At 56.1% G+C, this 452,885-nt stretch carries 446 protein-coding genes, 9 tRNA genes, 2 rRNA genes, 2 other RNA genes, 4 pseudogenes and 1 riboswitch (1 of these 464 running past the window's edge); of the genes and pseudogenes, 201 read left to right on the top strand and 262 right to left on the bottom strand.

Annotated elements, in window-relative coordinates:
* The 4 genes from rlmM to P346_RS09535 all read right to left on the bottom strand — a co-directional run.
* Positions 1–523, bottom strand: the 5' end (the start) of a protein-coding gene (rlmM, locus tag P346_RS09520; protein WP_023309030.1) for a 23S rRNA (cytidine(2498)-2'-O)-methyltransferase RlmM. The gene continues 578 nt to the left of window position 1, outside the view; the window shows 523 of its 1,101 coding nt (coding positions 1–523); it begins with the start codon at positions 521–523; its stop codon lies off the left edge, out of view.
* Complete coding sequence (locus P346_RS09525; protein WP_023309031.1) at positions 516–911, bottom strand: DUF423 domain-containing protein; 396 nt, start codon at positions 909–911, stop codon at positions 516–518. Before P346_RS09525 ends, rlmM begins: the two co-directional genes overlap by 8 nt.
* Before the next feature lie 39 nt (positions 912–950).
* Complete coding sequence (gcvA, locus tag P346_RS09530) at positions 951–1,868, bottom strand: glycine cleavage system transcriptional regulator GcvA (RefSeq protein ID WP_023309032.1); 918 nt, start codon at positions 1,866–1,868, stop codon at positions 951–953.
* Between the two features lie 349 nt (positions 1,869–2,217).
* Entirely contained in the window at positions 2,218–2,445 is a 228-nt protein-coding gene (locus tag P346_RS09535) for a YgdI/YgdR family lipoprotein (RefSeq protein ID WP_008499648.1), read from the bottom strand.
* Positions 2,446–2,637: 192 nt separating this feature from the next.
* Between P346_RS09535 and csdA the strand changes: the two genes are divergently transcribed.
* Both csdA and csdE read left to right on the top strand, forming a co-directional pair.
* Positions 2,638–3,843 carry a cysteine desulfurase CsdA gene (csdA, locus tag P346_RS09540; protein WP_032660245.1) on the top strand — a complete coding sequence of 402 codons (1,206 nt, stop codon included), beginning with the start codon at positions 2,638–2,640 and terminating at the stop codon, positions 3,841–3,843.
* Positions 3,843–4,289: a cysteine desulfurase sulfur acceptor subunit CsdE gene (gene csdE / locus P346_RS09545; protein ID WP_023333259.1), complete on the top strand. Its 447-nt coding sequence runs from the start codon at positions 3,843–3,845 to the stop codon at positions 4,287–4,289. Before csdA ends, csdE begins: the two co-directional genes overlap by 1 nt.
* Here csdE and tcdA read toward each other — a convergent pair.
* Positions 4,280–5,086, bottom strand: a complete 807-nt coding sequence (tcdA, locus tag P346_RS09550; RefSeq protein ID WP_032660244.1) for a tRNA cyclic N6-threonylcarbamoyladenosine(37) synthase TcdA — start codon at positions 5,084–5,086, stop codon at positions 4,280–4,282. The genes csdE and tcdA overlap by 10 nt on opposite strands.
* Before the next feature lie 75 nt (positions 5,087–5,161).
* Positions 5,162–6,259 carry a murein transglycosylase A gene (mltA, locus tag P346_RS09555; RefSeq protein WP_023309035.1) on the bottom strand — a complete coding sequence of 366 codons (1,098 nt, stop codon included), beginning with the start codon at positions 6,257–6,259 and terminating at the stop codon, positions 5,162–5,164.
* A 208-nt stretch (positions 6,260–6,467) separates the two neighbouring features.
* Here mltA and P346_RS09560 point away from each other — a divergent pair.
* The 3 genes from P346_RS09560 (at position 6,468) to P346_RS09570 (ending at position 6,786) form a co-directional block, all read left to right on the top strand.
* A tRNA-Met gene (locus P346_RS09560) sits at positions 6,468–6,544 on the top strand.
* Positions 6,545–6,588: 44 nt separating this feature from the next.
* Positions 6,589–6,665 (top strand) — tRNA-Met (locus tag P346_RS09565).
* Between the two features lie 44 nt (positions 6,666–6,709).
* Positions 6,710–6,786, top strand: a tRNA-Met gene (locus tag P346_RS09570).
* A gap of 88 nt (positions 6,787–6,874) precedes the next feature.
* Here the strand turns inward: P346_RS09570 and amiC are convergent.
* Positions 6,875–8,128 carry an N-acetylmuramoyl-L-alanine amidase AmiC gene (gene amiC, locus P346_RS09575; protein WP_029740496.1) on the bottom strand — a complete coding sequence of 418 codons (1,254 nt, stop codon included), beginning with the start codon at positions 8,126–8,128 and terminating at the stop codon, positions 6,875–6,877.
* A 227-nt stretch (positions 8,129–8,355) separates the two neighbouring features.
* Between amiC and argA the strand changes: the two genes are divergently transcribed.
* A complete protein-coding gene (argA, locus tag P346_RS09580) occupies positions 8,356–9,687 on the top strand; it encodes an amino-acid N-acetyltransferase (protein ID WP_032660243.1) in 1,332 nt (443 codons plus the stop codon).
* A 54-nt stretch (positions 9,688–9,741) separates the two neighbouring features.
* Here argA and recD read toward each other — a convergent pair whose 3' ends face one another.
* From recD to rppH, 12 genes are all read right to left on the bottom strand, one after another.
* The gene (gene recD / locus P346_RS09585; protein ID WP_032660241.1) at positions 9,742–11,562 is read right to left on the bottom strand and encodes an exodeoxyribonuclease V subunit alpha; all 1,821 of its coding nucleotides are present in this window, start codon (positions 11,560–11,562) and stop codon (positions 9,742–9,744) included.
* The gene (gene recB / locus P346_RS09590; protein WP_032660239.1) at positions 11,559–15,101 is read right to left on the bottom strand and encodes an exodeoxyribonuclease V subunit beta; all 3,543 of its coding nucleotides are present in this window, start codon (positions 15,099–15,101) and stop codon (positions 11,559–11,561) included. Before recB ends, recD begins: the two co-directional genes overlap by 4 nt.
* A complete protein-coding gene (gene ptrA / locus P346_RS09595) occupies positions 15,098–17,965 on the bottom strand; it encodes a pitrilysin (protein ID WP_032660238.1) in 2,868 nt (955 codons plus the stop codon). The genes recB and ptrA overlap by 4 nt, the downstream gene beginning before the upstream one ends.
* A 140-nt stretch (positions 17,966–18,105) precedes the next feature.
* Positions 18,106–21,480, bottom strand: coding sequence for an exodeoxyribonuclease V subunit gamma (recC, locus tag P346_RS09600; protein WP_032660235.1), 3,375 nt, complete (start codon positions 21,478–21,480; stop codon positions 18,106–18,108).
* A gap of 12 nt (positions 21,481–21,492) precedes the next feature.
* Positions 21,493–21,816, bottom strand: coding sequence for a prepilin-type N-terminal cleavage/methylation domain-containing protein (locus tag P346_RS09605; RefSeq protein WP_032660232.1), 324 nt, complete (start codon positions 21,814–21,816; stop codon positions 21,493–21,495).
* Entirely contained in the window at positions 21,801–22,202 is a 402-nt protein-coding gene (locus tag P346_RS09610; protein WP_032660230.1) for a DUF2509 family protein, read from the bottom strand. Before P346_RS09610 ends, P346_RS09605 begins: the two co-directional genes overlap by 16 nt.
* Entirely contained in the window at positions 22,199–22,759 is a 561-nt protein-coding gene (locus tag P346_RS09615) for a prepilin peptidase-dependent protein (protein ID WP_032660229.1), read from the bottom strand. Before P346_RS09615 ends, P346_RS09610 begins: the two co-directional genes overlap by 4 nt.
* Entirely contained in the window at positions 22,750–23,214 is a 465-nt protein-coding gene (locus tag P346_RS09620; protein WP_032660227.1) for a prepilin peptidase-dependent protein, read from the bottom strand. Before P346_RS09620 ends, P346_RS09615 begins: the two co-directional genes overlap by 10 nt.
* A gap of 184 nt (positions 23,215–23,398) precedes the next feature.
* Complete coding sequence (gene thyA / locus P346_RS09625) at positions 23,399–24,193, bottom strand: thymidylate synthase (RefSeq protein WP_014885081.1); 795 nt, start codon at positions 24,191–24,193, stop codon at positions 23,399–23,401.
* 6 nt (positions 24,194–24,199) lie between these two features.
* Positions 24,200–25,075 (bottom strand): prolipoprotein diacylglyceryl transferase, encoded by an 876-nt coding sequence (gene lgt / locus P346_RS09630; protein WP_023309046.1) that lies wholly within the window; start codon positions 25,073–25,075, stop codon positions 24,200–24,202.
* Positions 25,076–25,281: 206 nt separating this feature from the next.
* Positions 25,282–27,528, bottom strand: a complete 2,247-nt coding sequence (gene ptsP, locus P346_RS09635; RefSeq protein WP_032660224.1) for a phosphoenolpyruvate--protein phosphotransferase — start codon at positions 27,526–27,528, stop codon at positions 25,282–25,284.
* A gap of 12 nt (positions 27,529–27,540) precedes the next feature.
* Positions 27,541–28,071 (bottom strand): RNA pyrophosphohydrolase, encoded by a 531-nt coding sequence (gene rppH, locus P346_RS09640; RefSeq protein WP_013098553.1) that lies wholly within the window; start codon positions 28,069–28,071, stop codon positions 27,541–27,543.
* 683 nt (positions 28,072–28,754) lie between these two features.
* Here rppH and mutH point away from each other — a divergent pair.
* From mutH to P346_RS09655, 3 genes are all read left to right on the top strand, one after another.
* A complete protein-coding gene (gene mutH, locus P346_RS09645; RefSeq protein ID WP_032660221.1) occupies positions 28,755–29,447 on the top strand; it encodes a DNA mismatch repair endonuclease MutH in 693 nt (230 codons plus the stop codon).
* A 128-nt stretch (positions 29,448–29,575) separates the two neighbouring features.
* Positions 29,576–29,794, top strand: a complete 219-nt coding sequence (locus P346_RS09650; RefSeq protein WP_008499668.1) for a YgdI/YgdR family lipoprotein — start codon at positions 29,576–29,578, stop codon at positions 29,792–29,794.
* 129 nt (positions 29,795–29,923) lie between these two features.
* On the top strand, positions 29,924–30,964 hold the full coding sequence (locus P346_RS09655) for an NADP(H)-dependent aldo-keto reductase (RefSeq protein WP_032660218.1): 1,041 nt from the start codon (positions 29,924–29,926) through the stop codon (positions 30,962–30,964).
* Between the two features lie 92 nt (positions 30,965–31,056).
* Here P346_RS09655 and lplT read toward each other — a convergent pair whose 3' ends face one another.
* Positions 31,057–32,250 (bottom strand): lysophospholipid transporter LplT, encoded by a 1,194-nt coding sequence (lplT, locus tag P346_RS09660; protein ID WP_045888656.1) that lies wholly within the window; start codon positions 32,248–32,250, stop codon positions 31,057–31,059.
* Complete coding sequence (aas, locus tag P346_RS09665) at positions 32,243–34,402, bottom strand: bifunctional acyl-ACP--phospholipid O-acyltransferase/long-chain-fatty-acid--ACP ligase (protein ID WP_032660213.1); 2,160 nt, start codon at positions 34,400–34,402, stop codon at positions 32,243–32,245. The genes lplT and aas overlap by 8 nt, the downstream gene beginning before the upstream one ends.
* 622 nt (positions 34,403–35,024) lie before the next feature.
* Between aas and galR the strand changes: the two genes are divergently transcribed.
* Positions 35,025–36,041, top strand: coding sequence for an HTH-type transcriptional regulator GalR (galR, locus tag P346_RS09670; RefSeq protein WP_023309052.1), 1,017 nt, complete (start codon positions 35,025–35,027; stop codon positions 36,039–36,041).
* On the opposite strand, the gene P346_RS09675 is transcribed toward galR, so the two are convergent.
* Positions 36,002–36,487, bottom strand: coding sequence for a GNAT family N-acetyltransferase (locus P346_RS09675; protein WP_032660210.1), 486 nt, complete (start codon positions 36,485–36,487; stop codon positions 36,002–36,004). The two genes, galR and P346_RS09675, sit on opposite strands and share 40 nt — an antisense overlap.
* Positions 36,488–36,706: 219 nt before the next feature.
* Here P346_RS09675 and P346_RS09680 point away from each other — a divergent pair, with 219 nt between their 5' ends.
* Positions 36,707–37,744, top strand: a complete 1,038-nt coding sequence (locus P346_RS09680) for a LacI family DNA-binding transcriptional regulator (RefSeq protein ID WP_032660209.1) — start codon at positions 36,707–36,709, stop codon at positions 37,742–37,744.
* Here the strand turns inward: P346_RS09680 and lysA are convergent.
* Entirely contained in the window at positions 37,714–38,976 is a 1,263-nt protein-coding gene (gene lysA, locus P346_RS09685; protein ID WP_032660519.1) for a diaminopimelate decarboxylase, read from the bottom strand. The two genes, P346_RS09680 and lysA, sit on opposite strands and share 31 nt — an antisense overlap.
* Positions 38,977–39,096: 120 nt before the next feature.
* Here lysA and P346_RS09690 point away from each other — a divergent pair, with 120 nt between their 5' ends.
* Positions 39,097–40,023, top strand: coding sequence for a LysR family transcriptional regulator (locus P346_RS09690; protein ID WP_032660207.1), 927 nt, complete (start codon positions 39,097–39,099; stop codon positions 40,021–40,023).
* Here P346_RS09690 and P346_RS09695 read toward each other — a convergent pair.
* The 7 genes from P346_RS09695 to P346_RS09725 form a co-directional block, all read right to left on the bottom strand.
* Positions 40,018–40,710 carry an aspartate/glutamate racemase gene (locus P346_RS09695; protein WP_032660204.1) on the bottom strand — a complete coding sequence of 231 codons (693 nt, stop codon included), beginning with the start codon at positions 40,708–40,710 and terminating at the stop codon, positions 40,018–40,020. The two genes, P346_RS09690 and P346_RS09695, sit on opposite strands and share 6 nt — an antisense overlap.
* A 90-nt stretch (positions 40,711–40,800) precedes the next feature.
* The gene (wzz(fepE), locus tag P346_RS09700) at positions 40,801–41,925 is read right to left on the bottom strand and encodes an LPS O-antigen length regulator Wzz(fepE) (RefSeq protein WP_032660202.1); all 1,125 of its coding nucleotides are present in this window, start codon (positions 41,923–41,925) and stop codon (positions 40,801–40,803) included.
* 209 nt (positions 41,926–42,134) lie between these two features.
* The gene (araE, locus tag P346_RS09705; protein WP_032660200.1) at positions 42,135–43,550 is read right to left on the bottom strand and encodes an arabinose-proton symporter AraE; all 1,416 of its coding nucleotides are present in this window, start codon (positions 43,548–43,550) and stop codon (positions 42,135–42,137) included.
* Between the two features lie 312 nt (positions 43,551–43,862).
* Complete coding sequence (gene kduD / locus P346_RS09710) at positions 43,863–44,624, bottom strand: 2-dehydro-3-deoxy-D-gluconate 5-dehydrogenase KduD (RefSeq protein ID WP_032660198.1); 762 nt, start codon at positions 44,622–44,624, stop codon at positions 43,863–43,865.
* A gap of 63 nt (positions 44,625–44,687) precedes the next feature.
* The gene (gene kduI / locus P346_RS09715; RefSeq protein WP_032660196.1) at positions 44,688–45,524 is read right to left on the bottom strand and encodes a 5-dehydro-4-deoxy-D-glucuronate isomerase; all 837 of its coding nucleotides are present in this window, start codon (positions 45,522–45,524) and stop codon (positions 44,688–44,690) included.
* 235 nt (positions 45,525–45,759) lie between these two features.
* Entirely contained in the window at positions 45,760–46,938 is a 1,179-nt protein-coding gene (locus tag P346_RS09720) for an acetyl-CoA C-acetyltransferase (RefSeq protein ID WP_032660193.1), read from the bottom strand.
* Between the two features lie 93 nt (positions 46,939–47,031).
* Complete coding sequence (locus P346_RS09725; protein ID WP_032660191.1) at positions 47,032–47,898, bottom strand: LysR family transcriptional regulator; 867 nt, start codon at positions 47,896–47,898, stop codon at positions 47,032–47,034.
* A gap of 105 nt (positions 47,899–48,003) precedes the next feature.
* Here P346_RS09725 and P346_RS09730 point away from each other — a divergent pair, with 105 nt between their 5' ends.
* Together P346_RS09730 and P346_RS09735 are read left to right on the top strand one after the other, a co-directional pair.
* Positions 48,004–48,465 (top strand): multidrug/biocide efflux PACE transporter, encoded by a 462-nt coding sequence (locus P346_RS09730; RefSeq protein WP_032660189.1) that lies wholly within the window; start codon positions 48,004–48,006, stop codon positions 48,463–48,465.
* Positions 48,466–48,584: 119 nt separating this feature from the next.
* Positions 48,585–49,814: an amino acid permease gene (locus P346_RS09735; protein ID WP_032660186.1), complete on the top strand. Its 1,230-nt coding sequence runs from the start codon at positions 48,585–48,587 to the stop codon at positions 49,812–49,814.
* 55 nt (positions 49,815–49,869) lie between these two features.
* On the opposite strand, the gene P346_RS09740 is transcribed toward P346_RS09735, so the two are convergent.
* Positions 49,870–50,322 carry an Lrp/AsnC family transcriptional regulator gene (locus P346_RS09740; protein ID WP_029742214.1) on the bottom strand — a complete coding sequence of 151 codons (453 nt, stop codon included), beginning with the start codon at positions 50,320–50,322 and terminating at the stop codon, positions 49,870–49,872.
* Between the two features lie 115 nt (positions 50,323–50,437).
* Between P346_RS09740 and P346_RS09745 the strand changes: the two genes are divergently transcribed.
* Positions 50,438–51,049 (top strand): LysE family translocator, encoded by a 612-nt coding sequence (locus P346_RS09745; RefSeq protein WP_032660184.1) that lies wholly within the window; start codon positions 50,438–50,440, stop codon positions 51,047–51,049.
* Between the two features lie 27 nt (positions 51,050–51,076).
* On the opposite strand, the gene P346_RS09750 is transcribed toward P346_RS09745, so the two are convergent.
* Complete coding sequence (locus P346_RS09750) at positions 51,077–51,349, bottom strand: GNAT family N-acetyltransferase (RefSeq protein WP_008499687.1); 273 nt, start codon at positions 51,347–51,349, stop codon at positions 51,077–51,079.
* A gap of 10 nt (positions 51,350–51,359) precedes the next feature.
* A complete protein-coding gene (gene yjdI / locus P346_RS09755; RefSeq protein ID WP_032660181.1) occupies positions 51,360–51,590 on the bottom strand; it encodes a 4Fe-4S mono-cluster protein YjdI in 231 nt (76 codons plus the stop codon).
* Between the two features lie 303 nt (positions 51,591–51,893).
* Here yjdI and P346_RS09760 point away from each other — a divergent pair, with 303 nt between their 5' ends.
* From P346_RS09760 to P346_RS23750, 6 genes and pseudogenes are all read left to right on the top strand, one after another.
* Complete coding sequence (locus P346_RS09760) at positions 51,894–53,531, top strand: ATP-binding protein (protein ID WP_032660178.1); 1,638 nt, start codon at positions 51,894–51,896, stop codon at positions 53,529–53,531.
* A 3-nt stretch (positions 53,532–53,534) separates the two neighbouring features.
* Positions 53,535–54,236: a response regulator gene (locus tag P346_RS09765; RefSeq protein WP_032660176.1), complete on the top strand. Its 702-nt coding sequence runs from the start codon at positions 53,535–53,537 to the stop codon at positions 54,234–54,236.
* A 168-nt stretch (positions 54,237–54,404) separates the two neighbouring features.
* Positions 54,405–55,493, top strand: coding sequence for an ABC transporter substrate-binding protein (locus P346_RS09770; RefSeq protein WP_032660173.1), 1,089 nt, complete (start codon positions 54,405–54,407; stop codon positions 55,491–55,493).
* A gap of 80 nt (positions 55,494–55,573) precedes the next feature.
* Positions 55,574–57,343, top strand: coding sequence for an ABC transporter permease (locus P346_RS09775; protein WP_023309073.1), 1,770 nt, complete (start codon positions 55,574–55,576; stop codon positions 57,341–57,343).
* Positions 57,336–58,406 (top strand): ABC transporter ATP-binding protein, encoded by a 1,071-nt coding sequence (locus P346_RS09780; RefSeq protein ID WP_032660170.1) that lies wholly within the window; start codon positions 57,336–57,338, stop codon positions 58,404–58,406. The genes P346_RS09775 and P346_RS09780 overlap by 8 nt, the downstream gene beginning before the upstream one ends.
* A gap of 307 nt (positions 58,407–58,713) precedes the next feature.
* Positions 58,714–58,803: pseudogene (locus P346_RS23750) on the top strand (DUF2913 family protein); the annotation flags it as partial.
* 20 nt (positions 58,804–58,823) lie between these two features.
* Here the strand turns inward: P346_RS23750 and P346_RS22580 are convergent.
* From P346_RS22580 to P346_RS23745, 3 genes and pseudogenes are all read right to left on the bottom strand, one after another.
* Positions 58,824–59,263 (bottom strand): annotated as a pseudogene (locus P346_RS22580) (Rpn family recombination-promoting nuclease/putative transposase); the annotation flags it as partial.
* Positions 59,264–59,342: 79 nt separating this feature from the next.
* Positions 59,343–60,302: a hypothetical protein gene (locus P346_RS09785; protein WP_152537862.1), complete on the bottom strand. Its 960-nt coding sequence runs from the start codon at positions 60,300–60,302 to the stop codon at positions 59,343–59,345.
* A 27-nt stretch (positions 60,303–60,329) separates the two neighbouring features.
* Positions 60,330–60,455 (bottom strand): Hha/YmoA family nucleoid-associated regulatory protein, encoded by a 126-nt coding sequence (locus tag P346_RS23745; RefSeq protein WP_368741388.1) that lies wholly within the window; start codon positions 60,453–60,455, stop codon positions 60,330–60,332.
* A gap of 408 nt (positions 60,456–60,863) precedes the next feature.
* Here P346_RS23745 and P346_RS09790 point away from each other — a divergent pair, with 408 nt between their 5' ends.
* A complete protein-coding gene (locus P346_RS09790) occupies positions 60,864–62,093 on the top strand; it encodes a tyrosine-type recombinase/integrase (RefSeq protein WP_032660163.1) in 1,230 nt (409 codons plus the stop codon).
* Between the two features lie 19 nt (positions 62,094–62,112).
* Here the strand turns inward: P346_RS09790 and P346_RS09795 are convergent, their stop codons facing one another.
* The 17 genes from P346_RS09795 to P346_RS09870 form a co-directional block, all read right to left on the bottom strand.
* Positions 62,113–62,391, bottom strand: a complete 279-nt coding sequence (locus tag P346_RS09795; protein WP_032660160.1) for a hypothetical protein — start codon at positions 62,389–62,391, stop codon at positions 62,113–62,115.
* Between the two features lie 55 nt (positions 62,392–62,446).
* Positions 62,447–62,626: a DUF3606 domain-containing protein gene (locus tag P346_RS09800; protein WP_032660157.1), complete on the bottom strand. Its 180-nt coding sequence runs from the start codon at positions 62,624–62,626 to the stop codon at positions 62,447–62,449.
* A 124-nt stretch (positions 62,627–62,750) separates the two neighbouring features.
* Complete coding sequence (locus tag P346_RS0121755; protein ID WP_443112211.1) at positions 62,751–63,176, bottom strand: endonuclease domain-containing protein; 426 nt, start codon at positions 63,174–63,176, stop codon at positions 62,751–62,753.
* Complete coding sequence (locus P346_RS09805) at positions 63,163–63,471, bottom strand: hypothetical protein (protein WP_032660156.1); 309 nt, start codon at positions 63,469–63,471, stop codon at positions 63,163–63,165. Before P346_RS09805 ends, P346_RS0121755 begins: the two co-directional genes overlap by 14 nt.
* Positions 63,455–63,880 carry a hypothetical protein gene (locus P346_RS09810; RefSeq protein WP_032660153.1) on the bottom strand — a complete coding sequence of 142 codons (426 nt, stop codon included), beginning with the start codon at positions 63,878–63,880 and terminating at the stop codon, positions 63,455–63,457. The genes P346_RS09805 and P346_RS09810 overlap by 17 nt, the downstream gene beginning before the upstream one ends.
* An 18-nt stretch (positions 63,881–63,898) precedes the next feature.
* A complete protein-coding gene (locus tag P346_RS09815; protein WP_032660150.1) occupies positions 63,899–64,426 on the bottom strand; it encodes an HNH endonuclease signature motif containing protein in 528 nt (175 codons plus the stop codon).
* 16 nt (positions 64,427–64,442) lie between these two features.
* Entirely contained in the window at positions 64,443–65,438 is a 996-nt protein-coding gene (locus P346_RS09820; RefSeq protein WP_032660148.1) for a phage capsid protein, read from the bottom strand.
* A gap of 68 nt (positions 65,439–65,506) precedes the next feature.
* Positions 65,507–65,854 carry a hypothetical protein gene (locus tag P346_RS09825; RefSeq protein WP_032660145.1) on the bottom strand — a complete coding sequence of 116 codons (348 nt, stop codon included), beginning with the start codon at positions 65,852–65,854 and terminating at the stop codon, positions 65,507–65,509.
* A 159-nt stretch (positions 65,855–66,013) separates the two neighbouring features.
* Positions 66,014–66,694, bottom strand: a complete 681-nt coding sequence (locus P346_RS09830; RefSeq protein ID WP_032660143.1) for a hypothetical protein — start codon at positions 66,692–66,694, stop codon at positions 66,014–66,016.
* Positions 66,695–66,696: 2 nt separating this feature from the next.
* Positions 66,697–66,936 (bottom strand): hypothetical protein, encoded by a 240-nt coding sequence (locus tag P346_RS09835; RefSeq protein ID WP_032660140.1) that lies wholly within the window; start codon positions 66,934–66,936, stop codon positions 66,697–66,699.
* 14 nt (positions 66,937–66,950) lie between these two features.
* Positions 66,951–67,184 (bottom strand): hypothetical protein, encoded by a 234-nt coding sequence (locus tag P346_RS09840; RefSeq protein ID WP_032660138.1) that lies wholly within the window; start codon positions 67,182–67,184, stop codon positions 66,951–66,953.
* Complete coding sequence (locus P346_RS09845; RefSeq protein ID WP_032660135.1) at positions 67,184–67,762, bottom strand: hypothetical protein; 579 nt, start codon at positions 67,760–67,762, stop codon at positions 67,184–67,186. Before P346_RS09845 ends, P346_RS09840 begins: the two co-directional genes overlap by 1 nt.
* Positions 67,746–67,937: a hypothetical protein gene (locus tag P346_RS09850; RefSeq protein WP_032660134.1), complete on the bottom strand. Its 192-nt coding sequence runs from the start codon at positions 67,935–67,937 to the stop codon at positions 67,746–67,748. Before P346_RS09850 ends, P346_RS09845 begins: the two co-directional genes overlap by 17 nt.
* Positions 67,934–68,143: a hypothetical protein gene (locus P346_RS09855; protein ID WP_032660131.1), complete on the bottom strand. Its 210-nt coding sequence runs from the start codon at positions 68,141–68,143 to the stop codon at positions 67,934–67,936. The genes P346_RS09850 and P346_RS09855 overlap by 4 nt, the downstream gene beginning before the upstream one ends.
* Positions 68,143–68,577 carry a hypothetical protein gene (locus tag P346_RS09860; protein ID WP_032660129.1) on the bottom strand — a complete coding sequence of 145 codons (435 nt, stop codon included), beginning with the start codon at positions 68,575–68,577 and terminating at the stop codon, positions 68,143–68,145. The genes P346_RS09855 and P346_RS09860 overlap by 1 nt, the downstream gene beginning before the upstream one ends.
* A gap of 37 nt (positions 68,578–68,614) precedes the next feature.
* Positions 68,615–70,459: a DEAD/DEAH box helicase gene (locus tag P346_RS09865; protein ID WP_032660127.1), complete on the bottom strand. Its 1,845-nt coding sequence runs from the start codon at positions 70,457–70,459 to the stop codon at positions 68,615–68,617.
* Positions 70,460–71,475: 1,016 nt separating this feature from the next.
* Entirely contained in the window at positions 71,476–72,051 is a 576-nt protein-coding gene (locus tag P346_RS09870; RefSeq protein WP_032660125.1) for a recombinase family protein, read from the bottom strand.
* A gap of 556 nt (positions 72,052–72,607) precedes the next feature.
* On the opposite strand from P346_RS09870, the gene P346_RS09875 reads away from it, so the two are divergent.
* Positions 72,608–73,429: a hypothetical protein gene (locus P346_RS09875; protein WP_032660123.1), complete on the top strand. Its 822-nt coding sequence runs from the start codon at positions 72,608–72,610 to the stop codon at positions 73,427–73,429.
* Between the two features lie 52 nt (positions 73,430–73,481).
* Here P346_RS09875 and P346_RS09880 read toward each other — a convergent pair whose 3' ends face one another.
* The 4 genes from P346_RS09880 to actS form a co-directional block, all read right to left on the bottom strand.
* A complete protein-coding gene (locus tag P346_RS09880) occupies positions 73,482–74,132 on the bottom strand; it encodes a hypothetical protein (protein WP_032660122.1) in 651 nt (216 codons plus the stop codon).
* Positions 74,133–74,211: 79 nt separating this feature from the next.
* Positions 74,212–74,526, bottom strand: coding sequence for a hypothetical protein (locus P346_RS23265; RefSeq protein WP_152537861.1), 315 nt, complete (start codon positions 74,524–74,526; stop codon positions 74,212–74,214).
* Positions 74,527–75,032: 506 nt separating this feature from the next.
* Positions 75,033–75,106, bottom strand: a tRNA-Gly gene (locus P346_RS09885).
* An 80-nt stretch (positions 75,107–75,186) separates the two neighbouring features.
* Entirely contained in the window at positions 75,187–75,912 is a 726-nt protein-coding gene (gene actS / locus P346_RS09890; RefSeq protein ID WP_152537859.1) for an amidase activator ActS, read from the bottom strand.
* 181 nt (positions 75,913–76,093) lie between these two features.
* On the opposite strand from actS, the gene idi reads away from it, so the two are divergent.
* Entirely contained in the window at positions 76,094–76,636 is a 543-nt protein-coding gene (gene idi / locus P346_RS09895) for an isopentenyl-diphosphate Delta-isomerase (RefSeq protein WP_032660114.1), read from the top strand.
* Between the two features lie 37 nt (positions 76,637–76,673).
* On the opposite strand, the gene lysS is transcribed toward idi, so the two are convergent.
* The 5 genes from lysS to xerD all read right to left on the bottom strand — a co-directional run bounded on the left by lysS (position 76,674) and on the right by xerD (position 82,767).
* Entirely contained in the window at positions 76,674–78,191 is a 1,518-nt protein-coding gene (lysS, locus tag P346_RS09900; RefSeq protein WP_029740338.1) for a lysine--tRNA ligase, read from the bottom strand.
* Between the two features lie 9 nt (positions 78,192–78,200).
* Positions 78,201–79,299 (bottom strand): peptide chain release factor 2 gene (gene prfB, locus P346_RS09905; RefSeq protein ID WP_096151315.1). Its coding sequence is split into 2 segments (ribosomal slippage): positions 78,201–79,223 and positions 79,225–79,299, totalling 1,098 coding nucleotides; the frame shifts between segments, so codons are not numbered across the junction.
* A gap of 90 nt (positions 79,300–79,389) precedes the next feature.
* Positions 79,390–81,123 (bottom strand): single-stranded-DNA-specific exonuclease RecJ, encoded by a 1,734-nt coding sequence (recJ, locus tag P346_RS09910; protein ID WP_032660111.1) that lies wholly within the window; start codon positions 81,121–81,123, stop codon positions 79,390–79,392.
* A gap of 5 nt (positions 81,124–81,128) precedes the next feature.
* Positions 81,129–81,842 carry a bifunctional protein-disulfide isomerase/oxidoreductase DsbC gene (gene dsbC / locus P346_RS09915; RefSeq protein ID WP_032660108.1) on the bottom strand — a complete coding sequence of 238 codons (714 nt, stop codon included), beginning with the start codon at positions 81,840–81,842 and terminating at the stop codon, positions 81,129–81,131.
* 28 nt (positions 81,843–81,870) lie between these two features.
* Positions 81,871–82,767 (bottom strand): site-specific tyrosine recombinase XerD, encoded by an 897-nt coding sequence (gene xerD / locus P346_RS09920; RefSeq protein ID WP_023309098.1) that lies wholly within the window; start codon positions 82,765–82,767, stop codon positions 81,871–81,873.
* A 101-nt stretch (positions 82,768–82,868) separates the two neighbouring features.
* Between xerD and fldB the strand changes: the two genes are divergently transcribed.
* Positions 82,869–83,390, top strand: a complete 522-nt coding sequence (gene fldB / locus P346_RS09925) for a flavodoxin FldB (RefSeq protein WP_032660106.1) — start codon at positions 82,869–82,871, stop codon at positions 83,388–83,390.
* A 6-nt stretch (positions 83,391–83,396) separates the two neighbouring features.
* Here fldB and P346_RS09930 read toward each other — a convergent pair whose 3' ends face one another.
* The gene (locus P346_RS09930) at positions 83,397–83,807 is read right to left on the bottom strand and encodes a protein YgfX (protein ID WP_021242050.1); all 411 of its coding nucleotides are present in this window, start codon (positions 83,805–83,807) and stop codon (positions 83,397–83,399) included.
* A complete protein-coding gene (sdhE, locus tag P346_RS09935; RefSeq protein ID WP_010435322.1) occupies positions 83,788–84,054 on the bottom strand; it encodes an FAD assembly factor SdhE in 267 nt (88 codons plus the stop codon). The genes P346_RS09930 and sdhE overlap by 20 nt, the downstream gene beginning before the upstream one ends.
* A gap of 294 nt (positions 84,055–84,348) precedes the next feature.
* Here sdhE and ygfZ point away from each other — a divergent pair, with 294 nt between their 5' ends.
* Entirely contained in the window at positions 84,349–85,329 is a 981-nt protein-coding gene (gene ygfZ, locus P346_RS09940) for a tRNA-modifying protein YgfZ (protein WP_032660104.1), read from the top strand.
* A gap of 74 nt (positions 85,330–85,403) precedes the next feature.
* Here ygfZ and trhA read toward each other — a convergent pair whose 3' ends face one another.
* On the bottom strand, positions 85,404–86,063 hold the full coding sequence (gene trhA / locus P346_RS09945) for a PAQR family membrane homeostasis protein TrhA (RefSeq protein WP_023309101.1): 660 nt from the start codon (positions 86,061–86,063) through the stop codon (positions 85,404–85,406).
* Between the two features lie 165 nt (positions 86,064–86,228).
* Positions 86,229–86,540: a N(4)-acetylcytidine aminohydrolase gene (gene yqfB / locus P346_RS09950; protein WP_032660103.1), complete on the bottom strand. Its 312-nt coding sequence runs from the start codon at positions 86,538–86,540 to the stop codon at positions 86,229–86,231.
* 51 nt (positions 86,541–86,591) lie between these two features.
* On the opposite strand from yqfB, the gene P346_RS09955 reads away from it, so the two are divergent.
* Together P346_RS09955 and bglA are read left to right on the top strand one after the other, a co-directional pair.
* Entirely contained in the window at positions 86,592–87,323 is a 732-nt protein-coding gene (locus P346_RS09955; protein WP_032660101.1) for a MurR/RpiR family transcriptional regulator, read from the top strand.
* Between the two features lie 116 nt (positions 87,324–87,439).
* The gene (bglA, locus tag P346_RS09960; protein ID WP_032660100.1) at positions 87,440–88,873 is read left to right on the top strand and encodes a 6-phospho-beta-glucosidase BglA; all 1,434 of its coding nucleotides are present in this window, start codon (positions 87,440–87,442) and stop codon (positions 88,871–88,873) included.
* 74 nt (positions 88,874–88,947) lie between these two features.
* Here the strand turns inward: bglA and P346_RS09965 are convergent, their stop codons facing one another.
* The 8 genes from P346_RS09965 to P346_RS10000 all read right to left on the bottom strand — a co-directional run bounded on the left by P346_RS09965 (position 88,948) and on the right by P346_RS10000 (position 98,978).
* On the bottom strand, positions 88,948–89,691 hold the full coding sequence (locus tag P346_RS09965) for an SDR family oxidoreductase (RefSeq protein WP_032660097.1): 744 nt from the start codon (positions 89,689–89,691) through the stop codon (positions 88,948–88,950).
* A gap of 70 nt (positions 89,692–89,761) precedes the next feature.
* A complete protein-coding gene (gene gcvP, locus P346_RS09970) occupies positions 89,762–92,635 on the bottom strand; it encodes an aminomethyl-transferring glycine dehydrogenase (RefSeq protein ID WP_032660094.1) in 2,874 nt (957 codons plus the stop codon).
* 124 nt (positions 92,636–92,759) lie between these two features.
* Positions 92,760–93,149, bottom strand: coding sequence for a glycine cleavage system protein GcvH (gcvH, locus tag P346_RS09975; protein ID WP_008499718.1), 390 nt, complete (start codon positions 93,147–93,149; stop codon positions 92,760–92,762).
* 23 nt (positions 93,150–93,172) lie between these two features.
* Positions 93,173–94,267: a glycine cleavage system aminomethyltransferase GcvT gene (gene gcvT / locus P346_RS09980; protein ID WP_029739208.1), complete on the bottom strand. Its 1,095-nt coding sequence runs from the start codon at positions 94,265–94,267 to the stop codon at positions 93,173–93,175.
* A 397-nt stretch (positions 94,268–94,664) separates the two neighbouring features.
* Positions 94,665–95,867, bottom strand: coding sequence for an FAD-dependent 2-octaprenylphenol hydroxylase (ubiI, locus tag P346_RS09985; RefSeq protein ID WP_032660092.1), 1,203 nt, complete (start codon positions 95,865–95,867; stop codon positions 94,665–94,667).
* Between the two features lie 12 nt (positions 95,868–95,879).
* Positions 95,880–97,058, bottom strand: coding sequence for a 2-octaprenyl-6-methoxyphenyl hydroxylase (gene ubiH / locus P346_RS09990; protein ID WP_032660090.1), 1,179 nt, complete (start codon positions 97,056–97,058; stop codon positions 95,880–95,882).
* The gene (gene pepP, locus P346_RS09995; protein WP_029739211.1) at positions 97,055–98,368 is read right to left on the bottom strand and encodes a Xaa-Pro aminopeptidase; all 1,314 of its coding nucleotides are present in this window, start codon (positions 98,366–98,368) and stop codon (positions 97,055–97,057) included. The genes ubiH and pepP overlap by 4 nt, the downstream gene beginning before the upstream one ends.
* Positions 98,369–98,399: 31 nt before the next feature.
* A complete protein-coding gene (locus P346_RS10000; protein WP_029739212.1) occupies positions 98,400–98,978 on the bottom strand; it encodes a YecA/YgfB family protein in 579 nt (192 codons plus the stop codon).
* Positions 98,979–99,146: 168 nt separating this feature from the next.
* Here P346_RS10000 and zapA point away from each other — a divergent pair, with 168 nt between their 5' ends.
* From zapA to P346_RS10010, 3 genes are all read left to right on the top strand, one after another.
* Entirely contained in the window at positions 99,147–99,476 is a 330-nt protein-coding gene (gene zapA / locus P346_RS10005) for a cell division protein ZapA (protein ID WP_006811891.1), read from the top strand.
* 41 nt (positions 99,477–99,517) lie between these two features.
* A non-coding RNA gene (gene ssrS, locus P346_RS22560) (6S RNA) lies at positions 99,518–99,701 on the top strand.
* 24 nt (positions 99,702–99,725) lie between these two features.
* Complete coding sequence (locus tag P346_RS10010) at positions 99,726–100,322, top strand: 5-formyltetrahydrofolate cyclo-ligase (RefSeq protein ID WP_032660084.1); 597 nt, start codon at positions 99,726–99,728, stop codon at positions 100,320–100,322.
* A 107-nt stretch (positions 100,323–100,429) separates the two neighbouring features.
* On the opposite strand, the gene serA is transcribed toward P346_RS10010, so the two are convergent.
* On the bottom strand, positions 100,430–101,662 hold the full coding sequence (serA, locus tag P346_RS10015; protein ID WP_032660082.1) for a phosphoglycerate dehydrogenase: 1,233 nt from the start codon (positions 101,660–101,662) through the stop codon (positions 100,430–100,432).
* Between the two features lie 266 nt (positions 101,663–101,928).
* The gene (gene rpiA / locus P346_RS10020) at positions 101,929–102,588 is read right to left on the bottom strand and encodes a ribose-5-phosphate isomerase RpiA (RefSeq protein WP_032660078.1); all 660 of its coding nucleotides are present in this window, start codon (positions 102,586–102,588) and stop codon (positions 101,929–101,931) included.
* A 127-nt stretch (positions 102,589–102,715) separates the two neighbouring features.
* Here rpiA and argP point away from each other — a divergent pair, with 127 nt between their 5' ends.
* Entirely contained in the window at positions 102,716–103,609 is an 894-nt protein-coding gene (gene argP / locus P346_RS10025; RefSeq protein ID WP_008499727.1) for a DNA-binding transcriptional regulator ArgP, read from the top strand.
* Between the two features lie 43 nt (positions 103,610–103,652).
* Here argP and P346_RS10030 read toward each other — a convergent pair whose 3' ends face one another.
* The 7 genes from P346_RS10030 to tkt form a co-directional block, all read right to left on the bottom strand.
* On the bottom strand, positions 103,653–104,384 hold the full coding sequence (locus P346_RS10030; protein ID WP_008499728.1) for an oxidative stress defense protein: 732 nt from the start codon (positions 104,382–104,384) through the stop codon (positions 103,653–103,655).
* A 91-nt stretch (positions 104,385–104,475) separates the two neighbouring features.
* Positions 104,476–105,111, bottom strand: coding sequence for an arginine exporter ArgO (argO, locus tag P346_RS10035; RefSeq protein ID WP_029739215.1), 636 nt, complete (start codon positions 105,109–105,111; stop codon positions 104,476–104,478).
* 145 nt (positions 105,112–105,256) lie between these two features.
* Positions 105,257–106,111 (bottom strand): small-conductance mechanosensitive channel MscS, encoded by an 855-nt coding sequence (mscS, locus tag P346_RS10040; protein WP_024906566.1) that lies wholly within the window; start codon positions 106,109–106,111, stop codon positions 105,257–105,259.
* A gap of 186 nt (positions 106,112–106,297) precedes the next feature.
* Positions 106,298–107,377 carry a class II fructose-bisphosphate aldolase gene (gene fbaA / locus P346_RS10045; protein ID WP_032660076.1) on the bottom strand — a complete coding sequence of 360 codons (1,080 nt, stop codon included), beginning with the start codon at positions 107,375–107,377 and terminating at the stop codon, positions 106,298–106,300.
* Positions 107,378–107,469: 92 nt separating this feature from the next.
* On the bottom strand, positions 107,470–108,633 hold the full coding sequence (gene pgk / locus P346_RS10050; RefSeq protein ID WP_032660073.1) for a phosphoglycerate kinase: 1,164 nt from the start codon (positions 108,631–108,633) through the stop codon (positions 107,470–107,472).
* A 49-nt stretch (positions 108,634–108,682) separates the two neighbouring features.
* Positions 108,683–109,702 (bottom strand): erythrose-4-phosphate dehydrogenase, encoded by a 1,020-nt coding sequence (gene epd / locus P346_RS10055; protein ID WP_032660071.1) that lies wholly within the window; start codon positions 109,700–109,702, stop codon positions 108,683–108,685.
* 328 nt (positions 109,703–110,030) lie between these two features.
* Positions 110,031–112,022, bottom strand: a complete 1,992-nt coding sequence (gene tkt, locus P346_RS10060) for a transketolase (RefSeq protein ID WP_032660068.1) — start codon at positions 112,020–112,022, stop codon at positions 110,031–110,033.
* A 272-nt stretch (positions 112,023–112,294) separates the two neighbouring features.
* Between tkt and P346_RS10065 the strand changes: the two genes are divergently transcribed.
* Positions 112,295–113,053, top strand: coding sequence for a M48 family metallopeptidase (locus P346_RS10065; RefSeq protein ID WP_021242066.1), 759 nt, complete (start codon positions 112,295–112,297; stop codon positions 113,051–113,053).
* Between the two features lie 209 nt (positions 113,054–113,262).
* A complete protein-coding gene (locus P346_RS10070; RefSeq protein WP_032660067.1) occupies positions 113,263–114,531 on the top strand; it encodes an OprD family outer membrane porin in 1,269 nt (422 codons plus the stop codon).
* A 51-nt stretch (positions 114,532–114,582) separates the two neighbouring features.
* On the opposite strand, the gene speB is transcribed toward P346_RS10070, so the two are convergent.
* The 4 genes from speB to P346_RS23740 form a co-directional block, all read right to left on the bottom strand.
* A complete protein-coding gene (gene speB / locus P346_RS10075; RefSeq protein ID WP_032660064.1) occupies positions 114,583–115,503 on the bottom strand; it encodes an agmatinase in 921 nt (306 codons plus the stop codon).
* A gap of 230 nt (positions 115,504–115,733) precedes the next feature.
* Positions 115,734–117,710 carry a biosynthetic arginine decarboxylase gene (speA, locus tag P346_RS10080; protein ID WP_023309121.1) on the bottom strand — a complete coding sequence of 659 codons (1,977 nt, stop codon included), beginning with the start codon at positions 117,708–117,710 and terminating at the stop codon, positions 115,734–115,736.
* Positions 117,711–117,718: 8 nt separating this feature from the next.
* Complete coding sequence (yqgB, locus tag P346_RS22550; RefSeq protein ID WP_127341063.1) at positions 117,719–117,850, bottom strand: acid stress response protein YqgB; 132 nt, start codon at positions 117,848–117,850, stop codon at positions 117,719–117,721.
* A 94-nt stretch (positions 117,851–117,944) separates the two neighbouring features.
* On the bottom strand, positions 117,945–118,088 hold the full coding sequence (locus P346_RS23740; RefSeq protein ID WP_419095317.1) for a hypothetical protein: 144 nt from the start codon (positions 118,086–118,088) through the stop codon (positions 117,945–117,947).
* Between the two features lie 425 nt (positions 118,089–118,513).
* On the opposite strand from P346_RS23740, the gene metK reads away from it, so the two are divergent.
* From metK to ruvX, 8 genes are all read left to right on the top strand, one after another.
* A complete protein-coding gene (metK, locus tag P346_RS10085; protein WP_010435443.1) occupies positions 118,514–119,668 on the top strand; it encodes a methionine adenosyltransferase in 1,155 nt (384 codons plus the stop codon).
* Positions 119,669–120,102: 434 nt separating this feature from the next.
* The gene (galP, locus tag P346_RS10090) at positions 120,103–121,500 is read left to right on the top strand and encodes a galactose/proton symporter (RefSeq protein ID WP_023309123.1); all 1,398 of its coding nucleotides are present in this window, start codon (positions 120,103–120,105) and stop codon (positions 121,498–121,500) included.
* 58 nt (positions 121,501–121,558) lie between these two features.
* On the top strand, positions 121,559–122,056 hold the full coding sequence (locus tag P346_RS10095) for a SprT family zinc-dependent metalloprotease (protein ID WP_029739221.1): 498 nt from the start codon (positions 121,559–121,561) through the stop codon (positions 122,054–122,056).
* Positions 122,057–122,150: 94 nt separating this feature from the next.
* The gene (gene endA / locus P346_RS10100; RefSeq protein WP_023333343.1) at positions 122,151–122,858 is read left to right on the top strand and encodes a deoxyribonuclease I; all 708 of its coding nucleotides are present in this window, start codon (positions 122,151–122,153) and stop codon (positions 122,856–122,858) included.
* 51 nt (positions 122,859–122,909) lie between these two features.
* A complete protein-coding gene (gene rsmE, locus P346_RS10105; RefSeq protein WP_010435451.1) occupies positions 122,910–123,641 on the top strand; it encodes a 16S rRNA (uracil(1498)-N(3))-methyltransferase in 732 nt (243 codons plus the stop codon).
* 19 nt (positions 123,642–123,660) lie between these two features.
* The gene (gshB, locus tag P346_RS10110; protein WP_032660059.1) at positions 123,661–124,608 is read left to right on the top strand and encodes a glutathione synthase; all 948 of its coding nucleotides are present in this window, start codon (positions 123,661–123,663) and stop codon (positions 124,606–124,608) included.
* Positions 124,609–124,695: 87 nt separating this feature from the next.
* Positions 124,696–125,256, top strand: a complete 561-nt coding sequence (locus P346_RS10115; protein WP_032660056.1) for a YqgE/AlgH family protein — start codon at positions 124,696–124,698, stop codon at positions 125,254–125,256.
* Complete coding sequence (gene ruvX / locus P346_RS10120; protein WP_029739223.1) at positions 125,256–125,672, top strand: Holliday junction resolvase RuvX; 417 nt, start codon at positions 125,256–125,258, stop codon at positions 125,670–125,672. The genes P346_RS10115 and ruvX overlap by 1 nt, the downstream gene beginning before the upstream one ends.
* Before the next feature lie 10 nt (positions 125,673–125,682).
* Here ruvX and P346_RS10125 read toward each other — a convergent pair whose 3' ends face one another.
* A complete protein-coding gene (locus P346_RS10125) occupies positions 125,683–126,663 on the bottom strand; it encodes a type IV pilus twitching motility protein PilT (RefSeq protein WP_032660053.1) in 981 nt (326 codons plus the stop codon).
* A gap of 17 nt (positions 126,664–126,680) precedes the next feature.
* Here P346_RS10125 and P346_RS10130 point away from each other — a divergent pair, with 17 nt between their 5' ends.
* The 6 genes from P346_RS10130 to P346_RS10155 all read left to right on the top strand — a co-directional run bounded on the left by P346_RS10130 (position 126,681) and on the right by P346_RS10155 (position 130,397).
* Complete coding sequence (locus P346_RS10130; RefSeq protein WP_032660051.1) at positions 126,681–127,382, top strand: YggS family pyridoxal phosphate-dependent enzyme; 702 nt, start codon at positions 126,681–126,683, stop codon at positions 127,380–127,382.
* A gap of 21 nt (positions 127,383–127,403) precedes the next feature.
* Positions 127,404–127,970 carry a YggT family protein gene (locus P346_RS10135; protein ID WP_024906554.1) on the top strand — a complete coding sequence of 189 codons (567 nt, stop codon included), beginning with the start codon at positions 127,404–127,406 and terminating at the stop codon, positions 127,968–127,970.
* On the top strand, positions 127,967–128,263 hold the full coding sequence (gene yggU / locus P346_RS23250) for a DUF167 family protein YggU (RefSeq protein ID WP_023333349.1): 297 nt from the start codon (positions 127,967–127,969) through the stop codon (positions 128,261–128,263). The genes P346_RS10135 and yggU overlap by 4 nt, the downstream gene beginning before the upstream one ends.
* A 3-nt stretch (positions 128,264–128,266) precedes the next feature.
* Positions 128,267–128,860: an XTP/dITP diphosphatase gene (locus tag P346_RS10145; RefSeq protein ID WP_032660047.1), complete on the top strand. Its 594-nt coding sequence runs from the start codon at positions 128,267–128,269 to the stop codon at positions 128,858–128,860.
* A complete protein-coding gene (gene hemW, locus P346_RS10150) occupies positions 128,853–129,995 on the top strand; it encodes a radical SAM family heme chaperone HemW (protein WP_032660044.1) in 1,143 nt (380 codons plus the stop codon). Before P346_RS10145 ends, hemW begins: the two co-directional genes overlap by 8 nt.
* A 63-nt stretch (positions 129,996–130,058) precedes the next feature.
* Positions 130,059–130,397 carry an endonuclease domain-containing protein gene (locus P346_RS10155; RefSeq protein ID WP_032660042.1) on the top strand — a complete coding sequence of 113 codons (339 nt, stop codon included), beginning with the start codon at positions 130,059–130,061 and terminating at the stop codon, positions 130,395–130,397.
* Positions 130,398–130,479: 82 nt separating this feature from the next.
* Here P346_RS10155 and P346_RS10160 read toward each other — a convergent pair whose 3' ends face one another.
* From P346_RS10160 to trmB, 3 genes are read right to left on the bottom strand one after another with little or no spacing between them, the layout of a single operon-like run.
* The gene (locus tag P346_RS10160; protein WP_023309135.1) at positions 130,480–131,196 is read right to left on the bottom strand and encodes a DUF2884 domain-containing protein; all 717 of its coding nucleotides are present in this window, start codon (positions 131,194–131,196) and stop codon (positions 130,480–130,482) included.
* Between the two features lie 56 nt (positions 131,197–131,252).
* A complete protein-coding gene (locus P346_RS10165; RefSeq protein WP_014885198.1) occupies positions 131,253–131,579 on the bottom strand; it encodes a YggL family protein in 327 nt (108 codons plus the stop codon).
* Positions 131,579–132,298: a tRNA (guanosine(46)-N7)-methyltransferase TrmB gene (gene trmB / locus P346_RS10170; protein ID WP_029739764.1), complete on the bottom strand. Its 720-nt coding sequence runs from the start codon at positions 132,296–132,298 to the stop codon at positions 131,579–131,581. Before trmB ends, P346_RS10165 begins: the two co-directional genes overlap by 1 nt.
* A gap of 144 nt (positions 132,299–132,442) precedes the next feature.
* On the opposite strand from trmB, the gene mutY reads away from it, so the two are divergent.
* From mutY to P346_RS10190, 4 genes are all read left to right on the top strand, one after another.
* A complete protein-coding gene (gene mutY, locus P346_RS10175; RefSeq protein WP_193743814.1) occupies positions 132,443–133,495 on the top strand; it encodes an A/G-specific adenine glycosylase in 1,053 nt (350 codons plus the stop codon).
* Between the two features lie 26 nt (positions 133,496–133,521).
* Positions 133,522–133,794 carry an oxidative damage protection protein gene (locus P346_RS10180; RefSeq protein ID WP_023309138.1) on the top strand — a complete coding sequence of 91 codons (273 nt, stop codon included), beginning with the start codon at positions 133,522–133,524 and terminating at the stop codon, positions 133,792–133,794.
* Between the two features lie 124 nt (positions 133,795–133,918).
* Positions 133,919–134,995, top strand: coding sequence for a membrane-bound lytic murein transglycosylase MltC (gene mltC / locus P346_RS10185; protein ID WP_032660036.1), 1,077 nt, complete (start codon positions 133,919–133,921; stop codon positions 134,993–134,995).
* A gap of 250 nt (positions 134,996–135,245) precedes the next feature.
* Positions 135,246–136,502 (top strand): nucleoside permease, encoded by a 1,257-nt coding sequence (locus P346_RS10190; protein ID WP_032660034.1) that lies wholly within the window; start codon positions 135,246–135,248, stop codon positions 136,500–136,502.
* 90 nt (positions 136,503–136,592) lie between these two features.
* Here P346_RS10190 and citG read toward each other — a convergent pair whose 3' ends face one another.
* From citG to P346_RS10230, 8 genes are read right to left on the bottom strand one after another with little or no spacing between them, the layout of a single operon-like run.
* The gene (citG, locus tag P346_RS10195) at positions 136,593–137,396 is read right to left on the bottom strand and encodes a triphosphoribosyl-dephospho-CoA synthase CitG (RefSeq protein WP_032660031.1); all 804 of its coding nucleotides are present in this window, start codon (positions 137,394–137,396) and stop codon (positions 136,593–136,595) included.
* Positions 137,374–137,913 (bottom strand): citrate lyase holo-[acyl-carrier protein] synthase, encoded by a 540-nt coding sequence (citX, locus tag P346_RS10200; protein WP_032660029.1) that lies wholly within the window; start codon positions 137,911–137,913, stop codon positions 137,374–137,376. The genes citG and citX overlap by 23 nt, the downstream gene beginning before the upstream one ends.
* 2 nt (positions 137,914–137,915) lie before the next feature.
* Positions 137,916–139,433, bottom strand: a complete 1,518-nt coding sequence (gene citF, locus P346_RS10205; RefSeq protein WP_032660026.1) for a citrate lyase subunit alpha — start codon at positions 139,431–139,433, stop codon at positions 137,916–137,918.
* Between the two features lie 10 nt (positions 139,434–139,443).
* Complete coding sequence (gene citE, locus P346_RS10210; protein WP_032660024.1) at positions 139,444–140,319, bottom strand: citrate (pro-3S)-lyase subunit beta; 876 nt, start codon at positions 140,317–140,319, stop codon at positions 139,444–139,446.
* A complete protein-coding gene (gene citD, locus P346_RS10215) occupies positions 140,316–140,609 on the bottom strand; it encodes a citrate lyase acyl carrier protein (protein ID WP_008499773.1) in 294 nt (97 codons plus the stop codon). Before citD ends, citE begins: the two co-directional genes overlap by 4 nt.
* A gap of 16 nt (positions 140,610–140,625) precedes the next feature.
* Positions 140,626–141,648: a [citrate (pro-3S)-lyase] ligase gene (citC, locus tag P346_RS10220; RefSeq protein WP_032660022.1), complete on the bottom strand. Its 1,023-nt coding sequence runs from the start codon at positions 141,646–141,648 to the stop codon at positions 140,626–140,628.
* A 10-nt stretch (positions 141,649–141,658) separates the two neighbouring features.
* Positions 141,659–142,522, bottom strand: coding sequence for a fumarylacetoacetate hydrolase family protein (locus P346_RS10225; RefSeq protein ID WP_032660021.1), 864 nt, complete (start codon positions 142,520–142,522; stop codon positions 141,659–141,661).
* A gap of 17 nt (positions 142,523–142,539) precedes the next feature.
* Complete coding sequence (locus P346_RS10230; RefSeq protein WP_032660020.1) at positions 142,540–143,901, bottom strand: 2-hydroxycarboxylate transporter family protein; 1,362 nt, start codon at positions 143,899–143,901, stop codon at positions 142,540–142,542.
* Positions 143,902–144,246: 345 nt separating this feature from the next.
* On the opposite strand from P346_RS10230, the gene P346_RS10235 reads away from it, so the two are divergent.
* Complete coding sequence (locus P346_RS10235; RefSeq protein ID WP_032660018.1) at positions 144,247–145,872, top strand: ATP-binding protein; 1,626 nt, start codon at positions 144,247–144,249, stop codon at positions 145,870–145,872.
* A complete protein-coding gene (locus P346_RS10240) occupies positions 145,862–146,554 on the top strand; it encodes a response regulator (protein WP_032660015.1) in 693 nt (230 codons plus the stop codon). Before P346_RS10235 ends, P346_RS10240 begins: the two co-directional genes overlap by 11 nt.
* Before the next feature lie 88 nt (positions 146,555–146,642).
* Here the strand turns inward: P346_RS10240 and P346_RS10245 are convergent, their stop codons facing one another.
* Positions 146,643–148,778 (bottom strand): ornithine decarboxylase, encoded by a 2,136-nt coding sequence (locus tag P346_RS10245; protein ID WP_032660013.1) that lies wholly within the window; start codon positions 148,776–148,778, stop codon positions 146,643–146,645.
* Positions 148,779–148,959: 181 nt separating this feature from the next.
* On the opposite strand from P346_RS10245, the gene P346_RS10250 reads away from it, so the two are divergent.
* The gene (locus tag P346_RS10250) at positions 148,960–149,676 is read left to right on the top strand and encodes a DUF554 domain-containing protein (protein ID WP_032660011.1); all 717 of its coding nucleotides are present in this window, start codon (positions 148,960–148,962) and stop codon (positions 149,674–149,676) included.
* Between the two features lie 95 nt (positions 149,677–149,771).
* A tRNA-Phe gene (locus P346_RS10255) sits at positions 149,772–149,847 on the top strand.
* A gap of 140 nt (positions 149,848–149,987) precedes the next feature.
* On the opposite strand, the gene P346_RS10260 is transcribed toward P346_RS10255, so the two are convergent.
* Positions 149,988–150,410, bottom strand: a complete 423-nt coding sequence (locus P346_RS10260; RefSeq protein ID WP_238555285.1) for a hemolysin XhlA family protein — start codon at positions 150,408–150,410, stop codon at positions 149,988–149,990.
* Positions 150,411–150,729: 319 nt separating this feature from the next.
* Here P346_RS10260 and P346_RS23590 point away from each other — a divergent pair.
* Positions 150,730–150,985: pseudogene (locus P346_RS23590) on the top strand (Hcp family type VI secretion system effector); the annotation flags it as partial.
* 265 nt (positions 150,986–151,250) lie between these two features.
* On the opposite strand, the gene P346_RS10265 reads toward P346_RS23590, so the two are convergent.
* Positions 151,251–151,778, bottom strand: coding sequence for a helix-turn-helix domain-containing protein (locus P346_RS10265; RefSeq protein WP_045403948.1), 528 nt, complete (start codon positions 151,776–151,778; stop codon positions 151,251–151,253).
* Positions 151,779–152,450: 672 nt separating this feature from the next.
* Here P346_RS10265 and pgaA point away from each other — a divergent pair.
* The 4 genes from pgaA to pgaD are packed head-to-tail and all read left to right on the top strand — an operon-like array spanning position 152,451 to position 158,590.
* Positions 152,451–154,889, top strand: coding sequence for a poly-beta-1,6 N-acetyl-D-glucosamine export porin PgaA (pgaA, locus tag P346_RS10270; protein WP_032660002.1), 2,439 nt, complete (start codon positions 152,451–152,453; stop codon positions 154,887–154,889).
* A gap of 8 nt (positions 154,890–154,897) precedes the next feature.
* On the top strand, positions 154,898–156,835 hold the full coding sequence (pgaB, locus tag P346_RS10275) for a poly-beta-1,6-N-acetyl-D-glucosamine N-deacetylase PgaB (protein WP_032660000.1): 1,938 nt from the start codon (positions 154,898–154,900) through the stop codon (positions 156,833–156,835).
* A complete protein-coding gene (pgaC, locus tag P346_RS10280) occupies positions 156,828–158,156 on the top strand; it encodes a poly-beta-1,6-N-acetyl-D-glucosamine synthase (RefSeq protein ID WP_032659998.1) in 1,329 nt (442 codons plus the stop codon). Before pgaB ends, pgaC begins: the two co-directional genes overlap by 8 nt.
* A complete protein-coding gene (gene pgaD, locus P346_RS10285) occupies positions 158,156–158,590 on the top strand; it encodes a poly-beta-1,6-N-acetyl-D-glucosamine biosynthesis protein PgaD (RefSeq protein WP_032659996.1) in 435 nt (144 codons plus the stop codon). Before pgaC ends, pgaD begins: the two co-directional genes overlap by 1 nt.
* Positions 158,591–158,767: 177 nt before the next feature.
* Here the strand turns inward: pgaD and gss are convergent, their stop codons facing one another.
* The 6 genes from gss to P346_RS10315 form a co-directional block, all read right to left on the bottom strand.
* On the bottom strand, positions 158,768–160,633 hold the full coding sequence (gene gss / locus P346_RS10290) for a bifunctional glutathionylspermidine amidase/synthase (RefSeq protein WP_032659992.1): 1,866 nt from the start codon (positions 160,631–160,633) through the stop codon (positions 158,768–158,770).
* A gap of 274 nt (positions 160,634–160,907) precedes the next feature.
* A complete protein-coding gene (locus P346_RS10295; protein ID WP_032659991.1) occupies positions 160,908–161,885 on the bottom strand; it encodes an ABC transporter ATP-binding protein in 978 nt (325 codons plus the stop codon).
* Positions 161,882–162,859 carry an ABC transporter ATP-binding protein gene (locus tag P346_RS10300; protein WP_032659990.1) on the bottom strand — a complete coding sequence of 326 codons (978 nt, stop codon included), beginning with the start codon at positions 162,857–162,859 and terminating at the stop codon, positions 161,882–161,884. Before P346_RS10300 ends, P346_RS10295 begins: the two co-directional genes overlap by 4 nt.
* A complete protein-coding gene (locus P346_RS10305; RefSeq protein WP_032659988.1) occupies positions 162,852–163,697 on the bottom strand; it encodes an ABC transporter permease in 846 nt (281 codons plus the stop codon). The genes P346_RS10300 and P346_RS10305 overlap by 8 nt, the downstream gene beginning before the upstream one ends.
* A gap of 5 nt (positions 163,698–163,702) precedes the next feature.
* Positions 163,703–164,656, bottom strand: a complete 954-nt coding sequence (locus P346_RS10310; RefSeq protein ID WP_010435561.1) for an ABC transporter permease — start codon at positions 164,654–164,656, stop codon at positions 163,703–163,705.
* A gap of 45 nt (positions 164,657–164,701) precedes the next feature.
* Positions 164,702–166,291 carry an ABC transporter substrate-binding protein gene (locus P346_RS10315; protein WP_032659986.1) on the bottom strand — a complete coding sequence of 530 codons (1,590 nt, stop codon included), beginning with the start codon at positions 166,289–166,291 and terminating at the stop codon, positions 164,702–164,704.
* 245 nt (positions 166,292–166,536) lie between these two features.
* On the opposite strand from P346_RS10315, the gene yghU reads away from it, so the two are divergent.
* From yghU to P346_RS10335, 4 genes are all read left to right on the top strand, one after another.
* Positions 166,537–167,403 carry a glutathione-dependent disulfide-bond oxidoreductase gene (gene yghU, locus P346_RS10320; protein ID WP_032659984.1) on the top strand — a complete coding sequence of 289 codons (867 nt, stop codon included), beginning with the start codon at positions 166,537–166,539 and terminating at the stop codon, positions 167,401–167,403.
* Positions 167,404–167,563: 160 nt separating this feature from the next.
* Positions 167,564–167,896 carry a glycine zipper domain-containing protein gene (locus P346_RS10325; RefSeq protein WP_008499797.1) on the top strand — a complete coding sequence of 111 codons (333 nt, stop codon included), beginning with the start codon at positions 167,564–167,566 and terminating at the stop codon, positions 167,894–167,896.
* A gap of 193 nt (positions 167,897–168,089) precedes the next feature.
* A complete protein-coding gene (locus P346_RS10330; protein WP_032659979.1) occupies positions 168,090–168,422 on the top strand; it encodes a type II toxin-antitoxin system RelE/ParE family toxin in 333 nt (110 codons plus the stop codon).
* 12 nt (positions 168,423–168,434) lie between these two features.
* The gene (locus tag P346_RS10335; RefSeq protein WP_032640599.1) at positions 168,435–168,761 is read left to right on the top strand and encodes a helix-turn-helix domain-containing transcriptional regulator; all 327 of its coding nucleotides are present in this window, start codon (positions 168,435–168,437) and stop codon (positions 168,759–168,761) included.
* Positions 168,762–168,883: 122 nt separating this feature from the next.
* On the opposite strand, the gene P346_RS10340 is transcribed toward P346_RS10335, so the two are convergent.
* Positions 168,884–169,138: a hypothetical protein gene (locus tag P346_RS10340; protein WP_029740719.1), complete on the bottom strand. Its 255-nt coding sequence runs from the start codon at positions 169,136–169,138 to the stop codon at positions 168,884–168,886.
* A 127-nt stretch (positions 169,139–169,265) separates the two neighbouring features.
* Positions 169,266–170,813: a methyl-accepting chemotaxis protein gene (locus P346_RS10345; protein WP_032659976.1), complete on the bottom strand. Its 1,548-nt coding sequence runs from the start codon at positions 170,811–170,813 to the stop codon at positions 169,266–169,268.
* A gap of 231 nt (positions 170,814–171,044) precedes the next feature.
* On the opposite strand from P346_RS10345, the gene P346_RS10350 reads away from it, so the two are divergent.
* The gene (locus P346_RS10350; RefSeq protein ID WP_032659975.1) at positions 171,045–172,085 is read left to right on the top strand and encodes an aldo/keto reductase; all 1,041 of its coding nucleotides are present in this window, start codon (positions 171,045–171,047) and stop codon (positions 172,083–172,085) included.
* A gap of 93 nt (positions 172,086–172,178) precedes the next feature.
* Here P346_RS10350 and P346_RS10355 read toward each other — a convergent pair whose 3' ends face one another.
* Positions 172,179–172,667 (bottom strand): TIGR00645 family protein, encoded by a 489-nt coding sequence (locus tag P346_RS10355; RefSeq protein WP_023309169.1) that lies wholly within the window; start codon positions 172,665–172,667, stop codon positions 172,179–172,181.
* Positions 172,668–172,748: 81 nt separating this feature from the next.
* Complete coding sequence (locus tag P346_RS10360) at positions 172,749–173,252, bottom strand: ESA_00282 family adhesion-associated protein (protein ID WP_023309170.1); 504 nt, start codon at positions 173,250–173,252, stop codon at positions 172,749–172,751.
* Between the two features lie 103 nt (positions 173,253–173,355).
* Here P346_RS10360 and P346_RS10365 point away from each other — a divergent pair, with 103 nt between their 5' ends.
* Both P346_RS10365 and P346_RS10370 read left to right on the top strand, forming a co-directional pair.
* Entirely contained in the window at positions 173,356–173,760 is a 405-nt protein-coding gene (locus tag P346_RS10365; RefSeq protein ID WP_032659974.1) for a hypothetical protein, read from the top strand.
* Between the two features lies 1 nt (position 173,761).
* Positions 173,762–174,211, top strand: a complete 450-nt coding sequence (locus P346_RS10370; protein WP_032659963.1) for a hypothetical protein — start codon at positions 173,762–173,764, stop codon at positions 174,209–174,211.
* 42 nt (positions 174,212–174,253) lie between these two features.
* Here P346_RS10370 and exbD read toward each other — a convergent pair whose 3' ends face one another.
* Positions 174,254–174,679, bottom strand: a complete 426-nt coding sequence (gene exbD / locus P346_RS10375) for a TonB system transport protein ExbD (protein WP_023309173.1) — start codon at positions 174,677–174,679, stop codon at positions 174,254–174,256.
* A 4-nt stretch (positions 174,680–174,683) separates the two neighbouring features.
* Positions 174,684–175,415: a tol-pal system-associated acyl-CoA thioesterase gene (gene exbB, locus P346_RS10380; protein ID WP_023309174.1), complete on the bottom strand. Its 732-nt coding sequence runs from the start codon at positions 175,413–175,415 to the stop codon at positions 174,684–174,686.
* 251 nt (positions 175,416–175,666) lie between these two features.
* Here exbB and metC point away from each other — a divergent pair, with 251 nt between their 5' ends.
* Both metC and yghB read left to right on the top strand, forming a co-directional pair.
* Entirely contained in the window at positions 175,667–176,854 is a 1,188-nt protein-coding gene (metC, locus tag P346_RS10385) for a cystathionine beta-lyase (protein ID WP_032659960.1), read from the top strand.
* Positions 176,855–176,997: 143 nt separating this feature from the next.
* On the top strand, positions 176,998–177,657 hold the full coding sequence (yghB, locus tag P346_RS10390) for a DedA family general envelope maintenance protein YghB (protein ID WP_029740714.1): 660 nt from the start codon (positions 176,998–177,000) through the stop codon (positions 177,655–177,657).
* Between the two features lie 49 nt (positions 177,658–177,706).
* On the opposite strand, the gene P346_RS10395 is transcribed toward yghB, so the two are convergent.
* A complete protein-coding gene (locus tag P346_RS10395) occupies positions 177,707–178,606 on the bottom strand; it encodes an AraC family transcriptional regulator (protein WP_032659957.1) in 900 nt (299 codons plus the stop codon).
* A 195-nt stretch (positions 178,607–178,801) separates the two neighbouring features.
* Here P346_RS10395 and yqhD point away from each other — a divergent pair, with 195 nt between their 5' ends.
* Together yqhD and dkgA are read left to right on the top strand one after the other, a co-directional pair.
* Positions 178,802–179,965, top strand: coding sequence for an alcohol dehydrogenase (gene yqhD / locus P346_RS10400; RefSeq protein ID WP_032659955.1), 1,164 nt, complete (start codon positions 178,802–178,804; stop codon positions 179,963–179,965).
* A gap of 105 nt (positions 179,966–180,070) precedes the next feature.
* A complete protein-coding gene (gene dkgA / locus P346_RS10405; protein WP_032659953.1) occupies positions 180,071–180,898 on the top strand; it encodes a 2,5-didehydrogluconate reductase DkgA in 828 nt (275 codons plus the stop codon).
* Positions 180,899–180,982: 84 nt separating this feature from the next.
* On the opposite strand, the gene P346_RS10410 is transcribed toward dkgA, so the two are convergent.
* The 5 genes from P346_RS10410 to P346_RS10430 all read right to left on the bottom strand — a co-directional run bounded on the left by P346_RS10410 (position 180,983) and on the right by P346_RS10430 (position 188,436).
* Positions 180,983–183,154, bottom strand: a complete 2,172-nt coding sequence (locus P346_RS10410) for a YgiQ family radical SAM protein (RefSeq protein ID WP_032659950.1) — start codon at positions 183,152–183,154, stop codon at positions 180,983–180,985.
* A gap of 131 nt (positions 183,155–183,285) precedes the next feature.
* Positions 183,286–184,698: a cell division protein FtsP gene (gene ftsP, locus P346_RS10415; protein WP_032659948.1), complete on the bottom strand. Its 1,413-nt coding sequence runs from the start codon at positions 184,696–184,698 to the stop codon at positions 183,286–183,288.
* Between the two features lie 58 nt (positions 184,699–184,756).
* Positions 184,757–185,494, bottom strand: a complete 738-nt coding sequence (plsC, locus tag P346_RS10420; protein ID WP_032659945.1) for a 1-acylglycerol-3-phosphate O-acyltransferase — start codon at positions 185,492–185,494, stop codon at positions 184,757–184,759.
* A 163-nt stretch (positions 185,495–185,657) separates the two neighbouring features.
* Entirely contained in the window at positions 185,658–187,916 is a 2,259-nt protein-coding gene (parC, locus tag P346_RS10425; RefSeq protein WP_032659942.1) for a DNA topoisomerase IV subunit A, read from the bottom strand.
* A 118-nt stretch (positions 187,917–188,034) separates the two neighbouring features.
* A complete protein-coding gene (locus tag P346_RS10430; protein ID WP_032659940.1) occupies positions 188,035–188,436 on the bottom strand; it encodes a YgiW/YdeI family stress tolerance OB fold protein in 402 nt (133 codons plus the stop codon).
* Between the two features lie 138 nt (positions 188,437–188,574).
* Here P346_RS10430 and qseB point away from each other — a divergent pair, with 138 nt between their 5' ends.
* From qseB to P346_RS10450, 4 genes are all read left to right on the top strand, one after another.
* Positions 188,575–189,234, top strand: a complete 660-nt coding sequence (qseB, locus tag P346_RS10435) for a quorum sensing response regulator transcription factor QseB (RefSeq protein ID WP_032659937.1) — start codon at positions 188,575–188,577, stop codon at positions 189,232–189,234.
* Positions 189,231–190,580: a quorum sensing histidine kinase QseC gene (gene qseC / locus P346_RS10440; protein ID WP_032659934.1), complete on the top strand. Its 1,350-nt coding sequence runs from the start codon at positions 189,231–189,233 to the stop codon at positions 190,578–190,580. The genes qseB and qseC overlap by 4 nt, the downstream gene beginning before the upstream one ends.
* Positions 190,581–190,684: 104 nt before the next feature.
* On the top strand, positions 190,685–191,266 hold the full coding sequence (locus P346_RS10445; RefSeq protein ID WP_032659932.1) for an NAD(P)H-dependent oxidoreductase: 582 nt from the start codon (positions 190,685–190,687) through the stop codon (positions 191,264–191,266).
* A 31-nt stretch (positions 191,267–191,297) separates the two neighbouring features.
* Complete coding sequence (locus P346_RS10450) at positions 191,298–191,612, top strand: putative quinol monooxygenase (protein ID WP_008502984.1); 315 nt, start codon at positions 191,298–191,300, stop codon at positions 191,610–191,612.
* 84 nt (positions 191,613–191,696) lie between these two features.
* Here the strand turns inward: P346_RS10450 and P346_RS10455 are convergent, their stop codons facing one another.
* The 5 genes from P346_RS10455 to P346_RS10475 are packed head-to-tail and all read right to left on the bottom strand — an operon-like array spanning position 191,697 to position 196,370.
* Positions 191,697–192,584 carry a MurR/RpiR family transcriptional regulator gene (locus tag P346_RS10455; protein ID WP_032659930.1) on the bottom strand — a complete coding sequence of 296 codons (888 nt, stop codon included), beginning with the start codon at positions 192,582–192,584 and terminating at the stop codon, positions 191,697–191,699.
* Positions 192,581–193,531 carry an iron-siderophore ABC transporter substrate-binding protein gene (locus tag P346_RS10460; RefSeq protein ID WP_032659911.1) on the bottom strand — a complete coding sequence of 317 codons (951 nt, stop codon included), beginning with the start codon at positions 193,529–193,531 and terminating at the stop codon, positions 192,581–192,583. The genes P346_RS10455 and P346_RS10460 overlap by 4 nt, the downstream gene beginning before the upstream one ends.
* Positions 193,532–193,540: 9 nt before the next feature.
* Complete coding sequence (locus P346_RS10465) at positions 193,541–194,581, bottom strand: FecCD family ABC transporter permease (RefSeq protein WP_032659910.1); 1,041 nt, start codon at positions 194,579–194,581, stop codon at positions 193,541–193,543.
* Entirely contained in the window at positions 194,578–195,561 is a 984-nt protein-coding gene (locus P346_RS10470) for a FecCD family ABC transporter permease (RefSeq protein WP_032659909.1), read from the bottom strand. Before P346_RS10470 ends, P346_RS10465 begins: the two co-directional genes overlap by 4 nt.
* Positions 195,558–196,370 carry an ABC transporter ATP-binding protein gene (locus tag P346_RS10475; protein ID WP_032659908.1) on the bottom strand — a complete coding sequence of 271 codons (813 nt, stop codon included), beginning with the start codon at positions 196,368–196,370 and terminating at the stop codon, positions 195,558–195,560. Before P346_RS10475 ends, P346_RS10470 begins: the two co-directional genes overlap by 4 nt.
* A gap of 386 nt (positions 196,371–196,756) precedes the next feature.
* On the opposite strand from P346_RS10475, the gene P346_RS10480 reads away from it, so the two are divergent.
* A complete protein-coding gene (locus P346_RS10480; protein ID WP_032659907.1) occupies positions 196,757–198,898 on the top strand; it encodes a TonB-dependent siderophore receptor in 2,142 nt (713 codons plus the stop codon).
* 126 nt (positions 198,899–199,024) lie between these two features.
* On the opposite strand, the gene parE is transcribed toward P346_RS10480, so the two are convergent.
* The 5 genes from parE to nudF are packed head-to-tail and all read right to left on the bottom strand — an operon-like array spanning position 199,025 to position 203,433.
* On the bottom strand, positions 199,025–200,917 hold the full coding sequence (gene parE, locus P346_RS10485; RefSeq protein WP_029740698.1) for a DNA topoisomerase IV subunit B: 1,893 nt from the start codon (positions 200,915–200,917) through the stop codon (positions 199,025–199,027).
* 28 nt (positions 200,918–200,945) lie between these two features.
* Positions 200,946–201,527 carry an esterase YqiA gene (yqiA, locus tag P346_RS10490; protein WP_008502976.1) on the bottom strand — a complete coding sequence of 194 codons (582 nt, stop codon included), beginning with the start codon at positions 201,525–201,527 and terminating at the stop codon, positions 200,946–200,948.
* Positions 201,527–202,354 carry a 3',5'-cyclic-AMP phosphodiesterase gene (gene cpdA, locus P346_RS10495; RefSeq protein WP_024906493.1) on the bottom strand — a complete coding sequence of 276 codons (828 nt, stop codon included), beginning with the start codon at positions 202,352–202,354 and terminating at the stop codon, positions 201,527–201,529. The genes yqiA and cpdA overlap by 1 nt, the downstream gene beginning before the upstream one ends.
* 27 nt (positions 202,355–202,381) lie before the next feature.
* Complete coding sequence (locus P346_RS10500) at positions 202,382–202,804, bottom strand: DUF1249 family protein (RefSeq protein WP_003862516.1); 423 nt, start codon at positions 202,802–202,804, stop codon at positions 202,382–202,384.
* The gene (gene nudF, locus P346_RS10505; protein ID WP_008502974.1) at positions 202,801–203,433 is read right to left on the bottom strand and encodes an ADP-ribose diphosphatase; all 633 of its coding nucleotides are present in this window, start codon (positions 203,431–203,433) and stop codon (positions 202,801–202,803) included. Before nudF ends, P346_RS10500 begins: the two co-directional genes overlap by 4 nt.
* Before the next feature lie 204 nt (positions 203,434–203,637).
* On the opposite strand from nudF, the gene tolC reads away from it, so the two are divergent.
* From tolC to P346_RS10520, 3 genes are all read left to right on the top strand, one after another.
* Complete coding sequence (gene tolC / locus P346_RS10510; protein ID WP_032659905.1) at positions 203,638–205,116, top strand: outer membrane channel protein TolC; 1,479 nt, start codon at positions 203,638–203,640, stop codon at positions 205,114–205,116.
* A 190-nt stretch (positions 205,117–205,306) separates the two neighbouring features.
* The gene (locus P346_RS10515) at positions 205,307–205,975 is read left to right on the top strand and encodes a DUF1190 family protein (RefSeq protein WP_023309204.1); all 669 of its coding nucleotides are present in this window, start codon (positions 205,307–205,309) and stop codon (positions 205,973–205,975) included.
* 2 nt (positions 205,976–205,977) lie between these two features.
* Entirely contained in the window at positions 205,978–207,138 is a 1,161-nt protein-coding gene (locus P346_RS10520) for a glutathionylspermidine synthase family protein (protein WP_032659903.1), read from the top strand.
* 80 nt (positions 207,139–207,218) lie between these two features.
* On the opposite strand, the gene ygiD is transcribed toward P346_RS10520, so the two are convergent.
* Entirely contained in the window at positions 207,219–208,007 is a 789-nt protein-coding gene (gene ygiD / locus P346_RS10525; RefSeq protein WP_032659902.1) for a 4,5-DOPA dioxygenase extradiol, read from the bottom strand.
* A 196-nt stretch (positions 208,008–208,203) separates the two neighbouring features.
* Between ygiD and zupT the strand changes: the two genes are divergently transcribed.
* Positions 208,204–208,977, top strand: coding sequence for a zinc transporter ZupT (gene zupT / locus P346_RS10530; protein ID WP_032659900.1), 774 nt, complete (start codon positions 208,204–208,206; stop codon positions 208,975–208,977).
* Positions 208,978–209,009: 32 nt separating this feature from the next.
* On the opposite strand, the gene ribB is transcribed toward zupT, so the two are convergent.
* Complete coding sequence (gene ribB, locus P346_RS10535) at positions 209,010–209,663, bottom strand: 3,4-dihydroxy-2-butanone-4-phosphate synthase (protein ID WP_023309208.1); 654 nt, start codon at positions 209,661–209,663, stop codon at positions 209,010–209,012.
* A gap of 106 nt (positions 209,664–209,769) precedes the next feature.
* Positions 209,770–209,920: riboswitch (FMN riboswitch) on the bottom strand.
* Positions 209,921–210,039: 119 nt separating this feature from the next.
* On the opposite strand from ribB, the gene ubiK reads away from it, so the two are divergent.
* A complete protein-coding gene (gene ubiK, locus P346_RS10540) occupies positions 210,040–210,336 on the top strand; it encodes a ubiquinone biosynthesis accessory factor UbiK (protein WP_014071796.1) in 297 nt (98 codons plus the stop codon).
* 113 nt (positions 210,337–210,449) lie between these two features.
* On the opposite strand, the gene hldE is transcribed toward ubiK, so the two are convergent.
* The 3 genes from hldE to P346_RS10555 are packed head-to-tail and all read right to left on the bottom strand — an operon-like array spanning position 210,450 to position 216,099.
* Positions 210,450–211,880, bottom strand: coding sequence for a bifunctional D-glycero-beta-D-manno-heptose-7-phosphate kinase/D-glycero-beta-D-manno-heptose 1-phosphate adenylyltransferase HldE (gene hldE / locus P346_RS10545; RefSeq protein ID WP_032659899.1), 1,431 nt, complete (start codon positions 211,878–211,880; stop codon positions 210,450–210,452).
* A 40-nt stretch (positions 211,881–211,920) separates the two neighbouring features.
* The gene (gene glnE / locus P346_RS10550) at positions 211,921–214,776 is read right to left on the bottom strand and encodes a bifunctional [glutamate--ammonia ligase]-adenylyl-L-tyrosine phosphorylase/[glutamate--ammonia-ligase] adenylyltransferase (RefSeq protein ID WP_032659898.1); all 2,856 of its coding nucleotides are present in this window, start codon (positions 214,774–214,776) and stop codon (positions 211,921–211,923) included.
* A 21-nt stretch (positions 214,777–214,797) separates the two neighbouring features.
* Complete coding sequence (locus P346_RS10555) at positions 214,798–216,099, bottom strand: CYTH domain-containing protein (protein ID WP_032659897.1); 1,302 nt, start codon at positions 216,097–216,099, stop codon at positions 214,798–214,800.
* A 229-nt stretch (positions 216,100–216,328) separates the two neighbouring features.
* Between P346_RS10555 and P346_RS10560 the strand changes: the two genes are divergently transcribed.
* Both P346_RS10560 and P346_RS10565 read left to right on the top strand, forming a co-directional pair.
* The gene (locus P346_RS10560) at positions 216,329–216,949 is read left to right on the top strand and encodes a TIGR04211 family SH3 domain-containing protein (RefSeq protein ID WP_024906484.1); all 621 of its coding nucleotides are present in this window, start codon (positions 216,329–216,331) and stop codon (positions 216,947–216,949) included.
* Positions 216,950–217,009: 60 nt separating this feature from the next.
* Positions 217,010–218,251, top strand: a complete 1,242-nt coding sequence (locus P346_RS10565) for a multifunctional CCA addition/repair protein (RefSeq protein ID WP_023309213.1) — start codon at positions 217,010–217,012, stop codon at positions 218,249–218,251.
* Positions 218,252–218,261: 10 nt separating this feature from the next.
* Here the strand turns inward: P346_RS10565 and bacA are convergent, their stop codons facing one another.
* Positions 218,262–219,083 carry an undecaprenyl-diphosphate phosphatase gene (gene bacA / locus P346_RS10570; protein ID WP_032659896.1) on the bottom strand — a complete coding sequence of 274 codons (822 nt, stop codon included), beginning with the start codon at positions 219,081–219,083 and terminating at the stop codon, positions 218,262–218,264.
* A gap of 106 nt (positions 219,084–219,189) precedes the next feature.
* Positions 219,190–219,558, bottom strand: coding sequence for a bifunctional dihydroneopterin aldolase/7,8-dihydroneopterin epimerase (folB, locus tag P346_RS10575; protein ID WP_023309215.1), 369 nt, complete (start codon positions 219,556–219,558; stop codon positions 219,190–219,192).
* Positions 219,559–219,665: 107 nt separating this feature from the next.
* Here folB and plsY point away from each other — a divergent pair, with 107 nt between their 5' ends.
* The 10 genes from plsY to ureG all read left to right on the top strand — a co-directional run bounded on the left by plsY (position 219,666) and on the right by ureG (position 227,512).
* A complete protein-coding gene (plsY, locus tag P346_RS10580; protein ID WP_032659895.1) occupies positions 219,666–220,286 on the top strand; it encodes a glycerol-3-phosphate 1-O-acyltransferase PlsY in 621 nt (206 codons plus the stop codon).
* An 84-nt stretch (positions 220,287–220,370) separates the two neighbouring features.
* The gene (locus P346_RS10585; RefSeq protein ID WP_032659893.1) at positions 220,371–221,837 is read left to right on the top strand and encodes an MFS transporter; all 1,467 of its coding nucleotides are present in this window, start codon (positions 220,371–220,373) and stop codon (positions 221,835–221,837) included.
* A gap of 189 nt (positions 221,838–222,026) precedes the next feature.
* Positions 222,027–222,854: an urease accessory protein UreD gene (locus P346_RS10590; RefSeq protein ID WP_032659892.1), complete on the top strand. Its 828-nt coding sequence runs from the start codon at positions 222,027–222,029 to the stop codon at positions 222,852–222,854.
* A gap of 10 nt (positions 222,855–222,864) precedes the next feature.
* Positions 222,865–223,167, top strand: a complete 303-nt coding sequence (locus P346_RS10595) for an urease subunit gamma (RefSeq protein WP_006811999.1) — start codon at positions 222,865–222,867, stop codon at positions 223,165–223,167.
* Positions 223,168–223,177: 10 nt separating this feature from the next.
* Entirely contained in the window at positions 223,178–223,492 is a 315-nt protein-coding gene (locus tag P346_RS10600; protein ID WP_032659891.1) for an urease subunit beta, read from the top strand.
* Positions 223,485–225,188 carry an urease subunit alpha gene (ureC, locus tag P346_RS10605; protein WP_032659890.1) on the top strand — a complete coding sequence of 568 codons (1,704 nt, stop codon included), beginning with the start codon at positions 223,485–223,487 and terminating at the stop codon, positions 225,186–225,188. The genes P346_RS10600 and ureC overlap by 8 nt, the downstream gene beginning before the upstream one ends.
* 9 nt (positions 225,189–225,197) lie before the next feature.
* Entirely contained in the window at positions 225,198–225,662 is a 465-nt protein-coding gene (ureE, locus tag P346_RS10610) for an urease accessory protein UreE (RefSeq protein ID WP_032659888.1), read from the top strand.
* Positions 225,663–225,671: 9 nt separating this feature from the next.
* Complete coding sequence (locus P346_RS10615; protein ID WP_032659887.1) at positions 225,672–226,211, top strand: HupE/UreJ family protein; 540 nt, start codon at positions 225,672–225,674, stop codon at positions 226,209–226,211.
* Positions 226,211–226,885, top strand: a complete 675-nt coding sequence (locus tag P346_RS10620; protein WP_032659884.1) for an urease accessory protein UreF — start codon at positions 226,211–226,213, stop codon at positions 226,883–226,885. Before P346_RS10615 ends, P346_RS10620 begins: the two co-directional genes overlap by 1 nt.
* A 9-nt stretch (positions 226,886–226,894) precedes the next feature.
* A complete protein-coding gene (gene ureG, locus P346_RS10625) occupies positions 226,895–227,512 on the top strand; it encodes an urease accessory protein UreG (RefSeq protein ID WP_023333456.1) in 618 nt (205 codons plus the stop codon).
* Positions 227,513–227,598: 86 nt separating this feature from the next.
* Here ureG and tsaD read toward each other — a convergent pair whose 3' ends face one another.
* Positions 227,599–228,612 (bottom strand): tRNA (adenosine(37)-N6)-threonylcarbamoyltransferase complex transferase subunit TsaD, encoded by a 1,014-nt coding sequence (gene tsaD, locus P346_RS10630; protein ID WP_032659882.1) that lies wholly within the window; start codon positions 228,610–228,612, stop codon positions 227,599–227,601.
* 236 nt (positions 228,613–228,848) lie between these two features.
* Here tsaD and rpsU point away from each other — a divergent pair, with 236 nt between their 5' ends.
* The 3 genes from rpsU (at position 228,849) to rpoD (ending at position 232,920) form a co-directional block, all read left to right on the top strand.
* On the top strand, positions 228,849–229,064 hold the full coding sequence (gene rpsU / locus P346_RS10635) for a 30S ribosomal protein S21 (RefSeq protein ID WP_001144069.1): 216 nt from the start codon (positions 228,849–228,851) through the stop codon (positions 229,062–229,064).
* Positions 229,065–229,179: 115 nt separating this feature from the next.
* The gene (gene dnaG / locus P346_RS10640; RefSeq protein ID WP_032659879.1) at positions 229,180–230,922 is read left to right on the top strand and encodes a DNA primase; all 1,743 of its coding nucleotides are present in this window, start codon (positions 229,180–229,182) and stop codon (positions 230,920–230,922) included.
* 150 nt (positions 230,923–231,072) lie between these two features.
* Positions 231,073–232,920 carry an RNA polymerase sigma factor RpoD gene (rpoD, locus tag P346_RS10645; protein ID WP_023309228.1) on the top strand — a complete coding sequence of 616 codons (1,848 nt, stop codon included), beginning with the start codon at positions 231,073–231,075 and terminating at the stop codon, positions 232,918–232,920.
* A gap of 102 nt (positions 232,921–233,022) precedes the next feature.
* Here the strand turns inward: rpoD and mug are convergent, their stop codons facing one another.
* Positions 233,023–233,529 carry a G/U mismatch-specific DNA glycosylase gene (gene mug / locus P346_RS10650; RefSeq protein WP_029741755.1) on the bottom strand — a complete coding sequence of 169 codons (507 nt, stop codon included), beginning with the start codon at positions 233,527–233,529 and terminating at the stop codon, positions 233,023–233,025.
* A gap of 125 nt (positions 233,530–233,654) precedes the next feature.
* Here mug and P346_RS10655 point away from each other — a divergent pair.
* Positions 233,655–233,730: transfer RNA gene (locus P346_RS10655), tRNA-Ile, on the top strand.
* 617 nt (positions 233,731–234,347) lie between these two features.
* Here P346_RS10655 and P346_RS0121730 read toward each other — a convergent pair.
* From P346_RS0121730 to P346_RS10715, 13 genes are all read right to left on the bottom strand, one after another.
* Positions 234,348–234,671: a hypothetical protein gene (locus tag P346_RS0121730; RefSeq protein WP_233456537.1), complete on the bottom strand. Its 324-nt coding sequence runs from the start codon at positions 234,669–234,671 to the stop codon at positions 234,348–234,350.
* Positions 234,672–234,940: 269 nt separating this feature from the next.
* Positions 234,941–235,213 carry a hypothetical protein gene (locus P346_RS10665; RefSeq protein WP_032659875.1) on the bottom strand — a complete coding sequence of 91 codons (273 nt, stop codon included), beginning with the start codon at positions 235,211–235,213 and terminating at the stop codon, positions 234,941–234,943.
* Entirely contained in the window at positions 235,197–235,745 is a 549-nt protein-coding gene (locus P346_RS10670) for a DUF2778 domain-containing protein (RefSeq protein WP_032659873.1), read from the bottom strand. The genes P346_RS10665 and P346_RS10670 overlap by 17 nt, the downstream gene beginning before the upstream one ends.
* Positions 235,745–236,236 (bottom strand): Hcp family type VI secretion system effector, encoded by a 492-nt coding sequence (locus tag P346_RS10675; RefSeq protein ID WP_032659870.1) that lies wholly within the window; start codon positions 236,234–236,236, stop codon positions 235,745–235,747. The genes P346_RS10670 and P346_RS10675 overlap by 1 nt, the downstream gene beginning before the upstream one ends.
* A 689-nt stretch (positions 236,237–236,925) precedes the next feature.
* Complete coding sequence (locus tag P346_RS10680) at positions 236,926–237,126, bottom strand: ogr/Delta-like zinc finger family protein (protein ID WP_032659865.1); 201 nt, start codon at positions 237,124–237,126, stop codon at positions 236,926–236,928.
* Positions 237,127–237,193: 67 nt separating this feature from the next.
* On the bottom strand, positions 237,194–238,348 hold the full coding sequence (locus P346_RS10685; RefSeq protein WP_032659862.1) for a phage late control D family protein: 1,155 nt from the start codon (positions 238,346–238,348) through the stop codon (positions 237,194–237,196).
* A complete protein-coding gene (locus tag P346_RS10690; RefSeq protein WP_032659860.1) occupies positions 238,345–238,809 on the bottom strand; it encodes a phage tail protein in 465 nt (154 codons plus the stop codon). Before P346_RS10690 ends, P346_RS10685 begins: the two co-directional genes overlap by 4 nt.
* Before the next feature lie 11 nt (positions 238,810–238,820).
* Entirely contained in the window at positions 238,821–241,100 is a 2,280-nt protein-coding gene (locus tag P346_RS10695) for a phage tail tape measure protein (protein ID WP_032659858.1), read from the bottom strand.
* Positions 241,093–241,212 carry a GpE family phage tail protein gene (locus P346_RS0121720; RefSeq protein WP_023616176.1) on the bottom strand — a complete coding sequence of 40 codons (120 nt, stop codon included), beginning with the start codon at positions 241,210–241,212 and terminating at the stop codon, positions 241,093–241,095. The genes P346_RS10695 and P346_RS0121720 overlap by 8 nt, the downstream gene beginning before the upstream one ends.
* Positions 241,213–241,244: 32 nt before the next feature.
* Positions 241,245–241,553, bottom strand: a complete 309-nt coding sequence (locus P346_RS10700) for a phage tail assembly protein (RefSeq protein ID WP_023309234.1) — start codon at positions 241,551–241,553, stop codon at positions 241,245–241,247.
* Positions 241,554–241,609: 56 nt separating this feature from the next.
* Complete coding sequence (locus P346_RS10705; protein WP_023309235.1) at positions 241,610–242,128, bottom strand: phage major tail tube protein; 519 nt, start codon at positions 242,126–242,128, stop codon at positions 241,610–241,612.
* An 11-nt stretch (positions 242,129–242,139) separates the two neighbouring features.
* Positions 242,140–243,327 (bottom strand): phage tail sheath protein, encoded by a 1,188-nt coding sequence (locus tag P346_RS10710; RefSeq protein ID WP_032659856.1) that lies wholly within the window; start codon positions 243,325–243,327, stop codon positions 242,140–242,142.
* 58 nt (positions 243,328–243,385) lie between these two features.
* Positions 243,386–243,979 carry a recombinase family protein gene (locus P346_RS10715; protein ID WP_032659854.1) on the bottom strand — a complete coding sequence of 198 codons (594 nt, stop codon included), beginning with the start codon at positions 243,977–243,979 and terminating at the stop codon, positions 243,386–243,388.
* Between the two features lie 71 nt (positions 243,980–244,050).
* On the opposite strand from P346_RS10715, the gene P346_RS22525 reads away from it, so the two are divergent.
* Positions 244,051–244,524: a phage tail protein gene (locus P346_RS22525; RefSeq protein ID WP_032659852.1), complete on the top strand. Its 474-nt coding sequence runs from the start codon at positions 244,051–244,053 to the stop codon at positions 244,522–244,524.
* Positions 244,524–245,120 carry a tail fiber assembly protein gene (locus P346_RS10720; protein WP_032659850.1) on the top strand — a complete coding sequence of 199 codons (597 nt, stop codon included), beginning with the start codon at positions 244,524–244,526 and terminating at the stop codon, positions 245,118–245,120. The genes P346_RS22525 and P346_RS10720 overlap by 1 nt, the downstream gene beginning before the upstream one ends.
* Here P346_RS10720 and P346_RS10725 read toward each other — a convergent pair.
* From P346_RS10725 to P346_RS10790, 17 genes are all read right to left on the bottom strand, one after another.
* Entirely contained in the window at positions 245,104–245,499 is a 396-nt protein-coding gene (locus P346_RS10725) for a tail fiber assembly protein (RefSeq protein ID WP_029742197.1), read from the bottom strand. The two genes, P346_RS10720 and P346_RS10725, sit on opposite strands and share 17 nt — an antisense overlap.
* An 8-nt stretch (positions 245,500–245,507) precedes the next feature.
* Positions 245,508–246,482 carry a phage tail protein gene (locus tag P346_RS0121710; protein ID WP_071995972.1) on the bottom strand — a complete coding sequence of 325 codons (975 nt, stop codon included), beginning with the start codon at positions 246,480–246,482 and terminating at the stop codon, positions 245,508–245,510.
* The gene (locus P346_RS10730) at positions 246,479–247,087 is read right to left on the bottom strand and encodes a phage tail protein I (RefSeq protein ID WP_032659848.1); all 609 of its coding nucleotides are present in this window, start codon (positions 247,085–247,087) and stop codon (positions 246,479–246,481) included. The genes P346_RS0121710 and P346_RS10730 overlap by 4 nt, the downstream gene beginning before the upstream one ends.
* Positions 247,080–247,988: a baseplate assembly protein gene (locus P346_RS10735; RefSeq protein ID WP_032659845.1), complete on the bottom strand. Its 909-nt coding sequence runs from the start codon at positions 247,986–247,988 to the stop codon at positions 247,080–247,082. Before P346_RS10735 ends, P346_RS10730 begins: the two co-directional genes overlap by 8 nt.
* 5 nt (positions 247,989–247,993) lie before the next feature.
* Complete coding sequence (locus P346_RS10740; RefSeq protein WP_032635513.1) at positions 247,994–248,344, bottom strand: GPW/gp25 family protein; 351 nt, start codon at positions 248,342–248,344, stop codon at positions 247,994–247,996.
* Positions 248,341–248,982, bottom strand: a complete 642-nt coding sequence (locus P346_RS10745; protein WP_032659844.1) for a phage baseplate assembly protein V — start codon at positions 248,980–248,982, stop codon at positions 248,341–248,343. The genes P346_RS10740 and P346_RS10745 overlap by 4 nt, the downstream gene beginning before the upstream one ends.
* A 112-nt stretch (positions 248,983–249,094) precedes the next feature.
* A complete protein-coding gene (locus P346_RS10750; protein ID WP_032659842.1) occupies positions 249,095–249,562 on the bottom strand; it encodes a phage tail protein in 468 nt (155 codons plus the stop codon).
* Complete coding sequence (gene lysC / locus P346_RS23585; protein WP_229226321.1) at positions 249,525–249,770, bottom strand: Rz1-like lysis system protein LysC; 246 nt, start codon at positions 249,768–249,770, stop codon at positions 249,525–249,527. The genes P346_RS10750 and lysC overlap by 38 nt, the downstream gene beginning before the upstream one ends.
* Positions 249,658–250,071, bottom strand: a complete 414-nt coding sequence (gene lysB, locus P346_RS10755; protein WP_233456542.1) for an Rz-like lysis system protein LysB — start codon at positions 250,069–250,071, stop codon at positions 249,658–249,660. Before lysB ends, lysC begins: the two co-directional genes overlap by 113 nt.
* An 8-nt stretch (positions 250,072–250,079) precedes the next feature.
* The gene (locus P346_RS10760; protein ID WP_032659839.1) at positions 250,080–250,589 is read right to left on the bottom strand and encodes a lysozyme; all 510 of its coding nucleotides are present in this window, start codon (positions 250,587–250,589) and stop codon (positions 250,080–250,082) included.
* Positions 250,573–250,794: an HP1 family phage holin gene (locus tag P346_RS10765; protein WP_023309247.1), complete on the bottom strand. Its 222-nt coding sequence runs from the start codon at positions 250,792–250,794 to the stop codon at positions 250,573–250,575. Before P346_RS10765 ends, P346_RS10760 begins: the two co-directional genes overlap by 17 nt.
* On the bottom strand, positions 250,785–250,988 hold the full coding sequence (locus tag P346_RS10770; protein WP_023309248.1) for a tail protein X: 204 nt from the start codon (positions 250,986–250,988) through the stop codon (positions 250,785–250,787). Before P346_RS10770 ends, P346_RS10765 begins: the two co-directional genes overlap by 10 nt.
* A gap of 179 nt (positions 250,989–251,167) precedes the next feature.
* Entirely contained in the window at positions 251,168–251,608 is a 441-nt protein-coding gene (locus P346_RS22955) for a DinI-like family protein (RefSeq protein ID WP_029741403.1), read from the bottom strand.
* A 109-nt stretch (positions 251,609–251,717) separates the two neighbouring features.
* Positions 251,718–253,907 carry a replication endonuclease gene (locus P346_RS10775; protein WP_032659837.1) on the bottom strand — a complete coding sequence of 730 codons (2,190 nt, stop codon included), beginning with the start codon at positions 253,905–253,907 and terminating at the stop codon, positions 251,718–251,720.
* 1 nt (position 253,908) lies between these two features.
* Entirely contained in the window at positions 253,909–254,130 is a 222-nt protein-coding gene (locus P346_RS10780; protein ID WP_032659835.1) for a TraR/DksA family transcriptional regulator, read from the bottom strand.
* Positions 254,130–254,357 (bottom strand): DUF2732 family protein, encoded by a 228-nt coding sequence (locus P346_RS10785; protein ID WP_029741400.1) that lies wholly within the window; start codon positions 254,355–254,357, stop codon positions 254,130–254,132. The genes P346_RS10780 and P346_RS10785 overlap by 1 nt, the downstream gene beginning before the upstream one ends.
* 68 nt (positions 254,358–254,425) lie before the next feature.
* Positions 254,426–254,764, bottom strand: coding sequence for a DUF5347 domain-containing protein (locus P346_RS10790; RefSeq protein WP_032659832.1), 339 nt, complete (start codon positions 254,762–254,764; stop codon positions 254,426–254,428).
* 227 nt (positions 254,765–254,991) lie between these two features.
* Here P346_RS10790 and P346_RS10795 point away from each other — a divergent pair, with 227 nt between their 5' ends.
* Complete coding sequence (locus P346_RS10795) at positions 254,992–255,567, top strand: phage repressor protein CI (RefSeq protein ID WP_032659830.1); 576 nt, start codon at positions 254,992–254,994, stop codon at positions 255,565–255,567.
* A gap of 52 nt (positions 255,568–255,619) precedes the next feature.
* On the opposite strand, the gene P346_RS10800 is transcribed toward P346_RS10795, so the two are convergent.
* Positions 255,620–255,967 (bottom strand): hypothetical protein, encoded by a 348-nt coding sequence (locus P346_RS10800; protein ID WP_054830236.1) that lies wholly within the window; start codon positions 255,965–255,967, stop codon positions 255,620–255,622.
* Positions 255,964–256,467, bottom strand: a complete 504-nt coding sequence (locus P346_RS0121700; RefSeq protein ID WP_084492154.1) for a hypothetical protein — start codon at positions 256,465–256,467, stop codon at positions 255,964–255,966. The genes P346_RS10800 and P346_RS0121700 overlap by 4 nt, the downstream gene beginning before the upstream one ends.
* Positions 256,468–256,899: 432 nt before the next feature.
* Between P346_RS0121700 and P346_RS10805 the strand changes: the two genes are divergently transcribed.
* Positions 256,900–258,069: a DNA repair protein gene (locus P346_RS10805; RefSeq protein WP_032659827.1), complete on the top strand. Its 1,170-nt coding sequence runs from the start codon at positions 256,900–256,902 to the stop codon at positions 258,067–258,069.
* Here P346_RS10805 and P346_RS10810 read toward each other — a convergent pair whose 3' ends face one another.
* Positions 258,070–258,834, bottom strand: coding sequence for a siderophore-interacting protein (locus P346_RS10810; protein ID WP_032659826.1), 765 nt, complete (start codon positions 258,832–258,834; stop codon positions 258,070–258,072).
* Positions 258,835–258,981: 147 nt separating this feature from the next.
* Here P346_RS10810 and P346_RS10815 point away from each other — a divergent pair, with 147 nt between their 5' ends.
* On the top strand, positions 258,982–259,476 hold the full coding sequence (locus P346_RS10815; RefSeq protein WP_032659823.1) for a PadR family transcriptional regulator: 495 nt from the start codon (positions 258,982–258,984) through the stop codon (positions 259,474–259,476).
* Here P346_RS10815 and P346_RS10820 read toward each other — a convergent pair.
* Positions 259,473–261,032, bottom strand: coding sequence for a methyl-accepting chemotaxis protein (locus P346_RS10820; RefSeq protein WP_032659820.1), 1,560 nt, complete (start codon positions 261,030–261,032; stop codon positions 259,473–259,475). The genes P346_RS10815 and P346_RS10820 overlap by 4 nt on opposite strands.
* 336 nt (positions 261,033–261,368) lie before the next feature.
* The gene (locus P346_RS10825) at positions 261,369–262,889 is read right to left on the bottom strand and encodes a methyl-accepting chemotaxis protein (protein ID WP_032659819.1); all 1,521 of its coding nucleotides are present in this window, start codon (positions 262,887–262,889) and stop codon (positions 261,369–261,371) included.
* A 435-nt stretch (positions 262,890–263,324) separates the two neighbouring features.
* Here P346_RS10825 and ygjG point away from each other — a divergent pair, with 435 nt between their 5' ends.
* Entirely contained in the window at positions 263,325–264,704 is a 1,380-nt protein-coding gene (gene ygjG, locus P346_RS10830) for a putrescine aminotransferase (RefSeq protein WP_032659817.1), read from the top strand.
* Positions 264,705–264,740: 36 nt separating this feature from the next.
* Here ygjG and P346_RS10835 read toward each other — a convergent pair whose 3' ends face one another.
* Positions 264,741–265,343: a helix-turn-helix domain-containing protein gene (locus P346_RS10835; RefSeq protein ID WP_032659813.1), complete on the bottom strand. Its 603-nt coding sequence runs from the start codon at positions 265,341–265,343 to the stop codon at positions 264,741–264,743.
* 42 nt (positions 265,344–265,385) lie between these two features.
* Here P346_RS10835 and P346_RS10840 point away from each other — a divergent pair, with 42 nt between their 5' ends.
* Together P346_RS10840 and P346_RS10845 are read left to right on the top strand one after the other, a co-directional pair.
* Positions 265,386–266,072 carry a B3/B4 domain-containing protein gene (locus P346_RS10840; protein ID WP_032659810.1) on the top strand — a complete coding sequence of 229 codons (687 nt, stop codon included), beginning with the start codon at positions 265,386–265,388 and terminating at the stop codon, positions 266,070–266,072.
* A 12-nt stretch (positions 266,073–266,084) separates the two neighbouring features.
* Entirely contained in the window at positions 266,085–266,933 is an 849-nt protein-coding gene (locus tag P346_RS10845; protein WP_032659808.1) for a dihydrodipicolinate synthase family protein, read from the top strand.
* A 258-nt stretch (positions 266,934–267,191) separates the two neighbouring features.
* On the opposite strand, the gene lsrG is transcribed toward P346_RS10845, so the two are convergent.
* Genes lsrG through lsrA form a run of 6 tightly spaced genes read right to left on the bottom strand, consistent with a single transcriptional unit; the run spans position 267,192 to position 272,877 of the window.
* Positions 267,192–267,485, bottom strand: coding sequence for a (4S)-4-hydroxy-5-phosphonooxypentane-2,3-dione isomerase (lsrG, locus tag P346_RS10850; RefSeq protein ID WP_008503162.1), 294 nt, complete (start codon positions 267,483–267,485; stop codon positions 267,192–267,194).
* A complete protein-coding gene (gene lsrF, locus P346_RS10855) occupies positions 267,482–268,369 on the bottom strand; it encodes a 3-hydroxy-5-phosphonooxypentane-2,4-dione thiolase (RefSeq protein ID WP_029741387.1) in 888 nt (295 codons plus the stop codon). Before lsrF ends, lsrG begins: the two co-directional genes overlap by 4 nt.
* Before the next feature lie 11 nt (positions 268,370–268,380).
* The gene (lsrB, locus tag P346_RS10860) at positions 268,381–269,382 is read right to left on the bottom strand and encodes an autoinducer 2 ABC transporter substrate-binding protein LsrB (RefSeq protein ID WP_023333523.1); all 1,002 of its coding nucleotides are present in this window, start codon (positions 269,380–269,382) and stop codon (positions 268,381–268,383) included.
* Between the two features lies 1 nt (position 269,383).
* Positions 269,384–270,361, bottom strand: coding sequence for an autoinducer 2 ABC transporter permease LsrD (gene lsrD / locus P346_RS10865; RefSeq protein WP_032659805.1), 978 nt, complete (start codon positions 270,359–270,361; stop codon positions 269,384–269,386).
* Complete coding sequence (lsrC, locus tag P346_RS10870) at positions 270,362–271,393, bottom strand: autoinducer 2 ABC transporter permease LsrC (RefSeq protein WP_032659803.1); 1,032 nt, start codon at positions 271,391–271,393, stop codon at positions 270,362–270,364.
* Positions 271,390–272,877 carry an autoinducer 2 ABC transporter ATP-binding protein LsrA gene (gene lsrA, locus P346_RS10875; protein WP_032659800.1) on the bottom strand — a complete coding sequence of 496 codons (1,488 nt, stop codon included), beginning with the start codon at positions 272,875–272,877 and terminating at the stop codon, positions 271,390–271,392. Before lsrA ends, lsrC begins: the two co-directional genes overlap by 4 nt.
* 215 nt (positions 272,878–273,092) lie before the next feature.
* On the opposite strand from lsrA, the gene lsrR reads away from it, so the two are divergent.
* The 3 genes from lsrR (at position 273,093) to P346_RS10890 (ending at position 277,891) form a co-directional block, all read left to right on the top strand.
* Positions 273,093–274,061: a transcriptional regulator LsrR gene (gene lsrR, locus P346_RS10880; protein WP_010435856.1), complete on the top strand. Its 969-nt coding sequence runs from the start codon at positions 273,093–273,095 to the stop codon at positions 274,059–274,061.
* Positions 274,062–274,095: 34 nt separating this feature from the next.
* A complete protein-coding gene (gene lsrK / locus P346_RS10885) occupies positions 274,096–275,691 on the top strand; it encodes an autoinducer-2 kinase (protein ID WP_032659797.1) in 1,596 nt (531 codons plus the stop codon).
* A 178-nt stretch (positions 275,692–275,869) separates the two neighbouring features.
* Positions 275,870–277,891 carry an NADPH-dependent 2,4-dienoyl-CoA reductase gene (locus P346_RS10890; protein ID WP_032659795.1) on the top strand — a complete coding sequence of 674 codons (2,022 nt, stop codon included), beginning with the start codon at positions 275,870–275,872 and terminating at the stop codon, positions 277,889–277,891.
* 104 nt (positions 277,892–277,995) lie between these two features.
* On the opposite strand, the gene rlmG is transcribed toward P346_RS10890, so the two are convergent.
* Positions 277,996–279,132: a 23S rRNA (guanine(1835)-N(2))-methyltransferase RlmG gene (gene rlmG / locus P346_RS10895; protein WP_032659793.1), complete on the bottom strand. Its 1,137-nt coding sequence runs from the start codon at positions 279,130–279,132 to the stop codon at positions 277,996–277,998.
* An 83-nt stretch (positions 279,133–279,215) separates the two neighbouring features.
* On the opposite strand from rlmG, the gene P346_RS10900 reads away from it, so the two are divergent.
* The 4 genes from P346_RS10900 (at position 279,216) to sstT (ending at position 283,520) form a co-directional block, all read left to right on the top strand.
* Positions 279,216–279,719, top strand: coding sequence for a YgjP-like metallopeptidase domain-containing protein (locus P346_RS10900; protein WP_023333531.1), 504 nt, complete (start codon positions 279,216–279,218; stop codon positions 279,717–279,719).
* 70 nt (positions 279,720–279,789) lie between these two features.
* Positions 279,790–280,788 carry a Gfo/Idh/MocA family protein gene (locus tag P346_RS10905; RefSeq protein WP_032659792.1) on the top strand — a complete coding sequence of 333 codons (999 nt, stop codon included), beginning with the start codon at positions 279,790–279,792 and terminating at the stop codon, positions 280,786–280,788.
* A gap of 250 nt (positions 280,789–281,038) precedes the next feature.
* Positions 281,039–282,007, top strand: coding sequence for a TerC family protein (locus P346_RS10910; RefSeq protein WP_032659789.1), 969 nt, complete (start codon positions 281,039–281,041; stop codon positions 282,005–282,007).
* Positions 282,008–282,278: 271 nt separating this feature from the next.
* Positions 282,279–283,520: a serine/threonine transporter SstT gene (gene sstT, locus P346_RS10915; RefSeq protein ID WP_032659787.1), complete on the top strand. Its 1,242-nt coding sequence runs from the start codon at positions 282,279–282,281 to the stop codon at positions 283,518–283,520.
* A gap of 139 nt (positions 283,521–283,659) precedes the next feature.
* Here sstT and P346_RS10920 read toward each other — a convergent pair whose 3' ends face one another.
* The gene (locus P346_RS10920; protein WP_032659784.1) at positions 283,660–285,147 is read right to left on the bottom strand and encodes a UxaA family hydrolase; all 1,488 of its coding nucleotides are present in this window, start codon (positions 285,145–285,147) and stop codon (positions 283,660–283,662) included.
* Between the two features lie 17 nt (positions 285,148–285,164).
* Complete coding sequence (uxaC, locus tag P346_RS10925; protein ID WP_032659782.1) at positions 285,165–286,577, bottom strand: glucuronate isomerase; 1,413 nt, start codon at positions 286,575–286,577, stop codon at positions 285,165–285,167.
* A gap of 475 nt (positions 286,578–287,052) precedes the next feature.
* Here uxaC and P346_RS10930 point away from each other — a divergent pair, with 475 nt between their 5' ends.
* From P346_RS10930 to P346_RS10980, 11 genes are all read left to right on the top strand, one after another.
* The gene (locus P346_RS10930) at positions 287,053–288,351 is read left to right on the top strand and encodes an MFS transporter (RefSeq protein WP_023309287.1); all 1,299 of its coding nucleotides are present in this window, start codon (positions 287,053–287,055) and stop codon (positions 288,349–288,351) included.
* Between the two features lie 190 nt (positions 288,352–288,541).
* Positions 288,542–289,318, top strand: a complete 777-nt coding sequence (gene exuR / locus P346_RS10935) for a transcriptional regulator ExuR (RefSeq protein ID WP_023309288.1) — start codon at positions 288,542–288,544, stop codon at positions 289,316–289,318.
* A gap of 344 nt (positions 289,319–289,662) precedes the next feature.
* Positions 289,663–290,325, top strand: coding sequence for a DedA family general envelope maintenance protein YqjA (yqjA, locus tag P346_RS10940; protein WP_024906405.1), 663 nt, complete (start codon positions 289,663–289,665; stop codon positions 290,323–290,325).
* A gap of 2 nt (positions 290,326–290,327) precedes the next feature.
* Complete coding sequence (gene mzrA, locus P346_RS10945; RefSeq protein ID WP_032659779.1) at positions 290,328–290,711, top strand: EnvZ/OmpR regulon moderator MzrA; 384 nt, start codon at positions 290,328–290,330, stop codon at positions 290,709–290,711.
* 142 nt (positions 290,712–290,853) lie between these two features.
* Positions 290,854–291,222, top strand: coding sequence for a DUF1090 domain-containing protein (locus P346_RS10950; protein WP_032659776.1), 369 nt, complete (start codon positions 290,854–290,856; stop codon positions 291,220–291,222).
* 31 nt (positions 291,223–291,253) lie between these two features.
* On the top strand, positions 291,254–291,559 hold the full coding sequence (locus tag P346_RS10955; RefSeq protein WP_008503141.1) for a DUF883 family protein: 306 nt from the start codon (positions 291,254–291,256) through the stop codon (positions 291,557–291,559).
* A gap of 1 nt (position 291,560) precedes the next feature.
* Entirely contained in the window at positions 291,561–291,953 is a 393-nt protein-coding gene (locus tag P346_RS10960) for a phage holin family protein (protein WP_023333540.1), read from the top strand.
* Between the two features lie 2 nt (positions 291,954–291,955).
* Entirely contained in the window at positions 291,956–292,252 is a 297-nt protein-coding gene (locus P346_RS10965; protein WP_032659774.1) for a YqjK-like family protein, read from the top strand.
* Positions 292,253–292,506: 254 nt separating this feature from the next.
* Entirely contained in the window at positions 292,507–292,899 is a 393-nt protein-coding gene (locus tag P346_RS10970; protein ID WP_023309292.1) for a DoxX family protein, read from the top strand.
* 71 nt (positions 292,900–292,970) lie between these two features.
* Complete coding sequence (locus tag P346_RS10975; protein ID WP_032659772.1) at positions 292,971–293,957, top strand: glutathione S-transferase family protein; 987 nt, start codon at positions 292,971–292,973, stop codon at positions 293,955–293,957.
* A gap of 231 nt (positions 293,958–294,188) precedes the next feature.
* Entirely contained in the window at positions 294,189–294,554 is a 366-nt protein-coding gene (locus P346_RS10980) for a DUF805 domain-containing protein (RefSeq protein ID WP_029739660.1), read from the top strand.
* Positions 294,555–294,600: 46 nt separating this feature from the next.
* Here P346_RS10980 and P346_RS10985 read toward each other — a convergent pair whose 3' ends face one another.
* Positions 294,601–295,503 carry a LysR family transcriptional regulator gene (locus P346_RS10985; protein ID WP_029739659.1) on the bottom strand — a complete coding sequence of 301 codons (903 nt, stop codon included), beginning with the start codon at positions 295,501–295,503 and terminating at the stop codon, positions 294,601–294,603.
* A 104-nt stretch (positions 295,504–295,607) separates the two neighbouring features.
* On the opposite strand from P346_RS10985, the gene P346_RS10990 reads away from it, so the two are divergent.
* Positions 295,608–296,309, top strand: a complete 702-nt coding sequence (locus P346_RS10990) for a pirin family protein (protein WP_023309295.1) — start codon at positions 295,608–295,610, stop codon at positions 296,307–296,309.
* An 81-nt stretch (positions 296,310–296,390) separates the two neighbouring features.
* Here the strand turns inward: P346_RS10990 and P346_RS0121695 are convergent.
* A pseudogene (locus P346_RS0121695) lies at positions 296,391–296,537 on the bottom strand (serine dehydratase subunit alpha family protein); the annotation flags it as partial.
* Between the two features lie 219 nt (positions 296,538–296,756).
* Here P346_RS0121695 and P346_RS0121690 point away from each other — a divergent pair.
* From P346_RS0121690 to P346_RS11000, 3 genes are read left to right on the top strand one after another with little or no spacing between them, the layout of a single operon-like run.
* Positions 296,757–297,206: an STM2901 family protein gene (locus P346_RS0121690; RefSeq protein WP_032659769.1), complete on the top strand. Its 450-nt coding sequence runs from the start codon at positions 296,757–296,759 to the stop codon at positions 297,204–297,206.
* 2 nt (positions 297,207–297,208) lie between these two features.
* The gene (locus P346_RS10995) at positions 297,209–297,526 is read left to right on the top strand and encodes a DUF1493 family protein (protein WP_032659767.1); all 318 of its coding nucleotides are present in this window, start codon (positions 297,209–297,211) and stop codon (positions 297,524–297,526) included.
* A gap of 21 nt (positions 297,527–297,547) precedes the next feature.
* Complete coding sequence (locus P346_RS11000; RefSeq protein WP_032659764.1) at positions 297,548–298,033, top strand: Hcp family type VI secretion system effector; 486 nt, start codon at positions 297,548–297,550, stop codon at positions 298,031–298,033.
* 75 nt (positions 298,034–298,108) lie between these two features.
* On the opposite strand, the gene P346_RS11005 is transcribed toward P346_RS11000, so the two are convergent.
* The 9 genes from P346_RS11005 to garL all read right to left on the bottom strand — a co-directional run bounded on the left by P346_RS11005 (position 298,109) and on the right by garL (position 308,365).
* Entirely contained in the window at positions 298,109–298,519 is a 411-nt protein-coding gene (locus tag P346_RS11005; RefSeq protein WP_032659762.1) for a Spy/CpxP family protein refolding chaperone, read from the bottom strand.
* A gap of 149 nt (positions 298,520–298,668) precedes the next feature.
* Positions 298,669–300,963, bottom strand: a complete 2,295-nt coding sequence (gene pflB, locus P346_RS11010; RefSeq protein ID WP_032659759.1) for a formate C-acetyltransferase — start codon at positions 300,961–300,963, stop codon at positions 298,669–298,671.
* A 15-nt stretch (positions 300,964–300,978) separates the two neighbouring features.
* Positions 300,979–302,187 (bottom strand): propionate kinase, encoded by a 1,209-nt coding sequence (tdcD, locus tag P346_RS11015; RefSeq protein WP_032660494.1) that lies wholly within the window; start codon positions 302,185–302,187, stop codon positions 300,979–300,981.
* A 30-nt stretch (positions 302,188–302,217) separates the two neighbouring features.
* Positions 302,218–303,549 carry a threonine/serine transporter TdcC gene (gene tdcC, locus P346_RS11020; protein ID WP_023333551.1) on the bottom strand — a complete coding sequence of 444 codons (1,332 nt, stop codon included), beginning with the start codon at positions 303,547–303,549 and terminating at the stop codon, positions 302,218–302,220.
* Between the two features lie 9 nt (positions 303,550–303,558).
* Entirely contained in the window at positions 303,559–304,548 is a 990-nt protein-coding gene (tdcB, locus tag P346_RS11025; protein ID WP_032640996.1) for a bifunctional threonine ammonia-lyase/L-serine ammonia-lyase TdcB, read from the bottom strand.
* A 100-nt stretch (positions 304,549–304,648) separates the two neighbouring features.
* Entirely contained in the window at positions 304,649–305,569 is a 921-nt protein-coding gene (gene tdcA, locus P346_RS11030; RefSeq protein ID WP_008501504.1) for a transcriptional regulator TdcA, read from the bottom strand.
* Positions 305,570–306,246: 677 nt separating this feature from the next.
* An RNA gene (gene rnpB / locus P346_RS22185) (RNase P RNA component class A) lies at positions 306,247–306,623 on the bottom strand.
* Positions 306,624–306,682: 59 nt separating this feature from the next.
* Positions 306,683–307,573 (bottom strand): 2-hydroxy-3-oxopropionate reductase, encoded by an 891-nt coding sequence (gene garR, locus P346_RS11035; RefSeq protein ID WP_032659757.1) that lies wholly within the window; start codon positions 307,571–307,573, stop codon positions 306,683–306,685.
* Between the two features lie 21 nt (positions 307,574–307,594).
* The gene (gene garL, locus P346_RS11040) at positions 307,595–308,365 is read right to left on the bottom strand and encodes a 2-dehydro-3-deoxyglucarate aldolase (RefSeq protein ID WP_032659754.1); all 771 of its coding nucleotides are present in this window, start codon (positions 308,363–308,365) and stop codon (positions 307,595–307,597) included.
* 374 nt (positions 308,366–308,739) lie between these two features.
* Here garL and garD point away from each other — a divergent pair, with 374 nt between their 5' ends.
* On the top strand, positions 308,740–310,311 hold the full coding sequence (garD, locus tag P346_RS11045) for a galactarate dehydratase (protein WP_032659751.1): 1,572 nt from the start codon (positions 308,740–308,742) through the stop codon (positions 310,309–310,311).
* Positions 310,312–310,804: 493 nt separating this feature from the next.
* Here the strand turns inward: garD and P346_RS11050 are convergent, their stop codons facing one another.
* Complete coding sequence (locus tag P346_RS11050) at positions 310,805–311,608, bottom strand: DeoR family transcriptional regulator (RefSeq protein ID WP_023309305.1); 804 nt, start codon at positions 311,606–311,608, stop codon at positions 310,805–310,807.
* A 239-nt stretch (positions 311,609–311,847) separates the two neighbouring features.
* On the opposite strand from P346_RS11050, the gene kbaZ reads away from it, so the two are divergent.
* The 9 genes from kbaZ (at position 311,848) to P346_RS11095 (ending at position 321,078) form a co-directional block, all read left to right on the top strand.
* The gene (kbaZ, locus tag P346_RS11055; RefSeq protein ID WP_032659749.1) at positions 311,848–313,155 is read left to right on the top strand and encodes a tagatose-bisphosphate aldolase subunit KbaZ; all 1,308 of its coding nucleotides are present in this window, start codon (positions 311,848–311,850) and stop codon (positions 313,153–313,155) included.
* A 20-nt stretch (positions 313,156–313,175) separates the two neighbouring features.
* Positions 313,176–313,649, top strand: coding sequence for a PTS N-acetylgalactosamine transporter subunit IIB (gene agaV / locus P346_RS11060; RefSeq protein WP_023333561.1), 474 nt, complete (start codon positions 313,176–313,178; stop codon positions 313,647–313,649).
* A 10-nt stretch (positions 313,650–313,659) separates the two neighbouring features.
* The gene (gene agaW / locus P346_RS11065) at positions 313,660–314,439 is read left to right on the top strand and encodes a PTS N-acetylgalactosamine transporter subunit IIC (protein ID WP_023309308.1); all 780 of its coding nucleotides are present in this window, start codon (positions 313,660–313,662) and stop codon (positions 314,437–314,439) included.
* Positions 314,429–315,307, top strand: a complete 879-nt coding sequence (gene agaE, locus P346_RS11070) for a PTS N-acetylgalactosamine transporter subunit IID (protein ID WP_032659747.1) — start codon at positions 314,429–314,431, stop codon at positions 315,305–315,307. Before agaW ends, agaE begins: the two co-directional genes overlap by 11 nt.
* A 16-nt stretch (positions 315,308–315,323) precedes the next feature.
* The gene (gene agaF / locus P346_RS11075) at positions 315,324–315,758 is read left to right on the top strand and encodes a PTS galactosamine/N-acetylgalactosamine transporter subunit IIA (protein ID WP_023333563.1); all 435 of its coding nucleotides are present in this window, start codon (positions 315,324–315,326) and stop codon (positions 315,756–315,758) included.
* Positions 315,755–316,888, top strand: coding sequence for an N-acetylglucosamine-6-phosphate deacetylase (gene nagA, locus P346_RS11080; protein WP_032659744.1), 1,134 nt, complete (start codon positions 315,755–315,757; stop codon positions 316,886–316,888). The genes agaF and nagA overlap by 4 nt, the downstream gene beginning before the upstream one ends.
* 246 nt (positions 316,889–317,134) lie before the next feature.
* On the top strand, positions 317,135–318,283 hold the full coding sequence (locus P346_RS11085; RefSeq protein WP_032659743.1) for an SIS domain-containing protein: 1,149 nt from the start codon (positions 317,135–317,137) through the stop codon (positions 318,281–318,283).
* 12 nt (positions 318,284–318,295) lie between these two features.
* The gene (gene kbaY / locus P346_RS11090) at positions 318,296–319,168 is read left to right on the top strand and encodes a tagatose-bisphosphate aldolase subunit KbaY (RefSeq protein ID WP_023309313.1); all 873 of its coding nucleotides are present in this window, start codon (positions 318,296–318,298) and stop codon (positions 319,166–319,168) included.
* A 20-nt stretch (positions 319,169–319,188) separates the two neighbouring features.
* Entirely contained in the window at positions 319,189–321,078 is a 1,890-nt protein-coding gene (locus P346_RS11095; RefSeq protein WP_032659742.1) for an enterotoxin, read from the top strand.
* Positions 321,079–321,143: 65 nt separating this feature from the next.
* Here the strand turns inward: P346_RS11095 and rsmI are convergent, their stop codons facing one another.
* A complete protein-coding gene (rsmI, locus tag P346_RS11100) occupies positions 321,144–322,007 on the bottom strand; it encodes a 16S rRNA (cytidine(1402)-2'-O)-methyltransferase (RefSeq protein ID WP_023309315.1) in 864 nt (287 codons plus the stop codon).
* Between the two features lie 62 nt (positions 322,008–322,069).
* On the opposite strand from rsmI, the gene P346_RS11105 reads away from it, so the two are divergent.
* Genes P346_RS11105 through dolP form a run of 4 tightly spaced genes read left to right on the top strand, consistent with a single transcriptional unit; the run spans position 322,070 to position 325,797 of the window.
* Positions 322,070–324,247, top strand: coding sequence for a penicillin-binding protein activator (locus P346_RS11105; protein ID WP_032659740.1), 2,178 nt, complete (start codon positions 322,070–322,072; stop codon positions 324,245–324,247).
* Positions 324,205–324,600 (top strand): YraN family protein, encoded by a 396-nt coding sequence (locus tag P346_RS23240; RefSeq protein ID WP_032659737.1) that lies wholly within the window; start codon positions 324,205–324,207, stop codon positions 324,598–324,600. The genes P346_RS11105 and P346_RS23240 overlap by 43 nt, the downstream gene beginning before the upstream one ends.
* A 21-nt stretch (positions 324,601–324,621) precedes the next feature.
* Positions 324,622–325,212, top strand: a complete 591-nt coding sequence (diaA, locus tag P346_RS23235; protein ID WP_003861754.1) for a DnaA initiator-associating protein DiaA — start codon at positions 324,622–324,624, stop codon at positions 325,210–325,212.
* A gap of 9 nt (positions 325,213–325,221) precedes the next feature.
* On the top strand, positions 325,222–325,797 hold the full coding sequence (gene dolP / locus P346_RS11120; protein WP_029739641.1) for a division/outer membrane stress-associated lipid-binding lipoprotein: 576 nt from the start codon (positions 325,222–325,224) through the stop codon (positions 325,795–325,797).
* Between the two features lie 67 nt (positions 325,798–325,864).
* Here dolP and P346_RS11125 read toward each other — a convergent pair whose 3' ends face one another.
* Together P346_RS11125 and P346_RS11130 are read right to left on the bottom strand one after the other, a co-directional pair.
* The gene (locus tag P346_RS11125) at positions 325,865–326,902 is read right to left on the bottom strand and encodes a permease (protein ID WP_032659735.1); all 1,038 of its coding nucleotides are present in this window, start codon (positions 326,900–326,902) and stop codon (positions 325,865–325,867) included.
* A 40-nt stretch (positions 326,903–326,942) separates the two neighbouring features.
* Positions 326,943–327,587 carry an NAD(P)H-binding protein gene (locus P346_RS11130; protein WP_032659733.1) on the bottom strand — a complete coding sequence of 215 codons (645 nt, stop codon included), beginning with the start codon at positions 327,585–327,587 and terminating at the stop codon, positions 326,943–326,945.
* Between the two features lie 128 nt (positions 327,588–327,715).
* Between P346_RS11130 and P346_RS11135 the strand changes: the two genes are divergently transcribed.
* Entirely contained in the window at positions 327,716–328,234 is a 519-nt protein-coding gene (locus P346_RS11135) for a type 1 glutamine amidotransferase domain-containing protein (RefSeq protein WP_023333577.1), read from the top strand.
* On the opposite strand, the gene P346_RS11140 is transcribed toward P346_RS11135, so the two are convergent.
* Positions 328,214–328,648 carry a YhbP family protein gene (locus P346_RS11140; RefSeq protein ID WP_032659732.1) on the bottom strand — a complete coding sequence of 145 codons (435 nt, stop codon included), beginning with the start codon at positions 328,646–328,648 and terminating at the stop codon, positions 328,214–328,216. The genes P346_RS11135 and P346_RS11140 overlap by 21 nt on opposite strands.
* Before the next feature lie 14 nt (positions 328,649–328,662).
* Here P346_RS11140 and P346_RS11145 point away from each other — a divergent pair, with 14 nt between their 5' ends.
* Positions 328,663–328,992, top strand: a complete 330-nt coding sequence (locus tag P346_RS11145; protein WP_023309323.1) for a GIY-YIG nuclease family protein — start codon at positions 328,663–328,665, stop codon at positions 328,990–328,992.
* On the opposite strand, the gene P346_RS11150 is transcribed toward P346_RS11145, so the two are convergent.
* Together P346_RS11150 and ubiT are read right to left on the bottom strand one after the other, a co-directional pair.
* Entirely contained in the window at positions 328,979–329,482 is a 504-nt protein-coding gene (locus P346_RS11150; RefSeq protein ID WP_023309324.1) for a GNAT family N-acetyltransferase, read from the bottom strand. The genes P346_RS11145 and P346_RS11150 overlap by 14 nt on opposite strands.
* On the bottom strand, positions 329,476–330,000 hold the full coding sequence (gene ubiT, locus P346_RS11155; protein WP_032659729.1) for a ubiquinone anaerobic biosynthesis accessory factor UbiT: 525 nt from the start codon (positions 329,998–330,000) through the stop codon (positions 329,476–329,478). Before ubiT ends, P346_RS11150 begins: the two co-directional genes overlap by 7 nt.
* Before the next feature lie 211 nt (positions 330,001–330,211).
* Here ubiT and ubiU point away from each other — a divergent pair, with 211 nt between their 5' ends.
* The 3 genes from ubiU to P346_RS11170 all read left to right on the top strand — a co-directional run bounded on the left by ubiU (position 330,212) and on the right by P346_RS11170 (position 333,179).
* The gene (ubiU, locus tag P346_RS11160) at positions 330,212–331,207 is read left to right on the top strand and encodes a ubiquinone anaerobic biosynthesis protein UbiU (protein WP_023309326.1); all 996 of its coding nucleotides are present in this window, start codon (positions 330,212–330,214) and stop codon (positions 331,205–331,207) included.
* A gap of 7 nt (positions 331,208–331,214) precedes the next feature.
* On the top strand, positions 331,215–332,093 hold the full coding sequence (locus P346_RS11165; RefSeq protein ID WP_032660488.1) for a U32 family peptidase: 879 nt from the start codon (positions 331,215–331,217) through the stop codon (positions 332,091–332,093).
* 78 nt (positions 332,094–332,171) lie between these two features.
* Positions 332,172–333,179, top strand: coding sequence for a luciferase-like monooxygenase (locus P346_RS11170; RefSeq protein WP_032659727.1), 1,008 nt, complete (start codon positions 332,172–332,174; stop codon positions 333,177–333,179).
* 69 nt (positions 333,180–333,248) lie between these two features.
* Here the strand turns inward: P346_RS11170 and mtr are convergent, their stop codons facing one another.
* The 12 genes from mtr to P346_RS11225 all read right to left on the bottom strand — a co-directional run bounded on the left by mtr (position 333,249) and on the right by P346_RS11225 (position 346,932).
* Positions 333,249–334,493, bottom strand: coding sequence for a tryptophan permease (gene mtr / locus P346_RS11175; RefSeq protein ID WP_032660485.1), 1,245 nt, complete (start codon positions 334,491–334,493; stop codon positions 333,249–333,251).
* Between the two features lie 141 nt (positions 334,494–334,634).
* Positions 334,635–336,530 (bottom strand): DEAD/DEAH family ATP-dependent RNA helicase, encoded by a 1,896-nt coding sequence (locus tag P346_RS11180; protein ID WP_029739632.1) that lies wholly within the window; start codon positions 336,528–336,530, stop codon positions 334,635–334,637.
* On the bottom strand, positions 336,523–336,603 hold the full coding sequence (gene yrbN / locus P346_RS23230) for a protein YrbN (RefSeq protein WP_097397692.1): 81 nt from the start codon (positions 336,601–336,603) through the stop codon (positions 336,523–336,525). The genes P346_RS11180 and yrbN overlap by 8 nt, the downstream gene beginning before the upstream one ends.
* A gap of 107 nt (positions 336,604–336,710) precedes the next feature.
* A complete protein-coding gene (gene nlpI / locus P346_RS11185) occupies positions 336,711–337,595 on the bottom strand; it encodes a lipoprotein NlpI (protein ID WP_023309331.1) in 885 nt (294 codons plus the stop codon).
* A gap of 108 nt (positions 337,596–337,703) precedes the next feature.
* Positions 337,704–339,842 carry a polyribonucleotide nucleotidyltransferase gene (gene pnp, locus P346_RS11190; protein ID WP_023309332.1) on the bottom strand — a complete coding sequence of 713 codons (2,139 nt, stop codon included), beginning with the start codon at positions 339,840–339,842 and terminating at the stop codon, positions 337,704–337,706.
* A gap of 242 nt (positions 339,843–340,084) precedes the next feature.
* Entirely contained in the window at positions 340,085–340,354 is a 270-nt protein-coding gene (gene rpsO, locus P346_RS11195) for a 30S ribosomal protein S15 (protein WP_003861789.1), read from the bottom strand.
* A 154-nt stretch (positions 340,355–340,508) separates the two neighbouring features.
* Positions 340,509–341,459, bottom strand: coding sequence for a tRNA pseudouridine(55) synthase TruB (gene truB, locus P346_RS11200; protein ID WP_029739630.1), 951 nt, complete (start codon positions 341,457–341,459; stop codon positions 340,509–340,511).
* The gene (rbfA, locus tag P346_RS11205) at positions 341,459–341,863 is read right to left on the bottom strand and encodes a 30S ribosome-binding factor RbfA (RefSeq protein WP_003024988.1); all 405 of its coding nucleotides are present in this window, start codon (positions 341,861–341,863) and stop codon (positions 341,459–341,461) included. Before rbfA ends, truB begins: the two co-directional genes overlap by 1 nt.
* An 89-nt stretch (positions 341,864–341,952) precedes the next feature.
* Positions 341,953–344,640 carry a translation initiation factor IF-2 gene (gene infB / locus P346_RS11210; protein ID WP_029739629.1) on the bottom strand — a complete coding sequence of 896 codons (2,688 nt, stop codon included), beginning with the start codon at positions 344,638–344,640 and terminating at the stop codon, positions 341,953–341,955.
* Positions 344,641–344,664: 24 nt separating this feature from the next.
* On the bottom strand, positions 344,665–346,167 hold the full coding sequence (gene nusA / locus P346_RS11215) for a transcription termination factor NusA (protein ID WP_029739628.1): 1,503 nt from the start codon (positions 346,165–346,167) through the stop codon (positions 344,665–344,667).
* A gap of 28 nt (positions 346,168–346,195) precedes the next feature.
* The gene (gene rimP, locus P346_RS11220; protein ID WP_014833432.1) at positions 346,196–346,648 is read right to left on the bottom strand and encodes a ribosome maturation factor RimP; all 453 of its coding nucleotides are present in this window, start codon (positions 346,646–346,648) and stop codon (positions 346,196–346,198) included.
* A gap of 207 nt (positions 346,649–346,855) precedes the next feature.
* Positions 346,856–346,932: transfer RNA gene (locus P346_RS11225), tRNA-Met, on the bottom strand.
* A 287-nt stretch (positions 346,933–347,219) separates the two neighbouring features.
* Here P346_RS11225 and argG point away from each other — a divergent pair.
* Positions 347,220–348,566 (top strand): argininosuccinate synthase, encoded by a 1,347-nt coding sequence (gene argG, locus P346_RS11230; protein ID WP_023309336.1) that lies wholly within the window; start codon positions 347,220–347,222, stop codon positions 348,564–348,566.
* A gap of 191 nt (positions 348,567–348,757) precedes the next feature.
* Here the strand turns inward: argG and P346_RS11235 are convergent.
* From P346_RS11235 to rlmE, 6 genes are all read right to left on the bottom strand, one after another.
* A tRNA-Leu gene (locus P346_RS11235) sits at positions 348,758–348,844 on the bottom strand.
* A gap of 9 nt (positions 348,845–348,853) precedes the next feature.
* The gene (secG, locus tag P346_RS11240; RefSeq protein WP_032659724.1) at positions 348,854–349,186 is read right to left on the bottom strand and encodes a preprotein translocase subunit SecG; all 333 of its coding nucleotides are present in this window, start codon (positions 349,184–349,186) and stop codon (positions 348,854–348,856) included.
* A gap of 223 nt (positions 349,187–349,409) precedes the next feature.
* A complete protein-coding gene (gene glmM / locus P346_RS11245) occupies positions 349,410–350,747 on the bottom strand; it encodes a phosphoglucosamine mutase (protein WP_023309339.1) in 1,338 nt (445 codons plus the stop codon).
* The gene (folP, locus tag P346_RS11250; protein ID WP_032659721.1) at positions 350,740–351,588 is read right to left on the bottom strand and encodes a dihydropteroate synthase; all 849 of its coding nucleotides are present in this window, start codon (positions 351,586–351,588) and stop codon (positions 350,740–350,742) included. Before folP ends, glmM begins: the two co-directional genes overlap by 8 nt.
* A gap of 98 nt (positions 351,589–351,686) precedes the next feature.
* Positions 351,687–353,621 (bottom strand): ATP-dependent zinc metalloprotease FtsH, encoded by a 1,935-nt coding sequence (ftsH, locus tag P346_RS11255; RefSeq protein WP_029739626.1) that lies wholly within the window; start codon positions 353,619–353,621, stop codon positions 351,687–351,689.
* A gap of 102 nt (positions 353,622–353,723) precedes the next feature.
* On the bottom strand, positions 353,724–354,350 hold the full coding sequence (gene rlmE / locus P346_RS11260; protein ID WP_010436004.1) for a 23S rRNA (uridine(2552)-2'-O)-methyltransferase RlmE: 627 nt from the start codon (positions 354,348–354,350) through the stop codon (positions 353,724–353,726).
* A gap of 127 nt (positions 354,351–354,477) precedes the next feature.
* On the opposite strand from rlmE, the gene yhbY reads away from it, so the two are divergent.
* Positions 354,478–354,771 (top strand): ribosome assembly RNA-binding protein YhbY, encoded by a 294-nt coding sequence (yhbY, locus tag P346_RS11265; protein ID WP_003861814.1) that lies wholly within the window; start codon positions 354,478–354,480, stop codon positions 354,769–354,771.
* Between the two features lie 151 nt (positions 354,772–354,922).
* Here yhbY and greA read toward each other — a convergent pair whose 3' ends face one another.
* Positions 354,923–355,399: a transcription elongation factor GreA gene (gene greA / locus P346_RS11270; RefSeq protein ID WP_014171793.1), complete on the bottom strand. Its 477-nt coding sequence runs from the start codon at positions 355,397–355,399 to the stop codon at positions 354,923–354,925.
* A gap of 228 nt (positions 355,400–355,627) precedes the next feature.
* Between greA and dacB the strand changes: the two genes are divergently transcribed.
* From dacB to pmrB, 3 genes are read left to right on the top strand one after another with little or no spacing between them, the layout of a single operon-like run.
* On the top strand, positions 355,628–357,061 hold the full coding sequence (dacB, locus tag P346_RS11275) for a serine-type D-Ala-D-Ala carboxypeptidase (protein ID WP_032659718.1): 1,434 nt from the start codon (positions 355,628–355,630) through the stop codon (positions 357,059–357,061).
* A 2-nt stretch (positions 357,062–357,063) separates the two neighbouring features.
* Positions 357,064–357,726: a two-component system response regulator PmrA gene (gene pmrA / locus P346_RS11280; protein WP_032659715.1), complete on the top strand. Its 663-nt coding sequence runs from the start codon at positions 357,064–357,066 to the stop codon at positions 357,724–357,726.
* Entirely contained in the window at positions 357,723–358,766 is a 1,044-nt protein-coding gene (gene pmrB, locus P346_RS11285) for a two-component system sensor histidine kinase PmrB (protein ID WP_032659713.1), read from the top strand. The genes pmrA and pmrB overlap by 4 nt, the downstream gene beginning before the upstream one ends.
* Positions 358,767–358,800: 34 nt before the next feature.
* On the opposite strand, the gene cgtA is transcribed toward pmrB, so the two are convergent.
* From cgtA to rplU, 4 genes are all read right to left on the bottom strand, one after another.
* Positions 358,801–359,976, bottom strand: a complete 1,176-nt coding sequence (gene cgtA, locus P346_RS11290; RefSeq protein WP_023333597.1) for an Obg family GTPase CgtA — start codon at positions 359,974–359,976, stop codon at positions 358,801–358,803.
* A gap of 15 nt (positions 359,977–359,991) precedes the next feature.
* Positions 359,992–360,957, bottom strand: a complete 966-nt coding sequence (locus P346_RS11295) for a DMT family transporter (RefSeq protein ID WP_023309346.1) — start codon at positions 360,955–360,957, stop codon at positions 359,992–359,994.
* Between the two features lie 96 nt (positions 360,958–361,053).
* Positions 361,054–361,311 (bottom strand): 50S ribosomal protein L27, encoded by a 258-nt coding sequence (gene rpmA / locus P346_RS11300; protein WP_004385076.1) that lies wholly within the window; start codon positions 361,309–361,311, stop codon positions 361,054–361,056.
* A 19-nt stretch (positions 361,312–361,330) separates the two neighbouring features.
* Complete coding sequence (gene rplU / locus P346_RS11305) at positions 361,331–361,642, bottom strand: 50S ribosomal protein L21 (protein ID WP_003025032.1); 312 nt, start codon at positions 361,640–361,642, stop codon at positions 361,331–361,333.
* A 257-nt stretch (positions 361,643–361,899) separates the two neighbouring features.
* On the opposite strand from rplU, the gene ispB reads away from it, so the two are divergent.
* Together ispB and sfsB are read left to right on the top strand one after the other, a co-directional pair.
* On the top strand, positions 361,900–362,871 hold the full coding sequence (ispB, locus tag P346_RS11310; RefSeq protein ID WP_024906360.1) for an octaprenyl diphosphate synthase: 972 nt from the start codon (positions 361,900–361,902) through the stop codon (positions 362,869–362,871).
* Positions 362,872–363,100: 229 nt separating this feature from the next.
* Positions 363,101–363,388 carry a DNA-binding transcriptional regulator SfsB gene (sfsB, locus tag P346_RS11315; protein ID WP_023309348.1) on the top strand — a complete coding sequence of 96 codons (288 nt, stop codon included), beginning with the start codon at positions 363,101–363,103 and terminating at the stop codon, positions 363,386–363,388.
* A gap of 60 nt (positions 363,389–363,448) precedes the next feature.
* Here sfsB and murA read toward each other — a convergent pair whose 3' ends face one another.
* From murA to mlaF, 7 genes are all read right to left on the bottom strand, one after another.
* A complete protein-coding gene (gene murA, locus P346_RS11320) occupies positions 363,449–364,708 on the bottom strand; it encodes a UDP-N-acetylglucosamine 1-carboxyvinyltransferase (protein WP_023309349.1) in 1,260 nt (419 codons plus the stop codon).
* Between the two features lie 50 nt (positions 364,709–364,758).
* The gene (gene ibaG, locus P346_RS11325; protein ID WP_008501458.1) at positions 364,759–365,013 is read right to left on the bottom strand and encodes a BolA family iron metabolism protein IbaG; all 255 of its coding nucleotides are present in this window, start codon (positions 365,011–365,013) and stop codon (positions 364,759–364,761) included.
* A gap of 126 nt (positions 365,014–365,139) precedes the next feature.
* Positions 365,140–365,433, bottom strand: a complete 294-nt coding sequence (gene mlaB / locus P346_RS11330) for a lipid asymmetry maintenance protein MlaB (RefSeq protein ID WP_032659710.1) — start codon at positions 365,431–365,433, stop codon at positions 365,140–365,142.
* Positions 365,433–366,068, bottom strand: coding sequence for a phospholipid-binding protein MlaC (gene mlaC, locus P346_RS11335; RefSeq protein ID WP_032659707.1), 636 nt, complete (start codon positions 366,066–366,068; stop codon positions 365,433–365,435). Before mlaC ends, mlaB begins: the two co-directional genes overlap by 1 nt.
* A gap of 18 nt (positions 366,069–366,086) precedes the next feature.
* Complete coding sequence (mlaD, locus tag P346_RS11340) at positions 366,087–366,635, bottom strand: outer membrane lipid asymmetry maintenance protein MlaD (RefSeq protein ID WP_023309352.1); 549 nt, start codon at positions 366,633–366,635, stop codon at positions 366,087–366,089.
* 4 nt (positions 366,636–366,639) lie between these two features.
* Positions 366,640–367,422: a lipid asymmetry maintenance ABC transporter permease subunit MlaE gene (gene mlaE, locus P346_RS11345; RefSeq protein WP_023333605.1), complete on the bottom strand. Its 783-nt coding sequence runs from the start codon at positions 367,420–367,422 to the stop codon at positions 366,640–366,642.
* Between the two features lie 7 nt (positions 367,423–367,429).
* Entirely contained in the window at positions 367,430–368,242 is an 813-nt protein-coding gene (mlaF, locus tag P346_RS11350) for a phospholipid ABC transporter ATP-binding protein MlaF (protein WP_023309353.1), read from the bottom strand.
* A gap of 227 nt (positions 368,243–368,469) precedes the next feature.
* On the opposite strand from mlaF, the gene P346_RS11355 reads away from it, so the two are divergent.
* The 11 genes from P346_RS11355 (at position 368,470) to npr (ending at position 376,389) form a co-directional block, all read left to right on the top strand.
* Positions 368,470–369,447, top strand: a complete 978-nt coding sequence (locus tag P346_RS11355) for a calcium/sodium antiporter (RefSeq protein WP_023309354.1) — start codon at positions 368,470–368,472, stop codon at positions 369,445–369,447.
* A gap of 13 nt (positions 369,448–369,460) precedes the next feature.
* A complete protein-coding gene (gene kdsD, locus P346_RS11360; RefSeq protein ID WP_032659705.1) occupies positions 369,461–370,447 on the top strand; it encodes an arabinose-5-phosphate isomerase KdsD in 987 nt (328 codons plus the stop codon).
* A gap of 14 nt (positions 370,448–370,461) precedes the next feature.
* Positions 370,462–371,028 (top strand): 3-deoxy-manno-octulosonate-8-phosphatase KdsC, encoded by a 567-nt coding sequence (gene kdsC, locus P346_RS11365; protein ID WP_032659704.1) that lies wholly within the window; start codon positions 370,462–370,464, stop codon positions 371,026–371,028.
* Positions 371,025–371,600, top strand: coding sequence for an LPS export ABC transporter periplasmic protein LptC (gene lptC, locus P346_RS11370; protein ID WP_023309357.1), 576 nt, complete (start codon positions 371,025–371,027; stop codon positions 371,598–371,600). The genes kdsC and lptC overlap by 4 nt, the downstream gene beginning before the upstream one ends.
* Positions 371,569–372,123 carry a lipopolysaccharide ABC transporter substrate-binding protein LptA gene (gene lptA / locus P346_RS11375; protein ID WP_023309358.1) on the top strand — a complete coding sequence of 185 codons (555 nt, stop codon included), beginning with the start codon at positions 371,569–371,571 and terminating at the stop codon, positions 372,121–372,123. The genes lptC and lptA overlap by 32 nt, the downstream gene beginning before the upstream one ends.
* Before the next feature lie 6 nt (positions 372,124–372,129).
* Positions 372,130–372,855, top strand: coding sequence for an LPS export ABC transporter ATP-binding protein (lptB, locus tag P346_RS11380; protein WP_023309359.1), 726 nt, complete (start codon positions 372,130–372,132; stop codon positions 372,853–372,855).
* Between the two features lie 47 nt (positions 372,856–372,902).
* Positions 372,903–374,336 carry an RNA polymerase factor sigma-54 gene (rpoN, locus tag P346_RS11385; protein WP_032659700.1) on the top strand — a complete coding sequence of 478 codons (1,434 nt, stop codon included), beginning with the start codon at positions 372,903–372,905 and terminating at the stop codon, positions 374,334–374,336.
* 22 nt (positions 374,337–374,358) lie between these two features.
* Complete coding sequence (hpf, locus tag P346_RS11390; RefSeq protein ID WP_008501444.1) at positions 374,359–374,646, top strand: ribosome hibernation promoting factor; 288 nt, start codon at positions 374,359–374,361, stop codon at positions 374,644–374,646.
* 82 nt (positions 374,647–374,728) lie between these two features.
* Positions 374,729–375,220: a PTS IIA-like nitrogen regulatory protein PtsN gene (ptsN, locus tag P346_RS11395; RefSeq protein ID WP_008501443.1), complete on the top strand. Its 492-nt coding sequence runs from the start codon at positions 374,729–374,731 to the stop codon at positions 375,218–375,220.
* 45 nt (positions 375,221–375,265) lie between these two features.
* Positions 375,266–376,120 (top strand): RNase adapter RapZ, encoded by an 855-nt coding sequence (rapZ, locus tag P346_RS11400; RefSeq protein WP_014885397.1) that lies wholly within the window; start codon positions 375,266–375,268, stop codon positions 376,118–376,120.
* Positions 376,117–376,389 (top strand): PTS phosphocarrier protein NPr, encoded by a 273-nt coding sequence (gene npr / locus P346_RS11405; RefSeq protein ID WP_003861872.1) that lies wholly within the window; start codon positions 376,117–376,119, stop codon positions 376,387–376,389. Before rapZ ends, npr begins: the two co-directional genes overlap by 4 nt.
* Positions 376,390–376,428: 39 nt before the next feature.
* Here the strand turns inward: npr and mtgA are convergent, their stop codons facing one another.
* From mtgA to lptF, 5 genes are all read right to left on the bottom strand, one after another.
* Positions 376,429–377,154: a monofunctional biosynthetic peptidoglycan transglycosylase gene (mtgA, locus tag P346_RS11410; RefSeq protein ID WP_029739613.1), complete on the bottom strand. Its 726-nt coding sequence runs from the start codon at positions 377,152–377,154 to the stop codon at positions 376,429–376,431.
* Complete coding sequence (gene elbB / locus P346_RS11415; protein ID WP_032660483.1) at positions 377,151–377,804, bottom strand: isoprenoid biosynthesis glyoxalase ElbB; 654 nt, start codon at positions 377,802–377,804, stop codon at positions 377,151–377,153. The genes mtgA and elbB overlap by 4 nt, the downstream gene beginning before the upstream one ends.
* A 232-nt stretch (positions 377,805–378,036) precedes the next feature.
* Positions 378,037–380,370 carry an aerobic respiration two-component sensor histidine kinase ArcB gene (gene arcB / locus P346_RS11420; RefSeq protein WP_032659699.1) on the bottom strand — a complete coding sequence of 778 codons (2,334 nt, stop codon included), beginning with the start codon at positions 380,368–380,370 and terminating at the stop codon, positions 378,037–378,039.
* A gap of 135 nt (positions 380,371–380,505) precedes the next feature.
* On the bottom strand, positions 380,506–381,588 hold the full coding sequence (gene lptG / locus P346_RS11425) for an LPS export ABC transporter permease LptG (protein WP_032659696.1): 1,083 nt from the start codon (positions 381,586–381,588) through the stop codon (positions 380,506–380,508).
* Entirely contained in the window at positions 381,588–382,688 is a 1,101-nt protein-coding gene (lptF, locus tag P346_RS11430) for an LPS export ABC transporter permease LptF (protein ID WP_024906345.1), read from the bottom strand. Before lptF ends, lptG begins: the two co-directional genes overlap by 1 nt.
* A 266-nt stretch (positions 382,689–382,954) precedes the next feature.
* Here lptF and pepA point away from each other — a divergent pair, with 266 nt between their 5' ends.
* From pepA to ahr, 5 genes are all read left to right on the top strand, one after another.
* Entirely contained in the window at positions 382,955–384,466 is a 1,512-nt protein-coding gene (gene pepA, locus P346_RS11435; RefSeq protein WP_023309366.1) for a leucyl aminopeptidase, read from the top strand.
* 118 nt (positions 384,467–384,584) lie between these two features.
* Positions 384,585–385,028 (top strand): DNA polymerase III subunit chi, encoded by a 444-nt coding sequence (gene holC, locus P346_RS11440; RefSeq protein WP_008502815.1) that lies wholly within the window; start codon positions 384,585–384,587, stop codon positions 385,026–385,028.
* Positions 385,028–387,883, top strand: a complete 2,856-nt coding sequence (locus P346_RS11445; RefSeq protein WP_032659695.1) for a valine--tRNA ligase — start codon at positions 385,028–385,030, stop codon at positions 387,881–387,883. The genes holC and P346_RS11445 overlap by 1 nt, the downstream gene beginning before the upstream one ends.
* A 123-nt stretch (positions 387,884–388,006) precedes the next feature.
* Positions 388,007–388,510, top strand: coding sequence for a GNAT family N-acetyltransferase (locus tag P346_RS11450; protein WP_032659692.1), 504 nt, complete (start codon positions 388,007–388,009; stop codon positions 388,508–388,510).
* An 83-nt stretch (positions 388,511–388,593) separates the two neighbouring features.
* A complete protein-coding gene (gene ahr, locus P346_RS11455) occupies positions 388,594–389,613 on the top strand; it encodes an NADPH-dependent aldehyde reductase Ahr (RefSeq protein ID WP_032659690.1) in 1,020 nt (339 codons plus the stop codon).
* 89 nt (positions 389,614–389,702) lie between these two features.
* Here the strand turns inward: ahr and P346_RS11460 are convergent, their stop codons facing one another.
* Positions 389,703–391,340 (bottom strand): dihydroxyacetone kinase subunit DhaK, encoded by a 1,638-nt coding sequence (locus P346_RS11460; RefSeq protein ID WP_032659687.1) that lies wholly within the window; start codon positions 391,338–391,340, stop codon positions 389,703–389,705.
* Between the two features lie 137 nt (positions 391,341–391,477).
* Here P346_RS11460 and P346_RS11465 point away from each other — a divergent pair, with 137 nt between their 5' ends.
* Complete coding sequence (locus P346_RS11465; RefSeq protein WP_032659685.1) at positions 391,478–392,980, top strand: helicase HerA-like C-terminal domain-containing protein; 1,503 nt, start codon at positions 391,478–391,480, stop codon at positions 392,978–392,980.
* On the opposite strand, the gene P346_RS11470 is transcribed toward P346_RS11465, so the two are convergent.
* Positions 392,960–393,901: a TIGR01212 family radical SAM protein gene (locus P346_RS11470; RefSeq protein WP_152537858.1), complete on the bottom strand. Its 942-nt coding sequence runs from the start codon at positions 393,899–393,901 to the stop codon at positions 392,960–392,962. The genes P346_RS11465 and P346_RS11470 overlap by 21 nt on opposite strands.
* A 687-nt stretch (positions 393,902–394,588) precedes the next feature.
* Between P346_RS11470 and gltB the strand changes: the two genes are divergently transcribed.
* Both gltB and gltD read left to right on the top strand, forming a co-directional pair.
* Complete coding sequence (gene gltB / locus P346_RS11475) at positions 394,589–399,049, top strand: glutamate synthase large subunit (protein ID WP_032659681.1); 4,461 nt, start codon at positions 394,589–394,591, stop codon at positions 399,047–399,049.
* A 9-nt stretch (positions 399,050–399,058) separates the two neighbouring features.
* On the top strand, positions 399,059–400,477 hold the full coding sequence (gene gltD / locus P346_RS11480) for a glutamate synthase subunit GltD (protein WP_023309377.1): 1,419 nt from the start codon (positions 399,059–399,061) through the stop codon (positions 400,475–400,477).
* A 27-nt stretch (positions 400,478–400,504) separates the two neighbouring features.
* Here the strand turns inward: gltD and sspB are convergent, their stop codons facing one another.
* From sspB to zapE, 5 genes are all read right to left on the bottom strand, one after another.
* On the bottom strand, positions 400,505–401,002 hold the full coding sequence (gene sspB / locus P346_RS11485; protein WP_029740078.1) for a ClpXP protease specificity-enhancing factor: 498 nt from the start codon (positions 401,000–401,002) through the stop codon (positions 400,505–400,507).
* A gap of 5 nt (positions 401,003–401,007) precedes the next feature.
* Positions 401,008–401,646, bottom strand: a complete 639-nt coding sequence (sspA, locus tag P346_RS11490) for a stringent starvation protein SspA (RefSeq protein WP_023333624.1) — start codon at positions 401,644–401,646, stop codon at positions 401,008–401,010.
* A gap of 308 nt (positions 401,647–401,954) precedes the next feature.
* Positions 401,955–402,347: a 30S ribosomal protein S9 gene (gene rpsI / locus P346_RS11495; protein ID WP_003860436.1), complete on the bottom strand. Its 393-nt coding sequence runs from the start codon at positions 402,345–402,347 to the stop codon at positions 401,955–401,957.
* 15 nt (positions 402,348–402,362) lie between these two features.
* Positions 402,363–402,791, bottom strand: coding sequence for a 50S ribosomal protein L13 (gene rplM / locus P346_RS11500; protein ID WP_006178824.1), 429 nt, complete (start codon positions 402,789–402,791; stop codon positions 402,363–402,365).
* Positions 402,792–403,083: 292 nt separating this feature from the next.
* Positions 403,084–404,208, bottom strand: a complete 1,125-nt coding sequence (gene zapE / locus P346_RS11505; RefSeq protein WP_032659678.1) for a cell division protein ZapE — start codon at positions 404,206–404,208, stop codon at positions 403,084–403,086.
* A gap of 189 nt (positions 404,209–404,397) precedes the next feature.
* On the opposite strand from zapE, the gene zapG reads away from it, so the two are divergent.
* The 3 genes from zapG (at position 404,398) to degS (ending at position 407,494) form a co-directional block, all read left to right on the top strand.
* Positions 404,398–404,796: a Z-ring associated protein ZapG gene (gene zapG, locus P346_RS11510; protein ID WP_008502832.1), complete on the top strand. Its 399-nt coding sequence runs from the start codon at positions 404,398–404,400 to the stop codon at positions 404,794–404,796.
* A 171-nt stretch (positions 404,797–404,967) separates the two neighbouring features.
* Positions 404,968–406,335, top strand: a complete 1,368-nt coding sequence (degQ, locus tag P346_RS11515) for a serine endoprotease DegQ (RefSeq protein WP_032659676.1) — start codon at positions 404,968–404,970, stop codon at positions 406,333–406,335.
* A gap of 91 nt (positions 406,336–406,426) precedes the next feature.
* Positions 406,427–407,494: an outer membrane-stress sensor serine endopeptidase DegS gene (gene degS, locus P346_RS11520; protein WP_032659674.1), complete on the top strand. Its 1,068-nt coding sequence runs from the start codon at positions 406,427–406,429 to the stop codon at positions 407,492–407,494.
* A gap of 57 nt (positions 407,495–407,551) precedes the next feature.
* On the opposite strand, the gene mdh is transcribed toward degS, so the two are convergent.
* The gene (gene mdh, locus P346_RS11525; RefSeq protein WP_023309387.1) at positions 407,552–408,490 is read right to left on the bottom strand and encodes a malate dehydrogenase; all 939 of its coding nucleotides are present in this window, start codon (positions 408,488–408,490) and stop codon (positions 407,552–407,554) included.
* 397 nt (positions 408,491–408,887) lie between these two features.
* Here mdh and argR point away from each other — a divergent pair, with 397 nt between their 5' ends.
* The 3 genes from argR (at position 408,888) to yhcN (P346_RS11540) (ending at position 410,375) form a co-directional block, all read left to right on the top strand.
* The gene (gene argR / locus P346_RS11530) at positions 408,888–409,358 is read left to right on the top strand and encodes a transcriptional regulator ArgR (RefSeq protein WP_023309388.1); all 471 of its coding nucleotides are present in this window, start codon (positions 408,888–408,890) and stop codon (positions 409,356–409,358) included.
* Between the two features lie 375 nt (positions 409,359–409,733).
* Complete coding sequence (yhcN, locus tag P346_RS11535) at positions 409,734–409,997, top strand: peroxide/acid stress response protein YhcN (protein ID WP_023333629.1); 264 nt, start codon at positions 409,734–409,736, stop codon at positions 409,995–409,997.
* A gap of 111 nt (positions 409,998–410,108) precedes the next feature.
* Positions 410,109–410,375 carry a peroxide/acid stress response protein YhcN gene (yhcN, locus tag P346_RS11540; RefSeq protein WP_032659672.1) on the top strand — a complete coding sequence of 89 codons (267 nt, stop codon included), beginning with the start codon at positions 410,109–410,111 and terminating at the stop codon, positions 410,373–410,375.
* A gap of 63 nt (positions 410,376–410,438) precedes the next feature.
* Here yhcN (P346_RS11540) and P346_RS11545 read toward each other — a convergent pair whose 3' ends face one another.
* The 5 genes from P346_RS11545 to aaeX all read right to left on the bottom strand — a co-directional run bounded on the left by P346_RS11545 (position 410,439) and on the right by aaeX (position 415,418).
* Complete coding sequence (locus P346_RS11545) at positions 410,439–410,711, bottom strand: barstar family protein (protein WP_023309391.1); 273 nt, start codon at positions 410,709–410,711, stop codon at positions 410,439–410,441.
* A gap of 45 nt (positions 410,712–410,756) precedes the next feature.
* Positions 410,757–412,211 (bottom strand): NAD-dependent succinate-semialdehyde dehydrogenase, encoded by a 1,455-nt coding sequence (locus P346_RS11550; protein ID WP_032659670.1) that lies wholly within the window; start codon positions 412,209–412,211, stop codon positions 410,757–410,759.
* A 90-nt stretch (positions 412,212–412,301) separates the two neighbouring features.
* The gene (gene aaeB / locus P346_RS11555) at positions 412,302–414,269 is read right to left on the bottom strand and encodes a p-hydroxybenzoic acid efflux pump subunit AaeB (RefSeq protein WP_032659669.1); all 1,968 of its coding nucleotides are present in this window, start codon (positions 414,267–414,269) and stop codon (positions 412,302–412,304) included.
* Positions 414,270–414,274: 5 nt separating this feature from the next.
* Positions 414,275–415,207: a p-hydroxybenzoic acid efflux pump subunit AaeA gene (gene aaeA, locus P346_RS11560; RefSeq protein WP_032659667.1), complete on the bottom strand. Its 933-nt coding sequence runs from the start codon at positions 415,205–415,207 to the stop codon at positions 414,275–414,277.
* A gap of 7 nt (positions 415,208–415,214) precedes the next feature.
* The gene (aaeX, locus tag P346_RS11565) at positions 415,215–415,418 is read right to left on the bottom strand and encodes a p-hydroxybenzoic acid efflux pump operon protein AaeX (RefSeq protein WP_003860416.1); all 204 of its coding nucleotides are present in this window, start codon (positions 415,416–415,418) and stop codon (positions 415,215–415,217) included.
* A gap of 179 nt (positions 415,419–415,597) precedes the next feature.
* Here aaeX and aaeR point away from each other — a divergent pair, with 179 nt between their 5' ends.
* Positions 415,598–416,524, top strand: coding sequence for an HTH-type transcriptional activator AaeR (gene aaeR / locus P346_RS11570; RefSeq protein ID WP_032659664.1), 927 nt, complete (start codon positions 415,598–415,600; stop codon positions 416,522–416,524).
* Positions 416,525–416,601: 77 nt separating this feature from the next.
* On the opposite strand, the gene tldD is transcribed toward aaeR, so the two are convergent.
* The 8 genes from tldD to csrD all read right to left on the bottom strand — a co-directional run bounded on the left by tldD (position 416,602) and on the right by csrD (position 428,873).
* Positions 416,602–418,047 (bottom strand): metalloprotease TldD, encoded by a 1,446-nt coding sequence (gene tldD, locus P346_RS11575; RefSeq protein ID WP_032659663.1) that lies wholly within the window; start codon positions 418,045–418,047, stop codon positions 416,602–416,604.
* Between the two features lie 84 nt (positions 418,048–418,131).
* Complete coding sequence (gene yhdP, locus P346_RS11580) at positions 418,132–421,935, bottom strand: AsmA2 domain-containing protein YhdP (protein WP_032659661.1); 3,804 nt, start codon at positions 421,933–421,935, stop codon at positions 418,132–418,134.
* A 42-nt stretch (positions 421,936–421,977) separates the two neighbouring features.
* Complete coding sequence (rng, locus tag P346_RS11585) at positions 421,978–423,447, bottom strand: ribonuclease G (RefSeq protein WP_010436156.1); 1,470 nt, start codon at positions 423,445–423,447, stop codon at positions 421,978–421,980.
* A complete protein-coding gene (locus P346_RS11590; protein ID WP_023309398.1) occupies positions 423,437–424,030 on the bottom strand; it encodes a Maf family protein in 594 nt (197 codons plus the stop codon). The genes rng and P346_RS11590 overlap by 11 nt, the downstream gene beginning before the upstream one ends.
* A gap of 9 nt (positions 424,031–424,039) precedes the next feature.
* Positions 424,040–424,528 (bottom strand): rod shape-determining protein MreD, encoded by a 489-nt coding sequence (mreD, locus tag P346_RS11595; protein WP_023309399.1) that lies wholly within the window; start codon positions 424,526–424,528, stop codon positions 424,040–424,042.
* Complete coding sequence (gene mreC, locus P346_RS11600) at positions 424,528–425,544, bottom strand: rod shape-determining protein MreC (protein ID WP_023309400.1); 1,017 nt, start codon at positions 425,542–425,544, stop codon at positions 424,528–424,530. Before mreC ends, mreD begins: the two co-directional genes overlap by 1 nt.
* 62 nt (positions 425,545–425,606) lie before the next feature.
* Entirely contained in the window at positions 425,607–426,650 is a 1,044-nt protein-coding gene (mreB, locus tag P346_RS11605; protein ID WP_000913396.1) for a rod shape-determining protein MreB, read from the bottom strand.
* Between the two features lie 282 nt (positions 426,651–426,932).
* Positions 426,933–428,873 (bottom strand): RNase E specificity factor CsrD, encoded by a 1,941-nt coding sequence (gene csrD, locus P346_RS11610; protein ID WP_032659660.1) that lies wholly within the window; start codon positions 428,871–428,873, stop codon positions 426,933–426,935.
* Between the two features lie 182 nt (positions 428,874–429,055).
* On the opposite strand from csrD, the gene acuI reads away from it, so the two are divergent.
* From acuI to P346_RS11680, 14 genes are all read left to right on the top strand, one after another.
* Complete coding sequence (gene acuI / locus P346_RS11615; RefSeq protein WP_032659658.1) at positions 429,056–430,030, top strand: acrylyl-CoA reductase (NADPH); 975 nt, start codon at positions 429,056–429,058, stop codon at positions 430,028–430,030.
* A gap of 77 nt (positions 430,031–430,107) precedes the next feature.
* Complete coding sequence (gene msrP, locus P346_RS11620) at positions 430,108–431,109, top strand: protein-methionine-sulfoxide reductase catalytic subunit MsrP (RefSeq protein WP_032659657.1); 1,002 nt, start codon at positions 430,108–430,110, stop codon at positions 431,107–431,109.
* Entirely contained in the window at positions 431,110–431,709 is a 600-nt protein-coding gene (gene msrQ, locus P346_RS11625) for a protein-methionine-sulfoxide reductase heme-binding subunit MsrQ (RefSeq protein WP_032659655.1), read from the top strand.
* 234 nt (positions 431,710–431,943) lie between these two features.
* Entirely contained in the window at positions 431,944–432,396 is a 453-nt protein-coding gene (gene aroQ / locus P346_RS11630) for a type II 3-dehydroquinate dehydratase (protein WP_023309405.1), read from the top strand.
* 21 nt (positions 432,397–432,417) lie between these two features.
* Complete coding sequence (gene accB, locus P346_RS11635) at positions 432,418–432,879, top strand: acetyl-CoA carboxylase biotin carboxyl carrier protein (protein WP_010436174.1); 462 nt, start codon at positions 432,418–432,420, stop codon at positions 432,877–432,879.
* A gap of 10 nt (positions 432,880–432,889) precedes the next feature.
* Positions 432,890–434,239 carry an acetyl-CoA carboxylase biotin carboxylase subunit gene (gene accC / locus P346_RS11640; RefSeq protein WP_023333644.1) on the top strand — a complete coding sequence of 450 codons (1,350 nt, stop codon included), beginning with the start codon at positions 432,890–432,892 and terminating at the stop codon, positions 434,237–434,239.
* 108 nt (positions 434,240–434,347) lie between these two features.
* Positions 434,348–434,590, top strand: coding sequence for a YhdT family protein (locus tag P346_RS11645; RefSeq protein ID WP_032659654.1), 243 nt, complete (start codon positions 434,348–434,350; stop codon positions 434,588–434,590).
* Complete coding sequence (gene panF / locus P346_RS11650) at positions 434,580–436,031, top strand: sodium/pantothenate symporter (RefSeq protein WP_032659652.1); 1,452 nt, start codon at positions 434,580–434,582, stop codon at positions 436,029–436,031. Before P346_RS11645 ends, panF begins: the two co-directional genes overlap by 11 nt.
* An 11-nt stretch (positions 436,032–436,042) precedes the next feature.
* Positions 436,043–436,924, top strand: coding sequence for a 50S ribosomal protein L11 methyltransferase (gene prmA / locus P346_RS11655; RefSeq protein ID WP_032659651.1), 882 nt, complete (start codon positions 436,043–436,045; stop codon positions 436,922–436,924).
* 129 nt (positions 436,925–437,053) lie between these two features.
* Positions 437,054–437,794 (top strand): carbonic anhydrase, encoded by a 741-nt coding sequence (locus tag P346_RS11660; RefSeq protein WP_032659649.1) that lies wholly within the window; start codon positions 437,054–437,056, stop codon positions 437,792–437,794.
* Positions 437,795–438,124: 330 nt separating this feature from the next.
* Positions 438,125–439,090: a tRNA dihydrouridine synthase DusB gene (dusB, locus tag P346_RS11665; protein WP_023309409.1), complete on the top strand. Its 966-nt coding sequence runs from the start codon at positions 438,125–438,127 to the stop codon at positions 439,088–439,090.
* Positions 439,091–439,113: 23 nt separating this feature from the next.
* Positions 439,114–439,410 carry a DNA-binding transcriptional regulator Fis gene (gene fis / locus P346_RS11670; RefSeq protein WP_000462905.1) on the top strand — a complete coding sequence of 99 codons (297 nt, stop codon included), beginning with the start codon at positions 439,114–439,116 and terminating at the stop codon, positions 439,408–439,410.
* Positions 439,411–439,587: 177 nt separating this feature from the next.
* Entirely contained in the window at positions 439,588–439,752 is a 165-nt protein-coding gene (locus P346_RS11675) for a DUF2556 family protein (protein WP_023309432.1), read from the top strand.
* A 139-nt stretch (positions 439,753–439,891) separates the two neighbouring features.
* Entirely contained in the window at positions 439,892–441,973 is a 2,082-nt protein-coding gene (locus P346_RS11680) for a putative bifunctional diguanylate cyclase/phosphodiesterase (RefSeq protein ID WP_032659648.1), read from the top strand.
* Here P346_RS11680 and envR read toward each other — a convergent pair.
* Positions 441,889–442,608: an acrEF/envCD operon transcriptional regulator gene (envR, locus tag P346_RS11685; RefSeq protein WP_032659645.1), complete on the bottom strand. Its 720-nt coding sequence runs from the start codon at positions 442,606–442,608 to the stop codon at positions 441,889–441,891. The two genes, P346_RS11680 and envR, sit on opposite strands and share 85 nt — an antisense overlap.
* 388 nt (positions 442,609–442,996) lie before the next feature.
* On the opposite strand from envR, the gene P346_RS11690 reads away from it, so the two are divergent.
* From P346_RS11690 to P346_RS11720, 7 genes are all read left to right on the top strand, one after another.
* The gene (locus P346_RS11690; protein ID WP_032659643.1) at positions 442,997–444,136 is read left to right on the top strand and encodes an efflux RND transporter periplasmic adaptor subunit; all 1,140 of its coding nucleotides are present in this window, start codon (positions 442,997–442,999) and stop codon (positions 444,134–444,136) included.
* Positions 444,137–444,147: 11 nt separating this feature from the next.
* A complete protein-coding gene (locus P346_RS11695; protein WP_032659640.1) occupies positions 444,148–447,261 on the top strand; it encodes an efflux RND transporter permease subunit in 3,114 nt (1,037 codons plus the stop codon).
* A gap of 301 nt (positions 447,262–447,562) precedes the next feature.
* Complete coding sequence (locus P346_RS11700; RefSeq protein WP_008502867.1) at positions 447,563–447,784, top strand: lipoprotein; 222 nt, start codon at positions 447,563–447,565, stop codon at positions 447,782–447,784.
* Between the two features lie 473 nt (positions 447,785–448,257).
* Positions 448,258–449,283: an amino acid ABC transporter substrate-binding protein gene (locus P346_RS11705; RefSeq protein WP_024906309.1), complete on the top strand. Its 1,026-nt coding sequence runs from the start codon at positions 448,258–448,260 to the stop codon at positions 449,281–449,283.
* A gap of 67 nt (positions 449,284–449,350) precedes the next feature.
* Positions 449,351–450,532 carry an amino acid ABC transporter permease gene (locus P346_RS11710; RefSeq protein WP_032659638.1) on the top strand — a complete coding sequence of 394 codons (1,182 nt, stop codon included), beginning with the start codon at positions 449,351–449,353 and terminating at the stop codon, positions 450,530–450,532.
* A gap of 9 nt (positions 450,533–450,541) precedes the next feature.
* Positions 450,542–451,645 (top strand): amino acid ABC transporter permease, encoded by a 1,104-nt coding sequence (locus tag P346_RS11715; protein ID WP_032659636.1) that lies wholly within the window; start codon positions 450,542–450,544, stop codon positions 451,643–451,645.
* A gap of 7 nt (positions 451,646–451,652) precedes the next feature.
* Positions 451,653–452,411, top strand: coding sequence for an amino acid ABC transporter ATP-binding protein (locus P346_RS11720; RefSeq protein WP_014171880.1), 759 nt, complete (start codon positions 451,653–451,655; stop codon positions 452,409–452,411).
* Between the two features lie 106 nt (positions 452,412–452,517).
* On the opposite strand, the gene rrf (P346_RS11725) is transcribed toward P346_RS11720, so the two are convergent.
* The 3 genes from rrf (P346_RS11725) to rrf (P346_RS11735) form a co-directional block, all read right to left on the bottom strand.
* Positions 452,518–452,633, bottom strand: a 5S ribosomal RNA gene (gene rrf / locus P346_RS11725).
* A gap of 43 nt (positions 452,634–452,676) precedes the next feature.
* A tRNA-Thr gene (locus P346_RS11730) sits at positions 452,677–452,752 on the bottom strand.
* Positions 452,753–452,766: 14 nt separating this feature from the next.
* A 5S ribosomal RNA gene (rrf, locus tag P346_RS11735) occupies positions 452,767–452,882 on the bottom strand.
* Positions 452,883–452,885 lie beyond the last annotated feature (3 nt).

Here is a 452,885-nt window from a genome sequence, read left to right as displayed (position 1 = left end):
TACCCATAAAGAAGGGAGAGTTGTTGGTGGTGTACGAATAGCCTGTATAGCAGCAGCCCGGTGCGATAAAGAAGATATGCACCACCGGACGCTTCGGCGTTTCGTAGTTCGTCAGCACGCCCGCATCACGCAGCGCCGCACGCAGCGGCACGGTGAACTTACGGCAGAACTTCATCAGCTCTTTACTTTCGTTGGTATCCGCCACTTCAACGCGCAGATCGCCGCCCTTCTCCACCACGCCCTGCAGCATGCCGACAATAGGCGTGATGCGGTCTTCCGGCGGAAGATCCTTCAGCAGCTCACCCGCGACAAACATCTGGCGAGCGAAGATCAGCGAGCTGAACGGCAGCTCGCGCGCCAGCTTGTCTGCGTCTTCAGGCTGATAGCACTCGAATACGACATAACCCGCGTTTTCTTTTACACGGGCAAAGCCGAAGACTTCGCGCTTCGCCGCTTTATCGGTAATTTCCGCGGCGCACTCTTTCTCAAACCCCGGGCGACAATATAAAACAACCTTATTCATGAACAACGCCCTTGCGTTTCAGACGGATAGCTCCGATAAACATTAATACCCAACCCGCCAGGAAGCTGAAGCCGCCGACAGGTGTAACGAACGCCCACAGGCGCAGATGTGAGAGCGCAAGGCAGTACAGGCTACCGCTGAACAACACGGTACCCAGCGCCATAAACACGCTGCTCCAGTAAAACCAGATACTGATACGACGCTGCATCGCCACCGCCAGCCCAAAAATCGCCAGCGTGTGGAACGCCTGATATTCAAGGCCGGTCTGGATCCAGCCCATCTCTACTGCGCCCAAAGACTTGCTTAATACATGTGCGCCAAAGGCGCCCAGTGCAACAAAAATAAAGCCACTCACCGCGGCAAAAATCAGCATGAATCGGCTGGTCATGTTTAAGTCCTGAGTTGATGCGTGCCCGGCACACAAACGTTATTGCTCATACCTGAAGCGGAATTTTTCTTGCTCGGTTGCCGCTTTCGCCAGTATCCACTGCCGGAAGGCGGCTATTTTACCCAGTTCTGCCTGACTGTCATGACAAACCAGATAAAACGCATTCTTGCTGACCAGTACATCATTAAAAGGGCAAACCAGGCGGCCTGCCTCAATTTCGGACTGCGCCATGACGTTGTTCGCCAACGCCACGCCCTGCCCGTGAATGGCAGCCTGTAACACCATCGCACTGTGGCTAAAAATGGGTCCCTGCTGCACGTTAATATGTGTAAGACCTAATTGACGGGTATAAGTTTGCCAGTCGCGGCGAGAGGCATCATGCAAAAGCGTATGCTGAGCCAGGTCAGCGGGTGACTTCAGCGCCTTCTCACCTGTTAACAGCAGAGGAGAACAGACCGGCAGGAGATATTCTGCGTATAATTTTTCAACGCGCAAGCCCGGCCAGTTACCGCGACCATAAAAAATGGCGACATCCACGTCATCGGCCAGCTTGTCCTCCTGACGATCCACCGCCTGGATTCGAACGTCGATCCCCGGATAAGCTGAGTTAAAGCTTGAGAGTCTCGGCACCAGCCAATGAATGGCAAAACTGGGCAATAAACTGACGGTCAGGGCACCTTTTGCACTGCGAGCCTGCAGCTTACGCGTGGCTTCCGTAAGCTGGGAAAAAATCTCTTTAATATCCTGAAAATAGCTCTGCCCCTCTTCGGTCAACAGCAACGAACGGTTGCGTCGACGAAACAGCTTAAGGCCCAGAAAATCCTCAAGAGACTTGATTTGGTGACTTACTGCGGCCTGTGTCACAAAAAGCTCATCTGCCGCGCGGGTGAAGCTCAGGTGACGTGCTGCTGCATCAAAAACACGTAATGCATTAAGGGGTGGCAATCGCTTTGACATGGTTATCTGGCTTAGATGTTAACGGATTTTAACAAATAGGAAACAACGTTTAACCTATTAGTTTTTTTTATCTGAGCCATTATAATTTGTCCGTTGAGGAACTACCAGCAAATACCTATAGTGGCGGCACTTCCTGAGCCGGAACGAAGAGCTTTTTTCGGAATGCGTGTTCTGAAGGGCTTTTGGCTTACGGTTGTGATGTTGTGTTGTTGTGTTTGCAATTGGTCTGCGATTCAGACCACGGTAGCAACGCTACCAATTTTTCACTTCCTGTACATTTACCCTGTCTGTCCATAGTGATTAATGTAGCACCGCCAATTTGCGGTGCTTTTTTTTCGCCTGCGATCTGTTAATGCTCGATCTCTTTCATCTCTTTAACGTCCGTGCGGTTGATCTGCTGCTTGTTCCCGTTAGCATCTTTGTACGAAATCATCCCGGTATCATTATCGGTAGTCGGTTTCCCTTCCGAAACGATAGAACGACCATCGTTGGTGTGCATCACGTAGTTGTTACCAGAACAGGCGCTCAGGGCAAAAGTAAACGCACAGGCAGAAATGATTGCAGCTGTCTTATTCATGATTATTCTCCTTTAGCAATTAATGCTATTCAAACCTCGATTTATAACAGGCTAAAACATCCGCCTAACACTATTTAGCATAACCTGCTTTTTTGAGGTCGTAAGGATAAGCAGACAATTCTGATAGATATCAACCTCCTTGCCCTGCCGCTGAAATTGCGCGACGATCGCTATATTGAAATGAGGAATCCCATGAACGCTTTCAGTCCTGCGCAGTTCCGCGCACAGTTTCCGGCCCTGGCCGATGCCGGTATTTACCTGGATAGCGCCGCCACCGCCCTTAAGCCACAGGCGGTGATTGAGGCCACGCAGCAGTTCTACAGCCTGAGCGCCGGGAACGTGCATCGCAGCCAGTTTGCCGAAGCGCAGCGATTAACCGCGCGCTACGAAGCCGCACGCGATCAGGTCGCGCGCCTGATCAATGCCGAAAGCGGGAAAAACATCGTCTGGACGCGCGGCACGACCGAAGCCATCAATATGGTGGCCCAGTGCTACGCGCGCCCGCTGCTTCAGCCGGGCGACGAGATCGTCGTCAGCGAGGCGGAACATCACGCCAACCTGGTGCCATGGCTGATGGTGGCCGAGCAAACGGGTGCGCGCGTGGTGAAGCTTCCACTGGGTGCAGACCTTCTGCCCGACGTAGCCCGTCTCCCCGAGCTGATTACATCCCGCAGCCGCATTCTGGCGCTCGGACAGATGTCGAACGTCACGGGAGGTTGCCCGGACCTGGCTCAGGCCATTCGCATCGCCCATGCCAGCGGGATGGTGGTGATGGTCGACGGCGCTCAGGGCGTGGTGCACTTCCCCGCTGATGTGCAGGCGCTTGATATCGATTTCTATGCCTTCTCAGGACATAAGCTCTACGGGCCAACCGGTATTGGGGCGCTGTACGGCAAGCCAGAACTGCTGGCAAAAATGACGCCGTGGCTCGGTGGCGGCAAAATGATCGCCGAAGTGTCGTTCGATGGCTTCAAAACTCAGGATGTTCCCTATCGCCTGGAGGCCGGTACGCCGAACGTGGCGGGGGTGATTGGCTTAAGCGCGGCGCTGGAGTGGCTGGCTGAAACCGACATTGTTCAGGCTGAAAGCTGGAGCCGGGGGCTGGCGACGCTGGCAGAGGAAGAGCTCAAAAAGCGCCCGGGATTCCGCTCGTTCCGCGTTCAGGACTCCAGCCTGCTCGCCTTTGATTTTGCGGGCGTTCACCATAGCGACATGGTGACGCTGCTGGCCGGATACGGCATTGCCCTGCGTGCCGGACAGCACTGCGCCCAGCCGCTGCTGGCAGCGCTCGGCGTTAACGGTACGCTGCGCGCCTCGTTTGCGCCGTATAATACCCAAAGCGACGTCGACGCGCTGGTTGCCGCCGTTGACCGCGCCCTTGAAATACTGGTGGATTAATGACAAGCGCTGCTTTAGCCGGACATCCGTTTGGCACCGTAATCACAGAAGAGACCTTAAAACAGACCTTCGCCCCGCTCCAGCAGTGGGAAGATAAATATCGACAGCTGATCCTGCTGGGTAAACAGCTCCCTGCGCTTTCAGACGATCTTAAGGCGCAGGCGAAAGAGATTGCCGGCTGTGAAAACCGCGTCTGGCTGGGCGTGAGCGTCTCCGGCGAAAAGCTGCACTTCTTTGGCGACAGCGAAGGCCGCATCGTCCGGGGCCTGCTGGCCGTATTGCTGACCGCTGTGGAAGGGAAAAGCGCGGCGGAACTGCTGGCACATTCGCCGCTGGCGCTATTTGATGAGCTTGGGCTGCGCGCGCAGCTCAGCGCTTCGCGCGGCCAGGGGTTGATCGCGCTCAGCGACGCGGTACTGGATGCCGCACGTCAGGCTCAGGCCTGACGTTCCGCCTTCGCCATCATTTTCTTGAGGGCGTGAGACACCGCCACAAAGCCGAAGGAGGCGGTCACCATGGTGGCCGCACCAAAACCTGAGGCGCAATCCATTCGTTTTGGCCCTTCCGCCGTGCTTTTCATCGCGCAGACTGAGCCATCCGCCTGCGGGTAGACCAGCGCTTCGGTCGAGAACACGCAGTCGACGCCGAGCTTGCCTTTGCTGTTCTTCACCACGTTAAAATCGCTCTTCAGGCGTTCGCGCAGCTTGGCAGCCAGCGGATCCTGAATGGTTTTCGCCAGATCTGCCACCTGGATCTGCGTCGGATCGATTTGCCCGCCCGCACCGCCCGTCGTGACCAGCGGCACCTTGTAGCGACGGCAGTATGCGATCAGCGCCGCTTTTGGCCGCACGCTGTCGATGGCGTCAATCACATAGCTGTAGCCTTTGCTCATGTACTCCGCGACGTTATCTGCCGTCACAAAGTCGTCGATCACCGTCACGCGGCACTCCGGGTTGATGAGACGAATACGCTCCGCCATCACCTCAGATTTTGCCCGGCCGACGCTATCGCGCAGGGCGTGGATTTGACGGTTGGTGTTGGTGACGCAAACGTCATCCATGTCAATCAGCGTGATTGCGCCAATACCGGTTCTCGCCAGCGCTTCTGCCGCCCACGACCCCACACCACCAATGCCCACGACGCAGACGTGCGCATCCGCAAACAGCTGTAGGGCTTTTTCACCATATAAACGTGCCGTCCCGCCAAAACGCTGGCGCCAGGCGTCGCTGATTACCACAGACATAAAACCTCAGATGTAAAAAGGGTGAGGTTTTCCTCACCCTGAACAGTAATCCGTATTGTGCTCAGAATACCACAATCAGCCGCTGAATACGTTTCCAGCACCCGGCGCCGCCTTCAGTACCCACACGCGTCCGTAGTGGTTATACCAGCCCGCGCGATGGCCTGCGTCAGGGCCAATACCCTGATAGATGTCGAAGTGCTGGCCTTTAATTGCCCCGCCAACGTCCAGCGCCACCATCAGACGCAGCTCATACTGGCCGTTGAACTTGCCGTTATTGTCCAGCAGAGGGACTTCAGCCAGCAGCGTGGTGCCTGCAGGAATAATAGAACGATCCGATGCTACCGACGCGCGGCCAATTAGCGGAACGGCACTCGCCCCTTTCACCGGCGCGAAGTTTTGCGGTTTGAAGAAGACGAACGACGGGTTCTGCTCCAGCAGCTCGCGCACCTCGGCTTCGCTGTGTTTCTCGCCCCACTCGCGGATCGCCTGCATCGACATATCTTCTTTCTTCACTTCGCCGCGGTCGATCAGCACCTTACCGATACTGCGATAGGCGTGGCCGTTTTTACCGGAATAGCTGAAGAAGTTAAGCGGCGACCCGTCGCCAAAATCAATGTAGCCGCTGCCCTGAACGTCCATGATGAAGTTATCCATCAGGGAGTTGCTGTAGGCCAGAACGTAGTTCTCGCTCAGCGCACCGGCGTAGATCTCAGCGCGAGACGGCAGACGACCGCGTTTTGGCGGCATACGGTAGATAGGATACTGGAACTCGCCCTGACGGGAGTGTCGTGCCTGGATAACCGGGGTGTAGTAGCCGGTAAACTGGACGTTGCCGTAATTATCGGCCCCTTCCATCTGCCAGGCGTCGATACCAAACTGGCGCATGTTGCGCGTATCGCCGCCTGCTTTAAGCCAGTCCTGGACCGCGTTATACACGCTACTCTGGGTGCCATACAGACGCGGCGACGCGTTGCGGATCTGGTAGACCTGCTCGGAGAAATCACCGGCATTAATCGGTGCGCCGACGGCATCAGGCTGATTAACTAAAGAGAAAGGCTGGGATAACTTCCCGTCTTTATACTGTTGACCGCGATCGGTCGGTTTGGAAGAACAGGCCGCAAGAATCGCTACCATTGCGCCCGCCATCAGATACTTCGCCCAACGTCCTTTCATTATATCTCGTCTTTAAGTTGCCCATTTCCGCGTGATGAAGATAACAAACCGCCAGGGCTAATGAAATGCGATCGCATGCCCTTTGGCAAATTTTGCGCAAAAAATAGTCCAAACAGAGCCATGTCGTTCAATTTGCATACAAAATCATGATTTATGTGAAAAAGGGGTTGCATCACAAACCTATCCGAGTATAGTGCGCATCCACGGACGCGGGGTGGAGCAGCCTGGTAGCTCGTCGGGCTCATAACCCGAAGGTCGTCGGTTCAAATCCGGCCCCCGCAACCAATTAAAATTTGATGAAGTATCTTCTACGACTGTAGAAAGACGGACGCGGGGTGGAGCAGCCTGGTAGCTCGTCGGGCTCATAACCCGAAGGTCGTCGGTTCAAATCCGGCCCCCGCAACCAATCAAATTTGAAGAAGTAAGTTTCTACACGAGTAGAAAGACGGACGCGGGGTGGAGCAGCCTGGTAGCTCGTCGGGCTCATAACCCGAAGGTCGTCGGTTCAAATCCGGCCCCCGCAACCAACACTTCTGAAAACAATAAACACCCTTAAGGGTGTTTTTTTGTATCTGTCGTTTGTGAATTTGCCGGGCGTTTACCCGGCTGAAAGATTTACCCGCGTCGCGCCAGCGTCGCCCCGTCTGAGAAATACGCCCGTATCCCCGCCAGAATCGACTCCGCAACCTCCTGCTGGAATTTTGCCGTCTTGAGCTTGCGCTCTTCTTCAACGTTACTGATAAACGCGGTTTCTACCAGAATGGACGGGATATCCGGTGCCTTGAGTACCGCAAACCCGGCCTGTTCAACGCTGTTTTTATGCAGCTTATTGATGTTGCCCAGCTTGCCCAGCACCGCTTTACCAAACTTCAGGCTGTCGTTAATGGTCAGCGACTGCACCATATCGAACATAGTGTGGTCGACGTAGCGGTCGCCGCTTTTGCTCACGCCACCGATCAGGTCAGAGGCGTTCTGGGAGTCCGCCAGGAATCTTGCTGCGGTACTGGTCGCGCCTTTGGTTGAGAGCGCGAACACCGACGAGCCGCTTGGCTGGCGGCTGGTAAACGCATCCGCATGGATCGACACGAACAAATCGGCGCGCTGCTTCTGCGCTTTCGCCACCCGGACCTTCAGCGGAATAAAGATATCTTCATTGCGCGTCATATAGGCGCGCATATTGCCTTCTTTATCAATCAACGCCTTCAGGCGGCGTGCAATTTGCAGCACCACGTCTTTTTCACGCGTGCGGTATTTCCCCACGGCGCCAGAGTCTTCGCCGCCGTGGCCGGGATCGAGCATGATCACAATCGGACGATCGCGCCCTGCTTTCCCCGGCTGCGGGCCGCTTTGCGCAGGCGGCACCTGACGCTGAAGATCGCCCTTGTTGTAGTCCTCCAGCAGAGCGAGAAGCGGATCCTGGATATCCGTCGCATTGGCCGGGTAGAGATCCATCACCAGGCGCTCTTTAAACGTCGCGACGGGCGCCAGGGCGAACAGCTGCGGCTTAACGTTCTGTTTAAGCTCAAACACCATGCGCACGGTTTGCGGATCAAACTGCCCGACGCGCGCCGATTTAATAAACGGATCGTCGCCGCGGATCTGCGCCGCCATCCCTTTCAGCACGGAGTTGAGGTTAACGCCTTCGAGATCCACCACCACGCGTTCCGGGTTGCTGAGGGCAAATTGCTTATATTTCAGCACGCGATTGGATTCGACCGTCACGCGCGTATAGGTCGACGACGGCCAGACGCGCACCGCCACCACCTGACTGGTGGCGGCAAGACCGACCTGACTGACGCTAAGCAACCACATTGCCCCGGCCCCTTTTAACAAACGGCGGCGGCTTATTGCTGAATTGGATCCCGACATGCTTCTCCCGAGCAAGAACACTGACTGATATACAAAATGTCCAAATTGACCGAAAACTTTAACGAATGACGCATAAACTGTCATCTATAAAAGGGTAAACAATCATACGCTAACGCACGGATTACTTACCAATTTCTGTGGGTCGCGGAAAATTTGCACTTGCACACGCGACCACAATCGAATAAAAATACAGAAATTACGAATAAACATTCATTAAGGGTTGTGCCATGGTGAAGGAACGTAGAACCGAACTGGTCCAGGGATTCCGCCATTCTGTTCCCTATATCAACGCCCATCGGGGAAAAACGTTTGTCATCATGCTTGGCGGCGAAGCCATTGAGCATGAAAATTTTTCCAGCATCGTCAATGACATTGGCCTGCTGCACAGCCTCGGGATCCGCCTGGTGGTGGTGTATGGCGCGCGTCCGCAGATCGACGCCAACCTGGCCGCTCATCACCACGAGCCGATTTACCACAAACACACCCGCGTCACCGATGCCAAAACCCTGGAGCTGGTAAAACAGGCGGCGGGTCTGCTGCAACTGGATATTACCGCGCGTCTCTCCATGAGCCTGAACAATACGCCGCTGCAGGGCGCGCATATCAACGTTGTGAGCGGCAACTTTATCATTGCCCAGCCGCTAGGCGTGGACGATGGCGTGGATTACTGCCACAGCGGCCGCATTCGTCGTATTGATGAGGAAGCAATTCACCGCCAGCTGGACAGCGGTGCCATCGTGCTGATGGGCCCGGTCGCCGTTTCCGTGACCGGCGAAAGCTTTAACCTGACGTCCGAAGAGATCGCCACGCAGCTGGCGATCAAGCTGAAGGCGGAAAAAATGATTGGGTTCTGCTCCTCCCAGGGCGTCGTGGACGCTGAAGGAACAATCGTACCGGAACTCTTCCCGAATGAAGCCCAGGCCCGCGTGGAAGCGCTGGAAGCCGAAGGGGATTACCACTCCGGCACCGTCCGCTTCCTGCGTGGCGCCGTGAAGGCCTGCCGCAGCGGCGTGCGCCGCAGCCACCTGATCAGCTATCAGGAAGACGGAGCCCTGCTGCAGGAGCTATTCTCCCGCGATGGTATTGGTACACAGATTGTGATGGAGAGTGCGGAGCAGATCCGCCGCGCCACCATTAATGACATCGGCGGCATTCTGGAGCTGATCCGCCCGCTGGAACAGCAGGGCATTCTGGTGCGTCGCTCACGCGAACAGCTTGAGATGGAGATCGACAAATTCACCATTATTCAGCGCGATAACCTGACCATTGCCTGCGCCGCGCTCTATCCGTTCCCGGAAGAGAAGATCGGTGAAATGGCCTGCGTGGCGGTGCATCCTGACTACCGCAGCTCTTCACGCGGCGAAATGCTGCTTGAGCGCGTGGCGGTACAGGCGCGCCAGATGGGGCTAAGCAAGCTGTTCGTCCTGACGACGCGCAGCATTCACTGGTTCCAGGAGCGCGGATTCACGCCGGTGGATATCGATTCCCTGCCGGAAACGAAGAAAGAGATGTACAACTATCAGCGTCGTTCAAAAGTGCTGATGGCTGACCTGGGATAATACAACGCTTGCCGGGTCGCGCTGCGCGTACCCGGCTTACAGGTCTTGCCCGGTTCAGAGGGACTCAAATATCGCGCCCAGCCCGCTTCGGCGTTCCGTTCGGGTGGCGATCGCCTGCACCAGCACCCGTTCATCGGTATACAGCGACAGGCGCTGACGCGCGCGCGTAATGGCGGTATAGATCAGCTCGCGGGTAATGACGGGTGAAAGCTGCGTGGGCAGGATCAGCGCCGCATGGTTAAACTCAGAGCCCTGGGATTTATGCACCGTCATCGCCCAGGCGGTTTCATGCTCGGGCAAACGGCTGGGCTGGAAGGACTTCACGCTCCCGTCCGGCATCTGGAACCAGACGCGCAGGCCATGGCCGCAGTCGAGCGCAATCCCGATATCCCCGTTAAACAACCCCAGCGCGCTGTCGTTGCGGGAGATCATCACCGGTCGCCCTTCATACCAGCGCGAGTGCGGGGTGCGGTTAATTTTGCGTTTTTGCGCCAGCAGCTGTTCCAGCCTGTCGTTCAGCCCGCGGACGCCAAACGGGCCTTCCCTCAGCGCACAGAGCAGCTGGTATTCACCAAACGCGGCAATGACCTGCTCCGGCGTACTTTGCTGTTGTACGCCCGTCAGAAAGTGCTGGTACCCCTGCAGGGCGTCGTCCAGCATCGCCTGATACTCTTCCCCACTTTGCAGCGATTTTTTCTCAATATCCGTAAAGGTACCGTCAAACACCGCAGTGGTGGTACGCCGGTCGCCCCGGTTCACCGCTGCCGCAAGCTGGCCGATGCCGGAGTCGCTGCCGAAACGGTAGCTTTTTTGGAGCAGACACAGGCTGTCGCGCAGCGCCCCTGCAAGCGAATGGTTTTCAGAGGTGAGCGAACATCCGGTGAGACGGGCTAACTCCTGAGCACGTTCAGCGGTATATCCCAGGCTGGCATAGGTGCAGATATCCCCCAGCACGGCCCCCGCCTCTACGGAGGCAAGCTGGTCGCGATCGCCGAGGAAAATGACGCGCGCGTGCGGCGGGAGCGCATCAATCAAACGCGACATCATCGTCAGGTCAATCATCGACGCTTCATCCACCACCAGCACGTCAAGGTGCAGCGGGTTACCGGCATGATAGCGCAGACGCTGGCTACCCGGCTGTGCGCCAAGCAAACGGTGCAGCGTGCTCGCTTCATTGGGGAAAAGCGCAAGCTGATCTCCGGTGAGCGGCAGTTTTTGCAGCGCGCCGCCTAACGATTCCGTCAGACGTGCCGCCGCTTTACCGGTAGGGGCCGCCAGGCGAATACGGCACTTTTGCTCACCCGATAGCTGAATCAGCGCGGCAAGCAGTTTTGCCACAGTGGTCGTTTTCCCGGTGCCCGGGCCGCCAGAAATCACCGAGATCCGTCGCGTTAAGGCCACGGCTGCCGCCACTTTCTGCCAGTCTGTCTCGTCGTCAGAGATAAACAGCGTATCCAGCGTTTGCCGGAGCTGTACTTCATCGCAGGGAAGCGGGGCGTTGGTCTCGCTGAAAAAACGCGCTACCGTCAATTCGTTACGCCACAGCCGGTTAAGATATAAACGATCGCCGACCAGAATCATTGGCGTCCCGGTATCGGCTCCGCTCACGGCAGGCGAGCCAAGTAATATTTCCTGCCAGTCCACTCCGTCCCCCAGCAGCGCGAAACACGCCTGTAAAGCCGGAGGCATTTTCTCATCCACCGCCAGACGCGACAGCGGCAGACATACGTGCCCTTCCCCCGCGTCTTTGCTCAGAATGGCGGCGGCAAGCATGACGGCAGGCTCCTCGCCAGCCACCATCATGGCGAACTGCACATCCAGGTGGCGCAGTAATCGTTGTTCAACCGCGTCCAGCAGTAGCGCCTGCATCGTCATGCCACCTCCTCCGTGCTTGCAGCAAACAGGTTATCCATTTTTTCAATCAGTTCCGCAGCCGGACGCGTGCTAAAGACGCCGGAACGCGGGTCGTTAGCATCCACTCCGCGCAGGAACAGGTAAATGACGCCGCCAAAATGATCTTCGTAGCGGTAATCGGCCATGCGATGGCGCAGGTAACGGTGCAGCGCAAGGGTGTAAAGCTGGTACTGAAGATCGTAGCGATGCATTTGCATGGCCGAGGCCATCGCGTCTTGCGTGTAGGCTTCGCTGCTTTCACCCAGCCAGTTTGATTTGTAATCCAGCAGGTAGTAGCGCCCTTCGTGGCGGAAAACCAGGTCGATAAAGCCTTTGAGCATCCCCTGCACCTGGCGGAAGTTCAGCGGCGGGCACCCGGAAGATAACGGATCGTACTCGCGGATCAGCGCATCAAGCGCCTCAGCTCTGAGCGGGCTGGCGATGGGGAGATAAAACTCCATCTCCACCTGCTTATCTTTGGCGGTCAACTGGCTCAGCGAGATCCCCTGCGTCGTAAGCGGCGCGTGCAGTACAGCGCGGATCCAGTCGGTGAGAACCGGCTGCCACTGCGCGTCGTAGCCGCCACTCTGTAACATCTTCAGCACCCACTCTTCGGAAACCGGCTGGGTAAAATCCAGCTCTTCAAACAGGCTGTGCAAAAACGTGCCCGGCGAGGCGCCGCGCGGGAACTGGTGCGGCGTAAGCACCGGCTCAACGGGTACGCTACCGGCTCCTGCGGCATCCACGTCCAGTTTTGGCATCAGATCCTGCGCAATACTCTGCCCGTGCTGCTGTAAACCGGAGTAGCTGGTGACGCGCCAGTCGTCGGCAATGGTACGCACAACCTGGCGGGCATGGAGCGCTGACTCACGCAGCTCCGGCATCTGCCAGCGGCTCGTGTCGGGCTGCGACGGAATATGCAGGGCAACATGCTCCGTGCAAAGCGATTCGATGCACTGGCGCAGACCAGCCGCGTCTTTGGGTTCACCGTGCTGAATAAGCCGCCCCAGCGCGCTCAGATGAAAATCGCTTTCACCGGTCTTTTCGCCACGGCGACGGAACAGCGGCGCAACGCCCAGGCTGCAGTGCCAGATCGAACGGGTTAGCGCTACGTAGAGCAGGCGTAAATCTTCCGCCAGACGTTCAGCCTCTGCCAGCTCAACGCTGGACTCCGCGTTGCTGAGATCGAGCACCGCCTCAAAAGACTCGCGATCGTGGTAAAAGGCCTGATCCTGCACGCGGTAATTGGCAATAAACGGCAGCCAGACCAGCGGATATTCCAGGCCTTTCGATTTGTGAATGGTGACGATCTGCACCAGATGTTTATCGCTCTCAAGGCGCATCTGCTGGCTGGACGAATTGCTGTTCGGGTCGGCAATCTGCTGCGCCAGCCAGCGCACGAGGGCGTGCTCGCTCTCCAGCTGCGTACCCGCCTCCTGCAGCAGCTCGCTGATGTGCAAAATATCGGTCAACCGACGCTCGCCGCCCGCTGTCGCCAGCATATTCTCCGCAATGTGGCGCTGTGCCATGAGCTCGCGCACCATCGCCATCACGCCGCGCTTCTGCCATTTTTCGCGGTAGCGAACAAACTCTTCTACCACGGCATCCCACGCGGCTTCGTCATTGTTGAGCGCATCAATATCACGCGCGTTCAACCCGAGCATTGCGCTGGCCAGTGCGCTGCGCAGCGTGCTTTCCCGCTCCGGCGCCAGCACGGCCTGCAGCAGCCATAGCATCTCCTGCGCTTCCAGCGTTTCAAAGACGCTGTCGCGGTTCGAGAGGTAGACGGAGGGGATATTCAGTAACGTCAGGGCGTCGCGGATGAGCGCGGCCTCCTGACGGCTGCGAACCAGCACCGTGATATCAGATGCCTTTACCGGGTCAGGTTTATTCCCCTTCCACAGCAGCGCTTTACCGTGCGCGCCCGCACTGAGCCAGTCGCGTATTTGCGCGGCACAGTGCTGGGCCATGGCATTTTGATAGTCGGCAACGCCGTAGCCTTCCCCGTCCAGCAGCCAGAAGTTCATGGCGGGCTGCGTCTCGCCGTTGAACTCAAAGCGCAGCGAGGCATTTTTCTCGGCAAATTTTACCGGCTGAAACGGGATCTCCCGGAACATAAACGCCGTATCCATGCGGCCGAAGAGCGCGTTGACGCTTTCCACCATGCCGGGAGAGGAGCGCCAGTTAGTATCGAGAGTGTAGTGCGCGTCAACTTCGCTGCGGGCTTTCATGTAGGTGAAAATATCCGCACCGCGGAAGGCGTAAATGGCCTGTTTCGGATCGCCGATTAACAACAGCGCAGTGCCGGGCTGCTGGCGCCAGATACGGCGGAAAATGCGGTATTGTTGAGGGTCGGTATCCTGAAATTCGTCAATCATCGCCACCGGGAAGCGTGTGCGGATCGCGGCGGCAAGCGCTTCGCCGTTTTCACTGCACAGCGCCGCATCGAGGCGGCTCAGCATATCGTCAAACCCCAGCTCACCCCGGCGGCGTTTTTCACGCGCGACGGCTTCGCGAATTTCCGTCATGGCGCGGGTAATCATCAGATCGTTGAGCGTTAAAGGCTCAGCCAGCAGGGTTTCAATCGCCACAAACAGGGGATGCTCAGGCACAATGCCGTCGGCTTTGGTCCGCTCAGCTAGGAAACGCCGGGAAAATTTTTCCAGCGCGTCCGGGAGCTGATAGCCTCGCGTCTCCTCCTGCGCCCAGGCGCCGATCTTGTCGATCCATTTCCCCTGATTGCCACGGTTAAACTTGCGTCGGTCAATCCCGGAATTTTCGATGATTGCGTCAATCTCGCCAACGGACTCAATCCATTTTTGCTTGATGTCGGCAATTTTCGCGATGATTTTTTCATGCCGTGAGGCCAGGGTTTCATCCGCAGGCGGCGGGGATTTGATGACCGGCGCTTCCCCCTGCAGATAACGATCGATAGCGCGCAGCAGCGCCTCCGGGCCCTTCCACAACGCGTGTACCGCTTCGGCGATATCGCGCTGTAAGGGGTAACAGTGGCGACGCCAGAAATCCGCGCAGGCCTGATAGCGAAGCACGGATTCATCTTCAATAAGCTGCTGTTCAAACAGCATGCCGGATTCAAACGCATTCAGGCTCAGCATACGCTGGCAAAAACCGTGAATGGTGAAGACGGACGCTTCATCCATCTGCCGTTCAGCGAGGAGCAGCCACTGGGCTGCCTGTTGCTTATCGGCAATCTCTTCCAGTAGGCTCGCGTAGAGAGGGTTATCCGTGCTCTGACGCAGACAGGCGATGCGCAGCTCGTGGATATTGCTGCGAATACGGCCCCGCAGCTCAGCGGTGGCAGCCTCGGTGAAGGTGACTACCAGCAGCTCCTCCACGCTCAAAGGGCGTGGAAAAGCGGCGTTGCCGCCAAGCCCCAGCAGCAGACGCAGATAGAGGGCGGCAATGGTGAAGGTTTTTCCCGTTCCCGCTGAGGCTTCAATCAATCGTTCACCCTGCAGAGGTAAACGTAAGGGATCAAGGGACTCAGCGGTATCGGTCATTCTTTCTTACTCCAGGGCATAGATTGCTGCAGCGCGCTGACGCTCTTCCAGACTTTCCAGCCTTTCGGGTTCACGTACTCCGTTTTCCCGTTCTGGCTACCGGAAACCTGGGACAGAATGGTCATACCCTGCGGCTTAATGACCGCCTGATGGAAGAAGTCGGCAACCTTCTGCGGCGTCAGCTGTTTTATCTCGGCCACTACTTTATCACGCGAATCAAATTTCAGATTACCGCGATCGAAATCTTTGCTCAGCTGCGAGGCTTCTTCACCCAGCGTCTGCGGCGGCTGCATCACCTGTGCGATGACGGCCTGCTGGATCTGCGCAAACTCTTCCGGCTTCATGGCGCGCAGTTTTGCTTCCACCTGCGGGAAGAAGGCCTGGTAACGCTTCCAGAGATACGCCGGCTGTTTATCGCTGCTTTGCAGCAGGAAACCCAGCCCCCACTGTCGGCCTACGTTCATGGAGAAGGCAAACACCGCGTAGCCAAGCTGCTCCTCAGTGCGTAACTGGTTGTAGAACCACGGCTGAATAATTTGTCCCAGTACGGCACTCTGCGCCGAGCTGGCGAATTCATCATAGCCCGTTGGCACAAATACCGCGGCCAGCGCGGAATCCGTGCTGTTGCCAGCCTTTTCAAAAATCACATTCTGTTTTTTCTCAACCAGCACGTCCTGGTTGCGGCACCACTCGTCGCCTTTCGAACCGAGCTGAGTGCGTACATTCTCTGCCAGGGTTTTGGCCTGATCCTCACTCATGTTGCCGACGATCAGGAACTCAGGACGCGTGTTGGTTTTCAGCGCGTCACGGTAAGCCAGCACGTCTTTTAAGGTGATCGAAGGCAACAGCGCGCGGCGGTCCTCTCGCTGGAAATAAGGAACTTGCGACAGCATTTGCGCCGGCATAAGCGCCATATCGTAAGCTTTGCCCTTCTCCGCAGAATCCATCATCTGCGCATACCACGATTTGGCCTGTTCAAGCTGCTCTTCCGTCGGCGTATAGCTGAAATAGCCCTCCAGCAGCGCCTGGAACAGCTGAGGCAAACGCTGGGTATAGCCGTTTGCATTGAGCATCAAACCGTTGTTGGCGTTGGTGGAGAAGCTGATGCCGCCCACGGCCGCCTGGTTGCTGAGCTGATCGAGCGCAATCCCGGCGAGATAGTCATTGAGCGCGAACATCACCTGATTTTTAGCGCTGTTCATCGCTTTCGGGTTACGCAGAACCACGCTGACATCGGCCTTAGGCTCGCTTGTGAAGTAGCGGCTGGGGGTGTACACCACGCGCAGCGTCGGCTCATCAACGATAAGCGCCGGGTGCGGATAATTTTTAGTCGTTTTGATCAGCGAGAAGTCATCCGGAATATAGGGATTCAGCTCCGGCAGCTTCAACGCAATCTCCCCGGCCTTCTTCTGCCAGTCGGTGAAGGTCTGTGCGCTGATTTTGTCCACCTGATAAGGAGCATCGACAAAATACGCCGTCTTGTTATGCGGTTCGTTCGGGCTGATGTACCAGATGCGGGCATTCTCCGGCGTCATCATCGCCAGGCGGGCCTTTAACGCATCGGCATCATACCGGTCGGCAATATTGACCGCGTCGAGGGTGTGCTCCACCGGCACGCGGATCATGGTATCCGCCAGCCACTCAACGTAATCCATGTCGCGGGTAATGGACGGGTAACGGAAATCGAGATCCAGCACGTGGGCGAGTTCATCAAAGTAGCGCTTATCGACGCCTTTCTCACGCAGTAAAGAGAGGTAGCTGAAGATCGCCGCCACCACTTCATCACGGTTTGCCAGCCCTTTGTCGGTCAGGGTGGCGGAGATCGCCAGCACGCCGCTATTGCCGTTCACAACCGGATCGGAATCGGCGCGAATACCTTCCACCAGCCCCTGTTTTTGCAGCCAGTCAGAAAGCGTACCCGGACTACGGTTACCTATCAGGTAGGTCACCAGCTCATCGGTTTTACTGCGAAACTGTGCGGTGTTGTTATCGATGCGGAATTCCACGCGCAGCACTTTGCGCGGCAGCGCAGGCACGTAGTGGATCACGATGCCCTTTTGCGCGTCCGTGACCACCGGTACGTCTATCTGCGGCAGGTCGATATTTTTATTCGGCACCCGGCCAAACGTTTTAGCCGCCATGCCTGCCAGTTCTGGCAACGGTTTATTGCTGTAGATGACCGCTTTCATCAGGTTGGCGGAGTAGTATTTATCGCGAAACGCGTGCAGGGCATCGAGCACCGGGCTATTCGGTTTGTCGCTTAACGTCTCCAGGTTACCGCCGGAGAAGCGCGAACCCGGGTGCGCAGGGTTGATGGTTTCGGCGCTGACCTGGGCCATACGCATACCGTCTCGCGTGCGGGCAAGTGTCAACTCAGCATTGACGGCATTGCGTTCACGGTCGGCATATTTTTTATCCAGCAGGGGGGCGGCGATGGAATCAGCAAGGCGATCGACCGCGCCTTCCAGCGCATCATTTTCGACTTCGAGATAAAAAGCCGTGCGGTACGGTGCCGTACTGGCATTGTGGCTGCCGCCATGCATTTTCAAAAATTCGGACAGGCTATCCGGCTGCGGGTATTTTTTTGACCCCATCAGCGTCATATGTTCCAGATAGTGTGCAAGCCCAGGATGCGCGTCAGGATCTTCCAGCGATCCAACCGGCACCACTAATGCCGAGAGGGACTTCACCGCCTGCGGATCGGAAACCAGCAGTACGGTCATGCCGTTATCAAGACGAATAGCCTGATATTGACGGGTATCTTTTTCGCTTTTACGAATAGTTTCCTGAACGGGTTGCCAACCGGAATCTGCCTGAGTGACAGGTACCCAGAGGGCGACAAACAAAACAAACGCTTTAAACAAGGTGCTACCTCTTTATCACGGCTACATCATTAACACATTGCGTGCTGGACACGCCAACATCTCTTTATTGGGTACATCAGTCCGTGATAAGAAGTGCATCATAAATGAACACCCCATGCTGCGCAATTTTTATACAGCACTCAGGACTGATTAAATTTAAACAACGGCAGCAGATAGCGCTGCGCCTCTTCCGTGATAGCCTCGAAGTACTCTGGCTCAAGGGTTCGCCATAAGCGCTGATACCAGACATCTTCACCTTCGCCACGCACCATCATGTTACCTTCATAGGCCTGCATAAATTTACTGCGCGCTTTCTGCAGCGAAGACTCATCCGTTAACATCGCATCATTCTGCGCGTCATAACAGGCTTTTATCCACGCTCCGCCACTTTCCGGCAGTAACAGGAGCGGTTTGTTCATTCCCTGACGGTAGCCCTCAATGTACAAAGACAGATACCCTAACGCCTGTTCAGACTCCATCGGCGGGAAGCGCCATTCGCCCTCTTTGCGCACGAAAATCCGGCTTTCACCTTTATGACCACCCGCACTGTAGACAAGATGTTCCAGCCAGAGTTGCAATCCCTGTGAAACGCTCAGCATAGAGGGCCGCCAGCGCAGCAGCCCGTCCGGCTGGACCTGGGTTAACCAGCCCGTGAGCTCTACGCCACTGCAGTTGAGATCGATTTCAATACTTTTGCCTGGCTGCCGACACGCTCTCACGCGCTCCGCCAGGGCGGTCATCTCCTGACACTGCGCCTCCCAGACAATTTCCCCGAACGCGCCATAGGGCAACTGCCCTGCAGCACGGTAGCGGCGGTAAAGTTTGTCCGCATCTTCCTCTTCAACCAGCGCATTGAGCAGCTGAAGGTTTAGCTGATAGCGCTCCAGCCCTTCCAGCGTAAAAGGCTCGGCATCAGGAATTTCACTCTCTTCAGAACGGAAGTTGACCTGCAATCGCTGCTGGAAGAAGGCGCGCACCGGATGCGCCCAAAACCGCTGAAGCTGTTCGAAGGTCAGGGTATCCATAGGGCGCGGGTCAAGTTCCTGTATGAAATCGGTATGCGCACTCCCCTCCTTTTTCGCCGCCGGTAGCCACTCCTGCGCATAGCTCTGGCGCTCGCTGGCCGTGTAGTTCACCGGGTCAAACGGCATGCGGCTGTGGAAACAGGTGATATGAGCTTTCACCCTCTTCTCGCTTTCATCGCAGTTGCGCTCTTCATCCCCCGGCAGATAGTGGCTCTGCCCGATATAGTCCACCAGCTCCTGCACCAGAACGGAAGGAAAACGCTCGCTGTTGTCCTGAATGGAACGGCCGATATAGCTGATATAGAGCTTACTCTGGGCGGAAATGAGCGCCTCAAGGAAGAGGTAGCGGTCATCATCGCGGCGGCTACGGTCGCCCCGCTTTGGATCTGCGCTCATCAAATCGAACCCCAGCGGCGCCAGCGCGCGCGGATAAACGCCGTCGTTCATGCCAAGCAGACAGACCACTTTAAACGGGATAGAACGCATTGGCATCAGGGTGCAGATATTGATGGGGCCAGCCAGGAAACGCTGGCTGATTCGCTCCTGATCGAGCCGCTGCGTCAGCTCATCCCTCAACAGCGACAGTGGGATGGCCTCCTGATAATGGGAATTCACGCCTTCATCGATGATCGCCTGCCACTGCGTTTCAATGAGCGCCATTGCCGCTTCGGTGTCACTGTCTGGCAGGAAGAAATCACTAAGCAATGCCCTGCAAACCGGGAGCCACGCTTCAAGCGGACGCGGCTGCATCAGCTCGTGTCGCCAGCGGTTAAGCTGCATCAGGAGTGACGCTAAATGCCCCACCAGTTCAGCAATTAACCCGCTGGACTCATCGTAAGGCAACACCTCGTTCCACTCGCCCTGGCTGCTCTCCATGGCGTAGCCAAGCAGCATACGCGTCAGGCCAAAACGCCACGTATGCTGCCCGGTAGGAGGAAGTTCGAACTCCTGAACGTTATCGTCGTCGATCCCCCAGCGAACACCAGATTCATTCACCCACTGGCGAAGGTAGCGCAGCCCCTCTTCATTGATGTTGAAGCGTGCAGCCAGCACGGGAACATCCAGTAACGCCAGGACATCTTCAGAGATAAAGCGGCTATCCGGCAGTGAAATCAGGGTGATAAAGGCCTGCAGTGCCGGATGTGACTGGCGGGCACGACGGTCAGAGATAGCGTAAGGCAGGTATCGCTCGCCCGTCGCACTGCCAAAGACGGCCTGAATAAAGGGACTGTAGCTGTCGATATCCGCCACCATCACCACGATATCGCGTGGCGTCAGTTCGGGATCGTCCTGCAGCATCGCCAGCAGCTGGTCGTGAAGCACTTCGACCTCACGCTGAGGGCTATGGCAAACATGGATCGTGACGCTGCGATCGTCAGCGTCCAGCTTCCGCTTGCTGTCGCTACGTTCGAATTCGTTCGCCGTCACGCCCATCACGGCACGGTTTTCCAGATCGAGGATATCCAGCTGAATATGATGCAGCAGGCTATCGGGGGTAATATCGACGAAGGCATCCACGTCACCTTCGCCTGATGAAGTGATGTCTGAAAGCATGTGAATGTAGTCTCGCCCCAGCTTCCCCCACGAGGCAAGCAGTGGATTGGGCAGGTTCTGGATACCGTCTTCATCAAAAAGCTGCCCGGCAGTCGAGCCGTCTTTAAACAGCGGGACGGAACGTTCTTCAAAAAGGCGCTTTCGTTGGCGAGTTACCAGCCGCGCAAGCCAACGTTCGTCGAGGATATCCCCCCAATACTGTCGGCAAGGGTTGGTGAACAAAATATGGATATCAATATGTTTACCCAGCGCGTTCAACGCCTTCAGATAAACAGGCGGTAATGCGGATATCCCGCAGATAAAAACGCGTGACGGCAGTCGGGCCGGGCGCTCCGGGGCATTCTCGAGTATTGAGATAAACCGCTCGTACAGGTTGGCACGATGCCACTTAGGCTGCCCAAGTTTCTCCGTATGTTCCACCAGCGCTTTCCACAGCGGTGCCTGCCATATTTGCGCCTCCGGTAGCCCTTCAACCAGCTCGCCCGCTTCCCAACGAATTAACCATTCAGAACGGTAAACAAGGTATTGGTCGTAGAGATCGGCGGTGCGCGACGCCAGCTGGAACAGCTTGCGCTTATCGGTATCGTCGTTGAGGTAGTGGCGCAGCATGGCGAATTCATCGTGCTGCAGCATTTCCGGCAGCAGCGCCATGAGCTTCCAGCTCATGGCTTGTTTATTGAAGGCGCTCTGCTCCGGGATGTCCGGCAACACGCGCACAAACATCTCCCAGATAAAGCTCGCGGGGAGCGGGAAATCAATGTTCGCGGCTATGCCAAATTTACGGGAAAGCGACATTTGCAGCCACTGTGCCATACCGGTGCTCTGCACCAGCACCATTTCAGGCTCAAAAGGATCGTCAAGCCGCTCGCGCTCAACGATAAACTCCATCAGTGCTTCCAGCACGTCCAGACGATTTGAGTGGTAGACCCTTAACATAGACGCTCCCGACTACTGGCTAACCGGGCAATGCAGACGCGTTATCTCACCGCGCCGCCCCAGAGGAGAAATAAGTGTGACCGTGATGCTGACACATCCTGAGAGCGTTGTCTGCCCCCGACTGGCCTGCCAGCCTGCCGGGAGAACATTTGTTGAGAGCTGAGACTGATTCCAGGCATGGTGCCAGAGCTGGCGATACTGGTTAAACAGGGTAAACCGCGCCGCCAGCGCCCGATGATAACCGGACAGAGCCGTCACGACGATCACCAGCAGCATCATCGCCAGCAGTACCTCAACCATGCTAAACCCTTTTTCTCTGTTCACGGCAGCTGGCATAACGCGCTCTCCTTAAGGGGACAAAAATCACTCCAGCCGTGAGGCGAAAAGCGAACTTTTCCGTCTACAATCTCTCCTGCGCGCCAGAGCAGGAGGCCGCTGTCTCCAGCAATCAGCAGCACACGCGCTCCAGTCAGCTGGCGCAAACACACTCGCCACGCCGGTGTCTTTTTGCACTGAACCTGTGTCTCTGACGACCAGCTCTGAACCCGTCCCCATTCAAGCGCGGACTGTACCGTCGCCTGCTGCTGAAGCGAGCTTTTCTCACCGCCGACGAGCGCGCTAAAGGTTGTGAGCTGCTGATTGAGACCCGTGAGGATAAGGGTACCCAGCACCAGTAAAAGCAGTACCAGCGCCAGCGAAGACATTCCGCGTTGACGATTCACAGGTTGTACCCCGTGACCGTATACAACGCCTGCCAGGGTTCCCCCTGCTCGCCTTTACGAATCGCCGCCAGTTCGATATTCACCTCTGGCGCAAAACCGGCATGTTCAACTGTCCTCACCACAAAATGCGTGATAGTAAGTCTGTCCGGGTCCGTGAGCTTTTCCCATCCTTTTCCTTCACATGAGGTCGCTCCACGCTGGGTTTCAAGCGCACCAGACTCCAGTCGAAAACCGGTGCTGTCATTTTCTGATGCGCTGTTATCCCAGCTGCCGTTACTGTTGGCATCCCACCGCACAATGACGCAGCCTCCAAGCCTCGCGGTCACCAGCGCCGGTCCCTGACAGTTTCCCGCGCAGTACCCCGCACGCTGAAGCTGTTTGCCCAGGGCAAACAGGTGGTGCCAGACCTCTTCCTCCAGTTGTCTCTGGCCAGATTGCGCTAAGACCGCCCGCTGCAAGCCGGGTAAAAAACGCGATGCGCTTATCAGCAAAAGGCTGCTAATCACTGTTGCAATCAGAACTTCAGTCAGTGAGAAACCTCGCTGCTTCATCGACATGAACCTCCCGCAGAGACCTTACACATCCTGATGCGTCCTCCATTTGAGACAATAATCAGCCATTCTCCTGCACGGCTTTGAACGCGTATTCGCCCTGCCCATGCCGTATCCTTTAATCCATAGAACGCGAGCGACGGCGTTACCTCGCCGATCGCGACCTCAGGCCAGAGTGGTATCAGCACAAAGGGACTGCCCTTCTCACAGCCCTGCGCGGCAGAACTCACCAGACAATCCATGCCTCCCACCCGCAGACGGGTAATTTGATGATCGCGGTTGTAGCGGTTGGCATGATTGCGCAGAAACAGCAGGTAATCTCGCACCTGACTGGCGGTTTGCCACAGCCGCTGCTGCCGCTGCCAGCTGTCCCAGCCGTACAGCCCTGAGGCGCTGAGGATAACGACAAGCGAAATCGCAATCAGCGTTTCGATAAGCGTAAAACCGTTCTCTTTTTTCATACCGGGAGTGTGGCGAAGCGCCGTGAACAAGACGAGCGACGGTTCTTCGTTTTACGAGGCGTTATCCGGAGAATTGAGAGTGTTGCAGCGGGTTGCACGCTTTCTGGATAGCGCTTCGGGAAACGGGATAAAGGCGAAAAAAAACCGGCGCTAAAGAGCACCGGTTGTGTCACGCTTTATCGCATCAGATAGCGACAGGCGCTTTGATGCCCGGATGCGGGTCATAGCCCTCAATCTCGAAATCATCAAAGCGGTAATCGAAGATTGATGCCGGTTTGCGCTTGATAATCAGCTTCGGCAGCGCACGCGGTTCGCGAGTCAGCTGGAGATGCGTCTGTTCCATATGGTTGCTGTAAAGATGGGTGTCCCCACCGGTCCAGACAAAATCACCCACTTCCAGATCGCACTGCTGCGCCATCATGTGGACCAACAGGGCATAGCTGGCAATGTTAAACGGCAGGCCGAGGAACACGTCACAGGAGCGCTGGTAGAGCTGACAGGAAAGCTTCCCATCCGCCACATAGAACTGGAAGAACGCGTGGCACGGTGCCAGCGCCATTTTATCCAGCTCGCCGACGTTCCAGGCGGAAACGATGATTCGGCGCGAGTCCGGATCGTTTTTCAGCTGGTTCATCACGGTGGTGATCTGGTCAATATGGCGACCATCAGGCGTTGGCCAGGCGCGCCACTGCTTGCCGTAAACCGGGCCCAGGTTGCCGTTTTCATCTGCCCACTCGTCCCAGATTGAGACGTTATTTTCGTGCAGATACGCAACGTTGGTATCGCCTTGCAGGAACCAGAGCAGTTCATGAATGATCGAGCGCAGGTGGCAGCGCTTTGTCGTCACCAGTGGGAAGCCTTCTTGCAGATTGAAGCGCATCTGGTGGCCAAAAATGGAGAGCGTACCGGTGCCGGTGCGGTCGTTTTTCGGCGTGCCCTCATCGAGCACTTTTTTCATCAATTCAAGATACTGTTTCATGGTTCCTCAGGAAATTTGTTGCTGTGGACGACGACGATACGCCCAAATCATCATAATGGCACCCGCGACAATCATCGGAATGGAGAGGATCTGCCCCATGCTGATGTACTGTACCCACTCACCGGTAAACTGTGCGTCTGGCTGACGGAAGAACTCGACGATAATACGGAATGCGCCGTAGCCGATCAGGAACAGGCCGGAGACAGCGCCCATCGGACGCGGTTTGCGGATAAACAGGTTAAGGATGATAAACAGCACCACGCCTTCCAGCGCCAGTTCGTACAGCTGAGACATATGACGCGGCAGCACGCCGTAGGTATCGAAAATGGACTGCCACTCCGGGTGTGATGGCAGTAGCGCGATATCTTCTGCGCGGGAGCCCGGGAAGAGCATCGTGTACGGCACGCTCGGGTCGACGCGGCCCCACAGCTCACCGTTGATAAAGTTACCCAGACGGCCAGCGCCGAGACCAAACGGGATCAGCGGTGCGATAAAATCTGAAACCTGGAAGAAGTTGCGTTTGGTGCGTTTGGCAAAAATCACCATCACCAGGATCACCCCAATCAGGCCGCCGTGGAAGGACATGCCGCCGTCCCACACGCGGAACAGATAGAGAGGGTCATTCAGGAATACCGGGAAGTTATAGAACAGCACGTATCCAATACGGCCACCGAGGAACACGCCGAGGAAGCCCGCATAGAGCAGGTTTTCAACTTCGTTTTTCGTCCAGCCGCTGCCCGGACGACTGGCGCGACGGCCAGCGAGCCACATGGCAAAAATGAAGCCCACCAGGTACATCAGACCGTACCAGTGAAGCGAAACAGGTCCTACTGAGAAAATGACCGGATCAAATTCCGGAAAATGCAGATAACCACTGTTCATCTGTCACCACAAGATGTTGTTATTCCGCTGAAAGTGGACAGCGGTAGAAATGCGATTCTGCCGTAAGCAGAGGCTCCAAAGTTGCGAATCATAGCACAAGGCGGGCGCGGAGGATGCGCCAGAGATGTAAAAGATGTGTATAGGGTATTGTGCGGCCTGATGCCCTCACCCCAGCCCTCTCCCACGGGGAGAGGGAGAAATGCAAATTAGCGGCCGCCGCGGATCAGGCCGCCCATGCCGCGCCGTTCCATAAACGCTGCGACCTGATGACGAACCTCTGCTGCCAGCTGCGCGTCAAGGCTGCGTTCAGCCAGCTCGCGGGCATCATTGATGTCAATATGCCGCAGCAGGTACTTCACGCGGGCGACAGCGCGACCGTTCATCGACAGATGGCGGTATCCCAGACCAATCAGGATCGCAACGCACATTGAATCCCCCGCCATTTCGCCGCACAGGCGTAAATCAATGCCGTACTGCTCCGCTTCTCGGGCAATCATCGCTAAAGCGCGAATAATCGCCGGATGCAGGCTGTCGTAGATACTGGCGACGCGGGTATTGTTACGGTCGACGGCCAGAATATATTGCGTCAGGTCGTTCGTGCCGACAGAGATAAAATCAACACGGTTTGCCAGCTGCGGCAGCATAAAGACCATAGACGGCACTTCAAGCATCACACCGATCCGTGGTTTCGGGATCGCATAGCCGATCATCTCTTCCACTTCACGGCCTGCACGTTCGATCAGTCGCCGGGACTCGTCGATCTCATCAATGCTGGTGACCATCGGGAGTAAGATGCTGAGATTGCCCGTCGCCGCGTTGGCGCGCAGCATTGCACGCACCTGGATCAGGAAGATCTCCGGCTGATCGAGCGTAATGCGGATCCCACGCCAGCCCAGGCACGGGTTTTCTTCGCTGATCGGCATATAGGGCAGCTGTTTATCCGCGCCGACATCGAGGGTTCGCAGGGTGACAAGTTTGTCGTTAAACATCTGCAGCATCCCCTGATACTGCGCCACCTGCTCCTCTTCGGAGGGGAAACCGCTCTGCAGCATGAACGGGATTTCAGTACGGTACAGGCCAATACCGTCGATGCGGCTGCCAAGCTTTTCTTCATGTTCCGGGCTTAAACCGGCGTTGAGCATGACTTTGATCCGCTCTCCGCTCTTAAGCTGTGCGGGCAGGTTAACATCATCCTCCGCCAGCTTGCTTAATTCATTCTCTTCGCTGATAAGGCGCTGGTATTCCTGGAGCAGAACCGGCTCAGGATCGACCAGCAGCTCACCGCGATAGCCGTCCACAACCAGCGTACGGCGGTGCAGTACCGACGGCTGGATATCCGCTCCCATAACGGTTGGGATACCCAGCGCACGCACCATAATGGCGGCGTGTGAGTTGGCGGCACCATCGCGCACCACCACACCGGCCAGCCTGTCCTGTGGCAGTTCAGCCAGCGTCGTTGCCGAGAGTTCATCGGCGACCAGCACAAACCGTTTTGGCCAGGCATTCGGCCCCTGAATGGTGTCATCAAGATGGAACAGCAGACGCTGTCCCAGGGCGCGGAGATCTCCAGCCCGTTCTTTCAGGTAACCGTCGGTCAGTGCCGCAAACTGGTCGGCAAATTTTTCGATGACCTTCTTAACCGCCCACTCCGCGACCGAGCCTTTATCCACTTCCGCAAACAGCTCACGACGCAGACGCGCGTCGGAGAGCAGGTGCGAATAGAGGTCGAAGATGGCCGCCGTCTCTTTCTGTGCGCCTGCGGCAAAACGCTTGCTGTAGCGACGAAATTCATTCGCCGCCTCTTCCAGCGCGGCGGTAAGACGCTCGCGCTCAAGCGCTTCATCAAGCGTTGAGGCTTCGTAAACCTGCTCCATCAGCGGCAGCGTGGCGTCCATCCAGCCTTCAGCAATCGCTACGCCTGGCGATGCCGGAAGGGCACGAATGCGCGTATGGCGATATTGACCAAAGAGCGCGGCAAGCTGGGACTGGGAGAGGATCGCCGCCATCTGCGTGGCCAGCGTGACGAGGAAAGACTCTTCGCTTTCATCGTACTGACGGAGCTCGCGCTGCTGGACAACCAGCACGCCGAGCAGCTGGCGACGCTGGATAATCGGCACGCCAAGGAAAGCGCGGAAGCGCTCTTCTTTTACGGAAGGGATGTATTTAAAGCTGGGGTGTTTTTGCGCGTCAGCAAGATTGATGGGTTCAGCCAGCCGCCCAACCAGACCCACGATACCTTCATCAAAGGCGAGCGTTACGGTGCGTCCACGTGGTTTTTTCAAACCACGGGTCGCCATCAGGTAATAGCAGCGCCGATCGTGGTCGGCCAGATACACCGAACAGACCTCGGTCTCCATCGCAAGACAGATGTCAGTGACCAGAATATTCAGCGCCTCGTTCAGACGCGGAGCACTGGCCACCTTCTCGACTATTTCTCGCAAGCGGGTGAGCATGATTTGCGTAGCTTAACCTCTTTTACGTCGCCATGCAGGTGCGCTCTGCGGCTTAGGCGGGATCTCCTGAAGCTGCATTACCACACTTGCAAACTCTTTCATCACCCTACGGTAAACATCGCGTTTAAATGACACGACCTGACGAACAGGATACCAATAGCTCACCCAGCGCCAGCCATCAAACTCCGGCGTACTGCTGGTTTGCATATTGATGTCTGAATCGTTGCCCACCAACTGCAACAGAAACCACTTCTGTTTCTGGCCGATACAAACCGGCTTTGTGTCCCAACGCACCAAACGTTTCGGTAACTTGTAACGCAACCAGTTGCGGGTCGAAGCCAGGATGCGAACATCTTTTCGGCTTAAACCGACCTCTTCAAAAAGCTCCCGGTACATCGCTTGTTCTGGGGACTCTCCCGGATTGATCCCGCCTTGCGGGAACTGCCAGGAGTGCTGACCATATCGCCGGGCCCACATTACCTGGCCCTGACGATTACAAATTACTATTCCTACGTTCGGGCGGTAGCCATCGTCATCAATCACCGGACTACCCCAAACTAAACCTTATATATGAATGATTGTTTCACACTACAAGGAGGCGGTAAACCACTCTCTTACAGGGCTGCAACCTAATAACATTTGAATAACTCACAAATAAGTGCTGAGTTATAAACAGATGAGAGGCAGTGAAGGGAATTTTATTCACCTTTTCTGTGGATATAGTTGTGAAGAAGTGTCTGATTACCGATGAACAACCTCAAACCCTGCCTTGCCACCGCTTTCGCGCCAGTTAAATAACTCAATGCTTTTCAAAAAGTTAAATGTGTTTTTATGAACTAAAAACAGAATAGCGTGACGATCGTCACATCAGGGATCGTCGTGCTGATGAAAGATCGAACAGCGTCGGTTTTATCCACAGATTGTGCCAATAAGTTAGTCACAATTTGTTTGAAAATTCGATTTTCATCGCACGTCAAGGCTGTAAATTGAAACAGTAGTCAGGGTTATGCCCAGTTATCCCATTTTTCTGTGGATAACATGGTGTAAGATCCTGTTCATTGTTAGTGACCAGATTTGAACAACCGGTTTTCTGACTCAGGTGAAACGATTTCAAACCAACAAAAAAACTTATAAATCATATGCATGGAATATTGGTACAGAAATAGTTAAACTCTATCCACAGGGGACAATTTCTTCGTTTATTTTTTAATCAAAAGGTTACCTTTATGCATCCGCTTACACCCTTGCTCTCGCCGCCGTCCAGCGAGGGCCAGTTGCTACAGCAGGCACAGCGTCTGGCAGGCTTTTCGCTTGGCGAGCTGGCGGCAATGGCAGGGCTTCAGATCCCAAAGGATCTGAAACGGGATAAAGGCTGGATCGGCATGCTGCTTGAGCTGTGGCTGGGCGCCAGCGCAGGGAGCAAACCCGAGCAGGATTTTGCAGCGCTTGGCGTGGAGTTAAAAACCATCCCCATAGACAGCCAGGGCAAGCCCCTTGAGACCACCTTCGTCTGCGTTGCGCCATTAACCGGCAACACCGGCGTGACGTGGGAAACCAGCCACGTGCGCCACAAGCTGAAGCGCGTGTTGTGGGTGCCGGTCGAAGGTGAGCGTCAGATCCCCCTGGCTGAGCGTCGCATTGGCGCGCCGCTGCTCTGGAGCCCGAACGACGATGAAGACCATCAGCTGCGGCTGGACTGGGAGGAGCTGATGGACATGATTGTGCTTGGGCAGGTAGAGCGCATCACCGCCCGACACGGAGAAGTATTACAGCTGCGCCCAAAAGCGGCCAACAGCAAAGCGCTGACCGAGGCAATCGGCGCGCAGGGCGAGCCGATACTGACGCTGCCGCGCGGTTTTTATCTCAAAAAGAATTTCACCGGCGCGCTCCTGGCACGTCATTTCCTGTTAAAAACATAGTTTTTTACTTATTTTGCGAGCTCTCAAACATAATCGACTGCTTTTTAAGATTTTACCGCTTCCTCAAGTCGCCATATCGGGTTAATACTAGATTATGATTTGATACGCGCCAGATGAGGACGATAACGATGAAAAAATGGGCAGTGTTAGTTTCAGCAGTCGGTTTAGCGTTTGCCGTATCGGGCTGTAGCAGCGATTACGTTATGGCGACAAAAGACGGTCGAATGATCCTGACCGACGGCAAACCCGAAGTCGACGATGATACCGGTCTGGTCAGCTACCGCGACCAGGAAGGAAATAAAATGCAGATCAATCGCGACGAAGTATCGCAAATTATCGAGCGATAAACAGAGAGGTCAGTCGCTTGCTGGCCTTTTTGATTTTTTTCTTCCCCTTTTGCTTCCCCTCTGCCATGTTTATATTCCTTTGTCGGGCACGCCCTGACGCGGTCTATAAGTCTACTGAGGAAGCCGGCTATGCATTATCACCGTATCCCCCACAGCGCTCTGGAAATAAGCCAACTGGGGTTGGGCACGATGACATTTGGTGAACAAAACAGCGAAGCCGATGCCCATGCACAACTCGATTACGCCGTCAGCCAGGGGATTAACCTGATTGATGTCGCGGAGATGTACCCTGTCCCGCCACGTCCGGAAACGCAGGGACTTACCGAAACCTACGTCGGTAACTGGCTGGCAAAACACGGCAATCGTGAAAAGCTGGTGATTGCCTCAAAAGTCAGTGGTCCCGCGCGCAACAACGATACCGGGATCCGTCCGAATCAGATCCTCGATCGTAAGAATATCCGCGCCGCACTTGACGCCAGCCTGAAGCGCCTGCAAACCGACTACCTCGACCTGTATCAGGTGCACTGGCCGCAGCGCCCAACCAACTGCTTTGGTAAGCTCGGCTACAGCTGGAATGAGAGCGCCCCCGCCGTAACGCTGCTGGAAACGCTGGAAGCGCTGACCGAGTGCCAGCGCGCGGGAAAAATCCGCTACATTGGCGTCTCTAACGAAACGGCCTTTGGCGTAATGCGCTATCTGCACCTTGCAGATAAACACAATCTGCCGCGTATCGTCACCATCCAGAACCCGTACAGCCTGCTTAACCGTAGCTATGAGGTGGGTCTGGCCGAAGTGACGCAGTATGAAGAAGTGGAACTGCTCGCCTATTCCTGTCTCGGCTTTGGCACGCTGACGGGGAAATACCTGAACGGCGCGAAACCGGCCGGGGCGCGAAATACCCTCTTTAGCCGCTTTACCCGCTACAGCGGCGAGCAGACGCAGAAAGCCGCTGCCGCCTATGTGGATATCGCAAAGCGTCACGGTCTTGACCCTGCCCAGATGGCGCTGGCCTTCGTGCGTCGTCAGCCGTTTGTTGCCAGCACACTGCTGGGCGCGACCACGATGGAACAGTTGAAAACCAATATTGAGAGTTTCCACCTGAACCTGAGCGAAGAAGTGTTAGCGGAGATTGAGGCGGTGCATCAGGTTTATACGTATCCTGCACCGTAGCCTGATGCTTTTGCCCGGTGGCGCTACGCTTACCGGGCCTACAGGTGCGCAAACGTAGGCCGGGTAAGGCGAAGCCGCCACCCGGCTATATATCAGCGCCGACGTTGCCAAACCCACAATCCCGCAATCGCCAGCGCGAACAGCCCGCCAAACCCGACGCCAATCCCCACCACCGGCACACCGACTTTTACCGCCAGCGAGTAGAGCCCCAGCATTAACAGCATCGCCAGGTTTTCACCCAGGTTCTGTACGGCGATAGCATTCCCCGCCCCGACGGTCTGCTTGCCACGCTCCTGCAGCAACGCGTTCAGCGGTACCACGAAGAAACCGCCCAGAATACCAATCAGGATGAGGAGGACATACGCAGGCAATAATGCATGTTGCAGCGAGAAAATCAGCACTACGACGCCAATCAGGATCCCTGCGGGCATGCAGCGTGCTACGGTCTCGAGCGTCACCAGCTTCGCCGCCGCACCTGCTCCCACCACAATGCCGATGGCCACCATCGCATTAAGATAGGTCGGCGTCGCGTTGTCGGTAATCCCCAGCGCCACCGGCACCCACAGCACCAGCAGGAAGCGCAGCGTGACGCCCGCGCCCCAGAACATACTGGTTCCCATCAGGGAGAAACGCGTTTCTCCGTTACGCCACAGCACGCGACAGGCGGTAAAGAAACTGCCGGTCATCGGTTTAAAGCGCCAGGATTGCCCCGGGCGAGCCACCGGCAGCTTAGGAATAAACAGGTTCGCCACAACTGCGCCGCCATACACCACCGCGCAGATGCCCAGTGCCGCCAGAACATGCCAGTCGGCCAGTACGCCGCCCGCAACGGATCCGAGCAGGATGGCGGCAATGGTTGACGACTCCATCAGGCCGTTGGCTTTCACCAGCTTATCGCCCGTGGTCAGCTCTCCGAGAATGCCATACTTCGCCGGAGAGTAGGCGGCGGCGCCAATGCCCACCAGCGTGTAGCCAATAAACGGGTTGAAGCCAAAGCAAATGCTGGCGGCACCCAGCAGCTTGAGGCCGTTGGCAAACATCATCACCCGGCCTTTCGGGAAGCTGTCTGCCACCTGCCCTACGAACGGAGCAAAAATAATGTAAGCGCCCACAAACACCATCTGCAGGATCGGCTGGCTCCAGTCGGGGTAAAATTCGGCCTTCAGCAGCGCCAGAGTGGCAAACAGCAGCGCGTTATCACCAAACGCAGAGAGAAACTGTGCGGCGATAACGGCCATCATGCCTTTCGATCTGAGCGATGTGTTAGTGTGTACTGACTCACGCATTTTGCTGTTCCGCCTCTTCAACCATGCCTTTCAGGGTCACGAAATCGGGCTTCCCGCTCCCCAGCACCGGGAGCTGCTTCAGGAAGCGAATATCGCGCGGCACGGCCAGTTCAGGAATACCGTGTTCACGCGCATAGCTCAGTAACCTGTCGCGCTTAAGCTCGCCGTCGGTCGTAAATAGCACCAGCGCCTCGCCTTTGCTGGCATCACTCTTCACCACCGTCGCATGCATCTTATCCGCGGAAACGGCCGTCGCCAGCTGCTCAACCATTTCCAGAGAGACCATTTCACCGGCGATTTTGGCGAAGCGCTTCGCACGCCCCTGAATCTGTACAAAGCCTTGTTCATCAAAACGGACAATATCACCGGTGTCGTACCAGCCGGTTTCAATCTCGCCGTTGACGTTTTCCGCCGTAGGGACCTCCAGCACGCCTGGGTTCTCCACGCGCAGATAACCGTTCATCACGTTTGGCCCTTTCAGCTGCAGACGGCCACCGTCCTCAATGCCCGGCACGGCCAGCAGACGCGCATCCATTCCCGGCAGAATTCGGCCCACCGTACCCGGCTTCGCGGCCATCGGTACGTTAATCGAGACCACGGGAGCACACTCGGTAACGCCATAGCCTTCGAGAATGCGCAGGCCAAACTTGTCCTGCCAGATCTGACGCGTGCTCTCCTGCAGTTTTTCCGCACCGGCCACCACATACCGCACGCGATAGAAATCATACGGATTGGCGAAACGCGCGTAGTTGCCGAGGAACGTTGAGGTGCCGAACAGGACGGTGCAGTTACGGTCATACACCAGCTCCGGCACAATCCGGTAATGCAGCGGGCTTGGATAGAGAAACACTTCTGCGCCGGTCAGCAGCGGCGTAAACAGCCCCACCGTCAGGCCAAAGGAGTGGAACAGCGGCAGCGCCGACATAAAACGGTCATCCGCGGTAAAGTCGGCAATGCTTTTAATCTGCTCAACGTTCGCCAGAATGCTCTTGTGGCTGTGGACGACGCCTTTCGGGTTGCCCTCCGATCCCGACGTGAAGAGGATAATCGCGTCATCTTCCGGCTGCTGTTTGACCTGCGCCAGACGCGGCATCAGCAGGTGAGCAAAAATCCACAGCTTGTCGCCGGTAGTCACGTCCGCTTTCAGATCCTCAAGGAAGACCCAGCGCACCTGAGTGAGCTGCTCGGGAAGATGCCAGAGCTTGCCTTTGTCCAGGAACTGACGAGAGGTAAAGACGGTATTAATCTGGGCCGCGGTGATGGCGCTGGTCAGCCCTTTCACGCCCGCCGTGTAGTTCATCATTGCCGGGATGCGCCCCCGGGAAACCGCACCAAAAATCACCGCCGCGCTGATGCCCGCGTTAGGCAGCATCAGGCCAATCTTTTCACCCTTTTTGCTGTACTTCTCCAGAATGCGGCCCACAAACAGGGTTTTAGTCAGCAGCTTGCGATAGGTATCCGGGGTAAAGTTGATGTCTTCGATGCAGTTTTTCTTCGCGCCATAGCGGTGCTGCGCGGATAGCAGAGATTCGTACAGCGTTTCGCGCGGGCGCACGGCCATGCGCGCTTCCATCATAATCTGGTGCAGCATTTCCCCGGCGATTTTACGGCGATCGCGGGCACGCGGCGCGTCCGGCATCGGTAACGACGTGGGCGGCAGAATATGCAGCGTGATTTTTGGGAACAGACGCTGCTTCACCAGCCCTTTCAGGCGGCTGAAATGCGTTAGCTCTGCGCCTTCAATGCGCAGCGGCACCACGGTCGCTTTTGATTTCGCTGCAACAAACCCCGCGCCGTCGTAGATTTTCATCAGCGAACCGGTCACTGAAATACGCCCTTCCGGGAAAATAACCACCGGACGCCCCTGCTCAACCAGACGTACCAGATGCTTAATCATCATCGGCTTTGTCGGATCGAGCGGCACAAAATCAATCAGCGGCGTGAGCCAGCGCATGTACCACTGCTGGCTGATAGAGGTATAGACCGCAAACACCGGGCGCACGGGTAAAAATAGCGCCAGCAGAATGCCGTCTATAAAGGAAACATGATTTGGCGTGATAAGAACGCGTTCGCCGCGAAGCGCCTGGGCATCGCCAGTGACGCGGATGCGAAAAAGAATACGGAAGAGTGTACGGAAGAACCCAAATAGCATCTCAACTCCCTTTGCCAGCCAGTGTGGAGGGTTGATAGTAAATGGTGGCAGATTACACGAGAAGTGATACGGGAGCGACAGCAAAAGTGGAGGCGAAAAAAAACCTGCGCATCCGCGCAGGTTGGTGCAAGAGATGAGTACGAAACCGTACTAAGAATTCTCACCAATCAATACCTCTGGGATCTTGATTGTGGTCGTTCGCCCTGCGATTCGCCAGCAGGAAAACGCAAGGGAATGAGCCGAAGTGCAACCAGGTGTGAATATTTTCTATTGCTGTTACAGGTTGAACTTTCAGGCAAAAAAAACCTGCGTAAAAACGCAGGCTGGTGTAAGCGTGTTAATCAACCGGAGTTGATTCCACCTATCAATACCTCTGGGATTTCGACTGTATCAACCTCTCTAACATCCTTGCCATCGGACAATCGCAACAGCCTGACGCAAAGTGTAACCAAAGGTTCAGATTGACATTCTTCAGACATGACTGCGCGTGTAACGATTACACTACCAGTGTTGTCCTGCGTCACGTTTGTGGAGAGCGGAAATCCGCTCCCCTTGAATGCGCGGCGCTTTTCCGCAACACTATTTGGTGTGTAAACGCTTACCCCCAATAAGAAGGTAATGAATGGCGACAATAAAGGATGTGGCTCGTCTGGCAGGTGTGTCGGTGGCAACCGTCTCCCGAGTGATTAACGACTCCCCAAAAGCCAGTGACGCATCGCGCCAGGCGGTACAAACCGCCATGGAATCCCTGAATTATCATCCCAATGCCAATGCCCGCGCGCTCGCCCAGCAGTCCACCGAAACCATTGGGCTGGTGGTGGGTGATGTTTCTGACCCCTTTTTCGGCGCCATGGTGAAAGCGGTTGAACAGGTCTCTTATCAGACGGGCAATTTTTTGCTGATCGGCAATGGCTATCATAATGAGCAAAAAGAACGCCAGGCCATCGAGCAGCTGATCCGCCACCGCTGCGCCGCGCTGGTGGTCCACGCCAAAATGATCCCGGATGCCGAGCTGATTCACCTGATGAAACAGATGCCCGGAATGGTGATCATCAACCGCATTATTCCCGGGTTTGAAAAACGCTGTGTGGCCCTCGACGACCGCTACGGCGCCTGGCTTGCGACCCGTCATCTGATTCAACAGGGCCATACCCGGATTGGCTATCTCTGTTCCAATCATCCGATTTCTGATGCGGAAGACCGCCTGCAGGGCTACTACGACGCCCTGCGCGAAAACGGCCTGCCGTGTAATGACCGTCTGGTGGCCTACGGTGAACCGGATGAGAGCGGCGGTGAACAGGCCATGACCGAGCTGCTCGGTCGCGGACGAAATTTCACGGCGGTTGCCAGCTATAACGACTCGATGGCCGCAGGGGCAATGGGGGTGCTGAATGACAACGGGATTGAGGTACCGGCAGAAATTTCGCTGATTGGCTTCGATGACGTGCTGGTCTCTCGCTACGTGCGCCCGCGTCTGACCACCGTGCGCTACCCGATTATCACCATGGCAACGCAGGCCGCCGAGCTGGCGCTAGCGCTGGCCGAACAGCGCCAGCCGCCGGATATTACGCATCTATTTAGCCCGACGCTGGTTCGCCGTCACTCCGTTGCATCGCCTGCGGAAGCGCAGAGCGAATAACGGTAGAGGTGAACCCGGGTGTTGGGGTATTCCAGCCCATCACCGATATACTGCCAGCCGTAACGTTCGTAGAAGTCGCGGCAGGCAGACCAGAGGTGCAGTTCTTCATATCCCGCCTGCGCGGCCCAGGTAATAACGTGCTGCTGGAGCTTTCCTGCCAGCCCCTTGCCTCGCGCCGCGTCGTCAACGTAGAGCGCTGCCAGCCACGGAAAGAGATCCTGACGCGTGATCAAATCGCAGCGCCAGAGCCCTACCGTACCAACAAGCTGCTCGTCTTCAACGGCGATAAAGGTCAGCGGTAATGCTCCCGGCGTCTGGCTGTGCTCAATAATGCTGTGGAAAAATTCCCGAGAAAGCCCTTCGCCAAAGGCCTGCCAGAGCCAGTCGGTGACCTGCTCCGCATAGTTTGGTGCCTGGTAAAGCGGGAGGATGACACTCTTTTTCACGTTTCACCTGCGTTTTCTCATGTTTTGCTGGCCTGTCGCCCCAGCTCGGTTCGGCGATTATTTTACCAGAGTCAGGCTATTTAGTTTTACTTCACGCAGGCCAGACGAATCGTGACCAAAAAGCGTGATCGTGGCAGAAGTTTTGCGCTTCCCGCATCGCTTATACGCCGTGAGGTCTGTGTTAAACTGCAAATCATTACGTGGAAGCAGGAATGTAGAATGGCAACAATGCTGGATGTCTCACTGCGTGCGGGCGTGTCGAAGGCTACCGTCTCGCGCGTGCTGAACGGCACGGGTCAGGTTAAAGAGAGTACGCGTCAGCAGGTCTTTGCTGCGATGGAAGAGCTGGGCTATCGCCCGAACTTTCTCGCGCGTTCGCTGGCTAACCAGACCAGCAACAGCATTGGCCTGGTCGTCTCGACCTTCGACGGCTTTTACTTTGGTCGTCTTCTCCAGCAGGCGTCGCGGCAGACGGAAACTCACGGGAAACAGCTGATCGTCACCGACGGTCACGACGCGCCGGAACAGGAAGAACAGGCGGTGCAGATGCTGGCCGATCGCCAGTGCGATGCCATCGTGCTTTACACGCGCTACATGAGCGAAAAAGCGATCTTCAAACTGATGAATACCGTGAAAACGCCGCTGGTGGTCATTAACCGCGAAGTGAGCCAGGCGCCGGATCGCTGCGTGTTTTTCGAACAGCAGGATGCCGCGTTTAAGGCCGTGGATTACCTGATCGCCCAGGGCCATCGGGAGATCGCCTGTATCACCGTTCCGATCCATACCCCAACCGGGAAAGCGAGGCTGATGGGCTATCGCAAGGCGCTGGAAAAGCACGGCATCCGCCTGGACGAGCGTCGGATAAAGTACGGCGATGCGGGAATGACGCGGGGATACGAGCTGTGCAAGGAGTTGATTGCCGACGGTGTGCCCTTTAGCGCCCTGTTTGCCTGTAACGACGATATGGCGCTGGGGGCGTCCAAAGCGTTACATCAGGCGGGGCTTAAAATTCCGCAGGATATTTCACTGTTCGGCTTTGACGATGCCCCAAGCGCGAAATGGCTGGAGCCTGCGCTCTCGTCGGTTTATCTGCCCATCGACAATATGATTGTCACGGCCATCGATCAGGCGATCCGGCTGGCAAAAAACCAGCCGGTCGATGCCATCCCGCCGTTTACCGGCACGCTGGTCTTACGCGATTCGGTCACCACCGGGCCGTACTTTAATCAGATGAGTTCTAAAGCCAGCAGTTCCTGAATGGTCTGACGACGACGGATCAGCCGTGCCTTGCCGTTATCAAACATCACTTCCGGCAGCAGCGGGCGGCTGTTGTAGTTTGATGACATCGACGCCCCGTAGGCACCGGTATCATGCAGCACAAGATAATCACCCGGTTTGACCTCTGGCAGCGCGCGGGTCTCCACTTTGCCGCCTTCCTGCTGGGTAAACACGTCACCCGATTCGCACAGCGGTCCCGCAACGACCGTCTCAACCCGCGGCGCCTGCGTTAAGTCGCGGCCGTCGGCAGCCAGGGCGGTAATGTGGTGATAGCTGCCGTACATGGACGGACGCATCAGGTCGTTAAAGCCTGCGTCAATCAACACGAAGTGGCGAGACCCCATCTCTTTGACGCTGCGCACCTGTGAAACCAGCACACCTGCTTCCGCCACCAGGAAACGACCCGGCTCAATTTCCAGCTTCACCGCGTGGCCCAAATGCGCGGCGATTTGGTCACGCGCGGCGCTCCACAGACCGTAATAGTGATCGGTATCGATCGCCTCTTCGCCTTCGCGATAGGGAATGGAGAGACCGCCACCGGCAGAGATCGCCTCCAGATCCTGACCGAAATCGACAACCTGGCGCACCATCGCGCCGCACACCTGCTCCAGGTGGCCGTAATCGACGCCTGAACCAATGTGCATATGAATACCCACCAGCTTCAGGCCGTAGCGCTGTAATACCTCCAGCGCAGCAGGCATATCGGCATACCAGATCCCGTGCTTGCTGTTTTCGCCGCCGGTATTGGTTTTTTGGCTGTGACCATGACCAAAGCCCGGATTCACGCGCAGCCAGACGCGATGGCCGGGAGAAACCTGGCCCAGCTGCTCCAGCATATCCACAGAACCGGCATTGACCGGGATCTGCAGCTCGTGGACGCGCGCAAGCGTCGCATCGTCGATCACGTCGGCGGTAAAGACAATCGCGTCGCCGTCGGCTTTCGGATCGAATCCGGCCACCAGCGCGCGCTCGATTTCGCCAAGCGAGACGGAGTCCACCTTCACGCCCTGCTCACGCATCAGGCGCAGAATATGAATATTGGAGCACGCCTTCTGGGCAAAGCGCACCACGTCAAACTGATGCAGGGCGGCGATCTTCTCGCGAACGATCTGCGCGTCGTAGACCCACACCGGACAGCCAAACTCGGCGGGCAGGCGCAGCAGGTTGTCGGCGTTCAAATCGGTATCAGTCTGGTTCAGCGGGCGTGGCATGGTCTTCTCCGGTAAATGCGTTTTCATGATTACGCCACAGCATGAAGAGAATAAAAAATATCGTTTTATCGCGAGTCTATGCAAAAATGATATGGACAGTCATTTGCTTTCAGGTGCCCTATGCCCGCCGTCAATTTACGCCACATAGAAATTTTTCACGCCGTGATGACCACCGGCAATCTCACCGAAGCCGCACAGATGCTGCATACCTCGCAGCCGACGGTGAGCCGCGAGCTGGCCCGCTTTGAGAAAGTGCTGGGGCTGGAGCTGTTCGAGCGTACCCGGGGCAGGCTTCACCCTACGGTGCAGGGGTTACGCCTGTTCGAGGAAGTTCAGCGCTCCTGGTACGGACTAGACAGAATAGTGAGCGCGGCGGAAAGCCTGCGCGAGTTTCGCCAGGGCGAGCTGTCGATCGTCTGCCTGCCCGTCTTTTCACAATCGTTTTTGCCGATGCTGCTGCAGCCCTTTCTGGCCCGATACCCGGAGGTCAGCCTCACCATCGTGCCTCAGGAATCACCTCTGCTTGAAGAGTGGCTTTCGGCCCAGCGCCATGATTTAGGCCTGACCGAAACCCTCTCCACCCCAGCGGGAACGGCGCGCACGGAGTTGATCTCGTTAGATGAAGTGTGCGTTCTGCCCGCAGAGCATCGGCTTGCCGGTAAGGAGGTGCTCACACCGGAGGATTTCCACGGGGAAAACTACATTAGCCTGTCGCAGACCGACAGCTACAGACAGCTGCTGGATACGCTGTTTGCCGAGCATCAGGTCAAACGCCGAATGGTGGTGGAAACGCACAGCGCGGCTTCGATTTGCGCGATGGTGCGTGCAGGCGTCGGCGTCGCGGTGGTGAATCCGCTCACGGCGCTGGACTATGCCGGAAGCGGGATCGTCATCCGCCGCTTTAGCGTCTCCGTCCCGTTCACCGTGAGCCTGATCCGCCCGCTGCACCGTCCGGCCTCCGCGCTGGTGGACGCGTTCACCGAACACTTAACGGAGCACGCGCGTCAGGTGGCGCTTCGCTTACCTGACCTGCAAAACCCGTTATGACAGCATAAACGCCACGGCATCCGCGGCATGGATGGCGGTGGTATCGAATACCGGGACGGGGCTTCGCTCGGCTGGCACCAGCAGGCCAATCTCGGTGCAGCCGAAGATCACTCCTTCAGCCCCCTGCTGCGCGAGTTTATCGATGACGCTGACGTAATACGCGCGGGAAGATTCGGTGAAGGTACCGAGGCAGAGCTCGTCAAAGATAATCTGGTTGATGCGTGCCCGATCTCCTTCATCCGGGATCAGGCTCTCGATCCCAAATTCACTGTGCAAACGTCCGCGATAAAAATCCTGTTCCATGGTGTAGCGTGTGCCCAAAAGCGCTACGCGGCGCATCCCGGATGCCGCGATCGCACGACCGGTCGCGTCCGCAATATGCAGAAACGGCAGCGAGCAGCGGTTCTCAATATGCGACGCCACTTTATGCATAGTATTGGTACAAAGCACTATCCCCTCGGCGCCGGCACGCTCCAGCCCCAGCGCCGCCTGGGCCAGGATCTCCCCGGCTTTATCCCACTCACCGCTCGACTGGCAGGCTTCGATTTCATGGAAATCAACGCTGTGCAGCAGCAGGCTGGCGGAGTGCAGACCGCCCAGGCGCTGCTTTACCCCTTCATTAATCAGGCGGTAATAAGGGATTGTCGATTCCCAGCTCATTCCACCTAACAGGCCGATCGTTTTCATCATCCCTCCTTATCTTTGGTCTCTTTTTTTAACACAACCGATGCACATAAAAAAAGGCGCTGTATTCAGCGCCTTTTTAAACTGCAGAGCTTATTCCGCTACCGGCTCTGGCGGCGAAGTACGGGCGAGCATCGCCTCGCGCAGTAAAACGCTACCGCAGGCAAACAGGCCCCCCAGGAGCGCCGCCAGAACGACAATCAGAGCCTTGCCCGGGCCATCCTTTTTCACCGGCATGGAAGGAGAAAGCTGGTACCTGAATGGCTCAAGTTTAACATCGGCAAAGGAGAGCTTTTTCAGCTGTGCAAGGTAGTATTCCCGGTTCTGGAAATCCGCATTCAGCTCGGTCACGTCCTTCAGATTTTTTTCGATCTGCAGCTTTTGCGCGATACCGTCAGCGCCGAGCGCAACGGAGTAATCCGGGTCATCTTTTACGGCCTGCCCGTTGCTGTAAACCGGTTTCTTAATGCCTGCGGCATTTGCCACTTCCAGCGAATAATTCAGTCGCTGCAGGTTGGTATTGTGAATATTAGTCAGACGGACACGATCGAGTTCCAGCTGCTGCTCAACGATGTTCTTTTTCAGGGCGATCTGGTTGCGGATATTCTGCACCGTCTCTTTTTCAACAATAGCCGCGATATAATCGATGTATCCATTCAGGACGGCTTGCGCATCGTCAGCTGTCGGCGCAGTGAAGCTCAATGTCCAGGAGACAAAAGGCGCTTTATCCGCATCTTTTCCCTGAGCGTCATTCACCGCTTTCATTCTGTCTGAAATGTTAACTATCGCCCGATGCAGCTCAAGCGGATCCACCTCGGCATCTTTAAGTTGTGACATCACGTAAGGAGAGGATTTCAGGTACTCTTCGAGCAATGACTGCGACTGAAACTTTTTAATAAACATGTCAAAGACTTCCGGACGGGAAATCTTTGCGTCCACGTCTAGCACCTGCAACGCTACCATCATCTGGCGCAGCGGGTTCCACTGCGACGATTCTGCCTGAGTGATCACTGCTTTACTGGTCCACTTCTGCGGCAGTAAAAATGAAATGGCCAGCCCCGCCAGTGCAAAAGCAAGGGTAATGGTGACAATGCGTTTTTTGGCCGCCAAAAGAACCGTTAATAAACCGAAAAGATCAATTTCTTTAGCGTGTATTACCGGAGAGGTATAACGGGGAAAATCAAGATCGGTGCTTTTTTTGATATCCATCTCAGACATAGACATTCTTCTTTTTAGGATGCGTTTCATGTTGCGCAAATAACAGCGGTGGTCCGATGATACATTATCCTAAGAATTATCTTAAGTTCAAATCCCTCTATTCATCCTACCCTGCCAGAGTTGGTAGTGAATTTCATTACGTTATTATTGTAATTACTAACTATCTTACCAACTCTGACTTGTATTGAACGCTTAAACAGGCAAAACAATCACACGCCGATATTCCGCAGTTTCTCCCCTGCCATCAGCTTGCGCTCGATATGTTCCAGCGTCACGCCTTTGGTTTCCGGGATCAGCCAGAACGTGACGCCAATAAACGCTACGTTCAACACCGTATAGAGCCAGAACGTTCCCGCTGCGCCAATCGCGTCCAGCAGCGTCAGGAACGTCGCGCCGATGATCATGTTCGACACCCAGTTGGTGGTCGTGGAACAGGTGATGCCAAAGTCACGGCATTTCAGCGGCTGAATTTCGGAGCACAGGATCCACACCACGGGCGCGGCGCTCATCGCGTAACCTGCGATACACATCATGGTCATACCGACAGAAAGCCAGGAAAGCCCGCTTGAGGCAGTGCCGTTATCAAACTGCATCAGGCAGTAGCCGAGGATCAGCGTGCCGAGCGCCATTACGCTGAAGCCAATTTTCAGCGCCGGTTTACGGCCGGCTTTGTCCACGGTAAATACCGCAATAAAGGTGGCGAACATGAAGGTCAGCCCTACCACCAGGGTCGCGATCATCTGCTGTTCCGTAGTGGTAAACCCGGCCATTTTGAAAATGCGCGGCGCGTAGTACATGATGATGTTCATCCCGGTGAACTGCTGCATCGCCTGCAGCAACATGCCAAGGAAGACGGCGCGGCGCACGTTGCGGTTGATCTTAAACAGCGCCCAGCCGCCCTGCTTCAGCTTCAGGCTTTCGCGGATCTCGTTCAGCTCTTCGCGCGCTTTTTCCGAGGTATCGCGCAGCATGCGCAGGACCTCTTCAGCCTCCACGTGACGCCCTTTTTGCGCCAGCCAGCGCGGACTGTTTGGCAGGAAAATCACCAGGACGATCAGCACCAGCGCCGGTAAGGCCAGCACGCCCAGCATCGCGCGCCAGTTGCCGCTGTAGCTGAAGTAGGTGTCAGACAGGAACGCCAGCACGATGCCCAGCGTGACCATCAGCTGATACATGCTGATCATCTTGCCGCGCACGTTCTCGCTCGCCATTTCGGAGAGATAAAGCGGCGCGGTGTAGGAGGCAATCCCCACCGCCACGCCCAGCAGCACGCGGGAGAGCAGGAGGATTTCAACGTTAGCGGCAAACGCCGAGCCAATGGAGCCGGCAACGAACAGAATTGCCCCGACCATCAGGCTGTATTTGCGCCCCAGACGGAACGACAGCCAGCCGTTGAACAGCGCGCCAATGGCCGCGCCGAGCATCATGCTGCTCACCACCCACTCCTGCAGGCGACTGCTGAGGGTAAAGTGATCGGTAATAAACGGTAATGCGCCGGCAATGACGCCGATATCCAGTCCAAACAACAGGCCCGCCACGGCGGCGGCAATGGAGACAAACTGGTTCATGCGGCGAGTATCGCGCAGCGCAGCGGGCATCAGGGTAGAGTCATTTATAGATGTCATATTTTTCCTGCCTCAACAGCAAAATTCGTTAACTGAAATTACGAGAAAGCGAGGAAAAGTGTCAGGCAGGAAATCGCGAAGTTATGGATTATTCCGCTACGGCATACGGTTCTGTGATGGACATTACAATTTCAACTCGTGGCGAATAATCACGTATTTTTACTAATCAGTTAATATTTAAGGAATAAAAGTGTGATTACCGTCATTTGTGATTTTTCAGTATGGATTTTTCATCTTTATCGATATGGACTAAGCCAATTATTGCGCAAAAAAACCTCCGCCCATGGGCAGAGGTTCTTAACAGCGGTGGAATTAACGCGCCAGCCAGCCGCCGTCTACAGCCACGGTGTAGCCGTTGATGTAATCCGATGCGGAGGAGGCCAGGAAGACAATTGGCCCCATCAGATCGCTCGGCAGACCCCAGCGTCCCGCCGGAATGCGGTCGAGGATTTCCGCGCTACGCTGCTCGTCCGCACGCAGCTGCTGCGTGTTGTTCGTCGCCATATAGCCCGGCGCAATCGCATTCACGTTGATGTTATGTTTTGCCCATTCGTTTGCCAGCAGGCGGGTCACGCCCATTACGGCGCTTTTGGACGCGGTGTAAGACGGCACGCGGATGCCGCCCTGGAACGAGAGCATAGAGGCAATATTGATGATTTTGCCGCCTTTCCCCTGCGCAATAAAATGCTTCGCCGCCGCCTGGGACATGAAAAATACGCTCTTGATGTTCAAATCCATCACGTCGTCCCAGTCGCGCTCGCTGAAGCTGATCGCGTCTTCGCGGCGAATCAGCCCGGCGTTGTTCACCAGTATGTCGATATGACCGAATTCAGCCACCGCGCGGTCCAGCAGTTCAGGAATGGTATCGATTTTACGCAGGTCAGCGGTCAGGCTCAGGAAACGGCGGCCCAGGGCCGTCACGCGTTCGATGGTCTCAGTCGGTTCAACGATATTAATTCCGACGATATCGCAGCCCGCTTCCGCCAGGCCTAACGCCATCCCCTGACCCAGCCCGGTGTCACATCCGGAAACCACAGCCACTTTTCCCTGCAGAGAGAATGCATCCAGAATCATGTTTATTCCTTACTCTTTCAGAGCCTGTCACTCACAGGCAGGTTTATGCTTCACTGCCCGCGACTAGCGCAGATCGCTGACCGCAACGTGGTCCATATCATCAAAGACCTGGTTTTCACCCACCATTCCCCAGATAAAGGTGTAGGCTTTCGTCCCTACGCCGGAGTGAATGGACCAGCTCGGTGAAATCACCGCCTGCTCGTTGTGCATCACGATATGGCGCGTTTCCTGCGGCTGTCCCATCATGTGGAACACGCAGGCGTCCTCATCCATATTGAAGTAGAAGTAGACTTCCATGCGGCGCTCGTGGGTATGGCACGGCATGGTGTTCCACAGGTTGCCTGGCGCGAGCTCGGTCAATCCCATGCTGAGCTGGCAGGTCTCCAGCACGTCCGGCACGAAGTATTTATTGATGGTGCGGCGATTGCTGGTGAGGTTGTCGCCCAGCGTTACGGGTGCGACGTCTGCCGGGGTTACCTTTTTGGTTGGGTAGGTGGAGTGAGCCGGCGCGCAGTTGTAGTAAAACTTCGCAGGCCTGCTGCCGTCGATGCTGGCAAAGACCACGTCTTTCGCCCCTTTACCCACGTACAGCGCCTCGCGATGGCCAATCTCATAGCACTGTCCGTCTACGGTGATGGTGCCCGGCCCGCCGATGTTAATCACCCCCAGCTCGCGACGCTCGAGGAAGTAGCTCACGCCCAGCTGTTTACCGACCTCACCGCCCACGGAGACGCTTTTCGTGACCGGCATAATCCCGCCCACAATGATGCGGTCGATATGGCTGTAAACCATGGTGTACCTGTCGGCCTCGAATACCTGCTCAACTAAAAATGCATTGCGCAGCCCCTGAGTATCCAGCGTTTTGGCGTGCGCACTGTGGATGCTTTCTCTGACGTCCACGGTAACCTCCAGATGTGGTCATGCCCGAAGGCGGAAATAAACGAAACAGCGTTCCGTTTTTCATAATGAGCACATACTATCGGCATAAAGTGGGCTTTTCAATTATATTTAAAACAACGTTTCATTTTTATTTTTGTTTATAACGGAAATGATGTTCGGATCACAATTCAACCGCCGGGAGAAAAAGGACGCGAAAAAAAACCTCCCGGAGGAGGTCATTTTGTTTGAGAAGAGGTTAGCGTTCGATGGCCAGCGCCACCCCTTGCCCGCCGCCTATACAGAGTGTGGCAATCCCTTTGCGGGCATTGCGCTTTTTCATTTCGTGGACCAGCGAAACCAGGATGCGGCAGCCGGACGCACCGATTGGATGCCCCAGCGCGATCGCGCCGCCGTTAACGTTGACCCGCAGGGGATCCCACTCCAGCATTTTTCCGACGGAGATCGCCTGGGCGGCATAGGCTTCGTTCACTTCGATCAGATCCACATCCGAAAGCTGCCATCCCGCGCGCTCCAGACAGCGGCGGGTCGCGTAGACCGGTGCGATCCCCATTAACGCAGGATCAACCCCCACGCTGGCGAACGCCTTAATGCGGGCCAGGACCGGAAGATCGAGTTCAAGGGCTTTGCTTTCGCTCATCATCATGACGGCGGCAGCGCCGTCGTTAATGGAAGAGGCATTTCCCGCCGTCACCGAGCCCTGCATTTCAAACGCGGGATTCAGTCTCGCCAGGCCTTCAGCGCTGGCGTCGGTGCGGGGCTGTTCATCGGTATCCACGAGGATAAGCTCGCCGCTCTGACGCTGCGTGCTGACCGGGACAATCTCGTCGCGAAAACGACCGGAATCAATCGCCGCACGCGCTTTTTGCTGCGAGCTTAGCGCATAGGCATCCTGCACCTCACGGCTGATGCCGTACTCGCGCGCCAGATTTTCCGCCGTCACGCCCATATGATAGTCATTGAACGCATCCCACAGCCCGTCATGCACCAGGCTATCGAGCAGCTGACTGTTGCCCAGCTGTGCGCCGGTTCGGCTGTCGGTTAACACGTGCGGCGCGCGGCTCATATTCTCCTGCCCGCCCGCGATGATCACGTCCGCTTCACCACACTGAATAGCCTGCGTCGCGAGATGCAGCGCTTTTAATCCTGAGCCACAGACGTCGTTGATGGTGATGGCCGAAACGGTATTGGGCAGCCCGCCCTTCAGCGCCGCCTGACGCGCAGGGTTTTGCCCGGCACCGGCCGTGAGGACCTGTCCCAGGATCACCTCATCAACTTCATGTGCTGCGATCCCGCTGCGTTCCACCAGCGCTTTTACCACCACGCTGCCCAGGTCAACCGCCGAGTGACGCGCAAGCGCTCCCTGAAAACAGCCGATAGCTGTACGCAACGCACCCACTATTACGACATCTTTCATCACGACCTCTGTGTTAAATGACATGACGATAGTAGAGGATTGTTACTGGCAATTATCTTAATTGTTTAAAAATAGTGAGTTTAATCACAAGGATCAGCGCGCATCCTGCAGATACTGCCGCAGCCAGCTTCCGGCAACGCCGGGAGGGGATCGTTTATTCCACAGCAGGTCGATGCCGATCGCCCGAGGCCATCCTGGAACATCGAGCTGTACCAGGGATTTCGCGGCGGCAAATTCATCCACCAGCGCACAGGGCAGCACGCACCAGCCAAATCCCTGTACCGCCATACTCAAGAGTAACAGGTAATTCGGTGCTGACCAGACGGGCCCGCGTGCGATCTCAGCCTCGCGCTCAAGATAGGTGCTGAGCCGCAGCTCCCGCCAGCCGTGCAGCTCGTCATGCTGAACGTCATGTTGTCCGGCCAGCGGATGCGTGGTCGCGACGTAGATCGCCATGCGGGTCTGCATCGGCAGGCGGGTGAAGCCAATATCCGTAGGGTAACCGTCTCGCGCTTCCGTCAGGCCAACCTGCGCTCGCTCCTTTTGCAGCAGATCGATCACGTCCTCTTCCTCGCCAATCAGACATTCGAATTCCGTATGGGGAAAACGCGCGTCAAACTGTTTCATCATATCTTCCAGCACGTCCGGGTTGAGGGTATCGGAAAGGACAAACGTCAGACGCGCCTCCGTTTGCGCCGTTAACGACACCGCCAGCTCGTCCAGCCGCGTGCTGGCGGCCAGGATGGCCTGCACGTAGCCCAGCACCTGTTCTCCCTGGACCGTTAACACCGGCTGGCGCGCCGAGCGGTCAAACAGCTCGAAACCGAGATCGGCTTCAAGATTGGCAATGGACGTGCTGATCGTCGACTGGCTTTTACGCAGCCGGCGTGCGGCAGCAGAGAAAGAGCCCGCCGCAACGGTCTCGACAAACGCCTTAAGGGCTTCGGGTGAATAGCGCATAACCTATCTGTTTTAGCGATGGATACTATCTTTAGTATATCAACTTTAGCGATGAAAATAGGCTGCATCAACGCCCATACCGGCGAATTAATGAGGTCTATGACTATGCAACATCAGGATGCACTCCAACGTAAACTGCCGGAGCGGATCTTTCACGCAGTCTGTTTTGAAGGGATTGCTACTGCGATCCTCGCCCCTACGGCGGCGTGGCTGATGCAGCGTTCCGTGGTGGAGATGGGTGGGCTGACCATTATTCTGGCCACCACCGCCATGCTGTGGAACATTCTTTATAACTTTGGCTTCGACCGTTTCTGGCCGGTTCAGCGCGTCAAACGTACCGCAAAAGTGCGCGCGCTGCATGCGCTGGGGTTCGAATGCGGGTTTATCGTGATTGGCGTGTCGATTGTCGCCGCCGTACTGGGCGTCACCCTGCTTCAGGCATTTACGCTGGAAATAGGTTTCTTCCTGTTCTTCCTGCCCTACACCATGTTCTATAACTGGGCATACGATTGCCTGCGCGAGAAATTTCTTAAGCGTCGCCAGCAACGGCGCGCCCTGGCAGGCTAAACCGCCTTTGGCCGGACGCCCGTTCCGGCCAAACTCCGTCGAAGCAACTGCGCTCTCCGTGCATAACTATGGTAAATTGCACTCCATTCCGATGGTTTGATAGTTGATACGTTGCTCTAATGTCGAAAATTTGGTCAAAAGATGAGACTCTCTGGAGTTTCGCTCTCTATGGCACGGCCGTGGGCGCAGGAACGCTGTTCTTGCCCATTCAGCTGGGCTCCGCAGGCGCTATTGTCCTGTTTATTACCGCCCTCGTGGCCTACCCCTTAACCTACTGGCCGCACAGAGCGCTGGCGCAATTTATCCTGTCGTCAAAAACAAAAGGCAACGAAGGGATCACCGGCGCCGTCTCGCACTACTACGGCAGGAAGATTGGCAACCTGATCACCACGCTCTATTTCATCGCCTTCTTTGTGGTAGTGCAGATTTATGCGGTGGCCATCACCAACTCGCTCACGGAGCAGCTGGCAAAACACCTGACGGTGGATACCGCCGTTCGCGTGCTGGTCAGCCTGGGCGTGGTGCTGGTTCTCAATCTGATCTTCCTGATGGGACGCCATATCACGATAAAAGTGATGGGCTTCCTGGTATTTCCGCTGATTGCCTATTTTCTGTTTGTCTCGCTCTATCTGACCGGAAGCTGGCAACCCTCGCTGCTGACCAGCCAGATGGCCGTCGATCGTCATACGCTGCATCAGGTATGGATTTCAATTCCGGTGATGGTATTTGCTTTCAGCCATACCCCGATTATCTCAACGTTTGCCGTTGACCGTCGCGAGAAGTTTGCCGACGGCGCCATGGATAAATGCAAGAAAATCATGAAGGTGGCATACCTGATCATCTGCCTGAGCGTGCTGTTCTTTGTCTTCAGCTGCCTGCTCTCAATTCCGCCGTCGTACATTGTGGCCGCCAAAGAGCAAGGGGTAACGATCCTGTCCGCGCTGTCGATGATGCCTTCTTCTCCGGCGTGGCTGGGCATTTCCGGCATTGTGGTGGCGATTATTGCGATGTCGAAATCGTTCCTCGGCACCTATTTTGGGGTGATTGAAGGGGCGACGGAGATCGTGAAGTCGTCGCTTAATCAGGTAGGCGTGAAAAAGAGCCGCGCCTTCAACCGCGCGATTTCCATTATGGGGGTGTCGTTAATCACCTTTGCCGTCTGCTGCATTAACCCGAACGCCATTTCGATGATTTACGCCATCAGCGGCCCGCTTATCGCCATGATCCTGTTTATCATGCCGACGCTGTCGACGTATCTGATCCCCTCGCTGAAACAGTACCGCTCCATTGGCAACCTGCTGACGCTGATCGTCGGCGTGCTGTGCGTATCGGTGATGTTTGTAGGCTAATCCTCTTTCCTGCCCGGCGCTCTGCCGGGCAGGCCATTCAGTCCTGGCCTGCTGCTTACAGCGGAAAAGGCCTGTCCTGCACGACCGTTTTCATAACAAGCGTAGAGCGAAGGTGCTGCACGCCCGGCATGGCGGAGAGCTTCTCGTCGTAGAGTTTCTGGAAAGCCGACAGGTCGCGGGTCACGACGTGCATCAGATAATCGGGATCGCCAAACAGGCGCTGTGCCAGCACGATCTGCGGAATTTCCTCCACCGCCGCTTCAAACGCGCTAACCGCCTTTCTGTCCCCCTCCTTCAGCGTCGCAAACACTATCGCCAGGAAGTTGAATCCCATTTTGGCGGGGTCGAGGCTGGCACGGTATCCCGTTATCGCCCCGCTTTGCTCCAGCGCCCGCACGCGGCGATGGCACGGCGAGAGGCTCAGATTCACTCTTTCAGCCAGCTCGGTCAGGGATAAGCGGCCATCAGACTGTAGCTCAGCAAGAATTTTTCGATCGATGCTATCCATGTGGAAGATTTTCTCAATTTCACGGTGTTATGAGCATAACATTGAAAGCCTATTTCGCAGGGTTAGCGATATTCTTTTTCTCAACCTTTGACGCACTGCGGGAGTCATCAGGACGATGGAAATGAGTATTGTGGCTGGCTTTTGGGTGGTTTCTTTTCTGCTTATCATGACGCCAGGCGCCGACTGGGCCTACGCCATTAGCGCCGGGATTAACGGGCGACGCGTGGTACCGGCGGTGATGGGGTTAATGTCCGGGCATCTGTTAGCCACGCTGGTTGTGGTGGCTGGGGTGGGCGTAGTGATTGCTCAACATCCGCTGGCGTTAACCGGGCTTACCGTCGCGGGGGCGGTGTATCTCCTGTGGCTTGGTATCGGGCTGTTGCGTCACCCTGCCGCACCGGAAAAGGCCACCCACCATGCGGGAAACTGGAGGCAGTGGGCGGTGAAAGGACTCTGTATTAGCGGCCTTAACCCGAAAGTTTTTTTACTTTTCCTGGCGCTGCTTCCGCAGTTTACAGACCCGACCGGAAGCTGGTCGATAGCGATGCAGATGTCCGCGCTTGGCGTGATGCACCTTATCACCTGTACGCTGGTCTATCTGCTGGTGGGGTACGGTTCGAAAGCGGTACTGGCGACCCGGCCACAGGCGGCGCGTCTGCTCAGCATGGCATCGGGAGGGATAATGGTGCTGATCGCGCTGATATTGCTATTTGAGCAGGCGAGATGAAAAAACACCGGCCATCGCCGGTGTTATTTACGCCCGAATATCGTCATATTCCCGCGTTTTATCAAACTCATGCTTCGCGAACGGGCACAGCGGAATAATTTTGCGGTTTTCACCGCGCATCTTCTCCACCACTTTCGCCACCAGCTGTTTACCCACGCCCTGCCCCTTCAGGCTCTCATCCACGTCGGTGTGCTCGATAATGCTCAGGTGCTCGCCGGTCGGTACGAAGACAATCTCCGCGACCTGGTTGCCGTTCGCATCATTCACGTAAAACTTGTTATGGCCTTCCAGAATATCCATGGTTCCTCGCTTATTTTTGGCGATACTTCAGCGCACCGCTCGGGCAGGTATCAATCACGCGGACAACCGTTTCAACGTCCACTTCATCGGGAACGATCCACGGCTTACGTTTCAGATTAAACAGCTTTGCGCTCCCACGCACGCAGTTACCTGAGTGTTTGCAGATCCCGGTATTGAAGTAAACGTCAATTTTCTCGCCGGTATAGGCCCGGTAACCCGCATCCAATAGTTCTTTATCCATGACATTGCCTCTGTAATTATTATCGTGCTGAATGAATCATAGCCCCACGGGATCCTGATGGCTATATACCCGTCATACTTCAAGCTGCAGGTGCGTTGGCTGCACTCACTCACCCCAGTCACGTACTTATGTACGCTCCCGGGGATTCGTTCCCTTGCCGCCTTCCCGCAACTCGAATTATTTAGGGTATAACGCCGAAAACGAAAAGCCAGGTCACAACTCTTTTCTCGCCAGATTGCGTCCGCTATTTACGCATGTCAGGCTCCGCAAATATCTTACTTTTACAGGGCAAGCGCAGGTTGAATGAAACGCAGACTCTCTTTTCAGGTAAAGCTGTTTTTAGCGCTGGTGTGCTTCTCCTGCCTGCTGTTAGTTCTGCTGGGAACAATCCTGTTTCATTTTATTGACCGGCAGCTCCATCACGATCTCGGCCAGCGCGCCCGGGTTCAGGCCAGCCAGATCGCGCTGATGCCGGGACTGGCGACAATGGTTGCGGCCAGAGATATTCCGGGAATAGCCCGGTTAATTCAGCCGCTGCGCGCCGAAAGCGATGCCAGCTACATTGTGATTGGCGATACCGAGGAACAGCACCTTTATCATTCGGAATCGCCGGAGCGTATTAATTTACCGATGATCGGCGGGGATAATGCCGAGGTGTTAAAGGGCAAAACCATTATTTCCGTGCGTCAGGGCGGAATTGGCGTGTCGCTGCGCAGCAAAGCGCCCATCTTCAACGCGCAGCATCAGGTGATTGGCATTGTCTCGGTCGGCTATCTGACGTCGTATATTGCCAACATTAACGCCCGCATTCTCTGGCAGTCCGGGCTGTACGGCGCCGCGCTTCTGCTGCTGCTTTTTATTTTCTCCTGGCTGTTTACCCGCAATTTAAAAAAACAGATGTTCCGGCTGGAGCCGAAAGATATCGCTCAGCTGGTTTTGCAGCAGCGCGCGCTATTAGAAGCCATGTACGAAGGGGTATTTGCCGTTAATGGCGAGAAGCAGCTGATTTTAATTAACCGCGCGGCACGAGAAATGCTGGATATTCGGCAAAGTGAGAAAGAACTTATCGGTAAACCGCTGGAAGACATTCTGCAAACGTCGCCGGGCTTTTTATCCCAGCGCTACGCCTCGGTGAGCAGCGGTAGCCACGACCAGATTGCGGTGCTGAACCAGCGGGAGGTGATCGTCAACCGCGTAGCGATTGAGGTCGAGCCGGGCGTTGAAAGCGGCTGGGTGTACAGCTTTCGCGACAAAAATGACATTAACACGCTCAGCAGCCAGCTCAGTCAGATCAAACGCTATGCGGATAACCTGCGCATTATGCGCCACGAACAGCTGAACTGGACCGCCACGCTGGTCGGGCTACTGCAGATGAAACACTATGACGAGGCGATCCGTTACATCCAGGTGCAGTCAGAAGGCGCGCAGCGCGTGCTGGACTTTGTCTCTGCTCATTTTGTCTCCCCGGCGCTGTGCGGGCTGCTGCTCGGAAAATACGTCAGCGCGCGCGAAAAAGGCATCGAGCTGCTGTTTGACCCCGCCTGCCAGCTCACCCGCATGCCTGCCGCGCTGAGTGAAACGGAGCTGATGTCCATTATTGGTAATCTGCTGGATAACGCCGTGGAGGCGACCCTCAACGCGCCGGTTCACGCGCCGGTAGAACTCTACATTTCTGACCGTAACCAGGAGCTGCTGATCGAGGTGGCCGACCGGGGCTGCGGGGTGGACGATGCGTTGAAGCCGCACATTTTCCGCCAGGGGTTCAGCAGCAAGCCGGACAGCGAAAACGACATTGTGGGCACCGAGCACGGTATTGGCCTATTTCTGGTGGCAGGATATATCGACAAGGCCGGCGGCAGTATTGAGATTGCCGACAACACGCCGCAGGGCACGATTTTTTCTGTGTTTATACCTATTCTACTCCCCGATCAACAGGGCTAAAGCATGAGCACCACCCGACCACTTGACGTTGTGATAGTTGAAGATGAGCCGCACCTGGCGGAGCTGCATCGCGAGTATATCGAGCAGAATTTCCATTTGCGCGTGGTGGGCATCGCCGCGTCGATTGAGCAGGCATGCAGCCTGATTCGTCAGCATCAGCCGCGGCTGATCCTGCTGGACAACTATCTCCCGGACGGTAAAGGCGTGGAGCTCATCGATAATCCGCTGTTGAAAAGCTATGAGTGTTCGGTGATCTTCATCACCGCCGCCAGCGATATGCAGACCTGCAGCCACGCCATGCGCAGCGGCGCGTTTGACTACCTGATTAAGCCGGTCTTTTTCCAGCGCCTGCACGCCTCGCTGGAGCGGTTTATGCGCTTCATCCACACCGTGCAGCAGGTAAAGGTGGTCGACCAGCATGCGCTGGATCGCCTGTTTAATCTGCCCGCTGCGGAAGCCTCCATTACGCCGTCGACGAAGGGCATTGAACCCCAGACGCTGGAACGAATTAAAAACCTGTTCGCCGAGCATCCCGACACCGCGATGTCGGTTGAAGAGGTGGTGGAAAACGTGGGGATCAGCAAAACCACGGGGCGTCGCTACCTTGAATACTGCGTGGAGAGCGGGTTAATCAGCATCGAAATGCTGTATGGCAATATTGGCCATCCGCGAAGGTTATACCGCAAAGCGCCCGATAAACCGTAATCCAGAACCGTTCGTAAGCTAACGTTCGCGGATTTTATGGTGTTAATTGCTGAAACGACGGCGACAATCACACTTCGGAATCATTACCCGCTCCCCCCTATTGTGGGTGGAGCCTGATGCGCTATGTTGACAATTAGTTCCTCAAATGTAACTAAAAGGTTAACTATAATGTCGAACACGTTCCGAATTTCTCTGCTTACCGCTACTGTACTGTTCTCTGCTTCTGCACTGTCTGCCCTGCCGCAGGGGTATCCTGCTGAGTATCAAAAAGTGGTTGATGCCGCAACGAAAGAGGGCAAGGTTGTTATTTATTCCACCACCGACATCAAGGCCGCCGGGCCGCTGATCCAGGGCTTCGAAAAAACCTACCCGGGCATCAAAGTTGAATACAACGACATGAACAGCACCGAGCTGTACAACCGTTTCATCAGCGAACAGGCCTCCGGTGGCGTGAGCGGCGACGTGGTCTGGAGCTCCTCTATGGACACCGGCCTGAAGCTCGCCACCGACTACGCCATGGAGTACAAATCTCCGGAGCAAGGCCAGCTGCCGAAATGGGCGGTCTGGAAGGATAAGGCTTACGGCACCACCTATGAGCCGGTGGTCTTTATCTACAACAAGCGTCTGATCCCGGCCGGCGACGTGCCGGACTCTCACGCCGCGCTGGCGAAGCTGATTGCCAGCCAGACGGACAAATTCAAGGGCAAAGTCACCACCTACGACATCGAAAAATCGGGCCTGGGCTTTATGCTCTCGGTTCAGGATCACAACGCCGATCCTAACTACTTTAAAACCCTGGCCGACGTCGCCAAAGGTGGCTTATCGGTGCAGTCGTCTACCGGCACCATGATGGAGCGCGTCTCCTCCGGTGAAAACCTGATCGGCTTCAACATCCTCGGCTCCTACGCGGAAGCGCGTGCGAAGAACGATCCGTCGCTCGGCATTTCCTATCCAAAAGATTACACCCTGGTGCTGTCGCGCGTGTCGTTCATCAGCCAGCAATCGCAAAACAGCAACGCCGCGAAGCTGTGGCTGGACTACGTGCTGTCTGAACAAGGGCAAAACATTCTGGCCAATCAGGCGGATATTCCCTCCATTCGTAACGATATCGAAGGGAAAAATGATATCGACGGCCTGACCAAAATCCTCGGCAACGCGCTGAAGCCAATTCCGGTTGATGAAACGCTGCTGGAATACCTGCAGCCGAAAAAACGCCTGGAGTACATCAAAGAGTGGCGTACCGCCGCCGGTAAATAAGCGTCTGAGCGCGGCGCAGGCCGCCGCGCTCCCTTATCGACTGAGTTCGTTTTTCTGGGCTGCAACACCAGGGATACCCCATGAATACATTACGCAGAAAGTGGCAAAGCCTGCCGCGAGGCATCGTCGTGCTGATAACCGCCCTGGTTATCTACACGCCGCTGTCGTTTATCGTGATACAGAGCTTCCTGTCCGCCCCGTTCTTTTCGCCGTCAAAAGAGTGGAGCTTTGAATCATTTGAGTTTATTTTCACCGACCCCGATTTTTATAAGGCCCTGAAAAGCGGCTTTATTCTTGCTTTCGGGCTGGTCTTTATCTCCATTCCGCTGGGCGGCGTGCTGGCGTTTCTGATGGTGCGTACCGACCTGCCCGGTCGCCGGTTGATTGAGCCGCTGATCCTGGTCCCGATTTTCGTTTCACCGATGGTGCTGGGCTTCGGCTACGTGGTGGCCGCCGGTCCGGTAGGCTTTCTCTCCCAGTGGGCTCAGGCGCTGATTGGCTTTGTGCCGTGGAATATCTACGACATGTCGAGCATTGTGGTCATCGCCGGCCTGACGCACGTCCCGCACGCCTATCTGTATATCTCGTCTGCGCTGCGCAGCGTGGGCTCCGATGTGGAAGAAGCCGCGCGCACCGCGGGCGCGTCGCCCTGGCAGGTGATGACCTCCGTCAGCCTGCCGATGGTGCGCCCGTCCATTCTGTACGCCACCGTGCTGCTGTTCTTCCTGGGGCTGGAAGTGTTCGGCCTGATGCTGGTACTCGGCGATCCGGAAGGCAACATGGTGCTGGCGACCTATCTCTATAAGCTGACAAACAAGATGGGCACCCCATCCTATAACCTGATGGCGGCGGTTGCCGTGGTGCTTATCTGCATCACCATCCCGCTGGTGATGCTCCAGCGTCGCCTGATGCGCACCGCCAACCGCTTCGTCACCATGAAGGGCAAGGCTTCGCAGGCCCGCGCGCTGCCTCTGGGTAAATGGCGCTGGGTTGCTGGCGGGGTGATTGCCTTCTGGCTCACCGTCACCATCGGCGTTCCGCTGCTCGGCGTGGTATTGCGCGCGTTTATCTCCAACTGGGGCGTGGGCGTTTCGCTGTGGGACGAGCTTTCTCTGAACACCTTCCGCACCATCTGGGCGCAGCCCAACCTGCTGCGCGCCATCGTCAACTCCATGGCGATTGGCGTGATTGGCGGCGCGCTGGCCGTGGTGTGCTACCTGTTTGTCGGCATTGCCATGCACCGCAAGCCGGATAACACCACGCGTTTCTTGGACTACAGCGTGCTGGTGCCGCGCGCCGTGCCTGGCCTGCTGGCGGGTCTGGCGTTCCTGTGGGTGTTCCTGTTCCTGCCGATGTGGCTGGATAACTCGCTGAAATCAGGCTGGCTTTCCGGGTTCGCCTGGACCGACTGGATGCGCGAAAACGTCATCGTCTGGCTGCGTTCGCTGCGCAGCACCATTTTCAGCGTCTGGCTGGCCTATACCGTGGTGTGGATGGCTTACGGTCTCAGACTCATCTCCTCCACGCTGCTGCAGGTAGGTCCGGAGCTTGAGGAGGCGGCGCGCAGCACCGGGGCGACGCGCGGGCAGATCACCCGCCACGTCACCATCCCTCTCTCCCGCTACGGTCTTATCGGTTCGTGGCTGCTGATGTTCCTGATCTTTGAGCGCGAATATTCAACGGGTGTGTACCTGCTTTCACCCGGCACGGAGACCATCGGCTCGATGCTGGTTTCCCTCTGGGCCGCGGGTGCCATCGATATCGTGGCGGCGCTCTCTTTCATTAACATCCTGCTGGTCGTGGTAGGTCTGGGCATTGCCCTTCGTTTCGGAGTGAAAATACATGATTGAATTAGCGGTTGACGATCTGCACTTAACCTACGGCGACAATCCTGTTTTAAAAGGTGTCTCCATGAACCTGAAGCGCGGCGAAGTGGTGTCCCTGTTAGGCCCCTCCGGCAGCGGCAAAACCACCCTGCTGCGCGCCGTTGCGGGTCTGGAAAAACCGACGCAGGGGTCCATTGTCATTGGCAACAATAAAGTTTACGACGGCACGCCGCGCAGCGAGGTCCCGGCGGAAGAGCGTAACCTGGGGCTGGTATTCCAGTCCTACGCCCTGTGGCCGCACAAAACCGTGTTTGAGAACGTGGCCTATCCGCTCAAGCTGCGCAAAGTCCCGGCCAAAGAGATCCAGCAGCGCGTGCAGGACGTGCTGGACCAGCTTGGTCTGGGCCATCTTGGCAAACGTCACCCGCACCAGCTCTCCGGCGGGCAGCAGCAGCGCGTGGCGATTGGCCGGGCGCTGGTCTACAACCCGCCGGTGATTTTGCTGGACGAACCGCTTTCCAACCTCGACGCCAAGCTGCGCGAAGAGGCCCGCGTGTTCCTGCGCGAGCTGATTATCAAGCTCGGGCTATCCGCGCTGATGGTGACGCACGACCAGAACGAAGCGATGTCCATATCCGACCGTATCCTGCTGCTTAACAACGGCAAAATTGAGCAACAGGGCACGCCGCAGGAGATGTACGGCTCGCCGAAGACGCTGTTTACCGCCGAGTTTATGGGCAGCAACAATCGCCTGCATGGCAAGGTCACCGAAGTGCGCGACGGCAAAGCGCGTATCGAGGGGAAAGGCTGGGTGCTGTGGGGTCAGGCGGGCGAAGGGGTGAAGAGCGGTGAAGAAGCGACGGCGGTGATCCGCGTCGAGCGCGTGGCGGTGGTCGAGGGGCCAGGGGAAAATCAGCTCGAGCTGCCGCTGCTCACCAGCATGTACCTCGGTGACCGCTGGGAGTACCTGTTCCGCACGGTGGGGGATGATTTTGTGATCCGCGCGTATGGGCATGAGGTTCGGGATCCGCAGCACTGCCATCTTTCGCTGCCTGAGAAGCATGTTTGGGTGTTCCCGAAAGGGTGAATTTGAAAAGAAAAGGCTGCGGGATGCAGCCTTTTTAAATCTGACATGCTGAGTGTACTTAAATAAATTTTATTTTATATATCAATATATTGTGTAATTAATCTATCATAAGTTAATGTCTTTGTCGTGTCGTGACTGCAAAAGCAGAGATATCACCCACTAACGATATAAGCACAAAAGTTATGAACAGAACAGCTCATGAAGTTCAGACCCGTTGGCTTGAGAGCCAGGAGCCTGAGTAGCGTACCGGTAATGTTGGGCAGAGGAGCATCGGCCTGCAGCAAGCCAGCAAAACCATCACCAGCAGGTGATGAAGCTGTTTAATCGCTGTGGGTGGCAGGCAGAGCCTGAATCTGGTGTATCCCTGCCCCACCAGTATTTGCTAATGGCCGGATAGGATGTGCCAGGAAAGGGGGATTAGTGGCGGCTCTGTGCCAGGTCCTCTTCGGTCAAACCGGTCATTTTAATGACAGTGTTGCGGTCAATGCCATTCTGCAGCATGGTACGGGCTACTTCGAGTTTGCCTTTTTCAATGCCACGTTGTTCTCCTAACGGGATCCCCCTGCTGGATAACCTTTTCAACGCCTTTCTGTTCGAACTGTTGTGCGATGGTCATAGGCGCGTCTCCGTGTTGCGGCACACGCTCTGCCAGTTCGCGTCCAAAGGCTTTGGCGTCAGCTGTTTCGCCTTCCTGCACTATATAGTGTACCAGCGAAATCACCTGCGATGACGACAGATATCCGGCCAGCAAAATGGGCGCCAGCCGATCAACCAGTTCAGCCAGGTTCCGCTGATCAATATGTTTCTGCTGTAAGGTCAGGGGCAGTCATACTGCGATGACCGACGATTTCATCATCCAAACTGACCCCTAAGACAGTTGGGCTTCTAGAAAATCGTAAGTCTACCCACTCAACCGACTCACTGAAATGCAACCTATCAGCTTCTGGAGACGCCATGCTGATTTAACAGGAGTTCAGCTACTTTTTCATGATCAACGGAAGGATATTTTACAACAAAGTCTTCTCCAGAATTCATAATTTGAATGAAGAACTTCAATTTTATTGAGGTCCTGTCAAATTCTTCACCAAGCGCTGAATACAGAACCTCAAATAAAACAAACGGCCAATCAGAAAGCGTGTAGACATATTTATCTTTCACTTCCTGATTAACGCCGCCGTAATGTATTTTTCCGTCGGAAACAAAAATAGCCCAAGAGGCTCCAGACTCCGAAAGAGTATTGCTGAAATCTGCATTACGGCCAAAACCTGACATCATCGGGACCGATGAAAAGTGTCTCTGTGAGAGCTGGTGAGTGAATTCATTTCTTTTTGTATATAAATACTCCTTTTGGAGTTTTACTACCTTAGCATCATCATTAATTGGAATACGACAATAACTTATATTTTTATCTTTATTTTCAGGTTTCCTTGCATCGGGATCTTCTTTTGCAACATCAATTGTAGACAACAAATCGTTTCTGGCATTTTCGGGAAGCAGATAAATTCCGGAATAAAAGGCAATTGTTGCCCCGTGATGCCTATTATAGTAATTAAACAGCCCTAAAGCATGAGCAACACTATCACTGTTTTCAGAATCAAGCCCTTCCGCCGCTACTCTTCTTTCATCAACAAGTACAGAATCGTTACTTGTTAGCCATTTCATAAAGGGAACGTGCGGTTGTGACTGTCCCAGAAGGTCAAAACAAGTTAGGAGGAGGTAAACCACTAGGGCTTCTCTTTCATGCCGCATATGAAAGAAAGGGTCATCAGAATCACTGTCTGGATTGCTGAAGTTATAGCCTTCAAGACCAGGTAATACGTCAGCTTCTTCAAGTAGTTGTTGTGCAAGAATTAGTCTTGCCTTTATTAATTTCGACTTCTCATTAGGTATCATCACACATATCTCCATGCATCTTTAGAAACTTCATCGAAAATACCTGTTTAGGGCAATTTCGGCCTTTCTGTGATCGGCTGCTGCTAGGACAATCTGAAACACATTGTCAGGTAACTTAGTTTCCATATGCTCAATATCTCTTTCCAGATTATCCAAGTTACTAATTTATATAAACGGTCTTACATAATCCATCTTTGATTTCAAGATTTCGCCTAAATAAGTTAGCTTGGTATACCTATATACAATCATAAGGGCACTATTTGTGCCCTTAATATTTCACTCTTTTAAAGGATTACCGAGCGCCTTTATATACACCTGACCAAATCTTTATGTAATTATTATGTTAAACATCAATAAATCGAGGAATATCTCAGAGAGGCTTAACAATCTGTAACCGCTGGTTTATCGAGTAAAAATTGAATCTGGAGGGCTTCAGAAGTGTTGAAACTGGAGCGGGCGAAGGGAATCGAACCCTCTCGCCTAACCCTATGAATTGTGAACCAAAATAAGTAATCGCGGTACTTATCCCGGTAGTTGGTAGCGGTAGATTACAAGGTAATTACCATGCCAATCAAGAAGACTTCTTATCTTTATGCAAACAAGGATGGGATATTCATTTTTCAAATCTATGTCCCGGTGTACATGCGCCACTTGTGGGGCGGGCGACGTTCGCTCAAGAAATCGACAGGCACGCGGGACATCATGCAAGCTCGCATTTTCCGTGACCAGTACTTATTAGAATTCCGTAAGCTCCAGCTCATGATGAAACCGGATAACCCCATTAACCGGATTCATTCTGCTATTTCAGATCTTCATTTACTGGCAGGAATATCCAGCGACATTACCGCGCCAGTAACTACTCCAGCAGAACGAGGGAAACCAGCATCACCAAAATTGACAGATGTCAGTAAAGAATATGCAGAGCAATACAAAGCTCGACGCTCTTACTCGACATTGAGTAAATCCGCTCGCGCTGTATCGGCCTTCACCAATTCAATTAAGCGCCCAACCATTACTATAAACGGAATCGGGCGGCGTCTCGTCTCTGACTTTCTGGAGGTGAATCAAGATAAATTTTCCCGGCAGACGCTGCAAAACTGGCTAACCTGTTTAGGGACACTGTATGACTTCGCCCGGCGTAAATATGACAATATCGCCCCTGATAATCCCTTTCACGGCCACAATCTGGAAGCTCGCCAGACGAATGAAAGTTATCAACCTTTTGAACCGCACCAGTTACAGGCATTAATAAAAGAGGCAGGTAGCGAGATAGGGGACGTAATCATAATCGGCTTGTATTCCGGTATGCGTCTCGACGAAATCGCCAGCATCAAACGAGATGAGATCGTCACAGTTGAAGGGATACGGTGCTTCTACGTCAGCAAATCTAAAACTAAAGCGGGAGTAAGGCACGTCCCTATTCACTCGCTGTTAATCGGCATTGTTGATAAATATCTCAGCCAGAACAGCGGAGAGTACCTGCTGCCGCAATCGAACAAAATAAAAAGGGCCGATGGAAAACGTGGGCCATGGTACTCACAAGCATTCACACGGTTACGCCGTCGCGTGCTGCCAGCGGCTACAGATCGCCAATGCTTCCATTCACTACGCGGTCACTTCATTACCTGCTTAGACAGGGCTGGCGTACCAGAACAGCGCATAGGTGCAATCACCGGGCATATCGAACAGAAAGCTAAAACGGAAGCATTCAGGACATATAGCAAAGGAGCTGGGATGAAGGAATTAGCCGGATATGTTGAGCTAGTAAATTATTATGGCTCTATTGAAAATTAAGGGGACATGCCCCTTTTTATCATTGATGCCACTCACGCAAAATATGGGTTTCTACGTCTTTTTGTAGATTGCACCAATAAGCAATATTGTGAGTGGCATCGACAACCATTAATTTGTCGTCATTATCCATTGCTCCTCTTACAACTTTAACGGCCTGCTCGGCAGTATAAGCTGAATTAACATACCAGTTTGATTCTGTCACTTTTGCCCAAGCGCCTAACGACTTAATAGCATTGTGCACTGCTGGATAATCTTTTGTCTTTATTAAGTCGTATGTAATTATGAGATTATTAGCCATTATTTTTATCCTGAATAATATAGAAAAATAAAGCGCCTCGAAAGGCGCTTATTCGTTAGTTTTTCTTCAACCACTCCTGCACTTTTTTAGCCGAGTGTCCTACTGCAATTACAGCTCTTGTCAGTTTATCCTCACTGACGCCAAACTTTTTAGCCCAATCACGTTTCTCATAATCTTGTTTGATACTTATTAAATCGTTATCAGGTGTACCAACTTTCTTCTTATTATCAGTCATTTTACTGAATCCTCGTGATACAGGCTTTTGCCTGCACATATGTTATATGGCTGCCTCCCCTACCAGTAAACGTACAATAATCAAACAATTGACACTGATCATAAAACCAGCGAAAACGATAATATTAAGTGGGGTAGATGACGCCAAGCCCCTTGTATTGTCGGCGGTAGCTCACCAACATTGTGCTCATGCTGGCGAGTGACAGCCCACATAGCCGCCCCACATGGCAACCGCCTTCCGCCGCATTAGCAGAGCGATGTACAACAGCTCGTACACGCCCAGTTCGATGACAGTGATCCAGCACAGCAGACGCAAGGCGCAACGGCTTACCCGTTATGGCACAGCGGCGGTATTGATAGTTCCAAAGGAAGACACGGACGGCAGCCACGTCAGCGCGGCGCAGTTCCAGCCTGCCGGGGCTATTCAGCACAATGTTATAAACATCCTCAAAAGCATCAGCGTATTTAACCCGGTCAGCCAGAGACATATTGCCAAGACGCTCAAGATAACCGCGCAGTGCTTTTCTCAATTTCTGTTCAAGAGTCGCCATTATATATTTCTCCATGCAACCAGCGCTCTAAATCCTCGTCGTCATGGTCAGCACGTTTGCAGGCTTCAAACTCTTCCCGCTGGCGTAGCTTAAGCAGTGCGTCGAGTTCAGACGCCATCGAATAGACCAGCTCATCACTGATACCGTTGCGGCGCACCAGTCCCAGCAGCTCACGAAACTTAGCTTCAAGCTCAGGCGTCCCGGCATCTGCCACCCATTGTTTCAGGTCAGCAAGTGCGCCCGTCATCGGCGGCGGGTCAATGTACCGCCACCGTAATTTAATCGTTGTTACCATTGCCCTTCTCCTCGTCATTAACTGGGTGGGTTTGCCGAAACCGCTCAACCGTCAGCCCCTCACGGGCTGCGGCCATCTCTTCCCGGCGTTCTCCTTCAAATTTCACGGCAGCATCTTTCCAGCACAGTAAAAAAAAGATGGTCAGCACCTGCTTGCTGTTTCCCTCCAGCAGTTCACCAAGCCCTTGTTCAAGCAGACAGGCACGCCACGCCACGGCGTGTTCAGTCAGGGAACCAACAGAGGGGACAGGAGCGCCAAGCAATGCCGCAAGCTGGCACATGATTCCATCAGCATCACCCGGTTGTAATCGTGGGACGGTCATGCGCTGCGCTTCGACCAGCAGTTCGGCGTAACGCTGGCGGCGCGAGTCATCTTCGGCCAGCGGCTTAATCGGCTTTTCAACAGCCATTAAATGAACCTCCGAGAATTACGCAGCTATTAATAAGTCGGCTGGTGTTGATGGGTGATAGAGTCGCTTCGCTTTCAGGTACGCAGCACGCGCAGCCGCTTCGGTAGTGAACAAACCGAGGTGATGCCGAACACCACCAACACGTATGTAAGCCTCCCACCGACCAGAGCAGGAATGACGGCTGTATCCCTTCGCTTTGCGGTAGTTGTGCTGATTCTCCTGCGGTGTCACAGTGCGGAGGTTAATCAGTCGATTGTCATCACGTATGCCGTTGATATGATCAATTTGCATCCCGGCAGGGATACCACCGTTAGCAATGGTGGAGGCGACGCGGTGCGCGTAAAGCATGAGTGACTTTCCGCCAATGCGGACAGACACGCGCCGATACCCGGCGTTGTCCGTTGCGGTGTCGGCCAGTTCCCCGGCTCTAGCGTAAACACGCTTATTGGCTCCTACCCTGTCCACTACATGGAACAGGCGACCAGTCTCCGCATCGTACCGAAACAAAGAGCGCAGCAGCTCAGGGGCGTAAGCATCATTAACCATGACTCAGCCCCTCCAGTTATGCAGCTTGTCGGAAATTGATAACGCAGTCAGGACGACGCAGCCCAACGTTGAACAGGCGGTATGAATCCATCACCATTGTCATTTCGCGTTCATCGTCCCACTGGCGATTGATAACGCTCTGCGCTTCGACTGTCATAAGTACAGACGCAGGCCGGAACAGTGTCGCCCGTGTCAGCGCTTCCTCTGCGGTAACATCATAATCTGCGCCCAGTTCATGCCCGGTAATGGATTCCTGCGGGTAGCTGTTCAGCTCAATGACTCTCACCCCGGCCACGTAACCGATGCGCCGCCATGCGTAATCGTTGCCACTATCCCGGCTGTAACGGACGTTCATCAGCTTCTTATGTTCCATCAGGATGCTGAACCAAGCCGGGTCGATAAGCAGTACCAGCTCGGGCACCGGAATATCTTTCTCAGTGAGGAAGCGATTAGCAGCCGCTTTGACGGCGTGAGCCAATTCGTTTGCGGCGTCCTCTTCGCTCCCCGCTGTCAGGTCGAGTGATACAACGTTATCCGTTAGTGGGTTAAACGTTGGTTGCAGTGTCGGCGGCGGTACAAAGTCAGTCGCTTTGATTAGCTGGATGGTGTGCGCTTCGTCGTAGAATTTAGCGTGAGCAGTACCCATATTGCGGCTCAGCTCTGCGCGAAAGGTGGGTGCAGTCCAATCATCCTGATAGTCAATCGGGACGCGGATATAGCTCAGCGTATCCACAGAGATAATCAGCTTGTCCGACTTAACGGCGGCAGGCTCCAGCGATTGCCCTGCGGTTCTGCCCTTCACCTCCAGATCACCACTCAGGCGATCAACACGATATTGGTTGCTGGCTTTCAGCGGCTTGTATGTGCTCAGCCCCTCGGCGAGAAACACGCTCTTTGCCTCAAGGCGGGTCTGAACGTCCCGGTCATACGCTTCAATGTGAATGTCGTTGTCAGCATCCACACCGCCCCAGTGCGGGCGGAATTGGTCAGGGGTATAAACATTGTCAGTCATAGAAATAGCTCCCGCGCCAGCGTTAGCCAGCGCGATTTATAGAAAAGGGGAAAAGAGAATGGGATGAATCAGGCAGCAGCTTTTTCAGCCGCGATCTCAAGAATCAGGCCGATAAGCGCGAAGGCAGGCCAATGGGGATTAAGCTCGTGCAGGTGCGCAACGCCCCCACCAAAAGCATCGCGCATATCAGCACCAGAGATGCCCGAGCGTTTGGCCGCCCGGCGCAGCAATCGTAGCTCCGAGCCGGGAACATACGCCGAGGGCATACGCACGCCGAAGCGTGAGGCGAGCCGCCGCCAGTGCGCTTCGTCGGCAAAGTCCTGCTTAAGCTGGCTGGCGTTGGCTTTCCAGTGTTCAATCCTTGCGCTACGGGCAGCCCTAGCCGCTGCCGCGTTTTCAGGTGTCAGTAAGGTCATTGTCAGATCTCAATGCAAAGTGGATTTATGTGTGGTGTTTGAGAGGTAATTTCGCGTTTTACAGGCGCAGGTATACGAATGCACATCTGGCGATGCACAACGCGATTCAGGCTCTAAAACATAAGGTTAAGACGTGGGGAAGACAGGACAGGCGATTGCTTAGCGGCCAGCGCGTTTGCCAGCGGAACGCTGCGCAACCAGAGCGCGGTATTGCTCGTCGTACTGGAGATGACCGGGGCCATACCCCGATTGCTGCGCCCATTGCGAAAGCTGGTCATACGCTGCAATAAACTCAGCATGAGACATACCAACAGGTTGCGCGGTAGTCTGGCCGTGCTGGACATAACCAGTTTGTGAACCGCCAGCCATACGCTCTTGCAGATACTGAACCGCCCGCTGCATCTGAGCAGGGTCGCCAGACATAACCATCCGCTCAAGGGTTGATTGCGTCCCGGCATCGAGTTTGCCTGCGTACTGCAACATAGCGTCAACTGTCCCTTGCCCAAGCTGGCTTTCTATGGACTGGTGAAACTGCCCCATCAACCCTTGCAGCTCGGCGGTGTACTCAATTGCTGTCCCATCCATCAGGGGGATAGTATCGCCCACCTGCGCCCCGGCGCTGTCCGCGTTCTGGTCTTGCTGATTAGCAATGTTGCCATTATTCCATTGGCCGCCATCATTACCGTTAACGGGCTGGGTACGGAGGAAATCGGCATCAGCAGGCACAGAGCTAAAACGTGATGCGCCATTATCAGCCCCGACAGGTGCGGCCATGTATGGCGATTGCTGCGGCGCAGCATCAGCGCCAGCAGCGAGATAAGGGTTTTGATTATCAGCCATGTTTATTCAACCTCTTGTGACGTAACTCGGCGATGTGCCAGTTCAAGTAAAAGCATGTGAGCGTGTACGCATCGGGCAGGAATCATCTTCTGGCCGTGGTACGCCTTGCCGAGATCTTGTCTGTCGATCTGGTACACATGAGCCAAATCGATTTGGCGTAGATTCAAGGTGTCAGCAATGAATTTCAATTGTTGCCCGCAATCAGCCGCGCGGCGTGGCTCCATTAAAATGATGGTGCTCATGAAATAATCCTCAGTTAAATAAGCCCGTGACGGCGAAGCCAACGACGCTCACCAACGGAGCCGCGTGGGCGTTGTTTCGGATTCTGGTTAAGCGTTTGGCCGGGGTCAGTTCGCCCTTCCCCGGACAGGTTCTTTGTCAGTACATCCCAGCCGCGTGATTCAAACGGGGCGTACCCTTCACGCTGTTCGTCAAGATTCACATAGAGATCGGGATTAACGGCAGGGTGCAGCGGTTCGTTCTCTGCCATCACTTAGCCCCGAATCGCGTGTTAACGTCTTCCAGAATATCGGGATAGCTCCAGCGGTTACGCAGCAGGCGCAGCACTTGAGCAGCCGCTTCAACAGGAATTTCAAGCTTTCCGGCGATCTCACCGACAGGCCAGCCAAAGCGCTCCAGCTTGTGCGCCTCGTCAAGATCAGCGCTAGACAGGCGGCGCATCGTCTGCGGCTTCTCAGGCTTCGCTTTAACAGCTTTCGGCATCGGGTGGGTGTGGGCGTTGCTAAAGCGGGAATGTGCGATAGCCAGCACAGTCTCAGGGCGAATCAGCATATCGCGGGCAATCATAAATTCCGTATCACGGTGCAGCTTGCCGGGCTTATAGCGGCTGCGGATGGCGTTGTATTCAGCCAGAGTAATATCAGCACCGTCTTTCCACTGTTCGGCCAAGTCATCGACATAGACGCCACGGATTACACGGTCGATGTCGCTCGGGCTGAAACCAGTGGCCGCAGCGATTTGCTCGTTATTCAGAAGCTGTTTGTACACCAGCGTGTTGATGTGCTGGATATTCGCAATGGTTAAGGTCGCGTTACTGGTGGTTGTCATATTGGAACTCTCCATCAAAGTTAATCGAATCTTCTACAAGGTCTTTAATCAATACGAGGCTGGAAGCGGTGTGGACACCACCGCCGCGCCGGGCGTTGTCGTACATGGTTTTGGCCTGCTTCTGGTATTTCTCAGGGAGCAAGGCGAACCACGCCCTAAACTGGTGTGGCGTCATTCGTTGTCATCCTCCGGGAACACGTTATTGAAAGATGCGTCCGGCGCATCGGCGGCATGCTGTTTGAGAAAATTAACGCAGGATGACAACTCGGCGGCAGCCATGCGGGACTCTCCTGCCTCGTCCTCTTTAAGCCTGCGCGTCAGCGCCCCCAGCAGCAGGGTTTTTAATTCCCACGAGCCAGCTTCAAATTCAGATTTCGTCATTAGTGGTTATCTCCGACAGGCAACAGGCCAAGCGCACGGATGTGCTGAATCACTTCTTGATGCACGGGCTTCGGCAGAAACAAACGGCGGGCAATGGCGGCGTAAACTTCATCAGGAGTCTTGCGCACCGGATGCACTCGGCCATTGAAAACCCGATCAGACAAGCGGACAGCTTTCCAGCAACGTGAGCCATCCGGCCTTTTCATGCGGTTCAGCACAGCGGCCATACACTCCCACGCCTCGCAACCATTCAGAAGGCAATACCGCTGTAGCGGCGTACTTGCTTGACGTAACAAAGCCTCGCGGTTAAGGGTCTGGCGATGGCGCTCAGCCAATCCATCAAAGGAATAGCCGTTCAGGGCAAAGGCTAATTGTGCGGTGACGAGCGCATCCGCACGCGCAGCACGACGCTGCGCATGTTCGGTAACAGGCATATGAATAACTCCAGAAAATCAGAGGGAGCCTTTCGGCTCAGAGGTATTTAGCGATGTACTGCCAGTTGCAGTTTTCAGCACGGTAGAAGTAAGCAAGCTCATCAGGTGCAGCATCGAGCGCCAGCGATGACCACAGCAAAAACGCGCGGGCAGGTTGACCATCACGCCCGGCTCGTCCAATCATCTGAATGAGGTCAGGCAGGTCATCAGGAATATATGTAACGATGACGTTGCGAATGTCTGGTACATCAGCCCCCAGCCCGAAGGCTTTAGTCGCAATCAGAATCGCGCCCGGCGTAGTGGCAAACCACTCAGCGTTTGCGTGGCGTTCTTCATTACTCAGGTGCATCGTCTTCGAGTGATATGGCCGCGCCCGGTCGCCCAAGAGTTTCAGGTACGCCCGCAACGTCTTAAGGTCATTGACGAGAATGAGCGTCTTCTCTTCATCCGGCAGAGCCTCGGCCAGACCAACAGCCGCACGGTATAGCTGGCGGCACTGCCTAACCGGAATCAACTGGATATTCTCGCGAGCAACATCAGCACGGAATGTGACGTAATCGCCACGGCATCCCAGCGCCTCCATTAAACTGCGCTCATTTTCACGTAGCAACGTAGCCGTAAACACACAGCGTTGAGCCGAAGGAAAAGCATTCTGTAGTGTGTGCTGCATTGCGTCGTAAGCTGGGCGGAAATCCCAGTCTTTGACCGTATGTGCCTCATCGATAATAAAACGATCAACGCCGTAGACCATCAGCGCCGCGAAAACCTGACTCGACGGAACCAGATGTTCAGGCGAAACAACAGCAACACGGAACGCCCCGGCAGCCAGTCCCGCCAACTGTTGTGCGTTACGGTGCCTCGGCAGCTTGTCACCAAATGCCACAGCGTGAACGCCAGCATCCCGCAACTGGCGGAGAATCTGGCGCTTTAGGGTATTAGTGGGAACCACGATTACAGACAGGCCAACCCCAGCGCGGGATTCATAAATCAATGGGTAAGTGAAGGCAGCGCTTTTGCCATACCCGGTAGGCAGAACGGCAAGCACATCACTGCCACGGGAAAAGATCGCATCAGCAACAGACAACTGCCCCGGCCTCCACTCCAGCCCATCAGGTGGCAGCAGGCTAACGCGTGCATTTCGGTCACAGCGAGCCAGCGGGCGGAACTCATACGGTGCAGTATTCAGTGGCGGCACAGACGGCGAAGCAGCCAAGCCGTTCGGGTCACAATGATGATTAGAACTATTAAATCTATCTTCGGTAGGCTTCGACTCTCCACACCACAATTGACGAAACTCCCCTGAGTCTCCGTAGCGTTTGAAATCTGCGTTACGCATCGCTTCCAGTTTACTCATGCCCCTGTTAATACGGCGCATGGTCTTCTCATCGCAAATCAGAAACTCGCGGCAGGCTTTGAGAAAAGCATTCTGTCCGGTTGTTGATTCCGGCACGGCGTGCTCTCGCGGTTTCAACGCGGCATCGTCTACGCGAACATAGGGAAAATCTGGCGGCAGCGGGTCAACATAACGAGCAGGCTTCTTGTTGAGCCACATCTCTATCTCAGCGCGTCGGCAATGTACCGCGTCACCGGGCTGGATTACTTGCCGTAACCCCGTGTCAGAACGCTGTTTTTGCTTCCTCGGTTGAACACCGTGCAGCGTTCGCCACTCCCGCAGGGTCATCGCGGAACCATCAGCATTGTAATAAAACTCTTCCGTCTTTGTGTTGTATGCCGCCTTAACGGGTTTACGCTTAACGGGGCAGATCTTGGAACGTCGAATAACAGCCCCGTCAGTGATCATCTGCTGTACATCGGCGTTAGCGATATTGAGCGGGTCAGCATCGGCAGCCTGCGCAAGCAAACGGCGTAGGTTCGTTGGCATGGTGAAATCTCCAAAAATTAAGGTGAGTTAAGAATGGGGCGCAGGACGGAAGCGCCGAGAGTGTGGCAGCCTGTCCTTCTTAGTAGATGCTTTCATTGCATTGGCGCCGATGATCCGTCTCCCCACAGTAGACACCTTTATTTGAACGATATTTAATCAGATCCATTGCAAGCCTTGCTCTATCTGACTTTACGGGTAATTATTTGATAACTTTTGGTAGGTTTGGCGGAACAATGGAATGGATGCGGTTAGTAGCGGCATTGTGTGTACCGTATCCCAATATAGTAGTTCTCATTGGATGGAATCTGACAGGATCACAGACGTCAGAACGTAAACGCAGTAGGGTAGTGGCAGCAGGCACAGTAAGAGGCCGCAGGGTTGAAGCTCTGAGATGAATACCTGTAAGCGAATGTGATAAGGAAAATGATATGAAAAATACAGTACCAGTAGAGAGTACCGTACCACTACACATCCCCGCCGCGTTGCCTGCCACGGCAAGCACGGTTGCGTAGAGTGGCCGAGCATCACAGCGGGCGAAGACCGGGAATGAGCCAAAGGCGATGGACCGGGCTGGAGCACTGCGAGAAGCGCAGCCAGTGGAGAGCGTGAAGCGATAACACTGATTAGGAGATGGGGATGTAGGGGAAGAACCCTTTTTTGTACATGTACAAAAAATACATCTTTAAAACAGCTCAACCAAGTGATGCTACTCCGTCTCCTGTCTGGCTTTGAGACTGGACAACACAGCCTTTGATCCCTTCCCCTGCCCATCCCTCGAATTGTTCAGTGATGAATCACATTCACAATCTGATCTCGATGTTCATCGTCTGGCACGGCTGAAGCCCCGCCACCTCTTCACATCGAGAGCCGCAAGTAACACGAAAATACATTATAAATCATATCGTTATGATAAAACGCATATCATAACCCTCTGAACTCAATACAAAAGCTGTAGGTCATCCATCACCCACAGCCCAGTAACGGCCAGTCGTAGTACCTCTTTCGCTTGTAGGTCATCACCCCTCGCCCTTGTTCCAGTGGCGTTTAACGGTGCTCACGCTAACGCCGAGACGCTTCGCTACCTTCGATTGAGACAGCCCCTCACTCCGCAGCTCCTGCACCTTTTGAGTGGTGTCGGTGGCTTCCTTGCGTCCCAGCTTAACGCCATTGGCTTTCGCCTTTTCCAGCCCGTCCAGCGTCCTCTCACGGATACGGTTTCGCTCGAACTCAGCAAAGGCTCCAAACATCTGGCGGATGAGCTTGCCCTCAGATGAAGTCAGATCACGCGCTGGCAGGTCAAGCGACACCACACTCACGCCGCGTTCTAACAGCATGTCGATGGTCTGCTGCACATCGATGTTGTCACGCCCCAGCCTGTCCAATTTCAGCACGACAAGCTGATCTCCCGCTTCCAGCTTGTGCTCAACCATCGCCCGAAACTTAGGGCGCTGCATAGCCTGAACGCTACCAGAAATGTCCTCGCTGATTACCCTGCTTTCAGGCACCTTGTACCCGGCACGCTCAATAGCCAGCACCTGATTCTGCGTATCCTGCTCGCGTGTTGAAACGCGGCAGTAGATAAAAGTCCTCATGGTCACCTCACCCGTCTGGTATCACAAAACGGTAGCATCATTGCATTGGTGGTAGCATTTGGTCAAACCCTAAATTGATGACACCAGATAGTAATCACTCAGACAGGTAGCAAGAATCGAACGATTGATGACACCGAAGCCAAAACAATAACGACAGCCAAGAGAAGCGCCAAGCATCAACGCAAAGTGCTTTAACAGTGGAGATTCAAGAGTGATTTAGCGTTTAAAGAGAAGACTAACCCTAACCCACAGCCTCACGGTCAGAACGCGAAACAGGGTCATAAACGCCACAGAGAAAGGCAAATCGATATACAGCCCGCCCAGCCTTCGGCTGGGAGAGGCGCATGGGGGAAGTTGAAACCTTAATCGTTGAGGGAGGGGCAACCATAAGCGTGCAATTTTTCAAGCTAAGAATACCTGAAATGACATGAGCTACAAAGGACTCAATACATACTACTCATCCATCATGATTGACTTAAGGCCACAGATTACTCAAGCTACTAAGCTACTAAGCTACTAATTATTATACTGATGGTTGAATGGGGAGTTTTCAGGAATGGAAAGATATCGCCCACATGGTCGTACCGTAACCACTTTAGAAGCAGATGTACTTAAACTTCGAGCGCTAGAAATGGTGTTAGTGCTTTTCTATGTAGAAAACCTGAAAGGTTTTATTATCAGTTCTGTCAAAGTTACAAAACGCCTAAGAAAAATCCTTGATAACACGAACCCAAAAACAAATAACGAAGAGCAAATTAGTTTTAAAAAAGCACATGAATTACTCATTTTAGAAGGTGTCATAACACAAGAAGAAAGCGTACAACTGAAAGAAATGATTGACTACCGTAATACTATAGGCCATGAGATCCACAGAATTACCATAGATATTGGAGCATATTCAAATCTGGCAGAGTATGACCTCCCTAACGGACATAAAATAGCAAAGTATGATTACTCAGCAGTCCAACGCATACAAAAGTTTAGAAAGGATATAGAAAGAAAAATGATGGAAAAGTCATTTTGCTTTGAGTTATCTTTCAACACATTGGCATTTGACGCCGCAGAGCAAGCATACCTTAAGGAGATTAAGCGGTTAAAGAAAAAGGTTAACGCTGGGATTGATAAGCTGAATATTACTATAGAAACCACAAACAAAATAATCCGCAACATTCCACGGGAAGTTATGGATACTATACAACCCGGCCATCCGAAAAACACAAAAAGTAATGGCACATTCAGCGCGGAAGGTGCGAAAGGAATACTCATGCTCTATGATGCAAAAGCAACTCCGCTCGCTGCCTCCTATATAATGAGGGTATCATACCGTACAGCTTCAAAATGGTATAAAGAATGGATTAAAAAGCAGACAAGAAAATAAAATAAGGCTGATAAAAACTCAAACAACATATCAACCTTATTTATAGTTTATTTTATTTTTTATCTGTTATCGCAGGAACCCCCTTAATAGTAAATTTTTTTTCATTGTTAAAGTACAATGGAGATTTAAAATAAGGCCCTTTGTTAACCATAACAGCAGTTTCTATTAACTCATCTATGGCTTTTTCAAGGCCATTTTCTTTAAAGGCAATAGAATCCTCACCTTTAGGATACCCCTCGGTTTCGACTACGCATTCAATTGTAGGGTGCTTAACACAATCAATTAAATAGCTTTCGAAGGCATCGCGAGGCAAAACCAAACCAAATTCCCGCCACGCATATTTCCTACCCCAGTAATAACCATCTTCGGATTGATATTTTACCCGCGAGTCATTCTTTCCTTTATTTTCATCATGTTTTTGTTTTGACATATTACGAGCATATAGATAGCTAAAATCTTTATCCAAAATGGACGCTTTGGATAGACAGGATAGGTCAACTACCTTACAGCCATTTTCCTCGGTGAAACCAATGTTATATCGTTCTCCCTCAACGATGACATCTTCGAAATTAGCTTCAAACTGATATGTTGTATCAGTTGTTGCAGGTTGAAAAGTATGTAAAAAGCGACCATTGCCAAGGTCAAGTTTCTGATAATTAGTTGCAATCAAATCATGAATTGTTTTGAGGTCACGTGATTTCATAATTCTATCCTTATCGAAAATATTTTCATTCAAATAAAAACGACAACTCAAACTACAAAATTACAGATTAACAACAAAGTTAAATAGATCGAGAAGAAATTTGCATCTTCTTATGACCAGAATAAACATGTGTGCATTCATTAGTGTGTTTATCAATCATATAACAATCATACATAACATCTCTTGATGTTGTGATTGATTTAACTTCGGATAACTCAAGGTTAGTCAAAAAATTTTCATGTTGATCTTCTATATATTCCTTATCGACCAGATGATCATTAACAGCTTTCAGAAAAAAATCATGTCTATCGCAGACAGAAATAGGCAAATCGAACTCTACAATTTGCTTTGAACAAGCGTCATCGCTCCATACAGCAACTTCTACGCAAGTCATATAGCCCCCCCCCCAGATATTTGGTTTGTCAATCAGATGATACCGCAAATTTTTTTAAATAAAAGAAGTCAATTAGCCCCGTTGGTGGTAAGACAACAAACGGAGCGTCTGGCGACTTCATCAGGGTTATGTCAGATAGTGAGGCTTATCAGGATGACCATGTACCCAAGGGGAGCGAGGCCGAACCGCTGGCAGAGCTTGCATATGGTCTGCAAGTACCGTGACCACCATAAACCTGTTTATCCCCTGCGGCGTCTCGCGACGGCGACAGAACGGGGGCATCGGGCTAAAATGCGCTTCACTAAAAGTTTCAAGGAATCGTGCCGGGTGTGCGGCTTTCAGTTCATGTTGGGCTATCGCGGTATGACCAGTGGAACGACCGCCAGCGCTTTGCTAAACTCCCTGTTCACCGTTCAACAAATCGCGGCAACTATCAGGGTAAATAGCGGTACTTTGGTCACATTACCTTAGAGCTAACTCATTGAGCTACAAGGCTTTTAAAGGTCTGGAGCGGGCGAAGGGAATCGAACCCTCGTATAGAGCTTGGGAAGCTCTCGTTCTACCATTGAACTACGCCCGCTTTGAGGTGCGTATGGCATTATAGACCTTACGCACCTTCATACAAGTCTCTTAACAACTAACCGGCGATAAAATAATCACTTAGCACTTCGGTTTGCTGCCGGGCGCAGGAAGATAACGCTGCGGATCGATGGCCGTCGCCTTATAGCGAATCTGGAAATGCAGCTTCACCGCGTCCGTACCGGTGCTGCCCATGGTGGCAATCTTCTGCCCGGCTTTGACGTTCTGCCCGTTGTTGACCAGCATCGTATCGTTATGCGCATAGGCCGTGATGTAGTCTTCGCCATGCTTAATCATGATCAGGTTACCGTATCCGCGCAGCTGGTTACCCACGTAAACCACCTTCCCTGCTCCGGAGGCATAAACCGGCGTACCGCGTGCAGCCGCGATATCAATACCTTTGTTCCCCCCTTCAGACAGGGAGTAAGGCAGCACCACTTTACCGCTGGCCGGCCAGACCCAGCAGCGTTGACCGACCGGCGGCCAGGACGACTGCGGCACCGCGTAAGACGGCGTCACTTTGGCGGTTTTGCCTTTCGAAGAGGATTTTTTGCCCGAGGACGATCCGCCGCTAACCTTCAGCTGCTGCCCCACCTCGATGGTATAGGGCGGTGAGAGATTATTCAGCCGCGCCAGATCCTTCACGCTGGTTCCCGTTGCGCGCGAAATCCGGTACAGCGTATCCCCGCGCTTAACGGTATAGACCGAACCGGAATAGCTGCCCATATCCGAAGATTTGCTCCCTGAGCAGCCCGCCAGCAATAGCGTCAGCGTCAGGCAAAAAATGGCGGTGATGGGGTTTCTCATCAGGCTTCCTGCAAACAAAACAGATCCTCGGTCAGCGTGAATGGCGCACTATGATAACAGCCAAAACGAATATGGGTCATGCCCTTTTCCGCTCTACACGCCAAACCGTTCGTATAAGAATGCAGTATAATGATCCGGCTGATGGTGCTGAACCACTCGGCATTTTGGCACTGGAGCATCAATGAGTATTCAAGAACACGTTATTTTGGTAAACGACCAGGGAATGGTGATTGGCACTCAGGAAAAATATGCCGCGCACACCTTACATACCCCGCTGCATCTGGCTTTCTCCTCCTGGCTTTTTAACGCAAACGGCGAATGTCTGATCACCCGGCGCGCCTTAAGTAAAAAAGCCTGGCCCGGCGTCTGGACCAACTCCGTCTGCGGCCACCCGCAGTCCGGCGAAGAGACGATACAGGCGATAATCCGCCGCTGCCGCTTTGAAGTCGGCGCTGAACTGGCCGATATCACCGCCGTCGCCCCTGAATTTCGCTATCGGGAAACCGACCCGTCCGGGATCGTGGAAAACGAAATTTGCCCGGTATTCGCTGCCCGCATCACCAACGACGTGACGATAAACGAAGATGAAGTGATGGACTATCAGTGGGTTGAGCTGGACGCGTTATTCCGCGCGCTGGAGGCGACGCCCTGGGCCTTTAGCCCATGGATGGTCATGGAAGCGACGACCGCCCGCGAAAAACTCAAAGCCTTCGCGGCGCAATAAAAAAGCCCCTTTCGGGGCTTTTTTACATCTGAACGCCTTATTTCACCGGACGCATTGCCGGGAACAGGATCACGTCGCGGATGGTGTGGCTGTTGGTGAACAGCATCACCATACGGTCGATACCAATCCCCAGACCCGCCGTTGGTGGCAGGCCGTGCTCCAGCGCGGTCACATAGTCTTCGTCGAAGAACATCGCTTCGTCGTCGCCTGCCGCTTTCGCGTCAACCTGATCCTGGAAGCGCTGAGCCTGGTCTTCCGCATCGTTCAGCTCGCTAAAGCCGTTGCCGATTTCACGGCCGCCAATGAAGAATTCGAAACGATCGGTGATTTCCGGGTTCTCGTCATTACGACGCGCCAGCGGAGAGACTTCAGCCGGGTATTCGGTGATGAAGGTCGGCTGAATCAAGTGCGCTTCGGCCACTTCTTCGAAGATCTCGGTCACGATACGGCCCAGACCCCAGCTCTTCTCAACCTTGATACCGATGCTTTCGGCGATCGCTTTCGCAGAATCGAAGTTATCCAGGTCCGCCATGTTGGTTTCCGGACGGTATTTCTTGATCGCTTCGCGCATGGTCAGTTTTTCGAACGGCTTGCCGAAGTCAAAGACTTCTTCACCGTAAGGAACCTGGGTGGTACCCAGAATATCCTGCGCCAGGGTGCGGAACAGGGATTCGGTCAGCTCGATCAGATCTTTGTAATCCGCATACGCCATATAGAGTTCCATCATGGTGAACTCTGGGTTATGACGTACGGAGATACCTTCGTTACGGAAGTTACGGTTGATTTCGAACACGCGGTCGAAACCACCGACCACCAGACGCTTCAGGTACAGTTCCGGCGCGATACGCAGGTACATGTCCAGGTCCAGGGCGTTGTGATGGGTGATGAACGGACGCGCAGATGCGCCGCCCGGGATCACCTGCATCATTGGGGTTTCCACTTCCATAAAGTCGCGGTTCACCATGAACTGGCGGATACCGGCCATGATCTGGGAGCGAATTTTGAAGGTCTTGCGGGAGTCATCGTTAGAGATGAGGTCCAGGTAGCGCTGACGATAGCGCGCTTCCTGATCCTGCAGGCCGTGGAATTTGTCCGGCAGCGGGCGCAGAGCTTTGGTCAGCAGACGCAGCTCGGTGCAGTGGATAGACAGTTCACCGGTTTTGGTTTTGAACAGTTTACCTTTCGCGCCCAGGATATCGCCCAGGTCCCACTTTTTGAACTGCTCGTTGTAGATGCCTTCCGGCAGGTCGTCACGGGAAACGTACAGCTGAATACGGCCGCCAACGTCCTGCAAGGTCACGAAGGAGGCTTTACCCATGATACGACGGGTCATCATGCGGCCTGCTACGGCCACTTCAACGTTCAGCGCTTCCAGCTCTTCGTTCTCTTTAGCGTCGAAGTCAGCGTGCAGTTGGTCTGAGGTATGGTCACGACGAAAATCGTTCGGGAACGGCACGCCCTGCTCGCGCAGCGCTGCCAGCTTCTCGCGGCGGGTTTTCAGTTCGTTGTTAAGATCGACTACCGCGTCAGCGCCCTGTGCTTGTTGTTCAGACATGTTGGTTCCTCATAACCCTGCTTTCAAACTTGCTTCGATAAATTGGTCCAGGCTGCCGTCCAGCACCGCCTGCGTGTTGCGGGTTTCAACCCCGGTACGCAGGTCTTTGATGCGGGAGTCATCAAGGACGTAAGAACGGATCTGGCTGCCCCAACCGATGTCGGACTTGTTGTCTTCCATCGCCTGTTTCTCAGCATTTTTCTTCTGCATCTCCAGCTCATAAAGCTTCGCTTTCATCTGCTTCATGGCCTGGTCTTTGTTCTTATGCTGGGAACGGTCGTTCTGGCACTGTGTTACCAGCCCGGTTGGAATGTGGGTAATACGCACCGCAGATTCCGTACGGTTAACGTGCTGACCACCCGCGCCGGATGCGCGATAAACGTCGATACGCAGGTCCGCCGGGTTAATTTCGATATCAATATCTTCATCAACTTCCGGGTAAACAAACGCGGAGCTGAAGGAGGTATGACGGCGGCCACCGGAGTCGAACGGGCTCTTACGCACCAGGCGGTGAACGCCGGTTTCGGTACGCAGCCAGCCGTAGGCGTAATCGCCAATGATCTTGATGGTGACGGATTTCAGACCCGCAACTTCACCTTCAGACTCTTCGATAATTTCGGTTTTGAAGCCGCGCGCTTCTGCCCAACGCAGGTACATACGCGTCAGCATGCTGGCCCAGTCCTGCGCTTCGGTGCCGCCAGAACCAGCCTGAATATCGAGATAGCAGTCAGCGCTGTCGTATTCGCCGGAGAACATACGGCGGAACTCAAGCTGCGCCAGCTTCTCTTCCAGCACGTCGAGTTCTGCCACGGCTTCGTTAAAGGTTTCTTCGTCGTCGGCTTCGACGGCCAGCTCCAGCAAACCGGAAACATCTTCCAGCCCCTGGGCCATTTGATCCAGCGTATCTACGATAGCTTCGAGAGAGGAACGCTCTTTACCCAGCGCCTGTGCGCGTTCAGGTTCGTTCCAGACGTCCGGCTGTTCCAGCTCGGCGTTTACTTCTTCAAGACGCTCTTTCTTGGCATCGTAGTCAAAGATACCCCCTAAGAACGTCAGAGCGCTCCGTGAGGTCCTGAATACGGTTTTTTACCGGATTAATTTCAAACATGGTCTGTTTTCTTTTATGGACTTGTCAAAATGCGGTGATAAGAGCGGGATTGTACCGAATCCACGCCCTTTTTTATAGAGATTACTGCCGCTAAATTGGCCAGATATTGTCGATGATGATCTGAAGGGTGCGGTTACCGCGAAACTCGTTGATGTCCAGTTTGTACGCCAGCTCAACCTCGCGCACGCCGTTGTCCGGCCATATCGCTGTGTCAACGTTGAAGGCGATGCCGTCCAGCAGCGGACCACCGCCCACGGGTTCGACCATCACTTTCAGATGACGTTCGCCGACGATACGCTGCTGCAGCAGGCGGAAACGCCCGTCGAACAGCGGTTCCGGGAACATCTGCCCCCACGGGCCGGCATCTCGGAGCATTTGCGCCACGTCCATCGTCATCTCAAGCGGTGAAAGCTCGCCATCGGACACCACTTCCCCCTGCAGCAGGGCTGGGTCGATCCAGTCGGTGACCAGTTCACCAAACAGCCGCTGAAACTCGTCGAACTTCGCCTCATCCAGCGACAGGCCTGCCGCCATCGCATGGCCGCCAAACTTGATCATCAGACCCGGGTGAAGCGTATCAAGACGCTCCAGCGCATCGCGCATGTGCAGACCCTGAATCGAACGGCCAGAGCCTTTCAGCGTGCCGTCGCCCGCGGGGGCGAACGCGATCACCGGACGGTGGAAACGCTCTTTAATGCGCGACGCCAGAATGCCGACCACGCCCTGATGCCACTCTGGATGGTACATCGCCAGGCCGCCCGGCAGCGTATCGCCGCTGCGCTCAAGCTTTTCGCACAGGGTCAGCGCTTCGGCCTGCATCCCCTGCTCAATCTCTTTACGGGTCTGATTCAGCGCGTCAAGCTCGTTGGCCAGCACGCGTGCTTCACCAATGTTATCGCACAGCAGCAGCGCCACGCCGACGGACATATCGTCCAGCCTTCCGGCAGCGTTCAGACGCGGCCCGAGGGCAAAGCCCAAATCGCTTGCCGCCAGCTTGAGCGGATCGCGGTTGGCAATCTCCAGCAGCGCCTTGATCCCAGGACGGCACTTGCCCGCCCGGATGCGGCTTAAGCCCTGCCAGGTCAAAATGCGGTTATTGGTATCAAGCGGCACCACGTCCGCGACGGTACCCAGCGCCACCAGATCGAGATATTCGGCCAGGTTCGGTACGGCAATACCGCGGGAGTCGAACCAGCCCTTGTCGCGTAACAGGGTACGCAACGCCAGCATCAGATAAAACGCCACGCCCACGCCTGCGAGGGATTTCGATGGGAAATCGCAGTCGCGCAGGTTGGGGTTAATAATCGCTTCCGCATCCGGCAGCGTTTCGCCCGGCAGGTGGTGATCGGTGACCAGCACCGGGATCCCCAAAGCGTGAGCATGATCGACGCCCGCATGGGAAGAGATCCCGTTATCGACGGTCATGATCATCTGTGCACCACGGGCGTGGGCCTGATCGACCACTTCCGGGCTGAGGCCATAGCCGTCTTCAAAGCGGTTCGGCACCAGATACGTGACGTTATCGCAGCCCAGCGCGCGCAGACTGAGCACGCTCAGCGCGGTGCTGGTTGCGCCGTCGGCGTCGAAATCGCCTACCACCACAATCCGCGTTCCCTCACGAAGCGCGTTGTAGAGCATTTCAGCGGCTTTTTCGATACCGCTCAACTGCTGCCACGGCAGCATCCCTTTCACGCTGCGTTCAAGATCCTCAGCGCTACGCACGCCGCGGCTGGCGTAGAGGCGCTTAAGCAGCGCCGGGAGATCGTCTGGCAAATCAACGTGTTCAACCGCCTCGCGGCGGCGCAATTTTATCGGGGCTTTCACGCGGATTATTTACCACCAAACTGTTTCTGGTGCGCGTCGAGGAACTCTTTCATCTCTTTTGGTCCCTGATAGCCCGGAACGACATAGCCGTTGCTCAGAACAATCGCTGGCGTACCGCTCACGCCAAACTGCACGCCGAGCGCGTAGTGGTTAGCGATATCAATGTCGCAGGTGGCCGGCTTAACGCCTTTGCCGTTCATGGCGTCGTCAAACGCTTTGTTGCGGTCTTTCGCACACCAGATCGCCTTCATGTCCTGCTCTGGCTGGCTCTGCACGCCCGCGCGCGGGAAGGCCAGGTAACGCACGGTAATGCCCAGCGCGTTATAGTCTTTCATCTCTTCATGCAGCTTGTGGCAGTAGCCGCAGGTGATGTCGGTGAAGACGGTAATAACGTGTTTTTCCTGCGCCGCTTTATAAACGATCATCTCTTTTTCGAGCGCGTTCAGGTTTTTCATCAGCAGCTGGTTGGTGACGTTCACAGGCTGCGCGCCGCTCACGTCGTACATTGGCCCCTGAATAATGTGTTTGCCATCTTCGGTGACGTACAGCACGCCGCTGTTGGTCAGTACCGTTTTCATGCCGGCAACCGGTGCAGGCTGAATATCGCTACCGGTGACGCCAAGCTTAGCCAGCGACTGTTTGATGGCGGCGTCGTCCGCATGGGCGAAACCGGTAAATGAGGCTGCCAGCAGGGTGAACAGCGCGAAAGACTTTTTCATATGTGATCCTGTTACAATTCGTCGGCACTCACGCACGAGGGTGGTGCTGTTGGTGTAGCTGCCGCAGGCGTTCCGTCGCGACATGGGTATAAATTTGCGTCGTGGAAAGATCGCTGTGCCCCAGCAGCATCTGCACCACGCGTAAATCAGCGCCGTGGTTTAACAGATGCGTCGCGAAGGCGTGACGCAATACGTGCGGCGAAAGCTTTTCACTGTCGATACCCGCCAGTGTGGCGTAATGCTTAATGCGATGCCAGAACGTTTGCCGCGTCATCTGCTGGGCGCGCTGGCTCGGAAACAGGACGTCGATAGACGTACCATTGAGCAGCCACGGACGACCGTGCTCCAGGTACGTTTCCAGCCAGTAAACCGCCTCTTCACCCAGCGGAACCAGCCTCTCCTTGTTTCCTTTACCGATGACGCGCACCACGCCCTGACGCAGGCTGATGTCGCTCATCGTCAGGCCAACCAGTTCCGAAACGCGCAAGCCGGTAGCATACAATAGCTCAAGCATGGCTTTATCGCGTAACTCCAGCGGCAGGTCAACAGCCGGTGACTGTAATAATCTCTCAACTTGTGCTTCGCTGAGATCTTTCGGCAGCCGCTGCGGGAGCTTAGGGGATGCCAGCAGCGCGCTGGGATCGTCTTCACGAATCTTCTCACGGTAGAGGTGCTGGAACAGCCGACGCATGGCGCTGAGCAAACGCGCGGAACTGGTGGCTTTGTAGCCCCCTGCGATACGTTCCCCCAGCAGCGCCTGCAGGTCGTCACGCTGCGCGCTCGCAAGGGATAACCCCCGGTGCGCAAGCCACTCCACCAGCATGGTGAGATCGCGACGGTAGGCGCTGAGGGTATTCTCGGCCAGATTTTTCTCCAGCCACAGCGCGTCGAGAAACTGTTCGATCAGTGCGAGATCCTTTTCCACATCAGCCCCTTTGATTCTGCAGTCAGGCCATTATGCCTGATTGCGACCGGTTTCTGGTACACTACGCGCATAGTCAAAGCAAGAATTGAGATAGTTACGCGATGAATATTGGTCTGTTCTATGGTTCCAGCACCTGCTACACCGAAATGGCGGCAGAGAAAATTCGCGACATCATTGGCCCGGAACTGGTGACGTTGCATAACCTGAAAGATGACGCGGTCGCGCTGATGGAACAGTACGATGTCCTGATCCTTGGCATCCCAACCTGGGATTTTGGTGAGATACAGGAAGACTGGGAAGCCATCTGGGGTCAACTCGATTCAGTCAATCTCGACGGCAAAATCATTGCCATGTACGGCATGGGGGATCAGCTGGGCTACGGGGAATGGTTCCTGGACGCGCTCGGCATGCTGCACGACAAGCTGGCGCCGAAAGGGGTGTCGTTTATCGGCTACTGGCCAACCGAAGGTTACGAGTTCACCAGTAAAAAACCGATTATTGCCGACGGCGAGCTGTTTGTTGGACTCGCGCTGGATGAAACCAACCAGTACGATCTCAGCGATGAGCGCCTGCAAAGCTGGTGCGAGCAGATTCTGGGCGAAATGGCTGAAAAGTTTAGCTAACGCGCATTACCCCTGCGTCGTCTGTTGCAACAGCATCCGGCGCAGGTCTCGCCACTCGGCAGCATCCATACTGTCAGCCGCCAGCCACAGATGCTGGCAACGACCGCCGTCCACCTTGCGTAACCGTAACATCATGCCGCAGTTGAGCATCCAGGGCATACCGAGAATATCCCACTCTTTACCCTGCCAGCGAAGGCGGGAATCCATCAGTAATTTAATCTCTCCCTGACGGGCATTAATGCGACGCTGGCTGCGTACGCTGTCAAAAACGACAAATGACAGTAACAGCAGCCACAGCGGCGTATAGCTCAGCGGCCAGGGCATCAGTAACACAAAGGCCGCAACCAGGCCGTGGAGCAATAAAGACATCCACTGCGAACGCCACGAGACGCGAAGATCAGATTGCCACAGGACCACGTTCCCGATTCCGTGTTTGAATTAATTGCACCATCCGTTGCAACTCGGTGTCGGCGGGTTTGCCGTGGTTCATCAGCCAGTTGAACAAATCCGGATCGTCAGACTCAAGCAGGCGAACAAACAGACGCTTATCGTCATCGCTTAAGCTGTCATACTCATATTCGAAGAAAGGCATGATGGAAATATCAAGTTCACGCATGCCGCGACGGCACGCCCAGTGAATACGGGCCTTGTTGTTAATATCCATGTTCAGTTTCCTGCATTACGTTTGGCACAGTCGGTACCCCGTTCAGTGTTCTTTATTTCTCTACGGGGACACCAGCTAGTGTAACGTGTTTTTGACCGTTTCATTACTGGAATATTGCGATCGCCGAGCAGGCTTCCAGAATAATCCCTACAAAGACAGCGGATTACATTATTTTGCGTAGCGCTACGCATAACCGGTTTAGGGCACAAATGGTCTGTTGAAAGCGCTTGCATTGCCTGCAGGCTCTTTTACCATTAGGCATTATCAAAGCGTTAAGCAATTCAGGATATCGTTATGGCATTTACACCATTTTCTCCTCGCCAGCCCGCCGCCTCTGCGCGTCTGCCGCTGACGCTTATTTCTCTTGATGACTGGGCGCTGGCAACGCTCACCGGTGCCGACGCCGAAAAATATCTGCAGGGCCAGGTGACCGCCGACGTCAGCCAGATGACCGAACACCAGCACCTGCTGGCCGCGCATTGCGACCCAAAAGGCAAAATGTGGAGCAACCTGCGTATCTTCCGCCGTCAGGACGGCTTTGCCTTTATTGAGCGCCGCAGCCTGCAAGAGGCCCAGCTCAAAGAGCTGAAGAAGTACGCGGTCTTTTCCAAAGTCACTATCGCCCCGGACGACGAACATGTCCTGCTGGGTGTGGCCGGTTTCCAGGCCCGTGCGGCGCTGAAAAATCTCTTCAGCGAACTGCCGGATGCGGAAAAGCAGGTGGTCAGCGAAGGCGCGACCTCCATCCTGTGGTTTGAACACCCGGCGGAGCGTTTCCTGTTAGTCACGGATGCGGCAACGGCCGAACGAGTGACCGAAGCGCTGCGCGGCGAAGCGCAGCTCAACAACAGTCAGCAGTGGCTGGCGCTGAACATCGAAGCGGGTCTGCCGGTGATTGACGCCGCAAACAGCGCGCAGTTTATTCCCCAGGCAACAAACCTTCAGGCGCTGGGCGGCATCAGCTTTAAAAAGGGCTGTTACACCGGACAGGAGATGGTGGCGCGTGCAAAATTCCGCGGCGCAAACAAACGTGCGCTGTGGACGCTGACGGGCCATGCCAGCCGTGTACCTGAAGCGGGTGAAGACTTAGAGCTGAAGATGGGTGATAACTGGCGCCGCACCGGCACCGTGTTAGCCGCCGTACAGCTGGATGATGGACGTCTTTTGGTTCAAGCCGTCATGAACAACGACATGGAAGCCGACAGCGTGTTCCGCGTGCGTGACGATGCGAACACGCTGAGCATCGAGCCGTTGCCATATTCGTTAGAAGAGTAATCGTATCCAGGTGCCCTCCCTCTCCCTGTGGGAGAGGGCCGGGGTGAGGGCAACCGCCCGCACGGTGGAAAAAACTACACCTGCCCCACGTACAAATAGATCGCCAAAAAGTGGCATACGCTGCCGCCCAGCACAAAGCCGTGCCAGATGGCATGGTTGTACGGGATGCGCTTGCAGACGTAGAAAATCACGCCGAGCGAGTACACCACGCCGCCTAAGGCCAGAAGCGTTACGCCCCCTACCGACAGTTTGACCGCCAGTTGATACACCACAATCAGCGACAGCCAGCCCATTGTCAGATAGGTGACCAGTGACAGCACCTTAAACCGGTGCGCGATGGTCAGCTTAAACAGGATCCCCAGCAGTGCCAGGCTCCAGATAACAATCATCAGGCCACGCGACAGCGGTGAGTTGAGCCCCACCAGCAAAAACGGTGTGTAGGTGCCTGCAATCAAAAGATAGATAGCGCAGTGGTCAAATTTCTTGAGCCACATCTTGGCCCGCTGATGCGGGATCGCATGATACAGCGTCGAGGCCAGGAACAGCAGGATCATACTCCCGCCATACAGGCTGTAGCTGGTAATGGCCATCGCGCTGGCATTGGCGTCCACCGCCTGCACCAGCAATAACACTAAACCGACAATCCCAAACACCAGGCCAATGCCGTGGCTGATGCTGTTGGCTACTTCCTCAGCCAGCGAATATCCCTGTGCGATTAATGGTCTACTCACCATACAAAACTCCGGGAAAACAAAAGATGATTATTCATCGCATAACTATGCTAACTGAGAATGATTCCAGTGAACACCTGTTAGCTAAAATAAAGTTAAACATAACGTTTCTAAATTACAATCAGACAGTTACACTTTAATTTCAGCGAACGTGCGTTTCGATTTTAATTATAAACATTTAAAATCAATCACATAAAACTGGTTCTGCCTGGGGTAGATCTCTGCGATCACGCTTTTCAATGCATCCAGGGTCATGTTCTCCTGTTCAGCATGTTTTTGCGTCAATGTGGCGAACGTAACGGTTGACGTTCCTGTTACTTCGATGGTGCAAAAATAACCATCATCCTCATAGCGTCCCACCCGCAGGATATCGCCGGTTTTGAAATGGGATTCACTTTTATCCCGGATAGTGATGGTTTTACGCCCGGCCAAAATGTCGTCCTGAAAGCGCTGAAAAAAAGTGATGTCGTTTGGCTGCATGTTATTATTCCATGAAGAAAAGTCTGATGAGTGAGTGTAGCCATTGTGAGCATGTTCTCCCATTCCGCCATTGCCAGTCTCAATAACCTGGAGATGATGGTCTACAACTATGTCATAAAAAATCGCGACAAAGTGATGTACATGACCATCCGCGAGCTGGCGGATGCGGCAGACGTCTCAACCACCACTATCCTGCGCTTTTGCCGCAAGCTTAACTGCGAAGGGTATTCTGAATTTCGGGTGCGCTTTAAGCTTTATCTTGAACAGAACGAGCCCCAGCAGGCGAATTTCGGTGCCAGCGAAATTATCAGCTTTTTTAAAAGCGTGAATAATGAAGAGTTCGATGCGTTATTAGATAAGGCGGTAGATATTATTTTATCGTCCGAGCGAATTATATTCGTCGGTGCCGGAACATCGGGTTCGCTGGCAAAATATGGCGCACGCTTCTTTTCTAATATCGGGAAATTCAGTAACCATATTGATGATCCTTATTTCCCGGTCACCAATGATATGGCGAAAAATGCGCTGGCGATTGTGCTCTCCGTCTCGGGCGAGACCGAGGAGATCCTGCGCTTCGCCAGCCAGTTCAGCCTGCATCACTGCAAGGTACTCTCGATAACCAGCCACGAGCACTCGCGTCTCGCAAAACTGGCGGACTTTAATCTCTCCTGGCATGTTCCTCAGACGCGTATTGCAGGCGTCTACGACATCACCACGCAAATTCCCGTCATTTATATTCTGGAATCTCTCGGACGTAAACTGGCGAAGAAACTCACAGAATAAAACACCCTGTTTTTTTGGTGTAACAAATCACATTTACTGGGAATTGTTATATCGTGACATTCAATTTCGCTTTGCTAGACTCGATGCCAATAAGCCATTTATTGAGAAGAGCAGCGATGAAAAAATTGACCTTACCAAAAGATTTTTTATGGGGCGGCGCGGTTGCCGCTCACCAGGTTGAAGGCGGCTGGAACAAAGGCGGCAAAGGGCCAAGCATTTGTGACGTATTGACCGGCGGCGCGCACGGCGTCCCGCGAGAAATCACGCAGGAGGTGGTGCCGGGTAAATACTACCCAAACCACGAGGCCATCGACTTCCACGGCCACTATAAAGAAGACATCAAGCTGTTTGCCGAGATGGGTTTCAAATGCTTCCGCACCTCTATCGCCTGGACGCGCATCTTCCCGAAAGGTGACGAAACGCAGCCAAACGAAGAGGGGCTGAAGTTCTACGACGATATGTTCGACGAGCTGCTGAAATACAACATCGAACCGGTGATCACCCTCTCCCACTTCGAAATGCCGCTGCACCTGGTGCAGGAGTACGGTAGCTGGACCAACCGTAAAGTGGTCGATTTCTTCGTGCGCTTCGCGGAAGTGGTTTTTGAGCGCTACAAAAACAAGGTCAAATACTGGATGACCTTCAACGAAATCAATAACCAGCGTAACTGGCGCGCGCCGCTGTTCGGTTACTGCTGCTCGGGCGTGGTCTATACCGAACATGAAAATCCGGAAGAGACCATGTACCAGGTCCTGCACCACCAGTTTGTGGCCAGCGCACTGGCTGTGAAAGCCGCACGCCGCATCAACCCGGAGATGAAGGTCGGCTGCATGCTGGCGATGGTGGCGCTCTATCCGTTCTCCTGCAAACCGGAAGACGTGATGTTCGCCCAGGAATCCATGCGCGAGCGCTATGTCTTTACCGACGTCCAGCTGCGCGGATACTACCCGTCCTACGTGCTGAACGAGTGGGAGCGCCGTGGCTTCTCCATCAAAATGGAGGCAGGCGACGAGCAGATCCTGCGTGAAGGTACCTGCGACTACTTAGGTTTCAGCTACTACATGACCAACGCGGTGAAAGCAGAAGGCGGTACCGGCGATGCCATTTCCGGCTTCGAAGGCAGCGTGCCGAACCCGCACGTGAAGGCGTCCGACTGGGGCTGGCAGATTGACCCGGTGGGCCTGCGTTATGCCCTGTGCGAACTGTACGAGCGTTATCAGAAACCGCTGTTTATCGTGGAAAACGGGTTCGGCGCCTACGATAAGGTAGAAGAAGACGGCAGCATCAACGACGACTATCGCATCGACTACCTGCGTGCCCACGTAGAAGAGATGATCAAAGCCGTGACGCACGACGGCGTGGATCTGATGGGCTATACGCCATGGGGCTGCATCGACTGCGTGTCGTTCACCACCGGCCAGTACAGCAAGCGCTACGGCTTTATCTACGTGAACAAGCACGACGACGGCACGGGCGACATGTCGCGTTCCCGCAAGAAAAGCTTCGAGTGGTATAAGGAAGTGATTGCCAGCAACGGCGAGGCGCTGTAATTTTTGCCCGGTGGCGCTGCGCTTACCGGGCCTACACGAACAGTAGGCCGGGTAAGGCGAAGCCGCCACCCGGCTTATTTCCCACCGGCCAACTCAATAAAACTGCCCGTTACGTACGACGCCTTCTCGCTCAGCAGCCAGACAATCGCCTGGGCCACCTCTTCCGGCTGGCCGCCGCGCTGCATCGGCAGCAGCGATTTCACGCGATCTACCCGCCCCGGCTCTCCGCCGGACGCATGAATATCGGTATAAATCAGACCCGGACGCACGCAGTTGACGCGAATGCCCTGCGCCGCCACCTCCAGCGATAGCCCGGTTGTCAGCGAATCCACCGCCCCCTTCGACGCGGCATAATCCACATATTCACCCGGCGCCCCCAGACGCGACGCGGCGGAAGAGACGTTCACTATCGCCCCACCCTTGCCGCCATGCCTGAAGGACATGCGTTTTACCGCTTCCCGGCAGCAGAGAAAGTAGCCCGTGACGTTGGTCGCCAGGACGCGGTTAATGCGCTCAGCGGAGAGGTTCTCGATAGTGGATTGCTCAAACAGAATGCCCGCATTATTGACCAGCGCACGAAGCGGCTCGCCTTCACGATCGAGGCTGTCAAACATCGCCAGCACCTGGGCTTCATCACTGATATCCGCGCGGACGGCAAAGGCTTTACCGCCCGCTTCAACGATCTGGTTGATCACGTCCGTCGCGGCTTTAATGTTGTGGTGATAGTTCACCGCCACGGTGTAGCCTTCGCGCGCCAGCTGCAGCGCGGTGGCTTTTCCAATGCCCCGGCTGGCGCCGGTGACCAGTGCAATTGCCATTCGCTTCTCCCAATAAAAAAGCCGGGTGGCGGCTTCGCCTTACCCGGCCTACGTTACTACATCAGCAATATTACTGGTATTCGCTCATCGGCACGCAGGAGCAGAACAGGTTACGGTCGCCGTAGACGTCATCGAGACGCTTCACGGTCGGCCAGTATTTGTTTGCCACACCTGCCGGGAAGACCGCCAGCTCGCGGGAATAGCCGTGGTTCCACTCTGCCACCATTTCGTGCTGGGTGTGCGGGGCGTTAACCAGCGGGTTATCTTCCAGCGTCCACTCGCCGTCCTGCACGCGGTCGATCTCCATGCGGATCGCCAGCATCGCGTCGATAAAGCGGTCCAGCTCGGCTTTGCTTTCAGATTCCGTTGGCTCCACCATCAGCGTACCCGCAACCGGGAACGACATGGTTGGCGCGTGGAAGCCGTAGTCGATCAGACGCTTGGCGATATCCAGCTCGCTAATGCCGGTCTGCTCTTTCAGCGGACGAATATCGAGGATGCACTCGTGCGCCACGCGACCGTCGCGGCCTGTGTAGAGCACCGGGAAGGCGGACTTCAGGCGAGTCGCAATATAGTTGGCGTTGAGGATCGCCACCTGGCTCGCCTGCTTCAGCCCTTCCGCGCCCATCATGCGGATGTACATCCAGCTGATTGGCAGGATAGAGGCGCTGCCGAACGGTGCCGCAGAGACCGCGCCCTGACGGGTCAGCATGCCTTCAATCTGCACCACGCTGTGGCCTGGGACAAACGGCGCCAGGTGCGCTTTCACGCCGATTGGGCCCATGCCCGGGCCGCCACCGCCGTGCGGGATGCAGAAGGTTTTGTGCAGGTTCAGGTGCGATACGTCCGCGCCGATAAAGCCCGGAGAGGTAATGCCCACCTGGGCGTTCATGTTCGCGCCGTCGAGGTAAACCTGACCGCCGAACTGGTGCACCACTTCGCACACTTCACGGATAGTCTCTTCGTACACGCCGTGGGTAGACGGGTAGGTCACCATGATGCAGGAGAGCTTGTCGCCCGCCTGCTCGGCTTTCGCACGCAGGTCGGCCAGATCGATGTTGCCGTTTTTATCGCAAGCAACCACCACCACTTCCATGCCCGCCATCTGGGCAGAGGCCGGGTTGGTACCGTGGGCAGAGCTTGGGATCAGGCAGATATCGCGGTGACCTTCGTTGCGGCTTTCATGATAGTGGCGGATCGCCAGCAGGCCCGCGTATTCGCCCTGCGCGCCGGAGTTCGGCTGCATGCAGAGCGCGTCATAACCGGTCAATTTCACCAGCCAGTCGGAAAGCTGGTTGATCATCATATGATAACCTTCCGCCTGCTCTGGCGGGCAGAACGGGTGCAGCTCGGAAAATTCAGGCCAGGTGATCGGGATCATCTCTGCCGCGGCGTTGAGCTTCATGGTGCAGGAACCCAGCGGGATCATCGCCTGGTTCAGCGCCAGATCCTTGCGCTCCAGAGAGTGCATATAGCGCATCATCTCGGTTTCGCTGTGATAGCGGTTAAAGACAGGATGCGTCAGGATCGCATCGTTACGCAGCATGCTTTCCTGAATGGAGCGGCTGTCGAGTGCGACCTCTTTGTCGAGCGCGTCAATATCCAGACCGTGTGCGTCACCCAGCAACACGCTGAACAGGTTCAGGATATCGTCGCGGGTGGTGCTTTCATCCAGCGTAATGCCGACGGCGTTGTGGATGTCGCTGCGCAGGTTGATCTCTGCCGCATTCGCGCGCGCCAGCACGGCCGCTTTGTCCGCCACTTCCACACACAGGGTGTCGAAGTAGTGAGCGTGGCGCAGCTTAAGGCCTTTCTGCTGCAGACCGCAGGCCAGAATATCGGCCAGGCGGTGAATGCGGCTGGCAATGCGCTTCAGGCCAGCCGGGCCGTGGAACACGGCGTACAGGCTGGCGATGTTTGCCAGCAGCACCTGCGAGGTACAGATGTTGGAGTTCGCTTTCTCGCGGCGAATGTGCTGCTCGCGGGTCTGCATCGCCATGCGCAGGGCGGTGTTACCGGCAGCGTCTTTTGAGACGCCGATAATGCGGCCAGGCATGGAGCGTTTGAATTCATCTTTCGCGCCGAAGAACGCCGCGTGCGGGCCGCCGTAGCCCATCGGCACGCCGAAGCGTTGCGCTGAACCGAATACGATATCCGCGCCCTGTTTGCCCGGCGCCGTCAGCAGCACCAGCGCCATAAAGTCGGCGGCAACGCTGACAACCACTTTGCGGGATTTCAGCTCGGCAATCAGCGTGCCGTAGTCGTGAACTTCGCCGGTGGTGCCTACCTGCTGAAGCAGCACGCCAAAGACGTCCTGGTGATCCAGCACTTTGTCAGCGTCGTCGACAATCACGTCAAAGCCGAAGGTTTCCGCACGGGTGCGCACCACGTCCAGCGTCTGGGGATGCACGTCCGCCGCCACGAAGAAGCGGTTGGCATTTTTCAGCTTGCTCACGCGCTTAGCCATCGCCATTGCTTCGGCGGCGGCGGTCGCTTCATCCAGCAGCGAGGCGGAGGCGATGTCCATCCCGGTCAGATCCAGCGTCACCTGCTGGAAGTTCAGCAGCGCTTCCAGACGGCCCTGGGAGACTTCCGGCTGATACGGGGTGTAAGCGGTGTACCAGCCCGGGTTTTCCAGCATGTTGCGCAGGATAACCGGCGGCAACTGCACGTTGGTGTAGCCCATGCCAATGTAAGACTTATAGCGCTTGTTCAGGCCTGCGATAGCCTTCAGCTCCGCCAGCGCGGCGAATTCCGTGGTGGCTTCCCCCACCTGAGGCGGCGTGGCAAGCTGGATGTCTTTTGGCACAATCTGGCCGATCAGTGCGTTTAATGAATCCGCGCCAACTGTCTTCAGCATCTCCTGCTGTTGCTGAGCATCCGGCCCAATGTGACGTTCAATGAAGGCGCCACGGTTTTCAAGCTGGCTTAAAGTCTGTGTCATGAGCGATGGTTCCTGAAACGTGCAGTGAATTTAAGTTCCCTCTCCCTCTGGGAGAGGGTTAGGGTGAGGGGAAGACTGGCACCCTCACCCCTGCCCTCTCCCAGAGGGAGAGGGGGATAAACAATTACTCGTCTTCTAACAGTGCTTCGTACGCGGTCGCATCCAGCAGCGCGGCAACCTGAGATTCGTCGCTGGCTTTGATCTTGAAGATCCAGCCGCCTTCATACGGCTCGCTGTTCACCAGCTCTGGCGAATCGCTCAGCGCGTCGTTGACGGCAACGATTTCGCCGCTCACAGGGGCATAGATATCAGATGCCGCTTTTACGGACTCCGCTACGGCGCAGTCGTCGCCCGCGCTAACGGTCGTGCCCACGTCAGGCAGGTCAACAAACACCATGTCGCCCAGCAGCTCTTGCGCGTGCTCGGTGATCCCTACGGTGTAAGTGCCGTCCGCCTCTTTGCGCAGCCACTCGTGTTCTTTGCTGTATTTCAGTTCTGCTGGCACATTGCTCATTGAAGTTCTCCTGATAAAAATGATTAGGCGACCGGCTTACCGGCGCGAACAAAAATCGGTTTGGTTACGTTGACCGGCATTTCGCGGTTGCGGATTTGCACCACCGCCGTTTCGCCAATACCCGCCGGCACGCGTGCCAGTGCAATACTGTAGCCCAGCGTTGGGGAGAAGGTACCGCTGGTGATCACGCCTTCGCGAGGATTGCCGTCGGCATCGGTAAAGCGCACCGGCAGTTCACCGCGCAGCACGCCCTTCTCGGTCATCACCAGACCCACCAGCTGTTCCGTACCCTTCTCACGCTGCATCTCCAGCGCTTCACGGCCAATAAAGTCACGATCAGCCGGTTCCCATGCGATGGTCCAGCCCATGTTGGCGGCCAGCGGAGAGACGCCTTCATCCATCTCCTGACCGTAGAGGTTCATCCCCGCTTCCAGACGCAGCGTATCGCGCGCGCCCAGACCCGCAGGCTTCACGCCCGCTTCCACCAGCGCACGCCAGAAATCAGCGGCCTTCTCGTTCGGCATCGCAATTTCATAGCCCGCTTCACCGGTATAGCCGGTGGTGGCGATAAACAGATCGCCCGCCTGCACGCCGAAGAACGGCTTCATGCCTTCGGTTGCTTTACGCTGCTCGTCGTTAAACAGAGACGCGGCTTTCGCCTGCGCGTTTGGCCCCTGCACGGCGATCAGCGACAGATCGTCACGGACGGTGATGTCGATGGCATAAGGTTCGGCGTGTTGGGTGATCCAGGAGAGGTCTTTTTCGCGGGTGGCGGAGTTGACAACGAGGCGGAAGAAATCTTCAGTGAAGTAATAGACGATAAGGTCATCAATCACGCCGCCCGAGGCATTCAGCATGCCGGTATAGAGCGCTTTACCCGGCGTCTTCAGTTTGGCGACGTCATTTGCCAGCAGATAACGCAAAAACTCCCGGGTGCGGCTACCGCGCAGATCGACAATCGTCATGTGGGACACGTCGAACATACCGGCATCGGTGCGCACCGCGTGGTGCTCATCAATTTGCGAGCCGTAGTGCAGCGGCATCATCCAGCCGTGGAAGTCCACCATGCGGGCGCCGCATAACACGTGTTGTTCGTACAAAGGAGTCTGTTGAGCCATCTTGTCCTCGTTGAAAAATTCACCGTGAAACCCGGTATCGGCCCCGTTACCTGGCGCCGACGCAAACGTTCTCTTTTACCCGAACTTACCACCGAAACCGGCGGTTAACCATAAGGTAAAACGGGTCATCACATTAGCTTATGACCAAAAAACGCTAAAAAGCCTACAGAGTTATTCACTGGAAAAATGCGATTAACCCCGCACAAAATTAACAATGATCTAACAGGATTTAGCACATGGTGATATATCGTGCGGAAAAACGGGCCGATTTTCCGTAACATAAAATCTTGTAGATTAGATTTTCTAATGCGAAAAATGACGTGAAATTAGAATATTTCAAACGAGGGAATTTCCCCGGCGCAGAGGCCGGGAAAATAAAGTGTGACAGGGGTCTAAATTAACGTAGCCAGTCCGGCAGGTCGTTAAGACCCATCGCCTGACGGAGGAGTTGAGGTTTAACACCCGGAAGGGTGTCAGCAAGCTTGAGGCCAATGTCGCGCAGCAGTTTTTTTGCCGGATTCGCGCCGGCAAACAGCTCGCGGAAGCCCTGCATGCCCGCCAGCATCATCGCCGCGCTGTGCTTGCGGCTGCGCTCGTAGCGACGCAGGTAGAGATGCTGGCCGATATCTTTGCCTTCGCGATGCAGGCGACGCAGTTCCTCAACCAGCTCAGCCGCGTCCATAAAGCCAAGGTTAACGCCCTGCCCGGCCAGCGGATGAATGGTATGCGCCGCATCACCAACCAGCGCCAGACGGTGCGCCGCAAACTGACGCGCGTAGCGTCCGGTTAACGGGAACACCTGCCGCTCGCTTTCAAGGGTGCACAGGCCAAGGCGGTTATCAAACGCCATGCACAGCGCCTGGTTAAAGGCGTCCGGCGCCGCCTCCTGCATCAGCTGGGCTTTTTCAGGCACCAGGGACCAGACAATCGAGCACAGGTGCGGGTCGGCAAGCGGCAGAAACGCCAGAATGCCGTCGTTGTGGAAAATCTGCCGCGCCACGCCGCCGTGCGGCTCCTCTGTTCGGATCGTTGCCACCAGAGCATGATGACGATAGTCCCAGAAGGTCAGCGGAATATCGGCTTTATTACGCAGCCAGGAGTTCGCACCGTCAGCACCGACCACCAGACGCGCGGTCAGCATGTCGCCGCTCTGTAAGGTGATAAACGCCTCGTTTTCACCCCACGCCACCTGCTGGACCTGCGCTGGCGCAATCAGGGTCACGTCGCTGCACTGCTGTGCTTTCTGCCACAGAGCGTGGTGGATCACCGCGTTTTCGATGATATGACCCAGATGGCTATAGCCCATGCTTTCATCATCAAAAGCAATATGACCAAAGCTGTCTTTATCCCACACTTCCATGCCGTGATAGCAGCTGGCGCGCTGCGCCACAATATCTGCCCAGACGCCAAGGTGTGTCAGCAATTTCTCGCTGGCGGCATTGATCGCCGAGACGCGCAGTTCCGGCGGAGCATCTGGTGCAACGGGCTGAGGCTGCTTTTGCTCCAGCACCGCCACGCGCAGGCCGCTGCCCTGTAAACCACAGGCCAGCGCCAGTCCGACCATACCGCCGCCAACGATGGCGACATCAACATTTTGCACGGTGATAACTCCTTAACGCGCGACCCAACCAAGAGTCCGCTGCGCCAGCACGTCACGTGCCGGAATGAATAATTCCATCGCCATCAGCCCGAGGTTGCGACCTGCAACCAGCGGCGCCCAGCGATTGGCAAAGAGATGGACTAAGCCGTCGGTAACGCCAATTGTCGCCTCTTTATCGGCCTGACGTCGCTTCTGGTAATGGCTGAGTACCGGGTATGCGCCGCAATCTTTTTGCTCACCCCACGCCTGCGAAAGGGTTTCCGCCAGGCTCATGACATCACGCAGGCCAAGGTTGAACCCCTGCCCCGCGATGGGGTGCAACGTCTGCGCGGCATTACCGACAAGCGCCAGACGATGGGAGATGGACTGAGAGGCCGTAGTCAACGAAAGCGGGTAAACCGCCCGCTGGCCCGCATGGGTAATACGCCCCAGCCGCCAGCCAAAGGCTTTCTGCAGCTCGGTACAAAAACGTTCGTCTGACCAGGCTTTAACCTCTTCGGCCTTATCCTGCGGGTGACACCAGACCAGGGAACAGCGCCCGTCCGACATCGGCAGCATCGCCAGCGGACCGTGCTGCGTAAAGCGTTCAAACGCCCTGCCGTGGTGTTCAGCTGCGGTAGAGACGTTGGCAATGACCGCAACCTGCCCGTAAGGCTGCTGACGCCACTCCACGCCGCACTGGGCGCCAAGCGACGAGCGCGAGCCGTCCGCGGCGACCAGAAGCTGACCTTCAAGCACGGTGCCGTTTTCCAGCGTCACGCTGACCGACGCCTCGTTGCGGCTCACGCTGGCCACGCGCGCCGGACAATGCAGCGTGACGCCCGGCGCATCCTGGAGCAGGCGGAACAGACGCAATCCGACGTCGTGCAGCTCAACAACCTGACCCAGCGCGTCGATACGGTAATCATGGGCATCCAGCGTAACAAAGCCAGCATGGCCGCGATCGCTGACGTGAACGGTTTTAATTGCCGTCGCGCAATCGGCGATGGCCTGCCAGATGTCAATGCGGGACAGCTGCTGGCAGGTACCCTGCGCCAGGGCAATGGCGCGGGAATCAAAACCGGGATGATTCTTTGCCTGCGGCGCGACGGCTTCCACCAGGTGAACCGGAAGCTGGCCTTTCGTCAAATGCGAAATGGCCAGCGCCAGCGTGGCCCCGGTCATGCCGCCGCCAACGATAATCACGCTCATGCGCGTGCCGCTGCCATCAGCGCCTCGATATCGTCAGCGTTTTTCACGACGCTCGCGGTCAGGTTTTCGTTACCGGTTTCGGTAATAACGATGTCGTCTTCAATACGAATGCCAATCCCGCGGTACTCTTCAGGTACGTCGGCATCCGGCGCGATATACAGGCCTGGCTCCACGGTTAACACCATGCCCGGCTCTAGGACGCGCGAACGGTCGGTGCCGTACGCGCCAACGTCATGTACATCCAGCCCCAGCCAGTGGCTCAGGCCGTGCATGAAATATGGTCGATGCGCATTTTCAGCGATCAGGGTGTCGACCTCCCCTTTCAGGATCCCGAGCCTGACCAGGCCGGTAATCATGATGCGCACCACTTCGCCGGTCACTTCCTGCATGGAGGTACCGGGACGATACAGCCTGAGCGCCGTCTCAAGCGATTCCAGGACAATGTCGTAAATGGCGCGCTGTGCCGGTGAGAATTTACCGTTCACCGGGAAGGTACGGGTGATGTCCCCCGCGTAGCCCTGGTATTCGCAACCGGCGTCAATCAGCACCAGATCGCCGTCGCGCAGCGCGCTTTCGTTTTCGGTGTAGTGCAGAATGCAGCCGTTTTCGCCGCCCCCAACAATGGTGTTGTAAGAGGGATAACGCGCGCCGTGGCGGTTAAATTCGTGATGAATTTCGCCTTCCAGCTGGTATTCGAACATCCCGGGACGGCACTTTTCCATGGCGCGAGTGTGCGCCAGGGCGCTGATTTCGCCCGCTCGGCGCATCAAATTCAGCTCTTCTTCAGACTTGAACAGGCGCATCTCATGCACCACCGGACGCCAGTCCGTCAGCGTGGCCGGCGCGGACAGATTCTGGCGCGAGCCTTTGCGCAGCTTATCCAGCGCGGTGAAAACAATCTCATCGGCGTAGGCATATTCACCCTGCGCGTGATAGAGCACGTCGAGGCCGTTAAGCAGCTGATAGAGCTGCTGGTTGATTTCGCTAAACGCCAGCGCGCGGTCAACGCCCAGCTTCGCCGGTGCGGCCTCCTGGCCCAGGCGGCGGCCAAACCAGATTTCAGCGGTTAAGTCTCGCACGCGGTTGAAAATCACGCTGTGGTTGTGGGTGTCATTGCTCTTAATCAGCACCAGCACCGCTTCCGGCTCGTTAAAGCCGGTGAAGTACCAGAAATCGCTGCTCTGGCGATAGGGATATTCGCTGTCGGCGCTGCGCGTAACTTCGGGCGCAGCAAAAATCAGCGCGGCGCTGCCCGGCTGCATTGTTGCCAGCAGCGCCTGACGGCGGCGGGAATACTCTTGACTCGAGATAACCATGACACCCTCCTGTGCGTTATTTTTCTTAATGTAAGGTTGGCTTGCGGACTTCCGGCGCGGTCGGCTGAGAGCGCGTGAAGTTGTCGTGGCACAGCAGAGCCGCCACACGCACGTACTCGATGATCTCTTCAAGAGACATTTCCAGCTCTTCCTGGTCTTCGTCTTCATCGTAGCCAAGCTGGGCGATGTTACGCAGGTCGTCGATCGCCTCACCCGCTTCGCCGGTCACTTTATCCAGTTTAGGCTGCGTCACGCCGAGCCCCAGCAGATAGTGGTTTACCCAGCCGGCCAGCGCATCGGCGCGATCGAACACGCTGACGTCGTCGCCTTCAGGCAGATAAAGCTGAAAAAGGAAGCCATCGTCTTCCAGCGAATCGCTGGTTGCGGCGTGCATTTTACGCAGCGCTTCCGCCAGCTCGTGACCAAACGCCAGCCCTTCATTCGTGAGGTCGTGGATCAGCGGCTGCCATGAGCTGTCGCTGTTTCCGCCGCACAGCATGCCACTGATCAGACCGTGCATTTCGGCAGGGGTTAAACCGACTCCCTGCTGGTTCAGTAACTGGTTTAAATCCTTGTAACCAGGCATTTCGTTCTGTATAGACATGAGCATTCGTCATCAAAGGGGGGAAGTTTCATGATATGCTACCACTTTGGACCCTGGTGATACCAGAAAAGGGCTTGTATCTTCACATCAGGGTAGCTATAGTGTCGCCCCTTCGCAGCCCCCGGGGCAGTAAGCGAAGGCAGCGCAGTCAATCAGCAGGAAGGTGGCATGTCTGCACAACCCGTCGATCTCCAGATTTTTGGCCGTTCACTGCGAGTGAATTGTCCGCCTGAACAAAGGGATGCTTTGAATCAGGCAGCGGACGATTTGAATCAGCGGTTGCAAGATCTAAAAGAACGCACTAGAGTCACAAATACTGAGCAGCTGGTTTTCATCGCCGCGTTGAACATCAGCTATGAACTGACTCAGGAAAAAGCGAAGACCCGCGACTACGCGGCAAGCATGGAGCAGCGCATTAAAATGCTCCAGCAGACCATCGAACAGGCATTGCTTGATCAAGGTCGCAATCCCGAAAGACCGGGACCAAAGTTTGAATAACACTTCTCAGTTGACTATGGTAGAGTAACTGTGAAGACAAAATTTCTCTGAGATGTTCGCAAGCGGGCCAGTCCCCTGAGCCGATATTTCATACCACAAGAATGTGGCGCTCCATGGTTGGTGAGCATGCTCGGTCCGTCCGAGAAGCCTTAAAACTATGACGACACATTCACCTTGAACCAAGGGTTCAAGGGTTACAGCCTGCGGCGGCATCTCGGAGATTCCCTCTCTTTTCTTCTACCGACTACCATGACCCAATTCCCTGAAGTTTCTGCTTCACGCCAGGACATCCGTCAGTTAATTCGTCAGCGCCGCCGTGCGTTAACCGCCGATCAGCAAGCGCATTTTGCCCAGCAGGCCGCCGCCCGTATGATGGCGTATCCCCCTGTCGTGATGGCGCACACCGTTGCGCTGTTTCTGTCATTTGATGGAGAGCTGGATACCCAGCCGCTGATTGAGCAGCTCTGGCGCGCCGGGAAGAAGGTCTATCTGCCGGTGCTGCACCCGTTCAGCGAAGGTAATTTGCTGTTTCTGCACTACCATCCGCACAGCGAGCTGGTGGTGAATCGCCTTAAAATCACCGAACCGAAACTCGACGTGCGCGACGTGCTCCCGCTGTCACAGCTGGATGTGCTGATTACGCCGCTGGTGGCGTTTGATGAACAGGGGCAGCGTTTAGGGATGGGCGGTGGTTTTTATGACAGGACGCTGCAAAACTGGCAGCAGTACGGATTGCAGCCGGTGGGCTATGCGCATGATTGTCAGGGCGTGGAGGCGTTGCCGGTGGAGAAATGGGATGTGCCGTTGCCGGCGGTGGTGACGCCATCGAAGTTGTGGGAGTGGTGAACCAGGCGTGCGGCCAGATGCCCTCACCCCAGCCCTCTCCCACAGGGAGAGGGTGAAAACATAAAAAACGGTAACTATCGTTACCGTTTTGCATTTACCTCGCACTATCAGTACAGCAGACGCGCGCGAATCGTCCCGGCAATAGACTTCATGCTCTGCAGCGCTTTCTCGGCAACATCGTCATCCGCTTCGATATCAATAACCACGTAGCCCATCTGCGAGTTCGTTTGCAGATACTGCGCGGCAATGTTGACGCCCTGCTCGGCAAAGATCTGGTTGATCGCGGTCAGCACGCCCGGACGGTTTTCGTGGATGTGCAGCAGACGACGACCGCCGTGCAGCGGCAGAGACACTTCCGGGAAGTTCACGGCAGAGAGCGTAGAACCGTTGTCGGAGTATTTGCTCAGCTTACCCGCTACTTCCAGACCGATATTCTCCTGCGCTTCCTGGGTCGAACCGCCGATGTGCGGCGTCAGGATCACGTTGTCGAACTCGCACAGCGGAGAGGTAAACGGATCGCTGTTGGTCGCTGGCTCCGTTGGGAACACGTCGATGGCCGCGCCCGCCAGATGCTTACGCTTCAGCGCATCCGCCAGTGCCGGGATATCGACAACCGTGCCGCGTGCGGCGTTAATCAGCAGCGAGCCCGGCTTCATCAGCGCCAGCTCTTCCGCGCCCATCATGTTTTTGGTGGACGCATTTTCCGGCACGTGCAGGCTCACCACGTCGCTCATGTTCAGCAGGTCAGACAGGTGTTGAACCTGGGTCGCATTGCCCAGCGGCAGCTTGCTTTCGATATCGTAGAAAAACACGTGCATACCCAGGGATTCCGCCAGAATACCGAGCTGCGTACCGATGTGGCCGTAGCCGATAATCCCCAGCTTTTTACCACGCGCTTCGAAAGAGCCTGACGCCAGCTTGTTCCACACGCCGCGGTGCGCCTTGGCGTTCGCTTCTGGAATGCCGCGCAGCAGCAGCAGCAGCTCGCCAATCACCAGCTCCGCCACGGAACGGGTGTTGGAGAACGGGGCGTTGAAAACGGGAATACCGCGTTTGGCGGCAGCATTCAGGTCAACCTGGTTGGTACCGATGCAGAAGCAGCCGATAGCCACCAGCTTTTCCGCCGCGGCAATAACCTCTTCAGTCAGGTGAGTACGGGATCGCAGGCCAATGAAGTGGGCATCACGGATGGACGCTTTCAGCTCTTCGGTATCGAGCGCGCCTTTGTGAAATTCGATGTTGGTGTAACCTGCCGCACGAAGGCTATCGATTGCTTTTTGATGCACGCCCTCGACCAGCAGGAATTTAATCTTGTCTTTCTCCAGTGATACCTTTGCCATTTACCCGACCCTGTTTTTGTCTGAACTGATGTTGTGCTGGATATGAATCCGCTGTAGCCAACATATCAAAAAAAACTATTGCAGCAATATGAACGTTTGCGTCGGCACTCTGAAGAAAAGTCATCCAGGGCAAAATATCAGAGGAAAATGCTATGGAAATTTACAAACGCGGCAGGATCGGCAAAAGAGGCTGAAAAACGTGACACAAGTCACCGAATTTAGCTTTTCAAAAATTTTTTAGCGGGGGGAGGACTCCCCCCGTCAGATCATTTTATAATGGTTTTCACGCCGTCAGCGGTGCCGATCAGCGCCACATCCGCGCCACGGTTGGCGAATAGCCCTACGGTCACTACGCCTGGGATAGCGTTGATGGCATTTTCCAGCGCAATCGCGTCGAGAATTTCCAGACCGTGAACGTCGAGGATCACGTTACCGTTGTCGGTGACTACGCCCTGACGATATTCCGGACGACCGCCCAGCTTCACCAGCTGACGAGCAACCGCGCTACGCGCCATCGGGATCACTTCGACCGGCAGCGGGAAATTACCCAGAATGTCGACCTGCTTGGAGGCATCCGCGATGCAGATAAACTTGTCCGCAACGGAGGCGATGATCTTCTCGCGAGTCAGCGCAGCGCCGCCGCCTTTGATCATCTGCATGTGGCCGTTGATTTCATCCGCGCCATCAACGTAAATCCCCAGACGATCCACTTCGTTGAGATCGAAAACGGTAATGCCGAGGCTTTTCAGCTTTTCCGTGGAAGCATCAGAGCTGGAAACCGCGCCCTCGATTTGCCCCTTCATCGTGCCCAGCGCATCGATAAAGTGTGCCGCGGTTGATCCCGTACCGACACCGACAATGGTACCCGGCTGCACGTACTGGAGAGCGGCCCATCCTACTGCTTTTTTCAGTTCATCCTGCGTCATGATCGTTTTGCCTGTGGTGTGAAAACTCAGGGCGCATTATAGAACACGTCGAATGGAATTCGTCTGCCACGAAGGGAAAATTGTGTCATAGTGCAGAATAAGCAAAATTAAGGAGCCAGCCAGAGCAATGAAACGTCCGGACTACAGAACACTACAGGCACTTGATGCTGTTATTCGTGAACGAGGTTTTGAGCGCGCGGCGCAAAAGCTTTGCATCACCCAGTCCGCCGTATCACAGCGTATCAAACAGCTTGAAAACATGTTCGGCCAGCCGCTGCTGGTGCGTACCGTGCCGCCACGTCCAACCGAGCAAGGTCAAAAGCTTCTCGCCCTGCTGCGCCAGGTTGAACTGCTGGAAGACGAGTGGCTGGGTGACGAACAAACGGGCTCTACGCCGCTGCTGCTCTCTCTGGCGGTCAACGCCGACAGTCTGGCAACCTGGCTGCTGCCGGCCCTTGCGCCGGTATTAGCGGACTCCCCTATTCGCCTGAATCTCCAGGTGGAAGATGAAACCCGTACCCAGGAACGCCTGCGTCGCGGTGAAGTGGTTGGGGCGGTCAGTATCCAGCCTCAGGCGCTGCCAAGCTGTCTTGTCGATCAGTTGGGCGCCCTGGACTACCTGTTTGTGGGTTCAAAAGCCTTTGCCGAGCGCTACTTCCCGAACGGCGTCACCCGCGCCGCGCTGCTGAAAGCCCCCGCCGTAGCGTTCGACCATCTGGACGATATGCACCAGGCGTTCCTGCAGCAAAACTTCGATCTGCCGCCGGGCAGCGTGCCGTGCCATATCGTTAACTCGTCAGAAGCCTTTGTGCAGCTTGCGCGTCAGGGCACCACCTGCTGCATGATCCCGCATCTGCAGATTGAGAAAGAGTTGAAAAGCGGTGAGCTGATTGACCTGACGCCGGGGCTGTATCAGCGCCGGATGCTCTACTGGCACCGTTTTGCGCCGGAAAGCCGCATGATGCGCAACGTCACCGACGCGCTGCTGGCGTACGGGCACAAGGTACTGAGACAGGATTAAAAAAACAAGCCGGGTGGCGGCTTCGCCTTACCCGGCCTACAGATTACTGAGCCGGTTTCGGTTGTGCTGCAACAGGCTCCAGCTGGAAGACCACATCCACCTGATCGTCAAACTGAATGGTTGGCTGCTCATAGGTTTCCTGAGCGGACACCGGGGCGGCATCAGCCTTCATCATCCGTACCATCGGGCTTGGCTGGTAGTTAGAGACGTGGTAACGCACGCTGTAAACCGGGCCGAGCTTGCTCTTAAAGCCAGAAGCCAGCTGTTCCGCCTGGTGAATGGCATCATCAATCGCCGCTTTACGCGCTTCGTCTTTGTATTTCTCCGGTTGCGCAACGCCCAGCGACACGGAACGAATTTCGTTCAGACCCGCCTTCAGCGCGCCATCCAGCAGCGAGTTAAGCTTATCCAGCTGACGCACAGTCACTTCAACGGTACGCACGGCGCGGTAGCCTTTCAGGATGCTTTTACCATTCTGGTAGTCGTAATCAGGTTGAGTACGCAGATTCGCGGAGTTGATATCCTTTTTACCTACACCGTTCTGCTCGAGGAAAGAGAGGTATTGCGCAACACGATCGTCAGCCTGCTTCTTGGCAGTTGCCGCATCTTTCGCAGCGACATTGACTTCAATTGCCAGCGTTGCAACATCGGGTACCGCGTCCACGCTTGCGGTGCCTGAAGTGACGATGTGCGGGCCATCCGGCAGTTCACTTGCCTGCACCGACACCGCACCAAAACTTACTAATGCCGCCAGGGCCATCACCTTAAACTTCACTGTTATTCCTCCATGTTGCGAAGAGTGCCCATTAACAGGGCGCATGCCAGCAAGCTTAGCGGGTCTTGTTCAGTTGTCCATAAGACAAGGATTAGTTGAACAATTCCTGAACGTGGTGAATCCCCTCTTTTGCCAGCTGAAAGGCAATAAACCACATCACCAGCCCCACCAGCGTATTAATGATGCGCTGGGCTTTGGCAGTACGCAGACGAGGTGCCAGCCATGCGGCAAGAATGGCGAGACCGAAGAACCAGAGAAAAGAGGCGCTGACCGTGCCAAGCGCAAACCAGCGTTTCGGCTCAACGTCCAGCTGTCCGCCCAGGCTGCCCAGCACCACGAAGGTGTCCAGATAAACATGGGGATTAAGCCAGGTGACCGCCAGCATGGTGACGATAATCTTCCAGCGGCCCTGCTTCATGACTTCCGCGCTCGCCAGTTCGAGGTTGGTGCTCATCGCGGTTTTCAGGGCACCAAAACCATACCAGAGCAGAAACGCCACGCCGCCCCAGGTGACCAGCGCCAGCAGCCACGGTGACTGCATGAGCAATGCGCTGCCGCCAAAAATTCCGGCACAGATCAGCAGTAAATCGCTAACCGCGCACAGCAGGGCAATCATCAGATGATACTGGCGGCGAATGCCCTGGTTCATCACGAATGCATTTTGCGGGCCGAGGGGAAGGATCATGGCCGCACCTAAGGCAAGCCCTTGAAAGTAATAAGATAACATGACGAAATTCTCACAGTGTTGTTCTGGAAGGTGACTATACTGCGCGAATTACATTAGAGGAAATTGATAATATTAATTGGGGATTAGCAGCTCTTATAAAAATAAAGCCCGGTGGCGCTAGCGCTGACCGGGCCTGCGGGAGAAGTTATTCGGCTTCTTTGACTTTTTTGACGTTTACGTCCATCTGAGGGTACGGGAAGCTGATGCCGTTGGCATCGAAGTCGCGCTTAATGCGCTCGAGCACGTCCCAGTACACGTTTTGCAGATCGCTGCTCTTGCTCCAGATACGCACCACGAAGTTAATCGAGGACGCGCCCAGTTCGTTCAGGCGAACCGTCTGCTCTTTGTCTTTCAAAATGCGATCGTCTGAAGCAATGATGTTGCTGATCAGCGACTTCACCTGATCGATGTCGGAGTCGTACGCCACGCTGATAATCAGTTCGTTACGACGCACCGGTTCACGGGAGAAGTTAATGATGTTGCCCGCAATGATTTTCCCGTTCGGCACGACCACGATGCGGCCATCGACGGTACGCATGGTCGTTGAGAAAATCTGCACCTGCAGCACGGTCCCGGCAATGCCGCCAAGGTCAACGTATTCGCCGGAGCGGAACGGACGGAAGGTGACCAGCAGAACGCCAGCCGCCAGGTTTGACAGCGAGCCCTGCAGCGCCAGACCAATAGCCAGACCGGCGGCACCGAGAACGGCAATGACGGAGGCGGTCTGCACGCCCACACGGCCCAGCGCCGCAATCAGCGTAAAGGCGATAATGCCGTAGCGCACCAGCGCAGAGAGGAAGTCAGCCACCGTGGCGTCAATGTGACGGGCCAGCATTACGCGGTTAACCGCGTTCGATACGATACGCGCCACGATCATCCCGACGATGATGATGGCAATCGCCGCGACGATGTTCACGGCATAGCTCAGCAGCAGCGCCTGGTTGCGCACCAGCCAGTTACCGGCGTTATTGATGCTGTCTACAACATCGAGTTGTTCCATTTATTCTTCCTTTTGTTAAACCAAAACACAAAATCCATCCCCCATGGAGACAGGCAGGTCCGTAAAGGGTAAACAAAAAGCGCAAGTATTGCCAAACAGATCACAAAAACCGGCCAGACAGGGTATTGAAAAAGCATAAAAAAAGGCCCGCATTTGCGGGCCTTCTGATGCTGTTAGCAGTTCAAATTACAGAACGTCTACCGCGTTCAGTTCTTTGAATGCCTGCTCCAGACGAGTAATCATAGAAGTCTGGGCAGCGCGCAGCCATACGCGTGGATCGTAGTATTTCTTGTTCGGCTGGTCTTCGCCTTTCGGGTTGCCCAGCTGACCCTGCAGGTAAGCTTCGTTGGTTTTGTAGTACTGCAGGATACCGTCCCATGTTGCCCACTGGGTGTCGGTATCGATGTTCATTTTCACTACGCCGTAGCTTACGGAGTCTTTGATTTCCTGAGCAGAAGAACCGGAACCGCCGTGGAAAACGAAGTTCAGGCTGTTGTGCGGCAGGTTGTGTTTCTTGGAAACGTATTCCTGAGAATCACGCAGGATAGTCGGGGTCAGAACCACGTTACCTGGTTTGTAAACGCCGTGTACGTTACCGAAGGACGCCGCAATGGTGAAGCGTGGGCTGATTTTGCTCAGCTCGGTGTAAGCGTAATCAACGTCTTCTGGCTGGGTGTACAGTGCAGAAGCGTCCATGTGGCTGTTGTCCACGCCGTCTTCTTCACCACCGGTGCAACCCAGTTCGATTTCCAGAGTCATGTCCATTTTGGCCATGCGCGCCAGGTATTTGGAGCAGATTTCGATGTTTTCGTGCAGTGACTCTTCAGACAGGTCGATCATGTGAGAAGAGAACAGTGGCTTACCGGTGGCTGCGAAGTGTTTTTCACCCGCGTCCAGCAGACCGTCGATCCACGGCAGCAGTTTCTTCGCGCAGTGGTCAGTGTGCAGGATAACTGGAACACCGTAGTGTTCAGCCATCTGGTGTACGTGGTGCGCACCAGAGATAGCGCCCAGGATTGCAGCACCCTGAGGAATGTCAGTTTTCACGCCTTTACCTGCGATGAACGCAGCGCCGCCGTTAGAGAACTGAACGATAACTGGCGCTTTAACCTTAGCAGCAGTTTCCAGTACGGCGTTGATGGAGTCGGTACCCACGCAGTTAACTGCTGGCAGAGCGAAGTTGTTTTCTTTAGCTACCTGGAACACTTTCTGTACGTCATCACCAGTGATAACGCCAGGTTTTACGAAATCAAAAATTTTAGACATGTTGCTTAGTCCTGTATCTTCGGCCGTTAGAAAAGGTGCGAGCTCTTAAAAGCGCGCTGAAAATTGGGCAGGTTTCCCTGCCCTTGAATGGCTTACTTCTTAGCGCGCTCTTCGAGCATTGCTACTGCTGGCAGTACTTTGCCTTCCACGAATTCGAGGAATGCGCCGCCACCAGTGGAGATGTAGGAGATCTTGTCAGCGATACCGAACAGGTCGATTGCTGCCAGGGTGTCACCACCGCCTGCGATAGAGAACGCTTCGCTGTCTGCGATAGCGTTAGCAACGATTTCAGTACCTTTGCGGAAGTTCGGGAATTCGAACACGCCAACAGGACCGTTCCACAGGATAGTTTTTGCGTTTTTGAGGATTTCAGCCAGTTTCTGTGCAGAAACGTCGCCCAGGTCCAGAATCTGCTCTTCATCTTTGATGTCGTTTACAGATTTCAGAGTCGCGGTTGCGGTTTCGGAGAACTCGGTCGCTACGCGAACGTCAGTTGGCACCGGGATATCGCAGGTGGTCAGCAGGCGTTTAGCTTCGTCAACCAGGTCTGCTTCGTACAGGGATTTACCCACGTTGTGGCCCTGAGCGGCAACGAAGGTGTTCGCGATACCACCGCCAACGATCAGCTGGTCAGCGATTTTAGACAGGGAATCCAGAACGGTCAGTTTGGTAGAAACTTTAGAACCACCAACGATAGCCACCATTGGACGAGCAGGTTCTTTCAGTGCTTTACCCAGCGCTTCCAGTTCGTCAGCCAGCAGAGGACCGGCGCAAGCAACATCTGCGAATTTACCGATACCGTGGGTTGACGCCTGTGCACGGTGAGCCGTACCGAAGGCATCCATCACGAATACGTCGCACAGCGCAGCGTATTTTTTGGACAGGGTTTCGTCGTCTTTCTTTTCGCCTTTGTTGAAGCGAACGTTTTCCAGAACAACCAGTTCACCGGCAGCAACTTCAACGCCGTCCAGGTAATCTTTCACCAGGCGAACCGGGCTGGACAGTTTGTCTTTCAGGTAATTAACCACTGGCAGCAGAGAGAACTCTTCGTTGTACTCGCCTTCAGTTGGACGACCCAGGTGGGAGGTGACCATCACTTTCGCGCCCTGCTTCAGAGCCAGTTCGATGGTTGGCAGAGATGCACGGATACGCGCGTCGCTGGTCACTTTGCCATCTTTAACCGGTACGTTCAGATCGGCACGGATGAAAACGCGTTTACCAGCCAGATCCAGATCGGTCATCTTAATTACAGACATGGTGAATCCTCTCGTTGATTCTTAAAGTTTTGCAGACGCACAATGCGTCTTACCTGAAACCTTGAGCGGCCATTGCTAACGTGGTGTCGAGCATTCGGTTAGCAAAGCCCCATTCGTTATCACACCAGACCAGCGTCTTGATAAGGTGTGCGCCACTGACTCTCGTTTGCGTGCCATCGACGATGGCGCTGTGCGGGTCGTGGTTAAAATCTACTGAGACCAACGGTAATTCCGTATAGTCAACTATACCATGAAATGCTCCCTGTGCCGCTTTTTGCAGCAACAGGTTGACTTCACAGGCTTTTACCGGTTTTTTCACCGTCACACTGAGGTCGATCGCGGTCACATTTATCGTTGGGACACGCACGGCAATCGCTTCAAACCGGTCGTTAAACTGCGGAAAAATTCGGGTGATCCCTGCCGCCAGTTTTGTATCCACCGGAATGATTGACTGGCTCGCCGCGCGAGTGCGTCGTAAATCCGGATGGTAGGCGTCGATAACCTGCTGATCGTGCATGGCGGAGTGAATCGTGGTCACGGTGCCGGATTCAATGCCATACGCATCGTCTAACAGTTTGATGACCGGAATAATGCAGTTGGTGGTACAGGAGGCGTTGGAAACAATGCGGTGTTCGGCCTGCAGCTCATGCTGGTTGACGCCAAACACGACGGTCGCGTCGAGGTCGTTACTGCCGGGATGAGAAAACAGGACTTTTTTCGCGCCGGCAGCAAGATGCGCTTCGCCATGTTCGCGGTTGCCGTAGACACCGGTACAGTCAAGCACCACATCCACACCCAGTTCACGCCAGGGTAGCCCGGAGATACTGTTCTCATGCAGCACACGAATAGCGTCATCACCCACAAAAAGCCGATCTCTTTCCTGGCGAACATCCCAGGCAAAGCGCCCATGGCTTGTGTCATATTTCAACAAATGCGCCATGCCCGTAGCATCCGCCAGTTCATTGATTGCCACCACGGTTATTTCCGCCCGACGTCCGGATTCATACAAAGCACGAACCACATTACGTCCGATGCGACCGAAGCCATTAATCGCTACGCGTACGGTCATAGATCTCCTGCAAAGCAATCCCTGAGTTTGAGGTGGCTGAAAGAGTAATCCAGCTACGCCCGAAGGGGAATCCTTGCTGTCACAAACTGCGATTGATTGGTCAATTGTCGAACATTTAATCGACTGAAACGCTTCAGCAAGAATAAGCGAATCGGGGAATAAAAGGAATGTCTGTCCAGATGAATAAGCGAGCTATATGACTTGCGTCACATTTTAGGTGGAATAATGCCTACAAAAAAGCCGGGTGGCGCGCTGGCGCTTACCCGGCCTACTTTCGTGCCATTTGTAGGCCCGGTAAGCGCTAACGCGCCACCGGGCAAAACAGCAATTACAGCAGTTCTTTCGCTTTCGCGACAACGTTCTCAACGGTGAAGCCGAACTCTTCGAACAGCAGCTCTGCCGGAGCAGACTCACCGAAGGTGGTCATACCGACGATAGCGCCGTTCAGGCCCACGTATTTGAACCAGTAGTCAGCGATGCCCGCTTCCACTGCCACGCGAGCGGAAACCGCTTTAGGCAGGACGGATTCACGGTAAGCGGCATCCTGTTTGTCGAACGCATCGGTAGACGGCATGGAGACCACGCGCGCTTTCACGCCTTCGGCAGTCAGTTTTTCCCACGCTGCAACCGCCAGTTCAACTTCAGAACCGGTGGCGATGAAGATCAGCTCTGGCTGGCCCGCGCAATCTTTCAGCACGTAACCACCGCGAGCGATGTTCGCCAGCTGCTCAGGCGTACGCTCCTGCTGTGCCAGGTTCTGACGGGAGAGGATCAGCGCGGTTGGACCGTCCTGACGCTCAACGCCGTATTTCCACGCAACCGCGGATTCAACCTGGTCACATGGACGCCATGTGCTCATGTTCGGGGTCACGCGCAGGGAAGCCACCTGCTCTACCGGCTGGTGAGTTGGACCATCTTCGCCCAGACCGATGGAGTCGTGGGTGTAGACCATCACCTGACGCTGTTTCATCAGCGCGGCCATACGCACTGCGTTACGTGCATACTCAACGAACATCAGGAAGGTAGAGGTGTACGGCAGGAAACCACCGTGCAGGGAGATACCGTTGGCAATCGCAGTCATACCGAATTCACGTACACCGTAATGGATGTAGTTACCGGCAGTATCTTCGTTGATTGGCTTAGAACCAGACCACAGGGTCAGGTTAGATGGCGCCAGGTCAGCGGAGCCGCCCAGGAATTCAGGAAGCCATGGGCCGAACGCTTCAATCGCATTCTGAGACGCTTTACGGCTCGCGATTTTAGACGGGTTCGCCTGCAGCTTAGCGATGAATTCGTTCGCTTTCGCGTCGAAGTCAGACGGCATGTCGCCTTTCATACGACGGGTGAATTCAGCCGCTTCCTGCGGGAACGCTTTCGCATAGGCAGCGAACTTCTCGTTCCAGGCCGCTTCTTTCGCCTGACCTACTTCTTTTGCATCCCACTGAGCGTAGATCTCAGATGGGATTTCGAATGCAGGGTGTTTCCAGCCCAGCGCTTCACGCGTCAGTGCGATTTCCGCATCGCCCAGCGGCGCGCCGTGGGAGTCGTGAGAACCCGCTTTGTTCGGGGAGCCGAAGCCGATGATGGTTTTGCACATCAGCAGGGACGGTTTGTCCGTCACAGCGCGCGCTTCTTCCACTGCACGTTTAATCGAGTCAGCATCGTGACCATCAACGCCGCGCACTACGTGCCAGCCGTAGGCTTCGAAACGTGCTGCGGTGTCGTCGGTGAACCAGCCTTCAACGTGACCGTCGATGGAGATACCGTTGTCGTCATAGAACGCAACCAGTTTGCCCAGCTTCAGGGTACCTGCCAGGGAGCACACTTCGTGAGAAATGCCTTCCATCATGCAGCCGTCGCCCATGAACGCGTAGGTGAAGTGGTCTACGATGTCGTGACCAGGACGGTTGAACTGCGCCGCCAGCGTCTTCTCAGCAATCGCCATACCCACAGCGTTAGCAATACCCTGACCCAGCGGGCCGGTGGTGGTTTCTACGCCAGCGGTGTAACCCACTTCCGGGTGACCTGGAGTTTTAGAGTGCAGCTGACGGAAGTTTTTCAGCTCTTCAATTGGCAGCTCGTAGCCGGTGAGGTGCAGCAGGCTATAGATCAGCATAGAACCGTGGCCGTTGGACAGCACGAAGCGGTCGCGGTCAGCCCATGACGGGTTCTGCGGGTTGTGGTTCAGGAAATCACGCCACAGAACTTCGGCGATATCAGCCATACCCATAGGAGCCCCTGGGTGGCCGGATTTGGCTTTCTGTACTGCGTCCATGCTCAGCGCACGAATAGCATTAGCAAGCTCTTTACGTGAGGACATTTTAACTCCAGATCGGACTGTTAAAGGCCATGCCCTTGACGACAGCGCGTTTTGGGCTACGCCGGAAAAAAGTGCCAACAATGTAACCCAAGCCGCAAGTCATGTACATGGAGCATTCTTTTGCTTGTTAAGAAATCTCTGGATCATGCTCGCATGTTGCGCAATCTGCTCGCCCGGCCCTGCAGATATTCCTTATACTTAGCCCGACACCGGCTTCGCTGACGGTGCCCTTTTCGGATTTTATTCAGTTTAACGAGTACGGAAGCAACTTCATGAAAATGCGTGCAATAGTGCTGGCCCTGGGTACAACGCTCCTGCTGAGCGGCTGTCAGAATATGGACTCTAACGGTCTGATGACGTCAGGCGCAGAGGCCTTTCAGGCCTATTCCCTGAGCGATGCGCAGGTGAAAGCGCTGAGCGACCAGGCCTGTAAAGATATGGACGGAAAAGCCACGCTTGCGCCGGCTAACAGTACCTACACGCAGCGTCTGAATAAGATTGCTTCCGCGCTGGGCGACAACATCAACGGCCAGCCGGTGAACTACAAGGTGTACATGGCGAAAGACGTGAACGCCTTCGCGATGGCGAACGGCTGTATCCGCGTCTATAGCGGGCTGATGGACATGATGACCGACAACGAAGTGGAAGCGGTCATCGGCCACGAAATGGGCCACGTTGCCCTGGGCCACGTGAAGAAAGGGATGCAGGTTGCCCTTGGCACCAATGCCATCCGCGCAGCGGCGGCGTCAGCGGGCGGTATCGTTGGCAGCCTGTCGCAGTCACAGCTTGGCGACGTGGGTGAAAAGCTGGTTAACTCTCAGTTCTCACAGCGTCAGGAGTCCGAGGCGGATGACTACTCCTACGATCTGTTGCGCAAACGCGGCATTAACCCATCAGGTTTAGCCACCAGCTTCGAAAAGCTGGCCAAGCTTGAAGCGGGACGCCAAAGCTCCATGTTTGACGATCACCCTGCCTCAGAAGAGCGCGCACAGCATATTCGCGACCGCATGGCCGCAGACGGAATTAAATAATTTTAGAAGGAGGCAGTTTCGCCTCCTTTTTATTTCGCATGAATTGTTAACTTAACAGCACGTATCGATAACACCTCTAAAAGCCCCGCCAAATCTGCCCTATCGTATTGAAATGTCTGGTCACATAATTATTGCAAAGGTCACTTTTTCCGGTAATTATCACCCCGCAGTTATTCAAATTAATATATCCAGACAGAGACGTTCCCTCCGTGAAAAAAGAATTATCATTAATTGCTTTAAGTTTATTTACCGCATTACCTGCCGCTGCAAGCCAGCAATACGACAGCCAGGGTTTTATTGACGACAGCCATCTGGATCTGTTTTTGCGCAATGCGTATATCAGCCGCGACTACCATCAGGGCCAGCAGGACAAAGCCGAATGGGGTCAGGGGATCATCGCCACGTTTGCATCCGGCTATACCGAAGGGCTGGTGGGCTTTGGTGTGGACGGTATTGCTCAATACGGCGTGCGCCTGGACGGCGGCCGTGGCAAAAGCGGCGCAGGCGGCATCGACTTCTTTAAACAGGAAGATGATGGCCGGGCAAAATCCGATCTGGCAAAATTTGGCGCCACCGCCAAAATGCGTATATCAAACACCGTGCTGAGCTACGGAAATCAGCGTCCTGAGCTGCCTATCATCAATGCCGACAGCTCCCGCCTGCTGTTTGAAAGCTATACCGGCACCATGCTGACCTCGAAAGAGATCGACGGTCTGGAAGTCAACGCTGGTTACTTCACCGACGAGCAGCGTAAAAGCGATGACCGCCACGACAGCGGGCTGAAGAGCCTCTCCTTCGGCGGTGCGAGCTATCAGTTTAACGACCAGTTCAGCGGCGCGCTGTACGCCTCTCATAATGAAGAGGTAATGAACAAGCAGTACCTGGGCATGAACTTCAAACAGCCGTTTAGCACCGGGCAGCAGCTGGTGCTCGACTTCAACGGCTATAACTCCCGTCTGGACCAGAGTTACGCGGACAGCCTCGACACGGGCCGCAGCAACACCATCTGGAGCCTGGCGGCGAGCTACATCTGGGACATTCACACGTTCAAAGTGGCGTACCAGCAGAGCAGCGGCAGCACCGGCTACAACTACGGCGGCTATCGCGACAAGGGCGGCGTGGGCGACGGCGGTAACACCATCTGGCTGGCGAACTCCTACTGGTCTGATTTTAACGGCGAAGATGAACGTTCCTGGCAGGCATCCTACGGGTTGGACTTTGGCGGCCTTGGCTTACCGGGCCTGAGCTGGACCACCGCCTACGTGCGTGGGGATAACATCAAAACCTCTGAAACCAGCAACGGCAAAGAGCACGAGTGGTTTAACCAGATTCAGTACCAGGTGCAGGATGGCCCGGCGAAGGATCTGAAGCTGAAACTGCGCTACTCCGTCCTGCGCGTCTCCAGCAACGCCAGCGAGTACAACGCGGGCGGGGACGAGATCCGCGCTTACGTGGAATACCCGTTTAACGTGTTCTAAAGGCAATAAAAAACCTCTCAATAGAGAGGTTTTTTTCACGCCAGGCGAGGCTTATTCGCCTTTTTTGGCTGCCTGAATGTAGAGCATTTCCAGCGCCAGAGTCGCTGCGGCCAGCGCGGTAATCTCGGACTGATCGTACGCAGGCGCCACTTCCACCACGTCCATCCCGACGATGTTCAGATCCTTCAGACCGCGCACCAGCTTGATGGCACGATCTGAGGTCAAACCGCCGATGACCGGCGTACCGGTGCCCGGTGCAAATGCCGGATCCAGGCAGTCGATGTCGAAGGTCAGATACACGGGCATATCACCCACGATCTGCTTCACCTGAGTAATGATGTCGTCGACGCCGCGATCGTTAACCTGGCCCGCATCCAGCACGGTGAAACCGTTGTCTTTGTCGAACTCGGTGCGAATACCGATCTGCACGGAGTGGTTCGGGTCGATCAAACCTTCGTTCGGCGCGGTGAAGAACATGGTGCCGTGATCAAACTCGCAGCCGTTCGCGTAGGTGTCGGTATGTGCATCGAAGTGCACCAGCGCCATTTTACCGAAGTGCTTGGCATGGGCGCGCAGCAGAGGCAGGGTCACGAAGTGGTCGCCGCCGAAGGAGAGCATGCGCTTGCCGGCAGCCAGCAGCTTCTCGGCGTGCGCCTGCAGCTTTTCGCTCATCTCACGCGCGTCGCCGAAGGCGTACACCAGGTCACCGCAGTCCACCACGTTCAGGCGCTCGCGCATGTCGAAGTTCCACGGGAAGCGGTTATGCTCCCAGGCCAGGTTAGTGGAAACCTGACGAATCGCTGCCGGGCCGTGACGACCACCCGCGCGGCCAGATGTTGCCATATCGAACGGCACGCCGGTGATCACCCAGTCGGCGTCACTGTCGTACGGCTGGAAGTTCATCGGAAGGCGTAAAAAACCAAACGCGTTAGATACCAGAGAGTTATCGTACTGATGACCTAAAGTGCTCATGTCCTGACCTCTTTTAAAGTCGATACATTAAAAACAGATGAAAAAAAATCCCCTCCGCGTCGTTAAACCCGACGAGGAAGGGATTGATTCGTAAATCGCTTATTGGGGCGAATTATCGCCGGTAATGCATACGGGTTCAAGTGAGTATAGCATTCTGCCGGATGACGGCTTCGCCTTATCCGGCCTACATTCGTAGGCCCGGTAAGCGCAGCGCCACCGGGCATCAGCGGCTACTCGTCTTCCAGGTAGGTGTACCCGTACAGACCCGCTTCAAACTCTTCCAGGAACTGCTGCTGGAGCGCATCGTCCAGCCCGGTATTTTTCACCTGATCGCGGAACTGGGTGAGCAGTTTTTTCGGATCCAGCTGAACGTATTCCAGCATGTCCGCCACGGTGTCCCCTTCATCGGACAGCTCGATTTCCACGTTGCCGTCAGGGAACACGAACACGTCCACCGCTTCGGTATCACCGAACAGGTTGTGCATGTTGCCGAGGATCTCCTGATACGCACCGACCATAAAGAAGCCCAGCATCGGTGGGTTCTCCGGGTCATATTCCGGCATTGGCATCGTCGTTGCGATACCGTCGCCGTCAACGTAGTGGTCGATGGCGCCGTCGGAATCACAGGTGATGTCCAGCAGCACCGCACGGCGTTCCGGCGCGTGGTTCAGCCCTTCCAGCGGCAGAACCGGGAACAGCTGGTCGATACCCCAGGCATCCGGCATCGACTGGAACAGCGAGAAGTTGACGTAAATCTTATCCGCCATACGCTCCTGCAGCTCGTCGATAATCGGACGGTGCGCGCGGTTGCTCGGGTCGAGCTGTTTCTGCACTTCATGGCACATGTTCAGGTAAAGCTGCTCCGCCCACGCGCGCTCCTGCAGGCTGAAGGTGCCTGAAGAATAACCCACGTGAATGTCATGCAGGTCCATCTGGCTGTCGTGCAGCCATTCGCGCAGGGAACGACGCGTGCCCGGCTCGTGCATCTCCTGCCAGGTTTCCCACATGCTTTGCAGGGAACGCGGGGCATCGTCTGCCGGAGGCGTTGCCTCGGAGATTTCGCTACGCTCAACGCCGATGATGTTAGAGACCAGCACCGTATGGTGCGCGGTAACCGCGCGACCGGATTCGGTGATGACCGTCGGGTGCGGCAGGCCGTTCTCTTCACAGGCATCGCCGATTGCCCAGATGATGTTGTTCGCGTATTCGTTCAGGCCGTAGTTCACCGAGCAGTCAGACTGCGAGCGGGTCCCTTCGTAGTCCACGCCGAGGCCGCCGCCCACGTCGAAGCACTGAATATTCACGCCGAGCTTGTGCAGCTCCACGTAGAACCGCGCGGATTCACGCACGCCGGTGGCGATGTCGCGAATGTTGGCCATCTGCGAGCCGAGGTGGAAGTGCAGCAGCTGAATGCTGTCCAGACGACCGCGCTCGCGCAGAATTTCCACCAGCTGCAGCACCTGGTTTGCCGCCAGGCCGAACTTGGATTTTTCACCGCCGGAGGACTGCCATTTACCGGAACCTTGTGACGCCAGACGCGCTCGCACGCCAAGGCGTGGCACCACGTTCAGACGCTCAGCCTCTTCCAGCACGATGGCGATTTCGGTCATCTTTTCGATAACCAGATAGACCTTGTGGCCCATCTTCTCGCCAATCAGCGCCAGACGAATGTATTCACGGTCTTTATAGCCGTTACAGACGATCACCGAACGGGTCATGCCCGCATGCGCCAGAACCGCCATCAGCTCCGCTTTGGAGCCTGCTTCCAGGCCCAGCGGCTCGCCGGAGTGGATCAGGGATTCAATCACGCGGCGGTGCTGGTTCACCTTGATCGGGTAAACCAGGAAATAGTCGCCTTTATAGCCGTAGGACTCACGCGCGCGCTTGAACGCGGCGTTAATAGAACGCAGACGATGTTGCAGGATCTGCGGGAAGCAGAACAGTGCAGGCAAACGCTGGCCCTGAGCTTCACGGGCTTTCACCAGTTTAGCAAGGTCCACGCGCGCTTCAGGGACGTCCGGATCCGGGCAGACGCTGATGTGGCCCAGTTCGTTAACGTCGTAGTAGTTATTGCCCCACCAGGCAATATTGTAAGTGCGCAGCATCTTGCTGGCTTCCTCGGAGCTCATCGCAACCTCCTGCATAGAACGTAGTACACCCTGTTCGCCCGCTGACGAAGGCGAAAAAGAAGACATGTCGTCAGACATAGCGAACCTCAACTCTTTGTAATAAGTGTAAAACAGTTGACTACTATCGCAGCGTTATACGGCGATAACAACCCATAAACGGCTCCGTTTCCCAGCAGAGTATGCTGAAAACCAGACCGTGCGACCGGTTTCTTATTCATATCATTGTAAAACACGTATCCGAACTCTGTATGACAAGGTTCGGCGAAACCACGAGAAAACTCTTGTATTAACAAGAGCGCCCTTGTTCAGTTTTCACAAAGCGTGACCGGCCCTGGAATCCTGAGAAGCGCCGAGATGGGTATAACATCGGCAGGTTTGCAGACTAGAAATGCGGGTTGCGGGAATCAAATACGCGCCAGAACGGCTGCGCTGAATGTGCGGAAAACGATGGTTCATTATCTCGTATCACCTCCACGGCCGCCTCTGCTGAAACGGACCACAAGCCAAAGCTAAAAGTTCACTGCTTAACCCGGCTGGAAGTGGCGACACGATGAGTTCATCGAGCGCTTATTTTATATGAGCCGCGCGCCGCGTTTTATACCGAGAACAGGGGTAAAAAGCAAAAGATAAATGTGCGTGTTGCCGGGGCCGTCAGGAATTATTGCCAGCCGTAATTTCAACTGAGTGAGAGGTTAGTCAAAAAAAACTGGAAATCGGGCGAAGAAGTGACCTAAAATAGCCATCCAGATGTTAATCCATCTATACTGATTAACACTCATACTGCCAGTGTCAAAAACCTGCAGGCCTTGGTAGAATTATCTCCTTTGGCTATTCCGCACAGCAGCTTGAGCTAACCAAATTCCTCTTAGGTGAAATAAAACATGGCAAAACACCTGTTTACGTCCGAGTCCGTATCAGAAGGACATCCTGATAAAATTGCTGACCAAATCTCCGATGCGGTGCTGGATGCGATCCTGGCGCAGGATCCTAAAGCGCGCGTAGCGTGCGAAACCTATGTCAAAACCGGCATGGTTCTGGTTGGCGGTGAGATCACCACCAGCGCATGGGTTGATATCGAAGAGATCACCCGTAACACGGTGCGTGAGATCGGCTATGTGCATTCTGATATGGGCTTTGATGCCAACTCCTGCGCGGTACTGAGCGCGATTGGCAAACAGTCTCCAGACATCAACCAGGGCGTTGACCGTGCCGATCCGCTGGAACAGGGCGCGGGCGATCAGGGCCTGATGTTCGGCTATGCAACCAACGAAACCGACGTGCTGATGCCAGCGCCGGTCACCTACGCACACCGTCTGGTGCAGCGTCAGGCTGAAGTGCGTAAAAACGGCACCCTGCCGTGGCTGCGTCCGGATGCGAAAAGCCAGGTCACCTTCCAGTACGACGACGGCAAAATCGTCGGTATTGACGCGGTGGTTCTGTCTACCCAGCACTCCGAAGATATCGATCAGAAATCCCTGCAGGAAGCAGTGATGGAAGAGATCATCAAGCCGGTTCTGCCGACCGAATGGCTGAGCTCTGCGACCAAATTCTTCATCAACCCAACCGGACGCTTCGTTATCGGCGGCCCAATGGGTGACTGCGGCCTGACCGGTCGTAAAATCATCGTTGATACCTACGGCGGCATGGCGCGTCACGGTGGCGGTGCGTTTTCCGGTAAAGATCCGTCTAAAGTTGACCGTTCTGCGGCGTACGCTGCACGTTATGTGGCGAAAAACATCGTTGCTGCCGGCCTGGCTGACCGCTGTGAGATCCAGGTTTCTTACGCTATCGGCGTGGCTGAGCCAACCTCCATCATGGTTGAAACCTTTGGTACTGAAAAAGTGCCTTCAGAACAGCTGACGCTGCTGGTGCGCGAGTTCTTCGACCTGCGTCCATACGGCCTGATTCAGATGCTGGATCTGCTGCACCCAATCTACAAGGAAACCGCTGCATACGGTCACTTTGGTCGTGAACATTTCCCATGGGAAAAAACCGACAAAGCCGCCCTGCTGCGTGAAGCTGCCGGTCTGAAGTAATCGACTGACAGGTGCTTTATAAAAGGCCAGCCTTCGGGCTGGCCTTTTGCATTTATGCGCTCATCTTTGCCCGGCGGCGCTTCGCTTGCACGGGCCTACGGGTTTTGCGGTGTTTGTAGGCCGGATAAGGCACAGCCACCACCCGGCAATGTTTGAAACCGATTACACCATGCCGAATATATCCCGCTTTCAGAATAATCTCTTTGCCTGATCGCCTTTCTTCTGCTGTTACATTTCATTTCAGTTAAGTCCGAAATTCTAACAAACGCGATGCGCATCACCTCGTTTACCTCTATATTTTCAAAGCTTTAATTATTTTTACGGTTTCGCGTTAGTGTAACCGATTACACCTATGTGATTAATCTCACATATTTTTACGGGTCACTCACCTACCCTTTACATCAATAAAACTGATAACCCAACTGGAGGGCATAATGCCTGACAATAAAAAACAGGGGCGTACGTCCAACAAGGCGATGACATTCTTCGTCTGTTTCCTCGCCGCCCTGGCAGGATTACTTTTTGGCCTGGATATCGGCGTGATTGCCGGTGCATTACCTTTCATCACTGACGAGTTCCAGATCAGCGCTCACACTCAGGAGTGGGTGGTCAGCTCCATGATGTTTGGCGCGGCCGTCGGGGCCGTCGGCAGCGGCTGGCTCTCCTTCAAGCTCGGGCGTAAAAAGAGCCTGATGATCGGCGCGATCCTGTTCGTTGCCGGTTCACTCTTCTCTGCCGCAGCGCCTAACGTAGAGGTTCTGCTGGTTTCCCGCGTGCTGCTCGGCCTGGCCGTGGGCGTGGCGTCCTACACCGCCCCGCTTTACCTGTCTGAAATCGCGCCGGAGAAAATCCGCGGCAGTATGATTTCGATGTACCAGCTCATGATCACCATCGGTATTTTGGGCGCGTATCTTTCCGATACCGCGTTTAGCTACAGCGGCGCATGGCGCTGGATGCTCGGCGTGATCATCATCCCGGCCATTCTGCTGCTGATTGGCGTCTTCTTCCTGCCGGACAGCCCGCGCTGGTTTGCCGCGAAACGTCGATTCCACGATGCCGAACGCGTACTGATGCGCCTGCGCGACACCAGCGCCGAAGCGAAAAACGAGCTGGAAGAGATCCGCGAAAGCCTGAAGGTCAAACAGTCCGGCTGGGCGCTGTTTAAAGAGAACAGCAACTTCCGCCGCGCGGTGTTCCTCGGCGTGCTGCTTCAGGTGATGCAGCAGTTCACCGGGATGAACGTCATCATGTATTACGCGCCAAAAATCTTTGAGCTGGCGGGCTATACCAACACCACCGAGCAGATGTGGGGGACCGTTATCGTGGGTCTGACCAACGTGCTGGCGACCTTTATCGCCATCGGTCTGGTGGACCGCTGGGGACGTAAGCCAACCCTGACGCTGGGCTTCCTGGTGATGGCGGCCGGTATGGGTGTCCTCGGTACCATGATGCATGTGGGCATTCACTCACCAACTGCCCAGTACTTTGCGGTAGGTATGCTGCTGATGTTTATCGTCGGGTTTGCGATGAGCGCCGGCCCGCTGATTTGGGTGCTGTGCTCTGAGATCCAGCCGCTGAAAGGGCGTGATTTTGGTATCACCTGCTCTACCGCAACCAACTGGATTGCCAACATGATCGTCGGCGCAACGTTCCTGACCATGCTCAATACCCTGGGCAACGCGAACACCTTCTGGGTCTACGCCGGTCTGAATATCTTCTTTATTGTGCTGACTATCTGGCTGGTTCCTGAAACCAAACACGTTTCTCTGGAACATATTGAACGTAACCTGATGAAAGGTCGTCCGCTGCGCGAAATCGGCGCCCACGACTGATCCTCATGCGGGAGGCGCCTCTTGCGCCTCCCCGCTTCGCGCTTTATGCTCTGCCCCTATGAAAGCACCCCGTCTCCCCATCGCCCTTCAGCAAGCCGTTATGCGCAGCCTGCGGGAAAAACTCGCCCAGGCGAACCTGAAGCTCGGTCGCAATTACCCTGAACCTAAGATCGTTTATCAGCAGCGCGGCACCGCGGCGGGTACCGCCTGGCTCGAGCCTTATGAGATCCGCCTTAACCCGGTGCTGATGATGGAAAACCAGCAGGCGTTTATCGAGGAAGTGGTGCCGCACGAGCTGGCGCATCTGCTGGTGTGGAAACACTTCGGACGCGTAGCGCCCCACGGGAAAGAGTGGAAGTGGATGATGGAAGCGGTGCTCGGCGTTCCGGCACGCCGTACCCATCAGTTCGAGCTGGAATCGGTGCGCCGCAATACCTTCCCCTACCGCTGCCAGTGTCAGCAGCATCAGCTTACCGTCCGCCGCCATAATCGCGTGGTACGCGGCGAGGCGACTTACCGCTGCGTCAAATGCGGCGAGCCGCTGGTTGCGGAATAATCATCTGAACTTTCAGGAACTTTCCTGATCTGACTGATTGCATACGGGAACAACATTCGTTACGTTGCGGGCTCGTTTTGACACGGAGTGTAAGATGTCCCGTAATTTTTCTCTCGCGGTCGCCTTTCTGACGACGGCGCTCTCAGGCCATGCGCTGGCCGACGGTATCAACAGTTTTTCCCAGGCGAAGGCAGCAGGCGTGAAGGTGAACGCCGATGTGCCGGGCGATTTCTACTGCGGCTGTAAAATAAACTGGCAGGGTAAAAAAGGGGTCGTTGACCTTGAGTCCTGCGGCTATAAGGTGCGTAAAAACGAAAACCGCGCCAGCCGTATTGAATGGGAGCATGTCGTTCCGGCCTGGCAGTTTGGCCACCAGCGCCAGTGCTGGCAGGACGGCGGACGTAAAAACTGCGCCAAAGATCCGGTTTATCGTCAGATGGAAAGCGATATGCATAACCTGCAGCCTGCCGTAGGTGAAGTGAACGGCGACCGCGGTAATTTCATGTACAGCCAGTGGAACGGTGGCGAAGGTCAGTACGGCCAGTGCGGTATGAAGGTTGATTTTAAAGAGAAAGTCGCCGAGCCCCCTGCCCGCGCGCGCGGCAGTATCGCCCGCACCTACTTCTATATGCGTGACCGTTACGACCTCAACCTCTCCCGCCAGCAGACGCAGCTATTCAACGCCTGGGACAAGCAGTACCCGGTGACGGAGTGGGAATGCCAGCGCGACGAACGTATCGCCAGAGTCCAGGGGAATCACAACCCTTACGTCCAGCGGGCTTGCCAGGCGCAAAAGAGCTAACCTACACTACGGCAATTAGCTTATATCGCATGACACATGGAATTTCTGACTATGCGCATTCCCCGCATTTACCATCCTGAACTGATTACCGCAGGCCGCGAAATCGCCCTGTCTGATGACGCCGCCAACCACGTTGGCCGCGTGCTGCGCATGGGCGCAGGTCAGGCAATACAGCTGTTCGACGGCTCGAACCAGGTTTTCGACGCGGAAATCACGCGGTCGGATAAAAAAAGCGTACACGTTAACGTCCTGCGTGGCGAAGTGGATGACCGGGAATCACCGCTGCACATCCATCTGGGCCAGGTGATGTCGCGCGGTGAGAAAATGGAGTTCACCATTCAGAAATCCATTGAACTGGGTGTAAGCCTCATTACGCCACTTTTTTCTGAGCGCTGCGGCGTTAAACTGGATGCGGAACGTCTGAACAAAAAGATCCAGCAGTGGCAGAAAATTGCCATTGCGGCTTGCGAACAGAGTGGCCGCAACCGTATTCCGGAGATCCGCCCGGCGATGGATCTGGAGGACTGGTGTGCAGAAGAGGACAGCGGGCTGAAGCTCAATCTTCATCCGCGCGCCAGCGCCAGCATCAATACGCTGCCCCTGCCCGTTGAGCGCGTACGCCTGCTGATTGGCCCCGAAGGCGGCCTGTCGGCGGACGAAATTGCGATGACGGCACGTTACCAGTTTACTGATATTCTGTTGGGACCTCGCGTTCTGCGCACTGAGACAACGGCACTCACGGCCATTACCGCGCTACAGGTACGGTTTGGCGATCTGGGTTGAAGCATTAACGGAGAAGAACATGATCAAGCTCGGCATCGTGATGGACCCCATCGCAAACATTAACATCAAGAAAGATTCCAGCTTCGCCATGCTGCTGGAAGCGCAGCGTCGCGGCTATGAACTCCACTATATGGAGATGAACGATCTTTACCTGATCAACGGTGAAGCCCGCGCGCGCACCCGCATCGTTAACGTCGAGCAAAACTACGACAAATGGTACGAGTTCGGCACCGAGCAGGACATTGCCCTGGCCGATCTCAGCGTCATACTGATGCGTAAAGATCCACCGTTCGACACCGAATACATCTACAGTACCTACATTCTTGAGCGTGCAGAAGAGAAAGGCACGCTGATCGTCAACAAGCCGCAGAGCCTGCGCGACTGCAACGAGAAGCTCTACACCGCCTGGTTCTCTGACCTGACGCCGGAAACCCTGGTGACCCGCAGCAAAGCGCAGCTGAAGGAATTCTGGCAGAAGCACGGCGATATCATCATGAAGCCGCTGGACGGCATGGGCGGCGCGTCGATTTTCCGCGTGAAAGAGAGCGATCCGAACATTGGCGTGATTGCCGAAACGCTGACCGAGCTGGGCACGCGTTACTGCATGGCGCAGAACTATATTCCGGCGATCAAAGACGGCGACAAACGCGTTCTGGTGGTGGATGGCGAACCGGTTCCTTACTGCCTGGCGCGTATCCCGCAGGGTGGCGAAACTCGTGGGAACCTGGCCGCCGGTGGCCGCGGTGAGCCGCGCCCGCTGACCGAAAGCGACTGGGAAATTGCCCGCCGCGTTGGCCCAACGCTGAAAGCGAAAGGCCTGATCTTCGTTGGCCTGGATATCATCGGCGATCGTCTGACCGAAGTGAACGTCACCAGCCCGACCTGCATTCGTGAAATTGAAGCGGAATTCCCGATTTCGATCACCGGAATGCTGATGGACGCTATCGAAAAACGTTTACAGAAATAACCTAACAATACTATTAGTGACAGCGCCTGTGTTTGTCCCCATACTGGGCGCTGTCGCTTTTTAAACCAGGAAACAGTACCTCTGACAATGAATTTACAGCATCACTTTCTTATTGCCATGCCTGCTCTCCAGGACCCGATTTTTCGCCGCGCCGTGGTTTATATTTGTGAATACAATGAAGACGGCGCGATGGGTATTATCATCAATAAACCGCTGGAAAATCTTCAGGTTGAAGGAATTCTGGACAAGCTGAAAATACCGGCTGAAGCGCGACTGCCGGAAATCCGGCTTGATAAACCGGTGATGCTGGGTGGACCTCTTGCAGAAGATCGCGGCTTTATTCTGCATACGCCGCCGGTATTCTCTTCCAGCATTCGAATTTCGGATAACACCGTCATCACGACCTCGCGCGACGTGCTTGAAACGCTGGGCACCGCAGAGCAGCCTTCTGAAGTGCTGGTGGCGCTGGGCTATTCGTCGTGGGAGAAAGGCCAGCTTGAGCAAGAGATCCTTGATAACGCCTGGCTTACCGCACCTGCGGACATGAATATCCTGTTTAAAACCCCTATCTCCGATCGCTGGCGTGACGCGGCGAAGCTGATTGGCATTGATATCCTGACCATGCCTGGCGTAGCGGGGCACGCCTGATGAGCGGAACGCTTCTGGCCTTCGATTTTGGAACCAAAAGCATTGGCGTCGCCGTGGGTCAGCGCATCACCGGTACCGCGCGTCCACTCACGGCCCTGAAGGCTAATGACGGCACGCCAGACTGGAATCTTATCGAGCGTCTGCTCAAAGAGTGGCAGCCGGATGACGTGATTGTTGGGCTCCCGCTGAACATGGACGGCACAGAACAGCCGCTCACCGCACGGGCGCGTAAGTTCGCCAATAAAATCCATGGCCGCTTTGGCGTCTCCGTAAAGCTTCACGACGAGCGTCTCAGCACCGTCGAAGCGCGTGCGGGCCTGTTTGAGCACGGCGGCTTCCGTGCGCTCAACAAGGGCAGCGTGGACTCCGCTTCTGCCGTGATTATCCTCGAAAGCTATTTCGACCAGGGCTTTTAACCACAGGGGCCTACAGCCGCCCCTGCGCCCGTCTCTCCGACAGGCTCTGGTCAAAGTTCTGCATTCCTGCCTGCTGACCGGTTTGAATGATGCCGGGCAGTTGCCACGTTTTCCCTTCGCGAATCAGATTCGCCGCCGCCGCTGTGTTCACCAGCAGTTCATACAACGCGACGCGCCCGCCCTGTAGATCGGGAAGCAGCCTCTGCGCCAGCACCGCCCGCAGGCTGCCGGCCAGCTGGTTACGCACCGGATCTTTCTCCTGCGCCGGGAACGTATCGACCAGCCGTTCAATCGCCTGCGATGCCCCGCGCGTATGCAGCGTCGCCAGCACCAGATGTCCGGTTTCCGCCGCCGTCAGCGCCAGGCGGATCGTTTCGCTGTCGCGCAGTTCTCCCAGCAGAATAACGTCCGGATCCTGGCGTAAGGCGCTGCGCAGCGCTTCAGCAAATGACGGGCTGTGCTGGCCTATCTCCCGCTGCTGGATCAGGCAACGTTCGCTCTGGTAGATAAACTCCACCGGATCTTCAAGCGTGAGGATATGGCCGTCAGCATGGTGGTTAAGAAAATCGACCATCGCCGCCAGCGTAGTGGATTTGCCGCTGCCGGTCGCCCCCGTGACCAGAATCAGCCCGGCGTCATTGGATAACAGTTCCGGGATTACCCTCGGCGCGCCCAGCGAAGAGAGTTGCGGGCAGCTACGCGGCAACAGCCGCAGCGTCACAGAGACACCTCTCATCTGCTTGAAGGCACTGCCGCGCAGCCGCTGGCCTCCCGTCGCCGTCGCGGCAAAATCCACCTGGCCCTTTGCCCACCATGTCCCCTGCTGCTCATCGTTGAGCCACGCTTTTAATAACGCTCCGACATCGGGAGGCGGAAAGGGAGCGGGTTCAAGCCGGCCTAATCTGCGCCAGCGCGGCGGTGAATCACTGCACAGGTGTAGATCGGAGACGTTATGCTTTACACTAAGGGCCACAATTTCTTCCACATCCATAGACTACTCCTCGGAAAATGAACGACATTGCGCATAACCTGGCACAGGTCCGGGACAAAATCTCAGCCGCCGCAGCGCGCTGCGGCCGTGCTTCAGAAGAAATTACGCTGCTTGCAGTCAGCAAAACCAAGCCTGCGAGCGCCATCGCAGAAGCTATGGATGCAGGCCAGCGGGCGTTTGGTGAAAACTACGTGCAGGAAGGCGTGGATAAAATTCGCTACTTTCAGGAACAGGGGAAGACGAGTCTGCAATGGCACTTTATTGGCCCCCTGCAGTCGAACAAAAGCCGTCTGGTGGCAGAGCACTTCGACTGGTGCCACACCATCGACCGCCTGCGTATTGCTACCCGCCTGAATGACCAGCGTCCGGCAGAAATGCCGGCGCTTAACGTGCTGATTCAGGTCAACATCAGCGACGAAAACAGCAAGTCCGGCATTGCGCTGAGCGAGCTGGAGGCGCTGGCCGCAGACGTGGCCGCCCTTCCGCGCTTGACCCTGCGCGGGCTGATGGCAATTCCGGCGCCTGAGTCAAGTTATGAAAGGCAGTTTGCCGTGGCACAGCAAATGGCTGTAGCATTTGAGGCGCTTAAAGCGCGCTATAACACGGTAGACACGCTTTCACTGGGCATGTCGGATGATATGGAAGCCGCCATCGCGGCAGGCAGCACTATGGTGCGCATCGGCACGGCAATTTTCGGTGCGCGCGACTACTCAAAATAATAAGGAAACCTGAGGAACGCCATGAAGACGTTGACTTTCCTGCTCTCAACAGTGCTTGAGCTGTACACGATGGCGCTTTTGCTGCGCGTCTGGATGCAGTGGGCCCGCTGTGATTTTTACAATCCGTTCTCGCAGTTTGTCGTGAAAATCACGCAACCTGTTGTCGGACCATTGCGCCGTATTATCCCGGCCATGGGCCCCATCGACAGTTCGTCTTTGCTGGTGGCGTTTATTCTGAGCGTTATCAAAGCGATCGTGCTATTTATGGTCATCACCTTCCAGCCGATTATCTGGATTGCTGCGGTCCTTATTCTGGTCAAAACCATCGGCCTGCTGATTTTCTGGGTGCTGCTGGTCATGGCCATCATGAGCTGGGTAAGCCAGGGCCGTAGTCCGGTTGAATATGCGCTGATCCAACTGGCCGAGCCGCTGCTGCGCCCGATTCGCAACCTGCTGCCTTCGATGGGCGGTATTGATTTTTCGCCGATGATCCTGGTTCTGCTGCTGTACGTGGTCAATATGGGGATCGCTGAGCTGTTACAGTCCACGGGCAATATGCTGCTGCCGGGGCTGTGGATGGCGCTATGAGTGCAGTAAGCACCTGCGCTGACGGGCTGGTTTTGCGGCTGTATATACAGCCAAAAGCCAGCCGTGACAGTATTGTTGGGCTGCATGGCGACGAGTTAAAAGTCGCCATCACCGCCCCGCCGGTTGACGGCCAGGCGAACGCGCATCTGACCAAATATCTGGCAAAACAGTTTCGCGTCGCCAAAAGCCAGGTCATCATTGAAAAAGGTGAACTTGGGCGACATAAACAGGTAAAAATCCTTAATCCGCAATCTATCCCGACGGAAGTCGCGGCTCTGAAAGAACAGGACTAAACCATGCAGAAAGTTGTTCTCGCGACCGGCAACGCCGGTAAAGTGCGCGAGCTGGCCTCGCTATTAAATGATTTTGGGCTGGACGTGGTCGCCCAGACCGATCTGGGCGTGGAGTCCGCCGAAGAGACGGGGCTGACGTTTATCGAAAACGCGATCCTGAAAGCACGCCACGCCGCGCAGATTACCGGTCTGCCAGCAATTGCCGACGACTCCGGCCTGGCCGTGGATTTTCTCGGCGGTGCGCCGGGGATTTACTCTGCGCGCTACTCCGGCGTTGACGCCACCGACCAGCAGAATCTGGAAAAACTGCTTGTCGCCCTGAAAGACGTCCCGGACGAGCAGCGCACCGCGCAGTTCCACTGCGTACTGGTTTATATGCGCCATGCGGAAGACCCTACGCCGATCGTCTGTCACGGCAGCTGGCCGGGCGTGATTACCCGTGAAGCGGCTGGCAGCGGCGGCTTTGGCTACGACCCGATTTTCTTTGTCCCGACCGAGGGCAAAACCGCTGCGGAACTGACCCGCGAAGAGAAAAGCGCGATATCCCACCGTGGACGCGCGCTGAAACTGTTACTGGAAGCACTGCGTAATGGCTAATTTGCCGCCTCTGAGTCTTTATATTCACATCCCGTGGTGCGTGCAGAAATGCCCGTACTGCGATTTCAATTCGCACGCGCTGAAGGGCGAAGTGCCGCACGATGACTACGTTGCGCATCTGCTGGCCGACCTGGACGCCGATGTCGCTTACGCACAGGGACGTGAAGTTAAGACCATTTTCATTGGTGGCGGTACGCCGAGCCTGCTGTCCGGCCCGGCGATGCAGACGCTGCTGGACGGCGTGCGTGCGCGCCTGAACCTGGCGGCGGATGCGGAAATTACGATGGAAGCCAACCCCGGCACCGTTGAAGCCGACCGTTTTGTCGACTATCAGCGAGCGGGCGTGAACCGCATCTCCATCGGCGTGCAGAGCTTTAGCGAGCCGAAGCTAAAACGTCTGGGGCGCATTCACGGCCCGGAAGAGGCGAAGCGCGCGGCAAACCTGGCGACCGGGCTGGGCCTTCGCAGCTTTAACCTCGATTTGATGCACGGCCTGCCGGATCAGTCGCTGGAAGAGGCGCTGGACGACCTGCGCCAGGCGATCGAACTGAACCCGCCGCACCTGTCGTGGTACCAGCTCACCATCGAGCCAAACACGCTGTTTGGCTCGCGCCCGCCGGTGCTGCCGGACGACGACGCGCTGTGGGATATCTTCGAGCAGGGCCACAGGCTTCTAACCGCTGCGGGCTATCAGCAGTATGAAACGTCCGCGTACGCGAAGCCGGGCTATCAGTGTCAGCACAACCTGAACTACTGGCGCTTTGGCGACTATCTGGGAATTGGCTGCGGCGCGCACGGCAAGGTGACCTTCCCGGACGGCCGCATTCTGCGCACCGCTAAAACCCGCCACCCGCGTGGGTATATGGAAGGCCGCTACCTGGAGCGTCAGCACGACGTCGAGGCGGCGGATAAGCCGTTTGAGTTCTTCATGAACCGCTTCCGTCTGCTGGAAGCCGCGCCGCGCGCGGAATTTGCGCGTTATACCGGGCTGTCGGAGTCGGTGATTCGCCCGCAGATCGACGAGGCGCTGGCGCAGGGGTATCTGACCGAGAGCGAGGAATACTGGCAGATCACCGAGCACGGCAAGCTGTTCTTAAACTCCCTTCTTGAGCTGTTCCTCGCCGAAGAATCCTGAAGGCTGATTCAGGATTTTGCATCCCGCTCTGCCGGCTGAGGGAAAGGCTGGCAGAGTGTGGGGATGGAAAAATCAAAACAACTCCGCAAACAAATGACGCCCGAAGAATTACGCCTCTGGTATTTGCTCAGGGGGCGTCGCTTCTTTGGGTATAAGTTTCGTCGGCAGATGCCTGTTGGTCCGTACATCGTGGATTTTGCCTGCTTTAAGGCGAAGCTGATCGTTGAGCTGGACGGGGGTCAGCATCAGAATGAAGAGGCGTATGACTTACGAAGAAAAGCATTCTTAAACGCAAACGGCTGGGAAGTTTTGCGGTTCTGGAATAACGAATTCAGGGCTAATGAGGAGGAAGTGTTGATAGCTATTCTGCAACGACTGCAATGCCTGATGCCCTCACCCTAACCCTCTCCCACAGGGAGAGGGAACGATTACACCCTCTCCCATGGGGAGAGGGCCGGGGTGAGGGGCCCTGCGCGCAGAGATCTTACTTAAGCGTCCCCACCAGCGCCTTGCGGCTATCTTCCAGCGACACCACGCGTTTACACACGTCTTTGCCGAACTGCTGGAAATCATCTTCCTGGTTCTTCCACTCGTTCTGAATGGAGGTCTGCAAGCCGCCCAGGCTGCCCAGCACGCCCTGCAGCGGGTTACCGCCGCCCTTCAGCACGGCTTTGGCGCCCATCTCGTTGATGCTGTCCTGCAGGATGCCGCCCATCGCCTGATTCACCAGCTGCTGCCCGTCAGCACGGACCTGATCGATCGCCTTGTAGTGGAACGTCAGGCCGTCGGTGCGCGTCTCGATAATGCGGTTCATCTGCTCTTTAAGCTGCTTATCGAGCTTCGTCAGGCGGGTGCGCATGTTGCTGCTCTCACCCACTTCTTTAGTAATGATCTTATCCAGCGCGACGCGGCTTTTCTCAACGCGGGTCAGCGCGCCGTCGTTAATCCACGGCAGTGCGGTACGCAGCTCAGCCTGATAATCCTTCGCCTGCTCGCGCTGCGCGGCAGTCAGGTTTTGCGGCTTGCCGTTAAACGTCACGTTACCATCCGGCGTAATCACCAGATTGCCGTTCTCGCCTTTGACCTGCACGGTTTGCGGGCTTAACACCACGTCATCACGCGGGGTGACGCTACATTGATAATCCGCATGGGCGGTGAATCCAGTTGCCATCAAAGCAACAGCCAGCAACGTTTTGCGCATCTTAAACACTCCCTCAGACAAAATGGGCCAGCTAATGCTGGCCCCTTACTGCTTTATTAGTCCCACCAAACGTCGAAAAGTTCGCTGACGCGGACATCTTCGAGCTTATGGTCTTCAAGCCATTTACGTACCAGCGCCTGATGTTCTTCGGTGCATTTACCCACTTCCTGGGTGCAGATCAGACCTTCCCATGCCAGGTAGCCGCTACCGTCGAAGGCCAGCTTGTTTGGCTCAATGACGTCATTGATGAACGCATCCACGTCCTGATCGATCTGTTCTACACTGGTGCCTTCCGGGAAACGCCACGCAACGGAGAAGCCCACTTCCTGGAATTCTTCGATGTGCATCTTTTTACGCAGACGACGGCTACGATTCTTTGCCATTATTTCACCCTCTCGAACATTAAGTCCCATACACCGTGACCAAGACGATGGCCACGCTGTTCAAATTTCGTTACCGGACGCGATTCCGGACGCGGTACATAGTCGTTGCTCTCAGACTGGTTTTTATACCCGTCCAGCGACGACATCACTTCCAGCATATGTTCCGCATACGGTTCCCAGTCGGTCGCCATATGGAAGACACCGCCCAGCTTCAGCTTACTTTTCACCAGCTCGGCAAACGGTGCCTGAACGATACGGCGTTTATTATGACGTGCTTTGTGCCACGGGTCAGGGAAAAAGAGCTGAACCATGGTTAAAGAATTGTCAGGAATCATTTTATGCAGCACTTCCACCGCGTCGTGACACATCACGCGCAGGTTCTCAACGCCCTCTTCATGGGCCGTTGCCAGGCATGCTCCCACGCCCGGGGAGTGGACTTCGATACCGAGGAAGTTCTGCTCCGGTCGCGCTTTCGCCATAGTCACCAGCGAGGTGCCCATACCAAAACCGATCTCCAGCGTGACGGGTGCTTCGCGGCCGAACAGCTCGGTAAAGTCCAGAGGCTGCTCGCTGAACTCAACGCCCATCACCGGCCAGTAGTTGTCCAGCGCATGTTGCTGCCCTTTTGTCAGGCGGCCCTGACGGCGGACAAAGCTGCGAATACGGCGCAGCGGGCGACCGTTTTCATCAAATTCCGGTGAAATGACGTCGTTTTTCATAAAAGAGTTGTCTGCTTGTGAGAATGTTCGGGAAACGGGCATTATCCAAAGTTAAGGCTTCTATGCAAGCATGGGAAAGATCCGGTTTACAGCAGATTGACGCTGTGCTGCAATCTGCGTCCCTGATTATGCGAATCGATGACCATGCAAGCCTCTCAATTTTCAGCCCAGGTGCTGGACTGGTACGACAAATACGGGCGTAAAACCCTGCCCTGGCAAATTGAAAAAACGCCTTATAAAGTATGGCTCTCCGAGGTGATGTTGCAACAAACTCAGGTCGCCACGGTCATTCCTTACTTCGAGCGTTTTATGGCGCGCTTCCCGACGGTGACCGATCTGGCCAACGCGCCGCTGGACGAGGTCCTGCACCTGTGGACCGGTCTTGGCTATTACGCCCGCGCGCGTAACCTTCACAAGGCCGCACAGCAGGTCGCGACGCGCCACAATGGGAAATTCCCGGAAACCTTCGATGAGGTGGCCGATCTCCCCGGCGTCGGACGTTCAACCGCAGGCGCTATTCTCTCCCTGTCTTTAGGCAAGCATTTCCCGATCCTCGACGGCAACGTGAAGCGCGTGCTGGCACGCTGCTATGCCGTCGACGGCTGGCCGGGGAAGAAGGACGTTGAAAAACGTCTTTGGGAAATAAGTGAAGCGGTCACCCCGGCCAACGGCGTCGAGCGTTTCAACCAGGCGATGATGGATCTCGGCGCGATGGTCTGCACGCGCTCAAAACCAAAATGCGAGCTCTGCCCGGTGAATAATCTCTGCGTGGCGTATGCCAACCATTCATGGGCGCAATATCCGGGTAAGAAACCCAAACAGACGCTGCCGGAGCGCACCGGCTATATGCTGCTGATGCAGCACGGCGACGAGGTTTTCCTCGCCCAGCGTCCACCGAGCGGTCTGTGGGGTGGTCTATACTGCTTCCCACAGTTTGAAGATGAAGATTTGCTGCGTGAATGGCTTAAACAGCGCGGGATTGCTGCCGATAACCTGACGCAGCTGACCGCGTTTCGCCATACGTTCAGCCATTTCCACCTGGATATTGTACCCATGTGGCTTCCCATGTCGTCATTTGCCTCGTGCATGGATGAAGGCACCGCTCTCTGGTATAACTTAGCGCAACCGCCATCAGTCGGACTGGCGGCTCCCGTGGAGCGCCTGTTACAGCAATTACGTGCCGGTGCAATGGTTTAGCATCGACAAGAAAAAGAGGAATGAGTATGGCCAGAACGATTTTTTGTACTTTCCTGCAGCGTGACGCTGAAGGCCAGGATTTCCAGCTTTATCCGGGCGATCTGGGTAAACGCATCTACAATGAAATCTCCAAAGAAGCCTGGGGACAGTGGCAGAAAAAGCAGACCATGCTGATCAACGAGAAAAAACTCAGCATGATGAACCCGGAACACCGCAAGCTGCTGGAGCAGGAGATGGTGAGCTTCCTGTTCGAAGGTAAAGATGTGCACATCGAAGGCTACACGCCACCGGAAAAATAATATCGAGCGGCTGTTGCCGGGTGGCGCTGCGCTTACCCGGCCTACAAAACCGTAGGCCCGTGCAAGCGTAGCGCTGCCGGGCAATAGCAACGACTAAGCAAACACAACACGCACTCCCGGAATGATGAAAAAACTTTTAGCGCTAGCCCTTGTTGCGCCGTTGCTTGTCTCGTGTTCGTCAAAAAAAGGCGAAGATTACAACGAAGCCTGGATCAAGGACACCAACGGTTTTGACATTTTGATGGGGCAGTTTGCCCACAACATCGAGAATATATGGGGATTTAACGAAGTTCTTATTGCCGGACCTAAGGACTACGTTAAGTACACCGATGCCTATCAGACCCGTAGCCACATTAACTTTGATGAGGGCACGATCACGATTGAGACAATTGCAGGCACCGACCCTGCGGCACGACTCCGTCAGGCGATTATCAAAACCCTGCTGATGGGTGACGATCCGGGATCTATCGATCTCTACTCCGATGCCGACGATATCACGATCTCGAAAGAGCCGTTCCTGTACGGCCAGGTTGTCGATCAGACCGGCCAGCCGATCCGCTGGGAAGGTCGCGCCACGAAATTTGCCGACTACCTGCTGCAGACGCGCCTGAAAAGCCGCTCCAACGGTTTGAAGATTATTTACAGCGTCACCATCAACCTCGTCCCGAACCACCTCGACAAGCGTGCGCATAAGTACATTGGGATGGTGCGTCAGGCCTCGCGCAAGTACGGCGTGGATGAGTCGCTGATCCTGGCGATTATGCAGACCGAGTCCTCGTTCAACCCGTACGCGGTAAGCCGTTCCGACGCCCTTGGGCTGATGCAGGTTGTGCAGCACAGCGCCGGGAAAGACGTCTTCCGCGCGCAGGGGAAATCCGGCACGCCGAGCCGCAGCTATCTGTTCGATCCGCAGAGCAACATTGATACCGGCACGGCCTATCTGGCGATGCTGAACAATGTCTACCTGGGCGGCATTGATAACCCAACGTCACGCCGCTATGCGGTGATCACCGCCTATAACGGCGGTGCGGGCAGCGTGCTGCGCGTCTTCTCAAATGACAAGGTGCAGGCCGCAAACATCATCAACAGCATGGCGCCGGGGGATGTCTACTCAACCCTCACCACCCGCCACCCGTCTGCGGAATCCCGTCGCTATCTGTATAAGGTGAATACGGCGCAGAAGAACTATCGTCGTCGCTAGAAAACTACCCCTCACCCTGCCCTCTCCCTCTGGGAGAGGGCAGGGTGAGGGCATCAGGCCGCACTCATCCCACTTCCACCCATACGAAAATGTTATTTGCATCACAATCCAAACTGCAAATTAATGTGGATTGCATTTTTTTGCGGGAGGTAACAAAACATATCGTTGCCAACTGATAGAATTGCATCAAATAACAACCCTGAATGTTCCCAAAACAACATATCTCCCGCTCACTTGTGAGGAAAGTAACATGAACCTTAAGCTGCAGCTTAAAATATTGTCGTTTCTGCAGTTCTGCCTGTGGGGTAGCTGGCTGACCACACTCGGCTCCTATATGTTTGTGACGCTCAAGTTCGACGGTGCGTCAATCGGTGCCGTATACAGCTCGCTCGGTATTGCGGCTGTCTTCATGCCAACGCTGCTCGGTATCGTGGCGGATAAATGGTTGAGTGCGAAGTGGCTGTACATGCTTTGCCATCTGGTGGGCGCGGGGACGCTGTTTATGGCAGCCCAGGTGACCACGCCGGGAGCGATGTTCATGGTGATCCTGCTTAACTCGCTGGCCTATATGCCAACGCTTGGCCTGATCAACACCATCTCCTACCACCGCATCAAGTCTGCGGGCATGGACATCGTGACCGATTTCCCGCCAATCCGTATCTGGGGCACCATCGGCTTTATCATGGCGATGTGGGGCGTGAGCTTCGCGGGCTTTGAACTGAGCCATATGCAGCTCTATATCGGTGCGGCGCTCTCCGTGGTGCTGGCCGTGTTTACCCTGACGCTGCCGCATATTCCGGTGTCTAACCAGCAGAAAAACCAGAGCTGGAGCGCCATGCTCGGCCTGGACGCGTTCGCGCTGTTTAAAAACAAGCGCATGGCGATCTTCTTTATCTTCTCCATGCTGCTGGGCGCAGAGCTGCAGATCACCAACATGTTCGGCAATACCTTCCTGCACAGCTTCGACAACAACCCGCTGTTTGCCGGAAGCTTTATCGTCGAGCACGCGTCGGTGATGATGTCCATCTCTCAGATCTCTGAGACGCTGTTCATCCTGACCATCCCATTCTTCCTGAGCCGCTACGGCATCAAGAACGTCATGCTGATCAGTATCGCTGCATGGATGCTGCGCTTCGGCCTGTTCGCCTACGGTGACCCGAGCGCGTTTGGTACCGTGCTGCTGGTGCTGTCGATGATCGTTTACGGCTGCGCCTTCGACTTCTTCAACATCTCCGGTTCGGTGTTTGTGGAAAAAGAGGTGAAGCCTGAAATCCGCGCCAGCGCGCAGGGTATGTTCCTGATGATGACCAACGGCTTCGGCTGTATTCTGGGCGGCGTGATGAGCGGTAAAGTGGTAGAGATGTACACCACCAACGGCATCACCAACTGGCAGCCCGTGTGGCTGATCTTCGCGGCGTACTCGCTGGTGCTGTTCTTCGCGTTCATCGCACTGTTCAAGTACAAGCACGTGCGCGAGCCGCACGGTGCGCAGCCGATTGCGCATTAATCCTTGATGTCTTTTGCCCGGTGGCGGCTTCGCCTTACCGGGCCTACAAAAGCACGGAGAGTAGGCCGGGTGAGCGTTAGCGCCACCCGGCTATTTTATTGCAGACAGCACCCACCCCACCGACAGCAAATCCGCGCTGCCGCCCGGGCTCAGATTGCGTTCAATCAATGCCTTATCCATCTTAAGCAACGCCTCGCGATCCCAGCCGTTAGCCAGCAGTTCCCGCGCGTAGCCCTGAACGTAGCGCAGCCCTTCAATGCCGCCGCGCGACACGAGATTACTGTCCTGATTAACCGACATCAGGCGCAGCAGCAGGCCGTGAAGCGACTGTCCGTTCCACTGCGCCAGCGCCCTACGCGCCGTCGCAAAGCCGCTTTCCGCCTCACCGCGCGCGCCGGTTAAGCCGTACTGCTGAAACTGCCGCTCGCCCGCCGTCGCCTGTCCGCTGCGCGCGGCCAGCTCACGCGACACCAGCCCGCTGCAGATGTTACTCACCTCACAGCAGAGGCTGTCTGCGGAGATATTTTTCACACGCCCGACGGCGAAGCACAGTAAACCCAGGGCAAAAATCCCGCCCTTGTGGGTGTTCACTCCGTTCGTCGCGGCGTACATCGCCTGCTCGCAGGCCATCCCCATCGGGCGGATAATCCGCAGCTGTGCGTCAGCGGGTTTATCCGCATGCGCACTACCCAGCTCGGCAAAGCGCGAAAACCACGGCGTAATCGCCGCGATGCTGCGGACGAACAGCGCGTGGTCCATATCGCGATGGGAACCGTTATTGAGCTTGTCCACCAGCCCCGGTTTGGGCGTCAGCTCCAGCTCCTGCCATAGCGCCGCTTCGGCAAGCGCGGGCACGTCAGCCGGGCGCGGTTTAGTCGCGAGCAAACCATTCATCAATCATCTTCTCCACGCGGGAAACCACCTTCTCAACGGGGTGATTGCGCGAACGGGAACAGGCGTGAGCGGGTTCGTCGCAGATCAGGCAGCGTCTGAGGTTTGCCCCCAGCGACTGACGCCCGACGTGGCCGTGCTGAGGGCAGATCACGTCCAGATCCCACAGCCTGCCGAGCGGGTGCGTCTGCTCCAGATCCGCACAGTGCGCTTTGATTTCCGCCGCCGGATGGGCCACGCACCACAGAGCTTCTGGCCCGGTAGGGAGCCACAGCACCTGGCGGTCCAGCACCTGCCAGCGGTTTTCCCACAGCAGCTGGTCACACATTTGCAGCGCCACGCCCATGGTATTGCGATAGCGCAGGCTGTCTTTGATTTCCCCTGGCGTGACCAGCGTGAGGGAAATCACCGGTTGTTGATAGTGCGTAAGCATGTCAGCCTGGCGCGCCGCGCGGCGATCTTTCGCCACCAGCAGTTCATCCAGGCTGACACCCGCCCGCACGGGTGTCGCTGTTGTCATAACTACTCCTTCACCTGTCGTACGGTGTCGATCACGCTGCCGTCGCGGTAGCGGATCACTCCGACGATTTTGTCGGTAAATTCAATCGGTTTCGGTACGCCCGTCAGAGAAATCGCCCGCTCGTAAAGCGCGCTGATATCCACAACTTTGAGCCCGGCTTCCAGCAGCCGCTCGCGGATCTCCGGCCGCGCCGGATTGACCGCAATGCCGTGGTCGGTGACCAGCACGTCGATGCTTTCGCCCGGCGTGAGGCGCGTGGTAACCCGCTTCACGACCGTCGGAATACGGCTGCGCAGCAGCGGCGCGACCACAATGGTCAGGTTCGCCGCGGCGGCCACGTCGCAGTGACCGCCGGACGCGCCGCGCATCACCCCATCGGAGCCGGTAATAACGTTGACGTTGAAATCGACGTCGATTTCGAGGGCGCTGAGGATCACCACGTCGAGCTGGTCGCAGCTTGCCGCCTTGCTGCCGGGGTTGGCATAGACATTGGTGGAGATCTCCACGTGGTTCGGGTTGCGCGCCAGCGAAGCCGCCGCCTGGCCGTCAAAGCACTGGGTGTCGAGCAGCTTTTCGATCAGCCCCTTCTCGTGCAAATCCACCAGGCTGCCAGTGATGCCGCCGAGCGCAAAGCGCGCCTTCACGCCGCTGCGCTCCATTTTCTCTTCCATAAAACGGGTGCAGGCGGTCGCCGCCGCGCCGGAGCCGGTCTGCATCGAGAAGCCCGGTTTAAAGTAGCCGGAGTGTTCAATGACGTCCGCCGCATAGCGGGCGATCATCAGCTCGCGCGGGTTGCTGGTGACGCGCGCCGCGCCGACGCTGATTTTCGCCGGGTCGCCTACGCTTTCAACCTGCACGATGTAGTCCACCTGATCCTGCACCAGGCTGGCGGGCATGTTGGGGAACGGCACCAGGGCTTCGGTCAGCAGCACCACCTTGCGGGCGAAGTGCGCGTCCACCATCGCGTAGCCGAGCGATCCGCAGCACGATTTACCGTGCGTTCCGTTGGCATTGCCAAACTCATCGCTGCACGGCACGCCGAGAAACGCCACGTCGATATTCAGCTCGCCGTCCTGGAGCAGCTTCACGCGCCCGCCGTGGGAGTGAATTTGCACCGGCTCGTCCATCAGCCCGTGGGAGATGGCGTCCGCCAGCCTGCCGCGCATGCCTGAAGTGTAAATCCGGGTGATGACGCCGCTTTCGATATGCTCGATCAGCGCGTCGTTGCAGGTCATCAGCGAGCTGGAGGCCAGCGTCAGGTTTTTAAAACCCATCCGCGCCAGCAGCGCCACGACGGTGTTAATCACCCGGTCGCCTTCGCGAAACGCATGGTGGAAGGAGATGGTCATCCCGTCCTGCAGGCCGCTTCGCATCACCGCCTCTTCAACAGAGGCGCAGAGCTTGCGGCTGTGCTTCGCGTCGCTGTCCGCCAGCCACGGCGTGGCGCTGTGGGCGGTATCAAAGGGTTTTAAGTCCCGCAGATGGGGAAAATTCACGTGAAGAAGTTCTGTCTGATTCATCATCTCATCCTTACCGACGCACGCCGGAGGCAGCCGCACGCTCCAGCACCACCTGCGCGTGGTTAATAATCGGTGCATCCACCATTTTGCCGTTGAGCGACACCACGCCCAGGCCGTTACGCTCGCCCTCTTCTGCCGCTTCAATCACCCTTTTGGCGTGATCCACCTCTTCCTGTGTCGGAGCGTAGGCGTTGTGCAGCAGGTCAATCTGGCGCGGGTTAATCAGCGATTTGCCGTTGAAGCCCATCTTGCGGATCAGATCGACCTCGCGCAGGAACCCGGCCTCGTCGTTAACGTCTGACCACACCACGTCGAAGGCGTCGATGCCCGCCGCGCGGGCGGCGTGCAGCACGGCGCAGCGGGCGTAGAACAGCTCGGTGCCGTCGCCGCGCTCGGTCTGCATGTCCATCACGTAGTCAAAGGCGGCCAGCGCAATCCCGATGAGGCGCGGAGAGCTGCGGGCAATCGCCACGGCGTTGATGACGCCAATGGCTGATTCAATCGCCGCCATCACGCGGGTGGAGCCGACCTCGCGCCCGCACTCGCGTTCGATACGCTCAAGGTGGCCTTCCAGCTCGTAGATATCGTCCGGCGTGTCGGTTTTCGGCAGGCGGATCACGTCCACGCCGGCCCGCACGGCGGCCTCCAGATCCAGCAGGCCAAACGGCGTGCTGAGCGGATTGATGCGCACCACGGTTTCGATATCCTGATACATCGGGTGCTGCAGGGCGTGGAACACCAGCATGCGCGCGGTATCCTTCTCGCGCAGGGCAACGGCGTCCTCAAGGTCAAACATGATGGAGTCGGGACGGTAGATAAAGGCGGTTGAGAGCATGGCGGCGTTGGCGCCCGGCAGGAACAGCATGCTGCGGCGGAGTTTGCTCATTTCAGCGCCCCCCAGTTGATGGCCTGTTCATCGGCGGCACGCATCAGCGCGCTTTGCAGGCGGGCGCGGATAACACAGTCCAGCGCCCCTTTGTCTTCAATAATGATTAATCCCTGGTGCACGTTCATGGCGCGCAATGTGTCGTTGACCACCTGGCGAATCTGCTCGCCAAACTGCTTAATCACTTCACTGTGGATGACTATCTCCAGCTCGCCGTGAGCGGGAGCGATTTTCACCATCAGGTCGCTGGACTCCTGCGTTCCGGCCAGCGCCTCCCTTACAATTTTCATGATAAATTCCTGGTAGTTAAGCGACTTCCGCACTCGCACGGTAATGCGTTTCGAGATGCGCGAAGGTGGAGTCCGGGACAATCTCCCGGATCCGGGAAAACTGCTGTGTCTTCAGTAAGCGGCGCACTTCGGACGCTGAAATAGCGTTGCCGGTGGCCTTGATGCGCGGCATTTCCACCACCTCAATATGCGAGGCCAGCAGGTCGTGCAGCGTCTGGTTGTACTGGCGGGTGATATCGCAAAACGGCTCCGAGCCGATGAAGCGGTGCGTGATGCCGAGCGCCGGGGCGATGAAGTCCCGGAAGATCAGCACGTCAATCTCGCTCCACGCCTGCTGCACCTTGCCGGTCTCCTTCAGGAAGTAGGCCGGGAAGGTGGCGCGGGAGATGATGTACTGCGAGCCTTCATGCACCACCACGTTCGGCAGATGCGCCACGCCCGCGCGCACCATCTCAAGGCGCGCGCTGAACGGGAAGAACGAGGCGTCTTCACGCACCACGAACAGATGCAGGGCATCGCACCGCTGCGCCGCCTGCTCCACCAGATGGCGATGGCCGAGGGTGAACGGATTGGCGTTCATCACTATCGCGCCAATGTTCTCCCCGCACCTGCGCTTCGCGCGCAGGGAACGGCAGTAGCGTTCGATCCCCTGCGGGGTGTTCTCCATCAGCACCGCGTTGTTCCCGCTCTGGGCAATCGGCCAGAAGCCGCTGCGGGCAAAGCGCTCCCGGTTGCAAGGTCGGGTGCAGAGGAAGAGGTGAAAATGGCCGCACTCCAGCGCCGCATTTTCCACCTCTGCAAGCAGCCGCGCGCTGAGGTTCTCGCCGCGAAGCTGCTCGTTAACCGCCACGCATTTGATGACGTTGGCAGCAAGCCCTGCGCAACCCACCAGCTGCGAGCCGGACCAGGCTTCGACAAACAGCGTGATGTCGTTGTCCAGGCCAAGGCCGCTGTCGGCCAGCAGGTAACGGATCTGGCTTAAGCGTTCCGGGTGTTTCGCCACCAGCGTGTGGCGAAAATCGATGGGTTGACTGTTCATGCCGCCTTACTCAGTGTGCTGCCGCAAGCCCGACGGCTGGCGCTTCCACGATCACGTTGCTCAGATGACCGATATGCTCGATCTCCACCTCAATGCGATCCCCTTCCTTCATAAACAGCGGCGGATTGCGCTTTTTACCCACCCCGCCAGGCGAGCCGGTGATGATCACGTCGCCCGGGCTGAGGCGGGTAAAGGTGCTGATGTACTCGATCAGCTCCGCCACCTTGTGGATCATGCTGCTGGTGTTATCTTCCTGCACCATGCGGCCGTTCAGCCAGGTGCGGATTGCCAGCTGGTGCGGATCCGGGATCTCATCCGCCGTCGCCATCCACGGCCCAAACGCGCCGGTTTTGCGCCAGTTTTTACCGGCGGTGAACCAGGTGTGCTGCCAGTCGCGGGCGGAGCCGTCCATGTAGCAGCTGTAGCCCGCCACGTGGCGCAGGGCGTCATCGCGGCTGATGTTCTCCCCGCCTTTACCGATGATCACCGCCAGCTCGCCTTCGTAGTCGAATTCGCTGGAGTGGCGCGGCTTCAGCACCGGCTCGTTGTGGCCGGTCTGTGAATCCGGGAAGCGGACAAACAGCGTCGGGGCCGGGTTATGCTGGTCAAACTCCTTGCGCTTGTCGGCGTAGTTCATGCCCACGCAGAGGATCTTTTCCGGCTGTTCGATCACCGGTAAGAAGGTAATGGCGCTCAGCGGCACGTCCACGGCGTCGTTCAGGTAGCGGGTGGCCTGCGCCAGCCCGTTGCCCTGCAGCAGCGCTTTAAGGTCGCTGTAGCGGTCGCCGAGACGGCGGCCTAAATCAATCACGCCGTCGGCCTGGACGATGCCGTAGCTGCGTTTTCCCTGGTATAAAAAGCTTGCGAGTTTCATTGTTCTTTCCTGAAAACTTAAACGAGGAAGTTGCCCAGAATCAGCAGTGAGACAGAGACGTTAATCGCCCCGCCGATACGGGTAGCAATCTGGGCGAACGGCATCAGGCTCATGCGGTTGCCTGCGGTCAGGATCGCCACGTCGCCGGTACCGCCCTGGCCGCTCTGGCAGCAGGAGACGATGGCGACATCAATCGGGTGCATACCAATCTTTTTGCCGACGAAGAAGCCGGTGGCGACCAGTGCGGAAACGGTGCTGACAATCACCAGCAGGTTGCTGACGGTGAACGCCGCCACCAGCTCATGCCACGGGGTGATGGCCACGCCGACAGCGAAGAGGATTGGGTAGGTCACGGAGGTCTGGAAGAATTTGTACACCACCTGAGAGCCTTCCAGCAGGCGCGGAGAGGCGCCGTTGCAGAGCTTCACCAGGACCGCCATAAACAGCATCCCAACTGGTGCAGGCAGGCCAATCAGCTTGTGGCCGAGCATGCCCAGCATGTAGAGCAGCACCGCCAGCAGCGCGCCGGAGGCGATAGTGGTGACGTCCGCTTTGCCGGAAAACGCAGGCTGAGAGACGGTGGCATCGGCATTCGCGCGGTTAGGCATCAGCTGGCCTTCGCCGGTCAGGTGCGGGAAGCGTTTACCGAGCTGGTTCAGGCAGCCGGAGATGATGATTGCCGTCAGACCGCCGAGCATCACCATCGGCAGCACGCGGCCGAGCGCCACGCCCTGGTCCATGTGCAGCAGGGTGGCATAGCCGATGGAAAGCGGGACCCCCCCCCCCCCGCCGCCGCCCGCCATAATTGGCAGAATGATAAAGAAGAAGATCTGGAATGGCTCAAGGCCCAGCGCCAGGCCTACGCCCATCCCCACCAGCATGCCGACGATTTCACCGCACAGCATCGGGAAGAAGATGCGCAGGAAGCCCTGAATCAGCACCGTGCGGTTCATGCTCATGATGCTGCCGACGATAATGCAGCAGATGTAGAGATAGAGAATGTTGGTGGATTTGTAGAACTTGGTGGTGGACTCGACCACCACGTCCGGCAGCAGGCCATAGTAGACCAGCGCGGAAGGGATAAAGGTGGCGCAAATCGCCGCCGCGCCGAGCTTGCCGACAATCGGCAGGCGTTTGCCAAACTCGCCGCAGGCAAAGCCGAAGAAGGCCAGCGTTGCCACCATGACCACGATATCGCTCGGCAGTTTTCCGCCCAGGCAATCAATGGCAATCAGCGCGCCCGCCAGAACGAACAGCGGCAGAGGAATAATCCCAACTTTCCAGGTATCCATAATATGCCACCAGCGCTCTTTGAGCGAAGGCCGCTGAATTTCAATCGGGTCGTGGGTAACAGAGAAAGAATCGTCAGTTGTGCTCATAATAAGCCCCTTGGTTATTTTGTGCGTTCAGCTTAGAGTCACAAAGGCTTACTTTATGTGAGGGATGGCATATTAAAAGCGAAGTTTTAATGGCAGCTATGGTTTTAATGGTTTCTTTTATTTAATGTGATTTATACCTTATTTATTGCCGTGGTTTTTATGGTTTCTTTTCCGAATTGAACAAACAAATAACATTTGTTCGGGCAGCCCGAAGCACGTTAGCCTTCAGGATAACTCTTTTACAGCGCCCGCTGTGCAAGGGATCACAAGTTTTCGGCAAAGCGGGCGTCAGCGCGAAAAAAGATGATATATTGGCGATCTTTGCTGCTACCTCGCGTGATAGTTATGAAAGTCTCTTTCCAGATCAAGTTGTTTATTTCGCTGGTTGCCTTTTTCTCAGTGCTTTTCGCGCTGCTGGGCGGATATTATTATGCCGACGTCGGGAAACAGCTTTATCAGGAAATGAGTACGCGTGCCAAAATACAGGCTGAAGAGATTGCGCTTATTCCGACATTGCGTAATGAAGTTGAACAAAAGAATATCTCCGCCATCCATGATTTTATGCAGAAGATTTCTGCGCACAGTGACGCCAGCTTTATTGTGATTGGTGATAATAAAGGGCAGCATCTTTTTCACTCCGTCTTTGCCGACAGAGTGGGCACTACCCTGGTGGGCGGAGACAATGAAGCCGTATTGCAGGGTAAAAGCACCACCACCATCCGCAAAGGCGGGCTGGGCATTTCGCTGCGCAGTAAAGCCCCCATCTTTAACGCTGCCGGACAGGTGGTCGGCATCGTTTCGGTAGGCTATCTGACCAGCTATCTTGATACCATTACCGTCAGTAAGGTAGTCAATATCCTGATTGCCGCCGTGCTGCTGCTGATCGCTCTCTTTATCTTCTCCTGGTTCTTTACCCGCAGTATCAAAAAGCAGATCTTCTCCCTTGAGCCGCGCGAGATCGGCCTGCTGGTGCGCCAGCAGAAGGCGATGATGGAATCTATTTATGAAGGGGTGATTGCCATTGACGATCGGCGGCGGATTGAAGTCATCAACCAGGCGGCGCGCAAGCTGCTGGGTCTGAGCCAGCCGGCCCGCGAGCTGCGCGGACAGCTGATAAGCCAGGTGATCGATCCGGTCCCGTTCTTCGACACGCAGACGATGCTGGCGAAAGATACCCATGACGAGATTTGCCGTTTTAACGATCTCACGGTGATTGCCAGCCGGGTGCACATCATGCTTGATGGGTCGCTGCAGGGCTGGGTGATCACCTTCCGCGATCGCAACGAGATCGACTCGCTGAGCGCCCAGCTCAGCCAGGTAAAACGCTATGTCGATAACCTGCGCATCATGCGCCACGAGCAGTTAAACAGGATGACCACCCTCTCCGGCCTGCTGCACATGGGCCGCTACGAGGAAGCCATTGGCTACATTCAGGCGCAGTCGGAACATGCCCAGGAGCTACTGGACTTTATCTCTTCGCGCTTCAGTTCACCGACCCTGTGCGGCCTGCTGCTGGGGAAAGCCGCGCGTGCTCGGGAGAAAGGCGTCGAGCTTTGTTTCGACCCGGGCTGTCGGCTGGACAGACCCTTCCTGCCCCTTGGGGAGCAAGAGCTGATTTCAATTATTGGCAACCTGCTGGATAACGCCATCGAAGCGACACAGCGGTCGCCGCTTCCCCACGCGCCGGTAGAAGTGCTGATCAAACTCAGCGAACAGGAGCTGATTATTGAAGTCGCCGACCAGGGCGTTGGCATTACACCGGCGATCCGTGACCGGATCTTTGAACGCGGCATCACCACCAAAACGCGCGGCGATCATGGGATTGGCCTGTATCTGATCGAAAGCTACGTCACACAGGCTGGCGGCGCGATAGAAGTTGCCGATAATACCCCGCGCGGCGCCATTTTCTCCTTGTTTATCCCGGCCACGGGAACCGCCCGGCAACTGGAAGACACCGACTATGCAACATGAACTTATCGACGTACTGATTGTTGAAGACGAGAACGAACTGGCGCAACTGCATGCGGAGCTGATAGGCAAACACCCGCGTCTGAGGCTGGTAGGCATTGCCTCGTCGCTGGCTGCGGCCCAGGCAGAGCTTGAAAGCAAACAGCCGCAGCTGATGCTGCTGGATAACTACCTGCCGGACGGTAAAGGCATCTCGCTGATCAATAACCCCATGCTGGCCCGCGCCAACTGCTCGGTGATTTTTATTACTGCCGCCAGCGATATGGACACCTGCAGCCAGGCGATTCGCAACGGCGCGTTCGACTACATCCTCAAACCCGTCTCCTGGAAGCGGCTCAGCCAGTCGCTGGAGCGGTTCGTGCAGTTTGCAGAACAGCAGCGCGTCTGGAAAATTGTCGACCAGCAGAACGTGGATTCGCTCTATCAGCTCCAGGCGAAAAACTACCGCCTGGACAACGGCAGTAAAGGCATTGAGGAAAATACGCTTGCGCGGGTGCAGACGCTGTTCAACGACAAGGCAACGCACTGCTTTACCGTGGATGAGGTGGTGAGCGAAACGGGATTAAGCAAAACCACCACCCGGCGCTATCTGGAACACTGCGTAGAGGCGGGTTTTCTGACGGTGGAGATGCTGTACGGCAAGATTGGGCATCCGAGGAGGATGTACCGCCGCGCGGAAGCCTGACGCAGTATTGTAGGCCCGGTAAGCTTGCGCCACCGGGCAAATCGCCGGGTGGCGCTGACGCTTACCCGGCCTACGTTCGAGAGAGGGGCTACCTTAATACATACCCATACAGCCGCTTAATCCCGTCGGCATCCTTCTCGCTGTAAACTCCCTGCAGCTCCGGCGAGAAGCCCGGCAGCAGGTTGACGCCCTCCTCCAGCGCCAGGAAGTAACGCTGTACTGCCCCGCCCCAGACTTCACCCGGCACCACGCACAGCACGCCCGGCGGATAGGGCAGCGCCCCTTCGGCAGCAATGCGCCCTGCGGCATCCCGTATGCGAACCAGCTCCACCTCTCCGCGAATATAGGCCCGGTTTGCATCCTGCGGGTTCATTACCACCTCTGGCAGGCTCTCCTTGCGGAACATCGCTTTCTGCAGATCCTTGACGTCAAAGCTGACGTAGAGATCGTGCATCTCCTGGCACAGCTGGCGAAGGGTGTAATCCCGGTAGCGCACCGGGTATTTCTGGAAGATCGTCGGCAGCACGTCCGCCAGCGGCGTGTCGTCTTCAATATGCTGTTCAAACTGGCCCAGCATCGCCACCAGCTGCGCCAGCTTCTCGCTGCTTTCGGCAGGCGTCAGCAGGAACAGGATCGAATTGAGGTCGCATTTCTCCGGCACGATGCCGTTTTCGCGGAGGTAGTGTGCCAGAATCGTCGCCGGGATCCCGAAATCCGTGTACTCCCCGGTTTCGGCATCGATACCCGGCGTGGTCAGCAGGAGCTTGCACGGGTCGACAAAATACTGCTCGCGGGCATAGCCCTCAAACCCGTGCCATTTGGCCCCCGGCTCAAAGCTGAAGAAGCGCAGCTCGCTGGCGATAGCGTGCGTCGGATGGTCCTGCCACGGCCGCCCCGCCACCACCGGCGGGATAAACGGTTTGATCATATGACAGTTCGCAATGATCGCCTTGCGCGCCTCAATCCCCAGCTCGACGCACTCCGCCCAGAGCCTGCGTCCGCTTTCACCTTCATGGATCTTGGCATTCACATCCAGCGCCGCGAACAGCGGGTAAAACGGGCTGGTGGAGGCATGCAGCATAAAGGCGTTGTTCAGCCGCTTGTGCGGGCAGAAACGCGCCTGGCCGCGGATGTGGTTATCCTTTTTATGGATCTGCGACGTTTGCGAGAACCCGGCCTGCTGTTTATGCACCGACTGGGTCACGAAAATTCCCGGATCGTTCTCGTTCAGCTCCAGCAACAGCGGGGACGTTGCCGCCATCATCGGAATAAATTGCTCGTAGCCCACCCAGGCGGAGTCAAAGAGGATGTAGTCGCACAGATGGCCGATCTTGTCGATCACCTGACGGGCGTTGTAGATCGTCCCATCGTAGGTGCCGAGCTGAATGATCGCCAGGCGGAACGGACGCGCCTCGTCGGCTTTCTCCGGCGCCGTCTCGCGGATCAGCTCCCTAAGATATCCATCGTCAAAGCAGTGGTCGTCAATCCCGCCAATAAAGCCAAACGGGTTACGCGCGGCCTCAAGATAAACCGGCGTGGCGCCCGCCTGGATCAGCGCCCCGTGGTGGTTAGATTTATGGTTATTGCGGTCGAACAGCACCAGGTCGCCGCGGGTCAGCAGCGCGTTGGTCACTACCTTGTTGGCCGCTGACGTGCCGTTCAGCACGAAGTAGGTTTTGTCCGCGTTGAACACTTTCGCCGCGAACTTTTGCGCGTGCTTGGCGGACCCTTCGTGGATCAGCAGATCGCCCAGCTTCACGTCGGCGTTGCACATGTCGGCGCGAAACACGTTCTCACCGAAGAAATCATAGAACTGTCGCCCTGCCGGATGCTTTTTGAAAAAGGCCCCGTGCTGGTGGCCCGGACAGGCGAAAGTGCTGTTGCCCATCTCCACATACTGGCTCAGGGTGTCAAAAAAGGGCGGCAGCAGGTTCTCTTCGTAACGGCTGGCAGCGCTCTCCAGTTCCAGAAACTCCTGAGCTTTACCCGAGATGACCGCGGTGGCGCCGTCAGGTACGTCCGTTGGCTCCTGCGAGAAAATAAACACCGGTAGCTGGAAGCCCGTGCGTTTCAGCAGTGCAAGAATGCCGCTGCGACTTTCAGCTGTTGTGATGACGACGGCCGCCACATCGGTAAAATCAGTGCTGTCCAGCGTCACCTTTTCGCGGTGGGTAGACACGGTGGAGGCCAGCTCGCGGCTGACGGCAATTTTCATGGTTTTCATAGGCGCAGTTACCCTCACCGGGCGGTGAGACAGGGAGGAGAAAATTCGCGCAATAATGTCACCTTTTATTTTGAGGTGCAAGAAGGAATCAGTATGCACGAAATCAACCAAAGCTAAGGCCCGCGCAGCCCTGCCGTGCCATAATAATGCAATATCAATGATTAAATAACAGGAGTTAACTTTGGTTATCGGGCCATTTATTAACGCAGGCGCCGTATTGCTGGGCGGCGTACTCGGCGCCGTGCTGAGCCAGCGGCTGCCGGAGCGTATTCGCACCTCCATGCCCTCAATATTCGGCCTGGCATCGTTAGGGATCGGTATTCTTTTAGTCATCAAATGCGCCAACCTGCCGGTGATGGTGCTGGCCACCCTGCTCGGCGCGCTTATTGGCGAGTTCTGCTATCTGGAAAAAGGCATCAACAGCGCGGTGAGTAAAGCCAAAAACCTGATTGCCCGACCGGGCGGCAAGGCGAAACACGGCACGCACGAGTCGTTTATTCAAAACTATGTCGCCATCATCATTCTGTTTTGCGCCAGCGGCACCGGGATTTTCGGTTCGATGCAGGAGGGGATGACGGGCGACCCAAGCATATTGATTGCGAAAGCGTTCCTTGATTTCTTCACCGCCACCATTTTCGCCACTACCCTTGGCGTCGCCGTGGCGGTGATTTGCATCCCGATGCTGCTTATCCAGCTCGCACTCGCCACCTGCGCCACGTTGATTCTCCCGCTCACCACGCCGGCGATGATGGCAGACTTTACCGCCGTCGGCGGCCTGCTGCTGCTGGCTACCGGGCTGCGCATCTGTGGAATCAAGATGTTTGCCGTGGTGAACATGCTGCCCGCACTGCTGCTCGCCATGCCGCTCTCTGCGCTCTGGACGCACTTTTTTGCTTAAGGATACGGCGAAATGGTGAGAGATTGCGCAGTCTGTAACGAAAACAACATTTTTCGTTGACGCCACGGGGCAGATCGGGTTTAATGCGCCCCGTTGCCCGGATAGCTCAGTCGGTAGAGCAGGGGATTGAAAATCCCCGTGTCCTTGGTTCGATTCCGAGTCCGGGCACCACTATTTAGAAAACCCAGCCTATGGCTGGGTTTTTGCTATGTGGCTACGGCCGATTTCTGGGCGCTGATAAGCGTGGCTTTAATGCAGGCACGCTTACGCTAATAGCCCGGTAAGTTAATACAGGCGGTGGCTCTTTTTTATCACTTAATTTTGCCGGATAAATTGCTGACCTGATTTGAAAGGTTGTCGTTGTTCCGCTTCATGTCATCAAGGCTTTTTTGCAATCGCTCGATCTTACTCTCCTGCTCAGAATTCTTTCTCTCAAGCTGTAAAACCTTCTGAGTTAGCTCATCGACTTTGCGGTTGTCGGACTTCATCTTACTCAGGCTATTCTGCATCTCCTGTAGATCCGACGCTCTGAAATCAGAAGGCTCGATTTCATCTGCATCAGAAATTACCGGGATATATCCTAAATTACCGCTGCTGGGTTTGATACTAACCTGAACTTTATTTAGATCCGCAGAGTGCGCGTAACCTATTGAAGAAAAATAAAAAAAAGAAACAACACACAGACCAGACAGATATTTATTCATTTCTAACGTCCTTTTAAATTTTTCAATCACTTCCAGGAGTCTCCTTCTGGTATCACCCGCTCAGGATAAAACACATGGCTTAGCCTCTGGCAGTTCATAAACGGGGTTGAAGAGCAGAAGATACTATTCGTTTTTCATTATAATACGCGTTTCCTCTCCCCCAAAATCCAACCGCCACCCGCTCATTTTCTGCCACCTTATATCCGCCGGTATCGAGATAAGCGCGTTACCACGCACCTTATCAAAGGTATCTCCCATGCCCGTCAAAGAAATAATCCTGCTTAGCGCCTGCCTGTCAGGGAATCGACGTGCTGAACGGGCACGCGCAGGGAGTAGAAAGCGATGGGCGCGACTGTACTCGACTATGTTGGTCATTAAGGAATTCGATTGTTCCAAGCCCATACCTGTACAAAGCTGTTGCGACAGGTCAAAACCTGTCATCAGCTGAGATAAAGTGGTATCGGATAAATTACTCTGGCCTTGAAGAAGAGTATTTCAACATGTTGCCTGAAGACGTCAGGATAGTGTTGATTTCACCTGCGATGACTACAGGCGATAACCCTAACGAAAACCCTATGGAAACCGTCGAACTCAGGTATGAGAAATCACCTGGAAGGTCCATTCTTTCTTTGCCGGAGATTTACGGTCACTGTAATTCTCAGTGAGGTAATCTAACAATTCTTGCTCATCATGTAGCATCAGAAAAATTTCCAACCAGTCTCTTCAACCGTGTCCATTACAACGCCCTTTCTCTCGTTTTGAGCCAGAGTAAATCCATAGCTAAAACAAGGATGTCGTCACCGTCCAGTTTTCTTAAAACTCAGAATACCGCCCGCAAGTCAGTTCTATGCTTTTGGTTTCTCCCCCCTCCTAGGGATCGTTCCCACCTGCGTCCAGCAGTTTGTTTTTAAAGATAAACAAACACGCCTCGTTGAAGTTCTCCGCCCCCAGGCGTTCCGAGAGCGCCGTGCGTTTGCGATAGAGGCTTTTCACCGACGTATTCAGCTCATCGGCGATGGCTTCCATCGGCATCCCTGCCCTCAGCAGCCGCAGCATGATCGCTTCGTGCGTGCTAAGCCGTAAATTAAGCAGCCACTTCGTGGTCAGGCGCCTGCCCTTCATATTGAGCACCAGATTAAACAGTGAGGCCATATCCGGCGCGGTCAGCGACGTGTTCATAAATAACTTCATACTGAGCAGATTCTCCTCGCGGTGTCGCATATCGAGCATAACGCAGCAGATTGTTTTTTTCGTTCTGGCCGGATGGCGTATCAGGTAATCATATAAACGGAGCGGAGAACGACTATCAATCAATACAGAATATTCATCTGCACCGTTATCAAATATGTTTCTGTCAATCGAGTCGAGCAGAATAATATCCGGGAAAAATATCCGCATCCCTCTGACAAGGTAGCGATCCTGAGTCACTAAAACAATTGAAGTTGCCACTAACCATCCCTTTTAGATTAAAGCAAGCACGATCCCTCGCAAAGAAGGCCGCCTTCGTTTTATAGCGCTGTTATATTAACGATAAATGTATTCTGGCTTTGGACATCCCTCAATACAGACATTGATGAGTAAGACTTCCTGTAGACTATCATTCAATGGCTGCCATTAATTATAAATAAAAAACAATCGCAGAAAAGTCACTTCTCTAAACATTAAGAGTTTTTGTCATGAAACTTCCCAAACATGCACCAGAAAGTACTTTAATTGAGGCAGGCAAACCCCATTAAAAATATATAAAAAGCTGTCGACATAAAAACAAAACACATTAATTTCAATAAGTTAAAAATAAACACCTAATTCAATAAAAACGTCACAAAGCGCTCAACCCAGAATTATCTCAAAACGACACAGCGGCTTTTCAACATATTTATCCGGCAACATATCAGGTGTACATTAGCTTTCACCCAGTCCACTGAGATAAGGATCCATAATTACCTTTAGGTAAGTACCCCGTAACATCACTGCATTAAGATTTAATGTTCTCATTTATGGCCTTTAACGCTGAGTTTAAAGGCGGCCGTGTTATGCAATGGATTCATGATAAACAAATGGCAAATAGATATGGAAAGATCGCTTCGCTTCAATACGTTATTCTTTTATCGCGCCCCAACATTATTGTTTCTGTTATTCCTCTTTCCTGTTCTGGCTCAGGCGACTGAATCCGTTTATGAGCAACAGATTCAACAGGCGCGTAACGGTAATTACACGCCGTTTCTCGATTATCTTCATCGTTATCAGCAGCAGCATGCCCTGACGCCAGAAAACGTTGCGGACTGGTTACAGGTTGCGTCCTGGGCAGGTCATGATGACGAGGTTATTCAGGTCTGGCAGCGTTACGGCATTTATATGCCGCTGCCCGCCCGCGGCGTTGCTGCCGTCGCACAGTCCTGGCGGAATAAAAAAGCGTGGCAGCCGGCCCTGGCGCGCTGGAAAGAGGCGAGTAGCCTTGCGCCGGATAACGATGATTATCGTATCGGCTATATCAAAACCCTGGCCGATGCCCGCATGGACACGCTTGCCCTGCAGGAAGCCCGACGGCTGGTAGCGGAAAATCCCTCTCAGGCACATCTCCAGACGCTCTCGTATGTCTGGTTACGTCAGGGAAAAAGCTGGGATCGGCTTCTGGCAGACACCCGCGCGCTGAATATCGCACCGGAGAATAAAGCGCTCCTCAGCGAGCTGATCGACGCGCTAACGGATAGCCGGGTGAACACCCCCGCGCTCCAGCTTTCACAAAGCGTGACGCTGTCTCCCGCGGAGCGTCGTCGTCTTGAGCGTAATGCCGCCGCCGAACGGGTTCGCCTTGCCGATGTGCCTGGCAGAACGGAAAAGGAGCGCCTGCAGCTTGCGCAATCTGCGCTGAATCGTTACGACGCTCTGCTTGCTCGCTGGCAAAAAGATCCGCAGGCGGCGGAAGACGTCGTCCTTGCGCGTATCGACAGGCTTGGCGCGCTGTACGCCCATGCTGATTACCCACAGGTGATTAGCGAATATCAGGATCTTACGGCAGCCCAGCATCCGGTGCCGGGCTGGGCAATCGGCTGGGTCATCTCCGCGTATCTGCAGGAGAAAAACGCGGCCGCCGCCTTCGCGCTTCTGCACCGCTATCCGCAATACGCTTCCGACCCGCAGGACGAAGAGCATGCGCTTTTCTACGCCTGGCTGGATACGGGAGATTATCAATCCGCCCGCCGATATGCTGAGCGCCAGACCCACAACGTCCCGTGGACCCGCTACGATTTCGGCTCCCCTACCCCTCAGCCGAACGATCGGTGGCTTACCGGACAATCGCTCCGCTTTAACTATTTGCTGGCGACGAACGCCCTGCCGGAAGCCGAAACGCTGGCGCACCGTCTGGCGACAACGGCGCCGGGCAATCAGGGGTTACAGATTGACTACGCCACCCTGCTTCAGGCTCGGGGCCTGCCGCGCGCGGCCGAGCAAAAGCTGAAAACGGCGGAGGCGCTGGAGCCGTCCAATACAGAGCTGGAGCAGCAGCAGGCCTACGTCGCGATGGATCTTCAGGAGTGGCGACAGATGGATTTACTGGCCGACGACGTGCTGGCTCGCGCGCCCGCCGATCGCAGCGCCAGGCGTCTCGACAGGCTCAGAACGGTCCACCACATGTCCGAACTGCGCCTCAACGCGAGCAAGGGTTTGCACTCCGATAGCCCCGTCAGCGGGACGCACGACCTGAGCTGGGACGCCACACTCTATGGCCCACCCGTAGCGGACAGCTGGCGGCTGTTTGCAGGCACCCGCTATGCGCAGAGTAATTTCGATGAGGGCAAAGGCACCAGCCGTCACCTTTTGGGCGGCGTCGAGTGGCGACCGCGCGACCTCCAGCTCGAAGCCGAGCTTTCCAGCAACCGCTATCACGGTGAAAACAAGCCGGGCGCTCGCCTCGCAACAACGTATTTTGTGACCGATAGCTGGCAGGTCAGCGGCAGCCTGGAACGCCTGTCGCGCACCACGCCCCTTCGGGCGTTACGCAACGGAATTAGCGCCAACCGGGGTGAAGGTGGGGTGCGCTGGTATCAAAACGAGCGGCGCGAGTATCAGTTCAGCGCCGCCCTCAGCCGCTTCTCCGACCATAACCGTCGCCAGGAATACACCCTCACGGGCAAGGAGCGTCTCTGGCAGACACCGTCCCTGACGCTGGATCTCGAGCCGGGGATCGCCGCCAGCAAAAACAGCCTGCGGGACACGCTCTACTACAACCCGGCGCGGGATCTGTCCGTGACGGCGGCCCTGGCCGTTGACCATGAGATGTACCGCCATTACGACACCCTCTGGAGCCAGCAGTTTGTGGCGGGAGGGGGCAGCTACTGGCAGAAAAATCAGTCCGCTGGCGCCATCGCCCTGCTGGGTTACGGACAGCGCGTCCAGTGGAACAACGTCATTGATACCGGCGTGATGCTGAACTGGGATAAACGCCCTTACGACGGCAAACGCGAGAGCAACCTCTCCGTCACGTTTGACGCGACTTTACGCTTTTAAGGATGAATATGCTGAACACACGTTTTTCCGTGAGCCTGATACTCCTCGGCTGGCTCTGCCTCAGCGCGAGCGTCTGCGCGAAGGCGATCTCGTTCATTGCGCCCAAAGATCGGCCGCAGCTGGAGGCGAGTAAACCCTGGCCGGAGAACCAGTTTCTGGTCCTGGCCTACCACGACGTCGAAGACGATGCAGCCGATCAGCGCTACCTCTCCGTTCGCACCAGCGCGTTAAACGAGCAGATAAGCTGGCTTCTGCACAACGGCTATCACGCCATCAGCGTGCAGGACATTCTTGACGCGCATGACGGGAAAAAAACGCTGCCGCCAAAAGCCGTTCTGCTCAGCTTTGACGACGGCTACAGCAGCTTTTACACCCGCGTCTGGCCGCTGCTTCAGGCATGGAACGTTCCTGCACTGTGGGCGCCGGTGGGCAGCTGGGTGGATACGCCGGCAAATCAAAAAGTTAACTTCGGCGGCCTGATGACACCCCGCGAGCGCTTCGCGACGTGGGACATGGTGCGCGAGCTCAGCCACTCCCCGCTGATTGAGATCGGATCGCATACCTGGGCCTCGCATTACGGCATTCCGGCCAACCCGCAGGGCAGCCGGGAACCGGCCATCGCCAACCGCTTTTATGACAAAACCACGGGCCGCTATGAAACCGATCGGCAGTTCAGCCAGCGGATCGGGGATGACGTTCGCAAAGTGACTGAAAAAATAACGCAGGTGACGGGCAAAGCGCCGCGCGCCTGGGTCTGGCCCTACGGCGCCGCCAGCGGTACCTCACTCGCTATCGCCAGACAGCAGGGTTACCGGCTGGCCTTCACCCTTGAGGACGGGCTGGGAAATGTGCAGGATCTGGGCAATATCCCCCGCCTGCTGATCGCCGGAAATCCCTCGCTCAAGGCGTTTGCCAGTACGGTCAGCCAGGTTCAGGAGCGCGATCCCGTGCGCGTCATGCACGTCGATCTCGACTACGTTTACGATCCCGATCCGGCCCAGCAGACCCAAAACATCAACAGGCTGATCCAGCGTGTCTATGACATGAAAATCAGCCATGTTTTCCTGCAGGCGTTTGCCGACCCGCAGGGTGACGGCAGGATCAAGGCGCTCTATTTCCCCAACCGTCGGCTGCCGGTCCGGGCCGATCTCTTTAATTTTGTTGCCTGGCAGCTGCAAACCCGCGCGGGGGTAAAAGTCTTCGCGTGGATGCCGGTGCTCTCGTTCGATCTCGATCCTTCCCTGCCGCGCGTGCAGCGTCGGGAGCGTCAAACCGGCCAGCTGCAAGAAGCCACCGAGCCTTACATCCGGCTTTCCCCGTGGGACCCGCAGGTGCGCCAGCAGGTGACGGACATCTATGAAGATCTGGCCCGCTATGCCAGCTTCAACGGGATTTTATTCCATGACGATGCGGCGCTGACGAACGTGGACGATGCCGGTCAGAACACCACGCGTCAGAAAAGCCAGACGCTTATCGGGTTTACCCACGCCCTGAGCCTGGCGGTGAAGCATATCCGTGGCCCGCAGATAAAAACCGCGCGCAACATGTTCGCCTTACCCATTCTGCAGCCGGAAAGCGAGGCGTGGTTCGCACAGAATCTTGATGATTTTCTGGCGGAGTATGACTGGACGGTGCCGATGGCCATGCCGCTGATGGAGTCCGTTCCGGCAGACGAGAGCGATGCCTGGCTGACGCGTCTGGTTAACGCGGTCGCCGCACGCCCCGGCGCGCTTGATAAAACCATTTTCGAGCTGCAGGCCAGGGACTGGGACCAGAAACCGCAGCGCGCCGTGCCCGACAGCCAGCTTGCGCAATGGATGCGCGTGCTCCAGCTGAACGGCGTCAAAAACTACGGTTACTACCCCGACGACTTCCTTAACAATCAACCTGATATCTCACGCATCAGGCCTGAATTTTCTTCGTACTGGTATCCTGACAATGACTGATCGCATTATCGCCTTCTCTATTTTATGTCTGGTATTCGGGTTGCCGTTAGGCGTGGCCGCCCTCTTTACCGGCGAACTGATTCTGGATTTTGTGTTCTTCTGGCCGCTGTTCATGTCGGTGCTCTGGATAACCGGCGGCCTCTATTTCTGGTATCAGCTTGAACGCCACTGGTCGTGGGATAAAGACACGCCCGCCCCGACGCTCGCCGGTGAGCCGCTCATCTCCATTCTTATCCCCTGCTTCAACGAGGGACGAAATGCCCGGGAGACCATCAGCGCCGCGCTGGATCAGCGGTATGAAAATATAGAAGTTATCGCCATCAACGACGGATCTTCTGACAACACCGCGGAGGTATTGCAGGCGCTGGCGCAGGAACAGCCGCGCCTGCGGGTGATTAACCTCGCGGAGAACCAGGGGAAAGCGCTGGCGCTCAAAGCCGGGGCGGCTGCGGCCCGGGGCGATCTGCTGGTCTGCATTGACGGCGACGCCCTGCTCGATCGCGACACTGCCGCTTATCTGGTGGCCCCGCTGATTCAGTACCCCCACGTTGGGGCGGTCACCGGGAACCCGCGCATTCGCACGCGCTCCACGCTGATTGGCCGCATTCAGGTGGGCGAGTTCTCCTCCATCATTGGGCTCATCAAGCGGACGCAGCGGATCTATGGCCGGGTCTTTACCGTCTCCGGCGTCATCGCCGCCTTTCGCCGACAGGCGCTGGCGGACGTCGGGTACTGGAGTCCGGACATGATCACCGAAGACATCGACATCAGCTGGAAGCTCCAGCTGCGCCACTGGGATATCTTTTTTGAGCCGCGGGCGCTGTGCTGGATCCTGATGCCGGAGACGCTGAGGGGCCTGTGGAAACAGCGTCTGCGGTGGGCCCAGGGAGGCGCGGAGGTGTTTCTGGTCAACCTGCGCAGGATTGTGCGCTGGGAGCATCACCGCATGTGGCCGCTGTTTCTGGAGTACGCGCTGTCAACGCTGTGGGCCTTCGCGTATGCGATGACGGTGCTGCTGTTCCTCCTCAGCCATGTCGCGCCTGTTCCCGCCAGGCTGACCGTGGAGAGCCTTTTTCCACCGGAGTTTACCGGGCTGCTGCTAGGCGTGATGTGCCTGCTGCAGTTCCTGGTCAGCTTGTACATCGAGCGGCGCTATGAACGAAAAGTGGCCAGCTCGCTTTTCTGGGTGATCTGGTTCCCGATGGTGTACTGGATGATTGGCCTCTTCACCACCCTCGTCGCATTTCCAAAAGTCATGCTTAAACGCCAGCGCGCCCGCGCGCGCTGGATCAGTCCGGACCGGGGAAAAGGGAGCATTTAATGAACGAAAATACCTTAATTTTGACCGAGCATCGGCTCTTGCCGCGTCTTTTCGATGCCGCGTTGACGCTGGTGGCGTGGGGAGGATTTCTGTTTTTCCTGTATGCCCGGCTCTGGATGCAGCTAACCGATGAGAGCGACCACCGCTGGGGCGTGATTATTGCGTCCTTTAATACGGTGTTGATCTATTTGCTGTTCGCCGCGCTCAACGGCTGGCTGCTGATTTTGTGGTATCAGTACAACCGCCGCCGCGCCCACGTGAGACGGCGTCAGCCGGGTTATTTTCACCAGGAGGAGCTGGCCCGCAGCTTTAATGTTTCACCGCAGATCATCTCCGAGATGAGCCAGTACAACCTGCTGACGGTGTATCATGACCAGATTGGCCGCATCATCGATCTGAAGATCAACGAGCAGCAGGAAGAGGAAGAGCAGTAACAAAAAGCCCCCGCAGGAGACCCTGCGGGCTGAGGGAACCACAGTATTTTGTAGCAAGGAACATAACGTGACCTGAGCCGTATGTTCCCCCTCACCCCAGCCCTCTCCCTCAAGGGAGAGGGGGCCGTCAGTGCAGGCATTATTTTGTAGGCAACCCTCAGCCCTGCGGGGGGATTTTTATAGCGAGTCCTTCACCACAATCAGCGGCTCGATATCGCTCTCTTTCTTCACCACCAGCGAGTCATCGCCGCGCAGACAGGTTCCGCCGTAGTTCCCGCCCACGGTGAAGGTGCAGACCTGTATGTACTTGCCGTCGACCTTCGGCAGGCACCACAGCTGCTGGTAGATATTCTTGCGGTCGACAAACTTGCCGCTGGATTTATCCAGCAGTTCGTCCTGAGCGCTGATGAGATCGATATTGCTGCCGCAGCGGCCGGCAATCGGCTTGACCGCATAGCCGGTCTGCTTCAGCAGATCGTTAACCTCAAAATCGGTGTCGAGCAGGTAACGGTGATTCGGGAACAACTGCCACAGTACCGGGAGAATCGCCTTGTTGCCGGGAATAACGGTCCACAGCGGTTCGAAGACCAGCACCTCCGGGCGCAGCAGGACGTCAATCAGGCGCACCTCGCCCTCGGGATGTCCGGTGCGGATCGGCACGGCGGCGTATTCGGTTTCGCTGACCTCGCGGATCTGCTCTATCGCCGTTTCCCACGCCCAGGTTTTCCACACGCAGTTGACGTGGCGACCTTCGTCGTCAATCAGCTGCCCGGCGGTATCCCAGCTGAGCGCCTCCAGACCGTGCAGGATTTTGGTTTCGAACCCGGCCTGCATCAGCGAACGCTGAATAAAGAGCGCGTGATAGTCCTCTTCGACATCGTTGTCCTGCATGATGTGGACGAACGGCCGCGCGTGGCTGTGCTTCCAGGCGCCGGTCAGCTCTTCCAGCAGCCCTTCCGCCGGGTTATGCCCGTTTCCGCGATAGCCGTTTTTCACCCACTCTTCGAGAATCAGCCCACCCTCGGTATGACAGGAGGCGGAGTCGGCGTTGTACTCGTAGACCTTAATGCCGCGCTCATCCATGCAGAAATCCATACGACCGGTGATCATATGGTGGCGACGCCACTGCCAGGAGAGCCGCAGGCGCGGCCAGAGGATTTTCGGGATGTCGAAAAGCGCCAGCAGGCTGTCGTCTTTCAGCACCTTGTCCGTCGCGTGCAGGTACATCAGGTGCAGTTCGTTGGTGGCCTTTATCAGCTCCTGCTCGGCGCTTTCGGTAATGGTGAAGAACTGGCAGGGATCTTTGTTGATCACATGGCCGTTGGCGCGGATATACGCCTGCTGCAGCGCGTCATTTTCGTTAAGCCATTTTCCGTCGAACTGACGTTTGTTTTTCAGCCGCGCGCCGCTGATTTTCAGCAGTTCGCCGTCGATTTCCGGCTGGGGAATGCTGTGTGCCGTGTCGTCGGTCTGGATCATCCAGCCGAGAATTTCCGTGTCGTTGAAGGTGTCATGGATCGTATAACACCCGTTCTCCACGCTCAGACGCAACTCGCGCGTCCACTGCTGCCCGAGCGGCAGCGGGGAGTGAATCACGTTCTGCTCCGCAATACGTACCTTATCGTCCAGAAGCTGGGTGATCACCGCCACGTGGCCGGTCTCGTGAAACTCGCCGCCCTTTTGCCAGATCAGCAGCGCCCCGGCGCGCGGCGCGCGTTTTGAGCCGTTGGCAAAAGCCTGAAGGGGCAGAATGTTATCGTTCACTACCTGGCGCAAAAAGCGCAGGGAGAAGATTTCCCACGCCATGCCGACGTCGGTAAACACAAAGCCATAGTTGAGGAACAGGAAACGGCGGGCAAACTCAACGCACTGCCACTTGTGGCCCATGTATTCGTTGCCGATATAGCTGCGGAAATCCGCGTCTTGCGGGTAGCTGCGCGGGTCCAGACTGCCGTAATTTGAAGAGTAAATCGCCACGCCACCGGGCGCATAGCCTAACAATGTCCCAAATGGCGCATCACTGCTTAACTTTCCTTTACGCATGTATCCAACCTAAAACAGGCAGGCGGCAATTTTTTATGGGTTGTCGTCGTCTGCACGTTGTAATTAACCTGACAGAGGTGGATTTATCATACACCTGCGTGGACAATTATTCGTCGCAACAATGACTAAAATTCACAACATCGGTGGGCGAAGCGGGTGTTGGGATAGCGTTGTGCCGCCGGTCATGCCGGGTGGCGGCTGCGCCTTATCCGGCCTACAAAACACAAAACCCTGTAGGTCGGGTAAGCGAAGCGCCACCCGACACGTTTAAGGCTCAAATCTTAAACAGCCAGCACGCCGCGAAATGCCCGGGTGCAATCTCCTGCATGGCAGGTTCCTGCGTCTGGCACACCGGCATGGCGTGCGGGCAGCGGCTGCAGAACTTACAGCCCGGCAGCGCGGACGTGGGGCCTGGAATGTCGCCGCGCAGGGTGGCGTCTTCGAGATTGCGGATGCGCGGATCGGGCTGGGGAACCGCCGCCAGCAGCGCGCGGGTGTAAGGGTGCGCCGGACGCTGGTACAGTTCATTCGCCGGGGCCACCTCCACCAGTTTACCCAGATACATCACCCCAATGCGGCTGGAGATATGGCGCACCATGGAGAGATCGTGGGCGATGAACAGGTAGGTTAGCCCCAGCTCCTGCTGCAGATCCTGCAAAATATTCACCACCTGCGCCTGCACCGAAACGTCCAGCGCCGAGAGCGGCTCATCGCACAGCACAAATTCAGGATGCACGGACAACGCGCGGGCGATACTGATCCGCTGACGCTGACCGCCGCTGAACTCATGCGGGAACCGTTCAAGGTGTTCGTGCTTCAGCCCCACTTTGTAGAGCAGCGTTTCCGTACGTTCCCGCTGTTCTTCGCGGCTGTAGCCGTGGATCTGCATCGGCTCGGCCACCAGCTGTCGCACCGTCATTCCGGGGTTGAGCGAGGAGTAAGGATCCTGAAAAATCGCCTGCATCCGCTTGCGCAGCGGCTTGAGCTCTCTTTCGCGGGCGTGCGCGATCGCCTGCCCGGCAAAGTGGATCTCGCCCGAGGTGATATCAAAAAGACGCAGGATGGCGCGCCCGAGGGTGGATTTTCCGCAGCCGGACTCCCCCACCAGGCCAAACGTCTCGCCGGGCTGGATATCAAAGCTCACGCCGTCAACCGCCTTCACGGCCACGCCTTTACGCAGCAAACCGCCGCTAAGCGGATAGTGCTTGCGCAGATCGCGCACGCTCACTAATGGCGCCTGTTGTTCATTCATGCCTGAATCTCCTTATCGGCCCATAGCCAGCAGGCGGCGCGATGGCCCTCTCCGGCGATGTAAAAGGCGGGCTGTCGTTCACACTGGGGCATGCGCTTCGGACAGCGTTCCGCGAACGGACATCCCGGCGGCGGGTTAAGCAGGCCGGGCGGCGAACCTTCAATCGGCGATAAACGCTGATTGACCTCATCCGGACGCGGCAGCGAGGCCAGCAGCCCCTGGGTGTAAGGATGCGCAGGGCGATAAAAAATGTCCTCCACGCTGCCCTCCTCCATCACCAGCCCGCCGTACATCACCACCACGCGGCTGCAGACCTGCGCCACCACGCCGAGATCGTGAGTGATCAGCAAAATCGCGGTCCGGGTCTGCTGTTGCAGACTTTTCAGCAGGCGCAGGATCTGCGCCTGAATGGTCACGTCCAGCGCGGTGGTCGGCTCATCGGCAATAAGAAGCTTCGGGTTGCAGGAGAGCGCAATGGCGATCATCACCCGCTGGCGCATCCCGCCGCTGAACTCGTGGGGATACTGGTCGTATCGACGTTCCGCCTCGGCAATGCCTACCTGTTCCAGCATGGCGATCGCCGCCGCTTTGGCCGCTTTTTTGGCCAGCCCTTTGTTGCGCATCAGGATCTCAGACATCTGCTTGCCGATGGTCAACACCGGGTTCAGGGCGGTCATCGGATCCTGAAAAATCATCGCGATCTCGTTGCCGCGAATGGTGCGCATCTGCGCGGGCGTTTTCTGCGCCAGATCCTCATTCTGGAAGCGGATGCTGCCGCCGGTTATCCGTCCGTTGCTCCCCAGAAGCTGGATAATCGACTTACAGGTGACGCTTTTCCCGCAGCCCGATTCGCCGACGATGCCGACGAGTTCCCCCGGCTGAACCTGAAAGCTCACGCCACGCACCGCGTGAACCTCGCCCTCGCGGGTGCGGAACGTGGTTTGCAGGTTCTCAAGCGCTAATAAGTTACTCATCGCGATTCGCTCCAGGCTCAAAGGCGGTACGGAACACATCGCCCAGCACGTTAAAGCTGAACACCGTCAGCAGGATCAGAATGCCGGGGAACATCGCCAGCCACGACGCTTCGCCAATATAAGACTGCGCGTTGTTAAGCATGCTTCCCCACGACGCCGCGGGCGCCTGCACGCCCAGCCCTAAGAAGCTGAGCGTTGACTCCATCAGAATGGCCGAGGCGATATTGAGCGTGGCCGCCACGATAATGGTCGGCAGCACGCCGGGAATGATGTGGCGCGCGATAATGCGCAGCGGATGCTCTCCCGACGCGCGGGCATAAAGCACGTACTCGCGCTCTTTCACCGACAGGGTTTCAGCACGCACCAGACGCGACATGTTCATCCACGTCAGGAGGCTGATAATCAGAATGATATTATCCACGCCCGGCTTAAGGTAAGCATTCACCACCAGCAGCAGGAAGAAGGCCGGAATGGCCATCAGGATATCCACGGCGCGCATCATCAGGTTATCCAGCCAGCCGCCAAAATAGCCGCTCACCGTTCCCACCACCGTGCCGATCAGCGTGGAAAAAAGCATGGCGAGAAAACCGACCATCAGGGAGATCTGGCCGCCATACAGCGCGCGGGTGAAGTAGTCGCGGCCATACTCGTCGGTGCCAAACCAGTGCGCGGCATCCGGCGGCAGCGTGCGCGCGCCGAGCGCCATCCGATCCGGATCGTACGGGCTTAAGCCCGCACAGAGCGCGGCGACAACAAAAATAAAAAGCACAAACAGAGAGAACTGCGCCGGACGGTTGCGGCGCAGCTGGTGACGAACCTGCTGCCAGCGGCTGCTCATCCGGGTTACCTCAGCGTACGAATGCGTGGATCGGCGAAGCGATAAAGCACGTCGGCGATCAGGTTACCGACGATCAGCATCATCGACGAGAGCATGATGATCGCCATAATCAGCGGGTAGTCCAGCGAGGCGATCGACTGGATCCCGAGCAGCCCCATCCCCGGCCAGGAGAAGACGCTTTCCGTCACATAGGCCCCCACAATCAGCTCGCCGAACGACAGGCCGAACAGGGTGATCACCGGCAGCAGCACGTTTTTCAGCACGTGGCGGAACAGAATACTGGAACGCGTGGCGCCGTAGGCAAGCTGGGTCTGCACGTAGTCAGCGGAGAGCTGCGAGATGGTGTTGGAGCGGATGTAGCGCACGTAGCTGGAGAGGTTGTAGAACGTGAGGGCAATACACGGCAGCACGCCGTGACGCAGCAGATCCAGCCCGTTGTCCTCCATGCCGATGGTGCGCATCCCCATGCTGGGGAACCAGTTAAGCTGCACGGCAAAAACGGTGATGAGCAAAATGCCGAACCAGAAAATCGGTACCGAGATGCCGATATAGGCGAATAAATTGAGCAGATGATCCAGCCAGCGGTGCTTAAATGCCCCCGCCAGCAGCCCCAGCGGGATCGCCAGCACGATCGCCATCAGCAGCGACGCGCCCATCAGCCCCAGCGTGGCCGGAATGCGTTCGCCGATCATCTCCAGCACCGGGCGGTGGTAGATCAGCGAATAGCCGAGATCGCCCTGCAGGACGTTTTTCAGCCACAGGACGTACTGCGTGACCAGCGGCTTATCCAGCCCCAGGCTCTGGCGAATACGCTCGATATCTTCCGGGGCCATGCGCGGCGTAATGTACGCCGCCACCGGATCGCCGGGCGCGAGCTTGACCAGCAGAAACGCCACCAGTGAAATAAAGAACAGCATCGGCAGCAATTGCAGCAGCCGACGCGTGAGGAGTGTGTTCACGACATGCCCTTACCAAGGCCCCGACCTGACGGCCGGGGCAATCACTTATTTCTGATAGATTTTTGACAGATCCTGGAACAGATAGACCGGTTTCGGCTCTGCCTCCTGGGTGCCGCCGAAGCGCTTGTCCACCGCGACGGTCGCATTGGTGTAGGCAATCGGATAGTAGGTCATGTCGCTCGCCACGGTCTGCTGAATTTGCTTGTAGATATCGGCACGTTTCGCGGCGTCGGTTTCCACTGCGCCTTTATCCCACAGCGCATCAAACTGCGGGTTTTTGTAGTGCGCGTAATTATAGGCTTCGTTGCTCATGAACAGCGATTTGTAACCGTCCGGCTCTGAGCCCATGATGTAGCCGCCGAGGTTCAGCTCCCACGCGGTGTTGTTCATATCGAGGCTGCGCTGAGACATGGCGTTGGAGTCCAGCGGCATCAGCTCCACGTTCACCCCAATGCCCTTCAGCGCCTGCTGAATATAGAGCGCCATGCTCTCCTGGGTTTTGTTGGTGTTCACATACGCCAGGCGCAGCTTGAGGTTGTCCGGCGCGCCGGACGTCTTCAGCAGGTCTTTGGCTTTTTGCAGATCGAATTTGTACTGTTCAACGTCATCCGTCTTGTAAAGCGTATCCGGCGTCAGGAACGAGGTCGCCGGTTTAGCGTAGTCCAGCGAGGTAAACGCGGTCTGGGTGAGCTCGTCCTTGTTGATGGCATACGCGATGGCCTGGCGCAGCGCTTTGCTCTTCATCACCGGCACGTTCTGGTTGAACGTCATATAGGCCAGACGGCCTTCCGGATAGACCACGAAGTCAAACTTACCGGTATTTTTCAGGCGGTTCACGTCCTGCGGGTCAACCATCTTGAGGTTGATTTCCCCATTTTGCAGCGCAAGGTTGGCGGCGTTGCTGTCTTTGGCGAAACGATAGGTGACCGAATCAAGCTTCGCTTTGCCGTTCCAGTAATCGTCAAAACGGGTCAGGGCGTAATACTGCCCGGCGCGATACTCCTTAAATTTGAACGGCCCGGAGCCTACCGGCGCATCGTTTTTGGTGCTCTTTTCCAGGTCGCCTTCACCGGCGAACACGTGCTGCGGAATCGGGTAGATCTGTACCAGGGTGCCGGTAAAGGCGGCGCTGACCTGCGGTAAGGTGAACTTAACGGTGCGCTCATCCACCTTGCTCACCTCAACAGGCTTGCCGCCGTAGGTGAACATGCTGCGGAAGAAGCTGTGCTGTTTGGCATCCAGCAGCTTATTGAAGGTAAAGACCACGTCGTCCGCCGTCAGCGGCTGGCCGTCCTGCCATTTGAGGTTGGGTTTTAACGTCAGGGTATAGCTCAGGTTGTCGGCGGAAGGCGTCAGGCTTTCCGCCAGGCCCCACTCAATGTTGCCGTTATTAAAGCTGTACAGCGGGGCATAGAGCGCCTGCATGATCGTTAACGTCGTACGGTCGCTGGCATAGAGCGGATTAACGGCTAACGGGTCGCCGGAGGTAATTCCAATAATTAGCGAACCGCCCTCTTTTGGCGCGTCGTTTTTTGCCGCAGCCGCACTGTTTGTCTCTTTATTTTTCGCATCATCACAGCCAGCCAGGCCTAACGCGAGCGAAACCACCACCGCCGATAACAGAAGCTTGCGCATCTGACTAACTCCTTGCCTTATAAAGTGTTTATTACTGCATCTTTTATTTATGTTGAAGCATCATATTCAGCTTTATCGGTTTACGCATTAATTATGAAAATGCGATTTTCGATTAAGCTTATGCCGGATTTGATATATATAAGCGCCTGAAGGAATAGCGGCAGATCGATTACGCTCAGTTCGTTAAACGCTTCATAAATCTCCTGCTACACTGCCTCAACACATCACTCAAAAGGCAGGCCAACATGTCAGACAACACGTATCAGCCACCAAAAGTGTGGGAATGGAAAAAGAACGGCGGCGGCGCGTTCGCCAACATCAACCGCCCGATTTCCGGCGCGACCCATGAGAAGGATTTGCCCGTGGGCTCCCACCCGCTGCAGCTATACTCTCTCGGGACACCGAACGGTCAGAAAGTGACGATCATGCTTGAAGAGCTGCTGGCGCTGGGCGTGACGGGCGCCGAGTACGACGCATGGTTGATCCGCATCGGCGAGGGCGATCAGTTCTCCAGCGGGTTTGTAGACGTGAACCCGAACTCGAAAATACCGGCGCTTCGCGACCACTCCACGAACCCGCCAACGCGCGTGTTTGAGTCCGGCAATATCCTGCTCTACCTGGCAGAGAAATTCGGTCACTTCCTGCCGAAAGATCCGGCGGGACGTACCGAGACCCTGAACTGGCTGTTCTGGCTGCAGGGCGCGGCGCCGTTCCTCGGCGGCGGTTTTGGCCACTTCTACAACTATGCCCCGGTGAAAATTGAGTACGCGATTGACCGCTTCACCATGGAAGCCAAGCGCCTGTTCGACGTGCTGGATAAACAGCTGGCGCGCGGCCGCTACGTGGCGGGTGAAGAGTACACCATCGCGGATATCGCCATCTGGCCGTGGTTCGGCTGCGTGGCGCTGGGCAGCGTGTATAACGCCGCCGAGTTCCTCGACGCCGGGAAGTACACTAACGTCCAGCGCTGGGCGAAAGACGTGGCGAATCGCCATGCCGTTAAGCGCGGCCGTATCGTTAACCGCACCAGCGGCGAGCTGAACGAGCAGCTCCACGAGCGCCACGCGGCGAGCGACTTCGATACCAATACGGAAGATAAGCGTCAGGCGTAATGTTCCGCCGGGCGGATCCCCGCCCGGCAACTGAGATCCCTGCCCAGGGCATGATTAGCTTAAAGGTTGAGCCGGTATTGCTGGCACTATCTGGACGTTTTTCTCGCGTCTGAGAGTGAGAAATGACGTCTCAACCGACAGCAGTCACAAAGGATCTGTTATGAAACTTATTAAAACAACGCTGGTTATCAGCGCCCTCATTTTTTCCACCTCGGGAATGGCCATCGACAAAACCGCCGCTGGCGCCGTAGCAGGCGCGGCCATTGGTGCGGCCACGGGCAAAGATCTGAAATCGACCGTTGGCGGCGCCGTCGTGGGCGCAGGCACCGGTGCCATGTTCAAAAACGGCGACAAAGGTAAAGCCGCGCGTAAGGGTGGCGCGGTAGGTGCTGCCGTGGGCGCAGGTGCCGCGGCGGTTACCGGCAAGAGCGTGCTGAAAGGTGCGGCCGTTGGTGCGGGCACGGGCGCGCTGATTGGTGAAGCGACGCACTGATTAATACAGCCGGGCAGCGCTCTTCGAGCCCGGCCTCGTTGTTATGCAGTAATCCCTCCGCACAAGGTCTCAAATTTTTGCGATCCGCTTTCAGAAATCACATCTTCCCCACTGCCACAACCCTGTGAACAGTTGCCTGTCGTAGCCTGAAGATTACAATGCATTTGCTTATCGTAAACTACAGGCTACAATAATGGCTAAGGTCAAACACTACATCACAGCAGACGGGTACGACCCTTTTGATGCCTATCTGAGAAGTGTGAAAGATCCCATAGCAAAAGCCATGATTGCTACACGTGTCGCCAGAATGTCTACGGGTAACTATGGTGATTGCAAGCCATGCAGAGAGGGTGTTTCAGAACTCAGGATTGACCAGGGGCCGGGTTACCGCGTCTATTTCAGCGAAGTCTTCGATCCGGCAGATGGCGCAGTGAGTCTGGTGCTATTGACCGGAACGAAAAAAAAGCAAAATGCAGATATTGAACGGGCCGTTGAGTACCTCAACGACTACAAGCGCAGGATATAAGAGGAAATCGGAATGGCTAAATCAGTACTTCATGATGACGCAATGGTACAGCTCCTGAAAGATTCTCCGGATTTCGCGCCCGTATATCTTCATCAGGCTTTCATTGAAATTGACGAGCCCGGAGGCTATGAGGCGTTCATGCTGGCTTTACGACATGTTATTGAAGCCTCTGGCGGGATGACCGTCATTGCTAAACGTGCAGGCATTTCTCGCGAATCACTCTATAAATCACTCTCACCAAACGGTAACCCCTCATTTAAGCGTATCGCAGAAGTGGCATCTGCAACGGGATACCCGATTTCCCGAATTGCAGCTGCAGGGTTAAACGCACCAGCGTGAGACGCGCGTCAAAATACGCCCGAAAGTGCTAGCCGGACGAAGCATCAATGACGATCGTCATACTCAAACGCTATTGGAAAAGGCGGTAAAAGACATACCTGCATGCCGCCTCACCTGTTGCATTAATACTTAATGTCCCGCGCTTTTTGTCTTCCGGACTGTTTCATCTGACGCTTGTCCTGACGGCAGTCGTGATTACTCTGGTTATTGTTCGCCACGCAGGTCTGCTTCACCTGCCGCGACGCGTCGCGGGTTTCCTGCCTGACATCACGCGCCACGCGCCGCTCCTGCGCCTGCTGGGTCGCACTGGCAGAAACTGAGAACAGCATCAGAAGAATGAAAGAAAGGACAGGAATGACAGATAACGATCTGTTCATAGCAACACCTCGAAGAAGAGAGCCCAGAACGTCAGGGGGGTTAGCAAAAGAATAGCAGTTTCAGAAGGGGCTGAATGGGTAAGGCGTTAATAATATAAGGCCGCACAAGGCGGCCTTATACGTTGCGTTATGCCGTCAGGCGGAACTTCTGCACCGAGCGCTGAAGATCTTCGGTCTGGCGCTCCAGCGCCGCCGCCGCGGCAGAAACTTCTTCAACCAGCGAGGCGTTTTGCTGGGTCACGCCGTCCATCTGGGTAATGGCAATCCCGACCTGCGAAATCCCCTTGCTTTGCTCCTCAGAGGCGGAAGCGATTTGCTTCATGATGGTTGTCACTTCCGTCACGTCGCGCAAAATCGCATCCATGGTTGTGCCGGTGTCGCTCACCAGCTGCGCCCCCTGCTCTACGCGGGAAACGGAGTCGGTAATCAGCCCCTCAATCTCTTTGGCCGCGTTGGCGCTGCGGCTTGCCAGGTTGCGAACTTCGCCTGCCACTACCGCGAAGCCACGCCCCTGTTCACCCGCGCGCGCCGCTTCAACCGCCGCATTGAGTGCCAGAATATTGGTCTGGAAGGCAATGCTGTTGATCACGTTGGTGATTTCAGCAATTTTCTTCGAGCTTTCCGAAATCCCGCTCATGGTGGTCACCACCTCTTCCACCAGCGAGCCGCCGCGGCTGGCGGTGGTTGAGGCCACATCGGCCAGCTGGCTGGCCTGACGCGCGCTTTCCGCGTTCAGTTTCACCGTGGCGGTCAGCTGTTCCATGCTGGCTGCCGTCTCTTCCAGCGCAGCCGCCTGCTCTTCGGTACGGGAAGAGAGGTCGTTGTTACCGCTGGAGATTTCCGTCGCGCCGCGCCAGATATTCTCACTGCCGGAGCGAATCGTACTGACCGCTTCGCGCAGGCTGTCCTGCATAGCGCTCAGCAGCGGCACCAGCTGCCCCACGCAGTTACGACCGAACGGCTCAATGGGCTGGCTGAGATCGCCCTGGGCAATCTGGCGGAACTGCTGGCGAATGCGAGCCAGCGGTTTGACCAGCATCGCCACCAGGTAACGGTCGGTGAAAAGCAGGATCAGCAGGCCGATAATCGTGGCGACGATTATCACCGTGCGGGTCATGCTTGTCAGGCCGTCCACCACCACGCGGGTGCTGTCGAGCGACTTCGCGGCGGCATTGTTGAACGCCTCGGCGGCCGCGCCGAACGCCCGGCTCAGCGGCGGCGTGACGTTGTTGGCCTGCTGGCGATACCCCTCCAGAGCCCCCTGCTTCGCCTGCTGCATTTGCGGCGTGACGCCCTGTTCGAGCAGCGCCTGCCAGGAGCCGATCACCCGGGAAGAGATCTGCTCATCCATCGGGCCTGGGGAGATCGCTTTCATCTCGGCCAGTTTTTTGCCCATGTTATCCAACGCCTGTTGGGCAGAGGACAGATCCGGCGTGCCGCCTGCGGCTTTGACTTCCATCGCACGGCTCAGACGGGTTACAAAGCGGAAATATTGATCGTTACCCTGGCTGAGTACCGTCATCTGTTTAACCAGCTGGCGGTCGACTTCATTGCCATCTGAAACGCGAGAAAGGGACCAGGTGCTGTACAACCCAACGCCCGCCCACATTAAACAAAAGATCCCGAGAATCGTCAGCATGACGAAACGGATCGTGAAATTACGGAGCATATTCATAAGTCTTCCTTGCCGTGAGGGTGAGTTCGCCCAGAGGCGAGTACTACTCTCGTTATCGGCAGGAACGAGGGAAATTATAACGTTTTGTGATCATTTTTAATTAGCGTGGCTTCACTGGTCGCACAGCTACCGTTAACCATTATGCCCGCGCTTAGTGATGTCATTTGCGATGTGATAAGTTCAGAATGAAAACGTTGTTTCGAAAAATTCATTAATAAGAAAGGAGACATCATGTCCTGGCACCCTTACCCCGGCCGCTATGAGAGTATGCAATATCGTTATTGCGGGAAAAGTGGCCTGCGCCTGCCCGCGCTGTCGCTGGGACTGTGGCATAGCTTCGGCCACGTCCAGCCTCTTGATGCCCAGCGCGCGCTGCTGCGAAAAGCCTTCGACCTCGGCATCACCCATTTCGATCTCGCCAATAACTATGGCCCGCCGCCGGGCAGCGCGGAGGAGAATTTCGGCCGCCTGCTGCGTGAGGACTTTGCCGCGTACCGCGACGAGCTGATTATCTCCACCAAGGCGGGTTACGACATGTGGCCGGGGCCGTACGGTTCGGGCGGTTCACGCAAATATCTGCTTGCCAGCCTCGACCAGAGCCTGAAGCGTCTGGGGGTTGAGTATGTGGATATTTTCTACTCCCACCGCGTGGATGAAAACACGCCGATGGAAGAGACGGCCTCTGCGCTGGCCCACGCCGTGCAGAGCGGCAAAGCGCTGTATGTCGGCATTTCCTCCTACTCTACCGAGCGCACGCAGAAAATGGCCGAGCTGCTGCGCGAGTGGAAGATCCCGCTGCTGATCCACCAGCCGTCCTATAACCTGCTTAACCGCTGGGTCGATAAGACCGGCTTGCTGGATGCGCTGGAAGCAAACGGTACGGGGTGTATTGCCTTCACCCCGCTGGCGCAGGGGCTGCTGACCGGAAAATACCTGAACGGTATTCCTGAAGGTTCACGCATGCAGCGCGAAGGGAATAAAGCGCGCGGCCTGACGCAGAAGATGCTGACCGACGCCAACCTGAGCAGCCTTCGCCTGCTGAATGAGATGGCACAGGCGCGCGGACAAACGATGGCGCAGATGGCGCTAAGCTGGCTGCTGAAAGATGCGCGCGTGACGTCCGTGCTGATTGGCGCAAGCCGCCCGGAACAGCTGGAAGAGAACGTTCAGGCGCTGGAAAACCTGCGCTTTACGGAGGACGAACTCAAGCGGATTGACCAGCATGTTGCGGATGGGGAGTTGAATCTGTGGCAGGCGTCGTCGGATAAATAGTGCGGTCTGATGCCTTCACCCCGGCCCTCTCCCACAGGGAGAGGGCGCTAACTATTCCCTCTCCCTGTGGGAGAGGGTTAGGGTGAGGGGAAATTACTTCTTACTGATCTTATCCAGATACCCCATCACGAACGCAGACAGCACAAACGTCAGGTGGATGATGACGTACCACATCAGTTTGTTATCCGGCACGTTCTTCGCGTCCATAAACACGCGTAGCAGGTGGATAGAGGAGATCGCCACAATCGACGCGGCCACTTTATTCTTCAGCGACGAAGCATCCATTTTGCCCAGCCAGCTGAGCTTCTCTTTACGCTCGTCGATATCGAGCTGGGAGACAAAATTCTCGTAGCCGGAGAACATCACCATCACCAGCAACCCGCCCACCAGGGTCATGTCCACCAGCGACAGCAGAACCAGAATCAAATCCGCTTCGGCAATAGAAAAAATATTCGGCAGAACATGCCAGATTTCCTGAAAGAACTTAATCGTCAGCGCGATAAGTGCCAGCGAGAGGCCAAAATAGACAGGGGCCAGTATCCAGCGAGAGGCGTACATGGCATTTTCAAAAAAGCGTTCCATAAAGTCCTGTTTGCAAAAGAAACCAGCGCCCAGTATATCTCAACGGCGCTGGCTGTTTGCAATAACTCAACGGTACGTCACTCAGACGTTGTCCGGGTTAACCTCGGGACGTGCGTACTCCGGCCAGACAAGCGCCACCAGTTCAGGATAGGCTTCCAGACTGAACTCGCGAAAACACTGACGCAAATTTAATACGTCCAGATCGGAATAAGAGACCTTCTCGCCGTTAAGGCAGCGCTTTTTAATATTGTCATAATATTTATAGACTGCTGAATTCAGATCGCTACAGCGACGCTGCGCCTCAAACAGTCCGGGCGTGTCATTAATTTCCGACATTTTCATGCGCTTAATTGTCGCGTGTAAAAAGTCGATATATTCGTGGTTCACCCGCCAGTACCAGACAGGCGTAACGGAGTTCATCAATACAGAGAAATGGTCCTCCCCTTCCTCTTTTGTCATCAGTTCAGGTTGCGGGGGTTCACTGGTGTCTTTCGACACTTTTGTTTTATTGAACTCCTGCATCAATAAAAGCACACCAGCGGTCAGTAATAGTAATGTGATGACCGTAAAAAAGATGCTGTTCATGGGTAGGCTCCATTTTTTTTGATTTTAAATTTGCCTCATGATATTGTCAACGAATCTCACGCCTTTACCAACCCCACCCTGTTGAAAATAAAGGAAATTAAAAATGCTGCCCGACTATCTCGTCCCGGCTAAGTACCACATTACGCCTGTGGAACAGCAACCGACGGAAGCAGAAAAAGAGGCCAGTTTCACTCAGGGGAAAAGAAAGCTCTCTGATTTCGAGCCCGATATATTAATTGGTGTTTCCCGAACTGGCAAATCCCGAAATATGTTGCTGGAAGAGCACGATCGCCATATAAAAGACCGCTTATTTCGCGCCATAAAAATTGAAGCCTTTGTCCACCTGCTGAATGACCTGCAGGCCGAAGGTGAAATAGATGCCCAGAAACTAAGTCAAATAATAGCCGAAAAAACCGAAGAAATTAATGAGGCGGGCAATGAAATTTGGCTTAATTTAATTACGCGCGAAAAAAACAACCCAATTTTTTATAGCCTGGGGGAAGATTAACGTGAAAGAAGTTAAAAACAACGACGTTTATTTGACTTTAGATGATAAAAAAAGTGATGAATTTATCTTAAAGCAAAATCTCGACGCACTGAGAAACACAAAAAATGACGAGATGACGCGTATTACACAAGACCTAGTATCGATCCCGGCGACGCTGGTTCGTCTGAAATGGCAGAATCGCCGTGAAATTTATCCGCTACAGGTCAAAGAAGAGATTTACGGTGCCGTGATGAACGCCATCATAGAACAGCGTCCCGAGCTGAAAGAGAAGCTTCTCGGACGTCTTGAGGCCAATTATCAGTATCTGCTTGCCAGAGAAATCGCCACCCTGCGTCTGACGCGCAAGCTGTCCGACGGCGAGTACCGTACCTCAAACGTCACCTGCGTGGCGCTGGATGAGGACGCGCTGGCAACCCCTTCTACCGCACCGACGGATAATAAAAACGCATAAACCGACAGGCATAAAAAAAGCCGGCTTTCGCCAGCTTCTTTATCACTTCGAGGCCGCTTTCTCTTCGCCGACCAGTCCAATCTTCAGGTAACCCGCCTGATGCAGCGTGTCCATTACCTTCATCATGGTTTCATAATCAACGGTTTTATCCGCACGGAAGAAGACCGTGGTGTCTTTCTTACCGCCCGTAAGCTGCTCCAGCGCCGGGATGACCGAGTCGGCCGTCACCGGGTCGTTCCCGAGGAACATGGATTTATCCGCCTTCACCGACAGGTAGATAGGCTTCTCCGGGCGCGGCTGGGGCTGGCTGGAAGAGGCAGGCAGATTCACCTTCACATCCACCGTCGCCAGCGGTGCGGCCACCATGAAGATAATCAGCAGAACCAGCATGACGTCGATAAACGGCGTCACGTTGATTTCATGCATTTCGCCGTTATCGTCCAGATTTTCGTTTAGACGCATCGCCATACTCTTAACCTGCGCGCAGTTTAGACGCCGCGTGCACCGGCTTAACCGAGCTGGCGTTCAGGTCGAGATCGCGGCTTTGCAGCAGCAGAACCTGCGCGGCAACGTCACCCAGCGTGGCTTTGTAGCTGCCAATCATACGCGCGAAGATGTTGTAGATAACCACCGCCGGGATAGCGGCAACCAGACCGATTGCCGTCGCCAGCAGCGCTTCTGCGATACCCGGCGCCACGACCGCCAGGTTGGTGGTTTGGGTCTGCGCGATACCGATAAAGCTGTTCATGATGCCCCAGACCGTACCGAAAAGACCGATGAACGGTGAGATCGCGCCGATGGTCGCCAGATAACCATTGCCGCGTCCCATGTGTCGGCCAACGGCCGCAACGCGACGCTCCAGGCGGAAACCGGTACGTTCTTTGATGCCTTCGTTATCTTCACTGCCAGCGGAGAGTTCCAGCTCGTTCTGTGCTTCATTCACTAACAGGGTGGTCAGGCTTTTCGCGTGGAAGGATGAGGTCATGTCTGCAGCCTGATCCAGAGAGCGGGCTTCGGCCAGCTGCTGCTGTTCGCGCTTAAGGCGGCGCTTCTGAGAAAGCAGCTCGGCGCTCTTGCTGAAGAAAATAGCCCAGGTGACAACGGACGCCAGAATCAGGCCGATCATCACAATCTTAACCACGATGTCAGCATGCTGATACATGCCCCAAACGGAGAGATCCGTCTGCATCAAATTATTACCCACTCTGTATCTCCAGGACGCAAATCACAAAATCTGAGCGTAATAATATCAAAACGTCGTCGAATTGATAGTAGTTCTCATTAGTATTTGCATGGTGCCGTAATTTTCGCTCACTTTCCTTGCGCTTACGCAGTAAAAATTTCTTATGCGAATTTTTGCTAATATTTTCTGCTTATTCGATAAGCCGCGGGGTGCAGTTTTTTCCAATCGTGGTAGTCTGGACGTCCAGACGTATAAAAACAGGGTTAGCGAACATGACAAAGAAGCATCTTGATACCACGCTGGTACAGGCAGGACGCAGCAAAAAATATACGCAGGGATCGGTCAACAGCGTGATTCAACGAGCCTCCTCGCTGGTGTTTGATACCGTTGAGGAGAAAAAAATCGCCACGCGCAACCGCGCGAAAGGCGGGCTGTTTTATGGCCGTCGCGGCACGCTAACCCATTTTTCTCTGCAGGAGGCGATGTGCGAGCTGGAAGGCGGCGCGGGATGCGCGCTGTTCCCGTGCGGGGCGGCTGCGGTCGCCAACACCATTCTGGCGTTTGTGGAACAGGACGACCATATCCTGATGACCAACACCGCCTACGAGCCCAGCCAGGACTTCTGCACCAAAATCCTCAGCAAGCTCGGCGTAACGACCGGCTGGTTCGACCCGCTGATTGGTGAAGGCATTGCCGAACTTATTCAGCCAAACACGCGCATTGTATTCCTGGAATCTCCGGGATCGCTCACCATGGAAGTTCACGATGTGCCGGCTATCGTGAAGGCCGTGCGCAGCAAAGCCCCAGAGGCGATCGTGATGATCGATAACACCTGGGCGGCTGGCGTGCTGTTTAAGGCCCTGGAGTTCGACATTGATATCTCGATTCAGGCGGCGACGAAATACCTGATAGGCCACTCTGACGGCATGATTGGCACCGCGGTCTCCAACGCGCGCTGCTGGGATCAGCTGCGTGAAAATGCCTACCTGATGGGCCAGATGGTGGATGCAGACACGGCCTACATGACCAGCCGCGGTATCCGCACGCTGGGCGTTCGCCTGCGTCAGCACCATGAAAGCAGCCTGAGGGTGGCCGAATGGCTGGCGCAGCATCCGCAGGTGGAGCGCGTGAATCACCCTGCGCTGCCGGGCAGTAAAGGCCACGAATTCTGGCAACGTGACTTTACGGGCAGCAGCGGCCTGTTCTCGTTCGTACTGAAGAAGCGGCTAAATAACGACGAGCTGGCGAGCTATCTGGATAATTTTACCCTCTTCAGCATGGCCTACTCCTGGGGCGGTTTTGAATCCCTGATCCTGCCTAATCAGCCGGAACAGGTTGCGGCTCTGCGTCCCGGCGGTGAAGTGGACTTCAGCGGTACCCTGATTCGACTGCATATCGGTTTAGAAAATGTTGACGATCTGATTGCCGATTTAGCAGCAGGGTTCGAGCGTATCGTGTAGAGTGCTGGCTGAAAATGTACTCTCTGGACGCTTTTGTGGACACGGCAATGAGAAAAGTCTGCATGAGTTGCGCCCGGGATCAAACCCGACGGGCGAATAAGGGAGTACAATAGCGCTATATCTGCTGTTCCACAGGAAAGTCCATGGCTGTTATTCAAGATATTATCGCGGCGCTCTGGCATCACGACTTTGCCGCGCTGGCGGATCCTCACATCGTTGGTATCGTTTACCTCGTGATGTTCGCAACTCTGTTTCTGGAAAATGGATTACTGCCAGCCTCGTTTTTACCTGGTGACAGCCTGCTTTTACTTGCCGGGGCATTAATCGGGAAAGGCGTCATGGACTTCACGCCAACGATGGTTATTCTCACCTCCGCAGCCAGCCTGGGCTGCTGGCTGAGCTATCTGCAGGGCCGCTGGCTGGGGAACACCCGCGTCGTAAAAGGCTGGCTGGCGCAGTTACCGCATAAATATCATCAGCGTGCGACCTGCATGTTCGATCGCCACGGCCTGCTGGCCCTGCTGGCGGGGCGTTTCCTCGCGTTTGTTCGCACGCTTCTGCCTACGATGGCGGGCATTTCCGGTCTGTCAAACCGCCGCTTCCAGTTCTTCAACTGGCTGAGCGCCCTGCTGTGGGTGGGTGTGGTCACCACGCTCGGCTATGCGCTGAATATGATCCCCTTTGTGAAACACCACGAAGATCAGGTGATGACCTTCCTGATGGTGCTGCCGATGTTCCTGCTGGTGGCAGGGCTGGTGGGAACCATCGCGGTGGTGATTAAGAAGAAGTACTGCAGCGCGTGATAAAAAATTGCCGGGTGGCGGCTACGCCTTACCCGGCCTACGTTTCCCGTCAGACTCCCTGCATGGTTCGGATGCGTGATGCATCTTCTCCCGGCGTGACGCCGAAATAGCGCTTAAACTCCCGACTGAACTGCGAAGCACTTTCGTAACCCACCCGCATCGCCGCCGCGCTGGCCTTCATGCCGTCGTGGATCATCAGCATCCGCGCCTTATGCAGCCGGTAGGTTTTAAGGTACTGCAGCGGCGAGGTGCTGGTCACCGATTTAAAATTATGATGAAACGCCGAAACGCTCATGTTCGCTTCCGCCGCCAGCTGGTCGACGCTGAGGTTTTCCGTGTACTGGCTTTCAATACGCTTGAGCACGCGGCTTATCAGGCTGAAGTGGGTCTGTCGGCTCACAAGAGCCAGCAACGCCCCGCCCCCCGGGCCCAGCAGCACATGGTAGAGAATTTCGCGAATAATCTGCTTGCCCAGAATACGCGCGTCCAGCGGCCTTTCCATTACGTCCAGTAGACGTTCAATGGCGCAGAGGATCTCTTCCGACAGGGTCGCCGAGTTAATCCCGCTCGACGCCATAGACGGCTGGAAGAACTCATCTTCGCCAATCTCCATCAGTAGCTCCTGCAGCTGAAGAATATCGACGTTGACGCGAATACCGGCCAGCGGAACGGCTTCTGTCGCGAAGGTTTCACATTCGAAGGGTAAAGGTACCGTCAGAAGCAGATATTCATTGGTGTCGTAGCGGAACACGCGCTCGTTGATATAGCCAATTTTATGGCCCGAGAAGAGAAAAACGATGCCCGGCTGGTACATGACCGGCGTGCGCGTCCCGGGCTGCGTGCCATAAAGCAGGCGAATGTCAGGAAGCAGATCGCTGACGCCATTTTCTTTATCTATCAGTCTTTTAATCTGCGCAGTGAGCTGATGGCAGATCGCTTCACGGTTCATATTACGTTACTCCGGGTACGGTTTCCGACGTTGACAGTGTGCGTGCTTTTCCGCGCTTTCTCCAGCGCTCTGTAGAAATGGGCAAGACATCGGCAGGAATGTGCATTGAGAGGATAGCCCCGGACGGCCACAATGTGCAGCATCAGGTCGCCCTCTGCGCCACCACGGTTTTTCACCCACTAAAGGGAACGAGCAATGAACAACTTTAATCTTCACACCCCAACCCGCATTCTGTTTGGTAAAGACGCTATCGCCGATCTGCGCGCCCAGATCCCTGCTGACGCCCGCGTGCTGATCACCTACGGTGGCGGCAGCGTGAAAAAAACCGGCGTGCTGGATCGGGTTTACAGCGCCCTGGACGGTCTGGACGTGCGTGAGTTCGGCGGCATCGAGCCAAACCCGTCTTACGAAACGCTGATGAACGCGGTGAGAATCGCCCGCGAAGAGAAGATCACCTTCCTGCTGGCCGTCGGCGGCGGCTCCGTGCTGGACGGCACCAAATTCATCGCGGCGGCAGCATACTACGCTGACGGCATCGATCCGTGGCACATCCTGGAAACCCGCGGCAGCGACATTAAAAGCGCCATCCCGATGGGCTCCGTGCTGACCCTGCCAGCGACCGGCTCTGAATCCAACAAGGGCGCGGTGATCTCCCGTAAAACCACCGGCGACAAACAGGCCTTCATGAACGAACACGTTCAGCCCGTGTTTGCCATTCTGGATCCGGTTTACACCTACACTCTGCCTGCGCGTCAGGTGGCGAACGGCGTGGTCGATGCCTTTGTTCATACCGTTGAGCAGTACGTCACGTATCCGGTGAATGCCAAAATTCAGGATCGCTTCGCGGAAGGCATTCTGCTGACGCTCGTCGAAGACGGCCCGAAAGCGCTGAAAGAGCCGGAAAACTACGACGTGCGTGCCAACGTCATGTGGGCGGCAACCCAGGCGCTGAACGGCCTGATCGGGGCTGGCGTGCCGCAGGACTGGGCAACCCACATGCTGGGCCACGAGCTGACGGCGATGCACGGTCTGGACCACGCGCAAACGCTGGCCGTTGTGCTGCCTGCGCTGTGGAACGAAAAGCGGGACACCAAGCGCGCCAAGCTGCTGCAGTACGCAGAACGCGTGTGGAACATCACCGAGGGTTCTGACGATGCGCGTATTGATGCCGCCATCGAAGCGACCCGCAGCTTCTTTGAAGGTCTGGGCGTGCCAACGCGTCTGTCTGGCTACGGTCTGGACGGCAGCTCCATCCCTGCCCTGCTGGCAAAACTTGAAGAGCACGGCATGACCCACCTGGGCGAGCACGGCGACATTACGCTGGACGTCAGCCGTCGCATCTACGAAGCGGCACGCTAAGCGTTTTTGCCCTCCCGACTTTCGTTTTTTGACATTTCGTCCAGACTTAATGCACACCCCATCGCCGGAGGAACCCTCCGGCGATGCGCACCTGAAGGAGGAAAAATGGCAAACCAAACCGTAATCAAGCTGCAGGACGGCAACGTGATGCCCCAGTTGGGGCTAGGTGTATGGAAAGCCGGTAACGACGAGGTCGTCTCCGCCATTCATAAAGCCCTGGAAGTCGGCTATCGGTCCATTGATACCGCCGCCGCATACAAAAACGAGGACGGCGTGGGTAAGGCACTTGCCAGCGCCGGCGTCCCCCGCGATGAGTTATTCATCACCACTAAACTGTGGAACGACGATCAAAAACGCCCCCGCGAAGCGCTGGAGGAGAGCCTGGAGAAACTCCAGCTCGATTTCGTCGATCTCTGGCTGATGCACTGGCCGGTTCCGGCTATCGATCACTACGTTGATGCCTGGAAAGGGATGATTGAACTGCAGAAAGAGGGGCTGGTGAAAAGCATCGGCGTCTGTAATTTCCAGGTTCATCACCTGCAGCGGCTGATTGACGAGACTGGCGTTGCGCCAGTGATTAACCAGATCGAGCTGCACCCGCTGATGCAGCAGCGCCAGCTACACGCCTGGAACGCTACGCATAAAATCCAGACCGAGTCCTGGAGCCCGCTGGCACAGGGCGGCGAAGGGGTGTTTGATCAAAAGATTATCCGTGAGCTGGCGGATAAATACGGTAAAACCCCGGTGCAAATCGTCATTCGCTGGCATCTGGACAACGGCCTGGTGGTCATTCCGAAATCGGTCACGCCATCGCGCATCGCCGAGAACTTCGACGTCTGGGATTTCCGTCTGGACAAAGATGAGCTGGGTGAGATTGCGAAGCTGGATAAGGGCAAGCGGCTTGGGCCGGACCCGGACCAGTTTGGCGGGTAGTCGCGTAAAAAAGCCGTGTGGCGGCTTCGCCTTACCCGGCCTACGTGTCTACATAAAAAACCCCGGCTTGCCGGGGTTTTTTATTTACGCTTTGCGCTTCACAGGCTTCTGCACACTCGAATTACCGTTCGAACGCTGATGTACAATCGGCGTGTGCTTGGTCAGCGCCGGGCGCGTGTTGCGGTTCTGGCGACGCGCTTCGCGCATCTCATCCAGCGTCGGGGCCGGTACCAGGCAGTCGCGACGCGAGCCGATCAGGTGTTTTTTACCCATCTCTTCCAGCGCCTGACGGATCAGCGGCCAGTTTTTCGGATCGTGATAGCGCAGCAGCGCTTTATGCAGACGACGCTGTTTATCCCCTTTCGGCACCACCACCTCTTCACTCTTGTAGCCAATCTTACTCAGCGGGTTCTTGCCGGTGTAATACATGGTCGTCGAGTTGGCGAGCGGTGACGGATAGAAGTTCTGCACCTGATCCAGGCGGAAGCGACGCTGCTTCAGCCACAGCGCCAGGTTCACCATGTCCTCATCGCGCGTGCCCGGGTGGGCGGAGATGAAGTATGGGATCAGATACTGCTCTTTACCCGCCTGCTTCGAATAGGTGTCGAACAGTTCTTTAAAGCGATCGTAGCTGCCCATGCCAGGCTTCATCATTTTCGACAGCGGGCCTTCCTCGGTGTGCTCCGGCGCAATCTTCAGATAGCCTCCGACGTGGTGCGTCGCCAGCTCTTTGATGTAGCGCGGATCTTCCACGGCGATGTCGTAACGTACCCCGGACGCGATCAGGATCTTCTTGATGCCTTTCAGGTCGCGTGCGCGGCGGTAGAGGTTGATCGTCGGCTCATGGTTGGTGTCCATGTGCTCGCAAATGCTCGGATAGACGCAGGAGAGACGACGGCAGGTTTGCTCCGCGCGCGGCGACTTGCAGCGCAGCATGTACATGTTAGCGGTTGGGCCGCCAAGGTCGGAAATCACGCCGGTAAAGCCCGGCACCGAGTCGCGAATCGCTTCGATCTCATTGATGATCGAATCTTCAGAGCGGCTCTGGATAATACGCCCTTCGTGCTCGGTAATGGAGCAGAAGGAACAGCCGCCGAAGCAGCCGCGCATGATGTTGATCGAGAAGCGGATCATCTCATACGCAGGGATACGGGCGTTGCCGTACGCCGGGTGCGGAACGCGCTTGTACGGCAGCGCAAAGACGCTGTCCATCTCTTCGGTGGAGAGCGGGATCGCTGGCGGGTTAATCCAGATAAAGCGCTCGCCGTGCTTCTGCATCAGCGCGCGGGCGCAGCCCGGGTTGGTTTCATGGTGCAGAATACGGGACGCGTGCGCGTAGAGCACCTTGTCGGCTTTCACCTTCTCGTAGGACGGCAGCAGCACGTAGGTCTTTTCCCACGGTTTCGGGCGCGGCGGCTGCACAACGATAGCCTTCGCTTCCGCTTTTTTCGGCTCAACCGGCTTGTTATCGGCACACGGCAGATCTTCGCCGTACGGGTGCGGGATCGGGTCGATTTTGCCCGGCATATCAATGATGCGGGAATCCACCCCGCTCCAGCCCGGCAGCGCCTCTTTCACCATGATGGCGGTATTGCGCACGTCGCGGATGCTGCTCACCGGTTCACCCTGCGACAGACGGTGCGCCACTTCCACCAGCGGACGCTCGCCGTTACCGTAAATCAGCATGTCGGCTTTGGAATCCACCAGCACCGAGCGGCGAACGGTATCTGACCAGTAGTCGTAGTGGGCGGTGCGGCGCAGGCTTGCCTCGATGCCGCCTAGGATCACCGGCACGTCTTTCCAGGCCTCTTTACAGCGCTGGGTATAGACCAGGGTCGCGCGGTCGGGGCGTTTACCCGCCACGTTATCCGGCGTGTAGGCGTCGTCATGGCGCAGCTTACGGTCGGCAGTATAGCGGTTGATCATCGAGTCCATGTTGCCTGCGGTGACGCCGAAGAACAGGTTCGGTTTACCCAGACGCATAAAGTCGTCTTTGCTGTTCCAGTCAGGCTGGGAGATGATCCCCACGCGGAAGCCCTGCGCTTCAAGCATACGGCCACAGATGGCCATACCGAAGCTCGGATGGTCAACGTAGGCATCGCCCGTGACCAGAATGATGTCGCAGCTGTCCCAGCCCAGTTGGTCCATCTCTTCCCGGGACATCGGCAGGAATGGCGCCGGTCCAAAGCAGGCCGCCCAGTACTGGGGCCAGGAGAAGAGGTCACGATCCGGCTGGATCAGGGAAATTGCGCTCATAATGCTTCCGAAGAAAAAATAGACAAAAGGAGCGGGATTATACGCTGGATCAATGTGGGAAATGAAGGGGTATTATGCGGGCTGTTGCCCTCACCCCAACCCTCTCCCACAGGGAGAGGGAGAAAAGCATTTTACGGTGCCGGATTCACCAGCATCTGCCCCACGGAGCCCCTGTCCATCATCTCCAGCGTCTGGCTGTGGAACAGGAACGGGAAGTGCGGCCACGAAGGCTGGCCGTAGTAGACAAGCAGTTCAACCTGGCCGTCCACCCAGACGGTATCTTTCCAGCCGCGGTCTTCCGGGAACGGCATCGCGCCGTTGACGTTGCGGATCAGGAATGACACCCCTTCAATATGGAACGACTGCGGCATATCTGAACGGACCGTCCAGCGCTCCCAGGTGCCCTGCTGCGCGGTAATGTCGATACGGTTGACGTCCCACAGCGCGCCGTTGATCCCCGGATCGTCGCCCAGGCTGATATCACGGCTGCGCACCGGCGAGCCGCTCATGATCTCCTGCGGCAGCAGACGCATTGGCAGGCTATCGGTCACCAGCGGCAGCAGACCGGTTGGGCGCAGGGTCAGCACCAGGGTCGAGACAAGAATACTCGACGGTTCAAAGAACCCGCGAATGCGGTCAACAATGCTGGCCGCTTCGCCGCAGGTCAGCGACACTTCATCCCCGTTGGTCATGTCCACGAGAATTTCGCGACGTTCACCCGGCGAGAGCGCCAGCTGTTTGACGGACACCGGCGCCGGTAAAAAGCCCTGGTCGCCGGAAATCACGTGCAGCGGACGGCCATCGCTCATTTGCAGCTGATAGCGGCGCGAGTTGGACGCGTTGAGCAGGCGCAGGCGCACCCAGCCGCGAGAAACTTCCACATACGGGCTTTGCGCGCCGTTGACCAGCAGCGTATCGCCGACGAAGCCACCGCTGCCCGGCTCGCTGTATTCCGGCGTACCGAAATTATCCAGACGTTTGTCCTGGATGATAATCGGGAAATCATCCACACCGTAGTGGTTCGGGATCGGCAGGGATTTGCTGACCTCATCTTCCACCAGCCACATTCCGGCCAGGCCGTTATAGACCTGCTGCGCCGTGCGGTTAGGCGTGTTGGCGTGATACCACAGGGTGGCCGCGCTCTGGCGTATCGGCAGAACCGGCGCCCAATCGGCGCTGGGTGACATCATTCGCGCCGCGCCGCCAATCAACGGGCCAGGCACCTGTAGGCCGCTGATGGTCATGGCGACATTTTCAGGGGTACGGTTACTGTAGATGAGCTTTACGTCATCGCCATTCCACACGCGTATGGTCGGCCCAAGGTAACGTCCGTTAATGCCCCAGACCGGCGCGCGCGTCCCCTGGGTAAAGGACCAGTGGCTGCGCTGCAGCGTCAGGAAAAGCGGCTGACCGCGACGAGATTCAATTAATGGCGGAATAGGCAGCGGCTGTTGCTGCCCGGCGGCGCTGGCTGTCAGCGGCATCGCACCCGCACAAAGGGCGATCCCGGAAGCCTGAATAAACTGACGCCGACTGAGTGACATATAAGCTCCATCTGAAACGACTAACAACGCGGGAATTCGTTTTCCCTTCAACGCCGGATTAAATTTTACCGGAGGCTTCTCTCTCTGCGACTTCTTTGTCGAGCTGCGCAATACGCTGAGCCATCAGCTCACGGCAGTGCGCTGCCAGCTCGCGTACCTGATCTTTACCGTATTTGCTGGTATCGACGGGTGGCAACATTTCGACAATCACCAGCCCGTTATTCAGGCGGTTAAGATTAATCTTATTCGAAGTATTGGAAACGCACACAGGAATAATTGGAACACCTGCCGCAATTGCGGCATGAAACGCCCCGGTTTTAAACGGCAGCAGGCCGCGGCCGCGGCTGCGCGTTCCTTCCGGGAACATCCAGATTGAGATTTTGCGCTTTTTAAAATGATTCACCACTTCCGCAATGGTGCTGTGCGCTTTCGCCCGGTTATTACGGTCGATAAGAAGGTTACCGGTCAGCCAGTACAGCTGGCCAAAAAACGGGATCCACAGCAGGCTTTTTTTTCCCACCGTCACGGTCGGTGGAAGCACGATATTGGAGGCCGTCACCATATCGTAATTGTTCTGATGGTTGGCGATATAGATGGCGTTACCGAAATTCTCCGCCCCTTCAGGCAGACGTTTTTCAACCTTCAGACCAAACAGCGGTGCAAGACGCCCGAACATATGGCCAAAGGTGGCAACATGCTTCGGATTACGCGGGCTGAAAAGGCAATAAATAGAGCCGAAAATACAGACCAGAATGCAGTAGATAACGGTAAGAATAAGACGAACAATATATAGCATAGCGACCTCTGAAGCCCCAACAGCTGACAATTATACTTCACCTGTGGCCAGGTAAGGACTTTATTACGAGCGCGTATTGTTAATCGCAACGCACGAATTAACAACGATTTTACGGGAAATTTTATTGAAACTCCCCCTCCGGGCAGAGGGGGATATCACGACATTACTCTTCGCTGTCACCCGCGGCGCTGCGTGCAGGAGAGTCAATCTCCACGCGGTCGATGCGCTGCAGACCGCGCATCAGCGAGCCGCGGCGACCGCGCTCACCCACCACTTTCTGCAGCTCTTCCGGACGAAGCTTGATCTTACGCTTGCCGACGTGAATGGTCAGCGTGCTCTGCGGCGGCAGGAGGAAGAGGTGCGCCAGGCCATCTTCGCCTTTCGCGGCTTCCGCCGATGGGATGTTGATGATCTTGTTGCCCTTGCCTTTCGACAGCTCTGGCAGATCGCTGACCGGGAACATCAGCATACGTCCGGCGGTGGTGATCGCCAGCAGCATGTCGCTTTCGTTCTCAATCACAAGCGGCGCCATCACGTGGGCATTGTCCGGCAGGCTTATCAGCGCCTTACCGGCACGGTTGCGGGAGACCAGGTCGTTAAAGGTACAGATAAAGCCGTAGCCCGCATCGGACGCCAGCAGCAGTTTCTGGTCATCGGCTTCCATCAGCATATGGTCAACCGTCGCCCCCGGTGGCAGCGTCAGCTTGCCGGTGAGCGGCTCGCCCTGCCCGCGCGCGGAAGGCAGCGTAATCGGGTCGATGGCGTAGCTGCGGCCGGTGGAATCGATAAACGCCACCGGCTGGTTGCTCTTACCTTTCACCGCCGCTTTGAAGCTGTCGCCCGCTTTGTAGCTCAGCCCCGGCGCGTCGATATCGTGGCCTTTGGCGCTACGCACCCAGCCGCTCTGCGACAGAACAATGGTCACCGGCTCGGACGGCTGCATGTCGTGCTCGTTCATCGCCTTCGCTTCTTCGCGCTCGTGCAGCGGAGAACGACGGTCATCGCCGAAGGCGTCTGCATCGGCCTGCAGCTCTTTCTTCAGCAGGGTGTTCATCTTGCGCTCGGACGCGAGGATCGCCTGCAGCTGATCGCGCTCTTTTTCCAGCTCGTTCTGCTCGCCGCGGATCTTCATCTCTTCCAGTTTGGCGAGATGGCGCAGCTTCAGTTCGAGGATCGCTTCGGCCTGGGTTTCGCTGATGCCAAAGCGCGACATCAGCGCCGGCTTCGGCTCGTCCTCGGTACGGATGATCTCAATCACTTCATCGATATTGAGGAACGCCACCAGCAAACCTTCGAGGATATGCAGGCGCTTAAGCACTTTCTCCAGACGATGGTTCAGACGACGACGGACCGTATCGCGGCGGAAGGTCAGCCATTCGGTGAGGATCTCCAGCAGGTTTTTCACCGCCGGGCGTCCGTCAAGGCCAATCATGTTCAGGTTGATGCGGTAGCTTTTTTCCAGATCGGTGGTGGCGAACAGGTGGTTCATCACCTGCTCCATGTCCACGCGGTTCGAGCGCGGCACGATCACCAGACGGGTCGGGTTCTCGTGGTCGGATTCGTCGCGCAGGTCGTCCACCATCGGCAGCTTTTTATTGCGCATCTGGGAGGCGATCTGCTCCAGCACTTTGGCACCGGAAACCTGATGCGGCAGCGCGGTGATCACCACGGCGCCGTCCTCTTTATTCCACACCGCGCGCATGCGCACGGAGCCGCGACCGTTCTGGTAGATTTTGCGGATTTCCGCTCGCGAGGTGATGATCTCGGCTTCGGTCGGAAAATCTGGCCCCTGCACGATATCCAGCAGCTCGTCGAGCGTCGCTTTCGGCTGCTCGATGAGGGTAATAGCGGCTTTCGCCACTTCACGCAGGTTGTGCGGAGGAATGTCCGTCGCCATACCGACCGCGATACCGGTGGTACCGTTCAGCAGGATGTTCGGCAGACGCGCAGGCAGCATCTTCGGCTCCTGCATCGTACCGTCGAAATTTGGCACCCAGTCCACGGTTCCCTGACCCAGCTCGCCCAGCAGCACTTCGGCATATTTAGAGAGACGGGATTCGGTATAACGCATCGCCGCGAAGGATTTCGGATCGTCCGGCGCCCCCCAGTTCCCCTGTCCGTCCACCAGTGGATAGCGGTAAGAGAACGGCTGCGCCATCAGCACCATCGCTTCATAACAGGCGCTGTCGCCGTGCGGATGGTATTTACCCAGTACGTCACCGACGGTACGGGCGGATTTCTTAAACTTGGCGGTGGCGTTCAGCCCCAGTTCGGACATCGCATAGACGATGCGGCGCTGAACGGGCTTCAGGCCATCCCCGATAAACGGCAACGCCCTGTCCATGATGACGTACATGGAGTAGTTCAGGTAGGCGTTTTCCGTGAATTCATGTAGCGCGAGGCGCTCTGCCATATCGCTCATTACGTGTGATTCCTCAACTCAGAAACCGAAGGGTTTCAGGCAATATTGCCGCAGATACTACCTTATCTGGCGAGTTGAGTCACAAAGAAAAAGGGCCGCACAGGCAGCCCTTTTCGGGTTATTTGTTCAGCTTAATAACCTGCTTCACGTCGATTTCAAAATCGTTCCACTCTTTATCGACTTTACCCTGCAGTTCAACTTTATCCTGCGGGGTGACGGTCACACCGTTCCAGCGCTTGTGGTCAATCTCAACGACCACGGTGCCGGACTCATCGCGGAAGGTGTAGCGGTCATCGGACAGGCGCTCGGTAATGTTCCCGCGCAGCTTCACCCAGGCATCGTCCTTCAGGTCTTTCACTTTTGCCGCGGTGGTAAGGTTAGCGTTGTTATCGACAAAACCGCCCTGCTGAGTTTGCGTCTGGGTCTGTGTGGCCGATGGGCCAGTAAAACCGCCCTGAGCAGCAAAGACCGGCGCGGTGGTCATCATCATGATGGCAGCAATTGCAGCGAATTTTTTCATATTAAGTCTCCCTTTAATCTGGTTTCGCGGTCCATTTAACAGGGTAATCCTTAACAACTTCTTAAGGGAGAAATTTATTTATTATTGCTGTACAGCAGGCGCTTACAGAGGGTTTACTGACTACATCAAGGAGGGAACATGCGCATTTTACTGGTAGAAGACGACAGGTTAATCGGCGACGGTATCAAGGCGGGGTTAAGCAAAATGGGCTTTAGCGTGGACTGGTTTACCGACGGTAAAACCGGCCAGGCCGCGCTCTCCTCTGCGCCCTATGATGCCGTGGTGCTGGATCTGACGCTGCCGGAAATTGACGGTCTGGACATTCTGCGCGCCTGGCGCGAAAGCGGGCGCAGCGAGCCGGTATTAATTCTGACGGCGCGGGATGCGCTTAACCAGCGCGTCGAAGGGCTGCGTCTTGGGGCGGATGATTATCTCTGTAAGCCGTTCGCGCTGATCGAAGTCGGTGCCCGCCTCGAAGCGCTGGTCCGCCGCAGCCACGGGCAGGCGCGTAGCGAACTGCGTCACGGGAGGGTCACGCTCGATCCGACCCGTCTCATCGCCACGCTGGACGGTGAGCCGCTGACGCTCAAGCCGAAAGAGTTCGCGCTGCTGGAGCTGTTAATGCGTAACGCAGGTCGGGTGCTGCCGCGAAAGCTGATCGAGGAAAAGCTTTATACCTGGGACGACGACGTCTCCAGCAACGCCATCGAGGTTCACGTCCATCATTTGCGCCGCAAGCTCGGGAGCGAGTTTATCCGCACCGTGCACGGCATCGGCTATACCCTGGGTGACGCATGAAGCTGACGCAACGCCTGAGCCTTAAGCTGCGCCTGACGCTTCTCTTTTTACTCCTGTCTCTGACGGCCTGGTTTGCCGCCAGTGTCGTCGCCTGGCAGCAGACGACCCACAAGCTCGACAAGCTGTTCGATACCCAGCAGATGCTGTTTGCTAAACGGCTGCTGACGATGGATCTGGACGAGATCCGCGCCCCCGAACGCATGCGCGAGATCCCGAAAAAAGTGAAGCACGGTCGTCTGGACGACGACGCGCTGGCTTTCGCCATTTACGCCGTCGACGGCAAAATGCTCCTCAACGACGGTGAAAACGGGCGCGATATCCCGTACCACTATCGCCGCGACGGGTTCGATAACGGGCAGCTGCAGGGCGACAACGACGAGTGGCGTTTTTTATGGCTGACCTCACCTGACGGAAAATATCGCGTGGTGGTCGGCCAGGAGTGGGAGTACCGCCAGGAGATGGCGCTGGACGTGGTCAGCTCGCAGCTTACGCCGTGGCTGGTGGCGCTACCTGTAATGCTGCTGTTGCTGATCCTGCTGTTGAGCCGTGAACTGAAGCCGCTGAAAAAGCTGGCGCAGACCCTGCGCTCCCGCTCGCCGGATGCCACCGATAACCTGCCGACGGAGGGGCTCCCGACGGAAGTGCGCCCCCTGCTCGACGCCCTGAACCATCTCTTCGCGCGCACCCAGGAGATGATGACCCGCGAGCGCCGCTTTACGTCCGATGCCGCCCACGAGCTGCGCAGCCCGCTGGCGGCCCTGAAGGTGCAAACTGACGTGGCGCAGCTGTATCAGGACGATCCCGAGGCGCAGTCCAAAGCCCTTTCGCAGCTGCATGCAGGCATCGACCGCGCTTCCCGGCTGGTGGATCAGCTCCTCACGCTGTCGCGCCTGGACTCGCTGGATAACCTTGACGATGTCGAACCGATTTCCCTGGCCGACTTACTGCAGTCCGCGGTGATGGATATTTATCATCCGGCGCAGCAGGCGGGCATGGATATTCGCCTGAACATCCATGCACCAGAGGTTACACGCACGGGCCAGCAGCTGCTCCTGAGCCTGCTGGTGCGCAACCTGCTGGATAACGCGATTCGCTACAGCCCGCGCGGCAGCGTGGTGAACGTGACGCTGGACGCGCGAAGCTTTACCGTGCGCGACAACGGCCCAGGCATTTCACCAGACGCGCTGGCGCGCATCGGCGAGCGCTTTTATCGTCCGCCGGGTCAGGATGCCACGGGCAGCGGGCTGGGATTATCCATCGTCAAACGCGTCGCCGCCCTGCACGGGATGCGCGTTTCGCTGAGCAATCCCCCTGAAGGCGGTTTTGAAGTAAAGGTCAGCTGGTAGGGATTATTGCGTTTAACGCAAAAGACTTTGCACATTTTGCTCATTTTACAGCACCGTCCTCGCGCGTAGAATACTCGCCATACTCTCATCATCGAGGACAAATAATGAGCAACATCCTGATTATCAATGGTGCAAAAGAATTTGCGCACTCTAAAGGCCAGTTGAATGACACCCTGACCGAGGTCGCGGACGGTTTCCTGCGCGACGCCGGGCATGATGTTAAGGTCGTGCGTGCGGACAGCAATTATGACGTGAAGGCCGAAGTGCAGAACTTCCTGTGGGCTGACGTGGTGATCTGGCAGATGCCAGGCTGGTGGATGGGCGCGCCGTGGACCGTAAAAAAATACATGGACGACGTGTTCACCGAAGGTCACGGTTCGCTGTATGCCAGCGATGGCCGCACCCGCTCTGACGCCGCCAAAAAATACGGCTCGGGCGGCCTGATTCAGGGCAAAAAATATATGCTCTCGCTGACCTGGAACGCCCCGCTGGAAGCCTTCACCGATAAAGATCAGTTCTTCGAAGGCGTGGGCGTTGACGGCGCGTACCTGCCGTTCCACAAGGCTAACCAGTTCCTGGGCATGGATCCGCTGCCGACCTTTATCGTCAACGACGTGATTAAAATGCCTGACGTCCCGAGTTATATCGCAGAATATCGCAAGCATCTCGCGGAAATTTTTGCTTAACTGGTAGCCTGGAATTAAAGGAGTAGTAAACATGCTTACCGTAATCGCAGAAATCCGTACTCGTCCAGGTCAACATCACCGTCAGGCGGTGCTGGATCAGTTCGCGAAAATTATCCCGACCGTACTGAAAGAAGAAGGCTGCCACGGCTACGCGCCGATGGTGGATGCCGCCACTGACGCCAGCTTCCAGGCGACCGCGCCAGACTCAATCATCATGGTTGAGCAGTGGGAAACCGTCGCGCACCTTGAAGCGCACCTGCAGACCGCGCACATGAAAGCGTGGAGCGACGCGGTGAAGGGTGACGTGCTGGAAACCCACATCCGTATTCTGGAGCAAGGGGTTTAAGTTTCCCCTCACCCCAGCCCTCTCCCACAGGGAGAGGGAGAACAGATCCAGGCCCGGTAAGCGCTAGCGCCACCGGGCTTTGTTTTAGCTGCTTTTCTTCCCCGGTTTTAACCCACGGTGTAACTCGTTGATGCGCTTCATCGACTTAATGGTGCGCTGCGGCTCGGTGGAGGCTACGGATAAAATAATCATCTCCAGACACAGCAGCACCGTGCCGTGGAGCGGGATTTTGCCCTTTTCGCCGCCGCGCGGAACGTGGATCACCACGCTGGCCTCCTTGCTGAAGCGCGAATCGAGGGCGTTGGTCAGCAGGATGGTGGGAATGCCCAGACGTTTTGCTTCACGCAGCGTGGTTTGCCCCTCGCGGTGCGCGGATTTCTGCGCCATCATCACCAGCACGTCGCCGCGCTGAAGCGCAATCAGCTGCTCGGCAAGCCCTATTCCGGTACGGTTAAGCGGCGTGGCGGGTAACCCCATGCGGCTGAACAGCCTGGCGGTGTACTCGGCCAGAATGCCGGAGGCGCCAATGCCAAATATGGCGACCTGCCTCGCCTGCGCCAGCAGAGAGACCGCCTGGGCCATCGCGTAGCGGTTGTGCGGCTCGGATAACACCTCGCAGGTGTGCTGATGCCCTTCCAGCACGAAATCAATGCTCGCGTTGACGTCGCTGGCGAGCGTATTCACCGTGGTGGACATCTTTTCGCTGGAGGTGACCACCGGACCAAACCACTGCTCCAGCGTCTGCTTGAGATCGCGCAGCCCGGCGAAACCCAGCGCCTGAATGGCGCGGACCACCGTGGCATCTGAGGTTTTCAACCCCGCCGCAATCTCCATTGCGGTCTGTTCCATCACCGCTTCGCGGTTGTCGTGGATATAGCGTGCAACCTGCAGCAGACGCGGCGTCAGCTGATGCGCGCGCGCGCGAAAGCGGTCGCCGTAGACATCCACGCGCCCTTTCTCTTTGCGGATCACCGTGCCGCCTCCGGCAGCGGACGCCCGGCAATCTGCGACTGCACCTGCGCGGCCATCAGCCCTAAAGACGCGAACGAATTCGAGATGGCCTCTTCACGCGAGATCAGCACGTAGTGCCCGGTTCGGCAGGCATTCAGGAACTGACACCAGCCGGGCATGACCGCATCCATCGCCGCCATCTCGTCCTGCGGTTTACCGCCCGTATCCCCGCGCCAGGTGGCGAAGACGAAATCGGCATCCAGCTCCGGCAGGCGCTCGGCGCTGACGTCGATGCGTCCTCCGTCCGGGATGCTCTCAATCAGCGGCGGGAAGGTGAACCCGGCGTCGCGCAGCACGCGGCCCAGCGAGTGGTAGCTGTGCATGGCGTTAATTTTTCCCTGATTAGCCTGAATCACCGACACGGTCACCTTGCTGGTATCAATAGTCGCCTTCAGCGCCTTAATCTGCTCCTGATAGCGCCGCTCCAGAACCTTAAGCCGCGCCTGCGTTCCCGTCAGCTGAGCCAGCTTGCGGTAGATCTCCGGCGCGCCGCCGTCGAGATGATCGATGCTCACCGTCGGGGCAATTTTCGCCAGCTGTTCCACAGGAGTGTTGCGGGTCGGCTCGGTAATAATGAGGTCAGGCTTTGCGGCGGCGATGGCTTCAATGTCGATATCGGCCGTGCCGATAAACTTAATGTCGGAATTATCGAAGTCGACGCCGGTCAACATGCCGCTGGAGCGCAGAAAGTGGCTGCCGTCCGGCCGCGTGCGGCCATGGCTTGCCACCGGCGGCACGCCAAGCTCAATCAGCGGAATGGTGATATCCAGATCGTGTAAAGAGACAATCCGTTTCGGATGAACCGGCACCACCACTTTTCGGTTCAGATCGTCAGTAAACGTCTGCGTCGGCTCCGCTGCACCCACCGCGAACCCCACCAGCAACAGCATCGAAAATACTACGCGCATCCTAGTCCCCTAAAATCTGTCCCGACGCTGCCAGAGCAGCAGCAGGAAAAACGGTCCGCCAATCAATGAAATCACAATTCCCGCCGGCAGCTGCAGCGGGAGGAAAGCCAGACGTCCGACGTTATCCGCCAGCAGTACCAGCAGCGCGCCCAGCGCGGCGCTTCCCGTCAGAAGCGCGGTTTGCCCACCGCGCAGCAGCAGGCGCGCCATATGCGGGGCAATTAGCCCCACGAAACCAATACTGCCCACGCACGAGACACAGGCCGCCGTCAGCACCACCGGGGCGAGAACCCGCAGCAGCGCCAGCCGGGTTGTGCGCACGCCAAGGCCCGCTGCGGCCTGATTGCCGAGCAACGCCACGTCCGCTGCCCGTGCGGTAAACAGCAGCAGCGCAAACGCAGGAGCAGCCCAGAGCGCGGCTAACCCCACCAGCGTCCAGTTTGCCGCATGCAGGCTTCCCGCCAGCCACAGCATCGCCGTCTGCACGTCCCGCACGTCGGCGGTGGTGATAAAGACGCCCATTGCCGCGGCAAAGGCCCATGACACGCCGATGCCGATCAGGATGAATCGCGGGCGCGAGATATCGCGCGCCAGGGCGATCACCAGCAGCGCGGTAAGCAGCCCGCCGGCCATACCGACCAGCGGACGCCAGGCCAGTCCCAGCGACGGGAACTGAAAAATCAGCAGCAGTACCGCCGCGCTACAGCCCTCCTTCACGCCGATAAGCCCGGGGTCAGCCAGACCATTGCGGGTGATGGACTGCATTGCCGCCCCCGCCATACCGAGCATCGCCCCGCACAGCACCGCCATCAGCAGGCGCGGCAGGCGGATATCCATCACGATGTAGCGCGTCTCCGCCGTCAGGCTCTCAGGAGAAAACAGCGCGCGCCCGATGTCGGAGGTGGGAATGGGCAGTGAACCGTGCGTCAGGCCAAAGCCCAGCAGGCTTAGCGCCACCAGCGCTAAAAGGGTCAGGCACGCCAGCGCCCGCGGGCGAACCAGCGCCGATAAACGGCCAATTCGGATCGCGCGGAATCCCGCCCGGTTCATTTGAACATCCTCGATGCCATAAAGATGAACACGGGCGCGCCAACCAGGGCCGTCATAATGCCGGTTGCCAGCTCCCAGGGCGTAAACAGCGTGCGGGCGGCGATATCCGCCAGCAGCAGAACCAGCGCGCCACACAGGGCAGACAGCGGCACCATCACCCGTAAATCGACCGACACCAGACGGCGAATGAGCTGCGGCACGACCAGGCCAATAAAGCCAATCGGCCCGGCGACAGAGACGGCCGCACCGCAGAGCAGCGCGATGGCCAGCAGGGCGAGCAGGCGAGTTTTCAGCAGCGACACGCCAAGCCCCTGCGCCATCCGGTCTCCCAGCGCCAGCATGTTGAGCGAGGGCGACAGTCCGATAGCGAGAACAAAACCGGCTGCCGCCGCCCAAAGGGCGCTCTGGAGCGTCTGAACGCTGACCCCGGCCAGGTCCCCTGCCAGCCAGGTGCGCATGGCGAGCAGCGTCTGTTCATCGAGGATTAACACCGCGGCGGTAATCGACGAGGCAAACGCCGACATCGCCACGCCGCACAGCGTGACCTTCATCGGCGTTAGCCCGGTGCGGCCGGACGAGGAAAACATCAGCACCAGCAAAAACAGCGCGGCGGCACCGGCGGCGGCAACGAGCGGGCGACCAAACGGCAGCGACAGCCCAAGCGCGCTGGTAATCACTACCGCCAGCGCGGCCCCGGCGTTGAGCCCCAGAATATGCGGCTCGCCGAGCGGGTTGCGGATCACGGACTGCAGCAGCACGCCCGCCACGCCGAGCGCGGCGCCCGTCACCATCGCGGCGCAGAGGCGCAGCAGTCTTAATTTGATAATGACGCTATGGTCGAAATTGCGCGGGTCGAAATGGAAGAATGCCTCCACCACCGTCTGCGGGGCGATGAAGCGTGCGCCGATGCCCAGGTGCAGAATAGCGCCCAGCGCCAGCAGCAATGCGAAGATCGGGAAGGCCAGAGAGGAGCGCATCATGGCTGAACCGTGCCCTGGCGAAACGGCATAAAGAACGGCTTGCCGGTCAACGGGTTTATGGACATATGCACGTCGACATCAAACACCGCTTTGATCAGCTCCGGCGTGCAGGCATCGCCCTCATGCAATACGCCTTCAACTTTTCCCTGGCGTAAAAAGACCAGCGAATCGCCGTAGTTCACGGCAAAGTTGAGATCGTGCAGCACCACCACCACGGTACGCCCGTGCTGGCGGGTCAGGGTGTGCAGCAGTTCCAGGATCTCCACCTGATAGCGGAGATCGAGAAACGTCGTGGGCTCGTCAAGCAGGATATACGGCGTTTGCTGCGCCAGCGCCATGGCGATCCAGCAGCGCTGACGCTGGCCTCCGGATAAGCTTTCCACCGGCATATGGGCAAACTCTGCCGTGCCGGTCAGGCGCAGGGCCTCTTCCACCGCCAGCTCGTCCTGGTCGCTCCACTGACGCATAAAGTTCTGCCAGGGAAAACGCCCGCGCGAGACCAGCTCAAAGACGGTTAACCCTTCCGGGAGCAGCGGAGACTGCGGCAGGATACCCAGCTCGCGGGCGACGGCTTTGGTCGGCAGCTCGTGGATCGCCTTGCCGTCGAGAACTGCCGCGCCGCCAAGCGGCTGAAGCAAACGCGCAATGGTGCTCAGCAGCGTGGATTTTCCGCAGCCGTTCGCCCCTACCAGCACCGTCATTTTCTGCTGTGGGATCGCAAGGGAGATATCATCAACGATGATTTTTTTCTGATAGCCCGCAGAGAGGTTCTCCAGAACCAGTCCCGGTTTTTTTGTGTTGTGTGCCACGTGAATGCCAACGTAATAAAAAAGCGCAACAAATATAAATAAAAATCATTCTCTTTTGAGAGTTTGACGCTGCGCCATGTAGTAGTCAAGAGAAGAAATACCCTGATAAAACCAGGGGTAAGCCTGAAGGGAAATGAACAAGGAAAGATTTTCAAAAGCATTTAATTCAATTAGTTAACAATTATCCCGCTGCGCTTATACGCCCGGCTAAACGTTGTAGTCGATTTTTGCTTTTTTCCATTTACTACTACATTCGCGCATGATTGAATGATTCTCAATTACATGTCCGATGCACGCCGTGGCTAACGGACAGACCGTAAAGGGCAATGACTCACACATTTTTCCGCGAAACGTCATTCGCGGGATATTTCGGGATAACAGATGTAATGGCTACGTTCACACCTTCACTCTCTGGGGTAAAAGGGCGCGCGCTCTTTTCACTGCTGTTTATGGCGCCGCTGGTGCAGGCAGCAGATAACACCGCGGCTAAAGACGGCGAAACGCTTACCGTCACCGCCGATCCAAATGCTACGGCGGAGGCAACGAATGGCTATCAGCCGTTGAATACCTCCACCGCTACGTTAACCAACATGCCGATGCTGGACATCCCGCAGGTGGTCAATACCGTCAGCGACAAAGTGCTGGAGGATCAGCACGCCACCACGCTGGATGAAGCGCTCTATAACGTCAGCAACGTGGTGCAGACCAACACCCTGGGCGGTACGCAGGATGCCTTCGTGCGCCGCGGATTTGGCGCGAACCGCGACGGCTCGATCATGACCAACGGCCTGCGCACCGTGCTGCCGCGCAGCTTCAATGCCGCAACCGAGCGCGTGGAGGTGCTGAAAGGCCCGGCCTCAACGCTCTATGGCATTCTCGATCCGGGCGGCCTGATTAACGTCGTCACCAAACGCCCGGAGAAGACCTTCGGCGGTTCCCTCTCCGCCACCTCTTCCAGCTTTGGCGGCGGCACCGGACAGATCGATGTTACCGGCCCGATTGACGGCACGCGCCTGGCGTATCGCCTGACGGGCGAATATCAGGACGAGGATTACTGGCGTAGTTTCGGAACCGAACGCAGCACCTTTATTGCCCCGTCGCTGACCTGGTTCGGCGACGACGCCACCGTGACCGTGCTCTATTCGCATCGCGACTATAAAACACCGTTCGATCGCGGAACGATCTTCGATCTCAACACTAAGAAAGCCGTCAACGTCGATCGCAAAACCCGCTTCGACGAACCGTTTAACGTGACCGACGGCCAGTCCGATCTCGCTCAGCTCAACGCAGAATATCGGCTCAACGGCCAGTGGACCGCGAAGTTTGACTACAGCTACAGCCAGGATAAATACAGTGATAACCAGGCCCGCGTGATGGCCTACGATTCAAAAACCGGCAACCTGACCCGCCGCGTGGATGCGACCCAGGGCTCGACCCAGCGTATGCACACGACGCGCGCGGATCTGCAGGGGAACGTGGACATCGCGGGCTTTTACAATGAGATCCTGACCGGCGTGTCGTATGAGAATTACGATCTGCTGCGTACGGACATGATCCGCTGTAAGAACGTTAAGGATTTCAATATTTACAACCCGAGCTACGGCAGCCTCGGCAAGTGCACCACCGTCTCGGCATCCGACAGCGATCAAACCATCAAGCAGGAGAGCTACTCCGCCTACGCGCAGGACGCGCTGTACCTGACCGATAAGTGGATCGCCGTCGCCGGAATGCGCTATCAGTATTACACCCAGTACGCGGGGAAAGGCCGTCCGTTTAACGTGAACACCGACAGCCGCGACGACCAGTGGACGCCAAAGCTGGGTCTTGTTTATAAGCTCACCCCGGCGGTCTCGCTGTTTGCCAACTATTCCCAGACGTTTATGCCGCAGTCGTCCATTGCGAGCTACATCGGCGACCTGCCGCCGGAAACGTCGAACGCGTATGAAATCGGCGCTAAGTTTGACCTGTTCGACGGCATTACCGCCAACATCGCGCTGTTTGATATCCACAAGCGCAACGTGCTGTACACCGAAAGCATTGGTGATGAAACCGTCGCCAAAACCGCGGGCCGCGTGCGCTCTCAGGGCGTAGAGGTGGATCTCGCCGGGTCATTGACCGAGAACACCAACATTATCGCCAGCTACGGCTATACCGACGCGAAGGTGCTGGAAGACCCGGACTATGCGGGCAAACCGCTGCCGAACGTGCCGCGCCATACCGGCTCCCTGTTCCTGACCTACGATATTCACAATGCGTTTGCCGGGAATACCCTGACGCTGGGCGGCGGCGGGCACGGCGTAAGCCGTCGTTCCGCAACCAACGGTGCGGATTATTATCTGCCGGGCTATTTCGTGGCGGACGCGTTTGCGGCGTATAAGATGAAGCTGCAGTATCCAGTGACGCTGCAGGTGAACGTGAAAAACCTGTTTGATAAGACCTACTACACGTCATCCATTGCGACCAACAACCTGGGCAACCAGATTGGCGATCCGCGCGAAGTGCAGTTTACGGTGAAGATGGAGTTTTGACGTCAGTGCGGGGTGTTCCCCTCACCCTAACCCTCTCCCCAAAGGCGCGAGGGGATCAATCGTAGGCCCGGTAAGCGCAGCGCCACCGGGCAAAAAAAAGCCCTGCATCGCAGGGCTTTTTCAGCATCAGGCCTCAATATCCGCCATATCGCCTTTCTCCTGCAGCCAGTTACGTCGGTCTTCCGAACGTTTCTTGGCAAGGAGCATATCCATCATGGCGTTGGTTTGCTGTTCGTCTTCGTCGCTGATCGTCAGCTGCACCAGACGGCGCGTGTTCGGATCCAGCGTCGTTTCGCGAAGCTGCATCGGGTTCATCTCGCCCAGCCCTTTAAAGCGCTGCACGTTCGGTTTGCCCTTCTTGCGCTTCAGCTGTTCCAGCACGCCCGCTTTCTCTTCTTCCGTCAGCGCGTAGTAAACCTCTTTGCCGAGGTCGATACGGTACAGCGGCGGCAGCGCCACGTGGACGTGACCGTTTTTCACCAGCGTTTTGAAGTGCTTTACGAACAGCGCGCACAGCAGCGTGGCGATGTGCAGACCGTCGGAGTCCGCATCCGCAAGGATACAGATCTTGCCGTAGCGCAGCTGGCTCAGATCGTCGCTGTCCGGATCGATACCGATCGCCACCGAAATATCGTGGACTTCCTGCGAGGCCAGCACTTCATCAGAAGAGACTTCCCAGGTATTCAGGATCTTACCCTTGAGCGGCATGATCGCCTGATATTCACGATCGCGCGCCTGCTTGGCCGATCCGCCCGCCGAGTCCCCTTCCACGAGGAACAGTTCGGTACGGTTGAGATCCTGCGCGGTACAGTCCGCCAGCTTGCCCGGCAGCGCAGGGCCGCTGGTCAGCTTTTTACGCACCACTTTCTTCGCGGCGCGCAGACGACGCTGGGCGCTGGAAATCGCCATTTCGGCCAGCATCTCTGCCGCCTGAACGTTCTGGTTCAGCCACAGGGTAAACGCATCTTTCACCACGCCGGAGACGAACGCCGCGCACTGACGTGACGACAGGCGCTCTTTGGTCTGACCGGCAAACTGCGGATCCTGCATCTTCACGGAGAGCACGTAGGCGCAGCGATCCCAGATATCTTCCGCCGACAGCTTCACGCCGCGCGGCAGGATATTGCGGTATTCGCAGAACTCACGCATCGCGTCCAGCAGCCCCTGACGCAGGCCGTTGACGTGCGTACCGCCGAGCATGGTTGGGATCAGGTTAACGTAGCTTTCCGTCAGCAGCTCGCCGCCTTCCGGCAGCCACAGCAGCGCCCAGTCCACGGCCTCGGTATCGCCGCTAAAGTTACCGACAAACGGTTTTTCCGGCAGCGTCGGCAGGCCGTTTACCGCTTCGCACAGGTAGTCGTTCAGACCGTCGGCGTAGCACCAGGTTTGTGCGGTATTGTTAACGTGATCGGTAAAGGTGATTTCCACGCCCGGACACAGCACCGCTTTGGCTTTCAGCAGGTGCGTCAGGCGAGAAACGGAAAAACGCGGGCTATCGAAGAAGCTTTCGTCAGGCCAGAAGTGGACGCTGGTGCCGGTGTTGCGTTTGCCGCACGTGCCGACAACCTGCAGATCCTGCACCTTATCGCCGTTTTCAAACGCGATGTTATAGACCTGGCCGTCGCGACGGACGTTCACTTCCACGCGTTTGGACAGGGCGTTCACGACGGAAATACCCACGCCGTGCAGACCACCGGAGAACTGGTAGTTCTTGTTGGAGAACTTACCGCCCGCGTGCAGACGGCAGAGGATCAGCTCAACGGCAGGCACGCCCTCTTCCGGGTGGATATCCACCGGCATGCCGCGCCCGTCGTCGATGACTTCCAGCGACTGATCGGCGTGCAGGATAACGTCGACGCGTTTGGCATGGCCCGCCAGCGCTTCGTCCACACTGTTATCAATAACTTCCTGGCCCAGATGGTTTGGGCGCGTCGTATCGGTGTACATCCCCGGGCGGCGGCGAACCGGCTCAAGCCCGGTGAGGACCTCAATGGCATCAGCGTTATAGGTTTGCGTCATGATTTAAACTAGCAATTCGCATTGATTGTCAGTGGCTGTGCAGTCCAAGAAAATCGACAATCTGGGTGAAATGATTCTCAAAGCCCGTGAAAGCATGGTTTCCGCCCTCTTCTATAGTCTGGCGGCAGGAGGCGTAATACGCCACTGCCTGGCGGTAATCCAGCACTTCATCACCCGTCTGTTGCAGCAGCCAGATGAGATCCGGCGCCTCAAGCGGGTCGACCTGCATAACTTTGAGATCGTAAATATGGCGTGACTCTAGCACATATTGCTGGCCGGTGTAGGGGTTCTCGTTTTCGCCAAGAAAGTCCCTCAGCAGCTCAAATGGCCGAACCGCCGGATTAACCACAACGGCGGGCAGCATGAAGCATTGTGAGAGCCAGGTAGCGTAATACCCGCCCAGGGATGAACCGACCACACCGAAGGTTTCGCCGCCGTGCGCAAGCACGATAGATTCCAGCATCTCCGCGGCCTCAGCCGGGTAAGGCGGCAGCTGCGGGATAATCATCTCAACGTCGGGGTGATGCTCGCTCAGCCACTGGCGAAACTGTGTCGCTTTTGCGGAGCGCGGCGAGCTGTTGAATCCGTGCAGATAAAGGAGCGTAGACATCAATAGCCTTCTGAAGCGGTATCCGGGCGGAATTTTGCACCGGTCAAACGGCAGACTTCCGTAGTCAGCGTGCCGTCGGCATGCAGTTCCAGCCAGCGCCAGCCCGGCGCGATGGTATCCAGCGTAAAGTTGGCGCAGTGCGGCTTAAACTGAACGCAGGTCGACGGCGTCGCCAGCATGCGGCGTCCGTTCCAGTCGAGATCCTGTTCCTGGTGAATATGCCCACACAGCAGATTTTTCACCCGCGGGAACTTCGCCAGCACGCGGTCCAGCGCCGCGGAGTTGCGCAGGCTGTGCTGATCGAGCCAGCTGCAGCCCGCCGGCAGAGGGTGATGATGAAGCAACAGCAGCGTGTGGCGTTCAGGTTCAGCAGCCAGTTTGGTCTCAAGCCAGTCGAGCTGAAACTCGCTTAACTCACCGTGCGGGACGCCGAACACCTGGCTATCGAGCAGCAGGATCTGCCACTGTTCACCCGCAAAAACACATTTCGCCGGAGAAATCCCCGCATCCTGGAGAGAACTGTACATGGCGGGCTGGAAGTCATGGTTTCCCGGCAGCCAGACGCAAGGCACGCTAAAGCTCGCGATGCCTTCAGCAAAATGCTGGTAGGCCGCGGAGGACTGATCCTGCGCCAGATCGCCCGTTGCGACAATCAGATCGCATGCACGGTTTTCAGCGTGAATAGCGCTAAGTACCGCCTGATAACTCTCCCAGGTGTTGACCCCCAGTAGCGTCTCATGCTTTTCTGCAAAAAGGTGGGTATCGGTGATTTGTAATATCCTGACTGGCGCCCCACCAGCAACAGTCAGGTTCAACAGGCTTTCCAAATGGTGTCCTTAGGTAGGTTTATGACGCTAACAAACCGGAATCGCCATTGCTCCATGTGCTAAACAATATCTTAGCCAGTCGGCTAAAAACTGGTTAATTTGATGCTTTTCGTCGCGTTGATGCAACTTTTTATTCGGGTAATCATACCGCGCCTTGAAGCGAAAGATCTGCTGGCTTGAACACACTTCAGCGACCATCGCGTCGTGATAGAGGCGCACCGTCATCGACGGCAGGCTCCAGTAGCTAATGCTGGGTGCCGTTTGCTCAATCTCCACCAGCGTAGTGTAGCGCGTTGATTCTGTTATCGTTAACCGATACTGCGCGTTGCTCACCTGATAGCTTACCGTTTCGCCGGGTGCGTCGTTTCGCGGCAGCAGGCGGCGCAACTGTGCGAAATTGGTTTCGCACAGGCGCATCATTTCTGGGAAGTCAGGTGTATAGCGCTTCATTTTTTCCACTCGTTTCGTAATGTCTGATAATGCAGCTGTAGCCATTGCAAGGCGATGACAGACGCTGCGTTGTCGATTTTCCCCTCTTCTACCCACTGATAAGCCTGTTCCCGGCTCACCACATGAACCCGAATATCTTCGTTTTCATCTGCCAGACCGTGGATCCCTTCCGCCGTCGTGGCGTCCACTTCGCCCACCATAATGGACAAGCGCTCGCTGGTTCCGCCCGGGCTTGCCAGATAGCTCAGCACCGGTTTTGTACGGCCCACCACCAGCCCGGCCTCTTCCAGCGCCTCGCGTCGGGCGACGTCTTCAACCGTTTCACCTTCTTCGATCATCCCGGCCACCATCTCCAGCAGCCACGGGCTCTCACTGACGTCATAAGCGGCGATGCGGATCTGCTCCACCAGCACAACTTCGTCACGCACTGGGTCAAAGGGTAGCAAGACTGCCGCATGCCCGCGCTCAAAAATTTCGCGTCTGATTTCGCCGCTCATTTCCCCGTTAAACAGGCGATGCCTGAAACGGTAAAGATCCATTGAAAAAAAACCGCTATAAAGCGTTTCTCGTGCAATAATTTCTACATCGTTTTTGGCGAATGTCACGGGCAACTTTTCTGGTTTTTGCATGAGTCGAGTCCTGGTAGCAATGGTGATGAAATTGTGAATTTCAAGGCTGTTTGGCTGCCGTTTGTAAGGCTATATGGTAGATTGGTGCAAATTACCGCCAGATGGCACGTTACGCCAACCTTTTGGTATGGAAGATTCTGTTAGAATCGGCAATTATTTTTTAATTAGATCAGCGCTAATACTGCTTCACAACAAGGAATGCAAATGAAGAAATTGCTCCCCATCCTTATCGGCCTGAGCCTGACGGGCTTCAGTGCAATGAGCCAGGCGGAAAACCTGTTACAGGTCTACCAGCAGGCACGTCTGGGCAACCCTGATTTACGTAAATCAGCGGCCGATCGTGATGCTGCGTTTGAAAAGATTAACGAAGCGCGTAGCCCCTTGCTGCCACAGTTAGGTTTAGGTGCAGATTATACCTACAGCAACGGTTTCCGCGACGCTAACGGCGTAAACTCCAATGCTACCAGCGCCTCACTGCAATTGACACAGACGCTGTTTGATATGTCCAAATGGCGCGCCCTGACCCTGCAGGAAAAGAGCGCGGGTATCCAGGATGTGACCTATCAGACCGACCAGCAGACGCTGATCCTGAACACTGCCACGGCGTATTTCAACGTGCTGAGCGCGATTGACGCACTCTCCTACACCGAAGCGCAGAAACAGGCGATTTACCGCCAGTTAGATCAAACCACCCAGCGCTTCAACGTGGGCCTGGTGGCGATCACCGACGTGCAGAACGCCCGTTCACAGTACGATACCGTGCTGGCTAACGAAGTGACCGCGCGTAACAACCTCGACAACGCGCTGGAATCCCTGCGTCAGGTCACCGGGAATTACTATCCAGAGCTGGCGTCTCTGAACGTGGACAGCTTTAAAACGGATAAACCGCAGGCCGTTAACGCCCTGCTGAAAGAGGCGGAAAACCGCAACCTGAGTTTACTGCAGGCGCGTCTGAGCCAGGACCTGGCCCGCGAGCAAATTCGTCAGGCGCAGGACGGCCATCTGCCAACCCTGAGCCTGAGCGCGTCTACCGGTGTCTCTGATACGACCTATAGCGGCTCTAAAACCAATACGTCCCAGTACGACGACAGCAATATGGGTCAGAACAAAGTGGGCCTGAGCTTCTCCCTGCCGCTGTACCAGGGCGGTCAGGTCAACTCTCAGGTGAAACAGGCGCAGTACAACTTTGTTGGCGCGAGCGAGCAGCTGGAAAGCGCGCATCGCAACGTGGTGCAGACCGTGCGTTCCTCCTTCAACAACGTGAACGCCTCGATCAGCAGCATCAACGCCTATAAACAGGCCGTTGTGTCTGCACAGAGCTCTCTGGACGCGATGGAAGCGGGCTACTCGGTCGGTACACGTACTATCGTTGACGTGCTCGACGCGACCACCACGCTGTACAACGCGAAACAGCAGCTCTCAAGCGCGCGTTACCAGTACCTGATTAACCAGCTGAACATCAAACAGGCTCTGGGTACGCTGAACGAGCAGGATCTGCAGATGCTGAACAGCGCGCTGGGCAAACCGGTCTCCACCTCTCCGGACAGCGTTGCGCCGGAGAACCCGGAGCAGGTTGCCGCGGTTGATAACTTCAACGCTAACAGCAACACCCCTGCGGCACAGCCGGCTGCTGCGCGTACCACTACATCCGCCAGCAAAGGCAATAATCCGTTCCGTAACTAAGAGTGTCATCAGGCCCACCGCGGCCTGATGCCCTCACCCCGCCCCTCTCCCACAGGGAGAGGGCGCATCTGAATCACATCCGAACGTAAGCCAACGTAAAGATCCCCCTGATTCCGCCCCTCTTCGCTTCATTTTCAACCACTCATCCTCTATCCTGAGCGTTATTACCACTGGGTCCTGGAAGACAAAGATGAAACGGACAAAATCTATAAATCACGCTTCGTTCCGTAAGAGCTGGAACGCGCGTCACCTCACCCCTGTTGCGCTGGCGGTCACGGCTGTCTTTATGCTGGCAGGCTGTGAGAAAAATGACGAAACGGTTTCGCTGTATCAAAACGCAGACGACTGCTCCGCCGCAACCGGCAAAGCCGCCGAATGTAAAACGGCTTACACCAGCGCGCTGAAAGAAGCGGAACGTACCGCACCGAAATATGCCTCACGCGAAGACTGCGTGGCGGAGTTTGGTGAAGGCCAGTGCCAGCAGGCACCGGCTCAGGCAGGCACCGCACCTGAAAATCAGGCGCAGGCGCAGTCCAGCGGCAGCTTCTGGATGCCGCTGATGGCAGGCTACATGATGGGTCGCCTGATGGGCGGCGGTGCGGGCTACCAGCAGCAGCCGCTGTTTAGCTCGAAAAACCCGGCCAGCCCGGCTTACGGTCAATATACCGATGCCAGCGGCAAAGGCTACGGCGCAGCGACTCCAGGCCGCACCGTGACCGTACCGAAAACGGCGATGGCGCCGAAGCCTGCGACGACCAGCACCATTACCCGCGGCGGGTTTGGTGAATCTGTGGCGAAGCAGACCAGCATGCAGCGTAGTGCGACAGGCACCTCCTCAACTCGCTCAATGGGCGGCTGATCATGGAACGAGTCAGTATCACCGAGCGCCCGGACTGGCGCGAAAAAGCCACCGAGTACGGTTTTAACTTCCACACCATGTACGGCGAGCCGTACTGGTGTGAAGACGCCTATTACAAGCTCACGCTGGCTCAGGTGGAAAAACTGGAAGAGGTGACGGCCGAGCTGCACCAGATGTGCCTGAAGGTTGTGGAAAAGGTCATCGACAGCGACGAGCTGATGGCAAAGTTTCGCATTCCGAAGCATACTTGGGGCTTTGTGCGCCAGTCGTGGAAAACGAATCAACCTTCGCTTTACTCTCGCCTGGATCTGGCGTGGGACGGCAAAGGTGAGCCTAAGCTGCTGGAAAACAACGCCGATACGCCAACCTCTCTGTATGAAGCGGCGTTCTTCCAGTGGATCTGGCTGGAAGACCAGGCCAATGCCGGAAACCTGCCGGAAGGCAGCGACCAGTTTAACAGCCTGCAGGAAAAGCTGATTGAGCGTTTTGCCGAGCTGCGCGAACAGCATGGCTTTAACCTGCTGCATCTCGCCTGCTGCCGCGACACGGAAGAAGACCGTGGCACGGTTCAGTATCTGCAGGACTGCGCCGCAGAAGCGGAAGTGGCGACCGAGTTCCTCTATATCGAGGATATCGGCCTGGGTGAAAAGGGTCAGTTTACGGATATGCAGGACCAGGTGATCAGCAACCTGTTCAAGCTCTACCCATGGGAATACATGCTGCGCGAGATGTTCTCCACCAAGCTGGAAGATGCTGGCGTGCGCTGGCTGGAGCCGGCCTGGAAGAGCATCATCTCTAACAAAGCCCTGCTGCCGATGCTCTGGGAGATGTTCCCGAACCACCCTAACCTGCTGCCTGCCTATTTTGCGGAAGATGATTACCCGCAAATGGAGAAATACGTCGTTAAGCCGATCTTCTCCCGCGAAGGCGCAAATGTCTCGATTATCGAAAACGGCAAGACGCTGGAAGCGGTTGAAGGGCCTTACGGCGAAGAGGGGATGATCGTCCAGGAGTTCTATCAGCTGCCGAAATTTGGCGACAGCTATACCCTGATTGGCAGCTGGCTCATTAACGATCTGCCGGCCGGGATTGGCATTCGCGAAGATCGCGCGCTGATCACGCAGGATCTGTCACGGTTTTATCCGCATATTTTTGTGGAGTAAGTTTTGCCGGGTGGCGGCTTCGCCTGACCCGGCCTACGGTTTTGTAGGCCCGGTAAGCGTAAGCGCCACCGGGCATGTTTTCACCCCACCTGTACCGACAACATACTCAAACTACCCATCTCAATACCGTCGACCGGGATCGTAACCGGCTCCTGACCGTCCCACGCGCCAAGCACGTACAGCAGCGGCAGGAAGTGTTCTGGCGTCGGGTTAGAGAGCGAACCGCCTTCGTGATCCAGATAGTTCACCAGGGGATGCTCCTCAGCCGGGCCTTGCCAGGTCAGGTTCGCTTTGACGTAGTCGTTAAAAGAGGTTGCCCACGGGTACGGCGTGTTCTCACCGTGCCAGCGTGCGGTACGCAGGTTATGCACCACGTTGCCGCTCGCCACCAGCATGATGCCTTCATCACGCAGGGTTGCCAGCTTACGCCCCATCTCCAGATGCCAGGCCGCCGATTTAGTGCTGTCGATGCTCAACTGCACCATCGATATATCCGCGTCAGGATACATTTTGATCAGCACGCCCCATGAGCCATGGTCAAAGCCCCAGGCTTCTTTATCCAGCGTCACAGGGACAGGTGCCAGCAACTCTACCAGCTTTTGTGCAAGCTCAGGCGAGCCGGGGGCCGGATAATGCGTGTCGTACAGCGCCTGCGGGAAGCCGCCAAAATCATGAATGGTTTTTGGCGCTTCCATGGCGGTCACGCCTGTCCCACGGGTAAACCAGTGCGCAGACACCACCACGATCGCTTTCGGACGCGGCAACGTCTCGCCCAGATGACGCCAGGCGCGGGTATAGACGTTGTCTTCCAGAACGTTCATAGGGCTACCGTGGCCTAAAAACAGGGCTGGCATACGGGAAGAAGTCATGGTGATATCCTTACAGAAGGTGTCAATTTAATGGTGCTACATTACGCGCAATCCGGCAAAGATGAACGCAGATAAGCGTGAAGATCATCATCAGGAAATTTGAATGTAAGGAATGTGTAAAGCCGGGTTTTCCCCCTCGCTTTGCCAGAAATGAATCATTTATATTAATGAGAATCATTATCATAAGGAGCAATGCATGTCAGTCCCCCTGATCCTGACCATACTGGCGGGCGCCGCGACCTTCATCGGTGCGCTCCTCGGCGTGCTCGGCCAAAAGCCCTCTAACCGCGTACTGGCCTTCTCACTGGGCTTTGCTGCCGGGATCATGCTGCTCATCTCCCTGATGGAGATGCTGCCTGCCGCGCTGGGCACAGAAGGTATGTCTCCGCTGCTGGGCTACGGCATGTTTGTCTTTGGCCTGCTGGGATACTTTGCCCTCGATCGGATGCTGCCGCACGCGCATCCTCAGGATTTAATGCAGAAAAACGTGGCGCCCATGCCGCGCAATATCAAGCGTACCGCCGTGCTGTTAACGCTTGGCATCAGCCTACACAACTTCCCGGAAGGGGTCGCCACTTACGTGACGGCCAGCAGTAATCTGGAGATGGGCTTTGGCATCGCGCTGGCGGTCGCCTTACACAATATCCCTGAAGGACTGGCCGTCGCCGGACCGGTGTATGCCGCAACGGGATCGAAACGCACCGCAGTGTTCTGGGCGGGCATTTCCGGGATGGCCGAAATTCTTGGAGGCGTGCTGGCCTGGCTGATCCTTGGTAGCCTGGTCTCTCCGGTAGTGATGGCGGCGATTATGGCCGCGGTAGCCGGGATCATGGTTGCGCTTTCGGTGGATGAACTGATGCCGCTGGCGAAGGAGATCGATCCTAACAACAACCCCAGCTATGGCGTGCTGTGCGGAATGTCGGTGATGGGATTAAGTCTGGTTCTGCTGCAGACCGCAGGAATCGGGTAAAAAAACGCCGGGACAGCCCGGCGTTTTTATTATCAGCTGGCTTTGCGCTCGTGCGCCTGGCGATACTCAACCAGATCTTCAATCGTTACCACCGGCATGTTGTGCAGGCGGGCAAAGGTGATGCACTCCGGCGCGCGCGCCATGGTGCCATCATCGTTGGTCAATTCGCACAGCACGCCAGCAGGCTTGAAGCCTGCCAGCGTCACCAGGTCGATCGTCGCTTCGGTATGACCACCACGGGTCAACACGCCGCCCGCCTGCGCACGCAGTGGGAAGACGTGGCCTGGACGGTGCAGATCGGATGGCTTCGCACCATCTGCAATCGCGGCACGTACGGTGGTCAGACGGTCAGCCGCAGACACACCGGTGGTCACGCCATGCGCCGCTTCAATGGTCACGGTAAAACCGGTACCAAAGGCGCTGGTGTTGTTTTCGACCATCATCGGCAGATCGAGCTGCTTACGACGATCTTCATTAATACACAGGCATACGATGCCGCTGCCGTGACGGATGGTCAGCGCCATCTGTTCAACGGTCATGTTTTCGGCGGCGAAAATCATATCGCCTTCGTTTTCACGGTTTTCATCGTCAAGCACCATCACACCGCGGCCTTCGCGCAGTGCATCCAGTGCATGTTCAACACGTTGAGTTGAAGTGCCAAAAGAGGAAAGTAGCGTCTGATTCATGGTAAAAAAACCTCATTAACATTATGGTTACCAGAATCAGGGCAGTCTTAGGAGCGCCGTATAAGCGGCAAAAAGATAACGTGAGCGGGCCCATGCCCGACTTGATCGTTACTCTCTCCCATCCGGACTCTAACCGTCGGCCCCGGAATTACACCGGATCTGCTGACCTTTGAGTATTCACCCAAAGCGCTCGCGGGCTTTCAGCGTCACGCTGATTTACCGCCGGTGGGGAATTTCGCCCCGCCCTGAGAATAAGCGAGATAACTATAACGCTATTGATTATCCTGGGCAATGCATAAGCATCAAACAATTTTGTTTACCCCGGGCATGACGCGCTACAATGGACACTAACACTTTTCCATCAAGGGAAACGACAATGATTGACCCGAAAAAAATTGAGCAGATCGCGCGTCAGGTTCATGAATCTATGCCAAAAGGCATTCGTGAATTTGGTGATGACGTAGAAAAGAAAATCCGCCAGACGCTGCAGGCGCAGTTGGTTCGCCTTGATTTAGTCAGCCGCGAAGAGTTTGACGTGCAGACCCAGGTTCTGTTGCGCACCCGCGAGAAGCTGGCGCTCCTGGAACAGCGTCTGACCGAGCTGGAAAACCGTAATGCGCCGGAAGAAGTGAAGCCGGCACCGGCTATTCCACCGGTGGACGACCAGGAGTAAGTGCGGGTTGTATCGCCCGGTGGCGCTTCGCTTACCGGGCCTACATGAACGCGTAGGTCGGGTAAGGCGCAGCCGCCACCCGACATAAAAAACGGGCCAACTGGCCCGTTTTTTTACTGACTGTCCTTCTGGATCTTCTTGATGATGTTGGTGGTTGAGCATCCGTCCTCAAAGTTGAGCACCATCACCTCGCCGCCGTTCGCCCAGACCTCTTCGCTACCCGCGATTTGCTCCGGTTTGTAATCCCCACCTTTTACCAGCAGGTCCGGCAGAATGCCGGCAATCAGGCGCTGCGGCGTGTCTTCTTCAAACGACACCACCCAGTCCACGGCTTCCAGCGCGCCGAGTACAATCATGCGCTGCTCGAGCGGGTTCACCGGACGCGTTTCGCCCTTCAGGCGCTTCGTCGACGCATCGCTGTTAACCGCCACAATCAGGCGATCGCCCAGCTTGCGCGCATTCGCCAGATACGAAACGTGGCCCGCGTGCAGAATATCGAACACGCCGTTGGTCATCACCACTTTTTCACCACGCTTGCGCGCGGCGGCGACGGCCACCTTCAGCTCGTCTTCGGTCATCACGCCAAAACCAGTATCGGCACGACCGCGCACCGCGTTTTCCAGCTCGATTGGCGAAACGGTTGAGGTACCGAGTTTACCGACGACCACGCCCGCCGCGGCGTTGGCGAAGTAGCACGCCTCTTCCAGCGAGTTTCCTGCTGCCAGCGTCGCCGCCAGCACGCCGATCACCGTATCACCGGCACCGGTCACGTCGTACACTTCCTGCGCCTGGGTTGGCATATGCAGCGGCGCTTTGCCCGGCTGCAGCAGCGTCATCCCCTGCTCGGAGCGGGTCACCAGCAGCGCGGACAGCTCAAAGTCAGCAATGATCTTCATGCCGCGCTCAACCAGTTCTTCCTCGGTTTTGCACTTGCCCGCCACCGCTTCAAACTCGGAGAGGTTTGGCGTTAGCAGCGTCGCGCCGCGATAACGCTCAAAATCGGTCCCTTTCGGGTCGATCAGCACCGGGACGTTGGCTTTACGCGCCAGCTGAATCATCGTCTTCACGCTCGCCAGCGCGCCTTTGGCGTAGTCGGACAGCACCAGCGCGCCGATATTGCTCAGCGCCTGGTTGATACGCTCGTGCAGCGGCTCAGGATCAACGCCTTCGAACCCTTCTTCAAAGTCGAGGCGGATCAGCTGCTGGTTGCGCGACAGCACGCGCAGCTTGGTGATGGTCGGGTGGGTCGGAACAGAGACGAAGTCGCACTTCACGTTCACGTCCGCCAGCGACTTGCTCAGCGCGCGCGCCGCATCGTCGATGCCGGTCAGGCCCACCAGACGCGACTGCGCGCCCAGAGAGGCAATGTTCATCGCCACGTTTGCCGCGCCGCCGGGACGCTCTTCAATGGTGTCGACCTTAACCACCGGTACCGGTGCTTCCGGAGAGATGCGGCTGGTAGGCCCATACCAGTAGCGATCCAGCATCACATCCCCAACAACCATTACTCCAGCACGTTCAAACTCTGGCAGTGTTACTTTCATTCCTGACTCCAGAAAGATTCACAATTTGCGCGCGATAATATCACACTTGATTTGTTACGCACGGTTCCACCAGCCACTTCTGCCAGCTGGCCGTTACCTGAGCACGTTCATGAGCAAAACTGTCCAGCGCCACGTGCCCCGGCTCCTCCTGCAGCGCCAGGTGATGAAGCTCATCGCGAAGCGTCGTGTAGGCACGGGTTAAGGCCTGCGCCTCCTGCTCGTCCATGATGTCGTTTTGCGCCAGCAGTTCCAGAATGCGAACGTTATCGGACCAGCGCGTCAGCTTTGGCTTGTCGTGGGCGTGCAGCAGCACCAGATACTGGGTAATGAACTCAATATCGGTAATCCCGCCCTCGTCGGCTTTAATATCAAAGCGATCGCGGTGTTTATTGCCTAAGTGAGCACGCATTTTCTCGCGCATTTCGCGCACTTCCGTTTGCAGCGTGCTGCCATCACGCACGGTGGTCATAACCTCCCTGCGGATGACGTCAAACTGCGTTTTGAGCTGCGGATCGCCATACACCACGCGAGCGCGCACCAGCGCCTGATGCTCCCACGTCCAGGCTTCGTTCTTCTGGTAATCGGCGAAGGAGTCCGTTGAGGTCACCAGCATGCCCGCCGCGCCGGACGGACGCAGGCGCGCATCCACTTCATACAAAATGCCCGACGAGGTGCGGGTGCTGAACAGGTGCATGATGCGCTGCGCCAGGCGCAGGTAGAACTGGCGCCCGTCAATCTCACGCTCGCCGTCGGTCATCACGTCAACCGGGCAGTCGTGCAGGAAGATTAAATCCAGATCGGAGCTATAGCCCAGCTCCCAGCCGCCGAGCTTGCCGTACCCCACGACCGCGAATCCGCGTCCTTCACGTTCGGCCAGGTGTTTCGGCTGGCCGTAGCGCGCCACCATCTGCACCCACGCCTGATGGACCACCGCGTCAATGATCGCCTCTGCAAGCCAGGTTAAGTGATCGCTCACTTTCATCACCGGCAGCGTTCCGGCGATATCCGCCGCCGCCACGCGCAGCATCTGCGCCTGCTTAAACTGGCGCAGCGCCTCCAGCTGTTGCTCTTCATCCTCTTCCGGCACGCGCAGCAGATACTGACGCAGCTCGTCCCGGTAGGCATCCGTCGCCGTGGGCTGATACAGCGTGTTCGGGTCGAGCAGTTCGTCCAGCAGCAGCGGGTAACGCGCCAGCTTGTTGGCCACCATCGGCGACGCGGCGCAGAGCGTAATCAGGTGCTTGAGTGCCCCCGGAAACTCGCTCAGGAGCTCCAGATAGGTGGTGCGCGTGATAATCCCGCTCAGCAGCGGCATCATGCGCGACAGCGGCACCGGCGCGTCCGCCCGCGAGCAGACCTCGCTCAGCAGGTGCGGCATCAGGTGATCCAGCACCTGACGGCCGCGTGGGCCGATGGCGCGCTTGTTCAGCTCAAGACGGAAATCAGCGATCAGCGCCACCACGCGATGGCGGGCGTCGTCACTCAGGTGCGCCAGCACGGGGGTCGTGTCATCTTCCTGAAGCGCGTCCTGCCACAGCTCGCGCCAGTGCTCGGAAAGGGCATCGTCCGGTGATTCACTTTCGTCATCACCGATCAGCTCGTTAAAGATGCGGCGTACGCCTGCCATATGGGCATCCAGCCGTTCGGTTAACGCCGCCCAGTCGTCCACGCGCATGCCCCAGGCCAGGCGCGCCCGGTTAAGGTCATCTCCCGGCAGCGTCTGGGTCTGTTCGTCGTTGATGCTTTGCAGCAGGTTTTCCAGACGGCGCAGGAAAAGATAGGCCTCGCGCAGGGTTTGCGCGTCGCCGTCCGGCAGCAGGTGCAGCTGCTCGATGGCGGTCAGGGTCGGCAGCAGCGAGCGGGACTGCAGGGACGGCTCACGGCCACCGCGAATAAGCTGGAAGACCTGAACGATAAATTCGATTTCGCGGATGCCGCCCGCGCCGAGCTTGATGTTGTCTTTCAGCCCGCGACGGCGCACCTCACGGGCGATCATCCCTTTCATATTACGCAGGGACTGGATCACGCTGAAGTCGATGTAGCGACGGAACACGAACGGGCGCAGCATGGCGCGCAGCTCGTTGGCATAAGCGTCGTCGCTGTCGCCCATGATCCGCGCTTTAACCATCGCATAGCGCTCCCAGTCGCGCCCCTGCTCCTGGTAGTAATCTTCCAGCGCGGCAAAGCTCAGCACCAGCGGGCCGCTGTCGCCAAACGGACGCAGGCGCATGTCCACGCGGTAAACAAAACCGTCCTGCGTGGGCTGGTCCAGCGCCTTAATCAGACGCTGGCCGAGGCGGGTAAAGAACTGGGCGTTGTCCAGCTCGCGACGGCCGCCGCGCGTGGAGCCGTTCTCGGGCCAGGCAAAAATCAGGTCGATGTCGGAGGAGAAGTTCAGCTCGCAGCCGCCCAGCTTGCCCATCCCCAGAATCAACAGCGGCTGAGGAACCCCTTCCTCGCTGCACGGCGTGCCCCACTCTTTACAGCAGGCGGCGTAGAGCCAGTCGCGCGCGGCGACAATCAGCGTTTGCGCCAGCTCGCTTAGCTGCTGCAGCGTGCTCTCTTCGCTCACCAGCTCCAGCGACTGCGCCCAGGCGATGCGCACCATCACCCGACGGCGGAACTGGCGCAGGACGCGCATCAGCGTGGCTTCATCCGCAACGTCTTCGAGTGCGGTTTGCAGCCAGCCGGCGTAATGCCGCCACTCGTCCGCCTGCGGCGGCGCGTTCTCAAGCTCTGCCAGCCAGTCCGGGTTGGCGGTGATACTTGCCTGCACAAAATCACTGAAGGCGAGCACGCTCTTCGCCTGCTCGCTTAACGATGACGCCGGTAATGACTCAGGCAGACGTTCGCAAACGGTCTGCCACTGCTGCTGTAATTGCGAAGAAAGCGGCATTATAGGGGTTCCTTGCCAGAGTTAACGTTTTCCGCTGTGCAGCCAGAACGGCTCCTGTGAAATGGCCTCGTTACGGAAATGCTCAATCTCAATATGCTGGCGGGTTTCAATGGCGTGCTTCAGACCCTGCCAGTTCTCCAGCCAGGCCTGCGCCTTAACGCCGTCATAAGCGCCGGAAAGCAGCAGCATGCTGTCGATGTTGTGCGACAGACGGGGAAGCTGATCGCCATACTGATCGCCGAGCGGATACGCAAAGGTGCTCTTCAGTTCGGCGGCATGACGGGAAAGATGAATATCCGCGAAACGCTTAAAGTTTTCCGCGATTTTGGCCTCCGCTTTCGCATCCAGGAAGGCGCGCCAGCCGCGCGTCACCAGAAACTCGGTCAGGGCCAGTTTTGCAGAAGCGGCCTGCGGGCTGTAGATCGCCGTTTGCGCCGATACGTCGGAGAGCATCAGCGTTTCGGTTTGCGTCAGCAGATCACGTAAGTGAGCGCTCGCTTTGCGAGGAACAATACCGCCGAACAGCGTCAGGGTATGGCGCACCAGGGCAATCGCCGCCAGCATGTGGGATTTCGCGTTTTTCACATTTCGCACCCACAGCTCTTCATGGTATTGCCACTGAGAAAGCGCCAGCTCCAGCGCGGCTTCCAGACCCTGTTCAACGCTGGCTTTCGGCGCAACGTGCAGGATGGTCGTCTCTTTCAGCACGCGCGGCGCATTTCCGGCGGCCAGATGGTAACCCCGCGCGGCTTTACTCAGGCTTCCCTGACGTAATCCGGACTGGTTCACCAGCCTGCGCGCCAGCTTCAGCACGTCATTTGCGTCCCCTTCCAGCAGCTCAAGCTCCAGTTCGCAAATCGGCTCCTGGAACTCGCCCGCCTTCACGTCCCCCAGATCGAGGGCGATTTCGATGCGGCTTTTGCCTTCGGTCACCAGCCATTTCTCGCGCCAGAAATCGGTGCTGAACAGCGGCTGCACCTGCTCCGCCAGCGTGGAAGGCAGCTCGCCTTCCGGCCAGACTTCCGCCGGGAAACGTTCCAGCTCAAGTTCTGGCTTGCTGATGTCGATATTGTATTCCGGGCGCTGATGTAAACCGCCGACCACGCGGCCGGCAATTTTCATCGTCATCTCGTAGCGCCCGCTCGCGCCGCGGATGCGCAGCCCCATATCGTGGCGACGCAGCCAGTTGTCTGGCGTTTCATAATAGATATTAAGCAGTTGTACCGGTGCATGGTGTTCGCCGGAAAGCGTATGCAGATGCTGGCGGAGTCCGTCAACGCTGTCTTTTTCGACGATAAACTTTAATTCGATTTCTTGTGCCATAGCCTTGTACTTTTGCGTGCGTCACAGACGCGTCAATGAGGGCGAACTTCCTCGCCATTTGTTTGTCAGTACATAGTATTTTGCGCCAAATTGCCATGCAATGAGCAATTTGTCGGGCGTAAATCTGTAGAGTCGTGACACAGATGATTCTGATTGCTGACGAATGCTTTGCGTAGAGACACTGTTGCCACTACTATCGTTCCACTATTTATGAAAATAACGACTAATGATGCTTAAATTACGCCTGATTGGACTTACTTTACTCGCTTTTAGCGCCGCAACCGCAGTGCACGCTGAAGAGAAGCGTTACGTTTCTGACGAACTGAACACCTGGGTACGCAGTGGCCCCGGAGATAATTATCGCCTCGTGGGCACGGTGAATGCCGGCGAGGAAGTCACCCTGTTACAGACCAACGCGGACACCAACTATGGTCAGGTTCGCGACAGTACCGGTCGTACTTCCTGGATCCCGCTGAAAGAGCTGAGCACCGTGCCAAGCCTGCGCACGCGCGTGCCTGATTTGGAAAACCAGGTGAAAACTCTGACCGACAAGCTGAACAACATCGACGGCACCTGGAACCAGCGCACCGCTGAAATGCAGCAGAAAGTGGCGCAAAGCGACGGCGTGATTAACGGTCTGAAAGAAGAGAACCAGAAACTTAAAAACGAGCTGATTGTCGCGCAGAAGAAAGTGAATGCCGCTAATCTGCAGCTCGACGACAAACAGCGCACCATCATCATGCAGTGGTTTATGTATGGCGGCGGCGTGCTGGGCGTGGGTCTGGTACTGGGTCTGGTGCTGCCGCATCTGATCCCAAGCCGCAAGCGTAAAGACCGCTGGATGAACTAATTCGTCTTCTCTGCCAGACTTACGTATCATTCTGGAAAAGAGAAAACGGGAGAGTTGGGCGTGAAGAGTTATCTGGTCGGTGGTGCGGTACGTGATGCGTTGTTAGGTCTGCCGGTCAAAGATAAAGACTGGGTGGTGGTTGGCGCCACTCCTGAAGAGATGCTCGACGCGGGCTACCAGCAGGTAGGCCGCGATTTTCCCGTGTTCCTGCACCCGAAAAGCCGTGAAGAGTATGCCCTGGCGCGTACCGAGCGGAAATCGGGCTCGGGCTATACGGGCTTTACCTGCTATGCCGCGCCGGACGTCACGCTGGAGCAAGATCTCCTGCGCCGCGATCTCACCATCAACGCGCTGGCGCAGGACGAAGACGGGCAGATCGTTGACGCCTATGGCGGTCAGGACGATCTGCGCAACCGTCTTTTACGTCACGTTTCCCCGGCGTTTTCTGAAGATCCGCTCCGCGTGCTGCGCGTGGCGCGCTTTGCCGCGCGTTACGCCCATCTCAGTTTCCGTATTGCCGATGAGACAATGGCGCTGATGACCGCCATGACCGAGGCGGGCGAGCTTGAACATCTGACGCCAGAGCGCGTCTGGAAAGAGACGGAAAATGCCCTCACCACGCGCAACCCGCAGGTCTTTTTCCAGGTCCTGCGCGACTGCGGCGCGCTGAAGGTGCTGTTCCCGGAAATAGACGCGCTGTTTGGCGTACCAGCCCCGGCAAAATGGCACCCGGAAATTGATACCGGCGTGCATACGCTGATGACCCTGAGCATGGCGGCCATGCTCAGCCCTGACGTGGACGTGCGCTTTTCCACCCTGTGCCACGATCTCGGCAAGGGCTTAACGCCAAAAGAGTTCTGGCCTCGCCACCACGGGCACGGCCCGGCAGGGGTGAAGCTGGTCGAGGGGCTGTGCCAGCGTCTGCGCGTGCCGAACGAGATCCGCGATCTGGCGAAACTGGTGGCCGAGTTCCACGATCTGATCCACACCTTCCCTATCCTGAAGCCGGCCACCATCGTTAAGCTTTTCGATAACATCGACGCCTGGCGCAAACCCCAGCGCGTAGAGCAAATCGCGCTCACCAGCGAAGCTGACGTGCGCGGTCGTACCGGGTTTGAAGCGTGCGATTACCCGCAGGGACGTTTACTGCGTAAAGCCTGGGACGTCGCGAAAGCGGTGCCCACGAAGGACGTTGTCGAAGCGGGATTCAAAGGACCGGAAATTCGAGAAGAGCTCACAAAGCGGCGAATTCAGGCGGTGTCGGACTGGAAGGAAAAGCATTGCCCTCAGCCGAAAGACTGAGGGCCATCGGTCAGAAGAAGACCACGTACACCGCAGCCGCCACGATAAAGCGATAGATCGCGAACGGAATAAACGAGATACGCTTAATCAGCTGCAGGAAGGTTTTAATGGCAATCAGCGCCACGATAAAGGCGGTGATAAAGCCAAAGGCGAACATCGGAATGTCGCCAGCCGTCAGGAAGTGATAGCTCTTATAGACGTCGAGCACGGTGGCGCCCATCATCATCGGCACCGCCAGCAGGAACGAGAATTCTGACGCGGCGTAACGGCTTACGCCCATCAGCATCCCGCCGGAGATGGTAGCGCCTGAACGCGAGAAGCCCGGCCACAGCGCCAGACACTGGAAGCAGCCAATGATAAACGCCTGACGATACGTCATATCGTCCAGACCTTCCGCGCGCGGCGTTTTTGGCTTCAGCACTTCCGCGGCGATCAGCAGGAAGCCCCCCACCACCAGCGCGTACATCACGTTAATTGGGTTAAACAGAGACTTGATGGCGTCGTGGAACACCAGGCCCAGCACCACCGCAGGGATCATCCCGAGCAGGATATGGATCAGTGACAGACGACCTTTACCGGCCCCCTCGTGCTGAGGCGGACGACCAAAATGGATGCCGATCAGGCCAAACAGGCGACGCCAGAACATCACGACTACCGCTAGAATAGACCCCAGCTGGATCACCACTTCAAACGTTTTCGCGGTATCCCCTTCAAAGCCCAGCAGATGGCCAACGATAATCATATGGCCCGTACTGGAGACCGGCAAAAACTCCGTCAATCCTTCGACCACACCCAGTATTGCCGCCACCAGCAGCGAGTGCATATCGCTCATCTATAAACCCCTAAAAAAGATATAAAAAAACGGCGTCCCATACGGACAACCGGTAAGATACAGTCCTGAGACCGGTATAACATAAAATGGTTTAGCAATTATGACGTTAAATCTTGCCTTTCAGATTTGTGCCACGCTCAATAATGACGCCGACATTGGCGGCGCGCGCCACCGCTCCCGGCTTGCTCAGCTTGATGCGCACCCACGGTGAGTTGAATTTTTTCAACAGCAATTCTGCGACTTCTTCCGCCACCCGTTCGACCAGCGCAAAACGTTGCCCTTCAACGTGGGCGATGACCGTTTCACTGATGTCGGCATAGCTCAGACAGTCGTTCACGTCATCGCTTTTTGCCGATTTGCGGTTATCCCATCCCATTTCGATATCGAACACCAGTTTCTGCTCGATGGTCTGTTCCCAGTCGTAAACACCAATTGTGGTGATTACCGAAAGTTGCTCTATAAATACAATATCCATCACGACCTGCCTGCTTTTTGGCTAAACCGGATACCACTTCCGGCGAATTATGCGTATTATCCACAGATGCTGAGAATACAGATACATTTTCAAAACGGAACAGCGTTATGAGTGCAATCGCGCCTGGAATGATCCTCCTCGCCTATCTTTGCGGCTCAATCTCCAGCGCCATTCTGGTCTGCCGCATTGCCGGGTTACCTGACCCGCGTGAAAATGGTTCCGGGAATCCGGGGGCGACCAACGTACTACGAATTGGCGGCAAGGGAGCAGCCGTAGCGGTTTTGATTTTTGATGTTCTGAAAGGGATGCTACCCGTCTGGGGCGCGTATGCGCTGGGCGTCACGCCGTTCTGGCTGGGGCTCATTGCTATTGCCGCCTGCGTCGGCCACATCTGGCCCATATTCTTCGGCTTTAAAGGCGGAAAAGGTGTGGCGACCGCCTTTGGCGCCATTGCGCCCATCGGCTGGGACTTAACCGGTGTAATGGCCGGGACCTGGCTTCTGACCATTCTTCTGAGCGGCTATTCGTCGCTGGGCGCTATCGTCAGCGCGCTGATCGCGCCGTTCTACGTCTGGTGGTTCAAACCCCAGTTCACCTTCCCGGTGTCGATGCTCTCCTGTCTTATCCTGCTGCGTCATCACGACAATATCCAGCGCCTGTGGCGTCGTCAGGAGACCAAAATCTGGACGAAGCTCAAGAGAAAGAAAAAAGACGCTCCGAAGAGTTAGTTATGCCTTATAGCCAAATGTGATTTTGGTCACCTTCTGCCTGTGGTAACTGTTAGGGACACAACACAACCACATAAAAAGAAAATGGCTGAAATCACAGACACCACTCCCCTTTCAACGGCAGGTACTCCTCCTGATGGCGACATCCAGTGGGTGCGCAGCGCATCGGACGTATCACGCCTCGTTAATGACGGTTCTCAGGGCCGGGCAAACGCCCGTATCGTGGTCGGTATCGCGCTGGGCGGGATTTTCCTCGATGCCTACGATCTGGGCGCGCTGGCGTTCGGCATTAAAGACATCACCCGCGAATTTAACCTGACGCCCGCCGGTACCGGTATGGTGGCCTCGGCGATTACCTTTGGTGCCATTGTCGGGGCGCTGCTCGGCGGCTACCTCACGGATAAAATCGGGCGCTACCGCGTTTTTATGGCTGATATGGTGTTCTTCGTGGTGGCAGCGATCGCCTGCGCGCTGGCCCCGAACGAATATGTGCTCGCGGGCGCCCGCTTTGTGATGGGGCTGGGGGTCGGGATTGACCTTCCCGTGGCGATGGCGTTTTTAAGCGAGTTCGCCAGGCTGAAAGGGCCCGGAAATAAGGCCTCCAGCGTCGCGATGTGGTGCCCCACCTGGTATGCCGCCATCAGCATCTCCTACCTGCTGGTGCTTTTCTTCTACGCCGTGCTGCCGGATAGCCACAGCGACTGGCTGTGGCGTTTGATTCTCGGCTTTGGCGCGGTGCCCGCGCTGGTGATTATCGCCATCCGCAGCCGCTATATGAGCGAATCTCCGGTCTGGGCGGCGAATCAGGGCAACCTGAAAGAGGCGGCGTCGATTTTACGCCAGTCGTATAACATCAATGCCCACGTGCCGCAGGACGCGCTCGGCCAGCCCGCACCCGTCGTGAATAAAGCAAAATGGTCAAACTATCTGAACCTGTTCCGCGGCATCTACTTGCGCCGCACGACGCTCGCCACGCTGCTTTCCGTCGTCTCGTCGTTTGCCTATAACGCCGTGGCGTTTGGTCTGCCGGTGATCATCTCCAGCTTCTTTGTCCAGTCGATGCTCACCACGATTCTCATTTCTCTGGCGCTTAACCTGCTGTTTGCCTTCGTCGGCGGGCTGCTGGCGGTACGCTACGTACCGCGCTTCGGCGCCTGGCGGATGTCGCTTGCGGGTTATGCCTGCCAGCTTGTGGCGCTGCTGGGTCTGGCGCTGATTGGCCGACCGGAAGGCGCCTCTGAAGGGGTGCCCGCGGTCGCGATGCTGGCGCTATTCCTGTTCGGTCAGGGCTTCGGCCCGGGCGCGCATACCATGACGTTCGCCTCTCTGAGCTACCCGACCTCGCTGCGCGGCGTGGGCGTGGGTCTCAACCAGACGCTGATGCGCAGCAGTTCCACGCTGTCGCTGTTCCTGTTCCCGCTGCTGGTCGCCTCGCTGGATACCGCCGTCTTCTGGGTGATTGCGCTGGCGCCGTTTATCGGCCTGGCGTCGCTGCTGGCGATCCGCTGGGAGCCGTCCGGGTATGATGTGGATGCGGAGGATTACCGCTAGCCTTTCCTGCCGGGTGGCGCTGCGCTTACCCGGCCTACACTGCGCATTATCTTGTAGGCCCGTGCAAGCGTAGCGCCGCCGGGCGAAAATCACATGAGCCGTTTTTATCCATAAGCGACTCATATGACAGGCTTCATTTCCGCCAGGGCATACTGAAACGTATCCCGATGGTGTGGAAATGGATGCAGCATGTTAGCAGCTCAGGTCACTGATAATACGTATAAAGGCTGGCAGGCATCGCTTGCCCTGCAGTTTTGTCATACCCCTGAGAAAACCCTCCTGCACTCCGCCCACCACCTCGGGCCGCTCACCGTTCAACGTCCGTTTTACCCTGAAGGCGAAACCTGCCACCTTTACCTGCTGCACCCGCCCGGCGGAATTGTGGGCGGCGATACGCTGGACATTTCCGTTCGGCTGGACGCCAAAAGCCACGCGCTCATCACCATGCCCGGGGCGAGCAAGTTTTATCGCAGCAGCGGTCCGCAGGCGCGTCTGAACCAGCATTTTTACCTCGATGAAGATTCCACCCTGGAGTGGCTGCCGCAGGACACCATTATCTTCCCCGGCGCGAATGCCGCGCTGCGTTCCGTCTTCCATCTGAAGGCCTCCAGCACGCTGCTCGCGTGGGAGCTGTACTGCCTGGGCCGCCCGGTGATAAATGAAACCTTCAGCCACGGCACGCTGGAGAGCCGCCTTGAGGTGTGGGTAGATGACGAGCCGCGCCTGATTGAGCGCCAGCACCTTAGCGACGGCGATCTCACGCCCGTCGCCGGACATCCGTGGATCGGCACGCTGCTGTTCTACCCAGCCCGGGAAGAACATCTCGACACGGTGCGCGAACGGCTCGCACCGCTGGAAAATTATGCCGGGGCAACGCTCACCGATGGCCTGCTGTCGGTGCGTTTTCTCTCCGACGACAACCTGATTTGCCAGCGGGTGATGCGCGACATCTGGCAGTCGCTTCGCCCGCTTCTCACCACCAAAACCGCCTGTTCGCCGCGTATCTGGCAGACATAAGAGAAACGTTATGGAACTGACCCCCAGAGAAAAAGACAAGCTGTTGCTGTTCACCGCCGCGCTGGTTGCCGAACGCCGCCTCGCGCGCGGGGTAAAGCTCAATTACCCGGAATCGGTCGCGCTGATCAGCGCCTTCATTATGGAAGGCGCGCGCGATGGCGAAACCGTCGCCTCGCTGATGGAGGCGGGCCGCCACGTCCTGAGGCGCGATCAGGTCATGGAGGGCGTCCCGGAGATGATCCCGGATATTCAGGTCGAAGCCACCTTCCCGGACGGTTCCAAGCTCGTCACCGTCCATAACCCGATCGTCTAAGGAGCGCGTAATGATCCCTGGTGAATATCAGATCCAGCCCGGAAATATTGCCCTCAACGTCGGGCGTGAAACCCAAAGCGTGGTTGTCGAAAACCACGGCGACAGGCCGATCCAGGTCGGATCGCACTACCACTTTTACGAGGTCAACCCGGCGCTGAAGTTCGATCGGGAAGCCACCAAAGGCTACCGGCTGAACATCCCGGCGGGCACCGCCGTGCGCTTCGAGCCCGGCCAGAAGCGGGAAGTGACGCTGGTTCAGGTCACCGGGGCGCAGCGCATTTTCGGCTTTCGCGGCGAGGTGATGGGAGAGGTGAAACATGGCTGAGATTTCACGCCGGGCGTATGCCGATATGTTCGGCCCCACAACCGGGGATAAGGTGCGGCTGGCCGACAGCGAGCTGTGGATCGAAGTGGAAGACGATCTCACGGTCTACGGCGAAGAGGTCAAGTTCGGCGGCGGAAAGGTGATCCGCGACGGCATGGGCCAGGGGCAGATGACCGCTGACGGCTGCGTAGATCTGGTTCTCACCAACGCGCTGATCGTCGATCACTGGGGGATCGTGAAGGCCGACATCGGCGTCAAGGACGGGCGGATCTTCGCCGTCGGCAAAGCCGGGAACCCGGACATTCAGCCCGGCGTGACGATCCCGATTGGCGCGGCAACGGAAGTGATTGCCGCCGAGGGGAAGATCGTCACCGCCGGCGGGATCGACACCCACATCCACTGGATCTGCCCGCAGCAGGCGGAAGAAGCGCTGGTCTCCGGCGTCACCACCATGATCGGCGGCGGCACCGGACCGGCGGCGGGCACCAACGCCACCACCTGCACGCCGGGACCGTGGTATATCGCCCGCATGCTGCAGGCTGCCGATACGCTGCCGGTGAATATCGGCCTGCTCGGCAAGGGTAACGGCTCCAACCCGGACGCCCTGCGCGAGCAGATTGCCGCGGGCGCCATCGGGCTGAAGATCCACGAAGACTGGGGAGCGACGCCTGCGGCGATCAACTGCTCGCTGGAGGTGGCAGACGAGATGGATATTCAGGTGGCGCTGCATAGCGACACGCTGAACGAGTCCGGTTTTGTCGAAGACACGCTGGCGGCTATCGCCGGGCGCACCATCCACACCTTCCACACCGAAGGCGCGGGCGGCGGCCACGCGCCGGATATCATCACCGCCTGCGCGCACCCGAATATTCTGCCCTCTTCCACCAATCCGACCTTGCCCTACACGGTCAATACCATCGACGAGCATCTCGACATGCTGATGGTCTGCCACCACCTCGATCCGGATATCGCCGAGGACGTGGCGTTTGCCGAATCCCGCATTCGTCGTGAAACCATTGCCGCCGAAGACGTGCTGCACGACATCGGCGCGTTCTCGCTCACCTCGTCAGATTCGCAGGCCATGGGCCGCGTCGGGGAAGTGATTATCCGCACCTGGCAGGTGGCGCACCGCATGAAGGTCCAGCGCGGCGCGCTGCCGGAAGAGATCGGTGATAACGACAACTTCCGCGTGAAGCGCTATGTCGCCAAATACACCATTAACCCGGCGCTCACCCACGGCATCGCCCACGAAGTCGGTTCGATTGAGGCGGGCAAGCTGGCGGATCTCGTGGTCTGGTCCCCGGCTTTCTTCGGCGTCAAACCCGCCACCATCGTCAAGGGCGGAATGATCGCCTGCGCGCCGATGGGCGATATCAACGCCTCGATCCCCACGCCGCAGCCGGTGCATTACCGCCCGATGTTTGGATCGCTGGGCGCCGCGCGCCACGCCACCCGGCTGACGTTTATCTCGCAGGCCGCCAGTGCGAACGGCATCCCGCAACAGCTCAACCTGCAGAGCGCCACCGCGGTGGTGAAAAGCTGCCGGACAGTGAAAAAGGCGGACATGATCCACAACGCCCTGCAGCCGAATATCACCGTCGACTCGCAAACCTACGAGGTGCGCGTCGACGGTGAACTGATAACCAGCGAACCGGCTGACGTTCTGCCGATGGCGCAACGCTATTTCCTGTTTTGAGGAGTGATGATGATCTATTTAACCCAACGCCTGGACCACGCGCATCCGATTACCGCCAGCGTCACGCTGCCGATTGACTTACGGGTGAAAAGCCGCGCCCGCGTAGCGCTGAACGACGGCCGCGAAGCCGGGCTGATGCTGCCGCGCGGCCTGCTGCTGCGCGGGGGCGACCTGCTGACGACCGACGACGGCAGCGAGGTCATCGAAGTGATCGCAGCCCCGGAGTCGGTCTCCGTGGTGCACTGCGCCGATCCGTTCCTGCTCGCCCGCGCCTGCTACCACCTGGGCAACCGCCACGTGCCGCTGCAGATCATGCCCGGCGAGCTGCGCTATCACCACGACCATGTTCTCGACGACATGCTGCGCCAGTTCGGGCTGGAAGTGGCCTACGCGAGCCTGCCGTTTGAACCGGAAGCGGGCGCTTACGCCAGCGATGCCCACAGCCACAGCCATTCTCACGCTCATTCATATTAAGGATCCATCATGCGCAAGTATTTACCGTTGTTACTGCTGGCTTTTTCCGTTCCCGCGCTCGCGCATCCCGGCCACGGTACCGACAGCTTCCAGGCCGGTTTTCTCCACCCGCTGACAGGGCTCGATCACCTGCTGATGCTCGCGGGCGCAGGCGTGCTCTCTGCACTGAGCGGTCGCAAACTCCTGCTGCCGTTTGCCACCCTCGGGATGATGCTTGTCGGCGCCATTGCGGGCAGCCTGCTCGGCGGCTTCAGCGGCATGGAGATGCTGATTATCGCCTCGCTGGCGGTATCCGGAGTGATGATGTTTAAAACTGAAAACCGTCTGCTGCTGGCGGTGCCAGCCCTGGCGATGTTCCACGGCTGGGCGCACGGCGTGGAGATGTCCGGCCACAGCTTCTGGCTCTTCACCAGCGGCTTTATGCTCGCAAGCGCCACGGTGCTGTGCGCCAGCTTTGCCGCAGGGCTGCTGCTGCGCCGTCACGACGGCCTGCGTAAAACCTTCGGCGGCGGGCTGATCGTCTCCGCCCTGCTGGCGCTGATGAGCTGATGGAGCACGCCCGCCAGAGGCTGCGCCTGATGCAGCTCTCCAGCAGCAGCCTGCCGGTCGGGTCGTTTACCTGGTCGCAGGGGCTGGAGTGGGCCGTTGAGGCAGGCTGGGTCACCGACGCCGACGCGTTCAAACGCTGGCAAATCCAGCAGATGGAGCAGAGCTTTTTCTGCGTCGACCTGCCGCTGTTTATCCGTCTTTATCAGGCCTGCGAGCAACGCTCTCTTACACATGCAAAACGCTGGACGGCATACCTTCTCGCCTGCCGGGAAACGCGCGAGCTGCGCGAAGAGGAGCGTAACCGCGGGGCGGCCTTTACGCGGCTGATTAAGAGCTGGGAACCTGACTGCCCGCCCGAATGGCTGCCGCTGTTTATGCAAAGCCAGCTCTGCGGCATGGCCTGGCTCGGCGTGCGCTGGGGCATTAGCGTGCGCGAGCTGGCTCTCAGCCTCGGCTACAGCTGGATGGAGAGCGCGGTGATGGCGGGCGTCAAGCTGGTGCCGTTTGGGCAACAGGCCGCGCAGCAGCTGATCATCGAACTGGGGGACCATTACGCCGCCGGGCTTGAACAGGCATTTTTGCGTAGCGACGACGCGCTGGGGGCAGCGACGCCGCTGTCCGCCATCGCCTCCGCGCGCCACGAAACCCAATATTCACGACTATTCCGTTCCTGAGGAGTCAACATGGCTGATTACAAACATCCCCTGCGCGTGGGCGTGGGCGGCCCGGTAGGGTCGGGCAAAACCGCGCTGCTGGAAGCGCTCTGCAAGGCGATGCGCGATACCTACCATCTTGCGGTGGTGACCAACGATATCTACACCAAAGAGGATCAGCGCATCCTGACCGAGGCAGGCGCACTGGAGCCGGAGCGCATCGTGGGCGTAGAGACGGGCGGCTGTCCGCATACCGCCATTCGTGAAGATGCGTCGATGAACCTGGCGGCGGTGGAGGCGTTAAGCGAGAAGTTCGGTAATCTGGATCTGATCTTCGTTGAAAGCGGCGGCGATAATCTGAGCGCGACGTTCAGCCCGGAGCTGGCGGATCTGACCATTTACGTGATCGACGTGGCCGAAGGGGAAAAAATCCCGCGCAAGGGCGGGCCGGGGATCACCAAATCCGATTTTCTGGTGATCAATAAAACCGACCTCGCGCCGTACGTCGGTGCGTCGCTGGAGGTGATGGAGCGCGATACCAACCGCATGCGCGGCGATCGTCCGTGGACGTTTACCAACCTGAAGGCGGGTGACGGGTTAGCGACGATTATTGCGTTTCTGGAAGAGAAAGGGATGTTGCGGGTGTAGTGCAGGTTATTGCCGGGTGGCGGCTTCGCCTGACCCGGCCTACGGTTTTGTAGGCCCGGTAAGCGCAGCGCCACCGGGCAAAAAACTTACGCCTCCGGCAGTTCCGCCAGCGGCCAGCGCGGACGCACGGACACGCTCAGGTCGGACGTTGCGCCTGCGTTCAGGCGCACCATTCCCGCGTAAGCGATCATCGCGCCGTTGTCGGTGCAGAATTCCGGACGGGCATAGAACACTTCCCCGCGACGCTTTTGCATCATCTCGGCGAGCTTCGCGCGCAGCGTGCGGTTGGCGCTGACGCCGCCCGCCATCACCAGACGCTTAAAGCCGGTCTGATCCAGCGCGCGCTTACACTTGATCATCAGCGTATCCACCACCGCATCTTCAAACGCACGCGCAATATCCGCGCGAGTTTGCTCGTCGTTGTCGTTATTGCGAATCGTATTCGCCGCGAAGGTTTTCAGCCCGGAGAAGCTGAAATCCAGCCCCGGACGGTCGGTCATCGGGCGCGGGAAGACAAAGCGCCCTTCCGTTCCCTGCGACGCCATTTTCGACAGCATCGGGCCGCCCGGATAATCCAGACCCAGCAGCTTGGCGGTTTTGTCGAAGGCTTCACCGGCGGCGTCGTCGATCGATTCGCCCAGCAGCTCGTACTTGCCAATGCCCGTTACGCTAATCAGCTGCGTATGGCCGCCGGAGACCAGCAGCGCCACAAACGGGAATGCAGGCGGATTCTCTTCCAGCATCGGCGCCAGAAGGTGCCCTTCCATATGGTGAACCGGGATCGCCGGCACATCCCACGCAAACGCCAGCGAACGGCCAACCGTCGCGCCAACCAGCAGCGCGCCAACCAGGCCCGGGCCTGCGGTATACGCCACTGCATCAATCTCTTTTGCCGTTAATCCCGCTTCTTTCAGCGCCGCCTGAATCAGGGGAACCGTTTTACGCACGTGGTCACGAGAGGCCAGTTCAGGTACGACGCCGCCGTAGTCAGCGTGCAATTTCACCTGACTATACAGCTGGTTGGCCAGAAGCCCTTTTTCGTCGTCGTAAATGGCGATGCCGGTTTCATCGCAGGATGTTTCAATACCCAGTACACGCATGACTTGTTTTACCTCGTTTCAATACCGCGCAGTGTAGAGCCTGGGCGGGTTGATGTAAAACTTTGTTCGCCCCAGGAAGAAGGCTCGTGTATACTCCTCACCCTTATTAAAGTCCCTTTCAAAATCGCATCGGTGCTTTACAAAGCAGCAGCATTTGCAGTAAAATTCCGCACCATTTTGAAATAAGCTGGCGTTGATGCCAGCGGCAAACCGAATTTATTAAAGGTGAGAGTTACATGCCGGTAATTAAAGTACGTGAAAACGAGCCGTTCGACGTAGCACTGCGTCGCTTCAAACGTTCATGCGAGAAAGCAGGTGTTCTGGCTGAAGTTCGTCGTCGTGAGTTTTATGAAAAACCAACGACCGAACGTAAGCGCGCTAAAGCTTCCGCTGTGAAACGTCACGCGAAGAAACTGGCTCGCGAAAACGCACGCCGTACTCGTCTGTACTAATTGGTTGAGGGCCTCAGCCCTCAATTGACAGACAGAGTAATAGTCGTAAGGCCGTGCTTCCGGAAGGAATGCGCGGCTTGTTTTCGTTTATAAGTCGCTTAAAATTTTGGGGCATATGGCCGGAAGAATCCCACGCGTTTTCATCAATGACCTGCTTGCCAGAACCGACATCGTCGATCTCATCGACGCGCGGGTAAAGCTAAAAAAGCAGGGCAAGAACTACCATGCGTGCTGTCCGTTCCATAACGAAAAAACCCCCTCCTTCACCGTAAACGGTGAAAAGCAGTTCTACCATTGCTTCGGCTGTGGCGCACACGGTAATGCCGTCGATTTTTTGATGAACTACGACAAGCTCGAGTTCGTTGAAACAGTCGAAGAGCTGGCGGCGATGCATAACCTTGAAGTGCCGTATGAAGCAGGAACTGGCCTGAGTCAGATAGAACGCCATCAACGGCAAAATCTCTATCAATTAATGGAAGGGTTAAATGATTTCTATCAGCAATCCTTCACCCAACCCAATGCCGAGCCTGCACGTCAGTATCTGGAGCAACGCGGTTTAAGCGCCGAGATTGTTCAGCAGTTTGCTATTGGTTTTGCTCCGCCAGGCTGGGACAACGCATTAAAACGTTTCGGTGGTAATGTCGACAACAGGAAGCTGTTGCTCGATGCCGGAATGCTGGTCAACAACGACCAGGGAAGAACTTACGACCGTTTCCGCAATCGCGTGATGTTTCCGATTCGCGACAAACGGGGTCGGGTTATTGGATTCGGTGGCCGCGTTCTGGGTAACGATACGCCGAAATACCTTAACTCCCCGGAAACCGATATTTTCCATAAAGGCCGCCAGCTGTATGGCCTTTATGAAGCACAGCAACATCAAGCTGAGCCACAGCGACTGTTGGTTGTCGAAGGATATATGGATGTTGTCGCCCTGGCGCAATACGGTATTCATTATGCCGTTGCTTCGCTAGGAACATCGACCACCGCCGACCATATGCACATGTTATTCCGGGCAACAAATAACGTCATTTGTTGTTACGACGGCGACCGTGCAGGACGAGATGCCGCATGGCGTGCGCTGGAAACGGCAATGCCTTACATGACTGACGGTCGTCAGCTACGCTTTATGTTTCTGCCCGACGGTGAAGACCCGGATACTCTGGTGCGTAAAGAAGGCAAAGAGGCGTTTGAAGCACGGATGGAGCAGGCTCAGCCGCTCTCTATGTTTCTGTTTAATAGTCTGTTGCCGCAGGTCGATTTAAGTTCACCAGATGGCAGTACGCAATTGGCCGCGCTCGCGCTGCCGCTTATCAGTCAGGTCCCTGGCGATGCGCACCGTATTCAGCTGCGCCAGATGCTGGGTCTGAAGTTGGGCATTTTTGACGACGGCCAACTCGATCGTTTAATGCCAAAACAGGCAGAAAGTGGGGTCGTACGCCCCACTCAGCAGATAAAACAAACTCCTATGCGTATACTTATAGGACTGCTGGTGCAAAACCCGAATCTGGCACAGTTGGTGCCACCGCTACATGGGCTGGCGCAGAGCAAACTACCTGGACTCAGCCTGTTCAACGAGCTGGTGAGTCTTTGTGTAGCCCAGCCTGGGCTGAATACGGGTCAGCTTTTAGAGAACTATCGCGGGACAAATGAATATTCAACACTTGAAAAACTCTCAGCCTGGAACGATATAAAGGATGAGAATGTTGAAAAAATGTTCACCGACACGCTAAACCGAATTTTTGATTCAATGCTTGAACAGCGACAGGAAGAGTTGATAGCTCGCGATCGCACGCACGGTTTAAGCAGTGAAGAACGCAGGGAGTTCTGGGAAATCAGACAAGCCCTGGAAAAAAAATGAATTTAACGGCTTAAGTGCCGAATATCGATCGGGAAGCCCCCGGCAGCCGCACTGAGAGGCAGCGGCAAAAATATAAGTACGCCCTCGCTTTAAAGGTTGGCAGCCCCATCGCCGACACCAATCAAACGAATTAAGTGTGGATACCGTCTTATGGAGCAAAACCCGCAGTCACAGCTGAAACTTCTTGTCCAACGCGGTAAGGAGCAAGGCTATCTGACCTATGCCGAGGTCAATGACCATCTGCCGGAAGATATCGTCGATTCAGATCAAATCGAAGATATCATCCAAATGATCAATGACATGGGCATTCAGGTGATGGAAGAAGCACCGGATGCCGATGATCTGTTGCTGGCTGAAACCTCCAACAACACTGACGAAGATGCGGAAGAAGCTGCTGCACAGGTACTGTCCAGCGTGGAATCTGAAATCGGGCGTACCACTGACCCGGTCCGCATGTACATGCGCGAAATGGGTACCGTTGAACTGTTGACCCGCGAAGGCGAAATTGACATCGCAAAACGCATCGAAGACGGGATCAACCAGGTTCAGTGCTCTGTCGCCGAGTACCCGGAAGCGATCACCTATCTGCTGGAGCAGTACGATCGCGTTGAAGCGGAAGAAGCGCGCCTGTCTGACCTGATCACCGGTTTTGTCGACCCGAACGCTGAAGAAGATATGGCGCCTACCGCCACTCACGTCGGTTCTGAACTGTCTCAGGAAGAGATGGATGATGACGAAGACGAAGATGAGGAAGAGAGCGACGACGACACCGCGGACGATGACAACAGCATCGACCCGGAGCTGGCGCGTGAGAAGTTTGCCGAGCTGCGTACCCAGTACGAAGTGACGCGTGACACCATCAAAGCGAAAGGCCGCAGCCATGCCGCCGCTCAAGAAGAGATCCTGAAGCTGTCTGAAGTATTCAAACAGTTCCGCCTGGTGCCAAAACAGTTCGACTACCTGGTGAACAGCATGCGCGTGATGATGGATCGCGTACGTACCCAGGAACGCATCATCATGAAGCTGTGCGTTGAGCAGTGCAAAATGCCGAAGAAGAACTTCATCACCCTCTTCACCGGCAACGAAACCAGCGAAACCTGGTTCAACGCGGCTATCGCGATGAACAAGCCGTGGTCTGAAAAACTGCACGACGTGAAGGACGATGTGCATCGCGGCCTGCAGAAACTGCATCAGATTGAAGAAGAGACCGGCCTGACCATCGAGCAGGTTAAAGACATCAACCGTCGTATGTCCATCGGTGAAGCGAAAGCCCGCCGTGCGAAGAAAGAGATGGTTGAAGCGAACCTGCGTCTGGTTATCTCTATCGCCAAGAAATACACCAACCGTGGTCTGCAGTTCCTGGATCTGATTCAGGAAGGCAACATCGGTCTGATGAAAGCGGTCGATAAGTTTGAATACCGTCGTGGTTACAAGTTCTCCACCTACGCAACCTGGTGGATCCGTCAGGCTATCACCCGCTCTATCGCGGATCAGGCGCGCACCATCCGTATTCCGGTGCATATGATTGAGACCATCAACAAGCTCAACCGTATCTCCCGCCAGATGCTGCAGGAGATGGGCCGCGAGCCGACGCCGGAAGAGCTGGCCGAGCGCATGCTGATGCCGGAAGACAAGATCCGTAAAGTACTGAAGATCGCCAAAGAACCAATCTCCATGGAAACACCAATCGGTGATGATGAAGATTCGCATCTGGGTGATTTCATCGAGGATACCACCCTCGAGCTGCCGCTGGATTCTGCGACCACCGAGAGTCTGCGCGCTGCGACGCACGACGTTCTGGCCGGCCTGACCGCCCGTGAAGCAAAAGTCCTGCGTATGCGTTTCGGTATTGATATGAACACCGACCACACGCTGGAAGAAGTGGGTAAACAGTTCGACGTTACCCGCGAACGTATCCGTCAGATCGAAGCGAAGGCGCTGCGTAAGCTGCGTCATCCAAGCCGCTCTGAAGTGCTGCGTAGCTTCCTGGACGACTAATCGGTCCTTACAGTGAAAAAGCTCCCAATCGGGAGTTTTTTTTTGTTTATTCCCTCTCCCTGTGGGAGAGGGCCAGGGTGAGGGCATCAGGCCGCAGAGACCCTAAAGCCCCCGCACCATCAGCGCCTCATCCAGCTCCCGGTACGCCTCCACCAGCTTATCCAGCGTCGCCCTGTTGAGCCCGCTCGGGTTCGGTAGCACCCACACCTGCGTAACGCCAATCATGATGCTCTGCTTGCCCCACTGCGTTCCACGCTGGCTAAACGCCTGCTCGTAGGCCTGCTTGCCGAGGATCGCCAGCGCGGCCGGCTGATAATCCTCTATCTTCTTGATCAGCTCCCGCCCGCCGCTGCGCAGCTCATGCAGGTTGACCTCGCTCGCCTGTACCGTCGGCCGCTCGACCAGCATGGTAATTCCGCAGCGCGTGTCCAGCAGATGCTGCTCCTCTTCAGGCTTGAGTAGCCTGTCGGTAAACCCGGCCTGGTAGATCACCTTCCAGAAGCGATTGCCCGGATGGGCAAAGTGAAAACCGGTGTGCGCCGAGGACTTACCCGGGTTGATTCCGCAGAACACCACCCGCAGGCCAGGGGCCAGAATATCGTTGATCATCTTTACTCCCGCTCGATACATCGTCAGGGAAGTATAAAGGATTGATTATGCGTTGTTTATAAAAACAGCAGGCAGGTGTGAATGGCTGGATTGCTGCGGGGAGTTACTTTATAATTCACCGCCACGGCCCCTTAGCTCAGTGGTTAGAGCAGGCGACTCATAATCGCTTGGTCGCTGGTTCAAGTCCAGCAGGGGCCACCAGATACAGCAAGGGCTGACGAGATATCGTTGGCCCTTTTGCTTTTTTGGGATATGCCGGGGATATTCCGCAAAGGGAAGTATGGTTCACTATCGTGACTACGTGCCGTTAAAAAGCTAAACGTTCTAACCAAACTTAACGAAGGGATAAAGCATGAGCCCACGGCGGCCAACACCTCAGGAATTATACTTTCTGTCTATTGAAAGGCAGCAGGAACGCGAAAGATACAATGAGTTTCTAAACTCTCGGGGTTATGAAAATAGCCCTGATAGCGCTAACCTGTATACAATCAGCAGGGGCTATACCGGCATGAAAGCAAGGGACACTATAATCATGCTGGCGGGTGAACTGCCTTACATGTATGACTAATAAAGTTAATTGCCCCTTTTATCACATCACCCCATTTTTATTTTCGCGGGTGTAAAAATGTGATGAAGCGGGCCGTTCCGCAAAACAAAAGGCTCAGGGATTGATCCTCCCCCTCCTATCGATGGATATGCAGCAAGAAAAACGATATAGAAAAGCTAAATATACATCTGTATATTTAGCTTTTCTGTTACGAGTCTAATGCTGGTGGTAGTCCAATAGCGAGGTTCCAGATGGTCAGTATGGGAACGTGTCAGTAATGGATATAATGCGTAAATGATCTGTCCAGCCAGAGAACGTATAAGGTAGCATTACGCTTGTAACCCACCATACGTGCCTTACTGCAAAATCGTAATGCAATAAGTTCTACGTCTTCGGTTACATGGGCAGGAATAGCTGCTTTGATTGAGCTACGGGAGATTTTTTCGTATCCGAGCTTATGACGGTCCTGCTGGCGGATATCCGCCCGTGAAAGTTGACTCAACCGGAAAAGCTTATCAGTTAACGCTGCCTTTTCCTTTTGCTCATAGCAATCAACGCAAAAACCATTTTTGAAAATCACGAAACGAAAATTCATGAGGTTTACCGTCAGAAAAAAAGCCTGACAGGCATGCCAGCTGCACTATCGCCCTGCAAGCAGGGTGGAGCACAGTGTGCTGGTAATTTCCGAAATAATTAAATGTAAGCTGTGCAGTTCACAGATCTCCGAATGCGAATTGCATACTTTTAACGGAGTACTTAACTGCGAATTTGCAAAATTAACTCCCCAAAAAAAGCCCCTACGCGGGGCGTTTGTTAGTTGCTGGTGGTGGGCCTGCTAGAACCCGTCAGAACTGCACAGCAGTTTTATGAATTGCGCGCTAATAAGACAAGCTTTTCCCCGCTAAAAACGATCACAGCGGCTACCAGCGCATTAAACATGATGTACATCGTGAAATAGTTATCCTCAACACGGTCTGGGTAAGGTTCCAGTTTCTCTGTTGGGATGTAATTCATGAGATTCGTGACGGTATATTTCAGGCTGTCGGCCAGCGGGTCGAATACCCCTGAGAGCATCAGCGCAAACGTGATAGTCAGAAACATCAGCAGGCGTAACGACCACTTAGCGGGGCGTGACATCGCAACTCCCTGAGGCATTACCGATCACCGTAATATCACCATAAGCCCAGAGTCTATCCCCCTGCAGAATCTGGTGCCGGTGAGCCTTCAACAGAGCAGTACGCACCATGTAAAAATCACGTGAAAGAAAGAAGGTAATGCAGCCCTCACTGATGCCCGAACCATCTGGACGCGGTGGATGCAGGCGGAAATGACCTCGCTGATAGTGATGCGAACTGTCAACGTCAAAGGTCATGTAGTCATCCACTACACCGTCTTTGCGAAACAGGGCAAACCAGTCGTAATAGTTATTTCCGGTAAACGCGTGTTTGAACCATGTCTGGCTGTGAGAAAATAATCCACCTGCCGGACGATCTACAATCCAGTAACTCCCTGGAGGGACGGTGGCATTTGTCATGTACGAACATTCAGGTTTGTTGGCGAGATCGCCCAGCCCGGAAAACACCGGAAATGAACCTACCCCGCCCACATCCAAACGGGCTACGCGCCCCTCGTCGTAAAGATGGTTAAAATCAACCCGGCAACTGATCATCAGGCCACCACTCGCTGGTTCCATGAGTCTGTGTAAAAAATATTCCCGTCGAGATATAGCCAGGTAATGCTTTCATACGCCAGCGACACGGATTCAGTAGGGTTATTCATTTGACCGCCAGTGTTTTTAAAATTGTGCATCACTGGCGTGACAGCCACCACTTTGACGTTTTTCAAAATAATGTGCATAAATTCTTCCTCTACGCCTGCGTCATTAATCCGATACCATTTAATGATTGCCTGCTGGAGTGTCTCGCCCTGACAGACGGCACGATTCAGGTAAGGTGTGGCCTTATCGAGCTCTTTTGTAAAACTTAACTGGTCATGCACACGCGTCCCCGTAAGTTTTCCAAAAGTATTATCGTAAGGGATATGCACGCCGTGGTTAAAGCTCTGCATTTCAATAGCACCTTCACGCAGCAGAACATTGCTACTCCCTTGAATCAGGGTTCCAGTAGAGTTATAAAGCCAAATATATGCGGGAACAGCCATTTTATTAATTCCATTTAGTTGAGAAATTAACCAAACCTTACAGCCACTATTTTTATCAAAATGTAATTTTTTATAACGATTGAAACCCCAATAAAATATTTATATAAATAAAAACAGCCAATAAATATGCTGAATATTTTAAAGTTGAAAAGGGTTGAGTTTTTTAAAGTCAGACTTTCGACTTTTTTTACGCGGTCATATTCTAACTGGTCAGAAAACTGTGCTTTCACCTGCTTCATTGCTTACAGACATTGACAGCATGCTGGCGCTCTTCTGAGTGATTTCGCCGCACGGCTTACTCTTCAGAGCGTAATGCACCGCACAGTGGCCGCCAGCGCCAGCAGCATCGGGAACGGCAGTTATGTCGTCGATTATGCCCACAGCGGGTGGACGGGGGTTTGTCAGATTGAACGCCTGCGGCCATTGTTCAGCCAGGCTGATCAAGCTACCGGCGGCGACTGCTTTTATTTTTTCTCTGCTGTCTGGTGGTTTCCGGTTTCACCTGGATATCACGCCATTTATCGCCGGGGCTGAGAGCAGCCCTCAGGATGAGCCTGATTAATTTTTCTGTTCACAGATTAATTCCCCTGGTGAAAATTCTTTCAGCAGGGGCCACCAAATTTTTAGCTTTAGAATCATATGATTAAGCCACTCGACTGAGTGGCTTTTTTATTGGTTTTTTTGAGCCGCTAACCGTGGTTCAGCGAAGCCGTTCTGATCCGCTCAGACGCACCGGGGGTCGCAATCAGGCGCTCCACGGACTCCATCGTCACGAACGTACAGCTGCAGTCCACATTGGTGCACTGGTGATAGCGCTCTTTGGTATTTTCACTTAGATAGCGACTGGTACGCGCATGCGCAGAGTGCTTGCACTTAGGACAATGAAACATGTACCCCTCCACTTGATTCACATTTTGTGAATCAATAATACCCAAAACAAAACCAATAGCAACTACATTACTCACTATCAACAGTAAATTTTCCGTTGCTGACGTTCAGCTCAAGCTTAAGCTGCGTGGTAAAGCCGCTACCGTTGAGGGTATGCACCACCTCGCTGATGATCCACGCCTGCTCGTCGATGACGCGTTTAAAACCGTTTACCAGCACCGGCGTTTCGGGGAACAGATCGGCGCGTCCCAGCGCAAGCTGGATGGAGAACTTCACGGTTCCCCGCTGAAGCGCGCGCCACTTCGCCTCTGCAGCCCTGAGCGCCTGCTCTTCAGAAGCATAAACCGTGGTGAGCTCAAATACGTTCTCCGCCGATCCCACCAGCCTCTCTTGCGGTTTCTGCTCCTTGCCTGCTGCTCCCGCTACCGGTGCGGCGGCATCCGGGTGCTGCAGTGCTTCTGTCTGCTGCCCTCCGGGCTGACGATTAATACTCAATTGAGGATTTTGTTGTTTGGGGTCACGCGTTTGCAGCCATTTGGCCGTTACGCCGGAATAATTTTCACGGTCAGCTATGGAAAAAAGGTGCTTATCTCCATCCCCACGTTCAATCATCATTAAGGAAAGCGGAGTGCCGCTGGCCGTCACGGCCTGGCCCGCTTTCATAAAGATAATCTTCCCGGCTTTGATTGAAACAAATGCTCCATTACGTTCAGCAAGGCGGGAGAGGAACGCCGCGTCTGTCTCCTGAGACTGGTCAATATGAGAGATGGCGATGGATGCAAGCCCCGACGCGACGCTGGCGGTCAACTGGTTACGCTGAGCGATGGTATCGACTATCGCGCCAATCGTCGTGTCATGCCATGACTGTTCGCGCCGCACGTTTAGCTTTCCACGAAAATCTGCGCTGAATCCCCGGATGGTCAGCGTGTCCGGCGCGCCCTGGAATTGAATCGCATCAATCGTAAAGTCCCCTTTCTCCTCGAGCGGGGTTCCCTCCCATCCCAGCCATAAGGAGAGCCTTGCTCCCCGGGCAGGCAAGTCCAGCAGCCCGTCGGAATCATCCAGTTGAATATCCAGCTGATCGGCTTCCAGCCCCCGTTTGTCGGTCATGGTCAGGCTGATAAGACGATGGCTGAAATTTTGCGTGATATCACGATCGTCAAGCTTAAGCATAAAATCAGGGGCGATTTTTCCACCCGCCCGGATATTCATTTCGGTGATCATCCCACCAGCCCTCCAATGCTATTCCGTGCGCTTTCCACCAGCTCTGAGGCCTGCGTTCGCAGGTCGCCAAACGTCGTCATCAGCGATTCATCCACGCGTTTAAGCTCCAGAGTAAAATTAATTTTTCGAGCGGTACCGTCACTGTAAAAATCCGAATGCGTGTGCGTGACTTTCTCAATGACAAACATGCCGTGAATGATGCCGGTACCGTCTATCAACGGCCATGCCCGCCCCTCATTCGCCATCAGCTCGACCGCCTTGAGGGAAAGCCGTCCTCCCGTGAGTTCCGGGTAGAGTATGCCGGAGAGGCTGAAGGATGTATCACCTTCGCCAAGGTACTGCCAGGCTTTAGGTTTCCCGATGCGAGCGCTGGATGCCCAGCGGTAGTCTTTTGTGAATATCATTGACTGATACGGTAAGGTTCGTCGTTCAAAGACAAACAGACCCAGCACCATTAACATTTTTTCTCTCCTCAACCATACATAAAGCTGGATTGCTGCCGTCTCGCTTTATCCTGTTCAATGTTATCTATCGTCTCCCGGATTTGACGCGTCAGATCCGTTCCAGAGGCCATGCCCCCCTGCAGCGTGATGTTATATTCGCTTTTACTCTGATCGACGTAAGAGCGTCCTCCAGTAGCGATTGTCGGCTGATACCCCAGGCTGCCGCCAGAGATCCCCGCGCCCGGAATATAAGCGCTGCCCGCCGGTGAGGATGCCGCTTCTGCTTTTGCCGCAGCGGCGTCGAGATCGCCCGACTCGTTTTTGATAATACCGAGCTTCTCCAGCAGCCAGCTGGCCTTGCCGCTCAGGCTATTAAAGAGATCGAGCGGTGCCATTAACGCATCGCCCAGCGCCTGACCAAAAATCACGCCAGCGTTTTTACAGCCATCCAGCGTTTCCTGCGTCGCCTTGATCGGCGTGATTAAGTCGGTGAACCATTGCCAGATACCGCCCAGCTTCTCCGAGATAGCGTCAAATACCGCCATCACCGGTGAGAACAGCGCACCCAGCGGTGCGAAAGCCGTCGAAAGCCCTCCCATCACCCCACCAAAGAAGGCGCTGATGGGCTCCCAGTATTTAAAAATCAGTAAGGCGCCGGCAGCAATCGCCGCGCCAAGGGCAATCACCGGCCAGCTAAGAGCACCCAGCACCGTCATGATGGCGCCGCCCACCACGCTGAATACCGTTCCCAACATCCCGGCCGCGGTAACAACCATATTGACGCCCGTCAGAACCGGGCCGATAACCGTGCCTACGCCGCCCAGTACGCCAGCAAACGCCTGCGCGCCGACAACGATGCTGGCGAGGGTCTGCGTCAGCTCAGGATTGGCATTCACCCACAGGGAGGCCGTGCCAAGCCAGCCGGTTGCGGTTGTTATCAGGTTGCGCAGAGCGCCATCCGCTTTATCAAATACATCAATCTTCAACCCGTTCCACGCGGCCTGGAATCGGTTGATATCGCCGTCAAGATTATCGGTCTGCACGGAAGCCGCGAGCGCGGTACTGCCCTTTGCCCCCTGCAACTGCTGGCGTTTTTCATCAAGCGATCCATCACCCGCAGCGGAAGCCAGCGCCCCCGCGGCTTTTATGGCATCCGGAGTCTGAACATGGCGCAACATCGCGCTGAGCGCGTCCCCGGCGGCGGCGCCTTTCATCCCTTTTTCCGCCAGAACGCCAAGCAGCGCGGTGGTCTCTTCAAGCCCCATACCGGCGGCATCCGCAGCTGGCGCAGCGGAGGTGACGGCCGCCACCATCTCAGCGAGGCTGGTATTTGAAGAGGTAGAACCGCGCGTAAGCACATCTGCGATGCGTTCCGCGTCCGTATCGGCCAGGCTATACGCGGCCTGCGTGCTGGCGATCATATCGGCCGCTTTAGCCGCGTCGACACTCCCCGCCAGGCTGAGGTTGACCGTTGGCGCGGTGGCCGCAAGCAGCCCATCGGCGTCATATCCTGAACGAGTCAGTTCGGTTTGTGCCCGGAGGACCGTGTCTGCAGGTACTCCGGTCCCGGAACTGACCTCCCGCGCCTTCTGGCGAATGGCCTCAAGCCGGGGATCCCCCTTCGCCAGACCAAGGTTTGCCTGAATGGCCGACATCTGCTTTTCAAAGCTGATGCCAGGCGCCATAAACCGGGACGTCTGGTCAAAGCCCGCTTTTGCTATGCCCACACCCGCATTCGCAAGCTGACGCACCCGCGCGGTAACGCGTTTGCCTGACTCGTAGCGATTCTGAACGGTACTCAGCCGTTCCTGCTGCTGATTGACGCGGGCCAGCGCATCCCGCTGTCGGTTAAGCTGCTGCGTTTTTTCGCTGATGTGAGTTCGTAAACGACGCTCATCAGACGAGAGCGTGCGCGTGTTGACTCCCGCCTGAGCGAGTTCAGTGCGCTGACGCTGTACCGAGTAGCGTAAGCTGTTGTACTCAAGCTTAAGGTCGGCCGCCGATTTTCGGGCTGCAGTCAGCGCATCAGCCTGCGCCTGGGTGGGGTTTTGCGTGTTTTTAAACTGTACCGCCAGCGCCGCGGCATGCTGTTTCGCCTGAGCAAGCGACTGCTCCGTCGTGGCGAGCCGGGCATTTGCTTTTCTGAAGCCGTTAATACGCCCCGCCTGCTCATCGAGCGCCCCCAGCGCCGTCTGCGCATCGCGGATATCGCTCGCGAGAGTGAGGCTGGCGTTCTGGAGAGCGTTAAGCGGTCGGGTTGCCCGGTCGACTGCCTTAAGCAGCTCCTGAAGACTGACATTATTACTCATGGTGGTTTCCGCTTCGCTGCAGCGCTTTTTCGCGCCATAAGAGGAGTTCGGTCACGCTCAGGGAGTACAGTTCTGACGGCGGCCAGTGAAAGATCACCGCGATATCCGCCATCAGATCGTCGACCGACACATTTTCGGGAAATTTCAGCGAGCCGAAGCCGGTGACAAAAAACCGATCACCTTACCTGCAAAAGAGAGCAGATCGCAGGCATCCAGGCGCGCAACCTCATGCTCGGTAAGCGCCGGCGAGGTCATTCGCGGCAGCACCTTAATCAGCGCATCCACGTCAGATTGCGCCAGCGACGCCAGCGATACGCCGCGCAGGGTCCCCGCATTGGGTTTTGCGACGGTCACCTTTTCGATTTTTTGCTCGCCGCGCTGAACGGGGCTATCAAGCGTGACGATATGTGGGTTTTCACTTTCGTTCATGGCGGTCTCGTTGATATTTTCCATTTCGTTACTCTTCTGAAAGTTAACTCACCGGCCGGTAATCCCGGCCGGTTAAAGGGTTACAGGCCGATGGCCTTACGGTGTTCTGCCAGGCGATCGACGCCATCGACTTTGAGCACCATGTTGATGATGTCGATTTCGATGATCTCTTTGCCATCAATGGTCAGCTGGTAGTAAGCGCACTCGGTGGACATCTTGGTGGTGCCGCTCTCGCCCTGCTTGTTTTCACCGCCATCAAACTCTTTATGACGGCCGCGCATGACGATTTCGACGGCGGAGATTTCGCCGGTATCATCGCGCTGATAAGAGCCGGTAAAGCGCAGCGGCACGCTGTCCGCGCCCGGAGAGGCATACTGCGCCCACAGCGCGGCGTCCGGCAGGCCGCCAACGGTCCACTCCAGCGCCAGGGCATCATCGTCCAGGCCGAGGTCGACAGAGACCGAGCCCGGCATACCGCCGCCGCGATACTTCTCCAGCTTGCGGGTAAGCTTCGGTAGGGTGACAGACTCAACAACGCCCATATAGCTCAGGCCATCGTTGAACATATTCAGGTACTTAAGTTTGCGTGGTAACGCCATGCTTCAGCTCCTTAGCTGTTAACCGAATCTGACAGGTCTGCCAGATAGGTATCGGTGATGCGCTGGCGCAGGGTCAAATTTTCCAGCGGCGGGACAGGGGTGTAGTCGTAATCGATATACAGTTTCCCCGCTTTCAGGGTGGTTGCATCGTTCGACTCAGGGTCATACCAGCAGGAGCCGTCGACGATATAGCCGTTGGTTTTCAGCTCGCGGAACTTGGCGTTAATACCGGAGACGATGTCGCGGATAAGCGTTGGCGTGATGGGTTTATCCATCGCCCACGCGTGCGCTTCCGCCATGGTATCGGCCAGCACCTGTGCGGTACGGGTGTAGTTTTCAAAGACGAATAACGGATCGTCTGAACAGGTACGGTTACCCCAGAATTTGAAGCCGTCGTTGCGAATCAGCGTGGTGACGCCAGCCTGGTTGAGCAGGTTCGCATCGGTAGCCTGTTCCTGCAGATCCCAGGAGACAGAGGCGCTTACGCCGGTAACGCCATTGACGCCAACGTTTGACAGGGTTTTATGCCAGCCGATTGTCTGGTCGATTTTGGCGCGCAGGCCAAGCGCACGGGCGGTAGCCCAGGCCGTCGTCGTTGCGTTCGTGGTGGTATCCCATGCCAGAAAATCAGGATGGATAACCATCAGCTCGCGCTGGCTGAAGTTTTTTCGGTAGTCGATCGCTTCAGAGATGGTTTTACAGCCCCACGCGCTGACATAGCCGAACGCGCGCAGGCTCTGGCACATGGCGGCCAGCGCGGTCGCCACTTCCTGAGAGTCCAGCCCCGGCACCCCGAGAATACGCGGCTTAACGCCGGTTACCGTTTTTGCGGTCAGAAGCGCCTTCAGGCCGGTGTACTTACCGTTTTCATCGGTGGTACCGATGATGTTGGAAAGGGTCTGCTTGCGCGCCTCTTCCGGGGTTTCAGCGGTGCCTTCGGCCACGCGAACAACAACGACAACCGGTTTGCACTGATCGGCGATCGCCTGCAGAGAAGCGGCCAGCGTCCCCGCCTTGCCGGCTTTCGCAATCGCGTTTTGCACGTTGGTAATGAGCACGGGCTCGTTTAAAGGAAATGTCTTGTCGTCAGCATCGCTGGCCGTACAGACCATGCCGATGATTGCCGTCGAGACGGTGGAAATGGTGCGGGTGCCATCGTTGATTTCGATGACTTCCACGCCGTGGTGAAAATCACTCATCCGTTTAACTCCTTGGTTAGTTGGTGAGTGATATTGTCGCGGCTGGGCTTGTTATGAGCTAACCATCCCTGTCCAGCGGCCGCTGGCACAACGATTGTCCAACTATCGTGGCGGGGAATTTTTTATAAAGCGTGGAAATACCTACATCAAAAATTAACGCAACGCGCTGTCGGGATTCCCCGGAAGCAATCAGCCTGCCAGCCTGAGCCCATTCCTCCTGCGTCAATTTAGGGCGTCTGCCACCAATTCGTCCCTGTTCTCGCGCTGCGGCCAGCCCGGCGCACGTCCTCTCGACAATGAGTTCACGCTCCATTTCAGCAAGCGCCCCCATGATATGGAAGAAGAAACGCCCCATTGGCGTTGAGGTATCAATGCTATCAGTCAAACTGCGGAAATTGATGCTTCGCTGGCGTAGTTCCTCGGTCATTGAAACAAGGTGGCGCATACTGCGCCCGAGACGATCGAGTTTCCATACAACGAGAGTATCGCCCGCATTAAGTTGTCTGAGGGCACGATTAAGTCCCGGTCTGTTTGTCGATTTACCGCTGATTTTATCTTCAAAAATCAGCTCACATCCTGAACGCTGCAGCGCGTCACGCTGTAAGGCGGTGTTTTGTTCATTTGTTGACACGCGTATGTATCCAATAAGCATGGTATTTCTCTCCGTCAAAACCGGAAATCATGCCATTTAATGGATAAAGACGCATTTTCGAAAACCTTGGTTTGGGAGAAGGGTCAGCTTTGCCTGTCGGTGTACCCGTTCCGTGGCCGTCAGCAAATCCACCGACGGGGTGGCTCAAATGCAACGGAGCTGCTTTCACGGCTGCGCAATATCCGAATCTGGCTCTGGCATACCCAACCCTGAAACTTCCAGACTTACGCGGGGAGTTTATACGTGGCTGGGATGATGTACGTGGTATTGATGCTGGTCGAACGCTGCTTTCTCTGCAGCTCGATGCCCTTCAAAAAATGACTGGTTCAGCAAGTAATGGTGCTGCAACTGGCTTCGTGAATAGCAGCACGTCTAATGTTAGCGGGGTTTTTAAACGCGGAAGCTCTATTTACCCAAATACTAACGGACAGAATTCCGATTATCAGGGGGTCGATCTTGTCTTTGATTCATCCCTTGTCGCGCGTTCTGCAGCAGAAACTCGTCCGCGTAACATCGCATTTAACTACATCGTGAGGGCCGCATAATGGCGAAGGCAAAATTAAACAATGAGCTTATTGCTACAGTGACCGGTGATATAACTGTGTTTAACTACGATGGTGAGACGCGCGAATATATTTCCTCCTCGGTTGAATATTTGCCGGTCGGCGTCGGCATTCCGGCTAAATCATGCATTGACTCTCCGGGCGAAGACAAAGAGGGATTTACCATATGCCGGAACGCAGATTTTACAGCTTGGGAATATATGGCTGATCACCGTGGTGAAACGGTATATAGCACTGAAACAGGCGAAGCGATTGTCATCACAGCACCGGGGGATTACCCTGACGGCACTACCACGCTGGCACCTGCGACATATCATGACACGTGGAATGGTAATGAGTGGGTGATTGATACTAAAGCGCAGCACGCGGCGGACGTGGAAGCGGCGGAGCAACAAAAAGTTGCGTTACTTTCAGAGGCGCAAACAACGATCAATATATGGCAGACCGAACTACAGTTAGGCATTATCAGTGATAAAGATAAGGCCAGCCTGATACTCTGGCTGACCTACATAAAGGAATTGCGGGCGGTCGTTCCTGACGCTGCGCCAAATATCAAATGGCCTACACCGCCGGTTTAACAGGCCAGCTAACATCAGGAGCCGTCGACGTATCGACGGCTTTCACTTCCTTCTTATAGTCCATCCATGATGATAATTTTGCTTTGTCCTCATTGCTGATATCACCCAGCATTAACTCAACCCGCCAGTCTGCCGTAACATTATCAGCCGTTGCCAGCAATTGCGCGCGCTGATTCTCTGCCTGTGCAATGTGGTCAACTTTGGGCGATACAAGAATTGGATATCCATCATCATCTGATTCGATAACCTTCCCATCATTTTGCTGCCCCGCCATTAGGGCGTTGTATAAATCAGCGTTAATTTCGACGATATCAGCAGGCATATTGTCGTTTATGCTGTCCAGGAAAAAGCCATTTGACGACTTGGAAAAATAAATCATTTTGTCTCCTATATACCAACAGCGAACCAGTAACAGGCGCGTTCGTATTCAATCATTGCACCCTGGCTAACTTTTCCAACAACGATATAGAACTGAGATGTACCCAAATCAGAGCAGTTTGCTACGCCTACTGAGGTAACTCCTGCCGCTGAAGTTGTATGTGGGATTGCCATTAACATGAGTGTCCTTATGGGGAAGCTCACTGGAAAAGTAACCGTATAGCTTGAGCCTCCGCTAACGATGCCCCACTGTAGGATCAAACCAGAAGGTAGCTTTTGAAAGCCCGGCGAACTCTGTGAACTGGAGAATGATGCCATATCTGGAATCTGGTTAGCGCCAGTCCCAACATCCCTTTTAGCCGCTTCTTTCAAACCAAGGTTTTTTAGAACCTCAGCGCTCAGCCCTGCAGCGGCAATTTCTTTTAACGCATTGGCGATTAAAGGGTACTGTTTATGCGGATTATCAGCAGCAATATGCTTTTTCATCTGATCATCAGCGTAGCCCTTAACCTCGATAACTTTATCGTCAACGTACTGGCGCGTTGCCAGCACAACCGACGGATCAATTTTCAGGGAAATTGACGATGTGCTCGACACAATCAGAATCATGCGAATGGTCTGCGTGCGGCCGCTGCCTTCCTGCAGCTGAGGCTTGTATGTCTCCGGGCAATTGGCCACGGCGATCAGAATGCCGTCTTCGTCATAGAGACCGATCTCTCGGATCCAGAAACCGCCCTCATTCTCGGGAATAATCTGTTCAGCGATGATCTGGCTGGTATTGTTTGGGTCAACAGCGAGCAGGTTCAGCGGTGCTATGCGTTTTTGGTTGACGAGCTTCGTCTGCGCCGGATCGGGGGTTGGCAACGTTCCGTTGGCGTCGCCTACCGCCATCTGCGTCAGGTTGAGTTGCGTACCAAGTGCCGTCGCGTTAGCTAGCCGCGCCGCGCCCTGATTCGTCAGTATGGCAAAATATTTTGCGGTCATGCGTTCACTCTCAGGTTATCAATCAAATGGATGGCCGAGGCCGGGTAAAAATCACCACCGACAATAATTTCCTCAGTGGTATAGGGGTAAACAGCCAGCGCATCGCCGTGATAGCATCCTGCACCGACATGAAACGCTCCCGTTGAGCTCAGGCTGATAGCCAGCCCGGTCATGTGTCTACTTGCAGGTTTGGCATCCTCAATTAGCCGTTCAAGCTCCTGATACATTTCATCAGTGATGCCGTTATCAAGCACACCGACAACCAGACGGAATGTGCCAGGCTCCTCACCGAGCTGCCACCACTCGCGCACCTCAATCAAAAAGCCAAGCGGTTCCACCACGCGACGCAATGCGCTGATAGTTCCTTTGTGCTGATGGACGAAAAACGAGGACATAATAACGCTGCGTTTCGTGCTCTCCGGCCACGCCTCATCCCAACGATCTACCGACAGCGCCCATGCCAGGTAGGGAAGTAAATTTACCGGGCACGCGCTGGGGTTCCATAAGGTGCGTAGCGGTACCGGCACACGCTCAATTTTCGAGAGCGCAGCGGCAGCGGCGACTTCCAGCGGTGAGGACCCAACGGGTAACAGCCTTTCACTCATCCGAACCCCCGATCGCTATCTGATACGAGGTACAGTTCGAGGCCTGCGACTTACTCAGTACAATGTCAGAGTGGGGAGTTTCCAGCTCAACGCGCTGCACGCCTTCAACGTGAAGTGCTGCATAGATGGCCGACAGACGGATATCGCGTCCAAGGCGATGCTGTGCGCTGATATAATTCTGCAGCTTCCGCTCCGCTGCTTGCCTGATGGGTTCAGACTCTGGTCCGGGATAAACGTAGAGCGTCGCGTTTATCTGGTAAGGCACAATTTCTGCCGACTGGACCGTTACACGATCGCCTACGGGGCGGACGGTTTCAGCATTAAGTGCTTTTTCAACAACCGCCAGTAGTTCAGGACGAGCGGTACCATCACCCTCACGGGATAACACCGAAATCGTCACATATGCAGGCTGAGGGCTTTCAACCGAAACGTCAGCGACCCGTCCGTCAGCACTCCGACCATGATATTCATAGGCTCCCACCGGCCCCGCGACGCTCAACCCTTCAAATGCCTGCTGCGCACGCAGCCGCAGGTCGGCATCAGACTCCATGACGGCAGCCGTTGGCGGAATGGTAGTGTCATCGCCCGGGGTGATGGTCAGGCGTTCGGTATTATTGTTTCCCGCAATAACGTCCAGATCGTGACCGGAAGAATAGGCCAGCGTCACGGCCAGCGCAGCCTCATTAACCCGCTGGCGCCAGATGACTTCCCGGTAGGCGTTCTCCTGAAGCAGCTTCACAATCGGCTCGGATTCCAGCGTCAGCGTCCGTGCAATCGCCTCCCGCTCCTCTTCCGGATAGAGGGAGACAAAGGTGGCCTTTCGTTCTGCCAACAGCGTTTCATAATCCACCTCCTCCACGACATCAGGCGCGGCGAGCTGGCTCAGATCAACAATAGCCATAGCGTTTAACTCAGTGAAATGGTGATAGAAAAGGATTGTCCGGAGGTCGGGCGCGTGCCGGTGATATCGACATACAACGTCCCGTCGTTCTCCGAACGCTCGAAAGTGATGGCCGTCAGGCTTATCCGCGGCTCCCATTTCTGGATGGCGGAATAACAGGCGGCCATGATTTGCAGGCGCAGCGCCGGGCTCTGCGGCCTGTCGATCATCGCCGCCAGCAGCGAGCCGTAATCCCGCCGCATGACCCGCGAGCCAACCGGCGTAACCAGAATGTCGCGCACGCTTTGCCGGATGTGTTCAGCCTCTGAAATGCTCAGCCCGGTCTGCCTGTTCATCCCCCTGTAACGCACCGTCATTGTGTCCCCTTAGTCCAGCTTCCGCCGCTTTGCACACTCCCGTGCGCGTGGTTATCCACCTGCACCCCGTTTGAGGTGAATTTGCCGCCGGAATGCTCAATATTTCCGGCCATCACGCCGCCCTTCTGCACTTCAAGAGAGGCGGTAATTAACCTGTTGGTACACACCACTTCAGGCGTATCCAGCGTGATGCGGGACGTTGACGTCACCCGCACCTCCGGCACGGTGGCGGTCAGCGATTCAGAGGCGGTAATGTCGGCCGTTTTAATGCCTGCAACCGTCAGCGCCCCGCGCTCGGGTTCGTACTCGATCACCGCGCCGTCAGGGAACGAGACGTGGAATGCATCAGGTGACCCGGACGGCGCCGGATGGTCGTCAGAGAAAATGCCGGGCAGCACGAAGGCGGTATCAAGCTCGCCGCCGATGGCCAGCAGCAGCACCTGCTCTCCCTCGGAAGGAGCCCACCAGACGCGCGAACGTCCCGCACGGCAGGTTAGCCAGTTCAGCCAGGTGGTTTTCATCCCGCCGGTCTGGACACGACAAAGCCCTCTGTTGAGGTCAACATCGGTCACAACGCCGATACGAATCAGATTGCGGATCGCGCGAGCGATGCCGTTCATGGAAGTTAATGTATTCATGAGAAGAGAATGCCGTTCAGGAGGAACGGCAGCAACGAGACGGGGTTTTCTGCGGGATGAAACAACAAGCGGTCCAGACAGTCGGCGGCAGGCGGCCTTCAGCGCGGGGAAATTAGTCCTTCCACTGGCTGACCAGCTCGCCGTTGACGTACAGCGCCTTCGGCCGCGTGACGGGCTCCGGCAGCGGCGGCTCGGGGGAATACGTCGCGTGCAGAGCGCCCTGCTCCTGGGAAACAAGAATACGCTCGGTTAATTGCACGCTGATGGTGATATCCATCGTATCGTCATCGTTTAAGACGATCGCGAAGGTGTAACCGTTTTTGCGTCCTTCATCGAGGGTAAAAATATCCGGCTGGTTTTCCCGAAGCCAGGCCAGCACCGGGACGAAAAATCCCTCACTGTCGCCGGTGAAGCCGCTGACCTTCGCGTTCAGCGCATACCGCTTTTCAAAGGAGAGCGAGGAGGCCTGGCGGGTGTCAATATTGCCGCCTCCGACAGACATCTGCAGGCGCTCCGGGTTGGCATTAAGTTGGGGGATCGCGTCAATTAATGCCTGACGCAGGCTCTTGAGTTTGTGCATCGAGTTTATCCTGACAGTCTTTAATGGTTTCAACCTGCAGCGCGCAGGCGATAAGGGCGTATTCCAGCCTGCGAATATCCGCGCTGAGATCGCCGTTAGTGGCGGGCTCGCTTCCCGGCATCGGGCAGCGGCTCACCTTCGGGCAGGCGTTGTAAACAATGGGCTGCGGAGGCGCAGGCGGTGCGGGTGTGCAGCCTGCGGACAGCATCAGGCAGCTGAGCGGTATACCAGCGGCGTAACGCTTCATTTTCATTGAGTAATCTCCCGATAGTCGCTTCCCGTCTTGCCCTCTCCTCGCCCGCAGTAAGAAGCTCCTCACGCAGCCTGACCTGGGCATTTTCATTTGCTCTGGCCATCCGCTGCGACAGGGACAGCTGATGGTTAAGCGTGGCGAGGGCAGTTTTTTGCTCGCTGGCGACCCGGTTGGCCGTAGCTAAGGAACGGGACAGGTTCAGGTTGTCATGGTGAAGCCACAGCGTGATGGCCAACAGCCCGGCCAGCGCCAGCATGAGCGTTCTCACGGCAGCCCCTTCAGGCACCAGGCCTTCTCGCGGACGCGACGGTTTTCCAGCCCGGCATTTTTGACGCCGTTGACATACACCCAGCGGGTAAGCTGCCCGCATGCCTGCGGCCACTGTTTACGTTTGATAAAGGACACCAGCGTCGAACGGCAGGCGGCACCTGCGCCGACATTAAAGGTAAAACTCACCAGCGCGTCATAGACCCTTGGTGGCATCTCCACCGGCGCACACGCCGCCAGACGCCGCTCAACGTTGAGCACATCAGCGACCAGGTTTACCGCGGCCTCACGCTCGGTAATGTCCCGCGTCGGCACAACGTTTGCCGTGTGGCCAATGCCGGACGTCCATACGCCGGCGCTACACCGGTAGGGCGAGAGGCGACATCCTTCGAGATCGGCAATCAACGCCAATCCTTCCGGGGACGTTTTCAGTAATCGAAAGTCAGGCATCAACACCGCCAGGGCCAGCACACCGGCGACGCTGCAACGCTTAATGATTGAGTTCACGAATGCTCTTCTTATCGAGGCCAAGAGACTGGAGATAGCGCCAGGTTTTGCGCTTAAACCAGTAATTCGTCAGCGCGGTAAAAATGGCGCACAGACTCCCCACGTACAGCGCGACTTTTTCAGGAGACATCGCCCCGAACCAGGCCAACGCCACGGCCAGCCAGTAGGCGATAACCGTGGTGATTTTCTCCAGGCTCAGTCCCATAGGTTTACGGATTCTTTTGTGGGGGCGCTATTCACCTCCGGCATCTCTACCGGCGTGCCGTGAGGCAAGATAACGCCTAACTCCGCGAGGCCAGGATTGGCCTTCAGAACGGCTTCAACGACGCCAGCCGTGCGCCCATAAAAGCGGGCGCAAACGGCATCAAGCGTGTCCCCCTGCATTGCATAGATTTTCATCAGACGCTCCCAACATCCGGTTTCCAGGTAACGTAGAGTTTCCCGGGCCAGAAGGCTTTTCGCTATCGCTGACGGATGGACAATCGCGGGCACAACAGATCGTCCACGAGCGGCGAAGCGTGGTTCAACGGAAGCGCAAAACAGGAATGAGGATGTTGGTACGGGTGATAACGCCGGGGCTAGCGCCAGCTCTCGTCTTCCCAGACTTCCCGGAGGATAGCGTCCAGCGCCTCGCGATCGGCTTCTTTTTCAAGCCCCTGGAGCTCAACCCCCGTCACCGATCCTATCTTCACGTTCACCCGCGATGACGGAAACAGGGATCGTATTCTGCGGGTCAGTTCGCACTGAAAGGCCTCAACGACGGCATGGCCAATCTGTTGATCTTTATCAAGAGTAATGTTCACCCGAACGTTGCCCTCTTTTTTGATTCGTTCCGGAACAGGCGATGCTGAGAAAACAACGGTAAACGCGTTGTTCTTGATTAAATTTCCCCGCGCAATCTCAGCAATCAAATTCAGGGCAATCTCACGATCTCTTTCTTGACACGTTCCTTCTGTCGTCAGTCGCGCAATCAGCTCGACTCGTTCAATCATGACCTGCTCGTTCAACTCTCTGTCCACACAACCTCCACCACGAGATACTGTATAAACATACAGTAGCACGTATTCATAAAAAGAGTGAAGCGAAAAATCAGAACCCTTCACGGTATGTACATGATATGGATGGAGATTAGCGGGCTCTCTGAGCGAAGAGATCCGTTAAATACCCAATACGTTCAAGGATTTTCCGCGCCTTTTGCTGGTAAGAACACGGTGCAGGAAATAGCGATCCGTCAGCTGCGCCCCTGCACCATTTATCGTTAAAGCGGCTGATGCCTCCCGCCATCAGATGCAGGGCTTCTGCCCGGCTGATGGCTATCCCGGTGGCGAGCCGTATCTCATCGATCACCTTCTCCGGTACCCCGTTCTGCGGGTCGCTCGCGAAGACGACGGGCGACGACGCGCCAGGGCGGATGAATTTGATGCGTTCGGTTAACGCCCGCCTCGCACGTCGGCTGAGGGGTTGAGAAAGATCGGTCTGCGTACAGTTATTGACAGAACTCCGAGAGGATACGGGCACATCCTTAAGATCCGCTGCCCGCTTCGGCACAATTCTCCACTGCGTGAGTCGGGTTAAAACTGGGCTGCCCGCGCCAACGGCGGAATCGTACACGCCGCGGATGCGGACTGTTTCCTCGCCGTACTGGTTAAACCCGGCGCGCGGCTCATACAGCGTGCGCACCTGTAAATCATCGCGACGCACAAACGGCCCGCCCTGCGCGGTGACGTAACCCGCCCAGTCCCCGGCGTCGGCAGCCTCATGGACGGCGGCAAACTCAACGCTCAGACCGCGCGCGGCCTCGGTATCCACCAGACGCCGCAGCTCGCGGTAGACCGTAACCGGCGCGCCGCCGATGAACTGAAACTGGCGAATGTGCCAGCGCCCTGCCCAGGCCGACACGGCGGACGCCGTCTCTTTCAGCAAACCACCGCTTTCGCTATCGGTCTCGCCATCGAGCGCATAGCCGTCGATATTCTTTGAGATGTATTTGGCGATATAGCCGGTAGCGCTGCCTTTCTGCGGATCGATCGCGTCCGCGTGAAAGCGAGCCTGTCTGGCGCTTTCGCTCTGCAGCTCAGCGCCATCCTCCTGCCGGGCGTAATCCCCGATAATCTGGCGAACGTATTCGACGTCTTCCGGCAGCATAAACATCAGCATGTGCCAGTGGGGCGTACCGTCGTGATGGGGTTCCGCAACGCGGATACCGAAGATTCGGTGCCCGTCCCGGTGGAGTTTTGCGCGGATACGCGCCCAGAGACGGGTAAAGTAGAGTTGCGTATCCGACGGGCTGGCCCCGTTCCACTTCGCGTTGGGGGAGCCTGATTTCAGCGTCGCGTGATACTGCGCGGGCGCGGTTAAGGTATAGAACTCGCCCACATAGCCCAGCGCCTCGCAGATATTTTCAAACCCGCGGATGCGGGTCATCAGTTCACAGCGGCGTATCGCGGGGTTGGCCACCGAGCTGTCGTATTTTTCAATCAGGCTGATGCGGTTGCCCTCTTCATCTTCCAGCTCCATGCCCTTGAGAAATTCGCGGGTGCGGCGCTTCTGCTCGCGCCACTCGGTCACGCAGCGTTTGCTCGCATACGCCGTTCTCCGTTTGCTGACGTTGCCGAGGGCAATCTGCAGATGCTCGCGCCAGGCAGCCGCGACCCGACGCAGCCGCCCGCGCCACCACGCCTCGGAAAACATGCGGATCACCGCCGCGGCAACGTCATCTTTGTTGAAAAACGACTTCGCCACCCGCTCCCAGTGCGGTGGCGACACGTTGAACTGTCGGGCGATCAGTCCGGCGCGCTGATACCAGACGTACAGCGTCTGATATTCGCCCATTTCAGCATCGTTAATATTCGCCAGCTCGCCGCGAATAAAGCTGGCGATATCTGCGGCCAGCAGGTCGATGTCCGCGCGGGACATATCCGGAAGGCGGTTATAGCGGGCAACCAGTTCGACCATGCGCGAGGCAAGGTATTGCAGAAGCTGAGTGTCAAAATGGTCGTCGAACACGGCCCTGGAGACTTCATCGTGCAGACCTGTGCAGGCATAGCGTTCAGAGACCCGCCGCAGGCGGGGTAACATCCTTTTGCAGAAGCGGATCAAAAAGGCGTTAGCCTGCGGGCTGCCCCGATGCTGTTCGAGAGCGTCAACCGTACGCCAGATCTCGAAGCGTACGCAGTCAGGCTGCTGTGAGAGGGCAATTCTTGCCTGCTGCAGCGCCGCGAAAAGGCGATCGCGGCGCTGCTGTTGGGCGTGGGTGAGATAAGGGCTGGCAATGGCCAACCGTGGGGCATTCCACGGATAAGCAAATGACGTAGCCAACTTATCCTCCGCGGACGTGTTTATTTTTCATCTCCGCGATCTCCTGGCAGGTTACGCACAGGGCTACGCCGGGCACCGCTATTCGGCGCGCCTCCGGTATCGGCGCCTCGCAGTCCTCGCAGAGGAGACGCGAAGGCGATACGGGTCGTCTGCGGGCGCGATTAATGTATCGCTCTCTGTCTTCCTGCTCGCGCGCCTGCGCAAGATCGATAAAATCGGCCATCAGTGCAGCTCCTGGGATTCACGCTCGTAGCGGGCCGCCTCGTGGCACAGCAGTTCGGCAACGTCTTCTCCGCTCATGCCGGTTTTGTAGATATGGCTCGCCAGCGCCTCCAGACGCAGGGAGACCGCGAGGGCTCGCGCGCATCGTTCCTCCGTTTTTGCCTCTGCCAGCAGGCGCTTCAGTTCTTCACTTCCGGTCGGATAAGGGCGGTTTTCACTGTTTCGCATCACGCGTTCTCCTTAATTTCAGGCAATAGGGTGCCCGGCGGGTTTACGCCATTAGTTTTTGGGTTGGGTTATATCGGCATGGTCAGCCGTTCAGGAAATAAACTCACAACAGCACGAAAATGGTTCATGGCGTTAATCAGCGCCCGTTTCTCTTCGGTCGACAGCTCGCTGATATCGCACTCGTGGCGGGCGACGGGCAATCTCGCCAGGAAAAAGAGGGCGGCCAGCGCCCTGCTGTTCTCCTCAAAACAGGGATCGCGCCTGTCGCGCATTTCAGCCATAAACCGCGCCAGCTCTTTTCCGCTATCGCTCCCATATCGGGCGCGCAGTTCAGCGACGTGGTTAAGCCCGCTAAGACGCGCTCCCACGCTAAGTGGAACCCTTGCACGGGCAGCTTCTATCGCCATATCTCCCCTCGCGTAAATTCACGCACGCTAGTGCGCTTAAAACGGGCACAGCACGGTTTTTTCCGCCGTTTGAGGATTGCGATTTCAGATGCCATGCTGCATGATTCCCATTTTGATAATGTCTGCAATCATTAGCCTCTGTTTGCCAACGTCTGCCGCTGATTGCCCGAATTTGTAATGATATTAATACCCAAATGAGTATTAGTAAACACCCAAAGGAATATATTTTGATTCTGGATTCTCAAGTGAATAATGAAGAGTTACTCGATAGAATCTGTCAGGTATATGGTTTCACGCAGAAAATCCAGCTGGCCCGGCACTTTAATATCGCCGCCAGCTCGCTTCAGAACCGCTACGCGCGCGGTACCGTCTCTTACGACTTTGCGGTTCAGTGCGCGCTGGACACCGGTGCCAGCCTTCGCTGGCTGATGACCGGACAAGGTGCGCAGTTTGAAGGTAACCCCGCGCCGGGCGATCCGGTTTCGGTTTCCACATTCACACTTAGTGATGGAAGGCTGGAAGAAAATACCACTTTGAGTATTGACTCTGGTTTCTTTAGCAAACCGCTGGCTCGCGGTATCGCCGTTCGGGCGGAGGGGAAGCTGCACTTTGTTGAAAAAGAAGCATCGTTAACCGACGGCCTGTGGCTGGTTGAGATTGAAGGCACCGCCAGCATCCGCGACCTCACGCTGCTGCCGGGTAAAAAGCTCCACGTGGCGGGCGGCAAGGTTCCGTTTGAATGCGGTATCGACGAGATAAAAACGGTGGGTCGCGTGGTGGGGATTTACAGCGAGGTGAGCTGAGGCTGCCAGTTTCAAGGCTGACGACGCTCGTCAGCCTTGATGATTTTAAACGTTATTTTTCGATGTAGTTGTATGAAGTCAGAATTCCTTTGTCAGAAAAATCAACGGACAGCTGCTGCTTGCGGTCCAGATTAAGTGGAATGATGAGATAGATACGACGGTCAAGGATCTGCGACGTATATTCCCAGTGGCGCGTATTATTGTAGTCAGCCGTATTGGCAGGCACGCCAAAAGCAATCAGTACATCTTTGCGGGTCGTGACCTCTGGGATCAGCTTCTGCTTTATCTCTTTTTCAGAATACTGCGCCAGGCTTGTTGCCTTAGTTCCATCGTAGTTTGATGCACAAGAGGTGCTCAGGAGACAGACTAACGCCACGCCTAAGACATTCATGGTTCTCACTGTACAAAATCCTTTTCAATATAAATACCATTGACGGTATCCAGCGCGACTTCTTTCATATAAAGCACGCAATATCCCGTTTTATCGCTATAGCTAATATGACCTTCGTAAATCTTTTTCTTTTCTGGCGTGAAGGTGAGCGATACATTACATCCCTGGTATAAAGCGTGCTGAACAGTCGTTTTTTCGTCTGGCACAATCAGCGTTTCAAAATAGTCTTTATCATATTTCTTGCCCGTCACTTTAGGGAGACCAATATCTTTTGTCGACCCCAGGAAAGGGTTCAGATAACGATTGTGCTTAAGTACCCATCCACCCGTTTCTTTACCTGCCTTATCATACTGATAGATGCCATAGCTCATCGGCGGGCCAATGAGGCGAATCTTAGCCACATCCTCGCTATTCGGAGGAGGCGTGTACATTTTCGGTTCAGGAAAGAAAGTGCTACAGCCAGAAAGACTCACTATTGCTGGAATAATTATATATTTTAAAAATCGCATACCGTTACCTTTATATATACCATCGCTTATTTCCCGGGAGACAATGCCGGGGCATTAACATCCTGGAATGTTATTAACAAATCACTCATAGATATAAAGGTCAACTAAAAAAAATAAATTTAGGTTTAGTGTAATAAAAATGAGCGTGACGTTGGATTTTGAGGAATTCACGAATACGATTTGTACAATGAAATGCCCATGGCTATATGATGCTCCTCAGGCACGGAAAGCGCTGCGAACCCCATCGCGAAACGTGGAAGCATTGGCAGAGCGGGAACGGGAAACGCAAACCATCCTGTCTCTTTACTCACAAACCCTAAAAACTAAAGAAATCCCCCATCGCGCCGATCATCATCCGTGTGTATTATTTCCTGTAGCTTTTACAACAACTAACCTTAACTCAAATACTTAAGCGCCAAAGCGAAAGGCATCATGAGCACACCGATCAAACGGCTAGAAATCATTAAAAATGCCATTGAACTGGAAGATGACGATATCATCCAGAGCCAGCTGACACGGCTGAAAAATGAAGCGTTTGACGATGAGCTACAGGCAATCGTCGTGGCGCTTGAAAAGAAGAACTACACCGCTGCGATGGCGGCAATTACCGCCTGGCTTCAGGGCCAGCGCGCCGTGACCCAGTGGCGCGATCCGCAGGTGGCCGCCAGCAAGCTGGAGCTGAAGGCGCTGGTAGAGCGTCTGCGCGATCTGATTGACCGCCGCAACGCCCGGGTGCAGCAGCTTGATGAGTTCAACGATCTCTATTTCTCTCGCCTCGGGCCGCTGATGCAGCAGATCCTCGCCCTGCGTAAAACCCTGGCCGAGCTGAACCTGCGCCGTCAGCAGGCGGAAGCGCGTCGCCGTGAGGAAGATTACCGTCGCTGCCAGCGCTATATGGCGCAGGCGGTAGAGGTGCTGGCGACGCTCACCCAGCGCTGGCGCGATCTCCCGGCCGACTCCGTCCAGGCCGCTGAGGCGCGTAAGCATCTGGAACAGCAAAGCAATCTGATTGCCAACCTGCTGGCAGAAGCGCTGGAGCTGGAGAGCGGCTTAACGCGGGAAGAGGAGCCTGCGCGTCAGGCGCGCGACGACGCTAACGAAGAGTACGAGAAGTATCGCGAGCAGCATCACGATGCCGAAGTGCGGCTGCGCAAGGGCAGAGATCTTTCGGAAGAGGATCGGAACGAACTCAAGCGTCTCTGGCGTCAGGCGAGCAAGCTCTGCCACCCGGACCTGGTTGCAGACGATCTGAAAGAGGAAGCCAACGCGATGATGGTCCAGCTCAACCAGGCGAAGCAGCGTGGTGACGTTAAAACCATTCGCTCACTGGTGGCCCGCCTGCAGCAGGGCTTTGAGCCATTGATGGCAAGCGACAGGCTGAACGATCTGGAACGTATCCGCAAAAAAATGGCGCAGGTTCGCGAGCAAATCGACATTTTAGTGAACGAGCTGGCGGAGCTGGAGAAAGAGGAATCCTGGCTTCTGGTCTCGTCTCTGAACAATATGGAAGCTTACTTCGCTCAGCAGGAGAAAGCCCTGCACGAGGTCCGCGCCTCGCTCGAACATCAGGTGAGCGAAGCGCAGCTGGATTCCGCCGCCTGATTATTTGGCGTGCCAGTATGCGCTGGCACGCACCAGTTGAGGGTCAATCGCGTCAGTTTCAAACTGACGGCTCAGCGTCTTCACTACCTTCCCTTCCCCGGTCAGCCAGATGAAGTAATCTTCACCAGGAACGGCCAGCGCCGCCAGATGGTCCGCTACCGCCTGCTCGCTGTGGCCTACAACCCAGGTGATGTTGAATTCGCTCAGGTGCGCCAGATAGTCCTTATAAGAGTCGTCCCCGACCGTCACTACCGCATGAATTTCCGGGCGAACCGGCAGTTTAGCAATGCTCTCTAAGCGTCGGCGCAGCGCGGGCATGCCGGACTCATCGCACACGTACAGCTGCCAGGCGTAATCCTCCGGCACCACCAGCGAACCGCGCGGGCCGCCGATGGTCAGCCTGTCCCCCGCTTTCGCCTCGACCGCCCAACGGCTGGCAATGCCGCCGTCATGAACGAAGAAATCGAGCACCAGCTCATGGTTTGCCTCGTCGTATAGCGGCGTATAGTCGCGCGTCTGAGGACGTACGCCGTCTCCCCAGTCGATGCCTTCATCGGTGACCACCGGCGGCACAAACACCGCACCCGGGGCCGGAAAAAAGACTTTGGTATGGTCGTCGAAACCGCGGGAGCTAAAGCCCTCCAGCTGCTCGCCGCCTAAAACAATGCGCTGGAAACCCGCGCTGGCGCGCTCAACGCGGAGCACCGTCAGCTCGCGAAAGCGCAGGTCATTACGAACACGCTGTGGGTAACGGGTAGATGCCATTTTTAGCCCCTTCTCTGGTGAATACGATATATCTAAATCAATTTTCAAATGATAATGATTACTAATAAGCAAAAATGCAAGATCTTTTAGATTGCATCTGAATATATCTTAGATATAGTTTAGATATATCAAATTGAGAGACCTACTATGCGACACGAATACGACAGCGGCGGGCGCCGACCGCGCTTTTTCGGCCACGGCGATCTGCGGCTGGGGATTCTGGATATCCTGACCCGCAGCGCGAGCCACGGCTACGAGCTGATCAAAGAGATCGAGAATCTGACCCAGGGGAATTACACCCCGAGCCCAGGAGTGATCTATCCAACCCTGGATTATCTTCAGGATCAGACCTTTATCACCATTACGGAAGAAGAGAACGGTCGTAAGACGATTACGATTACCGCTGAAGGACAACGCTGGCTGGACGAAAACCGGGAACAGCTGGAACAGATCCAGGTGCGTATCAAAGCGCGTTCCGTCGGTTTTCAGCTGCGCAAAAACCCGCAGATGAAGCGGGCTCTGGATAACTTCAAAGCGGTGTTAGACCTGAAGGTGAATCAGGGAGAGCTCAGCGACGCGCAGCTCAAGCAGATTATCGGCGTCATTGACCGCGCGGCGCTCGAGATCTCCCAGCTGGACTAAGCCGGAGCGTGCTCGCTCACGCGGAAGACGCGTACCAGCTCCTTCAGGTGCATCGCCTGTTCGTTAAGCGATGCTGCCGCCGCGACGGACTCCTCCACCAGCGCGGAGTTCTGCTGGGTGGTGGCATCAATCAGGCCAATCGCGCTGTTAATCTGCGAGATACCTTCCGTCTGCTCGTGGCTGGCCTGGCGAATTTCGCGCAGGATCGCGTCCATCTCTTCCACGTTGCCGACCATCCCATTGATCAACGCACTCGCTTTTTCAACCAGGTTCATCCCGTCCTGGGTTTGGCTGGTAGAGCTCTCAATCAGCTCGCGGATTTCGCTGGCAGATGACGCACTCTTCTGGGCAAGCTGGCGAACTTCACCCGCCACCACCGCAAAGCCTCGACCGTGCTCGCCGGCGCGTGCCGCTTCCACCGCCGCGTTCAGCGCCAGAATATTGGTCTGGAAAGCAATGGCGTCGATCAGGTCGATAATGTCGGACATCCGGTTCGACGTCTCGTTAATCAGGCGCATTTTGCTGGTCACCTGCTTCATCATCTCGCCGTTGTTTTTGACCACCGTGGCGGCATCCGCCGAGAGGTTGGTCGCTTCCCCGGTATGCGAGGCGGTATTTTTCACCGTCGCGGTGATCTGCTCCATCGAGGCGGCGGTCTGTTCTACAGAACTTGCCTGCTCTTCCGTGCGCGCGGCCAGATCCTGGTTCCCGGCGACAATCTGCGCGGCTGCGCTGGAGATATTCTCCGAGCCGGTTTGCACCTGCTGCACAATGTCCAGCAGTCGCGTTTTCATCTCCATTAGCGCATGCAGCAGCAGACCCGTTTCGTCTTTGCCGTGTGGCGTGATGCTGCCCGTGAGATCCCCCTCAGAAATGGCTTTTGCAAAATGCACCGCCTCGCCGAGCGGACGAGTGATAGCGCGCACGATAAACCAGCCAATCAGGCTGCCTGCCGCGACGCTAAAGAGCGTGAGCAGGATCAGCAGCAGGCGGTTAGACCTGAAATCCCCTTCCACCTGCGCGCCTGCACTCTGCATCTCGCTGTTTTGAATGGTAATCAGCTCCTTCACCTTCGCTTTATAAGCCTGCTGCACGGCGAGAGTGGTGGTCATCATCTCCTGAATAGCGCCCGCACGATTGTTGTTCTGCACCGCCTGCAAAATGCGGTAGCGCGAGTCCAGATACTGCTGGCGCACGCTGCGGATTTCCGCCAGCACCTGCTGAGACTTTTGATCCTGCAGCGCGTTGTTCAGCTCGCCCAGGATCACCGTGATGTGCTCGCTGATCTCTTTCAGGCGCTGCTGAGATTGCCCCGTGTAAGTGCCCTGCTCGTCCAGCAGCATCAGCTGTTGAGTGCTAATAAATTCCTGGAAGTTATCGATTAACTGGTTTGCTTTTACCGTGGTCGGATAATCGCTGGTAATAATCGATTGCATCCCGTTATTCGCCCGGTTCAGGCTCAGCAGAGACAGGCCCGCACTGATGGCCATCAGGACAATAAAGAACCCGAACGCCAGAAATAATTTCGTGCCGATCTTTACGTCATGTAAGAACATATTTTCTCCATCGATGTGATTATTTCTCAGACGATCGCTGTTATCGGTAACGATTTCGCTAACTTTATGAGTTTGATCGTTTTTTTATTTCATAACCCCCGCAATGCATAGGTGTAGACTATTAATAAGGCCTCATCGATCGTTACCAGACCGTCAAACGGGGTATTTTCGAAATAGCATTCTGAAGAACTGACTTAGGCAGGAATAAATAACTGAGGCACTTTCTTTAGTTATTTAATATTGAATTAACAATAAAATACATTAATAGTCACAACCAGAAAATAAAAAGCCGTTTATTCCTTACGAAATAAACGGCTTTTTCGGAACATTATTGACTCAATGAAGCACGGTCACCGCATCCTTAAGGCGTCCGGCGCGGTGCTTCACCATCGCAGAAATGTGGGCGCTCTCCTCGACCAGGTCGGCGTTTTTCTGCGTGATGCTGTCGAGTTCGGCTACCGCGCGGGTCAACTCTGACAGTCCGGTTGCCTGCTCGGAGGTCGCGTGGCTGATCTGGGCGATAAGCTGCGTCACGTTTTTCACCTGCTCGACAATATCATCCATCGTGCGGCCTGCGGCGTGAACCTGCTCAGAGCCGGACTGCACCTTGCTGGCGCTGGCATCAATGAGTTTACGAATATCATTGGCGGCACTGGCGCTTCGGCTGGCGAGATGGCGCACTTCGCCCGCGACCACGGCAAAACCTTTTCCCTGCTCTCCTGCCCTTGCCGCTTCAACCGCCGCGTTCAGCGCCAGAATATTGGTCTGGAAAGCGATATCGTTAATCAGGGAGGTAATCGAGCCAATCCGCTGCGTGCTGTCGGCAATGTCATCCATGGTTTTGACCACGGTCTGCATCACGTTGCCCCCTTTCGTCGCCGCGCTGCTCGCGGCCACGGAGAGTTTATCCACCTCGGCGGCGGTTTCAGAGTTACTCTGAACGGAAGCGGCCATCTGGTTCATTGTTGCAACGGTCTGCTGCACGTTCGCCACGGTCTGGCGCGTGCGATCGTTCAGGTCTTCATTTCCCTGCGCCAGCCTGTCGCTGCCGTCACGGACGCTCACCACCTGGCTCGAGACGTCATTGATTAACCAGCGGCACATCAGGCCCAGCTGCCCGACCGCGCGCAGCGTCAGCCCCAGCTCGTCGCTGCGGTTCAGATGCTGCACGCTGTTGCGCTCCCCGGTTGCGACCTTCAGCGCCTGTCGCGCCACATCCTCTACCGGGCGGACAATCTGTTGCTCAAACAGCAGTGTCCCCAGCAGCATCACCAGCGCGGCCGCGGCGAGCGGCATCCACCCGGCGGAGGTCGCGATCAGCGTGGCGGCGAGAACGGCAAAAAGCGTCGCCATCACGCCACGCACGCGCCAGCGCAGCGGCATTGCCGGCAGTTTGCCCAGCCAGCCTTTTCCAACCACCAGCCCCTTGTGCACACGTTTCTTACAGCTCCCGTCGTTCAGCGCCCGGTAGAGCGGCTCCACGGCGGCAATCTCTTCCGCTGTGGCTTTGGTGCGAATGGACATATAGCCCGTCACCTGCCCGCGGCGCACCATCGGCACCGCATTCGCACGCACCCAGTAGTGGTCGCCGTTTTTGCGCCGGTTTTTGACAATTCCGCTCCACGGCTCGCCCTGTTGCAGCGTGTACCACATATCGGCAAACGCGGCTTTTGGCATATCGGGGTGGCGCACCATATTGTGCGGCTGGCCCGTCAGCTCATCGAGCTGATAGCCGCTCACCTGCACAAAGGTGTCGTTGGCGTGTGTGATGTAGCTGTGGACGTCTGTGGTAGACATTAAGGTGGTGTCATCGTCCAGAGGATATTCATTCTGGGTGACATAGGTTGGAGAGGACATCGTGGGCATCCCTTGCAGGTTATTTGAATGTTAATTTTGTGGGTCAATGTTTTTTCGGCGGTAAACAATTTATCTTTAGTTGTTAAACTTGATGAAGATCGCAGATTTCACTTAAACCATACTTTTTGTACAATTTTATAATTCATTGATTTAAAATACTTTCACTAAGAAATTACCTATAAAGCATGACCTATTAATGCCCACTTAAGTTGCAGCAACTGCACTTCTTTAGTGCAGCTGCGCTTTTCCGCCCTCATTTATCCTCTCTTTCCTGTACCGCTAAATCCCGTTTCGGTTGCTCCGGCATGATTAAATATTGTGCAACATTATTTTAACCTGGCGTTTATCCCGATTTTCGTTAAGTCATCTGAAGTGGCGTAATCCCTGCAATACTTAATCCAGTATCATGTGATACGCGATCCCCGGGAGCACATTTTGAACAGGTTACCTTCCAGCGCCTCGGCTCTTGCCTGTACCGCGCACGCACTGAATCTCATTGAGAAGCGAACGCTCGATCATGAGGAGATGAAACAACTTAACCGAGAGGTCATCGATTACTTTAAAGAGCACGTCAATCCAGGTTTTCTGGAGTATCGCAAATCTGTTACCGCCGGCGGGGATTACGGAGCCGTAGAGTGGCAAGCGGGAAGTCTGAACACGCTTGTCGACACCCAGGGACAGGAGTTTATCGATTGCCTGGGTGGTTTTGGTATCTTCAACGTGGGGCACCGTAATCCAGTTGTGGTTTCCGCCGTACAGAATCAACTTGCGAAACAACCTCTCCATAGCCAGGAACTGCTCGACCCGCTTCGCGCCATGCTCGCGAAAACGCTGGCGGCCTTAACGCCCGGCAAGCTAAAGTACAGCTTCTTTAGCAACAGCGGCACGGAATCGGTCGAAGCGGCAATTAAACTCGCCAAAGCGTACCAGTCGCCGCGCGGGAAATTCACCTTTATCGCCACCAGCGGCGCGTTCCACGGTAAATCTCTGGGCGCACTGTCTGCTACCGCCAAATCCACCTTCCGCAAACCGTTTATGCCGCTGCTGCCGGGCTTCCGCCACGTGCCGTTTGGCGACATCAGCGCCATGCGCACCGTGCTGAGCGAATGCCGTAAAACCGGCGATGACGTGGCAGCGGTGATCCTGGAGCCGATTCAGGGCGAAGGCGGCGTGATCCTCCCTCCGCAGGGCTATCTGCCCGCCGTGCGTCAGCTGTGCGATGAGTTTGGCGCGCTGCTGATCCTCGACGAAGTCCAGACCGGGATGGGGCGCACCGGCAAGATGTTTGCCTGCGAGCACGAAAACGTTCAGCCGGACATTCTGTGCCTGGCGAAGGCGCTCGGCGGCGGCGTGATGCCGATTGGCGCGACGGTGGCCACCGAGGAGGTCTTCTCGGTGCTGTTCGACAACCCGTTCCTGCATACCACCACCTTTGGCGGTAACCCGCTGGCCTGTGCGGCCGCGCTGGCAACCATCAACGTGCTGCTGGAGCAAAACCTGCCCGCGCAGGCGGAGCAGAAAGGCGATATGCTGCTGGACGGCTTCCGTCAGCTAGGCCGGGAGTATCCGGACCTGGTGCAGGACGCGCGTGGGAAAGGGATGCTGATGGCGATTGAGTTTGTTGATAACGAAACCGGCTATAGCTTCGCGAGCGAGATGTTCCGACAGCGTGTGCTGGTCGCCGGAACGCTCAACAACTCGAAAACCATCCGCATAGAACCGCCGCTGACGCTGACGATTGAGCAGTGTGAGCAGGTGCTGAAAGCGGCGCGTAAAGCGCTGGCAGCGCTGCGGGTGAGCGTGGAAGAGGCGTAATCAACGCCGGGTGGCGCTACGCTACCCGGCAGTTTTTTATCGGTGAAACTCCGCCACCGTCATGGTGAAGCGAAGCATGGTATCGCCTTCATTGGCGTAGCCGTGCGCCGCTTCCGTTTTCGCCACCGCCGATGCGCCAGCGTTAACCTGGGTCACCGTCTCGTCCACCGTCAGCGTTAAAACGCCTTCGTTCACGTGCAGCAGCTCACAGGTTCCCGCCGGGTGCCCCGGAGAGGTGAAGCACTCCCCCGGCTGCATTTCCCACTGCCATAATTCAATCATGTCCGGGCCTGCCGTACCCGCCAGCAGTCTGGCGCGTCCACCCTGTGCACCCTGCCACAGCACCGGGATCGCCGCTTCTTCGATAACATGCACCAGCGGCTCGCTGGAGACGTTGACGATATCCGCCACGGAGATGCCGAGCGCGGCGGCCAGCTTGCACAAAATGGCGATGCTGGGGTTGGCTGCGCCCTTTTCGATCTCCACCAGCATCCCTTTGCTGACGCTGGCGCGGCGGGACAGCTCGTCCAGCGACAGCTTTTTCTCTTTACGCCAGTTGCGGATGCGGTTCGCTACGGCCAGGCTTACCTGGGCAACATCGGCACCCGAATCAGTCATTATATTGACTTTCTCAGTCATTGGTCACTACCATGGTATAAAACAGTCAATACAGGATTATTTATGTCTCTCGTTACGCCGTCAATAGATTCGCATCTTGCCGGGATCGCTCCGGGCTTTCGGGCGCTGAGCATTCTGGTTGAAGCTGCGCCGATTACTCACCCGGAGGTTGCCGCCGCCGCGCTGGCGCAGGCCTGCCAGCAGATGTTGAATGATGATGTGCCGTGGGCTGATGCACACCTTTCAGACTGGGATGAGGTGTTTAAAGCCTTCGGCGCGAAACCGAAACGCACGCCCTGTTCCGCTGCGGCCCTGCGCAAGCGGGTACTGAAAGACGGTTCGCTGCCGTCGCTGGATCCGGTCGTGGATATCTATAACGCGGTGAGCATTCGCTATGCCATCCCGGTGGGTGGGGAAAATCTCGCGGCGTACACGAGTGCGCCGCGTCTGACGCTGGCCGACGGCAGCGAGCCGTTTGATACCCTCAAAGAGGGCCAGCCGGTGGTGGAATACCCGGATGCTGGCGAGGTTATCTGGCGCGACGACCTCGGCGTCACCTGCCGCCGCTGGAACTGGCGACAGGGGGTGCGTACGCGCCTGGACAGCCGGGCGCAATCTATGTGGTTTATTCTTGAAAGCCTACCGTCGATGCCGCTTGCGGCACTGGAAGAGGCAGGAGAAGAGCTCATCAACAACCTGCAGCGGCTGATGCCGGGGGCAACGGCTCGGGTTCAGCTTCTGACGCTGTAAGAGGACAATACGATGTTTCACGGGTTAAGCGCGTTTCCGTTAACGCCCCTGAGAGAGGGGACGTTTGACGAGCACTCCTTCATCAATCTTCTGCGCCCCGTGGTCGACGCTGGCGTGGATTCACTGGGCATTTTGGGCTCAACGGGAAGTTATGCCTATCTGACCGTTGAAGAGCGCGGTCAAATTACACGCTGCGCGGTGGCGCATGCTGATGACATTCCGGTCATCGTCAGCATCGGCGCATTACGGCTGGACGATATTCTGCGTCTGGCTGACGACGCGCAATCGGCAGGTGTCTCCGGCGTGCTGCTGGCACCCGTGTCGTACCAGCGATTAACGGAAGATGAAGTATTTAATCTGTATGAAACGGTGACCCGCCAGCTCTCCGTACCGTTGTGCATTTATGATAATCCCGCCACCACCGGTTTTTCGTTTAGCGATGAACTGTTATTTGCCGCCGCGGCCCTGCCGAATATAGGGTCCATAAAGCTTGGCCGCGTGCCGGAGAACCTGTTGCAGGTACGCGCTCGTCTTCCTGAAAACGTCACGCTGGGCATCGCCGGTGACTGGCGAGCGGCCTCCGCCCTGCAGGCCGGGTTTGACGTCTGGTACTCGGTTCTCGCGGGGTTGTTCCCTCAAACGGCGCTGGCGATTGCACGTTCGAAAGAGTCGGCACAATCCGAGCGGCTGGAGCCGCTGTGGGAATTGTTCCGTCGATACGGCAGCTTACGGGTGGTAGCGGCAGCGGCAGAGATGCTGGGGAAAGTGGAAACACCCGCGCTTCCCTTCCCGCTTCAGGCTCTTCAGGGTGAGCCGCGCGAAGCGCTTGCTGCGATACTTGCGGATCTGGCTCTGGCCTGAACAACGCCGGGTGGCGCTCGCGCTTACCCGGCCTACAAAATCAACACAGCCTCGCCCCCGTAGGCCCGGTAAGCGTCAGCACCACCGGGTAAACACCGCACCATCCCGTACCCGTAGGCCCGGTAGGCGTCAGCACCACCGGGCAAACACCGCACCATCCCGCACCCGTAGGCCCGGTAAGCGTTAGCGCCACCGGGCAAACACCGCACCATCCCGTACCCGTAGGCCCGGTAAGCGCAGCGCCACCGGGCAAATCCGCTACTCCGGCAACAGCCCCACAAAACTGCGTTTCTTACGCGGCTCTGACATCAATTCCTCAAGCTTATCCACGCACGCCAGATAGTGCGGGGTTTGCTTGTGCGCCAGCACCGCCTCCTCATCTTTATAGGCCTCGTAGATAAAGAACCGGGTTTTCACCCTCGGGTCCTGTAATACGTCAAAGCGCAGGTTTCCCGGCTCCTGGATTGCCCCCTCGTGGTTGGCGCGAAACACCTCCAGAAACTCGTCCACCCGCTCGGGCTTGATGTTGATTTCAACCAGCGTCACGTTCATTTTGCTTCTCCCTGTTTCTCTTCCTGCCAGAACTGGAACGCATCGCGGGCATTCCAGTTCTCGTGAACCACTTTTTTCACCGCCTTCAGCATGGCGAGCGGCGCGCTGGACTGGAAGATGTTGCGCCCCATGTCCACGCCCGACGCGCCCTGGTCAATCGCCCGCCAGCACATCTCCAGCGCCTCGTGCTCCGGCAGCTTTTTGCCCCCGGCGATGACAATCGGCACCGGGCAGCTGGCGGTCACTTTTTCAAAGCCCTCGTCCACGTAGTAGGTTTTGACGAACTGCGCCCCCATTTCGGCGGCGATGCGGCTGGCGAGCGAGAAATAGCGCGCGTCACGCGCCATCTCTTTGCCCACGCCCGTCACCGCCAGCGTCGGCATGCCGTAGCGCGCGCCCGCATCGACAAGCTTGATGATGTTGTTGATCGACTGATGCTCAAACTCGCTGCCGATGTACACCTGCGCCGCCACCGCGCAGACGTTCAGGCGCAGGGCGTCCTCCATCGCCACCGCCACGCACTCGTTCGACAGCTCGCCCAGAATCGAATTACCGCCGGAGGCGCGCAGCACCACCGGTTTGTTCGTCGCGGCTGGCACCTGGCTTCTGAGGATGCCGCGGGTACACATCAGCACGTCGGTTTCACCAAACAGCGGCGCGATAGAGAGATCGATACGCTCAAGGCCGGTGGTCGGCCCCTGAAAGTAGCCGTGGTCGAAGGCCAGCATCACCGTGCGGTTGCTCTGCGGGTTGAAGATGCGCGCAAGCCTGGACTGCATGCCCCAGTCCAGCGAGCCGCAGCCCTTCAGGGTGTAAGGCACGTTCTGCTGCGGCGTGCCGATGCCAAAATCCTTGCCGTCTTTGATGTCGTCTAAATCAGCCATTTGCTCCCCCGTCAGAAATCGTATTTGCTGATGTTCTCTTTGGTGAACACCACGCGCTCCGGCAGCAGCACGATGCCGTTGCCCTTCGCCTCATACTGGTAGCCCTGCACGCTGTTCGGCTCGACCTTCAGCGCGCCGATATTTTTTACGTCCACGCTGTCGCCCACGTTAAGATCGCCTTTTTTCAGCAGGCGATCGGCGACATTGACCGCAATTTTGCCCTGTTGTACGACATCCCACAGTCCGAAGGCTTTCACCGTGCCGCGCTCAACGTACGGACGCATCACGTTCGGCGTGCTGAATCCGACAATCGCCACCCCTTCGCGCTTCAGGTTTTCTGCCGCCTGCGCCGCCGCCGGCAGCGCGTTGGCGTCCGGGGCGATGATCGCATCCAGATCCGGATACGCTTTTAAGATCCCTTCGGCGGTCTGCAACGATTTGGTGGCGTCGTTATAGCCAAACTGGGTCGTCACGACCTGCCACTGGGGGTGATCTTTCTCGATTTTGGCCTTCGCCTCTTTCACCCACTGGTTCTGGTCGGTAACGGTGGGGCTTGAGTAGAAGAACGCCACTTTAGCGTTCGGTTTGGTGACCTGCTTGCCCGCCATCTCCACCAGCAGGCCGCCCAGCTGCTCCGGCGTCCCCTGGTTGATGTAGATGCTGCGGCACTCCGGTTTGGTGTCGGAATCCCAGGTCAGGACCTTGACGCCGCGCTGCATCGCGCGCTTGAGCGCCGGGCAGAGACCGTCCGGCGACACGGCGGAGACGATGATGGCGTTATAGCCCTGGTTGACGAAGTTATTGATGAGCTGCACCTGGCCGGAGACGCTCGGCTCGGTCGGGCCGTCGTAGGTCACGTCCACGCCGAGGTCTTTCCCCGCCTCTTTCGCGCCGTTGCCGCCGCTGGTGAAGAAGCCCACGCCCACCAGCTTCGGAATAAAGGCAATGCGGTCCGCCGCCTGCGCCGAGGCGAAGCTGAGGGCCATTGCCAGGACGAACAGTTTTGTTTTCATCTTACGCTCCGGATAGTTTTCTAAAGAGAGAACGCACCCACTCGCGGTGCAGACTCAGCGAACGTCCCATCACCACCACAACCAGCAGCGCCCCTGACAGCGCGCTCGACACCTGGTTAGGGATACCGACCATCTGTAAACCCTGCTGCAGGTAGCCCACCAGCAGCGCCGCCAGCGCCGTACCGACAACCGAACCTGACCCGCCGTAGATATTGGCCCCGCCGAGCACGGCGGCGGTGAGCGCAGGCATCAGCAAATCGCGCCCCAGATCCGAACGCGCGGAGCCGAAATAGGAGACCATCACCAGCGCGGCAATCGCCGATGCCACGCCCACCAGCCCGTACAGCGCGTAGGGAATGCCGTTCACCGACAGCGCCGCATAGCGCGCCGCGCGCGGGTTTTGCCCAATCAAAAACAGATGACGACCAAAGCGCCCGCGGTGGGTAATCAGCCAGAAGAAGACGGTAATCACCGCGAACAGCACCAGCGGGATCGGCAGACCCAGCACCGTGAGGTTTGCGAACGCCGTGAAGCCGTCCGGAAAGCCGCCGATGCCCTCATAGCCCGTCGCGCCCGCCATGCCGGAGAGCAGCAGCGCGCCGCCGCCGTAGAGGTAGAGCGTGCCGAGGGTGATAACCAGCGGGCTGATGCCGGTGTAGTGAATAAGCGCGGCATTAAATAATCCGCACAGCAGGCCGAGCAGCAGCGTCAGCGGAACGGCGACCGCCATCGGCCACCCCGCCTGCATCATCACGCCCAGCGCGATGGCGCACAGGCCGATGGTCGAGCCGAGGGAGATGTCGATCCCGCCGCTGATGATGACCAGCGTAAGCGGCAGCGCCACGATGCCGATGCAGATGAAGTCGCTGGTGCTGAACAGCAGCATGTTGACGTCGAGCATGCGCGGGTTGATGGCGCCAAAGAGCAGGATCTCCAGCACCAGTAAAATCAGCAGCGCGCTTTCCCAGTTAAGCCTCATTTACGCCACCTCTTTTTTGCGTTTGGGAAACGGGGTGACGTGCTTTCCCCCTTTGTTACCCGGCTGGAAGCGGCCGTACTTCAGCGCCCGCTGATGGCGCGCCAGCGCCTGGCGCAGGCGCCCGTCGAGCACCAAAACGCCCAGCAGCACCAGCCCGGCGATAAAGTCGTTCCACCAGGCAGGGAGCCTGAACAGCACCAGCACGGTGTCGATTTGGGTCAGGAAGAAGGCACCGAGCAGCGCGCCAACCAGCGTGCCCGTGCCGCCCAGCAGCGAAACCCCTCCGAGCACGCAGGCGGCGATGGCCTTCATCTCCAGCCCGCTGCCGGTCTGGTTGGGCACAAAGCCAATCTGCGCGGCAAAGACGATGCCGGCGCAGGCCGCCAGCATGCCGTTCAGGGTAAAGGCAATCATGCGGGTGCGGTTCACCGCCACGCCCAGCTGGCGCGCGGCGGCGAGGTTATCCCCCACGGCGTAGAAATCACGACCGAACGCGGTGCGCGACAACGTCCACGCGCCTGTGGCCGCGATAATCAACACCAGCATGCCGAGCGGCGAAATGCCGACGGCGGCTGGCTCAGATAGGGATTTCAGCCCCGGCGGCAGCCCCTCAATCCACTTTCCGCCGGTCCAGAGCAGCATCGCCCCGCGGTACAGTCCCAACGTACCGAGTGTGGCGACAATCGCCGGGATACGCAGCCCCACCACCAGAAACCCGTTGAACGCCCCGGCCAGCGCCCCAATAGACAGCGCGAAGAGAATGGAAACCGGCAGGCTGTAGCCGCTATTCAGCGCCACGCCGACGGCGATGGCGGACAGCCCAACGATGGAGCCCACGGACACGTCGATATTGCGGGTCAGCATTACCAGCGCCGCGCCGATGGCCAGCAGGATCAGGATCTGCGAGCTGGCGAAAATCATCCCCAGCGTCTGTAAACTCAGATAGGATGGATTCAGCGCCACCAGCACGGCGAACAGCGCCAGAATCGCGAGAAACGCGCTCAGCTCGCGGTTTTTGAGTAAGGTCTTCATGATTGCCCTCCGAACGCCAGCGCCATCATCCTGTCGAGGCTGACGGCGTGGCGCGGCAGCTCGCCGCTGAGCACGCCCTGATGCATCACCAGCACCCGGTCCGCGAGGCCCGGGAACTCGTCGAGATCGCTTGAGATCATCAGCACCGCCACGTTCTGCGCCGCCACGCTTTTTATCAGCTGGTAGATATCGGCGCGCGCCGAGACGTCCACGCCACGCGTCGGTTCATCGACGATCAGCAGTAAAGGATTGGCCTCCAGGCAGCGCGCCAGCAGCACCTTCTGCTGGTTGCCGCCGGAGAGCGTGCGCACGGTTTGATCCGCATGGTTGAGCTTGATCCCCAGCGCCCGGTGATAGCGCTCCACCACCGCCGACTCCCGCTTGCGCTGCTGCCAGATAGACGGCTCGTTCAGCGCCACGGTGTTCCAGCGGATCGGCGCGTCGAGAAACAGGCCGGACACCTGCCTGTCTTCCGGCAGGTAGACCAGCCCTTTTTCCAGGCGTGAACTTACCGGCTCGCCGGTGATCTCCTGATTCTCCAGCCAGACGCGGCCGCCGCGCACGGGACGCAGGCCGTAGAGCGTTTCCGCAAGCTCGGTGCGCCCGGATCCCACCAGCCCGGCCAGGCCGACGATCTCCCCGGCGTAGATCTCAAGGCTAAGATCGATAAACCCTTCTCCGGTGAGATCGTCCACCCGCAGCACCGGGAAATCCTGCGGCTGGGTGCGGCGGTTGCCCGGCAGCGCCAGCCACAGCTTTTGCGTATCGCTGAGGGATTTCTCCCGGCTTACCGGCGTCATGGCGGCGATCAGGGCGCCGTCGTCAAACTGCGCGGTTTCGCCGCTCAGCACCACCGCGCCGTCGCGCATCACCGAGACGTGGCTCGAAAGCATGCGAATTTCCGGCAGCTTGTGCGAGATAAAGACAATCCCGACGCCGAGCGCCTGCAGGGCACGGATCTGGCGGAACAGCCGCTCGGTTTCGCCCGGCGTGAGGGAGGCCGTGGGTTCGTCGAGGATCAGGATCCTGGCATTGCGCATCAGCCCGCGCAGGATCTCCACCATCTGCTGATCCGCCACTTCCAGGGTGCTGGCGGCGGCGTCGAGGCTAAGCTGGCACTGCAGCTGCTGGAGCTTCTCCGCTAGCCGCTTTTCCAGATCGCGCTCGCGCGGCAGGCGGAACAGGATGTTTTCCCGCACCGTCAGGTTGGGGAACAGCAGCGGCTCCTGCGGCACCAGGTAAATGCCTAACCTGTGCGCCTGCACGGGCGTGAGCCGCGCATATGACTGCCCCTCGACGGAAAGTTCACCGCCGTCCGGCATTTCGACCCCGGCGATGATCTTCATCAGCGTCGATTTTCCCGCGCCGTTTCCGCCCATCAGGGCGTGCACCTGGCCCGCAAGCAGCGTGAAATCAATGCCTTTTAGAACCGGCACGCCTGAGAACTGCTTGCTGATATTCCGCGCGTCGAGAAGTGAGGTCATCATCGCTCCGCTATTGAACAAATGATTTTTAGATTTAATAATGTTCAAAAGCGTAGACGGTGAACTATATTTACAACCGTGCAGGGATCACAGTTTTATCGATTGAGATACAGATAAACCAGAAACGATCTAAAAGATCCGTTTTGTCGCGTGGCTCACACTTTCCCTTCGCGCCATCACGAACATATGATCTAAATTTTTATAAGAGTTCAACTATGAGCGATAAACGCACTGCGGAAGAAGGACGGTTTGCCGGGCTGGCACTGGCGGAAGAGGAACTCGTAGCGCGCGTGGCCTGGTGCTACTACCACGACGGGCTGACCCAGAACGACATCGGCGAGCGGCTCGGGCTGCCGCGTTTGAAGATTTCTCGCCTGCTGGAAAAGGGCCGTCAGTCCGGGGTGATACGCGTGCAGATCAACTCCCGCTACGAGGGCTGCCTGGCGCTGGAAACCGAGCTACAGCAGCGCTTTGGCCTGAAGCTGGTGCGCGTGATGCCCGCGTTAAATACGCCGCCGATGAACGTGCGGCTCGGCATTGGCGCGGCGCAGTCGCTGATGGGCGTGCTGGAGCCCGGCCAGCTGCTGGCGGTGGGGTTTGGTGAAACCACCATGAGCAGCCTGCAGCACCTGAGCGGCTTTATCAGCTCGCAGCAGATCCGCCTGGTGACGCTCTCCGGCGGCGTCGGGCCGTATATGACCGGTATCGGCCAGCTGGACGCGGCCTGCAGCGTCAGCATGATCCCCGCCCCGCTTCGCGTGTCATCCGCCGAGGTGGCCGGGATCTTAAAACGCGAGACCAGCGTGCGGGACGTGATCCTCGCCGCCACCGCCGCCGACGTCGCCGTGGTCGGCATTGGTTCGGTTAACCAGCGCCGTGACGCGACGATACTGCGTTCCGGCTACATCAGCGAAGGTGAACAGCTGATGTACGCCCGCAAAGGCGCGGTCGGCGACATTCTCGGCTATTTCCTCAATGCCGAAGGGGAATGCGTTGAGGAACTGGAGATCCATAAAGAACTGCTGGGCGTCACGCTCGATGAACTGGCGCAGCTGCCCACCATCGTTGGCGTGGCCGGAGGGGAAGAGAAAGCCGATGCGATTTATGCCGCACTGAAGGGTCGCCGTATCAATGGCCTGGTGACGGAGGAGACGACAGCCCGCGCGGTGCTGGCCCTGACGTAACGGGGTTGCCCTGCGCTAACAACGAGGCAAGCTCATGAGTTACCTTTTAGCGTTAGATGCAGGGACAGGCAGCGTTCGCGCCGTTATTTTCGATTTACAGGGCAACCAGGTTGCCGTCGGCCAGGCCGAGTGGAAGCACCTGAGCGTGGAGAACGTGCCGGGGTCGATGGAGTTCGACCTCGAGACCAACTGGCAGCTGGCCTGCCGGTGCATTCATCAGGCGCTGGAGCGCGCGCGCCTGAGCGCGGCGGACATTCAGTCCGTCGCCTGCTGCTCGATGCGAGAGGGCATTGTGCTCTATGACCGCAACGGCGAGGCCATCTGGGCCTGCGCCAACGTCGACGCCCGCGCCAGCCGCGAGGTGGCCGAACTCAAAGAGATCCACGACGACCGCTTTGAATCCGAAGTGTATGAGGTTTCCGGCCAGACGCTGGCGCTGAGCGCCATGCCGCGCCTCCTGTGGCTGGCGCACCATCGTCCGGATATTTACCGCAAGGCCGCGACCATCACCATGATCAGCGACTGGCTGGCGGCGAAGCTCTCCGGCGAGCTGGCGGTCGACCCGTCTAACGCGGGCACCACCGGCATGCTGGATCTCTTCTCCCGCGACTGGCGTCCGGCGCTGCTCGACATGGCCGGGCTGCGCGCCGATATCCTCTCCCCGGTGAAAGAGACCGGCACCGTGCTGGGCGCTATCACCAAAGAGGCCGCGCAGCAGAGCGGCCTGCGCGAAGGTACCCCGGTAGTGATGGGCGGCGGCGACGTGCAGCTGGGCTGTCTGGGGCTGGGCGTGGTCCGCGCCGGGCAAACGGCGGTGCTGGGCGGCACCTTCTGGCAGCAGGTGGTGAACCTGCCGCAGGTGCGCACCGACCCCGAGATGAACATCCGCGTGAACCCGCACGTTATTCCCGGCATGGCGCAGGCGGAGTCGATCAGCTTCTTTACCGGGCTGACCATGCGCTGGTTCCGCGACGCCTTCTGCGCGGAGGAAAAGCTGATTGCCGAGCGGATGGGGATGGACACCTACTCCCTGCTGGAAGAGATGGCGAGCCGCGTACCGGCTGGCTCCCACGGGGTAATGCCGATCTTCTCCGACGCGATGCATTTTAAGCAGTGGTACCACGCCGCGCCGTCGTTTATTAACCTCTCCATCGACCCGGAAAAGTGCAACAAAGCGACGCTGTTCCGCGCTCTGGAGGAGAATGCGGCGATCGTCTCGGCCTGCAACCTGGCGCAAATTTCACGCTTCTCCGGCGTGACGTTTGAGAGCCTGGTGTTTGCGGGCGGCGGGGCCAAAGGCGCCCTGTGGAGTCAGATTTTAAGCGACGTCACCGGCCTGCCGGTGCGCGTGCCGGAAGTGAAAGAGGCGACGGCGCTCGGCTGCGCCATCGCGGCAGGTGCTGGCGCGGGGCTGTTTGCCGATATGGCCTCAACGGGCGAGCGCCTCGTGAAGTGGAGCCGCGAGTTCACGCCAAACCCGCAGCACCGCGAGCTGTACGACGGCATGATGCAGAAATGGCAGGCGGTGTACGCCGACCAGCTTGGGCTGGTGGACAGCGGGCTGACGACGTCGATGTGGCAGGCACCGGGGCTAGTGCGGACATCCCCCTCACCCCGGCCCTCTCCCTGAGGGAGAGGGAGATTACGTCCCCTCTCCCCGTGGGAGAGGGTTAGGGTGAGGGCATCAGGCCACACCAATATTTGAATTCCATCACAATCACTGCATTCGCCTTTTCCCTTTTACTCCCCGCTGGCTAAATTAGTAACTCATCCGACCACATAACAATAATTTTACACTGGAAGAGACTATGAGCCGCTACCCGTCGTTATTCGCCCCTCTCGATCTGGGGTTCACCACCCTCAAAAACCGCGTGCTGATGGGCTCGATGCACACCGGGCTGGAGGAGCATCCGGACGGGGCCGAGCGTCTGGCAGCCTTCTATGCCGAGCGCGCCCGACACGGGGTGGCGCTGATTGTCACCGGCGGCGTTGCCCCTGCGCCTTCCGGCGTGGGCATGGAGGGCGGCGCGGTCCTGAACGATGCGTCACAGCTGCCGCACCACCGCATTGTGACCGACGCGGTACACCGCGAGGGCGGCAAAATCGCCCTGCAAATCCTGCACACCGGACGCTACAGCTATCAGCCGAACCTGGTCGCGCCGTCGGCTCTTCAGGCACCGATTAACCGTTTTAAACCTCACGCCCTCACCCACGATGAGATCCTGGCATTGATTGACGACTTCGCCCGCTGCGCGGCGCTGGCCCGCGAGGCGGGCTACGACGGCGTTGAGGTGATGGGTTCAGAAGGCTACCTGATCAACGAGTTCCTCGCCGCCCGCACCAACCAGCGCGACGACGAATGGGGCGGCGACTATGCCCGCCGGATGCGCTTTGCCGTGGAGGTGGTGCGCGCGGTGCGCGAACGCGCGGGCGCGGACTTTATTATCGTCTTCCGCCTGTCGATGCTCGACCTGGTGGAAGGCGGCGGGACGTTCGACGAAACCGTGCAGCTGGCGCAGGCGATTGAAGCCGCAGGTGCCACGATTATCAACACCGGAATTGGCTGGCACGAGGCGCGCATCCCGACCATCGCCACGCCGGTGCCGCGCGCGGCGTTCAGCTGGGTAACGCGCAGGCTGAAGGGCAAAGTGTCTGTTCCGCTGGTGACCACTAACCGCATTAACGATCCGCAGGTGGCAGACGATGTGATTTCGCGAGGCGACGCAGATATGGTGTCGATGGCGCGTCCGTTCCTGGCGGATGCCGAGCTGCTGTCCAAAGCGCAAAGCGGCCGTGCGGACGAGATTAATACCTGCATCGGCTGTAACCAGGCCTGTCTGGATCAGATCTTCGTCGGCAAGGTCACCTCCTGTCTCGTCAACCCGCGCGCCTGCCATGAAACCAAAATGCCGGTCGTTCCGGCGGTAAATAAAAAACGCCTGGCCGTGGTGGGCGCAGGCCCGGCGGGGCTGGCGTTTGCGATAAATGCCGCCTCGCGCGGGCACAGCGTGACGCTGTTTGATGCGCTGGCGGAGATTGGCGGGCAGTTTAATATCGCCAAGCAGATCCCCGGCAAAGAGGAGTTCTATGAAACCCTGCGCTACTACCGCCGGATGATCGAGCTGACGGGCGTCGATCTGCGGCTTAACCAGTTTGTCAGCGCGGCGGATCTGATCGGTTTCGATGAGGTGATCCTGGCGAGCGGGATCGTACCGCGCCTGCCGGCGATCGAAGGTATCGATCATCCGAAGGTGTTGAGCTATCTGGACGTATTGCGAGACAAAACGCCGGTTGGCGAGAAGGTGGCGATTATCGGCTGCGGCGGGATCGGCTTTGATACCGCCATGTATTTAAGCCAGCCGGGCGAGGCCACCAGCCAGAACATTGCCGAGTTTTGCGTGGAATGGGGTATCGACACCAGCCTGAATCAGTCCGGCGGATTGCGCCCGGAAGGGCCGCAGCTGCCGAAAAGCCCGCGCCAGATCGTGATGCTGCAGCGTAAGGCCAGCAAGCCGGGCGAAGGGCTGGGCAAAACCACGGGCTGGATCCACCGCGCCACCCTGCTCTCACGCGGGGTGAAGATGATCCCGGCGGTCAGCTACCAGAAGATCGACGACGAGGGTCTGCACGTTACGATCGGCGGCGAGCCGCAGCTGCTGCGTGTGGATCATGTGATTCTATGTGCCGGGCAGGAGCCAAAGCGCGATCTGGCGGATCCGCTGCGCGAAGCAGGTAAAACGGTGCATTTGATCGGCGGGTGCGACGTGGCGATGGAGCTGGACGCGCGGCGGGCAATTGCGCAGGGGACGAAGTTGGCTCTGAGTATTTAACGGCATCGCCCGGTGGCGCTTCGCTTACCGGGCCTACGGGTTCGAGGCCGTTGTAGGCCCGGTAAGCGAAGCGCCACCGGGCATCAGGCCGCACATCCCCAATCTTAACGACGACGTCCCAGCTTCACCGCTTTCAGCACCACGAACTTGTTATTGGTCGCAATGGTGACGCAGTTGCCGAAAATCTTCTTCAGCTTGTGGAAGTAGTCCAGGTGGCGGTTCGCCACGATGTACAGCTCGCCGTTGATTTTCAGGCAGCGGCGCGCGTGGTGGAACATTTCCCACGCGACGTTATCCGTCAGGGCGTGCTTCTGGTGGAACGGCGGGTTGCAGAACACGGCGTTGAAGCGGAACGGCTCTACGCCAGACAGCGCGTTGTTGATCATAAACTCACAGCGGTCCAGCGCTTCCGGCATGTTGATTTCCACGTTCAGACGGCTGGAGGCCACCGCCATCGGCGACTCGTCGCTGAACACCACGCTGGCGTCCGGGTTCTTCGCCAGCAGCGTCAGGCCAATCACGCCGTTGCCGCAGCCCAGATCGACAATCTCACCTTCCAGATTTTCCGGCAGATGTTCTATAAAGAAACGCGCCCCGATATCCAGCCCGGTGCGGGAGAAGACGTTCGCATGGTTGTGGATGGTCCAGTCGGTGCCTTCCAGCTTCCAGCTCAGGGTCTCCGGCGCGTCGGCCAGCTCCGGCGCGCTGAAGGTGCAGTTAATCAGGCGCGCTTTTTTCCACGCCAGCGTCGTGGTGGTCGGGCCGAGGACTTTTTCGAACAGCTCCAGCGTCGAGGTATGAATATCGCGCGCTTTAGCACCCGCGATGATGCGCGTTTCCGGCGTCACCACTTTACGCAGCGCACGCAGCTGTTGCTCCAGCAGCGCCATGGTTTTTGGCACTTTGATCAGCACCACGCCCGGCGCCTGCGGGTAGTCCGCGGTGCTGTCGAGGAACTTCACGCTGGACTCTTCGATGTCGTTATGGCGCAGGTTTTCACGCGTCGCCAGCTCGCTCAGGTAGGAATCGCCGATGCTGTATGGCGTGTGCTCCGCCAGGGCGCAGCCCAGCGCGCCAAACGCGTCATTCAGGATCAAAATCGGGCCGCGGATTTCAGTCTCATCCAACTGCTGCAGCAGATATTCATCCGCCGCTTCCCACGCCATGAGCGGGTTAACGTCGTCCGTTTCCGGGAAACGTTTAAGGTTGAGTGAACGGAAACCGTTGTCTAAGTGGCTCATCGGCCCTCCTGAATGGTAAAATTTGGCGTATCCCTGAAAAGGGTGCGTGAGTATACCCGTTTTATTGTCGATTTGGGGCGTTGATGAACCAACTTACTTATCTCCAGGGCTATCCGGAGCATTTACTGACTCAGGTTCGCAGCCTGATTGCCGAGCAGAAGCTCGGCGCGGTGCTGGAAAAACGCTATCCCGGCACGCACGATTTCGCGACCGATAAGGCCCTCTGGCAGTATACGCAGGATCTGAAAAGCCGGTATCTGAAGAGCGCGCCGCCGATCAACAAGGTGATGTACGACAACAAGATCCACGTGCTGAAAAACGCGCTCGGCCTGCACACTGCGATTTCACGCGTGCAGGGCGGCAAGCTGAAGGCGAAGGCCGAAATCCGCGTCGCGACGGTTTTCCGTAACGCGCCGGAGGCGTTTCTGCGGATGATCGTCGTCCACGAGCTGGCGCACCTGAAGGAGAAAGAGCACGACAAAGCGTTCTATTCCCTGTGCTGCCACATGGAGCCGCAGTACCACCAGCTGGAGTTTGATACCCGGCTATGGCTTACGCATTTATCGTTAAATGGTAATGCGGAATAGCGCACGCGAATTGTCATGATGACGTGCTACAGTGGCTAAAGGTTCCCCGCTACGGAGTACGTAAACGTTTATGATACGTTTCGCAGTCATTGGTACGAACTGGATCACGCGCCAGTTCGTCGACGCCGCCCACGAAACCGGCAAACTTAAACTTACCGCAGTCTATTCCCGCAGCCTTGAGCAGGCGCAGAGTTTTGCCAACGACTACCTCGTTGAGCATCTCTTCACTTCGCTTGAGGACATGGCGCAAAGCGACGCCATTGACGCGGTGTATATCGCCAGCCCGAACTCCCTGCACTTCCCGCAGACAAAGCTGTTCCTCAGCCATAAAAAGCATGTGATTTGCGAGAAGCCGCTGGCGTCAAATATCCAGGAAGTGGAAGCGGCCATTGCGCTTGCCCGCGAAAATCAGGTGGTGCTGTTCGAAGCGTTCAAAACCGCCAGCCTGCCGAATTTCCTTCTACTGCAGCAGTCCCTGCCGAAAATTGGCAAAGTGCGTAAAGCCTTTATCAACTACTGCCAGTACTCGTCGCGCTACCAGCGCTATCTGGACGGCGAGAACCCGAACACCTTTAACCCGGCCTTCTCGAACGGCTCGATTATGGATATCGGTTTTTACTGCCTGGCCTCCGCCGTGGCGCTGTGGGGCGAGCCGCACGGCGTGACGGCCACCGCCAGCCTGCTGGAGAGCGGCGTGGATGCGCACGGCTTAGCGGTGCTGGACTACGGTGATTTCAGCGTCACGCTGCAGCACTCCAAAGTCAGCGATTCCGTGCTGCCGAGCGAAATTCAGGGCGAGGCGGGCTCGCTGGTTATTGAGAAGATCTCCGAGTGTCAGAAAGTGAGCTTTGTGCCGCGCGGCGGCAAAGCGCAGGAGCTGACGCAGCCTCAGCATATTAACACTATGCTCTATGAGGCAGAGGTCTTCGCCCGTCTGGTGGAAGACAACGAAGTGAATCACCCTGGCCTGGCGGTGAGCCGCACCACGGCGAAGCTGCAAACGGAGATCCGCCGTCAGACCGGCGTGGTGTTCCCGGCAGACGGCGTGAGCGCGGAAGCTATCGCGTAAAGCTGTGTAATGAAACGGCGCAGACCATTGACGAAACCAATGGTCTGACATATTTTGTTACCTGCAAAGGGGAGTAACTTCTTCGCCGGTGGATCGTCATTACGATGCGTTAATCACGCATCCGGTCGCCGGGCAACCCTCGTGGTTGTAAGTGAGACCTTGCCGGAAGGCGAGGTCTATGCATAAAAAGCTAACGGCTATCGTCTTCTGACCATGGCCGTTTTTGTTTTTTATGTGTAAGGAAAATAGTATGCATTCTGTCGGCACTCCAATGTTGTGGGGCGTATTCGCGGTTGTCGTGCTCATCATGCTGGCGATCGACCTCTTTTTGCAGGGGCGTCGCTGCGCACACGGCATGAGCATCAAACAGGCTGCGGCCTGGTCTCTGGTGTGGGTCACCCTCTCCCTGCTCTTCTGTGCCGCCTTCTGGTGGTACCTGGCCTCGACCGAAGGCCGCGCGGTGGCCGATCCTCAGGCGCTCGCCTTCCTCACCGGTTATCTGATTGAAAAAGCCCTGGCGGTTGATAACGTCTTCGTCTGGCTGATGCTGTTCAGCTACTTTGCCGTGCCTGCGGCACTGCAGCGCCGCGTGCTGGTTTACGGCGTGCTGGGCGCGATTATCCTGCGTACCATCATGATCTTCGCCGGCAGCTGGCTGATTACCCAGTTCGAATGGCTGCTGTACGTCTTCGGCGCGTTCCTGCTGTTCACCGGGGTCAAAATGGCGCTGGCGAAAGAGGACGGCTCCGCGATTGGCGATCGCCCGCTGGTGAAGTGGATCCGTGGTCATCTGCGCATGACCGACAAGATCGAGAGCGAGCATTTCTTCGTGCGCAAGAACGGCCTGCTGTTTGCCACCCCGCTGCTGCTGGTGCTGATTCTGGTTGAGCTGAGCGACGTGATTTTCGCGGTCGACAGCATTCCGGCTATCTTCGCGGTGACCACCGACCCGTTCATCGTCCTGACCTCAAACCTGTTCGCCATTCTCGGCCTGCGTGCGATGTACTTCCTGCTGGCAGGCGCGGCGGAGCGCTTCTCGATGCTGAAGTACGGTCTGTCGGTGATCCTGGTGTTTATCGGCATCAAGATGCTGATCGTCGATTTCTACCATATCCCGATCGCCATTTCGCTCGGCGTGGTGTTTGGCATTCTGATCGTGACGCTGATTATCAATACCTGGGTTAACCGCCAGCACGATAAGAAGCAGCAGGTGGAATAAAACATTCGGTGCGGACTGATGCCCTCACCCCGACCCTCTCCCACAGGGAGAGGGGGAAATGCAATGTAGGCCGGGTAAGCGTAGCGCCACCCGGCACTTTCGTTAATCAATAGTTAAAAAACATGACGCAACACGTAAAATCCAGCATTTTACGCTTCCCTCCCAAGACACTTTCCCTATACTCGACCAGGCAAACATTTACTTACATCCGGACATAAATGTGACTAAGAGCACATCCGGGATGGAACGCAATTTCACTTAAGGAACCTCCATGACCACATCCTCGTCTGGTCTGTTTGCGCGTCTGTCGCGCGGCAGCCTCGTTAAGCAAATACTGGTTGGCCTTGTGCTCGGCATCGCGCTGGCACTGATCTCGAAACCTGCCGCCGAGGCCACCGGCCTGCTCGGCACGCTGTTCGTCGGCGCGCTGAAAGCGGTCGCGCCGGTTCTGGTTTTGACCCTGGTGATGGCCTCAATCGCCAACCACCAGCAGGGGCAAAAAACCAATATTCGCCCGATTCTGTGGATGTACCTGCTGGGTACGTTCTCCGCCGCGCTGACGGCGGTTATCGTTAGCTTTATCTTCCCTTCCACGCTGCAGCTGACCACCGGCGCAACAGACATTACCCCACCTGCGGGCATTGTTGAGGTGATGCACGGCCTGCTGATGAGCATTGTGGCAAACCCGATTCACGCGCTGATCAACGCCAACTATATCGGCATTCTGGTGTGGGCGGTGGGCCTGGGCTTTGCCCTGCGCCATAGCAATGACACCACCAAAAACCTGATCACCGACGTTTCTAATGCCGTGACCTTTATCGTGACGGTGGTGATCCGCTTCGCACCGATTGGTATTTTTGGTCTTGTCGCCTCGACGCTGGCAACGACCGGTTTTGGGGCCTTGTGGGGCTATGCCCAACTGCTGCTGGTACTGATCGGCTGTATGGCCGTGGTGGCGCTGGTGATTAACCCGCTGCTGGTGTTCCTGCAGACCCGCCGTAACCCGTACCCGCTGGTGCTGATGTGCCTGCGCGAAAGCGGCGTGACCGCCTTCTTTACCCGCAGCTCTGCGGCGAATATTCCGGTCAACATGTCGCTGTGTGAGAAGCTGAATCTGGACCGCGATACCTATTCCGTCTCAATCCCATTGGGGGCGACCGTCAATATGGCGGGGGCGGCAATTACCATCACGGTGCTGACGCTGGCGGCGGTCAATACGCTGGGTATCCCGGTGGATCTGCCAACGGCGCTGCTGCTGAGCGTCGTTGCTGCGCTCTGTGCCTGCGGCGCATCCGGCGTGGCGGGCGGTTCCCTGCTGCTGATCCCGCTGGCGTGTAATATGTTCGGCATCCCGAACGAGATCGCCATGCAGGTAGTTGCGGTGGGCTTTATCATCGGCGTATTGCAGGACTCCTGCGAGACGGCGATTAACTCCTCCACCGACGTGATGTTCACCGCCGCCGTATGCCAGGCGGAAGACGCGCGTTTAGCGAAGAACGCCCTGCGCAGTTAAAAACAAAAGCCCGGTGGCGGCTACGCCTTACCGGGCCTACAGGGTAAACGCAAAACGGCAACCCTGAGGTTGTCGTTTTTAGGGTTTGTACCCTCTCCCCGTGGGAGAGGGCCAGGGTGAGGGCATCAGGCCGCACCGATTAAAGCGTCACACCGCTCTTAAAAATCGCCAGCTCGCGGAAGTCGTTCTTCTCGTTGCAGGTCTGCTTGCCGTTAGCAATTTCCACGATAGCGTCCACGAACTCCCTCAGCAGCTGCGGCATCGCTTTGCCGTGGATCAGCTGGCCCGCATCAAAGTCGATCCAGTGCTTTTTCTTTGCCGCCAGCTCGCTGTTGGTGGCGATTTTCACCGTCGGCACAAAGCCGCCGTAAGGCGTGCCGCGACCGGTGCTGAACAGCACCATATGACAGCCTGCACCCGCCAGCGCGCTGGTGGCGACCGCATCGTTGCCCGGTGCGCTCAGCAGGTTCAGACCGTGCGTTTTCAGTCGCTCGCCGTAGCGCAGAACGTCAACCACCTGGCTCGCGCCCGCTTTCTGGGTGCAGCCGAGGGATTTCTCTTCCAGCGTGGTGATCCCGCCCGCTTTGTTACCCGGCGACGGGTTCTCGTAAATCGGCTGATTGTGGGCAATGAAGTACTGTTTGAAATCGTTCACCATGGTGACGGTTTTTTCAAACGTCTCTTCGTCACGGCAGTGGCTCATCAGAATACGTTCCGCGCCAAACATTTCCGGCACTTCGGTCAGCACCGTCGTGCCGCCGTTGGCAATCACGTAATCCGAGAAGCGGCCCAGCATCGGGTTGGCGGTAATGCCGGAAAGGCCATCAGACCCGCCGCACTCAAGCCCAAACTTCAGCTCGCTCAGCTTGCCAGGCTCGCGCCTGTCGTGGCGCATCACCTCATAAAGCTGGTGAAGCTGTTCAACGCCCGCTTCCACTTCGTCATCCTGATGCTGGCACACCATAAAATGCACGCGCTCAGGGTCGAATTCGCCCAGCGTGTCGCGGAAGGCGTCCACCTGATTGTTCTCGCAGCCCAGGCCAATCACCAGCACCGCGCCCGCGTTCGGGTGGCGCACCATGTTTTGCAGCATGGTGCGGGTATTGATGTGGTCGTCACCCAGCTGCGAGCAGCCGTAGGTGTGACTGAACAGATGCACGCCGTCAGTGCCTTCGGCATCGTTGGTCTCTTTCAAAAAGCGCGTCTGGATCTGACGCGCAATACCGTTGACGCAGCCAACGGTCGGGAGGATCCACAGCTCGTTGCGGATCCCCACCTCGCCGCTGGCGCGACGGTAGATCTGCACCTCACGATCTGCCGCCTGCCCGGCTTCCGCCTGGAAATCAGGTTGATAGCTGTACTCGTCCAGATCGCTCAGATTGGTGCGGGTATTGTGGGAGTGAATATATTCACCCGGCGCAATATCCGCCAGCGCATGACCGATGGGCAAACCGTACTTCACCACATTCTCCCCTTTCGCAATGGGGATCAGGGCAAACTTGTGTCCACGAACGATCGCCTGACGCAGGGTGACACTCTGGTTATCCACGGTCACTACGTCGCCTTCAGCGAGATCCGTCAGCGCGACGGCCACATTATCCAGCGAATGGATTTTGATGTATTGCATATCAACCTCAAACGGCCTTAGTTCAGTTCAATGGCGAAGTAGTCACGCGCATTGTTAAAGCAGATGTTTTTCACCATTTCGCCCAACAGCTGGATATCCGCTGGCGCTTCGCCTGCGTGCACCCAGCGGCCAATCATCTGGCACAGAATGCGGCGGAAGTATTCATGACGGGTATAGGACAGGAAGCTGCGGCTGTCGGTCAGCATGCCGACAAAGCGGCTCAGCAGGCCCAGCTGCGCCAGCTGCGTCATCTGACGCTCCATGCCGTCTTTCTGATCGTTGAACCACCAGCCGGAACCGAACTGCATCTTGCCCGGCATCCCTTCGCCCTGGAAGTTGCCGACCATGGTACCCAGCACTTCGTTATCGCGCGGGTTCAGGCAGTACAGGATGGTTTTAGGCAGCAGGTTTTGTTCGTTCTGTTTGCTCAGCAGTTTTGACAGCTCTTCCGCCAGCGGACGGTCGTTGATGGAGTCGAAGCCCACGTCAGCGCCGATCAGTTTGAACTGGCGCTGGTTGTTATTGCGCAGCGCCCCGATGTGGTACTGCTGTACCCAGCCGCGACGCGCGTATTCCGCACCGAGGAATACCAGCACCGCCGTTTTAAACTGCGCCACTTCGTGCTCGCTTAAGCCTTCGCCAGAAAGACGACGTGCCAGCATGCTGTCCAGCTCGGCTTCGTTTGATTCTGCAAACAGCACCACGTCCAGCGCGTGGTCAGACACTTTACAGCCGTGCGCCGCGAAGTGATCCAGACGTTTGGTCAGCGCGGTTTGCAGGTCAGCAAAACGACGGATGTCGGTATCCGACACTTCCGCCAGCTTCGCCATGTAGTCGATGAAGGTAGCCTGCTCAATGTTGAAGGCTTTGTCCGGGCGCCAGCTTGGCAGCACTTTGATATCGAAAGAGGTGTCTTTCGCGACAACAGCATGATGCTCCAGGGAGTCGATCGGATCGTCGGTGGTGCCCACCATCTTCACGTTCATCTGCTTCATGATGCCGCGCGCGGAGAAGTTATCCTGCGCCAGCAGCGCGTTGCAGCGATCCCAGATTTCATCCGCGGTCGTTGGGGAGAGCAGTTTGCCGGTGATGCCAAACGGACGGCGGAGCTCAAGATGGGTCCAGTGGTAGAGCGGGTTGCCGATGGTGTGCGGAACGGTCGCCGCCCAGGCGTCAAATTTCTCGCGGTCGGTCGCATCGCCGGTACACAGGCGCTCAGCCACGCCGTTGGTGCGCATGGCGCGCCATTTGTAGTGGTCACCCTTCAGCCAGATGTCATACAGGTTTTTGAAGCGATAATTTCCGGCAACCTGCTGCGGCGGTAAATGGCAGTGGTAGTCGAAAATCGGCTGGTCTTTTGCGTAGTCGTGGTACAGGCGGCGAGCAAATTCGGTATCTAACAGAAAATCTTCGGTCATAAACGGCGTCATTATCGTCTTCCTCATTACGGGAGCGCAGAAAGCGTATGTTCATATGCTGCAAAGTTATCACACCAATTTCCACCAACCGAAGCTTTTTTCGTGAGTGAGATCAATAAACGCCAACAAATAAATTACCCTCAATGGAGTAAACCCTTCTGCAGCCCCCGCCATTACTGGCTTTGCGCGCAACGGATAATGTCCCCACAAAGAATCATACATTTGTGATGTCACTCACCTTTTAAAGTTGTATGACAAGTTATCTTTTCGCCGTCGCAAACTATAAGCCGACGGAATGCATTACCGGTGTGAGAGACATCGGGTTTAACGGTACGGATACCGACTTATGCACGCTTACTTATGGCAAGGTTCGGGCCGTTCCGGGACATGCTCCTGGTTACGCCCCTCCCGTTACACAACTGCTCCCGGAAACGGTTGAGAGGTTGCCGTGCTCTGGCGCGGAAATAACATAACGATGAGGTTTTAGATGCGTAAAATTAAAGGGTTACGTTGGTATATGATCGCACTGGTGACGTTAGGCACCGTGCTGGGCTACCTGACGCGTAACACCGTGGCAGCAGCAGCGCCAACGTTGATGGAAGAGCTGCATATCTCCACGCAGCAATACTCCTACATCATTGCCGCCTATTCCGCGGCTTATACCATCATGCAGCCTGTTGCTGGCTATGTGCTGGATATTCTCGGTACCAAAATCGGTTATGCCTTCTTCGCCATCGCCTGGGCGGTGTTCTGCGGTGCAACCGCGCTGGCAGGCAGCTGGGGTGGACTGGCGCTGGCGCGCGGTGCGGTCGGTGCGGCTGAAGCCGCGATGATCCCGGCGGGCCTGAAGGCCAGCTCCGAGTGGTTCCCGGCGAAAGAGCGCTCCATTGCGGTCGGCTACTTCAACGTAGGCTCGTCCATCGGGGCGATGATAGCGCCGCCGCTGGTGGTGTGGGCCATCGTGATGCACAGCTGGCAAATGGCGTTTATTATCTCTGGCGTGCTGAGCTTTGCCTGGGCGATGGCGTGGCTGGTTTTCTATAAACACCCGCGCGATCAGAAAAAACTCTCCGAAGAAGAACGTGAATACATCATTGGCGGTCAGGAAGCGCAGCATCAGACCAACAATGGCAAAAAAATGACCGTCTGGCAGATCCTGGGCACCCGTCAGTTCTGGGGTATCGCCCTGCCGCGTTTCCTGGCTGAACCGGCCTGGGGTACCTTTAACGCGTGGATCCCCCTGTTCATGTTTAAAGTCTACGGCTTTAACCTGAAAGAGATCGCGATGTTCGCCTGGATGCCAATGCTGTTCGCTGACCTGGGCTGTATCGTGGGCGGCTACCTGCCACCGCTGTTCCAGCGCTGGTTTGGCGTGAACCTGATCGTTTCGCGTAAGATGGTGGTGACCATGGGCGCGCTGCTGATGATCGGCCCGGGCATGATCGGCCTATTCACCAGCCCGTACGTTGCCATTGCCCTGCTGTGCATCGGTGGCTTTGCGCACCAGTCCCTGTCCGGCGCGCTGATTACGCTCTCGTCTGACGTCTTTGGTCGTAACGAAGTGGCAACCGCCAACGGTCTGACCGGCATGGCCGCCTGGACCGCGAGCACCATGTTTGCACTGGTGGTCGGCGCGCTGGCGGATACCATCGGCTTCAGCCCGCTGTTCGCGGTGCTGGCGATCTTCGACCTGATGGGTGCGGTGGTTATCTGGACGGTGCTGAAAAGCAAATCGGCAGAGGAGCTGGCGAAAGAGTCCCTCGGGAAACCGGCGACGCAGAGTTAGCATTGTTGTGCCGGGTGGCGGCTTCGCCTTACCCGGCCTACACCACCCAACGAAACCGTAGGCCGGGTAAGCGCAGCGCCGCCGGGCATTTAAAGGCCGCTCAGTAGCGGCTTTTTTAATGGCAAAATCTGGAGAGTGGCACGCAAAAGTGGTATAACAAATCATCTGCCGTACCCTGCCTGGAGCGCATATGGAAATCACCGAACCACGTCGTTTATATCAACAACTTGCTGCGGAGCTGAAAGATCGCATCGAGCAAGGGGTCTATCTTGTCGGTGATAAACTTCCCGCCGAGCGCTTTATCGCGGATGAAAAAAGCGTCAGCCGCACCGTGGTGCGTGAAGCAATTATCATGCTGGAAGTGGAAGGCTACGTTGAGGTACGCAAGGGCTCCGGCATTCACGTGATTTCTAATCTGCCGAAACACTCTCCCGTCGCGGACGAAAGTCTGGAATTCGCCAGCTATGGCCCCTTCGAGCTGCTCCAGGCTCGCCAGCTGATCGAAAGCAATATTGCTGAGTTTGCAGCCACGCAGGTGACCAAGCAGGACATCATGAAGCTGATGGAGATCCAGGAAAATGCCCGTAAGGAAAAATGTTTCCGCGATTCAGAGTGGGATCTGCAGTTCCACGTTCAGGTCGCCCTGGCAACCCAAAATACGGCGCTGGCGGCAATCGTAGAAAAAATGTGGACTCAGCGCGTTCACAACCCGTACTGGAAAAAACTGCACGACCATATCGATTCACGTACCGTCGACAACTGGTGCGACGATCACGACCAAATCCTTAAAGCGCTGATTCGTAAAGATCCGCATGCCGCCAAGCTGGCGATGTGGCAGCACCTGGAAAACACCAAGCAGATGCTGTTCAACGAAACCAGCGATGACTTCGAATTTAACGCTGACCGCTATCTTTTTGCCGATAATCCGGTTGTTCATCTCGATACGGCTTCCAGTGCCGCAAAATAGATGACCTTTCTGCTGGCAGGCGCTACGTCGCGCCTTCCGGCTTACATGGGTAAGCAAAACATATATAGTGTCAGCCTTTGTAAATCCCCTCGCTCACTTCCTGGGCTTACGCCAAAATCAACTCACCCCTGCAAATTCTGTGACGCAGAACGTTGGGCTTTGTTACAATTGGATTCAATTCCTTATTTTGTAAGTTAGTGCTTGCTAACCAGCCAATTAACAGGGAACAGTGTTGGCCACACCGCAATGTGTCCGCGAGCGACCATAATGAAATCACAACAATGTCGCCGTGCTGTTTGTCCCGGATAACAGGCGTGACGTTAACCGATTTCCAGGAACACTGAATGGAACTTTTGACCCAACTACTGCATGCCCTCTGGGCGCAGGATTTTGAAACGCTGGCCAACCCTTCCATGATTGGCATGCTCTATTTCGTCTTGTTTATGATCCTGTTCCTTGAGAACGGTTTGCTGCCTGCAGCCTTCCTGCCCGGTGACAGTTTGCTGGTGCTTGTCGGCGTGCTGTGTGCCAAAGGGGCGATGGCGTTTCCACACACCATTTTATTACTCACCGTTGCGGCCAGCCTCGGCTGCTGGGTGAGCTATATCCAGGGAAGATGGCTGGGCAATACCCGGATCGTCCAGAACTGGCTCTCTCATCTTCCCGCGCATTATCACCAGCGGGCGCACCATCTGTTCCACAAGCACGGGCTTTCCGCGCTGCTGATTGGCCGCTTTATCGCCTTTGTTCGCACCCTGTTGCCGACCATTGCCGGTCTGTCGGGGTTGAGCAGCACGCGCTTCCAGTTCTTTAACTGGATGAGCGGCCTGTTATGGGTGCTTATTTTGACGACGCTCGGCTATGCGCTGGGTAAAACGCCGGTCTTTATGAAATATGAAGACCAGCTGATGTCCTGCCTGATGCTGCTGCCTGTGGTTCTGCTGGTCTTCGGCCTGATTGGCTCACTGGTTGTCCTGTGGAAGAAGAAATACGGAGCCAGAGGCTAACGATGGTTATCTCACCGCTCGCCCTGCGCCGTTTTGCCGTTGCCGTGATTACGCTGTTCGTCCTCTGCGCCATGCTGCTGGCATGGAGCGCGCTTTCGCATCAGGAATCGACGCTGGCCATCCGCCCGGTAAACCAGGGTGCCAGCGTGCCTGACGGTTTTTCTGTCTGGCATCATCTGGATGCGAACGGGATCCGCTTTAAGAGTATTACCCCGCAGGACGACGTTTTACTGATCAAGTTTGATTCCCGTGCGCAAAGTGCCGCCGCGAAAGTGGTTCTCGACCGTACGCTGCCGCACGGGTATATCATTGCCCAGCAGGAAGATGACAGCCAGCCTGCAGCCTGGCTCTCATTAATTCGCGATACGTCGCATCGGTTCGGATAACTTCCAGGATTCCGAATCTTTTCACTCACTTTGGTGAATCCCCCGTTTACTTACTATGCTTAAGTACGCGGAGCACCCCTCGATGTACTCCGCATAACTTTGGATAGCGGCTAACGCCGCAACACAATGGAAGGTTTCGATAATGAAATTCCGCATTACTCTGGCTCTGGCCCTTTTTTCTTTAAGCACAGCATCCTTCGCAAACTCTCTCTGTCAGGAGAAAGAACAGGATATTCAGCGTGAGATCGGTTATGCCGAAAAGCATAACAATCAGCACCGTGTTGATGGTCTTAAAAAAGCGCTGAGCGAAGTGAAAGCGAACTGTTCAGACAGCAAGCTTCGTGCCGATCACAAGAAGAAAATCGCTGAACAGAAGGACGAGATAGCCGAGCGCCGTCGCGACCTGCAGGAAGCGAAAGAGAAAGGAGATGCGGAAAAAATTGCTAAGCGCGAGAAGAAGTTGAAAGAAGCGCAGGATGATCTGAAAGCGCTGGAAGCTCGCGATTATTGAGTTAACGGAAATCTCAACAGGAGAGAGAATCATGTCAAAAGATACGACGTCTGAACATCTGCGCGCTGAACTGAAATCCCTGGCCGATACCCTTGAAGAGGTGCTGAACTCCTCTGCTGACAAGTCAAAAGAAGAGGTCAGCAAGCTGCGCAGCAAGGCGGAGCAGGCGCTGAAAGAGAGCCGCTATCGCCTGGGTGAAACCGGTGATGCACTGGCGAAACAGACCCGCGAAGCGGCTGCGCGCGCGGACGAATATGTGCGTGATAATCCATGGACGGGTGTAGGGATTGGTGCCGCAGTGGGTGTGGTACTGGGTGTCCTTCTGACGCGTCGTTGATATGGAAGATCCTCGTCACGCACAAGGGCCTGCTAACAACGTCCTCGGCATCGGCCAGCGTATTTTAACGACGCTGGTCGGGATTGCCGAAACGCGCGTCCGGCTGGCAGTGGTCGAGCTGGAAGAGGAGAAAGCCAACCTCTTCCAGATGCTGCTGATGCTCGGGCTGACCATGCTCTTTGCCGCGTTTGGTCTGATGAGCCTGATGGTGTTAATCATCTGGGCCATTGATCCCCAGTATCGTCTTAACGCGATGATTGCCACCACCGTCGTTCTGCTGGTAGCAGCGTTGATAGGCGGTATCTGGACGCTGCGTAAAGCGCGCAAGTCCACTTTCCTGCGCCATACGCGTCAGGAACTGGCGAACGATCGCGCCCTGCTGGAGGATGACTAGCCGTGAGCGGTAAAGCCGAACGTCAAAAGCGAAAAGCGTACCTGTTAAGCCAGATCCAGCAGCAACGGCTGGATCTGTCTGCCAGTCGTCGCGACTGGATTGACGCGACGCGACGGTTTGACCGGGGCTGGAATACCGTCCTGAGCCTGCGTTCATGGGCGCTGGTCGGCAGCAGCGTGATGGCTATCTGGTCCGTTCGTCATCCGAACATGCTGATCCGCTGGGCTCGTCGTGGATTCGGCGCCTGGAGCGCCTGGCGTCTGGTGAAAGCGACGATCCGTCAACAGCAGTTACGCTAGCCTTCTCGCCGGGTGGCGGCTACGCCTTAACCGGCCTACTTGCAAGCGTAGGCCGGGTAAGCGCAGCGCCACCCGGCAAATTCTCCTCCCCTCTCCCTTACTCAATATCTTTGAATTAGATTGACAGTTTTCCTTGCTAACAATTACCCCCCGCCCCGTTTATTATCCTCTCCATCGACAGCAACGCCGCGGTATCTACCCGGAATTGCAGACAAATAATGTTCAGCCGCTCATGTGGTTTCCTGGAGAGTAAAATGAAAAAATTAGAAGATGTTGGTGTACTGGTCGCGCGTATTCTGATGCCAATTCTGTTCATCGTGGCAGGTTGGGGAAAAATCACCGGTTATGCGGGTACCCAGCAGTATATGGAAGCCATGGGCGTTCCGGGGTTCCTGCTGCCGCTGACCATTCTTCTTGAGTTCGGCGGCGGCCTGGCGGTACTGTTCGGCTTCCTGACCCGTACCACCGCGCTGTTTACCGCAGGCTTCACCGTGCTGACGGCGTTCATCTTCCACAGCAACTTTGCGGAAGGCGTGAACTCTCTGATGTTCATGAAAAACCTGACCATCGCGGGTGGCTTCCTGCTGCTGGCCGTCACTGGCCCGGGCGCATACAGCATCGACCGCGTTCTGAATAAGAAGTGGTAAGCACGCTATACTGAATGAACATAAAGCGAGGAGACATCTCCTCGCTTTTGCTATCTGACGGAGGAGAAAAAATGGGACAACTCGTAGACGGCGTATGGCAGGATGTCTGGTATGACACCAAATCCACCGGAGGTCGCTTCAAGCGCTCAGTTTCGGCCTTCCGTAACTGGCTGACCGCCGACGGTGCGCCTGGCCCGAGCGGCGAAGGAGGCTTCGCGGCTGAGAAAGACCGTTATCATCTATATGTTTCGCTTGCCTGCCCGTGGGCACACCGCACGCTGATTGTGCGCAAGCTTAAAGGTCTCGAATCCTTAATCCCGGTTTCGGTCGTGAACCCGCTGATGCTGGAAAACGGCTGGACGTTTGACAGTGATTTCCCCGCGGCGACCGGCGACGATCTTTACCACCACGATTTCCTTTACCAGCTCTATCTGCGCGCCGATCCCCATTACACCGGGCGCGTTACCGTGCCGGTGCTGTGGGACAAGAAAAACCAGACGATTGTCAGCAACGAGTCAGCGGAAATCATCCGCATGTTCAATACCGCGTTTGACGCGCACGGCGCCCGTGCCGGAGATTACTATCCGGTTGAGCTGCGTGAGAAAATTGACGAGCTGAACGGCTGGATTTACGACAACGTCAACAACGGTGTCTACAAGGCCGGTTTCGCCACCAGCCAGGAAGCGTATGACGAAGCGGTTGGAAAGGTGTTTGAATCGCTGGAGCGTCTCGAGCAGATCCTGGACAAGCATCGCTACCTGACGGGCGATCGCCTGACGGAAGCGGACATTCGCCTGTGGACCACGCTGGTTCGCTTCGATCCTGTCTATGTCACCCACTTTAAGTGCGACAAGCACCGCATCAGCGATTACCTGAACCTGCATGGTTTCCTGCGTGACATCTACCAGATGCCGGGTATTGCCGACACGGTCGACTTCGACCATATTCGCACCCACTATTTCCGCAGCCACAAAACCATCAACCCGACGGGCATTATCTCCATTGGTCCGTGGCAGGATCTGGATGAACCTCACGGGCGCGACGTCCGATTTGGATAAATATTAAGGGCATCTATTAATACCCTAAATAATTCAAGTTGCGTGAAGGCGGCGACGCAGCGAATCCCCAGGAGCGTACATAAGTACGTGACTGGGGTGAGCGAGGAAGCCAACGCCCAGGCAACTTGAAGTATGACGGGTAAATGCCCTTTTTTAATTCACAATCTCCATCTATCCTTACTTTGATTGCTTAGAAAACAAGTGATTGACCGACTATTGAGGCAAGGAAAAATGGACTGGTATTTAAAAGTACTGCGCAACTACATTGGATTTGGTGGCCGTGCCCGCCGCAAAGAGTACTGGATGTTCGTTCTGGTGAACTTCATCCTCATCATGGTGCTGGGTATTGTGGATAAAATTCTCGGCTGGGAGCGGGCTGGCGGTGAAGGCGTGCTGACCACCATTTATGGCCTGTTGGTCCTGCTGCCATCATGGGCGGTGCTGTTCCGTCGACTGCACGACACCGATCGTTCAGCGTGGTGGTTACTGCTGCTGTTGATCCCGATTATTGGCTGGATCGTGATTTTAATTTTCAACTGCCAGAGCGGGACGCCGGGCGAAAACCGCTTTGGTCCGGATCCGAAGATCGGCGCATAAAAAAAGCCCGGTGGCGCTTCGCTTACCGGGCCTACAAAATACGATTTTATTTATTATATTGCGTGAAAAGCTTCGGAATTTCGCGTAAACACCATGATTTGGCTTCGCCCATGCTGTCACGGCGCCACGCCATAATGATATCCACCTCGTGGCTATATTCCGGGCTGACAACGCGCAGCCGCCCTTCAGCAATGTCTTTTTCAACAAACGGGTACGGCATGGTTGCCACGCCCAGACCGGCCAGCAGCGCCTGCCGTTTGTCTTCCAGCGAGGTCACCGTCAGGCGAGGCTGCTTATCCAGCAGCTGCACCGTCAGCACCGGACGCTCGCGCGCGGTATCCGCCACCGCCACGCCGCGATACTTCACGCGCGTCACCTCTGAAAGCGGCTCCGGCTCCTGATGAATCGGGTGATTGGGTGCGGCAACGTAGACGTTCATCACGCTGTAAAGCTTGCGCGAGTTGATTTCTGATGAGGAACGGAAGTGCATGTCCGGGGCAATGACAATATCCGCCCTGCCCGTTTCCAGACGTTCCCACGCGCCTGCCAGCACCTCGGTGATGATTGACAGCTGCGTATTGGCCTTCGCCGCCAGGCGGTCCACCAGCGGGAACAGCGCTTCAGTCGGCACCAGCGCTTCCGTCACCAGCGTCAGATGGGTTTCCCAGCCGCGCGCCAGCGCTTCGGCGTCCGTGGTGAGCTTATCCGCCGCTTCCAGCAGCACGCGGCCGCGCTCCAGCAGCATTCGCCCCACGTTGGTGAATTTTGTTCGATGACCGGAGCGGTCAAACAGCACCACGTCCAGCTCTTCCTCCAGCTTCTGCATGGTGTAGCTTAGCGCAGACGGAACGCGCCCCAGCTCATCTGCCGCCGCCGCAAAACTGCCGCGCCGGTCAATCGCGTCCATGACGCGAAGCGCCTCAAGCGTCAATGCTCTCTCTTTAGCCATCTCGTTCTCATTCAGGAAATTTGAACATACCGGGCAGAATATCTGGCTAACAATGCAGCGTCCATACCTTTACCATTGTTTTAGTGTAAAGAGAGGTCAAGTTTATGATTACGACAAGAACAGCTAAACAGTGCGGACAAGCCGATTTCGGTTGGCTGCAGGCCCGCTACACCTTTTCCTTTGGACACTACTTTGACCCTAAACTCCTCGGTTACGCTTCACTGCGCGTGTTGAACCAGGAAGTGCTCGCCCCGGGCGCCTCCTTCCAGCCGCGTACGTACCCGAAAGTCGATATCCTGAACCTGATCCTGGAAGGCGAGGCAGAATACCGCGATAGCGAGGGCAATCATGTCCAGGCAAAGGCTGGCGAAGCGTTGTTAATTTCCACGCAGCCGGGCATTAGCTACAGCGAACATAACCTCAGCAAAGACAAAACGCTGACCCGTATGCAGCTGTGGCTGGACGCCTGCCCCGAGCGGGAAAATCCGCTGGTACAGAAGTTAGATTTAACGGGCGATAAGCAGCAGCTGATTGCATCGCCGGACGGCAGTAAAGGTAGTCTGCAGCTGCGCCAGCAGGTGTGGCTGCACCATATCGAGCTGAAGAAAGGTGAACAGGCCAGCTTCCAGCTTCATGGTCCGCGCGCCTATTTGCAGTCTATTCACGGTACGGTGCATGCGGTGACGCACACGGAAGAGAAAGAAGCGCTCACCTGCGGCGACGGAGCGTTTATTCGTGATGAAGCGAATATCACCCTGGTGGCGGATACGCCGCTGCGCGCACTGCTGATTGATTTGCCGGTTTAAGATAAACACGCCCCCCTCGCTCGCTCGGTTCCCTCTCCCTGTGGGAGAGGGTTAGGGTGAGGGGTAACGGGTTGGATGAAATCACAACACCTTACTCGCCATAATCTCAATAATCTGCCGGTCCGTTTCCTGCATTGAGCTGCACGCCAGCGCGCACAGGTTTGCGATCGACTGCTCCACATCGTGCGCCACAATCCCCTCGTTGCCCGTTACGGCAGAGTCATCCAGTGTGTTGGTGTGAGAAAATCTTAACCGGAGCAAGGGAGAAAAACTCCCCATGAACTGGAAAAATAACCAAGACTATCTAAGAATGACGCCCTTTAAAAATCATAGCCACCTTGAAAGAACGAATATTTCGGAATTTATAAAGATGAACGCCCTACTCTCAGCCCTTTGTTTTTTATAGGATGACATTTCAGCAAACAATGCAAAGACTATGGTTATACTATGGACACCGTTGAAGAACTCAATGGAACATACTTTTATAAAGGTGTGTGTAACATCTCGGCATCTGAGTTATTTTTTTGGATTTTTCTGGATTCAACCGATGAACAGTTCGGCGGATTAAAGGATGCAGTAATGATGGCCACTATGATTCTTGGTTTACCCATACTTGAAACCAGAACAAAGCCAGAAACGGCTACAATAGGCACATCTGTGGCATCTAAATACCTGCGAGATCTACTGAATGTACAGCTACCACACCGATTACCTACAATTACACTTGCAAGCTTTAAATACAGAAAACCAATGTATACCAAAAATTTAGGTGCGTTCATCGGCCGATGGATACCTGCACTAGGGATAACCATACTTGCTGCAGATGTTGCAATGATAAGTTACAAAACGCTTTCACGATATAATACGATTGCTCACCCAAAAGACCGGATTTGGTGAAGATGAACAGTGAAACTGATGTTTTAAAATTCTTCAGGGACAATTTACCAGAACAAGGAACATTTACGGGCAAGAGAATCCCGCTTGAGATAGATGATGTTTTACAGGATTACACCGATCTGGATGATATCGTATATGCCATTGAGAGATTCGAAAAAGAGTATCTTATCGAAGTTAACACTGAAAATTATTTCCCCTGGACTCAAACCTGGTTTTTCAGAAAATGGTTTACTAAAGAACAGATAAAGCAACTATCAAAGCCATTAACAGTAAGAATGTTTGCCGAAGCGGTAAAAGCAGGTAAATGGATACACGATTGATTTATAAAAGGAGTTTTTATAATGGCCGTACCTGTTCACATTTGGTTCTATGACGACGGTGGTTCACTCATTAAAGGTTCATGTGATGTTCAGGATCGTGAAGGGAGTGTTGAAATTAGAGGTTTAACCCATAACTTGAGTATTCCAACCGATCCACTCTCCGGAAGATTAACCGGAACGAGGAAACACGCGCCTTTTTTGTTCGAGAAGGAAATTGATAGCTCATCTCCCTATCTTTATAAGGCGGTAGCGACAGGGCAAAACCTTAAGAAAGTTGAGATTAGATATTACCGGATTAATGACGCAGGTTGGGAGGTTGAATACTTTAGAACTGAGCTGGAAGGTGTGAAAGTTGTCTCTATCTCCCCTATTGTTAACGATACACGTAACTGTCCTGGTACTGGCCACCTTGAATCTATTCAATTGCGCTACGAAAAAGCGACCTGGACCTATTGCGACGGGAATATTCAATTCTCTGATGCATGGAATGAACGGGCATCAGCATGAAAGTCAGGATCATACCTCACAGAATCCAATTGAAGAGATTCTGTGAGGTTTCATTTTAAGTGATTGATTCCTGGATCACTCTGCCAGCGCGTTAGCCATATCGGTTCTAATCTGCTTACGCTGTTCCGGCGTCAACACCTGGCTGACGTCGAAGTAATATTTCACGCGGTAATAGCGGGTCTGCTCTTCAATTTTACTAAAGGCGGTAAGCTGGCTTTTCACCGTGCTTTCGTCCCATTTACCCGCCTGGAACATGTCGATCAGCGCGCCGTCCTTCACCCCTGTCATCGGGATCTTGCTGACATTTTGTTCCAGCTGCTTATGCAGATCTTCAATCTTCTTAACCTGCTCATTGCTGAGCTTCAGGTGCTGTACCAGCGGATCCTGCGATGGAGACGGGGCAGCCTCAACGTTCGCGGCCTGTGCCGTAAAACTGCACGCTGCCAGCGAGGCGGCGACCAGCGCAATACGGGTCATTTTCATCATCTTACTGTCCTTACATGCTGTTATAGGGAAAAGCAGGCGTATTGTTTTTCAAGAGCGGATGAATATGTGTGAGTAATTATATAAACAATTTTGTATGTTTAGCGGGCAAAAAAATGCCCCCTGCGTTGAGGGGGCATAAGAACTCGCATTTAGATAGATTGGGTAAACGTTCGCGAAATCACATCCTGCTGCTGCTCGCGCGTCAGAGCGTTAAAACGCACCGCATAGCCTGAAACGCGGATCGTCAGGTTCGGGTAATTCTCGGGATGCGCGATGGCATCGAGGAGCATTTCCCGGTTCATGACGTTGACGTTCAGATGCTGCCCGCCCTCAATGGACGCTTCATGATGGAAGTACCCGTCCAGCAGCCCTACCAGGTTGGTTTTGCGCACCAGCTCGTCCTTGCCCAGCGCCTGCGGCACGATGGAGAAGGTGTAGGAGATCCCGTCTTTTGCATAGGCGAACGGCAGCTTGGCCACCGACGTTAGCGAGGCCACCGCCCCTTTTCTGTCGCGGCCGTGCATCGGGTTCGCGCCAGGCGCAAACGGCGTGCCGCCTCGGCGTCCGTCCGGTGTGTTCCCGGTCTTCTGGCCGTACACCACGTTGGAGGTGATGGTCAGGATCGACTGGGTTGGCACCGCGTTGCGGTAGGTTGGCAGCGCCTGAATTTTCTTCATAAAGCGCTCCACCAGGTCGCAGGCGATGCTGTCCACGCGGTCGTCGTTGTTGCCGTACTGCGGATAGTCCCCTTCAATCACGAAATCGACCGCCAGTCCGGTATGGTCGCGCACCGGCTTCACCGTGGCGTATTTAATGGCCGACAGGGAATCCGCCGCCACCGACAGCCCGGCTATGCCGCAGGCCATGGTGCGATAGACGTCGCGGTCGTGCAGCGCCATCAGCGAGGCTTCGTAGCTGTACTTATCATGCATGTAGTGAATGAGGTTCAGGGCGCTGATGTACTGTACCGCCAGCCAGTCCATAAAGTGATCGAGGCTCGCCATCACGGTGTCGTAATCCAGCACGTCGTCCAGCAGCGGCTCGGTTTTCGGGCCGACCTGGATCTTCAGCTTCTCGTCCACCCCGCCGTTGATCGCGTACAGCAGCGTTTTGGCGAGGTTGGCGCGCGCGCCAAAGAACTGCATCTGCTTGCCGATCACCATCGGGCTGACGCAGCAGGCAATGGCGTAGTCGTCGCTGTTGAAGTCCGCACGCATCAGATCGTCGTTCTCATACTGCAGCGAAGAGGTGACGATCGACACCTGCGCGGCGTATTTCTTGAACGCAATCGGCAGCTGTTCAGACCAGAGGATCGTCAGGTTCGGCTCCGGCGCAGGCCCCATGGTGTGAAGGGTATGCAGATAGCGGAAGCTGTTTTTGGTCACCAGCGTGCGCCCGTCCAGACCCATGCCGCCGATCACTTCCGTCGCCCAGATCGGATCGCCGGAGAAGAGCGTGTCGAACTCCGGCGTGCGCAGGAAGCGCACCATGCGGATCTTCATGATGAAGTGGTCGATCAGCTCCTGCGCCTGGACTTCATTCAGGCGCCCCGCCTGCATGTCGCGTTCAATGTAGATATCGATGAACGAGGCCGTGCGCCCCAGCGACATCGCCCCGCCGTTCTGGGATTTCACCGCGGCAAGATAGGCAAAATAGACCCACTGCACCGCCTCCTGGGCGTTGATTGCCGGGCGTGAAATATCAAAGCCATAGTTCGCCGCCATCTGCTGGATCTGCAGCAGCGCGCGCCTGTGCTCCGCCAGCTCTTCACGCAGGCGGATCGTCGCCTCCAGATCTTCACCGCGCTCCAGCCTGCCCTGCAGATCGGCAAACTGAAGTTCGCGCTCGCGCACCAGATAAGCGATCCCGTACAGCGCCACGCGGCGATAGTCGCCGATGATGCGTCCGCGCCCGTAGCCGTCCGGCAGACCGGTCAGCACGCCGGATTTACGGCAGCGCATCATCTCAGGGGAGTAGACGTCAAACACGCCCTGGTTGTGGGTTTTGCGCAGGTCGGTAAACAGGTATTCGAACTGCGGATCCATCTCCCGTCCATAGGCTTCGAACGAGCTGCGGATCATGTTGATCCCGCCATAAGGATGCAGCGCGCGCTTGAGCGGCTTATCGGTTTGCAGACCAACGATCGTCTCCAGATCCTGGTCGATATAGCCCGGCCCGTGGGCCGTAATGGTGGTGGCGATGTTGGTGTCGAAATCCACCGGGGCGTGGGTGGCATTCTCCTGGCGAATGCCGACCATTACCTTCTGCCACAGCGCCGTCGTTGCTGGCGTCGCCTGCGCGAGGAAAGCTTCATCGCCTTCATAAGGGGTGTAGTTATGCTGAATAAAATCGCGGACGTTGACGGCGTTTTTCCATTCTTCACCGCGAAACCCGGCCCATGCGTCGCTGTAGGGCGCGACGCCCGTATCGATAGTTACTTTCATGTGTTTCTCGCTTTATCAGGCGTAAGCCGCGGCCGGAGTAACCTTCCCAAGGCGGAGGGCGTCCAGCGCGATCATTTTTTCTTCGTTGGTAGGGATAACCGCGCAGGCCACGCGGGACGACTCGGTGGAGATCACGCGCTCGCCCGCGCTCCCCGGCAGGGCATTTTTGGCGTCGTCGAGGATGATGCCGAAGACTTTCAGATGTTCCGCCACCAGCGCGCGGACAAGCTTCGAGTTTTCGCCAATGCCGCCGGTAAAGACCACCCCATCCAGGCGGTGCAGCGACGCCGCGTGACCGGCGATATGTCGCGCAATGCGGTGAATAAAGGTGCGTATTGCCAGCTGCGCCCGCTCGTTGCCTTCGTGCCAGGCTTTCTCCAGCGCGCGTAAATCGGAGGAGATGCCGGAGATCCCCAGCAGCCCGGACTCTTTATTGACCACGCGCTCCAGATCCTCAAACGACTGCCCGGTCTGCTGGGCAATCCACGCCATCGCGCCGAAGTCCACGTCGCCGCAGCGCGTCCCCATTACCAGCCCTTCCAGCGGCGTCATCCCCATCGAGGTGTCGACGCTTTCGCCGTTGCGCACCGCGCAGATGGACGCCCCGTTGCCGAGATGGGCAATCACCAGCCCGCTGTCGTCGGGAGACAGCCCGAGAAGCGTATGCGCCTGCGTGGCCACGTAGCGGTGAGAGGTGCCGTGGAAGCCGTAGCGGCGCACGCCCAGCGCTTCAAAATAGCGGTACGGCAAGCCGTACAGATACGCCTGCGGCGGCAGCGTCTGGTGGAAGCTGGTATCAAATACCGCCACCTGCTGCACGCCCGGGAAGAGGCGCTCTGCGGCTTCCACGCCGCTCAGGTTGGCGTAGTTATGCAGTGGCGCCAGCGGGGAGACCTGGCGGATCTGCTCGATCACCTCTTCCGTGATCAGGGTCGACTCGCTGAAGAGGTCGCCGCCGTGCGCAATGCGGTGGCCAATTAAGGCCACGCTGCTCATCAGGTTACGCTTCTCCAGCTCCAGGGCGATGGCAGCCAGCGCCCCTTCGTAGTCCTGGTGAGCCAGTCTGGCCGGCTCACCCCCGTTCACGGAAATAAAGGCCTTTTCGGTGTTGATCCCGTCTGCAATGCCCGTCATCAGGGCATCGCAGCTGCTGGCGTCGAGCACCGAAAACTTAACAGAGGACGATCCGCAGTTAATAACCAGTACAACCGGAAACTCAATCATCATGTGACTCCGCTCTTCCTGAGCAATGGGTTAGAACAGTTTGTAAACGATATTCAGAATGGTCAGCAGCCCGACCGCGGTAACGAAGATGTTCTCGGTGCGCCCTTTGTACTTCGCCAGCGCCGGTGCTTTGCGGATGGCATACATCGGCAGCAGGCACAGCAGAGAGGCGATGATTGGCGCACCCATGGCTTCAATAAGGTCCAGAATGTTCGGGTTGGCGTAGGCCACAACCCAGGTGGAGCCCATGATGAACACCATGCTGATGGTGTTCAGTTTGCCAACGGAGACTTTCTTCTTATCGCCCTTGTAGCCGAACTTGAGGATCAGGCCGTTCAGCCCTTCCAGCGTGCCCAGATAGTGGCCGAAGAAGGATTTGAAGATAGCCACCAGCGCGATGATGGAAGCACCGTATTCCAGCACCGTCGCGAACGTCGATTTGGTTCCTGACATTGACGCAAAGTGGTTCGCCAGGTAGGAGAGCACCGGGATGTTCTGCGCCTTGGCGTCCGCCATGTTCTGCGGAGAGAGCGTAAACAGGCAGCTAAAGGCGAAGAACATCACCACGGCCACCATCAGCAGGCTGGCGCGACCGATGATTTTGGAACATTTCTGCTCGGTGAACTCTTTACCGAACTCAGGTTCGTACTCTTCGCGCTTAGAGACCACAAACGAGGAGACGATAGGCGAGAAGTTGAAGGAGAAGACCATGATGGAGATACCCAGCCACACCGTGACCAGAATGCCGTCATGACCGGTAAAGGCAATATCGCTCAGGTTGACCTGGTCGATCACCGCCGAGTTCCAGTAAGGGATCAGCGACAGGGAAATCAGCACCAGGCTGGCGATAAACGGGAACACCAGGAAGCTCATGACCTTCACCATCAGGTCTTTACCAAACCAGATAACAAAGGCCATCAGCAGCAGCAGGAACAGCGCCACCACGCCGCGGTTCAGCGCAGGCAGCTGGAGCTGGTTTTCCCAGAAGGTCATAAAGGTGTTGGTAATGGTGACGCCGTAAATCCACAGCAGCGGGCAAATGGCGAAGAAGTAGAGGAAGGTAATCACCACCCCACCGGTTTTACCAAAGTGCTCTTCCACCGTTTCGGTGATGTTGCCGGAGACGTTGCTGCCGGACAGGCACAAACGCGCCAGCGCGCGGTGACAGTAAAACGCAATCGGGAACGCGAGAACCAGCATCAGCAGGATAGGGATCAATCCACCAAAGCCTGCGCGAATGGGGAAGAACAGCACGCCTGCGCCAATAGCGGTACCAAACAGGCCGAGCGTCCATGTGGTATCAGACTTCCGCCAGGAGGACGTTTTTGTCTGGCCAACGATAATGCTTTCTGTGTTGCTCATAGGTCACCTTTATGCGTCAACGAAGCCGGTAATTTGGGAAACACGGGAGAGATCGATATTGCCGCCGGAAATAATGCAGACGGTTTTGCGGCCCTGAATATAGTGGTCAAGCTTGCCGCTTAATAACGCGGCGCAGGCCAGCGCGCCGGCACCTTCAGTCACCACTTTATTTCGCTGAATAAGCGCGATCATGCTGTCGCGAATGTTGTCTTCGCTGACCAGCACAATGTCATCAACCAGCTCGCGAACAATTTCGAACGGTAAATTACCGGGACGAGAAACGTCACAGCCGTCGGCCAGCGTGCCGGTAACGCGATGGCTCATTATTTCCCCGGCCTGGTACGATGCCGCCATGCCGTGAACATTTTCTGACTGCACGCCGATGATATTAATGGTGGGGTTGATGGATTTAATTGCCGTCGCAATCCCGGCAATTAAACCGCCGCCGCCGATAGGCACAATAACGTTATCCACATCGTATAAATCTTCGAGAATTTCCAGACCGATGGTGCCCTGCCCGGCGATCACTTTGGCGTCATCGTAAGGGGGAATAAAAATACGCCCTTCCATCTCGACGATTTCGCTGACCTTGGCGATGGTGTCGTTGAAGTTCTCGCCGTGTAGCACGACTTCCGCCGAGTAGTCGCGGGTAGCGGCAACCTTGGATTTCGGCGCGCCCATCGGCATCACCACTTTGCCGTCGATACCGAGCATGGCGCAGGAGAGAGACACCCCCTGCGCGTGGTTCCCCGCGGAGCAGGCGACAACGCCTTTGCGTTTTTCAGCGTCGGTCAGCGAGCTTAACTTGTTAAACGCGCCGCGGATCTTAAACGAGCCGGTACGCTGCATGTTCTCAAACTTCAGGAATATTTCGCCCTTGCAGCGTTCGCTCAGATAATTCGAACGCGGCATGCCGGTTTTATATATTTTTCCTGCCAGTCGTTTTCTGGCGTCCTGAATATCTTCAATCGTTACCGGGAGATCGTAGGTAATATGCATAATATCCTCGTTATAATAATTCATTCTTTTCAGGCAAAGTCAGGGTATCAGAGCGTTACAGAGATAAGCTCCGGGTGTTTTTAAAATGATTACTCATTATTCATCGTCGTCTTTCGATATTCATCGACGAATACTGTTTTGCCAGCTCAACTAATACTGACGCCGATTTTTTAATCCTGTAATTTTTTGACCACACGGCGGCATAACGCGCCACGGGTAATTCATCTTCCACTGGCAGCACTATAAACTGGTCAGAACCGAACGGTGCAATCATGTCGCGGGGAATGACCGTCAGATAATCTGCATTCAGCACAAGGTTATAAATGGTGACGACGGAATCGGTCTGGACGATGTTTTCGATGCTGATGTGGTTGTCTTGCAGGGTGGTCAGAAGTTCTTTGTAGTAGCCCATATCGGTTTGCGGCATCACCCACTGCTCGTGCGTGAGCGATGCCAGTGTCGTCGGGCCGGTGCACGTTCGCGTTTTGCTGGCGACCAGCACAAACTCGGACTCGAACAGCGGTTCGACGTGCAGATCCTGTAACAGCATTTCATCGCTTAGCGTACCGATAGCGAAATCCAGACGGCCGTCGCGAATGGCCGGAAGGAAAGAGGAGAGCTGGGCTTCATACATCGAGACGCGTGCTTTCGGGAACACTTCCTTGAATTTTTTGATCATTTCGGACAGGAAGGTAAAGCCGATCAGCGACGGGTAACCAAAGGAGACGTCCATAACGGTGCTGAAACTCAGGCTGTTAATCTCACTCACCATGTTTTTCATTTCGCGGGTGATCGACTCAGAGTACGAGAGCAGAACCTGGCCCGCGGCAGTGAGTTTTACGCCGGTGTTTTTACGCACCATCACTTCCACGCCGAAGTAGGACTCAATATCGCTGATGATTTTGCTGACGGCGGGTTGCGTCAGGCCAAGCTGTCTTGCTGCAGAACCTATGGAGCCACTTTTAATGACTTCCTGAAATACCACGAGGTGCTGTGTTTTCGGTAGAATAATAGTGTTCATAATATTCTGCGCTTATTTCCCTATGACGGGGTGAATTCTACTCAATAATGTTTGAAGGGGTATGTGCTGTTACTCACAATTTGCTTTCTAGGCTCCTTAACTCACATATCAAAAACCCAACAAAACAGATATTTATCAAATAGATATCGTAGTATAAATACGCTACTACGCTGATATTGATCAACAAAAATAGCGGTAATAAATTTATTTTATGGCGATAACCCGGATAAATTTTACCGTCCGGAAAAAATCAATAAAGACGATATTTCAGGCAATTAAAGGCCAATAATTAACCGCTATTTGTTTGAAACATTCTTTCAATTTATCAAATTTTTCCGATGCAAATTTTCAGGCTTGCGGAAAAGAGTGGAATTCGTCACATATTCACGGGAGAAATGTATTTGATTTCAATATATGTATATCAAACGAGAAAAGTTTCGCGATCATAAAAGCAACAAACATAACAAATTATCAATACTAAAAATCGTGTGTTTTTTAGCGTGAAATTTTGTGATGACGATCGTCTACAGATACAGGATCGATACAAAAGGTATAAAAGCAGTGAAATGTGCTTAATGTCGCAAATATGAGAATTGATGTCGTTTGTCCAGCGCTGCGCTTACCCGTCCAGCAACACCCGGAAAGCAAAAACCCCGCCGAAGCGGGGTTTCTTAAGAAGTTGAAGCTGACCGATAAGCCGGGTTCTGTCGTGGACAGTCATTCATCTAGGCCAGCAATCGCTCACTGGCTCAAGCAGCCTACCCGGGTTCAGTACGGGCCGTACCTTGTGAACCCCTATTTGGCCTTGCTCCGGGTGGAGTTTACCGTGCCACGGACTGTTACCAGCCGCGCGGTGCGCTCTTACCGCACCCTTTCACCCTTACCTGATCCCGCTTGCGCGGGCCATCGGCGGTTTGCTCTCTGTTGCACTGGTCGTGGGTTTCCCCCCCAGGCGTTACCTGGCACCCTGCCCTATGGAGCCCGGACTTTCCTCCCCTCCGCCCGTCTCCCCCGAAAGGGACGACGACGAAGCGGCGACTGTCTGGTCAGCTTCGGCGCGCAGTATAGAGGGTTTGCGCGCCGCTGTCACCCTAAGGTGTAGGCAAGGCGTGATTAACGCGCCACTTCCACCTTCGCCAGTTTTTCGTAGTAGCACGCAATCGCGCTGTGATCGGCCGTGCCCAGGCCATCGGCACGCAGCGCCTGCATCATCTCCATGACCGCCGCGGTCAGCGGCAGCTGTGCGCCCACGCCGTGTGACGTATCCAGCGCGTTCGCCAGATCTTTGATATGCAGGTCGATGCGGAAACCGGGTTTGAAATTACGATCCATGACCATCGGCGCTTTGGCATCCAGCACGGTGCTGCCCGCCAGACCGCCGCGAATGGCCTGATAGACCAGATCCGGGTTAACGCCCGCTTTGGTTGCCAGCGTCAGCGCTTCGGACATGGCGGCAATGTTCAGCGCCACAATCACCTGGTTGGCCAGCTTGGTCACGTTACCCGCCCCGATGTCCCCGGTATGCACCACGGAGCCCGCCATCGCTTTCATCAGGTCGTAGTATCTATCGAAAACGGCTTTATCGCCGCCGACCATCACCGACAGCGTGCCGTCGATCGCTTTCGGTTCACCGCCGCTGACCGGCGCATCCAGCATATCGACGCCCTTTGCTTTTAACGCCTCGCTGATTTCACGGCTTGCGAGCGGCGCAATAGAGCTCATATCGATCAGCACCAGGCCCGGCTTCGCACCGTCGATAATGCCGTTCTCACCCAGCGCAACCTCTTTAACATGCGGGGAGTTTGGCAGCATGGTGATGATGACATCGCACTGCTCGGCAATGGCCTTCGCGGTGGTGGCCGTTTCAGCGCCAGCCGCTATCACCTCTGCCACGGCCTGCTGATTATGATCGGATACCACCAGTGAGTAACCCGCTTTGATGAGGTTCTTACTCATTGGTTTACCCATGATCCCCAGGCCAATAAAACCCACTTTCAGCGTCATAATCTGTTTCCTCAATGATGGTTATTTTTTAAAAGCGTCGGCTAATTTCTGCGTGGCCGAGCGGAATACGCCGAGGTCGCTGCCGACGGCAACAAACGTGGCTCCCCACTCCAGATAGCGACGGGCGTCAGCCTCAACCGGCGCCAGAATGCCGCACGGTTTGCCGTGAGCTTTAGCGCGGGCAAAGATGTGCTGGATCGCGCGCTGCACGTCAGGGTGGCTGGCGTTCCCCAGATGGCCAAAGGCGGCCGCCAGATCGCTCGGGCCGACGAAGATACCGTCCACGCCGTTTGTGGCTGCAATCGCGTCGACGTTATCAACGCCCTGCTGGCTCTCGATCTGAACCAGAATGGTGATGTTGTTATTGGACTGCGCGAAGTAGTCCGGCACGGTGCCAAACATATTGGCGCGATGCGAAACGGAAACGCCGCGGATCCCTTCTGGCGGATAGCGCGTTGAGGCTACGGCCAGGGCCGCTTGTTCTTCCGTCTCCACAAACGGGATCAGAAAGTTGTAGAAGCCAATATCCAGCAGGCGCTTGATAATTACCGGCTCGTTGGTGGGCACGCGCACTACCGGGGCGCTGGGGCTGCCTTTCAGCGCCATCAGCTGCGGAATAAAGGTGCTGATATCGTTCGGCGCATGTTCGCCGTCCAGCACCAGCCAGTCAAAACCGGCCAGGCCCAGCACTTCGGTGCTGATGGGGTTTGCCAGCGCGGACCAGCAGCCAATCTGAATCTGGTGCGCCGCGAGGGCCGCTTTAAATTTATTCGGGAAGATATCGTTATTCATCGTATTTACCTTTTTAATTCCGCAGCCTTTATCAGCATCATTTTATTTATTCAGACACCGCACCAGCATTATATTTATTATTCTGACGTATTTTGGCGTTATAAAATCGTCATTCAGTATAAGACGCAATCCACGACCGCACATTGTTTTAATGCTCAAGTATTGCGTTACACTTCGATAAATTTTTTTGCATATGCACAAGGCGCTGAGCGCTAATGCACAGAATCAGGCATTACCGGTTCTGAAGCGATCGAGATCACATTTTCATATCCCCTATGCTGACATGCTTTATTTCTGAAAGCCGCGTATTTATTTCTACCATTTTAAAATTGGCTGAATTTATTATCAGACACTTTGCTGGAGAATACTGAACAATGGCCGACATTGAAATTCGACAGGCATCGCCGACGGCGTTTTATATAAAAGTCCACGACACCGATAATGTGGCGATTATTGTCAACGACAATGGCTTAAAAGCGGGCACCCGCTTCCCGGACGGGCTGGAACTGATTGAGCATATTCCACAGGGACATAAGGTCGCCCTGGAGGATATCCCTGCTAATAGCGAAATCGTACGTTACGGTGAAGTCATCGGCCATGCCGTTCGCTCTATACCGCAGGGGAGCTGGGTTGAGGAGTCGCTGGTGGCGCTGCCGGAAGCGCCGCCGCTGAACACGCTTCCGCTGGCGACCCGCGTGCCGGAACCGCTTCCTCCGCTGGAGGGCTATACCTTCGAAGGCTACCGCAATGCGGACGGCAGCGTCGGCACCAAGAATCTGCTCGGCATTACCACCAGCGTGCACTGCGTGGCGGGCGTAGTGGATTACGTGGTGAAAATCATCGAACGCGATCTGCTGCCGAAATACCCGAACGTCGACGGCGTGGTGGGCCTGAACCACCTCTACGGCTGCGGCGTGGCGATTAACGCCCCCGCGGCCGTGGTGCCTATCCGTACCATCCATAATATCGCCCTGAACCCGAACTTTGGCGGCGAGGTGATGGTCATCGGTCTGGGGTGTGAAAAATTGCAGCCAGAGCGTCTGCTGCAGGGCACCGAAGATGTCAAAGCCATTCCGGCAGATGAGGCCAGCATCGTGCGCCTGCAGGACGAACGCCACGTGGGTTTCCGCTCAATGGTCGACGATATCCTGCAGGTGGCTGAACGCCATCTGGACAAGCTCAACAAGCGCCAGCGCGAAACCTGCCCAGCGTCTGATTTGGTAGTGGGAACACAGTGCGGCGGCAGCGATGCCTTCTCCGGCGTGACGGCCAACCCGGCGGTGGGCTATGCGTCCGATCTGCTTGTGCGCTGCGGCGCCACGGTGATGTTCTCCGAGGTAACCGAAGTGCGTGACGCCATCCATCTGCTCACGCCACGCGCCGTTAATGAAGAGGTCGGCAAGCGCCTGCTCGAGGAAATGGCCTGGTACGATAGCTATCTCGATATGGGCAAAACCGACCGCAGCGCAAACCCGTCTCCGGGCAACAAAAAAGGCGGCCTGGCAAACGTGGTGGAAAAAGCCCTCGGGTCGATTGCCAAATCCGGGCAGAGCGCGATTGTGGAAGTGCTCTCTCCGGGCCAGCGCCCGACGAAGCGCGGCCTGATCTACGCGGCAACGCCGGCCAGCGATTTCGTCTGCGGCACGCAGCAGGTGGCGTCCGGCATCACGGTACAGGTCTTTACCACCGGGCGCGGCACGCCGTACGGCCTGATGGCGGTGCCGGTGATCAAGATGGCGACCCGCACCGAGCTGGCAAACCGCTGGTATGACTTAATGGACATCAACGCGGGCACCATCGCCACCGGGGAAGAGAGCATTGAGGGCGTGGGCTGGAAACTGTTCCACTTCATTCTGGATGTCGCCAGCGGACGGAAGAAAACCTTCTCGGATCAATGGGGATTACACAATCAGCTGGCGGTGTTCAACCCGGCACCGGTGACGTGATTCATATTCCCAACCGCACCGAACGGTCCTCTCTCCCTGTGAGAGAGGGCTCCCCAGCAATTTCTCAACCCGGAGCGATGAATATTGCTTCAGGAATATGAATGCCTTGAAGCGACGCCCTGGTCCGGCTGTAAATCGCTGAGGCGTTTCCGGCAGGCCGGGGCGAGGCGCAGGGATGCGCCGAGAGGTCGGGCTTTACAGGGACGTTACCTCCGCCCGTCCCCGATAAGCCGGAAGGAATAAGCCGAGGGCACCGCGAAGCGGCGATTTACCGCCGGGAGCCCGGGTTGCCAGGGCGGCGGCGACTGAGCCACCCTGGCACGTTCACCGATCGTGTCGTAACAGAGTAGCAAGGAACATAAAGTGAACGGAATGACCACCACAGCCGTATGTTCCCCCTCACCCCAGCCCTCTCCCTCAGGGAGAGGGAGTCGTCCGTGCTGGCATTATTTTGGGGGGAACCCTCAGCCCACAGGAAGAGGGCAAAGCCCCCTTAAACCAGCACCACCTCAATCCCGCTTTTCCGCAGCCCGTCCAGGCTCTCCGCCGGAATGCCTTCATCGACAATAATCATATCAATCCTTTGCGTATCAATGATTTTATGCAGGCTTGAGCGGTTAAATTTGCTGGAGTCAGTGACAACGATAATTCGCTCCGCCACCTCGCACATTTTGCGGTTCAGACGAGCTTCGTCTTCGTTATGCGTACTTACGCCGCGATCGAGATCGATGGCGTCAACGCCCAGGAACAGCAGGTCAAAATGATAATTCTGTAGCGACTGTTCTGCCTGGTCACCGTAGAAAGATTGCGACTGACGGCGCAGATGCCCGCCGGTCATCAGCAGTTCCACCCCTTCCGCTTCCAGCAACGCATTCGCCACGTTCATCCCGTTGGTCATCGCAATCACGTCCGTATGCTGGCGCAGCATGCGGGCAATTTCATACGTCGTGGTGCCGGAGTCCAGAATAATACGGTGCCCGGGTTTGACCAGCGCGGCAGCGGCCTGCGCGATACTGCGCTTCACCGCCGTATTCAGCGAGCTTTTATCCTCCACGGAAGGCTCAGCGCCCGGCATGTTGCCTTCGCAAATCAATGCCCCACCGTAAGCGCGAACGGCGATGCCCTGCTTCTCCAGGAACGCCAGGTCGTTGCGGATCGTCACCGTCGATACGCCGTACAGATGAGACAGATCGTTAACCTGCACGCTTCCCTGCGCCCGCAACCGCTGAATGATCTGCTCTCGCCTTTCACTGGTGCCGGTGATGCGCTTTTCCGCGGATGAATCGGTGCTGCTCATACGAGATCCTTAATAAATAGTCTTTCGTTTCATTTCGTTTTGCCTATTAAGGCCTTTCTTTTTCGGGAATGCAAGTCCCGCCTTACGTACAGACGCGAGCCAACACTGCGCTGAAACCTTTCATTATGTTTCTTTTGTGAAACAGATCGGAAAACTATTATCTTTCGTTTTATTTTTATATCACCATGATGCAGGATTAAATGAAACAAAACGAAAGGCAAGTATCATTACCATCCGAAATGGAGAGGAAAGTGAAACATCTGACAGAAATGGTGGAACAACATAAACGAGGGAATTCAAACGGGATCTATGCCGTCTGTTCCGCACATCCGCTGGTACTTGAAGCTGCCATTCGTTACGCGCATTCGCATCAGTCGCTGCTGCTGATCGAGGCCACCTCCAACCAGGTGGATCAGTTTGGCGGCTATACCGGCATGACGCCTGCGGATTTTCACGGGTTTGTCTGCCAGCTGGCCGAGTCGCTCGGTTTTCCGACCTCACAGCTGATCCTCGGCGGCGATCATTTGGGCCCTAACCGCTGGCAAAATCTCCCTGCGGAACAGGCGATGGCGAACGCCGACGATCTGATCAAAAGCTATGTTTCTGCCGGATTCAAAAAGATCCACCTCGACTGCAGCATGTCCTGCGAGGACGACCCGGTTCCCCTGACCGATGCGATCGTTGCCGCACGCGCCGCACGCCTGGCGAAGATTGCCGAAGCGACCTGTCGCGAGCAGTTTGGTGAATCCGATCTGGTCTACGTTATCGGCACGGAAGTGCCGGTTCCCGGCGGCGCGCACGAGACGCTCACCGAACTTGCCGTCACCACGCCGGACGCGGCCCGCGCCACGCTTGAAGCGCACCGCCACGCGTTCGAAAAGGAAGGCTTAAGCGACATCTGGCCGCGTATTATTGGCCTGGTGGTCCAGCCTGGCGTGGAGTTCGACCACGCGAACGTCTGCGACTATCAGTCGCAGAAAGCCGTTGCCCTGAGCAAAATGGTTGAAGCCTACGATACGCTGGTGTTTGAAGCGCATTCCACCGACTACCAGACGCCGCAGGCGCTGCGTCAGCTGGTTAACGATCACTTTGCGATTCTGAAAGTTGGCCCCGCCCTGACCTTCGCCCTGCGCGAGGCGCTGTTCTCGCTGGCCGCCATCGAAGAGGAGCTGCTGCCGGCAAAAGCCAGCTCCGGCCTGCGTCACGTGCTGGAAAACGTCATGCTCGACCGCCCGGAATACTGGCAAAGCCATTACCACGGTGACGGCAACGCGCGTCGCCTGGCGCGCGGCTACAGCTACTCTGACCGCGTGCGCTACTACTGGCCTGACAGCCAGATCGACGACGCCTTTGAACGGCTGGTGCGTAACCTGGCAGACGAGCCTGTTCCCCTGCCGCTGATCAGCCAGTACCTGCCGCTGCAGTACAGCAAAGTTCGCGAGGGCGCTCTCAAGTCAACGCCACGGGAACTCATCATCGACCACATTCAGGACATACTCCAGCAGTACCACGCCGCCTGCGAAGGCGTAACGACTCAAAACGCATAATTAAAAAAGAGGAAAACGCTATGCCAAACATTGTCTTATGCCGCATCGACGAACGCCTGATCCACGGTCAGGTGGGCGTGCAGTGGGTGGGGTTTGCGGGGGCAAACCTGGTGCTGGTCGCTAACGACGAGGTCGCTGAGGATCCGGTTCAACAGAACCTGATGGAAATGGTGCTCGCGGAAGGGATCGCCGTGCGCTTCTGGTCGCTGCAAAAAGTGATCGACAACATTCACCGCGCCGCTGACCGCCAGAAAATCCTGCTGGTCTGCAAATCACCCGCCGATTTTCTGAAGCTGGTCGAGGGCGGCGTACCCATCACCCGTATTAACGTCGGAAATATGCACTACGCCAGTGGCAAACAACAAATTGCCAAAACGGTCTCTGTCGACGCGAACGATATCGCCGCGTTCAACGGCCTGAAAGCGGCCGGTGTGGAATGCTTCGTTCAGGGCGTTCCTACAGAAACTGCTTTGGATCTCTTTAAACTGCTCTGAGGGATTCACAATGGAAATCAGTCTGTTGCAGGCGCTGGGGTTGGGCATACTCGCCTTTATCGCCGGTCTGGATATGTTTAACGGGTTAACGCACATGCACCGCCCGGTGGTACTCGGGCCGCTGGTCGGCCTGATTCTGGGCGATCTGCACACCGGCATCTTGACCGGCGGTACGTTAGAGCTGGTCTGGATGGGGCTGGCCCCGCTCGCCGGTGCCCAGCCGCCGAACGTCATTATCGGCACCATCGTGGGAACCGCCTTTGCCATCAGCACCGGCGTGAAGCCAGAAGTCGCGGTTGGCGTCGCCGTGCCGTTTGCCGTTGCGGTGCAGATGGGGATTACGTTCCTCTTCTCGGTGATGTCCGGCGTCATGTCTCGCTGCGATCGCATGGCGGCCAATGCCGATACCAACGGCATTGAGCGGGTTAACTATCTTGCGCTGCTGGCGCTCGGCATCTTCTATTTTCTGTGCGCGTTCCTGCCAATCTACTTCGGTGCGGAACATGCGAAAACCGCCATTGACGTTCTGCCAGCGCGTCTGATTGACGGCCTCGGCGTCGCGGGCGGCATCATGCCAGCCATCGGCTTCGCCGTGCTGCTGAAGATCATGATGAAAAACGTCTACATCCCTTACTTCATTATCGGCTTTGTCGCCGCCGCCTGGCTCAAGCTTCCGGTGCTGGCGATTGCGGCAGCCGCGCTGGCGATGGCGCTGATCGACCTGATGCGTAAATCACCTGAACCGACGGCTCCCGCAGCCCAGAAAGAGGAATTCGAAGATGGCATCTAACCACACCACCCTGCCGGGCGTGTCTGAAAGCGAAGAGACGCTGCTGACCGGCGTGAATGAAAACGTCTACGAAGACCAGAACATCGGCGCCGAGCTGACGAAAAAGGATATTAACCGCGTGGCCTGGCGTTCCATGCTGCTGCAGGCCTCGTTTAACTACGAACGTATGCAGGCCTCCGGCTGGCTGTACGGGCTGCTGCCCGCGTTGAAAAAAATCCACACCAACAAGCGGGACCTGGCGCGGGCGATGAAAGGCCATATGGGCTTCTTTAACACCCACCCGTTCCTGGTGACCTTTGTTATCGGCATCATTCTGGCGATGGAGCGGTCCAAGCAGGATGTGAACAGCATCCAGAGCACCAAAATTGCCGTCGGCGCGCCGCTTGGCGGTATTGGCGACGCCATGTTCTGGCTGACCCTGCTGCCCATCTGCGGCGGTATTGGTGCCAGCCTGGCGCTGCAGGGATCGATTCTGGGCGCGGTGGTCTTTATCGTGCTGTTTAACGTGGTACACCTCGGCCTGCGTTTTGGCCTGGCGCACTACGCTTACCGGATGGGCGTCGCGGCCATTCCGCTGATTAAAGCCAACACCAAAAAGGTCGGCCACGCGGCGTCTATCGTCGGGATGACGGTAATCGGCGCGCTGGTGGCAACCTACGTCCGCTTCAATACCACGCTCGAAATCAAGGCGGGTGATGCGGTCGTCAAACTGCAGGCCGACGTCATCGACAAGCTGATGCCCGCGTTCCTGCCCCTTGTCTACACCCTGACGATGTTCTGGCTGGTACGCCGCGGCTGGAGCCCGCTGCGGCTAATCGGTATCACCGTGCTGCTGGGCGTTGTCGGTAAATTCTGTCACTTCCTGTAAAAGCAAAGAGGTTGCGATGTTAGGCATTATTTTGACGGGTCACGGCGGGTTTGCCAGCGGGCTTGAGCAGGCGATGAAGCAGATCCTCGGCGAGCAGCCGCAGTTTATCGCCATCGATTTTCCGGAAACCTCCACCACCGCGCGGCTGACCGCTCAGCTTGAGCAGGCGGTGAGCGAACTCGATGCGCAGCACGATATTGTGTTTCTCACCGACCTGCTCGGCGGCACGCCGTTCCGCGTGGCGTCAACGCTCGCGATGCAAAGACCGGGCAGCGAAGTGATAACCGGCACCAACCTGCAGCTTCTGCTGGAGATGGTGCTGGAGCGCGACGGATTAAGCAGCGAAGCGTTTCGTCTGCAGGCGCTGGAGTGCGGACACCGCGGCCTGACGAGCCTGGTCGACGAGCTGGGGCGCTGTCGCGAGGAAGCTCCGGCTGAGGAAGGGATATGAGCCAGCTGCTGCGCGGGCGACGGCTCCTTACCGAACAGGGCTGGCTGGACGACCACCAGCTACGCATTGAAAGCGGCGCGGTTGCGGCGATTGAACCCATTCCGGCGGGCGTTACGACGCGCGATGCGGAGCTGCTTTGCCCGGCCTATATCGATACGCACGTCCACGGCGGCGCGGGCGTGGACGTCATGGATGATGCGCCCGGCGTGCTGGACACCCTGGCAATGCATAAAGCGCGTGAAGGCGTGGGCGCATTTCTGCCCACCACCGTGACCGCGCCGATGGAAGCCATCCACAGCGCGCTGATGCGTATCGCCCGGCGCAGTCAGTCCGGCGGACCCGGCGCGCAGATCCTGGGCAGCTATCTGGAAGGACCTTACTTTACGCCGCAGAACAAAGGGGCGCATCCGCCGGAGCTGTTCCGGGAGCTGGATATCGCCGAGCTGAACAAGCTGATTGACGTTTCTAAGAGCACGCTACGGGTGGTGGCGCTCGCGCCGGAAAAACCCGGCGCGCTGCAGGCGATTCATCATCTTAAACAGCGCGGTATACGCGTCATGCTGGGCCACAGCGCTGCCACCTACCGGCAAACTCTCGCCGCGTTTGATGCGGGTGCCGACGGGCTGGTGCACTGCTACAACGGCATGACGGGGCTGCACCACAGAGAGCCCGGCATGGTCGGCGCAGGGTTTACGGACAAACGGGCGTGGCTGGAGCTGATTGCCGACGGGCACCACGTCCATCCGGGGGCGATGCGCTTATGCTGCTGCTGCGCGCAGGATCGCGTGGTGCTGATTACCGATGCCATGCAGGCGGCAGGTATGCCGGACGGACGGTACACGCTCTGTGGTGAAGAGGTCTCGATGCAAAACGGCGTGGTTCGAACCGGCTCCGGCGGGCTGGCGGGCAGCACGCTGTCGCTGGATGCCGCGGTCAGAAATATGGTGGAGTATGCGGGCGTAACAGCCGAAGAGGCGATCCATATGGCCTCGCTGCACCCTGCCCGGCTGCTGGGCGTTGACGGTCAGCTTGGATCTTTAGCCACGGGCAAACGCGCCAATATTATTGCGCTGGACGGGAGTTTACACCTCCAGCGGATCTGGATTCAGGGCCAGGCTCTCCCCCTTTAGCCCTTTCATTGTGTCTCCTTTTGGCTTTACGGCCTGAAACCGTAAGGCCTTTCTTTTCCTTTCCTTAAATATCCCCTTTCATTTCACGATCACAATTTTCGTTTTATTTCTTTTCTTTCATTGAAGTTTCGATTTCTTTTCTATAGATTTTATTTAACTGCTTAAGTGAACAAGTGAAACGAAACGAAAGATAGCGACACGATTGCCAGCGTCTGATGTGGAATTCACACGACTAAGGACTGAGTTATGCCACAAACCACTACCGCCGCCACAACCGGCACCTGGACCGAGGAAGAGATCCGCCAGCAGCCTGCCAGCTGGATCCGCTCGCTCAACAACATCGATAACCTGCGTGCTTCGATCGACAGTTTCCTGACGCCGCTGCTGCGCAAGCGCGATCTGCGGATCGTCCTGACCGGGGCGGGCACGTCGGCCTTTATCGGCGATATCATTGCGCCATGGCTTTCAAGCCACACCGGGAAAAACTTCACCGCCGTACCGACAACCGATCTGGTCACGAACCCGATGGACTATTTCAGCCCTGCGCACCCGCTGCTGCTGGTTTCGTTTGCCCGCTCCGGCAACAGCCCGGAAAGCGTCGCGGCCGTTGAGCTGGCAAACCAGTTCGTGCCGGAGTGCTACCACCTGTCGATTACCTGCAACGAGGCGGGGAGCCTGTACCAGAACGCCGTCGACAGCGATAACTCCTGTGCCCTGCTGATGCCTGCCGAAACGCACGATCGCGGGTTCGCGATGACCAGCAGCATCACCACAATGATGGCGAGCTGTCTGGCGGTGTTCGCGCCGGAAACGATCAATAGCCACACCTTCCGCGACGTCGCCGATCGCTGTCAGGCGATCCTCACCTCGCTCGGGGATTTCAGCCACGGCGTCTTTGGCAATGAAGCGTGGAAACGCGTTGTCTATCTGGGAAGCGGCGGCCTGCAGGGCGCGGCGCGCGAATCGGCGCTGAAGGTGCTGGAGCTGACGGCGGGCAAGCTGGCGGCGTTTTACGACTCCCCGACGGGCTTCCGTCACGGGCCGAAATCGCTGGTCGATAGCGAAACGCTGGTGGTGGTGTTCATCTCCAGTCATCCGTATACGCGTCAGTACGATCTGGATCTGCTGGCCGAGCTGCGCCGCGATCGCCAGGCCCTGCGCGTCGTCGCCATCGCCGCTGAAAACGATCCGGTCATTGAAGCGGGTCCGCACATTCTGCTGCCGCCTTCACGTCCGTTTATCGATATGGAACAGGCGTTCTGCTTCCTGATGTATGCCCAGGTCTTTGCGCTCACCCAGTCGCTTAGCACAGGCATTACGCCCGATACGCCATCCGCCAGCGGGACGGTCAACCGCGTGGTGCAGGGCGTCGTTATTCATCCGTGGCAGGCTTAAGAGGATCGGATCATGAGTATTATTTCTACCAAATATCTTCTGCAGGACGCGCAGGCCAAAGGCTACGCCGTTCCGGCGTTCAACATCCACAACGCGGAGACGATCCAGGCGATCCTCGAAGCGTGCAGCGAAATGCGATCGCCGGTGATCCTCGCGGGCACGCCGGGCACCTTTAAGCATATTGCGCTGGAAGAGATCTACGCCCTGTGCAGCGCGTACTCCCACACCTACGACATGCCGCTGGCGCTGCACCTCGATCACCACGAATCGCTGGACGATATTCGCCGCAAGGTCAACGCGGGCGTGCGCAGCGCGATGATCGACGGCAGCCACTACCCGTTTGAACAAAACGTGAAGCTGGTGAAGTCGGTGGTCGATTTCTGCCACCTCAACGACTGCAGCGTCGAGGCCGAGCTGGGCCGTCTGGGCGGCATGGAAGATGACATGAGCGTGGACGCCGAAAGCGCGTTCCTCACCGATCCGCAGGAGGCGAAACGCTTCGTCGAACTGACCGGCGTAGACAGCCTTGCCGTCGCCATCGGCACCGCGCACGGCCTGTATACCAAACGCCCGAAAATCGACTTCCAGCGGCTGGCAGAAATCCGCGAAGTGGTCACCGTGCCGCTGGTGCTGCACGGCGCGAGCGATGTGCCCGATGAGTTTGTTCGCCGCACCATCGAGCTGGGCGTGTGCAAAGTCAACGTGGCCACCGAGCTGAAAATTGCTTTCTCTGACGCGGTTAAGGCCTGGTTTGCCGAAAACCCGCAGGGCAACGATCCGCGCTTCTACATGCGGGTCGGCATGGACGCCATGAAAGAGGTGGTCAGAAGCAAGATCGCCGTTTGCGGATCGGCAAACCGATTGCTGCTTCCGGCAGAAGCCTGATTAAAAAGGAGCTTACGCTGATGAAAAAAATCCTCGCACTCTCAGTGCTGGCCCTGTGCGTTTCCCATAGCGCGGTGGCCGCCAACTACGCACTCAATAACGACAATATTGCCCTGTCATTTGATGATGCAAACTCAACGGTAGTGGTTAAGGACACCAGGGCTAACCATCCGCTCACGCCGCAGGAGCTGTTCTTTCTGACGCTGCCGGACGAGACGAAAATCCACACCGCTGATTTTAAAATCAAGCATGTCGAAAAGCAGGACAGCGGGTTGGTCATCGATTTCACTCATCCGGACTTTAACGTAACGGTGAAGCTGAACCTGGTGAAGGGGAAATACGCCAGCATCGACTACACCGTTGCCGCAGTCGGCCAGCCGCGAGACGTGGCGAAAATTACCTTCTTCCCGACCAAAAAGCAGGCTCAGGCACCTTACGTAGACGGGGCGATTAACAGCTCGCCGATCGTCGCAGACTCGTTCTTTATTCTGCCTGACAAGCCCATCGTTAACACTTACGCCTATGAAGCGACCACCAATCTCAACGTAGAGCTGAAAACGCCGATTCAGCCAGAGTCGCCGGTCAGCTTTACCACCTGGTTCGGCACCTTCCCGGAGACCAGCCAGCTGCGCCGCAGCGTAAACCAGTTTATTGATGCCGTCCGCCCGCGCCCGTATAAGCCTTATTTACACTACAACAGCTGGATGGATATCGGCTTCTTTACCCCATATTCCGAGCAGGACGTGCTGGGGCGGATGGATGAATGGAATAAGGAATTTATCACCGGGCGCGGCGTGGCGCTGGATGCGTTCCTGCTTGACGATGGCTGGGACGATCTTACCGGACGCTGGCTGTTTGGCCCGGCATTCAGCAACGGTTTTGGCAAAGTTAGGGAAAAAGCCGACAGCCTGCACAGCTCGGTCGGACTGTGGCTCTCGCCGTGGGGAGGTTATAACAAACCGCGCGACGCTCGCGTCTCGCATGCCAAAGAGTACGGTTTCGAAACGGTAGACGGGAAGCTGGCGCTGTCAGGCCCAAACTATTTTAAAAACTTCAATGAGCAGATCGTTAAGCTAATTAAAAACGAGCACATTACCTCGTTCAAGCTGGACGGGATGGGTAATGCCAATTCGCATATTAAGGGCAGCCCGTTCGCCTCGGATTTTGACGCCTCTATCGCTCTGCTGCACAACATGCGAAGCGCCAACCCGAATCTGTTTATTAACCTGACGACCGGAACCAACGCCAGCCCGTCGTGGCTGTTCTACGCTGATTCCATCTGGCGCCAGGGCGATGACATTAACCTGTACGGCCCCGGCACGCCGGTGCAGCAGTGGATGACCTACCGCGATGCGGAAACGTACCGCTCCATTGTTCGCAAAGGGCCGCTGTTCCCGCTGAACTCGCTGATGTACCACGGGATCGTCAGCGCGGAAAACGCCTATTACGGGCTGGAGAAAGTGCAAACGGACAGCGATTTTGCCGATCAGGTCTGGAGCTACTTCGCGACCGGAACCCAGCTGCAGGAGCTGTATATCACCCCTTCAATGCTGAATAAGGCGAAGTGGGATGTCCTGGCGCAGGCCGCGAAGTGGTCGCGGGAAAACGCCGGCGTGCTGGTGGATACGCACTGGATTGGTGGCGATCCAACCGCGCTGCAGGTTTACGGCTGGGCATCCTGGAGCAAGGACAAAGCGATTCTCGGCTTGCGTAACCCGTCGGATAAGCCGCAAAGCTACTACCTGGATTTGACGAAAGATTTTGAAATCCCGACAGGGAACGCGGCGCAGTTTCGTCTGAAAGCGGTGTACGGCAGTAATTCAACCGTACCGGAGGAGTATAAAAACGCGGTGGTGATTACGCTGCAGCCGCTGGAAACGCTGGTGTTTGAGGCGGTGCCAGGAAAATAAAAAGTGTTCAGATCTGTAGGCCGGGTAAGGCGCAGCCGCCACCCGGCAAAACAGGCGGCAGTGGCTTACTCCCCCTGCTGCTCCAGCGCATGCTTATACAGCGCATTTTTCTTCACGCCGTGAATCTCCGCCGCCAGCGCAGCGGCCTTCTTCAGCGGCAGTTCCGCCTGCAGCAGCGCCAGCGTGCGCAGCGCGTCGGCTGGCAGCGCATCTTCCTGCGCCTTATGCCCTTCGACAATCAGCACCATTTCACCCTTGCGGCGGTTTTCGTCTTCCTTCACCCACGCCAGCAGTTCACCCACCGGCGCGCCGTGGATCGTTTCCCAGGTTTTGGTCAGCTCGCGCGCCAGCACCACGTAGCGGGCTTCTCCCCACACGGTCACCATATCCTCCAGGCTCTCCAGCAGGCGGTGCGTGGATTCGTAGAAAATCAGGGTGCGCGGTTCCGCTTCCAGATCTTTTAACACGTCACGGCGGCCCTTGGATTTGGCAGGCAGGAAGCCTTCATAGCAGAAACGATCAGACGGCAGACCCGCCGCGCTCAGCGCAGCAATGGCGGCGCACGGCCCCGGCAGCGGCACAACGCGAATACCGGCTTCACGACAGGTACGCACCAGGTGATAGCCAGGATCGTTGATCAGCGGCGTACCGGCGTCGGAGACCAGCGCAATGTTCTGCCCCTCTTTCAGCTTCGCTACCAGCGTTTCGGCTTTTTGTTGCTCATTGTGATCGTGCAGAGCAAACAAACGGGCGTTAATCGCGAAATGTTGCAGCAGCAGGCCGGTGTGGCGGGTATCTTCAGCGGCAATTAAATCAACAGCTTGCAGTACGGTGAGCGCACGTTGGGTAATATCAGACAAATTCCCGATAGGAGTAGGTACAATATAAAGCTGGCCTTGAGAATTATCTGCCGTTTCGTGTTGTTTCATTGTTTCGTCCGTATTGCCGATTTAATATTGAGCATTGCGTAAAAAAAATCACTGGATACAGTATGGTACCGTTAACGTTTCTTCGAAAAAAAGCCACGCGCAGCGTGCCGCTTCTGCTGGCAGCCCTGATCTTTGCAGGCTGTGGCACCCAGGCACCTGACCAGAGCACCGCCCATCTTCAGGGGTCTGCTCAGGCTGATTCTGGCTTTTATCTGCAACAAATGTCGCAGAGTTCAAATGATACCAAGACCAACTGGCAATTACTCGCCATTCGTGCACTGCTGAAAGAGGGTAAAACCCAGCAGGCAGCCGAACTGTTTAACCAGCTGCCGAAAGATCTTAACGACGCCCAGCGTCGTGAGCAGAGCCTGCTCTCTGCCGAGCTGAAGGTCGCGCTGAAGGATTACGCCGCCGCGAAGAAGATCCTCGGGGATATTGACGTGAGCGCGCTGGATAAAAATCAGCAGGCTCGCTTCTGGCAGGCGGGCATTACCGCGGAGCAGGGGCGCCCTTCTCTCACGCTGCTCCGCGCCCTCGTCGCGCAAGAGCCGCTGCTCGGCGGTGCCGATAAGCAGAAAAATATTGATGCCACCTGGCAAGCGCTTGCCTCGATGACTCAGGATCAGGCGCAGGCTCTGGTCATCAACGCCGATGAAAACGTTCTTCAGGGCTGGCTGGATCTGCAGCAGATGTGGTTTAACAACCGCAGCGATCCAAAGATGCTGAAAGCCGGTATTACGGACTGGCAGACGCGCTACCCGCAAAACCCGGGTGCGAAAATGCTGCCAACCCAGCTCGTGAACGTGCAGAACTTTAAGCCAGCGTCCACCAGCAAAATCGCTCTGCTTCTGCCGCTCAACGGCCAGGCGGCGGTGTTTGGCCGTACCATTCAGCAGGGCTTTGAAGCCGCGAAAAACGGTACCACCTCGGTAACCGGCAGCGCGGTTCCCGCGCAGGCGGCTCAGGCGGCTAACGTGAATGACGTGGTCAGCCCGTCCGCAGCAGAAACCAGCGACCTGACCACGGCGCAAGCGCCGGCGCAGGGTACGATGCAAAACCCGGTGACGGCCCCGACGACGCCTCCGGCTACAGCAGCACCGGCTGCGGCAGCCCCGACTACTACAGCACCAGCTGCTCAGGCTCCTGCCGAGACGCAAGCGGCGCCAGCGCCTGACGCAACAGCAGAACAGCCTCAACAGCAGACTGCACAACCCGCAGTCCAGCCTGCTGCGCAGCCTCAGGCCGTGGCAACCACCAGCGCCAACCCGGGCGCTGAGTTGAAAATTTACGATACCAGCTCGCAGCCGCTTGACCAGGTTCTGGCGCAGGTTCAACAGGACGGGGCGAGCATCGTTGTCGGTCCGCTGCTGAAAAACAACGTGGAAGAGCTGATGAAGAGCAATACCACGCTGAACGTGCTGGCGCTCAACCAGCCTGAGCAGGTTCAGAACCGGGCCAATATTTGCTACTTCGCGCTTTCCCCTGAAGATGAAGCCCGCGATGCGGCACGCCATATTCACGAGCAGGGCAAACAGGCTCCGCTGCTGCTCATCCCACGCAGCGCGCTGGGCGATCGCGTGGCCAATGCCTTTGCCGATGAGTGGCAGAAGCTGGGCGGCGGCGTGGTGCTGCAGCAGAAATTCGGTTCCGTCTCTGAACTGCGCGCTGGCGTAAACGGTGGAGCGGGTATCGCGCTTAACGGCAGTCCTGTCACCGCGAGCCTGCCACAGCAGCAGGGCGTGACGATTGGCGGCCTGACGATCCCTGCCCCACCTACCGACGCGCAGATTAGCGGTGGCGGTAAAGTGGATGCGGCCTATATCGTTGCCACGCCGCAGGAGATCGCCTTTATCAAACCGATGATCGCGATGCGTAACGGCAGCCAGAGCGGCGCAACGCTCTACGCCAGCTCGCGCAGCGCGCAGGGCACCGCAGGCCCGGATTTCCGTCTGGAAATGGACGGTCTGCAGTACAGCGAAATTCCGATGCTGGCAGGCAGCAACCCGGCGCTGATGCAGCAGGCGCTGAGTGCCGTACGTAACGATTATTCGCTGGCGCGTCTGTATGCGATGGGTGTCGATGCATGGGCGCTGGCGAACCACTTTACCCAGATGCGTCAGGTTCCGGGCTTTGAGCTTAACGGCAACACCGGCGATCTGACCGCGACTCAGGACTGCGTGATCAACAGGAAGTTATCATGGCTCAAATACCAGCAGGGGCAAATCGTCCCGGCCAGTTAAGCCGTAAAGAGACCGGCGATGCGTGGGAGTTAAAGGCGCGTCGCTGGCTTGAAGGCAAAGGACTGCGCTTTATCGCCGCTCACGTCCGCGGGCGCGGCGGCGAAATCGACCTGATCATGAAAGACGGTCAGGTCACCGTGTTTGTAGAAGTCCGCTTTCGACAGTCCTCCCGTTTTGGCGGTGCTGCCGCCAGCGTGACGCTCGCCAAACAACATAAATTATTACAGACTGCCCACTTGTGGCTTGCCCGCCATAATGGGAGCTTTGATACTGTGGATTGCCGGTTCGATGTGATAGCCTTCACCGGAAATGAGATCGAATGGCTTAAAAACGCTTTTGGCGAAGACGCATAATTAAGATTTAAAAGGGATAACGTGCTCGAAAGAATTAAAGTGTGCTTCACAGAAAGCATCCAGACTCAGATTGCCGCGGCGGAAGCCCTTCCGGATGCTATCTCGCGTGCCGCAATGACGCTGGTGCAATCCCTGCTTAATGGCAACAAAATCCTCTGTTGTGGCAACGGCACGTCAGCCGCCAACGCACAGCATTTTGCTGCCAGCATGATCAATCGCTTTGAAACAGAACGCCCGAGTTTACCCGCCATTGCACTTAATACCGATAATGTGGTCTTAACGGCGATTGCTAACGATCGTCTGCATGACGAAATTTACGCAAAGCAGGTGCGAGCCCTGGGTCACGCCGGAGATGTGCTGCTGGCCATCTCCACGCGCGGCAATAGCCGGGATATTGTCAAAGCCGTTGAAGCTGCCGTCACCCGCGACATGACAATCGTGGCCTTAACCGGCTATGACGGGGGCGAGCTGGCGGGTCTGCTTGGGCCGCAGGATGTGGAAATCCGCATTCCTTCTCACCGGAGCGCGCGTATTCAGGAGATGCATATGCTCACGGTGAACTGCTTATGTGATTTGATCGATAACACGCTTTTCCCTCACCAGGATGATTAAGGAGTTCTTATGAAGGCTTTATCGACCCTCGCAGTCCTTATGTCTGCATTACTGCTTCAGGGATGTATCGCTGCGGCCGTTGTGGGTACCGCCGCCGTAGGCACCAAAGCGGCAACCGATCCTCGCACCGTGGGGACACAGGTGGATGACGGTACGCTGGAATTGCGCGTCAACAGTGCGCTGTCGAAAGACGAACAAATCAAGAAAGAAGCGCGTATCAACGTGACGGCCTATCAGGGCAAAGTGCTGCTGGCAGGCCAGGCGCCGAATCTGGAGCTCGCCTCTCGCGCGAAACAGATTGCGATGGGCGTCGAAGGGACCACAGAGGTATTTAACGAAGTGCGTCAGGGCAAGCCAATCGGCCTGGGTGACGCCTCTTCCGATACCTGGATCACCACCAAAGTGCGTTCCCAACTGCTGGGCTCGGACCAGGTAAAATCCTCTAACGTGAAAGTGACGACTGAAAACGGCGAAGTGTTCCTGCTGGGTCTGGTGACCGACCGTGAAGGGAAAGCGGCGGCAGATATCGCCAGCCGGGTGAGCGGCGTGAAGCACGTCACCACCGCGTTTACTTACATCAAATAAAAAAAATCCCCTCGCTTGAGGGGATTTTTTTGTAGGCCCGGTAAGCACTAGCGCCACCGGGCTTTTTTTACATCAACGCAATACTGCCCACAATCACCCCGCTCAACGCCACCAGCCCTGCGGTGAGCCACAGCGCTTTCGCCGGGAACGACTTACGCAGCATGATAAGCGACGGCAGGCTGATCGCTGGCAGCGTAATCAGCAGCGCCAGCGCCGGCGCGGTACCCATACCGGCCAGCATCATGGTCTGAACAATCGGGATCTCCGCCGCCGTTGGGATCACAAACAGACAGCCTGCAACGGCCATCGCAATGACCCACATCAGCGTGTTGTCGATAGCGCCATCCGCATGCGGGAAGAGCCAGACGCGCGCCGCTCCCAGCACCAGTACCGCCAGGATATAGACCGGGATGGTGCTCCAGAAAAGCTGCCATAGCGCCCTGCCCCAGCGCGCAAAGAAGCCCCCCTGCGGCTCGCTGACGTCCAGCTCAACGGCTGCGGGTTCTGCGGCATTATCCTTGACCAGTTTTTGCACCAGCGTCGCCACCACCAGCACGGTGAGCAGCCCGGCAACCAGGCGGATGAACGCGAAATGCCAGCCCAGCACAAAGCCCATAAACACCAGCGTTGCCGGGTTGAGCAGCGGGTTCCCCATCCAGAACGCCAGCGCGCCGCCCATCGACACGCGCTGACGGCGCATCCCTGCAGCCACGGGCGCGGCGCAGCAGGAGCACATCATACCCGGCAGCGAGAAAATCGTCCCCAGCAGCGTGCCCTGAAAGCGCGGCTGCCCAAGGGTTTTCACCAGCCAGTTACGGGGGATAAGCACCTGAATCAGCGAGCCCAGAATGACGCCTAAGACGGCGGCTTTCCAGACGGCAAGGAAGTAGACCATGGCGTAGTCCCACGCCGCCTGAAGCGGGCTGGAATCAGCCTGTGCGAGAATAGATTTACCGATGCTGTGCGTTTCGGCGGCGGTGAAGGCTTTGCCGTAGTACGGCTGCCATTTCACGTACCAGAGGCCAACAATGACCACGAGAAAGAAGAGTGCGGGCTTCCACCACTGAACAGGTGTTGCCGCCTGAGATGAAGACTGACCAGTCATAGCATTCCCCGGAGAGTATTAGGTTATTAGCCGGGGGAGTTTACGCCTCGCCCTGCGCGATTTCACGCAGTTTTGCCGAAGGGATAATGTTTACGCCCGCTTTCGACGGGGCCAGCCCCTCTTTTAACATCGCGCGCGCGACGTCCCGCGCCTCGATGGATTTCCAGTTGCCGGGAAGAATGCGAAACAGCGGGGCAAATATCGACTCGTTAAACCGGCGTTCATCCCGGTGGCCGATCAGCATCGAAGGGCGCACAATCGTCAGCTGTTCCCATTTCTGCGCTATCAGCGCATCCTCCATCTTGCCCTTCACCTTGTTGTAGAAGAAAGGCGATCCGGCCCTGGCGCCCAGCGCGCTGACCACCAGAAAATGTTTGGCGCCCAGCTTTTTCGCCGTGAGTGCGGTATCCACCACCAGCGTATAGTCGGCGTGGATAAAGGCCTCTTTGCTGCCCGCCTCCCGCCGCGTGGTGCCCAGACAGCAAAAGGCGATATCAATGGGATCCTGCACCTGCGCCAGCGCGTCGGTCAGCTGAGGATCGTGCGGATTAAAGACGCCGGATAAGTCCGCCAGCGGTCGACGCGTCGGGGCGGCGATATAGTTCACGCGGCGATCCTGAATCAGCAGCCGCAGCAGATGATCGCCCACTAACCCGGTGGCACCGGTAATTAATACCTGACTCATCTTATCCCCTTTACAGAATTGTCCGTTTGCGAACTCAGCGTCGTCGACCACACTTAGAAGTCTGTTACAGGTAAGTATTTACCACAAGCGGAGAAAAATCAGTCTGAAGCCAAAACAACGGAGGAAGCATGGGCAAGAAAATCGCAGTCTTGATTACCGACGAGTTTGAAGATTCAGAATTCACCTCTCCAGCAGAGGCGTTCCGCAAGGCGGGACATGAGGTCATTACCATTGAGAAAGAGGCGGGCAAAACGGTGACAGGCCATAAGGGCGAGGCGACCGTGACCATCGATGAGACCATCGATAACGTGAGCCCCTCAGATTTTGACGCCCTGCTGTTACCCGGCGGCCATTCCCCGGATTCCCTGCGCGGGGACGAGCGCTTCGTGACCTTCACCCGGGACTTTGTCTCAACTGGCAAACCGGTCTTTGCCATCTGCCACGGCCCGCAGCTGCTCATCAGCGCAGAAGTGGTCCGCGGGCGTAAGCTCACCGCCGTGAAGCCGATCGTTATCGATCTGAAAAATGCGGGGGCCGAGTTTTACGATCAGGAGGTGGTCAACGACAAAGACCAGCTGATCACCAGCCGAACCCCGGACGATCTCCCGGCGTTTAACCGCGAAGCGCTACGCCTGCTCGGCGCGTAGCCAGTGCAGCTTCTTGCCAAAGCCCAGGGTGTTGTCGGTAAATTTCAGCTCATCGAGGCGGATTTCCCACACCGGGGCTTTTAGCGCAGCGGCAACCGGAAAGCGGCGCGTGTAGAGCTTACGGCGCGCGTCGCTCTCTTCACCATCCAGACGACGGATCTCCCCTTTAAACTGCACGCCGCGGATCAGCGCGACCGTTTTCGGCTGGCCGTTTACCGTCCCCGCGACCTTTGCCTGCTGGCCGGTCATCTGCGCATGACGCGTTTTGTCTTCGCTCATGACATAAAAAGCCACGCGCTCAGGATCGTAGTAGTAAAACGCATTTGCGCACCACATCTCACCCTCGTCACAGACGCACCAGGTGACTACATGCTGCTTCGCCAGCCAGCGGTTAATGGCGGCCAGTGTTTCCATTTTCGTTCTCTCTCATGCTATGGTGCGTTCACCTTAACATACTGAATCCGTTTACCGTGTGCTGGTTTCTCTATCTTGTCCGAACCGCTGATAACGCCCTCTACACCGGGATCACCACCGATGTGGCGCGGCGTTTTTTACAACATCAAACGGGGAAAGGGGCAAAAGCGCTGCGGGGGAAAGGGGAATTACAGCTCGCCTTCTCAGCGGCCGTCGGCGACCGCTCGCTGGCGCTCAGGCTGGAATACCGCATCAAGCAGCTGACGAAGCGCCAGAAAGAGCGCCTCGTGACCGGAGACGGCTCCTTTGAGGCGCTACGCGAGAGCCTGATTAAAAGCGATTGAAATGGTCGTGATACTCGACGAGACCATTGACGCCGTTGAGCGCGTCGTCCGCCAGACGATGGACCTGGAAAGCGGATTCCGTACCCGGCCAGCGGCAGCGCAGATCGTAATGCGCGGCCTGCTCAAAGCCTAAACGGCCATAGAACGCCGGATCGCCCAGCGTGACAACGGCCGCATAACCGAACTCATTGAGCGAATCCAGCCCTTCATAGACCAGCTGGCGCGCCAGCCCCTGCCCGCGATAGCTTTCATCTACCGCCAGCGGCGCCATGCCTACCCACTGCAGCTCTTCGCCCTGAACGATGACCGGACTGAAGGCAACATAGCCCACCACCTGACCTTCGTCATCGGTGGCAACCAGCCCCAGCGTAATCAGGCCGTCTTCGCGAAGGTCGTGGACCAGTTGGGCTTCGGCATCGCTCGCAAAGGCGCGGCGTAACAACGCATCGATCCCCGGCGCATCAATCCCAATTTCGACTCGAATCAGCATGGCTCACCTACTGAAGTGTGTTTACCGTCCGGCGGGGTTTTCAGCCCGGCCTCAACGAAATCTGCCATTTGCATTAACATCACGCGCAGCGCTTTAGGCATCTGCTCCAGCTCAATGGCATCCATTAAATTCTTAACGTACAGGCCCAGCTCCGTGTCGCCTTCAATTACCAGACGGCGCTGGAAGAAGAGCGTATCCGGATCCTGCTTACGCGCGGCGATCATCAGCAGATCGCTGGCGTTGGCGCTAAAACTCACATCCGCCTCGGCGGATTCGCGGACGATCAGCTGGTCATTCTCAACGGAGGTAAACCAGCGTAGCCCGATGTCACGCACTTCAATGCTTAACCAGCGGCCTTCCAGAAATTCCAGCTCGCCGTCCTGCAGCGCCTGGCGGAACTGCCAGCTCAGGACCTGCTCCAGCACCTGGCGTTTTAGCGCGAACGGCGCCAGCTTGACCGGCACGCTCAGCATTGATGGACCAGATTGTACGAGACGTGAACGCAGTTTATCCAGCACGAGCTTTACTCCCTGATATCTATAGTCCTGCTATTTTGCCATATCCGAAGCGCAACATAGCGGCGTAAATCAACAAACCGTCGCCCGCCGTACCTCATTATTGGTGTCATCAATACGCCATTAGCTGCCTTAAATCAAAAATTGTCGCGTATGGGTTAATTAAAATCCCAGCTCGTTAACAATTTTGCGATCGACTACATCAGGATAAATTATGGAGCTGCTCTGCCCTGCCGGAAATCTTCCGGCGCTTAAGGCGGCCATCGAAAATGGGGCCGATGCGGTCTATATCGGGCTGAAAGATGACACCAACGCCCGCCATTTTGCTGGCCTCAACTTTACGGAGAAAAAGCTTCAGGAAGCCGTTAACTTCGTTCACCAGCACCGCCGCAAGCTGCATATCGCCATCAATACCTTTGCTCATCCTGACGGCTACGCCCGCTGGCAGCGCGCGGTGGATATGGCGGCACAGCTGGGCGCCGATGCGCTGATCCTGGCCGACCTCGCCATGCTTGAGTATGCGGCAGAACGCTATCCCCATATTGAGCGCCACGTCTCTGTTCAGGCATCTGCCACCAACGAAGAGGCCGTACGTTTTTACCATCAACACTTCGACGTGGCCCGCGTGGTGCTGCCGCGCGTGCTCTCGATTCATCAGGTTAAGCAACTCGCGCGCGTCACGCCAGTACCGCTGGAGGTTTTTGCCTTTGGCAGCCTGTGCATCATGGCCGAAGGCCGTTGCTATCTTTCCTCATATTTAACCGGTGAATCGCCGAATACCGTCGGGGCCTGCTCCCCTGCCCGCTTTGTTCGCTGGCAGCAGACCCCTCAGGGGCTGGAGTCTCGCCTGAATGAGGTGCTGATCGACCGCTATCAGGACGGCGAAAACGCCGGTTATCCAACCTTGTGTAAAGGCCGCTACCTGGTCGACGGCGAGCGCTATCACGCGCTGGAGGAGCCGACCAGCCTCAACACGCTGGAGCTGCTGCCGGAACTGCTGGCGGCCAATATTGCCTCGGTGAAAATCGAAGGACGTCAGCGCAGCCCGGCCTATGTGAGCCAGGTAGCGAAAGTGTGGCGTCAGGCCATCGACCGCTGCATGGCGGATCCGCAGAACTATGCTCCGCAGCAGGCCTGGATGGAGACGCTCGGATCGATGTCCGAAGGCACGCAAACCACGCTTGGCGCGTATCACCGTAAATGGCAGTGAGATCATCATGAAATATTCATTAGGACCGGTGCTCTACTACTGGCCAAAAGAGACGCTGGAAGATTTTTACCAACAGGCCGCCGCCAGCAGCGCCGATGTGATTTACCTCGGCGAAGCGGTGTGCAGCAAGCGCCGCGCCACCAAAGTGGGCGACTGGCTGGATATGGCGAAAGGCCTGGCCGGCAGCGGCAAGCAGGTGGTGCTCTCAACGCTCGCACTCGTGCAGGCGTCCTCCGAACTGGGCGAGCTGAAGCGCTACGTCGAAAACGGCGAGTTCCTGCTGGAAGCGAGCGATCTCGGCGTGGTGAACATGTGCGCTGAACGCAAGCTGCCTTTTGTCGCGGGCCATGCCCTGAACTGCTACAACGCCGTGACCCTGCGCCTGCTGCTCAAACAGGGGATGACGCGCTGGTGCATGCCGGTAGAACTCTCGCGCGACTGGCTGGCTAACCTGCTGAATCAGTGCGACGAGCTGGGCATTCGCAATCAGTTTGAAGTGGAAGTGCTGAGCTACGGTCATCTGCCGCTGGCCTACTCCGCCCGCTGCTTCACCGCACGCTCGGAAGACCGCCCGAAAGACGAATGCGAAACCTGCTGCATTAAGTACCCGAACGGACGCAGCATGCTGTCGCAGGAGAACCAGCAGGTGTTTGTCCTCAACGGTATTCAGACCATGAGCGGCTATGTCTATAACCTCTGCAACGAGCTGGCGTCGATGGACGGGCTGGTGGATATGGTTCGGCTGTCGCCGATGGATACCGGCGTATTCGCGATGCTGGACGCCTTCCGCGCCAATGAAAACGGCGCCGCGCCGCTGCCGCTGACGGCAAACAGCGACTGCAACGGCTACTGGAGACGGCTCGCCGGGCTGGAGCTGCAGGCGTAAAAAAGGCTCACTTTGTTAACAACGGTTATCATTTTTTAATGCAGTATTAAAGATTGACCGTCGACAAAGTGAGCTGTTATGACTGACAAAACCATTCCGTTTTCGGTGCTGGATCTGGCGCCGATCCCTCAGGGCTCCTCGGCACGAGAAGCCTTTTCGCACTCTCTCGCTCTTGCTCAGCTGGCCGAAAAGCGTGGCTATCACCGCTACTGGTTGGCCGAACACCACAACATGGTCGGCATCGCCAGCGCCGCCACCTCGGTACTGATTGGCTATCTGGCAGCAAACACCACAACTTTACACCTTGGTTCAGGTGGCGTGATGTTGCCTAACCACGCCCCGCTGGTGATTGCCGAGCAGTTTGGCACCCTGAATACCCTCTATCCGGGGCGTATTGATTTGGGTCTTGGTCGTGCGCCCGGCAGCGACCAGCCGACTATGCGCGCCCTGCGTCGCCATATGAGCGGCGATATCGACAACTTCCCGCGCGACGTAGCCGAGCTGGTGGACTGGTTCGACGCGCGCGATCCGAACCCGCACGTGCGCCCGGTACCGGGCTACGGCGAGAAGATCCCGGTGTGGCTGTTAGGCTCAAGCCTCTACAGCGCACAGCTCGCCGCGCAGCTTGGGCTGCCGTTTGCGTTTGCCTCGCACTTTGCACCGGATATGCTGCATCAGGCGCTGCATCTTTACCGCACGAACTTCAAACCGTCCGAGCGTCTTGAGAAACCGTATGCGATGGTGTGTATCAACATCATTGCCGCCGACAGCAATCGCGACGCGGAATTCCTGTTTACCTCCATGCAGCAGGCGTTTGTGAAGCTGCGTCGCGGTGAGACGGGGCAGCTTCCGCCGCCGGTGGAGAATATGCACCAGCTGTGGTCAGCCTCCGAACAGTATGGCGTTCAGCAGGCGCTGAGTATGTCGCTGGTGGGTGATAAAGCGAAGGTGCGCCACGGGCTGGACGCGGTGCTGCGCGAAACGCAGGCGGATGAGATTATGGTTAACGGCCAGATTTTCGATCACCAGGCGCGTTTGCATTCGTTTGATTTGGCCATGCAGGTGAAAGAAGAGTTGGTGGGGTAGTTTTTTGCTTTTCTCCCTCTCCCTCTCCCTATGGGAGAGGGCCGGGGTGAGGGGTTCAAACCGCACGGTTTAATGGTAAACAGGCAACAGGTTAAAACTCGACAGCACGTGTACCAGAGCGTTACCAACGCCGAATACCAGGATCAGCGCAATCATCGGCTTGCCGCCCCAGACGCGGAATTTCGGGCTGCCGAAGCGTTTACGTGATTTGCGCGCCAGCAGCGCTGGCACAATCGCCGCCCAGATAGTTGCCGCCAGCCCTGCATAGCCGATGGCATACAGGAAACCGTTCGGCCACAGCAGGCCGCCCACAATCGGCGGCAGGAAGGTCAGCAGCGCGGTTTTGAAACGCCCCATCGCAGAATCATCAAAGCCAAACAAATCCGCCAGGTAGTCAAACAGGCCCAGGGTTACGCCGAGGAAAGAGCTCGCCACCGCAAAGTTAGAGAAGATAACCAGCAGCAGATCCAGGCTGCGGCTGTTCAGCACGCCGCTCAGCGCCTGCACCAGCACGTCGATGTTACCGCCCTTCTGGGCAATGCCGATAAATTCCGGACGCGGGATGTTGCCCATCGTCCCCAGCAGCCAAATCACATACAGCCCCAGCGCCAGCAGCGTGCCATAGACCAGACACTTCACAATAGTGCGCGGATCTTTGCCGTAGTACTTCATCAGGCTCGGCACGTTACCGTGGTAACCGAACGACGCCAGACAGAACGGCAGCGTCATCAGCAGGTACGGCGTGTAGGAGGTGTTCACCTCGGCGACGTTAAACAGCGTGGCGGGCGTCACGTGCCCCAGCAGGCTGCCGAAGGTCAGGAAGAAGGTGATGACCTTAGCGCCTAATACAATCGCCGTCATGCGGCTCACCGCTTTGGTACTCATCCAGACGATAAACGCCACAGCTAACGCAAAACACAGCCCCGCCAGACGCGCCGGAACGTTCAGCGACATCTCCGAGAAGGTGTGGTGCAGAATCGAGCCACTCGCTGAAATGTACGCGTAGGTCAGGATATAGAGCACAAACGCGATGGACAGCCCGTTCACCAGGTTCCAGCCTTTACCCAGCAGATCTTTGGTGATGGTGTCGAAGCTGGAGCCAATGCGGTAGTTCAGGTTTGCTTCAAGGATCATCAGCCCGGAATGGAGCATGCAGAACCAGGTAAAGACCAGCGCCGCCAGCGACCAGAAGAACCACGCACCGGACATGACCACAGGCAGGGAAAACATCCCGGCACCAATGATGGTTCCGCCGATGATCACCACGCCGCCAAGCAGCGAAGGTGACGTTTGGGTGGTGGTTAGTGTCGCCATACAGCCTTTTCTCCAGTCAATCATGCGGTTCTGCATTTTATGTGACGCACTGTACCAGTACAAGAGTACAAAAGGAATAAAAAAAGCCCCGATAGCGCGTATCGGGGCTGTATATTTTACTTTACGTCAGTTGCGTAAGGCTTACGCGTCACGGCGACGGCTGGTGCCTTCGTCACGACGTGGGCCACGGTTTTCGCGACGCTCGCCGGAGAAACGACGTGGTTCACCGCGACCTTCGCTGCGGCCACCTTCACGACGCTCGCCACCGAAGCTGCGACCACCGCCACGACGTTCACCACCGCGGTCTGGACGTGGCTGTGCATCGCCCATCAGCTGCATGTTCATCGGCTTGTTCAGGATGCGGGTACGCGTAAAGTGCTGCAGCACTTCGCCCGGCATGCCTTTTGGCAGCTCGATGGTAGAGTGGGATGCGAACAGCTTGATGTTACCGATGTAACGGCTGCTGATGTCGCCTTCGTTAGCGATCGCGCCAACGATGTGACGAACTTCAACGCCATCATCACGGCCCACTTCAATGCGGTACAGTTCCATATCACCCGCGTCACGGCGTTCACGACGTGGACGATCTTCACCACCACGCTCTGGACGGTCACCACGTGGGCCACGGTCATTGCGGTCATTACGGTCGCCACGACGTTCGAAGCGATCGTCACGGTCACGGAATTCACGCTTAGGACGCATCGGCGCATCTGGTGGCACGATCAGGCTACGTTCGCCCTGAGCCATTTTCAGCAGTGCTGCAGCCAGGGTTTCCATGTCCAGCTCTTCGCCTTCAGCAACAGGCTGAATCTGCGACAGCAGCGCACGGTACTGGTCCAGATCGCTGCTTTCCAGCTGCTGCTGTACTTTCGCGGCGAATTTTTCCAGACGGCGTTTGCCCAGCAGATCTGCGTTTGGCAGGTCAGCTTCTGGAATGGTCAGCTTCATGGTGCGTTCGATGTTACGCAGCAGACGACGCTCGCGGTTCTCAACGAACAGCAGCGCGCGGCCAGCACGCCCCGCACGACCGGTACGGCCGATACGGTGAACGTAAGACTCGGAATCCATCGGGATGTCGTAGTTCACAACCAGGCTGATACGCTCAACGTCCAGACCACGTGCTGCCACGTCGGTTGCAATCAGGATATCCAGACGACCGTCTTTCAGACGCTCCAGAGTCTGCTCACGCAGGGCCTGGTTCATGTCGCCGTTCAGCGCTGCGCTGTTGTAGCCGCTACGCTCCAGGGCTTCAGCCACTTCCAGGGTCGCGTTTTTGGTACGAACGAAGATAATCGCCGCATCAAAATCTTCCGCTTCCAGGAAACGTACCAGCGCTTCGTTTTTGCGCATGCCGTAAACAGACCAGTAGCTCTGGCTGATGTCCGGGCGAGTGGTTACGCTGGACTGAATACGCACTTCCTGAGGATCTTTCATGAAGCGCTTGGTGATACGACGAATCGCTTCTGGCATGGTGGCAGAGAACAGCGCGGTCTGATGACCGTCCGGGATCTGCGCCATGATGGTTTCGACGTCTTCGATGAAGCCCATACGCAGCATTTCATCTGCTTCATCCAGTACCAGGCCGCTCAGTTTAGAGAGATCCAGAGTACCGCGCTTCAGGTGATCCAGCAGACGGCCCGGCGTACCGACAACAATCTGTGGGCCCTGGCGCAGGGCGCGTAACTGCACGTCATAACGCTGGCCGCCGTACAGGGCTACCACGTTTACGCCGCGCATATGTTTAGAGAATTCCGTCATTGCTTCTGCAACCTGAACAGCCAGTTCACGGGTTGGAGCCAGGACGAGGATCTGCGGTGCACGCAGGTCCGGATCAATGTTGTTCAGCAGCGGCAGCGAGAATGCTGCAGTTTTACCGCTACCAGTCTGGGCCATGCCCAGCACGTCACGACCAGAAAGCAGGTGTGGGATACACTCAGCCTGGATCGGAGATGGTTTTTCGTAACCCAGATCGTTAAGGGCTTCAAGGATAGGAGCCTTCAGGCCCAGATCTGCAAAAGTGGTTTCGAATTCAGCCATGTAGTACAAGTGCCTCGATATTAATGGCGGCCAGTCTACTTAGCTCATCGTGAAAATGATTAGCAATTTTCATTGAAAAGTGTGAACCGGCTCAAAGTAGGTGTATTGACGAACAACAACGCCCTCACCAGTTAAGGTGATGGCAATCAAAAGATTACGGGCTGATGTTTATGTCGTCAGCTATTGCTGGTCCGATTCTGCCAGGTCGTCATGCTCCTGGCCCAAGAGCGATAATTCCAACAATGCATAACGGTGCTCAACGAAGTTGTGTACGTTGTTAGCAACCGCTAATTTGAACAGTGCCGTAGCGCTGTCCATATCCCCCAGACTTAGGTAGTACTTACCTAAATAGAAGTTGGTTTCACTGAGATGCTCAGCGAGCGAGGTGTTATCCGTTGCGTCCGCCTTGAGGCGTTCCATCAGCGTTGCTTCGCTAATGTTGCCCAGGTAGAACTCGACAATGTTCCATCCCCATTGTTCCTTGTCCGATTTATCGAAGCGCTGTTTCAGTGCCTCTTTTGCCTGCTTCTCATCGAGCTTCCGCTCAACGATGTAAAGCCACAGGCTACGGAAAGGATCATTAGGATCGTCTTGATAAAACGCCAGCAGATCATCTTGCGCTAACTTATCACGACCGCCGTAATACAATGCGATACCGCGATTCAAGTGCGCGTAGTTGTAAGTTGGATCAAGCTCAAGTACAGAATCAAACGCTTCATAGGCAGCATCAAAATTGCCTGCCTGCGTTAAATAAATGCCTAAGTAATTGAATACTTCAGGCATATCAGGTCGGATAGCCAGCGCTTGTGAAAAATCATTTCGCGCCAATGCCCTCAGACCGAGACTATCATACAACACTCCGCGCTCATATAAAAGCTGTGCGCGTTCTTCATCGGTTAAAGCCCGACTGGCAAGTATTTGTTCCATGCGTGCCAGAATCACTTCCTGCTGCAAAGTCGGTTGCAATGGCACTGCGAGGACTTCGCTCTTACGCCAGGCAGAGTTGCTGCATCCTGCCAGCGTTAAAGCTGTCGCAACGAAACACCAGCGCAAAAAAGGCTTCATTTCCCACTCCCGAAGACAACTATTGGATGAACGTCCTGTCCCCCGGCGGCTTAACAAGGCGTCCTGCCTGATAATAGGCCCTCCGCAAAGCGGAGGGCAAATGGCAACTTACTCGCCTTGCTGTTCTGCTGCCTGTGCTTCTGGCGCAGCAGCTGGCTGAGACTGCTCGGTTGCTTCTTTAATGCTCAGACGGATACGGCCCTGGCGATCAACTTCCAGAACTTTCACCGGGACTTCCTGACCCATCTGCAGGTAATCGGTCACTTTCTCAACGCGCTTGTCAGCGATCTGAGAGATGTGAACCAGACCTTCTTTACCGCCACCGATGGCAACGAACGCGCCAAAGTCAACGATACGGGTCACTTTACCTGCGTAGACGCGGCCCACTTCGATCTCTGCCGTGATTTCTTCGATGCGACGGATCGCGAATTTCGCTTTCTCGCCGTCGGTTGCTGCGATCTTCACAGTACCGTCATCTTCGATTTCGATCGTGGTGCCAGTCTCTTCGGTCAGCGCACGGATTACGGAACCGCCCTTACCGATAACATCTTTGATCTTGTCTGGATTGATCTTGATGGTGTGGATACGTGGAGCGAACTGAGAAATGTCGCCACGCGGCGCGTTAATCGCCTGTTCCATCACGCCCAGGATGTGCAGACGCGCACCTTTAGCCTGGTTCAGAGCAACCTGCATGATCTCTTTGGTGATACCTTCAATTTTGATATCCATCTGCAGCGCAGAGATACCTTCGCGGGAACCCGCGACTTTGAAGTCCATATCGCCCAGGTGGTCTTCGTCGCCCAGGATGTCAGACAGAACAACAAAGTTGTCGCCTTCTTTCACCAGACCCATAGCGATACCAGCCACAGCTGCTTTGATTGGTACGCCTGCATCCATCAGCGCCAGAGAAGCACCACATACGGAAGCCATGGAAGAAGAGCCGTTGGATTCGGTGATTTCAGAAACCACACGTACGGTGTACGGGAACTTGTCAGCTTCTGGCATTACTGCCAGCACGCCGCGCTTCGCCAGACGACCGTGACCAATTTCACGACGCTTCGGCGAGCCAACCATACCGGTTTCGCCTACGGAGTACGGAGGGAAGTTGTAGTGGAACAGGAAGCTGTCAGTGCGCTCGCCCATCAGTTCGTCGATGATCTGTGCATCACGTGCAGTACCCAGGGTCGCGGTTACCAGCGCCTGCGTTTCGCCACGGGTGAACAGCGCGGAACCGTGAGTACGTGGCAGAACGCCAGTACGCACATCCAGACCACGGATCATGTCTTTTTCGCGGCCATCGATACGCGGCTCGCCTGCCAGTACGCGGCTACGAACAACGTTTTTCTCGATTGCGTGCAGGATGTCGCTCAGTTCGTTAGCGTCCAGCGCTTCGTCTTCAGCAACCAGGGTCGCGATAGTTTCAGACTTGATCACGTCAACCTGAGCGTAACGCTCCTGTTTGTCAGTAATGCGGTATGCATCGCTCAGACGAGATTCTGCCAGGGCTGCAACGCGTGCGTTCAGCGCGTCGTTTGCCGCTTCTGGCTGCCAGTCCCAACGTGGTTTACCGGCTTCTTTCACCAGGTCGTTGATGTTCTGGATAACGATCTGCTGCTGGTCGTGGCCAAATACCACAGCGCCCAGCATCTGGTCTTCGCTCAGCAGTTCTGCTTCGGATTCAACCATCAGCACAGCGGCTTCAGTACCCGCAACAACCAGGTCCAGCTTACTTTCTTTCAGCTCTTCCTGGGTTGGGTTCAGCACGTACTGGTCGTTGATGTAGCCAACGCGCGCGGCACCGATTGGGCCATTGAATGGAATACCAGACAGTGACAGGGCAGCGGATGCGCCGATCATGGCAACGATGTCCGGGTTAACCTGTGGGTTAACGGAAACAACGGTCGCGATAACCTGTACTTCGTTAACGAAGCCTTCCGGGAACAGCGGACGAACCGGGCGGTCAATCAGACGCGCAATCAGGGTTTCGCCTTCGCTTGGACGGCCTTCACGACGGAAGAAACCACCCGGGATTTTACCGGCAGCGTAGGTACGCTCCTGGTAGTTAACGGTCAGCGGGAAGAAGTCCTGACCTGGTTTAGCTTTTTTCTGGCCAACAACGGTAACGAATACCGCAGTGTCATCCATGCTTACCATAACGGCAGCAGTAGCCTGACGTGCCATCATGCCGGTTTCCAGCGTGACGGTATGTTGACCGTACTGGAATTTACGAACGATCGGATTCAGCAAAGTTCTGTCCTTTCTTAAATGTTTGACAGCACACCACCGGTGTGCTGTCGATTTAACCCGACCTTCTTCGCATCCTCGCGACTAATGACAACCAACACCCCCATGGGTGAAGCCTCTCATTAGCCGCGCGAACCTCTGCAATGAAGATCATTTATAGCAACAATACAATAGTTTCCAGTGAATTGCTGCCGTCTGGTTGAAAAAAGGGGCCATCAGGCCCCCTTTTCTGAAACTCGCAAGAATTAGCGACGCAGACCCAGACGCTCGATCAGCGCGGTGTAGCGTGCAACATCTTTACGTTTCAGGTAGTCGAGCAGTTTACGACGCTGAGAAACCATACGCAGCAGACCACGACGGCTGTGGTGATCTTTTTTGTGCTCTGCAAAGTGACCCTGCAGGTGGTTAATCTGTGCAGTCAGCAGTGCAACCTGAACTTCAGTAGAACCGCTGTCGTTAGTACCACGACCAAACTCAGAAACGATTTTAGCTTTAGCTTCAACGCTTAGAGACATTTTCAAACTCCAAAGTATAAAGAATGTAAGGATGCCGATCTCTAATTCAGCAATCCCATGTACGCCCCGCAGATTGTTAAACAATTTACCAGGCGTTAAGCGGCGATATTCTACTCGTCTCCCCTGCTTATCGCAAGGTGAGCCGTTATCACCGTCACGCGTCGACCGGATATTCGACGACCAGGCGACGCGGCGCAACGCGCCCTTCGCCGTCCATTTCGCCCATACCGATGAATTTCCCTTCGTCACCTTCGGTCACGCGTACCAGTCCTTCCAGCGGCGCTTGTGCCGTACGAACCGGGTTGCCGTTCTTAAAGTAAACGGACGATGTTAAAGGAAGATTAACAACCGGGAAGTCCGCTGCCGGACTGTCCATCGGCATCAGCAAGGGATCCAGCAAATCTGCCGGCGCGATCCCCTGCGCTTCCGCCTGTTCTACCAGCTCGCGCAGCTGTTCCAGGGTCACCATCCGCTCCACCGGATACTTGCTCACCGCCAGACGACGCAGGTAGATCACATGCGCGCCGCAGCCCAGCTTTTCACCGAGGTCGTCGATGATGGTGCGAATATAGGTGCCTTTCGAACAGTGCACTTCCAGCTCCAGCTCATCGCCTTCATGGCGAATAAACAGCAGCTCGTACACGGTTATCGGACGGGCTTCACGCGGGACGTCAATGCCCTGGCGCGCATATTCGTAGAGCTTCTTGCCCTGATATTTCAGCGCAGAATACATCGACGGCACCTGCATCGTGTCTCCACGGAAGCTTTCCAGCGCGGCATCAAGCTGTTCCGCGCTGAAGGTCACCGGGCGCTCTTCTACTACCTGGCCGTCCGCGTCGGAGGTATCCGTGCGCTGGCCCAGTTTAGCGATAACGCGGTAACGCTTATCGGAGTCGAGCAGGTACTGGGAAAACTTTGTCGCCTCTCCCAGGCAGACCGGCAGCATGCCGGTTGCCAGCGGATCGAGCGCGCCGGTGTGGCCCGCACGGTTGGCGTTATAGATACGCTTAACTTTCTGCAGCACGTCGTTGCTGGAAGCGCCCTGGGGTTTATCCAGCAGCAGCACACCATGCACGTCGCGACCACGACGACGAGGACGACTCATTAGTCCTCCTTGCTGTCGTCCGCCGGGTTAACACGACGCTCGTCGTCATGTTTAACCACGCTGGTCACCAGGTTGGACATACGCATACCTTCGACCAGCGAGTTGTCGTAGAAGAAGGTCAGCTCAGGCACGATACGCAGACGCATCGCTTTGCCAAGCAGGGAGCGGATGAAACCAGAGGCTTCCTGCAGCGCTTTAATGCCGTTTTTCACTGCCGCTTCGTCCTGATCGTTCAGGAAGGTGACGAACACTTTTGCATACGCCAGATCGCGGGACATTTCGACACCGGAAACGGTGGTCATCATGCCGACGCGCGGGTCTTTAATTTCACGTTGCAGAATGAGTGCGATCTCTTTCTGCATTTCCTGCGCTACGCGCTGAGGGCGACCAAATTCTTTCGCCATAATAAATTCTCCAGACAAAAAAGGGGCTAAAAGCCCCTTTTAAAATTATTGCCGGGTGGCGCGAGGCGATCCCGGCTTACAATCGGTAATTAAGCGATGGTACGCTGAATTTCGATGATCTCGAACACTTCGATCATATCGCCAACGCGAACGTCGTTGTAGTTCTTCACGCCGATACCACATTCCATGCCGTTACGGACTTCGTTAACGTCATCTTTGAAGCGGCGCAGGGATTCCAGCTCGCCTTCGTAGATAACCACGTTGTCACGCAGTACGCGGATTGGGTTGTGACGCTTGATGTTACCTTCGGTAACCATACAGCCCGCGATCGCACCGAATTTCGGTGATTTGAACACGTCACGTACTTCAGCCAGACCGATGATCTGCTGTTTCAGCTCAGGAGACAGCATGCCGCTCATCGCTGCTTTCACTTCGTCGATCAGGTTATAGATGACGGAGTAGTAACGCAGATCCAGGCTTTCGGCTTCAATTACTTTACGCGCAGATGCATCCGCACGAACGTTGAAGCCAACCAGGATAGCGTTGGAGGCAGCAGCCAGGGTCGCGTCGGTTTCGGTGATACCACCTACGCCAGAACCGATGATCTTCACTTTCACTTCGTCGGTAGACAGTTTCAGCAAGGAGTCGGAGATCGCTTCCACAGAACCCTGAACGTCGGCTTTCAGAACGATGTTCACTTCGTGAACTTCGCCCTCGGTCATGTTGGCAAACATGTTCTCGAGTTTAGATTTCTGCTGACGCGCCAGTTTAACTTCACGGAATTTGCCCTGACGATACAGTGCCACTTCACGCGCTTTCTTCTCGTCACGCACAACGGTCACTTCGTCACCGGCAGCCGGAACACCGGACAGACCCAGGATTTCCACTGGAATGGACGGACCCGCTTCCAGAACTTCCTGACCCAGTTCGTTACGCATCGCACGAACGCGGCCGTATTCGAAGCCACACAGAACGATGTCGCCCTTGTTCAGGGTACCTTCACGAACCAGAACGGTTGCAACCGGACCACGACCTTTATCCAGGAAGGATTCGATCACCGCGCCGCTCGCCATACCATTACGGATCGCTTTCAGCTCCAGAACTTCAGCCTGCAGCAGGATCGCGTTCAGCAGGTCGTCAATACCGGTACCCGCTTTAGCAGATACAGGGATGAACTGCGCTTCACCGCCCCACTCTTCCGGCATAACGCCGTACTGAGACAGTTCGTTCTTCACGCGGTCCAGATCGGCTTCTGGCTTATCGATTTTGTTGACTGCAACAACCAGAGGCACCTGCGCCGCTTTCGCGTGCTGGATAGCTTCGATGGTCTGTGGCATCACGCCGTCGTCTGCAGCAACAACCAGTACTACGATATCCGTTGCCTGAGCACCACGAGCACGCATTGAGGTAAACGCTGCGTGGCCTGGGGTATCCAGGAAGGTGATCATGCCGTTTTCGGTTTCTACGTGGTAAGCACCGATGTGCTGGGTAATACCACCCGCTTCACCAGAGGCAACCTTAGTAGAACGAATGTAGTCAAGCAGAGAGGTTTTACCGTGGTCAACGTGACCCATGATGGTCACAACCGGTGCACGCGGTTCAGCCGCAGCGCCAGTGTCACGGTCGCTCATTACTGCTTCTTCCAGCTCGTTTTCACGACGCAGGATAACTTTGTGGCCCATCTCTTCAGCAACCAGCTGTGCGGTTTCCTGATCGATCACCTGGTTGATGGTCGCCATGGCGCCCAGTTTCATCATCGCTTTGATGACCTGAGAACCTTTAACCGCCATCTTATTCGCCAGATCGCCAACGGTGATGGTTTCGCCAATCACGACGTCACGGTTAACGGCCTGAGCAGGCTTCTGGAAGCTCTGCTGCAGCGCGGAACCTTTACGCTTGCCGCCTTTACCGCCGCGAACAGCAGCGCGTGCTTCTTCACGGTCAGCTTTGGATTCAGCGTGCTTGTTGCCTTTTTTCGCCGGACGCGCAGCTTTTGCATTACGGCCACGGCCACGACCGCCTTCAACTTCACGGTCGTTATCATCTTCAGCCTGACGCGCATGCTGAGAAGTGGTCACGTGATAGTCGCTGGTGTCTTCAGTCGGCTCAACGGTATTCACACCATTCTTCTCGTTTTCTTCTGCCATACGGCGCGCTTCTTCGGCGACGCGGCGAGCTTCTTCTTCCAGCTTACGGCGGGCTTCTTCTTCCGCTTTACGCTTCAGCTCGGCAGCTTCATTTTCACGGCGGGCTTTTTCAGCCTGGGCGGTTTTGGTCATTTCGTCTGTCTGTTGATTGCTCACTTTGTCTTTTTCCGCAGCGTCACGCTTCACTTTATCACTTGCGTCGCGTTTCGCTTTTTCTGCGGCCTCACGTTCAGCTTTTAATTCTGCTTCACGTTTGGCGGTTGCTTCCGCCTCACGCTGAGCTTGTTCTTCCGCTTCACGCTGTGCCTGCTCTTCCGCGGCAAGGCGTTCTGCCTCTTGCGGATCACGTTTTACAAAGGTGCGCGTCTTGCGGACTTCAATTTGTACCGATTTGCTTTTGCCACCGGTACCAGGGATGTTTAACGTGCTGCGCGTTTTGCGCTGCAGCGTTAACTTGTCAGGCGTAGAACCGTGTTCACGGTTCAGGTGCGTTAACAAGGTTTGTTTTTCTTGCGCGGTCACCGAGTCATCAGCAGACTTCGGGATCCCTGCATCAGCAAATTGCTGTACCAGGCGGTCCACGGAGGTCTGAATCTCAGCAGCCAGCGATTTTACAGTTACATCAGTCATGCTGTTCCTTCCTGCTACAGTTTATTACGCTTCGTCGCCGAACCAGCAAATATTACGTGCGGCCATGATGAGCTCGCCGGCTTTCTCGTCGGTTAAACCTTCGATATCAGCCAGGTCATCAACGCCTTGCTCAGCGAGATCTTCCAGCGTACAAACACCACGGGCAGCCAGCTTGAACGCAATCGCACGATCAAGACCTTCCAGATTCAGCAGGTCATCAGCCGGCTTCTTATCGCCAAGGCTTTCTTCCTGAGCCAGTGCCAGGGTGGTCAGTGCGTTTTTAGCGCGTTCACGCAGGGCTTCAACGGTTGGTTCATCCAGACCGTCAATTTCCAGCAGCTCTTTCATTGGCACATAGGCCAGTTCTTCCAGCGTAGAGAAACCTTCTTCAACCAGAACAGTGGCGAAGTCTTCGTCAATATCCAGGTATTTAGTGAAGGTATCGATCGCCGCATGGGCTTCAGCCTGATGCTTAGCCTGCAGGTCATCAACGGTCATTACGTTGAGTTCCCAGCCGCTCAGCTGTGACGCCAGGCGTACGTTCTGACCGTTACGGCCGATTGCCTGCGCCAGGTTGCCCGCTTCAACAGCGATATCCATGGTGTGTTTGTCTTCGTCAACAACGATAGACGCCACATCAGCTGGAGCCATTGCGTTGATCACGAACTGCGCCGGGTTGTCATCCCACAGAACGATATCAATACGTTCGCCGCCCAGCTCAGTAGAAACTGCCTGGACACGCGCACCGCGCATACCCACGCAAGCACCGACCGGGTCGATACGCTTGTCGTTAGTTTTCACCGCAATTTTCGCACGGGAGCCCGGATCGCGAGCCGCCGCTTTAATCTCGATAACTTCTTCACCGATTTCCGGCACTTCGATACGGAACAGTTCTACCAGCATTTCTGGTTTAGAACGGGTCACGAACAGCTGTGCACCACGCGCTTCAGGACGAACGGCGTACAGAACACCGCGGATACGGTCGCCTGGACGGAAGTTTTCACGCGGCAGCATATCTTCACGCAGGATCACGGCTTCAGCGTTACCCGGCAACCCTTCAGATTTGATCTCCAGGGAGATATTGTCGCGGTTCACTTTCTTCACCACACCGGTGATGATTTCGCCTTCCTGATCGCGGAACTGATCGACAACCAGCGCGCGCTCGGCTTCGCGAACTTTCTGCACGATAACCTGTTTAGCGGTCTGGGTCGTGATACGGTCGAAGGTGACAGATTCAATCTGATCTTCAACGTACTCGCCCACGTTCAGACTTTCGTCTTCAAAACGGGCGGCTTCCAGCGTGATCTCTTTGGTCGGCTGGGTCACTTCTTCAACGATTACCCAACGACGGAATGTATCGAAGTCACCGCTTTTACGATCGATTTCTACGCGAACATCGATCTCTTGTTCGTATTTTTTCTTGGTTGCTGTAGCCAGTGCACTTTCCAGCGCTTCGAAAATCTTCTCACGCGGCAGTGATTTCTCGTTGGAGACGGCTTCAACAACAGCCAAAATTTCTTTGTTCATCGCGGGCTTTTCACCTCAATCCAGACTGTTAAAAGTGGGGAACCAGGTTCGCCTTCTGGATATTACTCAGCGCGAACACTTCATCTTTGCCTTCGACTGTCACCGTGATCATTTCACCATCAACGGCTTTGATAATTCCCTGCCATTTACGGCGGTTCTGTACGGCCATACGCAGAACGAGAGCCACTTCTTCACCGGTAAAGCGCACATAGTGCTCGGCCGTGAACATCGGGCGATCGAGGCCAGGTGAGGAAACTTCCAGGTTGTACGCAACGGTAATCGGGTCTTCAACATCAAGAACCGCACTCACCTGGTGGCTGACATCAGCACAATCATCAACATTGATGCCATCTTCACTATCAATATAGATGCGCAGCGTCGATGTACGGCCGCGAACGAATTCGATGCCGACCAGTTCGTAGCCCAGTGCTTCGACCGGTGCAGTAATCATCTCTGTTAATTTTTGCTCTAATGTGGACAAGCCCACCCCCAAGACATAAAAAAAGGGCGTAAAGCCCAGTTATTCTGTAGTCAGATAACAAAAAACCCCGATAAATCGGGGCTTTAGATAACTGAACCCTATAGCCACAACTGTGGCCTGGAGCACTTTCCGAAAGAATTTTTTCAAATCCAGCTACGAAGGCTCTAAGTCTTCACAGTATATTTGAAAAAGAACTTTATGGGAAAGTGGTTGCGGGGGCCGGATTTGAACCGACGACCTTCGGGTTATGAGCCCGACGAGCTACCAGGCTGCTCCACCCCGCGCCTGAAACGTGGCAAATTCTACGCGTTTTGGACAGAATTTGCAAATAATGCTGGGATTTGGTACCGAAGACGGGACGTAAAATCGGCGTTTAGTATATTGATAGTTGACCCCACCTGTCAACCCAACTTCCGCCAGATCGATTAGACCAAAATTTTTACAAAAAACGCACGACTCTCTTCCGGTCTTCGCCAAAAGATGATTAAATGAATACTCACTTATTTTGCATAAAAATGCACAAGAGAGCGAAAGCGGTCTCTAATCAGTCAATCAAGCAGGGTTTTATTCTATGACGACTATTCTCAAGCATCTTCCGGTAGGACAACGTATTGGCATCGCTTTCTCAGGCGGCCTGGATACCAGTGCTGCACTGCTGTGGATGCGCCAGAAGGGAGCGGTTCCGTACGCCTATACTGCGAACCTGGGTCAGCCGGATGAGGACGACTATGATGCCATTCCTCGTCGCGCTAAAGAGTATGGTGCAGAGAACGCGCGCCTGATTGACTGCCGTAAGCAACTGGTCGCTGAAGGTATCGCGGCTATTCAGTGCGGTGCGTTCCATAACACCACCGGCGGACTGACCTACTTCAACACCACCCCGCTGGGCCGTGCGGTCACCGGCACCATGCTGGTTGCGGCGATGAAAGAAGACGGCGTCAACATCTGGGGTGACGGTAGCACCTATAAAGGTAACGATATTGAACGTTTCTATCGTTATGGCCTGCTGACCAACGCCGAACTGCAGATCTACAAGCCGTGGCTGGACACCGACTTCATCGACGAGCTGGGTGGCCGCCATGAGATGTCCGAGTTTATGATCGCCTGCGGTTTCGACTATAAGATGTCAGTCGAGAAAGCCTATTCCACCGACTCCAACATGCTGGGTGCGACGCACGAAGCGAAAGACCTGGAGTTCCTGAACTCCAGCGTGAAGATCGTTAACCCGATCATGGGCGTGAAGTTCTGGGACGAGAACGTCAAAATCCAGGCTGAAGAAGTGACCGTGCGTTTCGAACGCGGCCATCCGGTTGCGCTCAACGGTAAAACCTTCTCTGATGATGTTGAGCTGATGCTGGAAGCTAACCGTATTGGCGGTCGTCACGGTCTGGGCATGAGCGATCAGATTGAAAACCGCATCATCGAAGCGAAAAGCCGTGGCATCTATGAAGCCCCGGGAATGGCCCTGCTGCACATCGCTTACGAGCGTCTGCTGACCGGCATTCACAACGAAGACACCATTGAGCAGTATCACTCACATGGCCGTCAGTTGGGTAAACTGCTGTATCAGGGCCGCTGGTTCGATCCACAGGCGCTGATGCTGCGCGATGCGCTGCAGCGTTGGGTGGCAAGCGCGATCACCGGTGAAGTAACGCTGGAACTGCGTCGCGGTAACGACTACTCCATCCTGAATACCGTGTCTGACAACCTGACCTATAAAGCAGAGCGTCTGACCATGGAGAAAGGTGAATCAGTATTCTCGCCGGACGATCGTATTGGTCAGCTGACCATGCGGAACCTGGACATCACCGATACCCGCGAGAAGCTGTTCAACTATGTTGAGAATGGCCTGCTCTCCGCGAATTCCGGTAACGGTTTGCCGCAGGTTGAAAACCTGGAGCACAGCGATAAGAAGTAATCGCTGATATAACGTGCAAAAGGCGCCCACAGGGCGCCTTTTTTATTTTGATTTTCGTAGGCCCGGTAAGCGCGGCGCCACCGGGCAACATGGCGGGTGGCGCATGCGCTTACCCGCCCTACAAAAGATCGGAGACTCGCAATCTACAGACGAAAAAAAAGACGTCTTTCGACGTCTTTCTTCTGGAATATTGGTACCGAGGATGGGACTCGAACCCACAAGCCCGTTAGGGCACTACCACCTCAAGGTAGCGTGTCTACCAATTCCACCACCTCGGTACAGAATACTTAGTGCGGGATATCGCTGGCTGGCTTAGCCGGCGCTGCTGGCTGAGTTTGCTCAGTTTTCGCTGGCGCGCTCAGATTTTCCCACTCGCTTCCTTTGCTGGTCTTGTTGCTGTTGATATTGCCAAGCACCAGACTGATGATGAAGAACAGCGTAGCCAGAATCGCCGTTGTGCGGGTCATGAAGTTCGCAGAACCACTTGAACCGAACAGCGTACCGGAAGCGCCTGCTCCGAAGGAGGCTCCCATATCAGCGCCTTTACCTTGCTGCAGCATGATCAGCGCTACGAGAGCGATGGCTACAATAAGGAAAATAACTAAAAGAGCTTCGTACATAATCAACCTGTTCCTTGCGGATTTGCCGCATACCAATGCTTCGACCAATTAGCAGGATTTTTGTTTCCCACTGAAGCGGGTGTGAATACTAACCAAAGCGAATCACCTTCGCAAGGGCATTTTTGACGCATTGTATCAACTGCGGAAAAAAACAGCAAAAAGCCATTAATTGCTTAAAACAAAGGCGACAAAAGCCGCCTTTTTATACATTTAGCGTGCACAATTATGCAGCTTTCACAGCATCCGCAATACGGTGTGCAAATTCGGTTACCTGCGCTTCGTCTTCACCTTCCACCATCACGCGGATCAGCGGTTCAGTACCGGACTTACGCAGCAGCACGCGTCCACGATTGCCCAGGGCCGCTTCAACGTCAGCCATCACCGCTTTGACGTTCTCGTTTTCCAGCGGATCGCCTTTACCGGCAGTGAAGCGTACGTTTACCAGGATCTGTGGGAACATTTTCATCCCGCTGCACAGATCGTGCAGGCTCATATGGTTGCGCGCCATTGCGGCAACCACCTGCAGCGCGGCCACGATACCGTCACCGGTAGTGGTTTTATCAAGCAAAATCACGTGACCCGAGTTTTCTGCACCGATGCGCCAGCCCTTCTCCTGCAGTTTTTCCAGCACATAGCGGTCACCCACTTTCGCGCGGACAAACGGAATACCGAGCTGTTTCAGCGCCAGTTCCAGGCCCATGTTACTCATCAGCGTGCCCACCGCACCGCCGCGCAGCTGGCCCTGACGCAGGCCCTCACGGGCAATGATGTAGAGGATCTGATCGCCGTCGACCTTGTTACCTTCGTGGTCGACCATGATCACGCGGTCACCGTCGCCGTCCAGCGCAATGCCCAGGTCGGCTTTCTCTGCCAGAACACGCGCCTGCAGGGCACGAACGTCAGTTGCGCCCACCTGCTCGTTAATGTTCAGACCATCCGGCTCGCAGCCAATGGTGATGACTTTCGCACCCAGTTCGCGGAAAACATTCGGGGCGATGTGATAGGTCGCACCGTTTGCACAGTCCACCACGATTTTGAGGTGAGCCAGGCTCAGCTCATTCGGGAAGGTACCTTTACAGAATTCGATATAACGGCCCGCCGCATCAACGATACGGTTCGCTTTACCCAGCTCTGCGGAATCAACGCAGGTGATCTCTTTTTCCATTTCGGCTTCAATGGCTTCTTCCACGTCATCCGGGAGCTTGGTGCCGTCAATGGAGAAGAATTTAATGCCGTTGTCGTAGAACGGGTTGTGCGAAGCTGAGATGACAATCCCCGCTTCCGCACGGAAGGTGCGCGTCAGATACGCGACTGCAGGTGTCGGCATTGGGCCCGTAAAGGACGCGGACAGTCCAGCCGCCGCCAGACCCGCTTCCAGCGCTGATTCCAGCATATAGCCGGAAATACGGGTGTCTTTACCGATAATGATCTTACGAGAACCATGACGCGCCAGCACTTTGCCAGCAGCCCAGCCGAGCTTCAGGACAAAATCAGGGGTGATGGGAGCATCGCCTACACGCCCACGGATACCATCGGTACCAAAATACTTACGATTACTCATAGCGTTTGTTTTCCTTCGCTGCCAGTGTGGCTTCCACCACACGCATGGCTTCTACTGTTTCTTTGACGTCATGGACACGAATAATGTGCGCGCCCTGCATCGCCGCAATCACCGCGCAGGCCAGGCTGCCGCTCAGGCGCTCGCTCGGCCCCACGTTCAGCAACTGCCCAATCATCGACTTTCTCGACATCCCCACCAGCAGCGGCAGGTCAAAGTGATGGAATTCCGATAAGCGCGCAAGCAACGCATAATTGTGGGAGAGATTTTTACCGAAACCGAACCCTGGGTCGAGCAACAATTTCTCTTTTGAGATACCTGCACGTTCACAGCGCGCGATATGCTCAATAAAGAAGCGATTCACGTCGGCAAAGACATCGTCGTACTTTGGTGCTTCCTGCATGGTTTTCGGCTGACCCTGCATATGCATCAGGCATACCGGTAACCCCGTCTCTGCCGCAGCTTCAAGGGCGCCAGGCTCGGTGAGTGAACGAATATCATTGATAATGTGAGCGCCCACTCTCGCCACTTCACGAATTACTTCGGGTTTAGAGGTATCAACGGAGATCCATACTTCAAACCGCTGAGCGATTGCTTCAACCACCGGCACCACGCGCGCCAGCTCTTCTTCCACAGACACGTCCGCCGCCCCAGGACGCGTCGATTCACCGCCCACGTCAATGATGGTGGCACCCGAATTAATCATTAAATTCGCGTGCTTAACCGCCTCGATAAGCGTGTTATGTGTGCCGCCGTCAGAGAAAGAGTCAGGGGTAACATTCAGGATCCCCATCACATGGGGATGTGAAAGATCGAGATGCGAGTCCTGAGCGAATAGTTTCATGGCGAAATCCCTGGTATCTATATCGTTAAACAGAAATGAAAAACCCCGGAGCAAGCTCCAGGGTTTGAGTTACAGACAAACGCTTCAACAGCAGTGGCTTACTTATCGCCCAACTGTTCTGACATGGTGTTGCCCGGGTTTGGCGTACGCGGTTCATCAACCGGACGCGGCGCACGCGGGGTGCCGTTGTTGTCAGAATTATTGGAAGCGCCTGGGTCTTCCCAGCCTGCTGGCGGACGCACTTCACGGCGCGCCATCAGGTCGTCAATCTGCGGTGCATCGATGGTCTCATATTTCATGAGCGCATCTTTCATCGAATGCAGGATGTCCATATTGTCGGTCAGGATCTGGCGTGCACGTGCGTAGTTACGCTCTACCAGAGATTTTACTTCCTGGTCGATGATACGAGCCGTCTCATCGGACATATGTTTCGCTTTAGCCACAGAACGGCCCAGGAATACTTCACCCTCTTCCTCTGCATACAGCAGCGGACCGAGTTTGTCGGAGAAGCCCCACTGCGTGACCATGTTACGCGCCAGGTTTGTCGCAACTTTAATGTCGTTGGACGCACCGGTAGAAACATGTTCCACACCGTAGATAATCTCTTCTGCCAGACGACCGCCGTACAGGGTCGAAATCTGGCTTTCCAGCTTCTGACGGCTGGCGCTGATCGCGTCGCCTTCAGGCAGGAAGAAGGTCACACCCAGCGCACGACCGCGCGGAATAATCGTCACTTTATGCACCGGATCGTGTTCCGGCACGAGGCGACCGATAATCGCGTGACCCGCTTCGTGGTATGCCGTGGACTCTTTCTGCGCTTCTGTCATCACCATGGAGCGACGTTCCGCACCCATCATGATTTTGTCTTTCGCTTTCTCAAACTCCACCATCGATACGACGCGCTTGTTACCGCGAGCGGCAAACAGAGCAGCTTCGTTGACCAGGTTCGCCAGGTCCGCGCCGGAGAAGCCCGGGGTACCGCGCGCAATGATTGCCGCGTCGATATCTGGCGCCAGCGGTACGCGGCGCATGTGAACTTTCAGAATCTGTTCACGACCGCGAACGTCCGGCAGACCCACAACAACCTGACGGTCGAAACGGCCTGGACGCAGCAGCGCGGGGTCAAGTACGTCCGGACGGTTAGTCGCCGCGATAACGATGATACCTTCGTTACCTTCGAAGCCGTCCATCTCAACCAGCATCTGGTTCAGCGTCTGTTCACGTTCATCGTGACCACCACCCAGGCCTGCGCCACGCTGGCGGCCTACGGCGTCGATTTCATCGATGAAGATAATGCACGGTGCTGCCTTCTTGGCCTGCTCGAACATGTCACGCACACGAGATGCACCGACACCCACGAACATTTCGACGAAGTCAGAACCTGAAATAGTAAAGAACGGCACCTTCGCTTCACCCGCGATGGCTTTCGCCAGCAGGGTTTTACCGGTACCCGGAGGGCCAACCATCAGCACGCCTTTCGGGATCTTACCGCCCAGCTTCTGGAAACGGCTCGGTTCACGCAGGTACTCAACCAGTTCACCCACCTCTTCTTTCGCTTCGTCACAACCGGCAACATCAGCGAACGTGGTCTTGATCTGGTCTTCCGTCAGCATACGCGCCTTGCTCTTACCGAACGACATGGCACCTTTGCCACCGCCGCCCTGCATCTGGCGCATAAAGAAGATCCAAACGCCGATAAGAAGCAGCATCGGGAACCAGGAAATGAAGATAGAAGCCAGCAGGCTTGGTTCTTCTGGCGGCTCGCCAACTACCTTGACGTTTTTGGTCAGAAGGTTATCAAGCAGCTTAGGATCGTTCACCGGGATGTAAGTCGTGTAACGGTTACTATCTTTCTTGGTAACGTTGATCTCACGTCCGTTGATACGCGCTTCGCGAACCTGGTCCTGATTGACCTCCTGCAGGAAGGTAGAATAATCCACCTTGCGGCCATTCGACTCGCTGGGCCCAAAGCTCTGGAATACTGACATCAGCACGACGGCAATGACTAGCCAGAGAATTAGGTTTTTCGCCATGTCACTCAAGGGATTAACCTCACATTACAACTGTGTTAAAAACAGCGTCAGGATACTCTATATCCAGTTTCATTCAAACTTTCGCCTGAAATCTACCGGTTATCATTTTCGCCCGGTCGCTACAATATACACTTCTCGGGAACGGGCCCGGGAAGAGTCCGGCTTACGAACTTTAACCTTCGCAAACAGGGAGCGAATTTCCTTAAGATACTCCTCGAAACCTTCGCCCTGAAACACCTTCACAACAAAACTACCACCAGGCGCCAGAACATCACGACACATTTCTAACGCTAGCTCCACCAGATACATGCCGCGGGGGATATCCACCGCAGGTGTTCCACACATATTTGGTGCCATATCAGACATGACAACCTGAACCTTACTATCACCCACACGTTCAAGTAACGCTTTCAGCACTAATTCATCACGAAAGTCGCCCTGAAGGAAGTCGACACCGACGATGGGATCCATTGGTAAAAGATCGCACGCGATGATTCGACCCGCTCCGCCGATCTGCGTGACCGCATACTGGGACCATCCGCCAGGGGCAGCACCGAGGTCGACAACTGTCATCCCCGGCTTAAAAAGTTTGTCACTTTGCTGTATTTCATCAAGTTTAAACCAGGCGCGGGAACGTAACCCCTTTTTCTGCGCCTGCAGAACATATTTATCGCTAAAGTGTTCCTGAAGCCAGCGGCTGGAACTGGCAGAACGCTTTTTACCTGTCATTTAACTTTTCCGTCCGGGTTCATCGTTGCTTACCTTTGGCGTAAATTTCTACGCTGCTATTTGGCGATATTAGGGAGATGGCGGTAGAATGAACCGTTTTCAATCCCAACGTAAGCAAAAATATACGATGAATCTGAGTACTAAACAAAAACAGCACCTTAAAGGTCTGGCACATCCGCTCAAGCCTGTAGTCATGCTTGGCAACAATGGTTTGACCGAAGGGGTGCTTGCCGAGATTGAACAAGCGCTGGAACACCACGAGCTGATCAAGGTGAAAATCGCCTCTGAAGACAGAGACACTAAAAACCTGATCGTGGAAGCCATCGTGCGCGAAACCGGCGCCTGTAATGTACAGGTCATCGGTAAAACGCTGGTGCTCTACCGCCCATCTAAAGAGCGTAAAATCTCGCTGCCACGCTAAGGATATCCTGAATCAAACACATTTTCTGTGTGAAACGAGGGATTTCTGTCAGCAGGCGAGCAAAATGCCATGCTCCTTGAGTTGATAAAAGGCCGCTATGCGGCCTTTTTCTTTTCTTTACAATGTATCAACATCTTAGTAGAGAAGCGAATTACAAGTATTCAACCTTGATAATTTCGTATTCCACTTCACCGCCAGGGGTGCGGATGGTGACAACATCGTCCTGCTCTTTGCCTATCAGGCCACGAGCAATCGGGGAGTTCACTGAAATCAGGTTCTGTTTGAAGTCTGCTTCATCATCACCCACGATGCGATAGGTCTGCTCTTCGTCGTTGTCCAGGTTCAGCACGGTAACGGTAGAACCAAAGATCACACGCCCATTGTTAGGCATTTTGGTGATATCGATAACCTGTGCATTGGACAGTTTTGCTTCGATATCTTTAATACGCCCTTCACAGAAGCCCTGCTGCTCACGCGCGGCGTGGTATTCAGCGTTCTCTTTCAGGTCGCCATGCTCGCGCGCATCCGCGATAGCGGCGATGATTTCAGGGCGACGTACGGATTTCAGGAAATCCAGCTCTTCGCGCAGTTTTTCGGCACCACGTAAGGTCATCGGAATAGCTTGCATTAGTTATACCTCTTAAACATTCCTGTTGGGAGCAGTGTTCCCTGCTCCTGCCCGCCTAAGCGGGCAAGAAGCAAAAAGAAAACCGACCCGGGAGCAATGCCCCAGGTCAGCAGCAATTTTTCAATTTGATATGCATTTTACCGCGAAGTTCACTATGGGTCATCGTTTACTTTGCAGTGCCATGCACCGTAGTATGACGGTTTGTTTTCGGGTTGTTAGCGCGAGATTATGCGATTTTCCAGATTTATCATCGGATTGACTACCAGTATAACGTTCACCGCCCAGGCCGCGAATGTTGATGAGTACATTAATCAGCTCCCCGCAGGCGCGAACCTTGCCCTGATGGTGCAGAAGGTTGGCGCACAGGCTCCCGAGATTGACTATCACAGTCAACAGATGGCGCTGCCTGCCAGTACCCAAAAGGTGATCACTGCCCTCGCCGCCCTGCTCCAGCTCGGGCCTGACTTCCGTTTTACGACCACACTCGAGACCAAAGGTAACGTCGAGGGTGGCGAACTGAAAGGCGATCTTATCGCCCGTTTTGGCGGCGATCCGACCTTTAAGCGCCAGGATATCCGCAATATGGTTGCGGTATTGAAAAAATCTGGCGTACAGAAAATTGATGGCAATGTGCTGATCGACACGTCCATCTTTGCCAGCCACGATAAAGCCCCAGGCTGGCCGTGGAACGACATGACCCAATGTTTTAGCGCCCCACCCGCCGCCGCGATTGTTGACCGTAACTGCTTCTCGGTTTCGCTTTACAGCGCGCCAAAGCCAGATGATTTAGCGTTTATCCGCATCGCATCCTACTACCCGGTCACAATGTTTAGCCAGGTCCGCACGCTGGCGAAAGGCTCCCCGGATGCGCAATATTGTGAGCTGGACGTCGTGCCGGGCGATCTTAACCGCTTCACGCTAACCGGCTGCCTGACGCAGCGCGCCGATCCGCTGCCGCTGGCCTTTGCGATACAGGATGGTGCAAGCTATGCGGGCGCCATTCTGAAAGATGAACTGAAACAAGCGGGCATAACCTACACCGGCACTCTGCTTCGCCAGACGCAGGTTAACCAGCCCGGCACGGTCATCGCCAGCAAACAGTCTCCGCCGCTGCACGATTTACTGCGAATCATGCTGAAAAAGTCTGACAACATGATTGCCGACACCGTGTTCCGCATGATCGGTCACGCGCGTTTCGGCGTGCCGGGCACCTGGCGCGCGGGTTCAGACGCCGTTCGTCAGATCCTGCGCCAGCAGGCCGGGATCGAGCTGGGTAATACCATCGCGGTCGATGGCTCCGGATTATCGCGTCATAATTTGATCTCTCCGGCCACGATGATGCAGGTGCTTCAGTACATTGCACAGCATGACACTGAGCTAAACTTTATTTCAATGCTGCCTCTCGCCGGGCATGACGGTTCGCTGCAGTATCGCGCCGGGCTTCACGCTGCCGGCGTGGATGGCAAAGTATCCGCTAAAACTGGCTCACTGCAGGGGGTTTACAACCTTGCAGGCTTCATCACTACCGCCAGCGGACAACGCATGGCATTCGTGCAGTATCTTTCCGGCTATGCCGTCGAACCGACCGACCAGCGCAATCGCCGTATTCCGCTTGTTCGCTTCGAAAGCAGGCTTTATAAGGACATCTACCAGAATAACTAGCGATGAAACTACTCATAGTTGAAGACGATCTGTTATTGCAGGAAGGGCTGGCGCTGGGGCTGGCCAATGAAGGGTATGCCCTCGACTGTGCCGGCACCGCAGCGGAGGCGGACGCCCTGATCCAGAGCGGCGAATACAGTCTGGTGATCCTCGATTTAGGCTTGCCTGATAAAGACGGCGCCACGCTGCTCAGCCAGTGGCGACGCCGCGGCATCGCCAACCCGGTGTTGATCCTGACGGCACGCGACGCCATTGAGGATCGTATCACCGGCCTTGATGCAGGCGCAGATGATTACCTGGTGAAGCCTTTTGCGCTTGCGGAGCTGCAGGCTCGGGTGCGGGCGTTGATTCGCCGCTATCAGGGCCATAGTGATAACTTACTGACCGACGGCGATATTACGCTGAATCTGCAAACCCAGCAGGTACTTCGCCAGGATCGGGCGGTAGAGGTGACGCCAAAAGAGTTCGCCCTGCTTACGCGCCTGATCATGCGCAGCGGGCAAACGGTGCACAGAGAAACGCTCCAGCAGGATATCTACTCCTGGCAGGACGATCCGGGGTCCAATACCCTTGAAGTGCACATTCACAACCTGCGTCGCAAGCTCGGCAAGGACAGAATCAAAACCGTCCGTGGCGTTGGCTATCGCCTTGAGAGCCAGAAATGAACAGCATGCGTCGGCGTTTAATGGTGCTGCTGGCGGTTATTCTCTTATTTTTCCAGCTGATAAGCGTCATCTGGCTGTGGCATGAAAGCCGTGAGCAGATTGGTTTTCTGGTGAATGAAACGCTGTCGGCAAAAGCTCGTAATAACCATGTCGAAAAAGAGATCCGCGAGGCGATTGCTTCCCTTCTCGTCCCTTCTCTGGTGATGGTTGGTTTCACGCTCCTGTTTTCATTCTGGGCAGTCACCTGGATAACCCGACCGCTGAATAAACTGCGTGACAGCCTGGCTAACCGTTCGGCGGATAACTTAACTCCGCTTCCTATGTATTCCGACATGGAAGAAATCGGCGCGGTGACAACCTCCCTGAACCAGCTGCTTGCCCGGCTGGACAATACCATTCAGCAGGAGCGACTCTTCACCGCTGACGCCGCGCACGAGCTTCGAACGCCCCTTGCCGGTATCCGGCTCCATCTGGAGCTCATGGCGCAGTCAGGCGCACCACAGGCCGCGACGTTAATTAGCCGTATCGATCAGCTCATGCATACCGTTGAGCAACTGCTGATGCTGGCCCGTGCCGGACAGGCAATGGCCAGCGGACACTACGAAACCGTGAGCTGGACGGAAAATATCATTGAACCTCTTGGCCTCGGCCATGAAGCCAAAGAGCATACGGTGATTTGGCCCGCTAAAAGCGCGCTCACGGTTCAGGGAGACGCCGTGCTCCTGCGTCTGATGCTGCGCAACCTGCTGGAGAATGCCGGGCGCTACAGCCCGGCAGGGACAACGATTACGGTGACATTAACCGAGGTCGACGGGGGGACGCAGATCGGCGTGATCGATCAGGGGCCCGGTATTGATGACGCGCACCGACAGTCAATTACCGAGCCATTCCGCCGTCTTGACCAGCGCTACGGTGGCAGCGGTCTGGGCCTGAGTATCGTGCAGCGCATCGTGCAACTCCACCACGGCAGGTTGACGCTTGAGAACGGCGCTGAAGGTGGTTTGATCGCCAGCTGCTGGCTGCCCGCAACGCTGGAATAAAAAAAGCCCCCATAATGGGGGCTTTGGACAGATATTAGTGCTTGTAGATGAACTCGACGCCTTCTTCGTCGTCTTCATCCCAGTCATCGTCCCAGTCTTCATCATCTTCTTCCGCTTCCAGCTCTTCAAGCTGCTGGCGGTGGTAGTCATCCCACATGAATTCGACTTTTTCAGGCTGTTTCGCTTCTTCCGCCTGAACGATTGGGTTCTCAATGATGAAGGTCATCACATCCCAGCACAGATCTTTCACGCCAACCTGGCTTGCCGCAGAGATCAGGTAGTATTTATCTTCCCAACCCATCGCTTCAGCAATCGCTTTAGCTTTCGCTTCCGCTTCGGCTTTGTCCATCAGGTCGATCTTGTTGAAGACCAGCCAGCGTGGTTTATTCGCCAGTTTTTCGCTGTATTTTTCCAGCTCACCGATGATGATGCGGGCGTTTTCAACCGGATCGGAACCGTCGATAGGATCGATATCGATAAGGTGCAGCAGCACGCGGCAACGCTCAAGGTGTTTCAGGAAGCGAATACCCAGACCCGCGCCTTCCGCAGCGCCTTCAATCAGACCCGGAATATCGGCAACCACAAAGCTCTTCTCGTTATCCATACGGACAACGCCCAGGCTTGGTACCAGCGTGGTAAACGGATAGTCCGCCACTTTTGGTTTCGCCGCAGAAACGGCGCGAATAAACGTCGATTTACCGGCGTTTGGCATACCCAGCATGCCCACGTCTGCCAGAAGCATCAGCTCCAGCTGCAGATCGCGCTTATCACCCGGCGTACCCATCGTTTTCTGACGCGGAGTACGGTTAACGGAGGATTTGAAACGGCTGTTACCCAGACCGTGCCAGCCGCCTTTAGCCACCATCAGGCGCTGACCGTGTTTGGTCATGTCACCCATGGTTTCACCGGTTCCCTGGTCAATCACACGCGTACCGACCGGAACTTTAATGGTGACATCTTTACCGCGTTTTCCGGTACAGTCACGGCTCTGGCCGTTCTGGCCACGTTCAGCGCGGAAGGATTTTTCGAAACGGTAGTCGATCAGCGTGTTGAGGTTCTCATCCGCCTCCAGCCACACGTCACCACCATCCCCGCCGTCGCCGCCGTCAGGACCGCCACGTGGGATATACTTTTCACGGCGGAAGCTCACGCAACCATTGCCGCCATCACCAGCCACGACCAGGATCGTCGCTTCATCAACAAACTTCATTTTACTCTCCGTAACTCATTCGCCTGAGCGGGGGACTACTACAACCGCTTCATTTTTGCGCCAACGTCCCCAAAGACGATGACCAATGGCGGAATACATCGCGCCCGCAACCACGACAAACGCACCGAGATAACCCAACAGGTTGAGCATCGGTCTGACGAAGACATCGGGCCAGGCCATTGATAACAAATCTGAAAATAACAGCGTAAACAGCGGAGTAAGCGTAATTAACGCGCTCACCTGTGCTGCTTGCCAGCGCGCCATCGCTTCGGCCAGCGCGCCATAACCGACCAGCGTGTTCAGCCCGCAAAAAATGAGGCACGCCAGTTGCCAGTCGCTAAGCTGAGAAATCACACCCGGCTTTGCTAATGGCAGCAATGCTATTGTACACAAAGTGTACAGCAAAAAGAGGATCTGCTGTGAGGCAAGACGACGCAATAACACCTTTTGTGCGACGCCATAGCTCACCCAGACCGTTGCTGCCCCCACACCAAAAATTACACCCCATGTGTAATCCGTCAGGCGGGTGAAAATCTCTATCAGACTGGTGTTGAAGAACATCACCAGACCGCATAGCAGCATGCTCGCCCCGATAATCTGCGTACCACGCATCTTTTCCTTGAGGATAAAGACGCTGGCGACCATCATGCCCACCGGTGAAAGCTGACCTATCACCTGCGACGCCGTGGGGCTGAGATATTGCAGGGAAGAGCTGAACAGGATGAAGTTACCGAACAGACCGCCCGTCGCGATAGCCAGCAATACCAGCCAGCGCGGTTTGCGGAAAAGCCGCAAGGGTGGAAGCTTACCTTTGATAGCCAGAATGGCCCCGAGGCCGATGCTTGCCATCAGAAAGCGATAAAAGACCACCGTAGGCGGCTCCATCACTTCCAGTACCTGCTTCATTGCAATTGGCAGCGCACCCCAGCACATTGCGGTAGTGAGCGCCAAAAGAATACCAATGCCGGCCTGCTGCTTCATGCCCGTTTTCCCTACAGAAAAAAATACCGGGTTTCCAATGTAAAAAGCCCCGCAACAGGTTGCGGGGCTTTAATCCGTTACCGGACCGAGAAAACCTTACTCAGCAACGATGCTGATGTATTTACGGTTGTTCGGGCCTTTAACTTCAAATTTCACTTTACCGTCTGCTTTAGCAAACAGAGTGTGGTCACGACCGCAACCTACGTTGTTGCCAGCGTGGAATTTGGTACCACGTTGACGAACGATGATGCTACCCGCCAGAACGGATTCGCCACCGAAACGCTTAACGCCAAGGCGTTTAGCTTCTGAATCGCGACCGTTACGTGTGGAGCCGCCAGCCTTTTTATGTGCCATTTAAATCTCTCCTCAGGTCTTAGGCGCTGATGCCAGTAATTTTCACATCAGTGAACCACTGACGGTGGCCCTGCTGCTTACGGTAGTGCTTACGACGACGAAACTTAACGATTTTAACTTTCTCGCCACGACCGTGTGCAACAACTTCAGCTTTGATAACGCCGCCATCAACGAAAGGAACGCCGATTTTGACTTCTTCACCGTTTGCGATCATCAGAACTTCTGCGAACTCAACAGATTCGCCAGTTGCGATGTCCAGCTTTTCCAGGCGAACGGTCTGACCTTCGCTTACTCGGTGTTGTTTACCACCACTTTGGAAAACCGCGTACATATAAACTCCGCTTCCGCGCACGTCCTCGTATGAATCAGAGTGCGCTATAAATATTCACAATAGGGCGCGAATATTACGCAAAACGCGAGCCTTTGACAAGTGCTACCGTCAATACATGAAGAAAAAAAACACAACACGTACGGTAACGTTTATCTGTGCCGTTTTTTCAGTACAATCAGCACTACTATTGATAAACCGAAACCCTTCGTTACCCCATTGAAGATGGGATCAACAGGATAAAAAGCCCGGCTTTTGCGATGAATTTAGAAAAAATCAACGAGTTAACCGCGCAAGATATGGCGGGTGTGAATGCAGCAATCCTGGAGCAACTCAACTCTGACGTTCAGCTGATCAATCAGTTGGGCTATTACATCGTCAGCGGCGGCGGTAAACGCATTCGTCCGATGATTGCCATTCTGGCTGCCAGAGCCGTTGGCTATCAGGGAAATGCTCACATCACTATCGCAGCGCTCATCGAATTTATTCACACGGCGACGCTTCTGCATGACGATGTTGTGGATGAATCGGATATGCGTCGTGGCAAAGCCACGGCAAACGCCGCTTTCGGAAACGCAGCCAGCGTCCTGGTGGGGGATTTTATCTATACCCGCGCCTTCCAGATGATGACCAGCCTGGGCTCACTGAAAGTGCTGGAAGTGATGTCCGAAGCCGTAAACGTCATTGCTGAAGGCGAAGTGCTGCAGCTGATGAACGTCAACGACCCTGACATTACCGAAGAAAACTACATGCGCGTCATCTACAGCAAAACTGCGCGCCTGTTTGAAGCGGCTGCCCAGTGTTCCGGCATTCTGGCTGACTGTACCGAAGCACAGGAAAAAGGCCTGCAGGACTATGGCCGCTACCTGGGTACGGCATTCCAGCTGATTGATGATTTGCTGGACTACAGTGCGGACGGCGAGACGCTCGGCAAAAACGTGGGCGATGACCTGAACGAAGGCAAACCAACCCTGCCGCTGCTTCATGCTATGCGCAATGGAACAGCCGACCAGGCGAAAATGATTCGTGAAGCAATTGAGCAGGGAAATGGCCGCCATCTTCTGGAACCTGTACTGGAAACCATGGCTATCTGCGGATCGCTGGAATGGACGCGTCAGCGTGCGGAAGAAGAAGCCGACAAAGCCATCGAAGCGCTTCAGGTCATTCCAGACAGTCCGTGGCGCGAGGCACTGATTGGCCTTGCCCACATCGCCGTTCAGCGCGACCGTTAATCCCCTTGTTTCTCCCCGCAGCGATAGCGGGGAGATTCCAGTACACACCTGTAAATTCCGTGTTCATGTAAATTCATCGGTTTAGAGACCGCATGAATAAAGCCGTGTCTTATTCTGAATATCCCTTCAAGTAACGCGAACTTTTTAGAACAAGAAGTTGAAATGGGTATAGTAACCGCGTCGTTTCAGAAGAAACGGCGTAGGTGAATCCGAACTTAAGGACGGCGTTATGGATACGAAATTTATCGACTGGCACACGGCTGATATTATTGCCGCACTGCGCAAAAGAGGCACTTCACTGGCAGCAGAGTCCCGCCGCCATGGTCTAAGTTCTTCAACTCTGGCAAACGCCCTCACCCGCCCCTGGCCCAAGGGAGAATTAATTATCGCGACGGCGCTGGATACGCATCCGTGGGTAATTTGGCCTTCTCGCTATCACGATCCCATTACTCATGAATTTATCGACAGATCGCGCATGATTCGCCAGAGAAAGGTAAAAAGAGAACCGCAGGAATAACGCGTTTTTGACAGGAACAGCAACCCCCCGGTCATTGCTGGCAGGGGGCTGCCGGAACGATTACTCGCCCTTCACACGCTCGATGTTGGCACCCAGCGCGCGCAGTTTATCTTCGATACGTTCATAACCACGATCGATGTGATAGATACGATCCACGATCGTTGTACCTTCCGCGATACAACCCGCCAGCACCAGGCTTGCAGACGCACGCAGATCGGTTGCCATCACCTGAGCACCTGACAGTTTCTCAACGCCGTGGCAAATCACGGTATTACTTTCGATCTCTGCATGGGCCCCCATACGGATAAGCTCCGGTACGTGCATAAAGCGGTTCTCGAAAATGGTTTCTGTGATGAAGCCAGTGCCTTCGGCGACCAGGTTCAACAGTGTGAACTGCGCCTGCATGTCTGTAGGGAACGCCGGATGCGGCGCCGTACGCACATTGACCGCTTTTGGACGCTGACCGTGCATATCGAGGCTGATCCAGTCTTCACCGATTTCGATATCCGCACCCGCATCGCGCAGTTTCGCCAGCACCGCATCCAGGGTATCTGGCTGCGCGTTGCGACAAACAATCTTCCCGCCAGAAATCGCCGCAGCGACCAGGAAGGTACCGGTTTCGATACGGTCCGGCAGAACGCGATAGACACCACCGCCCAGACGCTCAACGCCCTCGATGGTGATACGGTCGGTACCCTGACCGGAAATCTTCGCTCCCAGCGCCACGAGGAAGTTGGCAGTATCCACAATCTCCGGTTCGCGCGCGGCGTTCTCGATGATGGTGGTACCTTCTGCCAGCGTCGCCGCAGACATAATGGTGACCGTTGCGCCCACGCTCACTTTGTCCATGACGATGTGCGCGCCTTTCAGACGACCATTAACGGACGCTTTAACGTAACCTTCTTCCAGCTTGATCTCTGCGCCCAGCTTCTCCAGACCAAAGATGTGCAGGTCAACCGGACGCGCACCGATGGCGCAGCCGCCCGGCAGAGAGACCTGTCCCTGACCAAAACGCGCTACCAGCGGGCCAAGCGCCCAGATGGATGCACGCATGGTTTTCACCAGATCGTAAGGGGCTGAGAAGTTGTTCACCTTGCTGGCGTCGATCCAGACGGAACCGTTACGCTCAACTTTCGTGCCCAACTGGGTGAGCAGCTTCATGGTGGTGTCGATATCTTTCAGCTTCGGTACGTTCTGAATTTCTACCGGCTCTTCAGCCAGCAGCGCAGCAAAGAGGATTGGCAGCGCGGCGTTTTTTGCGCCAGAAATTGTGACTTCGCCCTGGAGACGCGTTGGCCCCTGTACACGAAATTTATCCATTGTGTGCTCTCTTATAAATTCAACCGTGCTGCGGGCCTGTCGCCCTCAGCTCAAAAACCGTTTAGTTTGCGATCGCGTGCCCACTCTTGCGGGGTGAACGCTTTAATCGACAGGGCGTGGATGCGGTTATCCGCAATATATTCCATCAGCGGCGCGTACACAGCCTGCTGTTTCTTCACGCGGCTCATACCGTCGAACATCTCACCCACAGCAATAACCTGGAAGTGACTGCCATCGCCAGTGACGTGGGCTTCCTGAAGGGAGAGTGCATTCATCAGCACTGTCTGGATTTCATGATTTTCCATGGGCTCTTAATCATCTGATAGTGAAAACAAGCCCAACATCTTAGAGCAAAGTGGCGTTGTCTTAAACAAGCAAAAAGCCCCGACGATGAAACAGTCAGGTCTTTCGGAAGTAACGCACTGAAAATATTAACGAGGCAGTACGTCCTGAGGGAGGTTGTAGAGCTGCGCAAGAGTCACGACATTATCGCTCGCGCCGTGAAGCTTAACGCTTGTCCCCTGCTTTTTTCCCACGGCAACCAGATGGGCAAGCAGCGCAACACCCGCCGTATCCACCCGCGTAACGTCGGTTAAGTCGATACGCGTAACGCCCTGCATCGCTTCGTGGCGTTTGTCCCACAGTGGGTTCAGCAGATCCTGATCCAGTTCACCGGACAGCTTTAATGTTTCGCCTTCACGCGACCAGCTGAGTTGCTGTGACATTACTTCTTCTCGTCCAGGGTAATTTTCTGGCGAGAGATAGACTGCAGCTGAGCGGTCAGGCCATCAATGCCTTTGGTGCGCAGCAGGTCGCTCCATTCGTTCTGTTTGGTGGTGATCATGCTTACCCCTTCGGCAATCATGTCATACGCCTGCCAGTGACCGGTCTGGCTGTTTTTACGCCACTGGAAATCCAGACGAACCGGCGGACGACCGTTAGGATCGACGATCGTCACACGGATAGGGACGATGGTCGCATCGCCCAGCGGCTGCTCAGGCGCAATCTGATAGGTCTGACCGTGGTACATCGCCAGCGCCTGGCCATAAGCCTGTTTCAGGTATTCACGGAACGCGGCAAAATAGGCATCACGCTGCGCAGGGGTCGCGTCTTTGTAATAACGTCCCAGCACCAGCGCACCCGCATATTTAATCTGCACGTACGGCAGCAGCTCCTGGTCAACGACGTCACGCAGATAATCAGGATTAGCACGAATTTTAGGCTGTTCATTTTTAAGACGGTCGAAGGTCTTCTTCGCCGCTTCGTCCATCAGTTTGTACGGGTTACTCTGATCCGCAGCGTGAGCGGCGGTAAGAGGGGCGATGACCAGCATGGCAACCATTAACAGTCGTTTAAACATGAATGACTTCTCCTGATTTTAATTCGCAGCACCTGGCGTCGGTGCGACGTCGGTATGATCTTCGCTCTGCGCTGGGGCAGCGTCGGATTTTTTCTCATCCCCTTTACTGCTGTAAAGGAACTGACCAATCATATCCTCCAGCACCATCGCGGATTTCGTATCCTGAATGACGCTACCGTCTTTAAGGATAGTCGTTCCCAGCTCGGGGTCTTCAAAGCCGACGTTAAGCGCCAGATATTGTTCGCCCAGCAGGCCGGAAGTACGGATAGAAAGGGAGCTGGTGTCTGGGATATGGTTGTAACGCTCTTCGATATCCATCGCGACGCGTGGCAGATAGGTTTTCTCATCAAGCGTAATGTCAGATACGCGTCCGATCACCACGCCGCCGATACGAACCGGTGAACGCGCCTTCAGCCCGCCGATGTTATCGAAGGTAGCATAGATGCGATACGTCGGCTCGGTACGCACAGACGTGATATCCGCCGCTCTCAGGCAGATAAACAGCGCGGCCAGCAGCGCCAGTAGAAGGAATACACCGACCCAAATTTCATTTTTTCTCGTTTGCATGAACTCAATTCCCAAACATCAGTGCGGTGAGCACAAAATCCAGACCCAGTACGGCCAGCGACGAATGTACGACTGTACGTGTAGTTGCACGGCTAATGCCCGCCGACGTCGGGATGGCATCGTAACCATTGAACAATGCAATCCAGGTGACCGTAATGGCAAATACCACGCTTTTAATCAGGCAGTTAACCAGATCCATCCGCAGGTCGATGGCGTCCTGCATCGCGGACCAGAAGAAACCGGCATCAATGCCTTTCCAGTGCACGCCAACCAGCGAACCGCCCCAGATACCCACGGCGACAAACAGAATAGTCAGTAACGGTAAAGAGATCACCCCAGCCCAGAAACGCGGCGAGATCACGCGACGCAGCGGATCGACCGCCATCATCTCCATGCTGGAGAGCTGCTCGGTCGCACGCATCAGGCCAATTTCAGCCGTTAATGCCGACCCCGCACGCCCGGCGAACAGCAGCGCCGCCACAACCGGCCCTAGCTCGCGCAGCAGCGAGAGCGCCACCAGCATCCCAAGGCTGGTTTCCGCACTGTAGGTTGTCAGCACAAGATAGCCCTGTAGCCCAAGCACCATACCGATAAACAGACCGGAAACAATGATGATGAGCATTGACAGCACGGCGACATTATAAAGCTGACGCACCAGCAGCGGTGCGTGCTTGCGGAATTCCGGCTTGCCGACCAGCGCGTTGAATAACATCAATCCGGCACGCCCGAACGTCCTGATGGTTTTTATGCCACGGTGTCCGAGAGCGGCCAACGCATTTAACAGCATGAGTGGCTTAACTCCCTATTCCCAGTAAATCGTCACGATAGTCACCCGCCGGGTAGCGGAACGGCACAGGGCCATCGGCAATACCGTCGAGGAACTGCCGCACGCGCGGATCGCAATTTTCCTGCAGCGCCTGAGCGCTGCCGTGTGCGACGATCTTTTTGTCCGCCACAATATAGGCGTAATCGGCAATGCTCAATACTTCCGGCACATCGTGAGATACCACAATGCAGGTGACGCCAAGCGCGCTGTTCAGTTCAGAGATGAGCTTAACAAGCACGCCCATCGTGATGGGATCCTGTCCAACAAACGGTTCGTCGAACATGATTAAATCAGGTTCTAATGCAATGGCTCGCGCCAGCGCGGCGCGGCGCGCCATCCCGCCGGAAAGCTCCGAAGGCATCAGCTTCGCGGCGCCCCGCAAACCGACGGCTTCGAGCTTCATCATCACCGTGCTTTTCAGCAGTTCCGGCGGCAGGCTGGTATGCTCGCGCAGCGGGTAGGCCACGTTATCAAAGACATTCATGTCGGTGAACAAGGCTCCAGACTGAAAGAGCATGCTCATGCGTTTTCGGACAGTATACAGGCGCGAGCGTGACATCTCCGGGATGTTTTCGCCATCAAAGAGGATTTCACCGCGATCGGGTGGGATCTGCCCACCAATGAGGCGCAGCAGGGTCGTTTTACCGATCCCGGACGGCCCCATGATGGCAGTGATCTTGCCACGTGGTACGGTCAACGAAATATCATCAAATATCAATCTGTTGGCACGAGAAAAACTCACGCCGCGAACATCGACTAAATTCGCCATCGTTTGGCTCATTTATGGTTCCTTTATTACCCTGCTCACGTTAAGGCATGCTGCCTGAATCAGCCCTCAACTCTGCATTTTTACAGAATAATAGCCGTTGAGGTTAGCGAAAGCTGGCATTTGTTTTACTTTTCCGGCGCATAAAGTCAAAATTAGGAATTCGTTACGCCTCAGACTGTATGCAGTCCAGCCATTCGCGCGCAATGGACCGACGAGTATACCTGAAGAAAGGACTTTTGATGCTTTTAGCAACAGCACTGTTAATAATTGGTTTACTTTTGGTGGTCTACAGTGCTGACCGTTTAGTGTTTGCTGCATCTATCCTGTGTCGCCTGACGGGCGTACCGCCTGTCGTCATCGGGATGACCGTTGTCAGTGTGGGAACGTCGCTTCCTGAAATCATTGTCTCTGTCTCGGCATCGCTGCATGGTCAGTTAGACCTGGCAGTCGGTACCGCGATTGGCTCCAACATCGTCAATATACTCTTGATTTTAGGCCTGGCCGCACTGCTCCATCCATTTCGCGTGCATTCTGATGTTCTGCGCCGTGAATTGCCGCTAATGTTAATCGTAAGCCTGCTGGCAGGCTGCGTATTTTACGATGGTGTGCTGAGCTACAGCGACGGTATTTTCCTGCTGGCGCTGGCCGTCATCTGGCTGCTATATAGTGTTAAAATCGCCCGTCTGGCTGAGAAACAGGGCCAGGATAGCCTCACGCGTGAGCAGGTTGCGGAACTTCCGCGAGAAGGCACGCTGCCTGTTGCCCTGCTCTGGCTTGGCGTTGCGCTGATCATCATGCCGATGGCAACGCGCATGGTCGTGGATAACGCGACGGTGCTGGCGAACTATTTCGCCATCAGTGAACTGACCATTGGCCTGACGGTGATTGCCATCGGCACCAGCCTGCCGGAGCTGGCCACGGCCATTGCAGGGGCACGTAAAGGTGAGGATGACATTGCCATTGGTAATATCATCGGTTCCAACATATTTAATATCGCCATTGTGATGGGCCTGCCGGCCCTGATTACGCCAGGGCCCTTTAATCCCCTGGCATTCTCACGCGACTACGGCGTGATGTTATTGGTCAGCGTGATATTTGCCCTGCTCTGCTGGCGGCGGCAACGACAGATCGGCAAAGGCGCAGGCGCGCTGCTGACGGGTGGATTTATCGTATGGATGGCGATGCTGTACTGGCTCTCGCCTCTTCTCTCTGGGTAAACGGAAACGCATTATGTCGCAAATAGAATTGCAGCCGGGTTTTGACTTTCAGAAAGCAGGCAAAGAGGTTCTGGAGATTGAACGTGAAGGTCTGGCGCAGTTAGATCGGTACATTAATCAGGATTTTAGTCTGGCATGTGAGAAGATGTTCTACTGTGCCGGCAAAGTCGTGGTGATGGGGATGGGTAAGTCCGGCCACATTGGACGCAAAATGGCGGCAACGTTTGCCAGCACCGGAACCTCTTCCTTCTTTGTACACCCGGGGGAAGCCGCGCACGGCGACCTGGGTATGGTCACGCCGCAGGATATCGTCATCGCGCTGTCCAACTCCGGTGAATCCAATGAGATCCTGGCGCTGATCCCGGTACTGAAGCGACTGCAGGTGCCGCTTATTTGCATGACCAGCCGTCCGGAAAGTAGCATGGCGCGGGCGGCCGATATTCACCTGTGCGTGAAAGTGCCCAAGGAGGCCTGCCCGCTCGGCCTGGCACCGACGTCCAGCACCACCGCCGCGCTGGTCATGGGGGATGCGCTTGCCGTCGCGCTGCTCGAAGCCCGCGGTTTTACGCCAGAAGATTTCGCGCTTTCCCACCCGGGCGGCGCGCTGGGGCGCAAGCTTCTGCTCCGAGTTAACGATATTATGCACACCGGGGATGAGATCCCTCACGTCAGTAAAGAAGCCTCCCTGCGTGATGCGCTGCTGGAAATCACCCGTAAGAATCTGGGTATGACGGTCGTGTGCGACGATCTGATGAAAATTCAGGGGATCTTCACCGATGGCGACCTGCGACGCGTGTTCGACATGGGTGTAGATGTCCGCACGCTCGGCATTGCCGACGTGATGACGCCGGGCGGTATCCGCGTGCGTCCGGGTACGCTGGCCGTGGATGTGCTGAACCTGATGCAGTCCCGCCATATCACCTCCGTTATGGTTGCCGATGGCGACCAGTTGCTGGGTGTGGTACATATGCATGATCTGCTGCGCGCAGGCGTAGTGTAATGAAGGATAAGACAATGAGTAATGCGGGTGCATCCCTTGCAACCTGTTATGGACCGGTCAACACCCAGATGATGGCGAAGGCGGAAAACATTCGTCTGCTCATCCTGGACGTGGATGGCGTACTTTCCGATGGCCTGATTTACATGGGCAATAATGGTGAAGAGCTGAAGGCGTTTAACGTTCGCGACGGCTACGGTATCCGCTGTGCGCTCACCTCGGGTATTGAGGTGGCTATCATCACCGGGCGAAAAGCTAAACTGGTAGAAGACCGCTGTGAAACCTTAGGAATTACCCATCTGTATCAGGGTCAATCCGATAAGATGGCGGCGTTTAAGGATTTACTGGGTAAACTGGCTATCGCACCGGAAAACGTGGCCTACGTCGGAGACGATCTGATTGACTGGCCCGTGATGGCTGAAGTCGGGCTGAGCATCGCCGTTGCCGATGCGCATCCGCTGCTGATCCCGCGCGCTGATTATGTCACCCACATCAACGGGGGCCGTGGTGCCGTACGTGAAGTCTGCGATCTGCTTTTGCTGGCGCAGGGCAAGCTTGATGAGGCCAAAGGGCAATCGATATGAGTAAAACCAGACGCTGGATTATCATTTTGCTTTCGCTTGTCGCACTGGTCTTGATTGGCGTGAACCTTGCCGATCGCGACGATACGCAAACGGAAGTGGTCAACAATAACGATCCAACCTATAAAAGCGATCACAGCGACACCGTGGTCTACAGCCCGGAAGGCGCGCTGAACTATCGTCTGATTGCCCAGCATGTTGAATATTTTTCAGATGACGGTATTTCGTGGTTTACCCAGCCTGTCATGACCACATTTGATAAGGACAAAGTGCCGACGTGGTCAATTAAGTCAGATCGGGCAAAACTGACAAATGACCGTATGCTTTATCTGTATGGTCACGTTGAAGTCAACGCCCTGACCGCTGACTCGCAACTGAGAAAAATTACGACGGATAATGCCCAGATTAACCTGGTAACCCAGGACGTGACCTCGCAGGATCTGGTCACACTGTATGGCACAACATTTAATTCCAGCGGTTTGAGAATGCGCGGGAACTTACGCAGCAAGAACGCCGAGCTGATTGAAAAGGTTAGAACCTCCTATGAAATTCAAAACAAACAAACTCAGCCTTAAAGTAATTATCGCCAGCGCGATGCTGGCGACCAGTCTCCCCGCGCTTGCTGTAACGGGCGATACCGACCAACCGATCCATATCGAGTCTGATACCCAGTCTCTCGATATGCAGGGCAACGTCGTCACCTTCACGGGTAACGTCGTCATGACTCAGGGCACCATCAAAATTAATGCCGACAAAGTGGTCGTGACCCGTCCGGGTGGCGAGCAGGGCAAAGAGATCATTGATGGTTACGGCAACCCGGCAACCTTCTACCAGATGCAGGACAACGGCAAGCCGGTGAAAGGTCACGCCTCGCATATGCACTACGAGCTGGCGAAGGACCTGGTCATCCTGACCGGAAATGCGTATCTGGAACAGCTGGACAGCAACATTACCGGCGACCAGATCACCTATCTGGTGAAAGAGCAAAAAATGCAGGCCTCCAGCGAGAAAGGCAAACGCGTCACGACCGTACTGGTTCCGTCGCAGCTGCAGGACAAAGGCAAAGGCCAGGCCCCGGCACAGAAGAAGAGTAACTAATTCGTTATGGCAACATTAACTGCAAAAAATCTCGCGAAGGCCTATAAGGGCCGCCGTGTCGTAGAAGATGTCAGTCTGACCGTCAACTCCGGCGAAATTGTAGGGCTGCTTGGCCCTAACGGTGCGGGTAAAACCACCACTTTCTACATGGTCGTTGGCATTGTACCGCGCGATGCCGGCAACATTATCATTGACGATGAAGACATCAGCCTTCTGCCGCTGCACGCGCGCGCGCGTCGCGGGATCGGCTACCTGCCGCAGGAAGCCTCCATTTTCCGTCGTCTCAGCGTTTACGACAACCTGATGGCGGTCCTGCAAATTCGTAACGATCTGACCAGCGAACAGCGTCAGGATCGTGCCAACGAGCTGATGGAAGAGTTCCACATTGAGCATCTGCGCGACAGCCTCGGTCAGGCACTCTCCGGGGGTGAACGCCGCCGCGTTGAGATTGCGCGTGCGCTGGCCGCAAACCCGAAATTTATCCTTCTGGATGAACCGTTTGCCGGCGTTGACCCGATCTCGGTTATCGACATTAAACGTATCATTGAACACCTGCGTGACAGCGGGCTTGGCGTACTGATCACCGACCACAACGTCCGTGAAACGCTGGCCGTGTGTGAACGCGCGTATATTGTGAGCCAGGGCAATCTGATCGCCCACGGTACGCCGCAGCAGATCCTCGAAGACGATCATGTTAAGCGCGTCTATCTTGGGGAAGACTTCAGACTCTGATAGGGTAGAGGTAACATAACGCCGAACCGGAGAAAAATGCTCTGAACATGAAGCAAGGTTTGCAATTAAGGCTCAGCCAACAACTGGCAATGACGCCGCAGCTACAGCAGGCAATTCGCCTGTTGCAACTGTCCACGTTAGAACTTCAGCAGGAGCTCCAGCAGGCGCTGGACAGCAACCCCCTGCTGGAACAAACCGATCTTCATGACGAGGTAGATACTCAGCAGTCACAGGATACAGAAGCGCTCGACACCGCGGACGCACTCGAACAAAAAGAGATGCCCGACGAGCTACCGCTGGATGCCAGCTGGGATGAAATCTACACCGCCGGAACGCCTTCCGGTACGCGTGCAGACTACCAGGATGATGAGCTACCGGTCTATCAGGGAGAGACCACCCAGTCGCTGCAGGATTACCTGATGTGGCAGGTGGAACTCACCCCCTTCTCCGATACCGACCGCGCGATTGCCACCTCAATTGTCGATGCCGTTGACGACACCGGCTATTTGACCGTCACGCTGGACGATATCCTGGAAAGCATGGGCGACGACGAGATTGAGCTTGAGGAAGTCGAAGCCGTTCTGAAGCGCATCCAGCGTTTCGATCCGGTAGGCGTGGCCGCAAAAGATCTGCGCGACTGCCTGCTGATCCAGCTTTCTCAGTTCAGCAAAGAGACGCCATGGCTCGACGAGGCGCGCTTAATCATCAGCGATCATCTGGATCTGTTGGCTAACCACGATTTCCGCAGCCTGATGCGCGTCACGCGCCTGAAGGAAGAGGTGCTGAAAGAAGCGGTGAATCTGATCCAGTCGCTCGATCCGCGCCCGGGACAGTCGATCCAGACCAGCGAGCCCGAGTATGTGATCCCGGACGTGCTGGTCAGAAAACACAATGACCGCTGGGTCGTTGAACTGAATTCAGACAGCATCCCTCGCCTGCAAATCAACCAACAGTATGCCTCCATGTGCACCAGCGCGCGTAACGACTCCGACAATCAATATATTCGCAGCAATCTTCAGGAAGCGCGATGGTTGATCAAAAGTCTGGAGAGCCGAAATGATACGCTGCTGCGCGTCAGCCGCTGTATTGTCGAACAGCAGCAGGCGTTCTTTGAGCAGGGCGAAGAGTATATGAAACCGATGGTACTGGCGGATATCGCCCAGGCCGTCGAGATGCATGAATCAACCATTTCCCGTGTCACCACGCAGAAGTATCTGCACAGTCCACGCGGTATATTTGAGCTTAAGTATTTCTTCTCCAGCCATGTGAATACCGAGGGCGGCGGCGAAGCGTCGTCAACGGCCATTCGTGCCCTGGTGAAGAAGTTAATCGCCGCGGAGAACCCCGCGAAGCCACTAAGCGACAGTAAGTTAACCACCATGCTGTCCGATCAGGGTATTATGGTGGCACGTCGTACTGTTGCGAAGTATCGAGAGTCTTTATCCATTCCGCCGTCTAACCAGCGTAAACAGCTGGTCTGACACAACCGATAAGGAAGACACTATGCAGCTCAACATCACTGGACAAAATGTCGAAATTACTGAGGCTTTACGTGACTTCGTGAACGCGAAGTTTGCAAAACTCGAGCAGTATTTCGAAAGGATCAATCAGGTCTATATTGTGTTGAAAGTGGAGAAAGTGACTCACATCTCGGATGCCACCCTGCATGTTAACGGGGGTGAACTGCATGCCAGTGCGGAAGGGCAAGACATGTACGCTGCTATCGACGGCTTGATTGATAAGCTTGCACGACAGCTCAATAAACATAAAGATAAACTGAAACAACACTAATTGTCCGGGCAGTTAACGGGTGCAGGACGGCCTGTTGTGAAACACAACAGGCCATTTGTACAGTTAGCGCTTAGGTGAAATTATGATGAACAACGATTCCGCTCTTCAACTGAGCAATGTCCTTAACCAGGAATGTACCCGCAGTGCGGTTCACTGCCAGAGCAAAAAACGCGCGCTGGAGATCATCAGTGAACTGGCTGCCAAACAGCTGGGCCTGCCGCCGCAGGTGGTGTTCGAAGCGATTCTGACCCGTGAAAAAATGGGCAGTACCGGTATCGGCAACGGCATCGCGATCCCGCACGGCAAACTGGAAGAGGATACCCTGCGTGCCGTGGGTGTGTTTGTGCAGCTTGAAACACCCATCGCCTTCGATGCCATTGATAACCAGCCCGTCGATCTCCTCTTCGCGCTGCTGGTGCCTGCCGATCAGACGAAAACCCATCTGCATACGCTGTCGCTGGTCGCAAAACGTCTGGCCGATAAAACCATTTGCCGTCGACTGCGCTCGGCCCAAAGTGATGAAGAGCTCTATCAAATTATCACTGAAGCAGAAGGCAATCAGGATGATGCATAACCAGGAGATGGCCTTCACATCTGTTGTCCTGAGGAGAAACGGAACATGGTGCTGATGATTGTCAGTGGCCGTTCAGGGTCGGGGAAATCCGTTGCTCTGCGCGCCCTGGAAGACATGGGGTTTTACTGCGTCGATAACCTGCCGGTCGTGTTGTTACCCGACCTGGCCCGTACGCTGGCGGAGAGACAAACCTCTGCCGCCGTCAGCATCGACGTCCGTAACATGCCTGAATCGCCAGAGATCTTCGAACAGGCCATGAGCAACCTGCCTGATGCGTTCTCGCCTCAGCTGCTGTTCCTCGACGCAGACCGCAATACGCTGATCCGCCGCTACAGCGATACCCGTCGCTTGCACCCGCTTTCCAGCAAGAACCTCTCTCTGGAGAGCGCTATCGATGAAGAGAGCGACCTGCTGGAGCCGCTGCGTTCTCGTGCCGACCTGATTGTCGACACCTCTGAGATGTCCGTTCACGAGCTGGCGGAAATGCTGCGTACCCGGCTGTTGGGTAAACGCGAGCGCGAACTGACGATGGTGTTCGAATCCTTCGGCTTTAAGCACGGTATTCCGATTGATGCGGATTACGTTTTCGACGTGCGCTTCCTGCCGAACCCGCACTGGGATCCGAAGCTGCGTCCAATGACCGGTCTGGATAAACCCGTCGCGGCCTTCCTCGACCGGCACACAGAAGTTCACAATTTTATCTACCAGACGCGAAGCTACCTTGAGCTATGGTTACCTATGCTGGAGACAAACAATCGTAGCTACCTGACGGTGGCGATTGGCTGTACCGGCGGTAAACATCGTTCGGTTTATATCGCCGAACAACTGGCCGACTATTTCCGCTCGCGCGGGAAGAACGTTCAGTCCCGTCATCGCACGCTGGAAAAACGTAAAACATGACCGTAAAACAAACCGTTGAGATCACCAACAAGCTGGGTATGCATGCACGCCCGGCGATGAAGCTGTTTGAGCTGATGCAGGGTTTCGATGCAGAGGTTCTGCTGCGGAATGACGAAGGTACCGAGGCGGAGGCGAACAGCGTGATTGCGCTGCTGATGCTGGATTCCGCCAAAGGGCGCCAGATTGAGGTAGAAGCCACCGGTCCTCAGGAAGAGGAAGCGCTGGCGGCGGTGATTGCCCTGTTTAACGCAGGGTTCGACGAAGATTAAGGTCTGCTATTCAGGCGGGTAGCGCTGCGCTTACCCGCTCTACATAAGATTATTACGCTGCATAAACCCCTCTCCACCTAGCTGATTCATCTGGCGCATAATCCACGCCTGACGGCTTCGCACGTACCCTGATGGGGCACTGGCCTTAAAGCGGATAGGGTTCGGTAACACAGCGGCCAACAGCGCCGCTTCTGACATGCTCAGACGGCTGGCTGGCTTATTGAAATACCGCTGTGCGGCAGCTTCCACGCCAAATATGCCGTCGCCAAACTCAGCGACGTTGAGATAGACGGTCAGAATGCGTTTTTTGCTCCAGACCGTTTCCATCCCCAGGGTCAACCCCGCTTCCAGCCCTTTTCGCACCCAGCTTCGACCATCCCACAGAAACAGATTTTTGGCCGTCTGTTGCGACAGGGTTGACGCACCGCGCACGCGGTTTTCATGGCGTTCGTTATGGGCTAGCGCCTTCTCAATGGCCGCAACGTCGAATCCCCAGTGCTCCGGGAATTTCTGGTCCTCCGCAGCGATGACCGCCAGCCCCATGAACGGGGAGATCTCGTCCATGCTCACCCAGTCAGAGTGGGCAACGTAGCTGAAATCGCCGCTGAACCACGCGCTAAGCTGGCGCTCAACCATAACGGCAGAGAACGGAACCGGCATAATGCTGAATAAAGCCAGCCCGCCTCCCCAGAATACCGCCAGCACAAGTACGATGCGCAAGAGAAAACGTTTCACCCCTGCGCCTGCGGCAAATTTACGCCTCATTCAGTCAGCACCAGCACGCGAGCCACCAGCTTTTCAATGCCTGAGGCCGCCTCAGCGATATTGTTCGCCAGCATATACGCTGGCGTGGTGACAATTTTATTATCCTCATCAACCACAATGTCATCAACCGGGCACGGAACGTGTTCGCCCCCCATTTCCTCGACGATCTCTGCGGTATCAATATCCGTCCCAATAGTCAGGCGCAGCGGGAAATCAAAAATTCTGGGCAGCATTGCCGGCGCGATGCAGATAAAGCCCAGCGGTTTTCCTGCCGCATGCATGGCCTGCGACAGCGCCTTTAAATGAGGATCGACCTGACACTCCGACCCCTGCGCAGCAAAGGTACTGAGATTTTTGGCCGCGCCAAACCCACCCGGCACAATGAGCGCATCAAGCTCTGTCGGGTCTGCCTGAATAAGAGGATGGATATCACCTCGCGCAATACGCGCGGCTTCAATCAGTACATTACGGGTTTCCGCCATCGGCTCGCCGGTCAGATGATTAATCACATCCGCCTGATTTTTGTCTGGCGCAAAACAAATAACCTCTGCTCCCTGCTTAGCCAGAGCCAGCAGCGTGATTACGGCTTCATGTATCTCAGAACCATCGTAAACACCGCATCCGCTCAGCACGACACCAATCTTTTTCATCATGACAATCCTTTTCTGCAACTTGCTGAAGCACATTAATAATTTTGATTAAAACGCTATGCTTCACACATTTCACTGATTCATGTAACAAACCATTTAAGATTTGCTATCTTATCTGCGTGCGGCCTAAATTTTTCAGGCAGCGCCCTTTCGAAAATAACTTTATAAAACAGGCGCAGCCACGATTTCCCTGGTGTTGGCGCAGTATTCGCGCACCCCGGTTAAGCCGGGGTCATTTTTTTCTGGCGTCGACCCAGGCTTTAAGCACCGCCACATCGTTTTGCCACTCTTGTTTCATCTCTTCAACCCAATCACCCACGTTATCTTCCCATGCAGGTAAATCAGGCGACTGAATCTGTTGACCCAGCTGCTGCAGATGGCGTAAGCCGACCGAGCCGGCGGCACCTTTGATTTTATGTCCCTCTTCGACGATGCCCTTCTGGTCCCGGGCGGTCAGGTTTGATTCCAGCACGCTCAGATAGCCCGGCATCATTTTTTCGAACACCGCCAGACCATCGGTAATCAGTTTCGGGCCAACCAGATCGATGTACTGCTCCAGCATCGCGGTATCGAGTATCGTTTGGGCTTTTGCGCTATCAACAGACGTCATGGTGCTCTCCTCTTCATCACGGGTATCCCAGAACTTCTTAATCATGGCGGTTAGAGCAGGCACCGCCAGCGGCTTGCTGAGTACATCGTCCATACCGGCATCGAGATACTCTTTTTTATCTTTCAGCACGTTCGCCGTCAGCGCCACCAGCGGGGGCAGTTCGTCGGCCGCGTACTGACGCGTCAGCTCACGCGAAATATCCAGCCCGGTCATATCCGGCAGCTGAATATCCAGCAGGACAAGATCGTATTCGCCCGGTTTAAACATCTCCAGCGCGGCCTTACCGGTCATCGCGACATCCACGCTGTTGCCCAGTTTTTCCAGCACCGAGCGCGCCACAATCACGTTCAGCTCAATGTCTTCCACCAGCAGGACGTGCAGCGCGGGCAGCGGCATGTCGTCGTTATCAAAGGTGTCTTCAACCTCTTCCGCCACCGCCGGCGCATGGACCGTCAGCGTGAAGGTTGACCCTTTACCCGGCTGGCTGGCAACGGTGATATCGCCCCCCATGCTTTTCGCCAGCCGTTTAGAGACCGCCAGGCCAATGCCCGTTCCTGTCGCCGGTTTCCCGCCGTTGCTGTCCTTCACCTGGTAGTACATGGCGAAAATTTTGTCCTGCTCCTCCTGCGGAATGCCCATCCCGGAGTCCTCCACCTCGAAGTACAGCATATCGCCTTCGTCAAAGCGGATGCGCACCGCCACCTGCCCCTTCTGGGTAAATTTCACCGCGTTGCTGATAAGGTTCCACAGGATCTGGCGCAGACGCGTGCCGTCAGTCACCACTTTATGCGGCAGCGGCAGAGTTGGCTCCATGACAAAACTCAGTCCCTTCTGCTGCGCCTGCAGGCCGGACAGGTTTTCGAGGTCGGCAAGGAAGCTGGTGAAATCAACAGGCTGATTATCAAGCTGAACTTTACGGCGCTCCATCTTATCCATATCAATAATATCGTTGAAGATATTGCCCAGCGTGACCGCTGAGACATGGATAGTCTTGAGGTATTTTTCCTGCTCTGCGGTCAGGTCGGTATCCAGCAGAATACGGCTCAGCCCGACAATCCCATTAAGCGGCGTACGCAGCTCGTGGCTAATGGTGGAGATAAAGGTAGTCTTGTCGCGGCTGGCGCGCTCAAGGGCGTCCTGGTAGCGCTTACGCTCGGTGATATCGCGGCCAAAGCCCATCAGGCCGTGGCGTTTCCCCACGCGGTCATAGTAGGGCACCTTACGGATCTCAAAGCAGGCTTTGCGTCCGTCCGGGTAATCCAGCCACTGTTCATAGGTCAGCGAGACGTTATGGCGGAATACTTTTTCGTCCGTCTCCATGACCTTGGCCGCTGCCTCTTCAGAGTAAACGTCCTGCGGCTTCAGGTTAATCAGCTGCTTCTCGCTTTTCCCGGTGAGCAACTCCATCGCCCGGTTACAGCCGGAAAACTCTTTATCTTCATTACGGTAAAACACCAGATCCGGCGAAGCATCGAGGAACGACCGCAGGAAAGAGGACTGCTGCTCAAGCTGGATCTGCGTGACCTCGCGCTCTTTCATTTCGATTTTCAGCTGCTCCAGCGTGGCCTGACGCTCGGCTTCCGCCTTCTCACGATCGGAGATCTCCTGATTCAGCTGCGCAATGTTGTCTTTAAGCTGGACGTTGAGCTTGAGATCGCGCTCGCGCATCTCTTCCAGTTTATCGACCAGTTTTGACAGACGCTGACGGGACTCTTCCAGCTGTTCAACCACTACGGAAAGGAAATAGACCGCCCAGGGAGTAATGAGCAAGCCAAAGAAGATGGAGCGGATGACGTCGATACTCTCGACCTGACCATGCAGAACCATGGTGACGGCCATTTGCACGACAATGGCCAGAACGACCAGCGCCAGCGCAAGCAGCATGGAGAAACGCACCAGCCCAAGCTTCATCATCAGGTCGACGTAATACTGGGCAAGCATTCGAATTTGCTTCATAGAGGATCCCTTCACGACTTTATCGCTCAATAATACTCAAATTCAGGGCGAGGCGTTGAAGGTTGTGAGAAAAAGTGCGGGGTGAAACAGGAGATTAGCCTCGCTCCCGGTTAACCGGAAGCGAGAAGAGGTCGATCAGGAGCGTTTCAACAGCAGCCAGAGGCTGATCAGGAGGAAACTGGCGCTTGGCAGCAGCGCACCGATTATCGGCGGAATGCCATAAACCAGCGTCAGCGGACCGAAGATCTGATCGAGCACGTAGAACACAAAGCCGAAGCTGATACCGGTCACGACGCGCACGCCCATCGGCACGCTGCGTAACGGGCCGAAGATAAACGACAGCGCCATCAGCATCATCACCGCCACTGACATCGGCTGGAAGATTTTGCTCCACATGTTGAGCTGATAACGTCCCGCATCCTGCCCGCTCGACTTCAGGTATTTCACATAGTTGTGCAAACCGCTGATGGAGAGCGCGTCAGGGTCCAGCGCAACAACACCGAGCTTATCGGGCGTCAGGTTGGTCTTCCACGTGCCGGTTACCGTCTGAGAACCGGCGATCTGTTTCGGATCGGTCAGGTCAGACTCATCGACCTGGGACAAACGCCACTGTTTATGTTCAGCGTCAAATTTCGCCGAAGAGGCGTGGCGGACTGACTCCAGACGGCGCTGGTCATCGAAAGCATAGATGCTCACCCCACCCAGTTCATCATTCCCCTTCACCCGTTCGATGTAGACGAAGTTTTTACCGTCTTTTGCCCATAAGCCTTGTTGAGTCGAGAGCAGCGAGCCGCCGTACATGGCCTGCGCACGGTAGTTACGCGCCATCTGTTCGCCCTGCGGCGCGACCCACTCGCCAATCGCCATGGTCAACAGCACCAGTGGGATCGCGGTTTTCATGACCGACAGCGCAACCTGCATGCGGGTAAAGCCCGAGGCCTGCATAACGACCAGCTCGCTGCGCTGCGCCAGCATTCCCAGCCCCAGCAGCGCGCCCAGCAGGGCCGCCATCGGGAAGAAGATCTGCACATCTTTCGGCACGCTGAGCAGGGTATACATCCCCGCGCCCACCGCGTCATAGCTCCCCTGCCCGGCTTTTTTCAGCTGGTCGACAAATTTGATAATGCCGGAGAGCGACACCAGCATGAACAACGTCATCATGATGGTGGTAAAAATGGTTTTACCGATATAGCGATCAAGAACGCCAAACGCCTGCATTAGATGGCTCCTTTACGCGAGAATCGGGCACGTATGCGGCGCACAGGCACCGTATCCCACAGGTTTAATCCCAGCGCCAGTAAGATGTACAGGCTGTTGACGAACCATGTCCAGACCATAGGGTCCAGCTTACCCTTCGCGCCGTTAGAACGAATCGAGGTTTGCAGCAGGAAATAGATCAGGTAAAGCAGCATCGCCGGCAGCATAGAGAGCACGCGTCCCTGGCGCGGGTTCACCACGCTCAGCGGAACGACAATCAGCGCCATCATAAACACGGTGAAGACGAGCGTAATACGCCAGTGGAACTCAGCGCGCGCTCGGTCGGTATCGGTATTCCAGAGGGTACGCATGTCCATTTGCTCGGTATCCGTTGGATCGAGCGCCACCGCCTGATGGCCGATAATGGCCTGATAGTTCTGGAAATCCGTAATACGGAAGTCGCGCAGCATCGCGGTGCCTTCGAAACGGGTGCCTTTGTTCAGCGTCACGATCTGAGAACCATCTTTGCGCTGAGCAAGCTGACCGGAGTCTGCAACCACCACTGACGGACGCGCGTTACCTTTGGGACGCAGCTGCGCCAGGAAGACGTCGTTGAATTTACTGCCGTCAACGCTCTCAATAAACAGCACGGAGTTGCCGTCGGTTGCCTGCTGGAACTGACCCTGGGCTAACGCCGCCATGCCGGGGTTGGCTTTCGCCTCGGCCAGCACTTCGTCCTGATGACGGGAAGACATAGGACCCGCCCACATCACATTCACCGCCGCAACAATGCCCGTGAACAGCGCCAGTATCATGGCCGCTTTCACCAGTACGGCTTTACTCAGGCCGCAGGCATGCATCACCGTGATTTCACTCTCGGTGTAGAGTTTCCCAAGCGTCATGAGCAGGCCAAGGAAAAGACTTAGCGGCAGGATGAGCTGCGCCATTTCCGGGATCCCTAAACCAAGCAGGGAAAGCACCAGATTTGTTGGAATTTCGCCGTCAACGGCCGCACCGAGGATCTTAACCAGCTTCTGACAGAAAAAAATCAGCAGCAGGATGAAGAGGATCGCCAGTTGGCTTTTGAGCGTCTCCCGCACCAGATATCTTATGATTATCACTTTAAATACGCCCGTAAAAACCCGTCTCTTTGCAGGAATTTCGCTTGTTTCATGGCTTAAACGTCATTTATTCTCTTGAGTCGTCGAAATCATCGCTAAGATTAAAACATCCAGCGGATTCACGCTTCAGGACTTTTTCTGACGTGTCGAAACCGTAGTAACGTAAGATTAACACGAAGTCACCACAACAGCGGACATGAGTTACGAAAGGTTTCAATTCTATCCGTAGCAGCCGCCGTTGTCTTTAAGATTCAGGAGCGTAGTGCATGGAGTTCAGTGTAAAAAGCGGTAGCCCGGAGAAACAGCGGAGTGCCTGCATCGTTGTGGGCGTCTTTGAACCACGCCGACTCTCCCCGATCGCCGAGCAACTCGATAAAATCAGTGACGGCTATATTAGCGCCCTGCTGCGCCGTGGCGAACTGGAAGGCAAACCTGGGCAGACGCTGTTACTGCACCATGTTCCGAACGTACTGTCAGAGCGTATTCTGCTGATTGGCTGCGGCAAAGAGCGCGAGCTGGATGAACGTCAGTATAAGCAGGTGATTCAGAAAACAATCAATACGCTGAATGATACTGGCTCAATGGAAGCCGTCTGCTTCCTGACCGAGCTGCACGTCAAAGGACGTAACACCTACTGGAAAGTACGTCAGGCGGTTGAAACGGCAAAAGAGAGCCTGTACAGCTTCGATCAGCTGAAGACCAATAAAAGCGAGCCGCGTCGTCCGCTGCGTAAAATGGTCTTTAACGTGCCAACCCGTCGCGAACTGACCAGCGGCGAACGCGCGATCCAGCACGGTCTGGCGATCGCAGCCGGCATTAAAGCGGCCAAAGATCTCGGCAACATGCCGCCTAACATCTGTAACGCAGCGTACCTGGCCTCTCAGGCACGTCAGCTGGCCGACGCCTACAGCAAAAACGTCATTACCCGCGTCATCGGCGAACAGCAGATGAAAGAGCTGGGGATGCACTCTTACCTGGCGGTCGGTAACGGCTCGCAGAATGAATCCCTGATGTCCGTCATCGAGTACAAAGGCAACCCGTCCGAAGACGCGCGCCCGATTGTACTGGTCGGTAAAGGCCTGACCTTCGACTCCGGCGGTATCTCCATCAAGCCTGCCGAAGGCATGGATGAGATGAAGTACGACATGTGCGGCGCGGCGGCGGTTTACGGCGTGATGCGCATGGTTGCGGAACTTCAGCTGCCTATCAACGTGATCGGCGTACTGGCGGGCTGCGAAAACATGCCTGGCGGGCGCGCTTATCGTCCGGGTGACGTGCTGACCACCATGTCCGGCCAGACCGTTGAAGTGCTGAACACCGACGCCGAAGGCCGTCTGGTGCTGTGTGACGTGCTGACCTACGTTGAACGCTTCGAGCCTGAAGCGGTGATTGACGTCGCCACCCTCACCGGTGCCTGTGTGATTGCGCTGGGCCACCACATCACCGGCCTGATGTCGAACCACAATCCGCTGGCGCACGAGCTTATTGGTGCCTCAGAGCAGGCCGGGGACCGCGCATGGCGTCTGCCGCTGGGCGACGAGTATCAGGATCAGCTGGAGTCTAACTTTGCGGATATGGCGAACATTGGCGGACGTCCTGGCGGTGCGATCACCGCGGGCTGCTTCCTGGCACGCTTCACCCGCAAGTACAACTGGGCGCACCTGGATATCGCGGGCACCGCATGGCGCTCCGGTAAAGCCAAAGGCGCAACCGGTCGTCCAGTGGCGCTGCTGTCGCAGTTCCTGCTCAATCGTGCGGGTTTTAACGGCGACGAGTGATGTAAAACGCCGGGTGGCGGCTTCGCCTTACCCGGCCTACAGCGTCACTCAACCGTAGGCCGGGTAAGCGTAGCGCCACCCGGCTTTGCATTTAAATCCACGACAAGAAGCCCCATATATGAAGAATGCAACGTTCTACCTTCTGGACAACGACACCCATCAGGATGGCCTCAGCGCCGTCGAACAGCTGGTGTGTGAAATTGCCGCAGAACGTTGGCGCGCAGGTAAACGCGTTCTGATTGCCTGTGAAGATGAACAGCAGGCCATTCGCCTTGATGAGGCGCTGTGGGCGCGCCCGCCGGAGAGTTTTGTCCCGCATAACCTGTCGGGCGAAGGGCCGCGCGGTGGAGCACCGGTTGAAATTGCCTGGCCGCAAAAGCGCAACAGCAGCGCGCGCGATATTCTGATTAGCCTGCGGATAGATTTTGCAGATTTTGCCACCGCTTTCACAGAAGTGGTAGACTTTGTCCCTTACGAAGAATCTTTGAAACAACTGGCGCGCGAACGCTATAAAGCGTACCGCCTGGCTGGTTTTAACCTGAATACGGCAACCTGGAAATAATGGAAAAGACATATAACCCACGCGATATCGAACAGCCGCTTTACGAGCACTGGGAACAGCAGGGCTATTTCAAGCCTAACGGCGACGAAAGCAAAGAGTCCTTCTGCATCATGATCCCGCCGCCGAACGTCACCGGCAGTTTGCATATGGGTCATGCTTTCCAGCAGACCATCATGGACACCATGATCCGCTACCAGCGCATGCAGGGTAAAAACACCCTGTGGCAGGCGGGGACTGACCACGCGGGTATCGCGACCCAGATGGTGGTTGAACGTAAAATTGCCGCTGAAGAAGGAAAAACCCGCCACGACTACGGTCGCGACGCGTTCATCGACAAAATCTGGCAGTGGAAAGCGGAATCCGGCGGTACCATTACCCGTCAGATGCGCCGTCTCGGCAACTCCGTGGACTGGGAGCGTGAGCGCTTCACCATGGATGAAGGCCTGTCCAATGCCGTTAAAGAAGTCTTCGTGCGCCTGTATAAAGAAGACCTGATTTACCGCGGCAAACGCCTGGTAAACTGGGATCCGAAACTACGCACCGCCATCTCTGACCTGGAAGTGGAAAACCGCGAGTCTAAAGGCTCCATGTGGCACATCCGCTATCCGCTGGCCGATGGCGCAAAAACCGCCGACGGTAAAGATTACCTGGTGGTCGCGACCACCCGTCCGGAAACCCTGCTGGGCGATACCGGCGTGGCCGTTAACCCGGAAGATCCGCGTTATAAAGATCTGATCGGCAAATTCGTGGTGCTGCCGCTGGTAAACCGCCGTATTCCGATTGTGGGCGACGAACACGCCGACATGGAAAAAGGCACCGGCTGCGTAAAAATCACCCCTGCGCACGACTTCAACGACTATGAAGTCGGTCGTCGTCACGCCCTGCCGATGATCAACATTCTGACCTTCGACGGTGATATCCGCGAAAGCGCAGAAGTGTACGACACCAAAGGCAACGAATCCGACGTTTACTCCAGCGACATCCCGGCAGAGTTCCAAAAGCTGGAGCGTTTTGCCGCGCGTAAAGCCATCGTGGCTGCCGTTGACGCGCTCGGCCTGCTGGAAGAGATCAAACCTCACGATCTGACCGTGCCGTACGGCGACCGTGGCGGCGTGGTTATCGAGCCAATGCTGACCGACCAGTGGTACGTGCGTGCCGACGTGCTGGCGAAACCGGCTGTTGAAGCGGTTGAAAACGGCAGCATTCAGTTCGTGCCGAAGCAGTACGAAAACATGTACTTCTCCTGGATGCGCGACATTCAGGACTGGTGTATCTCCCGTCAGCTGTGGTGGGGTCACCGTATCCCGGCGTGGTACGACAACGAAGGCAACGTTTACGTTGGCCGTAGCGAAGACGAAGTGCGTCAGGAAAACAACCTGAGCGCGGACGTTGCGCTGCGTCAGGACGAAGACGTGCTGGACACCTGGTTCTCCTCCGCGCTGTGGACCTTCTCCACCCTCGGCTGGCCAGAAAACACCGACGCGCTGCGTCAGTTCCACCCAACCAGCGTGATGGTGTCCGGCTTCGACATTATCTTCTTCTGGATTGCCCGCATGATCATGATGACCATGCACTTCATCAAAGACGAAGACGGCAAGCCGCAGGTTCCGTTCCATACCGTCTACATGACCGGTCTGATCCGCGACGACGAAGGCCAGAAGATGTCCAAGTCCAAGGGCAACGTGATTGACCCGCTGGACATGGTTGACGGTATCTCTCTGGAAGACCTGCTGGAAAAACGTACCGGCAACATGATGCAGCCGCAGCTGGCTGAGAAAATCCGCAAGCGCACCGAGAAGCAGTTCCCGAACGGGATCGAGTCTCACGGCACTGACGCCCTGCGCTTCACCCTGGCGGCACTGGCTTCTACAGGCCGTGACATCAACTGGGACATGAAGCGTCTGGAAGGTTACCGTAACTTCTGTAACAAGCTGTGGAACGCCAGCCGCTTCGTGCTGATGAACACCGAAGATCAGGACTGCGGCTTCAACGGCGGCGAAATGACCCTGTCTCTGGCAGACCGCTGGATCCTGGCGGAATTCAACCAGACGGTGAAAGCGTTCCGCGAGGCGCTGGACAGCTACCGCTTCGATATCGCTGCGGGCATCCTGTACGAATTCACCTGGAACCAGTTCTGCGACTGGTATCTGGAGCTGGCGAAGCCGGTGATGAACGGCGGCACTGAGGCGGAACTGCGCGGCACGCGCAACACGCTGATTACCGTTCTGGAAGGTCTGCTGCGCCTGGCGCATCCGGTCATTCCATTCATCACCGAAACCATCTGGCAGCGCGTGAAGGTGATTGCGGGCATCAACGCCGATACCATCATGCTGCAGCCGTTCCCGGAATTCGATGCGGCCAAGGTTGATGAAGCGGCGTCCGCGGATACCGAGTGGCTGAAACAGGCGATCGTTGCGGTACGTAACATCCGTGCTGAAATGAACATCGCCCCTGGCAAACCGCTGGAGCTGCTGCTTCGTGGCTGCAGCGAGGCTGCCGTTCGTCGCGTCACCGAGAACAACACTTTCCTGAAAACCATGGCACGTCTGGAAAGCATCACCGTGCTGCCTGCGGATGACAAAGGTCCGGTTTCCGTGACCAAAATCATCGACGGCGCCGAGCTGCTGATCCCGATGGCGGGCCTGATCGACAAAGATGCTGAGCTGGCTCGTCTGGCGAAAGAAGTGGCGAAAGTCGACGCGGAAATTGGCAAAATCGAAAGCAAGCTGGCGAACGAAGGCTTTGTCGCCCGCGCGCCGGAAGCGGTCATCGCGAAAGAGCGTGAGCGTCTGGTTGCTTTCGCCGATGCGAAGACCAAACTGATCGAGCAGCAGGCGGTTATCGCAGCCCTGTAATGCTTTTACCCCTTACGCTTCAGGGCGTAAGGGGTATCCTTCCTGAAAACTCCTCGCTTGCACTCCCCTTCCTGCGGTGCTATTAACAGCAGTTATGTGTCAATTTTTGTTATGAGTAATGCTATGAGCGTGATTACCCCCGTCGCGACGACGATGCGTCGGATCACTGAGCAGGATAATCCGGCTATCGCCGCCGTTATCCGCACCGTTTCTTCCGAATATGGCCTGACGGCTGATAAAGGCTACACGGTTGCGGACCCGAATCTGGACGAGCTTTTCCAGCTCTACAGCCAGCCGGGGCATGCCTACTGGGTAATCGAGCAGAACGGCCAGGTTGTGGGCGGCGGCGGCGTGGCGCCCCTCAGCTGCAGCGAGCCGGATATCTGCGAACTACAGAAAATGTATTTCCTGCCAACGGCGCGCGGGCAAGGGCTGGCGAAAAAGCTGGCGCTGATTGCGCTGGACCACGCGCGCAAGCAGGGGTTTACCCGCTGCTACCTTGAAACCACCGCTTTCCTCAAAGAGGCCATCGGCCTGTATGAACATCTGGGCTTTGAGCATATCGATGCGCCGCTGGGCTGTACCGGCCACGTTGATTGCGAAGTCAGGATGCTGAAAAGTCTGTAACTTTCGTTCCTGCCCTCTTCTGTTAAGCGACTGTAAACTGAATGCTCTACACTCTCAGTTCACACCACAACGGGGGAAACACGATGTCGAAGATAAAAAGCTACGCCGCACCGCAGGCGGGTGCAGAACTTGAGCTGTACGAGTACGATGCGGGCGAACTAAAAGCAGAAGACGTCGAAGTACAGGTTGATTACTGCGGGATCTGCCACTCGGATCTCTCGATGATCGACAACGAATGGGGCTTCTCGAGCTATCCGCTGGTTGCCGGGCACGAAGTCATTGGCCGCGTCGTGGCGCTCGGTAGCGCCGCGCAGGACAAAGGGCTGAAAGTGGGCCAGCGCGTGGGCATTGGCTGGACGGCACGCAGCTGTGGTCACTGCGATGCCTGTATCAGCGGCAATCAGATCAACTGCCTCGAAGGCGCCGTTCCCACCATTCTGAACAAGGGCGGTTTTGCCGACAAGCTGCGCGCCGACTGGCAATGGGTCATCCCGCTGCCGGACAGCATTGATATCGAATCCGCCGGTCCGCTGCTGTGCGGCGGTATCACCGTCTTCAAACCCCTGCTGATGCACCATATCACCGCCACCAGCCGCGTGGGCGTCATCGGTATTGGCGGTCTGGGCCATATCGCCATCAAGCTGCTGCACGCGATGGGTTGTGAAGTCACGGCGTTTAGCTCGAACCCGGCGAAAGAGAAAGAAGTGCTGGCGATGGGTGCGGATAAAGTCGTTAACAGCCGCGATCCTGACGCGCTGAACGCGCTGGCTGGGCAGTTTGATCTGATCATCAACACCGTGAACGTCGATCTCGACTGGCAGCCGTACTTTGAAGCGCTGGCCTACGGCGGCAACTTCCATACCGTAGGTGCCGTAATGAAGCCGCTGCCGGTTCCGGCGTTTACCCTGATCGGCGGCGATCGCAGCGTGTCAGGCTCCGCGACCGGTACGCCGTTTGAGTTGCGCAAGCTGATGAAGTTTGCCGGACGCACCAAAGTGGCCCCAACCACCGAACTGTATCCGATGTCGAAAATTAACGAAGCGATCCAGCACGTGCGTGACGGCAAAGCCCGCTACCGCGTGGTGTTGAAAGCGGATTTTTGATGTGACAGTGCCGGGTGGCGGCTTCGCCTTACCCGGCCTGGATACGGTTTTGTAGGCCCGGTAAGCGCAGCGCCACCGGGCGATTTTAACTACTGCACCAGCGTTTTAAACACCTCAGCCACCGCGACCGCACCGGGATCCATTACCCCATCCAGATTCTCTTTATTCACATACGACGAACGTCCCGCGCCGGCTTTCGCCATTTTCGCCGTTGCTTCGGCACCGTGCTGTGCTGCCTTCGCCGCTGCCTCGATATCGCCTTTCAGCAACGCCTCCAGCGCCGGCTGCAGCGCGTCGATCAGGGTACGATCGCCGAGATCTGCCCCACCGTACTGCTTCATCTGCGCCAGCCCGCCGAGCAATGCCTCCGGTAGCGGCTGTCCATCGTGAAGCTTTTGCCCGGCCGCGGTGAAGAAGATCGACATCAGCACCCCGCTCGATCCGCCCATCACCGTGGCCAGCCGCTCGCCCACCAGCAGCAGCAGCGTCGATACGTTATCAAGCGGGAGCTCGCGATCCTCCAGACGCTGCGCAATATCCCGCGCCCCTTGCGCAAAAGTGGAGCCGGTATCGCCGTCGCCCACTTTGGCATCCAGCGCGTTCAGCCGGTTTTCCAGCTGGAGCAGTGTTTTCGTCACCGAGGAAACATATTCACCCACCCGCAGATTGTCCGACGGGGTGTATTCCACGCGATCGTGAATGGCGGTATGCGCCACGGTGCGCAGTGGCGCAAACGCCACGGGCTTCTGCCAGCCCAGCGTTTCGACCTCGGCGTGAATCGCCTTTTCGAAGAAATCATTAAGCTTCAGCAGCGTGAGCGAAAAGCCCTTCATGTCCAGCGCGCTCACCAGCGGCGCGGGGCCTATCAGGTACGCGATCTCCTCTTTCAGCGCCGAATGGGCCAGCTCTTTGGTCAGCAGCGCCATTTCGAGCGCCGAAACGCCGCCAAGATTGTTAATCAATACCGCAAACCGCCCCTCTCCCGCCTGCGCGCGTAAAGGCGTCACCAGCGTGTCGATAATGGCTTTGCTGTTCTGCGTATCCACGACGGAAGCTCCCGGCTCGCCGTGAATGCCCAGCCCCAGCTCAACGTGGCCTTGCTTAATGCGCCCCTCTTCCTCGTCGCTGCCCGGCAGGTTGCACGTTTGCATTGCAACGCCCAGACTCCAGAGGTTGTCACAGGCCTGTTGCGCAATCTCCCGCACCTCGCTCAGCGATTTCCCGTGCTCCGCCGCATAGCCCGCAATCTTATGCACCAGTGCCGTACCGGCAATACCGCGCGGCTGTTTGTTATCGGGCAGCGCGATATCGTCCGCCACGATCACCATCTCCACCTTGAGTCCGTAGCGTTTGGCCTTTTCTGCCGCCAGACCAAAGTTCAGGCGATCGCCAGTGTAGTTTTTGACGATCAGCAGACAGCCGCGATCGCCCGTGACCGCCACAATGGCATTCAGCACCGCATCCACGCTCGGCGAGGCAAACAGATCGCCACACACTGCCGCCGTCAGCATCCCTTTGCCGACAAACCCGGCGTGCGCGGGTTCGTGGCCTGAGCCGCCGCCGGAGATCACCGCCACGCGGCTTTTGTCCCAGTCGCCGCGTGCGACGATCCTGATGGCCGGATCGATATCAAGTTTGACGAGGTTTGCGTGTGGCGCAGAAAGCAGTATGCCTTCAATGGCATCGTTGACCAGCTGTTTGCGATCGTTAAAGAAGAATCTGGACATAGTTTCCCACTATTTTGTGAACCGTATGCAAAAGCATAGTCCGCGCTGGATAATGCGCCGCAAAGTCAGGAATTTACTCAACCAAATTGCGGTCAGGTTGCCTATACTCCACCCAGGACTAAGAGAGGAAGCGCATCATGAGTACACCATTGTTAATTGCCCGGACGCTGGAAAAAGAGCTGTATTTACTGCCCGCGATGGCGAACCGCCACGGTCTGATCACCGGAGCGACCGGGACGGGGAAAACCGTCACCCTGCAAAAGCTGGCGGAGTCGCTTTCGGAGATTGGCGTACCGGTCTTTATGGCTGACGTGAAAGGCGATTTAACCGGTGTGGCTCAGGAAGGGACGGCTTCTGAGAAACTGCTCGAACGGCTGAAGAATATTGGCATCACAGACTGGACGCCGCATAACAATCCGGTGGTGGTGTGGGATATCTTTGGTGAGAAAGGCCATCCGGTGCGCGCCACTGTCTCCGATCTCGGCCCGCTGCTGCTGGCCCGTCTGCTTAACCTCAACGACGTGCAGTCCGGCGTGCTGAATATTATCTTCCGCATTGCCGACGATCAGGGACTGCTGCTGCTTGATTTTAAAGATCTGCGCGCCATTATCCAGTACATCGGCGATAACGCCAAATCCTTCCAGAACCAGTACGGCAATATCAGCAGCGCCTCGGTGGGCGCCATTCAGCGTGGGTTGCTGACCCTGGAGCAACAGGGGGCCGAACACTTCTTCGGCGAGCCGATGCTGGATATCAAAGACTGGATGCGCACCGACAGCAGCGGCAAAGGCATCATCAACATTCTGAGCTCCGAGAAGCTCTACCAGATGCCAAAGCTCTACGCCGCCAGCCTGCTGTGGATGCTCTCTGAGCTCTACGAACAATTACCGGAAGCGGGCGACCTGGAAAAACCGAAGCTGGTGTTCTTCTTTGACGAAGCGCACCTGCTGTTTAACGACGCGCCGCAGGTATTGCTGGATAAGATTGAACAGGTCATTCGTCTGATCCGCTCCAAAGGCGTTGGCGTCTGGTTTGTCTCGCAAAATCCGTCGGATATCCCGGATAACGTGCTCGGCCAGCTCGGTAACCGCGTGCAGCACGCCCTGCGCGCCTTTACGCCGAAGGATCAGAAAGCGGTGAAAGCCGCCGCGCAAACCATGCGCGCCAATCCTGCCTTTGATACCGAAGCGGCGATTCAGGCGTTGGGCACCGGTGAAGCGCTGATCTCCTTCCTTGATGCGAAGGGCAGCCCGTCCGTGGTGGAACGCGCCATGGTGATCGCGCCCTGCTCGCGCATGGGGCCCGTTACCGACGATGAACGCAACGGCCTGATTAACCACTCTCCGGTTTACGGGAAGTACGAAGACGAGGTGGATCGCGAGTCCGCGTTCGAGATGCTGCAAAAAGGGGTGCAGGCGACCACCGAATCGCAGGATGCGCCTTCCGCTAAAGGGCAGTCTGTCGCCGTGGATGACGGTATTCTCGGGGGGCTCAAAGACATCCTGTTCGGCAGCACCGGGCCGCGCGGCGGCAAGCGCGACGGCGTGGTACAAACCATGGCGAAAAGCGCGGCGCGACAGGTCACCAATCAGATAGTGCGCGGCATGCTGGGAAGTTTATTAGGCGGCCGTCGCCGGTAGACGGGGAATCCACGGGCGGCCAAGCGCCGAGCCCTGCACGCCGTTCTCCTGCAGATAGCGGTCGATTTCCACCATCCCCGTCCAGCGGTTCTCACACCATAGCGGTGCCAGAAGCGTTGGACGGCGGGCGCTGGCGGAGATGCGGTGGTAGACGATTTCCGGCGGCGTGTGGCGAATCATCTCCCCCGCCGTCACCGTATAGTCTTCAAGCTCAATTCCGCTTAACCGCCCCGCTTCCCAGGCTTTCGCCATAATGCTTCCCGTAACGATATGCAGCGGGTGCAGCTTAATGCCGTCCACGCCGGTCTCAACCACCTTTTCCAGCGTCTCCAGGCCGTGCTGCTGCCCTTCACCCGGCAAGCCGACAATCAGATGCGAGCAGACCTTCAGCCCACGCTCGCGGGCCAGGCGCGTGGTGCGCTGGTAGCAGGCGAAATCATGGCCACGGTTAATACGATGCAGGGTTTTGTCGTGCGCGGTTTGCAGGCCCAGCTCCAGCCAGATCTCGTAGCCTTGTTCTTTGTACTCGCTGAGCAGGTCCAGCACCGCGTCCGGTACGCAGTCCGGGCGCGTGCCCACGCACAGCCCAACGATGTTAGCCTGGCTGACGGCCTGCTGATACATAGAGCGCAGCACCTGCACCTCCGCCCACGTGCTGGTGTAGGCCTGAAAATAGGCCAGATACTGCTTAGCGCGGTTCACCAGGCTGGCCTGATGGGCGAGCTGTTCCGCGATAGATTTATGCTGCTGGGCTTCGTCAGCAAAGGACGCTACGTTACAGAAGGTGCAGCCGCCGCGCCCGATGGTGCCATCGCGATTCGGGCAGCTAAACCCGCCGTGCAGCGTCAGCTTATGAACCTTTTGCCCGTACCGCTGCAAAAGATCCCCACCAAACATATTGACTAATTTCTGTAACTGCATAATCTGATAGACCGTCCCGGAGAAAGGGGACAAGCCTGCCACTTTTAGCCTCTGTCGGCGATGACCTGGATCAATCGCCCTGGACGGCCTTTATCTATATGAATAAATACTCAGGATTACTGCAATTTCATTCACGCTATCCGTGATTACTTTTCCTTATGTTCTGATTGTTTTTTTCATTTATAGCGCCACCACTGAAAAACAGTGGGTTTATGCGGGTTTGCAGCCAATGCCAGATTATTATTCTGCTATAAAACTGCTATTCAGCACGCTACATTGATAATACCGCTTTCATATAGTGAGTCAGATCACACTCCGCTGCGTCCTGCCAGGGCATACAATCAATGTAAAAATAGTTAAATACCCTTTAATTACAATCAGATAAACTCTCTTTAGCACATTTTTGTATAAATAAGATTGCCATTTGACCTGTGTACCAATTCCCGATAAGTTGGAAATCCGCTGGAAGCTTTCTGGATGAGCGGCCTGCTCATCATATTTATGCAGTAATTGAGATTCCCTCTGAAGCAAGTCCTCAAACTTGTTTACCTGCGCGAAAGGATGAAAAAGAGGGCGAATGCGAGGTCCGCGTATGAAACGCAAACCCCGTCGCCATGCTCTTTCTGTGCCTGTGCGCCACGGTAAAGTTCAGTGGGAAGCCCGACGAGCCTGGGGAGGTTCACTGATATGTTGTACGATAAATCCCTTGAGAAGGATAACTGTGGTTTCGGCCTGATCGCCCACATAGAAGGCGAACCTAGCCACAAGGTAGTGCGTACTGCTATTCACGCACTGGCCCGAATGCAGCACCGTGGCGCGATTCTTGCCGACGGTAAAACGGGCGATGGTTGCGGCCTGCTGCTGCAAAAACCGGATCGTTTCTTCCGCATCGTGGCGGAAGAGCGCGGCTGGCGTTTAGCCAAAAACTACGCTGTCGGCATGCTGTTCCTGAACCAGGATCCTGAAAAGGCTGCCGCCTCACGCCGCATCGTCGAAGAAGAACTTCAGCGTGAAACCCTGTCGATTGTCGGCTGGCGCAATGTGCCAACCAACGAAGGGGTGCTCGGTGAAATCGCCCTCTCCTCGCTGCCTCGTATTGAACAGATTTTTGTTAACGCGCCTGCGGGCTGGCGTCCACGTGATATGGAACGCCGTCTGTTTATCGCCCGCCGCCGCATTGAAAAACGTCTCCAGGACGATAAAGAGTTCTACGTCTGTAGCCTTTCAAACCTGGTGAACATCTATAAAGGTCTGTGTATGCCGGCTGATCTGCCGCGCTTCTACCTGGACCTGGCGGACCTGCGTCTGGAATCGGCCATTTGCCTGTTCCACCAGCGCTTCTCCACCAACACCGTTCCACGCTGGCCGCTGGCTCAGCCGTTCCGCTACCTGGCGCACAACGGCGAGATCAACACCATCACCGGTAACCGCCAGTGGGCCCGCGCCCGTACCTATAAGTTCCAGACGCCACTGATCCCTGACCTGCACGATGCCGCGCCGTTCGTGAACGAAACCGGCTCGGACTCCAGCTCAATGGATAACATGCTGGAGCTGCTGCTGGCAGGCGGGATGGACATCGTGCGCGCCATGCGTCTGCTTGTGCCACCGGCCTGGCAGAACAACCCGGATATGGACCCCGAGCTGCGCGCGTTCTTCGACTTTAACTCCATGCACATGGAGCCGTGGGACGGCCCGGCGGGCATCGTCATGTCCGACGGCCGCTTCGCTGCCTGTAACCTGGACCGTAACGGTCTGCGTCCAGCACGCTACGTCATCACCAAAGACAAGCTCATCACCTGCGCCTCTGAGGTCGGTATCTGGGATTACCAGCCTGACGAAGTGGTAGAGAAAGGCCGCGTCGGCCCGGGCGAGCTGATGGTTATCGACACCCGCGGTGGGCGCATTCTGCACTCTGCCGAAACCGATCACGATCTGAAAAGCCGCCATCCGTACAAAGAGTGGATGGAGAAGAACGTGCGTCGCCTCGTGCCGTTCGAAGATTTATCGGATGAAGAAGTGGGTCGTCGCGAACTGGACGACGATATGCTTGCGAGCTTCCAGAAACAGTTTAACTACAGCGCGGAAGAGCTGGACTCTGTTATTCGCGTACTGGGTGAAAACGGTCAGGAAGCGGTCGGCTCCATGGGTGACGATACCCCGTTTGCCGTGCTCTCCAGCCAGCCGCGCATTATTTACGACTACTTCCGCCAGCAGTTCGCGCAGGTGACCAACCCGCCGATCGATCCGCTGCGTGAAGCGCACGTGATGTCGCTGGCAACCAGCATCGGTCGCGAGATGAACGTTTTCTGCGAAGCAGAAGGCCAGGCGCACCGTCTGACCTTTAAATCGCCGATCCTGCTGTACTCCGATTTCAAACAGCTCACCACCATGAAAGAGGAGCACTACCGCGCCGACACGCTCGATATTACCTTCGACGTGACCGAAGCGAGCCTCGAAGAGACGGTGAATTCGCTGTGTGACAAAGCCGAACAGATGGTGCGTAACGGTACCGTTCTGCTGGTGCTGTCCGACCGTAATATCGCGAAAAACCGTCTGCCGGTACCAGCCCCGATGGCGGTTGGCGCTATCCAGACGCGTCTGGTCGATAAGAGCCTGCGCTGCGACGCCAACATCATTGTGGAAACCGCAAGCGCCCGCGACCCGCACCACTTTGCCGTGCTGTTAGGCTTTGGCGCGACGGCGATCTACCCGTACCTGGCCTACGAAACGCTGGCACGCCTGGTGGATACCCGCGCGATCGACAAAGACTACCGCGCGGTGATGCTGAACTACCGTAACGGCATCAACAAAGGTCTGTACAAGATCATGTCCAAAATGGGCATCTCGACCATTGCCTCCTACCGCTGTTCGAAGCTGTTTGAAGCGGTTGGCCTGCATGACGAGGTCGCCAACCTCTGCTTCCAGGGCGTGGTCAGCCGCATCGGCGGCGCCGGTTTTGCTGACTTCCAGCAGGATCTGGTGAACCTGTCCAAACGCGCCTGGCTGGCACGTAAGCCGCTGGATCAGGGCGGTCTGCTGAAATACGTTCACGGTGGCGAATACCACGCCTATAACCCGGACGTGGTGCGCACGCTGCAGCAGGCGGTTCAGAGCGGCGAATACAGTGATTACCAGCAGTACGCTGAGCTGGTAAACAACCGTCCGGCGGCAACGCTGCGCGACCTCATTGCCCTCAATCCAGGCGATGAAGCGGTCAGCATTGACGAGGTTGAGCCTGCATCCGAGCTGTTCAAACGCTTCGATACCGCGGCGATGTCCATCGGCGCGCTGAGCCCGGAAGCCCACGAAGCGCTGGCGGAAGCCATGAACAGCATCGGCGGCAACTCTAACTCCGGCGAAGGCGGTGAAGATCCTGCGCGTTACGGCACCAACAAAGTGTCCCGTATCAAACAGGTGGCATCCGGTCGCTTTGGCGTGACGCCTGCGTACCTGGTCAACGCCGACGTGATCCAGATTAAAGTCGCTCAGGGTGCTAAACCGGGCGAAGGCGGCCAGCTGCCGGGTGATAAAGTTACCCCTTACATCGCCAAACTGCGCTATTCCGTGCCGGGCGTGACGCTGATCTCCCCGCCGCCGCACCACGATATCTACTCTATCGAGGACTTAGCGCAGCTGATTTTCGACCTGAAGCAGGTCAACCCGAAGGCGATGATCTCCGTGAAGCTGGTTTCCGAACCGGGCGTCGGCACCATCGCCACCGGCGTGGCGAAAGCCTATGCGGACCTCATCACCATCGCCGGCTACGACGGCGGTACCGGTGCAAGCCCGCTCTCCTCCGTGAAATACGCGGGCTGCCCGTGGGAGCTTGGCCTGGTGGAAACCCAGCAGGCGCTGGTGGCTAACGGTCTGCGTCACAAGATCCGCCTGCAGGTGGACGGTGGCCTGAAAACGGGCCTCGACATCATCAAAGCGGCGATCCTCGGCGCGGAAAGCTTCGGCTTCGGTACCGGCCCAATGGTTGCGCTTGGCTGTAAGTACCTGCGTATTTGCCACCTGAACAACTGCGCAACCGGCGTTGCTACCCAGGACGAGAAGCTGCGTAAGAACCACTATCACGGCCTGCCGTTCAAAGTAACCAACTACTTTGAGTTCATCGCCCGCGAAACCCGCGAGCTGATGGCGCAGCTGGGCGTTAAACGCCTGGTGGACCTGATTGGCCGCACCGACCTGCTGAAAGAGCTGGAAGGCTTCACGGCGAAGCAGCAGAAGCTTGAGCTGTCTAAGCTGCTGGAAACCGCGCAGCCGCACCCTGGCAAAGCGGTCTACTGCACCGAGAACAACCCGCCGTTCGATAACGGCGTGCTGAACGCGCAGCTGCTGCAGCAGGCGAAGCCGTACGTGGACGACAAGCAGAGCAAAACGTTCTGGTTTGATATCCGCAACACCGACCGCTCCGTGGGCGCCTCCCTTTCCGGCTACATCGCGCAAACGCACGGTGACCAGGGGCTGGCGGCGGATCCGATTACCGCGCACTTCAGCGGTACCGCGGGTCAGAGCTTCGGCGTGTGGAACGCAGGCGGCGTTGAGCTGTACCTGACCGGCGATGCCAACGACTACGTCGGTAAAGGCATGGCAGGCGGTCTGCTGGCGGTGCGTCCTCCGGTCGGCTCAGCCTTCCGCAGCCATGAAGCCAGCATCATCGGTAACACCTGCCTGTACGGCGCGACCGGCGGTCGTCTGTTCGCAGCAGGCCGTGCGGGCGAGCGTTTTGCGGTGCGTAACTCCGGTGCTATCACCGTGGTGGAAGGCATTGGCGATAACGGTTGTGAATATATGACGGGCGGGATTGTTTGCGTTCTGGGTAAAACCGGCGTGAACTTCGGCGCGGGCATGACGGGCGGTTTTGCGTACGTCCTGGATGAAGACGGTGAGTTCCGCAAACGCGTGAACCCGGAACTGGTGGAAGTGCTGGACGTTGATACGCTGGCCATTCACGAAGAACACCTGCGCGGTTTGATTACCGAACACGTGCAGCATACCGGTTCTTCGCGCGGCGAAGAGATCCTGGCGAACTGGCCGGCGTTCTCTGCGAAATTCGCGCTGGTTAAGCCGAAGTCCAGCGATGTTAAAGCCCTGTTGGGTCACCGTAGTCGTAGCGCAGCAGAGCTGCGCGTGCAGGCGCAGTAAGGAATTTAGATGAGCCAGAACGTATACCAGTTTATCGACCTGCAGCGTGTTGATCCGCCAAAGAAACCGCTGAAGATCCGCAAAATTGAATTTGTTGAAATCTACGAGCCGTTTTCAGAAGGCCAGGCCAAAGCGCAGGCAGACCGCTGCCTGTCCTGCGGTAACCCTTACTGCGAATGGAAATGTCCGGTACACAACTACATCCCGAACTGGCTGAAGCTGGCCAATGAAGGACGTATCTTTGAAGCCGCCGAGCTGTCTCACCAGACCAACACCCTGCCGGAAGTGTGCGGCCGCGTGTGTCCTCAGGACCGTCTGTGCGAAGGTTCCTGTACGCTGAACGACGAGTTCGGTGCGGTGACCATCGGCAACATCGAGCGCTATATCAACGATAAAGCCTTCGAGATGGGCTGGCGTCCGGATATGACCGGCGTGAAGCAAACCGACAAGCGCGTGGCCATCATCGGCGCGGGCCCGGCGGGCCTGGCCTGTGCGGACGTGCTGACCCGCAACGGCGTGAAGGCGGTGGTCTTTGACCGCCATCCGGAAATCGGCGGTCTGCTGACCTTCGGTATCCCGGCCTTCAAGCTGGAAAAAGAGGTCATGACCCGTCGCCGTGAAATCTTCACCGGCATGGGCATTGAGTTCAAACTGAACGTGGAAGTGGGCCGCGACGTGCAGCTCGACGATCTGCTGAAGGATTATGACGCCGTGTTCCTCGGCGTGGGCACCTATCAGTCCATGCGCGGCGGTCTGGAGAACGAAGATGCGCCGGGCGTGTACGACGCGCTGCCGTTCCTGATTGCCAACACCAAGCAGATCATGGGCTACGGCGAAACCGCCGATGAGCCGTTCGTCAGCATGGAAGGCAAACGCGTGGTGGTGCTGGGCGGCGGTGATACCGCGATGGACTGCGTGCGTACCTCCATTCGTCAGAATGCGGCACACGTGATCTGCGCCTATCGTCGTGACGAAGAGAACATGCCGGGCTCTAAACGCGAAGTGAAAAACGCGCGTGAAGAGGGCGTGGAGTTCCAGTTCAACATCCAGCCTCTGGGTATTGAAGTGAACGCCAACGGTAAAGTGAGCGGCGTGAAGATGGCGCGCACTGAGATGGGCGCACCGGATGCGAAGGGCCGTCGTCGCGCCGAGATCGTCGCCGGTTCTGAACACGTGATCCCGGCCGATGCCGTGGTGATGGCGTTCGGTTTCCGTCCTCACAGCATGGAGTGGCTGGCGAAGCACAGCGTCGAGCTGGATTCACAGGGCCGCGTAATCGCGCCAGAAGGTAGCGATAACGCGTTCCAGACCAGCAACCCGAAAATCTTCGCCGGCGGCGATATCGTTCGCGGTTCCGACCTGGTGGTGACGGCGATTGCCGAAGGCCGCAAGGCGGCTGACGGTATACTGAACTACCTGGAAGTGTAAAAAAACAGGCCCGATTGGGCCTGTTTTTTATTTCACGACGCGAAGAGCCGGACGACCACCGCGCGGAGGCGGATCGTCATCAGGGTCATTGTCGTCGTGACGATCGGGTTTATCGCCATCAATAAGTGACATCACCGTGTCGCTTTCGCGCTCATCGGATGCGTTGTCATCATTCAGGCTGGCAACATCTTCATCATACGCCGCTTCCGGCTCGAACATGGTACCCGCACCGTTTTCACGCGCGTAGATAGCCAGCACGGCTGCCAGAGGTACGGAAACCTGACGCGGCACGCCGCCGAAACGCGCGTTGAAGCGCACTTCATCGTTTGCCAGCTCCAGGTTACCCACCGCACGCGGCGCAATGTTCAGTACGATCTGTCCGTCACGCGCGTATTCCATAGGAACCAGCACGCCCGGCAACGTCACATCCACAACCAGGTGCGGCGTGAGCTGGTTATCCAGCAGCCATTCATAGAAGGCGCGCAGCAGATAAGGACGGCGTGGGGTAAGTTGTGACATTTCCACAGTCATTAGCCTCGGCCGAGACGCATTTCACGTTCCGGTTCAGTTAAAGATGCCAGGAAAGAGTCGCGTTCAAATACGCGAGTCATATAGCCCTTCAGCTCTTTCGCGCCAGGACCGCTGAACTCTACGCCCAGGGTTGGCAGACGCCACAGCAGCGGTGCCAGGTAGCAATCCACCAGGCTGAACTCATCGCTCAGGAAGAACGGTTTCTGACCAAACACAGGCGCGATAGCCAGCAGCTCTTCACGCAGCTGCTTACGCGCAGCGTCGGCTTCAGAAGCGGAACCGCTGACGATAACGTTCATCAGCGAGTACCAGTCTTTTTCGATACGCTGCATGTACAGGCGGCTTTCACCACGCGCGACAGGGTAAACAGGCATCAGTGGCGGATGCGGGAAACGCTCATCCAGATATTCCATAATGATACGGGATTCCCACAGGGTCAGCTCGCGATCCACCAGCGTCGGTACGCTTTGGCTCGGGTTGAGATCGATCAGATCCTGAGGCGGGTTATCCTTTTCCACATGCTCGATCTCAAAACTGACACCCTTCTCGGCCAGCACGATACGAACCTGATGGCTATAAATGTCAGTAGGACCAGAAAACAGCGTCATTACCGAACGTTTGTTGGCAGCGACAGCCATGAAAACCTCCAGGTATATTCAGAATTTTTACTGCTACCAGCCCAACAGGGGCCAGCCAGATGTTGTATCGCCCATCCCAGAGAAAACACATTGTTCAAGAAACGAACAAAAATCGAGTATTCACCGATATTTGGGCAGAAAATTGGATGATAGTTTACCAGATTTTGATGGCTTTGTGGTGAGGGGATTCTGGAAATGTGGAAAAAGAGAAGATATATGCATGGATATTGTGGATAACCTGCGCATTATCCATAAAAAAACCCGCCGAAGCGGGTTTTTCGCCAATCGTTCTGCGTAAGCAGAATGGATTAACGTTTGGAGAACTGTGGACGACGACGTGCTTTACGCAGACCCACTTTCTTACGTTCAACCTGACGCGCGTCACGAGTAACGAAGCCAGCTTTACGCAGTTCAGAACGCAGGGATTCGTCGTACTCCATCAGAGCGCGGGTGATACCGTGACGGATCGCACCTGCCTGACCGGAGATACCACCACCTTTAACGGTGATGTACAGATCCAGTTTTTCTACCATATCAACCAGTTCCAGCGGCTGGCGAACTACCATGCGGGCAGTTTCGCGACCGAAGTATTGTTCCAGAGAACGCTGGTTGATTACGATTTTACCACTGCCCGGTTTGATGAAAACGCGAGCTGCGGAACTTTTGCGGCGACCAGTGCCGTAGTATTGATTTTCAGCCATTGCCTATAATCCCGATTAGATGTCAAGAACTTGCGGTTGCTGTGCCGCGTGGTTGTGCTCGTTGCCTGCGTAAACTTTCAGTTTACGGAACATAGCACGACCCAGCGGGCCTTTTGGCAGCATGCCTTTAACCGCGATTTCAATCACACGCTCAGGACGGCGGGCAATCATCTCTTCAAAGGTCGCTTCTTTGATACCACCGATGTGGCCGGTGTGGTGATAGTACACTTTGTCAGTACGCTTGTTGCCGGTTACAGCAACTTTATCAGCGTTCAGAACGATGATGTAATCACCGGTATCAACGTGCGGAGTGTATTCCGCTTTATGCTTACCGCGCAGGCGACGAGCCAGTTCAGTAGCCAGACGGCCCAGAGTTTTACCGGTCGCGTCAACAACATACCAGTCGCGCTGTACGGTTTCTGGTTTAGCTGTAAAAGTTTTCATTAAAAGCTTACCCAAATAAATAAGTTACACGTTGGTGAACACCCAAACGTTTAGTCAGTTGAGGCTCACACGACAAAGTCCGGCAAACCTACCCCTTCGAATAGCACATGCCGACACATAGAAAGTTTTGGGAAAAAAACCTTCTCGTAACGTGGGGTCGCAAGATTATAGAGAAGTTGAGGTCAAAGATCGACCCTTAAATGCGATTTGGAATGGGTTTTTCGGGGGTGGGTATTGTGCGGTCTGGTGCCCTCACCCCCAGCCCCTCTCCCACGGGAGAGGGGGGCATTTGTTACGGCATATGCTCCAGCTTCAGGTATTCCTCGCTCTGCATCTCCTGCAGGCGCGACAGGCAGCGCTGGAACTCAAACTTCAGCCGCTCTCCCTGGTAAATCTCATATAAAGGTACCTCGGCGCTGACCACCAGCTTGACGTGGCGCTCATAAAACTCGTCCACCAGCGCAATGAAGCGCCGTGCTTCGCTCTCCATCAGCCGCGTCATCACCGGCACGTCCAGCACCATCACGGTGTGGAACAGACGCGAAAGCGCAATGTAGTCGTGCTGGCTGCGGGCATCCACGCAGAGCGTCGTAAAGGAGACCGCCAGCGTTTGGTTTTCGACGCCGAGTGTGGGCAGCGGTCGATGGTTAATCTCGAGTTCCGGGGCGTGCTCGCGTTTTGCCCCCGCCAGCGCCAGCCAGAGTGTATCCATCTCGCTGGTGGTCTCAGCATTTAACGGCGAAAGCCACAGATGCGCCTGGGTCAGCGTGCGCAGACGATAGTCAACACCGGCATCGACGTTCATTACGTCGCAGTGCTGCTTGATGGCATCGATGGCGGGCAGGAAGCGTGCCCGCTGCAGGCCGTTACGATAGAGCTCATCCGGCGGGATATTCGACGTGGCCACCAGCGTGATCCCGCGGGCAAATAGCGCTTTCATCAGGCCGCCTAACAGCATGGCATCGGTGATGTCAGACACAAAAAACTCGTCGAAGCAGAGCACGTCGGTTTCCGCCTTGAACCTGTCGGCCACAATCTCCAGCGGATCGCTTTTGCCCTGCAGTGCGGTCAGCTCTTCATGCACCCGCAGCATAAAACGATGGAAGTGCAGACGCTGTTTACGTGCGCCAGGCAGACTCAGATAGAACATGTCCATCAGCCAGGTTTTTCCGCGACCGACCCCGCCCCACATATATAAACCGCGCACCGGCGCGTGAGCCTGTGGCGCTTTTTTACCGAGCAACCGCCCAAACGCCGCCTTTAGCCCACCGTTCTGTTCGACTTCAGCGGGTTTTGTCGTGAGCTCCTGATAAATCATCTCCAGACGGTTTACCGCCTCACGTTGAACATCATCAGGCTGATGAGTGCCCTCGTTTAGGGCCAGTTGATATCGCGATGCAGGGGACAGGTTTTGCATAATCTTATTGTTATTCCTTCAATTAACGCTCACCAGCAGACGTGACTGATGAAAAAAAGGCCGTTCTACACTACGCGATGATACGTCAGGATTCCACTTCTGCAGAAATAGCGGTTATAGTGGCATTATCAGGCACAGGCAGGAGCCGAGCCAACACCCTACGGAACAACAAGACAACGGGAGAAGTTCATGACCTGGGAATATGCGCTAATCGGTTTAGTCGTCGGCATCGTCATCGGTGCTGTGGCCATGCGTTTCGGTAATCGCAAATTGCGTCAGCAGCAGTCACTGCAGTACGAACTGGAAAAGAACAAAGCCGAGCTGGAAGAGTATCGCGAAGAGCTGGTCAGCCATTTTGCCCGTAGCGCCGAGCTGCTGGACAACATGGCAACCGACTATCGTCAGCTGTACCAACATATGGCAAAAAGCTCCAGCAGCCTGCTGCCGGAAATGACCGCGGAAACCAACCCGTTCCGCAACCGTCTGGCTGACTCTGAAGCCGGTAACGATCAGGCGCCCGTTCAGATGCCTCGCGACTATTCCGATGGCGCGTCCGGCCTGCTGCGCGGCGGTGTAAAACGCGATTAATCGCACAACCTGAATTTATTTTACGGGCGCAGCGATTGCGCCCGTCCTTTCCTGATGACCCCAGCTATCATTTAGTTAAACACCTCATTGTTCAGCGGTTTAAAATTCAATAACATCAACGTGTTTTTGGGGCCGTTTTTCCTTTATTCCAGGTTACGAGAGTCAACATCGATGAAGAAAAAAAACCAGCTGTTGAGCGCTATCGCGTTAAGTGTCGGGTTATCTCTCTCGGCGTCCGTCCCTGTATTTGCCGCCATTCCCTCCCAGGTGCCTGGCCAGGCGGCCATTCCAAGCCTCGCGCCTATGCTGGAAAAAGTGTTGCCGGCGGTCGTCAGCGTTCAGGTTGAGGGCACCGCAGTACAAAGCCAACGCGTCCCTGAAGAATTGAAAAAATATTTTGGCGATGAGTCTCCGGACCAGCAGGCACAGCCTTTTGAAGGCCTGGGCTCTGGCGTCATTATTGATGCGGCAAAAGGCTATATTCTGACCAACAATCACGTCATCAGCCAGGCCGATAAGATCAGCGTCCAGCTGAACGATGGCCGTGAATTTGATGCCAAACTGATCGGCGGCGATGACCAGAGCGACATCGCGCTGCTGCAGGTGCAAAACCCGAGCAACCTGACCCAGATTGCCATCGCGGACTCCGACAAACTGCGCGTCGGCGATTTTGCCGTCGCCGTGGGCAACCCCTTTGGTTTAGGGCAGACCGCTACCTCCGGGATCGTCTCGGCGCTCGGGCGCAGCGGCCTCAATCTGGAAGGGCTGGAAAACTTTATCCAGACCGATGCCTCAATCAACCGTGGTAACTCCGGCGGGGCATTGCTCAACCTGAACGGCGAGCTGATTGGGATTAACACGGCGATTCTGGCCCCGGGCGGCGGCAGCATCGGGATCGGTTTTGCTATCCCCAGCAATATGGCCAAAACCCTCTCTCAACAGCTCATTCAGTTTGGCGAAGTCAAACGCGGGCTGCTGGGTATTAAAGGTATGGAGATGAGCGCGGATATCGCAAAAGCGTTCAATATCAACGTACAGCGCGGGGCGTTTGTCAGTGAAGTGCTGCCAAACTCCGGCTCGGCAAAAGCGGGCGTGAAATCGGGTGATGTGATCGTCAGCCTGAACGACAAACCGCTGAGCAGCTTTGCAGAACTGCGCTCCCGGATTGCCACAACGGAGCCAGGCGCCAAAGTGAAGCTGGGCCTGATACGTGACGGTAAGCCGCTTGACGTTGAAGTGACGCTGGATAAGAGCACCTCTTCCTCGGCCAGTGCGGAGCTTATCGCCCCGGCGCTGCAAGGGGCTACGCTGAGCGATGGGCAGCTGAAGGACGGTACGAAAGGCATTAGCATCGACACCGTCGAGAAGAGCAGCCCTGCGGCACAGGCTGGATTGCATCAGGATGACGTGATCATCGGTGTCAACCGCAATCGCGTGCAGTCCATTGCCGAACTGCGCAAGGTGCTGGAAAGTAAACCGGCGGTTATTGCCCTGCAGGTCATGCGTGGCAATGAGTCCATCTATATTCTGTTGCGCTAAGCATTTGCGACCCGGACATCACCGCTGCGTGTGATGTCCGGATAACTCATGTTATGCTGCAAATCGTTCCTATTTTAACGACACGCGCATCATGCTTTTAAAGCTCTTACGTTCTATTGTCATCGGTTTGATTGTCGCTGGCCTGCTGCTGCTGGCGCTGCCGTCTTTACGTCAGTTCAATAAACTGTCGGCTCCCCAGTTCGATAGCACGGATGAAACGCCGGCCACCTATAACCAGGGCGTCCGCCGTGCCGCACCTGCCGTGGTTAACGTCTATAACCGTGGCCTGAATGCTTCAGCCCATAACCAGCTGGAGATCCGTACCCTCGGCTCCGGCGTGATCATGGACGAGCGCGGCTACATTATTACCAACAAGCACGTGATTAACGATGCCGACCAGATCATCGTCGCCCTACAGGATGGCCGCGTGTTTGAGGCGTTACTCGTTGGATCTGACAGCCTGACCGACCTGGCCGTGCTGAAAATTAACGCCACGGGCGGTTTGCCGGTCATCCCGATCAACCGTAAACGTACCCCGCATATTGGTGACGTTGTACTGGCTATCGGTAACCCTTACAACCTGGGCCAGACCATCACCCAGGGGATTATCAGCGCGACCGGTCGTATCGGTTTGAACCCCTCCGGGCGGCAGAACTTCCTGCAAACCGATGCCTCAATCAACCACGGTAACTCCGGTGGTGCGCTGGTCAACTCGCTGGGCGAGCTGATGGGCATCAACACCCTCTCGTTCGATAAGAGTAACGACGGTGAGACGCCGGAAGGGATCGGCTTTGCCATTCCGTTCCAGCTGGCGACCAAAATTATGGATAAACTGATCCGCGACGGACGCGTGATCCGCGGCTATATCGGTATCGGCGGGCGCGAAATTGCGCCGATGCATACCCAGGGCGGCGGTATCGATCAGATTCAGGGCATCGTGGTTAACGAGGTGGCTCCGGGTGGTCCGGCGGCTAACGCGGGGATTCAGGTAAACGATGTCATTGTGTCGGTCAACGGCACGCCAGCGGTCTCCGCGCTGGAGACGATGGATCAGGTGGCAGAAATTCGCCCGGGTTCTATCATCCCTGTAGAGGTCATGCGCAACGATAAGAAACTGACGCTGCATGTGACGATTCAGGAATACCCGGCCACTAACTGACAGGCATAAAAAAACGGAGCGATAAGCTCCGTTTTTTTTACCGGGAGACGGTTCGTTTTACTTGTTAACGAACTCTTCGCCCAGGGTGATATCTTTCTTCAGCGTATCCAGCATGCCTTCCATCGCGTGTTGTTCAAACGCGCTCAGCGTACCAATGGATTTACGCTCTTCGATACCGTTTTTACCCAGCAGCAGCGGCTGAGAGAAGAAGCGAGCGTGTTCGCCATCGCCTTCAACGTAAGCGCATTCAACAACGCCTTTCTCGCCCTGCAGAGCGCGAACCAGCGACAGACCAAAACGCGCAGCCGCCTGGCCCATAGACAGAGTTGCAGAACCGCCACCCGCCTTCGCTTCCACCACTTCGGTGCCCGCGTTCTGGATGCGTTTAGTCAGGTCAGCCACTTCCTGCTCGGTGAAGCTCACGCCTGGGATCTGCGACAGCAGAGGCAGGATGGTGACGCCAGAGTGACCGCCGATGACCGGAACTTCCACTTCTGTTGGCTGTTTGCCTTTCAGCTCAGCAACAAAGGTGTTAGAGCGGATGATATCCAGCGTGGTCACGCCGAACAGTTTGTTTTTGTCGTAAACACCCGCTTTCTTCAGCACTTCTGCCGCGATAGCTACGGTGGTGTTCACCGGGTTAGTGATGATACCGATGCATGCTTTCGGACAGATTTCTGCAATCTGCTGCACCAGGTTTTTCACGATGCCCGCGTTGACGTTGAACAGGTCTGAACGATCCATGCCTGGCTTACGCGCCACGCCTGCAGAAATCAGCACCACGTCGGCACCCTGCAGAGCAGGACGTGCATCTTCACCGGAGAAGCCTTTGATTTTTACAGCAGTCGGAATGTGGCTCAGGTCAACCGCCACACCTGGGGTTACCGGAGCAATATCGTACAGGGAGAGTTCTGAGCCTGAAGGCAGTTGGGTTTTCAGTAGTAGGGCAAGCGCCTGGCCGATACCACCAGCAGCGCCGAGGACTGCGACTTTCATCCTAAACTCCTTATTATGGTTAACTTAAGTATCTGTAAATCCGTTGCGGCGACCATAATTCAGCAAGTAAATAATTACAATTTTCGTAGCTAAAGAATTTGAGGTCACGCGACTTTATCTCTCACCAGAAGACTATCTGACGACAGAGGGCAACGCTTTAAGAGGTGGTTACAATACACCCTGCCCTGCCACCAAAACAACATCATTTTGATAACATTTAATTTACTTTTAAGCTTATTTGCGCGGCGTGACCCAGGCATGTTTTCTGATAACGAAACCTGATAAAATCACTCCCTTTCATAACATTATTTCAGCCTGGCGCTGAGTAGATAATTTGCATAAAAATTCATCCACATGCATAATAATGTTGTTTCTATCGTCATATTCCGGGTGACTTATGCGAAGCTCGTCTAAGCAAGAAGAATTAGTAAAGGCCTTTAAGGCGCTACTCAAAGAAGAGAAATTCAGTTCTCAGGGAGAAATTGTTCAGGCGCTGCAGGAACAAGGCTTCGATAACATCAACCAGTCGAAAGTCTCCCGCATGTTAACGAAGTTTGGCGCGGTGCGTACGCGTAACGCCAAGATGGAGATGGTCTATTGCCTGCCGGCAGAACTTGGCGTGCCGACCACCTCCAGCCCGCTCAAAAACCTGGTTCTGGATATCGATCATAACGACGCCGTCGTGGTAATCCACACAAGCCCGGGTGCAGCGCAGCTGATTGCCCGCATGCTGGACTCGTTGGGTAAAACGGAAGGCATCCTCGGGACTATCGCCGGTGATGACACCATCTTTACCACACCGGCTAGCGGTTTCTCCGTGAAAGATCTCCACGAAGCCATTCTGGTTCTGTTCGAACAGGAACTCTAATCCCCTCTCCCCGTAGCGCCGCTGCGGGGATCGTTCTGCTTCCGCTGCGTTTCTCCCTCGTTTCCACTGCCATTCACTTTGACAAATAGTGCTTTTTACCACCCATTAGCATTCATCTGGTGAATGCTAAATCAAAAAATCGCACAAAAAATCAAAAGCTGATATCCATATGATTTTATTAGATATAACCAACAATAATGAACAAAAAACGCCCAATATTATGCAATTTGGTTATAAAAAACAGACTGGTTAACACGTAATAACAACAGAAACCATTAGTCTGGTATTAATTTTTAGCGTTATTAGTGTATACTTGATTTTGTGATGAGGGTCACGAAACAAGACCCCACTAAAAAATTCGACGAGGTAAGAATCATGAAAATCAAATCAACTGTAGCGGCGCTGAGCGTCCTGTCTGTCCTGTCATTCGGTGCTTTCGCGGCTGACGCTATCAATGCTGACCAGGCGCAATCCCGCCAGGCCATCGGTACGGTTTCTGTCGGCGCGGTCGGCACATCGCCAATGGACATGCATGAGATGCTGAACAAAAAAGCGGAAGAACAGGGCGCGTCATCCTATCGCATCATCGAAGCGCGTTCCGGCGACCACTGGCACGCCACCGCTGAGCTGTACAAATAAGTTTTAGTAATAGCTGAAAACGTAAATCTCCACTCAACGGCACCAGGCATAAAAATAGCGGTTCAACCCTTCTCGCCGTTGAGTAAAAAACCCTATTCAGGAGTAAAGACTATGAAAACCAAATTGATCATCGCAACCCTCGGTCTGGCATCCGTTCTCTCTTTCGGCGCAAGCGCAGCCGTACAGCAGGTAAATGCCGACCAGGCACAAAATCTACAGCGTATGGGCAGCGTCTCCGTAACGTCTGTCACCGGTTCACCGATGGATATCCGTCACGAACTTGCCGCCAAAGCTGAAAAAGCAGGCGCCAGCAGCTATCGCGTCACCGAACTGAATCAGGGTGACCACTGGCATGCAACGGCAGAACTGTATAAATAAACCCTCGTCGTATCTCATCATACGACTTGCCCCTGGCCTCATGGTCAGGGGCTTTTTTTTCATTCAATGCCGCGCGTTAAAGCGCAGCTGCCCTTCAAGCTCTTCTTCCGCTTCATCGAACAGTAATATCAGCGCGCCAAAACGTCTTCGCAGCTTATCGGGCAAATGGATGAACTCAATTTCCAGCGGTAGCGGCAACTGACTGCCGGTGACCACGTCCCACAGCGTATCCAGATTCGTCACGCTTTCCCGTTCAAGATCAAACGCCCGGATAAATTCACGGTAGAAGTCTTCCTGACTGTCGATCTCGTCAAAATCAAACGTATAGGTTTTCATTGCCAGCCACCCAGTCCAGGCGAGCGGCAGATGCCGCCCTGTCTATTATAATCCCCCAATATGCAGGGTTTTAACTTCCAGATACTCTTCCAGCCCCAGCACGGAGCCCTCTCGTCCAAGGCCTGACTCTTTTACGCCGCCAAAGGGCCCGAGCTCCGTGGAGACGGCGCACTCGTTGATACCGATCATCCCGCTCTCGATGGCCTGTGAAACGCGGAAGACCCGTGAAAGATTCTGGGTGTAGAAGTAAGCCGCCAGCCCATAGGGCGTGTTGTTGGCGCGCTGGATAACCTCATCTTCCGAGGTGAAACGGAAGCACGCCGCCACCGGGCCAAACGTCTCTTCTTCTGCCAGCTTCATACCTTCATGGCAGTCGCCCAGTACAGTTGGCATCCAGAAATTCCCGCCAAGCGGATGGGGCTTACCTCCAGCCAGTACGGTTGCGCCCCGGGCAACGGCATCGTCGACATGCTCACGCACCTTGTTGACCGCAGAAGGTTCAATCAGCGGCCCGACGACCACCCCCTCTTCGAGACCATTACCCACCTTCAGCGCCTTCACCGCATCGGCGAGTTTATTCACAAATTTGTCGTAGACGGTTTCCTGAATATAAAAACGGTTCACGCTGACGCAGACCTGCCCGGCATTGCGGAACTTGTTGGCGATCGCGCCCTTAACCGCCGCGTCGATGTCAGCATCCTCAAAAACGATATACGGGGCATTTCCCCCCAGCTCCATCGAGACTTTTTTCATGGTTTCTGCGGCGTTACGCACCAGCGTTTTGCCGACGGATGTTGAGCCGGTAAAGGAGATTTTACGCACGTCGCGGCTTGCCATGATCGCATCGCTGATTTCATGCGTATTCCCGGCTACGGCGTTGAGAACACCGTCGGGCACACCGGCCTGTTTCGCCAGCGTAAGCAGCGCAAAGGCGCTGAGCGGCGTGTTATTGGCCGGTTTAATGACCCCGGTGCATCCTGCTGCCAGCGCCGGGCCTAACTTGCGGGTGAGCATCGCCATCGGGAAGTTCCACGGCGTAATCGCCGCGACCACACCAATAGGTTCACGGGTCGCCAGAATGCGTGAGCCGGGTTTTATCGGCGGAATAATTTCACCGTTCGCGCGTTTGGCCTCTTCGGCAAACCACTGGATAAAGCTGGCGGCGTACTCGACTTCTCCTTCCGCCTCTTTCAGGGGTTTGCCCTGTTCGGTGGTCATCAACCGCCCGAGCCAGCTTTTATTCTCAATAATCAGTTCGTACCAGCGGTAGAGAATGGCCGAGCGTTCTTTCGCGGTTTTGGCACGCCATGCCGGGAAGGCCTGGGTAGCCGCTGCGATAGCGTCTTCGGTTTGCGCTTTACCCGCTTTTGCGACTTTAGCAATGACCTCACCGGTCGCGGGGTTCAGCACATCAAAGGTTGTATCCAGCGTTTTCCAGATTCCGTTGACCAGATAACCGGTCTGAAAAAGGATGTGGTCCTGAAGCGCCTGCGTCGTCATGTGTTCTCCCTTTCTGAAATGTAAGAACGTGCTGGAATAAGTATAGCCACAAAAAAACCGACGCTTTTGGCGTCGGTTTTTTTACTTCTGTCAGTTATCGGTGAGGGCATTCTGGTAGCGATGCAGCATAAACACCAGCCGTCCTACCGGCTCGGTCACCTGAGGCGGCGCCTCCCAGTGCTTGAGCTTTTCCTGATAGGTATCGAGCTCTTCAAGCAGCTGCGTAAAGTAGCGACGCCGTTTGTCATCGCTGCTGGCGGAAAGCACATGATCGGCGGTACGACGCAGCTGGCGGTGGTATGCCGACAGATCGTCGTTGATCGGCACGGGCGCGTTACGCAAACGCTGGTGTGCGATGATCATGGTTAACGCCAGGCGGAACTTCGCGATATCGCCCGGGAACTTGTTCAGCAGCAAAAACAGCTGCTGGTAGAGCGCGGGCAGGTGGTTCTCTTTACGGCGCGCGGTATTGGTTGTCAAAGATGACACGGCAGCCGACACGAACTGGTTCAGCAGCACGCGGCCCGTTCTTGCCTGCGAGTTATCCCGCACCAGCAGTATCACCATCATGGCCAGGAAGCAGCCCACCAGCTGGCCTAACGCGCTGTCGAGGAACTGGCTGAAATGGAAGGTCATCGGGTTATCGAGCACGATGATGTTAATCGTACTCGCCAGCGCCCCCAGCGATCCCAGGCGCCGCTTTTGCACTTCAATGCCGATAAAGAACGCCATTACCGCCAGGCTAATACAGAGCAGCAGCATGCTCTGTTGCGTCGACGGGATGATGACCAGGAAATAGAGCGCGCCTATCGGCAACGCGGCAATGGTGCCATAGAGGAAATCAACGGCGACCATACGTGGATTAGGCAGACGCATCGCCAGTGCGGTCACGACGGCAATCATCACCATCGCGCCGCTGCCGGATGTCCAGCCCGTCCACAGCCAGAACAGCGTGCCGAGCATGCAGGCAAGGGTCGTACGCCAGAAGTTGACCATGGCGTGATGGCGCTCGGCGGATTCCGCCTTGATCACCACTTCCCCCTGCAGCACCTCTTCTTCCGCCGCGCTGATTTTGGTGTTGCCGATCACGCCGCGCTTCAGCAGCAGATAGCGCGTCGCGGCGCCGACCCAGGTGTAAATAGTTACCGGCGTTTCGCGCTCCCCGGTCCAGGCAATGACACGGCGCATGCGCTTAAGCTGCTTATGCACGTCCTGCACGGTTTCCACCGGCTCGGCAAACAGTTCGCGGAACGTATCGGTGACCGCTTCCGGCCGGGTGTTCTGAATCAGATAGGTTTCACATGCCTGGGTAATTAGCGTCAGAGAGACGGTGTTAAGGGCTTTAAGGCGTCGATTCGCGCGGGCCCAGCGCGAAGACTCCATATTAAGGTTGCTGCGCATTCCTTCCAGCGCCTGCGTACGGCGTACCAGCCCGCTCCAGGCTTTATCCACCTCTTCGCTGTCGCCGTGCTTAATGCACAGCTGCATCAGCTGATACTGGGCAACGATCAGCGCGTCAAGCTCACGGTCGACTTCCTGCTTGATGGAGCGCGGGGAGAAAAGCAGGTCAGCGACGATCGCGCTGACTATACCAATCACAATCTCGCTGCAGCGCTCAACAGCAAACTGCGGGGCCAGCAGCGGCTCGGACTGGATGGTGATGATAATAATCAGCGCGGTATAGCCCGCCAGCCCCCAGGCGTAGGAGTTCTCTACTTTCACCAGAGACGAGATCCAGGTGCAGAAACCCGCCCAGATGCAGCAGACCATCAGCATCAGCAGCGGGGTGCGGATCATCAAAATAATAATGGTCAGCGCCGCGAAACAGCCGATAAACGTCCCGATGATACGCAGCATCCCGCGATAGCGGATCGCGCCTGAATAGGGCTCCCCGCCCGCGGCAAAGGCAGGGCCCGCCGCGACAATCGCAGCCGTCAGCACTGCCCAGCGAGGGGTTTCAAGCTGGAAGTGAAAGCCGACAAACAGCGCCAGCACGATGGCGCACGCCAGCTTAACGGCGAAGCGAATGTGCTGGCTGGCGATGGAAAAGATACCCATGGCGATTAACCAAACTCGCGCAGGCGGTGGGCAATTTTACGGAAGAACGAGTCCTGGCTGGCATCCCGGTCCTTTTCACCGGTGATCACCACCGTCGCCGTGGTACCCGCAGGCCACAGATTTCCCTGCTGTTCATCCAGGTGGATGCGCACCGGCACCCGCTGGGCCAGACGCACCCACTCCAGGTTGGAATCGACCGTCGCCATCCCTTTTGCATCGTTAGAGCTGCTGGAGTTAGTCACCCCTGCGGCAACGCTGTCGACGGTGCCTTTAAAGACGCGGTTGCTGCCGAGCGGCGTAATTTCCGCCCGGAACCCCGGGCGCACGCCTTCCAGCTTGGTCTCTTCCATATAGGCGAGCACGTAGAAGGAGTTCTGTTTAACCAGCGCCACGGCGGTAGAGCCGCGGGTAATGAATTCCCCGGCATAGACGTTAAGGTTGGTCACCCAGCCATCGGACGGCGCGCGGATCACGGTGCGCTCGAGATCGAGCTTCGCCAGATCGCGCGTTGCCTGCGCTTTCGCCAGCTGGTGCAGCACGGTTTGCAGCACGTTGTTGGACTGGTCAATCTCTTCACGGGACATTGCCTGAACGCCCAGCTGATTACGGCGGCCAGCCTCGCGGCGTTTCTCCGCAGCGAGCGCCTGATAATAGGCCACGTCCGCTTCCGCCTCTTCCAGCGCTTTCTGGTAACGAGGCTGGTCGATGGTGAACAGAACCTGATCTTTTTTCACCAGCTGGTTATCGTGGACGTTGACCGCCGTGATAAGACCGGCCACGTCAGGGGCTATTGCCACCACATCGGCGCTGAAGCGTGCATCACGCGTCCACGGTGATTCGGTGTAATAAACCCAGGCGCGGAAAATAGCGATGAAGGCGAGGATAACCAGCGCCATTGTGATGGCAGTGCGGGAGATTTTTCTTGTTAGCGTTTTCACATCAACCTCAGACAAACATGCGCGATATCAGATAAAACAGGCAGCAATACAGCGCGGTATTGAACAATGCAGGGTGCCAGACGAAATCGTAGATCCCGGTAGGGACCAGCACCTTGCGCACCAGCCAGAAGATCGCCAGTGATAAAAGAAGCTCGAAAAATATCGGTGGGAACGACAGACCGAACACCACGATAACGGGAAACAGACTCATGTTGACCTTGATAAGAGAGAGTGCAGGCTTCAGAATTTTTAAGCGCACGCCACCGCGGGAGAGCAAGAAACGCCGGGCGAGAATGGCGCAGCCGTTATGTAATTAATAATATATTAACGTAACTGTTATGCTGTTATCTATAATATGTGATCTAAATCACTTTTAAGCCAGAGTGAACAATGGAACGTTTAAAACGCATGTCGGTCTTCGCCAAAGTGGTTGAGCTGGGCTCTTTTACCGCCGCTGCGCGCCAGCTTCAGATGAGCGTCTCATCCATCAGCCAGACGGTGTCCAAACTGGAAGATGAGCTTCAGGTCAAGCTTCTCAACCGCAGTACCCGCAGCATTGGGCTGACGGAGGCGGGTAAAATTTACTATCAGGGCTGTCGCCGCATGCTGCTTGAAGTGCAGGATGTTCACGAACAGCTCTATGCCTTCAACAACACCCCTATCGGCACGCTGCGCATCGGGTGTTCTTCAACTATGGCACAAAATGTTCTCGCTGCCATGACGGCGGATATGCTGAAAGAGTATCCCGGGCTTACCGTCAATCTGGTGACGGGTATCCCGGCGCCGGACCTGATTGCCGACGGGCTGGACGTGGTGATCCGCGTCGGCGCGTTGCAGGATTCCAGCCTGTTCTCGCGCAGGCTGGGCAGCATGCCAATGGTCGTCTGCACCTCGAAAAGCTATCTGGCGCAGTACGGCGTTCCGGAGAAACCCGCCGATCTCACCAACCACTCGTGGCTGGAGTACAGCGTGCGGCCCGATAATGAATTTGAGCTGATTGCCCCGGAAGGGATTTCTACCAAACTGCTGCCGGAAGGGCGGTTTGTCACCAACGATCCGATGACGATTTCACGCTGGCTGGTGGCCGGCGCCGGGATCGCCTACGTGCCGTTAATGTGGGTGATCAACGAGATCAACAGCGGCGTGCTGGAGATCCTCTTCCCGCGCTACCAGTCCGATCCGCGCCCGGTGTACGCCCTGTATACCGAAAAAGACAAACTCCCGCTCAAGGTACAGGTGTGTATTAACTATCTGACCGAGTATTTTGTCGACGTGGCGGAGCTGTTTCAGGGGATGCGGGGGAGAAGGAAAGAGTAGGCCTTTTTCCAAAAGGACGAGGGAGAAAAGACAGCGCCGAGCAGTTCCCTCTCCCCTTTGGGGAGAGGGTCAGGAAATTACGCCGTGCCGCCCACCGTCAGGTTGTCCACCTTCAGCGTTGGCTGGCCTACGCCAACCGGCAGGCTCTGGCCCTCTTTACCGCAGACGCCCACGCCGTTATCCAGCTTCAGATCGTTACCGACCATAGAGATCTGCTGCATGGCTTCGATACCGGAGCCAATCAGCGTCGCACCCTTCACCGCTTTGGTCACTTTGCCTTTCTCGATCAGATACGCTTCTGACGTGGAGAAAACAAACTTACCGGAGGTGATGTCCACCTGGCCGCCGCCAAAGTTCGGCGCAAAGATACCGTAATCAACGGATTCGATAATCTCCTGCGGCGTGGAATTGCCCGGCAGCATGTACGTGTTGGTCATGCGCGGCATCGGCAGATGCGCGTAAGATTCACGGCGTCCGTTGCCCGTCGGCGCGACGCCCATCAGGCGAGCGTTGAGTTTGTCCTGCATGTAGCCTTTCAGCACGCCGTTTTCGATCAGCACATTGTACTGGCCTGGCGTACCTTCATCATCGATAGCCACCGAGCCGCGACGATCGCGCATGGTGCCGTCATCCACCACGGTGCACAGCTCAGAGGAGACAAGCTGCCCGATTTGACCGCTGAACACGGACGTCCCGCGACGGTTAAAGTCGCCTTCCAGGCCGTGGCCTACGGCCTCGTGCAACAGCACGCCCGGCCAGCCAGCGCCCAGCACCACCGGGAATGAGCCCGCCGGCGCCGCGACGGCATTCAGATTCACCAGCGCCATGCGCACGGCCTCTTTCGCCCACGCGTCAGCGCGTGCTTCACCGTCAACGTCGCCCAGGAACCAGTCATAGCCGAAACGACCGCCGCCGCCGCTTGAGCCGCGTTCGCGTTTACCGTCGTCATCGACCTGCACGCTGATTGAGAGACGCACCAGCGGGCGAACGTCTGCCGCAAGGGTACCGTCCGTTGCCGCAACCAGAATCAACTCATACACACCGCTCAGGCTGGCAGAAACTTCCTGCACGCGTTTGTCCGCCGCGCGGGCGACTTTGTCTACGCGACGCAGGATATCCAGCTTCTCTTCACGGCTCATGCTCTGCAGCGGATCGATGCTGGTATAGAGCGCAGAGTGCTGCACTTCTCCCAGGGTTTTCACGCGGCCATCGCCGGTATCACGCACAATGGTACGCGCGGCCTGCGCGCTCTGCTCAAGTGCGGTGAGGCTAATCTGATCGGCATAGGCAAAACCGGTTTTCTCGCCGCTGACGGCACGGACGCCGACGCCCTGGTCGATGTTGTAGGAGCCATCTTTGATGATGCTGTCTTCTAAAACCCAGGATTCGTGATAGCTCGACTGGAAATAAAGGTCGCCGTAGTCGAGACGGCGTTCGGTCAGTTGACCAAGAATGGAGAACAGGTCCTGATGGCTCAGGCCGTTCGCTGCGAGCAAATGTTCACTTACCAGGTTCAGACTCATCGTATTGCTACTCGTTCGTTGCCGCCCGTGGCGGTATAAAGATCGTATTTATTGAGAGTGAGGCAATTACCTGCCCACGTCAAATCATTGCTGTGCTTCTTTGCGCGGCTGGCGCAGCACCTCGTTGATCTGCGGTTTATCTACCGGACCGGTAATGCGGTAGCGCAGAATGGAGACCTTGCTCCACAGCGGGCCCAGCACTTTGCTGGCGGCAAACACCGCCGCACCGACAATCGGGTTCACCACAAAGGCCGCCGCCACGCCCACGCTCGCGGAAATTTCCGGCGCCACCACGGCTTCCATATCCAGCTCGCGGCGCACGAGGTTGACGGAGCCTTTCATGGCGATATCTGCTTCCAGGCCATCCACCAGCGTGTCGTCCGTATGCAGAACCCCGTCCTTGATCCACGCCGTACTGCGGATGGAATCATAGTAGAAACCTTCGCTGAAGGTATCGCTGAAATCGAAGCGCAGCTTGCGCAACAGCGCGTCAAAACTCAGCAGGCGCAGGATCTGCCCGGCGCGCCCCGTGCTCACGTCGGCAATTTCACCTTTGCCGAAGCGGGTTTTCAGAATGCCGTTCAGCGAGGCTTCATCCGGCTTCCACGGGGCGTCACGCCAGTGAAGATCGTAATCGACGTCAAATGACGAGCCGCGCAGCGGCGTGCTGATACCAAAGAAATTGGCTGCCGCGTCCAGCTTGTTGCCTTTAATGTCGCCCTTCAGGGACGTTCGCTGCTCGCCCGGGTTATTCACCCATTCCCCTGCGGCCGTCATGCGGCCAAAACCGGTATCAACCAGGCCGCCGGAGAGCGTAAGCGTGTTAGCCTGAATAGTGAAATCACCGTCGATACGGCCATATTTCTGCCCCCACAGCCAGCACTCCGCACAGCGCAGCTGGAGATCGGGCCAGCCGCTAAAATCGACGCGGGAAACATTACTCAGCGGCGACGTCTCTGCCGGTTTATCTTTGCCGCTCGCGGCGCTTGCCGGATTGTAGTAGAGGTAGCGGATCGCCGCCTGCCACGGCGCGTGATTGCGCATGGTCAGCGTACCGTTGATCTCTCTGCCCTGGGCCTCCACCTTCGTACCGTTAGCGCCAGGGTGCGAGACAATGCTCAGGTTGTTCCACTGCTGCCCGCCCAGCATCAGCGACGGCGTACGTACGGTAATGGCCTGCGGGAACTGGGCGGTTTCATCAACGTTCTGCCCTACGCCTTTCTGGAACAGCGCCAGCCACTCTGCACCGTCCATCGGCGGGAGGTTCAGCTCAATGCCCTGCTGCTCCGGAAGCGGCGGCGTGGAGCGGCTATCCGTTGTCCAGATGGCTTTGTCGAGGGTGAGCTTGCGGTTAAGCAGCCAGCGGCTGTTGAAGTGGTTTGTCCCGCCCGCGCTGCCGGTCAGCGCGAAGCTGTTCAGGTTGCCATCGACGTTCAGCTTTACCGGCAGCGGCTGTCCGGACTGTTTATCCAGCGGCGCAGGCAGCTGGCTCTGAAGGTTTTTCAGATCGCCCGTGATGTCGACCTTATACTGGGCACCCGCGTGATAAGGCAGGTCGATTGCCACTTTACCCTGCCAGGCGACCGCCCCCTCCACTGACGCCTCAATGGGTTTCGGCAGGACGTCCATACGTGATGGCTGCCAGTTACCGTCCAGATTGACGGCCACCTGATAAGCCTTTTGACCCTCGGTGGTCGTGAAGTCAATATTCACGGGCTGATTAAACCAGCTGGCCGTAAGCGGCTCGCTCTTCAGGTTACCGTTCTCAAAGCTGAACTGCCCGCTGAGATTTTTCAGCGTGCTATCAAGAGGCTTGATGAACAGGCTGTTGTTCTTCAGACGGACGTCGCCTTTGGCGGTGGTCATCTCTCCGTCCAGCGGGATATCAAGATGTAAGCGAGCATTCACATCGCCATCAAGCTGCAGCTGCTGAAGCGTCGCGGCCAGCGACTCTTTCAGCGGCGTCTCCTCAAAGTACGGTCCCACCGCTTTGCCCGGCCCGTTGATGTCGGCATCAATCAGCAGCATCTCTTTTGAGTAGTCCGGAATGTTGGCCGTCAGGTTGCTGGCCGTCACGCCGCCCAGCGCCACGCTGTCGGACTTCATCCATAGCCCGTCATTGAGGAAGTTGAGTTCGATATCCAGGTCTTTCAGCGCGGGCCAGCCGGGCTGGAAAGCGAAGGTCGCGTTATGCAGCGGCACCAGCACCTGGAACTGGCCTTCATTATGCTTATACGGGAAAAGATGAGGATTACCGCCGTACACCAGCGTGGCATTGTCTGCCTGACCGCCCTGAATCGCGCCGCTAAGATAGTCTACCAGAGCTTTTCCCATCAGGTTTTCCGGGAAGTAGCGCCAGGCCTGAGAGCCGTCATCGGTGCTGATCCCGGCCAGAATGCCCAGCCACGGCTCATCGCCTTCAGGCTGCAGATAGCGGAAATCGCCGCGCGCGTGCACCGCTTTGGCTTTCACGTCGATATGGCGGCCATCAAGCTGGAAACCCTTGTCGTTACGGAGCCAGTTAAGCACCGCGCTGCCCTGTTCGATTTCAAGCGGCGCGCGGAAGACCGTCTCGTAAGGCATTTTGGCGTCGTGCATATCAACCGTCAGCCTGCCGTTTTCCACGCTGCCTTCCAGCTTGCCGCTAAAGTGCTCCGCCCCCGGCAGCAGCTTCCACTGCTTCCAGGCAAGATCTTTCCACGTGGCCTGGAAGCGGGTTTTTTCCGTCGCCTGGAGCGGGATGTCCAGCCCCAGAGCATCGATCGTCCCGCTCGGCTGCGTTGCCAGCCAGATCTCGCCCAGGTCCGGAGAGAGCTTAGCCGCCATCGAGCGCAGGCCTTCAATGGCCGCCAAATCCAGGTTGCTGGCGCGGATGCGCAGCTCGTCGCTGCGTTTACTGGCCGCGCCGCCGACGTCCTGCTCCGGCATCCAGGCCAGCGTCAGCGCACCGCGCGGCCACGGCTTGCCGTCCATGGTGATGCGCGTATCCGGAATGGCAAACTGCCAGCCCTCTTTCTCCTGCGTCACGTGCGCGGTGAGGTTATCGACGGAAAGCTGATGCTGCCGTTTTTCGCCTTTCCAGCTTGCGCCCCCCTGCTTGAGCCAGATATCGCCGCTGGCAAATTCGCCTTTGGTCAGGGTCAGCCAGCCTTCAAGGCTGAAGCGGGCAGTCTCGAGCTGCATATTTTGCTGGATCCAGTCGCCCAGCCACGGCTTCACGTCCACATCGTCGGCCTGCAGCCAGACTTTGCCGTTGTTTAACAGGCCGTCGTCGTCCCGCAGATCCATACGCACCTGCATCACGCCGTGCTGGCCGTTCAGGCTTGAGAGATTGACCTGCCCCTCGGCGCGGTGACGTTCTTTACCGTTGAGCCAGGTCAGCTGAGGGATCGCCAGTTCGGCGCGCTGGCCGGAAAGGGTAATGAAGCTCACTTCGCTATCGCGCAGATCGAAGTGATCGAACTGGCGGAGGAAAAGATCGCTGAAGCGGTTGGCTTCAAGGCCCTGACCGCTATCGCCGCCGGACAGCGGCGTATTGGTCAGAAACTGGAGTTGATAAAAGGTGAGATCGCGAAACTGCCAGCGCAGATGCAGCAGGCTTTGCCAGACGTCCAGCGCCAGGGTTACGCGTTTGATTTTCAGATAGCCGCCATCTTTCAGGCTGGCATTGATATCCCGGACATCGAGCGTCGGGCCAAAATTCTGCCAGCTCGCGCTAATCTGGCTTACGTTCACCGGCACGCCGGTGGTGGATTCGATTTTAGCCAGCAGCTGCGGACGCCAGCTGTCAAGATGCGGTAATACGAGGCGTAGCCCGCTCACGAGCAACGCGACAATCACGACCAGCGTTGCCCCTGTAAGCAATAAAATCCCCGGCAATCGCCTCACGCATCTCTCCTTGTCAGCTTTCGTCACGCAGCGTACTGCGTCTTACATCATCACGACGTCAAACTGCTCCTGGTTATAGAGCGGTTCAATTTGTACTTTTACCTGTTTGCCGACAAAGATTTCTACTTCCGCCAGCGCGTGCGACTCTTCGCCTTTCAGCGCTTCAGCCACCGCAGGGGAAGCATAGACCAGAAAACGATCGGAGTCGTAGGCATGATGGACACGAACGATTTCACGCATAATTTCGTAGCAGACGGTCTCAACCGTCTTTACCGTTCCGCGTCCATGGCAGGTTGGGCATTCATTACACAGCACATGCTCAACGCTCTCGCGGGTACGCTTACGCGTCATTTCCACCAGCCCCAGCTGTGAGAAGCCGTTAATGCTGGTTTTCACGCGGTCTTTGCTCAGCGCCTGCTCAAGCGAGTGCAGCACGCGGCGACGATGGTCTTCATTACTCATATCGATGAAGTCGATGATGATAATGCCGCCCAGATTGCGCAGACGAAGCTGGCGCGCAATCGCCTGCGTGGCTTCGATGTTGGTGTTGAAGATGGTGTCATCGAGGTTGCGATGGCCGACAAACGCGCCGGTGTTGATATCAACGGTGGTCATCGCTTCGGTCTGATCGATGATCAAATAGCCGCCCGACTTCAGCTCGACCTTACGCTCCAGCGCGCGCTGGATCTCGTTTTCGACATCATAGAGATCGAAGATCGGCTGACGTCCTGAATAATGCTCCAGCAGGCCCGGCATCTCCGGGATGTACTCAGCGGTAAATTCCAGCAGCGCTTCATAGGTCAGGCGCGAGTCCACGCGAATGCGGTCGAGCTGCGCATCGGCAAAGTCGCGCAGAACGCGCTGAGCAAGCGCCAGTTCACCGTAGAGCTGGTAGCGGGTCTGGTTGCGTTTTTTACGCTCCATCACTTTGGTCCAGACGCGCTTCAGGTAAGCCGCATCCGACGCCAGGTCTTCTTCACTGATCCCTTCCGCAGCGGTACGGATGATAAACCCGCCCTGCTCATCGCAGTAGGCGCTGACCACTTTCTTCAGACGCTCGCGCTCGGTTTCGCTCTCAATACGCTGCGAAACGCCCACGTGCGACGCGCCGGGCATAAAGACCAGATAGCGGGAAGGTAAGGTGATGTCGGTGGTCAGACGGGCGCCTTTGGTGCCGAGGGGATCTTTCACCACCTGCACCATCAGATCCTGTCCCTGACGCACCAGTTCAGAAATATCGCGCACGGCAAACTGCTTTTGCTCTTCGCCCGCGACGCACTCGGTGTGCGGCATGATATCGGAGGCATGTAAAAACGCCGCCTTATCCAGTCCAATATCTACAAAAGCCGCCTGCATACCCGGTAGTACACGACTGACACGACCTTTGTAGATATTGCCTACTATTCCGCGCCGCGCTTCACGCTCAATATGAATTTCCTGAAGAATGCCACCATCAATATAGGCCACACGGGTTTCCGATGGCGTTACGTTTACCAACAATTCAGCCGTCATAATTATCCCTTCCCTCACGCAGTGAGTTAAAATTGCTCAGCAACTCATACGTTTCCACCAGCGGTAAGCCGACTACGGCGTGATAGCTGCCATTAATCTTCCTGACAAAACAGCCACCCAGCCCCTGAATACCGTATGCACCTGCTTTATCCATCGGTTCACCGCTGGCAATATAAGCGGCGATGTCGTCGTCGGTAAGTACTCTGAACGTCACTTCGGTCACCACCAGGCAATCCAGCACGTGCTGGCGGTCAGCCAGCGCGACGGCCGTCATCACCTGATGCGTTTGTCCGGACATTTTGTGCAGCATGCGCGCCGCATGATCGGCATCGCGCGGTTTCTCAAGCACTTCACCGTTCAGAATAACGATGGTATCTGCTCCCAGCACGGGAAGATCGCGTGGCACACTGGCCACGCCCGCCTGCGCTTTCTCGCGCGCAAGGCGAGAAACGTACTGTTGAGCGCTTTCGCCCTCAGCACGTTTTTCTTCAATGCCGGTAACGATGCGTTCAAAAGAGACCCCTAGCTGCGTCAGGAGTTCCTGACGGCGCGGGGAGCCGGAAGCGAGATACAAAGACGTCATAGAAACCTTTTATTGCACAGCAAACTGCTGGCGAACCTTACGCATCAGCAGGAATAACCATGGCCAGAGCACACCGTTTACTACACTACTCCAGAACACTTCCGGTCGGAAAGAGACGTTGATCACTAAAAACTCTGCCCAGAAAACAACGATATCCGCAGCGAGCGACAATAGCATCACCACCAGGGCCTGTTGCCAGAGCGCAAGGTTACGAAAGAGCTGGAATTTGAGTGCGACGAGGTACGCAATAATGCTCATGGACAAGGCGCGCACGCCAAGCGTAGAGCCGCTAATGAGATCCAGTATGGCACCCATCACGAAACCTGTGCCGACATTTACGCGATGCGGCAGGGCAAGGATCCAGTAGAGTAAAATGAGCAATACCCAGTTTGGCCGGAAAACGAGAATGTCATCCGGCCAGGGCATCACTTGCAGTAACAGTGCAATGAGAAACGAGAGCCAGATGACCCAGCGTCCCTGGCTACGATAGCTTGCCACTACTGCCCTCCCGAAGAGAGTTTAGGCGGTGGCGGCGCATCCGGCAGCGGCTGCGTTAACCCGGTTGCCGGCGCCGGAACTGGCGCAGGCGGCCCCATGGAATCCGCAGGCGGGAGAACCTGCGGCATCATCTGCATCAGGCGCTCGTTTGCTACGCGATGCACCTCTTCAGGCGTCATCGGGTTAGCACCGTTACGATCGGCGCCCCACAGCAGCAGCAGATAGCGCAGACGCTGCAAACCGGCGGTTGGACGCGCCTGAATCACGGTATAGGCACGCTGGGTGTCCAGCTTGACCGAAGAGACCACCGCAACCGGATAGCCTTCAGGGAAGCGTCCACCCAGGCCGGACGTCACCAGCACGTCGCCCACGCGGATATCCGTATTAGCCGGCAGATGTTCCAGCTGCAGATCGTCCGTACAGCCGTTACCGGCAGCAATCACGCGGATGTCGTTGCGCAAAACCTGGATCGGCAGCGCATGCGTGGCATCGCAAATCAGCAGCACGCGGCTGGTCAGTTTGGCCACGGCAACCACCTGGCCCACGACGCCTTTATCACTGATAACAGGCTGACCTTCATATACCCCGTTCACGCTCCCTTTGTCGATCACAACCTGATCGCTGTAGGGGTCGTTCACGGTGGAGATCACCTGCGTGACCATTTTCTGCTCATCCTGACGCAGCGGCGAGCCGAGCAGTTCACGCAGACGCGCGTTTTCCTGCTTGTATTGCCCCAGCATCAGCAGTTCGCTGTTTTTCAGCAGCAGTTCCTGACGTAATGCCCGGTTTTCGAGTTCGAGTTGGTCGCGCGAAGACAGCGTTTGAGAAACGGAGTCGAGCAGTTCACGGGGACCATTTGAAACAAAGTAGAAAGGACTGACGGCGGTATCCATGTACGTTCTGATCTGGCTGAACGTACCGAGGCGGCTATCGGCAATAATGACCCCAAGCGCAACCAGAACCGCCAGAATAAGGCGAAACTGTAGCGATGGGCCACGGCTAAAAATTGGCTTCATAGGCTATGCGTATTCTCGCGTCAGAGAGAAAGGGTAGCAAATTGCTACCCTCTCAAACTCGACTACTCTTCGCTGAACAAATCGCCGCCGTGCATGTCGATCATTTCCAGCGCCTTGCCACCACCACGGGCGACGCAAGTCAGTGGATCTTCTGCAACTACGACAGGAATACCTGTCTCTTCCATTAACAGGCGGTCGAGGTTACGCAGCAGCGCACCACCACCGGTCAGAACCATACCGCGCTCGGAGATATCGGACGCCAGCTCTGGTGGGCACTGTTCCAGTGCAACCATTACCGCGCTCACGATGCCCGTCAGTGGTTCCTGCAGAGCTTCCAGAATTTCGTTGGAGTTCAGGGTGAAACCGCGTGGAACACCTTCCGCCAGGTTACGGCCACGCACTTCGATCTCACGCACTTCATCGCCCGGATACGCAGAGCCGATTTCGTGTTTGATACGCTCTGCGGTGGCTTCACCGATCAGAGAGCCGTAGTTACGGCGCACATAATTAATGATGGCTTCATCGAAGCGGTCACCACCGATACGTACGGAAGAGGAGTACACCACGCCGTTCAGAGAGATAACGGCCACTTCAGTGGTACCACCACCGATATCCACCACCATAGAACCGGTAGCTTCGGAAACAGGCAGGCCCGCACCGATGGCCGCAGCCATTGGCTCTTCAATCAGGAACACTTCACGTGCCCCTGCACCCTGGGCAGATTCACGGATTGCGCGACGCTCTACCTGGGTTGCGCCAACCGGCACACACACCAGAACACGCGGGCTTGGACGCATGAAGCTGTTGCTGTGAACCTGCTTGATGAAGTGCTGAAGCATTTTTTCAGTCACGAAGAAGTCGGCGATAACGCCGTCTTTCATTGGGCGAATGGCGGCGATGTTGCCAGGGGTACGACCCAGCATCTGCTTCGCGTCATGACCCACTGCAGCCACGCTTTTCGGCGAGCCTGCACGATCCTGACGAATGGCCACAACGGAAGGCTCATTCAATACGATGCCTTGTCCTTTTACATAAATAAGGGTATTCGCGGTACCCAGGTCAATGGACAGGTCATTGGAAAACATGCCACGAAATTTTTTCAACATACTAAGGGATAATCCTGAAAGCTGGGGCGGAAAACAAAATCCGCTTACTTTACCAACCACACGCAGCAGCGACAAGGCGCAAAAATCATCTGCAACGGTGAAAATTTGTGCAGTACGTTTCCTGATGTTACAAAATCATCCCCTGACTCCCTCAGGGCTGAGTAAACAGTAGCGTTCCCCACTGACGTTTGTAACCCGTTACAGGTCGTTCACTGGCTTTTTGCTCGACATACTCAAAGCTACAGGCGCGATATTCTACGTGAAAACAGCGTAAACGGCAGGTCAAACAGAGTATCTTTGCAAATATTTTTTCACGTTGGTGTCAAGCGGTTGAGAGGCAGCAAAAAAATCCCCCTGACCGCCCATCACGCCGCGCGCTGTTAACATCTGCCATTCGCTTCTGGAGCGCACGCCCGTGGCAAATACTTGTGTTCGCGTACCCTTGCACGCTTCGACCAGACTCTGTACCAGCAGCTGGTTTTCCGTACGCTTCTCAATATTCCTTACCAGCCCCGGATGTAGCTTTAATAACTCCACATCCAGCTCCTTGATCCAGTTGGTGCTGACCAGCGTTAAACCTGCCTGCGTCACAGCGATACGTGCACCGAGCGCATTGATCAAACGTACCACCGGACGTAACCGGCTGATGTGTTGACCTACATCGGCCTCAGCAAGTTCAAAAATAATGTGTTTACGTTGCGATTTTTCGCATTGCATTAACGTATCACGTAGCCAGCGCTGAAAACGTGGGCGTATTAACGACTCCACGGTGACCTGTAACGCCAGGTTTTCTTCAGGCCAGAAGGATAAAAACGGAATCAGCCGGGTAATTTGCTGGCGGTCATACTCTTCGGACAGGCCAAATTGCAGCACCATCGGCAGATATTCCGCAGAGATGACCTCTTCGGTACCGTCAAAAATACGACACATCAGTTCACGGTGATGAACGTTGCCGTTTTTCATGACCGCGGGTTTTTGATAAATACGTGGCCCGCCGCGGCTGAGCATTTGCTCAATCAGCGTTCGCCAGCGCACGTTGCCGCGCCCTTTTTCCGGCAGCGAGTCATCGTAAACCGCCCACCCGTTGGCCCCCTGCAGCACGGCGTTGCGGGTAGCGGCTTCCGCATGTTCCATCACCTGCTCTGTGGATTGTCCGCCACGCCAGGCGCAGATCCCCATGTGGACCATATCGTCCCTGTCGAGCATTTTGCTCTGCGGCAGCGCATCTACCGCCTTCAGCAGCTGGCTGGCGATGCTTTCGGATTCCTTCAGCGTACGATGAGGCAACAGCACGGCAAAGTCGCTGCGGTGATAGCGGGCCAGCAGCGCGCCCGGGTAGCGCATAATAAAGGTGGAGAGCAGGTTGATCAGCGTAAAGAGGTTTTCTTCCGCGACCCGCTGTCCCCAGGTGTCGCGCAGGAGATCGAAATCGGGCAGGCGAATCATCATCACCACCCCGTGAGTCCCCACTTTTTCTGAATCGTCGAGCAGCGTGGCGAGCTGATTATCAAAGAAAAGACGGTTGTTAAGGCCGGTTTTATTATCCTGCGCCGCATAAGAGCGGATCAGCGTATCCATACGGCTGCGCTGGTCGCTGGCAAACTGGATTTCGGAGAGCAGGGTATCCAGCGCGCTGCTGGCGCGCGACGGCCACTCGTGGACGGAGCCACGCACCTGCGGGCCGCGTTCACCGTTAAGGATTCGAACAGAGCGCATCTCCAGCAGCTCCTGACCGGAGAGCTGGCGGCGCAGCCAGCGGACCGCGAGAAAGATCAGCAGGACGATAAACGCAACGGCGACGGTGAGCGGCGCGGTGGTCATCATGGAACGAAAATAGCTGGCCATCGGATCGAGGTAGACCATGTGTATGGTCATCCCTGGATTTTTAAGGGAGTGCACCGTCACGTCCCGATACTGGCTCACCACGCCCGCGGGCAGATAACTTCCCGGCCGTTCGTGGCTTAAAACACGGTGCTTTCCCTGCAGAATGTCGATCTGAACGATATCAACAGGTACCATCAACTCATCGAGCTCGCGGGAGAGCGCCGGTAGCGGCGTCGTCAGCAGACGCGTATCAATCACCGAGGCAACAGACTGTACCCGGTTGACCAGCTTGTCCTGAATGGCGGTGTAAAAGCTCAGGGAACAGCCCAGAAGCGTGACAAAAATGGTAAGCCCCGTCAGCAAGGTGATAAAAGCTGAGAACTTCGTCGTTAATCGCATCCTTGAGATTACTCCGTGGGTTGATGGGGTAGCGAGTAAGCGCTAACTTGCATTTCAAATGCGGCATACTACCAAATCGGGCGTATCTGGCAATTTATTGCGTTAAATCGGCACTGCGTTTCCCTGAGCGAGTATAGTCTTCAGAAATTATTTTCCAATCATCTGAGTCGTGAGGACCCCGTATGCAGGCTTTGATCTTAGAACAGCAGGACGGCAAAACGCTTGCCTCAGTGCAGGCGGTTGAAGAGAGTCGCCTGCCGGAAGGCGACGTAACCGTCGACATCGACTGGTCCAGTTTAAATTATAAAGATGCGCTGGCTATTACCGGTAAGGGTAAAATCATCCGAAATTTCCCTATGGTACCGGGGATCGATTTCGCTGGCCGGGTTCATACCAGCGAGGATCCGCGCTTCCATCCAGGCCAGCATGTGCTGCTCACCGGCTGGGGCGTGGGTGAAAATCACTGGGGCGGGCTGGCAACGCAGGCGCGCGTGAAGGGCGACTGGCTGGTGCCTGTGCCGAAAGGCATGGATGGCCGCAAGGCAATGATCGTCGGCACGGCAGGCTTTACCGCCATGCTGTGCGTGATGGCGCTGGAAGATGCGGGTATCCGCCCTGAGTCAGGGGAAATTGTCGTCACCGGCGCCAGCGGCGGCGTGGGCAGCACGGCAGTCACGCTGCTCCACAAGCTGGGCTATCAGGTCGCTGCGGTTTCCGGCCGTGAAAGCACCCATGATTATCTGCGCCAGCTCGGCGCCAGCCGCATTCTCAGCCGCGACGAATTTGCCGAAACCCGTCCGCTGGAAAAACAGGTTTGGGCAGGGGCGGTGGATACCGTCGGTGATAAGGTGCTGGCAAAAGTCCTGGCGCAGATGAATTACGGCGGCTGCGTGGCAGCCTGCGGTCTGGCGGGCGGATTTGCCCTGCCAACCACCGTGATGCCATTTATTCTGCGTAACGTACGCCTGCAGGGTGTGGATTCCGTGATGACCCCGCCGGCCCGTCGTCATGAAGCCTGGGAACGGCTGGTGCGCGATCTGCCGGAATCTTTCTATACCCAGAGCGCAACGGAGATAACCCTCAGCCAGGCGCCGGAATACGCCAGTAAGATCATGGACAACCAGTTCCACGGCCGCGCGCTGGTGAAAATCGCCTAATCTTCAAATTTTCGTGACATATTCGCGCGAATCCCTCTCCTCCGTCATGCTTAGAAAAACGCATGACGGAGGATGCCATGAAAAACCGAAAACTGACGGAAGCCGACGTAACGTCTGAGTCTGTCTTTATGTTACAGCGCCGCCAGATCCTGAAAATGCTTGGCATCAGCGCCACAGCCCTGACGCTCTCTCCCGCGGCACACGCCGACCTGCTCGACTGGTTTAAAGGCAACGATCGGCCAAAGGCCCCATCCGGCGCCCCGCTAACCTTTACGAAACCGGCCGAATGGCAAAACAAGCTGACGCTTACGCCGGAAGATAAAGTTACCGGCTACAACAACTTCTACGAATTTGGTCTCGATAAGGCCGATCCTGCCGCCAACGCGGGGAGCCTCAAAACCGATCCGTGGACGCTGAAGATTGATGGCGAAGTGGCGAAACCCCTGACGCTGGACCACCACGATCTCACCACCCGTTTCCCGCTCGAAGAGCGTATCTATCGCATGCGCTGCGTGGAAGCGTGGTCGATGGTGGTGCCCTGGGTCGGCTTCCCGCTGCATAAGCTGCTGGCGATGGTTGAGCCCACCAGCAACGCAAAATATGTCGCTTTCCAGACGCGCTATGCGCCGGACGAGATGCCCGGGCAGAAAGATAGGTTTATCGGCGGCGGGCTTGAGTATCCGTATGTGGAAGGGTTACGTCTCGACGAAGCCATGCACCCCCTTACCCTGCTGACCGTCGGCGTTTATGGCAAAGCGCTTCCGCCGCAGAACGGAGCCCCCATCCGTTTAACCGTACCCTGGAAATATGGTTTCAAAGGGATTAAATCTATCGTCAGCATTAAGCTTACCCGCGAACGTCCGCCAACCACCTGGAATCTGGCGGCTCCGGACGAATACGGCTTCTTCGCCAACGTGAACCCGCACGTGGATCATCCGCGCTGGTCGCAGGCAACCGAGCGGTTTATCGGTTCCGGCGGTGCGCTGGACGTAAAGCGCCAGCCGACGCTGCTGTTTAACGGCTATGCGGATGAAGTGGCCTCGCTTTACCGTGGCCTCAACTTACGGGAGAACTTCTGAGTGCGTTTAACGGCAAAACAGATTACCTGGCTGAAAGTGCTGCTGCACCTGGCCGGGCTGCTTCCTTTTATATGGCTGTTCTGGGCCGCCAGCCAGGGGCTCTTTAGCGCAGACCCGGCAAAGGATATCCAGCATTTTACCGGTCGGATGGCTCTGAAATTTTTGCTGGCCACCTTGCTCGTCTCGCCGCTGGCGCGCTACGCTAAACAGCCCTTATTGATACGCACCCGTCGCCTGTTAGGGCTATGGTGTTTTGCCTGGGCGACGCTGCACCTCACCAGCTACGCCCTGCTGGAACTGGGAATTAACAATCTGGCGCTGCTTGGCCGTGAACTGGTGACACGCCCTTATCTGACGCTGGGTATCGTGAGCTGGGTGGTTTTACTGGCGTTAGCGCTGACATCCACGCAATATGCGCAGCGAAAACTGGGCAGGCGCTGGCAGCTTCTGCATAACTTCGTCTATCTTGTCGCGATCCTCGCCCCCATTCATTACCTGTGGTCGGTGAAGATCCTCTCGCCACAGCCGATCCTTTATGCACTGGCGGCCGTGGCGCTTTTGGCATGGCGTTACAAGAAGTTCCGCCAGTGGTTGCGATAGTTCGCGAAACTGTGCGTTTTCCCGCAGATTACCCGTCAACCGCAAATCTTTTTCGGATAGCGGTTGATAATCTTCCCTGATAAGACCAGTATTTAGCTGCTAAATGCTACGAAATCGTTATAATGTGCGACCTTGGTTCGCCTGACAGCGGTTTTAAGCCTCTGAAAAGGTGACATTTGCGTTTCGAAGGTATATTTTGTTTTTTACCCGAAAATCGCAGGAGATAGCGGCATAATGACTGATAAATTCCATATCTTAGTTTTGAACGGACCGAACCTGAACATGCTCGGTACCCGTGAGCCAGAGAAGTACGGCACGCTAACATTGAGTGAAATTGTTAACCGTCTGGGAACGGAAGCAGCGTCACTGAATGTGGATTTGGATCATTTTCAGTCGAATGCGGAGTACGCACTCATCGACCGTATTCATCAGGCTAAAGACAATGTGGACTATATCCTGATCAATCCGGCCGCGTTTACGCACACCAGTGTTGCTATCCGCGACGCACTTCTCGCGGTGAGTATCCCGTTTATCGAGATCCACCTGAGTAATGTGCACGCCCGAGAGCCGTTTCGTCACCATTCGTATCTGTCGGATATCGCTGCTGGCGTTATCTGTGGACTGGGCGCAGACGGCTATTCATACGCTTTACAGACAGCGGTAAAACGCTTGTCACAATCACACTAAACAAGAGTACGGAACCCACTCATGGATATTCGTAAGATTAAAAAACTGATCGAGCTGGTTGAAGAATCAGGCATCTCCGAACTGGAAATTTCTGAAGGCGAAGAGTCTGTACGCATCAGCCGTGCAGCCCCAGCCGCTAGCTTCCCGGTAATGCAGCAGGCTTATGCTGCGCCAGTGCAGCAGCCTGCGCTCTCCGCAGCCGTTGCGCCAGCAGCTGAAGCCGCACCTGCCGCTGCAGCAGAAATCAGTGGTCACATCGTACGTTCCCCAATGGTTGGTACTTTCTACCGCACCCCGAGCCCGGACGCGAAGGCGTTCATCGAAGTGGGTCAGAAAGTCAACGTAGGCGATACCCTGTGCATCGTTGAAGCGATGAAAATGATGAACCAGATCGAAGCAGACAAATCAGGTACTGTGAAAGCGATTCTGGTCGAAAGTGGTCAGCCGGTTGAATTTGACGAGCCGCTGGTCGTCATCGAGTAACGAGGCGTACATGCTGGATAAAATTGTTATCGCCAACCGCGGCGAGATCGCACTGCGTATTCTTCGTGCCTGTAAAGAACTGGGCATCAAGACCGTCGCTGTGCACTCAAGCGCGGATCGCGATTTAAAACACGTATTGCTGGCGGATGAGACGGTCTGTATTGGCCCGGCTCCGTCCGTAAAAAGCTATCTGAACATCCCGGCTATCATCAGCGCCGCTGAAATCACCGGCGCGGTGGCAATTCATCCGGGTTACGGCTTCCTCTCTGAGAACGCCAACTTTGCTGAGCAGGTTGAACGCTCTGGCTTCATCTTCATCGGCCCGAAAGCCGACACCATCCGCCTGATGGGCGACAAAGTGTCTGCAATCACTGCGATGAAAAAAGCCGGTGTTCCAACCGTACCAGGCTCTGACGGACCTCTGACCGACGACATGGATGCTAACCGTGCTCATGCTAAGCGCATTGGCTACCCGGTTATCATCAAGGCGTCCGGCGGCGGCGGCGGTCGCGGTATGCGCGTTGTGCGTAGCGATGCTGAACTGGCTCAGTCCATCTCCATGACCAAAGCAGAAGCGAAAGCCGCTTTCAGCAATGACATGGTGTACATGGAAAAATACCTGGAAAACCCACGCCACATCGAAATTCAGGTGCTGGCTGACGGTCAGGGTAACGCGATCTATCTGGCAGAACGTGACTGCTCCATGCAGCGTCGTCACCAGAAAGTGGTCGAAGAAGCACCAGCACCGGGCATTACCCCAGAGCTGCGTCGCTACATCGGCGAGCGTTGCTCCAAAGCGTGTGTTGATATCGGCTATCGCGGTGCAGGTACCTTTGAGTTCCTGTTCGAGAACGGCGAGTTCTATTTCATCGAAATGAACACCCGTATTCAGGTTGAACACCCGGTTACCGAAATGATCACCGGCGTTGACCTGATCAAAGAACAGCTGCGTATCGCTGCAGGCCAGCCGCTGTCCATCAAGCAGGAAGAAGTTGTGGTGAAAGGCCATGCGGTAGAGTGCCGTATTAACGCCGAAGACCCGAACACCTTCCTGCCAAGCCCGGGTAAAATCACGCGTTTCCACGCGCCGGGTGGCTTTGGCGTGCGCTGGGAGTCTCATATCTACGCCGGTTACACCGTACCGCCGTACTATGACTCAATGATCGGCAAGCTTATCTGCTATGGCGAAAACCGTGACGTGGCGATTGCCCGCATGAAAAACGCCCTGCAGGAACTGATCATCGACGGTATCAAAACCAACGTCGATCTGCAGATGCGTATCATGAGCGACGAGCACTTCCAGAATGGTGGAACTAACATCCACTATCTGGAGAAAAAACTCGGTCTGAACGAGAAGTAAGAGACCTGTGTTGCTAAAAGGCCGGATTATCCGGCCTTTTTTATTTCTGGGGCCTAGAAAGCCTCATCATGTACAATCCCCGCTTTCTTCATCCACAAGGGACAAAAAATGGACAAACGTTTTGTTCAGGCCCATAAAGAAGCGCGCTGGGCGCTGTGGCTGACCCTTCTCTATCTCGCAGCATGGTTAGTAACTGCTTACTTACCTGACTCCGCGATTGGCATTACCGGCCTGCCGCACTGGTTCGAAATGGCGTGTCTGCTGGTACCGCTGATTTTTATTTTGCTCAGCTGGCTGATGGTGCGCTTTATCTTCCGCGATTTCCCGCTGGAGGACAGTGATGCAAACTGAAATCATCACCGTACTGGTTGTCTATTTGATCGTGGTATTTGGTCTCTCTTTCTATGCCATGCGCAAACGCAGTACCGGATCGTTTCTGAGCGAATATTTCCTCGGCAGCCGTTCCATGGGCGGGTTTGTGCTGGCGATGACGCTGACCGCCACTTACGTGAGCGCCAGTTCATTTATCGGCGGACCGGGAGCCGCATACAAATACGGCCTGGGCTGGGTATTGCTGGCCATGATTCAGGTGCCCACAATCTGGCTGTCGCTGGGCATTCTGGGCAAAAAATTTGCCATTCTCGCCCGTCGCTATAACGCTATTACGCTGAACGACATGCTGCAGGCGCGTTATCAGAGCCGCGCGGTGGTCTGGATTGCCAGTATCAGCCTGATTGTCGCCTTCGTTGGCGCCATTGCCGTTCAGTTTATTGGCGGCGCGCGCCTGCTGGAAACGGCAGCGGGTATCAAGTACGAGACCGGGTTGCTCATCTTCGGGATCACGATTGCGCTGTACACCGCGTTTGGCGGTTTCCGCGCCAGCGTGCTGAACGACACCATGCAGGGTATGGTGATGCTGATAGGCACCCTGGTGCTGCTGGTTGGCGTCATCTACGCGGCTGGCGGGTTACACAATGCGGTGCAAACGCTGGAACAGATTGATCCGAAGCTGGTCAGCCCTCATGGTGCTGACGATATCCTGACGCCCGCGTTTATGACCTCCTTTTGGGTGCTGGTTTGCTTTGGGGTTATCGGTCTGCCGCACACCGCCGTGCGCTGTATCTCCTATAAAGACAGCAAAGCCGTTCACCGCGGGATTGTGATTGGTACCGTCGTTGTCGCCCTTCTGATGCTGGGCATGCATCTGGCGGGGGCGCTGGGTCGGGCCGTATTACCTCACCTGACCGTGCCGGATCAGGTGATCCCTACGCTGATGGTACAGGTTCTGCCGCCGTGGGCCGCCGGGCTGTTCCTTGCTGCACCGATGGCGGCAATCATGTCCAACGTTAACGCGCACCTGCTTCAGGCTTCCGCCACCATCATCAAAGATCTGTGGCTTAGCGCGCGTCCGGCTAAAATGCATAATGAGCAGAAGCTGAAACGCATCTCAACCTGGACCACGCTGGTGCTCGGCATTCTGATGATGCTCGCCGCGTGGCGCCCGCCGGAGATGATCATCTGGCTGAACCTGCTGGCATTTGGTGGGCTTGAAGCGGTATTCCTGTGGCCGCTGGTATTAGGGCTCTACTGGGAGCGCGCGAATGCCGCCGGTGCGCTGAGCGCTATGATTGTCGGCGGCGTGCTTTACGCCGTTCTCGCAACGTTTAAGATTCAGTACCTGGGCTTCCATCCAATTGTGCCTTCGTTACTGCTAAGTTTACTGGCGTTTGTGGTAGGGAACCGTTTCGGTCAACCCGTCCCACAGCCCGCTATGATTTCTACTGATAAATAAAGAGTTTTGCCATGCCGTGGATCCAACTAAAACTGAACACAACCGGCGCTAACGCCGAGGAACTGAGCGATGCGCTGATGGAGGCCGGCTCGGTCTCCATCACCTTCCAGGACACGCATGACACGCCGGTCTTTGAGCCGCTGCCGGGCGAAACCCGCCTGTGGGGCGATACCGACGTTATTGGCCTTTTTGATGCCGAAACCGATATGAAAGAGGTTGTCGCGATTCTGGAGAATCATCCTCTGCTGGGCGCGGGTTTCGTGCACAAAATCGAACAGCTGGAAGACAAAGACTGGGAACGCGAGTGGATGGATAACTTCCACCCGATGCAGTTCGGCAAACGTCTGTGGATCTGCCCGAGCTGGCGCGATGTCCCTGATGAAAGCGCAGTCAACGTGATGCTCGACCCGGGTCTGGCGTTTGGTACCGGCACTCACCCAACCACGTCCCTGTGCCTGCAGTGGCTGGATGGTCTGGATCTGGACGGTAAAACGGTGATCGACTTCGGCTGTGGATCCGGGATCCTCGCGATTGCAGCCCTGAAGCTGGGCGCGGCAAAAGCCATCGGGATCGATATCGATCCGCAGGCGATTCAGGCCAGCCGCGATAATGCCGAGCGTAACGGCGTCTCCGATCGTCTGGAGCTGTATCTGCCGGATGCTCAGCCAGAAGCCATGAAAGCCGATGTGGTGGTCGCAAACATTCTGGCGGGCCCACTGCGCGAGCTGGCTCCGTTAATCAGCGTGTTGCCCGTTGAGGGCGGTCTGCTGGGTCTTTCCGGTATCCTGGCGAGCCAGGCCGACAGCGTGTGTGCAGCCTACGCCGATCTCTTTGCCCTCGACCCGGTGGTGGAAAAAGAAGAGTGGTGCCGCATCACCGGCCGTAAAAAATAAGAATCTGGCGTGGTCATCTGACCACGCCTCTCCCCCTCTGATAATCCTCTCTCTCCCGGTCATTCTTTCGGTAAAATAACCATACAAATCATGTTGATTTGTATTACAAAAATTCACCGGAAGAATATGATGACACACGTTACAGGCAAGGCAGCGCTGCTGGCGCTGAGCATGATCTCGGCTTCAGCATTCGCATCACACTGGAGCTACGAAGGGGAAGGTTCACCGCAACACTGGGGCGAGATGGACGAGGCATACAAGACCTGTCAAAGCGGAATGAACCAGTCTCCCATTAATATTGATTCGACCGCTAACGCCCATCTCTCACCGCTACAAACCCACTACGTTGATGGCCCTGTTACGCTGACAAACAATGGCCATAGCATTCAGGCAAGTGAACAGGCTAACACCCGCGATACCCTTACTCTTGAGAAGCAAACCTGGACGTTACAACAGTTCCATTTCCACGCACCGAGCGAAAACACCGTACATGGCAAGAGATACGCGATGGAAATGCATCTGGTTCATAAAAATGCCGGTGGGGAACTGACGGTAGTGGCGGTCATGTTTGATAAAGGGGCCGCAAACCCGGAGCTTGAAAAGCTGTGGCGCGTTATGCCTCAGCAGGCCGAGCAGAACGTCTCCATCAAACAGGATCTCAACCTGAACAAACTGCTGCCAAAAGATAAAACGTACTGGCGCTTTAGCGGTTCACTGACCACCCCCCCGTGTTCAGAAGGCGTCACCTGGATTGTGCTTAAGCAGCCCCTGACGGTTTCTGCAGAACAGCTTGATAGATTCACCCAGACAATGCATCACGATAATAACCGTCCGGTACAGTCGCTGCATGGGCGCGTCGTGGTCGAATAACAGGCATTTTTCGCATGACGATCATGTTCTAAAATGCGACGCAGATCGCAAAGAAGTAGGGAAATCTGCTGCTAAAAACAGCAGATTATCCCGCTTCAGCGATGCATTTATTCAGAAATGATGAGAAGTTACGGGAAATTGCAAGCGTCCATAAAATAACCATTATCATATAACTTAATGATTTAAATAATGAATAATTTTGAACGGAAAGATTGGGCGGCGATTCCTTGATCTACAACAGTGGATTGTTCAAAGTTTGGCCTTTCATCTCGTGCAAAAAATGCGTAATATACGCCGCCTTGCAGTCACAGTATGGTCATTTCTTAACTCATGCGCATCGGACACCACCAGCTTAGAAATCGCCTGATCGCAGCCCCAATGGCAGGTATTACAGACCGGCCGTTCAGGACGCTGTGCTATGAGATGGGAGCCGGTTTAACCGTATCCGAGATGATGTCGTCTAACCCGCAGGTTTGGGAAAGCGATAAATCCCGCCTTCGGATGGTGCACGTTGATGAACCAGGTATTCGCACCGTGCAAATTGCCGGAAGCGTGCCTGAAGAGATGGCAGATGCCGCGCGGATTAACGTGGAAAGTGGTGCCCAGATTATTGATATCAATATGGGGTGCCCGGCCAAAAAGGTGAATCGCAAGCTTGCAGGTTCAGCCCTTCTGCAATACCCCGACCAGGTGAAAGCTATCCTGACGGCGGTTGTCAGCGCGGTGGACGTTCCTGTTACGTTGAAGATTCGCACGGGTTGGTCGCCGGAACACCGTAACTGTGTAGAGATTGCCCAACTGGCCGAAGACTGTGGCATTCAGGCCCTGACCATCCATGGACGCACTCGCGCCTGTTTGTTCAACGGTGAAGCTGAATACGACAGCATTCGGGCAGTTAAGCAGAAAGTTTCCATTCCGATTATCGCGAATGGCGACATAACTGACCCGCTTAAAGCCAGGGCTGTACTCGACTATACGGGAGCTGATGCTCTGATGATAGGACGTGCAGCTCAGGGAAGACCCTGGATCTTCCGGGAAATCCAGCATTATCTGGACACTGGGGAGCTGCTTGCTCCGCTGCCTCTGGCAGAGGTTAAGCGCTTGCTTTGTTCGCATGTTCGGGAACTGCATGACCACTACGGTCAGGCAAAAGGGTACCGAATTGCGCGTAAACACGTCTCCTGGTATCTCCAGGAGCACGCTCCAGATGACCAGTTTCGGCGCACATTCAACGCCATAGAGGATGCCAGCGTACAGCTGGAGGCGTTGGAGGCATACTTCGAAAATCTTGCGTAATGAAATAAAGAGCTGACAGAACTATGTTCGAACAACGCGTAAATTCTGACGTACTGACCGTTTCTACCGTTAACTCTCAGGACCAGGTAACTCAAAAGCCCCTGCGTGACTCGGTTAAACAGGCACTGAAGAACTATTTTGCTCAACTAAACGGTCAGGATGTTAATGACCTGTATGAGCTGGTACTGGCTGAAGTTGAACAGCCACTGTTGGACATGGTGATGCAATACACCCGCGGTAATCAAACCCGCGCTGCGCTGATGATGGGTATCAACCGTGGTACTCTGCGTAAGAAACTGAAAAAATACGGCATGAACTGATACTAATCAGTTAAATGCTTGTTTAAAAAGGCGCTCTTCGGCATGGGGAAGCGCCTTTTTTATTACCTGTGCCTCTCCGTCAACGCATTGTAAACCTTCGCCTCTCCCGCTTTTAAACCACGGTTTTTCGTGTATATTTCCCCCACCTTACTGGCGATTTTCTCGCGGAATGACACAATGATTCGTAAATACTGGTGGCTGGTTGTCTTTGCAATCTCCGTTCTCATTTTCGATACACTCCTGATGCAGTGGATTGAACTGATGAGCACCGAAACCGATAAGTGTCGCAATATGAACTCCGTTAATCCGCTGAAACTCGTGAACTGCTCAGAGCTCGACTAACCGCCCGATTGCGCAAACCACCCCGTTATTACCCACTAAAAACGGGGATTTAAATCCCTTTGAGCCATTACCTGACGGTGATAATGTCTCGCCCTTCTCAACCGCTCTAGCGTAACCCCACACTCGAGTAGAACCGTCCATGCTGGTCAGCCAATACAACCATATCCTTGTCGTCCTCTCCTTTGTTGTTGCCATTCTTGCTGCGTATACCGCGCTGAACATGGCTGCACGCGTCGCCGGGAGTGAGGGCGTCGCTGCCCGCGTCTGGCTGGCTGGCGGCGGTATTGCTATGGGCATCGGCGTGTGGGCCATGCATTTTATCGGCATGCTGGCGATGGACCTCTCCATGAGCATGAGCTACAACGCCACCCTGACGGTGCTATCCATGGTCATCGCCGTAGGTTCGTCGCTGTTTGCGCTATGGCTCGTGAGCTGCGAGCAACTACGCCTGCGCCGACTGCTGCCCGGCGCGCTGGTGATGGGGAGCGGTATTGTTGCTATGCATTACACCGGCATGGCGGCGCTGGAAGTGATGCCCGGGATTATCTGGGACAAGGTCTGGGTGGCCATTTCGGTCGTGATTGCGCTTGCCGCTTCGCTCGCGGCATTATGGCTGACCTTCCGCCTGCGTCGCGAAGCCGCGCAGGTCGTGCTGATGCGCATGGGTGCCGCCATCACGATGGGAATTGCCATTGCCGGCATGCACTATGCCGGGATGAAAGCGGCGCAGTTTCCGATGTCCACAATGGTTCACCATGAGGGTATCAACGGGAGCTGGCTGGCGGTGCTGGTCAGCGTCGTCGCGCTCTCTATTCTTGGGATCACCCTGCTGGTGTCGATGCTGGATGCCCGCCTTCAGGCACGCACCGCCCTTCTGGCCTCGTCGCTGGCAGAAGCTAACCGGGAACTCGCTCAACTGGCGCTACACGATACCCTGACGCGTCTGCCTAACCGTATCCTGCTGGAAGACAGACTCGATCAGGCCATCAGCAAAGCCGATCGTGAAGGGAACCACTTTGCCCTGATGTTCATGGATCTTGACGGCTTTAAAGCCATCAATGATGCCTACGGCCATGATGTCGGTGACAAACTGCTGGTCGCCGTTACGCAGCGTCTGCTGCTTCTCCTGAAAGGCCAGTTCACCCTTGCACGTATCGGCGGTGATGAATTTGTTCTGCTGGCAGAGGGAGAAGGTCCGGACGACGCGGCATCGCTGGCAAATTCGCTGGTGCGCGCGATCGATAGCCCGTTCAATCTCAGCCCCTATGAACTGGTAGTGACCCTCAGCATTGGTATCGCGCTCTACCCTCACGACGGCAAAACCGAGCGTGAGCTGATGTTTAACGCCGACGCGGCGATGTATCACACAAAGCATATGGGCCGTAACGGTTACCACTTTTTCCAGCCCTCCATGAACACCCTGGCGCAGACCCATCTCCAGTTAATGAACGATCTGTGGATGGCGATCGATCGCAATGAGCTGCGCCTGCTGTATCAGCCAAAATTTCACGCCCCGGCGGGCCCGGTCCTCGGATTCGAGGCATTATTGCGCTGGCAGCATCCTAAGCAGGGGCTACTGACGCCGGACCTTTTTCTGCCGCTGGCGGAAAAAACGGGGCTAATCGTCCCCATTGGCAACTGGGTGATTAATGAAGCCTGCCGCCAGCTGCGGGAATGGCATCTCCAGGGGCATCAAAGCTGGTCAATGGCGGTAAATCTGTCGACACTGCAGTTTGAACAACCTTCGCTGGTTAAAACGGTTCTCGACTGCCTGGCACTTCACCAGGTGCCACCGGAAATGTTGATCCTCGAAGTGACGGAAACCACGGCGATGAGCAACCCGGATGAGAGCGTACGCGTGCTGACAGAGCTGACGGATGCAGGCGTGAAGGCCTCCATTGATGATTTTGGCACCGGATATTCGAGCCTGCTGTACCTCAAGCGCTTACCGGCCTGCGAGTTGAAAATCGACAGGGCGTTTGTGAAAGAGCTCAGCGGCGAGAGCGAGGATGCCACTATTGTCTCAGCAATTGTGGCTCTCGCTAAAACACTTAACCTGAAAGTCGTGGCTGAAGGTGTGGAAACCGAAGCGCAGCAAGCCTTTTTAACCGAGCTTGGCTGTAACACTCTTCAGGGTTATCTGTTAGGTAAACCCGTCAGCGCGCAGACCATAGAAGCACTTTGTGCCCGAGGGGAAATGTTACCTGGCGCTGAGCAGTAAGCCCCCTCATCTGGCGACACGCGAATAACCGGGAGTGTCGCCAGTATGCTATCGACCAGAGCGGGAGCCTGCTGATAAAGGTTAAAACTGTCGTTATTCATTAACCAGTTTTTGATTATTCCGCTAAAAAAACCGTGAAATACAATTAAGGTGAGATCAACATTCACCTGTGGCGAAATGATGTTCCGCGAAATACAGGTCTCCAGCGCGGCACGTAGCGTGTCATCGTTGAATCCGATACGCTTTCTGATTTCACGCTCAGAAATCATATCACTGCTAAATTCACACTTATGATACAGAATTTGTAAAAGCGCACATTGCCGGGGCTCATGGGCAATATACTGCAGAGCAGTAATAAATTGCTCACGAAGTTTTAACAATGGATCGTCATTATCGGAAAGCGAAAGCCTGTCGTGAATAATGTCGCGAAGCGGTAATTGGTGTTCCCAGATGGCATTAAATATTTCAGATTTACTGGTGAAGTGCCAGTAGATCGCGCCGCGCGTCACCTTAGCGGCATCAGCGATATCCGTCAGCGTCGTGCTGGCTACGCCACGCGTGGCAAACTGTCCGATAGCCGCCTCGATCAGTTGCTGCCGGGTTTGTTGAGCCTCTTCTTTCTTTTTACGCGCCATAGGCAACTACTCGTTACTCACAAGGTTTAAAGGTCATATTGCGTTCATGCAAATGTAAGTATTCACTAAAATCCGTTTTAATTTTGCACAAAAAAAGTCACCCATCTTGATTTATAATTAATACAAATACATCCAATTAATTAAATTGACGGAATGAATAATTATAAAATATTAAACTCATTTACCGGGTTAACATGCCTGAACTATATCCCAGAATGAAGCCTGTCTAATTCTGATTTTCTTCTACAAGCATGGTCATTCGCACTTATAAATTAAAAAACATTAAATACCCTCATTATTATACGCAGCTACATTTTATTTTTATCCCTCTGCCCCCTGCTACCGATTCGCGACATATATCGGTTAATGGGTATTTAAAGGAACAGTAATGACGAATCATTTCAGACGCTTGCCCTTATCCGGTTTCATTGTCTGCACGGTACTGCTCACTGGATGCGATGGTCAGGAAAATCAACAACAACATCTGCAGGCGCCTCAGGTCAGCGTGCATATTGTGAAAAGCGCGCCCCTGGCTGTCACCACTGAACTCCCGGGCAGAACAGATGCATTTCGCGTTGCGGAAGTTCGTCCTCAGGTTAGCGGCATTATCCTTCGCCGTAACTTCGCGGAGGGTAGCGATGTAAAAGCGGGCGAGTCACTCTATCAGATTGATCCTGCGACCTATCAGGCAGCCTATGACAGCGCGAAAGGCGAACTGGCGAAGGCTCAGGCGGCGGCCAATATTGCACACCTGACGGTGAAACGTTATCTCCCGCTGGTAGGCACCCAGTATGTCAGTAAGCAGGAGTATGACCAGGCCGTGGCGACGGCTCAGCAGGCAGATGCCAGCGTGGTTGCCGCAAAAGCCGGCGTTGAAAGCGCACGTATCAACCTTGCCTACACCAAAGTGACCTCTCCGGTTGATGGTCGTATCGGGAAATCCAGCGTGACCGAAGGGGCACTGGTGACGAACGGGCAAGCCGCAGCGCTGGCAACGGTCCAGCAGCTCGATCCGATTTATGTTGATGTCACCCAGTCCAGTAATGATTTTATGCGCCTGAAACAGACGAGCCTGCAAAAAGGTGATATCGCCAGCAGCGTTGAGCTGCTGATGGAGAACGGGCAGCTCTATCCGCTGAAAGGCACATTGCAGTTCTCTGACGTCACGGTCGATGAAAGTACCGGCTCGATTACCCTGCGCGCCATTTTCCGGAACCCTCATCATCTGTTGTTACCCGGCATGTTCGTTCGCGCCCGCATTGATGAAGGCACCCAGCCGGATGCGATTCTGGTACCACAGCAGGGCGTGACCCGAACACCGCGAGGCGATGCGACCGTCCTGGTGGTGAACGATAAAAACCAGGTTGAGCCGCGAACCGTCGTGGCCCCTCAGGCAATTGGCGATCGCTGGCTGGTGACGGAAGGGCTGAAAAACGGTGACCGCGTGATTGTCAGCGGGCTACAGAAAGTCAGACCGGGGGTAACCGTCGTTGCCACGCCGGATACCACCACGACGCCAGCCGGTTAAGGGACGAGGACATGGCTAATTTCTTTATTCAGAGACCGGTTTTCGCCTGGGTACTTGCCATCATTTTGATGATTGCAGGCGGGCTGGCCATTCTCAAACTTCCCGTCGCACAGTATCCGACCATTGCCCCTCCCGCCGTGGCAATATCCGCGACCTACCCGGGAGCTGACGCTCAAACGGTGCAGGATACCGTGACCCAGGTTATCGAACAGAACATGAACGGTATCGATAAGCTGATGTATATGTCCTCCACCAGCGATTCAGCGGGTAACGTCACCATAACCCTGACCTTTGAGTCAGGAACCGATCCGGACATCGCCCAGGTGCAGGTGCAGAACAAGCTGCAGCTCGCCATGCCGCTGCTGCCGCAAGAGGTACAGCAGCAAGGGATTGGCGTGGAGAAATCCAGCAGCAGCTTCCTGCTGGTTGCCGGCTTTGTTTCAGACAACAAAAATCTCACGCAGAATGACATCTCTGACTATGTCGCGTCGAACGTCAAAGATGCCATCAGCCGAACGTCTGGTGTCGGTGACGTTCAGCTGTTTGGCGCTCAGTATGCGATGCGCATCTGGCTCGACAGCAACGCGATGAACAAATACCAGCTGACGCCGCAGGATATTATCAACCAGCTGAAAACGCAGAACGACCAGATAGCGGCAGGCCAGCTGGGCGGAACGCCGTCCATTCCAGGGCAGCAGCTGAATGCCTCAATCATCGCGCAAACCCGCCTGAAATCACCTGAGGAGTTTGGCCGCGTGACGCTTAAGGTGAACCAGGACGGCTCGATGGTTCATTTGAAGGACGTGGCTCGCATTGAGCTGGGTGGCGAAAACTATAACATGGTCACTAAAATCAACGGGCAGGCGGCAACCGGTCTGGGGATTAAGCTGGCAACCGGGGCAAATGCGCTGGACACTGCGGCAGCCATTAAGAGCAAGCTGGCGCAGCTGCAGCAGTTCTTTCCGCAGGGGCTGAAAGTCGTCTATCCCTATGACACCACCCCTTTTGTGAAAATCTCCATTCACGAAGTGGTGAAGACCCTGTTTGAAGCAATCATTCTCGTCTTCCTGGTCATGTACCTGTTCCTGCAAAACCTGCGGGCGACGCTCATCCCGACTATCGCGGTGCCGGTGGTTCTGCTGGGTACCTTTGCGGTTCTGGCGGCATTCGGTTTCTCCATCAATACCCTGACGATGTTCGGCATGGTGCTGGCGATAGGTCTGCTGGTCGATGACGCTATTGTGGTCGTTGAGAACGTTGAACGCGTCATGGTCGAGGACAAACTGCCGCCGAAAGAGGCCACGCAGAAGTCGATGGAGCAGATCCAGGGCGCACTGGTCGGGATCGCCATGGTGCTCTCGGCGGTCTTTATTCCGATGGCCTTTTTTGGCGGCTCGACGGGGGCAATCTATCGCCAGTTCTCGCTGACTATCGTTTCCGCCATGGCGTTATCCGTACTGGTTGCGCTAATCCTGACGCCCGCCCTCTGCGCAACGTTGCTTAAGCCCATATCCGGCGACCATCATGATAAAAAAGGTGGTTTCTTCGGCTGGTTTAATGCGCTCTTTGATAAAAGCGTGGAGCACTACAGCAACAGCGTGAGCGGTATTTTGCGTAAGACAGGGCGCTATCTGGTGGTGTACGTCATTATTGTCGGTGGTATGGCGGTGCTCTTCCTGCGCTTGCCCACCTCCTTCCTACCCGAAGAGGATCAGGGGGTGTTTATGACGATGGTTCAACTCCCGGCAGGTGCAACCCAGACGCGTACTCAGCAGGTCCTCGACCAGGTTCAGGATTACTATCTGAACAAAGAGAAGGCGAACGTAGAATCCGTCTTTACCGTAAACGGCTTTAGCTTTAGCGGCCAGGGTCAGAACTCCGGTATTGCATTCGTCAGCCTGAAGCCCTGGGAGGAGCGCCCGGGGTCGGAAAATGGTGTCGAAGCCATTGTGGGTCGCGCGACGAAAGCCTTCAGTCAGATTAAAGATGGCCTTGTGTTCCCGTTTAACCTGCCTGCAATTATTGAGCTGGGTACAGCCACGGGCTTCGACTTTGAATTGATCGATCAGGCTAACCTGGGGCATACCCAGCTGACGCAGGCGCGTAACCAACTGCTCAGCATGGTGAAAGAGCACCCTGACCTGCTGGTTCGCGTGCGCCCTAACGGTCTTGAAGATACGCCTCAGTTCAAGCTGGATGTCGATCAGGAGAAAGCGCAGGCGCTAGGCGTCAGTCTTTCTGACGTCAACCAGACGATTTCGACGGCCTTAGGTGGCAGCTATGTGAACGACTTTATCGATCATGGGCGCGTGAAAAAGGTCTACGTCCAGGCCGACGCAAAATTCCGTATGTTGCCAGGCGATATTAACAACCTTTACGTGCGCAGCGCGAATGGGGAAATGGTCCCGTTCTCTGCCTTCAGCAACGCTCACTGGGTCTATGGTTCACCTCGTCTGGAGCGCTATAACGGGATGCCCTCTATGGAGATCCTGGGTGAATCCGCTCCGGGTAAAAGTACCGGTGAGGCCATGGCTATGATGGAAAGCCTCGCGGCAAAACTGCCTTCCGGCATCGGCTATGACTGGACGGGGATGTCTTATCAGGAGCGTCTCTCGGGTAACCAGGCGCCTGCACTGTACGCCATTTCACTGATCGTAGTTTTCCTGTGCCTGGCAGCGCTGTATGAAAGCTGGTCCATTCCGTTCTCCGTCATGCTGGTTGTGCCGCTGGGGGTCATTGGGGCGCTTCTCGCAGCGTCGCTGCGCGGATTAAATAATGACGTCTATTTCCAGGTCGGTCTGCTGACGACGATTGGTTTATCGGCGAAAAACGCCATCCTGATCGTCGAATTTGCTAAAGACCTGATGGATAAAGAAGGCAAAGGCATTATTGAAGCCACGCTGGAAGCTTCCAGGATGCGACTTCGACCGATCCTGATGACGTCTCTGGCCTTTATCCTTGGCGTCATGCCGCTTGTGATCAGCACCGGTGCCGGGAGCGGCGCGCAAAACGCCGTCGGTACGGGCGTTATGGGGGGAATGCTTTCCGCAACGCTTCTGGCGATTTTCTTCGTGCCCGTTTTCTTTGTGGTTGTTCGGCGACGGTTTACTCACCATAAAGAGTAATGTTCCCTGAAAAGGCACCTTTGGTGCCTTTTCATTTTTAACATAAACAACGAATTAGGTTTTCATAAAGGAAGCATTAAGAATATGATGATTTGCATTAAGTAAAAACAGTCTCTTGCAACTCCATAATGTCTCCATTAATTCCTCCTGAAACCGACTTTTCTCCACGATTTTTACAAACTACATAATTTGAGATTATTCCTCGTGTAACGAGGACTTACCCCGGTGGTAAAATAACCTCCAGTTCGTTAATAGCCCTCCTGGCTTTATAGCGGATGAGAAATAATACTGAGGTAACATCATGAAAAGATTCATTTCCGTTGCACTTCTCGCTGCGCTGCTTGCTGGTTGCGCGCACGACTCTCCATGTGTACCGGTTTACGACGACCAGGGCCGACTGGTTCATACCAATACCTGTATGAAAGGCACCACCCAGGATAACTGGGAGACTGCGGGTGCTATCGCCGGCGGTGCTGCCGCTGTAGCGGGTTTGACGCTGGGTATTGTTGCCCTGACGAAGTAACATCTGTTGAGAAAGCGCGGCTCTGGCCGCGCTTTTGCTTTCAATGAGTGCAGTATTTTCAAATAAGTAAAAAAATAGCCCCGTATTTATTCACGTAATTAATCTAAGCCTGAAGTCAGTCACAACTTTTTCGCATACTCATTCAAATTACTTATTCTATCGTGATGATTTTCACACATTAATATTATTGAATACCCTGCCAATATTCACCCTGGAAACTATCTCTTCTTTTTGCTGACCCGACTCAAAACTTTTGCTCCGATTTGTGGCACAGGTTGTAATTTCGCACCGTTTCGGGGCGCTCGTTTTATTTAAGCCTGTCTACACTCAGCATTAAGCGTTCACTCGTCTCTTATTTTATCGAACGCAAAACTGGCATTACGTTTGCTTTATAAACGTTGGCCAAAGCCACAGACAGGTTAAGCGTTTAAAAACGCCTCTATAACGATAAATTTCGCCACACAGGATGCATTATGAAAAAGACGATGATAGCCAGCCTGGCCGCTGCAGGCATGTTGTTTGCCGTAGCCGGTCAAGCCCATGCGGGAACGACACTGGATGCCGTTAAAAAGAAAGGTTTTGTTCAATGTGGTATCAGTGACGGTTTGCCTGGCTTCTCTTATGCCGATGCGAACGGCAAATTTACCGGTATTGATGTGGATGTCTGCCGTGGCGTTGCAGCCGCCGTTTTTGGCGATGACAGCAAAGTAAAATATACCCCGCTGACGGCGAAAGAACGCTTTACGGCGCTGCAGTCTGGCGAGGTCGACATGCTCTCCCGTAATACCACCTGGACTTCCTCCCGTGATGCAGGCATGGGGATGTCATTTACGGGCGTGACCTATTATGACGGCATCGGCTTCCTGACCCACAATAAAGCCGGCCTGAAAAGCGCCAAGGAACTGGATGGTGCCACCGTTTGTATCCAGGCGGGCACCGATACCGAGCTGAACGTCGCGGATTATTTCAAAGCAAACAACATGAAATACACCCCGGTGACATTCGACCGCTCGGATGAATCGGCCAAAGCGCTGGAATCCGGCCGTTGCGACACGTTGGCCTCTGACCAGTCACAGCTGTATGCCTTACGCATTAAGCTGAGCAACCCGGCAGAGTGGATTGTCCTGCCTGAAGTGATCTCCAAAGAACCTCTCGGCCCCGTCGTTCGTCGTGGTGATGAAGACTGGTTCTCCATTGTTCGCTGGACGCTGTTTGCCATGCTGAACGCAGAAGAGATGGGCATCAACTCCAAAAACGTTGATGAAAAAGCCGCTAAGCCATCCAACCCGGATATGGCACACCTGCTCGGTACAGAAGGTGATTTCGGCAAGGATCTGAAGCTGGATAACAAGTGGGCTTATAACATCATCAAACAGGTGGGCAACTACTCTGAGATCTTTGAGCGCAACGTGGGATCGGAAAGCCCGCTGAAGATCAAACGCGGCCAGAACAATCTCTGGAACAACGGCGGTATTCAGTACGCACCACCAGTACGTTAAGTCATAGCTGTAACGGGCACTGCTCCGGCAGTGCCCACTCCAGAGTCATGGTTACTGAGGTTTCTTTATGTCCCATCGCCGCTCAGCCGTAAAAGGATCGCTATCCTTTTCTCATCCCGCGGTCCGCGCCTGGCTATTCCAGATTATTGCTATTGTTGCGGTTGTTCTCATCGCCGTGTATCTCATCCATAACACCATCACCAACCTGAATAACCGCGGTATTACCTCCGGTTTTGCGTTTTTAGACCGCAGCGCGGGGTTTGGTATTGTTCAGCACCTTATTGATTACCAGGAGGGTGACACGTACGGACGCGTGTTCATGGTCGGTTTACTGAATACGCTGTTGGTATCGGCGCTTTGTATCGTCTTCGCGTCGATACTGGGCTTCTTTATTGGCCTGGCGCGTCTTTCTGAAAACTGGCTCCTGCGGAAACTGTCGACTGTTTATATCGAGACGTTCCGCAATATCCCCCCGCTCCTGCAGATCTTCTTCTGGTATTTCGCCGTACTGCGTAACCTTCCCGGTCCCCGTCAGGCCGTCGACGCGTTTGAGCTGTTTTTCCTGAGTAACCGTGGGTTGTCCATTCCTTCTCCTCAGCCGGGTGAAGGCCTGTACGCTTTTATCGGCGCGATTGTGATAGCGCTTGCGCTCTCTGCGGGGGTATTCCGTTTTAACCGCAAGCATCAGATAAAAACCGGTCAGCTCCGTAGAACCTGGCCCACGGCTGTCGTCCTGATCGTTAGCCTGCCGCTGATCGCACACTGGCTGTTTGGGGCCGCGCTGCACTGGGACATTCCACATCTGCGTGGCTTTAACTTTCAGGGCGGGATGGTATTAATTCCCGAGCTGGCAGCCCTGACGCTGGCGCTGTCGATTTATACGTCCGCGTTTATCGCAGAGATTATCCGTGCAGGGATCCAGGCCGTTCCTTATGGACAGCACGAGGCGGCACGCTCGCTGGGATTACCCCATACCGTGACGCTTCGCCAGGTCATTATTCCGCAGGCTTTACGGGTCATCATTCCCCCCCTGACCAGCCAGTATCTCAATATTGTCAAAAACTCGTCGCTGGCCGCTGCCATTGGCTATCCGGATATGGTGTCACTCTTCGCCGGAACCGTGCTTAACCAGACCGGACAAGCCATTGAAACCATCGCCATCACGATGTCTGTCTATCTGATCATCAGCCTGGTGATTTCACTGCTGATGAACCTTTATAACCGCCGTATAGCACTGGTCGAGCGCTAAGGATCTATGATGACAAAAGCGATACTGTCGCACTCCTCGCGCCCTGCCAACTCGACAGGTGGACGTTTCATTCTCTGGGCGCGTAAGAATCTGTTCTCCAGCTGGAGTAACAGCCTGCTGACGATTGTCTGCCTGTGGCTCATGTGGGAATTGATTCCTCCCCTGCTGAACTGGGCGTTTTTACAGGCAAACTGGGTCGGTTCAACCCGAGCAGACTGCACAAAAGCCGGCGCCTGCTGGGTGTTTATTCATGAGCGCTTCGGCCAGTTTATGTATGGATTGTATCCGCATGAACAGCGCTGGCGGATTAATCTGGCGCTGGTTATCGGCCTGCTCTCTGTCGCGGCCATGTTCTGGAAAAAGCTGCCTCATCGTGGACGCTATATTGCCGTCTGGGCAGTGGTTTATCCGATTATTGTCTGGGCGCTGTTGTATGGCGGTTTCCTGGGGCTGGAACGCGTTGAAACACGCCAGTGGGGCGGGCTGACGCTGACGCTGATTATCGCTTCAGTGGGGATAGCCGGTGCTTTACCGTGGGGGATTCTACTGGCCCTGGGACGGCGTTCAAAAATGCCGATCGTCCGCGTGCTCTCCGTTATCTTCATTGAGTTCTGGCGCGGCGTACCGCTTATCACCGTTCTGTTTATGTCGTCGGTCATGCTGCCGCTGTTTATGGCAGAAGGTACCACTATCGACAAGCTGATCCGTGCCCTGGTGGGGGTGATTCTCTTCCAGTCCGCCTATGTCGCTGAAGTTGTGCGAGGTGGTTTGCAGGCGTTGCCTAAAGGCCAGTACGAAGCGGCGGAATCACTGGCTCTTGGTTACTGGAAAACGCAGGGACTGGTCATTCTTCCACAAGCACTCAAGCTGGTCATCCCGGGTCTGGTCAACACGATCATTGCCCTCTTCAAGGATACCAGCCTGGTGATCATCATTGGATTGTTCGATCTCTTTAGCAGCGTGCAACAGGCAACCGTTGACCCTGTCTGGCTGGGTATGTCCACCGAAGGATATGTCTTTGCAGCTCTGATCTACTGGATCTTTTGTTTTAGCATGTCGCGCTACAGCCAGCATCTGGAAAAGCGCTTTAACACCGGGCGTACACCGCACTGAGGAAATTATGAGCCAAATAACTATGACACCCGCCGACGCGATGATTACGCTGGAAAATGTGAATAAATGGTACGGACAATTTCATGTCCTGAAGGACATTAATCTTAAGGTAAAGCAGGGAGAGCGCATTGTCCTTTGCGGCCCTTCGGGCTCCGGAAAATCCACAACCATTCGCTGTATTAATCATCTTGAAGAACATCAGCAAGGACGCATTGTGGTTGATGGCATCGAGCTGAATGAAGATATCCGCAATATCGAACGCGTACGTCAGGAAGTGGGAATGGTATTTCAGCACTTTAATCTGTTTCCGCACCTGACCGTTCTGCAGAACTGTACGCTTGCGCCAATTTGGGTACGAAAAATGCCGAAAAAGGAAGCGGAGGCATTAGCCATGCACTACCTTGAGCGTGTACGTATCGCAGAGCATGCCAATAAATTCCCTGGCCAGATATCGGGTGGCCAACAGCAGCGTGTGGCTATCGCCCGTTCGCTGTGTATGAAACCGAAAATTATGCTGTTTGATGAACCGACATCTGCCCTGGATCCGGAAATGGTGAAAGAGGTTCTGGACACCATGATTGGGCTGGCGCAATCCGGTATGACCATGCTGTGTGTGACGCATGAGATGGGGTTTGCGCGAACCGTGGCCGACCGGGTGATCTTTATGGACCGCGGGGAGATTGTTGAGCAGGCACCGCCGGATGAGTTCTTTGCGCATCCAAAGTCAGAACGCACGCGAGCATTCCTGTCGCAGGTGATTCACTAGTCTTTTGCTCTGCCGGGTGGCGGCTTCGCCTTACCCGGCCTACCGTTTTTTCGGCGCATAAACGCAAAAAGGCCATCCTTTCGGATGGCCTTTTTGCTTATTTGATGTCTGGCAGTTCCCTACTCTCACATGGGGAGACCCCACACTACCATCGGCGCTACGGCGTTTCACTTCTGAGTTCGGCATGGGGTCAGGTGGGACCACCGCGCTAAAGCCGCCAGACAAATTCTTTTACTTCTTGCCGAACTTTAACCTAAGTATAAAGTGGTGCTGATACCCAGAGTCGAACTGGGGACCTCACCCTTACCAAGGGTGCGCTCTACCAACTGAGCCATATCAGCACGCTAAATTTGATGCCTGGCAGTTCCCTACTCTCACATGGGGAGACCCCACACTACCATCGGCGCTACGGCGTTTCACTTCTGAGTTCGGCATGGGGTCAGGTGGGACCACCGCGCTAAAGCCGCCAGGCAA

The organism is Enterobacter sp. DC1, assembly GCF_000568075.1.
Classification (GTDB): domain Bacteria; phylum Pseudomonadota; class Gammaproteobacteria; order Enterobacterales; family Enterobacteriaceae; genus Enterobacter; species Enterobacter asburiae.
This window is presented reverse-complemented; position numbering and strand designations above follow the sequence as displayed.

Excerpts from the sequence above, each read along its gene's own strand:
- P346_RS09525 (WP_023309031.1), bottom strand. The coding sequence starts at position 911 with ATGACCAGCCGATTCATGCTGATTTTTGCCGCGGTGAGTGGCTTTATT.
- gcvA (WP_023309032.1), bottom strand. The coding sequence starts at position 1,868 with ATGTCAAAGCGATTGCCACCCCTTAATGCATTACGTGTTTTTGATGCA.
- P346_RS09535 (WP_008499648.1), bottom strand. The coding sequence starts at position 2,445 with ATGAATAAGACAGCTGCAATCATTTCTGCCTGTGCGTTTACTTTTGCC.
- csdA (WP_032660245.1), top strand. The coding sequence starts at position 2,638 with ATGAACGCTTTCAGTCCTGCGCAGTTCCGCGCACAGTTTCCGGCCCTG.
- csdE (WP_023333259.1), top strand. The coding sequence starts at position 3,843 with ATGACAAGCGCTGCTTTAGCCGGACATCCGTTTGGCACCGTAATCACA.
- tcdA (WP_032660244.1), bottom strand. The coding sequence starts at position 5,086 with ATGTCTGTGGTAATCAGCGACGCCTGGCGCCAGCGTTTTGGCGGGACG.
- mltA (WP_023309035.1), bottom strand. The coding sequence starts at position 6,259 with ATGAAAGGACGTTGGGCGAAGTATCTGATGGCGGGCGCAATGGTAGCG.
- amiC (WP_029740496.1), bottom strand. The coding sequence starts at position 8,128 with ATGTCGGGATCCAATTCAGCAATAAGCCGCCGCCGTTTGTTAAAAGGG.
- argA (WP_032660243.1), top strand. The coding sequence starts at position 8,356 with ATGGTGAAGGAACGTAGAACCGAACTGGTCCAGGGATTCCGCCATTCT.
- recD (WP_032660241.1), bottom strand. The coding sequence starts at position 11,562 with ATGACGATGCAGGCGCTACTGCTGGACGCGGTTGAACAACGATTACTG.
- recB (WP_032660239.1), bottom strand. The coding sequence starts at position 15,101 with ATGACCGATACCGCTGAGTCCCTTGATCCCTTACGTTTACCTCTGCAG.
- recC (WP_032660235.1), bottom strand. The coding sequence starts at position 21,480 with ATGTTAAGGGTCTACCACTCAAATCGTCTGGACGTGCTGGAAGCACTG.
- P346_RS09605 (WP_032660232.1), bottom strand. The coding sequence starts at position 21,816 with ATGCCAGCTGCCGTGAACAGAGAAAAAGGGTTTAGCATGGTTGAGGTA.
- P346_RS09615 (WP_032660229.1), bottom strand. The coding sequence starts at position 22,759 with ATGTCGATGAAGCAGCGAGGTTTCTCACTGACTGAAGTTCTGATTGCA.
- P346_RS09620 (WP_032660227.1), bottom strand. The coding sequence starts at position 23,214 with ATGAAAAAAGAGAACGGTTTTACGCTTATCGAAACGCTGATTGCGATT.
- thyA (WP_014885081.1), bottom strand. The coding sequence starts at position 24,193 with ATGAAACAGTATCTTGAATTGATGAAAAAAGTGCTCGATGAGGGCACG.
- lgt (WP_023309046.1), bottom strand. The coding sequence starts at position 25,075 with ATGAACAGTGGTTATCTGCATTTTCCGGAATTTGATCCGGTCATTTTC.
- ptsP (WP_032660224.1), bottom strand. The coding sequence starts at position 27,528 with ATGCTCACCCGCTTGCGAGAAATAGTCGAGAAGGTGGCCAGTGCTCCG.
- mutH (WP_032660221.1), top strand. The coding sequence starts at position 28,755 with ATGCATCCGCTTACACCCTTGCTCTCGCCGCCGTCCAGCGAGGGCCAG.
- P346_RS09650 (WP_008499668.1), top strand. The coding sequence starts at position 29,576 with ATGAAAAAATGGGCAGTGTTAGTTTCAGCAGTCGGTTTAGCGTTTGCC.
- P346_RS09655 (WP_032660218.1), top strand. The coding sequence starts at position 29,924 with ATGCATTATCACCGTATCCCCCACAGCGCTCTGGAAATAAGCCAACTG.
- lplT (WP_045888656.1), bottom strand. The coding sequence starts at position 32,250 with ATGCGTGAGTCAGTACACACTAACACATCGCTCAGATCGAAAGGCATG.
- aas (WP_032660213.1), bottom strand. The coding sequence starts at position 34,402 with ATGCTATTTGGGTTCTTCCGTACACTCTTCCGTATTCTTTTTCGCATC.
- galR (WP_023309052.1), top strand. The coding sequence starts at position 35,025 with ATGGCGACAATAAAGGATGTGGCTCGTCTGGCAGGTGTGTCGGTGGCA.
- P346_RS09680 (WP_032660209.1), top strand. The coding sequence starts at position 36,707 with ATGGCAACAATGCTGGATGTCTCACTGCGTGCGGGCGTGTCGAAGGCT.
- lysA (WP_032660519.1), bottom strand. The coding sequence starts at position 38,976 with ATGCCACGCCCGCTGAACCAGACTGATACCGATTTGAACGCCGACAAC.
- P346_RS09690 (WP_032660207.1), top strand. The coding sequence starts at position 39,097 with ATGCCCGCCGTCAATTTACGCCACATAGAAATTTTTCACGCCGTGATG.
- P346_RS09695 (WP_032660204.1), bottom strand. The coding sequence starts at position 40,710 with ATGAAAACGATCGGCCTGTTAGGTGGAATGAGCTGGGAATCGACAATC.
- araE (WP_032660200.1), bottom strand. The coding sequence starts at position 43,550 with ATGACATCTATAAATGACTCTACCCTGATGCCCGCTGCGCTGCGCGAT.
- kduD (WP_032660198.1), bottom strand. The coding sequence starts at position 44,624 with ATGATTCTGGATGCATTCTCTCTGCAGGGAAAAGTGGCTGTGGTTTCC.
- P346_RS09720 (WP_032660193.1), bottom strand. The coding sequence starts at position 46,938 with ATGAAAGATGTCGTAATAGTGGGTGCGTTGCGTACAGCTATCGGCTGT.
- P346_RS09725 (WP_032660191.1), bottom strand. The coding sequence starts at position 47,898 with ATGCGCTATTCACCCGAAGCCCTTAAGGCGTTTGTCGAGACCGTTGCG.
- P346_RS09730 (WP_032660189.1), top strand. The coding sequence starts at position 48,004 with ATGCAACATCAGGATGCACTCCAACGTAAACTGCCGGAGCGGATCTTT.
- P346_RS09735 (WP_032660186.1), top strand. The coding sequence starts at position 48,585 with ATGTCGAAAATTTGGTCAAAAGATGAGACTCTCTGGAGTTTCGCTCTC.
- P346_RS09740 (WP_029742214.1), bottom strand. The coding sequence starts at position 50,322 with ATGGATAGCATCGATCGAAAAATTCTTGCTGAGCTACAGTCTGATGGC.
- P346_RS09745 (WP_032660184.1), top strand. The coding sequence starts at position 50,438 with ATGGAAATGAGTATTGTGGCTGGCTTTTGGGTGGTTTCTTTTCTGCTT.
- P346_RS09750 (WP_008499687.1), bottom strand. The coding sequence starts at position 51,349 with ATGGATATTCTGGAAGGCCATAACAAGTTTTACGTGAATGATGCGAAC.
- yjdI (WP_032660181.1), bottom strand. The coding sequence starts at position 51,590 with ATGGATAAAGAACTATTGGATGCGGGTTACCGGGCCTATACCGGCGAG.
- P346_RS09760 (WP_032660178.1), top strand. The coding sequence starts at position 51,894 with ATGAAACGCAGACTCTCTTTTCAGGTAAAGCTGTTTTTAGCGCTGGTG.
- P346_RS09765 (WP_032660176.1), top strand. The coding sequence starts at position 53,535 with ATGAGCACCACCCGACCACTTGACGTTGTGATAGTTGAAGATGAGCCG.
- P346_RS09770 (WP_032660173.1), top strand. The coding sequence starts at position 54,405 with ATGTCGAACACGTTCCGAATTTCTCTGCTTACCGCTACTGTACTGTTC.
- P346_RS09775 (WP_023309073.1), top strand. The coding sequence starts at position 55,574 with ATGAATACATTACGCAGAAAGTGGCAAAGCCTGCCGCGAGGCATCGTC.
- P346_RS09780 (WP_032660170.1), top strand. The coding sequence starts at position 57,336 with ATGATTGAATTAGCGGTTGACGATCTGCACTTAACCTACGGCGACAAT.
- P346_RS09790 (WP_032660163.1), top strand. The coding sequence starts at position 60,864 with ATGCCAATCAAGAAGACTTCTTATCTTTATGCAAACAAGGATGGGATA.
- P346_RS09795 (WP_032660160.1), bottom strand. The coding sequence starts at position 62,391 with ATGGCTAATAATCTCATAATTACATACGACTTAATAAAGACAAAAGAT.
- P346_RS09800 (WP_032660157.1), bottom strand. The coding sequence starts at position 62,626 with ATGACTGATAATAAGAAGAAAGTTGGTACACCTGATAACGATTTAATA.
- P346_RS0121755 (WP_443112211.1), bottom strand. The coding sequence starts at position 63,176 with ATGGCGACTCTTGAACAGAAATTGAGAAAAGCACTGCGCGGTTATCTT.
- P346_RS09805 (WP_032660156.1), bottom strand. The coding sequence starts at position 63,471 with ATGGTAACAACGATTAAATTACGGTGGCGGTACATTGACCCGCCGCCG.
- P346_RS09810 (WP_032660153.1), bottom strand. The coding sequence starts at position 63,880 with ATGGCTGTTGAAAAGCCGATTAAGCCGCTGGCCGAAGATGACTCGCGC.
- P346_RS09815 (WP_032660150.1), bottom strand. The coding sequence starts at position 64,426 with ATGGTTAATGATGCTTACGCCCCTGAGCTGCTGCGCTCTTTGTTTCGG.
- P346_RS09820 (WP_032660148.1), bottom strand. The coding sequence starts at position 65,438 with ATGACTGACAATGTTTATACCCCTGACCAATTCCGCCCGCACTGGGGC.
- P346_RS09825 (WP_032660145.1), bottom strand. The coding sequence starts at position 65,854 with ATGACCTTACTGACACCTGAAAACGCGGCAGCGGCTAGGGCTGCCCGT.
- P346_RS09830 (WP_032660143.1), bottom strand. The coding sequence starts at position 66,694 with ATGGCTGATAATCAAAACCCTTATCTCGCTGCTGGCGCTGATGCTGCG.
- P346_RS09835 (WP_032660140.1), bottom strand. The coding sequence starts at position 66,936 with ATGAGCACCATCATTTTAATGGAGCCACGCCGCGCGGCTGATTGCGGG.
- P346_RS09840 (WP_032660138.1), bottom strand. The coding sequence starts at position 67,184 with ATGGCAGAGAACGAACCGCTGCACCCTGCCGTTAATCCCGATCTCTAT.
- P346_RS09845 (WP_032660135.1), bottom strand. The coding sequence starts at position 67,762 with ATGACAACCACCAGTAACGCGACCTTAACCATTGCGAATATCCAGCAC.
- P346_RS09850 (WP_032660134.1), bottom strand. The coding sequence starts at position 67,937 with ATGACGCCACACCAGTTTAGGGCGTGGTTCGCCTTGCTCCCTGAGAAA.
- P346_RS09855 (WP_032660131.1), bottom strand. The coding sequence starts at position 68,143 with ATGACGAAATCTGAATTTGAAGCTGGCTCGTGGGAATTAAAAACCCTG.
- P346_RS09860 (WP_032660129.1), bottom strand. The coding sequence starts at position 68,577 with ATGCCTGTTACCGAACATGCGCAGCGTCGTGCTGCGCGTGCGGATGCG.
- P346_RS09865 (WP_032660127.1), bottom strand. The coding sequence starts at position 70,459 with ATGCCAACGAACCTACGCCGTTTGCTTGCGCAGGCTGCCGATGCTGAC.
- P346_RS09870 (WP_032660125.1), bottom strand. The coding sequence starts at position 72,051 with ATGAGGACTTTTATCTACTGCCGCGTTTCAACACGCGAGCAGGATACG.
- P346_RS09875 (WP_032660123.1), top strand. The coding sequence starts at position 72,608 with ATGGAAAGATATCGCCCACATGGTCGTACCGTAACCACTTTAGAAGCA.
- P346_RS09880 (WP_032660122.1), bottom strand. The coding sequence starts at position 74,132 with ATGAAATCACGTGACCTCAAAACAATTCATGATTTGATTGCAACTAAT.
- P346_RS23265 (WP_152537861.1), bottom strand. The coding sequence starts at position 74,526 with ATGACTTGCGTAGAAGTTGCTGTATGGAGCGATGACGCTTGTTCAAAG.
- actS (WP_152537859.1), bottom strand. The coding sequence starts at position 75,912 with ATGAGAAACCCCATCACCGCCATTTTTTGCCTGACGCTGACGCTATTG.
- idi (WP_032660114.1), top strand. The coding sequence starts at position 76,094 with ATGAGTATTCAAGAACACGTTATTTTGGTAAACGACCAGGGAATGGTG.
- lysS (WP_029740338.1), bottom strand. The coding sequence starts at position 78,191 with ATGTCTGAACAACAAGCACAGGGCGCTGACGCGGTAGTCGATCTTAAC.
- dsbC (WP_032660108.1), bottom strand. The coding sequence starts at position 81,842 with ATGAAAAAGTCTTTCGCGCTGTTCACCCTGCTGGCAGCCTCATTTACC.
- fldB (WP_032660106.1), top strand. The coding sequence starts at position 82,869 with ATGAATATTGGTCTGTTCTATGGTTCCAGCACCTGCTACACCGAAATG.
- sdhE (WP_010435322.1), bottom strand. The coding sequence starts at position 84,054 with ATGGATATTAACAACAAGGCCCGTATTCACTGGGCGTGCCGTCGCGGC.
- ygfZ (WP_032660104.1), top strand. The coding sequence starts at position 84,349 with ATGGCATTTACACCATTTTCTCCTCGCCAGCCCGCCGCCTCTGCGCGT.
- trhA (WP_023309101.1), bottom strand. The coding sequence starts at position 86,063 with ATGGTGAGTAGACCATTAATCGCACAGGGATATTCGCTGGCTGAGGAA.
- yqfB (WP_032660103.1), bottom strand. The coding sequence starts at position 86,540 with ATGCAGCCAAACGACATCACTTTTTTTCAGCGCTTTCAGGACGACATT.
- P346_RS09955 (WP_032660101.1), top strand. The coding sequence starts at position 86,592 with ATGTTCTCCCATTCCGCCATTGCCAGTCTCAATAACCTGGAGATGATG.
- bglA (WP_032660100.1), top strand. The coding sequence starts at position 87,440 with ATGAAAAAATTGACCTTACCAAAAGATTTTTTATGGGGCGGCGCGGTT.
- P346_RS09965 (WP_032660097.1), bottom strand. The coding sequence starts at position 89,691 with ATGGCAATTGCACTGGTCACCGGCGCCAGCCGGGGCATTGGAAAAGCC.
- gcvP (WP_032660094.1), bottom strand. The coding sequence starts at position 92,635 with ATGACACAGACTTTAAGCCAGCTTGAAAACCGTGGCGCCTTCATTGAA.
- gcvH (WP_008499718.1), bottom strand. The coding sequence starts at position 93,149 with ATGAGCAATGTGCCAGCAGAACTGAAATACAGCAAAGAACACGAGTGG.
- gcvT (WP_029739208.1), bottom strand. The coding sequence starts at position 94,267 with ATGGCTCAACAGACTCCTTTGTACGAACAACACGTGTTATGCGGCGCC.
- ubiH (WP_032660090.1), bottom strand. The coding sequence starts at position 97,058 with ATGAGCGTGATTATCGTTGGCGGCGGCATGACCGGGGCCACGCTGGCG.
- P346_RS10000 (WP_029739212.1), bottom strand. The coding sequence starts at position 98,978 with ATGTCTATACAGAACGAAATGCCTGGTTACAAGGATTTAAACCAGTTA.
- zapA (WP_006811891.1), top strand. The coding sequence starts at position 99,147 with ATGTCTGCACAACCCGTCGATCTCCAGATTTTTGGCCGTTCACTGCGA.
- P346_RS10010 (WP_032660084.1), top strand. The coding sequence starts at position 99,726 with ATGACCCAATTCCCTGAAGTTTCTGCTTCACGCCAGGACATCCGTCAG.
- serA (WP_032660082.1), bottom strand. The coding sequence starts at position 101,662 with ATGGCAAAGGTATCACTGGAGAAAGACAAGATTAAATTCCTGCTGGTC.
- rpiA (WP_032660078.1), bottom strand. The coding sequence starts at position 102,588 with ATGACGCAGGATGAACTGAAAAAAGCAGTAGGATGGGCCGCTCTCCAG.
- argP (WP_008499727.1), top strand. The coding sequence starts at position 102,716 with ATGAAACGTCCGGACTACAGAACACTACAGGCACTTGATGCTGTTATT.
- argO (WP_029739215.1), bottom strand. The coding sequence starts at position 105,111 with ATGTTATCTTATTACTTTCAAGGGCTTGCCTTAGGTGCGGCCATGATC.
- mscS (WP_024906566.1), bottom strand. The coding sequence starts at position 106,111 with ATGGAACAACTCGATGTTGTAGACAGCATCAATAACGCCGGTAACTGG.
- fbaA (WP_032660076.1), bottom strand. The coding sequence starts at position 107,377 with ATGTCTAAAATTTTTGATTTCGTAAAACCTGGCGTTATCACTGGTGAT.
- pgk (WP_032660073.1), bottom strand. The coding sequence starts at position 108,633 with ATGTCTGTAATTAAGATGACCGATCTGGATCTGGCTGGTAAACGCGTT.
- epd (WP_032660071.1), bottom strand. The coding sequence starts at position 109,702 with ATGACCGTACGCGTAGCGATTAATGGCTTCGGTCGCATCGGACGTAAT.
- tkt (WP_032660068.1), bottom strand. The coding sequence starts at position 112,022 with ATGTCCTCACGTAAAGAGCTTGCTAATGCTATTCGTGCGCTGAGCATG.
- P346_RS10065 (WP_021242066.1), top strand. The coding sequence starts at position 112,295 with ATGAAAATGCGTGCAATAGTGCTGGCCCTGGGTACAACGCTCCTGCTG.
- speB (WP_032660064.1), bottom strand. The coding sequence starts at position 115,503 with ATGAGCACTTTAGGTCATCAGTACGATAACTCTCTGGTATCTAACGCG.
- speA (WP_023309121.1), bottom strand. The coding sequence starts at position 117,710 with ATGTCTGACGACATGTCTTCTTTTTCGCCTTCGTCAGCGGGCGAACAG.
- yqgB (WP_127341063.1), bottom strand. The coding sequence starts at position 117,850 with ATGAATAAGAAACCGGTCGCACGGTCTGGTTTTCAGCATACTCTGCTG.
- P346_RS23740 (WP_419095317.1), bottom strand. The coding sequence starts at position 118,088 with ATGAACCATCGTTTTCCGCACATTCAGCGCAGCCGTTCTGGCGCGTAT.
- metK (WP_010435443.1), top strand. The coding sequence starts at position 118,514 with ATGGCAAAACACCTGTTTACGTCCGAGTCCGTATCAGAAGGACATCCT.
- galP (WP_023309123.1), top strand. The coding sequence starts at position 120,103 with ATGCCTGACAATAAAAAACAGGGGCGTACGTCCAACAAGGCGATGACA.
- P346_RS10095 (WP_029739221.1), top strand. The coding sequence starts at position 121,559 with ATGAAAGCACCCCGTCTCCCCATCGCCCTTCAGCAAGCCGTTATGCGC.
- endA (WP_023333343.1), top strand. The coding sequence starts at position 122,151 with ATGTCCCGTAATTTTTCTCTCGCGGTCGCCTTTCTGACGACGGCGCTC.
- rsmE (WP_010435451.1), top strand. The coding sequence starts at position 122,910 with ATGCGCATTCCCCGCATTTACCATCCTGAACTGATTACCGCAGGCCGC.
- gshB (WP_032660059.1), top strand. The coding sequence starts at position 123,661 with ATGATCAAGCTCGGCATCGTGATGGACCCCATCGCAAACATTAACATC.
- P346_RS10115 (WP_032660056.1), top strand. The coding sequence starts at position 124,696 with ATGAATTTACAGCATCACTTTCTTATTGCCATGCCTGCTCTCCAGGAC.
- ruvX (WP_029739223.1), top strand. The coding sequence starts at position 125,256 with ATGAGCGGAACGCTTCTGGCCTTCGATTTTGGAACCAAAAGCATTGGC.
- P346_RS10125 (WP_032660053.1), bottom strand. The coding sequence starts at position 126,663 with ATGGATGTGGAAGAAATTGTGGCCCTTAGTGTAAAGCATAACGTCTCC.
- P346_RS10130 (WP_032660051.1), top strand. The coding sequence starts at position 126,681 with ATGAACGACATTGCGCATAACCTGGCACAGGTCCGGGACAAAATCTCA.
- P346_RS10135 (WP_024906554.1), top strand. The coding sequence starts at position 127,404 with ATGAAGACGTTGACTTTCCTGCTCTCAACAGTGCTTGAGCTGTACACG.
- yggU (WP_023333349.1), top strand. The coding sequence starts at position 127,967 with ATGAGTGCAGTAAGCACCTGCGCTGACGGGCTGGTTTTGCGGCTGTAT.
- P346_RS10145 (WP_032660047.1), top strand. The coding sequence starts at position 128,267 with ATGCAGAAAGTTGTTCTCGCGACCGGCAACGCCGGTAAAGTGCGCGAG.
- hemW (WP_032660044.1), top strand. The coding sequence starts at position 128,853 with ATGGCTAATTTGCCGCCTCTGAGTCTTTATATTCACATCCCGTGGTGC.
- P346_RS10155 (WP_032660042.1), top strand. The coding sequence starts at position 130,059 with ATGGAAAAATCAAAACAACTCCGCAAACAAATGACGCCCGAAGAATTA.
- P346_RS10160 (WP_023309135.1), bottom strand. The coding sequence starts at position 131,196 with ATGCGCAAAACGTTGCTGGCTGTTGCTTTGATGGCAACTGGATTCACC.
- P346_RS10165 (WP_014885198.1), bottom strand. The coding sequence starts at position 131,579 with ATGGCAAAGAATCGTAGCCGTCGTCTGCGTAAAAAGATGCACATCGAA.
- trmB (WP_029739764.1), bottom strand. The coding sequence starts at position 132,298 with ATGAAAAACGACGTCATTTCACCGGAATTTGATGAAAACGGTCGCCCG.
- mutY (WP_193743814.1), top strand. The coding sequence starts at position 132,443 with ATGCAAGCCTCTCAATTTTCAGCCCAGGTGCTGGACTGGTACGACAAA.
- P346_RS10180 (WP_023309138.1), top strand. The coding sequence starts at position 133,522 with ATGGCCAGAACGATTTTTTGTACTTTCCTGCAGCGTGACGCTGAAGGC.
- mltC (WP_032660036.1), top strand. The coding sequence starts at position 133,919 with ATGAAAAAACTTTTAGCGCTAGCCCTTGTTGCGCCGTTGCTTGTCTCG.
- P346_RS10190 (WP_032660034.1), top strand. The coding sequence starts at position 135,246 with ATGAACCTTAAGCTGCAGCTTAAAATATTGTCGTTTCTGCAGTTCTGC.
- citG (WP_032660031.1), bottom strand. The coding sequence starts at position 137,396 with ATGAATGGTTTGCTCGCGACTAAACCGCGCCCGGCTGACGTGCCCGCG.
- citX (WP_032660029.1), bottom strand. The coding sequence starts at position 137,913 with ATGACAACAGCGACACCCGTGCGGGCGGGTGTCAGCCTGGATGAACTG.
- citF (WP_032660026.1), bottom strand. The coding sequence starts at position 139,433 with ATGAATCAGACAGAACTTCTTCACGTGAATTTTCCCCATCTGCGGGAC.
- citE (WP_032660024.1), bottom strand. The coding sequence starts at position 140,319 with ATGAGCAAACTCCGCCGCAGCATGCTGTTCCTGCCGGGCGCCAACGCC.
- citD (WP_008499773.1), bottom strand. The coding sequence starts at position 140,609 with ATGAAAATTGTAAGGGAGGCGCTGGCCGGAACGCAGGAGTCCAGCGAC.
- citC (WP_032660022.1), bottom strand. The coding sequence starts at position 141,648 with ATGAACAGTCAACCCATCGATTTTCGCCACACGCTGGTGGCGAAACAC.
- P346_RS10225 (WP_032660021.1), bottom strand. The coding sequence starts at position 142,522 with ATGAAACTCGCAAGCTTTTTATACCAGGGAAAACGCAGCTACGGCATC.
- P346_RS10230 (WP_032660020.1), bottom strand. The coding sequence starts at position 143,901 with ATGAGCACAACTGACGATTCTTTCTCTGTTACCCACGACCCGATTGAA.
- P346_RS10235 (WP_032660018.1), top strand. The coding sequence starts at position 144,247 with ATGAAAGTCTCTTTCCAGATCAAGTTGTTTATTTCGCTGGTTGCCTTT.
- P346_RS10240 (WP_032660015.1), top strand. The coding sequence starts at position 145,862 with ATGCAACATGAACTTATCGACGTACTGATTGTTGAAGACGAGAACGAA.
- P346_RS10245 (WP_032660013.1), bottom strand. The coding sequence starts at position 148,778 with ATGAAAACCATGAAAATTGCCGTCAGCCGCGAGCTGGCCTCCACCGTG.
- P346_RS10265 (WP_045403948.1), bottom strand. The coding sequence starts at position 151,778 with ATGCGGATATTTTTCCCGGATATTATTCTGCTCGACTCGATTGACAGA.
- pgaA (WP_032660002.1), top strand. The coding sequence starts at position 152,451 with ATGGAAAGATCGCTTCGCTTCAATACGTTATTCTTTTATCGCGCCCCA.
- pgaB (WP_032660000.1), top strand. The coding sequence starts at position 154,898 with ATGCTGAACACACGTTTTTCCGTGAGCCTGATACTCCTCGGCTGGCTC.
- pgaC (WP_032659998.1), top strand. The coding sequence starts at position 156,828 with ATGACTGATCGCATTATCGCCTTCTCTATTTTATGTCTGGTATTCGGG.
- pgaD (WP_032659996.1), top strand. The coding sequence starts at position 158,156 with ATGAACGAAAATACCTTAATTTTGACCGAGCATCGGCTCTTGCCGCGT.
- gss (WP_032659992.1), bottom strand. The coding sequence starts at position 160,633 with ATGCGTAAAGGAAAGTTAAGCAGTGATGCGCCATTTGGGACATTGTTA.
- P346_RS10295 (WP_032659991.1), bottom strand. The coding sequence starts at position 161,885 with ATGAATGAACAACAGGCGCCATTAGTGAGCGTGCGCGATCTGCGCAAG.
- P346_RS10300 (WP_032659990.1), bottom strand. The coding sequence starts at position 162,859 with ATGAGTAACTTATTAGCGCTTGAGAACCTGCAAACCACGTTCCGCACC.
- P346_RS10305 (WP_032659988.1), bottom strand. The coding sequence starts at position 163,697 with ATGAGCAGCCGCTGGCAGCAGGTTCGTCACCAGCTGCGCCGCAACCGT.
- P346_RS10315 (WP_032659986.1), bottom strand. The coding sequence starts at position 166,291 with ATGCGCAAGCTTCTGTTATCGGCGGTGGTGGTTTCGCTCGCGTTAGGC.
- yghU (WP_032659984.1), top strand. The coding sequence starts at position 166,537 with ATGTCAGACAACACGTATCAGCCACCAAAAGTGTGGGAATGGAAAAAG.
- P346_RS10325 (WP_008499797.1), top strand. The coding sequence starts at position 167,564 with ATGAAACTTATTAAAACAACGCTGGTTATCAGCGCCCTCATTTTTTCC.
- P346_RS10330 (WP_032659979.1), top strand. The coding sequence starts at position 168,090 with ATGGCTAAGGTCAAACACTACATCACAGCAGACGGGTACGACCCTTTT.
- P346_RS10335 (WP_032640599.1), top strand. The coding sequence starts at position 168,435 with ATGGCTAAATCAGTACTTCATGATGACGCAATGGTACAGCTCCTGAAA.
- P346_RS10340 (WP_029740719.1), bottom strand. The coding sequence starts at position 169,138 with ATGAACAGATCGTTATCTGTCATTCCTGTCCTTTCTTTCATTCTTCTG.
- P346_RS10345 (WP_032659976.1), bottom strand. The coding sequence starts at position 170,813 with ATGAATATGCTCCGTAATTTCACGATCCGTTTCGTCATGCTGACGATT.
- P346_RS10350 (WP_032659975.1), top strand. The coding sequence starts at position 171,045 with ATGTCCTGGCACCCTTACCCCGGCCGCTATGAGAGTATGCAATATCGT.
- P346_RS10355 (WP_023309169.1), bottom strand. The coding sequence starts at position 172,667 with ATGGAACGCTTTTTTGAAAATGCCATGTACGCCTCTCGCTGGATACTG.
- P346_RS10360 (WP_023309170.1), bottom strand. The coding sequence starts at position 173,252 with ATGAACAGCATCTTTTTTACGGTCATCACATTACTATTACTGACCGCT.
- P346_RS10365 (WP_032659974.1), top strand. The coding sequence starts at position 173,356 with ATGCTGCCCGACTATCTCGTCCCGGCTAAGTACCACATTACGCCTGTG.
- exbD (WP_023309173.1), bottom strand. The coding sequence starts at position 174,679 with ATGGCGATGCGTCTAAACGAAAATCTGGACGATAACGGCGAAATGCAT.
- metC (WP_032659960.1), top strand. The coding sequence starts at position 175,667 with ATGACAAAGAAGCATCTTGATACCACGCTGGTACAGGCAGGACGCAGC.
- yghB (WP_029740714.1), top strand. The coding sequence starts at position 176,998 with ATGGCTGTTATTCAAGATATTATCGCGGCGCTCTGGCATCACGACTTT.
- P346_RS10395 (WP_032659957.1), bottom strand. The coding sequence starts at position 178,606 with ATGAACCGTGAAGCGATCTGCCATCAGCTCACTGCGCAGATTAAAAGA.
- yqhD (WP_032659955.1), top strand. The coding sequence starts at position 178,802 with ATGAACAACTTTAATCTTCACACCCCAACCCGCATTCTGTTTGGTAAA.
- dkgA (WP_032659953.1), top strand. The coding sequence starts at position 180,071 with ATGGCAAACCAAACCGTAATCAAGCTGCAGGACGGCAACGTGATGCCC.
- P346_RS10410 (WP_032659950.1), bottom strand. The coding sequence starts at position 183,154 with ATGAGCGCAATTTCCCTGATCCAGCCGGATCGTGACCTCTTCTCCTGG.
- ftsP (WP_032659948.1), bottom strand. The coding sequence starts at position 184,698 with ATGTCACTCAGTCGGCGTCAGTTTATTCAGGCTTCCGGGATCGCCCTT.
- plsC (WP_032659945.1), bottom strand. The coding sequence starts at position 185,494 with ATGCTATATATTGTTCGTCTTATTCTTACCGTTATCTACTGCATTCTG.
- parC (WP_032659942.1), bottom strand. The coding sequence starts at position 187,916 with ATGAGCGATATGGCAGAGCGCCTCGCGCTACATGAATTCACGGAAAAC.
- P346_RS10430 (WP_032659940.1), bottom strand. The coding sequence starts at position 188,436 with ATGAAAAAATTCGCTGCAATTGCTGCCATCATGATGATGACCACCGCG.
- qseB (WP_032659937.1), top strand. The coding sequence starts at position 188,575 with ATGCGCATTTTACTGGTAGAAGACGACAGGTTAATCGGCGACGGTATC.
- qseC (WP_032659934.1), top strand. The coding sequence starts at position 189,231 with ATGAAGCTGACGCAACGCCTGAGCCTTAAGCTGCGCCTGACGCTTCTC.
- P346_RS10445 (WP_032659932.1), top strand. The coding sequence starts at position 190,685 with ATGAGCAACATCCTGATTATCAATGGTGCAAAAGAATTTGCGCACTCT.
- P346_RS10450 (WP_008502984.1), top strand. The coding sequence starts at position 191,298 with ATGCTTACCGTAATCGCAGAAATCCGTACTCGTCCAGGTCAACATCAC.
- P346_RS10460 (WP_032659911.1), bottom strand. The coding sequence starts at position 193,531 with ATGCGCGTAGTATTTTCGATGCTGTTGCTGGTGGGGTTCGCGGTGGGT.
- P346_RS10465 (WP_032659910.1), bottom strand. The coding sequence starts at position 194,581 with ATGAACCGGGCGGGATTCCGCGCGATCCGAATTGGCCGTTTATCGGCG.
- P346_RS10470 (WP_032659909.1), bottom strand. The coding sequence starts at position 195,561 with ATGATGCGCTCCTCTCTGGCCTTCCCGATCTTCGCATTGCTGCTGGCG.
- P346_RS10480 (WP_032659907.1), top strand. The coding sequence starts at position 196,757 with ATGGCTACGTTCACACCTTCACTCTCTGGGGTAAAAGGGCGCGCGCTC.
- parE (WP_029740698.1), bottom strand. The coding sequence starts at position 200,917 with ATGACGCAAACCTATAACGCTGATGCCATTGAGGTCCTCACCGGGCTT.
- yqiA (WP_008502976.1), bottom strand. The coding sequence starts at position 201,527 with ATGTCTACGCTCCTTTATCTGCACGGATTCAACAGCTCGCCGCGCTCC.
- P346_RS10500 (WP_003862516.1), bottom strand. The coding sequence starts at position 202,804 with ATGAAGCGCTATACACCTGACTTCCCAGAAATGATGCGCCTGTGCGAA.
- nudF (WP_008502974.1), bottom strand. The coding sequence starts at position 203,433 with ATGCAAAAACCAGAAAAGTTGCCCGTGACATTCGCCAAAAACGATGTA.
- tolC (WP_032659905.1), top strand. The coding sequence starts at position 203,638 with ATGAAGAAATTGCTCCCCATCCTTATCGGCCTGAGCCTGACGGGCTTC.
- P346_RS10515 (WP_023309204.1), top strand. The coding sequence starts at position 205,307 with ATGAAACGGACAAAATCTATAAATCACGCTTCGTTCCGTAAGAGCTGG.
- P346_RS10520 (WP_032659903.1), top strand. The coding sequence starts at position 205,978 with ATGGAACGAGTCAGTATCACCGAGCGCCCGGACTGGCGCGAAAAAGCC.
- ygiD (WP_032659902.1), bottom strand. The coding sequence starts at position 208,007 with ATGACTTCTTCCCGTATGCCAGCCCTGTTTTTAGGCCACGGTAGCCCT.
- zupT (WP_032659900.1), top strand. The coding sequence starts at position 208,204 with ATGTCAGTCCCCCTGATCCTGACCATACTGGCGGGCGCCGCGACCTTC.
- ribB (WP_023309208.1), bottom strand. The coding sequence starts at position 209,663 with ATGAATCAGACGCTACTTTCCTCTTTTGGCACTTCAACTCAACGTGTT.
- ubiK (WP_014071796.1), top strand. The coding sequence starts at position 210,040 with ATGATTGACCCGAAAAAAATTGAGCAGATCGCGCGTCAGGTTCATGAA.
- hldE (WP_032659899.1), bottom strand. The coding sequence starts at position 211,880 with ATGAAAGTAACACTGCCAGAGTTTGAACGTGCTGGAGTAATGGTTGTT.
- glnE (WP_032659898.1), bottom strand. The coding sequence starts at position 214,776 with ATGCCGCTTTCTTCGCAATTACAGCAGCAGTGGCAGACCGTTTGCGAA.
- P346_RS10555 (WP_032659897.1), bottom strand. The coding sequence starts at position 216,099 with ATGGCACAAGAAATCGAATTAAAGTTTATCGTCGAAAAAGACAGCGTT.
- P346_RS10560 (WP_024906484.1), top strand. The coding sequence starts at position 216,329 with ATGCTTAAATTACGCCTGATTGGACTTACTTTACTCGCTTTTAGCGCC.
- bacA (WP_032659896.1), bottom strand. The coding sequence starts at position 219,083 with ATGAGCGATATGCACTCGCTGCTGGTGGCGGCAATACTGGGTGTGGTC.
- folB (WP_023309215.1), bottom strand. The coding sequence starts at position 219,558 with ATGGATATTGTATTTATAGAGCAACTTTCGGTAATCACCACAATTGGT.
- plsY (WP_032659895.1), top strand. The coding sequence starts at position 219,666 with ATGAGTGCAATCGCGCCTGGAATGATCCTCCTCGCCTATCTTTGCGGC.
- P346_RS10585 (WP_032659893.1), top strand. The coding sequence starts at position 220,371 with ATGGCTGAAATCACAGACACCACTCCCCTTTCAACGGCAGGTACTCCT.
- P346_RS10590 (WP_032659892.1), top strand. The coding sequence starts at position 222,027 with ATGTTAGCAGCTCAGGTCACTGATAATACGTATAAAGGCTGGCAGGCA.
- P346_RS10595 (WP_006811999.1), top strand. The coding sequence starts at position 222,865 with ATGGAACTGACCCCCAGAGAAAAAGACAAGCTGTTGCTGTTCACCGCC.
- P346_RS10600 (WP_032659891.1), top strand. The coding sequence starts at position 223,178 with ATGATCCCTGGTGAATATCAGATCCAGCCCGGAAATATTGCCCTCAAC.
- ureC (WP_032659890.1), top strand. The coding sequence starts at position 223,485 with ATGGCTGAGATTTCACGCCGGGCGTATGCCGATATGTTCGGCCCCACA.
- ureE (WP_032659888.1), top strand. The coding sequence starts at position 225,198 with ATGATCTATTTAACCCAACGCCTGGACCACGCGCATCCGATTACCGCC.
- P346_RS10615 (WP_032659887.1), top strand. The coding sequence starts at position 225,672 with ATGCGCAAGTATTTACCGTTGTTACTGCTGGCTTTTTCCGTTCCCGCG.
- P346_RS10620 (WP_032659884.1), top strand. The coding sequence starts at position 226,211 with ATGGAGCACGCCCGCCAGAGGCTGCGCCTGATGCAGCTCTCCAGCAGC.
- ureG (WP_023333456.1), top strand. The coding sequence starts at position 226,895 with ATGGCTGATTACAAACATCCCCTGCGCGTGGGCGTGGGCGGCCCGGTA.
- tsaD (WP_032659882.1), bottom strand. The coding sequence starts at position 228,612 with ATGCGTGTACTGGGTATTGAAACATCCTGCGATGAAACCGGCATCGCC.
- rpsU (WP_001144069.1), top strand. The coding sequence starts at position 228,849 with ATGCCGGTAATTAAAGTACGTGAAAACGAGCCGTTCGACGTAGCACTG.
- dnaG (WP_032659879.1), top strand. The coding sequence starts at position 229,180 with ATGGCCGGAAGAATCCCACGCGTTTTCATCAATGACCTGCTTGCCAGA.
- rpoD (WP_023309228.1), top strand. The coding sequence starts at position 231,073 with ATGGAGCAAAACCCGCAGTCACAGCTGAAACTTCTTGTCCAACGCGGT.
- mug (WP_029741755.1), bottom strand. The coding sequence starts at position 233,529 with ATGATCAACGATATTCTGGCCCCTGGCCTGCGGGTGGTGTTCTGCGGA.
- P346_RS0121730 (WP_233456537.1), bottom strand. The coding sequence starts at position 234,671 with ATGAATTTTCGTTTCGTGATTTTCAAAAATGGTTTTTGCGTTGATTGC.
- P346_RS10665 (WP_032659875.1), bottom strand. The coding sequence starts at position 235,213 with ATGTCACGCCCCGCTAAGTGGTCGTTACGCCTGCTGATGTTTCTGACT.
- P346_RS10670 (WP_032659873.1), bottom strand. The coding sequence starts at position 235,745 with ATGATCAGTTGCCGGGTTGATTTTAACCATCTTTACGACGAGGGGCGC.
- P346_RS10675 (WP_032659870.1), bottom strand. The coding sequence starts at position 236,236 with ATGGCTGTTCCCGCATATATTTGGCTTTATAACTCTACTGGAACCCTG.
- P346_RS10680 (WP_032659865.1), bottom strand. The coding sequence starts at position 237,126 with ATGTTTCATTGTCCTAAGTGCAAGCACTCTGCGCATGCGCGTACCAGT.
- P346_RS10685 (WP_032659862.1), bottom strand. The coding sequence starts at position 238,348 with ATGATCACCGAAATGAATATCCGGGCGGGTGGAAAAATCGCCCCTGAT.
- P346_RS10690 (WP_032659860.1), bottom strand. The coding sequence starts at position 238,809 with ATGTTAATGGTGCTGGGTCTGTTTGTCTTTGAACGACGAACCTTACCG.
- P346_RS10695 (WP_032659858.1), bottom strand. The coding sequence starts at position 241,100 with ATGAGTAATAATGTCAGTCTTCAGGAGCTGCTTAAGGCAGTCGACCGG.
- P346_RS0121720 (WP_023616176.1), bottom strand. The coding sequence starts at position 241,212 with ATGGCGGATATCGCGGTGATCTTTCACTGGCCGCCGTCAGAACTGTAC.
- P346_RS10700 (WP_023309234.1), bottom strand. The coding sequence starts at position 241,553 with ATGGAAAATATCAACGAGACCGCCATGAACGAAAGTGAAAACCCACAT.
- P346_RS10705 (WP_023309235.1), bottom strand. The coding sequence starts at position 242,128 with ATGGCGTTACCACGCAAACTTAAGTACCTGAATATGTTCAACGATGGC.
- P346_RS10710 (WP_032659856.1), bottom strand. The coding sequence starts at position 243,327 with ATGAGTGATTTTCACCACGGCGTGGAAGTCATCGAAATCAACGATGGC.
- P346_RS10715 (WP_032659854.1), bottom strand. The coding sequence starts at position 243,979 with ATGCTTATTGGATACATACGCGTGTCAACAAATGAACAAAACACCGCC.
- P346_RS10720 (WP_032659850.1), top strand. The coding sequence starts at position 244,524 with ATGGCGAAGGCAAAATTAAACAATGAGCTTATTGCTACAGTGACCGGT.
- P346_RS10725 (WP_029742197.1), bottom strand. The coding sequence starts at position 245,499 with ATGATTTATTTTTCCAAGTCGTCAAATGGCTTTTTCCTGGACAGCATA.
- P346_RS0121710 (WP_071995972.1), bottom strand. The coding sequence starts at position 246,482 with ATGACCGCAAAATATTTTGCCATACTGACGAATCAGGGCGCGGCGCGG.
- P346_RS10730 (WP_032659848.1), bottom strand. The coding sequence starts at position 247,087 with ATGAGTGAAAGGCTGTTACCCGTTGGGTCCTCACCGCTGGAAGTCGCC.
- P346_RS10735 (WP_032659845.1), bottom strand. The coding sequence starts at position 247,988 with ATGGCTATTGTTGATCTGAGCCAGCTCGCCGCGCCTGATGTCGTGGAG.
- P346_RS10740 (WP_032635513.1), bottom strand. The coding sequence starts at position 248,344 with ATGACGGTGCGTTACAGGGGGATGAACAGGCAGACCGGGCTGAGCATT.
- P346_RS10745 (WP_032659844.1), bottom strand. The coding sequence starts at position 248,982 with ATGAATACATTAACTTCCATGAACGGCATCGCTCGCGCGATCCGCAAT.
- P346_RS10750 (WP_032659842.1), bottom strand. The coding sequence starts at position 249,562 with ATGCACAAACTCAAGAGCCTGCGTCAGGCATTAATTGACGCGATCCCC.
- lysC (WP_229226321.1), bottom strand. The coding sequence starts at position 249,770 with ATGCTGTCCGCAGGCTGCACACCCGCACCGCCTGCGCCTCCGCAGCCC.
- lysB (WP_233456542.1), bottom strand. The coding sequence starts at position 250,071 with ATGCTGGCGCTGGCCGGGCTGTTGGCCATCACGCTGTGGCTTCACCAT.
- P346_RS10765 (WP_023309247.1), bottom strand. The coding sequence starts at position 250,794 with ATGGGACTGAGCCTGGAGAAAATCACCACGGTTATCGCCTACTGGCTG.
- P346_RS10770 (WP_023309248.1), bottom strand. The coding sequence starts at position 250,988 with ATGAAAATCTATGCAATGCAGGGGGACACGCTTGATGCCGTTTGCGCC.
- P346_RS10780 (WP_032659835.1), bottom strand. The coding sequence starts at position 254,130 with ATGGCCGATTTTATCGATCTTGCGCAGGCGCGCGAGCAGGAAGACAGA.
- P346_RS10785 (WP_029741400.1), bottom strand. The coding sequence starts at position 254,357 with ATGCGAAACAGTGAAAACCGCCCTTATCCGACCGGAAGTGAAGAACTG.
- P346_RS10790 (WP_032659832.1), bottom strand. The coding sequence starts at position 254,764 with ATGGCGATAGAAGCTGCCCGTGCAAGGGTTCCACTTAGCGTGGGAGCG.
- P346_RS0121700 (WP_084492154.1), bottom strand. The coding sequence starts at position 256,467 with ATGCGATTTTTAAAATATATAATTATTCCAGCAATAGTGAGTCTTTCT.
- P346_RS10805 (WP_032659827.1), top strand. The coding sequence starts at position 256,900 with ATGAGCACACCGATCAAACGGCTAGAAATCATTAAAAATGCCATTGAA.
- P346_RS10810 (WP_032659826.1), bottom strand. The coding sequence starts at position 258,834 with ATGGCATCTACCCGTTACCCACAGCGTGTTCGTAATGACCTGCGCTTT.
- P346_RS10815 (WP_032659823.1), top strand. The coding sequence starts at position 258,982 with ATGCGACACGAATACGACAGCGGCGGGCGCCGACCGCGCTTTTTCGGC.
- P346_RS10820 (WP_032659820.1), bottom strand. The coding sequence starts at position 261,032 with ATGTTCTTACATGACGTAAAGATCGGCACGAAATTATTTCTGGCGTTC.
- P346_RS10825 (WP_032659819.1), bottom strand. The coding sequence starts at position 262,889 with ATGTCCTCTCCAACCTATGTCACCCAGAATGAATATCCTCTGGACGAT.
- P346_RS10835 (WP_032659813.1), bottom strand. The coding sequence starts at position 265,343 with ATGACTGAGAAAGTCAATATAATGACTGATTCGGGTGCCGATGTTGCC.
- P346_RS10840 (WP_032659810.1), top strand. The coding sequence starts at position 265,386 with ATGTCTCTCGTTACGCCGTCAATAGATTCGCATCTTGCCGGGATCGCT.
- P346_RS10845 (WP_032659808.1), top strand. The coding sequence starts at position 266,085 with ATGTTTCACGGGTTAAGCGCGTTTCCGTTAACGCCCCTGAGAGAGGGG.
- lsrG (WP_008503162.1), bottom strand. The coding sequence starts at position 267,485 with ATGAACGTGACGCTGGTTGAAATCAACATCAAGCCCGAGCGGGTGGAC.
- lsrF (WP_029741387.1), bottom strand. The coding sequence starts at position 268,369 with ATGGCTGATTTAGACGACATCAAAGACGGCAAGGATTTTGGCATCGGC.
- lsrB (WP_023333523.1), bottom strand. The coding sequence starts at position 269,382 with ATGAAAACAAAACTGTTCGTCCTGGCAATGGCCCTCAGCTTCGCCTCG.
- lsrD (WP_032659805.1), bottom strand. The coding sequence starts at position 270,361 with ATGAGGCTTAACTGGGAAAGCGCGCTGCTGATTTTACTGGTGCTGGAG.
- lsrC (WP_032659803.1), bottom strand. The coding sequence starts at position 271,393 with ATGAAGACCTTACTCAAAAACCGCGAGCTGAGCGCGTTTCTCGCGATT.
- lsrA (WP_032659800.1), bottom strand. The coding sequence starts at position 272,877 with ATGACCTCACTTCTCGACGCGCGGAATATCAGCAAGCAGTTCTCAGGC.
- lsrR (WP_010435856.1), top strand. The coding sequence starts at position 273,093 with ATGAGCGATAAACGCACTGCGGAAGAAGGACGGTTTGCCGGGCTGGCA.
- lsrK (WP_032659797.1), top strand. The coding sequence starts at position 274,096 with ATGAGTTACCTTTTAGCGTTAGATGCAGGGACAGGCAGCGTTCGCGCC.
- P346_RS10890 (WP_032659795.1), top strand. The coding sequence starts at position 275,870 with ATGAGCCGCTACCCGTCGTTATTCGCCCCTCTCGATCTGGGGTTCACC.
- rlmG (WP_032659793.1), bottom strand. The coding sequence starts at position 279,132 with ATGAGCCACTTAGACAACGGTTTCCGTTCACTCAACCTTAAACGTTTC.
- P346_RS10900 (WP_023333531.1), top strand. The coding sequence starts at position 279,216 with ATGAACCAACTTACTTATCTCCAGGGCTATCCGGAGCATTTACTGACT.
- P346_RS10905 (WP_032659792.1), top strand. The coding sequence starts at position 279,790 with ATGATACGTTTCGCAGTCATTGGTACGAACTGGATCACGCGCCAGTTC.
- P346_RS10910 (WP_032659789.1), top strand. The coding sequence starts at position 281,039 with ATGCATTCTGTCGGCACTCCAATGTTGTGGGGCGTATTCGCGGTTGTC.
- sstT (WP_032659787.1), top strand. The coding sequence starts at position 282,279 with ATGACCACATCCTCGTCTGGTCTGTTTGCGCGTCTGTCGCGCGGCAGC.
- P346_RS10920 (WP_032659784.1), bottom strand. The coding sequence starts at position 285,147 with ATGCAATACATCAAAATCCATTCGCTGGATAATGTGGCCGTCGCGCTG.
- uxaC (WP_032659782.1), bottom strand. The coding sequence starts at position 286,577 with ATGACGCCGTTTATGACCGAAGATTTTCTGTTAGATACCGAATTTGCT.
- P346_RS10930 (WP_023309287.1), top strand. The coding sequence starts at position 287,053 with ATGCGTAAAATTAAAGGGTTACGTTGGTATATGATCGCACTGGTGACG.
- exuR (WP_023309288.1), top strand. The coding sequence starts at position 288,542 with ATGGAAATCACCGAACCACGTCGTTTATATCAACAACTTGCTGCGGAG.
- yqjA (WP_024906405.1), top strand. The coding sequence starts at position 289,663 with ATGGAACTTTTGACCCAACTACTGCATGCCCTCTGGGCGCAGGATTTT.
- mzrA (WP_032659779.1), top strand. The coding sequence starts at position 290,328 with ATGGTTATCTCACCGCTCGCCCTGCGCCGTTTTGCCGTTGCCGTGATT.
- P346_RS10950 (WP_032659776.1), top strand. The coding sequence starts at position 290,854 with ATGAAATTCCGCATTACTCTGGCTCTGGCCCTTTTTTCTTTAAGCACA.
- P346_RS10955 (WP_008503141.1), top strand. The coding sequence starts at position 291,254 with ATGTCAAAAGATACGACGTCTGAACATCTGCGCGCTGAACTGAAATCC.
- P346_RS10960 (WP_023333540.1), top strand. The coding sequence starts at position 291,561 with ATGGAAGATCCTCGTCACGCACAAGGGCCTGCTAACAACGTCCTCGGC.
- P346_RS10970 (WP_023309292.1), top strand. The coding sequence starts at position 292,507 with ATGAAAAAATTAGAAGATGTTGGTGTACTGGTCGCGCGTATTCTGATG.
- P346_RS10975 (WP_032659772.1), top strand. The coding sequence starts at position 292,971 with ATGGGACAACTCGTAGACGGCGTATGGCAGGATGTCTGGTATGACACC.
- P346_RS10980 (WP_029739660.1), top strand. The coding sequence starts at position 294,189 with ATGGACTGGTATTTAAAAGTACTGCGCAACTACATTGGATTTGGTGGC.
- P346_RS10985 (WP_029739659.1), bottom strand. The coding sequence starts at position 295,503 with ATGGCTAAAGAGAGAGCATTGACGCTTGAGGCGCTTCGCGTCATGGAC.
- P346_RS10990 (WP_023309295.1), top strand. The coding sequence starts at position 295,608 with ATGATTACGACAAGAACAGCTAAACAGTGCGGACAAGCCGATTTCGGT.
- P346_RS0121690 (WP_032659769.1), top strand. The coding sequence starts at position 296,757 with ATGGACACCGTTGAAGAACTCAATGGAACATACTTTTATAAAGGTGTG.
- P346_RS10995 (WP_032659767.1), top strand. The coding sequence starts at position 297,209 with ATGAACAGTGAAACTGATGTTTTAAAATTCTTCAGGGACAATTTACCA.
- P346_RS11000 (WP_032659764.1), top strand. The coding sequence starts at position 297,548 with ATGGCCGTACCTGTTCACATTTGGTTCTATGACGACGGTGGTTCACTC.
- P346_RS11005 (WP_032659762.1), bottom strand. The coding sequence starts at position 298,519 with ATGATGAAAATGACCCGTATTGCGCTGGTCGCCGCCTCGCTGGCAGCG.
- pflB (WP_032659759.1), bottom strand. The coding sequence starts at position 300,963 with ATGAAAGTAACTATCGATACGGGCGTCGCGCCCTACAGCGACGCATGG.
- tdcD (WP_032660494.1), bottom strand. The coding sequence starts at position 302,187 with ATGATTGAGTTTCCGGTTGTACTGGTTATTAACTGCGGATCGTCCTCT.
- tdcC (WP_023333551.1), bottom strand. The coding sequence starts at position 303,549 with ATGAGCAACACAGAAAGCATTATCGTTGGCCAGACAAAAACGTCCTCC.
- tdcB (WP_032640996.1), bottom strand. The coding sequence starts at position 304,548 with ATGCATATTACCTACGATCTCCCGGTAACGATTGAAGATATTCAGGAC.
- tdcA (WP_008501504.1), bottom strand. The coding sequence starts at position 305,569 with ATGAACACTATTATTCTACCGAAAACACAGCACCTCGTGGTATTTCAG.
- garR (WP_032659757.1), bottom strand. The coding sequence starts at position 307,573 with ATGACGCTGAAAGTGGGTTTTATTGGCCTGGGGATCATGGGTAAACCA.
- garL (WP_032659754.1), bottom strand. The coding sequence starts at position 308,365 with ATGAATAACGATATCTTCCCGAATAAATTTAAAGCGGCCCTCGCGGCG.
- garD (WP_032659751.1), top strand. The coding sequence starts at position 308,740 with ATGGCCGACATTGAAATTCGACAGGCATCGCCGACGGCGTTTTATATA.
- P346_RS11050 (WP_023309305.1), bottom strand. The coding sequence starts at position 311,608 with ATGAGCAGCACCGATTCATCCGCGGAAAAGCGCATCACCGGCACCAGT.
- kbaZ (WP_032659749.1), top strand. The coding sequence starts at position 311,848 with ATGGAGAGGAAAGTGAAACATCTGACAGAAATGGTGGAACAACATAAA.
- agaV (WP_023333561.1), top strand. The coding sequence starts at position 313,176 with ATGCCAAACATTGTCTTATGCCGCATCGACGAACGCCTGATCCACGGT.
- agaW (WP_023309308.1), top strand. The coding sequence starts at position 313,660 with ATGGAAATCAGTCTGTTGCAGGCGCTGGGGTTGGGCATACTCGCCTTT.
- agaE (WP_032659747.1), top strand. The coding sequence starts at position 314,429 with ATGGCATCTAACCACACCACCCTGCCGGGCGTGTCTGAAAGCGAAGAG.
- agaF (WP_023333563.1), top strand. The coding sequence starts at position 315,324 with ATGTTAGGCATTATTTTGACGGGTCACGGCGGGTTTGCCAGCGGGCTT.
- nagA (WP_032659744.1), top strand. The coding sequence starts at position 315,755 with ATGAGCCAGCTGCTGCGCGGGCGACGGCTCCTTACCGAACAGGGCTGG.
- P346_RS11085 (WP_032659743.1), top strand. The coding sequence starts at position 317,135 with ATGCCACAAACCACTACCGCCGCCACAACCGGCACCTGGACCGAGGAA.
- kbaY (WP_023309313.1), top strand. The coding sequence starts at position 318,296 with ATGAGTATTATTTCTACCAAATATCTTCTGCAGGACGCGCAGGCCAAA.
- P346_RS11095 (WP_032659742.1), top strand. The coding sequence starts at position 319,189 with ATGAAAAAAATCCTCGCACTCTCAGTGCTGGCCCTGTGCGTTTCCCAT.
- rsmI (WP_023309315.1), bottom strand. The coding sequence starts at position 322,007 with ATGAAACAACACGAAACGGCAGATAATTCTCAAGGCCAGCTTTATATT.
- P346_RS11105 (WP_032659740.1), top strand. The coding sequence starts at position 322,070 with ATGGTACCGTTAACGTTTCTTCGAAAAAAAGCCACGCGCAGCGTGCCG.
- P346_RS23240 (WP_032659737.1), top strand. The coding sequence starts at position 324,205 with ATGGCTCAAATACCAGCAGGGGCAAATCGTCCCGGCCAGTTAAGCCGT.
- dolP (WP_029739641.1), top strand. The coding sequence starts at position 325,222 with ATGAAGGCTTTATCGACCCTCGCAGTCCTTATGTCTGCATTACTGCTT.
- P346_RS11125 (WP_032659735.1), bottom strand. The coding sequence starts at position 326,902 with ATGACTGGTCAGTCTTCATCTCAGGCGGCAACACCTGTTCAGTGGTGG.
- P346_RS11130 (WP_032659733.1), bottom strand. The coding sequence starts at position 327,587 with ATGAGTCAGGTATTAATTACCGGTGCCACCGGGTTAGTGGGCGATCAT.
- P346_RS11135 (WP_023333577.1), top strand. The coding sequence starts at position 327,716 with ATGGGCAAGAAAATCGCAGTCTTGATTACCGACGAGTTTGAAGATTCA.
- P346_RS11140 (WP_032659732.1), bottom strand. The coding sequence starts at position 328,648 with ATGGAAACACTGGCCGCCATTAACCGCTGGCTGGCGAAGCAGCATGTA.
- P346_RS11145 (WP_023309323.1), top strand. The coding sequence starts at position 328,663 with ATGCTATGGTGCGTTCACCTTAACATACTGAATCCGTTTACCGTGTGC.
- P346_RS11150 (WP_023309324.1), bottom strand. The coding sequence starts at position 329,482 with ATGCTGATTCGAGTCGAAATTGGGATTGATGCGCCGGGGATCGATGCG.
- ubiU (WP_023309326.1), top strand. The coding sequence starts at position 330,212 with ATGGAGCTGCTCTGCCCTGCCGGAAATCTTCCGGCGCTTAAGGCGGCC.
- P346_RS11165 (WP_032660488.1), top strand. The coding sequence starts at position 331,215 with ATGAAATATTCATTAGGACCGGTGCTCTACTACTGGCCAAAAGAGACG.
- P346_RS11170 (WP_032659727.1), top strand. The coding sequence starts at position 332,172 with ATGACTGACAAAACCATTCCGTTTTCGGTGCTGGATCTGGCGCCGATC.
- mtr (WP_032660485.1), bottom strand. The coding sequence starts at position 334,493 with ATGGCGACACTAACCACCACCCAAACGTCACCTTCGCTGCTTGGCGGC.
- P346_RS11180 (WP_029739632.1), bottom strand. The coding sequence starts at position 336,530 with ATGGCTGAATTCGAAACCACTTTTGCAGATCTGGGCCTGAAGGCTCCT.
- yrbN (WP_097397692.1), bottom strand. The coding sequence starts at position 336,603 with ATGAAAATTGCTAATCATTTTCACGATGAGCTAAGTAGACTGGCCGCC.
- nlpI (WP_023309331.1), bottom strand. The coding sequence starts at position 337,595 with ATGAAGCCTTTTTTGCGCTGGTGTTTCGTTGCGACAGCTTTAACGCTG.
- rpsO (WP_003861789.1), bottom strand. The coding sequence starts at position 340,354 with ATGTCTCTAAGCGTTGAAGCTAAAGCTAAAATCGTTTCTGAGTTTGGT.
- truB (WP_029739630.1), bottom strand. The coding sequence starts at position 341,459 with ATGAGTCGTCCTCGTCGTCGTGGTCGCGACGTGCATGGTGTGCTGCTG.
- rbfA (WP_003024988.1), bottom strand. The coding sequence starts at position 341,863 with ATGGCGAAAGAATTTGGTCGCCCTCAGCGCGTAGCGCAGGAAATGCAG.
- infB (WP_029739629.1), bottom strand. The coding sequence starts at position 344,640 with ATGACTGATGTAACTGTAAAATCGCTGGCTGCTGAGATTCAGACCTCC.
- nusA (WP_029739628.1), bottom strand. The coding sequence starts at position 346,167 with ATGAACAAAGAAATTTTGGCTGTTGTTGAAGCCGTCTCCAACGAGAAA.
- argG (WP_023309336.1), top strand. The coding sequence starts at position 347,220 with ATGACGACTATTCTCAAGCATCTTCCGGTAGGACAACGTATTGGCATC.
- secG (WP_032659724.1), bottom strand. The coding sequence starts at position 349,186 with ATGTACGAAGCTCTTTTAGTTATTTTCCTTATTGTAGCCATCGCTCTC.
- glmM (WP_023309339.1), bottom strand. The coding sequence starts at position 350,747 with ATGAGTAATCGTAAGTATTTTGGTACCGATGGTATCCGTGGGCGTGTA.
- folP (WP_032659721.1), bottom strand. The coding sequence starts at position 351,588 with ATGAAACTATTCGCTCAGGACTCGCATCTCGATCTTTCACATCCCCAT.
- ftsH (WP_029739626.1), bottom strand. The coding sequence starts at position 353,621 with ATGGCGAAAAACCTAATTCTCTGGCTAGTCATTGCCGTCGTGCTGATG.
- rlmE (WP_010436004.1), bottom strand. The coding sequence starts at position 354,350 with ATGACAGGTAAAAAGCGTTCTGCCAGTTCCAGCCGCTGGCTTCAGGAA.
- yhbY (WP_003861814.1), top strand. The coding sequence starts at position 354,478 with ATGAATCTGAGTACTAAACAAAAACAGCACCTTAAAGGTCTGGCACAT.
- greA (WP_014171793.1), bottom strand. The coding sequence starts at position 355,399 with ATGCAAGCTATTCCGATGACCTTACGTGGTGCCGAAAAACTGCGCGAA.
- dacB (WP_032659718.1), top strand. The coding sequence starts at position 355,628 with ATGCGATTTTCCAGATTTATCATCGGATTGACTACCAGTATAACGTTC.
- pmrA (WP_032659715.1), top strand. The coding sequence starts at position 357,064 with ATGAAACTACTCATAGTTGAAGACGATCTGTTATTGCAGGAAGGGCTG.
- pmrB (WP_032659713.1), top strand. The coding sequence starts at position 357,723 with ATGAACAGCATGCGTCGGCGTTTAATGGTGCTGCTGGCGGTTATTCTC.
- cgtA (WP_023333597.1), bottom strand. The coding sequence starts at position 359,976 with ATGAAGTTTGTTGATGAAGCGACGATCCTGGTCGTGGCTGGTGATGGC.
- P346_RS11295 (WP_023309346.1), bottom strand. The coding sequence starts at position 360,957 with ATGAAGCAGCAGGCCGGCATTGGTATTCTTTTGGCGCTCACTACCGCA.
- rpmA (WP_004385076.1), bottom strand. The coding sequence starts at position 361,311 with ATGGCACATAAAAAGGCTGGCGGCTCCACACGTAACGGTCGCGATTCA.
- rplU (WP_003025032.1), bottom strand. The coding sequence starts at position 361,642 with ATGTACGCGGTTTTCCAAAGTGGTGGTAAACAACACCGAGTAAGCGAA.
- ispB (WP_024906360.1), top strand. The coding sequence starts at position 361,900 with ATGAATTTAGAAAAAATCAACGAGTTAACCGCGCAAGATATGGCGGGT.
- sfsB (WP_023309348.1), top strand. The coding sequence starts at position 363,101 with ATGGATACGAAATTTATCGACTGGCACACGGCTGATATTATTGCCGCA.
- murA (WP_023309349.1), bottom strand. The coding sequence starts at position 364,708 with ATGGATAAATTTCGTGTACAGGGGCCAACGCGTCTCCAGGGCGAAGTC.
- ibaG (WP_008501458.1), bottom strand. The coding sequence starts at position 365,013 with ATGGAAAATCATGAAATCCAGACAGTGCTGATGAATGCACTCTCCCTT.
- mlaB (WP_032659710.1), bottom strand. The coding sequence starts at position 365,433 with ATGTCACAGCAACTCAGCTGGTCGCGTGAAGGCGAAACATTAAAGCTG.
- mlaC (WP_032659707.1), bottom strand. The coding sequence starts at position 366,068 with ATGTTTAAACGACTGTTAATGGTTGCCATGCTGGTCATCGCCCCTCTT.
- mlaD (WP_023309352.1), bottom strand. The coding sequence starts at position 366,635 with ATGCAAACGAGAAAAAATGAAATTTGGGTCGGTGTATTCCTTCTACTG.
- mlaE (WP_023333605.1), bottom strand. The coding sequence starts at position 367,422 with ATGCTGTTAAATGCGTTGGCCGCTCTCGGACACCGTGGCATAAAAACC.
- mlaF (WP_023309353.1), bottom strand. The coding sequence starts at position 368,242 with ATGAGCCAAACGATGGCGAATTTAGTCGATGTTCGCGGCGTGAGTTTT.
- P346_RS11355 (WP_023309354.1), top strand. The coding sequence starts at position 368,470 with ATGCTTTTAGCAACAGCACTGTTAATAATTGGTTTACTTTTGGTGGTC.
- kdsD (WP_032659705.1), top strand. The coding sequence starts at position 369,461 with ATGTCGCAAATAGAATTGCAGCCGGGTTTTGACTTTCAGAAAGCAGGC.
- kdsC (WP_032659704.1), top strand. The coding sequence starts at position 370,462 with ATGAGTAATGCGGGTGCATCCCTTGCAACCTGTTATGGACCGGTCAAC.
- lptC (WP_023309357.1), top strand. The coding sequence starts at position 371,025 with ATGAGTAAAACCAGACGCTGGATTATCATTTTGCTTTCGCTTGTCGCA.
- lptA (WP_023309358.1), top strand. The coding sequence starts at position 371,569 with ATGAAATTCAAAACAAACAAACTCAGCCTTAAAGTAATTATCGCCAGC.
- lptB (WP_023309359.1), top strand. The coding sequence starts at position 372,130 with ATGGCAACATTAACTGCAAAAAATCTCGCGAAGGCCTATAAGGGCCGC.
- rpoN (WP_032659700.1), top strand. The coding sequence starts at position 372,903 with ATGAAGCAAGGTTTGCAATTAAGGCTCAGCCAACAACTGGCAATGACG.
- hpf (WP_008501444.1), top strand. The coding sequence starts at position 374,359 with ATGCAGCTCAACATCACTGGACAAAATGTCGAAATTACTGAGGCTTTA.
- ptsN (WP_008501443.1), top strand. The coding sequence starts at position 374,729 with ATGATGAACAACGATTCCGCTCTTCAACTGAGCAATGTCCTTAACCAG.
- rapZ (WP_014885397.1), top strand. The coding sequence starts at position 375,266 with ATGGTGCTGATGATTGTCAGTGGCCGTTCAGGGTCGGGGAAATCCGTT.
- npr (WP_003861872.1), top strand. The coding sequence starts at position 376,117 with ATGACCGTAAAACAAACCGTTGAGATCACCAACAAGCTGGGTATGCAT.
- mtgA (WP_029739613.1), bottom strand. The coding sequence starts at position 377,154 with ATGAGGCGTAAATTTGCCGCAGGCGCAGGGGTGAAACGTTTTCTCTTG.
- elbB (WP_032660483.1), bottom strand. The coding sequence starts at position 377,804 with ATGAAAAAGATTGGTGTCGTGCTGAGCGGATGCGGTGTTTACGATGGT.
- arcB (WP_032659699.1), bottom strand. The coding sequence starts at position 380,370 with ATGAAGCAAATTCGAATGCTTGCCCAGTATTACGTCGACCTGATGATG.
- lptG (WP_032659696.1), bottom strand. The coding sequence starts at position 381,588 with ATGCAGGCGTTTGGCGTTCTTGATCGCTATATCGGTAAAACCATTTTT.
- pepA (WP_023309366.1), top strand. The coding sequence starts at position 382,955 with ATGGAGTTCAGTGTAAAAAGCGGTAGCCCGGAGAAACAGCGGAGTGCC.
- holC (WP_008502815.1), top strand. The coding sequence starts at position 384,585 with ATGAAGAATGCAACGTTCTACCTTCTGGACAACGACACCCATCAGGAT.
- P346_RS11445 (WP_032659695.1), top strand. The coding sequence starts at position 385,028 with ATGGAAAAGACATATAACCCACGCGATATCGAACAGCCGCTTTACGAG.
- P346_RS11450 (WP_032659692.1), top strand. The coding sequence starts at position 388,007 with ATGAGCGTGATTACCCCCGTCGCGACGACGATGCGTCGGATCACTGAG.
- ahr (WP_032659690.1), top strand. The coding sequence starts at position 388,594 with ATGTCGAAGATAAAAAGCTACGCCGCACCGCAGGCGGGTGCAGAACTT.
- P346_RS11460 (WP_032659687.1), bottom strand. The coding sequence starts at position 391,340 with ATGTCCAGATTCTTCTTTAACGATCGCAAACAGCTGGTCAACGATGCC.
- P346_RS11465 (WP_032659685.1), top strand. The coding sequence starts at position 391,478 with ATGAGTACACCATTGTTAATTGCCCGGACGCTGGAAAAAGAGCTGTAT.
- P346_RS11470 (WP_152537858.1), bottom strand. The coding sequence starts at position 393,901 with ATGCAGTTACAGAAATTAGTCAATATGTTTGGTGGGGATCTTTTGCAG.
- gltB (WP_032659681.1), top strand. The coding sequence starts at position 394,589 with ATGTTGTACGATAAATCCCTTGAGAAGGATAACTGTGGTTTCGGCCTG.
- gltD (WP_023309377.1), top strand. The coding sequence starts at position 399,059 with ATGAGCCAGAACGTATACCAGTTTATCGACCTGCAGCGTGTTGATCCG.
- sspA (WP_023333624.1), bottom strand. The coding sequence starts at position 401,646 with ATGGCTGTCGCTGCCAACAAACGTTCGGTAATGACGCTGTTTTCTGGT.
- rpsI (WP_003860436.1), bottom strand. The coding sequence starts at position 402,347 with ATGGCTGAAAATCAATACTACGGCACTGGTCGCCGCAAAAGTTCCGCA.
- rplM (WP_006178824.1), bottom strand. The coding sequence starts at position 402,791 with ATGAAAACTTTTACAGCTAAACCAGAAACCGTACAGCGCGACTGGTAT.
- zapE (WP_032659678.1), bottom strand. The coding sequence starts at position 404,208 with ATGCAAAACCTGTCCCCTGCATCGCGATATCAACTGGCCCTAAACGAG.
- zapG (WP_008502832.1), top strand. The coding sequence starts at position 404,398 with ATGACCTGGGAATATGCGCTAATCGGTTTAGTCGTCGGCATCGTCATC.
- degQ (WP_032659676.1), top strand. The coding sequence starts at position 404,968 with ATGAAGAAAAAAAACCAGCTGTTGAGCGCTATCGCGTTAAGTGTCGGG.
- degS (WP_032659674.1), top strand. The coding sequence starts at position 406,427 with ATGCTTTTAAAGCTCTTACGTTCTATTGTCATCGGTTTGATTGTCGCT.
- mdh (WP_023309387.1), bottom strand. The coding sequence starts at position 408,490 with ATGAAAGTCGCAGTCCTCGGCGCTGCTGGTGGTATCGGCCAGGCGCTT.
- argR (WP_023309388.1), top strand. The coding sequence starts at position 408,888 with ATGCGAAGCTCGTCTAAGCAAGAAGAATTAGTAAAGGCCTTTAAGGCG.
- yhcN (WP_023333629.1), top strand. The coding sequence starts at position 409,734 with ATGAAAATCAAATCAACTGTAGCGGCGCTGAGCGTCCTGTCTGTCCTG.
- yhcN (WP_032659672.1), top strand. The coding sequence starts at position 410,109 with ATGAAAACCAAATTGATCATCGCAACCCTCGGTCTGGCATCCGTTCTC.
- P346_RS11545 (WP_023309391.1), bottom strand. The coding sequence starts at position 410,711 with ATGAAAACCTATACGTTTGATTTTGACGAGATCGACAGTCAGGAAGAC.
- P346_RS11550 (WP_032659670.1), bottom strand. The coding sequence starts at position 412,211 with ATGACGACGCAGGCGCTTCAGGACCACATCCTTTTTCAGACCGGTTAT.
- aaeB (WP_032659669.1), bottom strand. The coding sequence starts at position 414,269 with ATGGGTATCTTTTCCATCGCCAGCCAGCACATTCGCTTCGCCGTTAAG.
- aaeX (WP_003860416.1), bottom strand. The coding sequence starts at position 415,418 with ATGAGTCTGTTTCCCGTTATCGTGGTGTTCGGTCTGTCGTTCCCACCG.
- aaeR (WP_032659664.1), top strand. The coding sequence starts at position 415,598 with ATGGAACGTTTAAAACGCATGTCGGTCTTCGCCAAAGTGGTTGAGCTG.
- tldD (WP_032659663.1), bottom strand. The coding sequence starts at position 418,047 with ATGAGTCTGAACCTGGTAAGTGAACATTTGCTCGCAGCGAACGGCCTG.
- rng (WP_010436156.1), bottom strand. The coding sequence starts at position 423,447 with ATGACGGCTGAATTGTTGGTAAACGTAACGCCATCGGAAACCCGTGTG.
- P346_RS11590 (WP_023309398.1), bottom strand. The coding sequence starts at position 424,030 with ATGACGTCTTTGTATCTCGCTTCCGGCTCCCCGCGCCGTCAGGAACTC.
- mreC (WP_023309400.1), bottom strand. The coding sequence starts at position 425,544 with ATGAAGCCAATTTTTAGCCGTGGCCCATCGCTACAGTTTCGCCTTATT.
- mreB (WP_000913396.1), bottom strand. The coding sequence starts at position 426,650 with ATGTTGAAAAAATTTCGTGGCATGTTTTCCAATGACCTGTCCATTGAC.
- csrD (WP_032659660.1), bottom strand. The coding sequence starts at position 428,873 with ATGCGATTAACGACGAAGTTCTCAGCTTTTATCACCTTGCTGACGGGG.
- acuI (WP_032659658.1), top strand. The coding sequence starts at position 429,056 with ATGCAGGCTTTGATCTTAGAACAGCAGGACGGCAAAACGCTTGCCTCA.
- msrP (WP_032659657.1), top strand. The coding sequence starts at position 430,108 with ATGAAAAACCGAAAACTGACGGAAGCCGACGTAACGTCTGAGTCTGTC.
- aroQ (WP_023309405.1), top strand. The coding sequence starts at position 431,944 with ATGACTGATAAATTCCATATCTTAGTTTTGAACGGACCGAACCTGAAC.
- accB (WP_010436174.1), top strand. The coding sequence starts at position 432,418 with ATGGATATTCGTAAGATTAAAAAACTGATCGAGCTGGTTGAAGAATCA.
- accC (WP_023333644.1), top strand. The coding sequence starts at position 432,890 with ATGCTGGATAAAATTGTTATCGCCAACCGCGGCGAGATCGCACTGCGT.
- P346_RS11645 (WP_032659654.1), top strand. The coding sequence starts at position 434,348 with ATGGACAAACGTTTTGTTCAGGCCCATAAAGAAGCGCGCTGGGCGCTG.
- panF (WP_032659652.1), top strand. The coding sequence starts at position 434,580 with ATGCAAACTGAAATCATCACCGTACTGGTTGTCTATTTGATCGTGGTA.
- prmA (WP_032659651.1), top strand. The coding sequence starts at position 436,043 with ATGCCGTGGATCCAACTAAAACTGAACACAACCGGCGCTAACGCCGAG.
- P346_RS11660 (WP_032659649.1), top strand. The coding sequence starts at position 437,054 with ATGACACACGTTACAGGCAAGGCAGCGCTGCTGGCGCTGAGCATGATC.
- dusB (WP_023309409.1), top strand. The coding sequence starts at position 438,125 with ATGCGCATCGGACACCACCAGCTTAGAAATCGCCTGATCGCAGCCCCA.
- fis (WP_000462905.1), top strand. The coding sequence starts at position 439,114 with ATGTTCGAACAACGCGTAAATTCTGACGTACTGACCGTTTCTACCGTT.
- P346_RS11675 (WP_023309432.1), top strand. The coding sequence starts at position 439,588 with ATGATTCGTAAATACTGGTGGCTGGTTGTCTTTGCAATCTCCGTTCTC.
- P346_RS11680 (WP_032659648.1), top strand. The coding sequence starts at position 439,892 with ATGCTGGTCAGCCAATACAACCATATCCTTGTCGTCCTCTCCTTTGTT.
- envR (WP_032659645.1), bottom strand. The coding sequence starts at position 442,608 with ATGGCGCGTAAAAAGAAAGAAGAGGCTCAACAAACCCGGCAGCAACTG.
- P346_RS11690 (WP_032659643.1), top strand. The coding sequence starts at position 442,997 with ATGACGAATCATTTCAGACGCTTGCCCTTATCCGGTTTCATTGTCTGC.
- P346_RS11695 (WP_032659640.1), top strand. The coding sequence starts at position 444,148 with ATGGCTAATTTCTTTATTCAGAGACCGGTTTTCGCCTGGGTACTTGCC.
- P346_RS11700 (WP_008502867.1), top strand. The coding sequence starts at position 447,563 with ATGAAAAGATTCATTTCCGTTGCACTTCTCGCTGCGCTGCTTGCTGGT.
- P346_RS11705 (WP_024906309.1), top strand. The coding sequence starts at position 448,258 with ATGAAAAAGACGATGATAGCCAGCCTGGCCGCTGCAGGCATGTTGTTT.
- P346_RS11710 (WP_032659638.1), top strand. The coding sequence starts at position 449,351 with ATGTCCCATCGCCGCTCAGCCGTAAAAGGATCGCTATCCTTTTCTCAT.
- P346_RS11715 (WP_032659636.1), top strand. The coding sequence starts at position 450,542 with ATGACAAAAGCGATACTGTCGCACTCCTCGCGCCCTGCCAACTCGACA.
- P346_RS11720 (WP_014171880.1), top strand. The coding sequence starts at position 451,653 with ATGAGCCAAATAACTATGACACCCGCCGACGCGATGATTACGCTGGAA.